Source organism: Chromobacterium sp. Rain0013 (assembly GCF_015291765.1).
Taxonomy (GTDB): domain Bacteria; phylum Pseudomonadota; class Gammaproteobacteria; order Burkholderiales; family Chromobacteriaceae; genus Chromobacterium; species Chromobacterium haemolyticum.
Genome location: NZ_CP031514.1, coordinates 2200928 through 2658140 on the forward strand (window position 1 = coordinate 2200928; position 457213 = coordinate 2658140).

The window sequence follows — 457213 nt, forward strand, 5'->3', positions numbered from 1 at the left end:
GCGACGCGCTGCCGGCGGAGAGCCAACTGGAGGAAACCTATTACCACCGGGTAAGCCCGGCGCAGGGCTTTGTGTTCCAGCGCGTCTACACGGACGAGCGGGATCTGGATCAGTCCCACGCGGTGGAGGACGGCGATGTGGTGCTGGTGCCGCGCGGCTACCACCCGGTGTGCGTGCCCCACGGCTACGAATCCTACTACCTCAACGTGATGGCCGGGCCGCGCCGCGAATGGCGCTTCCACAACGACCCGGCGCATGAGTGGATGTTGTCCACCGCCACTTGAAGCGCGGCGGCGGGGCTTGGGTTGGCGCGGGCGGCGGTGTAAACTGCCGCATTTACGACCGCGCCGGTCTCTTGCCTGGATTCCGCCATGCCCACGCCTCATGCCGCCCGCCGCGCCCGCCTGCTGTCCGCCCTGGGCGACGCCGTCGCGGTGCTGCCCACCGCGCCGGAAGCGGTGCGCAACGCCGATAATTTCTATCCCTATCGCCCAGACAGCCATTTCCTGTACCTGACCGGCTTCCCCGAACCGGAAGCGGTGCTGGTCCTGGACGGCCGCAGCGGCAAGTCCATCCTGTTCTGCCGCGACAAGAATCCGGACATGGAAATCTGGGAAGGCTTCCGCCACGGGCCGCAGGCGGCTGCCGAGGCTTTCGGCTTCGACGAGGCTTATCCCGTCGCAGAGCTGGACGCGCGGATGCTGGAGCTGCTGTCCGGCTGCGGCCGGCTGTGCTGGAGCCTGGGCCGCGACGCCAAGTTCGACACGCGTGTCAACGGCTGGCTGGACAGCCTGCGCCAGCGCGCCTACCACGGCGCGCCCGCGCCCAGCTGCTATGGCGACGTGCACGCGCTGCTGGACGAGATGCGCTTGATCAAGGACGACAGCGAGATTGCGCTGCTGCGCCGCGCCGGCGAGATTTCCGCCGCCGGTCATGTGCAGGCGATGCGCGCCACCCGGCCCGGCCTGCATGAATACCAGATCGAGGCGGAAATCCTGCACGCCTTCGTCAGCCGCGGCGCGCGCCAGCCCTCCTACGAGAGCATCGTCGCCGGCGGCGCCAATGCCTGCACTCTGCATTACTGCGCCAACAACGGCCTGCTGCGCGATGGCGAGATGCTGTTGATCGACGCCGGCTGCGAGCTGGAAGGCTACGCCGGCGACATCACCCGCAGCTTCCCGATCAACGGCCGCTTCAGCGGCCCGCAGCGCGATGTCTACGAAGTGGTGCTGGCGGCGCAGACGGCGGCCATCGCCGCGCTGGGCCCCAATGTGCCCTGGAACGCGTCCGGCGACGCCGCGCTGGCGGTGCTGGCTCAGGGCATGCTGGACCTGGGGCTGCTGCAAGGCAGCGTGGACGGGGTGATCGAATCCGGCGCTTACCGTCAGTTCTACATGCACGGCATCGGGCATTTGATCGGCCTGGACGTGCACGATGTGGGCGCGCGCAAGCGCAACGGCCTGTGGCGCGCTTACCAGCCCGGCATGTGCGTGACGGTGGAGCCGGGCTTGTACATCCGCCCGGCGGACGGCGTGCCGGCGGCCTTGCACAATATCGGCGTGCGCATAGAGGACGATGTGCTGATTACCGAGCAGGGCTGCGAGGTCTATACCGGCGGTGTGCCCAAGCAAATTGATCAGATCGAAGCGCTGATGAACGAGAATTGAGTATCCGGAGCCTGGATCCCGAGGAAACAGGAAGGAAGCAGACATGCAGCAACAGACAAATGAACATGCGGACGTGGTGATCATAGGCGGCGGTCCGGTGGGGGCGCTGGCCGCGCTGCGGCTGGCGCGCGCCGGCCGCGAGGTGACGCTGGTGGAGGCCCGAGGCCGCGACGAGGCGGTGCGCGACGCGCGCGCGCTGGCGCTGTCCTGGCACAGCCGCGAGCTGCTGCGCGAAGCCGGCGCCTGGCCGGAGGATTTGCCGGCGTCCTTGATCGACAGCGTGCACGTGTCGCAGCAAGGCGCTTGCGGCCGCACCCTGTTGCAAGGCGAGGATGTGGGCCTGCCGCACTTGGGCGCGGTGGTGGACTATCCGGCGCTGGTGGCGGCGCTGGGCGGCGCGCTGGAGCGCGCCGGCGTGCGCGTGCTGTGGCGCCACCGGGTGCGGACGGTCAAGAGCCTCAGTCATTACGCGGTGGTGACGGTGACGTCCGACGCCGGCGAGAGCGTGTTGACCTGCCGGCTGGCGGTGATGGCCGAAGGCGGCGCGCTGGCGGAAAGCCTGCCCGGCGTCAAGCGCCTGAGCCACGATTACCGCCAGTGCGCGGTGCTGGCCGAGGTGCGCACCGAATTGCCGCCCAAGGGCGTGGCTTATGAGCGCTTCGCCCATGACGGGCCGTTGGCCCTGTTGCCTCACGGCGACGCTTATATGTTGGTGTGGACCCGCAGCGCCGAGGACGCCGCCCGCTTGCAGGCGGCGGACGACGCCGAGGTAGCCGCCGCTTTGCAGCACGCCTTCGGCGAGCGCCAGGGCCGCATTCTGAGCGTGGGGCCGCGCGCGGCGTTCCCGCTGACGCTGAAGCAGCTCAACCGCGTGGTCAGCGGCCGGGTGGCGATGATAGGCAACGCCGCGCAAACCATGCACCCGGTGGCGGCGCAGGGCTTGAATCTGGGCCTGCGCGACGCCGCCGGCCTCAGCGAGGCGCTGGCGGGCGCGGCCGACCCCGGCGACGCCGCCGCGCTGGCGGCCTACGCCGCGTCGCGACGGGTGGACAGCCACGCGGTGGTGGGTTTCACCCATGGTTTGATTAAATTATTCGATGGCCATCATCCGGTGGTCAGCGCCATGCGCAGCGTCGGCCTCAGCGCGCTGGACGCGCTGCCGCCGCTGCGGCGCAAGTTCGCCAGCCATCTGGTGTTCGGCGTGTGATGGGAGAGCGAGCGTGAAAGCATGGCAGTACGATGTGATCGTCGTGGGCGGCGGCCTGGTGGGCGCCAGCCTGGCGCTGGCCTTGGACCGCGCCGGCAAGCGAGTGGCCTTGCTCGAAGGGCGGCCGCCTCGGCTCGATGGGCTGGAGCAGGGCTGGGACGCGCGCATCTACGCGGTAAGTCCGGCTAACCGCCGCTTCCTGGAGAGCCTGGACGGCTGGCCCGGCGCCGAGCGCCTGGGGGCGATTGAAGCGATGGACGTGCGGGGCGACGCCGGCGGCCGGATTCAGTTCGCCGCCAGCGACGCCGGCGAGCCGGCGCTGGCCTGGATTGCCGAAAACCGCTGGCTGCTGGCCGCGCTGTGGCGGCGTCTGGCGGCGTCCGGCGTTGATTGTCTGCCGGGGCTTAAGCCGCAGGCGCTGAGCGCCGACGCGCTCGGCGCGGCATTGACGCTGGACGACGGCCGCCGGCTGAGCGCCGCGCTGCTGGTCGGCGCCGACGGCGCCAACTCCTGGGTGCGAGAGCAGGCCGGCCTGGCCGCCAGCGTCAAGCCTTACGGCCAGAGCGGGGTGGTGGCCAATTTCGACTGCGAACGCCCGCACGGCGGCGTGGCGCGGCAGTGGTTCACCGGCGGCGACATCCTTGCCTGGCTGCCTATGGCCGGGAACCGAATTTCCATGGTGTGGTCAAGCTCTGATCCCGCGCGTTTGCTGGAGCTGCCTCCGGAGCAACTGGCGGAGACAGTGGCCGCCGCCGGAGGACGGGCGCTGGGCGAATTGGCCGTCATCACCCCCGCGGCGGCGTTCCCGTTGCGCTTGATCCAGCCGGAGCGAGTGGCGGCGGAGCGGGTGGTGCTGGTGGGCGACGCCGCCCACACGGTGCACCCCCTGGCCGGCCAGGGGGTGAATCTGGGCTTCCAGGACGCGGCGCAATTGGCCGCCTTGCTGGTCGGCGAGCGCGACGCCGGAGACTGGATGCTGCTGCGTCGTTACGAGCGCCAGCGGCGCGAAGCGGTAAAAACCATGCAGCTAGGCTGCGATGGCCTGTTTCAGCTGTTCCAGGCCAAGGCGCCCGGTTTGTCCTGGCTGCGCAATACCGGCTTGAACCTGACCAATTCCCTGAAGCCTTTGAAGCGGCAATTCGCTCGCCAGGCAATTGGCTACTGAACCTTCCCTTGAGGATAAAGATTGATGAAGAAGAACCTGAAGTCCCTGGCGCTGGGCGCCTCCCTGATGATGGCGCTGGCCGCTTGCTCGCAAGCCGCCGGCAGCGGCAATGCCGGCGATGTGAAGAAGGCGTTCGAAGGCCGCTTCCCCGGCAAACCGGTCAAGGCGGTGACCGCCACGCCGGTGAAGGGCATCTACGAGGTGGTGGTGGACAATAAGCAGGTGGTGTACACCAATGCGGACGCCAGCTATCTCTTCGTCGGCGATCTGATCGATGCGGTGAAGAAGGAAAGCCTGACCGAGAAGAAAATGGCCGAGCTGAACAAAGTGGACTTCAAGGCTCTGCCGTTCGAATACGCGTTGAAGGAAGTGCGCGGCAAGGGCGAGCGCAAGCTGGCGGTGTTCTCCGACCCGGACTGCCCGTTCTGCAAGAAGCTGGAGCGCGAAGGCCTGAAGAATCTGGACAATGTCACCATCTACACCTTCCTCTACCCCTTGACCCAACTGCACCCGGACGCGATGCGCAAGTCCAAGCAGATCTGGTGCTCGCCCGACAAAGTGGCGGCCTGGTCCGGCTTCATGCGCGATGGCAAGCCGCTGACTGGTCCGGACAATTGCGACACTCCGCTGGAAAAGATTCAGCAACTGGGCGAGAAGCTTGGCATCACCGGCACGCCGGGCCTGATCTTCGCCAACGGCCAGCTGGTGCCGGGCGCGATCGATGCCGACGATATCGAGAAGCTGCTCAACGCCAAGTGAGCGCATGAAGACATGCGCCGCTAAGCGATTTGCCACGGCCTGTTCCTGCGTCCACGCGACGCCGGCTCAGGCCGTTGCCGCGCCTGGAGCGCGGCGATGACGGCGCGGCTGGGCTGGGAGGCGCGCTGGCGCGGCCTGTCCAACGGCGACCGCGTCTTGCTGGGCCTATCGTTTTCGCTGGCCGTGCATAGCCTGGCTTTTTTCGTTCCGTGGCCGGTGGGCGGCGCGCACGGCGAACCGGCGGGACTGAGCGTGCGCCTGACGGCGGGGAAGCCGGCGGACAGGCCGCCGCCGCGGCTGGAGCCGGCCGCCGCGCCGCCGGCATGGACCGCGCCGCGGGCGGAGCAGACCTTGCCGGAGGCGGCGCTTGAGGCGGAACCAGAGCCGGCGCCTAGACCGAGTGCCTCGGCGCCCGCCGCCGAGCTTCCCGCCGCGGCGTCGGCGCCCCTTGCGGAAGCCGCGCAGCCGGGGGACGAACTGCCGCAGCGTCTGGGCTTGGATCTGTACTATCCGGCCAGCCAGCTGGAGCAACTGGCCGTGCCGCTGCAGCCGATCGAACTGCCTGAACTGGCCGATTTGACGGGGGGGGCGATCCGGATCGAATTGCGCGTCTATATCAATGAACGGGGCGAAGTGGATGCGGTGCAATGGGTCAGCGCCCAGCCGGCCGGCAGCGAACAGCCCTTGCTCAAGCATTTTAGTCAGGCGGTGTTTTCACCCGCGCGCAAGGACGGCATCGCGGTGAAGAGCTATAAACGTATTTTGATCGAGTCCGAACCTGGCGACGGAACGGCTTCGCCGCCGCAGCCTGGACAGCGCTGACGGCGTGGGCCTGCGGGCTGACCGCAGCGCGGGTTCGTGGTAAATTCCGCTCTCCGGCACTGGCTGCCGGCGGCTAACATCTCCAATCAGGGGCGCACCAACGTCCCGGTCTTCAACAAAGGAATTCCCATGTCTGATCTGCAGACTCTGTTCACCCAGGCCCAGGCCGATGTCAAGACCCTGTCCGAGCGTCCGGACAACCAGACGCTGTTGCAACTGTACGCGCTGTTCAAACAGGCGACCGAAGGCGACGCTACCGGTGAACGCCCGGGCATGATGGACTTCATCAACCGCGCCAAGTTCGACGCCTGGGAAAAGCTGAAGGGCAAGGGCAGCGACGAGGCCAAGCAGGAATACGTGGACGTGGTGAAGCGCCTGCTGGAAGAGTAAGCCGGCCGCGGCCGACCCCTGCCGCCGAAACGGAGCGCCTGCGGGCGGCGCCGTTTTCGGCGGCGAACCGGCACCAGACTAGCGTGCCGATTTTTTTAGAACCTGTTCAAAGTCTGCAGAGCGTTGCCGATACGGCGAGCGTGTTTTCGAAACGCTCATGCGCCGTCGGCGCAATCCGCTATTTCCGCCGCAGCGCCTTGTCTCGCCCTTGCCCGCGAGGCTTTGAACAGGCTCTATAGTTGTCTGACTGTTGATGAGCAGTGCGGCGGTATGGTTTTTCAATCAAGTGAAGCGTTGGCCAAGATGAAGAGAGTCTTTTGCTTGCTGGTTTTCGTCCTGCTGGCGCAAGCGTGCCGGGCGGGCGACGACCCGGTTTTGCTGGTGGTGTCGGGCAAGATCAGCCATTTCACCGATTCGGCGCGCGGCGTGTACGAATTCCGCGAAAGCGCGCTGATGGCCTTGCCGCAAACCTCGCTGGTCACCGCCACCAGCTGGACGCCCAAGGCGACTTTCAGCGGGCCGCTGGTGCGGGACATCCTCAATAAAGTGGGCGCCTACGGCCATCAGGCCCAGTTTGTGGCGCTCAACGACTATACCTATTCCATTCCTATCGGCGAGCTGGTCAAGTACCGCGCCATCCTCGCGCGCCGCTTCAACCAGCAGCCGATGAACGTGGCCCGTTACGGCCCGTTGTGGCTGATGTATCCGCTGGAGCAGATGCCGGACTCGGCCAAGGGGCCGGCCTTGGACGCCAAGCTGATCTGGCAGATAGACGGTTTGGTGGTGAACTGATGAACCAGGACAATCAAGCGTCGTCCGGCGTGGAGCCGGGCTGGGCCGGCCGCCTGCGGCGGCTCATTTCCGGATGGGGCGGCTGGCCGGAAGGCCGGCGCATGCTGTGGGTGGGCCTGCTGGTGCTGATCACCGCCGCCGGCGGCATGTATTACAGCATCAGCCAGCTGGGCAAGGTCAACTCGGTGGCCAACAGCAGCGAGGATTTGTATTGGTCGGTGGCGCAATTCCAGCTGGAAATGGAGCGCGCCAAGTCCGCGCTGGTGGGTTTCCAGGCCGGCCGCATCACGCAAGACGAGCTGTTGCGGCGCTTGGAAGTGGCCAGCAGTCGTTTCCATGTGTTTTCCGAACCGGCGCCGGTGCGGGTGCAGATGTTGCTGCGCCAGGTGAAGGGTTTCGACACCCTGGTGGCGGATTACCAGCAATTGTTCAACGATCCTGCTTTCAGCCACCCCGCGCTGGCCTCGGTGCCGGCGCTGCTGGAACGCATCGACCTGCTGCGGCCGCAACTGATGGCCTTCGCGGTGGAGGCGAGGGTGGCCGAGGTGAAAAGCCGCACCGAGCGGCTGGAGGACCTGGACCGACAGCGCAGCAATGTGCTGTATCTGCAGTCGGTGTTGTGGGGCGTGATCTGCGCGGTGATTCTGCTGCTGTCGCGCTACAGCTCGGTCAAGCGTCTGGCCAGCGCCAAGCAGGCCTTGCTGGAGAAGGAGCAGTCCGCGCACCAGGCCACTGTGGCGATGGAACTGGACCGCACCACCTTCCTGGCCACGCTGAGCCATGAGATCCGTTCCCCCTTGCAGTCGATGCAGGTATGCATCGAATTGCTGGAGCCGGTGGCGGACGGCCAGAAAACCGCGCGCACCGCCCTGCAGCGCTTGAAAACCAGCGTGTCGCATTTATCCGCCCAGGTGCACGACATCATGGATATCAGCGCCATCCGCAATATGAAGCTGCGGATGAATCCGCAGCCGATGCCGCTGGCCGAGGTGCTGCAAGCCACCATGGACGTGATGCGGCCCTTGGCCGACGCAAAGGGGCTGGCGCTGAATTACCAGGCCGGCCCGCTGCCGGCGACGGTGCTGCTGGACGAGGTGAGGCTGCGTCAGGTCGTGGGCAATCTGGTGTCCAACGCCATCCGCTACACCGATAGCGGCTCGGTCACGGTCAGCGTGTCCTGCCTGCGCGCCACCGGGCATCACGAGCTGGTGCTGCAAGTGCGCGACACCGGGGTGGGCATTCCGCCGGAGTACCAGCAGCGTATTTTTCAGCCTTTCATCCAGGGCAAGCATAGACGCGCCGGCAGCTGCGGGCTGGGCCTGTCCATCGTCAAGGAACTGGTCAATCTGTTTGGCGGCTGCATAGCGCTGGACAGCGCCGAGGGCAAGGGCGCCTGCTTCACCGTGCGCATACCGGTGCAGGCGGCGGAGACGCCGGGCTCGCAGTCGGTGCTGATCGTGGACGACGACGCCGACATTCGCGACACCCTGGCCGAGTTGCTGCAGCGCGACGGCTATCAGGTGGCCACCGCGGAGACGGCGGCCTTGGCGGAACGGGCGCTGGAGCAAGCCGATTTCGACGCCGTGCTGCTGGACATGCACCTGGGCGCGGACAGCGGCTACCAGGTGGCGGAACGGGCCTGGAACGGCCAACGCGCCGAGCATACCGCCGTTGTCGGGATGAGCGCTTATCCGGAGGCATTTGACGATCCGCGCGCGAGCCGCTTCGCCGGCATCCTGGCCAAGCCCTTCGACGCCGGTCAATTGCGGCAGATGCTGGCCGTGGTCAGCAAGCGGGGCTGACCCGCGTCGCGCAAAAAAGCCCTGGATGACCTCCAGGGCTTTTTCAATGCCGCGCCGCGGCGATAGTGAACCGCTGTCTATTCAACATCTCGCGAGCCAAGGCGAGACAAGCGAAAACCGCTGAGAAAGCGGAGTGTGCACACGGTACATGAGCATTTTGAGCTTGTACTCACCGCGCAACGCTTCACGACGCGCAGCAAACTTTAAACAGGTTCTCAGACTTCCAGGTCGTGGGCGGCGGTGACCACATTGGTGATCTGCAGCGCCAGGATGGAGCCCGGGGTCGGCTTGCCGATGTAGTAGACGCCCTGGATGCGCAAGGCCTGCTGCAGCGCGGATTCGTATTCCTCGGCGTGGCCGGTCAGCACGATGATGGGCACGGTGGACGAGCGCTGGCGTATGGTCTCGATGACCTTCATGCAGTCCTCGTCGCCCAGCACCCAGTCCAGCACGAAAGCGTCGAACTCTTCGTGCGGCAGTGCGGCCAGCAGTTCGGACGGGGATTCGTAGGGCAGGGCGAACAGGCCCTGGCGCACCAGCACCGCGGCCAGGATGTCGGCGTCCATATCGTCCAGCACTGCCACCAGCAAGCGCTTGTTGTTGGCGCGCTTGGGCGGCTGCACCGCCAGATAGGTGACTTCGTGGCCGTTGATGCAACGGTCGTGGCTGCCTGGATACACGTGCCAGCTGTCGCCCTGACGACGCGCCAGCAGCAGCGGCGAGATGGAATCGTCCTGCACCACGTCGCCCAGCTGTATCCAGCAATGAGCTTCCTCGGTGTGGTCGGTCAGGTGGAGGATGGCCGGGATCAGGTCGGCGTCCGGCACCCGTACCGGCCGGCGGTTGTCCTGAGACACCAGCAGTTCGGACGTGGGCAGGCCCAGATATTGGGCCAGCTTCTCCAATTGACCCAACTGCCACTGGCTGCTGCCGTTGAGCTTGCGGTAGGTTTGCGACGCGCTCAGGCCCAGCACTTCTTCGATCAGGCTGACCTGTTGAGACTCCGCCAGGCCGCGCTGTTCCAGGTGCGTGCGGATATTGGCGTTGATGATTTCCGTGGTTGGCTTGTTCTGTGTCATTTGCATATCTTTGGAGTAGGGCGACTATCGGGTCGTTCTGGTCCGCAGCTTGCCGTCGGCGTGGGCGGAGGGCTGCTGTCTTTGTTCATTATCGGCTGCGGCGAGCGGAAGGCGGATGGCCTTCCGGGCAGGGGTGGGCATGTCGACGCTTTGGTTTATGTTTTAGCCGATATTAGTCAGTTTTTGCAAAATTTGCGAAAAATTTCGCTAAAAGTGCAAAAAAGTTTTCATTTTAAAAGTAGTCATACAGATTGAAACCTGTTCCTTGGTACAGATTGGGGCTGGATTATGCCTTTGCGCTATCGTGTTGGGTTTGAAATTTTTTTGCTAAATAATTGATTGTTTTTGGGTATTCTGGAAATGAGGACGACGGCGGGCGCAGGGGGTGGAGTGTTGTAATTTCGCATATCATGCGAAGGGCGCGCGGGCGCGGCGACGCGCGCCCACACGCCCCACGGCCTTGGGGCGGCGGATCAGCCCAGGGTGCCGGTGAGGCTGACCTCTCGGGTTTCCGGCACTTCGTTGTAGGACAGCACGTGCAGGCCGGGCGCGAACAAGCGCGCGTAGCGCGCCAGCAGCGGGCGGATCTGCGGCATCACCAGCAGGATGGGCGCGTGGCCCAGTTGCTTCATCTGGTCGCGCACCACCGGCATATTGGCCTGCAGCTGCTGCAGCACATTGGGGTCGATGGGGAAGCTGTCCAGCTGTGGCTTGCCGGTTTGCTGCGCTTGGCTCAAGGCGCCCAGCAGCAGGTTTTCCAGATCCGCGGACAGGTTGAAGGCCTTCATCTCGCCGCGCGGACCCAGGATGGACTGCACGATCTGGCGCTTCAGCGCGCAACGCACCTCGGCCGCCAGCATGATGGGGTCCTTGCTGCTTTCGCTGGCGTCTAGCAGGGCGTTGGCGATGGGAGCGATGTCTTTCAGCGACACATTGTCGGTCAGCAGTTGGCGGTAGGCCTTGAGCTGCAAGGGCGCAGGCAACGCCTGGTTCAGCGCGGAAGCGAGCTTGGGCGCGAGCGCGGACAGCCGCTCGTTGATGGCGGCCACGTCGTCGTGGCGGAACAGCTCGGACAAGTGCTCGCGCATCACCTTGTTCAGATGGGTGGCCACCACGCTGGCGCAGTCCACGACTTGGTAGCCCAGGCCCAGCGCCTTGCTCTTGTCGTCCGGCAGGATCCAGGTCACCGGCATGGTGTAGGCCGGGTCCACGCCGGGCATGCCGTCCACTTCGCCGTACAGTTCCGGCGAGGGTATGGCCATCAGCCGGTCGGCGTAGACCTCGCCTTCGGCCACGGTGTTGCCGCTGAGCAGGATGGCGTACTGCGAGGGCTTGAGGCGCAGATCGTCGCGCAGATTCACTTGCGGCATCAGTACGCCCATGCTCTCGCTCAGGCTTTGACGCACGCCGCGCACGCGCTTGGCCAGCGGCGCGCCCTGGCTCTTGTCCAGCAGCGACACCAGTTTGTAGCCCAGGTTGACGCCCAGGGTGTCCACATAGGGCAGGGCGGCCCATTCCAGTTCGATGTCGGCGTCGCCGGCCAGCGTGCTTTTCGCCAGCGCCGGGTCCGGCAGGTTGGGCAGCACCTGCTGGCGCTGGTGCAGCCGCCAGGCGACGAAGCCCAGCAGCAGCGCGAAGCCGAGGAAGGTGGGCCAGGGCATGCCGGGGATGGCGGCCAGCACCAACATCATGCCGGCGGCGCTCATCAGCACGGTGGGGGAAGCCAGCATCTGCTTGCCCACTTGTTCCTGCATGTCGCCGTCGTCGCTGATGCGGGTGACGATGATGGCGGCGGCGGAGGACAGCAGCAGCGCCGGAATCTGCGCCACCAGGCCGTCGCCTATGGTCATCAGCGCGTACTGGCGGAAAGCGTCGCCGGCGGACAGGCCGTGCATCAGCGCGCCGATGGCCACGCCGCCGAACAGATTGATGATCAGGATCAGGATGCCGGCGATGGCGTCTCCGCGCACAAATTTGGACGCGCCGTCCATCGCGCCGTAGAAATCGGCCTCGGTGGCGATGTCGCGGCGGCGCTGCTGCGCCTGCTCCTGGTTGATCAGGCCGGCGTTGAGGTCGGCGTCGATGGCCATCTGTTTGCCGGGCAGCGCGTCCAGGGTGAAGCGGGCGGAGACTTCCGAGATCCGTTCCGCGCCCTTGGTCACCACCATGAAGTTGATGATCATCAGGATGACGAACACCACCATGCCGACAACGAAGTTGCCGCCTATCACCACCTGGCCGAAGGCCTCGATCACCCGGCCGGCGGCGTGGGTGCCTTCATGGCCGTGCAGCAGCACCACCCGGGTGGAGGCCACGTTCAGCGACAGCCTGAGCAGGGTGGTGGCCAGAATGATGGTGGGGAAGGCGGAGAAGTCCAGCGGCCGCTTGGCGGAGACGCTGACCAGGATGACGATGATGGCCAGCACGATGTTGAAGGTGAACAGCATGTCCAGCGCCATCGGCGGCAGCGGCAGCATCACCATGGCCAGTATGGCCAGCAAAAACAGCGGGGCGGCGATCTTGTGGCGGCCGATGTCGGCCAGCAGTCGGGTGAAAGCGTTCATGGTGCGGTTCTGGGATCGGCCATGTCGCGCGGGATCGGCAAATCGTCCGGCAGCCGCGGCTGGCTGCGGCGCGATCCGTTGCGGAAGGCCTTGAGTTGCATGACATAGGTCAGGACTTGCGCCACCGCTCGGTACAGGGGCGCGGGAATTTGCTGGTTGACCTGAGTGGTGTGGTAGACGGCGCGCGCCAGCGGCGGCAGCGGCACGATGTCCACTTGGTGCTCCTGAGCCACCTGACGGATGTAGAGCGCCATCTCGTCCAGGCCCTTGGCGATGATGAACGGCGCTTCGGCGCGTTCCTCATCGTATTTCAACGCCACCGCGTAGTGCTCCGGGTTGACGATGACCACGTCCGCGGTGGGCACGGCCTTGCGCACGCCGCGCTGGGCCATCTGCATCTGGATCTGCCGGATGCGCTGCTTGATCTCCGGCCGGCCCTCGGTGCTTTTGTACTCTTCCTTGATCTCCTGCTTGCTCATCTTCTGCTGCTTCATGAACAGCAGGATCTGCAGCGGCAGGTCGATCAGCGCGAACAACATGAACACCGCGGTCAGCGTCAGCAAGGCGTTGATCAGCAGCTCCGCGCTGCCGGCCAGCGCGGTGGCGAAGGGCGCGCCCTGCAGGGCGAAAAAATCCTCCAGCGCGCTCTGGCTCAGCCGGTACAGCACCCAGCCCAGCAGCAGCGCCTTGGCGATGGATTTGCCGATTTCGCTGGCGTGGCGCGCCGAGGCGATGCGGCCGAAATGGGCCAGCGGGTTGAAGCGCTCCAGCTTGGGCTGCAGATGGTTGAAGCTGAAGACCCAGCCGCCGGGGTAGAGCGAAACCACGATCATGCACAGCGGAATCACCGCCAGCGGCAGCACCATCTTGACCAGCAGCAGCAAGGTGCCGGCAAACAGCTTGGACCAGCTGTTGTCCAGCGCGCCGCTGCCAGAGAGCGGGGCGAAGGCCAGGGCGAACAGTTGCCGGAACTCGTCCAGCCACTGCGGCATCATCCAGAAAGCCAGTTTCAGCGCCAACAGCAGGCCCAGCGCGGCGGCCAGATCGCGCGAGCGCGGCACCTGGCCTTGCTTGCGCGCCTGCCGCAGCTTGTGCGGCGTGGCCTTTTCGGTTTTATCGCCGCCGCGCCCCTCAGCCATGACCGGCCCTCAGCATGCCGCCCAGCAGGCGCAGCATCTGTTCGTTCAGGTTCAGGTATTGCTGCGGGATGAAGCGCGCCACCAGGCCCAGCGTGCCCAGGCCGAACAGAGTAATCAGCGGGAAGCCCAGCGAAAACAGGTTCAGCGACGGCGCCACCCGGTTGATCATGCCGACGCCGGCCTGCACCACAAAGGTGGCGAACACCGCCGGCAGCGCCAGCAGCATGGCGGCGGACAGCACCCAGGCCACGCCGCCGGCCAGCATGGACAGCGAGGCCGCCGGCACGCCGCCGCCCACCGGCCAGGCCTGGAAGCTGGCGTAAACCACCTGGATCAGCAGCAAATGGCCGTCCAGCGAGAAGAAGATCATGGCGCCCAGCAGGTAGAGCAGGCTGGACACCACGTCGGAGGAGTTGCCGTTGCCAGGGTCGTTCATCACCGCCATGGACAGCGCCATCTGCGAGGACACCAGGAAGCCGAGCACGGCCAGCACGGCCAGCACCAGCTGAAAGGCGAGGCCGAAGACGAGGCCGATCACCGCCTGCTCGATGCTGGCGGCGACGCCGGCCAGCGAGAACAGGTCCAGCTTGGGCAGCGGCAGGGTGGCCGGCAGCGTGGCGGCGGACAGCGCCAGCGCCAGGCCGATGCGCACCCGCACCGGCACCATGCCCTCGCCGATGAAGGGCGCGACGCTGAAGGCGGCCATCAGCCGGCAAAACGGCCACCAGAAGGCCGGAATCAACTCCAGCAGTTGGGCGTAGAGGCCGGTCACGGCTATCCGACCAAACCGGCGGCGCGCTGGAACATCGCCACGCAGAAATCCATCAGAAAACCGGTGATCCAGTGGCCGGCGATGGCGATGGTCAGCAGGGTCACCAGCAGCCGCGGCAGGAAGGACAGCGTCTGCTCGTTGATCTGGGTGGCGGCCTGAATCAGGCTGACGATGACGCCGACGATCAGGCTGGGCAGGATCAGCAGCACCACCAGGGTGACGACGACGCGCAAGCTGTCGTTGACGATGTCGACGGCGATGTCGGGGGTCAGCATGGCAAGTCCATTCTCAAAAGCGCGCTCAATAAGCCTGTATCGAGGTGACCAGGGTGTTCACCGTCAGCGACCAGCCGTCCACCAGCACGAACAGCAGCAGCTTGAGCGGCAGCGAAATCACCAGCGGCGACAGCATCATCATGCCCATCGCCATCAGCACGCTGGACACCACCAGGTCTATCACCAGGAAGGGGATGAACAGCATGCAGCCGATCTGGAACGCGGTTTTCAATTCCGACAGCACGAAGGCCGCGAGCTTGACCGCGAAGGCGTGATCCTGCGGATTGCTGATCTTTTCCTCGCCGGACAGCCTGGCGATCTGCGCCAGCGCGGTTTTGCTGGTTTGCGCCAGCATGAAGCGGCTGATGGGCTTCTGCGCGATCTCCAGCGCCTGCTGCATGGTGATCTTGTCCTGATCGAAGGGCTGCAAGGCCTGGTTCCACACCTCCAGCCCCACCGGCCGCATCACCAGCAGGGTCAGGATCAAGGACACGCCGGTGACGATGCGGTTGGGCAGGCCCTGTTGCAGGCCCAGCGCCTGGCGCAGCAGCGAGAGCACGATGATGAAGCGGGTGAAGCTGGTCATCATCAGCACCAGCACGGGCAAGAGCCCGAGCAGGGTCATCAGGATCAGGATCTGGGTCTTGATGGTGAAATCCACCGGCGTGCCGCCGGCGTTGGCCGACAGCAGTTTCAGCGGTTCGGCCTGACAGGTGGTGGCCAGCGCCCAAAGCCCCGCAGCGATGAGGCTGGGTTGCAGCAGCGGGCGCAGCTTCTTCAAGGCTTCCATCAGGTCAGGCTGTCCAGTTCCAGATCGTTGAGCTCCACCACCCGCAGGCCGTAGTTCTCGCCGGCCACCACCACCTCGCCGCGGCCGATCACGGTGCCGTTGACCTTGATGTCCAGCGGTTCGCCGGCCAGCTTGTCCAGCTCCACCACCGAACCGTTCTCGATATTGACCAGATCGGCCAGCGAGATGTCGGCGCCGCCCACTTCCAGCGTCAGCCGGACCGGGATCTTGCGCAGGAACTGGGTCATGTCGCGCTGCGGCCGCCGCGCCGCGCCGTCGTCTGCCGGCTTGGCGTCCGCGTCGTTTTGGCCGTCCAGGCCGTCCAGCACGCCGCCCAGATCGAAATCGTCGTTCAAGTCCATGCTCATCCTTGCTTGTTCTGTGTTTGTAGAGTTATTCGCTGACGACAAAGCCGGTCAGGCACAGCTTGCCGTGCTGCTCGGCTACCTCGGCCTCGAACAGCCGCGAAGCGCCGACCAGCACTTCGCTTCTGGCCTGCAGCGTCACCGGCAGCACGCTGCCGGGGCGCAGGTCCATGATGTCGCCCAGCGCCATTTCGCGGTCCAGCAAGCGCGCTTGCAAGCGCACCCGTAGCCGGTCGCGGAAGGTTTCCGCCGGCGCGGCTTGGGCGTCGGCGCTGTCGCGGCGGCCGGACAGGTTTTTCAGCAGACGTTCGAAGCAGGCGGCGTCCAATTGCAGACGCAGCGCGCCGACGGCGTGTTCGCCGTCGCCGATGTCCAGGCGGATTTCCCAGACCCCGGTGCCGGGCGGCACGAAGGGCAGCAGCGCGCAGTCGGCGGGGCCGGGCGGCAGGCCGCCGGCCTGACGGTCCAGCCGCAATACGCATTGCAGCAGGCGGGGCAGCAAGCGCTCGGCCAGGCTGCGCGCCAAGCGGCGCTCGGTTTCGGTTTCCGCCGGCGCGCCGGCGTCGGCGTCCGGCTGCGTTGCCGGCGCGCCGAAGCGGTAATCCAGCAAGCGCAGCAACAGCGGCCGTTCGATATGGCTGCCCAGCTGGCAGCCGTCCAGCGCGTGCCACAGCCAGCGGCGCTCGTCGGCGGCCGGCTGCGCCTGCTCAAGCGCGCGGATATGGAAGCGCGCGTGGTAGCGGCGGTTCAGCTCTTGCTGCAGGAAATCCGCCAGCTCTTCTTGCAGCGCTTTGCCGAAGACAGGCAGCAGATGGAACGGCCGTCCCAGCGTGCGCAGGTCGAGAGCCGGCAACTGGGCGCCGTCATGCTGCGAAATGATTCTGGCTCTTGGCATCTCGATTCTCGGTGAAGGCGTGGGCGTGGCGCCGCCGGCGTCTGCGCGCCCGGCCGGCGCGCGCGAGCGACGGAAAGGGCGCGGTTCTTAAGCCGCGGCGGCCTGGTGTACATCAAGGCCGGCCTTCTGCGACGCCGGATGCGAAATGTACTAGAAGGTACTAAATTCGCGGCTCGCGGACGGAGGCAAACGGCAGGCTAAACCTTATGGAGTGTGCATCTTACTGGCTGCCGCCGCTGGGTAAAGGGGGAAAATTCACGTCACACTTTGTGAAAATTCACGGCTGTTGGTTTAAGCATAAAGTTTAAAATCGCCGCTCGTATCCTGGCGTCAGGATGATGGCATGGTTGCAAGTCCTCATCTCGGGGCTGCCGCTTCGATACGCTCGCCGCCGCAGGGCGGCGGGCCGCAGACGTGAAACCGGCCTTGATTGGCCACTCAATAATAACGGGCTCCGCCCGACAAGGATTTCCGATGGCGACCAACCTGGGTTTGATGATTCATGCCGACCGCAAGCAGATGCTCGGCGAAATGGCCGGGATGGCGCGCAGCGCGCCGATTGCGCCGCCGCAGCACAGCGAAGAACCCGCCACCACAGCCAGCTTCTCCGACGCCATGGGCGCGGCCATCCGCGACGTGGACGCGCAGAACCGCGCGGCTTCCGAAAAAATGGCCGACGTGGACAGTGGCAAAAGCGACGACCTGGTCGGCGCCATGCTGATGAGCCAGGAAGCCAGCCTGTCGTTCTCCATGCTGATGCAAGTGCGCAATAAGGTAGTGGGCGCCGTGGACGACTTGATCAAGATGCAGCTGTAAGCCGCGAGGACCATGCCCGTGTTGAATCGTTTTCGCAGCGGCGTCGCGGCCGTGCAAACCCGTCTGGGCGGCCGTTGGCCCGTTTCCGGACACTCCTTGCGCCTGGCGCTGCCCATCGTCGCGCTGGCCATAGGCGTCACCGTCATGATCAGCCTGTGGCTGTGGCGCGACGACGCCAGCTACAAGCCGGTGTTCGGCGCACAGGAAAAAGTGGTGGCCGCCGACATGATGGCGGTGCTCGACGCCGAAAAAATCCCTTATCGCATCCATCCGCAAACCGGCCAGGTGTTGGTGCCGGACAGCCAGCTGGGCCGCGTGCGCATGCAGCTGGCGGCCAAGGGCGTGGTGGCGCAGCTGCCGTCCGGCCTGGAGTTGTTGGACAAGAACGACCCGCTGGGCGTCAGCCAGTTTGTGCAGGACGTGCGTTTCCGCCGCGGACTGGAAGGCGAACTGGTGCAAAGCATTCTGGCGCTGGAGCCGGTGTCCGCGGCGCGCGTGCATCTGTCGCTGCCGCGCGCCACGTCCTTCGTCGGCGCCGCCAACGACAAGGGCTCCGCCTCGGTGGTGGTGACCCTCAAGCCCGGCCAGCAACTGAACAACGAGCAAGTGGCCGCGGTGATCAAGCTGGTGGCCGGCAGCGTGTCCACGCTGTCGCCGTCTCAGGTCACTCTGGTGGACCAGGCAGGCAATCTGCTGTCTTCCCGCGTGGACTTGAGCGACGACGGCATGCTGGGGGGCAATGAGAGCGACGCCGCGCGCCGCTTCCGCGAGGAAGCGCTGCAAAACGTTCGCGACCTGCTGACCCCGGTGTTGGGCAAGGACAATTTCAAGGTGAGCGTCACCGCCGACGTGGACAACGACCGCGTAGAGGAAACCCGCGAGAAATACGGCGAAGCGCCCAAGGTCACCAACGAGGCCTCCCGCGAGGAAACCTCCACCGAGAAAATGGCCTTGGGCGTGCCCGGCTCGCTGAGCAACCGTCCGGTCAACACCGACGCCTCCGGCTCCGCCTCGGAAAAAGCCGGCAACAGCAAGAACGCCGTCACCCGCCAATACGCTTACGACCGCAGCGTCACCCAGATCAAGAAGGCGCGCGGCACGCTGCGCCGCCTGAGCGTGGCCGTGGTGTTGAACCAGGCCGCCGCGCCGGCCAAGGGCGGCTGGAAGCCGGCCGAGCTGGCCAATGTGGACAAGGTGCTGCGCAACGGCCTGGGCATCCACGCCGAGCGCGGCGACACCCTGGCGGTGTCCACGCTCAACTTCTCCGCGCTGTCCGAGCCGGAGCCGATCTGGATGCAGCAAGACACCTGGTTCGAAGCCGCGCGCTGGGCCGTCTACGCCTTCGGTGTGCTGCTGGCCTACCTGTTGCTGGCGCGTCCGCTGCTGAAGATGCTGCGCCAGCTGACCGACCGCCAACTGCGCGAATACCAGCAGCCGGAAGCGCTGGAATTGAAATCCGATCCGTTGATGGACGGCGCCGATCTGCGCGCCGCGCGTCAGGCTCAGCTGTCCTCCGCGCCGCAACCGGCGGCCTTGGCCGCCGCGGCCGGCGCAGGCGGAAGCCCGGTGGTGCCGCTGCTGGAAAACTACGATCTGCCGCCGGCCGGCTCCAGCGTCGATGTGCTGGTGGACCATCTGAAGGGCTTGGCCGCCAAAGAGCCGGAACGCGTCGCCGAAGTCGTCAAACAATGGGTGCAGAAAAATGGACGAAACCAATAACGCCGTAGCGCCGGCCCTGCCGCCGGCCGCCGCCGCGCCCGCCGCAGATGCGATGAACACCATCGAGCAGGCCGCCGTGCTGCTGTTGTGCATGGGCGAAGAGCCCGCCGCCGCCGTGCTGCGCTGTCTGAGCCGCGAAGAACTGCTGCAAGTGACCCAGGCGATGTCCGGCATGAGCGGCATCAAGGTGGACGCGGTCAAGACCACGATTCAGAAATTCTTCGACGAATACCGCGAGCAGAGCGGGGTGCACGGCGCCAGCCGCGCCTTCCTCAAGCGCTCGCTGGACCTGGCGCTGGGCAGCGACATCGCCAACAGCGTGCTGGACACCATCTACGGCGACGCCATCCGGCCCAAGATGGCGCGGCTGCAATGGGTGTCGCCGCAATGGCTGGCGGACCGCATCGCCGGAGAACACGTGCGCATGCAGGCGGTGTTCCTCGCCTTCCTGCCGCCGGCGCTGGCCGGCCAGGTGGTGGACGCGCTGCCGGCGGACAGCCGCGACAGCGTGCTGGTCAACGTGGCCCGGCTCAAGGACGTGGACCGCGAGCTCTTGGAAGAACTGGAAGAACTGGTCAACCGCTGTCTGGAAAGCCTGCACACCCAGAGCACCGCGGTGGAAGGCATGCAGCAGACCGCCGACATCCTCAACCGCCTGCCGGGCGACCGCCAGCGCATGATGGAACTGCTGCGCGCCCACGATCCGGACATCGTCGAGGAAATCGAAACCCGCATGTACGACTTCTTCATCCTGTCGCGCCAGACCGAAGCCGTGCTGATGCGCATCAGCGAAGACATTCCGCTGGAGCAATGGGCCATCGCGCTCAAGGGCGCGGAGCCGGCGGTGCGCGAAGCCATCGTCCAGACCATGCCGCGCCGTCAGGCGCAGAACTTCGACGCCATGATGCGCCGCTCCGGCCCGGTGCCGCTCAGCCGCGTGGAAGAAGTGCGCGCGGACATCATGGCCCAGGTCAAACAGCTGGCTCAGGCCGGCGAAATCGACCTGCAGCTGTTCCCCGAGGAAGTGGTCGAGTGAAGGCCTGGCGCCCCTTCCGCTTCCCGCCGCTGATCCACAGCGCGCTGGACCTGCCGCTGGACGCGCAGGATTCCGCCCAGATCCAGGCCTCCGCCGCCGATGGTTTCCGTCAGGGCATGGACGCCGGTTACAACGAAGGCCTGGCCAGCGGCGAAGCCGCCGGCCGAGAGGCCGGCTACGCCGCGGGCCTGGAACGGGGCCGCCAGGAAGGGCTGGCGGCGGCGCGCCGCGAAGCCCGGGCGGAACTGGCCGATCTGGGCCGGCCGCTGGAAGCCGCGCTGGCCGAGCTGCGCCGCGTCAGCGAGGAGTACCAGGCGGCGATGCGCGACGAAGTGGTGGAACTGGTGGCCAAAGTGGCGCGCCAGGTCATCCGCTGCGAGTTGGCGCTCAAGCCGGTGCAGATCCTCGACCTGGTGGACGAAACCCTGGCCGCCTTGCCGCCGGGTCAATACCAGCAGGACGAGGTGGAAATCCTGCTCAACGCCGAGGAGTGCCAGCGCATCCGCGAACTGGCGCCGGAGCGGGCCGCGCGCTGGCGTTTGGTGGCCGACGCGCAACTGCCGCACGGCGAGTGCCGAATCCGCACGCCGGAATCCGAGGCCGACGCCGGCTGCCAGCAGCGGCTGGAAGCCTGCATCGCCACCGTGCGCGAACAATTGCAAAGCGACGCCGTCGAGCCGGCGGCGGAACAGGCGGAGGCTTAAGCCATGTTGCGTCAGGCGCTGGGACGACTGGAATTGCCGGAGGTGCCGGTGGCCACCGTCAGCGGCCGCCTGGTGGGCGCGTCCGGCCTGCTGCTGGAAAGCGTAGGCTGCCCGTTGGAAACCGGCCAGCGCTGCGTGATTGAAACCACCGGCGGCGGTTGGCTGCAAGCCCAGGTGGTGGGCTTCAAGCGCGAAGTCTCCTATCTGATGCCGTTCAAGAAACCGGTGGGCCTGACCACCGGCGCGCGGGTGTTGCCGGCCGCAGACGGCGGCGGCCTGATGATAGGCCCGTCCTGGCTGGGCCGCATCGTCAACGGTCTGGGCGAGCCGCTGGACGGCCTGGGCCGCCTGGGCGGCGAACAGCCGCTGGCCGCCCATCCGCCGCAGGTCAATCCTTTGAAGAAACAACCGGTGTCCGCGCCGCTGGATGTGGGCGTGCGCGCGATCAACAGCCTGCTCACCATTGGGCGCGGCCAGCGCGTCGGCCTGTTCGCCGGCTCCGGCGTCGGCAAGAGCGTCTTGCTGGGCATGATCACCCGCCATACCGAGGCCGACGTGGTGGTGGTGGGCCTGATCGGCGAGCGCGGCCGCGAAGTGCGGGAGTTCGTCGAGCACTCGCTGGGCGAAGCCGGCCTGGCCAAGGCGGTGCTGGTGGTGGCGCCGGCCGACGAATCGCCGCTGATGCGGCTCAAGGCCACCGAACTGACCCACACCATCGCCGCCCACTTTCGCGACCAGGGCCGCAATGTGCTGCTGCTGGTGGATTCGCTGACCCGCTATGCGATGGCGCAGCGCGAAGTGGCGCTGGCGCTGGGCGAGCCGCCGGCCACCCGAGGCTATCCGCCCTCGGTGTTCGGCCTCTTGCCCTCGCTGGCGGAGAGCGCCGGCAACGGCGAGGGCGGGGCAGGCAGCATGAGCGCCATCTACACCGTGCTGGCCGAGGGCGACGACCAGCAAGACCCGGTGGTGGACACCGCGCGGGCCATTCTGGACGGCCACATCGTGCTGTCGCGCGAACTGGCCGAGCGCGGCCACTATCCGGCCATCGACATCGGCCGCTCGGTCAGCCGCTGCATGAGCCAGCTCACCGAGGCGGAACACGCGGAGGCGGCGCGCGGCGCGCGCGGCGCCTGGTCCCGCTACCAGGAAGTGCGCAGCCTGATTCCCTTGGGCGGCTATGTGGCCGGCGCAGACGCCGAAACCGACCGCGCGGTGCGGCTGATGCCCCGGCTGGAGGCTTTCCTGCGCCAGGGCGCGGCCGAGGCCGCGAGCTATGAAGACAGCCGGAACGGTTTGATGGAGATGATAGCGACATGAACCAGCCCGAAGACGTGCGCCGCCTGGGCCTGATGGTCCAATTGCGGCAACAGGATGTGGACCGCCTGCAAAGCGAGGTGGAAGGCAAGCGCCAGTTGCAGGAACGCTACCGCCGCAACATTTTGCGCATGGGCGAGCTGTGCGGGCAGAGCGGCGCCAGCGCCGACGCCGGCCATCCGGCTTTGGCGCGCAATTGCGCCGACTACAAGGGCGCGCTGCTGGGGCTGATGGCCTCGCAGCAGCAGGATCTGCAACTGGCCGAGGCGGACGCCGCCGTCAGTCAGCGCGCGCTGCTGCAAGCCAGCCTGCGCCGGGAAGTGATGGTCCAGGTGCGCGATCAGGCGGCGGAAAGCCTGCTGCGTCTGCGGCTGAAGAAAGAACAGAAACAAACCGATGAACTGGCCGGGCAAGCCTGGCTGCGGGGAGCGTGATTATTCACGGCGGCTCAAGAAAAGCCGGACGGCGGTCGCACTGAACAGTCACTACCATCCATCTTCCGCCCGGACGCCGATCCGGCCCGCGCACAGCGAAAGGATTCCAAATGGCTATCGATTTCAGCAAGACTCCGCCCTCGGCGCTGGCTCAAAACGCCGCCAGCCTGTACCTGCAAGACGCCCAGAACCAGCTGGACACCCAGAACAAGGCGGCGCAGGCGCGCGGCGACGCGCTGAACAAGCTGCAAAAAGCCTTGCAGGACTATCGCAGCGCGCTGTCCGGCATCACCAGCAAGAAAAGCCTGGTTGCGATGAACGCCAGCATCAGTCAGGAAGGCTTCGGCAGCGTCAGCGCCAAGGGCAACGCCCAGCCGGGCAACTACTCGCTGTTCATCGAACAAGTGGCCACCGCCCATCAGATGTCTTTTGGCAGCCTGTCCGGCGCCAAGGCTCAAGCCGGCGACAAGATCACCATCCGCCAGGGCAGCGACAGCTTTGAAGTGGACCTCAGCAGCGCGGACCGCGACGGCGACGGCAATCTGTCCCCGTCGGAACTGGCCTTGGCCATCAACCGCGCCAGCGGCAACAGCGGCAAGGTCAACGCCATGGTGTTGAACAACGGCGGCACCAGCCAGCTGGTGATGTCCTCCGGCAAGACCGGCGAGAGCGGCGCCATCACGCTGGACCTGAGCCAGGTCAGCGACGCCGGCCTCAAGACCGGCCTGGCCAATCCCAAGGAACTGACCAAGGGTCAGGACGCCATCGTCTGGCTGGGCAATAAGGACACCGGCGTGCAAATGAAGCAGGCGTCCAACACCTTCGAAAGCATAGACGGCGTCAGCCTGACCATCAGCAAGGCGATGAAGCCGGGCGACACCCCGTTGCAGCTATCGGTATCGCGCAACGACGCCGACACCGTGAGCAATGTGCAAGGCTTTGTCGACAGCTACAACAAGCTGGCCAGCGCCATCGCCGACCTGTCCGCGCCGGGCAAGGAAGGCAAGGCCGGCGGTCCCTTCGCCAGCGACTCCGGCATCCGCAGTTTGAAAGACGGCATCAACAGCCTGCTGCGTCAGCCCTATGACGGCATCACTTTGAACCAGCTGGGCATCAAGGCCAACCGCGACGGCAGCTTGAGCCTGGACAGCAAGAAACTGAACGAAACGCTGAAGGACAAGCCGGACGCGCTGGACCGTTTCGTCAACGGCGACAACAAGAACGGCGTGGTCAAGCAAAGCAGCGACTACCTGGACAAATGGCTGAACGGCAGCAGCGGCCTGCTCAAGCTGCGCAAGGACTCCGAGGCGCGCATCCAGAAAGACCTGGACAGCCGCCAGACGCGGCTGAAAGCCCAGTACGACCAGAGCTACAAGCGATACCTGACGCAGTTCACCCAGCTGCAGAAGATGCAGGAAGACATGCAGAAGACGGTGGACATGCTGTCTTTCTAAGCATGCGCGAGATTGTGAATAGGCTCTGAATCCGTCGCCGGATTGGCTTGGCCGCATTGAATTCGGCGGGAGGGACAACCTCCCGCCTATTGATTTAGAACAGGAGCACGACAACGTGGATTACGACGCCTACCGCAGCTATCACGCGGTCAATCTGGAAGCGCAGACCCACTCCGCCTCGCCGGTGCAGTTGGTGCTGGTGCTGTTCGACGGCCTTCTGGAAGAAATGGCGCGCGCGCGCGGCCATCTGGAAAACCAGCGCTACGAGCAAAAGGGCGAGAGCATCAGCAAGTGCATCAACATCCTCAACGGCCTGTCCAGCGCGCTGGACTTCGACTCCGGCGGCGAGGTGGTCACCAATCTGGCGCGGCTTTACGACTACTGCGCCTACCGGCTCTACCACGCCAGCGTGAACTTGGACGTGGCGGCGCTGGACGAGGCCGAGCAGCTGCTGATCAAGCTCAAGGGCGGTTGGATTGGCGTGCGGGACCAGCATGAAGCCGCCTGAGCCGGCCGCGCTGGAAGCCGCCATCCGCCGCGCCTGCGCCGAGCGCGACTGGGAACGCCTGGCCGCGCTGGACCAACTATTGGCGGAACTGCTGCGCACCCAGCCTCAGGCGCTGGACGCGGCCGCGCGCGCCGTCTTGCGCGCCGCCTACCGCGACGCGCTGGAGGTCTGCCGCGCCGACTCCGCGGAACTGCAAGAAAAAATCGCCGCGCTGAGCCATCAGCGCGAAGCGCAAATCGCCTACGCCGAAGTCAGCGACTGGAATCAAGCATGAACGTATCCTTGCCCCCCAATCTTCTTGCCGGCGGCGCGTCAACGTCCGCCGACGCCGCGCCGGCCGATCCCTTGCTGGACCCGAACGCGGCGGCGCCGGATTCCGGCGGCGATTTCGCCAGCGCCTTGCTGGCCAGCCTGATGGACGGGCAAAGCGCCGCGCCGGCGGTCGACGCCGACGCCGAGGCCCCCGCGGGCGACGAAGCCAAGGCGGAGAAGCCGGCCGCGCAGCCCGGCGTCCTCGTCGCGCAGCCTCTGCCGCTGATGCCGGCAGCGTCGCAGCCGCCGGCCCTTGCGCCTCAGGCCGGAGCGCCGGCGCAAGCCGGCGTGGATGCGGCCGCGCGCGTCGCCACGGCGGCGACGTCGCGTCAAACCGCAGAGGCGGCGATGCCGTCGGACGCCTTGTCCGCCGCGATCAACACCCTGGCGCCGTTGCCGGCCAAGCCTGCCGGCGAGGCCCAGGCCGGCCGCGAACTCCCGACGCCGGCGCAACCCGCTTCGCCGCTATTGGCCGCCATTGCGCCGCAGCCGCAGGACAAGGCCGGCGCGCCGCTGCCGGAATGGGCGCCGATCAAGCTGCCGGCGGAGCAGCCGGCCAAGTGGGGCGACAAACTCAGCGCCGCGCTGGGCGAACGTCTGCAAGTGCAAAGCAGCCACGGCATGGACCGCGCCCTGATTCGCCTGGACCCGCCGTCGCTGGGCTCCCTGGAAATTTCCATCCGTCACGAAGCCGGCGCGCTGCAAGTGCAGTTGACCGCCTCGCACGGTGAAGTGGTGCGGCAGCTGCAAGCCATCGGCGACGCGCTGCGCCAGGATCTGTCCAACCGCCAATACACGCAGGTGGCGGTGGACGTGCGCGAAGGCGCGCCGGGGCAGGGCGGCCACGGCCAGCAGCGTCAGGAACGCCAGGGGCAACAGCAGCCGCAACGCGCGCCGGGCCGGGCGCTGGCGGAAGCGGGGCAGGGTGATGGACAAGGCTTCTGGCTGGGCCAGAGCTGAGCAGCGGAAGCACAAGCATGAACAGAAACATCGTAGTGATTTTGATCGTGGCCATCGCGGCGGCTTTGGCCGCCGGCGGCGGCGCTTGGTGGTGGCTGAGCGCCCGCGCGCCGCAGGCCGCGGCGGCGCCCAAGCCGGCGGCGGCGCCGGATGCGCGCTTCGTCAGCATGGACAAGGTGATCGTAATGCTGCGCGGCGGGGAATCCGCCACCCGCTTCATGGCGGTGGACCTAGTGTTCCGCAGCAATGAAAAGCAGGAGTCCGAAGTCAAGGCCCAACTGCCCTTCCTGAAAAGCATCGCGGTGCGCGCGCTCTCGGAGTTGCCTGCGGACAAGGCGCTGGCGATGAGCATAGACGACTACCAGCGCTTGCTGGCCAAGGCCTATGCCGGCGGCTTCCTGCGCGAGCGCCGCGACGCGCCGTTCAGCGAGGTGATGGTTAGCAAGTTGATCATCGAGTAAGCCCCTATGTACGCCTGTTACGACGAGGCCCCGGTCAGCGCCGGCGGCGAAGCCGAGGCGCTGCGCCAGTACGCCCACCTGGTCAAGCGGGTGGCGCGTCAGCTGTCGTCCCAGGCCGGCGGCGTGTTTGACCGCGAAGATATGGAGCAGGTGGGGCTGATGGCCTTGCTGGAGAGCCTGCGCCGCTATGGCGAGCCGGACGACAAGTTCGCCGGCTTCGCCATTTTGCGCATCCGCGGCGCCATTCTCGACGAACTGCGCCGGCTGGACTGGCGGCCGCGCTCGGTGCGGCAGGAAGCGCACCGCGTGCGCGACGGCCTGCGCCTGCTCAGCCGCAAGCTGGGGCGCGAACCCAGCGAGGCGGAGGCGATGCAGCTGTTGGGACTCAGCGCCGAGGCCTATCAGGAAGCGCTGCTGGCGGACAACGCCGAAGCGCTGTCCAGCTTCGACGAACTGATGGCCCAGGGGCTGGAGCCGGCGGCGGAAGACAATCCGGAGCGGCGGCTGGCGCTGAAAAACGCGTTGACCGTGGCCTTGCAGGCGCTGAACCCGCGCGAGCAGCAAGTGATCCAGCTGTATTACGAATTTGAACTGAGTCTCAAGGAGATCGCGGCGGTGCTGGCGCTGACCGAAGCCCGCGTCTGCCAGATCAACAAGAGCGCTCTCAAAAAAATGCAGGCTCGCCTACAAGCGGCCTGAGTCCGAGGAAAGAAAACATGCAGCAATTATTCGGCATTCTGATCGTGCTGGTTTGTGTCTTTGGCGGCTTCATGCTGCATGGCGGCATCATGTCGGTGATCTGGCAGCCGGTGGAGCTGCTGATCATTTGCGGCGCCGCCGTCGGCGCCATCGTGCTGGGCAACCCGCAGCACGTGCTCACGGAAATGGGCGGCCAGATCAAACGCGTCGGCATGCGCAAGAAATACGACGCGGAATTCCAGCGCCAGCTGCTGCTGCTGATGTACGAATTGCTGATTACCGCCAGCCAGGGCCTGAAAGCGCTGGACGAACACGTGGAGGCCCCGCGTCAAAGCCCCTTGTTCAATCGCTACCCGCTGGTGCTGGAGGAACCCAAGCTGCTGGCCTTCATCGTGGACAACTTCCGGCTGATGGCGATGGGCAAGATCAACGCCCACGAACTGGAAAGCGTGCTGGATCAGGAACTGGACGCGATTCATGAAGAACTGAACCAGCCATCCAAGTCGCTGCACAAGATCGCCGAGGCGATGCCGGGCTTCGGCATCCTGGCCGCGGTGCTGGGCATCGTGATGGCGATGAACAGCGTCAGCCAGGGCGCCACCGCGGGCGAGATCAGCGAGAAAGTGGCCGCCGCCATGGTGGGCACCTTCATCGGCATCTTCTTCTGCTACGGCGTGCTGGACCCGCTGTCCAACATGATGCACCAGCTGGTCAAACAGGAGCTGTCCAACTACGAATCGGTGAAAGTGGTGCTGACCACCCACGTATCCGGCAAGCCGCCGCTGCTGGCCATCGACGCCGGCCGCCGCCTGGTGCAACTGAACACCAAGCCCAGCTTCTCTCAGCTGGAAACCTGGATCAACGCGCTGGAAGGCGTGAACTAATCGGATGGCGGGCATGGCGAATAAACCCAATCGCGAGCATGAAGCCGCGGTGATCAAGAAGGTGTCGCGCCGCCAGGATTCCGAAGGGCACGGCGGCGCCTGGAAAGTGGCGTTCGCTGACTTCGTGCTGGCGCTGATGTGCTTGTTCCTGGTGTTGTGGGTGCTGGCCGCGCGCGATCAGGAAAACCTGCAGCAATTGCTGACCGCGGGCGGTGGCAGCCCGCTGAAGGCAGGCGGCTCGCGCAGCATCGAACACACCGGTACCCCGCCGGGCAGCCTGATCCCGCGCGATCCGATTCCGGGCCAGCCCACCACCACCACCAAGGCGGACTCCATGCTGCAGGAGAGCAACAAGGTGGCCAAAAAGACCTTCGACGGCCAAGGTCAGCGCAGCCTGGACAGCGTGGCGGACCTGGAAAAGCTGGCCGGCTTGCTGGCCAAAATGAGCCAGGACGCCGGCTTGGCAAGCAATCTGCAGACCGTGGTCACGCCTTATGGTTTACGGGTGATGCTGCACGATACCGACAATCAGGGCATGTTCGAGCGCGGCAGCGCCATCGTAGAGCCGCGCTTCAAGCGGCTGCTGCATGAAATGGGCGATATGTTCAGCCATATCGACAATCAATTGCTGATTGTCGGACATACGGACGCCGCGCAATACCGCACCGCCGGCTTCGGTTCGTTTTCGAACTGGGGCTTGTCCAGCAACCGCGCGATGGCGGCGCGGCTGCACTTGCTGGAAGGCGGCATGAACGCCGCGGGCATCCTGCAAGTGGTGGGCATGGCGGACCGGGCGCCGCTGGACGCCGCGCATCCCTTGGCCGCTTACAACCGCCGCATCGAGCTCTTGGTGATGACCAGCAAGCAAGCGCAGGCGGTGGTGGCCATGTTCGGGCCGCCGGGGCAGAGCGGCAATCGCGAGGCCAGTGTTGTAAGTTCGCCACTACAGAAATCCGATCTGGATAGCGCGCTGCAAGATAGCCTAACTACCCGATGAACTTTTATTTTTTTGGGTTCGAAACAAAAGCCTGATTCGTTTCAGGCTTTTTTTATGTGTGTTTTTTCACACTTTTGTTAACCGCTAATATTATAATCCGCACCTGATTAATAAAAATTCGAGCGAAAGACTCGGATGATGTTGACAAAAAAAGACGCCAAAAGGCGGCAAACATCTGCGGGAAAGTCGATTCAATCGCAAGACTATCGGGGACGACGTGGTCATGAATGAAAACCACAATATCAAAGCCTTGTTAAGAGGCACACATTTGTTCGGACATCTGGACAATGACAAGCTGGACAAAGCGCTGGAGCTGGCCGAAAGCCGCCGCTTGAGCAAGGGCGAGGTGCTGTACAACGAAGGCGACAGCGCCAACGAGGTCTACCTGCTGGCCAGCGGCTGCATGCAAGTCTTTGTTTCGGATGGGCTCAGCAAAAAATATATTCTGCAAATCTGCGCCTCCGGAGAGCTGATCGGCATGGTCGGCTTCATCGACAGCGGCGAGCGCAGCTCTAATTGCGCGGCGGACGAGGACAGCCACCTGCTGGTGTTCAGCCGCGAGAGCCTGATGCAGCTTTTCGACACCGAAGACGGCCTGCCGCACAGCCCGGAGGCCCGCACCCGCATCATGTGCCATCTGGTGCAAGTGGTGCGCCGCATGTCCAACAAGGCCAAGAACCTGGCGCTGATGGACGTGTACGGCCGCGTGCGCATCCTGATCAATCAAATGCTGGAAGAGCAGGACGGCGACGAGATGGTGCTGAAAAAGCAGCTGACCCAGCAGGAAATCGCCGACCAGATCGGCTCTTCCCGCGAGATGGTGGCGCGCATCCTGAAGGAACTGGTGTTTGGCCGATATATCCGTCTGGAAAACCGCCGCATTGTCGTTCTGAAAATGTTACCGGTAAATTTTTAAGTTTTTTTCCAGACTGTCGCCTTGAAGGGGTGAGGGCGGGCCGCAAAGCCCGCCCCGAGCGGCCGCGCAACGCGGCATCAAGCGCCCCAGCCGCTCGCACAGCCAACCCAGACGGATTTCAAACTATGCAAATCAACTCGACCTCGTCGCAACGCCGCGAACTGGCGGTCGGCGGCCAGAGCGCCGCCGCGGAAACGCCGGCCCGCGCGCCCGCGGCCGTCGCCACGCCCGCCGCGAGCCAGGACATGGCGCCGGCGGTGGCGGAGCTGCGCGCGCTGCCGGATATCGACATGAAACGGGTGGAAGAAGTGCGCGCCGCGCTGGCGCGCGGCGAAGTGCGCTTCGACGCCGCCCGGCTGGCCGACCTGGTGGAGCAATATCACCGGAGCCGCTGAATGAATCGCGAGCAAGCCTTCAAACAACTGCTGGCCACTGTGGGGCAGGACCTGCAAGGCTACGGCCGCTTGGAACAACTGCTGGAACAGCAGTTCGCCGCGGCGCTGGAGCACCAGGCCGAAGCGTTGCGACAACTGGGCTCGGACATCGTCGCCCAGTGCGACGCCCTGCAGGCCAGCCGCGATCAGCGGCTGCAACTGGCCGGCCAATTGCTGGGCGCGGGCCGTGCCGCCTCGATGGACGCGGTGCTCAAGCTCTTGCCCGCCGCCGCGGAGCAAGCCTGCCGTCAGCGCTGGAATGCGCTGGTGGAGCAGATTCGCCTGTGCCAGACCCTGAATCTGCGCAATGGCCAACTGCTGCAACAGCAGCAGGACCTGATGAACCGCGTGCTGAATGGAGACAGCGATGTTTACTGTGCGCAATGACATCAGCGCCGGGCCGGACTTCGGCGCCGATACCGTCGCCTTGCCGCTGATGGGCCAGGGCGGCGGGGGCGGCGAGCGTTTCGCCGACCAATGGAGCAGCCAGCTGCACGGCGAGGTGCGCGACTTCATCGAAAACGGTTCGGACAGCTGGGCCAGCCTGTCGCCGGAAGGCGCTTGGGCGCGTCAGCGCGTCCAGGACGCCACGCTGGGCGGCAGCATGCCCTACGGCGCGGATCGGCAAGCCTTTCTCGACAGCATCGCGCCTTACGCGCAGCAAGCCGCCGCCAAGCTGGGCGTGGCGCCGGAGTTGGTGTCCGCGCACGCGGCGCTGGAGTCCGGCTGGGGTCAGCATCCGCTGCTCCGCGCCGACGGCGGCAGCAATCACAATCTGTTTGGCATCAAGGCCGGCAAGGGCTGGCAGGGCGAAGTCACCCGCGCCTTGACCACCGAGCATGTGGATGGCCGTGATGTGAAGCGGACCGAAAGCTTCCGCGCGTATTCCGGCTTGCAGGACGCATTCGCCGATTACGCGCAGTTGCTGGCCGGCAACCCGCGTTACCGCGGCGCGTTGGGCGTGGGCGGCAACGCCCAGGCTTTTGCCCAGGCGCTGGCTCAAGGCGGCTACGCCACGGATCCGGGCTATGCGGACAAGCTGCGGAAAGTGGCGGCGGGCATTCAGGCGCGCAAACAGCCCTGAACGCGGACTCACGCAACAGAAACCCCTGAACGCGCAGCATGCTTCAGGGGTTTTTTATATTTGCCGCGCGCGGCCGGTTGTGCGGCGAATAAAGACCACTGACGATGTTTAATACCAATTCAATGCCAGTTTGAATTTCGGTATTTACTCCAAACGATTGTTTGAATTAAGTCGGCCAGGGTGGTGGATTAAATGCCCTATTAACAAAGCGGTCTAGACTAGAGTATTTATGTCTAAATAAAAAAATCAAAACCAGTAATATTTAAAACCGCCGCCCATGCTGGAGGAGAGACCAAGCAGAGATGGATTCCACTAGAACTATCAGCCTCCGGAGGGCAAGGAGGCGCAACGCAGGATCAGGGGTTTTGTTAGCGGGTCTAAGGGCCTGTTCAAAGTCTCGCGAGCAAGGACGAGACAAGGCGAAAACGAGCGAAAAAGCGGAATGTACAAGTGGTACATGAGCATTTTGAGCTTGTTTTTAACGCCGTATCGCTGAAGCGCAGCAGACTTTGAACAGGTTCTAAGGGCAGGACGGGCCTTTCAGCTCCACCACGTTGCCTTCCGGATCCTGCAGGTATAGCGAGGGGCCCTCGCCTTCGGCGCCGTAGCGCTGAGCGGTTTCCCCTGCGCTCAGGCCGTGCCGGGCCAAGTGGGCGCGTATCGCATCCTCATCGAAGGGGTCCACGCGGAAGCAGAAGTGATCCAGGTTACGGCCTTCCGCGGAAGGCGCGCGGCCGCCTGCCCGTCCCAGAGGCCCATCCACCGGCACCAGGTCCAGCAGCGAATGGCCGGCGCGCAGTTGCACCAGCCCCAAGTCCTCGCGCCGACGTTCCACGGTGCAGCCCAGCACCTCGCCGTAAAAGCGTTCCATCTTCGCCAAGTTGCTGACCCGCAGCACGATATGATCAATTTCCCGAATGACGATCATGACAATTCCTTAGTTAAACGGCATTTTGTTTTGTATTTGTCATTATTTGTCCGGCCGGCGAATTTGCAAGCCGATGCCGAAATTGTATTTCTCAATGCCGGCGATAGGTTTGAAACCTGTTCAAAGCCTTGAGAGTCCGGGCAGGATGGGGCGCACTTACCGTGTGAGGTTGGGTTTTGAGCCGCCTTCAGGAAGGGTTGGCGCTTGCCGGCCGCAAGCCCGGTCCGAAGGGCAGCAACAAGAGCGCGCCGGCCAGGGTCAAAAGCCCGGTGGCGGCGCAGAACCAGGCGATGGGTCTCGGCTCGCTGCTCAGGCCCAGCAGCAGGGAAGCTGAAAAAATGCCCAGGTTCAGCAAGCTGGCGTGATAAGAATTGAGGGTGCCGCGATAGCGTTCGGACAGCGTACTGAGGCGCGCGTGGTGCAAGGGCCCGGCGCAGCCGTAGCCGAAGGCCCAAAGACTGCCGGCCAGCGCCAACTGCCACAAAGCGGCGAGGGGCAGCAGGAAGGACAGGATGCCCAGCGCGGCCGCCAGCGCCGCCGCCGGCAAGGCCGCCTCGCCCAGCCGCCGTTGCAGCGGGGGGCCGCACAGATTCCCCAGCACAACCACCAGGCCGAAGCCGCCGGCGAGCAGACCGCCGCCGGTGGAGCTGAGGGTGAGTTTGCGCGCGGCCACCTCGGCCACTACGGCGCCGAAGCCGGCCACCCAGCCCAGCCACAGATAGCTGACGCACAGCCGCCGCCGCGCGCCGGGTGTGCGCCAGGCGCCGGCCAAGGTGGCCAGAAAGCCGCTGTCCGCCGTCAGGCGGCCGCCGTCGGCGCGGAACAGCCGCCGCACCGCGGCCCATGCCAGCAAACCGGCCGTGGCCAGCGCGTAATAGCTGGCCTGCCAACCCGCGGTATCCGCCAGCCTTCCGGCCAGCGCCGGGGTCAGCACGAAGGCCAGCATCAAGCCGATGAAGACTTGGCCCAGCCTTTGGCCAAGCTGGGCGCGAGGGGCCAGGTCCGCCACCAGCGCCAGCGCATTGGGCTGGATCACCGCCGCGCACAGGCCGCTCAGCGCGGACAGCGCGACGGCCGCGTTCAGGTTGGGCGCGACGGGCAGCAGCGCGCAGCACAAGGCGAAGCCGAGCAGGCCCAGTTGCAACGGGGGTTTGCGGCCGACGCGGTCGGACAGCGGGCCGGCCACCAGCGCGAACACGCCGTAGCACAGCCCGTAAGCGGCGGGCAGATAGGCTATGGCGCTGGAAGGCACGCCGAAATGGCGGCCCATCAAGGCCATCATCGGGCCGGCCGCTACTTCGGCCGAGCCGATGATGAACATGCAGCAGAACAAGGCGGCCAGTTGGGGGCGGCTTATGCTGACCATGCGCGCCCGGAAGAATCAGAAGAAATGAATCTCAAGCCGGATATCCTCGATATATTGCCAATCTATGCCGTACCGGCGGTAGGCGTCCGGATCATAGACGCCGTCATCGTAAGCGTCGTTGGGATCAATGGACAAGCCGGCGCAAATGTAGCGGCGCAGATAGTCGTGGTCGCTGGGCACGATGGCGGCCTTGCCGCCGCTCGACACGTCGAGAATATAGTTGATGTCGCCCACCTGATAACGCTGAATCAGGGCCTCCGCCTGGCTAAAGCCGATGTCGGCCAGCAGGTCGGCGGCAAAGCGGTTGGCCCCCACCTCGAATGACACCCGGTCCTTGCGTTTCTGCGCCGTCATCGGCGGCGGCTGATCCAGGCCGCTGCCCTGTCCTGCGGTTTCGTAATAGTGCAGCGCCGTCTGCACCCCGCGCAGATCGTAAATATAGTCGTAGCGCTTGATGTTCTTGCGCTTGGCCGCGCAGATGAAAATATAATGCCCCAGGCTGTGCAGGATCATGAAGGCGCGCGAGGCCGGCGACACCCCGCGCGAAAAGCGGATCTCGCGTCCCTTGATGATGGTTTTGATATTGAACGGATGAGCGTCGGTTTCGGAATACTCCAACTGATACCGCTGTTGCAACTTGGCTTGCAGCCGTTGCAACTCCTGGGTGGACATCATGGCCAGCACTTTTTCGATCTGAGCGTCGATGTCTTCGACGACAGGATCTTCCAGTACGGCTTGGTCTAGATTCATGGCGAGGCTCCTTCGCAAGTTGGGGTCGATCAAAGAGCGAGCCTGTGCCGCTCGGCGCGCAGGCGCGGCGGCTGAATATTTGTCCTGTCGCATTATGACGAAGCCTGGCTGATAAGGCGCCGGCCGAAAGGCTAGTTTCAACACCGTTTTCACTCCCTCCCGCCACCGCTCTCGGATGATGCGCGCAAGGCAATGCAGGGCTTCTTCTCCGGCGATAGCCCGCACATCCCGGCGGCTTTTAGCCTGCGTCTGCCGACATGAATATCTGGGCCCATCCCGAGGCTCCGCCCGCATATCGGCTTTCTATTGGCGAGCTATCTTCTAGAATGGAATGCGGTCTTTCGCTCTACACAATAAAGCGCGGCCCGGTCCATTTCGCTTGCAGGCGTGGGGCCGGTCCCCCTCATTTCTGGTGCTCGTGATGAATGTGATACCCCCGCCGTCTATCGATATGCAGGGCTTCAGCCTGCGTCCAATGGAAATGCTGGATATTCCTGACTGGTACGATTATCTGCGCCTGCCGGAGGTGGCGCAGCATCTGCGCTGGGTGCTGCAGTCGGCGGCGGATCTGGCGCCCTTGGTGCAGGCCTATCGTTCCGATGAACCGGGCGCGCCGTTGCGGCTGGCCATTGTGGACGATGATCTGGGATGCTTGGCCGGCTCCATTGGTTTTGACGCCGTCTGGCCGGCGGACCGCAGCGCGGAAATCGATTTCGACCTGGCGCCGGCCTATTGGGGGCGCGGGCTGGGCCTGGCGGCCTGCAAGGCGGTTACGGCTTGGGCGTTTGGCGGTTGTCGCTTGTACCGGGTGCAGGCGGTGTCGCGCGACGGCAACCGGCGCGCCGAGCAATTGCTGCGCGGCTGCGGTTTCCAGTACGAGGGGCTGCTGCGCGCATATCGTCAGGTACGAGGCGAGCCGTGCGATTTCAGGATGTTCTCGCGGCTGGCTACAGATCCGGATGCGCAGGGCTGAGCGACTAGCCTGGTTTTTCCTCCTGCCGCCGCCGAAAGGCGGCTTGTTTTTTTGTGAAGCCCCGGCATTTTGGCTACCGAGGCGTGGTAAGTGTTTTTACGGTTTGACATTGGCATGGGTGGCTTTGTAAATAAAAGTGTGGGGGACGAGCGCTGACGGCAAGAACTAAGACTCGAGCGGAAGGGTTGCTGCATGTTCAATATGGCCTTGAAACGCAAATTGCAGGACACAGTGGCGGAGCTGCATAAGCAGCAGGGCGTGTTACAGGCGATTGACCGCTCAATGGCGGTGATAGAGTTTTCTCCGGACGGCGTGGTGCGCTCCGCCAACGCCAATTTCGAAGCGGTGATGGGCTACCGCGCCAGCGAGGTGATAGGCCAGCATCACCGGCTGTTTTGTCCGGCGGAGTTTGTGAGCAGCCCTGAGTACGGCAACTTTTGGAGCCGGCTGCGGCAGGGGCATTTCGTCAGCGACCGCTTCAAGCGCGTGACCAAGAACGGGGATATCGTGTGGTTGGAGGCCAGCTACAACCCGGTTCGCGACGAAGCCGGCCAGGTGACGGCGGTGGTCAAGTTCGCGCTGGACGTGACCAAGTCGGTGCAGGCGGAACTGGAAGCGCGCAATACGATGAAGGCGGTTAGCCGTTCGATGGCGGTGATCGAGTTCTCCGTCGACGGCATTGTGCTGCGCGCCAACAGCAATTTCCTGAACACGGTGGGCTATAGCGAGCAGGAAATCATAGGTCAGCATCACCGGGCTTTCTGTCCGCCTGAATACGTGCACAGTCCTGCCTATGCCGAGTTGTGGCAGCGGCTGAACCAGGGCATCTTCATCGCTGGCAAGTTTGAACGCCGCGACAAGCAGGGCCGGCCCATCTGGCTGGAGGCCAGCTACAACCCCATCGTCAACGACGAGGGGCAAGTCTACAAAGTGATCAAGTTCGCGCTGGACATCACTGAGGAAGAAGAGGCCGCGCAGCGCGACCAGCACCTGGTGAAAGAGGCGCACCGCTTGTCCGCCGCGTCGGACGCGGCCTCGTCCGACGGCTTGGCGGTGATCAAGGACACCATAGGCGAGATGAGTCTGATCGCCAACAGCGCAGAGCGCTCGGTCAAGATCATAGAGGATCTTGACTCCAAGACTTTGCGCATTACCTCCATCGTCAACACCATTCACGAGATTGCCGACCAGACCAATCTGCTGGCCCTGAACGCGGCGATCGAGGCGGCGCGCGCCGGGGAGCAGGGCCGCGGCTTTGCGGTGGTGGCGGACGAGGTGCGCAAGCTGGCCGAGCGCACCAACGCCTCCACCAAGGAAGTGGCCGGCATGATAGACGACATCCGCAACGGCACCTCGTCCGCCAGCGAGAGCATCCATGAAATGCAGGTCAAGGCGCGGATGGGCGAGGAGCACGCCGGCGTGGCCAGTACCTCCATTGATCAGATTCGCAGCAGCACCGCCCAGCTGAGCGAGGTGGTGAGTCATTTTTCGGCGGTGCAGGGGCAGAAAACACTTTAAGAATCTGTTCAAGGGCTATCTTGCTTAGCCGTTATCAAGGTTGGTAGAGCAGGCGGGAAGCCTTGGAGCACAGGCTGCGCTCAATGCCAATGGTCTGTTTTGGAATCGTTGTGGGCCGGACTTGATCAAGGTCTATTAGCCGATGCTGTTAATCCCCTATAACAGCGGAAAACAATGGCTAATAGGGACAAGATCATGTGGGTTTTCTGGATACAATTCGCACTGCTGCTGACGGCGATACTGATGGGCATACGCCGAGGCGGCGTGGCCTTGGGCATGATAGGCGGGCTGGGCGTGGCGGTGCTGTGTTTCGTGTTCCGCGTGGCGCCGGCGGAGCCGCCCATCACCGTGATGCTGATCATTCTGGCGGTGGTCACCGCCTCGGCCACGTTGCAAGTGGCCGGCGGCCTGGATTTCCTGGTGCAGCAGGCGGAGCGGCTGATGCGCCGCCATCCGCAGCAAATCACCTTTCTGGCGCCGCTGTCCACCTTCTTGCTCACCATGTGCGTGGGCACCGGTCACGCGGTGTATTCGCTGCTGCCGGTGATCGCCGACGTTTCTCTCAAAACCCGCATCCGCCCGGAACGGCCGATGGCCATGGCCAGCGTGGCCTCGCAAATGGGCATCACCGCCAGCCCGGCGGCGGCGGCGGTGACCTCGCTGCTGGCGATGACCGCCCATAGCGGCCAGCCGCTGACCCTGTGGCAAATCCTGATGGTGACCGCGCCGGCCGGCCTGCTGGGCGTGTTGGCCGCCGCATGCTGGAGCCTGCGCCGCGGCGTGGAGCTGGACCGCGATCCGGAATTCCTGGCTCGGATGCAAGATCCGAACTTCCGCGCCTCGGTGGAACAATCCGTCACTACCCTGGACAAGACGCTGCCGGCGGCGGCGCGGCAATCGGTGGCGCTGTTCTTCGCCGGTATCTTCGTCATCGTGCTGCTGGCGTTGTTTCCGCAATGGCTGCCGGTGAGCCAGGGCAAGCCGGTGCCCATGACCACGGTGGTGCAGTTCGTGATGCTGGCCTTCGGCGCCTTCATCCTGTTCCGTTCCAACGCCAAGGCGGCGGTCATCGCCCGCTCCGAGGTCTTCACCGCCGGCATGATCGCCGTGGTGTCCATCTTCGGCATCGCCTGGATGAGCGATACCTTCGTCAAGGCCAACGAGCCGCTGTTGGTGGCCAATATCAAGGCCATGGTGGCCTACGCGCCGTGGACCTTCGCGCTGGCGATGTTCGCGGTGTCCGCCTTCGTCAAAAGCCAAGCCGCCACGCTCACCATCATGGTGCCCTTCGGTCTGGCGCTGGGCCTGAGCCCGCACCAGCTGCTGGCCATCATGCCCTCCTGCTACGCCTATTTCTTCTTCGCCTTTTATCCCAGCGACCTGGCGGCCATCAATATGGACCGCAGCGGCACCACCCGCATCGGCAAGTATCTGCTCAACCACAGCTTCATGATGCCGGGGCTGATAGGAGTGGGGGTGTCCACGCTGGCGGCGTACGGATTGACGCATTTGTACTTCTAAGTGAGGAAAGCTTGTGGAAACTTACCAAGCAGACATTGTGATCGTGGGAGCGGGAGGCGCGGGCTTGCGCGCCGCCATCGCCGCCGCCCAGGCGGACCCGGAGTTGCGCATCGCGCTGGTGTCCAAGGTCTACCCGATGCGCAGCCACACCGTGGCGGCCGAAGGAGGCTCCGCCGGGGTCAAGCAGGCGCACGACAGCTTCGATGCCCATTTCAACGACACCGTGTCCGGCGGCGACTGGCTGTGCGAGCAGGACGTGGTGGAATACTTCGTGGCTCAATGCCCTGAGGAAATGGTGCAGCTGGAACACTGGGGCTGCCCGTGGAGCCGCAAGGAGGACGGCAGCGTCAATGTGCGCGCCTTTGGCGGCATGAAGATAGAGCGCACCTGGTTCGCCGCCGACAAAACCGGCTTTCACATGCTGCACACCCTGTTCCAGACCTCCATCCGCTTCCCGTCCATCCGCCGCTTCGACGAATACTTCTGCGCGGATCTGATCGTGGAGGACGGCGAGGCGCGCGGCGTGCTGGCCATCGACATCGCCAGCGGCGACAGCCTGCTGATCGAAGCCGGCGCGGTGGTGATGGCCACCGGCGGCGCCGGCCGGGTGTTCCGCGAGAACACCAACGGCGGCATCGTCACCGGCGACGGCATGGCGCTGGCCTACCGCCACGGTGTGCCGCTGCGCGATATGGAATTCGTCCAATACCACCCCACCTGCATGCCCGGCACCGGCCTGTTGTTCACCGAGGCCTGCCGCGGCGAAGGCGGCCTGCTGGTCAACAAGGACGGCTACCGCTATCTGCAGGATTACGGCCTGGGGCCGGCGGAGGACAAGCCGCGCAACAAATTCATGGAGCTGGGCCCGCGCGACCGCCTGAGCCAGGCCTTCTGGTACGAGCAGCAACAGGGCCGTACCGTGGAAGGCCCATGGGGCTCCGCGGTGTATCTGGACCTGCGCCACCTGGGCCACGCCAAGCTGCGCGAACGGCTGCCGCAAATCTGCGAGCTGGCGGAGGAATTCCTGGGCATAGACCCGGCCAAGGCGCCGATTCCGGTGCGCCCGGCGGTGCACTACACCATGGGCGGCATCCTGGTGGACGGCCGCTGCGCCGCGCCCATGCCCGGCCTGTTCGCCGCCGGCGAATGCTCCAGCGTGGGCATCCACGGCGCCAACCGCCTGGGCTCCAACTCGCTGGCGGAGCTGTCGGTGTTCGGCAAAGTGGCCGGCGAAGAAGCCGCTCGCTGCGCGCGATCGCGCCGTCCCGCGCGGCGCGAAGCGCTGCAAAAGCAGGCCGAGGCCGCCGAGGCGCGCCTTCACGCGCTGCGCGCGCGCGAAGGGGGCGAACGCATCGCCGAACTGCGCCGCGAAATGGCGGAAACCATGGAAGCCGGCTGCGGCATCTACCGTTTGGAAGCCTCGATGCAGGCCACTTGCGACAAGCTGGCGGAACTGAAACAGCGCTTCCGCAATGTGCACGTGGAAGACAAATCCAGCGTCTGGAACAGCGACTGGCTGCTGGCCATCGAGCTGGGCTACCAACTGGACGTGGCCGAGGCGATGGCGCATTCCGCGCTGCAACGCCGCGAATCGCGCGGCGCCCATCAGCGGCTGGACGGCTGCGAACAGCGCGACGACCTCAACTTCCTCAAGCACAGCCTCGCCGTCTACCAGGGCGCGGACGCGCCGCGCATAGACTACGGCGCGGTGAAGATCACCAAATCGCAGCCGGCGGTGCGCGCCTACGGCGCAGCCGGCCTGGCGGCGGAAGCCGCGGCCAAGGAGGGCAAGGCATGAGCGAACACACCATGACCAGACACACGATGACCGCTCAGATCAAGACCATCGCGGTGATGCGCTACCGGCCGGAGCAGGACAGCGAGCCGTGGCTGCAACACTTTGAAGTGCCGTACCGCGACGACATGTCCGTGCTGCAAGCGCTGCAATACATTCGCGATTACCTGGACGGCGGCCTGGCCTTCCGCTGGTCCTGTCGCCAGGCGATTTGCGGCAGCTGCGGCATGATGGTGAACGGCGTGCCCAAGCTGGCCTGCAAGACCTTTCTGCGCGACTACCCGGGCGTGGTGCGCATTGAGGCGCTGAACCACTTCCCGATAGAGCGCGATCTGGTGGTGGTGCTGGACGACTTCATCGCCAAGCTGGAAAGCATCCAGCCCTATATCGTGCCCAAGGAAGACAAGCCGTTGTCCGACGGCGAATACCTGCAAACCCCGGCGCAGATGGATTGGTACGCTCAGTTCAGCAGCTGCATCAACTGCCTGCTGTGCTACGCCGCCTGCCCGCAATACGGCTTGGACGACAAGTTTCTGGGGCCTGGCGCCATCGCGTTGCTGCACCGCTACAACATGGACAGCCGCGACGGCGCGGCCGAAGAGCGGATGGAACTGTTGGCTGCGCAGGAGGGCGTGTTCAACTGCACCGCGGTGGGCTATTGCTCCGAGGTCTGCCCCAAGATGGTGGACCCGGCCAATGCGGTGAACCTCAACAAGACAGCGGTAGCCAGGGATTACTTCCTGCGCTTCGCCCGGCCCAAAGGAGCTTGTAAATGAACAAGCGAAAACCGTATGTCCGGCCAATGGAAGGCTGGTGGCGCAAGAACCCTTACTTCATCGAGTACATGGTGCATGAAGGCACGGCGCTCTTCGTCGCCGGCTACGCGCTGACCCTGCTGTGCGGGCTGTGGCGGCTGAGCCAGGGGGAGGCGGCCTGGAACGGCTTTGTCGCCGCGCTGCAAAGCGCGCCGGCCCTGCTGCTGCACGCGGCGGCGCTGCTGATGATCGCCTACCACAGCTACACCTGGTTCAAGATCATGCCGCGCACGCTGCCGCCGTTGATGCTGGCCGGGCGGCGGGTATCCGCGCTGGCCATCACCGCCGGCGGCCTGGCCGCCGCCGTGGTGTGCTGCGCCGCTTTGTTGATGCTGGTATGGGGGATGACGGCATGAAACCGGGACTGAAACGCTCTCACGCGCCCATCTTCTGGGGCTTGTTTGGCGCCGGCGGCATGCTGGCCGCCTTGTTCGGGCCGATGCTGGTATTCATCACCGGCATCGCCGCGCCGTTGGGCTGGCTGCCTGACGGCGCCGCTGATTACGATACCCTGCGCGCGTTGGCGCAAAGCCTGATCGGCAAGGCGGTGCTGTTCGGCCTGATCGCTCTGCTGCTGTGGCACGCGGCGCACCGCATCTACCACAGCCTGCACGATGTCGGCGTCCACGGCGGACCGTTGGCCAAGGCCTGCACCTATGGGGTGGCGGCGCTGGGCACGCTGGCGGCGGCGGGGTTGTTGTTGGTGGTGGGGTTCTGAGCTCTCATTGTTTTGAGTTGAAACCACCTTGGCAGGGAGGCGCTTGGCGGTGTCGCCCATGCCTGGGGTGGGAGTTAGCGCACCGAGATCAAGACCATCCAGAACAGGGGAAACAGCAAAAACAACAGCGTGAACCCGAACTGGGCTCCGGCCGTGCGCCGGCGCAGCAGCCAGAACACCAAGCAAGTCAGCGCCAGCCAGAATGCGATGGCGAACAGTGCCAGATTGACCATGAAGGCGCCCATGCTGCCCATATCGGCCAGACAGAATTCGGACAAGAGCAAAAGGGCGGGCAGGAGCGAGGCAGCGCGGAGGTAGGACATTCGAGTGGCTTCTTGGGTGTGACGCGGGCATTTTGCATCAAGGTCGCCATTTTGCCCACCGCTCCGCGCGTGCCGGCATGAACGCGGTGCCCAGTGCCGGAGCAATGACCGGGACGTCCGCTAGCCCGCCGCCTCGCGCTCGCGCAAAAAATCGATAAAGGCCCGTACCTTGGCCGGCAGGTGGCGGGTACGCGGGTAGAGCGCGTGAATGCCTTGCTGCGGGAATGTGTGATCGGGCAACAAGCGGCATAGCCGGCCGGCCCGCAGATCGGCGTTGACCAGCCAGTCCGGCAGCAGGGCGACGCCGAGGCCGGCCAATGCGTAGGCCCGTAGGATGGACGCGCTGTCCGAGCTCAGCCGCGCCGGGTGCGGCGGGAGCCAGGATGTCTGGCTCCCGTCCGGCGTGTCCACCAGCCAGGGCGGGGCGTGCTTGAGCCGGCTGTGTCCCAGCCAGGGCAGCCGGCCCAGCGCGGCCAGGTCGCCGGGCTGTTCTTGTGTCAGCAAGGCCGGCGCCGCCACCGGGAAAATATCGAAGCGGGCCAAGGGCACCGCGTGCAGCTCGGCCTCGGGCAAGCTGCCCAGGCGGATGGCGATGTCGAAGCGCTCGGCGATCAGATCGGCATGCAGCGAGGATGTGGACAGCTGCACCTGCAGCGCCGGGTGCAGCTGGGCGAAGGCCTGAATCGCCGGCGCGATCTTGGCCAGGCCGTATTCCAGCGTGGCGGTGACGCGCAGCGCGCCGCTGAGCTCGCCATGTTCGGCGCGGGCGTCGTCTATCGCCAGCCGCGCCTGCTCCAGCATATCGGCGCAGCGCTGGTAAAAGCGCGCGCCGGCGTCGGTCAAGGCCAGGCTGCGGGTGTTGCGGATCAATAGCGCGACGCCGACTTCCTGCTCCAGGCGCTTGATATTGAAGCTGACCACGGCGCGGCTCTGGCCCAGCGCCGCGGCGGCGGCGGTGAAGGAGCCGGCGTCCACCACGGCCTTGAAGGTTTCGAAACGGTCCAGACTGACCATGGCATTGCCTGTTATTGTCAAAAATAGTTTGACAGTTTAGGCGGGATTGGCGGGTTTTTCCATGTGCTGGCGCTGACTATACTCGGCCGCTTTACCGTGGAGGCCGCCGATGCCGCTCCGTTTGAAACTGACCCTGGTGTACCTGCTCGGCTTTGCGCTGGACCTGATCAATATGTTCATCGTCAGCGTCGCCTATCCCGACATCGGCCGCGATTTGCAGGCCTCGCTGGCGCAACTGGCCTGGGTGGGCAACGCCTATATGCTGGGCCTGACCCTGGTGATCCCGCTCAGCGTCTGGCTGGCCGGCGCGTATGGCGAACGGCGGGTGATGCTGCTGTCCCTGGCGCTGTTCATGACGGCCAGCGCGCTGGCGGGCAGCGCCGGGTCGATTGAGGCCTTGATAGGCTGGCGCGCGCTGCAGGGCCTGGGCGGCGGCCTGCTGATTCCTATCGGCCAGGCCATGGTTTACCGGCACTACCCGCCGGCGCAGCGCGCTCGGCTCACCGCCTGGATCATGAGCGTGGCGCTGATCGTGCCAGCGTTGTCGCCAGCGCTGGGCGGCCTGCTGATGGACATGCTGTCCTGGCGCTGGGCGCTGCTGGCCAGTCTGCCGCTGGCCTTGCTGACCTTGCTGTTGGCGGCCGCCTGGCTGCCGCGCGGGGACGTGGCGGCGCGGAGCGGCGCCTTGGACGGCTCCGGCCTGATGCTGGTGGCGCTTGCCATGACCGCGCTGCTGCTGGCCTTAGGCTGGTTGGGCGAAAGCGGCCATGAGCCGCGCGGCGGCGTCGCGTTGGCATTGGCGGCGCTGGCCCTGGCGGCCTATGCGCGCGGAGCCGCCGGCAAGGCCGAGCCGGTGCTGAAGCTGGCGCTGCTGCGCGGGCGTTTGCTGCGCACCGCCATGCTGGTGTACCTGTTTGTGCCCGGCGTGTTCATGGGCGTCAGCCTGGCGGCGATGTTGTATCTGCAAGAGGTGCTCAAGCTGGGCGCTGCGCGGACCGGCGCGCTGATGTTGCCCTGGGCGCTGGCCTCGGCGCTGGCCATTAGCCTGACCCGTCTCGCTTTCAACCGTCACGGCCCCAAGCCCTTGCTGCTGCTGGGCATGGCGGTGCAGAGCGCCGGCATTCTGCTGTTGGCGGTGGGCGTCAGCCGCTATGGCGGGTTGATGGCCGCTTACGGCCTGATGGGTTTCGGCGGCAGCTTGTGCAGCAGCGCCGCGCAAAGCGCCGCCTTTCTGGATGTGGCCGAGACCGAGCTGCGGCAGGCCAGCGCGCTGTGGAACATCAACCGCCAATTCAGCTTCGGCCTGGGCGTGGCCGCAATCAGCATGCTCTTGAACGCCTTGGGCGGCGGCGCCTCCGTGGCCGTCGTCCAGGCCTACCAAGCCTGTTTCTTCATTGCCGCCGGCCTGACCCTGGCGCCGGCGGTGTTCGTGCTGCGCATCCACACCCCGGCGGTGCTGGCCCTGCTGCGGCGTCCCCACTCAGAGAGAACGTCATGACCGACCAAAATCCTTATTTCGACGAAGTGATTGCCACGCATATCGCCATCCGGCAATGGTTTGCCGGCCCGGCGGACGCCGCCGCGCTGGCGGCCTTGATGGCGCGTTTCTCGCCGCGCTTCACCATGGTGGCGCCCAGCGGCGCGTTATTGGACCTGGACGCGCTGCGGCGGCTGTTCGCCGCAGCCGGCGGCGGCAAGCCCGGCCTGGAGATCGTGGTGGATCAACTGGCGCTGCTGGACTGGCACGCCGGCGGCGCGACGGTGGCTTATCGCGAAGCGCAATATCAGGGCGGCTGGTTAAGCAGCCTGCGGCTTGCCACCGCGGTGTTTGAACGCGATGAGGCCGGGGCGCCGCGCTGGCGGCATTTGCAGGAAACCCTTTGCCCCGGCTGAGCGCGGTCAATCGCGGCAGGCGCTGGCATGGCCCAGGTATTCCCAGTCCCCGTTGCTGGACTGATTGGTGGGGAAATACCAATAGCCGCCGCTCTTGCGGCTGCGGAAATAGTCCACCGTTTTGGAGTAGGGGTTGTCGTAGCGGTAGATGTCGCCCAGAGTGGCGCGATCGCCCGCGCTCCAGCGTTTGCAGGTTTTCAGATTGAGCTGGATCAGCGTGTCGATCAGCCCCGGCCCCGGAAAATCGGCCATCACCATGCCCGCGTAAGCCGGACGCTGGCGCTGGATGTATTCCTGGGTCAGCACATTGCTGCCTTCAAAGGCGATGGTGCAGATGCCGATGAAGCAATTGACGCGAGGGAAATCAGGATAGCTGTTTTTCCAGCCCGGGGTTGTCAGGCCGGTGGCCAGCCGCGGCGCGCCGGTGGCCGGGTTGGAATGGCCGCTGGCGATGAAATAGGGAAAGGAGCCGCCGGAGGCGGTCAGATAATTGATGTAGCCGTTGCCGCGCGGACCCGTATTGGCCTGGTTCAGGTGGGCCTTGATCTTCTCCCATTTGCCGTACAAGTCCCAGTTGGTGGAAACGCTGTACTGGCCCTGGATGTTGTAGGCGCCGTAGGAAATGCCGTAACGCTTGCTGCTGGAGAAGTTCTGCAAGAACACGATTTTGCCGCGCACCTCGCGCAAGCTGGGATTGTTGCTGGCGGGAATGGCGATGTAGCCGCTGTAGCGATTGTAGTAGGACTCGAAAATCTGCTGGAAGGACATTGAACTGTTTTCCGGCGTGTGTTCTTCCTTGACCCGGACGAAGAGGGTCTCGCTGGGGTTGGCGCGCAGGAAGGCGCTCATGTCGTTGAGCACATCGCCGAACATCGCCTGCTGGAATACCGGGCCGTGATGGATGGCGAAGCTGTTGGCTATGGAACGCAGGCGGATATCGAAAGCGCGCACGCCGGCGTCCAGCTGGGTGCGTAAGGGCAGGGTTTGGGTGGCGACGCTGTCGCCGCCGTAGCGGCTCATGGTGTCGTGAGTGCCGGGCAGCGACAGCTGGCTGACCGTGAGGCCATCGTCCAGCAGGCCCATCCACTTGGGATGGCGGTAGCTGAAGTTGCTGTCGTGGGAATACGCCGAATGGGCATGGGCGAGGACGGCCGGACTGCTTGCGGCCAGGCTGAGCGAAAGCGCGGCGAAAAGAGTTTTCATGATCGGGTCCCAAGTGAAAGGAAGGGCCGGCGCACGGATGCCGGCTGGCCGACCTTACGACGAGATCATGTTATGCCGATTGCGATTTTTGCTCATTGCGCCCATGCCGTTTCCCCGCTTGCCCGGCCTTGTGTGGTTTTTTTGCGCCGGTGCACAGTCTCGCGGGCAAGAACGAGACTAGGCGTATGGCGGGGAAAGCGGGCGCAGGCGCTAGCGTGGCAGGCATTGAACAGGCTTTTAATCCGTGGCGATGGACTGGATGAAACCGTCGACCAGGGCCGACTCCTGCTGCTTGCGCCAGATGAAGTGAATATCGCTGATCGCCTTTTTGCAGGACCCGGACGGTTACAAGGTGGAATTGATCCAGAAGGGCACCCAGTACGACTGAGCGTGGAGAAGGGCGGGCTCGAGCTTGCCGGGCCCGCCTCGTTTGAAACCGCTTTTTAGAGACGGAAGCGCGCGGTCACGCCCTGCAGGTTTTGCGCCAGCGCGTTGAGCTGGCTGGAGGTGGTGGCCAGTTCTTCCACCGTGGCGCTGTTTTCCTCCGCCATCTGAGATACCCGCTCCATGCTTTGCGCCAGGTTCAGGCTGGCGGTGCGCTGTTCGCTCAGCGCGCTGGTGATGTTGCCGATGGAGTGCACGATGGAGTGAGTGCTGCCTTCGATCTCCTGCATGGAGTCGGTGGCCTGACTGGCGCCGTCGGACACCGTGCCCACGCTGGACAGGCTCTGCTCCATGCTGCCCACCACCCGGTTGGCGCTGCCTTGGATGGAGCCGATCATCTGAGTGATTTCCTGGGCGGAACTGGCGGTGCGTTCCGCCAGCTTGCGCACCTCGTCCGCCACCACCGCGAAGCCGCGGCCCATCTCGCCGGCGCGCGCCGCCTCGATCGCCGCGTTCAAGGCCAGCAAGTTGGTCTGGTCCGCCACGTCGCGGATCACCGTGACGATATTGCCTATCTTCTGCACTTCCTGAGTCAGGCCCTTCATCTGGTCCGAAGTGGCCGCCACCGAGGACGACACCGATTCGATATTGCCCACCGACGCCTTCACCGCATGGCCGCCGCGACTGGCCAGATCGCCGGCCATCGCCGCCTGGCGGGAAGCTTCGTTGGAGTTGTCCGCCACATGGTTGATGCTGACCGTCAGTTCCTCGATGGTGGCGGCGGCTTCGGACGTGGCCTCGGATTGGCGCTGAGCGCCGTGGGCCACTTGCTCGGACATGCTGGCCAGTTCGTGAGCGGAGTCGGACACTTCGTTGGCGTTTTTCTGGATGCTGGCCACCACCTCGCGCAAGCCCTGGCGCATCTCCTGGATATCCTTGGCCATGGCAATGGCTTCGTCGCGCGCGTCGGGAATCCGCTCATCGTGGCCGGACAGATCGCCCTGCTTGATATTGCGCACCAACTGCGCGGATCTCTTCAGCGGCACCGTCACCAGGTTGGCAATGAACATCGCAATCGCCATCGCGGCGATCAAGGCGATCACCGCCACGGTAAGCAGCACCGTCACCGCCTCGCTTTGAGCGGTTTTGCTGGCCTCAATCGACTTTTGCATCAAGTCTTCCTGAAAGTCCGACATCTCTTTCAGCGACTTCAAAAACGCGTTGTTGGCCGGCGCAAAGGTTTTCATCAGAAAGGTTTTGGCTTCCTCATTCTTATTGGCGCGCGCCAAGGCGTACAAGGGTTCAAACTGAGCGCCCAGATGAGTGCTGGCGGCCTTGAGCTTATCAAACAGCTCCTTCCCCTTGGGCGTGGACAGCAGTTTTTCCATCTGGTCCAGATTGGATGCGTTGGCGGCGCGGAGCTCCTCCACCTTCTTGAGGTGGGTCTCTGTCTCTTCCGGCGTTTGCACGATGATGGCGTTGCGGATGGAGCGGCCCACGTCCAGCGTGGTGACGCTGATCTTGTTGGCCAGCATGATCTTGGGGTAGCGGTCCTCGGTCACATCGCGGATCTTGTCCCCGATAGTGTTGAACTTCATTATCGCCACCGCCACGATGATGGCGATCAGGACGATCAGCAGGCCGAAGCCGGCCAGTAGTTTTTGCTTGACGGTCAACTGGTGCAGCATGGAGTGCTCCCCCGGACAGATATTATGTCTAACTTGTGCGTCGGCACGCCTCCCAGCGGCGGCCTCTTGATGAAACATAGTTGCCGAAATGGGCTAGATCAAACCGTCCGCGCATCCGAGGGGGAAAAGGGGGCGCCGTATCGGGCAGCCTAGGCCACCGGTGTCTTGCGAGTGATGTTGTCCAGGCTGATTACCGTCATGGCGTTGACCGTGGTGGTGGCCAGGGTGTCTATCACTCCGGTGCGCAGCGCGCCCAGTAGAGCGGTGGCCTTGGATTGCTCGCTGGCGATGGCGATCACATTGGGGATGCGTTCCAAATCGCTTCGATTGATGCCCAGCACGCGGCCCTGCAGCGTCGTGTTGGCCGGTTGGCCGTAAATGTCGAAGAAGTCATAACCCATCACGTCGCCTATGGTGCCGCCGCGTTTGGCCGCGGCGATCTCGGTCGGGCTGAACCAGCCCATGCGCACGATGCCATGGCGGACATGCTGGATTCGCGGCCCTGGCTGGACGCCGCCGGCTTCGGCGCGGGATGCCTATCAGCAAGCGCTGGCCAGCGGGGAGGGGTGGCCGCAGTGCCTGCGGGCGATGCAAGCGGCGGCGGCGCAGGGCTTGGAGTCCACCCGGATGATGCAGGCCCGGTTGGGGCGCGCCGCCCGCCTGGGCCCGCGTTCCGTGGGGGTGCTGGACGCCGGGGCCGCGTCATGCGAATTACTGCTGCGCACCCTGGAGGAGGCTGTGCTGCGCGCCGTCAAGCCGTCTGCCGGCTGAAGGCGCGCCGCCGCGACGGATCAATCAACGGAGAGGGCTGGCGCGGGCTGCGGCTCGGCCTGAGCCAGCCGCTTGGCGATGAGTACCGCGTTTTCGGCGTTCACCCGGCCATAGCCGTAAAAACGGCTGTGGCCCTTGCCATCGTACTGGCCGCCTTCGCCATCGCCAGGGTGCGAAATCTTGTCGCAACTCTGCGCGATGATGTTGCGCACCTCCTGCCAGCCCAAGGCCGGATGTGCCGCCAGGATCAAGGCCGCTACTCCGGCCGCGCCGGGGCAAGCGCTGGAAGTGCCGCCAAAATCATCGGTGTAATTACCCCACTGGTCCCCGCTGTCGATGCTACCAGAATTGTAGCCGGCCCCGCCGCTGCGATCCGAAGTCCATATGCCGCGGCTGCGTGGCGGCCGGCCATCCGGCTCCGGCTCCGGCCGAATGCTCGGGTCCGGGTGGGTAATATCGGCGCTGGGAAAAGCGCACCAGATCGCATGGCCGTAATCGCTGTAGATGCTGCGCCGGCTGTACTCATTGCAAGCCGCCACCGCCGTCACCTTTTCGTAGCTGGCGTAACCATCGTTATCCACGCTTTCATTGCCGTTGCCGGCCGCAAAAAAGATTACGCAACCCTTGCCGCCCCGTCCTTGCTGGACGGCGTAATCCATCGCCAGCCGCGTACTTGCAGGCAAGGCCGCCACCTGGTGATGCAGCGGGTCGGCCGGGTCGAACCAAGCGCCGTCACTAGGTCCCCAACTGCAACAAATGACGTCGGCGCCTTGATTGGCCGCCCATAAGAAAGAGAAGGCCTCTGCCATCGAGCCCAAATCGCTGGCCAGGCGGATCGGCATCAGCCGCGCCTTGGGGGCCACGCCGCTGGCGCCGTAGCGGCCGCTGGCGCAAGCCACGCCCGCCACCGCCGTGCCATGGTTGTCCCCCGCTTGCTTGGGCCGGGGGTCCGTGCTGGCGGCGGGATCGCTGACATCCGCCGGCGCCACGATCTTGCCCGGCACGGCAAACTCCGGGTGCTCAATATCCACGCCGTCGTCGATCACCGCGATCACAACGCCTTCCCCCTGACTCAGGCGATGCGCCGCCTCCACATTGGCGCTGGCGTCGATTTCCGCCTGATAACTGACCGTGGTTTTCTTCAGATGCCACTGATTCGGGTGAATGGCGCGCCGCTTGCGCTGGCGCAGCAGCTCAGGGTGGCAGTACTCCACCTCCTTGCGTCGCAGCAAATCCAGCGCGGTTTGAAACACCTGCGTGCCGCTGCCCTCCTTGGCCGCGGCAAAATAAGCGTTGGCGGCGTAAGCCGGCCGCTGCTTTACCGTGAGGCCAGCGGCGTGGAGGATGGCCAGGCAGCTTTGCTCATCCAGCGAATCAATAAACTTGATGAATATGTTCTCGGTGTAAATCACCGGCTCGCCAGTGAGCCGGTCAACCAGCGCGCTGCCGGCGAAACGCACCTCAGGCAAACCGCGCAAACTGGTTTTCCGCGTATTGACGGATTGCTGGCCCTGCGGCACCCGGTACACCTCCAAACCCGCATCCGGAAACTGCAATACCAATTCGCCACTGGCGATGCCGGCTGGCATTGTAGCGCTGAGCTTGGCGGAAATCGGCTGATTGTCTCGAGTGCGCACCGCAATTAAATCCTTGCTCTTTTCCAGAAAAAACGAGGGCTCGTTCTTTTTGCCAAATTTGACTTCCATGGGGAATCCTCCATTGGTGTTCAGCGAAAAACCAGGGCAAAACCAATTGCCGTCAATCCCATGCGTTTGACGCCGCATTGCGTGTCATTGCTGCGGAGAATGCGTGGCAATCAAATGCGTAAATCATGACGGACACGGTTTGGAGTCTGGGTTTTCGATATTAATTTCCCCAATCTGCACATTAAAAACAAAGCGAGGACAAAATGCATACATAGCGATGCTATTGTGAGTGAGAAAAATCAGCAGTGAATATAGGGGGTGGGCAAATAGTGTTCGCTTTGAGATTTAATTTCACAATGACGAATCATATATTCTGTTGGGAGAATATTTCAATATGAACAATTTTGCGATGGCGTTTTTTCGCCAGCCAAACTTGGCCAACAACGGAGACGCCAAGGCTAGCCGCCACTGGAGGCGGGGCAATGAACATGGGCTGGTCGATTAGCTGAAATGCACGGCATATTGATTGTAAAAATCCATTTGACATTCATTTTGGGTGAATTATAAATAATGCTGTATGAGTAATTTGGACGCCGCCACATGTCAGCGCTGCGGTGTCAAAAGCGAGTCCACGAATGTTTGCGCGGTCTTGGCGGAAGCCTCCTTGCCGCCCTGCGGCTAGCGGCAAAGCCATCCGGCCTTCCCATTCACCACAAGGAGTTTCACCATGCGCCAAAACGCCCAGAAAACCCCCCTTAACCGCTTGTCCATGGCCATCGCGCTGCTGATTGCCGCCGGCCTGCCCAGTCTGGCCCACGCCGTAGAATGTCGGGCCATCCCCAGCGTCAAGACCAGCGGTGTGTCCGCCAACAACAACGCCGCGGGCGGCCACCTCAACCAGCACATCTACGGCGCCACCCCGCCGGCCGGCACCAGCCAGGTGGGCAAGACTCTGTTCACCAGCGTGGAGGAATACACCGGCTTCTGGAACAACTACGTGGATCCCAAGAAGTACACCGGCGCCGCGGTACAGTGTTCCGGCAACCACGCCCGCCAGAGCGTCACCGTCTACAGCGTGCTGAAGAAGGACAAGATAGGCGGCTATAGCTGCACCGCGGCGGACGCGGCGGGCAGGTGCACCGCGCAGACCCGCTCGCAGTTCTCCAGCGTACAGCTGGATTTTGAGGTGGTGAAGGGCAGCTGGGTTTTGCTGACGGCCTATCCGGTGAACTGAGCAGTCTGGCTGGGCTAGTCTGCTAAGAGTGGCTAACAAATTCCTGATGCTGCGTTGCGCCGACTTGCCATACTCAAGTACTGCCTGCGCCGGCGCGTCTTGCCTCAGCCGTAACACTGATTTTTGTTAGCCGCTCTAATCGCGCCGGCTGGCCGCCGCCAAGGCGGGGAAAGCGGCGCTTGCCGCCGCGCTCCGTCCAATCGCCCGGGCAACCAGGGCCGCGCCGGCGGCCAGCGCCAGGCCGAACAGCAGCAAGGCCATGGGCGCGCCCAGGCGGTCCACTAGCAAGCCGGTGAAGATCACCGGCAGGCTGAAGCCGATATAGGCCAACAGGAAGAAACCGGCGCTGGCGCGTGGTTTTTCCGCGCCGGCCAGCGCGTTTACCGCGGACAAGCCGCCCAGATAAGTGAAGCCGTAGCAGGAGCTGCTCGCGCCCAGCGCGCCCAAGAGCACCGCCGCCAGCGAACCCTGAGTCGCGCCCCACGCCAGCAAGGCGTAGCTGGGCGGCAGCACCAACATGCCCAGGCGGGCGGTCCGGCTGGGCGGCATCGCGCGGGCCAGCGGCTGGAACAGCAGGCCGCAGCTGATCACGGTGAAGGTGGAAAAACCGGACCAGCGCGCCAGCCCATGCGCGGCCAATACCGACGGCAATAAGGCGATCACCAGCCCCACCGCGGCCCAGGCCAACAGGATGGCGCAGCCGAAAGGCAGGCTGCCGGCCGGGAAATAGGGCGGGCGCAGCATGGGCGTATGGCGGCCGCGCGGCGCCGGGTCCGGCAGCCCGGCCACCGCCAGCAGGGCCGTTCCGGCCAACGCCAAGTGCAGCCAGAAGCTGGCCGGCGTCAGCGTGCTCTGCCACAGCAGGCACAAGCTGGTCAGCGCCGCGCCCAAGCCAAAGCCCAGCGACGTGCTGGCCGTCACCCACAGCGTGGCGCGGCGGTCGTCCGGCTCCGCCATCAATTCCCCCATATAAGCGGCGCCGGCGGCGGAAGCCAGCGCGGTGCCGCAGCCCAGCAGAAAGCGCGCCATGGCCAAGGCCTCCAGCCGCGGCCACAGCGCCATGACGGCGGTGGCCAGCATTGCCAGCGTTAGCGCCGCCAGGATCAACGGTTTGCGCCCCAGCCGGTCCGGCAGGCCGCCCAGCGCTAGCAGCACCGGCAACACTCCCAGCACGTAGGCGGAAAACGCGGTGGCGGTGGCCGCCGCGCCCTGGCCGGCCAGCTGCGCGTAAGCGGTGTACAGCGGCGCTTGCAGGTTCACCGCGCAAGTGATCAGGCACAGGCCGAAGGCCAGCCGGGCAGGGTGGCGCGTGTTCATATCGCCTCCGGGAATAAAAAAGACACGGGGGGACAATCAGTGTGGGCGAACAGTGGAACAGTCATAAGCTATGGCCTGGCGATGAAAAGGGTGCGACACGCCACTATCCGGCCGCTCCATGACGACAACAAGTGACAGCGGCGGCCATTTGCGCTTAACTGTTTGCTCATTATCAGCAAACAGTGAGCCCGCCATGCGGCTAGAACTCGACCGCGCCAGCCGGCAGCCGCTGGCGCAGCAAATCGCCGATCAACTGCGCGCCTGGATACGGCGCAGCCGCGTCCGCCCTGGCACCCGGCTGCCCTCCATCCGCCAACTGGCCAAGGAACAGCAACTCAGCCAGTCCTGCGTGATCGACGCCTACGACCGGCTGGTGGCGCTGGGCCTGCTGGAATCGCGCCACGGCGCCGGCTTCTTCGTGGCCGCGCCGCCGGGCCGCGAAGAAAGCGAATGGCGGGAAACCATGGAGCCGGCCTGGGGCCAGTTCAGCGACAGCGGCGAGCAGTTGAAGCTGGGCTGCGGCTGGGTGCCGGACAGCTGGGGCGACCAGGAAGAACTGGGCTACGCCATACGCCACATCACCCGCTGCCAGCCGGCGGACCTGTTCGACTACAGTACCCCGCTGGGCCTGCCGGCCTTGCGCCGGCAACTACAGCAGCGGCTGCGCCAGATCGACATCCATGTGGAGCAAGAGCAAATCCTCACCACCAACGGCGGCAGCCACGCGCTGGACCTGCTGGCGCGCGCGCTGCTCAAGCCCGGCGACACCGTGCTGGTGGAAAGCCCCGGCTACTACAATCTGTTCAACCTGCTGAAATTCCACGGCGTAGAAATGCTGGCGGTGCCGCGCGCCGGCAACGGGCCGGACCTGGCGGCGCTGGAAGCCATCCTGGCCCGACATCGGCCCAAATGCCTGTTCATCAACAGCCTGTTCCACAACCCCACCGGCACCTGTTTGACGCCGGCGGTGGCGCACCGCCTGCTGCAACTGGCTGAGGCCCACGATTTCCTGATTGTGGAAGACGATATCTACGCGGATTTTCAGAACCACCCCGGCGTGCGCCTGGCGGCGCTGGATTCGCTGCGGCGGGTGATCTACGTATCCAGCTTCTCCAAAACCCTCAGCTGCTCGCTGCGCGTCGGCTATGTGCTGGCCCAGCCGGAGCTGATCCGCCAGCTAGCCAATATCAAGATGTACACCGGCATCGGCACCCAGCGCTTTGCGGAATGCGTGGTGGCCCAGCTTTTGTCCAGCGGCGCTTACCGCAAGCTGACGCAAAGGCTGCGGCTGCGGCTGAACCGGCAAATGGCCGCCACGCTGCAAACGCTGGAAGCCAACGGCTGGCAAGTGTTCGCGGAGCCGCAGGGCGGCATGTTCGTCTGGGCGCGCACCGGCCGCCACAGCTTTAAGGAAATGCAGGCGGAAGCCGCCAAGCGCGGAATCCTGTTGTCGCCGGGCAGCGGCTTCATGCCCGGCGGCGAGGATAACGATTGGCTGCGGATCAATGTGGCTTATGCCGGCGATGCGCGGGCGCTTGGGTTTTTTGAGGGGCTGGAGAGCCCGCAGGCTGGATGATGATTTGGAAGGTTAGTTACGTTTCTTGGCCGGAGCAGTCACATGAAAAGTACGTTGGCATCGATGGCTGCTTGTGAATAAGCCGTCTGATCTAACTGTCCTTAGAACCTGTTTACGATCTCGCGAGCTAAGGCGAGACAAGGCGAAAACGAGCGAAAAAGCGGAATGTACAGGTGGTACATGAGCATTTTGAGTTGGTACTCACCGTGCAACGCTTCACGACGCGCAGCAGATCGTAAACAGATTCTTAGGCCAGGGGCAGCCCAGTGTCGCGCCGTCTGGCTTCACATGGTCTACTAGGTTTTGTCGCCGGTTCATATTGTCTACAGCACATGTCCTATGCTGAATTGTTGGTGCTTGGGAGCATGAGATGTCGAAGATATTGGCGATGTGGCTGTTGGTTTGCATGTCTGCCATCGCCTATGCCGAGCAGGTGAGGGTGGCCGCTGCCAGCAATACGGAACCGGCTTTGGGCGAGATCATCAGGCGCTTCTCCGCGGAAACGGGCGTCGGTGTCGATGTCACATATGGCCCGTCGGTGGCGCTGGCCTCGCAAATCGCCAACGGCGCGGAATTTGAGATTTATCTGTCGTCGAGCGAGGAATACACTCGGCGGCTGAGGGCGCTGGGCCGTTGTTTGAGCGAGCCGCGCATTTATGCTTTGGGATCGTTGGTGCTGTGGTCATTGGATGCGGATTTTCGCAGCGACCATTGGCTGGAGTGGCTGCGAGATGGTCATGGCACAATCGTGTTACCTGATCCGGAGGCTAGTATTTATGGCCAGACCGTCTTGTATAGTTTGAACCACTATCAATTGGCCGAACGGCTGCGGCCGCGCTTCGTCCGAGTGCCGGATGTGGCGCACGCAGCGGAGTGGATTGCATCCGGCAAGGCCTCGGGCGGCTTTGTCTCAAAATCCCAAGTGCTGAAGTATTCCAATCTGGGCAAGGGGCACTGGGTGGAAATCCCGGCGGAGACCTACCCACCGATCAAACAGACCGCCGCGTTGCTGACGCCTGCGGCCAACCATCCAGCGGCCAGAAAACTGTACGAGCAACTGTTCGATCCGGGGTCGCAGAAAATTTGGAGTAAGTACGGGTATGGTAAGCCATGATGCGTCGGGTGTCGCTTCGAGCGGCTAACAAAACCTGTCGATAAATCGTAGACAGATCAATGAGAAAGCCAGCTTGAGCAAGCCGTAATGCGCATCCTGAATTACTCCGGGATTTATAGTCACATCAAATGACTGCTTGGGCTGACCCGGTGCTTGTAGGCAATCCTGCCCTATGATTGGCCGGTAGTGCGCCTTCACTCGAACCCAAGATGGCCGGTATGTGCTCCTGAGCAGACGCTCACAGCAGATAGGGTGGCAGACCGCATTGGCCGAGAAGCAGCCTTCTCTATATCTGGCGCGTAGATAGCGTGGCTAAGGGAAGTAAGGCCGGCGTATGCCCACCGGCGCGGCGCAGACCTTGCTGCGGGTAGCGGTGCAGCACCCGGAAGCGCTGCGGGAACTGAAGTCCATCTAAGCTTGTGTCTGAATAGGAAACAGCCTCTCGTTTGAGAGGCTATTCTGTTTTATGGTGTTGCGGTCAAAAAGCTTACAGGGATTTAGCTCGTTTCTTAGGAGCACTTTGGCCAGGGCAGTTGCCGTCTTCGGAGGCTTCGATGATTCCATTTGCCATTGAGCAAAATTTTCCTCCCATGGACAAAATATTATTGAATTCTGTTGGGTACCAATACGTTGCTACAACTTCTAACGGAGTTGAGGCCGGTAGTGGCTTCGGAGCTTGGCTTACCGTGTATTTGCCAGCAACGACCTCTCCGTAAATCAAACATTCACCAGACTTGACTTTGTAGAGTTCTGCCTCGTTTCGGGACGCCGCGTTAATTTTCCAGATGGCTTGCGCACCGTTAGCCGTTTCCGTGTAAACCGCGATAGAAGTCAAAACCAGCCCCTTCGCAGGGATGGCAACGGACTTGTTTGCCGACCTATAGCTATCTACTGAGAAGCAGACTTTTCCTGCCCCCATATTCCTGGCAGTGATAACGCCTTGGTAAAGAGATGAAGCGCAGGCGTCGAGGGCGGCCGCACCAATAATCATGCCGCCAAGGAGTGAAAGTAGGGCGTTTGCGTACATTCTTTGACCTTTAAGGTAACGGCTGGATCCCGTACGCCTCAAACCGGTCGTCCAAAATATGTTTTCTTCAGACCAGAAAATAGAATCTAGGCTGAGATCAAATCAGCACATTCAACGGATTAATAAAATAGGATATGGCTCCCTTTTATTATGAACCAGTTACAAACTCCTGAACCTGATCTCCATCCTCTGGTTTGAACAGTCCTTCCAAGAGATGAAGTGGTAGTGGAAGGCGATAATGGCGGCAGGCAACCACGATTAGCGGCCACCAACCAAACTTCACCGCCGATAACTCTTGAAAATGTGGTGAGTGTTTACATTCGCCGAAGACCTGTGACAGAAATTCTTCTTTTGGTCGGTTGATGGCAAGGTTTGCTAGCGCAGCTCCGTGACTATTGGTATTCATATAGAAGTGTGCTTCGGAGCTGTTATCCGGATACCAGAACTGATATGTGCAGTGCTGCAATATATCCTGCTTCATCGCGGCCACTTTACTGTATGTAGTTTCGTCATCAAGAAGCGCGGCCCACAGTGCAATTGATGGGTAAAGGATGCTGGCACTTGTTGCATTTTTTCGATAATCACCGTCAGTCGATTTTGGGTGCTCAAGGAGGTCGCTGTAGGCGTGCAGCACGCAGGGGTATTTTCCGTTAGACTCGTAGGAAAATCTCGCACGTTCCAACATCTTCCCAAGCCAGTTTATGATAAAGCTACGATTATTACCGATAGTCACAAGAAGCGAAACTGCGATAAAGATGTCGATCGTTTGATCATCCTTGGCTGGCAGCAGCAACGCGGGATTGTTAGCAATCAGTTTCTTCACTGCTTCTGCATACATCTGTGCCTCGTGCAGCCTTGCTTCCTTCAGATCCTTTTCCTCGGCGGTGCAGTGCATCGCTCCCCAATAGGCCCAGATGCCATCCGTTCCAAGCCGCCCTAGGAGATCGAAGAGTTTGAGGTTGATATCAAGACTGCACGAGCCTCGTATCGCAATCGATACAGCGTGTAGCTTGTCGGCAAAGGGCAGGACATTCTTGCCAAGAAATTCGCTGCAAATATGATTGTATACTGTGAATATTGAAATGAAAGCCGTATTAAAAGCTCGTGATGTTTTATTTTTCTTGCCTGCATAGGGGCGGATGATGTTCCAAGCATGCAGCAGGGTGAATTCACTGGTCAGGTACGCCGACTCCATATTTGCTGTCTCTCGCGCCCAAGCAAACAAGATCCATAAGCAAATACTCATCTGCCGAATAGCTGTCACACGTTCTGCATCTTTTAGTGTTTCTACATTCGAGAGTGCTCGGATTAGCGCGGCAAAATGGCGGTAGGAGATTTCGGGTTCGTCGAGCATTGCGAGAGATTTGCGAAGGAGTGAACGCGCATGCTCGGGTAGCAAATCTTCGCGCAAGAAACTTGATTGAATATAAGCGGCTAACTTGTCCCCGTTCCATTCTTCAAAGCTGATGTTGACTTTCGTATTTTTCGCAATATATCCAGTGAGCAGTGGGCGCACCTGCTCTTGGACATCTCCTCCAACGGTTATGCAGATAACAACGTCTTTTTTTCGGTGTTCTGCTGGTAGTCGGTTCGGAATATAAGAGTCTAGAATCTCATTGAGAGATGGACGTAGCGACTGCTCGGAATCCCCGTCCCATCCACGTCGCGTAAGGTCTCCAGGCTTGATCGAGAACAGGTAAACCTTCTCCGCGCCTCCATCAAGTTTGCCAACTGCACCGACATCCACGCCGTCCTGGCGTGTTCCCCTTGCAGGACGTGAATAGACGTTCAGACCAAGCTGACTCAGTAAGTCAGGAAGGACTGCATCTAACTCGCCACGTTCTTTAAGGGAGGAAAGATATTCCTTGATAATGAGTTTCATGTGCGAAACCTTTCCAGACGGAAGACTCGTAACATGTAGTTAAGGCCGTAAGGGTCGATATCGTCCATGCGCGGGAGTTCCATCGAAACACCATGACTAATCAGAGGTGTTTCCATGCGGTGTGGTGGCTCGTTGACACCCGCATGGATGTAGTCGATGGACTTATTTCCATAAAGCAGTGTGCTGCGTGAAAAGAGATTGAGGAAAATAGACTTCTTCTCAGCGGCCTTCATGGATTCAGCCATCACCTCGGACATGTGGCGGCGATAGGACTCGCGCTGAGACTGGCCTGCATATAACGCAGGTAATTCGGGAACTGCACGCAGAGCTTCCTGATACTGGTCAATAGTCGCAAGGGCATCCTCAATGGTTTCCTTGACCTTGCCACACTCGTGCCCCATTTGCTTCTCGACATAGTCGCGCATGCTACCGGGGTAATTAAGAAGTAGCGGATCAAGCAACAGCTCTTTGAGCGCATCTAGGGTTTCATCATCCGGAGCGTGGCGCATGAGTGAAATAACAACGCTCGCCGCTGTTACCGGCCACATGAAGAGATAGCCTATCGCTTTGCGTGCGATGAAAAAAAAATGGATGTAGTCGTCAGGCTTAAGCTCGGCAGCATTAATCTCAATGACAAGATCATTGGTATGGGCAATGCCGACGATATCATGGACGGCTTCGCAAAGTACTCGTTCACCGCGCAGGAGCCATCGAGTCATTACTTTGCCCATAAGTGTAGTGTTTTTACGGATGGCATTTGTGACTCTATCGAGAATTTCGAGCTCGAACTCCCCGTCGTGCATTACAAGTAGTTCTTCTAGAAAGCGCAAAGCTTCTTCCGGATCGTTCTGCGTTAGCAAATAGGCGACCCCATAGTCAATATTTTTAAGTGTGCCAGTATTTCCCGGCTTGACTCTTTTCAGGTGCGTGAACAGTAACTGAAGAAATGAACCCGGAAGATCTTCCGTATTGAGCCTCAGCAACTCGGATGCTGCATGCAGGGTGTATTCATCACCTTTAGTAAGCGCTGTGTCGATCAGTGTGACACACTGCTCTTCAAGCATTTTGTCATGCTGGAAGATTGCGAAGGTAGATTTAACAGCACTTCCGAGGAGGCCGTCGTCCATCTCTGTCTCGAGCACCTGATTAAGTACCACGATCAGGCTATCTGGTACGCTTGCTCCTTTCGGCCAATGGATCCTTCCTACTGCAAATACAGCATGCCTGCGAACTTTGATGTCCAAGTGGAAAATGAAGCTCAGGAGCTGAGTGAGGTAATACGAATTATCAAGCTGTGACCCAGCGGCGATAGTCGCTGTTAGCATTTCTACCAGTGTGTCGGGATCCGCTTCGATTAGCTTGAGCGCTTCGCGTGGGCGCTCTGGATCTTTCGCACAGAACTCTATGTAGCCGCTGAAGATACTTCCTGCCGCCAAATCCTGCCCTGCCTCATGACAAAGCTGGAGGACGCAACGCATAACGGGGCCTACTGGCGCACTCAGATGTGGCAGTGCCTGTTCGAATACATGACGGGTTAGGAAGAAATCCGGACAGCTAGGGGTGTTGTTTTTTAAATCTCCAAACGTTGCCACAATGTCCACCAGCCCTTCATTATGGAGGGCTGCTAGTTCATGGGCGAGATCACTGCGGTCCTCACGCGTGGCCAATGAGCAATCGTAAACCACTTGCAGGAAATTTCCGGCCCTTGCTCCGGTCAAGAGCCGCCCCCTCAATGAACTTCCATTTCTCATCTTCACTCATCCCGGAATGACACGCTTTTGGCATATAACGATTTATCCGATGATGATAGCACTACAACCTGCCTTGCCTAGTTGCGGTGGCGCGCTAATGTCAGCTAAGGGGTGAAAGCGGCAGTAGCTACCAACCACTACGACCGTTTCTTCGGCCGAGAAGCCGCCCCTTCTCCATCTGCGCGTAGCGCGTAGATAGTTACGCAAATACACGATCCCAAAAGCGGCCTCCAAGACTTGACCCCCGTCCCCCTCTAAGCAACAATCCCTCCGTGCCGTTTCATCCCGGCACTGGGCCGTGAGAACCCATCGACTGCAGGCGAGGTGCTGTTTTCAGCACGTTTTCCAAACTTGCGTTGTGTCTGCCTGACCGGCAGCCGCTGGTTTTCACGCACTTCTAGCAAGAGGTTGCCCATGTCTGATTTCTCTAAACCCCGCCGTTCCCGCTACCGTTTCCCCTCCAGCGAAGCCAAAGACCTCCGTCTGCCCTTTGTCCGCCGCGTGCCGGGCCGCACTTATCCGCATTATTGGCAGCCGGCCGAGCCCCAGGATTATTTCGAGGCTTGCGCCATTGGCCGGCAGTACGCAGCGCATATGGCGCAGTTGTTGAAGTGCAACCGTCAGCATGCGGCGCGCGGGCTGTTGTTCCGGATTGCCAGCGATATGGATTTTGCCGACAAGAGCTACCGCATCGGTCTGTGCAAGGGCTTCTTCAATTATCTGGAGATGCTGCTGAACCTGGCGGTGGAGCGGGTGGATCTGGCCCAGCATGTGGAGGCGGTGCAGCAGCTTTATCTGTGTCTGGAGCAGTTGGCGGAGGCGCAACAGCAGCAGCGGCGCAAGAAGCGCGGACGAGGTCGCTAGCGCGGCGGAGTCGCTCATGAGAAACGGCCCCTAGGGGCCGTTTTTGTTTTCATGCCTTACTGGCAGAGAGCCTGTTTACGATCTCGCAAGCTAAAGCGAGACAAGGCGAAACCGGCGGAGAAAGCGGAATGTACTCGCGGTACATGAGCATTTCGAAGACGGTTTCAATGCCCCTTTCTATCCATCCCGCTGACGCGCGGCAGATCGTAAGCAGGTTCTTTAGAAGGCGAAGTGCTCGTCTTGCAGCTCCATCAAGGGCTTGGCGCCGGCCTTGAGCTTGGCCAGCAGGCTGTGCACTTCCGGGAACAGCTTAGCCATATAGAAGCGGCCGGTCAGGATCTTGGCCTGGTAGAAGCCGTCTTCGCCGCCGCCCAGCTTGGAATGAGCCACTTCCGCCATTTGCGCCCACAGCCAGGCGTAGCTGAGGTGGCCGATCAGGCGCAGGTAGTCGGTGGCGGCCGCGCCGGCTTCGTCGCGGTTCTGCATGCCGGCCATGCCGATGCCCATGGTCACTTCGCCCACGTCTTTCAGCAGCTTGGACAGCGGGGCCACGTAGTCGGCCAGTTTGTCGTTGCCTTCATTGGCCTGGCAGAACTTATGGATTTGCTTGGTGAACTTGCGCAGCTTCTGGCCTTGGTCCATCAGCACTTTGCGGCCCAAGAGGTCGATGGCTTGGATGCCGTTGGTGCCTTCGTAGATCTGGGAGATGCGGCAGTCGCGCACTAGTTGTTCCATGCCCCATTCGCGGATGTAGCCGTGGCCGCCGAACACTTGCATGCCCAGGTTGGCGGCTTCGTAGCCGTTGTCGGTCATGAAGGCCTTGGCCACCGGGGTGAGCAGGGCCACGAGGTCGGCGGCGTCCTGGCGGGCGTCGGCGTCCGGGTGTTTGTCTTCGATGTCCAGTTGCAACGCCAGCAGGGTGGTCAGCGCGCGGCCGGCTTCGGTGTAGGCTTTCTGGGTGAGCAGCATGCGGCGCACGTCCGGGTGGACGATGATGGGGTCCGCCGGCTTGTCCGGGCATTTGTCGCCGGTCAGCGAGCGCATTTGCAGGCGTTCGCGCGCATAGGCCAGCGCGCCCTGGAAGGAGGCTTCGCCTATGCCCAGGCCTTGCATGCCGCAGCCCAGGCGGGCGGCGTTCATCATGGTGAACATGCATGACAGGCCCTTGTTGGGTTCGCCAATCAGATAGCCCTTGGCACCGTCCAGGTTGATCACCGCGGTGGCGTTGGCCTTGATGCCCATTTTGTGTTCCAGGCTGCCGCAGGCCACGGCGTTGCGGCTGCCGTCGTCATGAAATTTGGGCACGATGAACAGGGAGATGCCCTTCACGTCCTTGGGCGAGTCCGGCAGACGGGCCAGCACCAGGTGAATGATGTTGTCGGACATATCATGTTCACCGGCGGAGATGAAAATCTTGGTGCCGGTGATGCTGTAGCTGCCGTCGCCGTTGGGTTCGGCGCGGGTTTTGAGCAGGCCCAGGTCGGTGCCGCAGTGCGGTTCGGTCAGGCACATGGTGCCGGTCCAGCTGCCGTCCACCAGTTTGGGCAGGTAGGCCGCTTTTTGCGCTTCGGTTCCGTGGGCATGAATGGCAGAATACGCGCCGTGGGACAGGCCGGGGTACATGGACCAGGCCACGTTGCTGGAGCACTGCATTTCCATGATGGGGAAGCTCAGCGCCTTGGGCATGCCCTGGCCGCCGTAGGCCGGGTCGCAGTCCAGCGTGGGGAAACCCAGTTCACAGTATTGTTGGTAGGCTTCCTTGAAGCCGGGCGGGGTGGTGACGGATTTGGTGGAGCTGTCGTAGTGACAGCCTTCTTCGTCGCCCTGGCGGTTCAGGGGCGCCAGTTCGCTTTCACAGAACTGGGCGGCGGCTTCCAGGTAGGAGCGGAAGATGTCCTGGGTGGCTTCTTCGTAGCCGGGCAGGGTGGGGATGATGTCCTGTACCTTGATCAGCTCGTGGAGCACGAAATCGAAATCCCGCAGCGGGGCTTGGTATGCAGGCATGGGTCTCTCCTGTTGGTTTTGCGCGGCCTGGTCTATCCGGCCAGGTCTGTCGTGTTTGGGTGCGCCCTGCGCTTGGGCGAACAATTCAAACGCTTGTTTAAATTATCGACGTGGCTTTGACAAGCTTTTCGCGTTTTCCCCGCCGCCGAGTGTGGTTTAACGGCAACGAGCGCGCACAAGGATCAAAAAATTCCAGATGACTTGGTTTAGACGCAAGGTACGCAAATGGGTTGCCTACCGGCACCATTGGTTTCAAAAGCCGGGCCTGCGCCGGCTGGCGCCTTACCTGGACCGGCCGGCGTATTGGTCGTTGAACCGCCGCAAGGTGGCGATGGGGGTGGGGGTGGGTTTGTTCGCCGGCCTGATGCCCGGCCCCACGCAAAAGGTGACGGCGGTGGCGTTGGCGTTGTTGATGCGGGTGAATCTGCCTGTGGCGGTGTTGTTCACGCTGTACACTAACCCTTTGACCGTATTGCCGCTGTATTTTCTGGCTTATGCTTATGGCAAGCTTTTACTGGGCAATCCGGCTGCGGGTACAATGACGCCGCCGCCCAATTGGGACCGGATGAGCTTGCCGGATTGGTGGCACGCCTGCCTGAATTGGCTGGCGGAGCTGGGCTGGCCCTTGCTGGTGGGGTTGCCGGCGCTGGGCCTGACCTTTGCCGTGATCGGCTACGCGTTGACGCGGCTGCTGTGGCGCTGGGCGGTGATCAGCGCCTGGAAAAGCAGGCATTGCAGAACACTTTAAGGGGTCATTGTGGATCTGGTTGAAAAGCAGTTGTCGACGGAGCTGGTGTATCAGGGCGGTTTTCTCAAGGTGCATAAAGACGAGGTGGCGCTGCCGGACGGCGCGGCGTCCACGCGCGAATACATTCTGCACCCCGGCGCGGTGGCGGTGCTGGCGCTGACCCCGGACGGCAAGCTGGTGCTGGAGCGCCAGTACCGTTACCCGGCCGGCCGTGAGTTCGTGGAGATTCCCGCCGGCAAGATAGACCCGGACGAAGTGCCGGCGGCCACGGCAAGGCGGGAGCTGCTGGAGGAAACCGGCTACACGGCGGAGCGCTGGACGTATCTGGGCACCGCGTATCCGTGCATTGGCTATTCCAACGAGCGCATCAGTTATTACCTGGCGGAGGGGCTGAGCCAGCAGGGCAGCCGGCTGGACGAGGGCGAATTCCTGGAGGTGCTGGCGGTGCCGGTGGCGCAGGCGATGGAGATGACGCTGAGCGGGGAGATCTGCGACAGCAAGTCCATCGTGGGGCTGCACTGGTTGGCGGCGCATCAGGCCGGGAGGATGCCGGGTGTCGCCGTTTGATCCTTACCGGGATCGACGGCGCGGGCGCCGCATCAGCATGGGCTGCAAGGCCCGCATCCGTTCTTTGATCAGCGGCGAAACCCATTACGGCGAGTGCGTGGATCTGTCGGTGGACGGCATGGCGCTGCGCTCCTCCTTTGTGCCGCAGTTTGGCGAGCGCTTGTCCGTGATTGTGCTGGCGCCGGGCGTGGGCGGTATGCCGGGCAAGCCGCTGGAGGCGGTGGTGGAGGTGAAGCGCTGCAACGAGGTGCAGCGCGGCCGCATCTATGAAATCGGCGTGCGCATCGTGCAGCGCAAAGGCTGATCGCCGCCGTCCGCGCCGGGGCTCCGGCACGTTTTATATTCCCTTCTCTTTTATTCGTCAGGCGGTTTGGTCTAAATCTTCCGATGGCCCCGCAGGAAACGATTGATTACCAAGGCCTTTTTTTGGGGCCGATTTCCGTTTACCCCCGCTTACACGCCGCTCGTCTTCCGTTACAAAAAAAAGCTGGCGGAATTCACCATCCATTTCAAATACTTGTATTGAATCTGGCTCACGATCTCATATTTTGTGTGCAGGCGCGGTTTTGCCCTGCCAAGCTGTGCGTTATGCTATACCCAGAAAAAGAAAGCCGGAAACAATGTGAATACTCTAATTCAGCAAGGGGAGCAGCGGATGCCGCGTGCATGTCGTTTGCGCCTCTGCTACCTGCCAGGAGAGAGCCATGCACCCGGATATCTTCAGTCACTACGCTGCTCGTTACGACAAGACTCGTGAGGAGGAGTACACCATCCAGGAGTACCTGGAGCTCTGCAAGAAAGACCCCGGCGCTTACGCCACCGCCGCAGAGCGCATGCTGGCCGCCATTGGCGAGCCGGAGCTGGTGGACACTCGACATGATTCGCGTCTGTCCCGCATTTTTTCCAACAAAGTCATCAAGGTCTATCCCGCGTTCCGTGATTTCTACGGCACCGAGGAGGTGATCGAACAGGTGGTGTCCTACTTCCGCCACGCCGCGCAAGGCCTGGAAGAGAAGAAGCAGATCCTCTATTTGCTGGGCCCGGTGGGCGGCGGCAAATCGTCCATTGCCGAGAAGCTGAAAGAGCTGATGGAGCTGGTGCCGTTCTATTGCCTGAAAGGCAGCCCGGTCAACGAGTCTCCGCTGGCGCTGTTCAACTACGACGAGGACGGGGCGCTGCTGGAAGAGGAATACGGCATTCCGCGCCGTTATCTGAAAAGCATCCCCAGCCCGTGGGCGGTGAAGCGGCTGCATGAGTTCAACGGCGATATCGGCCAGTTCCGCGTGGTCAAGCGCTATCCGTCCGTGCTCAAGCAGATCGCGGTGGCCAAGACCGAGCCGGGCGACGAGAACAACCAGGACATCTCGTCCCTGGTGGGCAAGGTGGATATCCGCAAGCTGGAGAAATACGCGCAGGACGACCCGGACGCTTACAGCTACTCCGGCGGCTTGTGCCTGGCCAACCAGGGCTTGCTGGAATTCGTGGAGATGTTCAAGGCACCGATCAAGGTCTTGCACCCGCTGCTGACGGCTACCCAGGAAGGCAACTTCAAGGGCACCGAGGGCTTTGGCGCGATTCCGTTTGAAGGCGTGATCCTGGCTCACTCCAACGAGTCCGAGTGGAAGCAGTTCCGCAACAACAAGAACAACGAGGCCTTCCTCGACCGGATTTACATCGTCAAGGTGCCGTATTGCCTGCGCGTGTCGGACGAGATCAAGATCTACGACAAGCTGATCCGCAACTCTTCGCTGGGCCGCGCGCCGTGCGCGCCGGGCACGCTGAAGATGATGGCGCAGTTCGCGGTGCTGTCGCGGCTGAAAGAGCCGGAAAACTCCAGCCTGTTCAGCAAGATGCAGGTGTACGACGGGGACAACCTGAAAGACACGGATCCCAAGGCCAAATCCATCCAGGAATACCGCGATTACGCGGGGGTGGACGAGGGCATGAGCGGCTTGTCCACGCGCTTTGCCTACAAGATCCTGTCCAAGGTGTTCAACTTCGATCACAGCGAAGTGGCCGCCAACCCGGTGCATCTCTTGTACGTGATCGAGCAACAGGTTGAGCGCGAGCAGTTCCCGGCGGAAACGGAGCAGAAGTATCTGACCTTCCTGAAGGAGTACCTGGCGCCCAAGTACGTGGAGTTCATTGGCAAGGAGATTCAAACCGCTTACCTCGAAAGCTACTCCGAGTACGGCCAGAACATCTTCGACCGCTACGTCAGCTTCGCGGACTTCTGGATTCAGGATCAGGAGTATCGCGATCAGGACACCGGCGAGATCTTCGACCGCACTTCCTTGAACGCGGAGCTGGAGAAAATCGAGAAGCCGGCCGGGATTTCCAACCCGAAAGACTTCCGCAACGAGATCGTCAACTTCGTGTTGCGGGCGCGGGCCAACAACGGCGGCAAGAACCCCACCTGGACCAGCTACGAGAAGCTGCGCACGGTCATCGAGAAGAAGATGTTCTCCAACACCGAGGAGCTGTTGCCGGTGATCTCCTTCAACGCCAAGGCCAGTGCCGAGGATGCGAAGAAGCACGAGGACTTCGTCAACCGCATGGTGGAAAAAGGTTACACCGCCAAGCAAGTGCGTCTGTTGTGCGAATGGTATCTGCGAGTGCGCAAGTCCTCGTAAGCCATCGCTGATCCGGCGCCGTCCAGGCGGCGCCGGCAATCGCCCAAGCGGCCGCTGTCGCCGCCGGGCGGTGAATAATATAACAACAGCAAGTCAGGCGGCGGCCGCCAGCGCGCGGCCGCCGCCGGCACAGGCAAAGCGAGGTGCTTATGTCCCACATCATCGATCGGCGCCTCAACGGCAAGAACAAGTCCGCGGTCAACCGCGAACGGTTTCTGCGCCGTTTCAAGGCCCAAATCAAGGAAGCCGTCGCCAAGGCGGTCAAGGGGCGCAGCATTACCGACATCGAGAGCGGAGAGAAGGTCTCGATTCCGGTAAAGGATATTTCCGAACCTGTTTTCCATCATGGCAAGGGCGGCATGACGGAAAACGTGCATCCCGGCAATGAGGAGTTCGTCAAAGGCGACCGCTTGCCGCGGCCGCAAGGCGGCGGGGGAGGCGGCGGCAGCAAGGCCAGCCAGGACGGCGAGGGCGAAGACGATTTTGTGTTCCAGCTGTCGCGCGAAGAGTTCATGAACGTGTTCTTCGACGACCTGGCGCTGCCCAATCTGATCAAGACCCAACTAATGGGCATTGAGGAGATGAAGACGGTGCGCGCCGGCTACACCAACGACGGCACGCCGGCCAACATCAATATCGTGCGCTCGCTGCGCGGCGCACTGGCGCGGCGAGTGGCGATGGCCGCGCCGACGATGGCCACGCTGGGCGACGCGGAGGAGGAACTCGACACCCTGATGGAGGATGACGAGGACAACACGCTGGAAATCCGCGAAAAACGGCAGAGCATCCATCGGCTGCGCGAGCGCATTGCCAGCATCCCGTGGATAGACCCATTCGACCTGCGCTACAACAACCGGGTCAAGCAGCCCAAACCCACCAGCCAGGCGGTGATGTTCTGCATCATGGACGTGTCCGGCTCCATGGACGAGCAGAAGAAGGACATGGCCAAGCGTTTCTTCATCCTGCTTTACCTGTTCCTGCAGCGCAATTACGAAAAGATAGAGGTGGTGTTCATCCGCCACCATACCAGCGCGGTGGAGGTGAGCGAGGAGGATTTCTTCCACTCGCGCGAATCCGGCGGCACCGTGGTGTCTTCGGCGCTCAACCTGATGGCGGAGATCGTCAAGAAGCGCTACGCCGGCAGCGAATGGAACATCTACGCCGCCCAGGCGTCCGACGGCGACAACTGGGACAGCGATTCCGCCAACTGCGGCCGCATCATGGAGGAGGATTTGCTGCCTTACTGCCAGTACTTCGCCTACATTGAGATCACTGAAGGGGAGCCGCAAAACCTCTGGTACGAATACCTGAAGGTACAGGAACGCAACCGCCAGTTCGCAATGCAGAAAATTCGTTCGGCTTCCGACATCTACCCGGTTTTCCGGGAACTGTTCAAGCGTCAGCCGGCCAATAGCCGTGCCGCCACCGCCTGAGAACGTGTTTATGATCTCGCAAGCTAAGGCGAGACAAGGTGGAAACGAGCGAAAAAGCGGAATGTACACATGGTACATGAGCATTTTGAGCTTGGTTTCAACGCCGTATCGCCGACGCGCAGCAGATCGTAAACAGGTTCTGAGCGGTCTTGCCAAGGGGGCAGCAACATGACACCCATTTCTACCGGGTCCGAATGGACCTTTGACCTGGTCAACGAGTATGACCGGCAGATACGCGCCATCGCGGTGGATGAATTCAAGCTGGATGTCTATCCCAATCAGCTGGAGGTCATCACCGCTGAGCAGATGATGGACGCCTACGCCTCGGTGGGCATGCCGGTCAATTATCACCACTGGAGCTACGGCAAGCATTTCGTCGCCACCGAGAAAAGCTATAAGCGTGGCCAGATGGGGCTGGCTTATGAAATCGTGATCAATTCCAACCCCTGCATCGCTTATCTGATGGAAGAAAACTCCATGACGATGCAGGCGCTGGTGATCGCCCACGCCGCCTACGGCCACAACAGCTTTTTCAAGGGCAACTATCTGTTCCGCGCCTGGACCGACGCCTCGGCCATCATCGATTACCTGGTATTCGCCAAGAGCTACATCACCAAGTGCGAGGAGCGCTACGGCATAGACGCGGTGGAAGAGTTGCTGGATAGCTGCCACGCGCTGATGAACTACGGCGTGGACCGCTACAAGCGGCCGCAGAAGCTGTCTTTGGCCAAGGAGCAGGCGCGCCAGGAAGAACGCGAGCAGTATCTGCAAATGCAGGTCAACGACCTGTGGCGCACCATTCCCAAGCGCGACAAGGACGGCAGCGACAAGGCGCCGCCGCGCTTTCCGCCGGAGCCGCAGGAAAACCTGCTCTACTTCATCGAAAAATCCGCGCCGCTGCTGGAGCCCTGGCAGCGCGAGGTGGTGCGCATCGTGCGCAAGGTGGCGCAGTATTTCTACCCGCAGCGTCAGACTCAGGTGATGAACGAGGGCTGGGCCACGTTCTGGCACTACACCATCCTCAATCGTCTGTACGACAAAGGCATGGTCACCGATGGTTTCATGATGGAGTTTTTGCAGAGCCACACCAATGTGGTGTATCAGCCGCCGGTGACGGCGCGTTGGTACAACGGCATCAACCCATATGCGCTGGGCTTTTCCATGTATCAGGACATCAAGCGCATCTGTGAAGCCCCCACCGATGAAGACCGCGCCTGGTTTCCGGACCTGGCCGGCACGCCGTGGCGCGAGTCCCTGGAGTTCGCGATGAAGAACTTCAAGGACGAGAGCTTCATTTCGCAGTATCTGTCGCCCAAGCTGATTCGCGATTTCCGCCTGTTCTCCATCCGCGACGACGACCACGACGACAAGCTGGAAGTGTCCGCCATCCACGACGATATGGGCTACCGCGACATTCGCGGCAAGCTAGCCGAGCAGTACAACCTGGGTTCGCGCGAGCCCAATATCCAGGTGTGGTCGGTCAATGTGCGCGGCGACCGCAGCCTGGTGCTGCGCCACACCATGCACAACCGGCGCCCGCTGGACGACAACAGCGCCAACGAAGTGCTCAAGCACGTGTGCCGGCTGTGGGGCTTCGATGTGAGGCTGGAGAGCGTGGACGGCAATGGCGATGTCAAGCAGAGCTATGAGATGAAATCCAATCTGGAAGGCGCGCGCGTGTAGCGGCGGCGGCCTGTGATATAGTCGCAAACCCGGGGCCGGCGTCGTCGCCCCGGGTTTTTCATGCCGCTGGCGGATGCAACTTTCCCTCCGGGCCGCTCTCGAATTCCTATTTCGATTGAAGCCGCTGCCCAAGAGCCGGCTCAAATTTGCGGGCCGGTTTTCGTTGCGCCATGCGCCGCCGGCGCGCAGCGGACGTTGAATCAGCGGTCACAAGGGAGACGATATGGACCATCAGCATTGCGATCATCCAGCGCCGGAGCGCGAACCCAAAGTGGGCGTGGAGCGGTTGCGGCCGTTCGACAAGGAGGCGTTTGAGCGCGCGGTGACCGATTTGCTGACCGCATGCGGCTTTCAGCCGCAAGGCGATCCGCATCTGGGCAGGACCGCGGAGCGGGTCAGCGCGTTCTGGCGGGACCGCTTGCTGGACGGCTACGCCGCTGATCCCAGCGAGGTGCTGGGCTGCGGCTTTGAAGACAACTCCCGCGAGATGGTCATCATCAGCAATATCTCCATCCACAGCCTGTGTCCGCATCACCTGGTGCCGTTCGAGGGCATTGCCCACGTGGCCTACATTCCCGGCGGGCGGCTGCACGGTTTCGGCCGCATCGCGCGCTTGATTGACGTGATCTCGCACCGTTTGAATTATCAGGAATGGATTTGCCAGGAGGTGGCGGACGCCTTGGTGCGGCACGGCATGGCCAAGGGCGCGGCCTGCGTGATCCAGGCCAAGCAGATGTGCTTGCAGCTGGGGGAAAACCGGCGCGGCGCGGAGGCGGTGATCACTCAGGGCTTTGCCGGAGAAGTGAGCGAGGCCGACCGCGCGCGTTTTCTCAGCGAGTGCAAGCAGGCCCCGCACCGCTGAGCGCTTAGTCTGGGTGCGGGTGGGGCAAGGGCACGAAAGCCCGCAAGGCATGCTCTTGGCTGCTCAGCTCCGCCAGCCGCACGCCGTAAACCGCTTCCAGTGTTTCCCGCCGCATGATCTGCGCCGTGGGCCCGAAGCCTGCGGCGCGTCCTTCGTTCAATAGCAGCACATTGTCGGCATGGCGCAGCGCCAGGTTCAGATCGTGCACCACCGCCAGCGCGCCGATATTCAGTTCGCGGCAGATGCGGGCCACTTGCGCCAGCAGCGCGTCCGCCATCGCGAAGTCCAGCGCGGCGGTGGGTTCGTCCAGCAGGAGATAGCGTTCCGCGTCCGCAGAAGCCAACAGCTGGCACAGCGCGCGCGCCAAGTGAGCGCGTTGCTGTTCGCCGCCGGACAGCGTGCGCGCCTGGCGTTGCGCCAGTTCCTCGGTACAGCTCAGTTCCATCGCCCGGCGGCAGGCGTCGGCGGCATCGCCTAGCAGGTAGGCGCCGGACTGAATCAGCTCCAGCGTGCTCCAGCCCGCCGGCGTCAACGGGTTTTGCTCCACCACCGCGCGTTGGCGCGCCAGTTCCGCGGCGGATTGGCCGCGCAGCGGCCGCCCGGCCATCCACACCTCGCCGGCGCTGGGAGCGTACAAGCCGGCCAGCATGCCCAGCAAGCTGCTTTTGCCGGCTCCGTTGGGGCCTAGCACTATATTGAGTTTGCCCGGCGCCACGCGCAGGGAAACCGACTCCACCAAGAGGCGGCCCTGGCGGGAGAGGCTGACGGCGCGCGCTTCAAGCATGGCTGTCCTTTTCCGCGCTTTGCCGCAGCAGCCACAGGAAGAACGGCGCGCCTATCAGGCTGGTGATCACGCCCACCGGCAGCTCGCTGGGCGCCAGCAGGCTGCGCGCCAGCCAGTCCGAGGCGATGGCCAGCAGCGCGCCCAGCATGGGCGCTATCCAGAGCAACCGGCGCGCGTTGCCGCCCACCAATTGGCGAGCCAGGTGAGGGCCCATCAGGCCGATGAAGCCTATCATGCCGCAGGCGGACACCACCAAGCCGGCGGCCAGGGCGGCGAGAACCACCACCTGCCATTCGCGGCGGCGGACTTCGAAGCCCAAGTGAAAGGCGGCGGTTTCGCCCAATTGCAGCGCGTTGAGAAAACGCCATTGCCGGTGCAGCGCCAGCCAGACCAGCGGCGCGGCTGCGGACAGCAAGAGGGTTTGCGGCCAGTCCACGCTGGCGAAGCTGCCCATCAGCCAGAAAATCACCACGCGCAAGGAGCCGTCGGGCAGAGTGGTGATCAGCAAGGTCAGCAGGCTGCCCAGCAAGGAACTGATGGCCAGGCCGCTGAGGATCAGCCGGCTGCCGCCTTGTTGAGTCTGGCCCAGCAGGCGGATCAGCAATAAGGAAGACAGGCCGCCGACAAAGGCGGACGCGGACACCGCGTAGAGGCCGGCGCCCAGGCTCAGCGCCGCGGCGGCGGCCAGCGCCGCGCCGCTGTTGATGCCGATCAGGCCGGGCTCGGCCAGCGGATTGCGGAAACGCGCTTGCACCGCCGCGCCGGCGCTGGCTAGCAAGGCGCCGGCGCTGGCGCTGGCCAGCAGACGCGGCAGGCGCAATTCCAGCAGCAGCTGCCATTCCAGTTCCGGCGGCGGATGGCCGGCCAGCAAAAGGGACGCGTCCATGCCGCTGCCGTGCAGCAGTGAAACCAAGGAGAGCAGGATCAGGCCGACGGAGAGGCCCAGGGTCAGCGGAAGGAGGCGCATGGGAAGGGGGCGGGGAGCGGGCTCCCCGCCGGCGCTCAGCGCAGGCCCAGCACGTCCTGCATATCGAACAGGCCGTGCGGTTTGTCGGCCAGCCAGCGTGCGGCGCGCACCGCGCCGTTGGCGAAGGTGGCGCGGCTGGAAGCCTTGTGGCTGATTTCGACGCGCTCGCCGATGGCGGCGAATAAGGCGGTGTGGTCGCCGACCACGTCGCCGCCGCGCACGGTGGCGAAGCCTATGGTTTGCGGGTCGCGTTCGCCGGTCACGCCTTCGCGGCCGTAGACGGCGCACTCGTTCAAATCGCGGCCCAGCGCGTCGGCGATCACCTCGCCCATGCGCAGGGCGGTGCCGGACGGCGCGTCCACTTTATGGCGGTGGTGGGCTTCGATGATTTCGATGTCGTAGCCGTCGTTCAGCACCCGCGCCGCCATGTCCAGCAGCTTGAAGGTGAGGTTGACGCCCACGCTGAAATTAGCGGCGAATACAATGCCGATCTTGTCGCCGGCGGCGCGGATAGCCGCCTTGCCGGCCTCGTCGAAGCCGGTGGTGCCGATGATCATCCGCACGCCGCGCTCGGCGCAGGCCGCCAGGTGTTCCAGCGTGCCTTCCGGTCGGGTGAAGTCGATGACGGCGTCGGCCCCTTCCAGCGCCTGGAGGAAGTCGCCGCTGATCTTGACGCCGGTGTGCCGGCCGATGAATAGGCCGGCGTCCTGGCCGATGAACTCCGAACCGGGGCGGTCCACCGCGGCGTGTAGCGCCACGCCCGGCGCGGCCAGCGTCGCTTCTATCAGGGTCTTGCCCATGCGGCCGCCGGCGCCGACGATCACCAGTTTCAGCGGGTTGGCGCTCATGGCTTGGCTTCCTGGGCGGGAGCGGAGGCGGTCAGCGGCGGGCGTTCGGCCGGCTGCGCCTGGCCTTCCACGCGCTCCAGCACGTCGCCGTTGAAGTAGACGGTCAGCAGGCGGTTGCTGCTTTTGTCCAGCTTGCCCTGCTTGATGTCGCTGTAGGTGTAGTCCCAGCGGTTGGCGTGAAACGCGTCGGCCAGTAGCGGAGAACCCAACAGGAAACGCACCTGCGAGCGGGTCATGCCCGGTTTAAGTTTGGCTACGGCATCCTCTGTGACATAATTGCCCTGCTGGATTTCCATCTTGTGCGGGCTGAGCCAGTTCAGGGGGTTCATCGAACTGCAGCCGGAGAGGGCAATGACGGCGGCAAAAATCAGGGCGCGCATGATACTCCGTGACCGAAAAGTTATGAGGCGGTAATTAGGCAAAGCCGTGAAAAGGCTTTATCATGATCTGAAATCGACCCACTTTATATCACGATGAGCAAAGCCAGTCACCTTAAAGATATCGGCCTCAAGGCCACCGGCCCGCGTTTGAAAATCCTCGATCTGTTTGAGGAAGAGCACGCTGGCCACATGTCGGCGGAAGATGTCTATCGCAAGCTGCTTGCGGAAAATATCGACATCGGCCTTGCCACCATTTACCGCGTGCTGACGCAGTTCGAGCAAGCGGGCATTTTGGTGCGCCACCATTTTGAAACCGGCAAAGCCGTGTACGAGCTGAACCAGGGCGGCCATCATGATCATATGGTGTGCGTCAGCTGCGGCAAGGTGGTCGAGTTCTTCGATCCGGAGATTGAAGCGCTGCAAGACCGCATCGCGGAGCAGCACGGTTTCCGCATCGTCGATCACGCGCTGTACATGTACGGCGAGTGCCCGGACTGCCTCAACGCCAAAAAGGCATGATTCCCTGGCTCGGTCCTGAGCCGGTTTTCCCTCCGGTGCGGCTGGCTCTGCGCGAACCCAACGGTTTGCTGGCCGCTGGAGGCGATTTATCCCCGCAGCGCATCCTGGCTGCTTACTCCCAAGGCATCTTTCCCTGGTTTTCCGAAGGCGAGCCTATCTTGTGGTGGTCTCCGGCGCCGCGCATGGTGCTGTGCCCGGACGAACTGAAAGTCAGCCGGTCCATGGATAAAGTGCTGCGCAACCAGCGCTATGAAATCCGCGTGGACACCGCGTTTCGCGAGGTGATGTCGGCCTGCGCCGAACCCAGAACCCAGCAGCAGGGCACCTGGATCGTGCCGGAGATGGTGGACGCGTATTGTCGTTTGCACCGCTTGGGCTACGCGCATTCCTTCGAGACCTGGATAGACGGCGAACTGGCCGGCGGCCTGTACGGCATTGGTCTGGGCTTGATGTTCTATGGCGAATCCATGTTTTCCCGTCGCAGCAACGCGTCCAAACTGGCCTTCATCCACATGGTGCGTCATTTGCGCGAGCAGGGGGTGACAATGATAGATTGCCAGATGCACACCCGTCATTTGCAGAGCTTGGGCGCCAAGCTGGTTTCGCGTCAGACATTTCTTGCTACTCTGAAAGAGAATGCCCGACGGGCGCAGCCCGCCGCGATGTGGAACTACCGGTATACCAATGAGCCATCGTGATCCCGGCCCGACAGTGGCCATCCATTTTTACGCCACCGCGCCCTATCCGTGCAGCTATCTGGCGGGGCGTCAGGCGCGCTCGCAAGTGGCGATCCCGGCGGAGGCGATCGATGGCGAGGTTTACAGCCAACTGGTGAAGCTGGGGTTTCGCCGCAGCGGCCTGTATACCTACCGTCCTTATTGCGACAGCTGCCAGGCGTGCGTGCCGGTGCGGATTCCGGTGGAGCGCTTCGCGCCCAGCCGTACTCAGCGCAAGGTGGCGCGCAGGCTGGAGGCGATGCAGGTGCGTTTGCTGCCGTTGGAGTTCAACGCCGAGCACTACGCCTTGTACCGCTGGTATCAGCAGTCGCGGCACGCCGGCGGCGGCATGTCGGACGACGATCCGCAACAGTACTCGGAGTTCATTCTTAAAAGCGGGGTGGACAGCATGCTGGCGGAGTTTCGCCTGGACGGGGAATTGAAGATGGTCAGCCTGATCGATCGTCTGTCCGACGGACTGTCCGCGGTGTACACCTTCTACGATCCGGACGACGCCAAGTCCAGCCTGGGCGTGTTCAACGTGCTGTGGCAGGCGGAGCTGACGCAGCGGCTGGGGCTGCCGCACTTGTATCTGGGCTATTGGATACGCGAATGCCAGAAGATGTCCTACAAGGCGATGTATCAGCCCTTGCAGGCTTTGATGGATGGGCGCTGGGTGGAGCTGCCCAGGCCGCGGGACGAGTGAGACCTGTTCAAAGTCTGCTGCGCTTCAGCGATGCGGCCTTGAAAACGAGCTCAAAATGCTCATGTACCCGTCGACCATTCCGCCTTTCGCTCGTTTTCGCCTTGTCTCGCCCTTGCTCGCGAGATCGTAAACACGTTCTGAGAGAAGCTATGTGAAAAAAGCCGGCGCGAGCGCCGGCTTTTTTATTGCGGACACCGTCCGCCTTAGAGCCCGTTTGGCGCCGTATCGCAGGCGCGCATCGGGTTCTCGTGCCGTTGCTTAGAACGGCACCACGCGGTCGTTGCCGCCGCCGGTCAGCACGCGCACGCGCTGGTTGGCGGTGAACGGAATGTCGGCTTCCTGCACGATGGAGATCATGCGACCGGAACCGTCCAGCTTGACGGTGATTTCCAGCGCGTTCTTGCTCAGGCCGCGTTGAGCGGCCTGGGCGCCGAAGCCGCCGGCCAGCGCGCCTACTATGCCGCCGGCGATCTGGCCTTTGCCGCCGCCGATATTGCTGCCGGCCAGGCCGCCCAGCGCGGCGCCGCCCAGGGTCAGCAGCTCATTGTTGCTGCCTTCCATTTTCACGTTCTGAACCGACACCACGGTGCCCAGCTGCACGGTCTGCGCCTGGCGCATCTGGCCCTTGGAATAGACGGCCGCGGAGTCGGAGGTGGCGCAGCCGGTGAGCACGCCGGCGCTCAGCAGCGCGATGGCGGAAAGACGAATCAGTTTTTTGGCGTTCATAAGAGTGAGTCCCATGTTTATATAAGCGAGCCGGTTTGCCCCGGGATTGTCGCCGCGGGCCTGTCGCCGGGTTTCCGGTGTCGGAGCGCCCGTGCGCGGCCGCGCATGCTGTTGTTTAGGGTTTGGCGCGCGCTGCGATCGCATTCGCGCATTCGGCCACCAGCGCCGGGCCTCGGTAGATCAGGCCGCTGTAGACTTGAACCAGACTGGCGCCGGCATCCAGTTTTTCCACGGCGTCCCGCCCGGACAGGATGCCGCCAACTCCTATGATAGGCAGAGCGCCGTCAAGTTCCTTGGCTAATTTGCGAATAACTGTTGTCGAACGGTCTTTGACCGGCGCGCCGGACAGGCCGCCGGCTTGATCCGCCAGCGGATGGCCGGCCACCGCCTCGCGCGACAGCGTGGTGTTGGTGGCGATGACGCCGTCGATGCGATGTTCGGTCAACAGGCGGGCGATGGCAATGACTTGATCGTCGTCCAGATCCGGGGCGATTTTCAGCGCCAGCGGCACGTGGCGGCCGTGTTTGTCGGCCAGCGCTTGCTGGCGTTGCTTCAATTGCGCCAGCAGCCGGCCCAGTTCGTCGCCCTCCTGCAATTGGCGCAGGTTCTTGGTATTGGGCGAGGAGATGTTGACGGCGACATAGCTGGCGTAAGCGTAGACTTTGTCGAGACAAGCCAGGTAGTCGTCAGCGGCGTTTTCTATCGGGGTGGCGGCGTTCTTGCCGATATTGATGCCGAGCACGCCTTGGAATTTGCAGCGGCGCACATTGTCCAGCAGGGTGTCCACGCCCAGGTTGTTGAAGCCCATGCGGTTGATGATGGCTTGGTGTTCCGGCAGACGGAACAGCCGCGGCTTGGGGTTGCCCGGCTGGGGCCTTGGGGTGACGGTGCCGATTTCGATGAAGCCGAAGCCCAGCGCGGCCAAAGCGTCGATATGCGCTCCATTCTTGTCCAGCCCGGCGGCGAGCCCCACCGCGTTGGGGAAGGTCAGGCCCATGGCTTGCACCGGTTTGCGAGCGGCGCTTTGGCAGGTCAGCGCGCTCAGGCGCAGCTTGTGCGCCTGGTCCAGCATGGCCAGCGTCTGTTCATGGGCGGTCTCTGCGTCAAAGCGGAACAGCAGCGGGCGCAGAAGCGAATAGAGCATCTTGATTCTCCAGGCAGCAAAATGCCCGGCATTATAACCGGGCATGCGTGAGGGGGGATTAAAGAATCTGGCAGGCTTCGTCGAACTCGAAGCGCGGCGAACGCGGGTAGAGCTTGTCGGCGGCGCCGTAGCCCAGGTTGACCAGGAAGTTGGACTTGAAGCGTCCGTCCGGGAAGAAGGCCTGGTCCACCGCGGCGTTGTCGAAGCCGGACATCGGGCCGCAGTCCAGCCCCAAGGAGCGAGCGGCCAGCAGCAGGTAGCCGCCTTGCAGGCTGCTGTTGCGCGCGGCGGTGGCCTGGATCGCCGCGTCGTTGCCTTCAAACCAGCTTCTGGCGTCGGCGTGCGGGTAGAGTTTGGGCAGGTGTTCGTAGAAGCGCATGTCCTGGGCCACGATCACGCATACCGGCGCGGCCATGGTTTTTTCGACGTTGCCTTCGGCCAGGCAGGGCTTGAGCTTGGCCTTGGCGGCGTCGCTTTGCACAAAGATGAAGCGAGCCGGCGAGCAGTTGGCGCTGGTGGGCGCCATTTTCAGCAGGTCGAACAGCTGGTGCAGCGTTTCGGCGCTGACCGGACGGTCTTGCCAGTGGCTGTGGGTGCGGGCGTTGAGGAACAGCTGTTCCAGCGCGGAATGATGAATCGGGGTGCTCATATCGTGCTCCTCTTGAGAAACAGGGGTGTTAGCGGCCATTGGCCATGGATGCGTCTTGCGGCGACAACACTTCGGCGTCGCTCAGCCCGCTCGCCAATACGGTGATGGCGACGCGGCGGTTGCTGGCGCGGCCGTCGGCGGTGGCGTTGTCGCCCACCGGGAGGTTGGCTCCGCGGCCCACCGCCACCAATCGCTCCGGCTTGATGCCGTTTTCCTGGAACAGGCGCACTACGCTGCCGGCTCGCGAGGCGGACAGCTCCCAGTTGGATGGGAAATAGGAGTTGCGGATGGGTACGGTGTCCGTGAAGCCTTCCACCCGGATCGGGTTGTCCACCTTGGCCAGTTGCAGCGCCATATTGGCCATCAGTTGGCGAGACTGTTCGTTGGGCTGCGCCTGTCCTGTGGGAAAGAGCGCGGTGTCGCGGATGTCGATGGTGACGCCCTTGCTGCTGTGCGTGATGGTGACCTGGCCGCTCTTCACCAGCGGGTCCATGACTTTGGCCAGATCCTGCGTCAGGTTGGCGAGCCGGGTTTTTTCATCGCCCTGGGCCGAGCCGGTATTGGCTTTTTTCTCGGCCTGATGTTCTCCCTTGACCGCCTTGGCTATTGGCTTGGTCTCGGGGATTTCTATCATGGTGTTGGCCCCGCCGCTGGGCGGGGTGGTGTTGACGCTGATGGTGGAGCCTGAGCGGAAGGCGTCCACGATGGCGGAGGAGAGCACGCGGTATTTGCCCTCGTTGACCGAGGAGATCGCGTACATCACCACGAAGAAGGCGAACAGCAGGGTGATGAAGTCGGCGTAGGAAACCAGCCAACGTTCATGGTTCTCGTGTTCTTCTTCTTGCCGTTTTCTTCTGCGCGCCATGGTGTGCCTTGCCGATTGATCAGAACAGCTTGGTGTCGAACAGACTCTTCACGCCGCCGGCGAACTCCACGCCAATCTTGCGCGCCACGCGGCTGGACAGGTCGTCTTGCTGAGTATAGTCGACGGTTTTCTCCGCCTTGATCACGTCGCGCGCCACCGAGCGCACCGTGCCCAAGCCGTCGGCCAGGCCCAGCGGAATGCTTTTCTCTCCCAGCCACACCATGCCGGAGAACAGCTGCGGATCGTTGGCCAGGCGCTGCCCGCGTCCGGTTTTGACCGCCGCGATGAATTGCTGATGGATGTCGTCCAGCAATTGTTGACGGATGGCTTCTTGCTTGGGGTTGACCGGGGAGAAGGGGTCGCCCATCGCCTTATTCTCGCCGGAGGTGCGCAGGCGGCGGTCCACGCCCAGTTTTTCCATGGCGCCGGTGAAGCCGAAACCGTCGGACAGCACGCCGATGGAGCCTACGATGCTGGCTTTGTCGACGAAGATCTTGTCGGCGGCGGAGGCGATGTAATAGCAGCCGGACGCGCAGACCTCGCTGACCACCACGTAGACCGGGACCGCCGGATGCAGCTTCTTCTGGCGGCGGATCTCGTCATAAGCCATGCCGGACAGCACCGGGCTGCCGCCCGGGCTGTTGGCGTCGATAATGATGCCCTTGGTGCTCTTGTCGCCGTAGGCGTCCGTCAGCGCCTGGCTCAGCTTGTTGGCGGTGTCGCTCTGGCTGTCGATCACGCCTTCCAGCGTGATGACGGCGGTGTGTCCGGCGCCGGAGAGGCCGGCCGCGGCCTTGTCCTCGTTGCGCATGAACAGGCTGAACAGCACGAAGCCGATGATGATCAGCCAGATCATGCGGAAGAAAATCTTCCATTGGCGGGCGCGGCGTTGTTCCACCAGCGCGGCGCTGGCCAGTTTTTCCAGCAATTGGCGTTCCCAATGGTTGGAGGTGTCGCTCATGTGTGGTGCTCCCTGAATAATTCCAGGAGTCTAGCAAAGTTCACGACGGCATGACATTGATGCAGATATTGCCGTCCTGTTCGAAGACGGGCACGGCGATCAGCCGCTGGCCGCGGCAGGGGCCGGACACGCAATAGCCGGTGTGCGCTTCGTAGCAGGCGCCGTGCATGCTGCATACCAGATAACGGCCGCTGAGGTCGAAGACTTCGCCGTCGCGCAAATCCAGCTCCACCGGGATGTGGCGGCAGGCGTTGACGTAAGCGTAGACCTTGCCGCGGTAGCGCACGGCGAAGGCGGACAGCGGGGGCGCGCCGTCCGCCTGTTCGATCTCGAAGCGCCAGGCGCGGCCGCCGTCCTGAAGCTCGGCCGCGGCGCAGATTACCCGAGTTTCGGCAGCAGCCATGTCTGCAGCTCGGGGTAGGAATGGAACAGCGCCAGCGGTCCGCAGCTTTCCAGGTGTTCGCTGTCGTGGGCGCCGAAGCTGACCCCCACGCTATGGCAGCCGGCGTTGCCGGCCATCAGCAAGTCGTGGCTGGTGTCGCCTATCATAAGCGTGCGGCGAGGGTCCGCGCCCAGCATCTCGGTCAGCGACAGCAGCATGTCCGGGTGCGGCTTGGAATGGCATTCGTCCACCGTGCGGGTGGCGTGGAACAGGGGGCCGAGTCCGGTTTGCTCCAGCAGGCGGTTGAGGCCGGCGCGGCTGTTGCCGGTGGCCACCGCCAGAAAAACGCCGCTGTCCGCGACGGCGTTCAGGCACTCCACAGCGCCGTCGAACAAGGTCACTTGATGCTGGTTGGCGTGGTAATGATGGCGGAAGGCTTCGGTCAGGCGCGGCAACTGCTCGGCGGTGGCGGCCGGGCAGGCTTGTTGCAGCGCCTCGGCCAGCCGCAGGCCGATGACATGGCTGGCCTGTTCGCGGCTGGGAACGGGCAGGGACAGGTCGGCGCAAGCCTGCTGGATGGACTGGCTGATGTGGGCGGTGGAGTCCATCAAGGTGCCGTCCCAGTCGAAGACGACCAGATCGAAGCGAGTGTTCATCTCATGACCTCAAGATTTTCAGGAAGCGCTCCAGTTCCGGCGGCAGCGGCGCTTCCAGTTTCAAGGGTTCGCCGGTCAGCGGGTGGGGCAGGGACAGGCTGCGCGCGTGCAGGAACATGCGTTTCATGCCGCGCTTGGCCAGTTCCTTGTTGAGCGCGAAGTCGCCGTATTTCTCGTCGCCGGCGATCGCGCAGCCGTTGGCCTGCATGTGCACGCGGATCTGGTGGGTGCGGCCGGTGCGCAGGTGCGCTTCCACCAGCGTGAATTCCGCAAAGCGTTCCTTGATCGCGAAATTAGTGTGCGCGTACTGGCCGTTTTCGGCGTCGCTGACCCTCACGCGGCGTTCGCCGTCCGGAGTGTGGAACTTGAACAGCGGCAGCTTGACCTGGCGGGCGTCCTCCGGCCACTGGCCTATGCCCAGCGCCAGGTAGCGTTTGTCCGGCACATTGGCGCGCATCATGTCGTGCAGCTTGGTCAGCGCGGAGCGCTTTTTGGCCAGCATCAAGAGGCCGGAAGTTTCGCGGTCCAGCCGGTGCACCAGCTCCAGGTAGCGCCAGTCCGGGTGGGCCTGGCGCAGCTGCTCGATCACGCCGAACGACACGCCGCTGCCGCCGTGCACCGCCACGCCGGCCGGTTTGTCTATCACCAGCAGCGCGTTGTCTTCGTAGACCACCGGAAAGGTGGCGGCCGGCACGTTCTTTTCCGCGCGTTCGGCCACGCGGATGGGCGGAATGCGCAACTCGTCGCCGGCCTGCACGCGGTAGGCGGCGTCGATGCGGCCCTTGTTCACCCTCACCTCGCCGGAGCGCAGGATGCGGTAGATATGGCTTTTGGGCACGCCCTTGAGCAAACGCACCAGATAGTTGTCGATGCGTTGGCCGGCGTCGCCGTCGTCCACTTGGACGAAGGAGACGGAATCTTTGCGAATGTCTGTCATATTGCTTATACTTCTGGCGCTGTCCCAAGGTGTGTTGCACCAAGATGACGGCGAAATGTCAAGCCAAGGTCACGGCATGTTGCGTGGCGCTGCTGCAAGAGGTTAGAGACGGCCGGCAGGGGTTTACAGACCCTGACCTGATGCCGCTCGCGACGTTTGCAGCCAAGGTTAACTCGCTCACCGAAAAGCAGCGATGGTAATGCATTTGTACGCATAACGCACTCACGAGTATTCCATTTCCTGATGCTAAGCCAGTCAGGAAATTTTGCAGCGAAGTTTGACCCGGCATGCTAGCCCCCCTGCACTGTATGTCCTGCCTTTTGAGGCAGGCCGGCGATCCCGGAGCGCCAATTGCGCACATGAGTCAGGTCTGCGTGTGATCGATTTTCAGGAAGTAGGCTTGTCAAAACTGTTTTTTTCGATCTTTACATCGACACTTCTTTCGGAAAGCGCCCATCAATAGTCACTGGGCCGTCAAATACTGGCTGCATCCCTTGCGTGAGTGCCGCGCAAGGAATGTAAATGAAACGCATGTTGTTCAACGCAACGCAGGCTGAAGAGCTGCGCGTTGCCATTGTCGACGGGCAGAAGCTCGTCGACCTCGATATCGAGACTGTAGGCAAAGAGCAGCGCAAGGGGAATATCTATAAGGGTGTGATTACCCGTATCGAGCCCTCCCTTGAGGCTTGTTTTGTCGATTACGGCACCGAACGCCACGGCTTCCTGCCGTTCAAAGAGGTGTCCCGTTCCTATTTCCAGGGCTATGACGGCGGCCGTCCGCGCATTCAGGACGTGCTGCGCGAAGGCATGGAAGTCATCGTGCAGGTGGAGAAGGACGAACGCGGCAACAAGGGCGCGGCGCTGACCACCTATATCAGCCTGGCTGGCCGTTACCTGGTGCTGATGCCCAACAACCCGCGCGGCGGCGGCGTATCGCGCCGCATCGAGGGCGAGGAGCGTCAGGAACTGAAGGACCTGCTGTCGCAGCTGGAAGTGCCGCACGGCATGAGCCTGATCGCCCGCACCGCCGGCATTGGCCGCAACCTGGAAGAACTGCAGTGGGACCTGGGTTACCTGATGCAGCTGTGGCGCGCGATTGAAGGCGCGGCCGGCGCTCAGAACGGGCCGTTCCTGATTCTGCAGGAAGGCAGCCTGGTGATCCGCGCGATCCGCGACTATTTCCATCCGGACATCGGCGAAGTGCTGATCGACACCGAGGAAATCTACGATCAGGCCCGTCAGTTCATGAGCCATGTGATGCCCAACATGCTGTCGCGTGTGAAGCTGTACAAGGATCATGTGCCGCTGTTCTCCCGTTTCCAGATCGAGCACCAGATCGAAACCGCCTTTTCGCGCAGCGTGCAGCTGCCGTCCGGCGGCGCCATCGTGATCGATCACACCGAAGCGCTGGTGTCCATCGACGTCAACTCCGCGCGCGCCACCAAGGGCGCCGACATCGAAGACACCGCGGTCAAGACCAACCTGGAGGCGGCCGAGGAAATCGCCCGCCAGCTGCGCTTGCGCGACCTGGGCGGCCTGGTGGTGATCGACTTCATCGATATGGAAAGCGCCAAGAACCAGCGCGACGTGGAAAACCGTTTGCGCGACGTGCTGAAGCATGACCGCGCTCGCGTCCAGATGGGCAAGCTGTCCCGCTTTGGCCTGCTGGAGCTCTCGCGTCAGCGTCTGCAGCCCAGCCTGGGCGAAACCAGCCATGAAACCTGCCCGCGCTGCCACGGCATCGGCTTCATCCGCGGCACCGAGTCCTCCGCTCTGCACATCCTGCGCATCATCCAGGAAGAGGCGATGAAGGAGAACACCGGCGCGGTTCACGCGCAGGTGCCGGTGGACGTGGCCACCTTCTTGCTCAACGAAAAGCGTTCCGAAATCCATTCGATCGAAGAGCGTCTGGACGTGGACGTGGTGCTGATCCCGAACATTCATCTGGAAACCCCGCATTACAAGATCGTGCGCGTGCGCCACGACGATGTGGCCGAAGCCGGCGAAGCGCCGAGCTACAAGCGGGTGGAGGTGCAGGAAGAAGACGTGATCACCAACTTCGGCCTTGAAAAGCCGAAGCTGGAGCGCCAGGAAGCCGCGGTCAAAGGCATTACCCCGCAACAGCCGGCGCCGTCGGTAGCGGCCAAGGTGGCTGAGCCTGAGCCTGGCCTGTTCGGCAAGTTGGGCGCTTGGGTCAAGAGCCTGTTCGCCGAGCCGGAAGCGGCCGCTCAACCGGCCGAGAAGAAAAAGCCGGTGGCGCAGCCGCAGCAGCGCGGCAACCGCCAGCGTAACGCCGAACGCCGCCCGGGTGGCCAGGCGCGTCGTGAACACGAGCAGCGCCGTCAGGGCGCCGACGAGGCCAAGCCGCGTCGTCCGGAGCGCACCGAACGCGGCGAGCGTCAGGACGGCGAGCGTCAGGAGCGTCCGGAGCGCAAGGAGCAGCCGCAACGCGAAGAGCGCCAGGAGCGCGGCGAGCAGCCGCGCAACAGTCGCCGCCGCGAGCGCGAAAACGGCCGCGAAGGTGGTCGTGAAAGCCGCGAGCCCCGCGAACTGAAGGACGCGCAGCGTCAGCAGCCGGCGCGCGAAGAAGCGCCGCAAGAGCGTCCTGAGAAGTTGGAAAAGCAGGAGCGTCCGCAGCAGGAGCCGCGCCGTCGTCAGGTGCCGCAGGCGGAAGAGCAGGCTTTGGAGCTGAACAAGCCGGCGGCCGACGAGGTTCGCGCCGAGGGCGACGCCGAGCAGCAGGAGCGCAATGAGCGTCGCCGCCGTCGCAGTCGTCGTGATCGTCGTCGCGACGATCCGTCCGCTGCGCCGCAGGAAGAGGGTGCTGCTCTGCCGGCGGCGGAAGCTGCGCCGGTTGCGGCAGTGGCCGCAGTTGTTGTCGGCGCGGTAGCGGCGGAAGTCGCCGTGGACGCGGTGGCGGAAACGGTTCCGGCCGCGGCGCCTGAAGCCCCTGTGCTTGAGCCGGTGGTTGAGCCCGTTGTTGTCGAAACGGCGCAGCCGGTGCGGGAAGCGTTCGAAGCAGTGGCTGCGGCCCCCGTGCTTGAGTCCGCTGCGGCGGCTGAACCGGAATTGCCGGTAGTTGAAGCGGCCGCGGCGGCTGAGGCTGCTCCGGTTGTTGAGACGGCTCCGGTTGAAGTGGCTGTTGTGGTGGAGGCTGTCGAAGCGTTTGCCGCGGCGGAGCCGACGCTTGCGCCGGAACCGGTTGCCCTGGCCGCGCAAAGCGAGCCGGAGCAGGCGGAGCCGGAAGTCGAGGTGCCGGTGGTGATTGAAACCCGCGCCGTGGCCGCGTCTGAACCGGTAAGCCTGGGCGGCTTGGTGATGGTGTCCACCAAGTCGGTGGTCGAGGCGCCCGCTGTGCAAGAGCCGGTGGTGCCGGCTGGGCCGCGTCGTCGCGACGTGACTCGTCAGGCTCAGCAAGAGGTTGCTCCGGCGGAGCTGGTGCAGGTGGAAACCCGCAATCCTTGAGCGCGGTTTGAGATCCGGGGCGCAGGCATTTTGCGCTCCGGGTATTGACGCTGCCTTGGTGCTTGGTTAATATACCCCTCTCTCGCAAGAGATGTTCCCTGATAGCTCAGTTGGTAGAGCGACGGACTGTTAATCCGCAGGTCGCAGGTTCGAGCCCTGCTCGGGGAGCCAAAATTCAAAGGCCACGCATTGCGTGGCCTTTTTCCATTTCCGCGCGTTCGTCGCGGCCTTTTCTCTGTTTCTCGCCGCTCCGGCGGGTTCCCCGATTGATTGCGCTAAGCAATTTTAACAGTTTGCTTCCCATTCCATACGTCATATAACACAAGCTAATGGCGGCTTGACTGTCTTGCTGGCCGCTTGAATGCGGCTATTTGGGGTTGTGCGGGGCGTTGAGCGGCGCGGCGCGAGGAGGCTGGGTGACGGAATCTTTGGTGAGTGACGACGGTGTGCTGGATGACGCGGAACGGCTATTGTCCGATGTGCTGGAGGCCGTCCCGGTGGGGCTGGCGCTGATTGACGGCCAGATGCGCTATCGGCTGCTCAACCAGCGTTTGGCGGAAGCCAATGGCTTGCCGCGTTCTGCTCATTTGGGGCGACGCGTGGCGGAAATGTTGCCGCGGATCGGCGAATATTTGGAATCGTTGCTGAGGCGGGTGATTGAGAGCGGAGAGCCGGTGCTCGATTTCTGCGTCAACTCCAAGGTGGGGCTGGACGACGGAGAGGTGCTGAGGGAGTGGCAGGTCAGCTATTTGCCGTATCGCGAATCGACGGGCGAGGTGGTGGGGGTGGTGGCCGTGGTTCGGGATGTGGCGGCGGAGCGGCGTGCCGAGCGTCTGCGCGGCGAGGGCGAGGCCCGCTTGCGCATGGTGGTGGACTCCGCCTTGGACGGGCTGGTGATGATAAATCAGAGCGGGCGCATCTTGATGGCCAATCATCGGGCGGAGGCGATGTTCGATTATCTGGGGGTCGGCATGGAGGGTCTCATGATTTCCAGTCTGGTGCCGGTGCGGTATCGCGATGGCCATGGGCGGCTGATCGAGAATTACATGAGCCGTCCGGAGGCGCGAGAGATGGCGCGCCAGCAGGAGATTTTCGGGCTGCGGCGCGATGGAGGCGAATTCCCGGCGGAAATCGGTCTGACCCCGGTGCGCGACGGCGGGGAGTTGCAGGTGTTGGCCACCATTACCGACATCAGCGCCCGCAAGGCGGCGCAGGCCAGTCTGGAGCGGGCGCTGAAGGAGAAGACCGCGCTGCTCAACGAGGTGCACCACCGGGTCAAGAACAATCTGCAAGTCATTTCCAGTCTGCTCAATCTGCAAACGCGCTCGGCGCCGCCGGAGGCGGTGGCGGTGCTGACCGAGTGTCAGAATCATGTGCGCGCAATGGCGTTGATCCATCAATTGCTGTACGAGTACGGCGATTTTTCTCGTATCCACGTGGGTGTTTATCTGGAGAGGTTGACCCAGTTGCTGGGCGGCAGCATATCGGATGCCGGGGTGCGCTTGCGATGTCGCGGCATGGACGCCGTGGTGCACCTGGGTATGCAGCGGGCGATTCCCTGTGGTCTGCTGGTGAACGAGTTGGTGACCAATGCGCTCAAGCACGCTTTTCCCGGTGGGCGCGGCACGGTGGAGGTGGCGCTGGAGCGGGAAGAAGATGGGCGTTGCCGGATTCTGGTCTCGGACGACGGGGTTGGCATTCCCGAGTCAGTGAAGCTGGGGGAGGTGAGTTCGCTGGGTTTTCGCCTGATTCCCACTTTGGTGGGGCAGTTGAAAGGCGTGGCCAGGCTATTGCGGCCCGAGGCGGGCGGTGCTTGTGTGGAAATCGTGTTCAGCGACGAGTCGGAGAACGCGGAATGAATATGGGCAACGGTTTGTTGATTGTAGAGGACGAAGGAGTGGTGGCGCTGGACTTGCAGACCAGCCTGGAGTCTTTGGGGTACCGGGTGCTGGGCGTGTGCGCCAATGCGGATGACGCGGTGCGACGGGCGGAGGCGGATCAGCCGGATCTGGTGTTGATGGATATTCACCTGGACGGCGATGTGCCGGGAACCGAGGCGGCGCGCGTGATACGCGAGCGCTTTCAGATTCCATCCATCTTTCTGACGGCTTACGCCGAGGACGATATGCTGCGCAACGCGGAAGTCAGCGCGCCGTACGGCTATTTGCTGAAGCCTTATCAGTTGCGCGAACTGAATGCCTCGGTGCGTATGGGGTTGGCGCGGCGCAGGGCGGAGGTGGAGGAGCAGCGGCAGCGTCGTCGTTTGCGCATGGCGGTGGAGGCGGCCCGTTTGGGGGTGTGGGAATGGGGTGGCCGGCGCGGCGAGATGGTGTGGGCGGAGGAGTTTCTGGACGCGTTTCCATTCTCCGTCGCGAAGAACGGACGGCCCGCTCTGTTGGGCATGGCGGAGGCCGAGGCCGCCGAACTGGCTCGGGATCTGGGGTCGGGGCGGGCCTTGCAGAAAACGGTGAAAATCAACGCGGATGGCGCGGTGAGGTGGGTTGAGTTGTGCGGGCGCAACTTTGCCGCGGAGGGAGAGTCGGCGCGTTGGGTGGGCGTGGCGCGGGACGTGACTGAGGCGTATCTGAGCGAAGTCAGGCTGAGGCAGGCCAGTGTGGTGTTCCAGGCCAGCGCGGAAGGCATTCTGGTGTTGGACCACGCGCGCCGCATTGTGTCTGCGAACGAGTCCTTTTACCGTTTGACGGATTTGAGCGCGGAGGAGGCCTTGGGGGAGGATCCGGACGTCTGCCTGCATGTGGAGCCGCACGGAGAGGCTTTTTACCGCCGTTTGGAAGGCGAGAGGTATTTTTGGCAGGGCGAGGTGATGTGCCGTCGCCGGAATGAGGTCTTTCCCTGTTGGCAGCATGCGTCGGTGGTGAGGGACGTTGAGGGAAGGGTGAGCCACTATGTGCTGGCGATCTCCGATATTTCGGCGATCCGCGCGGCGGAGGCGCATATTCACTTTCTGGCCTATCACGATCAGTTGACTGGCCTGGGCAATCGCCACTTTCTACAGGTGGAGCTGGAGAAGGAGATCATCAGAGCCAAGCGCCGTAATGAATGCATTGCGTTGCTGTTTATCGATCTGGATGGTTTCAAGGCGGTGAACGACGGCTGGGGGCACGAGGCGGGCGACGCGCTGCTGGTGGCGATGGCCGAGCGTCTGCGGCAGCATGTGCGCGGGGAGGATTTGGTGGTGAGGCTGGGTGGGGATGAGTTTCTGGTGGTGGCGCCCGGTCTGGATCGAGAGGAGGCGTGCGGCGTCATGGTGAGGCGGTTGTTGTCGGTATTGGCGCAGCCGGTGGCTCTGGATGGCGGCGAATGCTCGGTGTCGGCCAGCATTGGCGTGGCGTTTTTTCCGGAAAACGGCGGCGATCTGGGTGGTTTGCTGCATGCGGCCGACAGGGCGATGTACGAGGCCAAGCGAGCGGGGAAAAACGAGTTCAGGATGGCGGCTGAATAGTATTTTCCGCCGGAAAGAATAAAAGCCGAAATCGGTTGATTTCGGCTTTTATATTTGGTGGAGATAAGCGGGATCGAACCGCTGACCTCTTGCATGCCATGCAAGCGCTCTCCCAGCTGAGCTATACCCCCGGTATTGCTGGCGTCCCCACGGGGATTCGAACCCCGGTTACCGCCGTGAAAGGGCGATGTCCTAGGCCTCTAGACGATGGGGACTGAATTGTGGTGGAGATAAGCGGGATCGAACCGCTGACCTCTTGCATGCCATGCAAGCGCTCTCCCAGCTGAGCTATACCCCCACGTATTGCCTTGTTCCTTCCCGGCTATTCGCCCGGTCGGTCTCGACAGGAAGCGAACTATACCTAGGCTTTTCAGGCTGCGCAAGGCTTTTCTAAAAATATTTTCCCAGACGGCGGTGGGCTGTGAAAGAAGTCAAAGGAGGGAGGGGGCCGGTCTTTCGTGCCATGGGTTTGGATGGGGGCGGCGCGCGCGCTGACGATGCTATGCCCGCGAGCGGCAAAGGCGTCATTTCCTAGGAAAAATCAGTTTTTTCCTATTCCAAGCCATTGGGGTGCTGGCGATAGAATATTTAAAGAAAAACAATTTGTGTGCCGCATTAGCGTAAAGCGTTAATACCGGACGATATGAAAACCTGGGGCAAATCGACAGCTAATGATGGATGGCATAGACATGAGAATTGAGCGACAACGGTTGGCCGGCGTTTGGAACAGAAACGAAAATCCGGCAAAGCTTTAGGAGGCGTGTATGCATAAAAAAGTGTTGATCAACGAGGAGTTGCTGGATTCCTGCTCGGACCAGGCGCTGAAGGACGCGGCGGTTTTTCTGTTGAATACGCTTACCGACCGCATTCAACTGCGCCAACAAAAAGGGATAGAGGAAATTGAGCGGCTAGCGATGGCTTACGGCTTGATTCTGCCCAAGCTCTACGCCAAGAACGGCGTAACGCCAAAGTACCAGAACCCGGCGATGCCGCACCAGACATGGTCCGGACGAGGCCGGCCGCCAGTGTGGTTGGTGGAGGCTGAAGCGAGGGGGGAGAGCCGGGAGCGCTTTGTGATTAAGAGTCAGAAGAAGTTGCAGGTCTAGCAAGGCGGAGAGCCGGCCGTTGTCGCACTGAGCCTATGCCGGCGCCCGCCGGCGGGCTCATGCGCCGGTTCAGCGTTTCGCCAGCTGCGGCGAGACAAGGTGAAAACGGCTGAGAACGCGGAATGGTCAAGTGGCGCATGAGCATTTCGAAGCCGGTTTCAACCCCCTTTATCCATCCATCCCGCCGCCGCGCAGCAGACCATGAACAGGTGCTAAGAGCGGCTAACAAAAATCCGTTTTACGGCTGAGGCAAGGTGCGCCGACGCAGGCAGTACTTGAGTACGGCAAGTCGGCGCAACGCAGCATCAGGACTATTGTTAGCCGCTCTAAGCGCGGCAGATTTTGCCCTGGCGCTAAGGGTCCAGATGCTCCAAACGCATGCGCGCCCGCGCATCGCGTTCCGCTTGCCGCCGCCGGCTTTGCAGCGTGGTGGCGACAAAGTCCAGATGTTGTTCCACCGCTTGCTGCGCGGCGTCCGGCTGTTTGTCGCGGATGGCTTCCCAGATGGCCAGATGCTGCGCGCGCAAGGCGTCCGCCACCTCCCCCACGGCGAACAGATCCGCGATATTGTCCTTGACGTGCCGGTGCAGCATGGCAAGCAGGCTGCCGCTCAAATGCGCGAACAGCACATTGTGCGAGGCTTCCGCCACGGCTTGGTGAAAGCGCACGTCGGCCTGGGCCTGTTGAGTCAGGTCTCCTCCGTCGTAAGCGTCCTGCAATTGGCTCACGCAATGCTCCAGCCTCAGCAAGTCCGCCGGCGTGGCCCGGCTGGCCGCGCCGCGCGCCGCCGCGCCTTCCAGCACCCGACGGAATTCCAGCAAATCGCCGTGCAAATCCTGATGTTGGTTCAGCAGTTTTTCCCAAGGGTCTGAAAACGCGGTTTCCAACCGGTCCGTCACCCAGGTGCCGCCACCCTGGCGGCTGCTGAGCAGGCCGCGTGACGCCAGTTGCTGTATCGCTTCGCGAAGCGAGGGGCGGGACACGCCGAACTCCTCGGCCAGCTGCCGTTCCGGCGGCAGGCGGTCCCCCGGCTTGAGCACGCCGTCCAGGATGCGTTTTTCCAGTTGTTCGACGATGACGTCGGAGAGTTTGGGGATGTTCAGTTTGGGATAGGCCATGGCGCCGGGCTTGTTCGTTCAGCGAAAGTGGTCAGACCAGAGTGAGTGCAGCTTACCACAGCCGAATGGGGAATCCGCTATCGTCATATTGACGGAGTCAAGCAATCACTCTAGAGTTATTTTAATAAAAATAATTGGTATTACCAATTTACAAAGGAAATCGGATGAAGCCTGCCAACGTCTATCTGTTTGGCACCTGTCTGCTCGACCTGTTTTTGCCGCAGGCCGGCGTGGACGCCATCGCCCTGCTGGAAGGGCTGGGCTTGCGGGTGCACTTTCCTCAGCGGCAAAGCTGTTGCGGCCAGCCGGCTTATACCAGCGGCCACCCGGCGGAAGCGCTGGCGGTGGCGAGGGCGCAGCTGGATTGCTTTGCCGAGGATTGGCCCATCGTGGTGCCCTCCGGCTCCTGCGGCGGCATGATCAAGCACCATTGGCCCAAGCTGTTCGCCGGCCAGCCGGACGAGGCGCGGGCCTGCGCGGTGGCCGCGCGGGTGGTGGAGTTCAGCGACTTCCTGCTCAACCGCCTGGACTGGCGGCCTGAGGATCTGGGGCCGAAGGTGAAGGTGGCGGTGCATACTTCCTGTTCCGCCCGCCGCGAGATGAATGTGCACCTGTCCTGTTGGGCCTTGCTGGAACGTCTGGCCAATGTCGAGAGGGTGACGCACGACCATGAGTCCGAGTGCTGTGGTTTTGGCGGCACGTTTTCGATCAAGCACCCGGATATCGCCGGGGCGATGGTGGCGGACAAGGCCGCCGCCTTGCAGGACAGCGGCGCGGCGGAGTTCATCACCGCGGACGGCGGCTGCCTGCTCAATATCAACGGCAAACTGGCCAAGGAGGGCAGGGCGTTTCAAGGCCGGCACCTGGCCAGTTTTCTGCTGGAGCGCGTGGGAGGCAAGGCATGAGCGCCCGCGACGCCATCCTGGCCAAGCTGCGCGCCGCGCCGCGCCAAGAACTGCCGCGGCCGGAGCTGGACGCGCATTTCCGGCGCTTTGCGCCGCCGCAGCACAGCCTGGCCGCTTTGCGGGGCTGGGCGCAGGCGATGCGGGCGGTGAAGACCGAAGTGTTGTGGGTGCGCGCCGACGATTGGCACACCCGCTTGGCGGTATGGATCGCGCAGCGGCGTCCGGCGTCCTTGCTGCTGTCCGACACCGCGCACGGCCGCCGCGCCGAGGCGGCGCTGCAACACTTGCCGACGCCGCCGGCTTTACGTTTCTTCGACCGCGAGGTGGATGGCTGGAAGGCCGAATTATTCGAGATCGAGGCCGCGTTCACCACGGCGCGTTGCGGCATCGCCGCCACCGGCACCCTGGTGCTGTGGCCGGACGCGCAGGAGCCGCGGACGATGAGCCTGGTGCCGCCGCTGCACATTGTCTTGTTCGACACCGCCACGCTCTACCCTGACTTCTACAGCGCGATGCGCGTTGAAAACTGGCAGGACGGCATGCCCACCAACGCCTTGCTGATTTCCGGGCCGTCCAAGACCGCGGACATCCAACTGACGCTGGCCTACGGCGCGCATGGGCCGCGCGAACTGCTGGTGCTGGCGCAATTGCCCGAGCACATCGATCCGGCGCAGCTGGAGCAGGAGGAGGCCCGGCCATGAGCGAGCACAAGATCGAACTCTATCCATCGCGCCAATTCAAGCAGCAGGCGCGCGCGGCGCTGGCCGACGGCGAGCTGCGCCACAGCCTGCGCGGGGCGATGGATTTTCTGATGGCCAAGCGCTTGTCGGCCTTTGACGACCCGGCGGAGCTGGACGCCTTGCGCGCCTTGGGCGAGGCCATCCGTCAGCGCTGCCTGTCGCGCTTGCCGGACTTGCTGGAGCAACTGGAGGCGCGGCTGAGCGCCAACGGCGTGCAAGTGCACTGGGCCGAGACCGCCGACGAGGCCAACCGCATCATCCACGGCCTGGTAGAGGCGCGTTCCGGCCGCTTGATGGTCAAGGGCAAGTCCATGGTCAGCGAGGAGATTGAACTCAACCATTATCTGGAAGCGCGCGGCGTCGCCGCGGTGGAAAGCGATATGGGCGAGTACATCGTGCAGCTGGCCGGGGAAAAGCCCACCCACATCATCATGCCGGCGATACACAAGACCAAGGCCGACATCGCGCGCTTATTCCACGACAAGTTGCCGGACACGCCGTACACCGAGGACGTGGACGAGTTGATCCAGATAGGCCGCGGCGCGCTGCGCCGGCATTATCTGGACGCCGACGTGGGCCTGTCCGGCGTCAATTTCGCGGTGGCGGAAACCGGCACCTTGTGCCTGGTGGAGAACGAAGGCAACGGCCGCATGTGCACCACGGTGCCGGACTTGCACATCGCCATCACCGGCATTGAGAAAGTAGTGGAGAAGCTGGCCGACGTGCCGCCCTTGTACAGCCTGCTGACCCGTTCCGCCATCGGCCAGCCCATCACCACCTATTTCAATATGATCAGCGGGCCGCGCCGCGCCGGCGAAAAAGACGGCCCGCGCGGGGTGCATCTGGTGCTGCTGGACAACGGCCGCAGCCAGGCCTACGCCGACGCGCAGTTGCGCAAGACTCTGCAATGCATACGCTGCGGCGCTTGCATGAACCATTGCCCGGTTTACGCCCGCATCGGCGGCCACGCTTACGGCACCACTTACCCGGGGCCGATAGGCGAGATCATTTCGCCGCACCTGCTGGGCCTGGAAAACACCCGAGACCTGCCCACGGCTTCCAGCCTGTGCGGCGCTTGCGGTGAAGTCTGCCCGGTGAAGATTCCCATTCCCGAGATGCTGATGCGGCTGCGCGAAGAAAGCCAGCGTCCGGCCGACGAGGCGGTCAGCCATCCCTTGCGCGGCCAGGGCGCGGCGGCGAGCGCGGCGGAGCGGCTGGCCTGGAAGGGATGGCGGCAGGTCCATGCCTCGCCGCGGCTATACCGCTGGTTTGGCTGGGGGGCCACCCGGCTGCGCAAGCTCGCGCTTGGCGGTCAACTGGGCTGGACCCAAAACCACGCGCCGCTGACGCCGGCGCCCAAGACCCTGCACGAGCTGGTGCGCGAACGCGAAGCGCGTCGCGGCGGCGGGGAGCGGCCATGAGCATGAGTCCAGCGCATCAGGCTTTCCATCGGGATCTGCTTCAAATCATGCCGGCGGCGCGCATCCATACCGATCCGCTGTCCACGCTGGCTTACGGCACCGACGCCAGTTTCTACCGGCTGCGGCCGCAAATCGTCGCCCGCGTCGACAGCGAGTCGGAAGTGGCGGCCATCCTCGCGCTGGCGCGCCGCCACCGGGTGGCGCTGACTTTCCGCGCCGCCGGCACCAGCTTGTCCGGCCAGGCGGTCAGCGATTCGGTGCTGGTCTTGCTGGGCGACGGCTTCAACCACGGCCAGGTGCTGGACGGGGGGGCGCGCATCCGGCTGGGGCCGGCGATGATAGGCAGCCACGCCAACGCCTTGCTGGCGCCTTACGGCCGCAAGATCGGCCCGGACCCGGCGTCGATCAACAGCGCCAAGATCGGCGGCATCGCCGCCAACAACTCCAGCGGCATGTGTTGCGGCACCCGCGACAACAGTTATCACACCTTGGCGGCGATGCGTTTGTTGTTGTTGGACGGCGCCGTGCTGGACACCGGCGACGCCGCCAGCGTGGCGGCTTTTCGCCAGTCCCACGCCGCGCTGCTGGCCGGCTTGTCCGGCCTGGCCGCCGAACTGCGCGCCGACGAGGCGCTGGCCGAGCGCGTGCGCCGCAAATACCGGCTGAAGAACACCACCGGCTACGGCATCAACGCCTTGCTGGATTTCGACGATCCGGAGGACATGCTCAGCCATGTGTTGATCGGCTCCGAGGGCACGCTGGGCTTTATCAGCGAAATCACCTTCCACAGCGTGGTGGAACATCCGCACAAAGCTTCGGCTTTGCTGCTATTCGACGCGCTGGAGCCCTGTTGCCGCGCGGTGTCGGCGCTGAGCGCGGCCGCGGACGCCCACGGCGTGGCGGCGGTGGAACTGATAGACAGCCGCAGCCTGCGCGCCTTGCACAGCAAGCCGGGGCTGCCGGATTTTCTGGCGCGGCCGTTTGGCCCGGACGAGGCCTGTCTGTTGATTGAGGCGCGGGCCGGTTCCGAGGCGGAACTGGAGCGCCATTGCGCGGAGATAGAGGGTTTGCTGGCCGGTTTCGGGCCGCGCTTGTCCAGCGGCTTCAGCCGCGAGGCCGCGGTGTGCGACAGCTATTGGGCCTTGCGCAAGGGCTTGTTCCCGGCGGTGGGCGCGGTGCGGCCGCTGGGCAGCACCGTGGTGATCGAGGATGTGGCTTTTCCGATTCCGCTGCTGGCCGACGGCGTGGCCAGGCTGACCGCCTTGTTCGACCGCCACGGCTATCACGAGGCGCTGTTGTTCGGCCACGCGCTGGACGGCAATCTGCATTTCGTGTTCGCGCCCAGCTTCGACAATGAGCGCGAGGTGGCGCGCTACGACGCCTTCATGCAGGACGTGAGCGCGCTGGTGGCCGGCGAATACGACGGCTCGTTGAAAGCCGAGCACGGCACCGGCCGTAATGTCGCGCCCTTTGTGCGTCAGGAATGGGGCGACGCCGCCTGGAACATCATGCGCCGCATCAAGGCCTTGTTCGATCCGGACGGCCTGCTCAATCCCGGCGTGATCATCACCGACAACGACCGGCTGCACCTGGAAAACCTCAAACCCCTGCCGGCGGCCGATCCCATCGTCGACCGCTGCATCGAGTGCGGCTTTTGCGAGGCGGCCTGCCCGTCGCATGGGCTGACGCTGAGCCCGCGCCAGCGCATCGTCGCCTGGCGACGCATCCAGCAGTTGAACCGCGACGGCGACGCGGGGGAAGAATTGGCCGCGCTGCGCGCCGATTTCCGCTACCGCGCCATCGATACCTGCGCCGCCACCGGCATGTGCGCCACGCGCTGCCCGGTGGGCATCAATACCGGCGAACTGATGAAGCGGCTGCAAGGCCCGTCGCCGCGGCCCCGCGCCGCCCGCTTTGCAGCCCGCCACATCGGCGGCGCCGCCGCCGCCGTTCGCGCCGGCCTGAGGCTGGCGCATCTATTCGGTCCGGAGCGGCTGCATCGCATCAGCCAGCGGCTGCGCCGCCGTCATAAGGTGATTCCCCTGATTCCGGCGCACCTGCCGCGTCCGGCCGGCCGTCTGCCCGCCGCCGTTGGCGGCGACGGCGAGCCGGTGGTGCTCTTTCTCAGCTGCGTCAACCGAACGCTGGCCGTCGACGCCGCCGGCGGCAACGCGGCCGCGCCCACCTTGGCGCTGTTGCGCCGCGCCGGCTTCAACCCCCGCTATTCGCCCGGCCACGACGGCCTGTGCTGCGGCCAGCCTTTCGCCTCGTCCAATGCCGCCGAGGCGCTGGACATCAGCCAGAACGCCTTGAACCGGGCGCTGCTGACGGCCAGCGAAGACGGCCGGCATCCGGTGTATCTGGACAACGGGCCGTGCGCGGCGCGCATCCTGTCCGCCCAGCGTCAAGGCCGGCTGGACGCCAGGCTTCGGCTGTTCGACGCGGCCCGATTTCTGGAGGCTTTCGTCGCGCCGCGGTTGGCGGTGACGCGCAAGCTGGAGCAGTTGGCGCTGCACATTCCCTGCAGCGCCGCCGAGATGGGCGCGGCGGAGGCGCTCACGCGGCTGGCCGGCCTCTGCACCGAGCGGCTGACGGTGCCGGACATCGCCTGTTGCGGCTTTGCCGGAGACAAGGGCTTCACCGTGCCGGAACTAAACGCGCACAGCTTGCGGCGCTTGCCGCCGGCCTTGCCCCCCGGCTGCCGCCACGGCGTGTCGATGAGCCGCACCTGTCAGATCGGCCTGAGCGAACACGCCGGCTTCGAGTACCGCGGCATCGAGGCGCTGCTGGATTTTTGCACCACCCCAAAAAGCGGCCCGCTATGAAGGCCGCATCGTTGGCGCCGCCGTCCGGGAGGACGGCCGGCTCTGAGTTGAAACGCCCGTAAACATCCTTCCCTGAGTGCATTCCGTCCACACGGCCGCGGCTAGCCCGCCGCCGCGCGGCGTCCCGTGCGCGCAAGGAGAAGGAGAGACTACAGAGGAGACATCATGGTTTGGACCCAAAACTACTTTCCGTCCGGCGGCATGGCGCTGTCGGCGCTGATGGCGGCACTGCCGATTATTTTCTTTTTCCTGGCGCTGGCGGTGTTCCGGCTCAAGGGGCACGTCGCCGGCAGCCTGACCGTGCTGCTGGCGCTGCTGGTGGCCACGCTGTTCTACGGCATGCCGGCGGACATGGCGTTGGCGGCCGCGGGTTTCGGCTTCGCCTACGGTCTGTGGCCCATCGCCTGGATCATTATCGCCGCGGTGTTTCTGTACAAGATCACCGTCAAGACCGGGCAGTTCGACATCATCCGCGCTTCGGTGTTGTCGGTGACCGAGGATCAGCGTCTGCAGATGCTGCTGGTGGGCTTTTCCTTCGGCGCCTTTCTGGAGGGCGCCGCCGGCTTTGGCGCGCCGGTGGCCATTACCGCCGCGTTGCTGGTGGGGCTGGGCTTTAATCCCTTGTACGCGGCCGGCCTGTGTCTGATCGCCAATACCGCGCCGGTGGCTTTCGGCGCGATGGGCATTCCCATTATCGTGGCCGGCCAGGTGACCGGGCTGGACCCTTTCGCCATCGGCGCCAAGGCCGGCCATCAGTTGCCCTTCTTGTCGGTGCTGGTGCCGTTCTGGCTGGTGATGATGATGGACGGCCTCAAGGGTGTGCGCCAAACCTGGCCGGCGGTGCTGGTGGCGGGGGGCTCTTTCGCCGTCACCCAGTATTTCACCTCCAATTACATTGGGCCGGAACTGCCGGACATCACTTCGGCGCTGGTGAGCCTGGTGTGCCTGACGCTGTTCCTGAAAGTATGGCAGCCGCGCGAGATCTTCACCTTCGCCGGCCGCCGCGCGCCCAGCCCGCGCCAGGCTTCCGGCTTTAGTCTGGGACGGATCGCCCGCGCTTGGGGGCCGTTCCTGATCCTGACCGCGCTAGTGACCTTGTGGAGCCTGAAGCCGTTCAAGGCGCTGTTCGCCAAGGGGGGCGCGCTGGAGCATTGGGTGTTGAAGTTCCACGTGCCGCATCTGGACAATCTGGTGATCAAGACCGCGCCGATCGTGGCCGTGGACAAGCCTTACGAGGCGCTGTACAAGCTGGACCTGCTGTCGGCGGTGGGCACCGCTATCTTCGTCGCGGCATTGCTGTCCATTGTGCTGCTGCGTTTCCGGCCGGCGCAGGCTGTCGCCGCCTTCGGTGAAACCCTGGCCGAACTGAGGCGGCCCATCTTATCCATCGGCATGGTGCTGGCCTTCGCTTTCGTCGCCAATTATTCCGGCATGTCCAGCACGCTGGCGCTGTGCCTGGCCAATACCGGAAAGGCTTTTCCTTTCTTCTCGCCTTTCCTTGGATGGCTGGGGGTGTTCCTGACCGGCTCCGACACCTCGTCCAATGCCTTGTTCTCGGCCTTGCAGGCTTCCACCGCGCATCAATTGGGCGTGTCCGACATCCTGCTGGTGGCGGCCAACACCACTGGCGGCGTCACCGGCAAGATGATTTCGCCGCAATCCATCGCCGTGGCCTGCGCGGCGGTGGGCTTGGTGGGCAAGGAGGCGGACCTGTTCCGCTTTACCCTCAAGCACAGCCTGATCTTCTGCAGCCTGGTGGGGGCGATGACTTACGCGATGGCCTATTTCTGACAGACAGGCTCAAGACCCGGCGGGCCGGTGGTGCCGACCTGCCGGGTTGAGGCCTGGTTTGCCGTGAGAGCCTGTTTACGATCCGCTGCGCTTCGTGAGACGTGACACGGTGAGTACCGCTTCGAAATGCTCATGTACCACATGACCATTCCGCTTTCTCCGTGGTTTTCGCCTTGTCTCGCCCTCGCTCGCGAGGTCGTAAACAGGCTCTTTAGAGAATTTCCTGGTTTTCGCAGAAAAAGCTGATCGAGTCGAAATTGACTTGGGTGACATGGTTGGTGACCGGCACCATATTGATCAGGTGGCGGGTGCCGATGTCGAAAATGTGGTACTCGCTGGCTAGGCTGCCGTATTCGGACGGCGACTTGGTCTTTTTAACGATGGTGACCGCGTTGGCTTCTCCGTTCCACCCGTAGCTGGTTTTGAACTGCAGCAGGCGGTTGATGTAATCGCCGGTGGGCGAATGCAGGAAGAAGTGGATGGTCTCGTTCTTCATGTCCAGGTCGATGAAGCCGCTGGTGGTGGCGACTTCGCCGCTGTGGCGCGGGAAGCGCAGCTCGGAGATGCGAGCGGTGCAGATGGTGCGGCTGTCCATGATGTAGTTGCGGCTGGCATAGCCCAGGTAGAGCGCGACCAGAAACAATCCGAGAGCGATCAGAAAACGATTTTGTTTTTGCAATTGAGATCGCTCCCGTATTTCTTGTCGCACAGATAGCTCGCCGTGCACTTGCCGCTTTTGATGTAGAAGGCGTCGCCGCCGCTTTCCGGCAGCTTGGGCGCGTCGCGGTAGACATTGCCCACCACGAACAGGCTGCGCGCGCCGTCGCGCATTTTATGAATATTCATTTGCGGAATCCACCAAGAGGCATGCCAGCCCAGCAGCAGGCCTAGGGCGATGATGGCCAGCGCGGCCAGCGCCTGGCGGCGATCAATGCGGGCCGGCAAACGCCAGCGGGCTTTGCGTCGTTGTGGCGCGGGCGCGGGGCGGGTCTCCTGCGGGCCGGCTTCCGTCGCCGGCGATGGGCTATCGGCGTCCGCCTGCGGTTCCAGCAGGACGAAGGCGCCGACGAATTGGCAGCCGCGTCTTGGAATGGTCTTGATGATCTTGGGGTCCAGCCCGCTTTTCTCAAGCTGTGCGCGCAGATCGAACACCAGCTTGTGGTAGCTGGAGTCTGTGACGATGGTTTTCCCCCATACGTTTTCAATCAGCTCGTTTTTTTCGAACAGCCCGGAGAGCAAGAGCTTGAGCAGCAACGCTTCGTTGTACTTCAAGATGATCTTGTCTTGATCCCAGGGCAGCAGGCTGCCTTCATCAGGGTCGAAGACGACTTTGTCTTCAATATGGAATCTCATTTTTATAATCTTTCTGTCCACGCGAAGGCCTGTATTGGAAAATTTGATATTACGGCCAATGCGGGGTCGGCGATATTTTAAATTACCCCATAGGTAATTTGCTCTAAATCGATTATAGATAGCAATACCCAACTGCCAAGCTGGCCTTGCCAAGTGGTGCTGCGGGGGAGCCGAAAGGTAAGCGGAAATGACAAGAGCGCCAGGGGCGCTCTTGGTTTGACGTGAAATATTTTCCAACAAAATCCGCTTCTTTTCAAGAGGATGGCCGCCGCTGCCGCATGGGGCGCAGGCGCGGGCGCGCGGCGAAATCTGCTGGAACTCAGGCCTGTTGGGCATTGCCGCCGGGATGGCGGCGCCGGGGAGTCATGCGTATTCGACGTGGCCTGTCCGCAACGAAAACCATGAATTTGGCAAAAGGCCTGAGTAGGGGGCGATGACTACGGAATTGTAGCGTCCCGATTACAGCGCTCTGGCGCGGTAGCGGGGCGGAAAAGGTCCGTATTGGCCAATCCGGCGAGCGCAGCGCTTGAAAATCAGGGGCGGAAAACCGTCAATGAAGATAGGCGGGCGCTATCTAACTAGGATTGGATGGAATAGACGGGGCAGTGAAATGGCGGAGCCGGCTTGTTGAGCCAGCGCCGCTTTTTTTTAATGAGTGGATTTAAGCTGTTTGATTTCTTGTTGCGCCAGAAGCAGCTCTTGCTCTATCGCGTTAATTCTTTTATCTCTGCTGTTAAGTTCGTTTAACAGTTGCTCGCTCAGCAATTGGGCCTGGTCCAGGCATAGGATCAGAGCGGAGAGTTTCGCGCTGTTGGCGAGTTGCTCCATTAGCGGAGTGCCGGCGTTGTCGTGGTCTTTGTTTTTATATTGCATGCTGATTGATGTGGTGTCGTTATTCAATACATTTAGGCTGACGAAATCGGATTTCGTGCCCACGGAACAGAGTGCAGATCATAGCATGCAGTTTGGATGGGTGGGGTGCAAGGCTTGAGAATTAAGCTTTTTGCCAGGGGTGGTAAGGAATGATAATGATTGCTGAGGCTGTTCCGGCCCTCTGCTTGGGACTGTATTGGGCATTTCCGGTTCTTTCAGGGCCGCTATAACGATAATCATTTCTAATGGCTGATAATAAATTGTACTGATTAAGATAAAGACATTTAGTATCAATGGGGTTAAGCTGGCCGCTCATGTTTTTGGGAGGCAAGTAGCCATGTTAATAGCGAGAAATGAAAAGGTATTGGAGGGGTTGGCCCGAGAGCGGCAGATGATTTGGCGGCAAGATCTGGAGAGCTTGACGGTGTATATAGAAAACCTGATCAGAAAAACCAGCGCCATGGGCGCGGTGGTGCCAGGTCTATATCGCGCCTTGAGAATATGCAGCGTCGCATTAAAAGGCGGCGGTGTGGGCGGTAAAGTGTATCTGACGCGTAAAGAGCGTTTGGATATTTATTGGGCGGTAAAATCAGAATCCTTTTCAATTTGATTTTTGGTCAGTAGTGGCGTGTATTTTGGATTGGGAAATCAACAGTGTCGCTGATCGGCTTTGTATGTTATCGGGTATTTAGCATTGCTTTGTTCTGGTGCGGAATGAAAGCGCTGGGCATTGGCGTGTTGATGCTGCTCTTGCATATTGGCAAGGAGAAAGCATTGAATGCGCCGTTGCGGCGCGAGTGAGCGCCTGCGCCTGGTTTGTGGCAGCAAAGTCAGGCGCGGGTTTCTTCTCGCCTTGCCGGAGCGGGTGTAAGTAGACATTTTCGGATTGAAATGAAATAGGGCCGCGTTGTGATAACGCGGCCCTTTTGGCGTGAGGAGAATCCGGCCAGAGCAAGGCGGCGTCGCCTAGCGCAGCGGATCGTAAGCCGGTTCTCAGAGCCTGTTCAACGCCGTATCTCCGACGCACGGCAGACTTTGAAGATTCTCAGAGCCTGTTCAACGTCTCGCGAGCAAGAGCGAGACAAGGCGAAAACGGCCGAAAAAGCGGAGTGTACAGAGGGTACATGAGCATTTTGAGGGTGTTTTCAACGCCGTATCGCCGAAGCGCAGCAGACTTTGAACAGGTTCTCAGAATACGCGTTGGCCGGCGCTCCATACCTGGCGCACCAGCGGGATGCCGTCCCGTTCGCGCGCCTGAACCAGATCCGCGCGCTGGCCTACGGCGACGGCGCCGCGGTCCGCCAGGCCCACCGCTCGCGCCGGGTTGCGCGTGACGGTGGCTATTGCGCGGTGCAGATTCCAGCCCGGCTGGCGGCCCAGCAGATAGGCGGCGTGCAGCAGGCTGGCGGGCACGTAGTCGGAGGACAGGATGTCCAGCAGGCCGTGGCCCGCCAGCTCCAAGGCGGCGACGTTGCCGGAGTGGGAGCCGCCGCGGACGATGTTGGGCGCTCCCATCACCGTCATCAGTCCTTGGTCGCGCGCGGCGCGGGCGGCGGCCAAGGTGGTGGGAAATTCGGACATGGCCACGCCGTCGCGCACCGCCTCGTCGATATGACTGAGTTCGGTGTCGTCGTGGCTGGCCAGCGCGACGCCGCGGGCGCGGGCCAGCTCCACCACCGCCTGGCGGTGACGGCCGGCGTATTGCCGCTGCTTGAGTTTGCGCTGTTCCACCGCGGCGAGGAAGGTGTTGTCGTTCCAGCTGACGTTTTTCTTGGCGTAGTACTTCTTGTATTGCGCCAAGTCGCGGTATTGGCGCTGGCCGGGGGTATGGTCCATCAAGGACACCAGGCGCACCGCCGGGTGGCCGATCAAGGGCGACAGAGCGTCCAGCAATTGGGGATAGGCCAATTCGCAGCGCAAGTGGAACAGATGCTCGGCGCGGAATACGCGCTGGCGCATGCCGGCGTCTATCGCCTCGAAGGCGCTTTGCAGGGTGTCCAGCCGCACGCTGTCGCCTTCCAGATCGCCCACCGACAGGGCGTCCAGCACCGTGGTGATGCCGGCGGCCACGCATTGCGCGTCGTGGGCGACCACGGCCGGCAGGGTGGGCCACAGCACGCCGTTGCGCGGCATCAGATGTTTCTCCAGATTGTCGGTATGCACTTCCACCAAACCCGGCAACAGGTCGTCGCCGTTCAGGTCCTCGCTATGCGGCGGCGGCGCGCTCAGCGGCCGCGAGTGGATGGCGACGATGACGCCGTTGTCGATCTCCAGCGTGCCGCGCTCAAGAATGTCGTCGGCCAGGATCAGCCTGGCGTTGTTCAAGATCCGTTTCATGCTAAGGCTTCCGGTTTGTTTGCCAGCGGTACTTCAAACACGCGGTGGGCGACGGCGTCGCGGGTGGCCTCGTCGTGGAAGATGCCCACCAGCGCCGCGCCGCGCGCCAGCGCTTCGCGCATCAAGTCGACGACCACCGCGCGATTGGCCGCGTCCAGAGAGGCGGTGGGCTCGTCCAGCAGCAGAATGGGCCGCGGCGCGATCATGCCGCGCGCGATATTGACCCGCTGTTGTTCGCCGCCGGAGAAGGTGGCCGGCGGCAACCGCCACAGCCGCTCCGGGATGTTCAGCCGCGCCAGCAAAGCGCCTGCCTCGCGCCGCGCCTCGTTGGCGTCCACGCCCCATTCGCACAACGGTTCGGCGACGATGTCCAGCGCCGGCACCCGCGGAATGGCGCGCAGGAACTGGCTGACGTAGCCCAGGGTGTGGCGGCGGGCGTCGGCGATCTCGTGCGGCAACGCGGCGGCCATGTCCAGCCAGTTTCCGCGATGGCGGATGCGGATGCTGCCGCGCTCAACCAGATAATTGGCGTACAGCGCCTTGAGCAGCGTGCTCTTGCCGGCGCCGGAAGGGCCGGCCAGCGCCACGCATTCGCCGGCGGCCGCTTGCAGCGAGACTTGGTCGAGCACCGGCAGCGTCAGGCCGCCTTGCTGGTGAAGGGTGAAAGTTTTGCTGATTTGCCTTGCGTCTATCAATACGTTCATGGCTTCAGGCCTGCAGGATGGAGGATACCAGCAGCTGGGTGTACGGATGCTGCGGGTCGTCCAGAATTTGATCGGTGAGGCCGGCTTCCACTACGCGGCCGCCTTGCATCACCAGCGTGCGCTGCGCCAGCAGCCGGGCCACGGCCAGGTCGTGGGTGACCATGATGACGGCGATGCCGCTGTCGCGCACCAGTCTTCGGGTCAGGTCCAGAAAACGGGCTTGCACCGAGACGTCCAGGCCGCCGGTGGGTTCGTCCATGAACACCAGCCGCGGATGGGTGGCCAGGCTGCGGGCGATCTGCAGCCGCTGCTGCATGCCGCCGGAGAAGGCGCTGGGCGGGTCGTCCAAGCGCGCGCGGCCGATTTCCACCCGCTCCAGCCAGTCGCCAGCGGTTTGGCGCAGCTGGCCGTAGTGGCGCTGGCCCAGGGCCATTAGCCGTTCGCCGATATTGGCGCCGGCGGAGACGTTCATGCGCAGGCCGTCGCGGGCGTGTTGGGACACGAAGCCCCATTCGCTGCGTGCCAGCCGGCGGCGCTCGGATTCGGCGATGGCGGTGAGTTCGTGTTCGCGGCCGTCGCGTTCGCGAAAGCGCGCGCTGCCGGCGTCAGCGGCCAGCTTGCCGGCCAGCGCGGCCAGCAGCGTGGATTTGCCGGAGCCGGATTCGCCGACCACGCAGAGCACTTCGCCGGCGTAGAGGTCGAAGTCCACGTTGAAGCAGCCGTTGCCGTTGCCGTAGTCCTTACCGAGGCCGCGGACGCTGAGGAGGGGCGGGGTCATTGCGGATTGTCCTGTGTGTCGCGGCGTTGCCGGCAGTGATCGCTGTCGGAGCAGACGTATTGGCGCGCGCCGGCGTCGTCGGTGATGATTTCGTCCAGGTAGCTGTCGCGTGCGCCGCACAGCGCGCAGGCTTGTTCCCAGCTTTGCGTCTGGAAGGGGTGATCGTCGAAAGCCAGGCTTTCCACTTGGGTGTGAGGCGGGATCGCGTACAGCCGTTTTTCACGGCCGGCGCCAAACAGCATCAGGGCCGGGCTTTTGTCCAGCTTGGGGTTGTCGAACTTGGGGATCGGCGATGGCGAGGCCAGGTAGCGGCCGTTGACCATGACCGGGTAGTCGTAGCTGGCGGCGATGTGGCCGTAGCGGGCGATGTCCTCGTACAGCTTGACGTGCATCAGGCCGTAATCCTGATGGGCGTGCAGCTTTCGGGTTTCCTGTTCGCTGGCCTCCAGCGTGCGCAGCGGTTCCGGTTCCGGCACTTGGAACACCATGATCTGGCCGGCGCGCAGCGGGGTTTCCGGAATGCGGTGACGGGTCTGGATCAGGCTGGCCTCGGCGGTGCGGGTGGTGGTGGCCACGCCGGCGACGCGGGCGAAGAAGCGGCGGATGTTGACCGCGTTCGTGGTGTCGTCGGCGCCCTGGTCTATGACCTTGAGCACGTCGTCGCGGCCGATCACGCAGGCGGTCACTTGAATGCCGCCGGTGCCCCAGCCGTAGGGCAGCGGCATTTCGCGGCCGCCGAAGGGCACTTGGCAGCCGGGCACGGCCACGGCTTTGAGCAGGGCCCGGCGCAGCATGCGCTTGGTGTTTTCATCGAGGAAGCCGAAGTTGTACGCCGATGGCGCGGCGGTGTTCATGCTTGTTGCTCCTTGGCGGCGTGTTCGCTGCGAAGTTGGCGGATCAGCGACAGCTCGGCCTGGAAGTCGACGTAATGCGGCAGCTTGAGGTGCTGGACGAAGCCGGACGCTTCGACGTTGTCGCTGTGGCACAGCGCGAATTCCGGCTGCTGAGCCGGCGCGTGCGCGGGCTCGCCCAGCTCGGCGGCGCGCAGGCTGCGGTCCACCAGCGCCATCGCCATCGCCTTGCGCTCGGCTTCGCCGAAGCTCAGACCGTAGCCGCGGGTGAATTGCGGCGGCGCGCTGCGGCTGCCGGCGAACTGGTTGATCATCTGGCATTCGGTCAGGGTGATTTCGCCGATGTCGATGTCGAAGCCCAGTTCCTCCGGGCAGATCAAGACGCTGACTTCGCCCATGCGGATTTCGCCGGCGAAGGGATGGCTTTCGGCGTAGCCGCGCTGGGTGGAGTAAGCCAGGCCCAGCAGCCAGCCCTCGTCGCCGCGCGCCAGGTTTTGCAGCCGGGCGGCGCGGCCGGCGGGGAACAGCAAGGGCTCTCGGGTCAGGTCGACGGGCTCCGGGTCGCCCGGCGGCGGCGTTTCCGGCTCTATCAAGCCTTCTTGCGCCAGGGCGTCCAGCACGCAGGGCAGCCGTTCCGGCAGCGGCAAGTCGGACAGAGCAGGAGCGGGCGGTTCGCTGGCCTGGGCCAGATCGAAGTCCAGCAGCCGCTGAGTGTAATCGGCGGTGGGGCCCAGCACCTGGCCGCCGGGCACGTCTTTGAAGGTGCCGGACACGCGGCGGCGCACCCGCATCGCCGCGGTGTCCAGTGGACGGCTGGCGGCGAAGCGCGGCAGGGTGGTGCGGAAGGCGCGCAGCAGGAACACGGCTTCCACGCAGTCGCCGGCCGCTTGTTTCAGCGCCAGCGCCGCCAGCTCCTCGTCGTACAGCGAGCCTTCCTGCATGACTCTGGCCAGCGCCAGCCGCAATTGGCCGCGGATCTGGGCCAGGCTCAGCTCCGGCGTCGCCGCGTCGCCGCGGCGCTTGGCGGCCAGCAGGTCCCAGGAGCGGGCGATGGCGGTTTCTCCGCCTTTGACGGCTACGTACATATCAACCCTCCTTGACGCGGGTGCTGCGCGGCAGGCCGGCCACGCGCTCGCCGCTGATCAGCAAGATGTCCACGCCCAGCGGGAAGCGGGCGTGATTGTCCCGCCATTGCCGCCAGAAACCGTCCGGCGCGCCGTCTATGCCGAAACGGCGCGGCGCGGCGAAGCCCGGACCGCCGGCTTCCACTTGCTCGGCGTTGAAGCCGGCGGTTTCCAGCAGCACGGTGGCGGACCGATCCGGGTATTCGGGCTCGCCGGCCTTGAGCGCGGCCAGCGGCGGCAGCGGCGCGCCCAGCGGCAGCACCACAAAGTCGGCTTGTTCCGGCGCTGCGGCCGGGCGCAGGCCGGTATGGAAGCGCAGGCTGGCCAGGGTGTCCGCCGGCAGCGGCGGCAGCCAGACGCCGACATCCTGGTCCAGCAGGGTGTAGAGCAGGGCGGCGGTGGCCGGCATCAGGCCGGGCAGCTCCGGCGGCAAGGCCGGCAGCGTTTGCGGCAGCAAGGGTTCGGCCAACGCGGCCAGCGCGGCGCGGAAGCAGCGCTGGCTGTCGTGGACCGGATCGGCGAAGGCGGCGCGCATCTCATTCCCCCCTGACCAGGGTGAAAAACTCCACCTTGCTGGCGGCGGCTTCGCGCGCGGCGTGGTCGCGGCGCGCGGCGCGTTCGGCGCGCAAGGGCGCGATCCATAACGCCAGCAGCTGGTCTTGGCGCGCCGGATCCTGCAGCAAGGCGTCGGCCTGGGCGATCAACTCGGCGTGTTCGCCGTTGCTGCCCAGCGCCCAGCCGTGGCCCAGGCGGCCTGCTATCCGGCAACTGGCGCGGCTGACGCTGGCTTCGCCCAGATTGAAGCGGGCGCCGCCGCCGCCGGCGCGGGCCTGTAGCATGACGAGCCCGGTTTCGGCGCGGCGCAGCCATTCCACTTGCGGCGCCGGCGGCAGTTGCGGGCTTAGCAGCCGGCGCAACCGCGGCGGCGGAGTGTGGGCCAGCACGCTGAGCCAGTCTTGTCTGGTCGAGGTTTCCATATCGGGTATTCCCCTGTGCGGTTTCAATAAAAATTCATATAAACGTATAGACGTATCCATGATAATGGCCGGCGACAAAGCGCAAACAGCATGCGGCGATGAAGGTTTTGTGACGGTTTGGTGGCGGGGCTAGACCTAGGCCGTCTCGGGGGAGAAAGGATTTGAACGATGATTGAACGCGGTTCCGGCGTCGCCGTTTGGCGGCAGATAGAAAACAGCCTGGCGGAGGAGATCGCCAGCGGGGCGATCCGCGCCGGCGAGCAATTGGCCACCGAGTTGCAATTGGCTCAGCGCTTTCGCGTCAACCGCCACACCATACGGCGAGCGGTGGCCACCTTGGTGGAGCGCGGCTTGCTGCGGGTGGAGCAGGGCCGCGGCACCTTCGTTCAGGACAACGCGATTGATTACGCGATCAGCAAGCGCACCCGCTTTTCCCAAAACATGGCCAGCCAGAACCTGAGTTCGGATATCGACGTCCTGGCCAGCGACACGGTGCCGGCCAACGCGGAGCTGGCCGAGCTGCTGCAAGTGGCGGTGGGCGAGCCGCTGTTGCGCATCAAAACCCTGAGCCGGGTGGAGCTGCGGGTGGTGGATTGGGCGACGCTGTTCTTCCCGGCGGCGCGCTTCCCCGGCTTGCCGGAGATCTACCGAAGAGAGCGCTCCGTGACGCGCGCGCTGGCGCATTTCGGCGTGGACGATTACACCCGGCGCTTCACCCGCGTCAGCGCGCGGCTGCCGGACAGCGAGACGGTGGACTACCTGGGCCTGCCCAAAAACCGCCCGGTATTGCATGTGAAGTCCTTGAACGTGGACACCCAGGGGCGGCCGGTGCAGTACGGGATCACCTGTTTCAACGGTGATTTGGTGCAGTTGGTGATGGAGGATCTCTGATGCGTTACGCGCTGTATTACGCTCCGAGGCCGGACAGCGCCTTCTGGCGCGCCGGCAGCGGCTGGCTGGGACAGGATGCGCACAGCGGGTTGCAAGTGTTGCCGCCGCACGCGCCGGGTCTGGACGCCGAAGCCTGGGCGGAGCTGACCGCGGCCCCGGCCCGTTACGGCTGGCACGCCACCTTGAAAGCGCCGTTTTCCCTGCGCGCCGGGGTGGACGAAGCGGCGCTGTTGGCGCGGACGGCCGCTTTGGCGCGCCGTTTCCAGCCCTTTGAGCTGAGTTTGGAAGTGGCCTGGCTGGCGGATTTTTTGGCGCTGCGGCCGATGGCGCCGCCGCCGGATCTGGCCGAACTGGCCGCAGCTTGCGTGATTGAGCTGGAAGCGCTGGCCGATCGCGAATCGCCGTGGAAGACGCGCGGCGGCCTGGACGCGCGTCAAGAACAGCTGCAGCGGCGCTGGGGCTATCCCTACGTGTTCGAACAATACCGCTTTCACCTGACGCTGAGCGGCCGGCTGACGCCGGACAGCGCGGAGGGGCGGGCGCTGGAGCAGGCGGCGCGCCGGCACTTCGCCGCTTTCGCCCGCGCAAGGGTGGATGGCGTGGCGGTATTCGTCGAAGCGGCGGCGGGGGACCCCTTCCGCTACCTGGCGCATTGCGGCTTCGACGGCCAGGCGGTGCGTTATGAAGCCTGAACCCGGCGCGCTGTGGTATGTGATTGGCCCATCCGGCGCCGGCAAGGACAGCCTGCTGGCCTACGCCCGGGCGCGGCTGCCGCCTTCCGGCCGGCTGGTGTTCGCTCACCGCTACATCACACGGCCGGCGGACGCCGGCGGCGAGAACCACGTGGCCTTGAGCCTGGAGGAGTTCGAACAGCGCGAGCGCAGCGGCTGTTTCGCCTTGAGCTGGCGGCGGCACGGCCTGGCTTACGGCCTGGGGATGGAGGTGGCGCTGTGGCTGGATCAGGGCCTGGACGTGGTGGTTAACGGTTCGCGTTCGGCCTTGCCGCTGGCGGCGCGGCGTTTTCCCGGCCTGAGGCCGGTATGGATCGTCGCCAGTCCGGAGGCGCTGGCAGCTCGGCTGGCCGGACGCGGCCGCGAGTCCGCCGAACGCGTGGCTCAGCGGCTGGAAGAGGCCGCCGCGCTGACGCCGCCGCCGGGCGCGGCGGTGTTGCGCAACGATGGCGAACTGGCCGAGGCCGGAGAACGGCTGCTGCGTTTGCTGAGCAAGGATTTGGACCGGTACTGTCCTTAATGTCTGGAAAACCGGGCTGGCGAGGCCGCGGCCGCTTGCTATAACCGGGGCAGCTCGCCGGCAGCGTGGCGGCGAGCCGCGCGCCGCTTCCGGCTGGCGGGACGCCGGAGAACGTGTTTACGATTTCGCGAGCTAAGGCGAGACAAGGCGAAAACCGCTGAGAAAGCGGAATGTACAGGTGGTACATGAGCATTTCGAAGTGGTTTTCAACGCTGTATCGCCGACGCGCAGCAGATCGTAAACAGGTTCTGAGCGGTGCGCATGCAATGGTCGTCCCGCCATTGGCAGGAGTAATGGACATGGCTTTGCAATCGAGAAACTGGCATGCCTGGCTGAACGCGATGCCGGGCCACCCCAAGAGTTTGCATGTGGCGGGCGATGTGGTGGTGGCCAACCCCGGCGTGGAAGCGGTGCTGACCATGCGCGAGCCGCAGGGCATCAACCCGGCCATCCTGATGCTGGATTTGCACCTGGTGCAGAAGCCCGGCATGTGGCCGCAGGTGCTGGCGGTGGCGAACGCCCGCTACGACCGGGTGTTGCCGCCGGGCGCGCCCAAGTATACGGCGGTGGAAGTGCTGCACAATAACGAGCGGGTGGCTTATATCGAGCCTATTCCCGAGATAGTGTAGACAGCGGCGGCGGCCTGGCAGGGCCGCCGCATGCTTAGAGCCTGTTCAAAGTCTCGCGAGCAAGAGCGAGACAAGGCGAAAACGGCTGTGAAAGCGGAATGTGCGCGTGGTACATGAGCATTTCGACGGGGTACTCACCGTGGGGCGCATCACGAAGCGCGGCAGATCGTAAACCGGCTCTTACAGCGTGATGCTTTCGCAGCCGCTAAGGCCGGATTTCTTGGCCCGGTACATGGCTTGGTCGGCCGCCTGCAGCAGGCTGTCCGGGCTGCTCTCGTCGTTGCCCAGCGCGATGCCGACGGAAATGCCCAGCTGGCGCTGTTCGCCGCCGATGTCGAACGGCGTCTGCATCGTCTCTATGCACTTGGTCGCCACGATGCGCGCCACCTCCTCGGCGTCCTCGCCCAGATCGCCGATCAACAGCACGAACTCGTCGCCGCCGATGCGCGCCAGGGTGTCGGTCTGGCGCACGATGCCGCTCAGGCGCTGCGCCGCCTGCCACAGCACCTTGTCGCCGGCCTTGTGGCCGTAGTTGTCGTTGATCTGCTTGAAGCCGTCCAGGTCCAGAAACAGCAGGCCCAGTTTGCCTTTCTTGCGCTGGGCGCGGGCCAGCGCCATGTTCAGGCGGTCCGCCAGCAGCGCGCGATTGGGCAGGCCGGTCAGGGCGTCGTGGTGGGCCATGCGGGCCAGCTCCGCCTGGTGTTGGTTCAGTTTGCTCAAGAGCCGGTTGAAGGCGGCCAGCAAATGTCCTACTTCATCGTTGCGCTTGACCGGCAGCGGCTCCAGCGGCAACTCGCCGCGGGTCATGCGGTCCGCGTGGCTGGCGGCGCGGAACAGCGGGCGGAACAGCAGGTACAGGCCCGCGCCCGCGGCCAGGGCGAACACCAGAATGGCGAGCGCCGCGTTTTTCAGTAAAAAGGTTTGCACCCGGTCCACGGTGGCGAAGGCCTCGCTGCTGGGCAGCCGGGCCACCACGAACCAGCCGGTGCTGGGCACGGAGGCGATGGCGGACACTTCCTCGTCCCCTTGGGCGTTGACGGTGATGCCGACGCCGCGAAAGCCGGCCATCGCCCGGTCGTGCAAGGGGTTGATGCCTGTCGGTGGCGTGGGCTTGAGCACCATGTCAGGCTGGGAGGAGGCGATGAACATCTGGTCTTGCGGAGAGATCAGCAAGAAGCCGCTGTTCGGCCCGCCGATGCGTGAGGCCAGCAGCAAGTCCAGAAAGCCCGGCGCGGCCAGCGCGGTGACGCCGGCCAGCGCGCCTTGCGGCTGTCCGTGGCGCCAGGGCAGGGCCGCGGCCATCGGCAGCACCGGTTTTTTGCTGACGCGGCCGACGATGGGCCGGCCGATGGCGGTGCGGTCAAGATTGGGCGGGCTGGACAGCGCGATGCGGATGTAGTCGCGGTCGGAAAAGTTTCGGCCGGCGCGGCCCGGCATCTGCGGGTAGTCGGCAATGGCGCGGCCGTCCGGCGTCACTACGTAGAGGCCTTGCGAGAACGGACATTGGAAGTCGCAATGCAGGCGCAGCCAGGCTTGCAGTTCGGCCGGGCGTTGCAGCAGATCCAGGGGAAGTTCGGCGGCCAGCCGGCGCAGCAGCGCCTGACGCTGCTGAATCTTGAAGTCCACGTCGCGAGCGACATAGCTGGCCAGCGCCATCTGCTGGTTTTGCACCACCTTGCTCAAGTCTTCGCGCAGAAACTGGCTGACCGCGTAGTAGCGCGCCACCGTGCCGGTGACCACGATGCCCAGCGCCAGCAGCAGCAAGCGGGTAACGATGCTATCAAGGACGCGGCGCAGGCTCATGGCGGCAAACAGAGTTGTCTTCCAGATAGTTTAGTCAAGGTTTTGTGCCTTGTATGCCCAAGGCCTGGCGGGACGGCTCAGCGCGGCAGCAGCCCGGCGCAACACAGCGCCACCGCGGCGTGGATGCGTTCGCCGGGATCGTGGTCCGGCAGCGGCGGGATCAGGCCCAAGGCCATTTGGCGCAGCGGCTCGGCTATCGTCATCGCCAGCAGCAGTTCGGCGGTTTGCGCCGGTTGCGGGCAGTGGATCAGGCCCTGTTCCGCCTGGCGTTCCAACCAGCCGGCCAAGAGCGCGGCGCAGCGTTGCACGCCGTGTTCCGCGTATTGCGCCAGCGCCTGTTCGCGGCCGGGAAAGTCCCCTATCAGCAGGCGGAACAGCCCTACCGCCTCACGCGTCAGCACCTTGGCCGCCACTGTGTTCAGCAAGGCCTCCAGCGCCTGGGGCAGGTGGGCGGGGGCCGTCAGCGGCTCGCTCATCGGCGCGACGAAGGCGTCGGTCCAGCCGTGAATGACTGCGCCCAGCAATTGCTCGCTGTTGTCGGCGAAGCGGTACACCGTTTTCTTGGCCACGCCCGCCCGCTGCGCCACCGCCGCCATGGTGGCGGCCTGATAACCCTGGCTCAGCAAGAGTTCGGTGGCGGCGTCCAGCACCTGTTGACGCAACTCCCGTTCCGGCATGGCGGGGCGGCCGCGCGCGCGCGGCTCCTGATCCTGGCTTGACATCTGGATATGGCTTCCTCATTATGGAAACGTGATGCGTTTCCAAATTAATGGAAGCCGCGCATCCCGCCCTGTCATTCTTCACGCCAAGGAGTGTACTGTGAATTCTCTCTATGAAACATCTTACGACGAGCTGTTGCAGCCCGGCCCGCTCATGCTGGAAACCGGCGTGCGCCGCCTGGACGATGGCCGGCTGCTGGTGGCCGCGCGAACCGAGTTGCCCGGCTGCGCCGGCCGCATGTTCGATTGGTGGTTTACTTTCTTTGATTCCACCCAGCACATCCGCTGGTGGCATCCGCACGACCATGTGGAACTGCGGGGTTGGGACGGACGCCGCTCCACCGGCCGCGGCTATGTGGGCGCCACCGTGCGCGCGGTGGAGGCGTTGGGCGAGGTCCCGCCGGTGCCGGCGGTGTTGAAATTTCACCCGCCGGAAACCTTCTTCGGGGCCGGCCGGCTCAGCGCCGCGCTGGCGCGCGGCGACGTCTCGGCCGCGGTGTGCGCGCGCATTGCCTTTGGAGAGGAGCCTCGGCTCAGCGCCGACGGCGATCCGCTGGACGGCGAGATGGTGCACCTGACGCGGGACACCGCCCATGGCGCGGTGCTGCGCAGCCGCTTTCTGCTGGGCGCGGCCGACGGCGTCGGCGAACCGGTGCCGGAACGCCTGGGCCTGGAATTGATGCGCCACTGCTACAACGAGTTCAGCTGCCTGGCGCGGCTATTGCCCTCTCTGTATTACGGCGAGCACGCCAACGGCGAGAAAGGGCCGCTGGCCTGGTAGGCCGCGCTCCGGCGGGAAGACATCCAGCCGCGCAAGACAAGCTTCACCCGGCCGTCACCGCGCTGTCATCGGCGCGTCGTAAGGTGGCGGCTGATTGAAGGACGGCGCATGGGCCATGAGGTCTATACGTCTAAACCCATTGGAGCGATGTCGATGAAACAGCTGATTGCCTTGGCCGCCGGCCTGGCCCTGTCCGGCCTGACGGCCCCTCTGGCGCAGGCCGCCACCACCCTGACCGTGTACACCGCGCTGGAGGCGGATCAGGTCAAGGAATACAAGGAGGCTTTTGAAAAGGCCAACCCGGACATCGAAATCCGCTTCGTGCGCGAATCCACCGGCATCATCACCGCCAAACTACTGTCCGAGAAAAACAATCCCCAAGCCGACGCGGTATGGGGCCTGGCCGCCACCAGCCTGATGGTTCTGGACCAGCAGGGCATGCTGCAGCCTTACGCGCCCAAGGGCGTGGACAAGCTGAGCCCGCAATTCGTCGACAAGGCCAAGCCGCCCAAATGGACCGGCATGAATGTGTGGGCCGCCACCATCTGTTTCAACACCGTGGAAGCGGCCAAGAAAAACCTGCCCAAACCCGAGAGCTGGGCCGACCTCGCCAAGCCGGTTTACAAGGGCCAGATCGTGATGCCGCACCCGGCGTCCTCCGGCACCGGCTATCTGGACGTGTCCGCCTGGTTGCAGATGATGGGCGAAAAAAAGGGCTGGGATTATATGGACAAGCTGCACGTCAATATGGCGCAGTACGTCCACTCCGGCTCCAAACCGTGCAAGATGGCCGCCGCCGGCGAGTATCCGATAGGCATCTCCTTCGAATACCGAGGCGCCCAGCTGAAAGAGAAGGGCGCGCCCATCGACCTGATTTACCCGAAGGAAGGCCTGGGTTGGGATCTGGAGGCCACCGCCATCATCAAGGGCAGCAAGAAGCTGGCCGCCGCGCAGAAGCTGGCGGACTTCTCGGTCAGCCTGCCGGCGATGCGTTTGTATGAAAAGAACTACGCGGTGCTGGCCATGCCCGGCGTGGCCAAACCCAACCCCTTCATCCCCGCCGACTACGCCCAGCGCCTGAGCAAGAACAACTTCGCCTGGGCCGCCAAACAGCGCGAGGCCATCCTGCGCGAATGGTCGCACCGCTATGAAAGCAAGGCCGAGCCCAAGAGCTGAGCGGGTTCCCGCCATTACGCCGCCCGCCGGGCGGCGTCGTTTCATTTCAAGACACCCTGGAGTTGCGCATGAAACCGGCCGATAGTTTGGACGGCTTGTCCGAACACCTGTCCGTCCGCGGCCTCAGCCGCCGTTTTGGCGGCTTCACCGCCTTGGACGAGGTGTCCTTGTCCATCCGCAAGGGTGAATTTGTCTGCCTGCTGGGCCCGTCCGGCTGCGGCAAGACCACCTTGTTGCGCCTGATCGCCGGGCTGGACCAGCCGGACGCCGGCAGCGTCCATTTGCTGGAGCGCGACATCACTCGCGAACCGCCGGCCCGCCGCGACTACGGCATCGTGTTCCAGAGCTACGCCTTGTTCCCCAATCTCAATGTCGCGGACAACATCGCTTACGGCCTCAAGCCGCGCGGCGGCGGCGCGCGCCACGCCCGCCGCGTGCGGGAGCTGCTCGACCTGGTGGGCTTGCCCGGCGCCGAGGAAAAATACCCCGCCCAGCTGTCCGGCGGCCAGCAGCAACGCGTGGCGCTGGCGCGCGCGCTGGCCACCTCGCCCGGCCTGCTGCTGCTGGACGAGCCGCTGTCCGCGCTGGACGCGCGGGTGCGCGACAAGCTGCGCGACGAACTCAAGGGCCTGCAAAAACGCTTGGGCGTCACCACGCTGATGGTGACCCACGACCAGGCCGAGGCGCTGGCCATCGCGGACCGGGTGGTAGTGATGAACGCAGGCGGCATCGAGCAGATCGGCACGCCGGCCGAGATCTACCGCCGTCCCGCCAGCCGCTTCGTCGCGGAATTCGTCGGCGCCGCCAACTGGCTGCCGGCGCGGCGGCTGGACGGCCACGAGGCCGCCGTCGGCAACTGCCTGCTGCGCTTGGACGCGCCCTTGCCGCAGAGCGAGGCGCTGACCCTGTTCCTGCGGCCGGAAGACATCATCGTCAAGGCGCGTTGGGACGGCGCGCCCAACACCTTGCTGGCGCGGGTGGCCGACATCAGCTTCGGCGGCGCCATGACCCGGCTGCGGCTGCAGCCGGAAGCCATGCCCGGCCTGGCGTTGCACGCGGAAATCTGTCCGTCCATGCTGCAGCGCCAGCCGCTGACGCCGGGCGAGGTGGTGCCGGTGGAGTTGCCGGCCGCGCTGCTGCGCGCCTATGCCGGGGAGGGCGCATGCTGAGCCGCGCGCTGAACGGCTGGCGCGCCGCGCCGGCCTGCGGCGAGCGCCGGGCCGCCGCCGCGCTGGTGTGGACGCTGACGGCGCTGCTGGCTTTGGCGCTTGGCCTGCCGCTGCTGTTCATCTTCGGCAAATCGGTATTGGACATGGACGGCGGCTTTGTCGGCCTGGCCAATTTCGCTCAGGTATTGGACAGCCCCGGCCTGATGCGCGCCGCGCGGCACAGCCTGTGGCTGGCGCTGACCGTCACCGCGCTGGTGTTGCCGCTGGCCTTCGCCTTTGCCTGGGGGCTGAGCCGCAGCCGCGTTTGGGGCCGCGGGGTGTTCCGCCAGATCGCCTTGTCGCCGCTCTTGGCGCCGTCGCTGATGCCGGCCATCTCGCTGGTGTATTTGTTCGGCAACCAGGGCCTGCTCAAATCCTGGCTGGACGACGGCAGCGTCTACGGCTTTTGGGGCGTGGTGCTGGGCGAGGCCTTCTATACCTTTCCGCATGCGCTGCTGATCCTGCTGACCGCGTTGTCGGCGTCGGACGCGCGTTTGTACGAGGCCGGCCGCGCGCTGGGCGCGGGCGCGCTGCGTCGCTTCCTCACCATCACCCTGCCGGGCGCGCGCTATGGCCTGGCCTCGGCGGGCCTGGTGGTATTCACCCTGGTGATCACTGATTTCGGCGTACCCAAGGTGGTGGGCGGCGACTACAACGTGCTGGCGGTGGAAGCCTTCAAGCAGGTGGTGGGCCAGCAACACTTCCCGCGCGGCGCGGTGGTGGGGCTGATGCTGCTGCTGCCGGCGGTGTTTTCCTTCTTTATCGAGCGGCGCATGGCGCGCCGCCAGCAGGCGGCGCTGGGCGCGCGCGCGGTGCCGTTTTCGCCGGGGCGTGGGCCATGGCGCGACGCGGCCGCCGGGCTGTTGTTGGCGATGATCTCGGTGCCGCTGTTGGCCTTGCTGGGCGTGGGCGTCGTGGCTTCCTTCATCAAATACTGGCCTTACGACTTAAGCCTGACGCTGGCGCACTACCAGTTCGACAGTGTGGACGGCGGCGGCTGGAGCGCTTATTTCAATAGTTTGAAGCTGGCCTGCATCACCGCCGGCGCGGGCAGCCTGCTGGTGTTCGCCGGCGCTTACGCCTGCGAGAAGCTGCCGGCCGCGCCGCTGGGCCGCGTGCTGTTGCGCTTTTTCGCCATGCTGCCGATGGCGGTGCCCGGCCTGGTGCTGGGTCTGGGCTATGTGTTTTTCTTCAACCATCCGGACAATCCGCTGCATGGGCTCTACGGCGGCATGACCTTGATGGCCGCCTGCACTATCGCCCACTTCTACACCACCGGCCACCTGACCATGAGCACCGCGCTCAAGCAACTGGACGGCGAGTTCGAAGCGGTGGCCGCCTCGCTCAAAGTGCCGTTCTGGGTGACGTTGCGGCGGGTGACGCTGCCGGTGTGCCTGCCGGCGCTGCTGGACGTGATGCGCTATCTGTTCGTGTCCGCGATGACCACGTTGTCGGCGCTGATCTTCATCGCCAGCCCGGACAACAGCCTGGCCGCGGTGGCCATCGTCACGATGGACGACGCCGGCGACACCGCGGCGGCGGCGGCGATGGCCACCCTGATCGCGCTGAGCTCGGCCGGGGTGTCGTTGTTGTTGCTGGGGCTGGAGCGAGTCTTGACCCGGCGCGGCCAGGGCTGGCGCGGCCGCGCTTGACGATGGCTCGCTTTGGCGTGACGATGTCATGTCTTGGCCCGCCGGAGTGAGGAAACGCGCATGGGATGTCCGCAAGTGTGCATGGGCGCGATGCTGCAATGCAGCTTCGGCGTCGCCCCCAGCAGCCTGATGGTGTTGCCCGCCAACCGGGTGATGGCCGGCGGCGTGCCGGCCGCCAATATCATGGACCATGTGCCCATGCTCAACGTCATGCCCTTCGGCATGTGTCAAAGCCCGGCCAACCCAATGGTGGCGGCCGCCACCGCCGCCGCCATGGGCGTGCTGACGCCCATGCCCTGCATCCCGGTCACTGCCGCGCCGTGGACGCCGGGCGCGCCCACGGTGCTGATTGGCAATATGCCGGCGCTGGACAGCAACAGCATGCTGATGTGCAACTGGGGCGGGGTGATCAAGATCAACTCGCCGGGTCAGTTCACGGTGATGATTCCCTGAGAACCTGTTTACGATCTGCTACGCGTCGTGAAACGTGGCTCGGTGAGTACACCTTCAAAATGCTCATGTACCGTGTGTACACTCCGCCTTTTCAGCTGTTGTCGCCTTGTCTCGCTCTTGCTGCGAGACTTTGAACAGGTTCCGCTCTGGAAGCCTGTTTGCGTTTGAGCGACCGGGTTTTGGCGCCGACAGCTGGCGCTTGTTCATCAGCCTATAGGTCAGGCAGCCGACGGACGGCGGCTTGATGAAAATCAAACGTTTAATTTAAATGACATTTTAATTTATGGGCTTCTTGCCGATTGGCATGAATCAACCTTCTCAAGCAAGGAGCCGTCATGAGCTTTTCCCATTGTCTCGCCGCCGCTGCACTCAGCCTGGCCGTCGCTTCCGCCTTCGCCGTCACCATCACCCCGCCGGGCCCCGGCGGCGCGGCCATGCCGTTTTCCGCGGTGGGGCCGGCCAAGGTGGGCAAGCTGGGCATTGATCTGGATTGCAAGGCGGTGTTCAGCGGCACCGTGGACGGTTACGGCAATGTGGCCATCACCAGCGCCTCGTTCAGCGGCGGCGCGCTGTGCAAGCTGATCAAGCCCACCGCCTCGGTCGCCTCGCCGTGGACCGGTCACGTGGACACCGCGACTCAACTGACTTTGGATAATGTGTCGGTGAATGTGAAATCGCCGATCGCCGGCGGCCTGTGCGGTCCCACCAAGATTGTGGGCAGCGTGGCCGACAACGGCAGCGAAACCGTGATTGGCCTGTATGCGGCCCAGTTGTCCGGCGGCTGTTCCATTACCGCGACGTTGAGCACTACGCCGTATATGCGGGTTACGCCCTAGAACCTGTTTACGATCTGCTGCGCTGCGTGAGGCGTGACACGGTGAGTACCGCCTCGAAATGCTCATGTGCACTATGAACATTCCGCTTTCTCAGCCGTTTTCGCCTTGCCTCGCCCTTGCTCGCGAGACTTGAACAGGCTCTTGGCGATCGGCATTGAAAACGCCTTAATGGACCCCTGACGCGCCGCATGGCGGCTTCAGGGGTTTTGTTTATGCGGGCGGAAGCCGGCGGCCTTCTATTCAACGGGCCGGCGTCTGGAGAAAATGCTCGACGATGCGTTCGGTTTCGCCGGACTGCTTCATCGCCTGCAAGGCCGCGCTCAGCTTGCCGGCCAGAGAGGCCGGGTCCAGCCGTTGCGGGTAGTTGTCCGGGCTTAGCGGCTGGTCGGAGCGGTAATCCGGGTTGGGCAGCGCCCGGTAAAAGCGCGAATGCTTGGAAAAGCCCATATGCATTGCCTGCCAGGGCTCCAGCGACGGGTGCAGCGTCAGCCCGGCCGGCCGCAGCCGTTCCCAGTAGAAGCGCAGCGTGAGTTCGTCATAGATGTAGAAATCCGCCTTGCCGGCGCTGATCAGGCGGAAGGCGCGTTCGACATCCAGCTCCGGCACTTGCAGCAACTTGGTGCGCGCTTGCCAGGGAGGGGGAAGCAGGTCCGGGTTGCCCAGGCTGCGCAACTCAACATTATTATCCAGATCGGCGTAGCCGCGTACGGGCGCGTGTTTGGCGCGGGTAATGATGACATGGCGCTCACGCAGGCCGTTGGCCACAAACAGGACGATTGGTTCGCGCTCCGCGTTGTAGGTGTAGCCGGGGTAGAAGTCCACCTCGCCCTGCGCCAGCGCTTGCAACACCCGCTTCTTTGGCAGACGCACCACTTTCAGCGTGCAGCCGATGCGCTGGCAGGCGCGGCTGTACAGGGTTTTATAGATGCCGTCGTCGCTCTCGTCCTCGATATAGGGACGCCGCTCATTGGTGCGGTAGCCCATCACCAGCTCGGGGTCTTGCGCCCAAGCGGGGAAGGCCTGGGCCGCAATGGCGGTGATGAGAAGGCAAAGCGCGAGACGCATGGCGGTCCCTCCGGTCGTTCGTTTTCAGCTTATGTCATTCCCGTCGCCAGCGCGCGGCGGAGACAAATACATGATAGAAATAGATAGGTTTCCGCAAAATTCATCGCTTTTTCAAATGTATGTCCACTTGCACAATGCTGACCGCAGCCATGTGGCTGGAAACCGGTCTTGGAGACGCGGCGATGAGTACGAGACGACACTTTCTGGGCGCTAGCCTGTTGACGGCGGGGAGCCTGCTGGCCGCCCGCGGCTGGAGCGGCGCGCCGAGCGCGCCCGGCTACCGCATGCCGGACGAGGGCGAACGCCACGCGGCCACCTGGATGGCCTTTGGTCCCAGCCTGGCGGTGTGGGGCGATGACTTGCTGCCGGTGGTGCGGCGCGATCTGGCGCGGGTGGCTCAGGCCATCGCCGCCCACGAGCCGGTGCGCATGCTGGCGCGCGCCGAGGACATGGAACTGGCGGCCAAGCTGTGCGGCCCCAAGGTGGAGCTGCTGGAGCAACCGCTGGACGATTTGTGGATACGCGACAGCGGCCCGGTCTTCGTCAAGGGCGAAGGCGGGGCGCCGGCGGCGGTGGATTTCAACTTCAACGGCTGGGGCGGCAAGCAGGCGTATCGTCGGGACGCCAAAGTGGCCGCCGCGGTGGCGGCCAAGAGCGGGGCGCCGGCCGTGAGGACCTCGTTGGTGCTGGAGGGCGGCGGCATTGAAGTGGACGGCGAGGGAACCGCCATCATCACGGAAAGCTGCGTGCTCAACCCCAACCGCAACCCCGGCTGGAACAAGGCACGGTGCGAGCGCGAACTGCGCCGGCTGCTGGGCGTGGACAAGGTGATCTGGCTGCCCGGCATCGCCGGCCGCGACATCACCGACGGTCATACCGATTTCTACGCCCGTTTCGCCCGCCCCGGCGTGGTGGTGGCCGGCTTGGACACGGATCCGCAGTCCTACGATTACGCGGTGACCCGTCGCCACCTGGCCTTGCTGCGTCAGGCGCGGGACGCGCGCGGCCGCAAGCTGGAGGTGGTGGTCTTGCAGGGGCCCGAGCGGGTGCGGCCCGAGTACGAGGGGCATGAGATGGCGGCGGGCTACATCAATTTCTATGTCTGCAACGGCGCGGTGATTGCGCCGGAGTTCGGCGACGCCAAGGCGGACCGCAACGCGCGGGCGGCGCTGCGCGAGTTGTTTCCGCAGCGCGAAGTGGTGCAGTTGAACATCGACGGCATCGCAGCCGGCGGCGGCGGCATTCATTGCGCCACCCAGCAGCAGCCGGCCTGAGAACCCGTTTACACGCTGCCGCGCGTTGGCGATACGGCGTTGAAAACGAGCTCACAATGCTCATGCACCGCCTGTACATTCCGCTTTCTCAGCCGCTGCGCCTTCTTCTTGCTTGTGGGACGTTGAGCAGGTTCTCAGCTCGCGGGATCGTAAACATGTTCTAATCGGGCGGCGTAGAAGGCAATATCGCCGCCACGCCGGCCCAGGCCGGAAACCAAGAGGACATATCCGGATGGATAGAGGCAGTAACAGCGGCGGGCCTAAGGCGGGCGAGTGGGAAGACCAGGCAACCGGCGAGCTTGGCCGTCTGCCGTCGCTGCGGCTGCTGACCGGTTTCGAAGCCGCCGCGCGCCTGGGCAGCGTCTCCCGCGCCGCCGAGGCGCTGCACCTGTCGCAGTCCGCGGTCAGTCACCAGATTCAACAGTTGGAAGCCTTTGTCGGCCAGCCCTTGTTCCAGCGCGTGGGCCGCGGCATCGAACTCACCTTTGCCGGCGAAATGCTGCAGCAGAGCGTGCGACGCGCGCTGGACACGCTGCGGCGCGGGCTGGACCGCATCGCGGTGTACACCGATCCGGGCCTGGTGGTGCTGGTGGGGCCGGCTTTTTTGCTGCACGGCTGGCTGCAGGGGCGCTTGGACCGCCTGCGCGCAGCCCACCCCGACATCGTGCCGCTGCTGTCCACGGATGAAGAACCGGGTCAGGCCGATGAGATCGACGTCGACATCGTCATCGGCCGGCAGCCGCTGGCGATGGCCGGCTGGGAAGACGCGGCCTGGCTGCGCGAGGACTGGCGTTTTGTCGCCGCGCCGGCCTTGGCGGAACGGCTGGCGGCGCTGCCGGCCGAGCGTCATCCGCAACTGACGCGCTTGATCTGCCTGGAAAAAGCCAGCATGCCGGAGGCGGCCGCCGCCGCGATGCAGTCCATGCTGCCGCGCTTCGGCATCGCCGCCGCCTACGACGCGCCGCAGTTGGCGCTGGACGCGGCCTTGCGCGGCCACGGCATCGCCTGCCTGCCGTCTATGGCCTTGGAAGAAGCGCTGGCAGAAGGCCGGCTGCGCGAACTGGCCGGCTACCCGCGCCAGCCGGGCGCGCAATGGTGGTTGTCCCGGCCGCGGGACGCTCTGCGCAGCGAGGCGATGGCGCGTATGTTCGATTGGTTGCGGAAAGAGGGCGGCTGCGAGTAGGCGGCGCCTCAGAGCCTGCTCAAAATCTGCTGAGCGTTGGCGATACGGCGTTGAAAACGTCCTCGAAATGCTCATGCCCCGTGTGTGCACTCTGCTTTTTCAGCCGTTTTCGCCTTGTCTCGCCCTTGCTCTCGAGATCGTAAACAGGTTCTTAGCCCGTCAGTTGTTCCCGTCGCGGCAGGTCCGGCCCTCGCCGCGCGCAGGTCAGGGCTGCTGCGCGCGTTGCGAAGCGGACGAGATCCTCGGTTTCCGCCCGGCTCAGCGCCGCCAGCCCGTCCGGGCTCAGCCGGTCCAGCTCGGCCAGCCGGCACAGCAGCGCGGCCTGGAAGCTATCGCCGGCGCCCACGGTGTCCACAACCTGAACGGCGGCGGCTGGATGTTCCCATTCGCCGTGACGGCGGCTGAAGACGCGAACGCCTTGTTCGCCGCGGGTGAGCAGCAGCAACTGGCATGGCGGGGCAAGCCAGCGGCGGGCGCAGGCTTCGACCTCCTGCCCCGGATACAGCAGGGTCAGATCCTCGACGCTCACCTTGATCAGATGGGCGTGGCGGCGATGGATGTCCAGGCATTGCTGCCAGCGCGCTCGTTCCGGCTCCACGTTCAGCCGCAGATTGGGGTCCAGCGAGATCAGACGCCGGCCGCTTTCGCGTGCCGCCAGCGCTTGCAACGCCTCGCCGCCGGGGCGGCTCACCAAGGCGTAGGAGCCGAAGTGCACGGCGGCGATTTCGTCTTCCAGCGTCGGCAGTTCTTCAGGATGTAGGCTGGCCTCCGGCGCGCGCTCGCCGTAAAAGCCGTACTGCGGCTGGCCGCCTTCGTCCACGCTCACCATCGCCAGCGTGGTGGGCAGATCGCGCGGCAGCAGATAGCGGCTGTCCACTCCCTCCTGTTCCAACAGCCGCCGCAGCTGTGCACCCAGATAATCGTTTGACAAGGGCGTCAGCAAGGCCGCGCTCCGGCCCAGCCGGGCCAGGCCCCGAGCCACATTGAACGGCGAACCGCCGGGCACGGCGCGGTAGTTCAGTTGCGGCCATTCCGCCGCGCCGGGTTCCAGGAAAAAATCGTACAGGGCTTCGCCGCAGCACAGAATCATATGGGGGTCTCCGCAAGTGAGGGGGGGCGCGCCTGGTAGAGCGCGCGAAAGTGACGCAGACGAGCTTGCAAGGCCTGAAGCCGGGCGGGGTCCGGGGCGTGGAGCGCCCGCGGCGACGGTTTGACGCAGACGGCGCCGAGGTCGCCGCCGTCCGCCAGCCAGCCCAGGCGAGCCGCGCCCAGCGCAGCACAGGCTTCGCCGCCCTGATGGGTGAGAATCTCGGTGTCCAGCGCGTCGGCCAGCAATTGCGCCCAGAACGGGCTGCGCGCGCCGCCGCCCACCAGGGACAAGGCTCGCGGAGCGGCGCCGGCGGCGCGCAGCGCGTCCAGCCCGTCCGCCATGCCGAAGGCGACGCCCTCCAGCACCGCGTAGCCCAGCGCGGCGCGGCAGTGCGCCTGGCTCAGGCCCCAGAAGGCGCCGGGGGCGAAGGGGTCGTTGTGCGGTGTGCGCTCGCCGGACAAATAGGGCAGGAATACCGGCGCGGCGGCTTGCTCCGCCGGGCTCAGCCGCTCTATTTCCGTCAGCAGCGTCGCCTCGTCCACGCTGGCCAGGCGGCAGAACCAGCGCAGGCAGCTGGCGGCGGACAGCATCACGCTCATCAGGCTCCAGCGAAGGGGCAGCGCGTGGCAGAAGGCGTGCAGCGCCTGCGCCGGGTTGGGGCGGAAACGATCGTCGACGACGAAGATCACCCCAGAGGTGCCCAGAGACAGGAAGCCGTCGCCCGGGGCGATCGCGCCGATGCCGACGGCGCTGGCCGCGCCATCCCCGGCGCCGCCGGCGATCAGAGGCGGCTGAGCGATGCCCCAGGCGGCCGCGGCTGCCGGGCTCAGCCTCCCGGCCGGAGCCAGTCCTTCCACCAGCCGCGGCATCTGACGACGCGAAAGTCCGCCGGCCTCCAGCAACTCGTCGGACCAGTCGCGGCGGCCCACGTCCAGCCACAAGGTGCCGGAGGCGTCCGAGGTGTCGGTGATTTTTTCGCCGCACAGGCGCAGGCGCAGATAGTCCTTGGGCAGTAGCACGGTGGCGACGGCGCGGAAGGCGTCCGGTTCATGCCGCGCCAGCCAGCGCAACTTGGGCGCGGTGAAACCCGGCATGGCCAGGTTGCCGGCGACGGCGTGGAGCCTCGGCGCGGCGGCGGTCAGCTCGGCGCACTCGGCCACGCTGCGCAGGTCGTTCCACAAGATAGCCGGCCGCAGCACCCGGTCCCGGTTGTCTAGCAGCACCGCGCCGTGCATCTGGCCGGACAGGCCCACGGCGCGGGTGGCGGCCAGTGCGGCCGGCGCCTGTTCGCGCAGCTTGGCGACCGCCGCGCAGGCGGCGCGCCACCAATCTTCCGGGTCTTGTTCGGCCCAGCCCGGCCGCGGCCGCGAGACGTCCAGCGCCGCGCCGGCGCTGGCGAGCGGGCGGTTGTCGCCGTCCAGCAGCACGGCCTTGATTTCCGACGTGCCCAGATCAATGCCTAGATACATGGTTTTGTCCTTGGATGGAGTAGCGGACGGCCGGGTGGCGGCGCTCTCGCGCAGTCTATCCCCGTCCGCGGGTTTCCAGCCAGCTGTCCACCCGCGCCAGCGCGGCGCGCAAGGGCGCGGCCAACGCCGGGGCGCCGGCCAAGGGGCCCCATAGCCCTGGGTCTGCGCAGAAGGCGGCCACCGGGTCGGCGGCCGCCAACATGCGATGGCAGGCGGCGATGTCCATGCTGCCGTCCTGGTAGGAGTAAGCCAGCCGGCCGGCGCGCCAGCGTTGCAAAAAGCGTAGGAACAGCGCCGGCAGCATGGCGCAGGCGTCCGGCCGGCGGCCGGCGGCGATGGATTCCCGCAGCGTGGGTGCAATGAAGCCGGGCAGCTTGGCGTAGCCGTCCGCCGCCACGCGCTGATTGCTGTCGCACAGCGCCGGATTGCCGAAGCGCTCCAGCACGCTGTCGCGGTAGCCGGCCAGATCCAGCGGGCTGGGGCTAAGGCAGGGGATTACATCCTGGCTGACGTAGTCGTAAGCCAGCCGCCGGATGTCCGGGTCCGCCGCCCCCTGATGGATGAAGTCCAGGCCAAGCAGGCTGCCGGCCCAGGCGATGCCGCTGTGGCTGGCGTTGAGGATGCGAATCTTGGCTTCCTCATAGGGTTGGACGTCGGCCACCAGCTGCGCGCCGACGCGCTCGAGCGCCGGGCGGCCGGCGGCGAAGCGATCCTCTATCACCCATTGAGTGAAGGATTCCGCGGTGATCGCGCAAGGGTCGCGCCAGCCGGTGGCGACGGCCACCCGTTCCGCCAGTTCCGGCGGCGGCCGCGGGGTGATGCGGTCCACCATGGCGTTGGGGCAACTGCTGTGGCGGCGCGTCCACGCCAGCAGCTCGTGTTCCTGGCGCAGGGTCAGAAACTGTTCCAGGCCCTGGCGGAAGCGTTCGCCGTTGTGGCGCAGATTGTCGCAATTGAGCAAGGTGAGCGCGCCGCCGCCGCGCGCCGCTCGCGCGCGCAAAATCGCGGCAACCGCGCCGTACAAGGTATTGAGCCCGCCGTGCAAATCGTCCGCCAGCTCCGGATTGGCGGTGTCCAGCGCCTGCTCCTGGTTCAGGTAGTAGCCGGCTTCGGTGACGGTGAAGGAGATCACCCGGGTGGCCGGATGCGCGCCTTCGTCTATCAGCGCGCTCAGCCGGCGGTTCCAGGGCAGCACCGCGTCAATGGCGCGGATGCGCCGGTAGAGGCGCTCGCCGGCCGGACTGACCGTTTCCAGCGTGTACTGGCCTTGTTGCGCCGCCAATTGCTCCAGTAGCGGGTTCTGGTCGGCGCGGATATTGCCGACGGCCAGCCGCCAGGGCTCGGCGCCGGCGCCGGCCAGTTGGTCCAGATAGGCGGCTTGGTGGGCTCGATGGAAGGCGCCGGCGCCGATGTGCAGCCAGCGCGGCGGGGGTGAGGAGAGAGTCATCGTTTGGCTCCGTGGTGGCTTAGGGCTGCGGCGAGGCGGTTTGGCGTGGCAGGGCCTGGCCGTTTTCGCGGAACAGGTGGCAGTGCCGCGGCAGGGCGCTGAAGCCCGTTTCGTCGCCGGCGACGAAGTTCTGCGCGTCCGAGATCCTGCTGATCAGCGGCTCGTCGGAGTCCGGGGTTTCGGCGTACAGATAGGCGCAGTCGCCCAGACTTTCCACCGCGGCCACGCGTGCGCGTAGCGCCGCTGGCGCGGCGGAGGCCGGCTGCAGGTGTTCCGGGCGGATGCCGACGGTGACGACGTCGCCGGGCGTCAGGTTTTGCGCCTCCACCGCCGCCAGCAGTTCGCCGCCGCCGTCCAGGCGCACGGCCACGCCTTCCGGCAGGATGCTCAGCACGCGGGCCGGCAGAAAATTCATCCGGGGCGAGCCGATGAAGCCGGCGACGAAGCGGTTGGCCGGATGGTGGTACAGCGCGCGCGGCGCGCCCACCTGTTCTACGCGGCCGGCCGACAGCACCACGATCTTGTCCGCCAGCGTCATCGCTTCGACTTGGTCGTGGGTTACGTAGATCATGGTGGTTTTCAGCTGCTGGTGCAGGCGGGCAAACTCCAGCCGCATTTTGACCCGCAGCGCCGCGTCCAGATTGGACAGGGGCTCGTCGAACAAGAACACCTTGGGTTGGCGGGTGATGGCGCGGCCTATGGCCACCCGTTGGCGCTGTCCGCCGGACAGAGCCTTGGGCTTGCGTTCCAGCAGGTGGTCAATGTGCAGGATGGAGGCGGCGCGGCGCACCGCTGCGTCGATCTCGGCGCGGCTCTTGCCGGCCAGCTTGAGGCCGAAGGCCATATTGTCGTACAAGCTCATATGCGGGTAGAGCGCGTAGGACTGGAACACCATGGCGATGCCGCGCTTGGCCGCGGGCACCTCGTTCATGCGTTCGCCGCCTATCTCCAGCTCGCCGGCGCTGATCTCCTCCAGGCCGGCGATCATGCGCAACAGCGTGGACTTGCCGCAGCCGGACGGGCCGACGAAGACGACAAACTCGCCGTCGTCGATGTGCAGTTGAATATCGGACATCACTTCCGGACCGTCGCCGTAGCGTTTGCCCACATTGCGCAATTGGACGCTTGCCATGCGTTTTCTCCTTACTCGTATTTCAGAACGGACGGGCTTGCAGCCGGCGTACCAGCTCCGGCAGCCGCCGCATATCGTCGAACACCTGGCCGGCACCGGCTGCCAGCAGCCGCTCCGCGTGGCCGGCGGCGATGTGGCCGGCGCCCGCGAAGCCCAGCACGCGCAGGCCGGCGGCGCGGGCGGCGGTGACGCCGGTAACGCTGTCCTCCAGCGCCAGGCAGTGATCCGGCGCGGCGCGCAGCGAGCGGCAGGCCGCCAGGTAGACATCCGGCGCCGGCTTGGCTGCGCCCACCTCGTCGGCGCAATGCACGCGGCCCTGGAACAAGGGCCACAGTCCGGTGCGGCGCAGGGCCGCGCGCACCCGCGCCCCGGCGCTGTTGCTGGCCACCGCCTTGGGCAAGGGAATGGCCCGCAAGGCGGCGGCCACGCCGGGGACGGCCCGCAGCCGCGACGCCACCTCGGCGTCCACCGCGCGGCGGATGCGCGCGATCTCGTCCGGCGTCAGCGGCAAGGGGTGCTGGCCGGCGATGTCGGCCAACAGCGCCTCCAGCGTCATGCCCAGCCGCGGCTGGATCACGGCGGCCGCGTCCACCCCGGGCGGCAAGCGCGCCGCCAGTTGTATTTGCAGTGCCCGCTGGGCGGCGGCCTCGCTGTCCAGCAGCACCCCATCGCAGTCGCAGACCAGATGGGCGACGGTGCCGCTCATTTGACCGCACCGAATGTCAGGCCGCGCACCAGCTGCTTTTGCGTCAGCCAGCCCAGCGCCAGGATAGGCGCCACCGCCAGCAGGGAGGCGGCGGACAGCTTGGCCCAGAAGAGGCCCTCCGGGCTGGAGTAGGAGGCGATGAACACCGTCAGCGGCGCGGCGTGGGCGCTGGACAGATTGATGCTCCAGAAAGCCTCGTTCCAGCTCAGAATCAACAGCAGCAAGCTGGTGGAGGCCAGGCCGGGCAGCGCCATCGGCAGCAGCAGGTGGACGATCTCCTGCCACAGGCCCGCGCCGTCTATGCGCGCGGCCTCCAGTATTTCGCGCGGGACTTCGCAGAAATAGGTGTAGGCCATCCATACCGCGATCGGCAGATTGGCCAGCGCGTAGACCAGCGCCAGTCCGGTCACGGTATCCAGCAGGCCGCCCTGTTTCAGCAGCAGATAGACCGGCAGCAGCACGCCCACCGAAGGCAGCATCTTGGTGGACAGCATCCATAGCAATAGCGGCTGCGCGCGCGCGCCGGGATGGAAAGCCAGGCTGTACGCTGCCGGCACCGCCAGCACCAGGCTGAGCGCGGTGGCGCCAAAGGACACGGCGATGGAATGGCCGGCAAAGGCCAGGTAGTCGCTGCGGGCGAAGACCTCGCGAAAGCTGTCCAGCGTGGGTTGAAACCACAGGCTGAGCTGGTAGGCCTGGGCCTCGGTCTTGAAGGCGGTCAGCAGCATCCACAAGATGGGGAAGAACAGCAGCAGCGCGATCAGCCAGGCCGAGGCGGAGGTGGCGGCGTAGCGCCAGGACAGGGTTGGTTTACCATTCATGCTTGCCTCTCCTCCTTGAAGTTTTGCGCCAGCATGCGGATCAGGAACACCGCCACGATATTGGCCAGCACCACCGCCAGCACGCCGCCGGTGGAAGCCAGGCCGACATCGAACTGCTGCAGGCCCACCGCGTAGATCAAAAAGGACAGCGTGGTGGTGGCGGTGCCGGGGCCGCCGCCGGTGGTGGCGTAGATCTCCGCGAACACTGACAGCAGAAAGATGGTTTCAATCATCACCACCACGCCGATGGGCCGCCTCAGGTGAGGCAGGATGATGTGGAAGAACATGGCCAGCGGGCCGGCGCCGTCGATCTGGGCCGCCTCTTTCTGTTCTGGGTCCAGCGACTGGATGGCGGTGAGCAGGATCAAGAAGGCGAAGGGCAGCCATTGCCAGCTGACGATCAGGATGAGCGAGAACATCGGGTATTGGCCCAGCCAGTCCACCGGCGGCAGGCCCAGCGCTTGCGCGGCGGCGGCGAACAGGCCGTAGACCGGGTGCAGCAGCATATTTTTCCAGATCAGCGCGCCCACGGTGGGCATTACGAAGAAGGGCGCAATGGCCAGCAGCCGGGCCGGGCCGCGGCCGAAACAGGGCTGGTCGAACAGCACCGCCATTAGCACGCCGCCGACGACGGAGATCAGCAGCACCGCGCCGGTCAGCAGCAAGGTGTTGGCGATGGAGGGAAAAAAGGCCGGGTCGCTCCACAGAAAGCGGTAATTGTCCAAGCCGGCGAAGCCGGATTCGTCCGGGCTCAGCAGGCTGTAGCGGTTGACCGAGAAATACAGGGTCATCGCCAGCGGCACCAGCGACCACAGCAACAGGCTGAGCACCGCCGGCGCCAGCAGCCAGCGCTGCGCGCCGCCGCGGCGTGTCCTGGAAGGCGGGGCCGCGCCGGCGGCGGCGCGCAAAGTATGAGCGGGAGAGGGCATGGGGTTTCCTCCGGACCGCCGTGGCGGCGGTCGTGGGTGGATGGGGGCGGCGAAGCGCTGGGAACAGGCTCTTGGGTTCTGATGCTTACGGCTTTTGATAGCCGCCCTGCCGCACCGCCCGGTCCGCCGCCGCCTGGCCGGCTTTCAGCGCGGCGTCCACGCTGCTTTGACCGGCTAGCGCGCCGGAAACGGCCTGGCCCACCACGGTGCCGAAGGACTGGAACTCCGGGATGCCGACATATTGGATGCCGGTGTAGGGCACTTTTTTCAGCGCCGGGTCGTTGGGATTAGCCTGCTGGATCGCCGCCAGCACGAATTTGGCGAAGGGCGCGGCCTTCAGATATTCCGGCTGTTGGTAAGTGGACAGGCGGGTGCCGGGCGGCACCGAAGTCCAGCCCTGATCCTTGGCCACCAGCCGGATGTAGTCCTTGGAGGTGGCCCATTGGGCAAACTGTTTGGCCGCCGCCTGCTGACGCGAGGATTGGGGCACCGCCAGCGCCCAGGACCACAGCCAGCTGGAGCCCTTGGGCGTCACCCCCGTCGGCGCCTGGGCGAAGCCCACTTTATCCGCCACCTGAGACTCCTTGGGATTGAACAACAGCCCTGCGGCCACGGTGGCGTCTATCCAGATACCGCATTTGCCGCTGGCGAACAGGGTCAGGTTCTCGTTGAAACCGTTGGTGCTGGCGCCGGGCGGGCCGTAGCGGCGCATCAAGTCCACGTAGAAGTTCAGCGACTGCTTCCACTCCGGGCTGTCTATCGTCGGGCGCCATTGCTCGTCGAACCAACGGCCGCCGTTGGTGTGCACCAAGGTGGACAGATAGGCCATGTTCTCGCCCCAGCCGGCCTTGCCGCGCAGGCAGATGCCGTACACCCCGCCTTTTTCCTTCAGCGTTTTGGCGAAACCGGCGATCTGCTGGTAAGTGGGCCGCTCCGGCATGTTCAGCCCCAGTTTGGCGAACAAGTCCTTGCGGTAATAAGTCATCGAGCTTTCCACGTAGAAGGGCAGCGCGTATAGCTGGCCCTTGTAGGACAGCGCGTCGCGCGCGGTCTTGACCACATCGGCCAGCTCATAGCCGGGCGCCAGTTGATCCATAGGCTGCAACCAGCCTTTTTTGGCCCAGATCGGCGCTTCGTACGTGCCTATCGTCATCAGATCGAATTTGCCGCTCTTGGTGGCGATATCGGTGGTGACGCGTTGGCGCAGCATGTTTTCTTCCAGCACCACCCAGTTGAGCTTGATGCCGGGGTTTTGGGCCTCGAAAGCCGGGGACAGCTTTTTCAGCGTGATCATGTCCGGGTTGTTCAGCGTGGCGATGGTGAGGGTGGCGGCGTGGGCGGAGCCGGCCAGCAGCAGAGCGGCGGCCAGCGGGAAGCGGTAGGGTCTGGTCATGGCGTTTCTCCTTGCTTGAAGCGTTGCGGACAAAGCTTGTGCGGCCGGCTTGCCGTGTGCGATGCGGCGGCCCGGCTTGGGCTGTGTCAACGGTTTTGGATCGGGTCTTGCAGCGTGGGACAGGGTGGTTTGCTGGCGCGGGCGCGGCGGCTCAGCTCATCCAGTTGCCGCCGTCCACGTTCAGCGTCTGGGCGGTGATGTAGTCCGCGTCGGCGGAGGCGAGAAACACCGCCGCGCCGCATAAATCCTCCGGCCTGCCCATGCGGCCCAGCGGCACCGCCGCGCCCACGCGTCGTTTTTTCTCGCCGGGGGCGAGGCCCTCGTAACGGGCGAACTGCGCGTCCACCTGCTCCCACATCGGCGTGTCCACCACGCCGGGCGCGATGGCGTTGACGTTGATGCCGTGCGGAGCCAGCGCCAAGGCGGCTGACTGGGTGTAGCTGATCACAGCCGCCTTGGTGGCGCAGTAATGGGCCACTAGCGCCTCGCCGCGGCGGCCGGCCTGGGACGACAGATTGATGATCTTGCCGCCCTCGCCCTGGGCCACCATTTGCCGCGCCGCCGCCTGCATCAGAAAGAACATGCCCTGGACATTGACCGCGAACAGCCGCTGATAGCTGTCCCAACTGGCTTCCAGCAGCGGGGCCAGATCAAACAGTGCCGCGTTGTTGTAGAGGATGTCGACGCGGCCGAAGCGCTCGATCGCGGCGCGGACGATGTGTCCGATATCGTCGCGCTTGCTAATGTCGGCGGCCAGCAAGGCCGTGTTGTCCGCATCCGGCCCGCCGGCAAGGGCTTGCAGCTCAGGGCTCAGCCGCAGGTCCACCAGTAAGCAGCGAGCGCCTTCGGCCAGGTAGCGAAGCGCCACCGCCAGCCCGATGCCGCTGGCCGCGCCGGTGACGATGGCCACCTTGTGTTTCAACTTCATGATTTCTCCTCCAGATAATTTTTGAGCATTTGCTCTTGTTGTGGGCAAATATTCGATAAAATGCAGGAGGCTGTCAAGCGCGGAGAACGAAAAAGAAGTGCTGCATAGCAGCATGATTTTAAAAGGCTATTTCTTCGCTTTCGCGGCAAATGAAGCGCGATGCGCCAATCGTTTAGAATGCGTGTCTCCGCGTTGCGGACGCGGGCGGGGCCACATCGAGCGAGGAGGGTGTTTTGTCCAAACAGCAGGAAAAGCTGGACCAGGCGGCGCGGGCCGCCTGGCTGTATTACGTGGCGGGCAAGACCCAGAACGAGATCGCCGAGCAGTTGCAAGTGTCGCGTCAGGTGGCGCAGCGGCTGGTGGCGGCGGCGGTGGACCAGGGCCTGGTCAAGGTGACGGTGGCGCATCCGGTGGCGGCCTGCCTGGCATTGGCGGAAGCCTTGCGCCAGCGTTTTGGTCTGCAGCTGTGCGAGGTGGTGCCGGCCGACGGCGACGCCCCGGCCGAATTGCGCAAGAAGCTGGCGGTGGCCGGCGCGCGCGTGTTCGAGAGCTATTTGCAGCAGCCGCGCCCGCTGGTGGTGGCCCTGGGGTCCGGCCGCACGCTCAAGGCCGTGATCGACGAACTGGGCGACATTCACAGCCCGCAGCACCGGCTGGTGTCGCTGATCGGCACCATCGCCCACGACGGCTGTTCCAACCGCTACGACGTGGCCTTGCCGGCGGCGCAGAAAACCCAGAGCCGCTACTACCTGCTGCCGGCGCCTTTGTACGCCGACAGCGTCGACGACCGCGCGCAATGGTGCAACCACCGGCTGTACCGCGCGGTGGAGGCGCTGGGCGCGGAGGCCGACGTGGCCTTCATCGGCATCGGCGCCATTGCGCCGGGCTGCCCCTTGCAGGAGGACGGCTTCCTGGATCCGCAGGAGATTGCCGGGCTGATGGCGCGTGAAGCGGTGGCGGAGCTGCTGGGCCGGCCGATGGACAGCGCCGGCCGGCTGGTGGGCGAAACGGTGCAGGAGCGGGTAACCAGCCTGGCCTTGAGGCCGCGGCCGGCCAAACCGGTGATCGCCTTCGCCGGCGGCGAGGACAAGGCGGCCGCCATCCTGGCGGCGCTGCGCGGCGAATGGCTGTCCGGCCTGGTTACCGACGAGGCCTGCGCGCGGCGGATATTGGAGGGATGAGGGGCGCCCGCCGCGTGTATCTCCCATGGCGCCAGCGCAGCCCAAGCATCAGGCAATGCGGGCCGATGGGCGTTCAGGACGTTACCGCCTCCAGCTTGGCCGCTGCCAGCTGCAAACGTTGTTGCAAAGGCTCCAGCAAGGCCCACAGCGCCTTGCCGCGCAGTTGCGCGTTTTCCGTGTGGCGCAGCATCAGCAGCAGCGCGCTCAGCGCCTCGCAGCATTGGCGCAGTTCGTCGGCGATGTCGTCGTAGTGTTCGCAGCAGCGGGACAGATAGGCCAGTTCAAGGTCGATGGCGGCGAGGGCGGGGTTGTCGCTGCGCTGCGCGTGCAACTGCTGGACGGTCTTGATCAGGCGGGCGGGCGGTTTGGCCGGCGGCGGTTTGGCGAATCGGGCGAGGAGGTTGCGTATCGGCATGGAGGCTCCTAGAAGTCCGTTATGGGCTGGCGCGGGGCGTGGTCCGCTGGGCGGAAGCCGGACCGGCTGGATTCGCGATTTCGAGATGAGCGGCTTAGAATGCACGAATCGTGTCGGAACTCCGGTTCCGCCTTGACCCAAGGGCGGCCTGGCGGGTGGCCGCGGGCCTTATCCGCTGACTGGTTTGGCTGGCCTTGGCGGCGTTAGCCTGTTGAGTCATTGGCGTGACGCTATCTGACCACGATCGCGGTTAATTGCAAATGCGAGCGTGGTCCGAAATTTTAAAATATAAATATATTCAATAAAATCAACTTATTGCAGTGACCGTGAATGTGGTTTTTCCGTCTATCCGCTTCGTTCCTTGTTGAAGCTGAGAGCCTGTTCAGGGCGCTGGGGGGCTCAAGCGGGACAAGGCGTTGCGGCTGAGGCAGCGGAATGGCGGCGCGGCGCGGTACAAGGCGCCATGAAGCGCAGCAGACTTTGAACCGATTCTGAGGGGGTGGATATTGGAATCTCTTGGCAAACGATTGAGGTTTATCCGCGACACGGTGCTGAAAGAAGCGCGCGACGTCACTGCGCAGAAACTGGGCATATCGCTGGTGTCGCTGCAGAACTACGAAGGCGGCACGCGCAAACCGTCCGCCGTGCTGGTAGCCAAGTTTTCGCGGCTGACCGGCGCGCGGCTGGATTGGCTGCTGTTTGGCGAAGGGGAAGCCTTGCCGGGGGCGACGGGGCCGCGCACCGGCGAGCCCTTGGCGCCGTATGCGCCGCAAGGCGCGCATGTGGAGGTGCCGTGTTACGGCGACGGCGCGGCTCTGCCGCTGGCGCTGGGCTGGCTGGAATCCCGGCTCAAGTTGCCGGCCGGCCAGCTGGCGGCGGTGGCGGTGGCGGGCGATGCGATGGACGGTGTGTTGAACGATGGCGACCTGGCCCTGATCAACCGGGCGGAAACCCAGCCGGGCAGCGGCTTGTACGCGCTGGAGCTGGACGGTGAGGTGGTGGTGCGCCGGGCGCAGAGGCTGCCGGGCGGCAAGCTGGGTTTGTCCAGCGCCAATGAGGCTTATCCGCCGTTTGAGGTGGACCTGGCCGCGCCGCCGGCGGATTTCTCGGTGTTGGGGCGAGTGGTGTGGCTGGGGCGGCAGGTGTAGCGCTCACCCCATCATTTTTTGCCACCACCAGCGCCAGCGCGCCATCGGTTTGCCGTCCGCGTTCAGCGGCCGGCCGTCGTCGGCGAAGCGTTCCGGCGGCCCCAGCGGTTTGCCCTCGATGAAGTTCTGCCGTTCCGCCAGCGCGCCGTTGGGGTGGTAGCGCTGTTGCAGGCCGTGCTTGAGGCCGTTGCGGTACACCGCCAGCTCCGCCGCCTGGCCGTTGGGAAACAGGGTGCGGGTTTCGCCGTGCGGCAGGCCGTGGCGGTAATGAGCCTGGCGTTGCAGCGCGCCCTCCGGCGACCAATACTGCGCGGCGCCGTGCAGCTGGCCGCATTGGTAATGCAGCTGGGCCGAGGGCTGGCCGCTGGGGTGCAGCAGGGTGGCCGGGCCGTGCAGCTGGCCGTCCTGGTAGTGGAAGCGCGCCAGCGGCGCGCCGGCCTGCTCGATGCGCGCCGGGCCTTGCAGCTTGCCGTCGCCCAGCTGGCCGACGAAGCGCTGCTGGTCTTGTTGGATGTCTATTGGTTCCGCCATCGCATCAGTTCTGCTGGATCAGCCCGCCCTTGAGGGTGAGCATGCCGCCGCCGTCCACCGTCTGGCTGGCGCTGGCCTTGTTGGTTAGCGACACCCCGGCGTCGTTGGTCAGCGTGGTGCCGGCTTTATTGGTCAGCTCGGTGCCCGCCTGGTTGGTGAGCCCGGTGCCGGCCTTATTGGTCAGGCTGGTGCCGGCCTGGGCGGTGTAGGCGGCGTCGCTCTTGGCGGTGAAGGCGCCGCCGCTTTGCAGGGTGAGGGTGCCGCTGACCTTGATGGTGAGGTTGCCGTCCACGGTTAGCGTGTAGTTGCCGCTGACCTTGTGTTCGTGATTGCCGCCGGTGCTGTGACTCTGGTCGCCTTCCACCTTGACCGTGCGCTTGCCCTTGACGTTGAGGGTTTCATTGCCGGTTTTCACTTCCACCGTGCGGTTGCCCTTGTCCACGCTGAGGCTGTCGTTGCCCTCGGTGACGCTGCGCTTGCGCTCGTTCTTCACCACCAGGGTTTCGTCGTGGCCCACGTCAGCGGCCACGTCGTTGAGCACTTTCACGGTGTAGTTCTTCTGCGCCTGGAAGAACACTTCCTCCTTGTCCTTGCTGTCGTCGAAGCGCAGTTCGTTGAAGCCGCCGCCGCCTTTTGTCGAGTTGGTCTTGAGGCCGGACTGCGCCTGCTTGGCCGGCAGTTCATAGGGCAGCGCGTTGTCGCCGTTGTAGACGCAGCCGCTGACCAGCGGCTTGTCCGGGTCGCCGTCGATGAAGCTGACAATCACTTCCTGGCCGATGCGCGGGATGAACTGCATGCCAAAGCCCTTGCCGCTCCACGGCTGCATCACTCGCAGCCAGCAGGAGCTGGATTCGTTGTCCTTGCCGTCGCGGTCCCAGGGGAATTGCACTTTGACGCGGCCGTATTTATCGGTCCAGATCTCCTCGCCGGCCTTGCCCACCACCTTGGCCACCTGCGGGTGCATCACCGGCTTGGGGGTGAGCCGCGGCGGGCGATAGGGGGTGGCCTTGGGGATGGCGGCGAAGCGGTTGCGGTAATGCTGCTGGCCGGCCTCGTGGCTGACGCGGGTCACCACCCAGGCGATATTGCAGGCCGGGTCCGGGTGGCCGCTCAGGGTGAAGCAGTGGCCGGGAATCAGCCAGCGACAATCGCTGTCGCCCACCAGCTCCACTTCCTCGGCGCGCAGGCCGTCGCTGCGCTGCTTGGCCAGCGCGTCGCCATCGGCCTTCTTGGCGTAGCCGCCCGGGTATTGGTAGAGATTGGGCAGATCGGATTTGGCCAGCGCCTGCGCGTACAGCGAGGCGCTGGCGGTGGTGAATTCGTAATCGCCGGCGCGGTAGCCGCCGGCCACCGCCTGGCGGCTGATGCCGGCGCTGCGCACGCCTTCCAGCTCGCGTCCGCCCAGGTCCTGGCCCAGATAGGGAATCTTGGCGTTATTGGGGCAGTCCGGGAAATGGCTGTTGCCGTCCGCCAGCACCAGGGTGTGTTTGCCGTCGGCGTGGGTGAAGAACCAGAAGATGCCGGCGTCTTCCAGCAGCCGCATTACAAAATTGAGATCGCTCTCGCCAAACTGCACGCAGTACTCGCGCTTGGGATAGGTGGCGTCCAGCTTCAGCTGGTAGTCGCTGAAGCCGTGGCCGGCGAATACCGCTTTTACGATGTCCGGCACGCTCTGGTTCTGGAAGATGCGGTTGTTGCCGGCCAGGCTCAGCCACCACAGCCAGGGCCGCAGCGTCACGCTGTAGCGGTCCGCGGTGGCGTCGCCCGGCAGCTGGCGTATCGCCGCGCACAGGCCGTCTAGCGGCCGGGTGTTGTCGTCGCGGCGCAGGCTCAGCGTCAGGTGGGAGGCCACCGCCTTGTCCAGCGTCAGCGCGCTATCGCTGAAGCCGGCCAGGGTGAAGCTGCCCAGCGCGTTCAGCGCCTCGTCGCCGGACAGGCTGTCCGGGTACAGCTCTTTCAGCGCGGAGGCGCTGAGGGAGAGCGGGGTGGTTTTGTCGGAGGGGCGGGGCATGGTGGTTAATGGGTTACGTTCATTGTATGGGTGAAGGGGAAAGCCAACATTTTGCTGCTTGTGATTGGTGAATGGTAAACGTTGGGCTTCATTGCATTCAGCCCAACCTACGGCCCTTAGTATTTTTGTAGGTTATAAAAATAAATAAATTGAGTGGGGGCTTATTTCAGGTTCTTAGTAGTGGGCATATGTCCGCCTCTAGTACAGGTGCTTCTTTTGTGTTCTATCTTAATTTGAGTTGGCATAGTCAGTCGGTTTTATATGAAGTCATCGTCCCCTAAATTCGAGTTAAGCGGTTCTCCTGTTATTTTTTTGTAGACTTCTGCCGCAAAGGTTTGGCAATCTGCTTGGTCGTAGTATGGTCTAGCATTTTTTGCTTCTGAAAATGCAATAAAAACGGTTTTTGTGTTTATTTTTTTATCGGTTATTATCTTTTCATGTAGTACATTTTTTGCATATTTCCCTGTATCTATAGCATCTAATTGAAGGGTGTCCTCCCCATTTGTTCTTGATACCCTTATATTTATTGAGTTTTCTAGAAAAACCATTAGCTCATGATGAACGCCGGTTGTGTAGGAGTCTCCTCTTAGTTGTATTTTGTTTATGGGCACTTCTTTTATTGCATGGTAGCGTGACTGCTTAGCCTTAAGGAGTGTTGAGTTTTTTTCGCGCGTACTGCCTATGCCAGAAAAAAGGAAGTCATCATCCATGTTCTTCTTTCTAGAAAAATGTTGGTGAATTGTATTTCACTGGTCAGTGTTCGTGGGTAAATAAAAAGCCTTCATTACTCTTGCTATCTTTATCTAAATAGCCTGTTCTTGATAGTCAAAGGGGCGCGTAGGGTAGCTTTAGTGTCGATAGGGTGAGGCATTGGTTTGTCTCGTCAGGGAAAAATTTTTATCTGTGCCTTCAAGGCCAAATGCTGTAGCATCGTAAAGTAAGTTGTGTCATTTTTCGAACGACTAGCATGTATTTGGGGCTTGCTGATCTTGAGGCCGTATATTTTTATAAATGGGGCTCTTCGAAAAATCATTACTCCACTTTCCAATTGGTCGTTGTCGAATGAATAGCACCATGCATCTGCTATCTCGATGCCAATCGTAAGCGGACGACTAAACTGATCCGCTGTGTTGCCGTTCGTGGTGTATTCAACTATCGCGTTGTCTCCTGTGTGATTCTTCTGCATAAAGTAGTCCCAGGCGGAGTCTTGGGAGTAACGGGTTTCGCCATCGGTTCCTTTTTGTGCATCACAGGCGTCCTTAGGCGGCTTGGCTGGAACTTCATTGGGTATGGGGGCGAACCCGCCAGCAGTTCCGTGGGTCAGTATTGCCACAGCTTCAGCGTAACTATTCAGTCCTCTGTATAAGTCCATGTGCATATCTCCTAGGGTTCCAACACCCACTCCGCTAACTTCCCCGTCACCTGCGCCATCAACACGTTCTCGATATCCCGCGCGCCCGCTGCGCTGCACTTGGCGAGTACAGCCTTGACGATTGCCGGGTCGAAGTCGAATTGTTTCCCTGTCGCCGCCTTATAGCGGGCTTGCAGTTTTTCCAGCTTGTTGATCACGATGCTTTCTAAAGTACGCTCCGCCAGCGGCGGGTAGGGCACCACGGTCATGCGGGCGAGAAAGGCGGGGCGGAAGGTTTGTAACAGCGTTTTGCGCAGGCGTTCGTCGAACAACTGGGTGGCGAACTGCTCGCCTGGAGTGGTTTGCAATAGCTCGGCCCCCACATTGCTGGTGGCCAGGATGATGGTGTTGTTGAAGTCCACCGTCAGGCCGGTGCCGTCTTCCATGACTCCCTTGTCGAACACGTTGTAAAAGGCTTCCAGCACGTCCGGGTGGGCTTTTTCGATTTCGTCCAGCAGCACCACGCTGTAGGGCTTGCGGCGCACGGCTTCGGTGAGCACGCCGCCCTGGCCGTAGCCGACATAGCCGGGCGGCGCGCCCTTGAGCTGGCTGACGCTGTGGGCTTCCTGGTATTCCGCCAGGTTGACCACGATCAGATTGCGTTCGCCGCCGTATAGCGCGTCTGCCAGCGCGTAGGCGGTTTCGGTTTTGCCCACGCCGGTGGGGCCCAGCAGCAGGAACACGCCCACCGGTTTGCCGGGGTCGGTGAGGCCGGCGCGGTAGGCCTGGATGCGTTGGGCGATCTTGCCCAGCGCGGCCGGCTGGCCGATCACGCGCTGGCCCATGCGCTGGGCCAGGGTGCGGATGGCGTAGGCTTCGTCGGCCAGCATCTTGCCCACGGGTATGCCGGTCCAACCGGCGATGACGGCGGCCACGGCCTTGGAGTCCACATGCTCCGGCACCAGCGGGTCGTCCTGGCGCAGCGCGTCCAGGCCGGCTTCCAGCCGCGCCAGTTGTTCCGCCAGCCGCAGCGCCGGGTCCGCGGCTTCGTCCTCGTCGGCGGTCGCGGTTCCGTCTTCGGCTTCTTCCAGCAGCAGCGGCGGTTCGCCGGCGGGCAGCTCGGGCTCGCTGGCCAGGAAGTCCAGCAGTTGCTGGCGGGTGCGCAGGATTTCGCGCACCGCGCGCAATTCGTCCTGCCAGCGCACGGTCAGTTCGCGCATGGCTTGCAGCTGGCGCGCGCTGTCTTGGCGCAGCGCGGCGATGCGGGCGGCGTGGTCCAGGCCGGTGGCCTGTTCGTTCAGCAGCCGCTCCAGTTCCTCGTCCAGCATGGCCTGGCGGTGGCGCAGGTTTTCCAGCTGCGGCGGCTGGTCGTGCTGGGCCAGCGCCACGCGGGCGCAGGCGGTGTCCAGCACGCTGATGGCCTTGTCCGGCAGCTGGCGGCCGGAGATGTAGCGGTGGGACAGTTTGACCGCGTCGTGGATGGCGGCGTCCAGGATGCGCACGCCGTGGTGCTGTTCCAGCCGGGCGGCGACGCCGCGCAGCATGGCCACGGCGCTGTCTTCGTCCGGTTCTTCCACTTGCACCGGCTGGAAGCGCCGCGCCAGCGCCGGGTCGCGTTCGAAGTATTTCTTGTATTCCTGCCAGGTGGTGGCGGCCACGGTGTGCAGTTCGCCGCGCGCCAGCGCCGGTTTGAGCAGGTTGGCGGCGTCGCTGTGGCCCTCGGCCGCGCCGGCGCCCACCAGGGTGTGGGCTTCGTCGATGAACAGGATGATGGGCCGGGCGGCGGCGCGGATGTCGTCCATCACGCTTTGCAGCCTTTGTTCGAATTCGCCCTTGAGCCCGGCGCCGGCTTGCAGCAGGCCCAGGTCCAGCGCCAGCAGGCCGACGCCGGCCAGCGCCGGCGGCACTTCCTCATGGGCGATGCGCAGCGCCAGGCCTTCCGCCACCGCGGTTTTGCCCACGCCGGGCGCGCCCACCAGGATGGGGTTGTTCTGGCGGCGGCGCAGCAGGATGTCCAGGCATTGGCGGATTTCGCCGTCGCGGCCCACGATGGGGTCGATGCGGCCGGCGCGGGCGTCGGCCACCAGGTCGTGGGTGAAGCGCGCCAGCGCGCCGGCCGGTTCCGCCGCGGCGGCGGACGGGGCTTCGCGCGAGGCGGCGGCCCAGGCGTCCAGTTGTTCGCTCAGCGGCTGGCGCGGCGCGCGCAGCAGGCAGGGCGCGCCGATCAGCAGCAGATTGCGCAGTTCGTCGCGCTCCAGCAGGGTGAGCAGCAGCAGGCCGGAGCGGATGCTGGCCTGCTGGCGCAGCGTGGCCAGCAGCAGCGCTTCCTTGAGCCAGGCCACGGTGTGGCTGGAGAAGGCCGGGGCACGGGTTTCGCCGCGCTTGAACTGGTCCAGGCTGCGGCGCAGCTCCGCGCTCAGTTGGTCTGTGCTCAGGCCCAGCTTGGGCAGCAGCAGCGGCAGGTCGCCGTTGGGCAGCTCCAGCAGCTCCAGCAGCACGTGTTCGATTTCCACGTAGTAGTGGCTTTGTTGCAGGCAGCGCTGGGCCGCCAGCTCCAGCGCCTTGCGGCAGCTGGGGTTGAGGCGGGCCACCAGTTCGGACAGTTCGGCGCTCATGCCGGGTCCTCGTCGGCCGGGGGCGGCCGATGCAGCCGGGTGTCCAGCCGCCGCGCTCCGCCGGGGCCGCCCAGCCAGCTGTCCCAGCTCAGCCGCGGCGCGGCGCGGGCTTGCAGCTTGAGCGCGGCGGCCGGCGCTTGCCACAGCAGGCTGAGCTGGATGTCCAGGTCCGGGCCGAAGTAAAACTCCGCCAGCGCGGCCAGCGCGCGGTGGCGTTCGCCGCCGGGTAGGAAGGCGCGGTAGCCGGCCGGGTCCAGCGGGCCCACGGTCAGGCGGATGCCAGCGTGTTCGTCCCAGGCGCGGCGGCCGGCCAGCGCGCCCTGGCCCAGCGCGGCGTTGCGGCCGTTGCGGCCGATGCGGGTGCGGCTGGCCGGCGGGATCTCGCGCCAGCCGCCGGCGTAGGGGCTGGCCTGCACCGGCGCGGCCAGGTGGCGGCTGGCCAAGGCGGCGAAGCCGGCCAGCGAGCGGCGGCGGTCCGCCAGCAGGGCGGCGCGGGCCAGCAGCGCGGCGTCCGGCACCGCCTGGCGTTGTTGCAGGCCGGCGGGCAGCAGGCCGCACAGGCTGAGCAGCAGCGGCCTAGCCGGGCTGAGCCGCGGCGCGGCGAAGCTGGGCGCCAGCCGGTATTTGCGCTGGGCGCGGTAGAGCAGGGCCAGCAGCCGGTGCTGGAACAGTTGCAGGAATTCCGCCGGCGCGTGGTCTTTGTCCTGGCGGCGCTGTTGCAGCCATTCCTGGTAGGCGTAGGGCAGCGGGCCGTCCGGGCCGCCCAGGCCAAAGGATTCGACATCGAGCGCCGGCTGGCCGTCCCGCGCGTCGCCGCCCAGCGCGCCCGGTTCCAGCGCGCTCAGTTCGCTGGCGGCGAAGGCGGGCAGCAGCGGGCCGCGCAGCCGCAGCGCTTCGCGCGCCGGGTCCGCGCCCTGGCCCAGCGGCGCGGCCTGCGGCGTCAGCCGTTCCAGCAGCATCACCGCCTGGGCGAATTCGAAGCCCTGCGGCCGCGTCAGCAGCCGCTCGGCTACAGAACCAGGCTGGGGCCGGGCGGCGGCTGCCATGTCTGGATCTCCTGTTGCTGGTGGACGAGTCGGGTGCGCACGAAGCGGTTGGCGTGGGCGTAGAGGGCGAAGAAGTGGGCGAGCACGGCGGCGAACAGCACGCGGCTGCCGCCGGCGAAGCAGGCCGGGTCCAGCTCCAGCGTCAGCAGCAGGCCGTTGCGCCAGCCGCGCCAGGCGTCGGCGCCGACGTGGTCGACGATGCGTTCGCTGCGTAGCGCGGCGATGCCTTCGATCTGGCGGCGCGCGGCCGGCTGTTCGCCCAGATTGTGCAGCGCCAGCATTTCGCGCAGCGCGGCCAGCGCCTGCGGGCCTTCGCTCAGCGACAGGTGGTTGAGGCTGAGCTGGGACACCAGTTTCCAGCGCGAGGCGCCGTCCAGCGCGGCTTCGGTTTGCGGCCGCGGCGGGCGCAGCAGCCGCGCCTGGCCCACCGGGCCGGGCAGTTCGAACATCAGCGGCGCGCCGGCCGGCAGTTGCTCGGCCAGGTGGCGGTTGGTGCATAGCAGTTCGGCGGTGAGGCTGAGCTCGCTGGCGGCCAGCGGGTCGAAATCGGCGTCCACCAGGGTGAGCAGCATGTCGCTGCCGGGGCGCAGGCGGTTGAGGCCGCGCACGCGGCGCGCGTGCCAGTAGCGGCCGTCGCCGCCCTCGCCGTGGCTGCAGGCGAAGTAGGGGGCGATGCGGCGCGCGCCGTCCGGGCCGGCGGCGCGCAGTTGGCGGATGGAGTGGATTTCCACGCTGTGGTCGCGGTGGGCGTCGGCCACCAGCAGGTATTCGCTGCGGCTGCCGTCCGGGTGCAGCGGCTCCGAGGTGTGCGGAAACAGATTGATCACCGGCGCGCAGCCCAGCGCGATGTCGCCGTGCTGGATGCCCAGGCGGCCGGCCGGCGCGCGTTCGAAGGCGATGACGATTTCCAGCTGCCGCTCAGCCTGGCGCGGCAGGCTGAGCGGCAGGTCGAAGAAGGCGAATTTTTCCGGGCAGGCGAAGTATTCCGCCAGCAGCGCGTGCGCCGGGTGCACGCCGTCCTCGGCCGGCAGCAGCGCTTCGTCGGCGCTAAAGCCGCAGGCGCGCGGCAGCGCGCCGGGGCGGATGGAGGGCGCGAGGCCGGGCCGCTCCGGCAGCCGGCAGCTGATTTGCAGGCTGTGGGCGGACAGCAGGTCGTAGAGCGCGGCGGCGTTGAGCGGGGAGCCGGCCAGGTGGATGCGCAGGCTGTTCAGCGGCAGCGCGCCCAGCGGCTCCGGCCCCAGTTTTTCCAGCCGCAGCACCAGGGCGGCGCGGGCCTGGGCCAGGCCGCTGGCGGCCTGGGCTTCGTCCTCGGTCAGCAGGCTGGCGGCGGCGAGCCGCAGCGGCCACAGGGTGACGGCGGCGCTGGTGCGAAAGCGCAGGCTGTCGCCGGCGGTGGTGGCCACGAACAGCGGGGTGCCGCGCTCGATGCGGTAGCCGGCGTCCAGCTTGCCCTTGTCCGGGTCCGGCTCGAAGCGGGCGATGGCGCAGGAGGGCATGGGCCGCAGCGCGTGCGGGTAGAGCTGTTCCAGCAGCGCGTCGGTGAGTTCGGAGTAGTCGTCGTCCAGCCGGCGTTGCAGCCGCGCGCACAGCAGGGCGAAGCCTTCCAGCAGCCGTTCCACTTGCGGGTCCGGGCATTCGCCGTCGCTCAGTTGCAGGCGGTGGGCCACCTTGGGGTAGCGGTGGGCGAATTCGCCGCCGGCGTGGCGCAGGTAGGCGAGTTCGCGTTGGTAGTAGTCCAGCAGGCGCGGGTCCAGCGATTCCATCAGCCGGCGTCCTCGCAGGCGGTCAGCCGCGCGCCGGACGGGTCCAGTTCGGCGACGAAGGCGGCCGGCCAGCGGCTGCCCTCGGCCTGGAGTTCGCCGTCTATGCGCACGCTGAGGAGCAGGCCGCGGCCCGGCACGGTGTCCACGCTGACGCGTGGCGCGGCCAGCCGGGGTTCGAAGCTGCGTATCGCCTGGCGGATCTCGCGCGCCAGGCGCTGGCGGTCTTCGGCGCGTTCAGGGTGCAGCGCGCTCCAGTCCGCCACGCCGTAGTCGATGACGCTGAGTTCGGCCAGGTAGGGCTGTTCGGCGCGGCGGCTGGACAGCAGCCGCGCCAGTTCCGCCCGCACCGATTCCTGCAGCCGGCGGCGGTCCACCCGCAGCAGCGGCTCGGCCTCCAGCCTGTGTCGCGGTTCGGCGTCGGCCAGGAGTTCGAACAGACCCGGGCGGAACTGGGCGGGCTGGCGCATGGTTTACTTGGAGTACTTGTTGGCGGCCAGGTCCCACACCGCGGCGGCGTTGCCGTCCTTGGCGCCGGTGTCTTTCTGGGTGGTCAGCTCCCACTTGATCTTGGTGAAGTTGAGCGAGAGGTTTTCCACCGGCTTGCCGCCGGTGCCGCCGCTGACGCTGACGTTGGACAGGATGGCGTTGGTCAGGGTGTAGACGATGTAGGGCAGGATCTTGCCGCTGCTGTCGGCGGCGTTGCGGCCTATGGTGATCTTGACCTCGGGAATGTTCTTGCCCTGGCAGCAGTAGGCGTTGAGTTCCGGCGTGGATTTGTCGGTGAACTTGGTCAGGCTGAATTCGCCGATATGCGGCTTGCCGGAGGTGCGTTCGGTGTTGCTGACATCGTTGGTCACCTGCATGGCCACGTTGTGGCTGTAGGACAGCACTTCGATCTTGTCGGTGTAGCCTTCCAGCTTGCACTCGCCCTTGATGTCGCTGCCCAGGTCCAGAATGATGGCGTCCATTGCTTTGCTTGCTCCTTGGAGGGTATTGGTTCAGGCCCGCCGCGCGGCGGGCCCTTGGTGTGGCGTCAGGCGGCGGCCGGCGGCGGCAGCTCAGCCACCAGGCGGATGGACGCGGTCAGCTCTTCCAGCTGGAAGTGCGGGCGCAGGAAGACGGTGGCGCGGTAGGCGCCGGGCTTGCCCGGCACTTCGGTCACGTCCACCCGTGCTTCGCGCAGCGGGTACTGGGCCTTCACTTCCTGCGGCGCGTTGTCGTTGACCAGCACGTAGTCCGCTATCCAGTTGTTCAGATAGGTTTCCACGTTGTCGCGGGTCAGGAAGCTGCCGATCTTGTCGCGCATGATCACCTTGATGTAGTGAGCGAAGCGCGAGGCGGCCAGCACATAGGGCAGCATCGCGGAGATGCGGGCGTTGGCGTTGGCGGCGTTGGTGTTGTAGACCTTGGGCTGGTTGGCGCTCTGGCCGCCGAAGAACACCGCCAGATCGGTGTTTTTCTTGTGGCACAGCGCGATGAAGCCCAGTCCGTCCAGCTCTTTCTCGCGGCGGTCGGTGATGGCGATCTCGGTGGGGCATTTGAGCGCGATGTCGCCGGACACGGTGCCGAAGGTGTGGGCCGGCAGGCCTTCCACCGCGCCGCCGCCTTCCACGCCGCGGATGGCCGCGCACCAGCCGTATTTGGCGAAGGCGTCGGTGATGCGCTGGCCCAGCGCGTAGGCGGCGTTGCCCCACAGGTATTTGCTATGGTCGGTGCCGTTGACGTCTTCCACGTAGTTCATGCCTTCGGTGGGCTTGGTGTCCGGGCCGTAGGGCAGGCGCAGCAGGATGTGCGGCAGCACCAGGCTGACGTAGCGGGAATCCTCGCTGGCGCGGAAGGAGCGCCATTTGATCAGTTCGGCGCTTTCAAAGGCCTTGGCCAGGTCGCGCGGCACCGCCAGTTCGGTGAAGCTGCTCATATCGAACAGGCGCGGGCTGGCGGCGGAGATCAGCGGCGCGTGCGCGGCGGCGGCCACATTGGACAGCTTTTCCAGCAGCGCCACGTCTTGCGGGTGGCGGCCAAACTCGTAATCGCCGATCAGCAGGCTGATGGGGTGGCCGCCAAAGGTGCCGTATTCTTCCTCGTAAATCTTCTTGAACAGCGCGCTCTGGTCGAATTCCACCGCCTTTTCCAGGTCGTTCTGCAGTTCGTCCTTGGTGGCGTTGAGCAGGCGCAGCTTCAGGCGGGTGCTGGTTTCGGTGTTCATCACCAGGAAGTGCAGGCCGCGCCAGGAGGCTTCCATCTTCTGCACGTCCGGGTGGTGCAGGATGTTGTTGAGCTGCTTGCTCAGCAATTGGTCGATGATGGCGATGCGGTGGTTGATCATCGCCACGGTGTCTTTGTCGATGGCCATGCCTTCGTCAAGCACTTGGGTGGCGAATTCGGACAGCAGGTCCTTGGCGTATTCCTGCTGGATGTCGTCGTGGGCCATGCGGCCTTCCTGGATGATGCGGTCCAGCAGCGACAGCGAGGCGGCGTCGCCGCTGGGGGCTTCGGCTTGGGTCTTGGCCATGAGGTGTCTCCGGTATCAGGTGGTCGAGCGGGGCGTCAGGCGGCCGGCGGCGCGTCCGGCGCCGGGGCGGCTTCCGCCGCGGCCGGGGCCTCGGGGCGGGCGCTCTTGATCTTTTGCAGTTCCTCGGTGTTGGCCACCACGTCCTGCAACAGCTTGTCCAGTTCGTCGTTGCCGTCCAGCTTGGTCAGCAGGTCGCGCAGTTTCTGGCGCGCCTCGTACAGCCGGCGCAGCGGGGTGACTTGCTTGACGATGTTGACCGGGTCGAAATCGTCGAAGTGATTGAATTTTAGCTCCACGTTGAGCTTGCTGCCGTCGTCGGACAGCGCGTTGTCCACCTGGGCGGTGACGCGCGGGGCCAGCGAGGCCAGCACCGCGTTGAAGTTGTCGCGGTCTATTTCCACGAAGCGGCGTTCGCTCAGCTTGGGCAGCGGCTGCTCCTGCTTGCCCGCCAGGTCCGCCATGATGCCTACCACCAGCGGCAGCTCCCGTTTTTCCAGGGCGTTGCCGATTTCCACGTCATATGTGATTTGCACGCGCGGCGGACGAATCCGGTCCAGCTTGTGCTGTGTGCTCTCTGCCATAACAGACCTCGATCGGTTGGGAAGCTAACGACGCCGGCTGCAGGCCGCGTATCCGGTCCGCTTTGGCGTGATTGCATGATTGTCAGACCATTGTTGCCCGGCCGGGCCTGGTCGCTCTTTTCCATTGAAGCCGGCCATGGCTGCTGCATGGAAGCCTTATTTGCTGACAAATGCTTGCAATTTGCATTTTTCAATGACGATGGCTTAACAATTCCTATAGAACTATCGGCATTTTTTTGCCAATATTATTTGCAATGGATAATGGCGTTTTGGGTGATGCGGATGCGCAACGGGTATCTGGCTGGGCTGTGCTGCTGTTTGGCGCTGGGCGTGGGCGGATGCTCGTCGCTGGGCTTCGGCCCTTCGGTCAAATTGCAGGCGGCCACGCTGGACGTGGTCAGCATGGCTAATGACGACACGCCGTTGGCGGTGGATTTCGTCGCCGCCAAGGACCCGGAGCTATACAAGCTGTTGCTGGGGCTGCCGGCGGCCAAGTGGTTTGAACAGCGCGAGCAGTTGCTGCGCGATTACCCGGCGGATCTCAAGGTGTGGGAGCTGGAGCTGGTGCCGGGCCAGCACCTGGAAACCGAGGATGTGCCGATACGCGGAGAATCCGCGGCCGGCCTGCTGGTGTACGCCGGCTACGCCGGGCCGGGCATGCACCGGCTGAGCCTGGATACGCGCAAGAAGGTTTGGCTGCGTTTTGAAAGCAAGAATATGCGGCTGATGGAGCCGTAGCGGGGGGAGAGCGGTTTGAAAGCAGTGCCACAGGCAGTGTGTTGGTACGAGGGGATGCAGTTGCTGCCCCAGCATTTTCAATGGCAGGCGCTGAGGTCGGACGCGGTGTCCGCGGTGCTGGCGGCGGCGGCCCAACCGCTGTATTGGGGCGTGCTGGAGCTGGAGCTGGACGAGGCGGCGCTGGCCGGCGGCGTGGCGCGGGTGTCCGCGCTGGAGGCGGTGCTGCCGGACGGCCTGCCGCTGCGCTTTGACGCCGGCGACGGCGCGGAGCTCCGCTGCGACGTGACGGCGGCCGCGGCGGAAGCGCCGGGCCGCACGGTGACGGTCTATCTGGCGCTGCCGCCCTTGTGGCGCGCCGGCCGGCTGGATCCCGCCGCCGGGCGTTTTCGCTCGGAAAACAGCGAGGCGGTGCCGGATTTGAGCAGCGGGGAAAACCCGGCCAGCCTGACGCTGTGGCGGCCGGACATCCGCCTGGTCACCGAGGCCGAACGCGCCGACATGATCTGCTTGCCGCTGTTGCGCATCGCCCAGCAAGGCGGCGGCTTCTCCCGCCGCGCCTACGCGCCGCCGTCGCCGCGGCTGCTGCCGGACAGCCTGCTGGGGCGCAAGGTGGCGGCGCTGTGCGCCAAGGCGCGCGAGAAGTGCGTGTTCCTGAGCGGCCGTCTGCGCCAGGCCAAGGAAGCCGGCAAGGACGACGATATCGACGAAATCCGCCGCCAACTGGCGGCGCTGTGGGCGCGGCTGCCGGAAGTGGAAGCCGCGCTGGGCAGCCGCGCCGCCCATCCCGCCGCCCTGTTCGGCTTGCTGGCCGGCATGGCCGGCTCGCTGACCGCGCTGGACCCGGGCGCCGGCGCGCCGGTGTTCCCCGCCTTCAATTACCAGGAATTGCTGGCCAGCTACGAGCCGCTGCTGAACTGGTTGTCCGCCGCGCTGGACCGGGTGCGCGCCGGCTATCGCAGCCTGCCGTTCAACCGCGACGCCGAGGGCTTCTGGATTTCGCTGCCGGAGGCCGCGCGCGATAACGGGCGCTTGATCGTTGGTCTGCGCATGCCCGGCGGCGCGCCGGACTCCGCCGCCCAGCAATGGCTGGGCCAGGCCATCATCGCCTCGGAACCGCACGTGGCCACGCTGGCGCGCCAGCGCATGCGCGGCTTGTCCTTCCAGCCCTTGGACCGCGCGGAGCAAGTGGCGTACAGCGTGGGCGACGACACCCGGCTGTTCGCCTTGCTGGCCAGTGGGGACTGGCTGCAGCCGGAGCTGCTGCTGCGCATGACGCTGCCGGCCGGCGGCGCGGCGCTGGAGCCGTGGGAGGCGCTGCTTTTCGTCGCCGATCCGCGCGACGAGGCCGATGGAGAACGCCATGCTGGATAGCGCGCTGTCCCAGCCGCTGGGGGCGCTGGCGCAAGCGCCGCTGAGCGCCACTTTTGAAGACGCCTACGCCGAATGGTTGCAAGTGTTCCGGGAATTGGCCGGCGGCGGCCACAAAGCCGAAACCGCCGCCGAACTGGCGGCCGAGCAGGGCGGCTTGCTGGCGCGGCGTTTGAGCCGCGCCGCCGGCGCGCGCGTGGGCGCGGCCGGGCAAAGCCAGATCGAGGCATTGCAGTATCTGTTCGTTGCCCTGATAGACGAGCGCCTGCTGTTTGAGGACTGGCCGGGGCAGAGCCTGTGGCAGGCCACGCCGCTGGAGCAGCGGCTGTTTGGCAGCCGCGCCGCCGGCGACAAGGTGCCGGCGCTGATAGAGCGGGTGTTGCGCGAGCGCGATCCGGCCAGCCGGGACCTGGCCAACGTCTGCCTGCAAACGCTGACGCTGGGTTTCTACGGCCGGCTGCGGGGACAGGGCGGGCTGGCCCAGCACGAGGAATGGCGGCGCGAGCTGTTCGCCTTCGCTTACCAGCGCGACGCCGACATCCGCAGCCTGGCGCCGGCGCTGGAGCGCAGCAGCAATGTGCCGCCGCTGCGGCTGACGGTGCGGCGCATGCTGCCGGACGGCTTCCGGCTGGCGCTGGGCGTGGCGGCCATCCTGGTGGGTATGTCGGTGGTGGGGCACGTGTTTTGGCATGACATCGTATCGAGAGTGGAGCCCATGCTGTACCGGGGGGCGGACGGGGACGGGCAAAGCAAATGACGATACAGACCATAGTGGGCATTGTATTGCTGACCCTGTTGATCCTGCTGGCCTTGGCGGCGTTGATCTGGTGGTTGCGGCGCGAGGCCGATCCGGCGCGGCGCAGCTTCCGCGGCTCGGTGCGCCGTTTCGAGCGCGAGATCGGCGCGGAAGACCGCTACCAGACCCCCTGGGTGCTGGCGGTGGGAGACAGGGTGCGCAATGTGGAGGCGCTGTGCGCCTCGCTGCAGCTGAAGAGCGAGGGCGAGGTCAATTGGTTTGGCCGCTGGTGGTACGGCGGCGACGGCGCGGTGTTGGTGATCCCGGACGATATGTTCAGTCATCCGGAAGGCGCGTTGGCGCCGCTGTCCGCCTGGCGGCGGCTCTTGGGCGTGCTGTTGCGCAGCCGCGCCGCGCGGCCGCTGGACGCGCTGATCTGGACCGTGTCCGCCAGCCAGCTGTGGAGCGAGCACCTGGCGGTGAGCGCCGGCCTGGCCGCCGCCAAGAAGTTTGCCGATCTGCAAAGACGGCTGGGCCTGAGCCTGCCCATCTATCTGGTGGTGACCGAGACCGAACAGGCTCCGGGCTTCCTGGAGCTGGCGCAGGCGTTGCCGCGCGAAGCGCGCGACGCGATGCTTGGGTGGTCCTCGCCCTACGCCGCCAGCGCCGCCTATCAATCCGACTGGATAGAACAGGCCTTGACGCGGCTGCGGCTGACACTGAGCGAAACCATCGCCGAATTCGGCGCCCTGCAAGGCGGGATGTCCACGGATTTGTATTTGCTGCCGCGCAGCTTTGAGGCGGTGCGGGCCAATTTGCAAGCCTTGTGCGACCCGGTGTTCCGAGGCAACGCGCTGGGCGAGGCGCCGCAATTGCGCGGCATCTATTTCACCGGCGCCCAGGCCGCGCCGGAAGGCGATCTGGAAGACACCGCCGCGCTGCCGGCGCTGCCCCTGTTCGCCGGCCGGCTGCTGCGCCAGCGAGTGCTGGCGGAGCAGGGCCTGGCCCAGCCGGTGCCGCGCATCTTGCGGTTGCGCCAGCGCTGGCATCGCTGGACACTGATCGGCATGGGCCTGTTCGCCGCCTTGTGGCTGGCCGGCATCAGCTGGTATTGGCATACGGCCACCGACGACGCCGACGCGCTAGGCCGCCAACTGCGCATTCTGCAACTGGACCGGGGCGGGCCGCGGCCGGAGCTGGGCAACGACGCCGCGGCGCGCCAAAGCGTCGTCGCCTTCTGGCGCGCGCTCAAGGACGCGCCGTCGCGTCGTTTCGGCACCTTGCTGCTGCCCACCTCGCTGATGTCCCCGGTGGACGGCCGCATCGACGAAACCATCGAATACGCGTTGCGCCGCGCGGTGATGCTGCCTTTGCAACAACGGCTGCTGCGCGACGCCGAACAACTGCGGCGGCTGGGCGAAGCCGGCGCGGACAGCGTCAGCGACGACACCGCCGCGCCGGAAAAATGGCCGGCCTATCTGCTGGCACGGCAATTGACCGGCGACGCGACCAAGCTGGAACAGCGCGTCAGCCAGTTCAACCATGCGGTGCACGACGGCAACGCCACGCTTGACGAGGCGGCGGAGCTGGCCAACGGCCTGTTCGGCCTCAGCCTGCGCGCGCCGCAGAACGCCCAGCGCGACAATCTGCGCCGCATCCTGCTGTCCAGCGATCAACTGGTGGCCGCGCCCATCGACCTTGCCAAGATCCGCCCGCAAGTGGGCGATCACTTCAGCGCGCTGATGCAAGCCTGGCTTGGCCAGCTCTACACCAATCAAACCTTCGACCTTACCGCCCAGCAATTACAGAAACAGCTGTTGATGCTGGAGTCCGGCCAGGGCAACTCCTTGCCGGAACTGGACAGCGTGGCCGGTCACATCGGCCTGCTGCAAAGCCTGGTCAACGCCACCAACAGCGCCTGGAGCCGCGCCGCCGGCCAAGACCTGGTGCCAGGCTACAGCGCGATGCTGGACGGCGCGCGCCGTTCCAGCCTGATAGGCCGCGACGCGGTGGCGCGGGTAGCGGACTACTCCGCGGTGGCGCGCCAGGAATTCCGCAAGCGCTGGCTGGGCGGCGTGGGGGCGACTTCGGCGCTGCTGGCGCAAGGGCCGGCCGGCGGCCTGGAGCTGCAGGATCAGGTGCTCAAGCTGAACGTGACCCTGGCCTCGCTCTTGAAGCAGGACTTCGTCGCCAGCGCGCGGGCGCAGGGCGAGAGCGGCCCGACGGCGAGCGGGCTGGCGAATATGGACGCCGAAGCGATGGCGGCGGCGCTGCGCCATTACGACGGTTACCAGAAATACGTGGCCGGCAGCGCCGGCCTGATGCCGCCCGCCTACCGCAAGGGCCTGGAGCGCGCCTTGCAGGACAGCGCGGCGCGGGCGATGTGGAGCGCCTTGAGCGGCCGCCGCGCCGAGCCGTCGGTGGGTTTGAATGGCGGATCCATCGACGAGGGCAACGCCTTCGACGCACAGGCCAAGGCGGCCACCCCGGTATTGGCGGCGTTGGATGAACTAGCCCAACCCGCTTTCCGCGACAGCGTGCTGCGCGAGATGGACCGGCGCGCGCTGCAATCCTTGCGTCACGCGGAACGCAGCCTGCAAGGGCTGGCGGTGTACCAGCCGCTGCAAGGCAGCTTCCGCTGGTGGGACGGCTCGCGCAACGCCGGGGCCCGCGCCTTCCGCGCCGGCGGCGCGCGGGAATTGCAGCAATACCTGGGCTCTCAGCTTGAGCTGGTGGGCAATCTGGTCCAGGCTCAGGCTCCGGCGCTGAGCTGGCTGGCCTCGCACAAGTCCTCGATGTCGGTGAGCGATCAGCAACTGCAGCAACGCTGGCAAAGCGCCGCCGTCGAACTGCGCCACTACAAGGAAAAAGCCGCAAACAGCGCGCCGGCGGTGCTGGAAACCATGATCTCCAAGGATTTCAACGAGATGGACGTGGGCAATTGCCGCGCGGTGCTGGACCAGGTGGAACTGCCGGCCGCCGGCAACGTTTTCTCAGACCGCGCCCAGACCCTGGTCAGCCTGGCCAGCGACCGCTGCGGCGCTTTGCGCACCCAGGCGGGGGCCGCCGCTTACCAGAAGCTGAGCGCCTTCTTCAATCAATACCTGGCCAACCGCTTCCCCTTCGCCGCCAAGCTGAGCGCGCCGGACGCCGCGCCGGAGCGGGTGGCGGAATTCATGCGGCTGATGGACGACAGCGGCGGGCTGGCCGCCGCGGGGCTGCAGGACCTCGAGTCCGGCCAGGCCCAGGCGGCGCGGCGCTTCCTGGACGCGGCCAAGGCGGCGCGTGGCTGGCTGGGCCCGATGTTCGCCCGCGAGGGCGGCGGGCCGTGGCAGGGCGTGGACGTGGAGGTGCGCTGGCGCACCGACCGCGAGCACGAGCAGGCGGCGGACCAGGTGATCGAATGGACACTGGCCAGCGGCGGCCAGCGCTTGCGCTACCCCGGCGGCGATGGTCAGCGCCTGCACTGGAACATCGGCCAGCCGGTGACGGCGACCCTGCGCTGGGCCAAGGAGTCGCAGCAGGCGCCGGAGGAGGATTCAACGCAAAGCGGGCTGACCGTGTTCGACCGGCTGGCCAGCTGGAACTACGGCGGTCAATGGGGCTTGCTGCGCTTGCTGCGCGAGAACAACTCGCCGTTGCGGGTCAACAACGCGGAGGGCTTCAACGACGTGGGCCTGATGCTGGCTCTGCCGGTGCGCAACCCGGCGCTGCAAGGCAGCGGCAACGCGCAAATGTTCATGAGGCTGACGCTGCAAGCGCCGGGAGGCAAGAGCGGCCTGGCCGTGGCCAGCCTGCCTTACACCGCGCCGCCGTCGCCGTTCCGCACGGCAGCCAACCCGCGGCTGGCCGCGATAGAGGGCAGTTGATGCGCGCTTTGAACACCATGAGGAAACGGCCATGAGCGCCACCTTGCGTCTGGATACCCTGTTGCAACCCATCGCCGCGGACAGCCCCGGCGGCGAAGCGCTGCGCTACGCGCCGGAATACGACCAACTGCGCGAACTGCGGCGCGAGGACGACCCCAGCCTGCCCGCCGGCATCTGGGAAAGCGATTTGAAGCGGGCGGACTGGCCCGGCGTGGAACGCGTCGCCTCCGCGCTCTTGGCCGAGCGCAGCAAGGATTTGATGGTGGCGGCCTGGCTGGGCGAATCCTGGCTGCACCTGTTGGGCCTGCCCGGCCTGGAAGCGGCGTTGGCGCTGAGCGCGCAGTGTTGCGAACAGTTTTGGGACAGCCTGCATCCCTTGCCGCAGCAAGGCGATCTGAGCTTTCGCACCGGCCCGCTGGAATGGCTGGCCAAGACCTACGCCGCCACGCTGGCGGCCCAAGTGCCGCTGCTGGACGCGCCGCCGCCGCAGGAGCGGCAACCGCTGACCCTGCGGCAATGGCAGGACCTGAACCGCCGGCTGCTGGCCGGCGGCGACGAGGGCAAGCTGGAGCGCGAGCAGGCGCGCCACGAGCAGCAGAAGCTGAACGACTGGGTGCGCGCGCTGCCGCCGGCTGTGCTGGAAGATAGCCGCGGCGCGCTGGCGCGCAGCCGGCAATGGCTGGCGCGGCTGCAGGCCTGGTGCGACGAACGCATGGGCGCGGACGCGCCGTCCTACGCGCCGTTGAACCAGGCGCTGGAGCAGGCGGCGCAGGCCTTGCAGGAGCTGGCCGTGCTGCATCCCGGCCCGCCGCCGGAATTGGAGAACGCCGCCATTCACCACGCCGAAACCGCTGCGCCGCCGGCCGCCGTCGAAGCCGGCAACAGCGCGCCGCCGCCCGTTGCGGCCGCGCCGATGTTCACCCAGCGCGAGCCGCAGGGGCGGGAAGACGCTTACCGTCAGCTGCGCGGCATCGCCGACTACCTGGCGCGCACCGAACCGCACAGCCCGGTGCCCTATTTGATCTACCGAGCAGTGGAGTGGGGAGAAAAGCCGCTGCGCGAACTGCTGGCGGAACTGATAGACAGCGACGCCGAGGCGCGGCGGCTGTGGTCCTTGCTGGGGGTGTTGCCTTAGAACCTGTTTGCGATCTGCTGCGCGTCGGCGATACGGCGTTGAAAACGTCTTCGAAATGCTCATGTACCACGAGTACATTCCGCTTTTTCGCTCGTTTTCGCCTTGTCTCGCTCTAGCTCGCTAGATGGTAAACAGGCTCTTAGGCGGGCAAGCCGAGGGCCGCCCGCTTTTCCGGATGAGGCGGGCTCAGTCCAGCGTATCCATATAGTCCTTGCTGCGCAGCCGCCCGGTTTGCGCCCAGGGCAATGGCTGGCCGGCGGCCAGCGGGCGGATGTCCACGCGCATGCTTTCGCGATGGCGGCCGTCCTGCGAGCGGGACTCCACCCGCAGCGGCAGCGCCCAGCGCGTGCTCCATTGCAACTGCTTGCTATGGCCGTTGGCGGTTTTGCGATACCAGCGGCTGCCGTCCGCGCCGGGGCCGACGGTAAAGCCTTTCAGTTTTTCAATGTCCACCAGCTGGCTGGCCAGGGTCCAGGAGCCGTCGAAGCCCACGTCGCTCCATTCGCGCTGGCCCACCTGCACCAGCAGCCGCTGTTGCGGTACGGCGAATTCCAGCCGCGGCTGGCCTTTGGCGTCCAGCCACACGTGGCGGCTGGCGGCGGCGTAGTCGATATGATCGTGGCCGTCTTCCGCGCCATGATCGTGGTCATGGCCGCCGGCGCGCGCGTTCAGCCGTTCGCGCCAGACGTGTTTGCCCTGGCGGGTCAGTTTTTCCCGATAGCGTATGGTTTTTTCCACGCCGTCGTTGCCGATGGTGACGGTTTCGTAGCTGATGGTGGCCACCAGGTCCGGCACGGCGGCGCGCAGGGCCGGGGACAGGGCCAGCAAGGCTAGCGGCAGCAGGATTTTCATCGTGGTCTTTCGTCATTCGTAAAAGGAGGCTTGCCCGAGGGCAAGCCGAATGGAGTGAATCCGTGACGGCCGCGCCGGGCCTGGAACGGCGCCGGCGCGGGGGCGGGGGGTTAGAGCCTGTTTACGATTTCGCGAGCTAGAGCGAGACAAGGCGAAAACGAGTGAAAAAGCGGAATGTACTCGTGGTACATGAGCATTTTGAGCTTGTACTCACCGTGTAACGCTCCACGACGCGCAGCAGATCGTAAACAGGTTCTTACAAGCCCAGCGCGCTTTTCACCAGGCCAAACACCTTGGTGTTGTCCATCACGCCCTTGAAGCCCTTGGAGCCGGCGCCGCCGGACATCAGCATCACGTCGCCGCCGCCGTGGGTTTCGCTGGACAGGCGGATGCCGGTTTCCTGTTGGTAGTCGTCGCCCATCGCGGTGGCGGAGTCCACCGATACGCGGGTGGCCTTGCGGTTGGGGCCGTTGCCGAATACCAGCGCGGTGTAGGTGGCGCCGTCCGCGTCCTTGGATTCCTTGCCGTCGGCGTAGCCGCGCACGATGTCGTGAATGGGGTTGCCGCGCTTGGCGTAGCCGTTGATGGTCATGGTGTGGTCGTGGTCCGCGGTGACCACGATCAGGGTGTTGTTGAGGTCCACCTTGGCCAGCGCGGTCTTGATGGCGTTGTCGAAGGCGATGGTGTCTTCCAGCGCGCGCTTGGCGTTGGTGCCGTGCAGCGCGTGGTCGATGCGGCCGCCTTCCACCATCAGCACATAGCCGTTGCCGTTGCGGGACAGGGTGTCGATGGCCTTGGCGGTCATATCGGCCAGGCTGGGCTGGTTAAGATTGTTCTTCACCCGGTCCAGCTCGTAGTCCATGTGGTCTTTGTTGAAGATGCCCAGCAGTTTGCTGCCGGACTGCGGATTGAAGGCGGCCAGCTCGCTGCCGCTGCTGACCAGGGTGTAGCCCTTGGCTTGCATCTCGGTCAGCAGGTTGCGGCCGTCCGGGCGCTTGCCGCCGGAGGCGGTGGGCAGGAAGAATTTGCTGCCGCCGCCCATCAGCACGTCCAGGCCGGCGCCCAGCTTGGCGTTGTAGCCGGCGCCGCCCGGAACCGCCTGGGCGGCGATGTCGGATTCGGCGTCGCGGTGGCAGACGTGGGCGTAAGTGGCTGCCGGGGTGGCGTGGGTGACGCGGGTGGTGGTCACCGCGCCTATGGCCTTGCCCTTGGCCTTGGCCAGCTCCAGCAGGGTGGTGGCCGCTTGGCCGTTGCCGACGCCGCAATTGCCGGTGCCGTTGCTGTTGGGGTCGATGGCGCGGGTGTCGGCGGACATGGAGATGACTTCGTTGTTCATCTTCACGCCGGTCATATAGGCGGACATGGACGGCGCGCTGTCGGTGGTTTGCGCGTCGTTGGAGAAGGTTTTGACGCGGGCGGTGCGGGACAGCTGTTCCATGTTCAGCTTGCCGGCTTCGCCGTATTTGTAGATGCGGGAGGCGGTGACGGTGGTGGGGCCCATGCCGTCGCCCAGGAAGAAGATCACGTTCTTGGCTTCGCCCGCGGCCTGGGCCGGGAGCGCGTGCAGGGCGGCGGCCAGCGCGGCAACGCTCAGCAGCGGTTTCATCATCGGTTTCATTGCGGTTCTCTTGTATGGATATTTGCGTAGCGTTTGGGGGCGGCGCGGCTCAAAGCGCGGCGGCTTTCTTCACCAGGCCAAACACGTCGATGTTCTCCAGGAAGCCCTGGAAGGCGTCCGAACCCTGGCCGATGGCGCCGATGAAGACATCGGTGCCGCCGTGGGTCTCGCCGCCGGCCGGCATGCGCACCGCGGCTTCCTGGTGGTAGTCGTTGGCGGAGACCGCGGCGTCGGTCAGCGCGGTAGCGGCGTTGCGGTTGCCGTTGACGCGGTTTTCGCCGTTGCCGAAGCCGATGATGGAGTAGGGCATGCCGTCGGCGTCGGTGGCCACGCTGCCGTTGCTGTAGTTTTTCACCAGGCCCAGCACGCCGGGGTTGCTGGGGGTGGTCTTGCCGGTGCGTTGGGCGTAGCCGTTGAGCACCAGGGTGTGGTCGTGGTCCGCGGTGACCACGATCAGGGTGTTTTTCAGGTCCGGATCGCGCTGTTTCATCGCGTCGATGGCGGTCTTGATCGCCTGGTCGAAGGCCACGGTGTCCTGCAAGGCTTTCTTGGCGGTGGTTTCATGCAGGGCGTGGTCGATGCGGCCGCCTTCCACCATTAGGAAAAAGCCCTGCTTGTCCTTGCGGTCCGCCAGCATGGAGATGGCCTTGGCGGTCATCTCGGCCAGGCTGGGTTCCTTGGCGGCGTCGCGGTCCAGGTCGTAGCTCATGTGGCTGCTGGTGAACAGGCCCACTGCGCGGTTGGTCTTGGCCGGGTCCAGCGCGTTGAAGCCGGTTTTGTCCGCGGCGTAGCCGTAGCCCTTGGCTTTCAACTCCGCCACCAGGTCGCGGCCGTCGGCGCGTTTGCCGCCGGCGGCCTTGGGCAGGAAGAACTGGCGGCCGCCGCCAAACACCACGTCCACGCCGTCTTGCAGCTTGGCGTTGTATAGCGCGCCGCCCGGCACCAGTTGGGCGGCGATGTCGGATTCGGCGTCGCGGTGGCAGACGTGGGCGTAAGTGGCGGCCGGGGTGGCGTGGGTGACGCGGGTGGTGGTGACCACGCCGGTGGCCTTGCCGCCGGCCTTGGCCAGCTCCAGCAGGGTGCTGACCGGCTGGCCGTTGCCGCTGCCGCAGTTGGAGGTGAAGTCCGCGTTGGGGGATTTGGCCTGGGTGTTGGTGGACATGGAGATGACTTCGTTGTTCATCTTCACGCCGGTCATGTAGGCGGACATGGACGGCGCGCTGTCGGTGACTTGAGCGTCGTTGGAGAAGGTTTTGACGAAGCCGCTTTCCGGCAGCGTGTCCATGGTCAGCTCGCCGTCTTCGCCCACGGCATAGATGCGGGCGGCGGTGGTGGTGTTGATGCCCATGCCGTCGCCCAGGAAAAAGATTACGTTTTTGGCGACGGGGCGTAGGCCCTGGTTATTGTTGGCGGAGCCGCTGGCGGGGCCGCCGTTGCTGCCGCAGGCGGCCAGGCCGATGGCGGCCGTCACGGCCAGGGTCAGGCTAAGGATGCGCATGATGTTATGTTCCGGGCATGAAAAAAACCGGCACAGCATAGTGGGCGCATGTTTCGGACAGGAGAGGTTTTGATGAAGCTTTTGTTGCCGAGTCAACCGGGAGGGGGCTTGGGCGTTGGCGGGCTGCGCTTAGAACCTATTTATGATCTGCTGCGCGTCGGCGATACGGCGTTGAAACCGGCTTCGAAATGCTCATGTACCATTTGTACATTCCGCTTTCTCAGCCGTTTTCGCCTTGTCTCGCCTTAGCTCGCGAGATCGTAAACAGGCTCTTAGCGTTGCTTGGCGCACAGGGGCAGCAGCCGTTGATAGGCGGCGTTGATTTCCTTGCTTTTGCGTTCCGCCAGCTCGCGCAGCTCCAGGCCCAGGGCGCTGACCTTGTCCGGATGGTATTCCGCCATCCGCGCCCGGTAAGCCGCTTTGAGCTCCTCCGCGGAGCAGGGCCAGGCGATTTGCAGCACCTGGCAGGCGCGTTCGGTGTCGGAGACGGGGCGGGCCGGTGGCGTCTCCGGCCGCGAAGGACTCAGCGCCCGGCGGATCAGCCAGTAGGCCAGCAGGGCAAACAACAGCAGCGCAATCAATCGCATCGATACGGCTCCTTGGCAGAGGGCCGCCCGCGCGTGCGGACGGAATAGCAATATGGAGCGGCGGGCCGGCCGCGGGTTCCCGGCGCGGGGCCGCGGCCAGCGAAACTTTGCCGCCGGCGGGCGGTCCCATCCGACCCGGCCATGTTCTTTTAGAGTGGCTAACAACAGTCAGTGTTACGGCTGAGGCAAGGCGCGCCGACGCAGGCAGTACTTGAGTACGGCCAGTCGGCGCAACGCGGCATCAGGACTATTGTTAGCCGCTCGTAATCTAGCGCCGCCCGCCGATCCGGGGAGGAGGCGGCCCGCAAGGAAGCGTATGAGTTCCACCATCCGTCTGGCCGTCCGGGCCGACATCGCCGCGCTGTTCGATATCCGCACCAGCGTCCGGCAAAACCACCTTTCCATCGAGCAACTGGCCGGCCTTGGCATCACGCCGGAGACTATCGCCGAAACCATCGCCGCCGCGCCCTGCGCCTGGATCGCGGAGCAGGACGGCCAGCCGGCCGGCTTCTCCATGGCGGACCTGGACGCCGGCGAAGTGTTCGCCTTGTTCATCAAGCCGGAGTTTGAGGGCTTGGGCCTGGGCCGGCAACTGCTGCGCCAGGCGGAGGCCGCGCTGTTTCAGCGCCATTTGCTGATCCGGCTGACCACCGACGGCGACGAAGCCATCCGCGCCAACGGCTTTTACCAGCGCCAGGGGTGGCGGCAAGCCGGCTTGGCAGAGGGCGGAGATGTGGTGTACGAGAAGCGGCGCGGGGGCTGAACGAGGCGCGCCTCCGGCGACGAGGCTGATGAGGCGGGGGCGTGCCGGATACGCGGGCTCCCGAGCGTTTGGAGGCGCGCCGCTTGCAGGTTAAAGAGGGAGCGCTTCTTCTTTAAACGCATAAGCATAAGCCAATATGCCACTACAGCCGCGCCGGCTTTTATATTATGATGCCGGCTCTGCGTTGTTTGCCGCCCCTGTCCGCAATACCCAGTTCCCTGTTTCATGCCAAGACGCCGCGTTTCGCGCGCGCCTTCGTCGTCGACTGTTTTCGGGTGGCCGCGCCAAGTCATAGATGATAGCCGTCCTGGAGTTTTGAATGAGTTTCACCACCTTGTTGCTATATATCGTCGCCGTCAGCGCCGTGATGATCACCCCCGGTCCGTCCATGCTGCTGGCGCTCAACAACGGCGCCAGCCACGGCATGCGTATCGCCAGCTACGGCTTTGCCGGCGCGGTGTTGTCCGATCTGCTGTTGATCGCGGCCGTGGGCTGCGGCCTGGGCGCGCTGTTGCAAGCGTCGGAACAATTGTTTTCCATCGTCAAATGGGGCGGAGCCGCCTATCTGGTCTATCTGGCCTGGATGATGTGGCGCGCGCCCACTCAGGCGCTGGCGGCCAGCGCACAGAACGGCGAGGCCAGCGGGCGCGGCACGTTTTTGCGTTCGCTGGTGGTGGGCCTGTCCAATCCCAAGGGGCTGCTGTTTTTTACCGCCTTCCTGCCGCAGTTCATCCGCCAGGACCAGCCGGCGGTGCCGCAATACATGATTCTGGCCGTGGTCACCGCCAGCGTGGATTGCGTGATGATGTTCATCTACGCCTACGGCGGCCGCCATGCGATGCGCACCTTCTCCGCCCGCGTCATGGGCTGGATCAACCGCAGTTGCGCCGGCATGCTGGCGGTGTTGGCCATCGGCCTCAGCCTGTACCGCCGCAGCGATATGAGCTGAGCGCGTCGCCGCTGCGTAAGAACAAGCCCGCCGGGATCGGCGGGCTTTTTTATTTCGGTGGCGGTTTCAATAAAACCATTTCGCCAAATCAACAATTTTTGCAAGTCCGGATTACCAGAGGTTCTTTAAGCTGCGTCATAAAAGCTACGGTGCCAGACCGCGCGTCATCCGCCAAGCCCGCCTCATTTGCTCTGGAATTCGCGTAGTTGTGAATTAAGCGCCTCACAACGCATTTCACCCAGACTAGTTGAACGACGAATCTGGGCAAACGAATAGAGCGCCGCCCGTAGACCCCGCACCTTATCCGCGATCCGAAAGCCTGCAAATATGATGATTTCCTCCAAGCTGTCGCGCCTGGCCGCGTCTCAAAGTCTGGTTCATGCCCAGGGCCCGGCCGAAGCCCCGCAGGGTAAAACCACCTTGGCTTACTATCCCTCGCTGCTGCGTGAAACGGAAAAACTGCGCGATATCCGCCAATGGGACCATGACAGCGCCGCACTGCTCAAAATGGCGGCTGGAAAACTGCATTCGGAACAGCAGCCGCTGTCCCCACATTGGGATAACGACCGAATGCTGGCGGAGCTGAACACTTACGATTGGCGGAGCGGGGGACAGGGCGCGCCGGCGTATTTGCAGCAGTTCGCCCAAAAGGTGATTCAGGAAGTGGAGTTGCACCCGCAAGCCTATCTGGCGGCTTTTCCCTGTGCGGACGAGACGGCGCCGTCAGAACCCCGGCCTAGCCTGGCCGTGGCCGGCATGCTGTCGGACATGTCGAGGAATGTCATTCACAAGGTGCTTGAAAAACTCATCCTCGAGGCGATCCCGCTGCCGCAACTTCGCGCGTTCAAGGACAGCTACCAAGAGTTGCGTGAGATCTGCAAGGGCAATTACAGCCCTCAGCGCAAATTGGAAGAACTGGCTGCGGCGCTGGACCGGCTTGGCCGGCAGTTGGCCAGCGGTAAAGGCGCGGGGGCTCAGGAAGGCCGGAAATTGAAAGCCTATCTCGACGCCGTGGGGCCTTGGTTGAAAAGCGCCAGCGGGCAGTGGGCGTCATTGGAGCACAGCTTGTTGGAGTTGAAGGATCAGCCTTCCGTGCTGGGCAGGACTTTGGAACTGACGGCCGCCGCGGAGAAGCTTTTGACAGATCCGCAGTTGAAGCGAGCGCTGGATGGAGATTGGCTGGACGGCATGGCCCAGAGCCTGGGCGCGGTGAGGCAGACCCTGGGCCAGGTGCGGTTGTGGCAAGCCCTGCCCCAGGAGGCTGGTTTGGGCGATTACCTGGGGATTCTGACGGACAATCCGCTGCTGGAACAGCAGCTCGCCCCATCTTTACTGAGCTTGGGCAAGGCGCTGGCTCAGACGCAAAAGACCGTGCCTTATCCGGTCAATGGGTCGCTTGCGGAGCGATTGGGCTGGTTGGCCGAAACCCTGGCCCGACCGGAACTGCGGGAGTCGTTGCGACCGCATCTGGAAATGTTGCTGGGCGGCTCCGCTCAGGCGGAGCAATTGCTGGCGGCCTTTCAGTTTGCCGATCAACTGGGCCGCTGCCCGGCGGACAGCGGCTTGGGCGAACAGGCATTGTGGCTGTTGAGCGCTTTGGGCCAAGCCAGCTCGGAGAGTCCGGCATGGTCTTGGACCCGCCAGTTTCAGAGCGCGCTGGGTGCGGATGCGGACACGGTCGCCTTGTTGAATCGCCTGCTGACGTTGAACCAGAGTCCGGAATCCTGGGCGTTGTTGATGCGGGATCTTGGCAAGGCCGCCGCGCCCAGCCTAGGCCTTTGGGCCGGCGCTCATATCGCCGGCCGCTGGTTGCCGGCTCATGCGGCGCAGGAGCTGGAAAAGTTCTACCGCGAAAGTTCGGCTTCCGAAAGCTGGGGCGGCATGTTTCAGCGCATGGCCGGCAGCTTCGTGGCGGTGGCAAAACCTTATCTGGTGGAAAAGCTGATGGGCGATCCGTTGGCCGCGGCCACCGTGCAGTATGCGGAAGCCCTGCAAAACCACACGAGTTGGGAGCAGACGCTGCAATGGTTTGTCGCCCATGATCAAAGCCAGAACCAGACCCTGCAGTTCGCCTACAGCCAATACCTGAACGCCAGGCTGGCTTATCAGGTTTGCCTGGCCTTCAACAGCCAGGACCCGGTGGAAACCGAGGACCGCTTGCGGCTGCTGGCGCGCCAGCTCAAGGATTATCAGGTGGTGCGGCATTATCCACAGTTGGAAAAACTGGTGGATCTGATTCCCTTGCTGCCGGCGTTGAGAGAGGCCGGTCAAACCGTGGGGGCGCAGCCGGTTGCCGACTCCTGGCTGGCCTGGGGCAATCAATGGCTGGACGCGCTGGCCGACAGTAAGAGCGAGAGTGTGCGGGACTTGCGCGAACAACTATCCCGGCGCATGGAAAACTGGCTGGCGGACGCCGTCATGTCCGCTTGCGATGCGTTGGTGCAGCAGCCCTGGAGTCTGCTGCCCGGCGTCGACGCTGCCAGCGCCGCGCGGCCGGCCACCGCGCAGCCGGCCGCGCCGTCCTGGCTGGCCGCCAATTGGCAATTGGCCGGCGGCATCAGCCTGGAAGCCCTGGGCTTGGCCGCCGTGGGCTATGCCTTGTGGCGCGCGCGTCAGGACGCGCCAGCACCGTTGCCGGCGGAGATAGAGCTGAAGGAAATACTGGTGCATTCTGCCCCGGTAGCGCCTCAGGACGAAAGTAGTCCGTTCCAGCCGCCCGTGGCCGAGCAGGCGCCGGCAACCGGCGGATCCGCGTTATGGGAACAGAAAGCGCCGCTTCTGCTTGGCATTGCCGCCATGGCCGCGGGCGGGGCCTTGCTTTATGGCTGGGCGCGCCAAGACGGGGCGCGGCCAAACCCGGCCAACGACGAAGCCTTGCGGCTGGCGCATGAAATCATCACGCAGCTGGATGTGGATGATCTCCATTTTGTGTTTGATCAACCGCAGTTCGCCGTGGAGCTGGAAGGGGAAGAAGGGGGCCCTCTGCACCGGGCGGCCAGGAGTTTGCCAAGTGAAAAAGTAGACGATGAGGAGGACTTGCCGTTTCAGATTGATCAGGTGCTGCACAATCTGGACATGAGCAGGGCGATCCGCACCGAGTTCAACCGCCTTTTCGAAAAGGCGGATCAGGCCGGCGAAGTACGGGAGCTGCCTCCGGGTAAAGAGCGCGATATCCGGAGGCTGCTCAAGACCATCGAGCTGACTAGCGCTTTCATAGACGACATCAAGGACAAGCCTAGCCTCAACGAGTTTCGCGAGTTTGGCCAAGTCATCTTGAAAGACTTGTCCGCGCTTGCCGACGCTCAGACGGATGATTTGAGCAAATCCATCGTTGAGCGTTACCGACAGGGCTTCGCCGTGCAAAGCGCTCAGTTGACAGGAGCGGCCGCACCGACCGACGCGCCGCCAAGCACCGACCAAGCGCTGGCGCAAGCGTTTCAGCTTCAGGGCGAGCAAAGCCTGGAGCGGGTGGAGCGGCTGTATCAGCCGATACTGAATCCCGCCTCATATATTGACGACTATATCCGCAAGGGGATCAGCGCCTTTGAACAGCGCAAGGGAAGCAAGACGCAGTTGCGGCCGGATAGCAGGATACGGGTCGATTACTATCCCAGAGTCCATCCCAACCCTAATTTGCAAGGCCCGAAAGCGCCGCTGCCCGCCAGCCGCTACTTTACGCTAACGGAAATCGTCACCGGCCAGTACCTGTATGAAAGCAAACGCCTGAAGGACTCCTCAGGACGAGAATACCGCGTGACCGGCATGCAGCATCAGGAACTAGTGGATGCGCTGACTAAGGACAATCTGCAGTCAGCCATGGAGCGCGAGCTCAAGATCTATCGGGACCAGCCGGGCAACGCCGTCGGCATGAAATCGTTTTACCAGGACATGATCAATGTGCGCTGCCTGGAATATCTGAGCCGCGGCCACCAGGCGCCGCTGCACGCGCAGGCGGTGAAGAACTTTCTGGAGGGCAAGATTCAGGCCCAGGCGGTGTCCTTCCACGGCACGACGCTGAACGGGGTATTCATGATCCCGGCCGGCCCGGCCGGCGGTGTCATGTTCAGCGTGGATGACGACAAGTTTTTCCATATTGGCAGTAGCCGGCACAAGTATTGGGAGCGGGGCGAGAAGGTTGAATTACTGCCGGTCTTCCCGCAAACCAAGACGTTCAAAGACTGGGTGTTCAGCAAGATGCCCTCTTATGAGGTCATGAAGCAGGAAAAAGACGAAAACGCTTTCAAGTATCGGACCAGCAATTTGGTAGGCCTCGGGCCATTAGCGGGGCGGCAATTCATCAATAAAGTGGTTGAGCGGCCCTTCTCCTTCACTCCGAGCCAGGGCAGGGAGCAACTGGCCGATCAACTGTACAACGGCCTCATGGAGCGGCTGGAATCGGATATCGACACCCTGGTGTTCAGCTATCCGGAACAGATCACCGAAGCCGCGCTGGAAGTTGCCAAGAAAATCCTCACCATCGGCTCCATTGGGCTGGCGGTGGCCATCCCCGGCACCGGCTCGGTCTTGGCTCGTCTCAGCCTATTCATGGCGTCGCTGGCTTTGGACGCGGCCTATGTCGGCGCCAGCGCCGTGCAAGCCCATATGTCGGACCGGCCTGATCAGGCGGAAGCCTTCCGCACCGAAGCCATCATTGCCGGGGTACTGGGCGGCGTGGGCGCGGTGGCGGGCGGCGCGCCGCTGATTTCACAAGGCGTCAAGGCGGCGTACTCGGTAAAAAACGTGAATCAGGCCATCACGCTCTACCGCCAGGCCAAGGCCGTGTCGCGCCGGGTCATACCCTCCGTGCTCAGTGAAATGAACTGGAGCCGCTTGGCGGACCCGCGCAAGGTGGATCTACTGGTCAATACCATGCAGGAAGGCGCGCAAGCGCGCGATCTGGCGAAATTGACCAACCGCGAGACGGTACGGCAATCCATACGCAACAACTTGTTGCGAGATTTCGAAGGCCAGCAAAAAACCCGCTTCGCCTGGGGAGACTTCGCCACGGAACAGGCCAAGGTTCAGCGGAGGCTGGATTCGGACTTGGCCCGTTTGAGCGACGTCAACGGCCATATGCGCCAACTGCTGGATCACCCGCCGGCCGTGCCTCGTCAGCCGATGCCCGGTGTGCCGGAAGAAGCGGCTGCGGGCTGGATTGCCGGCAATAGCCGCTCCGCCAAGACCGCGGCGGAAGCTCAGGAACTAAAAACCAGAATTCAGAGCGCGCTGGAGGGGCACCGCGAGGCGGATTTACTGGATGTTCGCACCATGGAAAGCCTCCACAACGCCGTTTACAAGCCGGCTGCCGGGCAATTGCCACGGGCGTTTCGTTCCAGCAGCGATCCCGTCTTCATGGGCTCGGACATCGCGCGTTCCGGCTTTGAAAAAGCGTTGGCCCAGATTGAGGCCAAAAGCGTGGCGGGCCAAGTGGACCTGGCAGACGCCCTATATGCGGCCGTAGTGCGCTATCACCCGTTTGGCGACGGCAACGGGAGAACCGCGCGCGCCATTTACGCCTTGGCCAGGCTGCAAAAAGGGGAACGTCCTTTCATGGCCTTGAACAAGCAGGCCGAGGACATCCTGAATCCGCCGGGACCGCTTGGCCTTCCGCGCCCAGGGCCTTCCGGCGTTCAAGCGCCGGCCAAAGCCGGAAGCGGGGTCAAGGCGGCTGAGCGCGCCCTGTCCCCGGGGCCGGTCAAGCCCAAGCTGAAAGACTACGCGGACAAGGCTGAATTTGAGGAAGCCATGAAAAAATACCTGGCGGAAAAAGGCACGCTCCAGCGCATGGAAGCCGCCGGCTCGAGTTTCGACGACCTGGCCAGCCGGCGCCGGAAAGCCGTGGGCCAGCTGGAGCAGTTACAAAGCAGTCACCCAGCATTGTTTAAAAAACTGCGCACCGATTCCGGCGCCAATTTCACGCTGACTTCCATTGACGGAGACCCGGCCGAAACGCTGGTGCTTAGCGCTCACGGCTGGTACACGCGGGACAGCCGCAACGCTTTGCTGCCGGCAGGCAAGGATCTGGTGTTTCTGGGGCCGCACGGCCAGGTGTTGCTGGAGCCGCCTAGTTCGGCCGCTTTTCTGCCCACGCAGAAATTGCTGGACGGCGCGGAATACCCGGCCATTTACGCGCGGCTGCGAAATAAGGGAGATGTAGGGCAGGGTTACTCCGCCTTCACCGAAATGAACGCGGGGGTGGCCAAGGAAAACTGGGTCAAGAACTACCACATCAAGCACTACGAAAAGATGCCGGAGGAAGAAGCGCGGCTCGCGGTTTTGAACAACCGCGTCAGCGGCAGCGAGAGCAAGATGGACTTGCTCACCGTCAGCGATCTGGCCGGGAACAAGAAAACCCTGAAAGACCTGCTGGAGGAAATGAAGCCGGGCGGCCGCTACAGCCAGTATAAGCAGCTGGTGTTCGCCGCCTGCCGTGAGGAAAAAGCGCCCGGCACGTTGCTATCGCTTAAAACCGGATTGGGTGAGGGCTATGAAGTTAAGTTCACCAAGACGCCGCTACAGGGGCAAGACGCGCCGCGCCAGCGGCGCGACGTGGGGACGGCGCCGCAGGATGGGGATGAAACGCCTTTCGATGGTTACTGGGTCTATGAGGCGGTCACGCTGACGCCCAACGGAGACGGCGTCCGCGTCCAGCGCGAGATACGCGAGATACTACCCTATGTGCTGACGCGGCGGCCGGAGCCGTCCGCCGCCAGGTCGGCGCCGCTCAAGCGGCCGGCGTCAAAAGGGATGGCGACCATCACGCGCGATGACATCATCAAGTTCAAGGAGCGGCAGCGTCTGGCGGGCGCGGCCGGCAAGTCGTGAGCATTGGGTGGCATGCAAACAACAAGCCGCCCCTTGAGGGTGGTTGAACGCAATCGACATATCCATGGTTTTGATGGCCGAATCACGCTTCGAATTACATCGCAGCCCGCGGCGAGTTGCTGGATCAGTTGCTGCGCTAGCCGGAGTGCGCGCCGCGGGGTTGATGGTGCCGTGCTGCTTCCTGGACATCAAGGCAGCGGCGAGGCCGCCGATGCCGGCGCGCGGCGCGTTGGGCTTGTCGCCGCGTCCCGGTATACCCGCACGTAATCCACCACCATCTCTTGCGGCCAGCGCGTGGACGCGTCCGGCGCGCCGGCCCAGTCGCCGCCCACCGCCAGGTTGAGCACGATGAAGGCAGGCTCTTGCAGGGCGCTCCAGCCGTCGCCGCCGTCGGTCTTCATCGCCACCGTCTGATAGAGCCGGCCGTCGACGAAGTAGCGGATTGCCGCCGGCGACCACTCCACGGCGAAATCGTGGAAGCGGTCGTTGAACCAGCCCAGGTCCGACGTGACGTAGGAGGCCGACGCCGTTTGCACCGTTCCGGCCGGCGCGCCGGGTTTGGGCCGGTGCGCGCTGCCCCAGACGGTGGCGTTTTCCGCGCCGGCTTCGCTGCCCACCATTTCCAGGATGTCGATCTCGCCGTAATGCTCGGGTTGATCCCATTGCTGGTTCAGCATCCAGAAAGCTGGAAACATGCCCTGGCCATAGGGCAGCTTGATGCGCGCTTCTATCCGTCCGTAGCGCCAGGCGACCTGGCTGCGCATGCGCGCCGAGGTGTAGTCGCGGCCGCCGTAAGCCTGCCGCCGAGCGGCGATATGCAAGGCGCCGTCCCGTACCGTTACATTGTCCCCGGCGGTGTAATACTGCAGCTCATGCAGGCCCCAGGGGCCGGGGCCGGATTCTAGCCGCCACTTGGCGCTGTCCAGCGCCGTGCCGTTGAACTCGTCCTGCCATGCCAACTGCCAATTGGCCGCCGCGGCGCTGCCGCCCAGCAGCGCCATCCCGGCGGCGCATGTCGCCATCTTGTTTTTCATCGCTTGCCTCGAGAGAGAATGTCCGGCGCTCAGCATAGCCGGAAGCGGGAGCGGCCTGACGAGGCGGCGCTTGGCAGTTTTACCAAGCGCCGCGGAAACAGACGCGCTGTCGGAGAGTAGGGGCCTTTATCGGCCCGGCTTGAAGTTTTAAAAGCGGGCGGCTGTAAGTTATTGCGCCAACAGGGCATGGCGCGATTTATCGTTGAAGGTTAATGCATTGGTCATGGTGTGTGCCTGCGCTTTGGGACAGGCGGGCGGGTTGGCTTAGCTGCTTACGATGCGCCGCGGCCCGTCCGGGCTACCGTTCCCAGTCGCCCCCAGGCGAGGGCGGTCAGCGTCAGAATGGCGCTGGCTATCGCTTCGCGGTAGCCGTCGCTGCGCGCCTTGGCGTTGATGGAGCCGGGCAGGCCCCCGATGATGGCCACCTTGCTGCGCGGCTTCAAGGCCCGCAGCACATAGTTTCCCACCGCGCGCGCGCTGCTGAAATTGCTGGGACCGACAAAGGGAATGCCACACGCCGTGGCTGGCCAGCGCCCGGTTGTCCAGTTTGTTGTCCAGATTGATCACCAGCAGGCCGCTTCGCACCGCCTTGATCAGCGCCGGGATGATGGCGCCGGAGTCCGCCGGCGTGATCAGCAGGATCTGCGCGCACCGGTCGTCATCACGCTGAAGAAGGGGGTTTTTCAGCGATTTGAGCACCAGAGTCACCGCGGGTTTCGTCGCGGCCGCCGCCAGCCGGGGCCAGGCCAGCATGCATCAGGGATGCCAATAGAAAGTCGCGCCGCCGCATAACTCCCCCCCCCCCCGCCCGATCAAGGCCGAATGGAAACAAGGCATTCATCGTTGTGCGGTACTTGCGCTGCGCCCGGAGCCGACGCGGGGCATGGCTTCTTTTGCGCGCCGCGCAGCGGTGGGCGGTGGGCTAACCGGGCTTCAGCGCGGCGTCAATCTTGATGCCGTCGAAGAAATCGATAAACGCCTTGTGGCGGGCGGTTTCTCTTTTATTGCGCGACCAGAGTACGCTGACGGGGATGTCGCCGTTGGCGAGTTGCGGCAGGACCAGCGTCAGCTTTCCTTCGCGCAATTCCCTGGCGATGGAGATGTCGGGAAGGTAGGCGATGCCTAGGCCCTTGAGCGCGAAGTGTTTTCTGGCTTCTATGCTATTGCACACCAAGGAGGGCGGTAGCTGTATGGTGTCGTCGTGGCCAAGATGCCAGGCCTCCACCTTGCCGGTATTGGGGGAGCGGTAATGCAGGCATTTGTGCCGCAATAAGTCGCCGATATCCCGCGGAGCGCCGTGCTGGGCCAAATAGGCCTCGGAGGCCACCATCACTCTGCGGAAACTGCCCAGTCTGATCGCTTTGACCGCCTTGAGCGCGTGGTCGCCGTCCGCGCCGGTTCTCAGCGCAAAATCAAAACCGTCCTCGATGATATCGACCAGCTTGTCCGAATAATCCAGTTCCAGCTCGATGTCGGGGTAGAGCGAATTGAATTGCGCAAAGTGATCCAGGAACACATCGCTGATGGGTGGCAGGCTGATGCGGAGTTTGCCCTTGGCTTGGGTCAGGCTTGCGCCGAGTTCATGTTGGATGCTGTCCAGCTCTTGTAGCAGGCCCAAGGCCCGCTCCAGTAAGTGCCTGCCCTCGGCGGTGAGGGTGATGCTTCGGGTAGTGCGCTTGAACAGCGTCACCTGCAGCCGGGCTTCCATGCGGCTGATGCGCTTGCCGACGGCGGAGGCGGAAACCCCCATTTGTTTGCCGGCCATGACAAAGCTGCGCAGTTCCGCCACTTGAACGAACAAGGCCAGGTCCTGGATTGAACTGAGCATTTTCACGTCTTTCCGGACAAAAGTGTCCATGCAATCTGGAGCGGGGGCTCACTTTATCGGGGATGTCAAACGCATTAGAGTTTGGATTCGGACTTTAACACAGCAGGCCGCCATGCAGCGTACGGGGGCAAGCCGGCGTTTTTACTGGAACGCAGTATGGCGGCGCGGCTCCCCGGACCATGATGCCCGCTTTTTGGCTTTGCGGCGGTGCGGCCTCGCCGAATTTGATTCTGGAGAAGCGATGAATGCAGGCAGCTTGATGAACATGCCCTTGTTGGCTCTGGCGATTTCGGCTTTTGCCATTGGCACCGCCGAATTCGTGGTGATGGGCCTCTTGCCGGAAATCGCCGGCGATATGGCGATTTCAATTCCCGAAAGTGGGCACCTGGTTTCCGGCTATGCGTTGGGCGTGGTGATAGGCGGGCCCGTGGTTGGCATGGCGATCCGCTCCGCCCGCGAAAAGAGCGCGCTGATTGCGCTGATGTTGATGTTTGTCGCCGGTAATGCAGGCTGCCTGTTGGCCCCCGGTTTCGGCTGGCTGATGCTGGCTCGAGTGTTCACCGCGCTCAGCCACGCCTCCTTCATCGGCACCGCGGCGGTACTGGCCTCGCGGCTGGCCCCGCCGGGCAAGGAGGCTCAGGCAATGGTATTGATGCTGAGCGGCATGACCCTGGCTAATGTGCTGGGCGTGCCCTTGGGCTCCTTGCTGGGGCAGCTGCATGGCTGGCGCGCCACTTTCCTGGCGGTAATGCTGCTGGGCCTGCTCGCCGCGGCTTTGATCGCCGGTTTCGTGCCGGCCGGGCGCGGCAGCCCGTCAGCGGTGGCCGGTGTCGGCTCGGACATGCGCCGACCGGTGGTCTGGCTGGGCCTGGCCACCAGCGTGATGGCGTCGGCCAGCATGTTCGCCTTCTTCACCTATATCGTGCCGGTGCTGCTGCAAGTGACTCATGTGGAAGCCAAGGTGGCCACGGCGGCGCTCTTCGTATGCGGCATCGGCATCACCATTGGGGGCTTGCTGGGCGGACGCCTGGCCGACTGGAACCTGGCCAAGGCGCTGACGAGGACGCTGCCGTGCCTGATCGCGGTGTTGATCGCGTTCTATTGGGCAAGCGCCAGCCTGTATCCGGCGCTGGCGTGCATGGCGCTGTGGGGCGGACTCTCTTTTGCGGTGGGCATGATGTTGCAGGCGCTGATCATCCGGGTGGCCGGCAATGCGGCCGGCTACGCGTCCACGCTGAACATCGGCGCTTTCAATCTGGGCAACGCCATCGGCGCCTGGCTGGGGGGGCGGGTGATAGAAACTGGCTGGGCCTTCAACGCCATCACGCTGCTGGCCGCCGCCTTGGCCGCCGTCACCCTGGCCATGGTCGTGGCCGTGCTGCGGACGGCGCGTCGGGCTCCGCGGCCGTTGTTGGTTTGAGGGCGGGAAATAAATGATTTAGGGGCAGAGGAGGCGGTTGGTTTGATTTCGGCAATCCGGGTGGCCATGTTGGCCCCCGGATTGGTTTTAGTGGCTGCCGAGCTTAGCCTTTAACTTCAATGGCGGGATCCCATTTGAAGTAGCCGTAAAGCGTTTGCGGTCCATTTTTAGGGCGATTGAATACGGCGAAATGCACTGTATAGTTTTCCGTGCCTTTACCTATGATTTCCGCACTCATGAACCAATACGCTTGGTCTTTGCTTTTGGGTGGGAACGGCTCTTTATTGCTGGCTGGGACGGCTGCTTCCTTGGTGTAAACCATGAATTTTGCGTCGCTCATAACTTCTTGACCGCTTTGGTGTTGAATTTTGTACACCATCACGCTGTTTTCGAAGTTGTTCGATTCGGAAACGCCGGCCCAGCGCACTCCATCTCCTACCGTGGCGCTTATTTTCAAATTTCCAGTGCCGGAACCGGTTATGGTGTTGCCCTTGGTGGCAACAAAATAAAATAAAGAGGTGTCGTTGACCATGGTGGGGCTTTGTTCCACCGTGCTGGGATTTTTGTACCGCTCAATAATGGCTTCGGTATCAACAATCATATTGATATATATAAAGCCGGAAGAAGAAAAAAGTTGTTCCATATCGCTGCTCCTTAAAATGGCAAAACTTGCCAAAAGGAAAGTGGATGGGTTGTTGCGTAGAGGAGGACTGAACACAGCTGTTTGTTTTTAGAAGTGTAAGTTTATTTTTACAAGGGAGCTTCAAAAAAACCATCCTAAATGCCAGTTTGGCGGGCCTGGTGAAAATCTCATTGTGGAGTTGCTTCGGCTGACTTATTGCGTATCCGGAGTTGCGCGTAAGCTTGGCTTTAGTTGCCTAGAAACTTGGTTGTGACACTCAGCCTTTGCATGGTTTGCGCTGATGTGTTTTGTTTTGAATGTAAGGCTGAATGGTTAGCCGCAATTAAATGGGAGGAGTGCGTGCATTGCGATGGTTTATTTATCAATGAGTTCGACCCGGCCGACTCGCCAAGCCACAAGGAAGGGGACGAGCGTGGTTTTTCTTGAGTTTTTGTACTAATTTGTTGCAAAATCTAGCATCCACTCTCTAACAATTAATACATTCCGCCGATGAACCGTTTCCTCCCCCTCGCGCTGCGCGCCTGCGCCGCGCTGTGCTTGTCATGGCCCGCCGTCGCGCCGGCCAAGCTCCTGCCAACCGATGAGTCGCCGGTGGTTTCCCAATATCTGCAACAGGCCAAGGCCAGCCAGCAGCCGGCCGAGCTGCTCAGCTCGGTGGTGGAGGACGGGGTGGAGGTGCGGATGTACCGTATGGTGTCGCAGCAGTGGCCGGGGGCCGGCAGCGGCATGACCAGCAATGCGCCGCTGTGGGAGCAGCAGTACAAACTAGCCTTGCCCATGAACCGAAAGCCTGGCACGCCGGTGTTGCTGTACGTCAACGGCGGCAGCAATCACGCGCAGCCGCCCAAGCTGCCGGACCGTTTGCCGGCGGAGGCGCTGGCGCGTGATCTGGGCGTGCCGGTGGCCGAGCTGTATTTCGTGCCCAATCAGGAACTGCAACTGGACGAGCAGCCCACTGGCCGTGAGGACGCGCTGGTGGCCTACACCTGGCGCAAGACGGTGGATCAGCCCCAAGCGGAACGCTTCAGCTCCCTGCACCTGCCGATGACGCAGGCGGTGAGTGCGACGATGGACGCCTTGCAGCGCAGCCTGCCGGGCAGCGAGCGTTTTGTGGTGGCCGGCGCGTCCAAGCGCGGCTGGGCCACCTGGCTGGCCGGCTTGAACGATAAGCGGGTGAGCGCCATCGTGCCCGTGGTGGCGGATTTCTGGAATGTGCGCGACAACTTTACCCATGTTTACAACAGCTACGGTCAGCAGTGGCCGGTGGCGCTGCGCGATTATCAGCGCAACGGCATCACCGAGGATGTGCTACAGGGCGGCGCCGGCCTGGACGCCTTGCTGCGTTTCGAGGACGTGGTCAATTACCGCGCTAGCATGGCGCGCTTGAGCAAGTACATGATTTCCGCCTCCGGCGACGATTTCGCGGTGCCGGATTCCGCCTGGAGCTATCTGCCGGCTTTCACCGGCCCCACGCAGCTGCGCTATCTGCCCAATCAGTCGCACTATGTGAAGGGTGATCAGATCGGCAAGGCCTTGCGGCAGTTCATGCGCCGCTGGCTGGCCGGCAAGCCCATGCCGCAGGCCCAGGTGGACGCGGACCCGGTCAGCGGCCGCTTGCGCGTCAGCGTGACGGGGCGGGAAGCGGGCAAGGCCACGTTGTGGCTGGCGCATAATCCCAAGAGCCGGGATTTCCGTTTCAATTCCGGCATCCGTTATCAGCCCAAGCCGATTGAGGGCCAGTGCCGCCGCGGCAGTTGTCGCTTCGAGTTCAAGCCGGACGCTTCGCTGCCGGGCTGGCAGGCTTACTTCATTGAGTTCGAGGGGCAGGATTTCGCTTGGAGCACGCCGCCGCTGGTGTGGCCGCACGTCTATCCCAACGGCGAGCCGGTGCCGTTTGGCGCGCCGCGTTTGCAATTGGGGCGCTGAAGGCGCTTGGGCGGGCGGTTTGACCGCCTGCGCCTGATCCCTAAGCCGGCTGAGCCGGCTTTTATTTTGCTCTTGTTTTGTATTTTTTAGTCCAAATTGGACTTTTTTGTTTACATTGTGGATTGTAAAGTCTACGATGGATTCATTGATCCAATGTGAGTGCCGCCATGCTGTCCCGCTACCAGTCCATCGCCGACGCCATCGCCACCTTGTTCTATCCCTACGCCGAGGTGGTGTTGCACGACCTGGCCACCCAGTCCGTGGCCTATATCGCCAACAATTTTTCCAAGCGCGAGCTGGGCGACGATTCCGGCCTGGACGAACTGGAAAACACGCCGGACGCGACGGTGATCGGCCCTTACGAAAAACTGAACTGGGACGGCCGCAAACTGCGATCCATCAGCGTGGTGCTGCGCGACGACGCCGCGGCCGCGATTGGAATGATGTGCGTGAACCTGGATATCTCGGTGTTCGAGGGCGCGCGGGCGGCGCTGGATCTATTCCTGTCCGGCAGCAAGCTGGTGGCGCAGCCGGCGGTGTTGTTCGAGGACGACTGGCAGGAACGCATCAACCGCTTTATCCACGGCTGGCTGCAACAGCGCCAGCTCAGCCTGTCCATTCTCAACCGCGAGCACAAGCGCGAGCTGGTGGAGGCGTTGCTGCACGAGGGTGCTTTTCGCGGCAAGAACGCCGCAAACTATGTGGCCAACGTGCTGGGCATGGGCCGCGCCACGGTTTTCAAGCATTTGAAAGAGCTAAAGGAGCAAGCATGAAACTGGATTCCCTGTTTGACGACATCGCCGCCGCCCACCAGGCCATCCGCCCGCAGGCGCCGGTCACGCCGTTGGAGCACAGCCCGGCCCTGTCCGCCTTGACCGGCTGCGAGGTGTATCTGAAGTGCGAGCATCTGCAGCGCACCGGCTCGTTCAAGTTCCGTGGCGCCAGCAACAAGCTGCGGCTGTTGGACCCGGCGGCGCGGCGGGACGGGGTGCTCGCCGCGTCCACCGGCAATCACGGCCAGGCGGTGGCGCTGGCCGGCCGCTTGTTGGGTGTGCCGGTGACGGTATACGCGCCGGTGTCCGCCGCCGCGGTGAAGCTGGACGCCATCCGCGCTTTGGGCGCGGACCTGGAGCTGGTGGACGGCGACGCGCTGGCGGCGGAGCTGGCCGCCGGGGACGCGGCGCGGCGGGCGGGCCTGCCGTTTGTGTCGCCCTACAACGATCTGGAAGTGGTGGCGGGTCAGGGTACGGTGGGCATGGAGCTGGCGGAGCAATGCCCGGAGCTGGACGCGGTTTTCGTCTCCGTGGGCGGCGGCGGGTTGATTTCCGGCATCGGCGCGGCCATGCGTCGTTTGGCGCCGGATGCGGAAATGGTGGGCTGCTGGCCGGAGACGGCTGCCACCATGCACGCCAGCCTGCAAGCCGGCCGCATCGTCGAGGTGGATGAGGGCGAGACTTTGTCCGACGGCACCGCAGGCGGGGTGGAGCCGGGCGCGGTGACTTTCGAGCTGTGCCAGGCCTTGATCCGCCGCTGCGCGCTGCTTAGCGAGGCGGACATCCGCGCGGCGCTGCGGCTGCTGGCGCAAACCGAGCGCTGGATGGTGGAGGGCGCGGCCGGGGTGGCGCTGGCGGGTTTGCTGCAATTGGCGCCACGTTATCAGGGCAAGAAGGTGGCGGTGGTGCTCTGCGGCCGCAATATTGTGCTGGACAAATTCCTGAGCGCGGTGGCGGCATGAGGACGCTGGACAAGGACGAGATTCTGGCGCGGCTGGATCTGGAGCGGGCGGAGGCGCTGCTGCGCCAGGGCTTCATCGCCTATTCCGCCGGGCGCACGCAGTTGCCGCCGGTACAGCATTTCGCTTTTGCCGAGGCCAACGGCGATTGCTGCGTGAAGTCCGGCTATGTGGAGGGCGAGAGCCTGTTCGCGGTCAAGGTGTCGTCCGGCTTTTACGATAATTCCAAGCGCGGCCTGCCCAGCAATCAGGGCCTGGTGCTGTGCTTCTGCGCCCGCACCGGCGCGCCGCTGGCATTGCTGCGGGACGAGGGCTGGCTCACCGCCTGGCGCACCGCGCTGGCCGGGAGGCTGGCGGCGCGGGTGTTGGCCCCAAGCCGGGTGGAGGCGATAGGGGTTGTCGGCACCGGTTTGCAGGCGCGCTTGCAATTGCGGGCGTTGCAGGCGGTCACGCCGTGCCGCGATGTGTGGGTGTGGGGACGTTCCGAGACGGAGTTGGCGGTGTTCGTCGCCGAGTTCGAGCCGCTGGGCTACCGGCTGCGGACCACGCTGGACGCGGAGCCGCTGGCGCGCGCCTGTCAACTGATCGTCACCTGCACGCCGTCCACCCGTCCCATTCTGCAAGCCGGCTGGTTGACGCCCGGCACCCACGTCACCGCGGTGGGCGCGGACGCCGCCGGCAAGCAGGAGCTGGTGGCGGAACTGGTGGCCGGGGCGGACCGCGTGGTGGTGGACTCCATCGCACAGTGCGCGGCTTACGGCGAGGTATCGCACGCGCTGGCCGCCGGCTTGCTGGTCCGCGAAAGCCTGGCGGAGCTGGGGCAGGTGCTAGCCGGCGAGCGGCCGGGCCGGCAAAGCGAGGATGAGATTACCTTGGCGGACCTGACCGGGCTGGCGGTGCAGGACGCGCAGATCGCCAAGTGCGTGCTGGAGGCCCAGGGCTGAAAACGCTGTTGACCGCCAACGGATTCACAGAGCGAGTTTCAACGCCGTATCGCCAACGCCCAGCAGACGATGAACAGGTTCTCAGGCCGCATGCGGGAAACCGTGCACCGGCCGTAGCGGCGGCCGGGCGTGGCCCCCTTGTTTTTGCGCCGCCATCAGGAAGCGGGTGTAGTTTTCCTTGCCTATCTGGCGGAAGTTGAATTTGACGGTGTCGGCAGAGAGCGCGACGCCGTCTTTGGCTTGCAGCCGGGCGACGATGTCGGCAATCACATTGTCCGCTTGCTGGCGCAAGACCGAACCAGGTTCTTTTTTCAGCATCTCGTTCAGGGTGACGATGGCGGGCGCGTCCGCCAGCCCCATGGCGGACAGGGCGGCGGCGTGCTGGCCAAAGTGCCGCCAGACGATGGCCTGCGAGCCCAGCCTCAGCACGAATTTGAACGGAAAGCCGGTGCGGATGGAGAGCAGCACCGGGTCTATGCACACCAATTGTTCTATGGAGTTGACGCCCTCGGCCGCCAGCGTGGCGGAGATATTGGCGGTCACGCCTTCCAGCTGGATCAACTGGTCGTTTTCCTGAGCTTGTTCCTTGGCGTTCAGGTTTAGCGTCACCAGCCGGCGCAACAGCTTGAACAGGGTGTCCATCGGAAAGGCGCCGACGGCGAAGGCGGACACGGTCTGCGCGGAGGAAGCGGCTTCGGCAGACCCTGCGGCGCTGACGGCCGCGCCGATGGGAATGGCCAGCATCATGCGCAGCGCGTACCAGTACACGTCCGCCACGTTGAGGCTGCGCTTGCGCACGCTCAGCACCATATCGCTGACCACGAACAGATAGGCGCCGGCGATGGCGGCGCAGACGATCTGCGTGCTGAAGGGCGTGACCAGCTGTTCGTTGGCGGCGAGCAGGTAAAGCATGCTCATGCACAGGATGGCGATCAGCATCAGCGCCATCGGTGTGAGAAAGGCGGCGCGGCCGTAGTGCTCGCGGTAGATCTGCTCGAACAGTTGCTCGGCGGCGGTTTCCACTTCTTCGTTTTCCGGCAGCGGCCAGGTGTTCAACTGAGGGTGCTTGTCGGTGCGCGGCTGCCAGAATTGGCGCAGGTAATAGATCAGCGCGCCGTTGTTGAGGCGGTTGCGGAACTCCTCGTAGCGGGCGCCCCAGCCTATGACCAGAAAGCGTATCAAGGGCGCGGCCGCCAGAGCCGTGGTCAACAGGCCCAGCACGAAATGGCTGGCATGCTGGGAAAGGGAGAACGGTGGTTTTATCAGCCGCGGCAGCCAGTACAGCGCGGCGATGTCCAGCAATAGCAGGCCTATCCACAAGCTGTGATATTTCAGGTTTTTCATGGCGGCCTCGTTGGCTGGCGCTGTGGCTACCATGGTAGTTCCCCAGCGTAAAATCGCACTCCGTACGAATAACTAGCCGGCAGGTCGCCGCTGACCTTATCGAAAGTAGAGTTGAATCATTGCTGGACGCCCCCTAGCATCTGCCTCGCATTTCATCGGCATGCCAAGGCGCAGGCTTGCCCTCGCCGCATCCTCCAACCGACTTTCAGAAACGGGACCAGACATGCCGGACATCATCGATTTGAGAAGCGACACCTTGACGCGGATCTGCAAAAGCGATGTGGAGATGTTGGACTTCGCCAAGATCGGCGACGACTGCTACGGCGAAGACCGCTATGTGCGCGAGCTCGAGGCGTACTGCGCCGAGCTGTTCGGCAAGGAGGCGGCGCTGTTCATGCCCTCCGGCACCATGAGCAACCAGGTAGGGCTGCGCTGTCTGGCCGCGCCCGGAGACGAAGTCGTCACCGAGGTGGGCTATCACATCAACTTCTTCGAATCCTCTGCGGTCAGCGTCAACAGCGGTCTGGTGCTGAACCCCTACCATAGCGCGGACGGCATTCTCACCGCCGCCGATGCGCGCATCGCCATCCAGGCCAAGGCGCGCTGGTCCAAGCTCTATGCTGCGCCCAAGGTGGTGGCGATAGAAAGCAGCATTAACAGCTACGGCGGCATTGTTTATCCGGTGGAAGAGATGAGGCGCATGCGCGCGCTGTGCGACGAAATGGGCCTGAGCCTGTACCTGGACGGCGCGCGGGTGCTCAACGCCTGCACCCGGCTGGACATGCCGCCGGCGCGCTACGTGCAGCCGGCGGACATGCTGAACTTTTGCTTCTCCAAGGGCGTGGGCGCGCCGTTCGGCTCCATCCTGGCCGGCCCGGCGGAAAAAATAGAGGCAGCCAGGGTATTCCGAAAATGGCATGGCGGCTGTCTGCATCAGTCTGGCTTGATGGCCGGCGTGGCGCTGGACAAGATGGGGCACTGGCAGCGAGTGACGCAGCAGGACAACGACAATGCCGAATGGCTAGGGCGCAGGCTGGGCGAGGCGGCGCGGCTGAAATACCCGGTGGAGACCAATATGGTGTTCATCGAGGCGACGGACGCCAAGGGCGTTGCGGCGCGGTTGGCCGCGCGGGGCGTGCTGGCGCTGGCCTGGAAACCGGACCTGCTGCGCTTCACTTGCAGCAGCCTGGTGACGAGGTGGGAGCTGGGGCGAGCGGCTGACATCATACGCGTCAGCCTGTGAGAGCCGGTTCAACATCCGCTGCGCTTTGTGAGACGTGGCACGGTGAGTGCCGCGTTCGAAATGCTCATGTACCCCTCGCGCATTTTACTCTCTCGCTTGTTTTCGCCTTGTCTCGCTCCGGCTCGCGAGACTTTGGACAGGTGCTGACCGCCGGCTTCCCAATCCGGACAATTCGTCACGACAGAGCGGAGCGTTGTCCGCTTTTTCCCGGCGCGGCGATCGCTTATTGTTGACCGCTGTTTTGCAGCCAAAGGATGCGATATGTCGAATGTGGAATGCGGAGCGCGGCTAAGCCGCGCGGAGGCGGGCTTGGAAGCGCGGGTGGACGCGGTGCTGGAACAGGCATTGAGTGAACGGCGGCTGGTGGGGGCCGTGGTGCTGGCGGTCAAGGACGGCGCGCCAGTCTACCGCCGAGCCGCCGGCTGGGCGGACCGGGAGGCCGGCTTGCCGATGCGCGAGGATGCGCTGTTCCGGCTGGCTTCCGTCAGCAAACCCATTGTTTCCACGGCCGCGATGGTGCTGGCGGCTCGACAGCGGCTGGACCTGGACGAGGATATCGCCCGCTGGCTGCCGGCATTCCGGCCGCGGTTGGCGGACGGCTCGCCGGCGCGGATCACGCCTAGGCAATTGCTCAGCCATACCGCCGGCCTGGGCTATCGTTTTTTCGAAGCGGACGAGGATGGACCCTATGCCCGCGCCGGGGTATCCGACGGCATGGACGCCGACGGTCTTTCGCTGACGGAGAATCTGCGCCGCATCGCCAGCGTGCCGCTAATGTATCCGCCCGGCCAGTCCTGGGCGTATTCACTGGCCACCGATGTACTGGGCGCGCTGGTGGAGCGGGTGGCGGACGAGCCGCTGCCGCAGGCGGTGCGCCGCTGGGTCACCGTGCCGTTGGGCATGAACGACACCGATTTTTACGCGCTGGAGCCGCAGCGTCTGGCGGCGGTCTACGTCAACGGCGAAGCCGAGCCTTGGCGGATGGAACAACCGGCGACGGTGGCGCCGTTTGACGGCACGGTGGGCATACGCTTCGCGCCGGAACGGGCGCTGGACGCAGGCGCCTACCCGTCCGGCGGCGCCGGCATGGTGGGCAGCGCCGACGATTTCCTGCGCCTGCTGGAGGCGCTGAGCCAAGGCGGCGCGCCGCTGCTGCCGCCGAAGTGGGTGGAGGAGATGGCGCGCAATCACACCGGGTCGCTGGAGTTGCCGGAGATGTCCGGCTTTGGTTTCGGTCTTGGGTTTTCCGTGCTGAGGGATCCGGCCGCCGCCGCGTCGCCGGAATCGCCCGGCACCTGGCGCTGGGGAGGCGCTTACGGCCACTCCTGGTTTGTGGACCGCGCGCGCGGCCTAAGCGTGCTGGCCTTCACCAACACCTTGTACGAAGGCATGTCCGGGCGTTTCGTCGCCGATCTGCGCGACGCGGTGTACGGTGTGGAGCCGCTCTTGCAATAATTCAACCAAAAATGTAAATTTCAACTTAATGTTGAAATATTGCGGCCGGGCCGCGGTGTGGCAACCGTGATTCGGCCGTCGGTTTTTGGAAGGAAGCACAGATGAGCGAACAACACCTTGCCGGCGGCACCGACGCCGCCGCGCGCAAATACGTGGCGGTGATCCACAAGCGGCTGGAGCCGGGCCGGGCGATGAATGTGCTGGGCCATCTGGCGCTGGCCCTGGCCTGCCGGCTGCGGCGCGCGGACGCGGCGACAAACCACGTGGACTACGTGGACGCCGACGGTGGCGTGCACCCGGCTATTTCGGCCGATCCCTTCATTGTGCTGCGCGCCGACAACTCCTCCAAATTGGTCCAGCTGCGTCAGGCCGCGGCCGAGGCGGGCGTGGCCTGCGTGGATTTCACCGACACCATGGGAGAGGGCGGTAGCGCAGAACAGTTGCGCCGCACCGCGGCCACCCCGGCCGCCGCGCTGGAATATTGGGGTGTGGCCTTGTGCGGCTCCGAGGCTGAGCTGGGCGCGCTGACGCGCAAGTTCAGCCTTTATCGTTGATGGGAGCTTGCATGGAAGACCCGAAGCAGGCGACCGATCCGGCCCAGGCGGAAAAACAGGCGGTGTTGCGCGCGCTGAGCGCCGTGGTCAAGCTGGCGGGCGCCATGGTGGACGCGCATACCGAGGTGGTGCTGCATGATCTGAGCCGGCCGGAATGTTCCATCGTTTCCATCGAGAACGGCCATGTGTCCGGCCGCCGGCTAGGCGACGCCATTCTGGGCGGCCCGGCCGGGGACCGGGGCTTCGCCGCCATCGAGCAGGCCATGCGTCAGGGTGGGGCCGAGCCGGCGCTGGTGTCCGGCTACCACACGCTGAGCCGCGACGGCCGGCGGCTGCTGTCCGCCAGCGCCGTTTTCAAGACCGCCGCCGGCGAACCCTTCGCCGCGCTGTGCTTGAACAGCGACCGCAGCCAGCTGGAAGCGGCGCTGGCCTGCCTGCAGGCGCTGGTGGGCCGCGCGCCGCCGCCGCAACGGGCGGCGCCGGAGCCGCCGGCGATGGATGAGGCGATGCAGGACATCATTGTTCAGGCGCTGGCGCGCGGCGGCAAGCCGCTCGCGCGGATGAAGAAGGCGGACAAGAAGCAGGTGGTGGCGCAGATGCTGGAGCAGGGCCTGTTCATCGTCAAAGGCGGGGTGGAGCGCGCGGCCGAGGCCTTGGGCGTCAGCCGTTACACCATCTACAACTATCTGGACGAAATTCGCGGCGCGGCGGAGGGGGACGAGACATGAAGCTTCCAATCTATCAGGTGGACGCGTTCTGCGATGCGGTGTTTCACGGCAACCCGGCGGCGGTGTGCCCGTTGCCGGCGGGGTTGCTGGATGTCACGCTGCAAGCCATCGCCATGGAAAACAATCTTTCCGAAACCGCTTTCCTGATGGCGGACGGCGAGCGGATGTCGCTGCGCTGGTTCACGCCCACCACCGAGGTGGATCTGTGCGGCCACGCCACGCTGGCCAGCGCCTGGGTCTTGTTCCATGAACTGGGTTGGCGAGAGGAGCGCATCGTTTTCCATACCCGCAGCGGAGAACTGACGGCGCGGCGCGACGGCGATGGCATCGAACTGCGCTTCCCCGCTGTGACGCCGAGGCCCTGTGCGGAACCGCCCGGCTTGTTGGCGGCGTTGGGCCTGGACACCGGCCAGGTGCTGGCCGCCGACGACTACATCGTGGTGTTGGACGATGCGGCGAGGCTGGCGGAGCTGTGCCCGGATTTTCAGCGGCTGCGTGGTTTTCCCAAGCGCGGGGTGGCGGTGACCGCGCGCGGCGAGGACTGCGATTTTGTCAGCCGCTGGTTTGGGCCCGGCGTGGGGGTCGACGAAGATCCGGTCACCGGCTCGGCGCACTGCTGGCTAGCCCCGTATTGGGCCGGGGTACTGGGCAAGACCCGGCTGCTGGCGCGCCAGGGCGGCGCGCGCCGCGGCAGCCTGGAGTGTCGGGTGGAAGGCGAGGAAGTGGCTTTGCTGGGGCAGGCGAGGCTGTATCTGAAGGGCGAGATTTACGTTCAAAGTGATGCCCAAACGTTGGATTATTGAGGCTGGCTTCGCCTGGCTGGGAAAGAGTCGACGGCTGTGGAAGAACTGCGAGCGGAAACTGAATACTAGCTTGCAGTTCATCCACTTTGCGTGTCTGGCTCCATGGCTCAGGAGATCGTCAACAGGCTCTGAGAACCTGTTCAAAGTCTGCTGCGCTTCGGCGATACGGCGTTGAAAACATCCTCAAAATGCTCATGTACCACTTGTACATTCCGCTTTTTCGCTAGTTTTCGCCTTGTCTCGCCCTTGCTCGCGAGACTTTGAACAGGCTCTGAGGGAATGGCGCCGGGATGATCGCTCGGGGTTGTTCCGTTATTTAACAGTGACTTTTACAGTTATGACTGTTTTGGCATCCTTGCGCCACTGTTGGCCATACTCAAATTTTATTGTCCCGGTTCCTTTTTCTAATGCTTTAAATATATAGGTTGTAAACCCGCCACATCCAACTAGCGGTACTCCCTCATTGTTGGCGACGCCACATTTATCAGATGGTTTGTGACTGGAACTCAGAAACATCAATTCCGCAGGAAGTATCCTTAAGCCCCAAGAGGCTCCTGTCGAGGGGTTGTCAGGAAAAGTAATCGAAAAATTACGATCCAGGTTGACTTCGATATGACCGTTTCCTTCTTTAGGTAGGTCGTGATGTTGTTCTGGCGCTGAATAGTCGCCAATATTTAAATCATAATAACCGAATGACTCTGATTTCATTGGAGCCGCTTTCTCAGAAGAAAAGCAAGTTGCCGGAATTAAGCAAAAAGATGTGACGATCAATGTCTTATAAAAACCACGCATGCTTTACCTCACTGAATATGAGTTATCAGAAATTGATTGGCTGCCAACTAGATTAGTAAGCGAGTCAGCGTTGAAGCGAGAAATGGAGTAGCCAGCTTGCTTAATCACTTTAGACAAGCCGCGGCTTGATCAAATGAGCTGACTCCCCCGTATAGAGCGACAAAATTGGACCAATTCCTACAAAAAACCATCCTGAACAATCAAAGTGCTAGCCAACATTAGAAGCATTGTATTTGTCGAGTCACGCAATGACATCACCCGTAAAGCCTTGTCAATAATTGTGCCCTCAGAACGTGTTGACGATCTCGCGAGCTAGGGCGAGACAAGGCGGTGCGGCTGAGAAAGCAGAGTGTACACACGGTACATGAGCATTTTGAAGCCGTACTCACCGTGTAACGCTCCACGACGCGCAGCAGATCGTAAACAGGTTCTTAGAGTGGCGCGCTTCAAACGGCGGTTTCCGCCGCCAACTGCTCATCGCACACCGCCTTGACGCAGGCGCGCAGCCATTGCTGCGCAGGGTCCGCGTCCAGCCGAGGGTGCCAGATCATGGAGATGGTGATCTCCGCCACCGTCAGCGGCAACGCGAAACTGTGCAGGCCGGCGCGCAGACGGCCGGTATGACGTTCCGGCACGGTGGCGATCAGGTCGCTGGCGCTGGCCAGCGCCAGCGCGGTGGCGAAGCCGCCCACGGTAACCGCGACATCGCGGCTCAGACCTTGCGCGCTTAGCGCCTCGTCCACCGGCCCAAGCAGTCCGCCGCGGCGGGCCACCATCACATGGCGGCCGGCGGCGTAGCGGGCGGCGTCGATGGGGCCGGTCGCCAGCGGGTGGCCGGCGCGCACCGCGCCGACGAAGCGGTCGCGGAACAGCATGCGTACCCGCAACTCCGGCCCGGCTTCGTGGCCCACCACTCCAGTGTCCAGATCCACCGCGCCGTCGCGCAGCGGCGCGTTGTCCTTGTCGCGCTTGGGCAGAAAGTGCAGCCGCACGCCCGGCGCCTCGCCTTGCAGCCGCTCCAATAGCCGCGGTCCGAAGTTCTCGGCGAAACCGTCGCTGCAACGCAGCGTGAAGCTGCGTTGCAAACTGTCCAGCCGCAGCGTCCCGGTCGGACGCAGCGCGCTTTCGGCGTCCAGCACCAAGGCATGCACCCGCTCGCGCAGCTCCAGCGCGCGCGGCGTCGGCGTCAGGCCCCGCCCGGCGCGCACCAGCAGCGGGTCGCCGGTGACGTCGCGCAGCCGCGCCAGCGCCCGGCTCATCGCGGAGGGGCTGAGCCGCAGGCGTTGCGCGGCGCGGGCCACGCTGCCTTCGCTCAGCAGCGCGTCCAGGGTGATCAGCAGATTGAGGTCGGGCATGGACATGGCCTCACCTTAGCACAAGGATACATGGCGTCAAACGCAACTATTCAGTGCAAACCATGCGTCTTCCGCCCACTATGGCGGCGGCGTAGCCTGTGTCGAGTCCGTGTTGACGGCCCCGGCGTTTCGGGGCCGGACGCGGCGGGGAGTCCTCGTCATGCCTGTTTCCACATCTTCCACATCTTCCGCCGCGCTGGCCGGCCTGGCGCTGGCGATTCTGCTGGCGTCTCTGGGCGGCAGCGTCGCCAATGTCGGCCTGCCGGCGCTGGCCGCTGCTTTCCGGGTCAGTTTCCAGCAGGCGCAATGGGTGGTGCTGGCGTATCTGTTGCTGATCACGCTGGCCAGCGTCAACGCCGGCCGGCTGGGTGATCAATTCGGTCGTCGACGCGCGTTGTTGGCGGGCATCTGCCTGTTCGTCGCGGCTTCGGCCGGCTGCGGCGCGGCCACGGCGTTTTGGGCGCTGATCGCCGGGCGGGCCTTGCAGGGCGTCGGCGCGGCGTTGATGTTGGCTCTAGGCATGGCTTTTGTCGCGGACATCGCGCCTGGCGACAAAGTGGGGCGGGCGATGGGGCTATTGGGCGCCATGTCCGCCGTCGGCACCGCGCTGGGGCCGTCGCTGGGCGGCGCGCTGATCGCGGGTTTCGGCTGGCGCGCGATGTTCTGGCTCATGCTTCCGCTGGGAGCGCTGGCTTTCGCGCTGGCCTGGCGCACGCTGCCGTCGGCGCGCGGCTCCGTTGCCGAGCGCGCCGGTTTCGACATTGTCGGCAGCGGCTGGCTGGCGCTGACCCTGACCGCTTACGCGCTGGCCATGACTCTGAAGTTCGGCCAGGGGCTCGGGCATTTCGGCGCGTTCAACATCGCCTTGTTGCTGGCTGCCGCCGTCGGTTGCGGGGGCTTTGTCCGGGCCGAGTCCAAGGCCGCCGCGCCCTTGCTGAACCTGGCCCTGCTGCGCGATCCGGCGTTGGCCGCCGGCTTGTTTAGCAACGCCTTGGTGTCCACGGTGATGATGGCCACTCTGGTGGTGGGCCCCTTCTATTTGACGCGCGGTTTGGGGCTGGACACCGCCGGCGTCGGTTTGGCGATGTCGGTGGGGCCGATGGTGGCGGCCTTGAGCGGCGTGCCGGCCGGACGGATGGTGGATCGATATGGCTCGGGCACCGCGACGCGCTGCGGTTTGGCGGGCATAGGCGCCGGCGCGTTGGCGCTGGCCCTGCAACCGTCCGGCCTGGGCCTGGCCGGTTATTTATTGCCGCTGATGCTGATGACCGCGGCCTACGCCGTATTCCAGGCCGCCAACAATACCCAGGCGTTGACCGGCGCGGCGGCGCGGCAGCGCGGCCTGGTGTCCGGCTTGCTCAATCTGTCGCGCAATTTGGGTCTGATTACTGGCGCGTCCTTGATGGGGGCGGTATTTGCCGCGGCTTGCGGAGCTGCGGACATCGGCGCCGCCGCGCCGCCGCAAGTGACCGCCGGCACGCGCGCCGCCTTCGGCCTGGCGGCGGCACTGATGCTGGCCGCGTTGTTGGCGTCGGCGCGCGGGCGCGGAAAGACCGCGCCCTGCTGACGGCACGTTGTCAGCAGGGGGGTTTTAGACTGGCGTGGTCCGGCGGCGAGGACCGCGGCCGGTACCCATTTCAGGAGAAAGACATGAGCCTGGCCCCCAAGCCCAATCTGCAATTGATCTATGTTGCCGACATCCTGCGCTCCACCGCGCTGTACCGACGCCTGTTCGCTGCCGAGCCGGTGTTTGTTAGTCCGCGTTACGTCGCCTTTGATGCCGGCGGCGAGGCCTTGTTCGCGCTGTGGAGTGGCGCAGGCGAGCCGGATGCCGATGTCCCGAGATTTGTTGAAACCGGTATCATGCTGGCATCCGGCGCGGAAGTGGACCAGCTCTATCAAGCCTGGCGCGACGATCCCGATTTGCGCATCGCGCAGCCGCCGAGCACCGAAGTCTTTGGCCGCACCTTTGTGGCGCTGGACCCGGACGGGCATCAGATCCGGGTGTGCCAACGGGATTGAAGGCTGCGGGGAACGGCCCCGCTTCAGAACGTTTTTACGATCTCGCGAGCAAGAGCGAGACAAGGCGAAAACGGCTGAGAAAGCGGAATGTACGCGTGGTACATGAGCATTTCGAAGTGGTACTCACCTTGGCAAGTTTCACGAAGCGCAGCAGATCGTAAACAGGTTCTTAGCTTGAACTGGACGCCGTGGAGGAGGCCTCGGGCTGATGCAGGCCAAAGCTCAGGCCGCCCGGCGCATGGCATTGTGCGAACTTGCCGAAGCCCGGCTCTTCCGCTATGCCCCCGTCGACTTGGCCGCCCAAGGCCCGCACCCGCTCAACGGCCGCAGCCAGGTCCGGCACCTGAAAAAAGAGATCGATCCGTGGCGCGGCTTCGCCTCCGTGCAGGCCGGCTTTGATCGAGCCGGCTTGAAACCAGCCATCGCCTTCCGTGCCCATGGGGTGGAAGCTCCAGCCGAAGAGTTCGGCGAAGAAGACCCCGACAGAGCTGGCGTCTGCGGCGCCGATCTCAATGTAGGAAACAGGTGATGCCATAAGAATCTCCTTGGGAGTTAAAAAGCCTATCGGCCTATTTCAACAACCTAAATGATTATAGATCGCATCAGCTTGGGGCGATGGCTTCCAACTCCACTTGCAATAGCGCGAGCGGCCGCGCGGCGTGCAGCCGCAGCGTTTCGCCGCGGCGGGCGACGGCGGCGTCCCAGGCCGCCAGCGGCATCAGATGGCCGTTTTGCAGGATTTGCGCGCCATCCTCAAGCGCCAGCAGCAAAATCAGCTCGGCATCGGCGCGCAGCTCCAACGCGTCGTCCACTGTCAGATAGTCCAGTCGCGATTGGTAGCGGCCGCGCCGCGTCATCACGTTGAAATCAGTCAGCGGGCCGTCCAGCAGCCGGCTTTGCGCCGGAGTTTCCCCTGCGAAGGCCAGCGGCGCGTCGCCGGGCGTCAGCCGCAGGCTGTCTCGGCCGTCCAGTTTCAGTTCCAGCCCCGCGCCTTGCAGGATCAACAGCTGGCGGTCCACCCCATCGAAGCGCGAGAACGGCCCGTCGCTGGCCACGCTGGCCAGGCTGACGCGGTAGTCGAAATCGTCCAGGCCGGCCCCGGCGGGGGAGATCAATAATTGCCGAGTGCTGCCGCCGCCGTTTTTCCACGGGCTGGGCGGGCAGTCTTGCAGGCGGATGAGCGTCATGGCGGGCCTCAATGCAGGTAGTTGATGATCCAGGCGTGGAAGGGAATCGCCACCAAGTCTATCAGCACCGCGCCGCACAGCGGGATGATCAGGAAAGCCTTGTACGAGGTGGCGCCGTGCTTTTGGCACACCGCGCTCATATTGGCCACCGCGTTGGGCGTGGCGCCCAGGCCGTGCCCCATCAGGCCGGCGCACATCACCGCCGCGTCGTAGTTCTTGCCCAGCAGGCGGAAGGCGATGAAGACGCTGATCGCCGTCAGCGCGACCACCTGCAAGGACAGCACGCCCAGGAGCGGCAGGGCCAGGTCGTACAGCTCCCAGATCTTCAAACTCATCATCGCCATGGTCAGGAAGACGCCCAGAGAAATGTCCGCGATGGCGTCAATGGCGGCGGCATTGAGCCGGACCAGCCGCGCGCGGTCGTTCAGATTGCGAAACACGATGGCGGCGAACATGGCGCCTACATAGGCGGGTAGCACGAAGTCCCAGCGCTGCTGCACCTGGCTGGCGATCAGCGTGCCGGCGGTCATCAAAACCAATATCAGGCCCATGGAGGAGATCAGGGAGTCGCTGTTGACGGTAATGTTGGCTTCGTGATCGTGATAAGCCGGCGCTTGCATGGCGCTGGCCTCGGCTTGTATCGGCAATTGGTGACGGCGGATCAGCCAGCTGGCCAGCGGTCCGCCCAACACGCCGCCGGCGATCAGGCCGAAGGTGGCGGAGGCCAGCGCCACCGCGGTGGCGCCCTGGGTGCCGAGTTGTTCCGCCATCGGGCCGAAGGCCGCAGCCGCGCCGTGGCCGCCTTCCAGCGACACCCCGCCCGCCATCACGCCCAGCGTGGGATCCAGGCCGAACATGGCCGCCGCTCCGGCGCCGAACACGTTCTGAAACACCGCCAGCGCCCAACAGATGCCCAGATAGATCAGCAGGGCGCTGCCGCCGGTGCGCAGCAGCGCCAGGCTGCCGCCTATGCCCACCGTGGTGAAGAAGGCCACCATGAAGGGCGTTTGCAAGGTGGTGTCAAAGCTGACGGCGGCGATGCCGCTCTCGCGCAGCAGCAAGACGGCGATGGAGACGGCGAATCCGCCTATCACCGGAGCCGGGATGCAGAAGCGTTCGAAAAAGCGCACATGGCGCTTGAGCCAGTAGCCGGCCAGCAGGGCCGTCACCGCCAGCGCGGTGGTGGCGATCAAATCCAGTTTCCATTGCTGCATGGTTTCTCCTTTGCAAAGGTGCGGTTTGCCGCTGTGCCGCGGCTTGTTGCGCCAAGCCTTGGGCCTGGCGGATCTTTTAGAGCCTGTTCACGATCTCGCGAGCAAGAGCGAGACAAGACGAAAACGAGCGAAAAAGCGGAATGGACGAGTGGTACATGAGCAATTTGAGCTTGTACTCACCGTGCAACGCTTCACGAAGCGCAGCAGATCGTGAACAGGTTCTTAGAGGGGCCTCGTCAGCCGGTGTATAAGCCGCGCGGCGGTCCGCGCGGTCAGTTGGTCCTGGTCCAGCTCTGGGTTGAGTTCGGCGATATCGGCCAGCCGCAATTTGCCGCTGGCGCGGAGGACGTCGATCAGCGTTTCCAGCGTGGCCAAGGGCACGCCCAGCGCCGCCGGCGCGCTGACGCCGGGCGCTTGCGACGCCGGCAGCGCGTCCAGGTCTATGGTCAGGTACAGGTCGTCGCAGGGCGCGATGAAGTCCCGCAGCGTTTGCAGCGGCTGTTCCAGCCGCCACGGTTGCAGCTCTTCGTCGAACAGCAGTTGGGCGTCCAATTGTTGGGCGGTGGCGAACAGCGCGGCGGTATTGGCGGTTTCCGCCACGCCGGCGCACAAGTAATGGAAGGACCAGCCGCGTTGCTCGCAGTCGGCGGCGATCTGGGCGAAGGGGGTGCCGGAGGAGGCGCGCGGGCTTTGGCGCAGGTCCAAGTGAGCGTCGATGTTGACGATGCCAATGCGCGGCGCGCGCCCGGCGGTTTCCAGGTGACGGGCCAGCCCAAGAAAGCTGCCGTAAGCCACCTCGTGGCCGCCGCCGAGCACGATGGGGAACTGGCCGGCGTCCAAAAGGCCGGCCACCTGTCGGCCCAATTCGGCCTGAGCGGCTTCCAGTTCGTCGTCCAAGCAATGGACGTCGCCGGCGTCGTAGGCGGTTTGCTGCTGATGCCAGGCCAGGTTGGCCAGCGCCCGGCGGATGGCGCGCGGCGCGGCGGCCGCGCCCGGACGGCCCTGGTTGCGGCGCACGCCGGCATCGCAGGCAAAGCCCAGCAGGGCGAAGCCGGCGGCGGCGCCGGGCTGCCATGGGCGCACGCGTTGATGCCAGCGGCGAGCCAGTTCGCCTTCGGCGTCGATGCGGCCGCTCCAGGCCGCGGGAGGAGTGTATTGCGTCATGCTCGGTCTTTCGGTTTGGGGCCGCTCAGTCGCAGCCCAGATAAGCGCTGATGTTGCGCGCGGCCTGCCGGGTTTGCTCCACCAATTGGGCGCGGCGTTGGGCGCGTCCGGAGGGCGCCATCAGCGTCAAGGCGCCCAGCAGCTTGCGGCGGCCCTGCAGCAAGGGGGCGCTGACGCCCCAGATGCCGGGGTCGATGGCGCTGTCGCTGGTGGCGTAACCCTGGCGGCGCACCTCGGCCAGCGTCTGGCGCAAGGTTTCGTGTTCCTCCGACGGCAGCATGCTGTCCAGGGAGGCCTGGCTTTGCGCTGCCGGCATGAAGGCCAACAAGGCCAGCGCCGACGCTCCGCGCGCCAGCGGCTGCCCCTTGCCGGCGGCGAAGGCGCAGCGTAGCGTCTGCTGGCTTTCCATCATCTCGATGCAAATCACCTGCTGGCGGGTGGCCACCATCAAGGCCACTGTTTCATTGCTTAGCCGCGCCAGACGCTGCATTTCCGGACGCGCTTGCGCCGCCAGCGTGTTGTGCTGCTGAAACCCCATCGCCAACTGCAGGCCCAGCGGGCCGGCGTGGTAGGCGCCGTCCTCGCCGGGCTGCAGCAGTCCCCACTGGCTCAAATGGGTTAGCTGGCGGTATAGCGTGGACGGCGGCAAGGCCAGTCTCCGCGCCATTTCCTTGGCGCTCAGCGGCTGGGGCGAGGCCGCCACCAGTTGCAGGGTTTGCAGCAGACGATCGGAGGAAGAACTGAGGGTGGGCATGTCTGGTCCTTATTAGGATTTTCTAACCTTATCTACTGCGACTGTCCCGAAGAAGCCTGGTTTCTCATGTGGCGGTAATTACCTGGAGATTTTTGTTTTTCATTCCCGTATTGCGGGAAATATGGCTTTGGACGGAGGGCGGGGACGGCTGGCGCGGACCGGCGGCCATGGTTTACACTGCCGGCCTGTATCCGCTATGGATGAAAGAGAAGCCGTGCCCTCTAAGCGAGACGGCGACAACGCGGAACGCGCCGACTGTGGAACGGTTCCGCGCCATCATTAAAGAAAGGAGGTAAATATGGTTCAGTTTGCGCGCCCAGAAATGTTGGCTCGCTTGTATGGCACATTTGCCGGCTCTTGCCCGAGTTCCATCGCGCTGCGATAACCGGGTCGGAGCAAAGCCACTCTTCATTTCGAGTTTTACTCGCCGAGTCTTTTCCGACTCTCATGTTGTCGCCAGCGCTCCTGTTGACAGGGATTTTCACGTCCCAAAGAAACGAGAGCAAGAGCATGACAACCCTGATTTCCGCGCAATCCTTGCAACTGGACGCCGGCCACGGCCCGCTGTTCCAGGACCTTTCCTTTACCGTAAAACTGGGCGACCGCATCGGCCTGCTGGGCCATAACGGCTGCGGCAAGAGCAGCTTGCTCGGCGTGTTGGCCGGCCAGCGAGAAGCCAATGCCGGCATGGTGCAATACGCCGGCCTGTGCCGGCTGCAATATGTGGAGCAACACCTGCCGGCGCGGCTGGCGGCCTTAAGCGCGCGCGCGGCGCTGCTGGAGGCGGTGGATCGCCAGCCGGAGCAGCATTGGCGGGTGGACAGCCTGCTGGACGAGCTGGAGTTGTCGGCCGCGGCCGATACCCCGGCCGCCAGCCTCAGCGGCGGCCAGCACACCCGGCTGCTGCTGGGGCGCGCGGTGCTGCGCCAGCCCAATCTATTGCTGCTGGACGAGCCCAGCAACCACCTGGACCTGCCGTCGCTGCTGTGGCTGGAAGACTTTCTGCGCCGCTGGCAGGGCGGCTTCATCCTGGTGTCCCACGACGCGCGGCTGCTGGACGCCGTGACTTCGCACAGCTGGATTCTTCGCGACCAGCGCTTGTACCGCTTTGAACTGCCGTGTAGCCAGGCGCGGGCCGCGCTGGCGGAGGCCGACGACGCCGCTCGCGCGCGGCGCGCCGGCGAGCAAAAAGAAATCGACCGCCTGACCGTCAGCAGCAAGCGCCTGGCGGTCTGGGGCCGCGAGCACGACAATGAAAAACTGGTGCGCAAGGCCAAGTCCATGCAGAAGCGGGTGGAGAGGCTGAAGGAGGAGCAAGCCTTCGTCAGCCGCGGCAGCCCATGGCGCTTGCGGCTGCAAGGCCTGCCCTTGGCTGCGGACCGCTTGCAGGTCTTCGAAGGCCTGCGGGTGCGCGCCGCGCCGGGCCTTCCAACGCTGTTCGAGGCCGACGAGTTGAGCTTGCGCAGCGGCGACAAAGTCGCCCTGCTCGGCGCCAACGGCGCGGGCAAGTCGTCTTTGCTGCGCCAGTGTTGGCGGGACTGGCTGCAAGGCGAGGCCGGCGCTGGTTGGAGGCCGCATCCGGCGGCGCGCATCGCTTATTACGACCAGTCGCTGCGCCGGCTGGACGACGCGGCTACGCTGCCGGACGCGCTGTATCCGTTCGCGCCGCTGAGCGACGCGGAGCGGAGGCAGGCGCTGATTTCCGCCGGTTTCGCCTATGCGCGCCACGGCCAGACCGTGGCCACCCTCAGTGGCGGGGAGCGCGCGCGGCTGTTGTTCCTGGCGCTGTCGCTGGCCAGCTACCACCTGTTGTGGCTGGACGAGCCGACCAACCATCTTGATCTGGACGGCAAGCGCGAGCTGGCCGAGGAGCTGGCTGGTTTTGCCGGCGGTTTCCTCTTGGTGTCGCACGACCGCGAGCTGATCGAGCAATCGTGCAACCGCTTCTGGGTGGTCAGCGACGGCCGGCTGCGAGAGTGGCCGGACGCCGCCGGCGCCTACGCCCAGCTGTTCAGCCCGCCGGCTGTCGCGGCCGCGACCGAGCCGCCGCCGACAGCGGGAGAAGCGCCCGCCCCAAGCGGAGCGGAGCGGCAGTTGGAGCGCTTGTATCAGCTAGAGGCGCTGTTGAGCGCGGACCTTGCGCGCAAGCCCAAGCATCAGAAGCCGCAATTGCAGCAGCAATGGCGGCGGGAGATGGGCGCCTTGGAACGGGAGCTAGGCTTGTAACGTGAAGGGCGGCGTTAAAAACGCCGCCCGTTCGTCGCCCGTTCGGCCGTTTCGTCCATCGCCCCGGGCGTTTCGTCGCAAGCCGCTATCGGCCGCGTTTGGCGCTGGCTACAGTGAGCAGCGTTAACCACAACGCATCACTAGGAGCTAGACATGGACCGGGAAAAACACGCGGAAGCTTTGGATGGACTGAGCGGCGTCAAGCACAAGATCGCCATTTACTGGCGGCTTTATGTAGACTGGCTGGCCGGGCTTGGCTGGGGGCGGCTGGCGCTGATCTCCCTGCTGGCCTTGATTTTGAGCGGCGTGCTGGCGCTGAGCGGTGCCGTGGTTTTTTTGATACTGATGTCCTTCCTGGTCAAGGCCTGCGTTGCGCCGAAACCGTCGAAACCGGCGGCGCTGACGGAGAGGACCGAGGAAGAAATGAAGCAAGACCGGGGGGCGTATCATGGATAGGCAAAGACATGCGGAGGCGCTGGCGGGCATTGACCTCGTCAGCCACAAGGCCTCCATCTACTGGTGGCTGTTTTTCGATTGGCTGGCCATCGTCGGCTGGGGGCGGCTGCTGCTGATCTGCTTCCTGGGGCTGATCATGGGCGGCATCATCGGAGTGCCGGTGCTGGCCTTTTTCCTGGGCGTGGCTGTCTGCGTCGTCAAGATCGTGGCCGGTGGCAAGCGTCGGGCGGAGCTGCGCGCGGACGAGGCGGTGGTTCGCAGCCAGCAGGCGGAGGAACTGGCCGAGGTGGAGGCGCTGCAACGCCAGTTGGCGGAAGCGCGAATGGGGGCGCTGCAGGCGCAGATCGAGCCGCACTTCCTGTTCAATACTTTGTCCTCGGTGTGCCAATTGATGGAAACCGCGCCGGAGCGCGCCTTGCTGATGCAGAAGGCGCTGATCCGCTACCTGCGCTCCTCGCTGCCGGAATGGCGGGATTCTCCAGCGGAAACCAGTCTTGGCCAGCAACTGGAGCTTTCGCGCGCTTACCTGGACATCATGCAGTTGCGCATGGAGGACCGGCTGCGGGTGAGGCTGGAGGTGCCGGAGTCGCTGCTGGATGCGCGCTTTCCGGTGATGATGCTGCAAACTTTGGTGGAAAACGCCATCAAGCACGGCCTGGAGCCCAAGGCCGAGGGCGGCGACATCGTCATCGGGGCCAAGGTGCTGACCGGCGAATTATTAGTGACGGTGAGCGACAGCGGCGTCGGTTTTCCGGAGCAGCCTGGGCAGGGCATGGGTTTGAGCAATATCCGTGAACGGCTGGCCATGCTGCACGGCGAGCGTGCGCAATTGCAGCTGGAAGTGTTGCCGGAGGGCGGCACCCGCGCCACCATAGCCCTGCCGTTCGCGCTGGTGTGAGCGGCTAGCCTGGCGGAGGACAGCGATTGATGACGAAACTAAGCGCGGTGATCGCCGACGACGAGCGCCTGATGCGAGAGCAACTGCGCATGGCCTTGCAGAGAGTGTGGCCGGAGTTGAGGATAGTGGCGGAGGCCCATGACGGCGCCGAGGCGGTGGAACGGGTGCGCGAGCACCGGCCCGACCTCGCCTTCCTGGATATCACCATGCCGGTGCAGAACGGCATCGCCGCCGCGATGGAGATCGACGGACTGTGTCCGGTGGTGTTTGTCACCGCCTACGATCAGTACGCGATCAAGGCCTTCGAGGAAGGCGCGGTGGACTATCTGCTCAAGCCGGTGGAGGACGAGCGGCTGCTGCGCACGCGTCAGCGCTGGGAGCAGCGGCAATTGGCGCTGCCGTCGCACTGGCAGGCCTCCTTGCAGCAACTGAGCCGCCAGTTGGCGCGGCCGGACTACCTCCGCTGGATCAAAGCCTCGGTGGGCAACAGCCTGCGCATGATCAGCACCAGCGAGGTCTTGTTCTTTCAGTCCGACGAAAAATATACCCGGGTGCAGACCGCCGGTTGCGAGGCCTTGATCCGCATGCCGATCAAGGAGCTGTTGCAGGCGCTGGACCCGGACGAATTCTGGCAGATTCACCGTTCCACCCTGGTGCGGGTGGACGCCATCGAACAGATCAAGCGCGACGACGGCCAGCGCGGCCTGTTGCTGCAATTGCGCGGCCATGCGGAGCCGCTGGAAGTCAGCCGCAGCTACGCCCATCTATTCCAGCGTATGTGAACGGTCCGCCGCAGCCGGCATGAAAGCTGCTTGTCCATGCCCATGATCCAATGGGAGACAGAAATGATGCGTATCAGACTCGCACCGGCGCTGGCGGCCGGCGATTACTCGCGCTTAAGCGCTTTGTTGGCGGACAGCGTGGCCGGCGGCGCTTCAGTGGGTTTTCTCGCGCCCTTGCGGGTATCGGAGGCCGCCGCCTATTGGGCGCAGGTGGACGCGCTGCTGGGCGCGGGCTTGCAATTATGGCTGGCGGAGGAGGACGAGGCGTTGTTGGGCTGTGTGCAGCTGGCGCCTTGTCAGCGCGGCAACGGCCGTCACCGCGCCGAGGTGCAGAAACTGCTGGTGCATTCCGCTTGCCGCGGCCGCGGCGTGGCGCGCCAATTGATGGCGACGCTGGAAGATCATGCACACAAACAGGGCATCCGCCTGTTGGTATTGGATACCGAGGCCGGCTCCGGCGCGGAAGAGGTCTACCGCAAACTGGGCTGGAGCAAGAGCGGGGAGATCCCGGATTACGCCGCCAGCCCGGACGGGCGTCTGCATCCCACCGCTTATTACTTCAAGTGCTTGTGACGCGTTGACGAACCGCTCGCAGAGGCGGCCACGGTGCGGTTTTTCAGCTTGCGGCGATGGCGGCCAGCGCGTCGCGCACCGCGGAGACAACCCGCTCTGGCTCGGAGAGCTGTGGAAAATGGCTGCTGCGGGCGGCGATGACGTGGCGGCCGCGCGGCGACAATGCCGCCAGCCGGCGCTGGCCTTCGGCGCGCGCGTCCAGCACCGCTCTGGGGGTTAGCCAGGACAAGCTTGGCGCGCCGCCGCTGATCACGCACAGGGGGATGTCGGGGAAGGGCGGCGCTTCGGCGATCTGCTCCGCGCTGCGTCTGAGGTGCCCGGTTTCGTTCAGGGTATCGCGGTCCTGAGCCAAGTCCAAGGCCCGGCGCATCAACTGGCCCAGCCGCCCCCGGCGCGCGTCCAGCGCGCTGATGTCTTCCGGCGTCGCGGCGTCCAGCAATACGGCGGCGGCCACTTCGCCGGCGTAGCTGCGGGCGAACAGATTGGCGATCAGGCTGCCCAGCGCATGGGCCACCAGCACATAGGGTGGGGTCAGGCCGGCCTTGAACAGCAGCGCGCGCAAGGTTTCCATCATCGCGGCGCTGGTCTGAGCTTCGCGAGTGTTGCCGCTGTTGCCGATGCCGCAGCGGTTGTAGGCGAACACGCCGCTGAGCGCTTCCAGCCCCGGCAGCACTTTGTACCAGCTTTCCATCGGCGCGCCGGCATCGTTGATCAACACGATGGGCGGCGTCGAGTCGCCGACGGCGATGTACTCCATGGCGACGCCGTCGATGGCGGCGATGAGCTTTGGGGGCAGGGTGGTCATGGCGCAAGCCGGCGGCGGTCGCCGAAAAATAGTCTATCCAATTGTTTTTGTAAGTGAAAAATTAATTCAGTTCCTGAAAGTCATTGTGGAATCGAATTTTCCGGCGCCAAAGGAAGCGGGGCCTGCCCGCCGTCTGTAGCGCGGCGGCAACTTGCGCGCGGATTTGCCGTTGGTCAAGGAAATGGAGAATGGCGGCACCGTCCCGCTTGAGGCGGCTTTCCGGCCAGTGGTATGTTTGTGGTATTCCCGGCCCGGCCGCGCGCCGCGCCGTTTGATTCTCCATTTCTCCAGGTGGCGATGATGTCCAAACCCCGTGCCGTATATTTGCAGTCGGGCGGTCCGACTGCGGTGTTGAACGCTTCCGCGCAGGGCGCGATAGAAACCGCGCGCAAGCGCGGCCTGTCGATGTACGGCGCTTTCGACGGTCTGGCCGGCTTGCTGGAGGACCGTTTGTGCGATACCGACGCGGTATCGGACGAGGCCATCGCCCAACTGGCCTTCATGCCTGGCGGCAGCTTCGGCGTCAGCCGGCGGATGATAGGGAGCTTCGCCGAGGCCGGCGACGACTGGAGACGGCTGCGCGAGGTTCTGGCCCGGCATGACATCCATTATCTGCTGGTCAACGGCGGCAACGGCTCGTTGGGCTGCGCCGAACGGCTGGCGGAATTTGAACGCCACATGGGCTACCCGCTCAAGGTGGTGGGCATTCCCAAAACCATAGACAACGACCTGGTGGGCACAGACAACAGTCCCGGCTACGGCTCCTCCGCCAAATTCCTGGCCAGCGCGATGCGTGAGGTGGGCCTGGATATGACCAGCATGGGCTGGGGCCGGGTGTTCATCATGGAAACCATGGGCCGTCACACCGGCTGGCTGGCGGCGGCCTGCGCGGCGGCGGCGCGCAACGAACGCGAAGCGCCGCATTTGCTGCTGCTGCCGGAAGTGGCTTTCGACGCCGAGCGTTTCCTCGCTGCGGTGGACGACAGGTTGGCGCGCTTCGGTCAATGCGCGATCGCTGTGGCGGAGGGCATCACCGACGCCGACGGCCGCTTTGTCGCCGAAGCCAAGAAATCAGAGGTCTACGGCCATGAGCAATTAGGTGGCGCCGGTCACTGGATTGCCCAGCTGCTGTTGCGCGAACGCGGCATTTCCGCGCATGTGGCGCAGGTGGATTATCTGCAGCGAGCCGGCGGCCACTTGGGGTCCAGCATGGATGTGCGCCAGGCCTATATCATGGGCGAGCGGGCGGTGGAGTGGCTGTTGGCCGGCAAAAGCGGGGTGATGGCCGGCATCAAGCGCATCCAGAACCATCCCTATTGCTGGGATGTGGAGGAGGTGCCGCTGGCGGTGGTGGGGGATCAGGAGAAGCGGCTGCCGCCGGAGTTCATCGGCGCCGACGGTTTCAGCGTGACGCCCGCCTTTCTCGATTATGTGCGCCCCTTGATGGAGGGAGAGCGGATTCCGCCGTTCAAGGACGGATTGCCGGACTACCGGCCCATTGCCTGGCCCAAGGTGTGAGTGCGATAGATACGCGATGGAAAAACCCGGTGCAAGCCGGGTTTTTTATCGCCTGAGCGGGCGGGTTCATGCCTCAGCGCAAACACGGCGGAGGGGAAGGAAAACAGGCCCGGCATTGGCCGGGCCTGCTGGCGGAGTACGGTTGGGCTTACAGTACCAGGCCGCCGATCAGCGCGGACAGAATGCTGACCAGGGTGGAGCCGTACACCAGTTTCAGGCCAAAGCGGGACACCATATTGCCGCGCTCCTCGTCCAGGCCCTTGACCGCGCCGGCGATGATGCCGATGGAGCTGAAGTTGGCGAAGGACACCAGGAAGATGGAAATCACGCCGATGGTGTATTCCGACAGCTGGGCGGTGAGCTTTTTCAATTCCATCATCGCCACGAATTCATTGGTCACCAATTTGGTGGCCATGATGCTGCTGGCCGGCATGATGTCGGCGGCCGGGATGCCCATCAGCCAGGCGAAGGGGTAGAACACATAGCCCAGCACGTATTGGAAGTTCACGCCGAACACAGCGTCGAAGATGTGGTTGACGGTGGTGATCAGCGCGATGAAGCCGATCAGCATCGCGCCGACGATCACGGCGATCTTGAAGCCGGCCATGATGTAGTCGCCCAGCATTTCGAAGAAGGACATGCGGTGGGCGGCTTCCGCGCTGATCAGCTCGTCGTCGTCGCGGCTGGCGTCGTAGGGGTTGATCAGCGACAGGATGACGAAGGTGCTGAACAGGTTGAGGATCAGCGCGGTAACCACGAAGCGCGGTTGGATGATCTGCATATAGGAGCCGACGATGGACATCGACACCGTGGACATCGCGGTGGCGGCCAGCGTGTACATGCGCTTTTCCGAGAAGCTGCCGATGATGTTCTTGTAGGCGATGAAGTTCTCGGATTGACCCACGATCATGGAACCCACGGCGTTGAAGGATTCGATCTTGCCCATGCCGCTGATCTTGGCCAGCACCCAGCCGATGCCGCGTATCACCCAGGGCAGCACGCGGATGTGCTGCAGGATGCCGATCAGCACCGAGATGTAGACGATGGGCATCAGCACCTTGAGGAAGAAGCTGAATTCGCCCTGATTGAGCAGGCCGCCAAACACGAAGTTGGTGCCTTCGCCTGCGTAGCTCATCAATTTGTCGAACACGCCGGCCACGCCGCCCACCAGGCTCAGGCCATAGCTGGAGTGCAACAGGAAGTAGGCCAGCGCCAGCTCCACCACGATCAGTTGCAGCACGTAGCGGATCTTGATGTTTTTGCGATCGCGCGCCACCACTTGGGTCAGCAGGAAGACAACCAGCAGTCCGAAGACGAATTGAAGTATGTGCATATTTATTGCCTTGATGGGCCGTCCTTCAGGCAGGAACGGCGACGTTTGGCGGGCGCGCCCGCTGTGTGTGCTTGGTGTTAACGACTAGGCGAACGATGAATTTTGACATGAAGCCATTTTCGCTTCCATGTAAAAAGCATTCGTCCGTCACTGTGCGCTTATCCGTCGTCGCAAACCAGCCGGTTTGATCAAACAAGCTGCGCGGCGACGGCAAAAATAAAGCCCCCGGCCAAGGCCGGAGGCTTGTTTCATGCCACGCTACTGCGCTTGCTGTTCCGCTTCGCGACGAGCTTGCTCGGCAAAATAATAATCGCGGCGAGCTTGCTTGGCCGCCGCCTTTTCCGCCAGTTCGCGCTCTTTCTTGGCGGCTTCCGCCGCCGCCTCCGCGCGCTGGGCGGCCTTCACCGCTTCGCGCTCGGCTTCTTCGGCGGCCTCGATCGCGGCGATTTCGCTGCGGCTCTTGCACGGGCCGGTTTTTTCGAACCAGGCCACGGATTCCACATGGGCGGTGTGCGGGAACATATTGATGATGCCGGCGGCTTTCAGCGTGTAGCCCTTGGTGTGCACCAGCACATTGGCGTCGCGCGCCAGCGTGGCCGGGTTACAGGACACGTAGACGATGCGCTTGGGCGCGGTGTCCTCTGTGATGGCTTTCAGCAACTGCACCGCGCCGTCGCGCGGCGGGTCCACCAGCATCTTGTCGAACTTGCCGAGCGCGGCGAAGGATTCCTCGGTGACTTCGAACAAATTGGCCATTTCATAGCTGACCTTGTCCTGCAGGCCGTTGTGGGTGGCGTTTTCCACCGCGCGCTTGACCAGGGCCTGGCTGCCTTCCATGCCGTGCACCTGGGCGCCGGAGCGGGCGATGGGCAGGGTGAAGTTGCCGATGCCGCAGAACATGTCGGCGATGCGTTCGTCCGGCTGCGGGTCCAGGAATTTCAGCGCGCGCGCCACCATCACCGCGTTGATATCCGGGTTCACCTGGGTGAACTCGGTGGGATAGTAGGGCATCTCCACGCGGTATTCCGGCAGGCTGTAAGTCAGCTTGGGCGCGTCCAGCGGGTAGACCGGGTAGCAGGTATCCGGGCCCTTGGGTTGCAGCCACATCTGCAGCGGACGCTCCTTGCTGCCGTGGGTGTCGGAGAAGGCGCGCAGCAGGGCGTGATCGGCGTCGTTGATGGCTTCCATATTGCGGAACACCAGGATATCCACCCTGTCGCCCACCGCCAGCTCCACCTGAGGCATGCGGTTGTTGATCGACAGCTTGTAGATCATCTCGCGCAGCGGCACGATCAGGTCCGAGATATGACGCGGCAGAATGTGGCATTCGCTCATGTCGGTGATGTAGGTGGAGCGCTTCTCGTGGAAGCCCACCAGCACGCCGCCCTTTTTCTCCACCAGCCGCGCCGACATCCGCGCGCGGTGGCGGTAATGCCAGGCGGGGCCGGCGATGGGCGTCAGCACCTGTTGCGGCTTGACCCGGCCGATGCGGGCCAGATTGTCTTCCAGCACCCTCTGCTTGACCGCCACTTGGGCGGAGAACTCCACATGTTGCATCGAACAGCCGCCGCAGGTGCCGTAATGCGGACAGCGCGGCTGCGTGCGCAGGAAGCTTTCCTTCAGCACTTGGCTGGTGTTGGCGTTTTCGTAGGACGACTTCTTGCGATAGGCGCTGTAGACCACGGTTTCATACGGCAGCGCGCCATCGATGAAGATGGTCTTGCCATCGACGTGGGCGACTCCCCGGCCTTCGTGGTCCAGCGATTCGACCTGAGCGATAGTCTGTTTGTGCGTCATGGTGTTGCTTGGAAAATCAAACGGAAAGCGGCGATTTTCTCAAATTATCCGGCGGCGCGCAGGGGTTTTTTGTCGGCGCCGGCCGTCGCGCCGGTTTCCACCTCCAGCCCAGCGGCCTTCCATTGCGGAAAGCGGCTGGGAAAGCGGAATGTCGATGTGGCATGAGCATTTCGAAGACGGCACCACCACACAATGCCTCAACCGGCGCGCAGCAGATCGTAAGCAGCAGATCGTAAACAGGCTCCCAGGCCGCGAACTCGCAAGGCGGCCATCGCCTAGGGCGGGGGACGTCGCAGTCTTGTGGCGCATGCGAGTTTTGGTTTTGGTCTGTACGCGGCGGCCTGGACCTTGGCGTATTGGCCGGAACTTTGAGCCAAAGCCGACTATGCTGGCGTAACACCGGCAATATCAGCGACGGCCCGGGTGGCGCCAGGCGCTTGGTAATAGTCAGAATCTTGCTTTTCCCCGCTTTCTGTTAGAATCGAACAATAGTGATATCAAATATGGTGCGGTATGTTGAAGCGATGTTTTGGGCTGTTGGGTGTGTTGGGATTGAGCGCGGCGACGGGTGTCGGCGCGGCGGTGATTCCCGAACCTGATGTGCAAGTCAGCCCCACCGGTCTGCATTTGGTGCTCAATTTGCCGCAAGCCAGGTTGTTCCAGTATCAGGACGGCAGGCTGTCCAAAATCTATCCGGTGGCGGTGGGCAAGATGTTGACCCAGACCCCCACCGGCAGCTTCGACATTACCGGCATTTACAAGGCGCCGGCCTGGCATGTGCCGCGTTCCATTCAGGAAGAAATGCGCCGCAACGGCAAGGAAGTGCAGACCGTGGTGCCGCCGGGGCCCAATAACCCGCTGGGGCCGGTTTTCATCCGTTTTGGCGAGGCCAAGCTGGGGCTGGGATTTCACGGCACCAACGCGCCCGGTTCGGTGCCGGGTTTTCGCAGCCATGGCTGCGTGCGCATGAAAAACGACGACGCCTTGTCCTTGTCCAAAACCGTTACCCGAGGCGACGCGGTCACGGTGGCTTATCAAACCGTATTGCTGAATCAGGACGCCGCCGGCGAACTGTGGCTGACCGCTTACCGCAACCACTACAAGCAGGACGATCCTTCTTTCCCGATGCTGGCCGAAACGCTGCTGGCCTGGCAGAAGCAGAAATCCTCGGTGGTGTACGGCGCGCGGGTGGATCAAGCCTTGAAGGCGCGCAAGGGCGTGCCGGTGTGCCTGACTTGCAAGGATCAGGCCAAGGCCAAGGTGGACGGAGACTTGACCGCGGTGCGCTGGTTATCGCCGGGCAAGACCGACGACACCCAGTTTGCGCGTGAACCGGCCGGCCGCGAGCCGGGCGGCCCGCTGCCGACGCAGGCCGCGCCGCCGGCGTCCGCGCCGCTGCATGCGCCGGCGGTCGCTCCGTCCTCGGCGCCGTCCTCCTCGCGCGCCGCCGTGCGGGGCCAGCCGCCGCGGAGCGGCCGTCCAGCTTGATTAATCGGCCATCTCTCCCGCCAATTCCCCCACGCGCCGCAAGGCGCGTTCGTATGCCGGGTTCCACGGATAGCAGCAGGACAGGCGCACGCAGTTGCGGTAACGGCCCTTGGCCGAGTACAGCGTGCCGGGCGCGACGGTGATGCGTTCGGCCAGCGCCGTCTGGAACAGCTCCATGGTGTCCACCCCGCTGGGCAACTCCACCCACAGCAGGCAGCCGCCGGACGGTGAGGTGGCTCTTGTCTGGGCAGGAAAACAGCTGGCGACGGTGCCGCGCAGCCGCTCCATCTGGCTCATGAAATGGCGACGGATCAGCCGCAGGTGGTGGTCGTAGCCGCCGGTTTCCAGGTATTCCGCCAGCGTTTCCTCCAATAGCCGCGGCTGGGCCAGCGAACTGGCGAACTTCAGCCGCGTCACTTCGCGCAAAAAGCGCCCGGGGGCGATCCAGCCGATGCGAAAGCCCGGCGCCAGAGTCTTGCTGTAGCTGGAGCACAGCAACACCCAGCCGTCGCGGTCGTAGGCCTTGACCGCGTCCGGGGTGGCGCCGTCGTAGTGCAGGTCGGCGTGCGGCACGTCCTCGATCAAGGGCACCTGATGTTCGTTGACCAGCGCCGCCAGCCTTTGTTTGGCCTCGGCCGGCATGGTGCAGCCCAGCGGGTTGTGCACGGTGGGCATGGCCACGACGGCGTTCAGCCGTTTCTCCGATAACAGCAATTCCAGCGCGTCCAGCGACAGGCCGGTGGCCGGATGGGTGGGAATCTCGATCACGCTCAAGCCCAGGTTTTTCAGCGTGGGAAGCAGCGCGAAATAGGTGGGCGATTCCAGCCCCACGGTATCGCCCGACTTGCAGCAGGCGCGTAGCGCCAGTTGCAGCGCCTCGGTGCAGCCATTGGTGATCACCAGGTCCTCGGCCGCCAGCACGCAGCCCCAACTGACCGCGCGCTGGGCGATCTGGCGGCGCAAGCGTTCCGAGCCGGGCGGGAAGGGGTAATCGGTGGTCAGTTCCGGATGCTGGCGCAGCAGCCGTCCCATGATGTGCTTGAAGCGGGTGGTGGGGTAGAAATCGCTGCCGCGCGGGCTGGCCAGCGACAGGTCGATGAAGTCTTCCCGGGTTTGCGCCGTCATCACCGCTTCGATTTGATCCACCACTTCGCCTGCGTGATGGGCGGCGCTTTGCCGGCGCATGCGCGGCAAGGGCAGGGTGGCGGCGGATTTGACGTAGAAGCCGGATTGCGGCCGCGCCTCAATCAGACCGCGGTCCTCCAGGGTGCGGTAAGTCAGCAGGATGGTGGACGGGCTGACCTTGTGCATTTCGCAGGCCTTGCGTACCGAGGGCAGCCGTTCGCCGGGCTGCACCACGCCGGTCTGGATCAGGGTGATCCACTCGTTGACTAGCTGCTGATATAGGGGTTCGTCGCTCATGCAGAGGCCTCGCTGACAGATGTGAAGATCGCCATCGGTACAATTTTCCGTAAAAACGACCATAACAGTTTTGAAATTGTAAAACTGTTATGGTTTCAATTCAATTTTTCTGAATCTGTATTCAGCGCCGGCCCGGCGTTATCATGGCCACCATTGAAAACAAACCGCGTCCGGATTGTCCGGCTGCTGGTTATGGCTTGGAGCCGTAATGAACTTTGTTGCGTTGGTGACTTATCTGTTGGTGATGTCGATCACGCCGGGGCCAAACAATCTGGTGTTGGCCTCGTCCGGGGTCAATCATGGCTTTTCCCGCACGGTGCCGGCATTGCTGGGCATGTCGTTGGGCTTGTCGGTGCAGGTGGGCTTGTTGACGGTGTTCCTGGGCAGCTTGATCTCCGTCATCGCCTCGGTGCAGCTTTACCTGGCGATGGCCGGTTGTCTCTACCTGTTGTGGCTGTCTTGGGGCATGGCGCGCTCGGCGCCAGCCAGCGGGGAGGCTGGCGGCGCGCCGATGGGCTTTTGGGGCGGGGTGCTGTTCAACTGGTTGAATCCCAAGGTGTGGCTGATGGGCTTCAATATCGCGATGGTGTTTTTGCCGGCCAAGATGAACGCCTGGCATGCCGGCCTGCTGTTTGCGGCTCTGACTTTCATCATCGGCCTGCCGTGCATTGCCTTGTGGGCGGGCTCCGGCGTGGCTGCCCGCCGCTTCCTGGCTTCGCCCCGTCGCTTGCGGGCTTTCAATTGCAGCATGGCGGCGATGCTGGCGGTGACGGCGATCTGGCTGCTGCTGGAAATGCTGCCGGCGCAATCGTTGCATGCGCTGCCGCAAATGATTTGATGAATAGCTAAATCGATAGTGATGTTCTTGCTGCAGACATTGTCTATGCTGTCCAAAAGGATAGGTGGCCTATCGTACAGGCAGTCCGAACGACAGATTCGGCCGCGATGGGCTGATCAGGCGGGCAGCCGAGAGCGGGGGCAGCATCATGACAGCAGCGGGATTCGACGGCGTGTATCGTTCGAGCACGTCTTTTTACGGGGACAAGCCGTCTCCGTCCTTGGTCCAGTATCTGGAAAAATATCATGTGACGGGCGGCGGCGAGGGCTTGGACCTAGGCTGCGGTCAGGGCCGCAACGCCTTGTATCTGGCCCAGCGAGGCTTCGCGATGACGGGGGTGGATGGTTCCGCGGAAGCGATAGCGAGCCTGGGCGAGGCGGCGGACGGGCGCAGGTTGAACGTGGGGGGGCGAGTGGCGGATCTGGCCGGGCTGGAATTGGAGCCGGGGCGTTACCGGCTGATCGTGGCCAATACCTCGCTGGATCACCTGAGCGCGGACGAGGGCGAGGCGTTGGCGCGCCAGATGACCGCCGCGTTGGAGCCGGGCGGCTATCTGTTCGTGTCGGTGTTCATGGTGGACGATCCGGGCTGTGACGCCCAAGGCCGGGTGGCCAGCGAGACGGCTTCCTACGTCAAGCATTACTACCAATCGGGAGAACTGCGCCGTCAGTTTTCCGCGCTGAGCCTGTTGGCTTATCAGGAGGAGTATGCGCTGGACGTCGGTCATGGCCAGCCGCATTATCACGGCATCGCCAGGCTGTTCGCGCGCCGCGATTGCTGAACGTGGTAGCGCTGAGGCGCAGCGGATCGTAAGCAGGTTCTCAGAACCTGTTCATTGTCTGCTGCGCGTCGGCGATACCACGTTGAAAACCCCTTCGAAATACTGATGTACCACTCGACCATTCCGTTTTCTCAGCCGGTTTCGCCTGGTCTCGCTCTTGCTCGCGTGACTTTGAGCCAGTTCTCAGGATTCCAGCGCCCGGCGTATCACCCCCTCCTTGTCGGCCGGCCGCCAGCCGTCCGGCTTCAGCACCTTGCCGTCCTCGCGGCGCACAATCTTGCCGTCCACGCATTTGCGCATATTGGCGGCGTGGATTTCCCGTGCCATGTCCTCCAGCGGCAGGCCTTGCGACATCAATAGGCCGCTGAGCACATTGAGCACGTCCACGCCTTCGGCCAGCAACTCCGCCATTCGCCGAGCGCGCTCCGCTTCGTCGCCGTCCTGGCGTTTGTAATCGGCCAGCGCCTGTTGGAACTCCGCCAGTTCTTCGTCCAGCATGGTTTCCCACATTGCCAATTGTTGCGGCTGCCATTGCGGTCGCTGCGGGCTGGGAATGTCGAACTGGCTCATGAAGTGGCGGCGAAGAGCGAAGAAGTTTTCCATTATGTAGATGCTATGTTTGTTTTTGATCTATATATTGTGTTTTATCGGTGGGCAAGACGCAAGCGACGAACAAAACAAAGCCCCGCTGGGGCGGGGCTGGGTCAGGGCGCTGCGGCGTTTATTCCTGGCCGCGCAGCGCGGCCAGCGCGTCAAAATAATCAGGGAAGGTCTTGGCCACGCACTTGGGGTCGTTGATGGTTACGGGGGCGCCCAACAGCGAAATCAGCGAGAAGCACATCGCCATCCGGTGATCGTCGTAAGTGTCGATTTCGGCGTTCGGCGTCAAGGAAGCAGGCGGGGTGATGCGGATGTAGTCCTGGCCTTCCTCCACCACGGCGCCCACTTTGCGCAGCTCGGCGGCCATCGCGCTCAGACGGTCGGTTTCCTTGACGCGCCAGCTCTCGATATTGCGCAGCGTGCTGGTGCCGTCGGCGGCCAGAGCGGCCACCGCCAAGGTCATCGCCGCGTCCGGAATGTGGTTGAAGTCGGCGTCTATCGCCTTGAGCGGGAGACTGGCGCTGGCCTCTATCCAGTTGGGCCCCATGTTGACTTCTGCGCCCATCAGACGCAGCGCGTCGGCGAACTTGACGTCGCCCTGAATGCTGTCCGCGCCCACGCCCTCCACTCGTACCGGGCCGCCCGCCAGCGCGCCAGCGGCGAGGAAGTAGGACGCGCTGGAAGCGTCGCCTTCCACGTGAACTTCGCCCGGGGAGATGTAAGTCTGTCCGCCGGGGATGGTGAAGCGCCGCCAGCCGTCGCGCTCAACCCGCACGCCGAAGCGCGCCATCAGGTTGAGGGTGATTTCGATATAAGGCTTGGAGATCAGCTCGCCGCTGACTTCGATGACCGCGGTTTCCCCGGTCAGCGGCAGCGCCATCAACAGGGCGGTGAGGAACTGGCTGGACACATTGCCCTTGACCGGAATCGGGCGGCCGGCTTCCAGCCGCGCCGGAGCGATGGCCAGCGGCGGATAGCCGGGCTGGCCCTGATATTGGATCTGGGCGCCGGCCACGCGCAGCGCGTCCACCAAGTCGCCGATCGGCCGCTCATGCATGCGCGGCACGCCGCTGAGTTGATAATTCCCCTGCATCAGCGCCAGCGCGGCGGTCAGGGGGCGGAAAGCGGTGCCGGCGTTGCCGAGGAACAGGTCCGCGCTTTTGACCGGAAATTCGCCGCCCACGCCCTGCACGCGGAAATCGCGGCTGTCGCCTATTTGCTCGATCTCCACCCCCAGCAGTTTCAGCGCCGCCAGCATGTGACGGATATCGTCCGAATCCAGCAGGTCGCGCACCAAGGTGCTCCCGCTGCCCAGCGCGGTCAGCAGTAGGGTGCGGTTGGAGATGCTTTTGGAGCCGGGCAGCTTGATGGCGCCGGACAGGCGTCGGACGGGGGCGAGGTGCAGTTGTTCCATGGCGGTTCGGGATCTTGTGTTCTTTGGGATTGGCGGAGGGCGCCGCGGCGCCCGTCGGACAATGTAACCGCCAGCAAGGCCTTTGCGCAAACCCCGCGTTGCCGCGCGGCTACGGCGCGCAAGCCGTAGAATCTTGCTGTGCCGGCCCGCGGCTTGAGATAAAATCGCCAGTTTGGCTGGTTGCCCGTCGCGGCGGCCTGCGAGAATTTCTGCAAGGACATTGTCTGTACATGACCGCACCTGTCATCGCCATCGACGGCCCGTCCGCCTCGGGCAAGGGCACCGTCGCCGCCCTGGTCGCCGCGCGGCTGGGTTTTCATTATCTGGATTCGGGCTCGCTCTACCGCCTGCTGGCCTTGTTCGCGCAGCGCCACAACATAGCCTGGGACGACGAGCCTGGCCTGGCCGCCGCCGCCGCGGGGCTGCCGGTGGAGTTCGCAGACGGGGCGGTGTGGCTGGAGAGCAACGACGCCAGCGCGGCGATCCGCAGCGAGGAAATTGGCATCGGCGCGTCCAAGGTGGGCGCGCTGCCGGCGGTGCGCGCCGCACTGTTGCAGCGCCAGCGCGATTTCTGCCAATTGCCCGGCCTGGTGACGGACGGCCGCGACATGGGTTCGGTGGTGTTTCCCGCCGCCACCTTGAAGGTGTTTTTGACGGCCAGCGCCGAGGAACGGGCTGATCGCCGCTATAAGCAGTTGATCGGCAAGGGAGATTCTGCTAATCTCCCACGGATTCTGCAGGACATTATCGATCGGGACGCGCGCGATGCCGCCCGGCCGGTAGCGCCGCTGCGCCAGGAGCCGGACGCCTTTTTGCTCGACACCACGGAGCTGACCATCGACCAGGCGGTCGCACAGGTTCTGCGCTGGTTCGAGGAAAGACAGGTCTCCGGCCTATGATTTTTTTGTCGGGTGAAAATGCTGCAAGGCAATAAACCCGGTTGTGCAACCCTAACCCGCACGCCGCAAGGCGCGCACCGAGAGTACGCTTGATGACTACCCTCTCCATGGAAAACTTCGCTCAGCTGTTTGAGGAAAGCCTGACCCTTCACGACATGCGCGTGGGCGAGGTGATCACTGCCGAAGTGGTGGCAGTTGATTCCAACTTTGTAACCGTGAACGCAGGCCTCAAGTCCGAGTCCCTGATCCCGGCTGAAGAATTCAAGAACGACCAAGGCGTGGTCGAAGTAGCCATCGGCGACTTCGTTACCGTTGCCATTGATGCGCTGGAAAACGGCTTTGGCGAAACCAAGCTGTCCCGCGAAAAAGCCAAGCGCCTGGCCGCTTGGGTGGAGCTGGAAGAGGCTCTGGAAACCGGCAAGATCCTGTCCGGTCTGATCAGCGGCAAGGTCAAAGGCGGCCTGACCGTTATGGTCAACGGCATCCGCGCCTTCCTGCCGGGTTCCCTGGTTGACGTGCGTCCGGTGAAAGACACCACCCCGTACGAAAACAAACAGATCGAATTCAAGGTCATCAAGCTGGATCGCAAGCGCAACAACGTGGTTGTGTCCCGTCGCTCCGTGCTGGAAGAAACCCTGGGCGAAGAGCGCAAAGCTCTGCTGGAAACCCTGAAAGAGGGCGCCATCATCAAGGGTATCGTCAAGAACATCACCGACTACGGTGCGTTCGTTGACCTGGGCGGCATCGATGGCCTGCTGCACATCACCGACCTGGCATGGCGCCGCGTGAAGCACCCGTCCGAAGTTCTGGCCGTGGGCGACGAAGTGGAAGCCAAGGTACTGAAGTTCGACCAAGAGAAGAACCGCGTATCCCTGGGTCTGAAGCAACTGGGCGAAGATCCGTGGGTGGGCCTGTCCCGCCGCTACCCGTCCGGCACCCGTCTGTTCGGCAAGGTGACCAACCTGACCGACTACGGCGCGTTCGTGGAAATCGAACAAGGCATCGAAGGCCTGGTGCACGTGTCCGAAATGGACTGGACCAACAAGAACGTACACCCGTCCAAGGTTGTTCAGGTTGGCGACGAAGTGGAAGTCATGATCCTGGAAATCGACGAAGACCGTCGTCGTATCTCCTTGGGCATGAAGCAGTGCCTGGCCAACCCGTGGAACGAGTTTGCCGACAACTTCCACAAAGGCGACAAGCTGAAGGGCGCGATCAAGTCCATCACCGACTTCGGCGTGTTCGTTGGCCTGCCGGGCGGCATCGACGGCCTGGTTCACCTGTCCGACCTGTCTTGGAACGAAGCCGGCGAAGAAGCCGTGCGCAAGTTCAAGAAGGGCGACGAGGTTGAAGCCGTTGTTCTGTCCATCGACGTTGAAAAAGAACGCATCTCCCTGGGCATCAAGCAGATGGAAGGTGATCCGTTCAACAACTTCGTTGCGATGAACGACAAGGGCGCTCTGGTTAAGGGCACCGTGAAGTCCGTTGACGCCAAAGGCGCCGTCGTGACTCTGGACACCGATGTTGAAGGCTACCTGCGCGCTTCCGAACTGTCCCGCGACCGCGTGGAAGACGCTCGCTCCGTTCTGAAGGACGGCGAGGAAGTGGAAGCCGTGATCATTGCCGTGGACCGCAAGTCCCGCAATATCAGCCTGTCCATCAAGGCTAAAGACGCTCAGGAAGACAACGTTGCTCTGAAGAGCCTGTCCGTTGACAGCGCTTCCGCTGGCACCACCAATCTGGGTGCCCTGCTGAAGGCAAAACTGTCCGGCTCCAACGAGTAATTGAGACATGACCAAATCTGAGCTGATCGCTAGGCTGTCGGAACGACTCGCCGAGCGCAATTCTCAGTTGGTCTACAAAGACGCTGAGTTGGCCGTCAAAACCATTTTGGATGCGATGGCCAATAACCTGGCGCAGGGAAACCGGATTGAAATCCGCGGTTTCGGCAGTTTCGATTTGAACTACCGTCCGCCGCGGATTGGCCGCAACCCCAAGTCGGGCACCAGCGTCTCGGTTCCTGAGAAATATGTGCCGCATTTCAAGGCGGGCAAAGAATTGCGCGAACGCGTCGACCTGTCCCTGTTGGAGCAGAGCGAAGCCTAGGCGCATGAGCCCTGTCTAGCGAATCCAAAGCGCTGCTTTTTGCGGCGCTTTTTCTTTGCGCGGCTGAAATTCCAGCTTGGGTTGCGCCGGGCTATCGTTTAAACTTGCACTCCGGCAAACAAATCGAGCGAGATCATGCGTTACCTGCTTCGTATCGTTGAATTGGCCCTGTTGGTATTCCTGATCGCGGTCACCGTGCAAAACAGCCATGCGGTTGAATTCAAATTGTTCTTCGGCCAGTCCTGGTCCGCGCCGCTGATTGTGTTTCTGCTGTTGTTTTTCGTGGTTGGCGCCCTGGTGGGTCTGCTCGCCACGCTCGGCTATTATCTGCGTAGCCGAAAAGAGCTGTCTCAATTGAAAAAAGAATTACGCAACCGTCCCCCCGCCAGCAAGGTGATCAGCGACCCCAGCGACGCGATCGCCGATTAAGCCTGGCGCGAGCGGCGGAGCGAGCCGGCGCCGCGTTTAGGCGCCGCTGTGATTCCATTCGCCGTTCTTGATGATGCCGCCCGGGAGCGGCTGTTGTTGTTTGTCCGGAAAGGATTGCTGTTGGAACTGGATTTGTGGTGGTTGCTATTGTTTCCGGCCTTTTTCGGCCTGGGTTGGTTTGCCGCGCGCGTGGACATGCGCACGGTGCTGAAACAGGCGAAAGCGGTGCCGACCGGCTTTTTCCGCGGCCTGGACGCGCTGGTGGAGGACAAGACCGATATCGCGGCCTCGGCCTTGGCCGAAGTGGCCCGCCAGCAAGGGTCGGCGCTGGAGTTGCAGCATACCTTGGGCAAACTGTACCGCAAGCGCGGCGAGAACGACCGCGCCATCCGCCTGCATCAGCGCATGCTGGACGCGCCGGATCTGCCGGCCGAACACCGCGACGCGGTGCGTTTCGAGCTGGCCCAGGATTTTCGCAAGGCCGGCCTGGTGGACCGGGCGGAAGAAATATTGATCAAGCTGCAGGACGGCAATATGGGCCTGGCGGCGCGCCGCCAGCTGCTGGACATCTACCAGCAGGACCGCGATTGGCACAAGGCCATCGCCACCGCCAAGGAGTTGCGCAGCGACGCGCACTCCTTCCAGCATGAAGTGGCGCAGTTCTACTGCGAGCTGGCTCAGGGCGAGCTGTATAAATCCAATAGCGAGCAGGCCCGCCGCTACGTGGAGGAGGCGTTCGCCGCCAACCGCAAATGCGTGCGCGCCAGCCTGATCCTGGGCGACATCGAGTTTGCCGGAGGCCATGTGGAAGCGGCGATCGCGGCTTGGCAGAACATCGAGAAACAGAACTACGAATACCTGTCGATGGCTGCCGAGCGCTTGTTCGACGCTTACGAACGGATGGACAAGCCGCTGGAAGGCATCGCCTTGCTGCGCGGCTATCAGAAGACCTTCCCGCAATTGGAGCTGACCGATCTGCTGTACCAGAAGATCGCCACCTACGAGGGTGAGGAGAAGGCGCTGGAAGTGGCGCGAGAGGGCGTGCACGCTCGTCCCAGCCTCTCCGGCGTGTACCGGCTGATCGAGGCGCAGATGGACGAGTTGAGCCCGGAAGGGCGGATGGACGCGGAAGTGGCGCGCGCGCTGGTGCTCAAGCACGCGCAGCGCCTGAGCGTGCATCGCTGCAAATGCTGCAATTTCCGCTCGCGCGCCTTCTTCTGGCATTGTCCGGCTTGCGGCGAGTGGGAGGGGTTCACCGCCAACCGCACGGAATCGCAGTAACTTCTGTTTTAGTTAGAACTGATGACCTGTTCACGATCTCGTGAGTTAAGGCGAGACAAGGCGAAATCGAGCGAAAAGCGGAATGGTCAAGTGGTGCATGAGCATTTTGACGGTGTTTTCAGCGCCGTATCGCCGACGCGCAACAGATCGTCAACGGGTTCTTAAGGTTCGCCGCGCCGTTGTGTCGCCGGCTTGGACATCGAGATAGTTGTGCAGCCGCCCTGAGCGGCTGCGCTGATTTGAATACAGGCCGCCGGCAGTTTCCGGCGGCAAGAATGGAGCAAGCATGAACCCTTTGATCGCAGCCGACGCGGCTCGGCCGACTTCGCCTGTTGTCGTGGCCTTGGACTTCGCCGACGCGGATAGCGCCTTGCGCTTCGCCAGCCGTCTGGACCCAAGCGAGTGCCGGCTCAAGGTGGGCAAGGAGTTGTTCACGTCCTCCGGCCGCAGCTTGGTGGAAAGCCTGGTGGCCAGGGGATTTCAGGTGTTCCTGGACTTGAAGTTCCATGATATTCCCAACACCGTGGCCCATGCGTGCAAGGCGGCGGCGGAAGCCGGCGTCTGGATGGTCAATGTGCACGCCTCCGGCGGCCGCCGGATGATGGAAGCGGCGCGCGAGGCGCTGGCGCCGTACAGCCAACGGCCGCTGCTGATCGCGGTGACGGTGCTGACCAGCATGGAAGCCGTCGATCTGGCCGAAATCGGCATCGCCGTCTCGCCGCAAGAGCATGTGCTGCGGTTGGCGACGCTGACCCGCGATTGCGGCCTGGACGGCGTGGTGTGCTCGGCTCAGGAGGCCGGCGAACTGAAAGCCGCGCTGGGCCGCGACTTCAAATTGGTGACGCCGGGCATTCGCCTGGCGGATAGCGAAGCCGACGATCAGCGCCGGGTGATGACCCCGACGACCGCGTTGGCGGCGGGCTCCGACTATCTTGTGATCGGCCGGCCCATCACCCGCGCCGCCGACCCGCTGGCCGTGTTGCGCGCCATCAACCAAGACATTCAGCACTATCAGGCTCAATAAAATATGAAAATCACAGTTATCGGTACGGGGTATGTCGGTTTGGTGACCGGCACTTGTCTGGCGGAAACCGGCTATCACGTGTGCTGCCTGGATGTGGATCCCAATAAGATCGCCATCCTGAAGCAGGGCGGCATTCCGATTTTCGAGCCCGGCCTTGAGGACATGGTGCGGCGCAATGTGGCCGCCGGCCGGCTCAGTTTCACCACCGACATCGCCGAGTCTGTGGCCTTTGGCGATGTGCAGTTCATCGCCGTCGGCACCCCGCCGGACGAGGACGGCTCAGCCGATCTGCAATACGTGCTGGCCGCCGCGCGCAATATCGGCCGTCACATGACGGACTACAAAGTCATCGTCGACAAGTCCACCGTGCCGGTGGGCACCGCGGACCTGGTCAAGGCCGCGGTAGCGGACACCCTGGCCGAGCGCGGCGAAGCCCTGGAATTCAGCGTGGTGTCCAATCCGGAGTTCCTGAAGGAAGGCGCGGCCATAGACGACTTCATGCGTCCGGACCGCGTGGTGATCGGCGTGGACGACGAACGCGCGGCTGCGATGATGCGCCGGCTATACGCGCCGTTTCAGCGCAATCACGAACGCGTGTTGCTGATGGACGTGCGCTCCGCGGAGCTGACCAAGTACGCGGCCAACGCCATGCTGGCGACGCGCATCTCCTTTATGAACGAGCTGGCCAATCTGGCCGAGAGCCTGGGCGCGGACATCGAGCAGGTGCGGCTGGGCATGGGCTCCGATCCGCGCATCGGCTACCACTTCCTGTATCCGGGCGTGGGCTACGGCGGCTCCTGCTTCCCCAAGGACGTCAAGGCTTTGGTGCAGACCGCCAAGGAAAACGGCCATGAACTGCGGGTGCTGACGGCGGTGGAGGAGGCCAACGATCTGCAGAAGCTGCGTTTGGTGGACAAGGTGCTGGCGCGTTTCGGCCAGGATCTGAGCGGCCGCCGTTTCGCGATGTGGGGCCTGGCCTTCAAGCCCAATACCGACGATATGCGCGAAGCGCCCAGCCGCGTGATCGCGGCGGAACTGAGCCGCCGCGGCGCGGAAGTGGTGGCTTTCGATCCGGTGGCGACCCATGAAGCGCAGCGGGTGATGGGCGACATTGCCGGCCTGAGTTTCGCCGACGACATGATGGCGGCGCTGCAGCAGGCGGACGCCTTGTTGATTGTCACCGAATGGAAAATGTTCCGCGCGCCGGACCTGGGCGCGGTCAAGCGGGCGCTGAAGCTGCCGCTGGTGTTTGATGGCCGCAATATGTACGACCCGGCCTGGATGCGCGAGCAGGGTTTCGACTACTTCGCGATCGGCCGCTGAGGATTGCCATGGGCCTGATGCAAGACCTGGGGCTGGATAGCTCCAAACTGGCCGCCGAACTGGCGAAAGCGAAAGTTCTGGTGGTGGGCGATGTGATGCTGGACCGTTACTGGTTTGGCGACGCCACCCGTATTTCGCCGGAAGCGCCGGTGCCGGTGGCTAAGATCGAGCGCATTGAAGAACGCGCCGGCGGCGCCGCCAACGTGGCGCGCAATATCGCCGGCTTGGGAGGCCAGGCCACCCTGTTGTCGGTGGTGGGTGACGATGAAGCCGCCTCGGCGCTGGAGCGCCTGCTGGCGGCGGACGGCATCGCCACCTCGCTGAAACGCGATCCCGGCATCGCCACCACCATCAAGTTGCGTGTGGTGGCAAGGCAGCAGCAGCTGATCCGCCTTGATTTCGAGGACTCGCCCAGCCATGAGATTCTGGCGGGCAAGCTGGAAGAGTATCAGCAGATCCTGGCCAGTCATGATGTGGTGATTCTGTCCGACTATGGCAAGGGCGGCCTGACTCACGTCAGCAAGATGATCGAGCTGGCGCGCCAGGCCGGCAAGCCGGTGTTGATCGACCCCAAGGGCGACGACTACAGCAAATACGCCGGCGCCACGCTGCTGACGCCGAACCGCAGCGAATTCCGCCAAGTGGCCGGCCGCTGGGCTTCCGAGAGCGAGTTGACCGCCAAGGCGCAGGCCTTGCGCGCGACTTTGTCGCTGGACGCCTTGCTGGTGACGCGCAGCGAGGAGGGCATGACCTTGTTCCGCGACGAGGGCGTGGTGCATCAGCCCACCTTCGCGCGCGAGGTGTACGATGTGTCCGGCGCAGGCGACACCGTGATCGGCACGCTGGGGCTGGGGTTGGCCGCCGGCCAGCCGCTGCCGGTGGCGATGAGCCTGGCCAATGCCGCCGCCGGCGTGGTGGTGGGCAAGCTGGGCACCGCGGTGTGCAGCCAGCGCGAACTTTTCGCCGTGTGAACTGAATCCTGAGGAGACCGCATGCAGCATTACACCGACGCGATTCTGGAGTTTTGGTTCGGCGGCGCCGACGACAGCTTCCTGTCGGTGCCGCGCAGCGCCTGGTTCAAGAAGGACGACGTGTTCGACGGCGTCATCCGCGAACGCTTTCTGGAGACATGGCGGCAGGCGCGCGCAGGCGAACTGCCGCCTGACACCGATGACGCCCGGCGCGGCCTGGCCTGGCTGATTCTGACCGATCAATTCCCGCGCAACCTGTTCCGCGGCTCCGCCGAGGCCTTCGCCACCGATGGCTTGGCGTTGGCTTGGGCCCGCCGCATGGTGGAGCTGGGTCTGGACCGGCAACTGCCCCATATCGCCCGCACCTTTGTTTATCTGCCGTTTGAGCACAGCGAGTCGCTGGCGGATCAGGACGAAGCCGTGCGTTTGTTTGAAACCATGGCGGAGGATGCCGCCATGGCCCGTTTCATTGATTACGCGCATCGTCACCGGGACGTGATCGTCCGCTTCGGGCGCTTCCCGCATCGCAACGCCGCGCTGGGTCGGGTGGATACGCCGGACGAGCGGACCTATCTGGCAGAGCCCGGCGCCGGTTTTTAAACGCGCACCCCTATTCTCGCGCCGTGGGCGATGGCCGGCGGCGGAAAGGAAAACATGACTATCGTCGTTACCGGCGCCGCCGGTTTTATCGGTTCCAACCTGGTCAAAGCGCTTAACGAGCGCGGCGTCACCGACATCATTGCCGTGGATAATCTGTCCAGCGGCGACAAATTCCGCAATCTGGTGGATTGCGAAATCGCCCATTACATGGACAAGCACGACTTCCTAGCCCTGTTGCTGGAGGGCGAGTTCGAGGGCGAGCTGTCCGCCATCCTGCACCAGGGCGCGTGTTCCGACACCATGAATCACGACGGCAAGTACATGATGGACAACAACTATCAGTACACGCTGGCCCTGTTCGACTACTGTCAGCACGAGGAAATCCAGTTCCTCTACGCCTCCAGCGCGGCCACCTACGGCAAGGGCACCGTGTTCAAGGAAGAGCGCAAGTACGAAGGCCCGCTCAATGTCTACGGCTACTCCAAATTCCTGTTCGACCAAGTGCTGCGCCAACGTATGAAGGAAGGACTGAGCGCACAGGCGGTGGGTTTCCGTTATTTCAACGTCTACGGCCCGCGCGAACAACACAAGGGCCGCATGGCCTCGGTGGCCTTCCACCATTTCAATCAGTACCGCGAGCATGGCAAGGTCAAGTTGTTCGGCGGCTGGGACGGTTGGGGCAACGGCATGCAAAGCCGCGATTTCGTGTCGGTGGAGGACGTGGCCAAGATCAATCTTTATTTCCTGGATCACCCGGAAAAGAGCGGCATCTTCAACCTGGGTTCCGGCCGTTCGCAGCCGTTCAACGACGTGGCCGTGGCCACCGTCAACGCCTGCCGCCGCCATGAGGGCCAGCCGGGGCTGAGCCTGGACGAGATGGTGGCTCAGGGCATTGTCGAATACGTGGACTTCCCGGACGCGCTCAAGGGCAAGTACCAGAGCTTCACCCAGGCCGATATCGCCAAGCTGCGCAGCGCCGGCTACGACGCCGAACTGTTCAGCGTCGAACAGGGTGTGGACCGTTATGTGGATTGGCTGACCCAGCAATGACGCTGCGGGTCCGCCGTGGAGCGGCCGGATTTCTTGATGCGGTTTGATACTTAAACAGCCTCCTGTCATTTTTGACGGGAGGCTGTTTTGTTTTGGGCGGCCGATGTTGCGAAGGTGCCTGCTTATTGTTTTTTAAGGCAATGATTTTTATGCGTTTTTAGATTTAATGTCATCAGCGGATAAGGCAAGAACAGCTTAGTTCTAGATCAAAAACACCAAGAATGACAAATAATTTATTTTTTGAGTCGGATTGAGTCGGATGCTATCAAAAGAAGCAGGCCGGACCGCCCGCGATCCAATCGCGCGGCGGTCCGGTCGCGAGCTAAGGTTCCGATCAATCGCAAGCGCCGCATTGGCTGCCTTGCACCATAGAGAGTTGAAAAACATGGGCGATCTCAAGGATCTCAAGGACGCTGAAACCAAACTGCTGCTGACCGCAAACGATGGCTCCACCGTGACCATCCATTTCGTAGGCGAGCCGTCGGCCATCGGTGCGATTGTCAATTACGTGACCAATACCGCCAATCAGCCGAAGAAATATGGCAACCACATCTATGTTTGGCAGACCACCAGCAATATCGTGCCTTGGGCCAAGTCTCCGGACGGCTACACCGCCATTGACACCGACAGCTCCACCAGCACCCAACCCGTCGATTTTCCCTTCGAGGACAAAGGCTACATCCTGGGATATGCCGTGGCCGCCACGCCCAATGCGGTGTGCTCCACCATCTATGTGCCGCAAGGTTCGCTGGATAACCCGCAGGCCTGGCAGTACGCCAACAACTCGGTGAAAACGCTGTATGTCGGCACCAACCTGGTGCAGGCGCGCTACCAGGTGCTGCAGTCCTATGACGCGGTGGCCAATAAAAACTGGCTGGGCTTGTGGCAGGGCTCCACCGTGCCTTATAGCGGCGATCCGCTGAAAAAAGTCAGCGTCACCCAGGGCGGTGACAGCGGCACAGTGAACTTCACCGGCGTCAAGCTGACCATCAACACCACCTATTCGATCGGCTACTTCATGGTGGACCAGATATCCGGCCGCACCTCGTTGGCTGCCACCTCCACTTTCACCGTCGGCAAGGCCTGATCCGCCCGCGCTTGAAGCGGCCGGCGCGCCTGTCGAGTAGAGGGCGCGCCGGCCGATGAAGGCTTTTCCGGTCAACCACCATCCAGGGCCTCATGTCGAATTTGCTGCTGCTGAGCAACGATGCCGGTCGCCAGGTCTTCATCACTGTGGTGGGCGTGCCGATGCCGGATGGCGTGCTGGCCAACTACATCACCAATACCGCCAATCAGCCGCAAACATTCGACAACCGCTTGTACGCCTGGGAGAGCAGCGCCAATCAGGTGCCATGGGACAAGGCGCCGGTCGGGCAGGCCGCTTTGCTGAGCGATAGTTCCACGTCCACTCGGGTGCTGAATTTCGATTACGAGCCCAAGGGCTATGTCATCGCCTACGCGGTGGCGGGCGCGGCGCAGGCGGTGTGTTCCAGCGTCTACCTGCCCGCCGGCGAGCAGGACAATCCGCAAGCCTGGGCCTATGACAGCGTGTCGCTGCAGACGGTCTACGTGGACAGCAATGTATTGCAGCTCAAGTACAAGGTGCTGACGGCGTATCAGCCGAAAGCCGCCGGCAACTGGGTGGGCATCTGGCAGGGCTCCACCGTGCCTTACAGCGGCGATCCTATCCGCAGCCTGCCCGTGCCGCGCGACGACGACTCAGGCTACCTGGCGATCGACGGTCTGAAACTGACCATCAACACCAGCTACGCGGTCGGCTATTTCATGCAGGCGCTGCCGCAGGGGCGTACCTCGCTGGCCGCGACGACGACGTTCACGATAGGCGCTTATCAAGGAGAAAAAACATGATCGCATTCGAGCGCCTGGCGGGTAGCCGGCTGTATATCGATCAGGCAAACCAGGAGGGCGCCGGCTGGTGGGGCTGGCTGCTGGCCGCCGGCGCTCAAGCGCCGGCCGGCCCGGTGCCCTTGACGGAAGCGCTGGAGAATGCGGATTGGGCCGGCAGCTTTGTCTACTGCGCCGTCGCGCCGGATCTGAGCGGCGACAAGGCCGCCGTCTTCATCGCGGCGCTGGATGCGATTCTGGCCACGGTCATCGGCGGGCGCGCGCTGCTGTGGCTGCGGCAGGCGGAGCGGCCGCAGCAAGCGCTGGAACAGGGCTGGGTCTTGTCCTTCGCCTCTGTTGCCGGCGTTTTGCGCACCAGCAATGGGCTGGATCTGAGCCTGACCGGCGACGGCAGCATCGGCGTCGCCATCGCCTCCGGCGCGGTACTGAGCGTCGCGGAATCCGGCGACGCGCTGACGCTGACCGGTCGCAATGCGCCGGCGGCCACCTTGAGCGGCGGCATGGCGCCCATTTTGTATCAGGATGATTACAGCGCCAGCTTGGCTTTTGCAGGCACGGCGCTGGGCAGCTGGCGCTTTGGCTTCAAGACCGCGCGCCAGGCCTTGGCGCGCAACTTCGCCTGCGGCTTCCAATTGCTGGTGCCCAATACGGCGGCGGACAGCGCCGGCTCGGACCAGCCGGTGAAGAACTTGAGCGCTTATCTGCCGCTGGTGAACGGCGGCGAGCCTAACCCCACCGACCTGTTCGCTTTCACCGCCCAGTTCAACCCTGTCAATCCCAACAATGTCTTGCCGGCGACGCCCACCGTGTTTTGGTTTGCCGCCGGCGCCAGTCTGGATCTGGTGTCTTACTACCGCACCGTCTACGGCATGACAGTGACTCTGCGGCCGGTGCTGGACGCGGCGGCGGGACGGCCGGCGGGCCTGGTGGTTAATCCCGGCTCCGGCAGGACGCCGCTGTATCTGGGTTACAGCTTTGCGCCGGTAGGGGACTTCGAACTACGGGTGGTGGGAGCGGAGGACGGTCAGCCGCAGCAATTGCTGGCCGGTTTGTCCGGTTCGGAAAACATCGGCTTCGTCAGCGGCGCTGCGTACTTGCGCGCTAGCGGCGGGCAGCCGGCCTATGCGCCGGTTTTTCCCCTGGAGCCCAGCTCGCCGGTGGGGCCGCCCTTGGACCCGCTGGCCTTGTTGCTGAATCGGGATTTCCGCACCTCTTGGTGCACGGTGACGGCCAAGGGCGAAGGCGCCAGCGCGCACTACGCGGCCGCGCCCAAGGGCGCTGATCTGTTTGGCCTGCCGGACGCCGCCAAAGCGAACGGCGGCGATCTGCTGGAACCCAAAGACCCCGGCTTGGCCTTGCCCAACAGCGGCGAACTGAGCTTCCCCCTGTTGCCGTTCGCGGCGTTTCGCTCCGGCGCCGGGGACCAAGATTTGCAGGCCGGCCAGATGGAGTTGCTGGAGAGCCAGATCGTCAGCCCCACTCGACGCAATCGCATCAACGCCGCTTCCGCCCAGGCGTCGCGCTCGGCGCGCGCCAGCCTGGGCCTGGACTTGGCGCGCAACGTCGCCGGCTACAACGCGGCCACGCCGGCAGGCTTCATCGCCCGCGTCGCGGAGCGGGGCTGGAGCCGTCTGCTGCTGGCGCAGATCATGGCGGGCGGGCAGCCGCAATGGCAGCTGGGCTTTACCGCGCCGTCCAGCGCCTTGCAGGCGGCGTTCCAGACCGACAACCTGTTTCTGCCGGTGGCCAATCCCCTCCAGTTGGGCGTTGAGGCCAGCGGCGTGATGCCTGAGGATCCGCCGGCCAGCCCGTCCCGCTTCTACAACCAGTTGGAGATCGATCGCTGGCGCTTCAAGGCGGCGGTGGGCAAGGGCAACCGCTACGGCGACTATCGCAATGTAATGGTGGTCAAGGGCGTGCCCGGCAGCCTGCTTGAATTGGTGACCCGGCCGACGCAATGGACGCAGAAGAATCTGTTCGCCGCGCCGCTGGGGCCGGATGGACTGCCGGACGCGTCGCAGTTGACCCCGCTGGCCGATTGGCTGAGCGCATACTTCGCCAGCGCGCTGAAGCAGCAGGACAATCCCTATTTCCAGAACTTCTGCCGCATCATCCGGGATCCTAACTGGCAGGGGGTTTTGCTGCTGCGGGTGGATATTGAGAAAGTGCCGGCGGAGTTGCTGGGTTTGTTGGCGGGGGTGACTCAGCCGGAGGCCTTCGCCGCACATCATATCGGCGTCGAACTGAGCCAGATCGACGGCAAGACCGTGACCCAGAGCGACTCCAGCTCCTTGTTCGGGTTGATCTACTACCTGGATCCGGACTACGAAGACGAGCCGCAGGCGCATGCGATTCCGCCGCAGGACGCCGACGCCACCTATGAATTCCGCCTGCTGACCTTGAAGGCCTTGTTCCAGAACACCGCGGTGCAGCGTTTTGAAAGCGTGGCCCAGGTGGTGCTGAATCAATTGTTCGGCAGCCGGGTGGATAGCATGGTCGAGGATCAGGGGCAGGCCAATATCTACAACGCCGTGTTGCTGCAAGGCGGTTTCCAGACCAACGGCGGTGCGCCGGTGTACTCCTTGTCGTCCGCCCAGCCGGCCTTGTTCAAGCTGCGCAACAATGTGCTCACCAGCGTGGAGATCGCCACGGCGGCCTTGTCCACGCGCGATGAGGGCGCGGGCGGCAGCGCGGTGTCCTGGCTGGACATGTCCGGTTTCATGCAGTTCGCCGTGCTCAAGGACGAGGCGGGGGAACTGCCGCCTTTCGATCTGTTTTCCTTCGGCGCCGACGGTGATGAGCCCGTGGCCGGCCAAGGCTTGCGTTTCAGCGGCCTGGGCCTGCGCATCGCCTTCCCGCTGAGCGGCCCGGACAGCGGGCCCACGGTGATCTCCATGCTGGAAAACGAGCTGTCCTTCAATCCGGCGGCTAGCCGCTCGCGAGCGCAGGGTCTGTATCGCGATTTCCAGCTGGAATTAAATGGCCTCTTGTCCGGCGCCGCAAACAGCACGCCGGCGGCCAAGGGGTTTTTGGCGGTGGCGACCAGCTATGGCCTGCAAGGCGTGGCCGACCGCGCCTGGCACGGCCTGTCGCTGCGCGTCAATCTGGGCACCTTGGGCGCGCTGGCGTCCAAGGTCAATCTCAACACCACCTTGTTGCTGGCCTGGGCCGACGACAGCGGCGCAGCGGACGACGGCTCCGGCTATCAGGCTCATGTCGGGATGGCCTTGCCGGGCGCGGGGCCCGGCGGCGAGCTGTTCAGCCTGCAAACCGTGATCAAGCTGTCCATCGGCGCGATCCGTCTATTGTACAACGCCGAGCAGAAAGGCTATTTGTTGCTGCTCAACGAGATCGCGCTCAAGTTCCTCGGTTTGCTGCGCATTCCGCCCAACGGCGCCACCTCGTTCTTTCTCTTCGGCAACCCCGGTGCGGAGACGCCCACCGGCCTGGGATGGTACGCGATTTACAACCAGGACCAGCCGCCTCCGGCCGCCGCCCCCGATGCCGACCCGACGGCGCTTACCCACCAGTCTCAATCTTGAAGGACGGCGCGATCATGACGTGGCCTTTCTCCCTGTTCGACAACGCCAACTCGGCCAGCCGCAATACTTCCGCTCGGATCAACAAGGAACAGATCGACGCGTTCCGGAGCCTGCTGGAACAGCAGGCCGCGATCCGTCTATTGGTGGGCACCGGGGGCAGCTTCGGCAACCAGTCCGCCACGGTCAATCTGTTGCGACGCTTGACCGATCCCTTGACCGCGGCGGGGCTGACTTACGCCTACGCCGGCAAGGCCGAAGTCTATTACCAGGGCGGCGAGGACACGCTGGCCAAGCTGTACGAGTTGTTGCCGGAACTGGAGCATCAGCCCAGCGGCAAGCTGAACCAGGCCACGGTGGAGCTGAAGGCTTATCCGCAAGCGCCGCCGGCGGACAAGGCGCTGTTCGGCTTCACCGGAGCGGTGGACGACAGCGCAGGCAACTACGCCACCGGGCTGAACGTCGAGTATTTTCTGCAGTTGCAGCCCTATAACTACAATTACGCGGAAAAAATAGATTTCGTCGGCGCCAGGCGGCCGGCCATTGATTTGCTGCAAGTGCCGGAGCTGAACAATCCCAGTTTCCGACGCCGGGTGTCCTATGTGCCGGAATCCAGCTATGCGGCGCCGGACTGGGCGGATTACGCGGATAATCCGCGCGCGGCGATCCTGCGTTATCTGACCGGCGACGCCTTGCTCAAGCAAGTGCGGCTGGTGGTGTCCTACGCCATCATGCCCAGCGCTCAAAACGTGGTGAACAGCAGCCCGGAAGCCGCTGCGGCGGTTCTGTGCGGGGGCCTGCTTGATTACCAGGACAACGGCGACCACAGGCTGGCCGCGCCGGTGGTGGTGTTGAACCTCAATCGCTTCGGCAGTATGGAGAGCGAGGCGCCGTTGCAGGCGGTGGCGGGCTTGCTGCGCGGGGACATGACCCGCGACGAGGTGGTGGTGCTGACCGGCACGGACCCGAAAAACGCCAGCCGGCGGCAGGCTGCGCGGCAGGTGCATGAGGCGCGCCGCCGCTATATGGCTTCGCTGAACGCGGTGCAACGTTTCAGCTGGCTCAACTATCCCACTTCGACGGCGGCGGTGGAGGCCGCGGTCAACGCGATTGTCGGCAAACCCAACCAGGTTCTGTTCATCCAGTTGGGGCCGGTGCCGCAGCCCTTGTTCTACTACGCCCTGTTCAAGACCAATACCCTGTCCTTGTTCGAGGGCGCCAACAGCATGATGGCGGCGATCAATATGGGGTGTCCGTTCCTGGCCTTGCCGCGCAAGGGCCTGGGCGTGCAGCCGGCCTTGTACCCCAGCGTCAACCGAGGCCTGTTCAGCGCCTCGCCGCCGATCAACGAGCTGGCGGCCGCCGCCAACCAGCTCAATTTCTCGCTGGACAGCTGGCCCACCGGCAACCAGAGCGGCAACCCCTGCCGGCAACTCGGCGCCTTCATCCAAAGCCTGTGCGCCCAGACCGCGACGGACGATCCGATTCCGCGTTATTTCCGCGAGCTGAAGGCGTTCTACGCCACGTCCAGCGCAGACAAGCTCAATGTCGCCGTCGCCTATCTGATGAACGTTTTCCAGGCCGAGCACGCCTTGCAAGCCGCGGCCGCGCGGCGGGCGCGTCGCGCCGATGGCGAGGAGGGCGGCGACGAACCGGCCGAGAATCCGCTGAACGCGCTTTATCTGGAGCTTAAGGAAAAGCTGGGCGAGGACGGCGAGATCCAGCCGCCCAAGCGGCTGGACTTGGTGCCGGGCATCCTGGCTGGCGGCAATATCAACGAGGCGGTGCTGGCCCTGTTGCAGGGCTTCAGCGCCAGCCTGTGGCTGGAGGTGTCCCAGTTCAAGCACGAGGGCGAGGAAGACGACATCGCCTCCATCCGCTTGGAGGGCATGACCGGCATCTTCGCCAGTCTGCAAATCAGCAACCGCATTGCGGTGATCTTCGATGCGCCGGAACAGCAGTTGCGGATGAACCTGGAGCTATCCGCCGAGGGCACTTGGTCGCTGCCCGGCGTGCCCTGGATACAGATGAGCGGCCCCTTCCTGCGCCTGTCCAGCTCTGATGGCCAAATACCCGTCACCGCCGCGTTGGGCGGCCGCTATCAGCCGCTGGGCGCGGAGCTGCAATTGCTGGCGCCGTCGGCCGGCGAGCAGGCCTTGCTCACCGTCAAGTTCGACGCGCCCTATCCCGGCATAGACCGCGCCTTCCAGATGGCGGCGGCGGTCAACCTGGTGGCGGTGCTGCCGCCGCCGCTGAACGTGCTGGCGGACCTCGGCCTCAGCCAGCTGGACCTGTACTACCTCAGCAAAGAAGAGGACGCCTCCGCGCTCGGCTTCATCATCCGCTCCAACAGCGCCAAGCCGGTGCCGCTGGTCGGCAAAGTGGCCTTGAGCAACGTGGAGGCCCAAGTGGCGCTGATCGACCCGGTCAAAACGCGCCAGGTACGGGCCAGCGCCAACGGCAATTTCATCATTGGCAGCGGCGAGCAGGCCGGCGTGGTGGCGGTGGGCGTGCAATATCCGGATTGGCAGTTCCGCGGCACGCTGGAGTCCGGCGTGATCCGCATGGAGGACCTGCTGTCGCTGTTCCTGCCCGGCGTTGATCTGACCTTGCCGTCGTTGCCGGTGATAGACAGCTTCGTGTTCAACTACGCCCAGGCCGCCGACAATCTGCAAGTGTCGCTGAACCTTGTGTTCCAGCCGGCCTGGACTTTCGAGTTTTTCGGCAAGCCGCTGTTCAAGCTGGACAACGTCGGCTTCTCGGTCAGCCGCGCCAAGCTGGAAAACCAGGGCAATATCACCGCCAACACCACCTTGCTGCCGGACATGGCCCATCCCTTGGTGGTGGGCATAGGCGCGAGCTACGCCGGCGGCGGAGATTGGGCATTTTCCATCCAGCAGCAGGACGACACCGTTTTCAGCATTAATGAATTGCTGGAACAGTATCTGGGCCGGGATTGGCGCACCGTTTTGTCGTTCCCGGACGTGAGCAAGCTGACGCTGCAACTGGACTGGGGCAAGCAGAAAGCCACTTCCTTTGAATTCAGCGCCGCCACCGCAAGCGCCTGGGTGCCGATTTCCGCCTTGCCCGACGTCAGCGTCACCGGCCGGCTGAAACTGGGCTATCTGGGCAAGAAGGCCGCCGAGCGGCTGGGGCTGGCTCCGCTGAACACCGAGGGCGACGATCCGCCGCAGGTGCCGGGCACCTATGGCGAGATCGGCGCCGACCTGACCCTGTGGAACATCAAGCTGGGGGTCAGTTATAACTTCGCTCCCGGCAAACAGGAATTGAGCTTGCGCTGGCTGACCCTGCTCGCCACCGTGACGACCGACAAACAGGGCGATACCGTCGCCACCTTCAAACTGGACAACAAGTCCATCGGCGAAATGGTGGAGACCTTCGTGTCTTGGGCCACCGGCGCCGAGTTCGGCCTGGCCGCGCCCTGGAACGTGCTCAACTCCTTCAGCCTGAGCGGTCTTGAGCTGGTGTACAACTTCAGCAAGAAACAGGTGGGCTTCAATATCGGCATCGGTCCGGTGGATTTCGGCTTCTTCACGCTCAAGGGCGTGGCGCTGAAATACGATCCGCAGGTCAAGGACGCCAAGGTGGAAATCACCGTGCAGGGCAGTTTCGTCTGGCAATCCGGCGACGCCCTCAGCTGGGACCCCTCCAAGCCGGAAACCACGCCGGCGCCTCCGGGCGGCGGCAACAAATATCTGGACCTGCGCCTGCTGGCGCTGGGGCAGCACGTCACCGTGCCGGGCCTGGTGGAGGAGACCTCGGTGCAGGGCGTGATCGCCAAGCTGCGCAGCCTGGAAGTGCCGAACCCTCCGGAGGTGCCGGTGGGCGGCAAAGGGCAGCCGGTGTTCGCTCCCGACAACTCCTGGTTCATCGCCTTCGACTTCGGCGTGTTGAAAACCCAGAAAGACAAGGAAGCGCCGGCGGCCAAGGGCAGCCAGCAGTTGATCACCGCCGGCGAGGCGGCCGCGGCCGACGAGGAGGCCGACGAATACCTGCTGCAGCTGTCCATGGTGTTCAACGACCCCACGCTGTACGCGCTGCGCGTGGCGCTGGCCGGGCCGATGGCCAAGATTTTCGCCGGCCTGGATTTCCAGATACTTTATCGCCAGGTATCGGAAACCGTGGGTTGCTATTCCGCCAATATCGCCTTGCCCAATCTGATGCGCAAATTCCAGATCGGGGTGGCCACGATCACCCTGCCGGAGTTTGGCATCAATCTGTACACCAACGGCGATTTCCAGGTGGACATCGGTTTCCCGTGGCGGCAGGACTTCGCCCGTTCCTTCACCATAGAGCTGATCGTGGCGCCGGGCATCCCGGTGCTGGGTTCGGCCGGTTTTTATTTCGGCAAGCTCAGCAGCGCCACCACCAATCTGGTGCCGGTGTCGGAACGGGGGTGGTTCAATCCGGTGCTGGTGTTCGGCTTCGGCGCTCAGCTTGGTCTGGGCAAATCCATAGAGCTGGGGATTTTGCGCGCCGGGTTCAGCCTGACGGTGTTCGGCGTGATCGAAGGCGTGCTGGCGCGCTGGCTGCCTTACCGCGAGGCCACGCCCAGCCAGGGCCGCGACCAATTGCAGGACGGCTATTATTTCTCGCTGATCGGCACCGCCGGGGTGCAGGGCCGCCTGTACGGCAGCATAGACTTCGCCATCATCCGCGCCGACGTCAATATCGCCATCAAGATCTACGTGCGGCTCAGCTACATCGCCTATCAGGACATCCCCATCAGCGCCAATGCCTCGGTGGAGGTCAGCGTAGACGTCAAAATCAATCTGGGTCTGTTCACCATCACCATAGGCCTGTCGTTCTCGGCCTCGGTGCAAGCCACTTTTGTGCTGAAAAACCCGGCCGGCAACAACCCGCCCTGGGGCCGCACCTTGTCTGGCAACGGCATGCGGACGCTGGCCTTGGCCGGCGGCTTGCCCGCGCGTCATGCGGCGGCTGAACTGGAAGCGCGCCGGCTGCGCCGCGCGCTGGGGCAGAGCGGCGGAGCCGTCCCGCGGCTGGCCGCCAACGCCGCCGGCTATCAGCCGGCCTGGGGCAATCTGCAAGCGGGGCAGCTCTTGCAACTGACGGGTTGGACCGTGCCGGTGCTGACCGTGGCAGGCGATCAGGCCAAGACCGCGGCCGAGCAATTGCCATGCTATGTGGCGGCTTTCTTCCTCGCCACGCCGGAGCCGGTCAAGGCCGGCGGCGCCTTGGCGGCGGCCCGCAACGGCGGCTCCGAGCAGGGCCGGCTGGCGCATGCCGCGCTGGCGCGCGCGCGCCGGCGCCCGGCGCTGAACGCCCGGTTGGCCGCCAATGGCGGCGAGGACGGTTTTGAAGACCTGGCCGTGCGGGTGCTGCAATGGGTATTGGCCGCCGGCATGAGCGGCGCGATGAGCCCGGACCAGCTCAACCAGCAAGTGGTCAGCGCCGATTTCCTGAACCAGGCGCTGCAGTACTTTTCCAATCCGGATCAACCGCTGCCGATTCCGGCCGATCAGGTGGAGGCCTTCCTGGCGCGGCAGGCGACGATCTGCTTCGCTGCCACGGCGGCGGCCAACGCTCACGGCGTGTTCTTCCCGGCGCCTCCCGGCGTGCGCCTGAACGTGCCGAGTTATGCCGGCGCGCCCGGCTACGATTATGTGTTCGGCCAATACAACAGCAGCCAGACCGACTATCTGCTGTTGCTGCGCCAGTATTTCCAGCAACTGCAGGTACAAGTGGAAGGCGGCGGCGCGCCGACGGCCGGTGCCGTCCGGATGCAGTCCGGCACCGGCGCCTCCATCGCCAGCTACATCTTTGGCGACTACTTCTGCCTGCTGGCGCGCCAGGCCTTGCAGGCGCTGCGCGATGGCCTGGGCAACTTCAAGCTGGTGATTCAGCCGGCGCAGACGGTGGCCGAGATCGTCGACTGGGTCAACGCCACCGGCCAACTGTCCGGCGACGACGCTTTCAGCGCCGGACAACTGTTCGTCGCCAACCAGGAGCATCCGCTGGCGGCGGGAGCCCGGCCGTTGACGGTGGAGGGCATGCGCTGGCAAACCCCGGGAGGCCTCAGTTTCGAACAAGTAGCCGCGCAGTCCTTGTTTGGCGGCGGCTTCAACGGCGAGCAACTGGCGCGGGCCAACGCCGACGAGGCGCGCATCCTGGCCGCCAATCAACGCATCGTGTTGGGCGACAAGGTCTACCTGACCCAGGACGGCGATTCGCTGACCGGCATTGCCGCCGGGCTGGGCGTATCGCTGGACGCGCTATTGCAAGGCAGCGACGTGCTGCGGCGCGCGGACCTGTTGTCGTCGCTGGCGATACTGGCGTTGCCGGCCTTCTCGCAGCCGGTGGCCGCTGGAGACACTCTGGCCGGCATTTCCGCGCGCTTGGGCGTGAGCCTTGATCTGCTGGCCGGCGCCAACGGCGCGGCCGCCGGTTTGTTCGATCATGACAGCGATCCCAATCTGAACATCCCGGAACTGGCGCAGTTCCAGGTGGGCGAGTTGATCGACGAAGCGCTGCGCACGCTGGCGTTCCAGAACCTGGGCGCGATGGCTTCGCGTTACTACCTCAACGGTTTGCGGCTGCCCACCGCCGGCCTGACGGCGAAATCGCCCGGCTTGTTCGTCAAGCCCAACGGCCAGGGCGGCTACGACTACCCGGCGCAGCTGGGTCTGTTCGCGTTGACTGGGCAGGCCTTCCCGCTGCCTGCGCTGCAAGACCCGGCGCAGGGGGCGAAGTTCAGCTTCACGCTGAGCCGCGGCGCTGCCGAAACCTGGCTCAGCCTGGGCGCGCCGGGCAGCGCCAGCGCCAGTTTCGAAGTGAGCCAGGACGATTACCTGCGCTATGTGAAAGTGCGCGCCACAGCCACCGGGCAGCCTTTGCGCACGGATACGCGGGCGATCCGGCCCTTGCTGGACGCCGAGGCCCAGGCCTCGCGCTTCCCGCTGTCCAGCTCCCAGCCCTGGCAGTGCGCGGCGCCGGTGGCGCTGCCGCGCCAGGCCCGCGCGCCGGAGGTGGCCGAACCGCGTTTGTGGAGCCTGCCGGACTCGCTGATCAACACCCCGCTGGAGCAAGGCGTGTTGCCGCGTTTCGCGCCGCAGCTGGCTCGTACCGACGCCGCCACCGGCAGCGTCAGCGAGCAGCCCTTGCTCAATTACGGCTTTGGCATGCTGATCCCCTTCGGCGTGCGTCGCACTCAGCCGCTGGCGAACAATCCCAGCAGCCATCGGCTGTATGAAATCATCGGCGCGCCGGACAAGGAAATCGTGTTGCTGGAGCGCGTGCTCAGCCAATTGCAGGGGCCGGGCGCGGGCTTGAGCCAACTGCTGGTGCTGTACCGGCCGGCTGCCACCGGCAGCGAGGTGGCCGGTTGGCAGATGGAAAACCCGGCCGCCAGCCTGGCCGGCATCGCCAAGGTCAATCTGTCCACCGAGACCCGTCCTCCGGCGCAGAACGGCTTGCGCGCGCTGGCGCTCACCGAGAACGCCTTTCCCAATCTGATCGGCGCGCCGGACGATTTTCTGCGGCTGTTGTGGGAAGCCAGCATCACCCGCCAGGGGGGCTTTTTCCTCAGCTACAGCCAGGGCTTGCAAGCCGGCGGCACGCTGTCCGGTTTGCCGGACCATGTGTTCAACGACAGCGGCGAAGCCGAACTGGCGGTGCTGGCGCTGTTCGCCGCGGACGAGGGCGAAGGGCAGGCGGTGGGCAACTGGATGAACGTGCTGGCCACCAATGAGTCCTTCGACGCCAGCGCCGCGGCGCTGGTGGCGACCGCGGTGCTGCGGCGGGATCAGACCGCGCCGTTGGCTGACGCGGCCACGCTGGACGGCGTCGCCGCCGGCTATTACAGCCGGGTCGATAGTCTGGCCCGGCTTAACGCCGGGCGGCCGTTGCGCGACGGCGCCGTGTTGCGAGTGCATGGCGGCGTTTATCAAGTCGCGCCGACTGGCGCGGCCCCTGGCGGGGACCTGGCGCGCATCGCCGAGCATTTCTTCACCACCGAAGACGCGATCAAGCAGGCCAACCCGTATCGCGCCAGCTGGAGCGGCCCGTTGGTCAGCTATACCGCTTTGCGTCTGCCCGAGGTCGATGTGGCCGTGGGCCGGCGCTACGCCAACGGCGCTGTGTTCTCCACGCTGGACGATGTCTCGGCCTATTTCCAGGCGCCCTTGGCCGGCCTGGCCGCAGCCAATGCGCGCACGCCCGGCCTGTTCCCGGCCCAAACCGCGCTGGAGGTCGAGTTGGGGCCGTTCGATGTGTCGGCCACGACTCAGGCCGGCGTGGCCGGCATCGAACTGGAGCGCAAGGCCGCCCCGCCCGTGCCGGACAGGGCCGACGGCGCCGATTGGGGCTGGATCTATCTGGCCAATCTGTTCAATTTGCTCGGCTACCGCAACAGCCTGACCGACGATTTCAAAGAGAGCAATTTCGGCGTGGCCACCGGTCCGGGCAATATCGACGGCAACGGCCCTGCCGACAAAGTGCGCGCGCCGCGCGCCGCGAACGAGGACGAGCCGTGGCGTTATGTCCGCACCGTGCCGTATCCCGGTTTGTACCGGCATCCGCCGGTGCAGCGCCAGGCCTCGCCTGCGGTGAGCGGCAGCCCATACCTGGGCGTGGGCGGTTTGTTGCAAATTGAACTGGCCTGGCTGGATTTGTTCGGCAACCGCATCCTCAGCGACCTGGACGCGCCGCCGGCCGAGGCGCGCGTATACAACTTCCCGCCGCAGCTGACCGGCTATACCGACAGCGTGTTGGGCATCGGTCAATGGCCGTCTGTGGCCAACGACTACCTGTTCGCCACCTTGCAAGACGGCAAGGCGGGGCTCAAGGTGTCGCTGGCCTTTGACCAGCAGCCTTATTTGGACGCGGCCAAGGCGCTGGACGCCGGCGGTCGGCAGCGCATCGAACAGGCCATCGCCATCTACGCCAAGGTCTTGTATCAGTTGCAAGACCCCAACGGCCTCGGCATCGAGCTGAGCAGCAGCGTCTGCCCGGAGGCCGCGCTGTTGGAGCCCTCGCAGCAGGCTGCGCTGGTCAATTGGGCGGTGGACATCTACGCCTGGCTCAACAGCTTGCTGCCCAACAGCAGCGGCAGCCATCAAGAGCGAGCCGCCGGCTTCCAGCCGCTGTTGGAGTTGAGCGCGCCGTTGCAGTCCGGGCAGATCAACGACGACCAGATCTTCCGCTTGGACGCCAGCCTGACCTTGAGCCGCAAACCGCAGTTGGTGAGCGGCGCGCTGGCGGCGGTGTCCGGCGTGGTCGAAGCGGGCACGCTGTTGTCGCCGTCCACCGGCCCGCTGCAAGGCGACCAGGTCGCGGCGAGCGCCCAGCGCGATCTCAAGCAGTTTGCGGCCCGCTTCGAGCAAGCGCTGTCCACTCCGCAGGGGCCGCGTTACCAAGTGGCCACCGGCAGCGATCGCAACGCCTTCACCGGCGGCTCCGGCATGACCTTGTGGGCGGTGCAGTTGGGACGAGACGCCGCGCAGGGCATCTCCTACCGTCTGCTCAATCCGGGCCAACCCAAGCAGTTCGCGCCCAGGCCGGTATCCAATCAATTGGCGTCCAAGCTGGACGCGGCGATCATTCCCTACCGCACGGGCAAGGTGATCAGCCTGCAGGACCCGGCCGAGCCGCGCGCTTTCACCGACGTGGATCTGGATCAATGGCTGCAATCCTCGTTGGCTCGCATTGACCAATTGCTGTCGCCGGCCTATGTCGCGCCGGCGCAGATCTTGCGCAGCCTGACCGGCAACAACGCGATGCAGGGACTGCTGGACGCGAAAGAAGCGCTGGCCCAAGCCTTGAAGAGCGCGATGATTCTGGTGTTCCGCGACGAGAGCGCGGACCAGAGGGAACTGGACGCGATCCGCGAAGCCTTCTTCCAGAGGATGCTGGGCACGCTGAGCGAGTTCTACGCGGTGCGCGCCGGTCTGCAGTTCCAGGCCGAGGTCAATGCCGCGATCCAACCCTCGGGCGCGGAACTGACGCCGCGGCTATACGGCAATATTGTGAGCCAGCCGGGCGGCAGCGGCATCATGGGCCGCGGCAACCTGTCTCTGACCGCGCCCAAGCTGGGATTGAAGCTGGCCGGCGACGGCGGCGGCAATACTCGCCTGCTGAGCTTCCTGCTCTCCAGCGCGGGCCTGGAGGCCAAGAAAGTGGACCTGGACCTGGTGTTCGAAGGACAGAACATTGAACACCAGATCGGCGCGCTGGCCGGCATCCGCGGCTACCAGCCGTCGTCCTGGCTCAGTTTCGTGGCGGACACCGCCGGCGAGAGTTGGCCGCTGCGCCAGGCGTTGGGCGCTTTCAGCACGCCTATCGTGCTGCGCGCCTTCCCGGAAACGCCGACCCTGACCCTGCAGGAGGCGGCGGCCAACGCCGACATCGCTTGCCCGTGCCGCCTGCCTGCGGATGAAGTCATGGCGGCGCGGCTTACGGCCGCCGGGGACCCGGCTTGCAGCCGGCCCGGCGACTACAATCCGCTGGCCGCGCTGAGTCGTTGGAATTATCGGCTGCGCTATGCGCTGCAACGCCATTTCGAGCAAGACGCGATCAACGGCCAGATTGATTTCAATCTGGGCGGACAATCCGGTTTGAGGGCGATGGCGCTCAGCCGGGATCTGTTCGACAACCTGGCGGAAATGACCCAGGTCTTTCCCAAGGTGGTGGAGGATCTGAACCGCTTCTTGCTGCCGCTGGACATCAACAGCAAGGACCCGGCTCAGATCCAGAACGCCGAGGCGGCGCTGCTCTCCGCCGGCGAGATGGTGCAGTGGCTGGCGGACAGTGCCGGCGGCGGGGGCTTGTTGCAAGCGAACAGCCGGCTGCTGGCGCAGGCGGAACCGATACGCTTCGTCATTGAGGAGGACGCGGTGGAGCGCGTCAACCCGGATGGAGGCAAGGTGAGCGCGCTGCGAGTGACGCTGACGTTGGCGCAGGCGCTGCCCGAGCGCGCCGGCCAACCTTTCGTGCAGGTGGAGCCGGAGCGATACGAGTGCGAGCCGGAGGAGGGAGAAGGCCTGAGCCGTTCCTTCACTTATCTTGATCGGAGCACCGGCGCCTATCTGGCCGCGTCCGAAGGCAAGGGCATCGCCGCGCGCATGGTGGTATTGCCGGACCTGGATATTCTGGAGCGGCAGGACGCCAACGCTCAGGTCTTCCTGCGGCGCAACAAGGAGTTGGTGCCGGGCAAGCCGACGGCGGAGCCGTTCGTCTATCAGACGCCGACGGTGTCCCTGTCCGCGCCGCTGCGTCCCACCGTGGATTCGGATCAGCCGGTGAACATGGCTGTCATCTACGCCCAGGGCGCGGACCAGCCGGTGAGCCGGTCGCTGGAGTGCCAGCTTGGCTTGTTCTATCAGGCTTTGTTCGGCCATGCAGGCAGCGACAGCGCCATCCTCAGCCTGACGGTGTATTACGAGTACCGGCTGAACGATGCGTTGAGCAAGGTGCGCTTGCCGGTCTACCTGATGCCGCCTACCGAGGTGGCCTTGCAAGAGGGCGGCGGCGGTCTGCCGCTGGCAGACGTCGTCATCCAGCAAGCGCGGGGTTGCGTGGACTGGTTCGCCGCGCACGAACCGGAGCAAAAAGGCGGCAGCTTGTGGTTCGACCTGACCGTCAGCTCCAATTTGACTGAACAAGCCCAGCCCTTGTTGCGCTTGCGCAATGTGTTCCTGGAGCTCACCAGAATCGAGCCGCCCATGGTTTGATCAACCGCCCAGGCTCCGTCGCGCGCCGGAGGGCGGCCTCCCTCTGGCGCAAGACCCGCTCCCTCGCCGTCGCGAGGGAGCGTAACGGTTATTTGCTTAGACATAAGGATTCCGTCTTTGCTGATAGCCAATCGGTATAATGACCGTTCCCCGTTGGAGAACGCGTCGTGTACAAGCATCTGGAAGATTTCGTCGGCCACACCCCGCTGGTCAGACTCAAGCGCCTGCCCGGCGTCACCAGCAACACCGTGCTGGTCAAGCTGGAAGGCAACAACCCGGCGGGCTCGGTCAAGGACCGGCCGGCACTGTCCATGATCCGTCGCGCCGAAGAACGCGGCGAGATCAAGCCGGGCGACACCCTGATCGAACCCACCAGCGGCAATACCGGCATTGCGCTGGCGATGGCGGCGGCGATGATGGGGTACAAGATGATCCTCATCATGCCGGAGAACTCCAGCGCCGAGCGGGTGCAGGCGATGCGCGCCTACGGCGCGGAAGTGGTCCTGACGCCCAAGGAGGCCTCGATGCCGGGTTCCATCGACCTGGCGCGCAAGATGGAAGCCGCCGGCCAGGGACGCATCCTGGACCAGTTCTCCAACCCGGACAATCCGCTGGCCCATTATGAAAGCACCGGGCCGGAAATCTGGCAGGACACCCGGGGCGGCATCACTCACTTCGTGTCCAGCATGGGCACCACCGGCACCATCATGGGCACCGGCCGCTATCTGAAGCGGCAAAACCCGGCCATCCAGATTGTGGGCGTGCATCCGGAGCCAGGCAGTCAGATTGCCGGCATCCGTAAATGGGAAGACCCCTACGTGCCCAAGATCTGCGATTTCTCGCAGCTGGACGATTTGCAGCATGTCAGCCAGCAGGAGGCGGAGGATATGGCGCGGCTGTTGGCGCGCGAGGAGGGCATTCTGGCCGGGCCTTCGTCCGGCGGCGCGCTGGCGGTGGCCTTGCGCCTGTCGAGCCAGCTGGAAAACGCGGTCATTGTCTCCATCATCTGCGACCGCGGCGATCGCTACCTGTCCACCGGCCTGTTCGGCTGAGAGTCCGTTCAAAGTCCGCCGGGCGTCGGTAGGCGGCCAGGACGGACGGCGCGCCGGAAAACGCAGTGTTCGCGTTTTGGCGCTGGCGCCGGGCGCCGCATGTCTTTAGCATCTGAGATCCTATGTTCCCGTCCCGGAGGCCCTTATGCTGCTGCATGTCGATTCCCGTTTCCTCAGCCCCTACGCCTTGTCCGCCTTCGTCGCCTTGAAAGAAAAAAGGCTGACCTTCGAACTAGCGACCTTGAGCCTTGCCGCGCAAGCCAATCTGGCCCCGGCCTATCAACGTCAATCGCTGACCGCCCGCGTGCCCATGCTGGAGGACGGCGAGTTTCAACTCAGCGAATCCTCTGCCATCGCGGAGTATCTTGAAGACGCTTACCCCGAGCGTCCCCGGCTTTATCCGCGGGACCTGCGTCAACGCGCCCGCGCGCGCCAATTGCAAGCCTGGCTGCGCAGCGACCTGATGGCCTTGCGGGAGGACCGCAACACCGAGGTCGTGTTTCTGCGGCCGGCGGCCGGCACCCTGGCGCCGGAAGCGCGCCAGGCGGCCAACAAGCTGATCGCGGCGGCGGAGCAATTGCTGCCGGCCGGCGACGGCGATTTGTTCGGCGCCTGGTGTCTGGCCGACACCGATCTGGCGTTGATGTTGAAGCGGCTGCAATACGACGACATCTTGCCGCCGCGCTTGGCCGCCTATGTCGAACGTCAGTGGCAACGGCCTGCGGTGCTGGACTGGCTGGAGTTGGGACGGCGGGCGGCATTGGTTTGAAAGGCCGGGCGCGCGCCGGCTCCCGCCGTCTCAGCACCTGTTGACGATCTGCTGCGCGTCGGCGGTAAGGCGTTGAAACCCGCTTCGAAATGCTCATGTACCACGCGTACATTCCGCTTTCTCAGCCGCTTTCGCCTTGCCTCGCCCTTGTTCGCGAGATCGTAAACACGTTCTCAGCGATGCACGTCGTGGGTGACGAAGGGCCGGTCCGGCGCCGGCATCTCCAGCCAATCCGGGTGGCCCAGCGTGCGGCAGATGTCCTGGTAGCCGCTGGCCCAGTGCGCGCGCATGGTCTGGGCGCCGAACTGATAATCCTTGTGGTGGTCCTCGTACTCCTTGTCCTGGTAGATCAGGTGGATCACCTTCAGCAGCCGGCCGCAGGCCAGCTCATGGGCGCGACGGTAAGCCGGGTGCTCGCGCTGCGCTTCCGGCACCAGCTCCATCAACTGCCGCAGCAAGCCGCGGTAGTTCTGCTCCCGCTTCATCGTATCGGTGATTTGGCGGGTGCGGCTGGAGTACTGGATGTCCTTCTGCCGCATGGCGATCGCCTTCATGTCCGTGGGCGGCTTTCCCTTGGCGCTCCACAGGTCCACCTGGAACACCAAGGAGTTCTTGCGGGGTTCGGTGCTCAGTATCTGCTTCAGCGGCGTATTGGACACCAGGCCGCCGTCCCAGTAGTACTCGCCGTCTATCTCCACCGCCGGGAAACCGGGGGGCAGCGCGCCGGAGGCCATGAAATGCTCGGGGCGCAGACGTTGACGGGTGTTGTCGAAATAGACGAAGTTGCCGCTGCGTAGATTGACCGCGCCCACCGATACCCGCATCTGATCGCTGTCGTTGATGCGGTCGAAATCAGCGAAGCGCTCCAGCGTGCTTTTCAGCGGCGCGGTGTCGTAGAAACTGCAGTTGGCGGGAGAGGGCGCGCCGGCTGGCCAGGGAGAGCGCGGCAGGAAGAAACCGTTCTGGCCCTCGGTCAGCGCGCGCCAGGCTTCCCAGCTTGCCATCAGCCCGTTGAGGCTCGCGGGCCAGTGGTGGGTGTCCAGTTGGCTGAACGGGCTGGGTGGCAGAAACGGCGGCCGGCAGATGGTGTCCCAGAAGGCGCGCAGTTGCTCCACCCGCCGTTCCGGCGGATTGCCGGCGATGATGGCGGCGTTGAGCGCGCCTATGGAAATGCCGGCCACCCAGTTAGGGTGCAGGTCGGCTTCGGCCAGGCCTTGATAGACGCCGGGCTGGTAGGAGCCCAGCGCGCCGCCGCCCTGAAGCACCAGCGCCAGCACCTGGTAGCGATGGCCGGGCGGCAGGCTGCGGCTTTGGTACAGGCCGCCGGCCTGAGGGCAGGCCGGATTGTGCGGCGGCGTCATTGCATATACCAGCCGTGGCTGACGATGACGGATTGACCGGTCAGCGCCGCGCTGGGGAAGGCGGCCAGAAACAGCGCGGTTTGGGCCACGTCGTCCACCGTGGTGAATACGCCGTCCACGGTATTGCCCAGCATTACGCGCTTGACCACTTCCTCCTCGCTGATGCCCAGTTCTTTGGCCTGCTCCGGAATCTGTTTCTCCACCAACGGCGTGCGCACGAAGCCGGGGCAGATCACGTGGGCGCGCACATTGTATTCCGCGCCTTCCTTGGCCAGCACCCGGCACAAGCCCAGCAAGGCATGCTTGGCGGTGACGTAGGCGGATTTGAGCTTGGACGCCTCGTGAGAGTGGACCGACCCCATATAGATCACCGTGCCGCCGCGTTTGTCTTTGTACATATGCGGCAGCGCGGCCTTGGTGGTGAGAAAAGCGCCGTCCACGTGGATGGCCTGCATTTTCTTCCAGTCGGAAAACTTGTAGTCCACCAGCGGGTTGACGATCTGGATGCCGGCGTTGGAAATCAGGATGTCCAGCCCGCCCAGCGCGTCCACCGCCGCTTGGGTGCCGGCGTTGACGGATTCCTCGTTGGTCACATCCATCGCCACGCCCACCGCCTTACCGCCGGCGGCTTTGATCTCCTCCGCCGTTGCCTGCGCGGCGGCCAGATTGATGTCGGCGATAGCCACCGCCGCGCCGGCCCGGGCGTAGGTTTCCGCAATGGCTTTGCCTATGCCGCTGGCCGCGCCGGTGATCAAGGCCACTTTGCCGTTCAATTGCATGCTGCTCTCCTTGTTGTGGTGAGTTGTCGCGTGGGGACGGGCCGCAAAGCGGCTCTTAAACGTGTTTACGATCTCGCGAGTCAAGGCGAGAACGGCTGAAAAAGCGAAATGGTCAGCGGTACATGACTCTTTCTAAGGGGTTTTCAACGCCGTATCGCCGCCGCGCAGCAGATCGTAAATAGGTTCTTAGAGCCTGTTCAAAGTCTCGCGAGCAAGGGCGAGACAAGGCGAAAACGAGCGAAAAAGCGGAATGGTCGAGTGGTACATGAGCATTTTGAGCTTGTTTTTAACGCCGTATCGCCGATGCGTAGCAGACATTGGACAGGTTCTTAGTTGAGGTAATCGAATTCCACTTCACCTAGGCCCAGGGTCAGGTCGGCGATGATATGGCGCGCTTCCACGATCTCCAGCACCGGCAGTTCCGCCACCGGCGCCAGCGCGTGCGGGAACAGCGCAAGCGCCGCAGGCCCGCTCCAGGCGCCGTGAACGGTCACGTCCTTCAGGTAGAAGCGCACCAGTTCGCAAATGCGGGCGCTGCCGTCCACGTGCGGAATGATCTTCAGCAGGAAGTTGGGGGTGTTGACCATGGAGCGCTGCAGCGCGCTGGCGTCCAGCGTCTGGTGCTTATAGCCCATGGTGGCGGTGGCCACCCGAACCGGGCCGTAGTCCAGTTCGCCCACCAAGGTGTCGGTGCGCACTTGCAGCCGAGGGCAGGCCAGCTTCTTGGGAAAGCCCCACAGCTCGCGGCCGCCGGCGATGGGCGGGTGGTCGTTCAGATACATCGCATGGGTGTAGTTGCCGGCCACGCCGCCCAGTAGCACGGGGATCACCTGGCCGCTTTCGGTGTAGTCGCCGAAGCCGGTGGAGTCCGGCATGCGGATGAATTCGAAATTCACCAGGTCCGAGGCCGGCTGCAGCGGCTCCGGCACCACCTCGCGCAGTTTGGCCGGATCGGTGCGGTAGGTGATGATGAAGAATTCGCGGTTGGTGAAGCGGTAGGGGCCGCGGGGGAAGGCGGGGTTGGTTAGCGGCATGGCGAAGGCCTGCTCGCGGATGGCGTCGATGTTCATACGTGCTGCGCTCCCTGGATGGCAAAAGGTCGCACCCGTGGGGAGCGGCCGCTGCTGCGATAGGAGCCCGCCGGGAAAAATAGGCGCGGCGGGCAGGCGTGCATCTGGCGTCGATGGTACAGCTAAAGAGCCCGCTAGCGGTAGCTTGGTTCCATGTCACCTGTCCGTTGGGATGGATTGGCGCGGGAGGTCGACCTAAGAACCTGTTCATGATCTGCTGCGCTGTGGCGATACGGCGTTAAAAACAAGCTCAAAATGCTCATGTACCACGTGTACATTCCGCTTTTTCGCTCGTTTTCGCCTTGTCTCGCTCTTGCTCGCGAGATCGTGAACAGGCTCTAGGAACCTGTTCAAAGCCCGCCGCGCGCCGCGAGGTTGTGACTTCGCAGGCGAGGCCTTTTCTGCCGCAACGTCCGACCTTGCTCGCTAGACTTTCAACAAGCTCGATAGAGCCGCCGTGCTATGCTGTCGCGGTTGCGGCGAATGAAGCCGCGGCCCGCCTCCGTGCCGGCGGAATCGGCACCTGTGTTTTGGATATACCGTATGAGCAAAAGCATCATTTCCGACATGGATGGAGTGATCTATCGGGGCAAGCAACTGATTCCGGGCGCGCGCGATTTCGTCAACCGCCTGACGCAGGCCGGCACGCCTTTTCTGTTCCTGACCAATAACGCGGAACAGACACCGCTGGACCTGAGGCTGAAGCTGGAGAGCCTGGGCATCAACGGGGTGACGGAGGACAACTTCATCACCAGCGCGATGGCCACGGCGATGTTCCTGCGCAGCCAGACGCGCAAAGCGATGCCCACTGCCTACGTGGTGGGAGGCGCGGGTCTGATCAACGAGTTGTACAACGTTGGTTTTTCCATTTCCGAATCCCGCCCGGATTACGTGGTGGTGGCGAAGTCCCAGACTTTCAGCTTCGAGCAGATCAAGAAGGCGGTGCGCTTCATCGACCAGGGCGCCAAATTCATCGGCACCAACCCGGACATGATCGACCCGATAGAGGGCGGCGGCTACGAGCCGGCCGCCGGCACGCTGCTGGCCGCCATCGAGGCCGCCACCGGCAAGAAGCCTTACATCGTGGGCAAGCCCAATTCGCTGATGATGATGCTGGCCACCCGCAAGCTGGGCGTGCATCCCGAAGAGGCGGTGATGATAGGCGACCGCATGGACACCGACATCGTCGGCGGCATTGAAGCCGGCATGGGCACCGCGCTGGTGTTGTCCGGGGTGTCGTCTCGTGAGTCCATGGAGCAGTTCCCTTATCAGCCGGACTATGTGTTCGAGAGCGTGGCGGAGATTGATCCGCAAGCTTTGTAAAGTTAGGCCGCAGGCGAAAACAGGGCCGTTCCAGCTGGAACGGCCCTGTTGTTTGAGTTCTCCGTTGGGCTCGGCGCCTTAGCGTGGTTCGGCCTGCGCTTGGGCGGCGGCTTCCCGCAGCTTGTCTTTCTTGCTCTTGCGTTTGCCCTTGACGCCGCCGTTGTCGATTGCCGCGTTTGGGCTGGCGGTCGGGTTGACGGCAACGGGCTCGAAGCCGGCGATCCGCTCGCGCGGCAGCCGCAAGCGCTGGCGTTTTTCTATCAATTGGAAATGCGCGGCGCAGTCGGCGCTGATGAAGCTGACGGCTTCGCCGCTGGCGCCGGCGCGGCCGGTGCGGCCGATGCGGTGGGTGTAGTCCACCGGCGAGCGCGGCAGGTCGTAGTTGATCACCACCGGCAGGCGGGCGATGTCGATGCCGCGCGCGGCCACGTCGGTGGCCACCAGCACTTGCAGGCGGCCGGACTTGAGATCGGCCAGCACTTGGCCGCGTTGTCCCTGGCTGCAGTCCCCATGCAGCGCGGCGGCGCGGATGCCGGCGGCCTGCAGTTTGCCGGCCACCCGGTCGGCGCTGTGCCGGCTGGCCACGAAGACCAGCGCCCGTTCCCAGCCATGGGTTTGCAGCAGATGGCGCAGCAGCATGGTGCGCCGGCCGGCGTCCACTTCGATGGCGCGCTGGCGGATGTCCGGCGCGGCGGTGTCGTCGGGCGCGATGTCGATGCGCTGCGGCTGGTTTAGCAGTTGTTCCGCCAGCGCGCGCACGGCGGGCGGGAAGGTGGCGGAAAACAGCAGGTTCTGCCGGTAGGGCGGCAGTTGCTCCAGCACGCCGGCCAGCTCGTCGGCAAAGCCGAGATCGAGCAGGCGATCGGCCTCGTCCAGCACCAGGGTGTCGACGGAGGAAAGCCGCAGCGCCTTATGCGCCAGCAAGTCCAGCAGCCGGCCGGGCGTGGCCGCCACGATGTCGGCGCCGCCGCGCAGGGCCATCATTTGCGGGTTGATGGAAACGCCGCCGAAGACCACGGCGATCTTGGGCCGGCGCGGCAGGCCCTGCGACAGTTGGCGCAGGACGTCGCCCACTTGCGCCGCCAGCTCTCGCGTGGGGAGCAGGATCAGCGTTTGCGCCTGGCGCGGCGAGGCCTGGCGGCCCGCCAGCCATTGCTGCAACAGCGGCAGGCAGTAAGCCGCGGTTTTGCCGGAGCCGGTTTGCGCGGTGGCCAGCACGTCGTGGCCTTGCAGAATGGCGGGGACGGCGGCGAGCTGAACGGCGGTGGGGGCCGGGTAGTCTTGATCGCTTGCGGCCTGGGCCAGGGCGGGCGACAGGCCCAGTGAGGTGAATGGCATGGGTGGCGTTGACGGCGATGGTGCTTGAAGCGGCAGGAGTATCGGCGCTGACCGCGGCCGGGTCAAGCGGGGCGTGGCGTTGCCGCAACGCGCGTGGCGCAGCGGGAAGTTCCGTTTGCGAGTACTATCTGGGCTCGCTATCAAGTTAAAGTCATACGCACATGCAAACAGAAGTCAAAGAGAAACCCCGCTACGCCCTAGTGGCCTCGGTCCAGTTGCCCGATGTCAGCGATGTCGAGTTCGAGGCCTCGCTCACCGAACTGAGCGAACTGGCCAAGACCCTGGGCTTCCAAGTGGTGCGGACCTTTGTGCAAAAGCGTAACAGCTTCGACCGCACCGCCTATATGGGGGTGGGCAAGCTGGAGGAAATCAGCCAGTTCGTCAACCGCGGCCTTCGCAACGACGAGCTGGAAGACGCGCCGCCGGTGCTGGATGCTAGCACGGTGGAGATCGACGCCTTGCTGGTGGACCACGAGATATCGCCGTCGCAGGCGCGCAATCTGGAGTTGGCGGTCGGTTGCGAAGTGATGGACCGCACCATGGTCATCTTGGAGATATTCCACCGCAACGCCCGCTCGCGCGCGGCGCGCGCCCAAGTGGAAATCGCCCGTCTTGGCTATATGGCGCCGCGCTTACGCGAGGCGGCCAAGCTGGCCGGTCCGCAAGGCCGGCAGCGCAGCGGCATGGGCGGGCGCGGTGCCGGCGAATCGCATACCGAGCTGGACCGGCGCAAGGTGCGCGACCGCATCGCCGAACTGCAACGCGAAATCGTCGCGATGGAACTGGAACGCAAGACCCAGCGCGCGCGCCGGCTGGAGCGTCAGGGCCAGGGCCTGGGCGGGGTATCCTTGGTGGGTTATACCAACGCCGGCAAGTCCACGCTGATGCGCGCCTTGACCGGCAGCGAAGTGCTGGTGGCCAATAAATTGTTCGCCACCCTCGACACCACGGTGCGCGCCATCTACCCGGAAAGCGTGCCGCGGGTGCTGGTCAGCGATACCGTGGGTTTCATCAAGAACCTGCCTCACGGATTGGTGGCTTCGTTCAAATCCACCTTGGAAGAGGCGCTGGACGCCGCTTTGCTGTTGCATGTGATCGACGCCAGCGATCCAGGTTTCCAGCGTCAGCTGGAGGTCACCGACGAGGTGTTGGGAGAAATCGGCGCCGACGAGGTGCCGCGCATCCGGGTGTTCAACAAGATCGACCATGTCGGCGACGAGGCGGCGCAGGTCGCCTGGACGGCCGAGCTGCGGCAGCGCTACCCGGACTGCGTGGTGATGAGCGCGCGCCGGCCCGAGGAAGTGGCCCAATTGCGCGGCCTCATCGTCGCCTTCTTCCAGCGCGACCTGGAGGAGGGCGAGCTGCTGTTGCCGTGGTCGGCGCAGCAGTTGCGCGGCGACATCTACAGCCACTGCCAAGTGCTGGAAGAGCGCGCGGACGAAGAGGGCAGCTGGTTCCGCGTGCGCGGCGAGCCGGAAAAGCTGCGCAGCCTGCGCGAGCAGTTGAACCCAGGCTCGCAGGGGCGGGAAAAGGAATACTGGGAAGTCTGAACCTGCTCAAAGTCTGTTGTGTTTCGTGCGAAGCGGCGTATTGAGCAACGCTTTGAAACACTCATGCTTCAGGCCCGCGCTCCGCTTTCTCAGTGATTTTCGCCTTGTTTTGCTTTAGTTCGCGGCACTTTGAGCAGGCTTTGAGAGCCGATGACTCTGTTGAGGCGGCGCTAGGCCGTTCGGCTGTTTTCGGAGAGCGCGTCCGTCGCCAGGCGTTTCGCTGACAGAGCGCATCTGTATAATCCCCCTCGTGCCGGCGGGCTTTGTCCGCCGGCATGGTTAATTCATGGCATTCCGCCGGGACGCAAGTGGTCGCCGGGCTGCTGTTTTCTTGCTTCCTAAAAATTCTGCAACACTGCTATTCCCAATGATCATTCTGAAAAACGTGGCTTTGCGTCGCGGCACTAAAGTTTTGCTGGACGGCGCGACAGTCAATATCAATCCCGGTGAAAAGGTGGGCCTGGTAGGGCGCAACGGCGCGGGCAAGTCTTCTCTGTTTGCGGTATTGAACGGCAGCCTGCACGAAGACAGCGGCGATTTCTCCATCCCCAGCCAGTGGCGGATGGCGCAGGTGGCGCAGGACATGCCGGAAACCTCGCAGACCGCCACCGAGTTCGTGGTGGAGGGCGATACCGCGCTGCTGGCGGCCCGGCGCGAAGTGGCCGAAGCCGAGGCGGGCGAAGACTACATGCGCATGGCGCATGCCTACACCGCGCTGAACGACGCCGGCGAGCACGATGCTCCCGCGCGGGCGCAGGCGCTGATTCTGGGCCTGGGCTTTAGCGTGGCCGAGCTGCAGCGGCCTGTGAACAGTTTTTCCGGCGGCTGGCGCATGCGCTTGCAACTGGCGCGCGCGCTGATGTGCCCGTCCGACCTGTTGCTGTTGGACGAACCCACCAACCACCTGGATTTGGACGCGCTGGTCTGGCTGGAGGCCTGGCTCAAGCAATACGCCGGCACCATGGTGGTGATCAGCCATGACCGTGAATTTCTGGACGCGGTGACCAATGTCACCCTGCACATCGATCACGGCAAGCTGGTGCGTTACGGCGGCAATTACAGCAAGTTCGAGGATATGCGCGCCGAGCAGCTGATTCTGCAACAGGCCGTGCTGGCCAAGCAGCAGGAGAAGATGGCGCATCTGCAGAAATTCATCGACCGCTTCAAGGCCAAGGCCAGCAAGGCCAAGCAGGCGCAAAGCCGCGTCAAGGCGTTGGAGCGGATGGAGAAGATCGCGCCGGTGCTGACCGAAGCCGACTTCCAGTTCGAGTTCAAAGAACCCAGCAGCCTGCCCAACCCGATGCTGACCATGTCGCAGGCTTCGTTCGGCTATCCGGCGGCTGAGGGCGCGGGGGACGGCGCGTCGCCCATCGTGATCGTCAAGGGCGTCAACCGCTCTGTGCTGGCCGGCCAGCGCATCGGCATCCTGGGCGCCAACGGCCAGGGCAAGTCCACGCTGGTGAAAACAGTGGCCGAGGCGCTGGCGGCCACCGGCGGCGAGATCATCCGCGGCAAGGGTTTGAACATCGGCTATTTCTCGCAGCAGGAGTTGGACGTGCTGCGGCCGGAAGACGACCCGCTGCAGCACATGCTGCGATTGGCGCGCGAAACGCCGGCGCAGCTGCGTCCGCCGGCCAATGATTGCCGAGAACAGGGCCTGCGCAACTTCCTGGGCACCTTCAATTTCAGCGGCGACATGGTCAAGCAGGCGGTGGGCAGCATGAGCGGCGGAGAGAAGGCGCGGCTGGTGTTGTGCATGATTGTTTGGCTGCGTCCCAATCTATTGCTGCTGGACGAGCCGACCAACCATCTGGACCTGGCCACGCGCGAGGCCTTGAGCGTGGCGTTGAACGAGTTCGAGGGTTCGGTGATGCTGGTCAGCCATGACCGAGCCCTGCTGCGCGCGGTCTGCGACGAGTTCTGGATGGTGTCGCGCGGCGGCGTCAGCGATTTTGACGGCGATCTGGACGACTACCAAGTGTATTTGCTGGAAGAGGCCAAGCGCCGGCGCGAAGAAGCGGCGGGCAAGCGTTAAGCTGAAAGGGGCCTTGGAGCCTGTTCAAAGTCTGCTGGGCTTCGTGAGGCGTTGCACGGTGAGTACAGGCTCAAAATGCTCATGTACCCCTCGACCATTCCGCTTCTTCGCTAGTTTTAGCCTTGTCTCGCCCATGCTCGCGAGACTTTGGACAGGCTGTTAGCGGCAATCAACAAAGGCAGTGTCGCCGGAACGGCGGCGCTGCCTTTTTGTTTGGCTGCCGCGCCGGCGTTGCGGCCGGAAAACCCGTGGTTGACATTAAAGCGAACTTCAAGCTTAGCATGGTCCTTGCCATCACCAGCCGAAGCGGAAGGCGTGGCGGAATGTTCTATTCTTCACAGGGTGTCCCCATGCTGACTTTCAAGAGGCTTGTCTTATTCGCCATGTCGCTATTGATGATGAAAACCGCTGCGACCGAATCGGCGCCGGCGTCAGCCGCCCGCCTCGGCAGGGTGCTGCTGGTCATGACCAGCCACGACCGTTATCCGGGCAGAAACGATGGCACCGGGTTGTGGCTCGCCGAGTTGACCCATGTCTACGATGTGTTGACGGCCGCCGGCTACGCGGTGGATTTTGTCAGCCCCAAGGGCGGCGCCGTGCCGCTGGACCCTCGCAGCCTGGGGTGGCCCCATGCCGACGCCGCGGCGAAAGCCCGTCTGCGCGATCCGGCCTTCATGGCGCGGCTGCAATCGACAAGGGCGGCGGCGGACATTGATCCGGATGCCTATCTGGCCATCTTCTACACCGGAGGCCACGGCACGATGTGGGACTTCCGCGACAATCCGGCTCTCAAGCGAGCGGCGGAAAGCATCTACCGTCATGGCGGCATTGTGGCCTCGGTCTGCCATGGCGCTGCCGGGCTGCTGGAGCTTGAGGCGGACGACGGCCGGCCATTGATTGAAGGCCGCCGCGTGACCGGGTTTTCCAATCTCGAAGAAACGCTGTCCGGGGTCAAGGACCAAGTGCCGTATTGGCTGCAGAGCGAGCTGGAGGCCCGAGGCGCGCGCTACGAAAAGTCATGGGTGCCCTTCGGCAGCTTTGTGTTGATCGATGGCCGCATTGTCACCGGCCAGAACCCCGGCTCCAGCAAGGAAGTGGCGCGGGCCTTGCTGGCCGCCTTGCCGGCCGCTCACCCGCGGCAAGCTGAGGGCCTGCCAAGCCTGGGTCAGGACGCGCATGAAAATCGGTGAGTTGGCCAAGCGCGCCGGTATGGCGGCGTCGGCGATCCGCTTCTACGAAGCCAAGGGCTTGCTGAAGATCGCCAGCCGGCAGGCAAACGGCTACCGGGATTACCCGCCGGAAGCGCTGACGCTGCTGACCATCATCAATGATGCCCAGCAGGCCGGTTTCTCGCTGGAGGAAATCAAGCGTCTGCTGCCGGCGGATGTTTCGTCCTGGCGGCATGATGAGCTGATCGGCACGCTCAAGCGCAAGGTGGCGGATATTGAAGCGATGGAGGCGCGCCTGGCGCAAAGCAAGGCGCAGATCCAATCCCTGGTTCAGCTGATCGAATCCAAGCCGGAAGGCATGGACTGCAAGGTCAATGCCGCCCGGGTGATGGCCGGCCTGGGCTTTGCCGTCGACAAATAGCGCACGGCCTGGCCGCTGAATCCACGCATCTCATTTCCCACTCAAGATTCCACGAAGCACTATGCAAACCATACTTGGAGCCAATGGCCAGATCGCGGTGGAACTTGCCCGCGAGCTTCACGATAACTATCACAGCGATTTGCGGCTGGTCAGCCGCAAGCCGCGTAAAGTCAACGCCAGCGATGCGCTGCTGCCCGCAAACTTGCTGGATGCCGGGCAGACGCGCGAGGCGGTCAGGGGCAGCGAACTGGTCTACTTCACCGCTGGGCTGCCGCCGGACAGTACGCTGTGGGAGACGCAGTTCCCATTGATGTTGAAAAACGCGCTGGACGCGTGTCGGGCGGAGGGCGCCAAGTTCGCCTATTTCGACAACACTTATATGTATCCGCAGGATGACAGGATATTGACGGAGGAGACGCCTTTCGCGCCGGTGGGCCGCAAAGGCCGGGTCAGGGCGGCAATGGCCGCCATGGTCTTGCAGGAAATGGCCCGCGGCGAGATACCCGTGCTGATCGGACGGGCCCCCGAGTTCTACGGGCCGGCTAATACGCAAAGCATCACCAATGAGCTGGTCTTCGACCCGCTCAAACAGGGCCGCAAGCCGCGCGTGCCGGTGCGCGATGACACAAGAAGAACCCTGATCTGGACGCCGGACGCGAGCCGGGCGCTGGCGGCGCTGGGCAACACGCCGGACGCGTTTGGCCAGACTTGGCACTTGCCCTGCTGCGAAGACCGGCCGACCTACAAGCAATTCGCCGCCATGGCGTGCGAGGCGTTCGGCAGAGAGGCCTCGTACGCCCTGGTCGGCAAATGGATGTTGACCGCCTTGGGTCTGTTTTCCAAGCCGGCGCGGGAAATCCGGGAACTGCTGCCCCGCTATGAAAGCGACAATCTGTTCGATTCCAGCAAATTCAAACGCCGCTTCCCCGATTTCGCGGTGACCCGCTACCAAGACGGCGTCCGTTTGATTCGAGCCGAGTTGGCTTGATGGGTCACGAGGCGGGTTTGGAGGTAGACTAGCCGGCCCAGCAAAATACCAATAGGACATTTCATGAGCTCCCTGGGCTTTAAGCAGGTCGATGTCTTCAGTTCCACGCCCCTCAAGGGCAACCCAGTGGCCGTGGTGTTCGACGCCGACGGGCTCGATGACCGGCAGATGGCGACCTTCGCCAACTGGACCAACCTCAGTGAGACCACTTTCATCCTCCAGCCCCGCGACCCGCGGGCGGACTATCGTCTGCGGATCTTCACCACCCTGAACGAACTGCCGTTTGCCGGTCATCCTACCCTGGGCAGCTGCCACGCCTGGCTGGAGTCCGGAGGTGCGCCCCAGGGGGAGGAGATCATTCAGGAATGCGCGGTGGGGCTGGTGCGGATCCGCCGCCAGGGGCGGCAGTTGGCGTTTCTGGCGCCGCCCTTGCTGCGTTCCGGGCCGGTGGAAGACGAACTGCTGGAGCGGGTGCGCCTGGGCTTGCGCCTGGCGCCCAGGGAAATCGTCGCTGCCCAGTGGGTGGACAACGGCGCGGGCTGGCTGGCGGTGATGCTGGCCAAGCGCCAGCGGGTGCTGGACCTGCAACCGGACTATCCGGCGCTGAGCGGGCTGGCGGTGGGAGTGATCGCACCCTGCGACCCGCGGCACGACGATACCGACGCGCAGTTCGAAGTGAGAGCTTTCATCTCCGGCGACGGCATGCCCGAAGACCCGGCCACTGGCAGCCTGAACGCTGGTATTGCCCAGTGGTTGCTGGGGGCTGGACTGGCTCCGGCGCGCTACCGCGTCAGCCAGGGTCTGAGCATGGGGCGCGCCGGGTGCATTGAAGTGGAGCAGGTGGGCGATGAGGTGTGGATAGGGGGGCATGCCGTGACCTGCATTGAAGGCCGGCTGGCGCTGTAGTTCAAGCCTGCCGGCATTTGTTGCGTTCAACTAAGAACCTGTTCACGATCTGCTACGCGTCGGCGATACGGCGCTGAAAGCGGCATTCAAAATGCTCATGTACCGTGTGCACACTCCGCTTTTTCAGCCGTTTTCGCCTCGTCTCGCTCTAGCTCGCGAGATCGTGATCAGGTTCTAAGTGATGCAAAGCCTACGGCGCTTCAGCAACGCGGCGTGGAAAACAGCTTTGAAATGCACGTGCCATGTCCTTGTATTCTGCATGCCGATGGATGCGGAAGACATCAAAGAAACCGATGCCTGGCAACCCGGTTGCGAGATGGCATCCTCACTGCACACTAGTTGCGTGTTGCTTGCGCATCGGCCTTCCGCACGGGGCCGGATAGACTTGGGTTGGGTCAGTCCGATGGCGGCAGTCGGCCAGTTTGAGACAGTCGCTGTTACCTGCCAGATCGTTGGTCATCACTTGATGGACGGCCTTGTGCCGGCATGGGGCTCAATCGGCATTTGGGCGTTTGGGAGCAGGGATGTGCCGACGCACAGATGCCGTCCGGGGTGCCGCAATCTTGGCCGCACGCTTTGATTGGCAACACTACGCACGCACAACCGACACTCCCGCTGCTTCGATCTGTTTCATCAATTCCCGGTCGGCGGCCTTCTCGACGACGATGGTTTGTGCGAGCGTGATCTCACCGATGATGAACGGCGACGCCGCATTGAGTTTCGACGACGACGCCAGAACAACCGTCTCCGCCGCGCGCGCAGCGAGCGCGCGCTTGATAGCGGCCTCCTCAAAATCTCCGGTACTCAGGCCCGCCGTTGGGTGAACACCGGTCACGCCCATGAAGTACCAATCCGCATGGATGCGCGAGATGCCCTCTATCGCAGCGGCGCCGACGGCGACGATCGAATGCTTGTACAGCCGTCCTCCTATCAGAATGACTTCGACCGAAGGGTGCTCGGCGAGCGCCGTGGCGACGCTTGGGCTATGCGTGACGATCGTCGCCCGCAGATCAGCGGGCAGTGCCTTGACCAACAATGCCGACGTGGTGCCGCCATCAATGATTGCTGTCTGCCCGGGGGCGATCATCGTGGCCGCTTGCCGTGCAATCCTCTGCTTGGCGGCCGATTCAATGTCCCGGCGCAGCTCGAACGGCGCGAGCGCAGGAGAAACGGGCAACGCGCCGCCGTGAACGCGTTGCAATAACCCCTCCGAAGCGAGTTCACGCAAGTCCCGGCGAATCGTGTCTTCCGATACGCCGAACTCCACGCTCAACTCGCCGGCGAGCACTTGGCCATCGCGAGCGAGCGCGTCCAGGATGGCTTTCTTGCGTTGTGACGTTAGCATATATTTGCACGAAATATCTTGAAATTGCACGAATGTACACGATACCATTATCTATATTTAGCTGTCGACTGGAGGCGCCATGGCTGCAACGAAAGACCGGGTTCGCATCGTCGAGTCCACCGTACTCTCCGACAATTGGTACACGCTGAAGAAGGTGACGTTCGATTTTCTGCGCCGAGACGGCAGGTGGCAGCGTCAAAGCAGGGAAACATACGATCGCGGCAACGGCGCAACCATCCTGTTGCATTGCCGGCACACGGGAAATGTCGTGCTCACGCGCCAGTTTCGGATGCCCGTGTTCGTCAATGGACACGACGGCATGTTGATCGAGGCGGCCGCGGGCTTGCTCGACAACGCCACACCGGAAGAGCGCATACGCCTAGAGGCGGAAGAGGAGACTGGGTACCGCGTAAGCAATATCCGCAAGGTATTTGAGGCTTACATGAGTCCGGGGTCAGTGACCGAGAAGCTCTATTTCTATCTGGGGGACTACGACGCGTCCATGCGCGTAAATGATGGCGGTGGCCTCGAAGACGAGGGCGAGGATCTTGAGGTGCTCGAAATGCCGCTGCGGACCGCTTTACAGTTGGTCAAAAGCGGCGAAATCGTCGACGGCAAGACAATCATGCTCTTGCAGCACCTAGCATTAAGCGAAATCACGGAAGGACGCCAAGCATGAACCCGCAACGGATTTTGATTGCGGGTCCATATCGCAGTGGAACCGACGGCGATCCGGCTCGCTAGCCAGCCTCTCTTGATACGCCCCTCCCTGCAGGGCTCACGCCTTGGGCGTGAACGCCAGCGCCACCGAGTTGATGCAGTAGCGCTCGCCGCTGGGTTCGGGGCCGTCCGGGAAGACGTGGCCCAGGTGAGCGTCGCATTCCGAGCAGCGCACTTCGATGCGGGTCATGCCGTGGGAGTGGTCGACGATGCGGGCGATGCGCGCGCCGGCGGCTTCGGCCCAAAAACTGGGCCAGCCGCAGCCGGGGTCGTACTTGGCGTCGCTATGGAATAGCAAGGTGCCGCAGCAGACGCAGTGGTAGTCGCCGTTCTCTGTGCGGGTATAGTGTTCGCCGCTGAACGGACGCTCGGTGCCGGCCTGACGGGTGACGCGGTATTGTTCCGGCGTCAGCTGCTGTTGCCATTCTTGATCGGTTTTTTGCATGGTCATGGTGCGCTCCTGTGCAGTGGGTTAGCCCTATTTTAGGGCGAGTCCTGGTTGCCGGTATATCTGGCGTTAAGGTTTTACCGGGGACAGGGTTGACGGGGGAAGGGTGCGGGCTCTTATCTCAATATTTGACCTGCTAACAAAACCCCTGATGCTGTGTTGGCCTTCTTGTCACCCAACCTGGCCTCAGATTCATTAGTCGTGCCGGCCGCCCGTGGATGACGGATTCGGAGCGGGAGTTTGTAACGATGTGGAGTACGTTACCTGTATTAATTAATATATTTATTAAAAACAAATAAATACTTCCAAATAACCTTTCTATTTTCAACATCATGTCGACCCCAGGGTTTTCCCACAGCACTGTGTGCTGCATTTGATACAAAATAAATCATCAGTTGTAAATTTTTGTTGTGTTTGTTCGAAGCGGGCATCAGAGTGGCGGCAGTGCCTGTTGCTGCCGTTCATGCCGAGGGAAAGGCGGGAGGGCCGTCGGGTGAATCGGGAGAGTTTTGATTGCGTGACTGACTCCAAAGGGGACATATGTTGAGGCTTCGAATCAATTTGCTGACGTTGGCGAGCGGCGTGCTCGGGCTGCTAGGGCTGGTTTGCTCTGAGGCGGGCGCTGCCGCCACCACCGGCATCGTGGCGGTCAATAGCGGCCAGTGCTTGAATGTCGGGGGCGGTTCGACCCAGTCCGGGGCCGGCATCATTCAGTGGCCCTGCTCTGCGGGGAGCAATGAGCAATGGACGTTCGTGCCCTTGGCCAACGGTTTCTATCACATCGTCTCGCAGAAATCGCAGATGTGCCTGAATGTGCCGGCTTCCAGTCGCAATCAGGGTGTCCAGCTGATTCAGTGGCCATGCCAAGGCGCTGCGGCGACCAATGACCAGTGGAAAATCCAGCCGGTGGATGTCGGCGCTTACCATATCGTGTCCGCATCCAGCGGCCAGTGCGTGAACATCTTTTCCGGCGTCGCGACTCAGGGAACCAAAGTGGTGCAATGGCCCTGCCAGGGCAAGGCGCAGGTGAACGACCAGTTCATGTTCGATTACCCTGGTTCCAAAAGTACGGCTCTTCCCTCCGCCTGGAGCGGAGTGATTCCCTTGCCGGTAACTCCCGTGGGCGTCGCCAATCTGCCGGACAACAAGCTGATGATGTGGTCCGCGGATTTCCCCGACGCTTTCAGCGGAGACAGCGGCAATGGCAACAGCAAGACCTATACCGCGCTGTTCGACGCGGCGAAAAACGCGCCGCTCCCGCTGACGGTGGTCACCACCGGCTCGAATTTGTTCTGCCCGGGCACGTCGATGCTGTCCAACGGCAATCTGTTGATCAACGGCGGCTCCAGCAGCCCTAAAACACAGATATACGATTGGGCTGCCAAGCGTTGGAGCGCCAGCGGCAATATGAATATCCCGCGGGGCTATGAGGCCAATACCGTGCTGTCGGATGGACGGGTACTGACTTTGGGCGGTTCCTGGAGCGGCGGCTACAACAGCAAGAGCCGGCCCAATCGCACCGGAGAGGTTTGGGAAGGCGGCCATTGGAAAGTTCTTGCCGGCGTGCCTGAAAATAATGTGATCGGCCCCGATCCGCAGGACACCAATGGCAGCGTGTACCGCGGCGATAATCATTTATGGCTGTTCGCCAGCAGCGGCGGGATGGTATTTCATGCCGGACCCAGCGCGCAGATGAACTGGATTGGCACCAGCGGTTCCGGGAGCATCGTCTCGGCGGGAACGCGTGGCAACGACCCCTACAGCATCAACGGCAATGCGGTGATGGTGGACGCCGGCCAGATCCTGAAGCTGGGCGGCGCGCCGGCTTATCAGCAGAACACAGGCACGACTTACGCGAGCAACTCGGCTTATCTGATCGATATCCGCGGCGGCCCCAAGGCTCCAGTGAAGGTCAAGCCGCTGCCGGGGATGAGCTATCGCCGCGCATTCGCCAATTCAGTGGTTTTGCCGGACGGCGATGTCGTGGTGGTGGGCGGGCAGACGATACCGCAGCCGTTCACGGATTCCTACGCGGTGTTGACGCCTGAGTTATGGAGCGCGGCGAAGCAGACATTTTCGCCCTTGAAACCGATGCAGGTGCCGCGCACCTACCATAGCACGGCAATCTTGCTGCAGGATGGGCGCGTGTTTGTCGGAGGCGGCGGCTTGTGCGGTGCGAATTGCCCGCAAAACCACTTGAACGCGGAAATATTGACGCCTCCGTATCTGCTGAACGCAGACGGCAGCCTGGCTGCCCGGCCGGTGATCAGCGCCGCGCCAGCGCAGGCGAGGCCGGGGAGCGTGATCGAAGTCAAAACGCAGCAAGCGGCGAGCCATTTTTCCTTGGTGCGCTTGTCCGCGGTAACTCACTCTGTCAACAATGATCAGCGCCGCATTGCGCTGTCGGTGTCGAAGCTTGCGCCGACTGGGGGGGAAACTAGTTATTCCCTGCAGATTCCGGCGGATAGCGGCGTGGTTTTGCCCGGTAACTACATGTTGTTTGCCATGAGCCCGCAGGGGGTGCCCAGTGTGGCCCGGATCATCACCATCAATTAAACAGCGCTTGGGAGGGCTCGCCTGCGCGCTTGCCCTGTTGGGGATCCCGTGCGCGGCCGGCGGCGAGGAGGCGCCGGCCGGCGGCCGGCTGTTCTACGGTCAGGTCGCTTTGATCGGCCAGCTCTATGTCCATAACCGTCCCTTGGGCGCCGAGTACGTGCGTTGCGCCAACTGCCACCGCCTACAGGATCAGGCGCGGGCGGAAGGCCGCTTCGGTCCTGATTTGGGCGCGAAATTTTTGACGGAGCCCAGCGCCAGGCGCGGAGGACCGGAGCGGGCTTATACCGAGCAGAGTTTTTGCGAGATGCTGCGAACCGGAAAAGACCCGACCGCGATCTTGATCAGCACGGATATGCCGCGCTACCGCTTGAGCGCGGCGGAGTGCCGGGCTTTATGGCTTTTTTTGCAGGAGCATTAGCATGCAGCGGAAAGATGTCGAGCCGTTGGATCAAGGGCGGAGGCGGTTTGCGATGGGTTTGGCGGGGCTGGCGCCCTTATGGCTGGCGGGGCCGGCCGCGTTTGCCGACGCCGTGTCGCCGAGGGACCTGGCCTTGGCGCATGGGGAGATTTCCCCGCCGTTGCCGCTGCCGGATTTCCTGCTGAGGGACAGCGATGGTCAGCGACGTTCGTTTTACGCTTTATTGCAGCGTCGCTTGACGGCTATTCAGCTGATTTTTACCCGCTGTTCCAATGTTTGCCCGATTCAGGGCGCGACATTCAGGCAGGTGCAGGATTTGATCCCGGAGTCGAAGCGCGCGAGGACGCAGCTATTGTCGCTAAGTCTTGACCCATTGAACGATACGCCCGAGCAGCTGCGGCGATGGCTGGCGCCGTTTCGTCCCAAGCCAGGCTGGCGGGCTGCCAGCCCCGAGCTGGCCTCCCTGGACTTGGTGCTGGCAACGTTCAATCAGCGCCGGACGGATTTGGGCGCGCACCATACGGAAGTTTTGCTGGTGGATGCCAAGCACCGGCTGGCGTGGCGATCGACGGAGCTGCCGTCTGCGGAAACCATCGCGCGCACCCTGTCGGCCTTGGCTTAGCTTGTCGCTGGCCGCGGCGGATTGTGCCGGCCGCGGCCGGTTTTGCTATTGGATTTCGTCCAGCGCGGCGGGCAAGTGGGATTCGTCGGCCCATTGTTCGACCTGCCAGCGGCCGTCGCAATAGCTCAGCCAGTTCAGCGCCGCGTTGGGGATGGGGAAATCGCGGGCTTCGGACATCGGTTTGCCGGTGGCCAGTCGGTACATCATTTCCAGCACGCCGCCATGAGTGACCACCAGCAGGGTTTGGCCCAGATGGCTGCGGGCGATGCTGGTGAAGCCATCGCGGATGCGTCGCATGAAGACATTGAGGCTTTCCCCGCCCTTGAGGTCGTAGTCCGGATCGCGGGATTTCAGCTGCAGATAGTCGTCGCGAATGGTTTGCTCCGCCTCGGCGTAGGTCAGGCCTTGGAACACGCCCATGTGGCGCTCGCGCAATTCGGCGCTGTAGGTGGGGGTCAGGCTTAGCCGCGCTTGCAATGGCGCGGCGGTTTGGCGGGTGCGGGTCAGGTCGCTGACGTAGAGCGCGTCAAAGGCGTAGCGCCCCGGCCATAGCGCGCGGCTGAGGCTTGCCGCCTGCTCCTGGCCGGTGGGGTTGAGGGGGATGTCGGTATGGCCTTGCAATCGATATTCGCGGTTCCAGTCGGTTTCGCCATGGCGGACGACGCAAAAACGGGTGGTGTGCTGCATTCCTGTCTTTCTGATTTTTAACTGCCGAAAATGCGGCGGGGCGGCCTTACAAAATGCCCACGCCGGAGATGTCGCGCGCCAGGTTGGCGGCGTAGTTGTCGGTCATGCCGCCGACGAAATCCAATACTTTCATATAGGCCTGATACAGGCTGTCGTCACTGCGGATATGCTGTTCCAGCAGGCCCATGGCCAGGTGTTCTCGCGGGCTCAGGCACTCGGCGCCCTTGTTGACGTAGGCGTGAGCGGCGGGGATCAGCGCGTCCAGAATGCCCGCCATGCACGGGTAGGAGGCCAGTTCGGTCACCAGCTTGGTTCGGTGGCGGTAGACGCGGGTGCTGGCCAGTTCCTTGGCGTGGATCAAAGCGTCCTGTACCTGGGCGCCGCACAGATTGATCAGGTCCTTGGCCGGGAATTCGCCGCGTAGCAGGCCGTCGTGGTGCAGCATGAATTTCTCCGCCACTTCGCTGACGCAGCGGCCGATGGCGATGCCGCGCAAGGTGCCGCATTTCTGCCGCACGTCTTGCATGTCCCAGATGCGTTCGTATTCGGTAAAGCCGGAGAACAGGGTTTCGAACTCCTTGAAGTCAAGGATGCCGATCTCCACCGCGTCTTCCAGGTCCAGAATCGCGTAGCAGATGTCGTCGGCGGCCTCCATCAGGTAGGACAGCGGGTGGCGGCTCCATTGCTGGATGCCCTTGGGCAGCAGGCCCAGCTCCGCGGCCACGCGCTGGAAATAGGGCAGCTCGGTGCGGTAGATGTTGAATTTGTCGCGGGCCTGGGCGGCTTCGGCGTCCGAGGTCCACGGGTATTTGATCAAGGCGCCCAAGGCGGCGGCGGTGAGGCGCATGCCGCCTTCGCCGGTGTACATTTCCAGCGTGGCCAGCATACGCAGGCCATGGGCGTTGCCTTCGTAGGTCTGCACATCGCGGATTTCCTCGGGCGCCAGGCCGTGCAGCCAGTGCGCGTTGCGTTCGGCGCGAAACCAGTCGCGCAGCGCGTATTCACCGGTGTGGCCGAAGGGCGGGTTGCCGATGTCGTGGGCCAAGCAGGCCACTTGCACCACGGCGCCGATGTCGTGTGGAGTGTAGTTGTCCGGCAGCAGATGAGCGTGCTGCATCATCATGCCGACGCGGTTGCCCAGGCTGCGGCCGACGCTGGCCACCTCCACGCTGTGGGTGAGCCGGTTGTGAGTGTGGTCGTGGCGCGCTAGCGGGTGCACTTGGGTCTTGCGTCCCAGCCGGCGGAAGGCGCTGGAAAACACCACGCGGTCGTGGTCGATGTGGAAGTCCGTGCGCAAGCCCGGGCTGCCTTCTTCGGTGGCCGGGGTGCGGGTTTCCTTGACGTGGCCCTGAATGACCTTGAAGCGTTTGGTGGAGAGGAGTCGTTCCCAATTCATGCGTGCGGTGGAGGTCATGGCATAGCCCGTGGTGCTGTTGTCTTGATGATATGGGCGCGGCGGGCAAAACAAAAGAGCCAGCGCGGGGCTGGCTCTTGGAATGGGGTCGCGGGTTTAGCGTTTGCCGGTCTGATTGCCGACCACGCCGCCCACCGCCGCGCCGCCGACGGTGCCGATGGCGTCGCCGCCGGTGAGCACGGAACCGAGCACGGCGCCGGCGGCCGCGCCGATGGCGGTGTTTTGCTGGCGCTTGGACATGTTGGCGCAACCGGACAGCAGGCTCACGGCGAGCAGGCTGGCGGCAATGACTTTAACGGCGGGTTTGCTGGTAATCGAGGTCATCGAAGTCTCCAAAAACATGAAGTAGGTCTTGTGTAGTCTGAGACGCTTTGAATGCTGTCTGGTTCCTATTTTTACACGCCTTTTCGTAACCATACGTACAGCATTCTATATGCTGAATTGATGATTTCCAGTACGCGGAGCGCCATTAAGTAAACTAATTTGTTTACTTATTATGGGGGCAAGATTAGTATGGGCCATCGTTCCGTTGGTATGCGTCATGAATGTTTCCCATCCAAAATTAATTCTGCTAACTGTCTGTCTGGTGGCGCTGATGAGCACGGCCGGCGTAGCCATGCCTTATCCCATCCTGGCGCCCATCTTCGTGAACTCAGCGCCGGATGCGTTCAACCACTTCCTGGGGTTGCCGCCCAAGCTGCTGCTGGGCCTGGCCTTGGCCGCCAACCCGCTGGGTATTTTGTTGGGCAGCACCTTGATTGGAGCGTTGTCGGACCGGCTGGGGCGGCGGCGGGTGTTGACAGGCACCTTGTTGCTCACCTTCGCCGGCTATCTGTTGACGGCGTACGCTTTATGGAGCCGCTGGTATCTGCTGTTCGTGCTGGCGCGTTTTGTCACCGGCCTGACCGAGGGCAATGTGGCGGTGGCGCGCGCCATCGTCGCGGATCTGCATCCGCAGCTGGATCGCACGCGCTCCTTCGCCATTCTCAATGCGGTGCTGTATACCGGCTGGCTGGTGGGGCCGCTGATCGGCGGGTTGACCTTGCCATTGGGAGAGGCAGTGCCTTTCCTGCTGGCCGCCAGCGCCATCTTGCTGTGCTTGGCGGTGCTGCTGGTCTTCCTGCCGGAAACCGGCGAGCGCATGCATCAGGATCAGACCTTGCTGCAGGTGATGCGCGGCCAGCACTCCTTCCGGCTGTTGTCGGCGGACCCCTTGTTGGCCCGGTTGTTCTGGATGCAACTGGCGTTCGCTATCGGGGTCAACGCTTTTTACGAGTTCTACCCTTTGTGGCTGGTGGAGTACGCGCGGCTGGACAGCCGCGGCATCGCGGTAGTGACGGCGTTGATGTGCGTGTTGATGACATCGGCCAGCGTTTTGCTGGGCAAGCTTGGGCATAAGCGGGCGCCGCTGGAACTGGCGCGCATCAATGCGGCCTGGGTGGCTCTGGGCCTGCTGGGGCTGAGCCTGCTGGCGGATCTACCCTGGCCGGGCATAGGCTTGATCGTGTTGTTGGGCGTGCCGCTGGCGATTTACAACGCCATTCTGCCCAGTTGGTGTTCGGAGCGTTTCGCCAGCCTGGGGCAGGGCAGCGTGATGGGTTTGTTGACCACGATCTTCTGCGTGGCCAATGTGTTGGTGGCTTTGCTGGGCAGCGTGTTGACCATTCTGGACACCCGGCTGGTGCTGGTCCTGGGCGCTTTGACGTGCGGCCTGGCCGCCGTCTGGCTGCAAGGGGTGATCCGCGAAGCGGAGGACGTCTGATGGCGGCGGCGATGAATAGCGCGGATCGGTTGCTGTATCTGCTGAAAACGCGGGGGCCCTTGACGGCGCAGGCGCTGGCGGCGGAGTTGGGCCTGACCAGCATGGGCGCGCGCAAGCATTTGCTGGTTCTGGAGGAAAAAGGGCTGGCAAGGATGGAAACCTTGGCCCAGGGCGTTGGCCGGCCGGCTCAGCTCTGGAGTTTGACCGAACGCGGCCATGGCCGTTTTCCGGATCGGCACGCGGATTTGACGCTGCAGTTGTTGGCGCAAGTGCGTGAGCTGTTTGGCGAGGCTGGCCTGGAGAGTTTGATTCAACGGCGAGAAGCGCAGTCGGAGGAGGAGTACCGGCAGGCTATGTCCGGCACCGGCGCGCTGGCGGACCGGGTGGCCGCGCTGGCGCGAATACGTAGCCAGGAAGGTTATATGGCGGAGGCGCGTCAAGACGGGGACGGTTGGCTGTTGCTGGAAAATCATTGCCCGATCTGCGCGGCGGCGCGTCAATGCCAGGGCTTGTGCCGATCCGAGCTGGCGTTGTTTGCGCGGGTGTTGGGGCCGAGGGCGGAGGTGCGGCGGCTGGAGCACGCGCTGGCCGAGGGCGGGCGGCGCTGCGTATATCGCATCGTGCCCTTGATGGAGTGAGACGACGCGGCGCTTGCTTTTTGAATTCATGGACTTGCGTGAGCTGATTGTATTTCGCAATCCGGATTTACCGGGATGGTTTTATCAGGTACATTCCGGCGTTTTTCCACGTGGTTGGCGCTTGCCCCGACGCTGGGCAGCGCCTCCTTGGTTGTTGTTCTCCGTTCTGCGGCAAGGCCCTTGCTCAGGACCGTCATGCATTTCACCATTTTCGACACGCCCGTGATCCGACCTTTGTTCCGCTGCTTGTCCATCGTCATGCTCAAACTGAGCGGCTGGAAGCTGCGAGGGGAGTTTCCCAAGTTGGATAAATACGTGCTGATCGGCGCGCCGCATACCAGCAACTGGGATTTTCCGTTGACGCTGGCGGTGTGTTTCGCCGCGCGGGCCAAGATTTACTGGATGGGCAAGCACACACTGTTCGCCGGGCCGATCGGACCGGTGATGCGCTGGTTGGGCGGTATTCCGGTCAAACGGCATCAGAATAATTCGCTGGTGCAACAAATGGTGGAGGTGTACCGGCGTTCGGACCGGCTAGTGGTGGCGATTCCGCCGGAGGGCACGCGCAAGGCGGTGTCCGAATGGAAGACGGGCTTTTATCACATTGCCTGCGGCGCGGAGGTGCCGGTGGCTTTGGCGTATCTGGACTACAGTCGCAAGGAGGCCGGTTTCGGTCCCATCTTCACGCCCAGCGGCGATATCGACGCCGATATGCCTCGCATTCGCGCCTTTTACCGCGACAAGGTGGGCAAGCGCCCGAATCAAGGCTAAGTCAGCCCTCTCCACGCCTCTCGCTGACGCGCTGCAGACATTTAACAGGTTTTCAGGGGGCCGCAGCGTGGGCGGCGGCACTCACCGGCAGGAACTGCAGGAAAGGGCCGGCGATCAGGGATTGGCCGAAGTCGATGGCGCTGCGGCGCAGTTTCTCGTCCGACAATTCCGCCAACAGGTCCAGCCTGGCCATCATCTTGCCGAATTCCCGCTCGAAGGACAGATTGCGCACGTTGCCGATCTCGTTGGACAGCAAGGCCGGCGCGCCGCTGATCTGGCGGTTGTTCAGCATCCAGGCCGCCACTTCCAGGTTGTGCGAGGCGTTGGCCAGTTGCTGCGCGTCCAGTCCGTGCACCAGAAACAGCTCGGTGCGACCGCCGTAGGCGTCCACCAGCATCGAGCCCATGCCGTAGATCAGCGCGCCTGCGCGGTCGCCGCCAAAACCCGGGTCGAAAGCCGCGCTCATCGCCGCGATGGAGCGCTGCCCGGCCAAGGCCGGCAGCGGGGCGTTATTGCGGATTGCGCCCATGACTTGTCGCATTGCGGCCGGGTAGTCCGCCGCGCCGGTCTTTCGCCATTCCTTGGGATTGCGTTTGTACAGTTTTTCCAGCAGGGTTTGCAAGCTGGCCAGATTGTCGCGCATGGCCAGATTGGCCGTGCGGTTGGCGCTGCTCTGTCCCAGCTCGTTGCCGCGGAAGTCGTCGCCGGCGACGGGTTTTTGCACTGGAGTGTAAGCGCAGGCGCTCAGAAGTAAAGCGGCGAGCGGCAGCAAGGGCCTGAGCGACATGGAAATGGAGCTCCAGAAGTGGAATGCCCGTTGGTGTACCATGCCCGCGCCGTGCTTGGCAATGCGCGGCGCGTATCCGCTTACGGTGTTTTGCCGGCGAACAGCGCCTTCCAGCCGTCCAGCCCCAGCTGTTTCAGCGTTTCGATATTTTTCTCATAGATGGCCTCCGCTTGCGGGAAGGCTTCCACCGCCCGGCCGATGCTGGCTTCACGCAGCAGGTGCAAGGTCGGATAGGGCGCGCGGTTGGTGAAATTCTCTATATCGTTGACGCCGGTGCCTTCAAACTGGAACTTGGGGTGGAAACTGGCCACTTGCAGTTCGCCGTCCAGCCCCATGTCTTCCACGATGGCGTCGGCGATGTCGAGAAAGTCGTTGAAATCCAGGAAGCGCTGCAGCGCGCGCGGGTGGATCAGCAAGGTGGTGTCGATCTCGTCCGGGCTGCTGTCGGCCAGCAGACGCAGTTCGGAGGCGAGCTCTTGCGCCAACTGATCCGGCTGGGCGGCGTCGCTGACCACGTAGCGCACCTGGTTTTTCACGTAGACGCTCTTGGCGAACGGGCACAGATTGAGCCCGATCACCGCTTTTTCCAGCCAGTCGCGGGTGGCGGCGATGATGTGTTCGTGATCGTCGGAGGCGGGCATGGGATTCCTTGCGTTGAAGCGTGAATGCAAAAAACCCGGCACGAGGCCGGGTTTTCATCAAGCTGACTAATCGCGTGGATTAGATGGGCTGGATGTTGGAGGCTTGTTTGCCTTTCGGGCCGTCTACGACGTCAAAGCTAACGCGCTGGTTTTCAGCCAGGGTGCGGAAGCCTTTGGCATTGATCTGGGAGAAGTGAGCGAACACGTCGTCGCCGCCTTCATCCGGGGTGATAAAGCCAAAACCTTTGGAGTCGTTGAACCACTTAACGGTACCGGTTGCCATTTTGTTAATTCCTCAAAACGAGCAGTTGAAATAAAAGGCACGAAGTTCAAGGGAAATGGCGACTGAGGTACGGACTTAATGCCACTACGACAACAACACATCCACAACTTGAGCATCCTGCGGCAGGAATAGTGCCTATAGTTCCGGGACATGGCAAGCGTTTTCTGCATGGCCGAAAGGGTTTTTATCCTGTTTTTTCAGGATACCCTGGCATTTCTGCCGGTTTTTAATGGTTTGGAGTCAGGCTCCGAAGCAACCGGCTTGCTCCGCGCGGTCCAATTCCGCGCGCAACCAGTCCGCCGCCAGCGGACAGCCGTCCTCCACTTTGCCCACCGCCATGCTTAGCACTTGTTGCTTGCTGACCCCGTTTTCACGCCAACTCTGGCCACCGGATTGCAGATTGAGCAAGATGGGCATCAAACGGTCTATCGCGCGGGCGAAGCGCGCTTCAGGGGTTTTGCGAGCCTCGAACTCTTGCCACAAGGCCAGCAAGTCCGTTGCGATGGGCTGGGGCAATAGGCCCAGGATGCGGCGCATCGCGGCCAGTTCTTCCGCTTCGCGTTCCGCGGCGCCGTCCGCGGCGTAGACGAGGGTGTCTCCGGTGTCGATCTCGCCCAAGTCGTGAATCAACAACATGCGCACGACTTTGTCGATGTCCACCGGCTCTGCGGCGAAGTCGCGCAGATTGAGAGCGAAGAGGGCGATCTGCCAGCTGTGTTCCGCCGAATTCTCGTAGCGGTCCACATATGCGGCCTTGGTTTTGCGCAGCACCGTTTTGAGTTTGTCCACTTCAATAATGAAAGCGATGTGCTGTTGCAGCGTTTGCAGTTGGTTTTGCATGGGAATATTAAGGCGGATAGGCGGGCGATGCGCCGAGGGCGCAAATTATGCGCGGCGCGTGATGGTTTGGAAAGGGCGCTGTCGCACGCTTTGCCACATGCTGCATATACTGGAATGAAGGGTCATTGAAAATGGGAGAGGGCATGGGCAAGCAGGAGCTGAAGCTGGAGATTGTGGAGCCGGAGGCGTTCCACGATTTCATGGAGGTGATGAGCGATTACGCGCCGCAGGTTGAGCATCTGGTTTGCCAACTGGGTTTTGGCGATACCGACGCCGCGCAGATCGATCAGCTGTTTCGCTTGCTGCATAGCATCAAGGGCGACGCCAGCATGTGCCAGGTGCGCTTTGTGGTGCCTTTCGTCCATTCGCTGGAAAGCCTGCTGGAGAGGCTGCGCAGCGGCGAGGTGAACTATGAGGATTCGATCGGCGATGTGATGCTGTTGGTGATGGACCGTTTGGGCCTGGCGCTTGAGGCCCTGGAAAACCACGAATTGCTGGATGATTTGCAGTTGCCCCTGCTGATGCGGGCGCTGAATCAGGTGGCGGAATGCCCCGTTGGCGAGCTGTTGCAGCGTTGTCAGCAACTGGTGGAGCAGATCACCGGGATTCCCTTGCATGTGATTGAATCGGATGCGCCGACGGATGCCGCCGCGCAGCTCAGCCAGGGCGATTTGGCGTTTTTCCGGATATTGGCCCTGCAGTTTGAACATCGCTTGCCGCAGTTCCAAGGCCGTACCGAGCGCAATCTGGAACTGGCACTGGAGACTAGTCGCCAAGCGCCGGGGCTGGTGGACGACAGGCAGCTGGAGGCGGCGGTGTATATGCACGATATCGGCATGATGCTGCTGCCGGAGTCGTTCTGGTTGAAAGTGGGGCGGATGAGCGAGTCCGAGCGCCATCAGATGGCGGAACACCCGGGCTGGGCGGCGGGCCTGTTGGAACGGATGCCGGCCTGGGCCGACGCGGCGCGCATGGTGGCCCAGCATCACGAGATGCCGGACGGCAGGGGCTATCCGCATGGCCTGCACGGTGATGAGATTTGCAGCGGCGCGCTTATTCTGGCTCTGGTTGATGCCTTCGAGGCGGTGACTTTGAAGCACTCGCATCGCGGTTTGCGGCATTCGATGATGCGCGCCATCGCGGAGATCAACGCCTCGGAGCGTCAGTTCGATCCCTTTTGGCTGGCGCGTTTCAATCAGGTGATCCGCGTGCGGCTGGCGGCTTGCGCCAGACGGCCGCCGGGAGATTAGCCGGTGTCAGACGCCGTGTTGTTTGAACCATTGCAGCATGCGGCGCCAGCCGTCGTTGGCGGCGGCCGCGTTGTAAGTTGGACGGTAGTCGGCGTTGAAACCGTGGTCGGCGTCAGGGTAAACCACGATTTCAGAGGGTTTGCCGGCGGCGCGCAGCGCGGCCTTCATCTTGTCCACCGACTCCAGAGGAATACCCTTGTCCAGCCCGCCGTAAAGCCCGAGCACCGGCGCATGCAACTGCGCGACGATGTCCAGCGGCTGGCGCGGTGTATTCGTTCCGGCCTCTCCTTGCAGCCGTCCGTACCAGGCGGCGCCGGCTTTGAGCGCGGGATTATGCGCAGCGTACAGCCATACCTGGCGTCCGCCCCAGCAAAAGCCGGTGATGGCCGCGCGTTTGACGTCGCCGCCGTGGCCGCTTGCCCAGGTCAGGGTGGCGTCCAGGTCCGCCATTACCTGGTTGTCCGGCACCTTGCTGACCAGGCCGCTGACCAACTCGCTGATGCTGGCCACCTTGCTGGGGTCGCCCTGTCGGAAATAGAGCTCGGGGGCCACGGCCAGGTAGCCGGATTTTGCCAGTCGTCGGCACAAGTCGCGGATGTGTTCGTGCACGCCGAAGATTTCCTGCACCACCAGCACCACCGGCAGAGGGCCGCCGGCCGTGGAGGGCTTTGCCATGTAGCCTGGCATGATGGCCGGCCCCGTCGGGATTTCCACCGCCCCGGCGTTGAGGCCGTCGCCATCGGTGAGAATGGCGCTGGCGGCTATGGGCTGCACTGCCAGAGCGAAGCCCACGCCCACCGCGCTGTTCAGAAAGTCCCGGCGCGAGGCGTCGATATATCGATTGCTTGTCATAAGGGCATTCTCCAACGAGGTGATTGGATTGGGTTAATCAGATTAATGCCGCTGACATCGTCTGGCAAGCCGGTGCGCGCGCCGGTTTGCGGGGGCTTCCTTAGGACGAGGGAATGCGGCATTATTCACAGCCATTGAAGCATGACTTAACGAAACGTATATAGATTATGTCGGACTCCTCCAAAGTGAAGCTGCCCACCAGCTTCTTGCGCATCGGCCAGCAACTGCCGGTTGACGTGTATGCCAAGAACGGCTTGCTGCTGCTGAAAAAAGGCCATTACGTGCTGACGCCTGAGCAGCGCGAGCGGCTGGTGACGCTGGCGCACGGCGACAGCGAGGAGGTGGCGGCGCGCTTGGAGCGCGAGCAGCTGGAGCGCGCGGCGCAGCGCGAGAAGGAAGCCGCGGCGCAAGTGCAGCCCAATCCCATCATGGAGCTGGGTTTCCTGACTCGTCGCGCCGAGGGCCTGCTTTTGCATGGCCTGGCGGTGCCGGGCCTGGCCGGTAGGCTGGCGGACATGGCGGACGCGTTGATCCGGTTGGCTTGCAAACAGCCGGACGGGGTGCTGGCCAGCGTGCTGCTGACGCCCTACCGCGACATCGGCAGCGCCCATAGCGTGCACGTAGCAGCGATCATGGCGGTGCTGGGACGGCGCCTGGGCATGGAGGAGGCGCGTTTGCGCGCGGTGGTGGGCGCGGCTTTGAGCATGAATTTGGCGATTACCGGCTTGTTGAATCAACTATCGCGGCAGCAAACGCCCCCGGATGCCGCCCAGCGCGACGAACTCTATGCTCATCCCATTGTTGGTTCCGCCATTTTGCGCGAAGCCGGCGTGGTGGACGAACATTGGCATCTACTGGTGCAGACCCATCAGGAACAGCGCGGCGGCGACGGCTACCCGCAGGGGCTGCGCGGCGAGGACATCCATCCGGATGCGGCCTTGCTGCACATGGTGGACGTGTTGTGTTCCTGTATACATCAGCCGCAGCCGGCTCTGCCGGCTTTGGTGATCGGCAGCTTGTATCGCGGCGAGCTGGGCGATTTCGATCCGCAGCACGCCGCCTTGTTGGTCAAGGAGCTGGGCGTGTACCCGCCCGGCAGTTTCGTCAAGCTGGCCAGCAACGAGATCGGCGTGGTGACCCACCGCAGCGACAAGGCCAACGCGCCGCGAGTGGCGGCCTTGCGCAAGCTGGACGGCGCGCCCTACGCCGACGCGTTGCTCCGCGACACCCGGCAGAACGCTTACCGGGTGCTGGAGGCGGCGCCGTTGTCGGCGGCTGTGGTGAAACCGGCTTATCTGTCCAAGCTGTGGCAGAAGTGAGCGGGTTCAGGGTCGAGCCTCGCCCAGCGGTCGCAGTTGAATGCCGGATATATCCTTGATTTTCCAGATGCGACGGATGTGCGCAAGATCGCGTTCGGACTCGTCGCGCAGCCGCGCTTCCGGCAAAAAACTCAATTCCACGTCCACATTGCCCAAATAGACCGCCTCGCCGCGCTTCACTTCAAACGGAGCGGCCAGGCGGAAGCTGCGCATTTTGCGGCTCACGCCCCAAGCGCCGTCCTCCAGCCAGTTGGCCCAGACCTGTTCCACCCTGTACTGGCCCGGCTCCAGCGTGAACAGCATCAATTTGCCCTCCGCCATGGAGTTGCCCGGCTCGCCGAATACGGTGTCGGTCAGCAGGCTGGCGCGGTCGACGGCCACGACGCGACCAGCGGCGTTGGCGACATCCAGGCCCAGCGTCGCGCTGTCCGGGTTGGAGGATTTGCCGGTCAGCGACAGAATGGCGTAGCCGCGTTCGGCCGGCGGCTCCAGCGAGCCGTTCAGACGCTCGGCCATGCCGGCGCAGCCGGTGAGCAGCAGAGAGCAGAAGGCGAGAGTGAAGAGTCGTGTCAGCATGGTGCGTCCTATCGTCCGCCGGAAGCGGCGGCTTGGCTTGCATTGTCCGCTGTTTGCGCTTGCGGCTTCAAGCCCAGCACCAGCAGGGCGCTGAGCAGCAATGAAGCGCTGAGCCAGAGGTAAGCCAGGGTGTGGCTGCCGGTGGCGGCCTCAATCAAACCCAGCGCATAGGGGCCGATGAAGCCGCCGATATTGCCCACCGAATTGATCAGGCCGATGGCGCCCGCGGCCAGCGTGCCGGTGAGAAAAGTAGTGGGAATGGACCACCACACGCCCATCGGACTGTAGACGCCGATGGCGACGACGGTGACGGAGAGCAGCGCCACGGCGAGATGGTCGCTGAGCGCGCCAATCAGGAAACCGGCTGCGGCGAGCAAGAGCGGCAGCGCCACGTGCCAGCGTTTCTCCGCCCGGCGCGACGAGGAATGACCCAGCCACAGCATGGCGGCCAGCGCCGCCAGCATGGGCACGGCGGAGGCCAGGCCGATGGCCAGTGGCGACCAGCCGGAGGCGTTCTTGATCACCGTGGGCATCCAGAAGCTGAAGCCCCAGAAACCGGTGATCCATAGAAAGTAGATCAGACATAGCCGCAGCACCGCCGGCTGCGCCAGGGCCTGACGCAGCGTGGCCGGCTGTTGTTGACGGGTGGCGGCTTTTTCCGCTTGCAGCGTGTCGATCAAATAGCGCTTTTCCTCCACATTCAGCCAGGCGGCCTTGGCTGGATCGTCCTGCAGCCACATCAAGACAGCGCCGCCGTAGAGCATGGTGACGCCGCCCTCCAGCAGGAACAGGCTTTGCCAACCTTTCAGGCCGAAGGGCTGAAGGCCCACCAACCAGCCGGCAAGCGGCGCGCCGACGATGGCGGATACCAGCAGGGAGCTCAAGGTGACGGAAATGGCGCGGGCGCGGGTTTCCGCGACGAACCAGCGCGGGATCACCGAGGCGTAGATCACCGGGTAGAAGCTGGCTTCGCACACGCCCAGCATAAAGCGCAGCAGGTAGAACTGCCATTCGTTCTGCACCAGGCTCAGCAATATGCTGACCGCTCCCCAGGAGAACAGGATGCGCGCGATCCAGCGGCTAGGGCTCCAGCGCTCAGCCAGAATCGCTCCGGGCACTTCGAACAGCACGTAGCCGGCGAAGAAAATGCCGGCGGCCAGGCCGTATACCTTGGCGTCGAAGCCGAGGTCGGCGTTCATGGTCAGGGCCGCGTAGCTGACGTTGACCCGATCCAGAAAGGCCAGCACGGAGGCGATGAACAGCGGAGCGAGAATGCGCAAATAGGTTTTGCGCAGAACGGAAGTTTTGACGGAATCTGGGCTCATGCGGCGCCCTCGCTTAAGGGGTGGATGCCGTCAAGATGCGCAGAAAGCGCCGCGCAGTCAATCCAGATGCGGCTCGAAGAATTCCAGCAAGCGGGACGGCAGCCAATCCAGCGTGCCAGGGAAAGCGCCGGAGGCGAAGCCCACGTGGCCGCCGTGGAGAGGGAATTCCAGCGTGACGCTGTCGGCCACGTCGGCCTGACGCGGCAGCGCCTGTTCCGGCAGGAAGGGATCGTTGCGCGCGTTCAACACCAGAGTGGGGCGGGCGATCTGACCCAGCCGAGGCTTGGCGCTGGCGCTGCGCCAGTAGTTGAGGGCGGTGCCGAAGCCGTGAATCGGCGCGGTGACCAGGTCGTCGAATTCAATGAAGGTGCGTGCGCGGCGGAGTTTGCCCCCGTCGAACAGGCCGGGGTGGCGCTGTAGCGATTCCAGCGCTTTGGGCTTGAGCGTGCCCATGAACATGCGGGTGTACAGCAGTTTGCCCAAGCCCCTGTCCAGCTGGGTGCTGGCCGCCACCAGATCCAGCGGCGCGGACACCGCCGCCGCCGCGCGCGGCAGCGCCAGCGCGCCTTCGTCCGCCAGGTAGTTGAGCAGCATGCTGCCGCCAAGCGATACCGCGGCGGCGGCCAAGATCGGGAAGCGTTGAGCCAGCCGGCTCAGAATCCAGCGCACTTCGGCACTGTCGCCGGCGTGATAGGCGCGCGGCAGAGGATTGTCCACGCCGCCGCAGCCGCGAAAGTGCGGCACCACGCCATGCCAGCCGCGCCGCTGAACCGCCAGCATGAGCGCGCGCGCGTAGTGGCTGTCGCTGCTGCCTTCCAGTCCGTGAAACAACACGACCAGCGGCGCGCCGGGCCGCCCGGCGACAAAGTCCAGCGCGATACGGGCGCCATCCGGCGTGTCCCACAGCTCGCGGCGGTAGTCGGGGCGCGGGGTCTTGATAGCCAGCGCCGGCCAGATGGTTTGGGCATGGCCGCCGCGCAGCCAGGCGGGAGACTGGTAAGCCATGGCTCAGGCCAGCTTTTTCTGAGCCGATTTGGGGCGGAAGGCTTTGACCACCGCCTCATGGGTTTCGATATAGGGACCGTCCAGCAGGTCGATGCAGTAGGGGACGGCGGCGAAGATGCCGGGAGTGTCCACTTGGCCGTCGGCGCCGCGCAGGCCTTCCAGCGTTTCCTGGATCGCCTTGGGCTGGCCGGGCAGGTTGAGAATCAGCGCTTGCTTGCGGATCACGCCCACCTGGCGGGACAGGATGGCGGTGGGCACGAAGCGCAGGCTGATCTGACGCATCTGCTCGCCGAAGCCGGGCATCTCGCGGTCCGCCACCGCCAGCGTGGCCTCGGGGGTGACGTCGCGGGCGGCCGGGCCGGTGCCGCCGGTGGTCAGCACCAGTTGGCAGCCTTCCTCGTCCACCAGCGTCTTGAGCGCGGCTTCGATTTGCGGCTGCTCGTCCGGGATCAGGCGGGCGACGACGACGAAGGGGCTGGCCAGCGCGGCGGTCAGCCAGTCCTGCAGCGCCGGAATGCCCTTGTCTTCGTACACGCCGCTGCTGGCGCGGTCGGAGATCGAGACCAGGCCTACTTTCAGCATCACTCGTCGTCCTCTTGGTCCTGCTGATGCAGGCGCGGCTTGCCCGGTTCCGGAATCACGTCCTTGACGGCCTGATAGAGCAGGCGGAAGGACTTGGGCGGTTTGTTGTCCTGCTTTTCCTTGCGTGCGTTGCGGATCAGCGTGCGCAGCTGCTGCGGATCCGCGGCGGGGAAGTCGGTGACAAAGCTGGCCAGCATCTTGTCGTCTTCCATCAAGCGCTCGCGCCAGCGTTCCAGCAGGTGCTGCCAGGCGATGTGCTCGGACGATTCGCCTTTGAGAATTTGCAGGTATTGCTGGATCGGCTCCGGGTCCACGTCGCGCATCAGCTTGCCGATGTATTGCAGTTGGCGGCGCAGCGCGCCGTGCGCGGTAAAGCGTTTATAGTCCAGAATAGCGGTGAGGAGGTCTTCCGGCAGCTGCATTTTCTTCAGCGTGTCCTTGGACAGCTCCACCAGTTCGCGGCCCAGGTCTTGCAGCGCATCCATGTCGCGCTTGCGCTGGGATTTGCTGACGTAGCCGTCGTCCGGGCTGTCGTTCTGGTAATGGGTCATCGTTGGCAATTCTCAATCGGTTTTCTCAAGGCTGGTATGATACCGGAAAAGGCCTCCGGCCGTTTCGACCATTGCGAAAGACACTAGATGGAAGACAAGACATTCAGTTTCAGCCAGGCCGCGCTGGAGGACATCGCCTCCCGCGTCATCGAACTGGCAAAGGCCGAAGGCGCCAGCGCCGCCGAAGCCGATGTTTCCGAAGGACTGGGCCAGACCGTGAGCGTGCGCCTGTCCGAGGTGGAAACCATCGAATACAACCAGGACAAGGGCGTGGGCGTAACCGTCTACCTGGGCCAGAAGAAAGGCCACGCCAGCACTTCCGATTTTTCCGAAGAGGCCTTGGCCGACACCGTGCGCGCCGCGTTGGACATCGCGCGCTACACCGCCGAGGATCCGTGCGCCGGCTTGGCGGATTCCCAGTTGATGGCCACCGAGTTTCCGGACCTCAGCCTGTACCATCCGTGGTCGCTGCCGGTGGAGGAGGCCATCGAACTGGCCAAGTCCTGCGAGGCCGCGGCGCTGGCCGCCGATCCGCGCATCCGCAACTCCGAGGGCGGCACCGTCTCGTCGCAGTCCAGCCACTTCGCTTACGCCAACAGCCACGGATTCATCGCCGGCTACGCCAGCAGCCGCCACAGCATTTCCGCTGCGGTGGTGGCCGAGGACGGCGGGGCGATGCAGCGCGATTACTGGTATTCGTCGGCGCGTCGGCGTGAGGATCTGGACGCGCCGGAAGTCATCGGCGCCAAGGCCGGTCAGCGAGCGGCGCGGCGACTGGGCGCGCGCAAGGTGAAGACCGGGCAGTATCCGGTGGTATTCGAGGCGCCGATAGCCGCCTCGTTGCTCAGTCATCTGGTGGCCGCCATCAGCGGCGGCAGTCTGTACCGCAAATCGTCCTTCCTGCTGGACTCGCTGGGCAAGCCGGTGATGTCGGCCAATGTCACCATAGACGAAGACCCCTTCTTGCTGCGCGGCATGGCCAGCGGCGCCTTCGACAACGAGGGCGTGGCCACGGTGGCGCGCCGGCTGGTGGACAAGGGCGTGCTGCAGGGTTATATGCTGGGGAGCTATTCGGCGCGCAAGCTGGGCATGCAGACCACCGGCAACGCCGGCGGCGCGCATAATCTGGTTGTGCATTCCACCGGCGAAAGCCTGGAGGAGTTGCTGCGGACTATGGGCACCGGCCTGTTGGTGACCGAACTGCTGGGCCAAGGCGTCAACACGGTAACCGGCGATTACTCGCGCGGCGCGGCCGGCTTCTGGGTGGAGCGCGGCGTGATCATGCACCCGGTGGAGGAAATCACCATTGCGGGCAATCTGCGCGAGATGTTCATGCAGATAGACGCGGTGGGCAACGACGTGCTGGAGCGCGGCGGCCGGCAGATGGGCTCGGTGCTGTTGCGCAGCATGATGGTGGCCGGCGAGGCCTGAGAGCCTGCTCAATGTCTGCTGCGCATCGGCGATACTGCGTTAATAACCGCTTCGAAACGCTCATGTCTCCCTTGACCATTCCGCTTTCTCAGCGGTTTTCGCCTTGTCTCGCTCTTGCTCGCGAGACTTTGGACAGGCTCTAAGGCAGGCGATGGCGGATTTGTTCGCGCCCGAAGAGGGCGGCTGGCTGGAGCGCCTATCGCCTGGTGCCGCCTTATTGCATCGCCGCGTCTGCGAGATCGACGTGGCCTTGCTGGCGGAAGTGGAGGCGGTGCTGCGGCAAGCGCCTCCGCGCGGCATGCAGACGCCGGGCGGACGAGCGATGTCGGTCGCCACAACCAGCTGCGGCGCTTACGGCTGGGTGTCCGATGCGCGCGGCTACCGCTATGCCGAGCGCGACCCCGGCAGCGGGCAGCCTTGGCCGGCGATGCCGGCCTTGTTGCGCGTTCTGGCCGAGGAGGCCGCGGCCGAGGCCGGCTTCCCCGGCTTCGCGCCGGATGCTTGTTTGATCAATTGCTATGCGCCGGGCGCCAAGATGTCCTTGCATCAGGACAAGGACGAGCGCGATTTTGGCGCGCCCATCGTGTCCGTGTCGCTGGGCTTGCCGGCTACCTTCCTGTTCGGCGGCCTTAGCCGCGACGAGCGTCCCGGCCGCGTCGAGCTGCGCCACGGCGACGTGCTGGTGTGGGGCGGGCCGGACCGCATGCGTTTCCACGGGGTGTTGCCGGTGGCGGAGGGCGAGCACCCTTTGCTGGGGCGCCGCCGCATCAATCTGACTTTTCGCAAGGCGCGCTGATCCATGGCTGAACCGGCCGATTCCACTTCGCTGTCTTTATCCCTATCCTTGCCCGCGGATTTCCGCCGTGAGGACTTCATGGCTTTCCACCGTCGCGACGCGCAGGAGCTTTCCGAGCGGGTGACGGCCCAGAGCTTGCGCAAGGGTTTGCTGTGGCGGGGCGCGCCGGCCTGCCTCAGCATGGATTTCGATGCGGATGCGGTGCGGGTGGGCCTGGATGCGGATGCGCCGCCGCGGGATGGCGACGAGACCGTGTTGATAGGCATGGCGCGCCGCATGTTGGGACTGGAGCAGCCGGTGGCGGATTTCGAACGCGCGCATCGCGGCCATCCCCAACTGGCGGCGCTGCTCGCCGCTCGCCCCGGTTTGCGCGTGCCGCAGACGGCCACCCCGTTTGAGGCGCTGGTCTGGGCGGTCACGGGCCAGCAGATTAGCGTGCATGCCGCGATCTCGCTGCGGCGCCGGCTGATGCAGTTGGTCGGCAACCGCCACAGCGGCGGTCTGCTATGTCATCCGTCGCCGTATCAGGTGGCGGCGCTGGAGCCGGATCAACTGGGCCTGGCCGGCTTCTCGCGCGCCAAAACCCGGACCTTGCTGGAGCTGAGCCGGCAGACGGCCGATGGGAGCTTGCCGTTGCAGGGTTGGCTGGACGGCGGCGCGCCAGAGGAGATCGCCGCGCGGCTGCTGGCCATGCCCGGCATCGGTCCGTGGACGGTCAGCTATGCGCTGCTACGCGGCTATGGCTGGCTGGACGGCTCTCTGCACGGGGACGTGGCGGTGCGGCGAGGCCTGCAGCGTCTGCTGGGGAAGGCCGAGGCGGTGTCGCCGCGCGAAACCGAGCAGTGGCTGCAAGGCTTCGCGCCGTGGCGCGCGCTGGTGGGGGCGCATCTGTGGGCGATGCAGACGGCGGCCGGCTATTAATGGCTTGTAAAAGTCCGCTGCGCTTCGTGGGACGTGGCGCGGCGGGTGCCCCTTCGAAACGCCCATGAGCCTCTAGTTCATGCCGCTTTCTCGGCGATTTGCGTCTGGCCTCGCTCTGGCTCGTTAGGCTTTGAGCCGCTTCTGGGTGCGTCCAAGGGATTTCCTCCGTGCGAAGTTGGCGCTGGCCGCGGCGTTTGACTATGCCTAAATAGAACAAGAAGCCGTGCGGCGTCCGGCGACCGGTCCGCCGCCAACATAGCCACGCGAGGTGCGGGATGGGGAGGCAATCCGATATCGGACTGGTGTTGTCGGGGGGCGGCGCGCGCGCGGCTTACCAAGTGGGAGTGTTGCTGGGGATCTCCCGGCTGCTGCCGGATGCGCGCGTCAATCCCTTTCCCATCATCTGCGGCACGTCGGCCGGGGCAATCAACGCGGTGGCGCTGGCCTCCGGCGCCGGCAACTTCCACCTGGCGGTATCCACGCTGGCGCAGATGTGGAAGCAACTGCACATTCAGGATGTCTACGACGCCAGTTCCGGCTATTTCCTGAAGACCTTTTTGCACTTTGGCCTGTCCGTGATGTCCGGCGGCCGGCTGTGGCGCAACCCCAAAAGCTTTCTAGACAATGCCCCGCTGCGCGAGCTGCTGACCAAGGTCATGGTGTTCGAGGGCATAGACCATTCCGTTCGCCACGGCGCGCTCAAGGCGCTGGCGCTGACGGCCTCGTGTTACACCACGGGGATGTCGGTCACCTTTTTCCAGGGCGCGGACAGCCTGGAGGAGTGGGAGCGCTATCAGCGACTGGGCATGCGTGAGCGTATCGGTATCGAGCACATGATGGCCACCTCAGCCATCCCCTTGATTTTTCCCTCGGTGTGCATAGGGGAGAAGTTTTACTGCGACGGCGCGGTGCGTCAGTTGTCGCCCCTGTCGCCGGCATTGCACCTGGGGGCGGAAAAGCTGTTTGTGGTTGGTCTGGCCAGTAAGCGGCCGGACACCATAGAACGCCGCCATAGCGGTTTTTATCCGTCGCCGGCGCAGATATTCGGGCATCTGCTCAACAGCGTGTTCATCGACAGCATGTCGGTGGACATGGAGCGGCTGACCCGGGTCAACCATACCGTGTCGCTATTGCAAAGCCACGAGGAACTGGCGCGCCAGACTCTGTTGCGCAAGGTGGACATCTTCATGCTCAACCCCAGCAAATCGCTGGAGGGCATCGCCTACAAGCACACTCGCCTGTTTCCGCCCTTGCTGCGCTTCCTGATGAAGGGCACCGGCGCCACCCGCCACCGGGGCACGGCCTTGGCCACGTATCTACTGTTTGAGCCAGGCTATACCCGCGAGTTGATCGCCTTGGGCTATAAGGACGCCTTGCACCAGAAAGAGGCTATCCGCCGCTTCCTGGAACTTTAAGGCGCGGCGCGGTTCTGAATCCTCCATGTTGTATGGCACAATCATGCGCCATGACGTTTTACCGCCAAACATTGAGGAAGATATGGGCTTGAGCAACCGACAAGGTTTTCTGCTGATCGCCGCCGCCTGCGCCGGCGCGATGGGCTTTGCACTATTCGCGCAGTACCAACTGGGTCTGGAGCCTTGCCCGCTGTGCATTTTCCAGCGCATCGGCGTGATCGCCACCGGCGTGGTCGCCTTGTTGGCGGCCATGGTCAACCCCGGTCGTTGCGGCGTCAGAGCCTGGGGCGGTTTGACGATTCTGGCGGCTTTGGGCGGCCTGTCGGTGTCGCTGCGACAACTGTGGCTGCAACACCTGCCGGCGGATCAGGTGCCGGCCTGCGGTCCGGGCCTGGAGTTTCTGATGGAATCCTCTCCGTTGATGGAGGTGATCTCCAAGGTGCTGAAGGGCAGCGGCGAGTGCGCCGCCGTGGACTGGACCTTCCTGGGGATGGCAATGCCGTTCTGGGTGGCCGTGTTCTTTGTCGGCGTGATCGGCTTTGCCGGCTGGCTGCTGGCGCGCAAATCGGCGTGATGTCTAGACCCGAGCATTGACAAGGCCGCCTTGAGCGGCCTTTTTCATTGGGCGATGCGGTTGGGGCGGGTGACCGGCCGTGCAGCCTTCCCCTTTGTGGTAGATAAGCTTGTTGTGCGAGCGCCGCTTGAAACCTGTTCAAAGCCGGTTGCGGCGGCTGCTCGTTGCCGTGCCCGTGCTCGTTAAGCTCTGAACGGCTTCTTGGGGGTGCCGGACGAGCGGCCTGCTTTTCGCGGCATTGTGTTTGGCGAGGGGCCGCGCCGTCCGGAGCAAGGTCCGCGCTAGTGCTGCGGCGTCAAGGTGTCGGGAGCGGGGCTGACCGCGTTGCGGCCGGAGCGCTTGGCGATGTAGAGCGCGCTGTCGGCGTCTTCATAGAAAGTGCGGCCATTGTCGTCCGTTTCCGGCACCCGTGCGGCGACGCCAATGCTGCAGGTGACTTTGCGTAGAGGGCTTTTCAAATGAGGTAGCTCCAGCTCTTCCAGTCGTGCGCGAAAGCCTTCCGCGGCAGCCACAGCCTGGTCCTGGCCGCATTCTTCCAGTAGCACGCCGAACTCTTCCCCGCCCAAGCGCGCCACGATGTGGCGACGGGGGCTGAAGTAAGCGTTCAGCTCCTGCGCCAGCCGTTGCAGGATCAGATCGCCGGCGTAATGCCCGTAGTGGTCGTTGTAACCTTTGAAGTTGTCCACGTCCAGGATCAAAAGCGCCAGGGTTTTCCCGGCTGCGCGGTGCTTGTCCAGCGTCGGCGCCAAGATCTCGTCGAAGTGCCGGCGGTTGTAAAGTCCGGTGAGGCCGTCGGTGTTGGCCTGCAACAAAAGCTTGGATTGCCGCGATACGAAGCGGACGCTGCCGGCCAGAAACAGCAGGATGGCGGTGGTGACGCCGCTCCAGAACACGGAGGCCAGCGTCAGCAGCAAGACGCTGAGCACCAGCACGCCACAGGAGGCCAGCAGATAAGCCGGCAAAATGCCTTGGCGGTGCTTGTAGCGGCAGAGCAGCAGGTCCAGCAGCAGGATGGCCAGCGCGTTGATAAGGGCCTTCCATCCCAGAGGCAGCGGCACAGGAGTGTTGTCTTGTTGTAAACCGTAGAGCAGGAAGGCGTTGATCTCCACGCCGGGCATGCCGCGGTTGTTGGCCGACAGCGGCGTGGCGTGGATGTCGCCCAGGCCGGTGGCGGTGGCGCCCACCAAGACGATTTTGCCGGCAAAGAAGGACGGAGGCAGTTGATTGAGCGCGTCGATATACGATACCTGCTGGAATGGCGGGGAGCCTGTCAGATAGGGCACCATTACCGGGTCTTCGCGCAGCCAGCTGTCAGGATTGCCGTGAGGCATCCCCAGCTTTTGCTGGTCGGATTGGCGCCGGCCATTAGCCAGGTCCAGTACGGCCTGCGCGAAATTGGGGTGATGGGGCGAGCCCAGCCCCGCTTTCAGGTAGACGCGGCGTATCACGCCATCGCTGTCCAGCTCGTAGTCTGTATGACCCAGGCCGGCGCTTGCGGCGGCGATGCCGGGCAAGGGACGGGTTTCGGTCAGACGGTTGCCCTGCATTTCGGGGAACACCGGACTGATGACTTTCCCGTTGCGGCGAATGGCGTCGGCCAGCGCTTGGTCCGACTCCGGCATATTGTGCGAGGGCTCGGCCAAGACGATGTCCAGGCCCACGGCTTTAGCCTGCGCCAGCTTGTCCACTAGCTGGGCGTGATACTCGCGCGGCCAAGGCCAGCGCCCCAGTTCAGACAGGCTGCGCTCGTCCACCGCGACGACAACGATGTCGCTGGTCTGGTTATGGTTGGACTTGAGCCGGATCAGCCCGTCGTACAGCCAGAAGTCCAGCCGAAGCAAAAGGCCGGAGAGAGTCAGCAGGGCCGCCAGCAGGGCCAGCAAAAACGGCAACAAGGGCAAAATCTTGTCGCGATAGTGAGTTAGCATTTTGTCATTCTAGGGAAGTTTTCCGGGGAGAGTGAGCATTTCTTGCTCCTCAGTCGCCAAGTAGCCGTGTTCTCCTTCTACCTTGACTGTCGCTTTGTATTGCCCGGCAGGCAAGGCTTCCAGCGCTTTCAGCTCCCATTGCGGGTGATCGCTGCTCAGCGAGAACGGGGACGTGTTTGCGTTGGCGGCCTGAGCCGCGGTCAGCGTTAGCGTGTAGCGCGCGCGCGCGATGGGATAGGGGCGGGCCGCCAGCACCGGCGTGGTGTTGTCCAGGCGGCTAAGCCACCCTTTGGATTCCACTTTTTGCGCGGCGGAGAAAGGTCCCGGCTGGCCTTGCGCGTCCAGCCGCGCCAGCCTCCAGTACCAGATGCCGGATTCAGGCAACTCGGCTTTAAACTCGGCCTCGGTCAAGGTCTGTTCCAGCAGCGGCTGGGCGAAATCCGGTTGACGCGAAATTTGCAGCCGCAGCGGCCGTTCCGGGCTGGCGTCCACCCGCAGGGGCAGGGATTTGCCCCGCAGTTGGGTGCCGTCCGCGCGCGTGAACAGCAGCGGCGGCAGCGGGTAGGCTTGCAGCTTGAAGCTGCGCGTGCTGTCGTAGCCTTCCAGTCCAGAGCGGTTCTTGGCGCGGACTTTCAGCACGTAATCGCCGTTGCCCGGCAGGCGCGGATAGTAGCGCGGGGTTTGCAACTGGCGCTCAGCCAAGCGTTTCTTGCCGCTCAGCGTGACGCGATAGGATGCTGCGTGTTCGTCGCGCTGCCACTCCAAAGGCGGAGGGTTGAATTGGCTGTTGTCCGCCACGGTGGAGAGGTCGGGCGGCGAAGGCAGCTCCTCGGGTTTGCTGGGGCCGCTTTTGCGGTTGGACAGGGTGCCGAAACCGGCGGGCACGTCCACCTTGCTGCGGCGGCCTTTGACTTCCACGCTGCCTTTGAGCACTTCCGCCAAGGTCTCTTCTCCGCCGGCGGCGTTGACGCGGAATTCGGTGCCGCGCACGGTGGTCACCGCCGACGGGGTGCGGATCTCGTAGCGGCTGGGCATCAGGATGTTGGGAATCACAGAATTGCCGGTGCTGCCGTTGTTCAGCTTGATCTGAGACTGGATTGCCCCGGTGCTGGGATAGTAGACCTGGGTTTGCAGGCTTAGGTCCGTGTTGGCGTTGACGATCAGGGAAGAGCCGTCGACGAAGCGCAGTTTGATCATGGCGTCGTTTCCGGTCGTGAAACGGGTGCCTTTGGGATATTTTTTGCCCACCGCCAGTTCCAACGGCTTGCCCTTGGCGTCGGCCGCAGTCGATTCCCCGGACATTTCTTCCAGTGTGGCGTCGGATTGGGTTTGCTTGATCCAGGGGTAGGGGACCCGCAAGATGCTGCCGGGAATCAGCCGATAAGGGTTGGCGATGCGATTTCTGGTTTGCAGCTTCGGCACATAAGCAGGAGACGACAAATGCTCGGCCGCCAGCGACCACAGGTTGTCGCCGTTTTTGACCGTATATTCCCAGATGGCTTTGTCGGCGGGGTCGCCTGCCAAGGCCAGCGTGCTAGCAAAGCAGCCAGTCGCCAGGATTAAATTGCGCATAGTTGAATCTCTTTATATGGAATACCGAAAGTCAACCAAAAGTATCACCGTAGCCTAGACGCATTGCAAGCTGATAAGCAATAGAATGGTAGCTGTTTGTCTTAAATTGGGAGATAAGCGAATGATTGCTTGAAATCTGCGACGCAAAATGCAAAAAAGCAGCCTAAAGGCTGCTTCTTCGCAATGCTTGGCGGAGTGGACGGGACTCGAACCCGCGACCCCCGGCGTGACAGGCCGGTATTCTAACCAACTGAACTACCACTCCAGCAATTGGTGGGCGGTACTGGACTCGAACCAGCGACCCCTGCCGTGTGAAGGCAGTGCTCTACCAACTGAGACTAACCGCCCAAAACTGTTTTCCGTTTCCGGGTACTGCTATGCAATGCTTGTTGGCGGAGTGGACGGGACTCGAACCCGCGACCCCCGGCGTGACAGGCCGGTATTCTAACCAACTGAACTACCACTCCAACCGAAACTTGGTGGGCGTTGACGGAGTCGAACCGCCGACATTCTGCTTGTAAGGCAGACGCTCTACCAACTGAGCTAAACGCCCGAATCCGGGTACTGCTTCAATGCTGTTGGCGGAGTGGACGGGACTCGAACCCGCGACCCCCGGCGTGACAGGCCGGTATTCTAACCAACTGAACTACCACTCCAACCGTAAAACTTTGGTGGGCGTTGACGGAGTCGAACCGCCGACATTCTGCTTGTAAGGCAGACGCTCTACCAACTGAGCTAAACGCCCGAATCCGGGTACTGCTTCAATGCTGTTGGCGGAGTGGACGGGACTCGAACCCGCGACCCCCGGCGTGACAGGCCGGTATTCTAACCAACTGAACTACCACTCCAACCGTAAAACTTTGGTGGGCGTTGACGGAGTCGAACCGCCGACATTCTGCTTGTAAGGCAGACGCTCTACCAACTGAGCTAAACGCCCGAATCCGAGTACTGCTTCAATGCTGTTGGCGGAGTGGACGGGACTCGAACCCGCGACCCCCGGCGTGACAGGCCGGTATTCTAACCAACTGAACTACCACTCCAACCGAAACTTGGTGGGCGTTGACGGAGTCGAACCGCCGACATTCTGCTTGTAAGGCAGACGCTCTACCAACTGAGCTAAACGCCCTGAATCCTTTTCGCTGCTGCGTTTGCGTTTCAGCGAGGAGGCGAATTAAAACACAGGGTTTAAGCTTGCGCAAGTGGTCTGTCAGCAAATTTTTGCAAGTCACGGCAATTTCGAATAAAAGCTCCAAAATTTAATGTTTTTGTCAGACAGAAAGGTGACGCCGACTTTGCCGCTAAGGTATCATGCCGCCATTAGCTATTTATCGGATGATGTTAAGAATGAAGCCGACCTTTCTCGATTTTGAGCAGCCTATTGCCGAGCTCGAGAACAAAATAGAAGAACTTCGCTATGTCCAGGACGATTCGGTGCTGGATATCTCCGAGGAGATCGCGCGCTTGCAGAAGAAGAGCCAGGACTTGACCAAGACGCTCTACGCCAAGCTGACGCCGTCTCAAATCGCCATGGTGGCGCGCCATCCGCAGCGCCCTTACGCGCTCGACTATATAGAAAGTATTTTCACCGACTTCGAAGAGCTGCACGGCGACCGCGCGTTTGCCGATGATGCCGCCATCGTGGGCGGTCTGGCGCGTTTCAACGGCCAGTCGGTGATGGTGATCGGCCAGCAGAAGGGCCGGGACACCAAGGAAAAGATCCGCCGCAATTTCGGCATGCCTCACCCGGAGGGCTATCGAAAGGCCCTGCGTCTGATGAAGCTGGCCGAGAAGTTCGGCATCCCGGTAATCACCTTGGTGGACACTACCGGCGCGTGGCCCGGCATTGGCGCGGAAGAGCGCGGCCAATCCGAAGCCATTGGCCGCAACCTCTATGAAATGACCCGCTTGCGCGTGCCCGTCATCGTCACGGTGATAGGCGAGGGCGGTTCGGGCGGCGCTTTGGCCATCGCGGTGGGCGATTGCGTCAACATGCTGCAATACGCTACTTATTCGGTGATTTCGCCTGAAGGCTGCGCTTCCATCTTGTGGAAGACCGCCGAACGCGCGTCCGACGCCGCGGAGGCTCTGGGCATTACCGCGCCGCGCTTGAAGACCTTGGGTCTGATCGACCGCGTGGTCAACGAGCCCGTGGGCGGCGCGCATCGCGATCACGCTCAAATGATGGCGACGCTGAAGCGAGTGCTGCAGGAAGAGTTGAAAGACTTGACCAGCAAGCCGATCGACGAGTTGCTGAAAACCCGTTTCGACAGATTGATGAGTTATGGCCGCTTCAAGGAAGCCGCAGCCTGACCTGCTCGAATCACTGTTAAGCCATTGGCCGGACGAATTGTCCGGCCAATGTGCTTTTGAGGTGGGTTTGAGCGGAGGCCTGGATTCGGTGGCGCTGCTGGCCTTGCTCTGCCGCGCGCGCGCGCGCCGTCCCGAGTTGGAGATCCGCGCGGTGCACGTGCACCATGGTTTGAGTCCAAACGCCGACGCCTGGGCCGAACATTGCCGCGTCTTGTGCGCGACATTGGACGCGTCTTTGCGGGTGGAGCGGGTGAGCGTGGTCTTGAGCGGCGGCGATAGCCTGGAGGCGGTGGCCCGCGAGGCGCGCTATCAAGCGTACCGGCGCTCCGCCGCCGGCGTGGTGGTCTTGGCGCATCATCTGGACGACCAGGCGGAAACCGTGCTGCTGCAATTGCTGCGCGGCGGCGGCGCGCGCGCCTTGGCGGCGATGCCGGCCTTGCGCAAGCTGGAGGCGGAGGGCCCCTGGTTGTGGCGGCCCTTGCTGGGCTTGCGCAGGCGGCAGCTGGAGGACTTTGTCCGGGCTCAGGGCTTGAGCTGGGTTGAGGACGAAAGCAATCTGGACGAGCGCTGGCGGCGTAATTTTCTACGCCAGCGTTTGCTGCCGCAACTGGAGGCGGCGGTTCCGGATTATCGTCGTCATCTGACGCGCTCGGCCGGCTTGCTGTCGGACGCCGCCGCGGTGTTGGACGAGGTGGCGGCGCAGGATCTGGCCGTTTGTCGCAATGACGGTGGTCTGGATTTGATCCGCTGGCGCGCTTTGTCCGCGGCCAGGCAGCGCCAGACGCTGCTGGCCTGGTTGCGCGATTTGGGTTGGCCGGCCCCGGAGCCGGATGCGCTGGCGGAGTTTCAGCGCCAGGCGCTGGAGGCCGGCGCCGGCAGTTGTCCGCGGCTGAGTCTGGCGCGGGGCTTGCTGTACCGTTACCGCGATGGACTGTTCGCCTTGTCGGCGCTGCCGGCTCCGGGAGCCGTGGCGCTTGGACCGGTGGACCCGACGACGGAGCGGGTGTCGGCGGAGTGGGGCGGGGCGCTGAGTTGGGATTGGCGGCCGCGCGGCCTGTCGGCGGACACGCTGGCGCGAGGCTTGATTCTGCGGCCGCGCGAGGGCGGAGAGCGCTTGATGTCGGGGGTTGGGCGCAAGCCTGTGAAGAGCTTTCTGCAGGAGGCCGGCATTGCGCCGCCCTTGCGCGAGCGCTGGCCGCTGCTGTGCGACGCCGACGGGCATCTGCTGGCGCTGTCCGGCGTGGCGGTGGATTCTGACTTGGCCACCGAACCGGGCTGGTGGCCGCAGTGGCGGCCGCTGCCCACGGCGCCGCGCTGATGCGAAAAACGCCCGCCGATTCGGCGGGCGTTTTGCATTTGCAATGTCATGTCCCGCGACGCGGGCCAGACTTTGAACAGGTTTTTAGGCGGCGCTCAGCGGCAGGCTGACGATGCCCTCATCGTCCAGCCGCAGATAGCCGCCCTGATCGCCATGCCAATCCTGGATCACCCAGCGCTCGGACTCTCCATGCCGGTGGGTTGCCGGGCGGTGGGTGTGGCCGTGGATCAGCGTTGGCCAGTCGTGCTCGGCCAGCAGCGCTTCGACGGCGTCGGCGGCGACGTCCGAAATCTCAGTCAGCCCGTTTTGCCGTTTGGCCATTTCGCTTTGCTGACGCGCTTGGCGAGCGATCGCGTGGCGCTCGGCCAGCGGCCGAGCCAGCATCGCCTGCTGCCACTGAGGGTTGCGGCTGACGGCCCGAAATTGCTGGTAGGCGGTGTCGCCGGTGCACAGCGCGTCGCCGTGGCTGAGCAGGCAGCGACGGCCATGGGCTTCAATCAAGGTGGGATCGTTCAGCAGCCGCGCGCCGCTGCGTTGACAGAAGCCCTCGCCCAGCAGGAAATCGCGGTTGCCATGCATCACATACAGCGGCGTGATGGCGGCGAAGGCGCGCATCGCGGCCAGCGGCGTTTCCAGAAACGGCGAATCGTCGTCGTCGCCCACCCAGTATTCGAACAGATCGCCCAGGATGTAGAGCGCGTCGATCCGGCCTTGCCAGGCTTGCAGTGTGTCCAGAAACAAGCGGTTCAGCGCCGGAGTGTCGTCCGCCAGGTGCAGGTCGGAAATGAAGTGAATGGCCATGTCGCGTGCGGATGAGTTGAAGCCCGGCCGGGCGGCCGGGCTGGGAGCGCCGCGCGTTGCGCGGCGTCTGCGAATCAAATGATTTCGGCTTTCTCGATCACCACGGCTTCGGCCGGCACGTCCTGATGCGGGCCGCTGCGACCGGTGCGCACAGCCTTGATGCTGTCCACCACGTCCTGGCCTTCCACAACCTGGCCAAACACGGCGTAGCCCCAGCCTTGGGCGCTTTCCGATTTGAAATCCAGGAAGTCGTTGTCGGACACGTTAATGAAGAACTGGGCGGATGCCGAGTGCGGGTCCATGGTGCGGGCCATGGCCACGGTGTAGGTCTTGTTGGACAGGCCGTTGTTGGCCTCGTTCTCGATTGGCGCGTTGGTCGGTTTTTGCGACATGTCGGCGGTGAAGCCGCCGCCCTGGATCATGAAGCCGTTGATCACGCGGTGGAAGATGGTGCCGTCGTAATGGCCGCTCTTTACGTACTCTTCAAAGTTGGCGGCGGTTTTCGGGGCTTTGTCGGCGAACAGTTCCAGTACGATGGCGCCGAAGTTGGTGGTCAGTTTGATCATGGTGTTTCCTTGATGACGGGCAGGCCGGTTAGCGGCCTGCCGGTATGAAAGAGGTTGCGGAAAAGCTTAAGGCTTGATGGTGACTTTCTGAATCACAATAGGCTCGAACGGCACGTCGCTCATGCCGTTCATGCTGCCGGTGCGGGTCTTGGCGATGCGGTTGACCACGTCCATGCCGCGGGTCACCTTGCCGAACACGGCATAGCCGGCGCCTTGGGGCGTCGGGGATTTGTAGTCGAGAAAGTCGTTGTTGGCCACGTTGATGAAGAACTGGGCGGTGGCGGAATTCGGGTCCGCGGTGCGGGCCATGGCGATGGTGCCAATGCCGTTCTTCAGGCCGTTGTTGGCCTCGTTGGCGATGGCGGCGCGGGTGGGTTTTTGATTCAGCTTGGTGTCGAAGCCGCCGCCCTGGATCATGAAGCCGTCAATCACGCGGTGGAACACGGTGCCGTTGTAGTGGCCGGCCTTGGTGTAGGCGACGAAGTTTTCCACGGTCTTGGGCGCTTTGGCCGAGTCCAGCGCAATCTCGATATTGCCCTTGTTTGTGATCATTTCCACTGTCGGCGAGGCCAGGGCCACGGCGGGCAGCGCGCTCAACGCCAGCATGCTCAGCATTCGTTTCATGGTTGCTTTATTCAACAGGGTTATGAGGAGCCGCCAATATTAGCACAGCCTTTTGATTCAGCGCATGGCGTGGTCTGCTTATGCTTTTTGCGTGTTGTGGTCTTCTTGTTTTTTTAAAAAATAGTATTTAGACTCCACTCCCTAAAAATTGTGTGATCGCTATCTATTTAAATAGCATAACTTCCGCGCGCAAGCGCGGTTTCCATAACAAAGGCGGCAGCCGCCGCCGGGGTAGATATAAAAAAATGAAAGCATTCGCACCTTCCTCCGTTCGCATCATTCCCGCGCTGGTGGCCGGCCTTCTGGCGGCCGCGCCGCTGGCTCATGCAGCCGGCTTCCAATTGTCCGAGCAGAGCGTGACAGGCTTGGGCCGCGCCCACGCCGGCGCCGGCATGGTGGGCGACGACTTGTCCGCCGTATTCTACAACCCGGCCGGCATGACCCTGCTTGAAGGCACACAGGTGCAAGGCGGTTTCACTTACGCCGAAATCGACGCGCCGTTTGAAGGCAAGGGCGGCTTCCCGGCCGCGCGCCCAGGCAGCGACAACGGCCGCGCCAAGGCCGAGGTAATCCCCAACGCCTATCTGGTGCATCAGTTGAACGACCGCGCCCGTCTGGGCCTGGGCATCACCGTGCCCTTCGGTCTTGGCGCCAGCTATGGCGATAACTGGGTGGGCCGCAACCACGGTATTTCCAGTTCCATCATGACCGTGGATTTCAACCCGTCCTTTGCTTACAAACTGGACGACAAGTGGAGCTTCGGCGCCGGCGTGTCGGCTCAATACGCCAAGGCTGATCTGAAGCAGGGCGCGTTCTTCCCGGGCGCCACCGGCGAGATCGACGCCGACAGCTGGGCCTACGGTTACAACCTGGGCTTGATGTATGCGTTCAATCAGGACAACCGCGTCGGCCTGTCCTATCGCTCCAAGTTGAACCACAAGGCGCGCGGCGACTACACCGCGAGCGGTTTCAACCGTCTCGGCCTTCCGGTGGATGGCGTGCATGCCGGTGGCGCCGACGTCACCACGCCGGAATCGCTGCTGTTGTCCGGCTTCAGCCGTCTGAACAGCAAATGGGCCTTGAGCGCCACCGCGCGCTGGACCAACTGGAGCCGCTTCGACCAACTGGTTATCAAGGGCAACCCGATGGCCGATACCGTTATCGACAATCACTGGAAAGCCAGCTGGCTGTTCTCGGTGGGCGCCGACTACAACTTCAACGAGCAACTGACGCTGCGCAGCGGCGTGGGTTATGAAACCAGCCCGGTGCGCGACGCCAGCTACCGCAACCCGCTGATTCCGGACACCGACCGCGTCTGGCTGAGCCTGGGTGCCAGCTATAAGGCCAGCAAGCAACTGACCGTGGACGCCGGCTACACCTATCTGATGGGCGTGGGCGATCGTGACGTCAACCATGCCGCTCAGAGTCCTCGGAACAATATCGACACGCTGCAAGGCTCTTACAGCTCCATCCGCGGCCACCTGCTGGGCGTGCAGATGCAGTACAAGTTCTAATCCAAGAAAGCATGGCTTTCCCGCCGCCGCCGGCTTCGCCCGCGGCGGTTTTTTCATGCACGGGGGTGCGGTTTGCCCAACGGCAGGCTAGAGTAGGGCGCTGTGCTTCATGGAGTGTCTTTCCTCATGTCCGTTGCATCTTCCCCATGGCTGCGGCTGAGCCCGCTGGCTGGCTTGCTGCCCTATCTGCGTCCGTACCGGCTGCGCGCCTTGCTGGCCTTGCTGGCCCTGATCGTGGCCGCCGCCGCCACCTTGCTGCTGCCGGTGGCTTTTCGCTTCCTGATCGACCACGGCTTCAGCCAGCGCGCGGCGGCGGATATCAACCGCTATTTCCTCGGCCTGTTTGGCGTGGCGACGGTGTTGGCGCTGGCCACCGCGCTGCGCTTTTATTGCGTGTCCTGGCTGGGCGAGCGCGTCACCGCCGACATCCGTCGAGCGGTGTACCAACATGTGATCCGGGTTAGCCCGGAATACTTTGAAGTCACCCAGACCGGCGAAGTGCTGTCCCGGCTGACCACCGACACCACTCTGGTGCAGACGGTGATCGGCACCAGCCTGTCCATGGGCCTGCGCAACGCCTTGCTGATGTTGGGCGGCCTGGCCATGTTGATGGCCACCAGCCCCAGCCTGACCGCTTACATCCTGGTGACGCTCTTGCTGGTGGTCTTGCCCATCGTGGTCTTCGGGCGCAGGGTGCGGACCTTGTCCCGCTCTAGTCAGGACCGCATCGCGGATTCCAGCGCCATCGCCGGCGAAACCCTGAATGCGATTCCGACGGTGCAGGCTTTCAATCAGCAGGCGCGGGAAAGCCGGCGCTTCGGGGAATCGGTGGAAACTAGCTTCGACGCCGCGCTGGCGCGGATCCGCGCCCGCTCCTGGCTGACCGTGGCGGTGATTCTCCTGATCTTCGGCGCCATTGTTTTCGTTCTATGGCTGGGCGCGCACGCGGTGCTTGAGGGCACGATGAGCGCCGGCCAGCTGGGGCAATTCATCTTGTACGCGGTGGTCACCGCCGGCGCCATCGGCGCGCTGGCGGAAGTGTGGGGGGATGTGCAGCGGGCGGCCGGCGCCACCGAGCGGCTGATGGAACTGTTGTCCCTGCGTTCGCCGGTGACGGAGCCGGCCGCGCCGCGGGCTCTGCCGCCCGGGCCCGCCGGCCTGGAGCTGCGCGATGTCGATTTCGCCTACCCGTCCCGCCCTGGTCAGCCTTCGCTCAGCGGCGTCCGGCTTAGCGTGCGCCCCGGCGAGCATGTGGCGCTGGTGGGCCCGTCCGGCGCGGGCAAGTCCACCTTGTTTCAGCTCTTGCTGCGGTTTTACGATCCTCAGCAGGGACAGGTATTGCTGGGAGGCGTGGATGTGCGCGAACTGTCGTTTGCCGATTTGCGCGGTCATGTGGGCGTGGTGTTGCAGGATTCGGTGATTTTCGGCGCCAGCGCCTTGGAGAACATCCGCTACGGCAAACCGGAGGCCAGCGATGAGGAAGTGCGGGCCGCGGCCCGCGCCGCCGCCGCGGACGGCTTCATCGAAAAGCTGCCGCAGGGCTACGATACCTATCTGGGCGAACGCGGCGTGCGTTTGTCCGGCGGCCAGCGCCAGCGCATCGCCATCGCCCGCGCCATTCTGAAGAATCCGCCTTTGTTGCTGCTGGACGAAGCCACCAGCGCCTTGGACGCTGAATCGGAACAATTGGTGCAACAGGCGCTGGAACGGGCCGCGCAAAATCGCACCACCCTGGTGATCGCTCACCGGCTGGCTACGGTCAAGCAGGCGGACCGCATCGTGGTGCTGGACCAGGGCCGCATCGTGGCGGAGGGCAACCATCAGAGCCTGTTGGCCGGCTCGCCCTTGTACGCGCGGCTGGCGGCTTTGCAGTTCGCCGACGGCGACGCTTGAGAGTCTGTTTGATGCCTGCCGCGCTTGATGGAAGGCCGTACCGCGAGTACGGAGAACCTATTCAAAGCCTGCTGCGTTTCGTGGAGCGTTGCACGGTGAGTACAAGCTCAAAATGCTCATGCACCCCTCGACCATTCCGCTTTCTCAACGGTTTTCGCCTTGTCTCGCTCTTGCTCGCAGGAGCGTAAACACGTTCTAAAACCGCTGATGCGCCCAGATGGCGGAAGGTGGCCGAGTTTGCGCTAGCGGGCATCGAGGCGGGCGGTGGTACACTGCCGGCCTCGCAACTGAATCAAAAGGATGGCTATTGTGTCTGCCCACACTCCGGAAGCCCAAACCGCCCTGAACCCTACGCCGCTGCTGGCGCAAATATTGGCTGCTCACGGCTTGCCTTGCCAGGAAGCTAAGGGCTGGTTGCTGCCGCACGGCCAGTTGCCGGCTATCGGCGCTCATTGGACGCCGGGGGAGAACAATGGCCGGCTGGATGTCCATGTGCTGTTGGACAACGATATCCGCATGATGGAAAGCTTCGCGGGTCTGGGCGCTGGACAGGAAGGGCTGAACGACGCTCTGGAAAACTTCAGCGCCAACGTGCTGCATGTGCTGTTGGCCGGCCTATGGGGCATCGCCGACGAGGCCCAGGTCACCGAACGACGCTGGGAAATCGCCGGCCGAGAATATATGGCCTACATTGGCAACTTCGGTCTGCGCGGCGGCGCCGAGCGGCTGGAGCAGTCTTTGTTCGAGGCGCTGTTCCGCCAGGCAACCACCGCGCTGCGAGCGGAAACGCTGGGGGGCGACGCGCATTGGTCCCGGCTGTTCTTCTGCAATCTGAACGGCGAGTTCGTCTCCGAGGCGCTGTTGGACAATCAGCGCTGGGAAGCGGGCCAGAGTCTATTGGACGCGCTGCCGTGGCCGGCGGCCCAGGGCTATTACAGTTTGCGCCACTTTATGCTGCTGCGCGCGGTGTGAGGCGGTTGCGGAGTGTAGATCTTGACCACGTTCTCAGGCGCGGTAGCCATCCGGGTCTAGGCCGTGCTTGGCGAACTTGTTGTACAGCGTCTTGCGCGGAATGCCCAGCAGTTCGGCCGCCTGCATCACTTGGCCCTGGGTGCGCAGCAGCGCCTGTTCGATCAATTGTTTCTCGTAGGCGTCCACCCTCGCGTCCAGCGCGCTGGGCGCGTAGGCCGCCGGTTCGCCGCCGTCCGGCGCCACGCCCAGCACATAGCGTTCCGCCGCGTTGCGCAGCTCGCGCACATTGCCCGGCCACGTCTGCGCCTGCAGGCGTCCCAATAAGGCTGGCGGCGTGTCCGGCGCCGGCCGGTTGAAGCGCGCCGCCGCTTGTTCCACAAACCACTGGAACAGGTCCGGAATGTCCTCGCGCCGCTCACGCAGCGGCGGCAGCCGTAGCGACACCACGTTGAGCCGGTAGTAAAGGTCTTCGCGGAAGCGCCGTTCCCGGCTGGCCAGGGCCAGATCGTCCTTGGTGGCGGCCACCACCCGGCAGTCCACCGGGATCAGGCTGTTGGAGCCCAGCCTTTCCACTACACGCTGTTGCAGCACCCGCAAGAGTTTCGCTTGCAGGGCCAGCGGCATGCCTTCGATTTCGTCGAGGAAGAGGGTGCCGCCGCTGGCGTACTCTATCTTGCCGATGCGGCGCTTGAGCGCGCCGGTGAAGGCTCCGGCCTCGTGGCCGAAAATCTCGCTCTCGAAAATGGATTCCGGCAGGCCGGCGCAGTTCAGCGGCACGAAATGACGCTCGCGGCGACGGCTCCAGGCGTGCAGCGCCTGCGCCACCATTTCTTTGCCGGTGCCGGTTTCGCCGTGAATCAGCACATCGGCGTCGGTGTCGGCGATATTGGCCAGCGTTTCGCGCAGCGCCTGCATTGCCGGGCTGCGGCCTATCAACACCGGGCCGTTGCTGCGCGCCAGGCTGGCGCGCAGTTCTCGGTTTTCCAGCGTTAGCCGGCGTTTGTCCAGCGCGCGCTGCACTGTTTCGGTCAAGCGGCCCGGCGCATAGGGCTTCTCGATGAAGTCGTAGGCGCCGGCGCGGGTGGCCGACACCGCCATTGCGATGTCGCCGTGGCCGGTGACCAGGATGACCGGCAGTTCCCGGTCCAGGCTCAGCGCCTGCTCCATCAGTTCCAGGCCGCTGAGTCCCGGCAGGCGGACATCGCTGAGCAGCACCGCGCGCTCGTCCCGCCTTAGCGCGGCCAGCGCGCTTTCGGCATCGGTGAAGGATTGCACCGGCAGGCCGGCCAGCTCCAGCGATTGCAGCGTGGCCATGCGCACGGCCGGGTCGTCTTCAACATAAATTACGCCCACGGGGGCGCTGAGGGTGGGCGTCATGGCGTGGACTCGCAAGGCCAGTTGATGATGAAGCAGGCGCCGCCTTCCGGATGGTTGCCGGCTTCGATGCGTCCGCCGGACTGCTCGACGATCTCCTGCACGATGGCCAGCCCCAGTCCCAGGCCCTGGCCGCGCGGCTTGGTGCTGTAGAAAGGCTCGAACAGGTGAGGCAAATCGGCGTCGGCGATGCCGGGGCCGTGGTCGCGCAGACGGAATTCCAGCATGCCCGCTTTATGCAGCAGGCTGATCTCCAGCCGGCCTTGCGGTTGCGGCCGCATCGCGTCTATGGCGTTGCCCAGCAGATTGGTGAACACCTGTTCCAGGCCGATGGCGTCGCAGGCGATGTCCGGGCAGCGTGGAGGCAGGTCCAGCTCCAGCGCGACCCGAGCTTCGCGCAGCGCCGGCTGCAGCAGCGTCAGCGTGTCTTGCAGCGCGGAGAGCGGATTGGTCTGGCCCAGCGGGCCGCGGTGGCGGCGGGCAAAGGTTTTCAGATCCCGGGTGATGTGGGCGATGCGCTCCACGAGTTGGGAAATCTGACCCAGATTGTCGCTGGCGGCGTCAGGGCGGCCGCGTTGCAGCAGGGTCACCGCGTTGTCGGCGAAGGCGCGCAGCGCCGCCAGAGGCTGGTTGATCTCATGCGCCACCCCTGCCGCCATCTGGCCCAGCGCGGCCAGCTTGCTGGCTTCGGCCAGCTGGCCGCGGGTAATGCGCAGGCTGTTTTCGGTCTGGATGCGCTCGCGGATCTCCGCCGACAACTGAGTGTTGCTCAGCGCCAGGTCGCGGGTTCGCTCCGCCACCTTGCGCTCCAACTGGTCGTGCGCTTGTTGCAGGGCCTGTTGCGCCGCCAGTTGCTCGCGCAGCCGGCGCAGCCTCAGCCGCCAGTAGTGCCATAGCGTCAGCAGGCCCAGTCCGCTGGCCAGCAGCGTGCTCATGATGGCCAGCAGGGTGAGGTTGCGGCCGTGCATGTCCACCAGCAGGGTCAGTGTCCAGCCGGTTTGCGGCAAGGTCTGGCGGATTTGAAGGTAGCGGCCCGCCAGCAGTTTGCGTTCGCTGTCCGGCGCCAGCCAGGCCTGCTGACGCCAGCCTGTGTGGGGCTGCAGCAGCGCGAAGGGGTGCAGTTTGGCGCCCAGGTATTGGCGGGTGGCGTCAATCTGGCGACGGACTGTCGGCGGCAGCGGTTGCAAGGTGGCGAATTTCCAGTCCGGATTGGCGCTGAGAAAGGCCACGCCGTGCCGGTCGCTGACCAGCACCGGCTCGGCGCCCTTGCGCCAGGCTTCTTCCAGCGGCGCCAAGCTGACTTTGACCACCGCCACGCCCACGACGCGGCGGCCGGACAACACCGGCCAGGACAGGAAATAACCTGGCTCGCGGCTGGTGCTGCCTATGCCGTAAAAGCTGCCGGACTGGCCGGCCAGCGCTTGTTGGAAATAGGGGCGGAAGGCGTAGCTGTTGCCGACGAAGCTGTACGGCGACATCCAGTTGCTGGACGCCAGCGCGATGCCGTCCACGTTGACGATGAACAGCGCCGAGGTGCGCGACTGCCGGTTCACTTGCTCCAGATAGCGGTTCAGCGCCTCCACCCGCCGCGGGTTGCGCGGGTCCGCCAGCAGGTTGAGGATGTCCTGGTTCAGCGCCAGCACATAGGGCAGGTAGCGGTACTGCTCCAGCGTGGCGCCTAGATTGGCGGCGTGCATCTCCGCCCGATGCCGGCCCTCGCGCTCCGCTTCGGTCAACAGCATGCGGCTGGCCAAGACCCAGCCGCCGCCCAGCGCCAAGGCCAGCAAGACGAGGGAAGGCAGGCTTTTCAGCAGGAAACGCAACGCGCGTGCGAGCATGGCGGCGGATCGGGAATCGGCGATGCCTCAGTCTACCGCAGCTTGCAGTTCCGCGGCTTCATGGCGTGAATGTTCCTCCATCACCAGCCGGGTCAGCTCCCGCTTCAGGTCGTTGAAACCCGGCGCGCTGGGGTCGCGCGGGCGCGGCAGCTCCACCCGCACGTCGCGCTTGATGGTGCCGGGGCGGTAGGTCATCACCACCACCCGGTCCGCCAGATAGATGGATTCCTCGATGCTGTGGGTGACGAAGATGATGGTCTTGCCGCTCTCCTGCCAGATGCGCAGCAACTCGTCCTGCAAGGAACGCCGCGTCAGCGCGTCCAGCGCGCCGAAGGGTTCGTCCATCAGCATCACCGGAGAATCCAGCGCCAACACCCGCGCGATGGCCACCCGCTGGCGCATGCCGCCGGACAGGTCCTTGGGGAAGCGGTGACGGAAATCGCGCAGGTGCAGCTTGTCCAGCAGCGGCTCCACGGCGGCGCGAATCTCGGCCGGACCGCGCTTCTGGATTTCCAGGCCAAAGCCGATGTTCTGTTCCACCGTCATCCACGGGAACAGCGCGTATTCCTGGAATACCATGCCGCGGTCCGGTCCCGGCGCGGCGACGCGTTGGCCGGTCACCAGGATCTCGCCGCCGCTGGGCGGCGCGAAGCCGGCGATGGCATTGAGCAAGGTGGATTTGCCGCAGCCGGAGGGGCCCAGCAGGCAGACGAACTCGCCGGGCTGGATGTCCAGCTGGATGTCCCGCAAGGCGATCACGTCGCCGCCCGGCGTCTTGAATACTTTTTGCACCTGTTGCACTTCGATCTGGGCGCTCATGCCTTCATCCTTCCATGCCGCGCAGCGCGGCGGTGTGTTTGGCGCCGCTAACAAAACCGAGCAGCGTACCTGGGCCAAGGCGCGCCGACGCAGGTCGTACCGGTGGTACGACAAGGAGGCGCAACGCAGGATCAGGGGTGTTGTTAGCGGTTCTTATTGGTCTATGCCGCGATGCCACTTCAGCAAGCGGTTGTTCAAGCCCTGCATCAGCATGTCGATCAACAGCCCGAGAATGCCAATCGTGACCATGCCGGCGATGACCTTGTCGGTCCAGAAATACTCGCGCGCTTCCATGATGCGGTAGCCGACGCCGCTGTTCACGGCGATCATCTCCGCCACGATCACCACGATGAAGGCGGTGCCCATGCCCACGCGCGCGCCGGTGAAAATGAAGGGCGTGGCCGCAGGCAGGATCACCCGGCGGAACAGGGTTGCGCGGCTGGCGCCCAGGTTGCGCGCGGCGCGGATATAGATGCCGTCCACATTGCGCACGCCGGAGATGGTGTTCATCAGGATGGGGAAGAAAGCCCCGATAGTGATGAGGAACACCGCCGGCGGGTTGCCCAGGCCAAACCACAGGATGGAGAGCGGGGTCCAGGCGATGGGCGGAATTGGCCGCAGGAACTGGATCAAGGGATTGAACGCCCGGTACACCGGGTCGCTGACGCCCATGAACAGCCCCAGCAACAAGCCCAGGCCGCCGCCCAGCGCGAAGCCCAGCACCACACGCCACAGGCTGGCCGCCACGTCGTGGATCAGTTCGCCGGATAGCAGCCAGGACAAGTAGGCGCCGGACGAGGGGTCGTAGGCTTCCAGCGGCTGCCAGTAAGCCAGCCACTTCTGCAACACCGCCAGCGGCGAGGGCAGGATTTGCGGGTTGATCCAACCCAGGCTGGAACTGGCCTGCCAGATCAATACGATGGCGATGGGCACCGCCAGGCTGGACCAGGCTTGGCCCAGCCGGGAAAACACAGTCTGCTGCATGATTGCTCCCGCCGCCGTCAATTAACCTTGAGGTCCTGCTTGGCCTTGCTCAGCAAGTCCAGCTTCACCCAGTCCGCCGCTTTGGGCGGCTTGACCATCTTGCCGATGCCGTACTGCTGCATCATGTCGGTGGTGGTCTGGATGTGGGCCACGCTCAGATCGTAGCTGTACGGGGAGTTGGAAATGGCGTCCTGGAAGTCGTCGGCGCTGATCTGGTTCTTGAACATGTTCTCACGCACGTATTTTTCCGCCAACTTGGGATTTTTGATGAAGGTGTTGGTGGCCTCCACGAAACATTTGATCAGGCGCTCCGCCACGCCGCGGCGTTCCTTGTACATCTTCTCCGTCATCACCAGGGTGCGAATGGGTTCGCCCAGCGGGGTGTCATAGGGCTTCAGCACTTCCACGCCGAAGCCCTTGTTGATGGCTTGGGACGATTGCGGTTCGGATTGACTCATCGCGTCGATCTGCTTGCCCATCAAAGCCTGGTTCAGGTCGGCGAAAGGCATGTAAATCACCTGCACATCCTTGCCCGGCTTGTCGGACCAGCTGAGCTTGTACTTGGCCAGCTCCGCCGCCAGCAGCAACTCCTGCGCGCCGCCGCGCGCCACGCCCACCTTCTTGCCCTTCAGGTCCTTGACGCTCTTGATGCCGCTGTCTTTGGCCGCCACGATGCGCGCGCCGCCCTTGGCGAAGCCGGCCACCGCGAAGATAGGCGCGCCGCCGGCGCGCCCGGCCACTGCCGCGTCCGCCGCGCTGGCGGCGACGTCCACCTCGCCGGCCACGATGGCGGGCATGATGTCGATGCCTTTGGCGAACATGCGTTCTTCAATCTTCAGGTCGTATTTGGGCGCGATTTCCTTCATGTAGCTGATGGCGCCGTAATGGGCGAACTTGAGGTTGCCCAACCTCACCACGTCGGCGGCGAGGGCGGGCAGCGAGAGGCCGCCGCCCAGAGCGGCGAGACAGAGCCAGGTTCGGATGCGTTGCATGGTGTTTCTCCTTTGTGGATAGGGGCCGGGCGGAGCGCGGCGACCTTTTATTTATACGACGTTTGCATTTTTTGGCGCGGCGATGCGGTTCGCTGCTTTGTAGTGGTTCTTATTAGGCAAAGCGCGTGCCAGGATGTTTTTTGCTCAAGTTGTTGATTTTTATGGAGTGGGTTGGCGGGGCGTGGCCGGATTCGGCCTGTGCCGGCCTTGCTTGTGCCAAAACCGGCTCAGGGCTTGTCGGAGAAAACAATGCAGTTATTCAATATCTGTCGGCTGTTTTCTCATCGGCCGGCGCAATGTTTCCTCCCTAAGCTGGATGCGGTCGATGTAGCCGAAGATATCGATAGGGAAGATCAGCACCTGTTCGATCAGGGCGAAGAAACCGGCCCAGTAGCCCTGCTCAGGGCCTTCCGCGGAGAAGTCGACATCGCCGGCGATGCGCGCCAGCAGCGTGTGTTTCGGGACATCGGGATTGTCCTGCACGTATTGGATGAAGTGGCCGGCGTATTCGCGCCCCAGCAGATAGGCCTGGCGATAGTCGTCGGCTGGCGGCACTTGCCAGCAATGCACGCGCGGACTGCCTGGCATGCGCGCGGCGAACGGCAGCTCCTGATAGGGAACCGGCTGGAGGTTGGGACGGTAATGGCGACGGCTTGGGTATTTGACGGACATGCGTGCGCTCCTGTTGATTCGAGGCTGCCGGCGAGGCGGCAGGCTTATGGCAGGCGCATGGCAGGATTGGAGTTCCGGCGCCACGGACCGGCGGGTGCGAACACCCTCCCACCATGGCCTGCCCGTAGTTGGCATGACGGATGGTGCAAGGGCACGGACCGGGCGTTTGCGGCGCGGGGTCCGAGGCGGCGGGGCCAGACTCCAATCTGGGCGCAGCCGGTTGGGGCTGCGCGTTTGCGATTGTGCCTAGCGGGGATGAGGGGGTCAAGGCGACATCGGCCGCCAACGGCGCAAGGTCGCATCTCCCGGTCAGGCCCGGGCGGTGATTCGGCGCTCTAGGCGTAAAACCTCGATTGTCCTTGCCAGGCGCTGGCGACGAAGTCTTGCACATGGTCCAGGAACTTGTCGTGGCGGCCCAGGCGGCTGTCGTCGGCCTGGCGGTTTGCCGGCAGCAGGTAAAGCTGGCCGACGTGACGCACGGGCAGCAGGCCGTCCAACGCCGGCACTGGATCGCCCTGAACGCAGTAATGACGGATATGGGCAGAGGCCGCGCGCGCTTGCTCCAGATCGTTGCCGTGGCGCGTCAGCAGTTCGTTTTGCAGGCCGCGGCCGAACTGGGCGCTGCTGAAGCATTCCGCGTGGACCGGGCGCTGCGGAGTGGACAATTTCATCGCCGCATAGGCGGCCATGCCGCCGCCCAGCGAATGACCGCCGGTGCTGACGATATAGCCGGGTTCGCCGCTGCGCATCAGCGGCAGGCCGGCGGCCAGCGTTTGCAACTTGGCGGTGAGTTGGGCGGCTTGGGCGTAGCAAGCGGGGCGGCCGCCGAAAGCGGCGTTGTCGATATTGGCGCGCCATTGCCGCGCTACGCTGGCCAGGTTTTTCAGGTTGCGTTGAGCCAAGCCGCCCACATCGCGGCCGCTGGTGGTGCCGCCGAACACCAGGCGAATTTCCCCCGCCGCCTTGTTGCGGAACACATAGGCCACCAAGCCGCTTTCCGGGTCCATCAAGCGCGCCTGCTGCGGTTGAAACTCCAGCTTGCCGCCCTTGGCCAGCAGGCGCGCCAGTTCTGCGTCCGGGCTCCACTGGGTGGCGCGCAGGCTGTCCAGGTCCCGGCTGTAGGGGAAGTTGGCGAGCAGCGCGCTGTCCTTGAGCCTTTGACGGGCCGCTTCGGGGTTGAGGTTTTCCAGCGGCTGCTGCACGCAGAGGCCGTCCAGAGGATTGGCGCGCGGCGCGGCGCGCGAGGAGGCCGGGGCGTCCGCGCGGTTTTCTGTTTGTTTGAGCCGTGTCGACATCGCGTTTGGCGCGACACTGGAGCGGACGGGCTCGTCTATCGCCATCGCTTGAGGCGCGGCGGCGCGGGAAGCTTGAATGAGCATGGTGGGCGGACGCGGGTGAAGGTTGATCGCCGGATGCTAATGGGAGGCGGACGGCTTGCCTTGCAGATTTTACTCAGCCGGCGGTTACGATTCCGTGATAATGGCGGGTTCGGGACGAGTCCGCGGTGAGTGGGAAGGGGAAACGATGGATATGGAGACGGAGCGTTTATTGCTGCGCCAATGGAGGGACGAGGATCTGGCGCCCTTCGCCGCCATGGGGAGGGATCCGGAAGTGATGCGTTATTTCCCGGCGTTGTTGAGCGAGGAAGAGAGCGCGGACAGCATGGAGCGCCAACGCGGGTTGATAGCGGAGCGGGGCTGGGGGCTATGGGCGCTGGAGGAGAAAGCGTCCGGCGACTTCGTCGGTTTCGTAGGGTTGGCGGTACCGCGAGCGGAGTTGCCGTGCATGCCCTGCGTGGAGACGGGCTGGCGCCTGCGGCGAGCATCCTGGGGCCGGGGCTACGCCACCGAGGCGGCGCGCCGGGCGCTGGCTTTTGGTTTCGAGATCTTGGGGCTGGACGAAATCGTGTCCTTCACCGCCTTGCCCAATCTGCCGTCGCAAGGCGTGATGCGGAGGCTGGGCATGCGCGATAGCGGCCGGGACTTCGATCATCCCGCCTTGGAGGCCGGGCATCCGCTGCGGCGACACTGTCTGTATCTGTTGTCGGAAGCGGAGTGGCGCGCCGCGGCGCCCGAGGTTTGAGGTTGAGGGAGAAGCGATAGCCGCCGCGAGGCGGCTTTTTTATTGCCTTCGGCATGAGGTGAGGGCTGGCTTTATGCTTGATGAGCGATTTTTGCAATTCACTGGGGAGCCTTGAGCTTAGGCTCTAATCTATTAGAATTTCATTGTTCTCTTATTTTTTGCGGACGGGTGGCAGCCCGGCTCGCGCCTGATGTTTCCGCCCCTGCAACAGCGTGGCTCGGATACGCGGCACGCGTATTTTCGATACGGTTTTCACGGCTGTATCGTCGAGGCGCGGCAGCGCGTAAACCGGCTCTGAAAGAACGACATGTATCCCTCCTGTTTCTAACCCTCATTGGAGTCCGTGATGACCCAAACCTCAGTTCGGCGTTCGCGCTGGCTATGCGGCCTGGCAGCCGCCGGCTTGCTGCTGACGCCGCCGGCGATGGCCGAAACCTTCGTGCCCGACACCCTGTTGAAGTCGGTGCTGTACCACAAGACCAAGAACCATGGCCAAGCCGATCTCAGCGGCGACAAGATTGCCGGGGCGTTTCTGAAAACGCCGGGCTCGGTTTATTCCGAACTCAACCCCCAGCCGCCCATCATCAATTCCATAGAGTGGAATAACGCGCTCAGCGATTTCAATCGCTACCACCGCGTCAATCTGACGCTGGACGATTCGGTGAAACTGTTCGCCAGCGAGATGGGCCTGAACAAAGCCTTGCCGGGCACGGACGTGGACCTCAATCGTCGTCGCGCCGGCTACCGCCAGGACGAGGACAGGCTGGTGCTGGCCAATGCCTTCAAGGCCGGGGTGGACGGAGACATCTTCTACAAGAGCCTGGATGTGTTCGGCTACGCTTACAGCACCATCGCCGCCAAGTTCGCGGTGGCGGCGCAGTTGCTGCGCGACGCGACGCAGAAAGTGCCGGCTGCCAAACAATTGCAGAACGGCATTCGCAAGGAGGTGCTGGACCGCTACCTGAGCAGCGCCACCACTGGCGTGAACAGCCTGTCCGAATACGACAAGCATTACTTGATGAACTTGCTTCACAACGAGGTGCGGCGCACCCGCTTCAACTCGGCCGGTTTCAAAAGCGGTCAGTTTCAGCCCGCCGCCCAGTTCCGCGTGGCGCGGCTGGCGGCGGCCTACCAGGACCGCAAGGGCTATCTGTTCGACTTCCCCTGCGCCAAGGATGGCAAGAATCTCTACCCGGAGAGCAGCGGCAAGCTGTGCTACGCCAATATGACCGACCAGAAGCTGAGCGGCTGGTATCGCCAGCTTTATCAGCAGCAAATGAAGCCGCATCCGCCGTCCGAGCAGGAGAGCAGCGGCTTCCAACGCCTGGCCAAACTGCTGTTGCCGATTGCCCTGCTGATGGAGGGTATGGCGGCGGCGGAGTTTTTCTCCACCTTGGAAGCGTCCGAGTTGGGGGCCGAGGCCGCCTTGACCGAAGAAGAAGTGGCGGCGACCGAGTCCGGTTACCTCAGCCGCTTCTGCCGGATTTGAGCATGATGTTCGAACAATGCGAACAGGAATGAAGACATGACTATGCGTATATTCAAGCAAGCGCGCGCGGCGGCCTGGACGGTTCTGGCGTTGGCGCTGTCCCAGGCGGCGCTGGCCGGCGCGACGGTGGACATCAGCAAGGTGACTGACAAGAACAGCCTGGTGCCGGGCGAACTGGTCAACGCGATGGAGTACCACGTCAACGGCGTCAGCGGCGCGGCCAAGGCCAACCCGCCGTCCTCCTCCAAGTTGAAGAACCTGGCGGCCAAATGGCGTGGGGCCACGGTAGCCCGTTTCGAGTACAGCTACAACGGCGGCACTCGCGTCTATAACGCGATGTCCGGCCAGGACACGGCGGATTTGCTGTACGAGGCCAATTCTGCCGGCCATCGGGCCTATCCCGGCTTCCTGCGGCAGAGCAGCGTGGAGAAAGCGGCCACCAATGTGAACGTGCCCAATGGCAAGCTGTCCGCCACCATAGGCCAGCAGGCCACGGATGCGGAGCTCAAGGCGCTGAAAACCTTTGAGAAGGACATTCTGGATGGCGCGGTGCCGCGTGGCGGGCGCATGGTGGGTTATATCTCGCAGGCGCCGTGCGCGTCTTGCGACAATGTGATCCGCCAGCAGCTGGCCAATCAGACCGATTACGTGTCCGACATCAAGATATCCTATTTGCCCAAGGCGGCGGAGGAGGCGGAGGGCAGCGCGGCGCGCGAGCTGGCGCACGAGTTCAACGGCCGCCGCTTGCAGTCCTTGAAGGACAATGTGATGTCCTTGCGCGGCAATGTGGCGGCCAGGCTGAACGTGGGCGGCGGCACCGCCGGCTGCTTGTAGACAAGATCAGGGCCCAGGCCCGGCTCGTTTCCCGCGGGAGACGGCCGGGCTTTTTCGCGTCCGCCGCCGCTCATTGCGGCCAGTGGTTGTAAATCGTTTGCAGTTTTCCGTTTTGCTGCAGCCGGGCCAGCGCGGCGTTGAATTGAGCGGCGCGGCTGTCGCCCTTGGCGAAGGCGACGAAGCGCGGCATTTCCACCAGCGGTTTGGGCAGGACGCGCACATGCGGCAGCGCGCGCAGCTGGCGGGCGTAGTAGAGCAGTTGACCGCGATCGCCGACGATCAGGTCGATGCGGCCGGCCAGCAGCATCAGCAGCAGTTGTTCGGGGTTGCTGGCGCTGGTGTCGCGCTTGAGCGGCGCTTTATCAAAGGTGGATTCGTAGGCATAGCCGTGAACCTGTCCTATGGTCAGCGGGGCCAGGTCTGCCAGGGTGCTCCAGCTTTGCAGGCTGTTTTGTTTCAATACCATGAAGATGGTGCGGCCAGTGCGTATCGGACCGGCAAGTTCGTACTGGGCGCGCCGCTCGGCGGTGCCTGCGAACTGGAAAGCCATGTCCACATCCCCGTTGCCCAGCATTTGCTTGACGCGCTCCCAGGGGTAGAGGTGCAGTTGGTAGGGAATTCTGGCCTCGGCCATGACCGCCTGGACAATCTCCACGTCCAGCCCCTGAGGTTTGGCGCTGGCTTCGTTCTGGTAGCTGTAGGGCGCGAATTGAATGTCGCCGACAATGCGCCAAGCCTCTGGCTGGGCCGCCCAGGCCGTCCCGCAAAACAGCAGCATGCTCAACACACGCCTCATGGTTTCCCCCGCGTAGCGCCTTTCGTCGGTATAGCCAGCGCGGGGCGGGGCGGCAAGCCGGGCGGTTTTGGCAAGCGTCCCGTGGCGGCCATGCCGATGGCGGAGCCGGGGGACGAACTGCGCATTGATCAGGCGTTCGAGCGCGCATCGGCCTTGGTGTAGAGGGCTTTGGCCGGGTTGGCGCGTCCGTAGTCGGGGGCGTTTCTGTGCTGGTTCGTGATTCGCCTTGCATTGGCGCAACGCCATTGAAACCCGAATTGCAAAGCCCCTCCCGGCGATGACCGGGAGGGGCTCTTGTTTGCTAGATAGCGGGAGAGGCTCAGGCCGCGGCGGCCTGGGCGGGTTTCTTCAAGGCGCGCAGCGCAACCGCGGTGACGGCGGTGCCGGCCAACAGCGCCAGCAGGTAGAGGCCCAGATGGCTGACGGCGTTGGGAATGGGCAGCACGAAGACGCCGCCGTGCGGCACTTTCAGCTCAACTCCGGCTAGCATGGAGATGGCGCCGGCCACGGCGGAGCCCAGCATCAGCGCCGGGATGACTCGCAGCGGATCGCGCGCGGCGAAGGGAATGGCGCCTTCGCTGATGAAGGCCAGGCCCAGCACGCCGGCGGCCTTGCCGGCCTCGCGTTCGTCTGCGCTGAAGCGATCGGCGAACAGCTTGGTGGCCAGCGCGATGCCCAGCGGCGGCGTCATGCCGGCGGCCATGGCCGCGGCCATCGGCGTATACACCTGGCTGGCGATCAAGCCGGTGGAAAAGGCGTAGGCGGCTTTGTTGACAGGGCCGCCCATGTCGAAGGCCATCATCGAACCGATGATGGCGCCCAGCAGCAGCGCGCTGCTGCCTTGCAGGCTTTTCAGCGCCTCGGTCAGCATGCCCAGCAAGGCGGCCACCGGGCCGCCGATCACGTAGATCATCAGCAGGCCCACCAGCAGCGAACCCAATACCGGCAGGATCAGCACTGGCTTTAGACCGTCCAGATTGCGGCCCAGCCGGATTTTTCGGTTCAGCCAGTCTGTGGCGTAGCCGGCGATGAAGCCGGCGATGATGCCGCCGAGGAAGCCCGAGCCCAGGCTGGCGGCCAGCATGCCGCCCACCATGCCGGGCGCGATGCCGGGACGGTTGGCGATGGAGTAAGCGATGTAGCCGGCGAGGATGGGCACCATCAGCGCGAAGGCGGATTTGGCGCCGATCTGGAACAGGGCCCAGGCCAGCGTGCCCTTGTGGGCGTCGTCGAAGGCGTAGATGCCGCCCAGAGCGAAGGCCAGCGCGATCATGATGCCGCCGGCGGTGACGAAGGGCAGCATGAAGGAGACGCCGGTCATCAGGTGCTTGTACGGACCGTTGCGCTCGCTGGCCGGTTTTTCCGGCGCGGCGTCGGCGGTGTCCGGCTGGTGGGGGGCGGCTTCGGCGATGGCGCGGCGCAGCAGCGCCTGGCCGTCGTTGATGGCGGCCTTGGTTCCGCTTTGGAACAGGCGCTTGCCCTTGAAGCGGCTGAGCTCCACCTGGGTGTCGGCGGCGATCAGCACCAGGTCGGCCTCGGCGATCTCGCCGGCGCTGAGCGCGCTTTGCGCGCCCACCGAGCCCTGGGTTTCCACGCGGATGGCGTGGCCCAGCGCCTGAGCCGCCTGGCTCAGGCCTTCCGCCGCCATGAAGGTGTGGGCGATGCCGGTGGGGCAGGAGGTGACGGCGACGATGCGCAAGGCGTCGGTTTGGGGCGAGTTCAGCGCCGCGGCCCGGCGGACGGCCTCGGCCGGATCGGCCAAGGCCTGGTCCAGGCTCAGGCGGAGCGCGGGCAGGCTGTCCAGGCGCGGATCGGCGGCGGCGCCGATCAAGAGCGCGGCCTGGGCCGCGGCGAGTTCGATTGAGGTCAGCGGCGGCGCGCCGTCCAGTTCCAGCTTAAGGGCATGTCCGTGCCGCTGGGCGGCCTGGCGCAGCGCTTCCGCGGCCAGCCGGCCCTGGGTGCTGCGCTCGCCGGCGTCGATGATGGCAATTAGGTTCATGGCGTTGTTTCCCTTGTGTTATTGGTTTGGAGCCGCGAGCAAGCCTGTGATGCCGCGTCGCCTCGGCTCATCCGCCTACGCGAGGCGGATCGTAAGCGGCCTCTTAATCCAGGCTTTGCAGCCGGACTTGAGCCGCCAATGCGCGCACCTGTTCCGGCGGCGGCAGGTGGGGGCCGACGCGCGCCAGTTTGGCGGCGGCGAAGGCAACCGCCAGCCGGGCTTCCGCCTCAAGCTCCAGCCCATCCAGCCGCGCCGCGGCCAGGCCGGCCACCAAGGCGTCGCCGGCTCCCACGGTGCTCAGCGGCTGTTGCGCCGGCAAGGAGGCCAGCAGCGAGCGGTCGCGGCTGGCGAACAGCGCGCCGTCCGCGCCCAGCGATACCACCACTTGTTCCACGCCGCGTTGCAGCAGCCCGCGCGCGCAGGCCAGCACCGCGGCGGTGTCGGGCAGGGCGCGGCCGGCCCAGAGCTCCAGTTCGTGACGATTGGGTTTGACGCAGTGAGGCGGAGCGTCCCCATCCAGAGCCTGGCTCAGCGCTTCTCCGCTGCTGTCCAGCAGCAGCCGCGCGCCCAGAGGCCGCAGCAACCGGCACAGCCGCAGATAGCTGTTGGCGGGCAGGCCGGGCGGCAAGCTGCCGCACAGCGCCACGATGTCGCCGGGGTTCAGCCGGGCGGCCAGCTCGGCGCCCACTTGCTCCAGCTGCGCTTCGCCGGCGGCGATGCCGGGCAGGTTGATGTCGGTGGTGTCGCCGCTGGAGAGGTCGGCCAGCTTGATGTTGACCCGGGTGTCGCCGGGCAGGCGCAGCATGTGGTCGGCGATGCGCTTGTCCAGGAACAATTGTTCGAAGGCTTCGCTGTTGTTGCGGCCCAGCAGGCCGAAAACGCTTACCGGCGCGCCCCAGTCAGCCAGGCAGCTGGCCACGTTGACGCCCTTGCCGCCGGCGTTGCCGCTGGCGCTTTGCGCCAGGTTGACCGCGCCGGGGGTCAGCCGGGCTAGGGCGATGGTTTGGTCCAGCGCCGGATTGAGGGTGACGGTGTGGACGCGGGCGCTCATGTCAGCTCCCGCGCCAGCATGCGCACTTCATCGGCGCTGTCGCAGGCCAGCGCCTGCTGCGCTAGGTCGCGCAGCCGATCGTGGCCGTTGGCGCACAGCTTGGCTTTGACCGCGGCCACGTCGCGGGGGCTCATCGACAGCTCGGCCACGCCCAGGCCGGTCAGCAGCGCGGCGCCGAAGGGATCTCCGGCGATGCCGCCGCACACGCCCACCCAGCGTTGATGGCGGCCGGCGCCGGCCACGGTGTGCTGGATCAGGCGCAGCACGGCGGGATGCAGGCTGTCGGCCTCGGCGGCCAGTTCCGGGTGCTGGCGGTCCATCGCCAGCGTGTACTGGGTGAGGTCGTTGGTGCCGATGGAGAAGAAATCCACGTATTCGGCCAGTTGATCGGCCAGCAGGGCCGCGGCGGGCACTTCCACCATGATGCCGAGAGGCACCGCCGGGGCGTCCAGCTCGCGGCGTATGCCTTCGCACCAGCCCTTGAGCCGGGTGATTTCCTTCAGCGAGGTGATCATCGGGAACATGATGGACAACGGCTGGCCTCCGCGGGCGGCGCGATAGAGCGCGCGCAGCTGAGGTTCCAGCAGATCGCGGCGGCGCAGCAGCAGGCGTGAGCCGCGCATGCCGAGGAAGGGGTTTTCTTCGGCTGGCAGTTTCAGGTAATCCACCTGTTTGTCGCCGCCGATGTCCAGTGCGCGCACGATCAGCGGCCGTCCGTCCAGCGCGTCCAGCATGGCGCTGTAGGTGTGAAACTGCTCGTCTTCGCTTGGAGACTGTTCGCGTTCCAGAAAAAGGAATTCGGTGCGCATCAGGCCCACGCCCTCGGCGCCGGCGTCCAGCGCGGCGGCCACCTGGTCAGGGCGGTTGATGTTGGCGGCGATTTCCACGCGGTGGCCGTCCGGGGTGATGGCCGGGCGCTGCCGTTGTTCCGCCTGCTGCTGCTGGGTGCGCTGCTGGGCCTGCAGCCAATCGCGGGCCGAGGCCAGGTCCTGCTCGCCGGGGTTCAGGTAGAGCCGGCCGCCTACGCCGTCCAGGATGGCCGGCGTGCCGTCGGCGATGTCCAGCAAGGCCGGGCCGCCGGCCACCAGCGCCGGCAACCCCAGGGTGCGGGCCAGGATGGCGGTGTGCGAAGTGGGGCCGCCTTGGGCGGTGGCCAGCGCGCGGATGCGGCCGGTGTCCAGGGTGGCGGTGTCGGAGGGGGTGAGATCGGCGGCCAGCAGAATGCAGTCGTCGCCGTCGATGTCGGCCAGGGTGGCGCTGTTTAGCGCCGGGTCCAGCTGGCGCAGCACGCGGCGGCCCACGTCGCGGAGGTCGGCTGCGCGCGCCGCCAGCAGCGGGTTGCCCAGCGCGGCCAGCCGTTCCGCCATGCGTTCCACCGCTTGGTGCCAGGCCCATTCCACGCCATGGCCGCCCACCATCAGCTGGCAGGTCAGGGTGATCAGATCGGTGTCGGACAACAGTTCGGCCTGGGCGTGGAAAATGCCGGCTTCGGCCTTGCCCAGCCTGCTGGCGGTAGCCGCGGCCAGCTCGGATAGTTCGGCGCGGGTGGCGCTTAGCGCCTCGTGCAGGCGGTCACCGCCTTCTCCCAGCGCCACTGGGCGGTCCGGCACTTTGAGCTGGCCGGCGTGCAGCACGCGCACCACGCCGATGGCGAGGCCGGGGCTGGCGGCGACGCCGGCGATGGACAAGGGATGGCCGGGCGGGATCCAGCCCTGTTGCGCCGCCAGCAGTTGCGCTTTTTGCGCGGCGAGCGCAGCGTCGGTCTGTTCCTGGGCCGAGGCGTCGCGCATCGCGGACAACAGGGCGGCCAGGGCGGCGGCGGCGTCGGGGCCTTGGGCGGATACGGTGACGGTGTCGCCGTGGCGCAGGCCCAGTTGCAACAGGCTGATCAGGTTCTTGGCGTCGGCGGCGTCCTGGCCGTGGCGCACTTGCAGCTGGGCGGCGTGGCGGCGCGCGGCCTCCACCCATTGCGCGGCAGGGCGCGCGTGCAGGCCGTTGGGGTAGTCGACTATCCATTGCGCGCGCTCGGCCAGATCAGCCGCGGCCGCTTCGCCGGCAGCGGCCGGCGGCGTCTCTTCCAGCAAGGCCTGCACCTGGGCGGCGTCCCTTGCGTTGAATAGTTGTTCGAGCCGGACTTCGTCTTGCAGCAGCCGGGTCAAACGGCGCAGCAGGGTGATGTGTTCGTCGGATTGGGCGGCGATGGCGAACAGCAGCCGGGTGCGCTGGCCGGGGTTCCATTCCAGACCGTCCGGAATCTGCACGATGGCGATGCCGGTGCGGCGGATCAACTGGCGGTCTTCCACCATGCCGTGAGGGATGGCCAGGCCGTTGCCCAGAAAGGTGTTGGCCACCGCTTCGCGTCGCAGCAGGCTGTCGATGTAGGCAGGGTCTATGCAGCCGGCGTCGGCCAGCAACTGCCCGGCCAGGCGGATGGCCGCCTCTTTGTCGGCGGGCTGACAGCCCAGCCGGATCAGTTCTGGCTGGATCAGGGAGGAGGGCGATCCGGTATCGTGCATGTCGGTCTCTTCTGTCGGTTCAGGTAGCTGCGGGGTGTTTGTAACCTCTTCGAGTTCCGCCGCGCGGCCGGGGGCCGGCGCGGAGTCGAACAGGCTCTGTATAGCGGATCGGCTCGCGCCCGCCAGCTGTCTTTGCGGAGGGGGGCCGTTCGTGTGTTGAGTGAATTGAAAACGATTACATTTTTACTGTCAACATGCTCGTAGCACTGGCGCTACATCTTTGTGCTGTCTCAAGCGACAGTGTTGTAAAATTACGCTTTGGGGGTATGCTTGCGTAAACGTAATTCCGATTATGGCGAGAGAAAACGATTTCATATGACGGTCAGCATCAAAGATGTGGCGCAGGCGGCCGGCGTGTCGGTGGCCACCGTGTCGCGGGCTCTGGCCAAGGGCCCGGTCAGCGCGGCGTTGAAGGCCAAGGTGGAGGCGGCTATAGCCGCCACCGGTTATCGCCCCAATCTGTCGGCGCGGCGCCTGCGCTCGCGGCACAGCGACACCATCGGCCTGATCGTGTCCGATATCCGCAACCCCTTCTTCACCGCGGTCAGCCGCGCGGTGGAGGATGTGGCCTACCAGGCCGGCATGCGGGTGATTCTGTGCAACACCGACGAGAACCCGGACAAGGAGGCGATGTACCTCAGGTTGATGCAGGAGGAGCGCGTCACCGGGGTGATCTTCGCGGCCACCCGCGCCACGGCTGAGACGCTGGACGCCGAGGCGCTGGGTTTTCCCGTGGTGTTGATCGACCGGGCCGCGCCCGGCGGCGCGGCCGACGCGGTGGTGCTGGACAACGCCGCCGCCGCCGGCCTGTTGGTCAGCCATTTGCGCGAGCAGGGCCATAGCCGCATCGGCGGGTTGTTCGGCAATACCAGCAGCACCGGAGCGGAACGGCACGCGGGCTTCGCCGCCGCGTTGGCGGAGGCCGGGCTGGCCGCGCCGGCGCGTTTCGTCGCGCCCACGGCCGAGGCGGCGCAGCAGGCGGTGTCCGCCTGGCTGGCCGAGGCCGAGGCGCCACGGGCGCTGGTGATCAGCAACGGCCTGCTGCTGCTGGGCGCGATGCGCGCGGTGCGCGCGCTGGGCCTGGAACTGCCGCGGCAGCTGGCGCTGGCCGGTTTCGACAACGACAGTTGGACGGAGCTGGCCGGACCGGGGCTGACGGTGATAGAGCAGCCGGTGGACGAGATCGGCCGCGCGGCGATGGCGATGTTGCTGGAGCGCCTGGAGCAGCCGCAGCGCTCAACGCGCAAAGTGGTGCTGACCGGCCGGCTAGTGGTCCGGGGCTCCAGCTTGGCCTAGCGCTGGCTTCAGCCGCTGTGGCGGAGGCGAGACAGGGGCGCGCCCGGCCCGGCCGGGGGCCGCGGGTTTGATTTTTAATGTATTAAATGTTGTGCCATGATTTGCCGATGCCGTTTCAGCCATCGCCGCCCAGTCGGGCGGCCGCTAGGAGGAGGCCTGTCATGGATACGCGTTTCACCGGCGACATTCACCTTTCCACCCGCCAGGCGGCGGACGGCGACAAGCTGGATTTTTGGCTGAGCGAGGTGGACCGCTTACTGGTCCGGGTGGAGTGCGACCGCCGCCCGGAAGAGCGGCTGGAGGCTTCGCTGGACTGGCAGGACTTCGGCTTGCTGCGCATGGCCACGATACGCGCCAACCAGCACGCGGTGACGCGCAGCGGGCATAGCCTGAGCCGGGACGGCCGGGACTCCATCTTTGCCTGCCTGATGCTGCAGGGCGAGGGCTTCAGCCATCAGGGCGTGGAGTGCGCCCGCCACGGCCCGGGCGACGTGGTGTTGTACGATACCGCGCGCCCTTACGGCCACGGCTTTCCGGCCGATATGGCGATGGCGGTGCTGGATATTCCGCGGCCCTTGTTCCAGGAGCAGGTGGGCGTGTGGAACGAGCGCGGTCTGGTGCGCATTGAACGCGCCGCAGGCATGGACGCCTTGGCGGCCCACCGCTTGCTGAGCGGCGGCGCGGCCGCGCGGCGGCATTTGGCCAGCCAGTTGCTGGAGTGGCTGCACTCCTTGTGGAGCGCGCGTCAGGGTTTGCCTGCTTCCCGATCCACTTTGTGCAGTCTGTGGCGGGCAAAGGCCTATATCGAACGGCATCTGGCCGAGGACGATCTGGACTGCGAACGCATCAGCCGCGCGGTGGGGGTGTCCGCGCGCCAATTGGCCCGCATCTTCGAACAGGAAGGCGAATCGGTGACGCGCCATCTGTGGGGCCGTCGGCTGGAACGTTGCCGGGTCGACCTGGCCGATCCGGCCTTGCGCCACCTATCGGTCAGCGAACTGGCTTTCCGTTGGGGCTTCAACCACATTGCCCATTTCTGTCGAAGCTATAAACGCCGCTACGGTGAAACACCGAGCCAGACCCGGGCCGAAGCCTTGGCCGCGCGCGTCCTTTCCAGACAACAAGACTGTCCTCATTAGGCAAATTTCACGCTCTCCCCATCGTTAGAGTGGACGGGTCCGCCGCGCTTCCGGGCATGGCTGACGCCCACCTAATAAAGAGGAGACATCATCATGCACACACAAATGGGCGGTTCGCCGCCGGGCGGCCGCGCGCGCGCCGCTGGCGAAAGAGAGGCCCGCCATGCGCCTCTCCTATGAAAACAAATTGCTGGCCATCCTGGCGCTAAGCTTCGGTTTCGTGTTTTTCGATCGGCTGGCGCTGTCCTTTCTCTTTCCCTTCATGGCGGCCGAACTGCGCTTGACTCCCGCGCATCTGGGCATGCTGGCGTCGGCCTTGGCGCTGACTTGGTCCTTGTCCGGCCTAGGTCTGGGGGCCTGGTCGGACCGGCGCGGCGTGAAAAAGCCGATGCTGGTGGCCGCGGTGCTGGCGTTCTCGTTGTTTTCCGCCGCTTCCGGCCTGGTGGCCGGTTTCCTGTCCTTGCTGCTGTTCCGCGCGCTGATGGGGGTGGCGGAAGGGCCGGTGCTGCCCATTTCCCAATCGCTGCTGGCGGCGGCGTCCACGCCGGCGAGGCGCGGTTTCAATATGGGCATCGTCAACGGCTCGGCGCCGGGCCTGCTGGGCGCTGTGCTGGGCCCGCCGCTGCTGGTGGCGCTGGCCGAGACCCACGGCTGGCGCGCCGCCTTCTACCTGTCCTGTCTGCCCGGGCTGCTGATCGCCTGGCTGGTTTGGCGGCATGTGCGCGAGCCGGCGCCCGCGCCGATGCCGGCAGGCCGGGGCGGCGGCTTCGTCTCGTTGCTGGGCGAGCGCAACATTCTGCTGTGCGTGCTGATCGCCTGCAGCTACATCACCTGGTTCATCATCCTGATCTCCTTCACGCCCACCTTTCTGATTCAGGTCAAGGGCATGAGCCCGCAGGCGATGGGAGCGGTGATGAGCAGCCTGGGCTTCGCCTGGGTGGCGTGGGGCGCGCTGGTGCCGGCGATTTCCGACCGCATCGGCCGCAAGCCGGCGATGGTGGGGTTTTCCTTGATCGCCGCCTGCTGCCCCTTGGTGTTGCTCAACGTGGACCGCATGGCCTGGCTGCTGCCGCTGGTGTTTCTCAGCTACACCGGCTTGGGCTGCTTCACCCTGTTCATGGCCACGATTCCGGCGGAAACGGTGTCGCCGCGGCGCATCGCCACCGCGCTGGGCATGATCATGGGAGTGGGCGAACTGGCCGGAGGCTTTGTCGCGCCCACGGTGGCCGGCTTCGCCGCGGACCGCTACGGCCTGTCCATTGTGATGTGGATCGCCATGGCGGGCGCCCTGTTGCCGGCGCTGCTGTCCTTGGGCCTGCGCGAAACCGCGCCGTTGCGGCTGAAGCCGAGCGGGGCCGTGCCGGAAGCCGACCGGGCGCCGACCTGAGCGCCATTCTCATTGCGCGTCCCGCTGCGCCGGGACGCCGCACTCCCTGACGGAGAACATCATGCACAAGACTTTGATCAATACGCTGGCCGGGCTGTCGGCGGCGTTGGCCTGTGTAACGGCTCAGGCCACTCAGTCCGGCGCGGACACCATCGGCGCCGGCGCCGAGGGTTTTCTTGCCGGCGCGCTGCCGCCGGCCGGTTGGTACGGCGTGTTCTATTACACCCATTATCAGGCTAAGCGTTTCAACGACGATGCCGGCAACGCTTCCGTGCCGGGCTTCAAACTGCAGGCCGACGTGTTGGTGCCGCGGCTGCTGTATATGTCCGACCGGACCTTGTGGGGCGGGCGCTTGGGCGGTTTCGCGCTGGCGCCGCTGCCCAGCTTGAGCCTGGACGCGGGCGGTGAGCATGAGCGCCGCAGCGGTCTGGGCGACGCGGTGCTGGGGCCGGTGCTGGCCTGGGGCGACGCCGGGCCGCTGCATACGGTCTTGGCGGCCGACATCGTGCTGCCCACCGGCAGTTATGATCGCGATCGGATGTTGAACCTGGGGGCCAATCATTACTCGCTGCGGCCGGTGTTCGCCTTTTCCTATCTGCCGGCGTCCGGCTGGGAGCTCTCGTCCAAGATCAGCTACACCTTCAACGGCAAGAACCGGGACATCGATTACCAGTCCGGCCAGCAGTTCCATTTCGACTACTCGCTGAGCTACGCGGCCGGCCCGGCCTGGCGGCTGGGGCTGAACGGCTATTTCATCAAGCAGACCACGGATGATACCCAGCATGGTCAGGCGGTGGCGGGCAACGGCTTTCGCGGCCAGGCTTTCGCCATCGGCCCGGCGCTGCGCTATCAGTTCGACAAGGCCGGCTTGGAGCTGAGGTGGCTGAAGGAGTTCGAAGTGCGAAACCGGCCGGAGGGCGATGCCTTGTGGCTCAAGCTGGTGTTGCCTTTGTAGCGGAAGGGATTGATGCGGGAGGAAGTGCCGGGCGCGCGCGCCCGGCACTTTTTATTTGGAGACGCGCAGTGGCCCGATTAGCCGGGTCAGAGTGTTGTCCTTGACGATGAAGTGGTGCCATAACGCCGCGGCCGCATGCAGGATGGCCAGCCACATGAGAGCGTTGCCCAGCCATTCGTGAGCTTCCTTGAGATCGTGCGAGATATCCGGCATGGGGGGGAGCAGCAAGGGCAGGGGAAAACCAAAGAAGTCTATATTCTTGCCGGCGGCTTGGATAAAGGCGATGCCCAGCAGCGGCAATGCCAGCATCAGCGCGTAGAGCGACCAGTGGCCTGCCTTGGCGGCCAAAGCCGCCAGCCGGCCCGGCTGGGGGGTGATGGCGGGCGACGGATTGCCCGCACGCCAGATCAGGCGAGGAAACAGCAATAACAAGACGAGTAGTCCGGCCTGAACATGGGCGTATTTGACGCTGTCGCGCAGCGGCGTGCCCTTGGGGAAAATCCCTTTGGCTTCAATGAAAATCAGCGCGGCAATGACGCCTAAAGCGCCTAGCCAGTGCAGCGCGCGGGAAACCGCGCCATAGCGTTGAGAAGTATTGCGCAGCATGAGGAATGTCCTTGCATGGGGTAATGCGTGCAGCATGGAATGCAAAGCTTATGCGAAGCTTAAGAACCTGTTTACGCTCTCTCGAGCCAAGGCGAAAACAGGTTCTGAGAAATCAGAATAGATCATGAACAAGTTCTAATGATTTTTTGGCAAGGTCTGGGAGGCGAAGCCACGGCTCAATCTAGCCGGCGCAGCACGGTTTGTGTCGGAGGCGGCTTCGCTGCCGGTCGCCCCTGTCGGAGCAGGGGCTTACGGTGGCGGTTTACTGGCCGGAGAGCATGAATTCCGCGCAGCGCTCGGCGATCATCACCACCGGCGCATTGGTGTTGCCGGAGACGATGGAGGGCATCACCGAGGCGTCGCAAACCCGCAGACCGGTCACGCCCTTGACGCGCAGCCGCGGGTCCACCACCGCGTCGTCGTCGCCGCCCATGCGGCAGGTGCCGACCGGGTGATAGACGGTTTTGGCGAATTGGCGGATGTGCTGCTCCAGCCTCGCGTCGTCGGCGTGCTCCGCCGGCGAGGGCAGCAGTTCTTCGGAGATCAGCCGGCGCATCGACGGCGCCCGCAGAATGCGACGCGCCAGTTTGACGCCGCGAAGCAGGCCGGCGATATCCTCCGCCTCGCGCAGCGCGCCGCTGTCGAAGCGCAGCGGCGCGGCCGGGTCGGCGCCGGCCAGCGCGACGCTGCCGCGCGACTTGGGGCGCAGCAGGCAGGGATTGATGGAAATGCCGTGGCCGGGCAGCGGCTCGCGATCCACGTCGCCCACCAGGGTGGGCAGCACATGAAACTGAATGTCCGGCCTGCCGCCGCCGCCGGTGTCGACGAAACCGCCGGATTCCACCACGTTGGAGCTCAGCAAACCGGTGCGGAACAACTGCCATTGCAGGCCGTGGCGCAGCGCGGCCAGGCCGCGGTCCTGGCCCAACAGGCTGATGGGCGCTCGGGCGCGGCCGTAGACCGACACTTCCAGATGGTCCTGGTAGTTGGCGCCCACTTCCGGCGCGTCGCGCAGCACGGCGACGCCGTGTTCGCGCAGCTGCGCGGCGGGGCCGATGCCGGACAGCATCAGCAGTTTGGGGCTGGACAGCGCGCCGGCGCACAGCACGATCTCCGCCGTGGCGCGCGCGCGCTGGAGGCCGCCGGCGTCGCGCCATTCCACCTGACAGGCTCGGCGGCCGTCGAACCCGATTTTTTGCACATAGCAACCGGTGCGCAGGTCCAGTTCGGACCGTTGCCGGACCGCTGCCAGATAGGTGGCGGCGGTGCTGCCGCGCTGTCCGTCGAAAGTGGTGGTGTGGTAGAAGCCGACGCCGGCCTGTTCGCGGCCGTTGAAGTCGTCGTTGTAGGCCAGGCCGATTTCCTGAGCGCCCTGGACGAAGGCCAGGCTCAGCGGATGACGGTAGCGGGTGTCGCTGACTTTCAGCGGCCCGTCCACGCCGTGGTAGGGCTCGGACAAGCGCATATGGCTTTCCGCCTTCTTGAAGGCGGGCAGCACCCGCGCCCAGTCCCAACCCTCGCAGCCCTGAGCGGCCCAGTCGTCGTAGTCGGCGGCCTGGCCGCGGATGTAGACCATGGCGTTGACCGAACTGCCGCCGCCCAGAGTGCGTCCCTGAGGCACGAAGATGCGCCTGCCGGCGGCTTCCGGCTGTGGCTCGCTGCGGTAGGTGACGGTGCGTTCGCTGCCCAGCACCTTGATGAAGGCCGCCGGCATGTGGATGTAGGGACTGTTGTCCGGCGGGCCGTCTTCCAGCAGCAGCACGCGTTTGCCGGCTTCGATCAGCCTATGGGTCAGCACGCAGCCGGCGGAGCCGGCTCCGATGAGGATGTAGTCGTAGTCGCGCATGAAGTCTCCCTTGTTGTGGCGCCGGCCTTCTTCTGTTTGAGGATGGGCGGCTGCTCCAGCATAGGGCGGCCGCGCGCGGCGGCCTTGACCGGGCGCGCCCGCGGTCTTGACCGCCGCGGACGCGCCGGCCGGGAGATTCAGCCTTGGCGGATCAGCGCGCGCAGCACGCGCTTGCAGGCGGCCAGATCCTGTTCGCCCAGCCCAGCCAGGATCTCCCGCTGTTGCTGCCCGGCGATGCGCCACAGCGTGGCGGCTTGTTCGCGGCCGGCCTCGCTGAGGCGATAGCCGGCGGCGTCGCGGGTCAGCAATCCCTTGCGGCGCAACTCGGCCTCGGCCAGTTCTATCGCCTCCGGCGGCATTGCCGCCTCGCGCTGCAGCGCGCAGCCATCCAGCCCCGCTTGCTGTTCCAGCACCAGCAGCAGCCGCGCTTCGCCGCCGCTCAGGCCGGTGGCGAGTTGGCGCGGCCGGTAACTGGCCTGGTAGGCTTGCAGCGCCTGGGTCAGCAGATAGAGCAGGTTGTCGCCCAGCCAGCCGGGTTGGGGTTCCGCGGCCGCGGCCGGCCGAGCGCGCGGGAGCGCGGCGGCGTACATGCCCTGGTGGTAGAGCAGCGGCGCGGCGCCGCAGTCGTCGAAGGCCTCGACCAAACCCAGCAGAATCCAGTGGTCGCCGCCGTCCAGCCGCTGATGCAGCCGGCAATGGAAGCGGGCGGCGCAGCCGTCCAGCAGCGGTGCGCCGCCTAGGCCGGTTTCCGGTTCCAGGCCGGCGAATTTGTCCGAGGCGGCGCGGGCGAAGCGGTTGGACAGCTCAATCTGGTCGGCGGCCAGCACGTGAACGGCGAAGTGGCCTGCCTGGTTGAACACCGCGTTGCTGGCGGAGCGCTTGTCCAGGCTCCACAGCACCAGCGGCGGGTCCAGCGAGACGGAGTTGAAGCTGTTGGCGGTGACGCCGGCGCGTTCGCCGTCCGGCGTGGAGGCGGTGACGACGGTGACGCCGGTGGCGAAGTTGCCGAGCGCGCGGCGCAGCGCGCGCGCGTCGTGGGCAGGGGCAGGTGCGTTCATGGCGTATCCTCAAGGCCGCCCGGTGCGGGGCCGGAACGGCGCGGGTGGGAGAGGCTAGAGGGACGGTAGAACCTGTTCAAGGTCTTGCGAGCTAGAGCGAGACAAGACGAAAGCGGTTGAGAAAGCGGAATGCACAAGTGGTACATGAGCCTTTCGAAGCCGTTTTTAACGCCGTATCGCGCGAAGCGCAGCAGACTTTAAACAAGCTCTTAGACCATGGAGGGGTCCGGCTCCAGCCCCAGCAGCGAACGTCCCAGGATCTGGGCGCAGACGTCGTAGTCGGTATAGGCGTGGGCGCCAGTCATATGGGCGTCGCGGAACAGCCGCTGCGCTTCGTTTTCCAGCCGCCAACAGTTGCCGCCCATGGATTCGAACAAACGGTCCACCGCCTGGATGCACATCTTCACCGCATAGGCTTGGTTGGTGCGCCAGAAGGCCAGCGTTTCCGCCGTGGGGTAGCGCTGGGCCGCGCCGTGCTCGGCGTGATCGCGCCAGCTGGCTTCCAGCAAGGCGCGCGCGGCCAGCACTTGGTGAGTGGATTCGGCCAGCCTCATATAGGCTGGCAGCGCGGCGCCCACTTGGGCGCCGGTGTAGGCGCGGATGCGGTTGCGGCTGCGTTCCTTGAAGACTTGCAGCATGCGCTCGGCCACGCCCAGGCTGATGGCGGCGAAGCCGCTGGCGAAGTAGGGCCGGTAGGGCGCGTAGAAAATCTTGCTGTCCGGGTACAGGCCGAAGCCGGCGGAGCGGCCTTCCATCATGTCCTTGGCGGCTTCTATCCGGTGTTCCGGCACGAAGACCTTGTCCACCAGCAGCGTCTTGGTGCCGCTGCCTTGCATGCCGGCGGCGTGCCAGTCGTCGCGTATCTGGTAATCGGCGCGCGGCACCACGCCAAAGCAGTATTGCGGTTCGCCGTCCGGGCCGGGGCGGCGAAAGCCCAGTATCGCCCACTCAGCGTGGTCGCAGCCGCTGCTCCAGCCCATTTCACCGCTGAGCAGCACGCCGCCGTCCACGGCTTCGGCCCGGCCCAGCGGCGCGATGCTGCTACTGGCGGTGGCGTCGCGGTCCTTGCCCCAGACCTCCTCTTGCAGCCGGGCGGAGAACAGCGCGATCTGGTGACTGTGGGTGGCCAGCAGGCTGGCCGCCCAAGCGGTACTGGCGCAGGCGCCGGCCAGCGCCGCCACGCAGTCCGCGAATTCCGGCAGGCTGATTTCCTTGCCGCCGTAAGGCTTGGGCTGGAAGGCGCGGTGAAAGCCTATGCTTTTCAACAGCGCGATGTTTTCCGCCGGCACGGTGCGTTCGTGTTCCGCCTGCTCCGCATTGGCGGCGATGGCGGGCAGAATGGGGAGCAGGGTTTCCAGCAAGGGATTGGGGTGGCGCATGGCGGTCTCCTGGGTGCGTGGTGGCGCTGGACAATAATGAATACCTTCATCGAATTTGCATTATGGATAGCGATACCACGCACTGGAATGCACCTTCCAAGCTGTCTTAGGTACTTTTCATAGAATTTGCGCGCATGGCTGAGGGGGCGGATCCACGCCAGCATATCGGGGAGGCGGCCTGTTCGGCTTCGTGCTCCGGTCCCAGCGGGATGTCGCGACGGTCGCGCAGCAGCAGCGTGGCGGCGAGGCCGATCAGCGTCATGCCGCTCAGATAGGCGGTCACCGCGGCGGTGGAGCCGGTCTGGGCTATCAGAGCCTTGGCTATCATCGGCGCGAAGGCGCCGCCGAGAATGGCGCCCAGCGCGTAGGAGATGGATACGCCGGAAAAGCGCACCGAGGCGGGGAACAGCTCCGCGTAGAAGGCCGATTGCGCGCCGTAGGTCAGGCCGGTGCCCACGGACAACAGGCACAGCGCCAGCAGCACCGCCGGCAAGCCGGCGCTGTTGACCAGCGGGAACAGCATCAGCACGCCGGCCAGCTGCACGCCGAAGCCTATGATGTAGATGCGGCGGCGGCCGATGCGGTCCGACCAGACGCCGGCCAGCCAGGTGAAGGCCATCCAGCAGGCGGAAGCGAAGGCGACGGCCAGCAGCACCGGGGTGCGCTCCATGCGCAGCGCGCCGGCGGGGTCAGTGGTGTAGTTTTGGATGAAGCCGCCTGTGGTCATGTAACCGACGGCGCTGTTGCCGGCGAACACCAGCGCGGCCAGCAGCACCAGCGACGCGTGGCGGCGGAACAGGTCCAGCACCGGAGTGCGCGAACCGGCTTTGCGCGCCTTGATCTCTTCGAAGACAGGGCTTTCCTCCACCGAGCGGCGCACCCATTGGCCGATGAACAGCAACACGACGCTGAACAGGAAGGGCATGCGCCAGCCCCATTCCAGGAAGGCGTCGCCGGGGGAGATCACCCCGCTCATCAGGGCGAACACGCCGGAAGCCAGCAGCAAGCCCAGCGGCACGCCAATCTGCGGGAAGGCGCCGTAGCGACCGCGCTGACCGCGCGGCGCGTGTTCCACCGCCATCAGCACCGCGCCGCCCCATTCGCCGCCGGCGGAGATGCCTTGCAGGATGCGCAGCAGGATCAGCGCGAGCGGCGCCAGCAGGCCGGCGGATTCATAGGTGGGCAGCAGGCCGATCAGCGCGGTGGAGGCGCCCATCAGCACCAGAGTCAGCACCAGCATCGCGCGCCGGCCAAGCCGGTCGCCGTAGTGACCGGCGAGAAAGGCGCCAAGCGGCCGGAACAGGAAGCTGACGCCGACCGAGGCGAAGGCGATCAGCGTGGCGGAGCGTTCGCCGGCCGGAGCGAAGAACAGCTTATTGAACACCAGGCCGGCGGCGCTGGCGTAGATGAAGAAGTCGTACCATTCGATGGCGGTGCCGATCACGGTGGCGTAGGCGACTTTGCGCGCGTTCGCGCTTGAGCGAGCGGGGGTGTGACTCATCTTTGTTCTCCTCGGGGGCGGAGCCGGAGCCGGAGCCGGCTCCGGGCGGCGCCTTGTTCTTGTGTGGTCGCCGCTTTGGGTGTGGCGGGCCGTGCGGCCCGCCGTGGGTCAGTAGGCGGATGGGGATGCCGGCCGGCCGGGCGTTTGGCTGCGGAAGGCCGCGGCCAGCGCTTCGGCGCGGCGCGCCAGCAAGGTGGTGTCGACGCCGACGGCGACGAAACGGGCTCCCAGTTCCAGCAGACGGCGCGCTTCGGCTTCGTCGGCCATCAGGATGCCGGCGGCCTTGCCTTGGGCGCGGATGCGGCGGATGGCGTCGTCCATCGCCGCGCGCACGTCCGGGTGGTCCGGCCGGCCCGGATGCCCCATGTCGGCGGCCAGGTCGGCAGGGCCGATGAAGACACCGTCCACGCCGTCGGTGGCGGCGATGCCTTCCAGCGCGGCCAGAGCCTGCCGGGTTTCCACCTGAACCAGCACGCAGATTTCGCTGTCGGCCCGCGTCAGGTAATCCGGCACGCGGTTCCAGCGGGAGGCGCGCGCCAGCGCGCTGCCCACGCCGCGAATGCCGCGCGGCGGGTAGCGGGTGGCCGCCACCGCCCGCGCCGCTTCGTCGGCGTTTTGCACCATGGGCAGCATCAGCGTTTGCGCGCCGATGTCCAGCAAGCGCTTGATGCGCACCGGGTCGTTGCTGGCGGCGCGCACAATGGGGTGGCAGGGGTAGGGGGCGATGGCCTGCAGTTGCAGCAGCACGTCGTTCAGTTCATTGGGCGCGTGTTCGCCGTCTATCAACAACCAGTCGAAACCGGCGCCGGCCAGCAGTTCGGCGCTATAGGGGCTGGCCAGGCCCAGCCACAGGCCGATCTGGCTGCGGCCGTCCCGCAGCGCGGCTTTGAATGGGTTGGCGGGGAGTTGCATGGCGGTTCCTCTTGAGGGGGTCAGACGAAGCGGCAGCTGATCGCGCCCAGCGGGCCGTAGTCGACATGGAAGGTGTCGCCGGCGCGCGCCGGCACAGGCCGGGTGAAGGAGCCTGCCAGAATCACCTGGCCGGCCTTGAGCTCGACGTCGAACGGCGCCAGTTTGTTGGCCAGCCAGGCCACGCCGTTGGCCGGGTGATTGAGCACCGCGGCGGCGACGCCGGATTCCTCGATCACGCCGTTGCGGTACATCAGCGCCGCCACCCAGCGCAGGTCCAGCTCGCGCGGGCGGATAGGCCGGCCGCCCAGCACCACGCCGGCGTTGGCGGCGTTGTCGGCGATGGTGTCGAACACCTTGCGCGGGCGCTGGCTGTCCGGGTCTATGGACTGGCTGCGCGCGTCGATGATTTCCAGCGCCGGAATCACGTACTCGGCCGCGTCGTAGACGTCGAACAGCGTGGCGCCGGGGCCGGACAGCGGCCGGCCCAGGATGAAGGCCAGCTCCACTTCCACCCGCGGCACGATGAAGCGGGACACCGGAATATCGGCGCCGTCGTTGAAGAACATATCGTCCAGCAGCGCGCCGTAGTCGGGCTCGTCTATCTGAGAGGACATCTGCATGGCGCGGGAAGTCAGGCCTATCTTGTGGCCCTTGAGCTTGCGGCCTTCCGCCAGCTTCATTTCCACCCAGCAGCGTTGTATGGCGTAGGCGTCCTCTATGGTGATCTCGGGGTGTTCCAGCGAGAGCTGGCGGATCTGCCTGCGTTCGCGCTCGGCGTCGTGCAAGCGGCGCGCGGCGGCGCGGATCTGGTCTTGGCTCAGCATGCGGGCTCCTCAGGAGGGCTGACGGAAACGTTGGTGCACATTGTTGTGCTTGAAGTTGAGCGTGGCGGACAGTTCGGTCAGCTCGAAGCTGAGCGCCAGGTAGCGCTGGTCGAACAGCGGTTCGAAGTGGCGTTGGATCAGCGCGAACACCTGCTCGGCGGTGGCGCTGCGCTGCGCCTCGGTGCGCCCGCTGCCTATCTGCAAGGTGCAGTGGACGAAGGCGTAGTCGGCTTCCCCGTCGGCCATGCGCCAGGTGTCCAGCCAATGGGCGCGGCTGCGGATGCCGGCGAGGGGAAACAGGCCGCTGGCGGCCAGGCAGTCGTGCACCTGGCGAAAGAGTTCCGGCAGGTTGGCCTGCTCGCGAATATTGTCGGTGCATTCAGCGATGAAGTGCGGCATGGCGCTCTCCCTGAGGTTCCACCGGCAGCACCGCGTTGATCTGGCCAGTGCCGGAGCTGCCGAAGTAGGGGGTGATGATTTCCGCGCGGCCTCGGTAGTTGTCCCAGCCCAGCGCGCCCAGCAGCATGGCGGTGTCGTGCATGAAGCCCTCGCCGTGGCACTTTTCGGCGTACTCCGGCAGCATGTCGCAGAAGGTTTTCCAATCGCCGTCCAGCCACATGGAAATGACTTCCTGGTCCATGCTTTCCAGGAAGGGGCTCCAGGCTTTGTGCAGGTATTGCTCCGCGGTGCCGTTCTGGGCGAAGCGGTGCGACAGCGAGCCGCTGGCGAAGAAGGCTACGCGGCCGTCGTAATCGCGCTCCACCGCCTCGCGCATCGCCGCGCCCAGCCGTGCGCTGTCGGCCAGATCGTGCACCGTACACAGCGCGGCCACCGATACCACCTTGAAGTGCTGGTCGGCGTTCATATAGCGCATCGGCACCAGGGTGCCGTACTCCAGCGGCAGCGTGGTGGCGTCGTGGGCGCGGGTATGTACCCCGGCGGCGGTGGCGGCTTCCGCCAGTAGCTTGCCCAGAACGGGATTGCCCGGGTAGGCGTAGGGCATGTTCTTGATGAAGTGCGGCAGCTCATTGCTGGTGTACACGCCTTCGAAGGCCGGCGCGCAGTTGACGTGGTAGCCGGAGTTGACCAGCCAGTGGGTGTCGAACACCACGATGGTGTCCACGCCCAGTTCGCGGCAGCGGCGGCTGATCTCCTTGTGGCCGTCTATGGCCGCCTGGCGGCAGCCTTGATGCGGGCCGGGCAGTTCCGACAGATACATGGACGGCACGTGCGTGATCTTGGCCGCCAGGGCTAGGGTTCCCATTGCGTTCTCCTTTGTGCTGCGCGGGCGCTGCGCCCGCGCGTCGTTCCGTTTGTGGAAGCGGCCGTCTGGGCGGCCTTGGCTTGCGTGTCAGCGGGTTTCCACGCCCCAGCGCGGGATGAAGTGGCTACCCATGGAGACGCAGACGTTTTTCACCTCGGCGAAGGCTTCGAAGCTGTATTCGCCGCCCTCGCGCCCAACGCCGGACGCCTTGACGCCGCCGAAGGGCTGGCGCAGGTCTCGCACGTTCTGGCTATTGACGAAGACCATGCCGGCCTCGATGCCGCGCGCCAGACGGTGAGCCTTGCCGATGTCCTGCGTCCAGATGTAGGAAGCCAGGCCGTAGTCGACGTCGTTGGCCAGCCGCAGCGCCTCGGCTTCGTCGCTAAAGCGCAGCAGGCAAGCCACCGGGCCGAAGATTTCCTCCTGGGCGATGCGCATGCGGTTATCGACATCGGCGAATACGGTGGGGCGGATGAAGTGACCGGCGGCCAGCGCTTCGGGCAAGCCGGCCGGACGCTCCAGGCCGCCGGCCGTCAGCCGAGCGCCTTCCTCCAGGCCGATGCGGATATAGCCGGTGACTTTGTCGTAATGCTGGCGGGTGATCATCGAACCCACCTGGGTGTTGGGGTCCTGCGGGTCGCCGACGATCAAGCGTTGAGCGCGGGCGGAGAATTCCGCGACGAAGCGATCGTAGATGCCGTTCTGGACGAAGATGCGGCTGCCGGCGGTGCAGCGTTCGCCGTTGAGGGAGAAGATGGTGAACAGCGCGGCGTCCAGCGCGCGATCAAAGTCGGCGTCGTCGAAGACCAGCACCGGCGATTTGCCGCCCAGCTCCATCGAGTACTTCTTCAGCCCGGCGTTTTGCATGATGCGGCGTCCGGTGGCGGTGCCGCCGGTGAAGGACACCGCGCGCACGTCCGGATGGCTGACCAGGGCTTCGCCGGCGCTGGCGCCGTAGCCCTGCACCACATTGAACACGCCGGGCGGGATGCCGGCCTCCAGCGCCAGCCGGCCCAGCTCGTTGGCGGTCAGCGGCGACAGTTCGGACATCTTCAGCACCGCGGTGTTGCCCAGCGCCAGGCAGGGCGCGGTCTTCCAGGTGGCGGTCATGAAGGGCACGTTCCACGGCGATACCAGCGCGCACACGCCCACCGGCTGGTACAGCGTGTAGTTGAGCATCTGCTCGTCCACGGGATAGCTGTGGCCGTTCATGCGGGTGCAGACTTCAGCGAAAAAGTCGAAGTTGTGCGAGGCGCGGGGGATCAGCACATTGCGGGTCTGGTGGATGGGCAGGCCGGTGTCCAGGGTTTCCAATTCCGCCAGCCGCGGGACTTCGCGCTGAATCAGCTCGCCCAGCTTGCGCATCAGCCGCGCGCGCTCCTTGGCCGGCGTGGCCGCCCACTTGGGAAAGGCCGCCTTGGCGGCGGCCACCGCCAGGTTGATTTCCTCGGCGCCGCCCGCGGCCACTTCGCCCAGCGCTTCGCCGGTGGCCGGGTTGTAGTTGACGAAGCTGTCTTGGCTGGCCACTTCGCGGCCGTTTATCCAGTGTTTGATCATGGGGTTTCCTTTTTCGCGTTCCGGCGCGCAAGCCAGTCCGTTTCGCTGATGATGTGATTGAGCAGCCGGCCGACGCCCGCGACTTCCACGACGACTTCGTCGCCGGGGCGCACGTCGGACAGGCCTTGAGGCGTGCCGGTGGCGATCATGTCGCCCGGCTGCAGCGTCATGAAGGCGGACAGGTATTCGATCAGGAAGGGGATGTCGAACACCATGTCGCGGGTATTGCCGCTTTGGACGCGGAGGCCGTTGACATAGGTGGCCAGCTCCAGGCAATGCGGGTCGGGCACGTCGTCGCGGTCCGCCATCCATGGGCCGATGGGGGTGAGGCCGTCGCGGTTTTTCACCCGCAGATTGGGCCGGTAGTAGTTTTCCAGATAGTCGCGCACCGCGTAGTCGTTGCATACGGTGTAGCCGGCGACATAGTCCATCGCCCGCGCGCGCTTCACCTTGCGCGCGGTCTTGCCTATCACCGCCACCAGTTCGCACTCGTAGTGCATATATTCAACATTGTCCGGCCGCATTGATTGTTGGCGGTGGCCGGTCAGAGTGGCGGGCGTCTTGAGGAACACCAGCGGTTCGCTGGGCGGTTTGAAGTCCAGTTCGGCGGCGTGGTCGGCGTAGTTGAGGCCCAGCGCGAACAGCGTGCCTTGGCACGGCGGCAGCCATTCCACCTCGGTTTCGCCCAGGCGGCGGCCGTCCGGCAGCACGATGGCGCCGTCGGCGTCGGCCTGCGCGCGCCAGGTTTGGCCCTGGTAACGGATGCGGGCGTGTCTCATTGGATATCCTCCTCGGCCGCGACGATGTTTTCCAGGCGGCCGATGCCGTCGATCTCCACCGCCACGGTGTCGCCCGGACGCAGCCGGGCGCTGCGCGGCGGGGTGGCCACGATCAGCAGGTCGCCGGCGTACAAGGTGAGGAATTGGCTGACGTCGGCGATCAACTGGGCGACGCCGCGCAGCCAGTCGGCGCTGTCGTTGGTTTCGGCCAGCGCGCCGTTGACGTAGGTGCGCACCTGCACCCGTTGCGGATTGATGGCGTCAGGGCCGGCCTCGGGGCCGATGGGGCAGAATCCGTCGCGGCATTTGGCCTGGATCGCCGGCCGGTAGAAACTGGTTTCGGCCAGGCTGACCTCGTTGACCACCGCGTAACCGCCGACGTGGGACAGGGCGTCGGCCGCGCTCACGCGGCAGGCGTCGCGGGCGATGCGCACGCCCAGCGCGCCGCCGGCGTAGACGGCGTCGGCATCGGCGGGAAAGGGAATGGGCGCGCCGGAGGCGCTGACGGTGTTGCGCGGCTTGACGAACAGCACCGGCGCTTGCGGCGGACGCTGGTAGGGGGCCTGTTCGAACTCCGCCGCCAGCGCCGCCTGCAGACGGCGGTGGTTGAGCGCCGCGCCGTAGATGGCCGCCGGCCGCTCTGTTGCGGCGTCTAGGACAAGGCTCATGCTTAACTCCTTGTTATTGAATGGGTGCCGTTGTTCAAATATTCATTAACATGTTAAAGTTTATAACGATAACGGCGGGCTGCTGTCAATGTTTATCCATGTTGCATTGCGGGGAGAGCCGCGGAAAACCGCGCTTGGGCGGCGGGGGCCTTGTTTGTCGATTTGGCGCTGAGGCCAGAGCGGCGGTCTTTTGCACAGAACATGCGGCAAGTGCGGCCGACTATGGCGAAAATGTCACAAGAGAGGGATGGCGATGAGCAGAAACCCGCGCGGCCTGGGCGCGCGCATACCGAATATCGACATCGGCAAGGCTTACGACAGCCCTTACGAGTCCGTCGACATCCATTGCGAATCCTTCGGACGGCTGGCGGCCTTTTTCGGCCGCAATATGCCGGTGCACAGGCACGACCGTTTTTTGCAATTGCACTACCTTGCCAGCGGCGATATCCGGCTGCAGTTGGAGGAGGATCACTACCAGGCGCGCGCGCCGCTTTTGTTTCTGACCCCGCCCACGGTGCCGCACGCCTTCATCACCGGGCCGGAGGCCGATGGCCATGTGCTGACCTTGCGTCAGGAGCTGGCGCGCGGCTGGCTGGAGGAAGCGGGGCCGGATGCCTTGAGCGCGCCGTTCTGCGTGGAGCTGGGCGAGGTGCCGGCGGAATGGGCCGATATGGCGCGGCGGCTGCCCGAGAGGCTGGCGCAGTTGCAGCGGGAGAGCGAGGCCCCGGAGCCGGGCGCGGATCTGGCGCGGCAAGCCTTGGCCCAACTGGTATTGGTGGACGTGTTGCGGCTATCCGGCCTGCCGGGGCCGCGGCGGGGGCCGCGTCGCGACGAGTGGCGGCTCTACCATCGCTTCAACGGCTTGATCGAGGCGCATTACCGTGAACACTGGAGCCTGGACCGCTACGCGGCCGAACTGGGCGTCAGCGAGGCGCGGCTCAACGACGTGTGCCGCCGGTTGGCGGACTTGCCGTCCAAGCGGCTGGCGCACGACAGGCTGTTGCAGGAGGCGAAGCGTCTGTTGATCTATTCCCCCGCCTCGGTGCATGCCATCGCCTATGAATTGGGCTTCAAGGACCCCGCTTACTTTTCCCGCTTCTTTCAGCGCCTGGCGGGCTGCCCGCCCAGCGACTACCGCGCGCGCCGCCAGGCCTGAATCCGCGCGGTCTAGTGCGTCGCGTCGTGGGCCGATTCCAGACCGCGCGCGCCGGGAGGCGCGCCCAGGTGGGCCAGGGCGCGGGCGCGGGTGTGGGACGGGGCTTCGCCGAACAGCTTGCGGTAATCGCCGGCGAAATGCCCCAAGTGGTAAAAGCCCCAGGCCCCGGCGGCGTCTCGCACGCCGTGGCCGGCTTGCGTGGGGTTCAGCAGCATGCGGCGCACCGCGTTCAGGCGGATGGAGCGCAGATAATCGACCGGGGTGGTGTCCGCCACCAGCTGAAAGCTGTTTTGCAGCGTGCGGCGGCTGACGCGCAGACGGCTGCACAGCTCCAGCACGGTCACCGGCTCGTCTGGCTTGGCCAGCGCCAGCGCCTGGCTGCGCCTGACGATGTCGCAATGAGTGGCGAAGGTCAGGTTGCCGAGGCGCTCGCCCAGCGCGACGTCCGCCAGCGCGTCTTGCAGCAGGTCCAGCAACTGGTGCTGAATCACTTTCTGGTTGCCGGCGTAGGACAGCAGGGCCGGGTCCAGCAAGGCCTGTTCGAACACGCCGTTCAGCAGCGCGCGCAGCGCCGCCAGCGCGGCCGGGCGGGCGGGGAACACCGGGGTCTTGCCTCGCGCCTCGCGCAGCGGGCGGCACAGCGCCGGCGTCAATTCGGCCAAATCCTCGTAGGGCACCGACACCTGAACCGAATCCGCGCCCGGCGGCAAGTGAAACACGAAGTCCTCGCCGCCGCGCAGCGCCATCAGGGCGTTGTCGGGTACGGCGACGCCTTGCAGGCTCAGCGGCGACGGCGCGCGGATGGGCAGCGCGAAATGGATCATGCCGCCGGGCGCGCGCCCTTGTTGCACCACGCGCTGGTTGAAGCTCTCGCGGAAGATGTCCAGGCGCGAGGTGCGCACTCGGCTCAGGGTGCTGCGGAAACGCCCGCCGCTGATCTGGCTGTATAGCTGCTCCCAGCCGGGCAAGGCCTCGGCGTGCAGGTGGGCGTCGTCAAAACAACGGGCTGCGGCAATCATCTGCTTTCTCCGGTGGGTGGGGGTGGAGTCCGCCTGTTTTCGGTCCCATGTTCTGGGCCGCAAAATGATTAATATGTTATTCAAATCGAAATGTCCAGCCTTCCGTGGGATGGTTAGCCGTTGTTTTTACTGAATGTTTCCATCTGGCGACATGCTGCGCCGCAACGCGAAGGGCCGGTCCGCGCTTTGCCGATTTGGGATAAGCCGCGGCGGCGACGCTGGGTATATTGAGCCATCGCCGGCCGCGCTCACGCGGCGGCAAGCTTGATTGAAAAGGAGACGCGGATGGATCAAAACCTGGTGCCGGAGCTGGAGTCGGTACGGGCATTTCTAGAGCGGGAACATGGGCTGTGGATAGACGGCAAGCCGCGGACGGCGCTGTCCGGGCGGCGCAACGAGGTGCGCAATCCGGCCAGCGGCGGGGTGATCGCCAGCGTGGCGGACGGCGAGGCCGCCGATGTGGACGCGGCGGTGGCCAGCGCGCGGCGCGCCTTTGAGTCGGGCGTCTGGTCCGGCTTGCGGCCGGCCGAGCGCGAGCGCGTGTTGCTGAGGCTGGCGGATTTGTTGGAGGCGCATGCCGAGGAGCTAGCGCAGCTGGAAACGCTGAACCAAGGCAAATCCATCCACCTGGCCCGAGCCATCGAGGTGGGCGGCTCCATCGAATACGTGCGCTATATGGCGGGCTGGGCCACCAAGATCACCGGCGAAACCCTGGACGTGTCGATTCCGGCGCCGCCGGGCGCGCGCTTCACCGCCTTCACCCGGCGCGAGCCGGTGGGCGTGGCCGCCGGCATCGCGCCGTGGAATTTCCCATTGATGATTGCCTTGTGGAAAACGGTGCCGGCCTTGGCGGCCGGTTGCACCGCGGTGTTGAAACCGGCCAGCGAGACGCCGCTGAGCGCGCTGCGTCTGGCGGAGCTGGCGCTGGAGGCCGGCGTGCCGCCGGGCGTGTTCAACGTGGTGACCGGGCGCGGCGAAGTGGCGGGCCGCGCGCTGGCCGGGCACCCGTTGATCGGCAAGGTCAGCTTTACCGGCTCCACCGAGGTGGGCAAGGCCGTCGGCCACGCCGCGCTGGACAATATGACCCGGTTGGCTTTGGAGCTGGGCGGCAAGAATCCGATGCTGGTGCTGGGCGACGCCGACATCGACCAGGCGGTGAAGGGCGCTTTGCTGGGCGGTTTTCTCAATCAGGGCCAGGTCTGCGCCGCCGCCTCGCGGCTGTACGTGCATCGCAGCAAATTCAATATGTTCGCGGAGGCGCTGTCCGCCGCCGTGGCCGGCATGCGCTTGGGGCCAGGCATGGATCTGGATGCTCAGGTCAACCCGCTGGTGTCGCATCGGCGACAGCAGGCGGTGTGCCGGCTGATAGAGCGCGGCCGCGCCGCCGGCGCCCGAGTGTTGACGGGCGGCGCCGCCGCCGATCTGCCAGGCTATTTTGTGCAGCCGACGGTGATGACGGACCTGGCGCCGGACAACCCGGTGGCGCGGGAGGAGGTTTTCGGTCCGGTGCTGGCGCTGATCCCTTTCGACGAGGTGGACGAAGCGGTGACGCTGGCCAACGACACGCGCTACGGTTTGGCCGCCAGCGTGTGGACCAATGATTTGTCGGCGGCGCTGGACATTGTGCCGCGGCTGCAGGCCGGCACGGTCTGGGTCAATAGCCATATTCCGCTGGACCCGGGTATGCCCTTCGGCGGTTACAAGGAATCCGGCCTTGGCCGCGAATTCGGCAAAGGCGCGGTGGAGAGTTTCACCGAGATCAAATCGGTCTGCATCGCCCATTGAGCGCGGACGCGTTTCCACTTTAGAGATTCAGGAGAAAAACATGTCTTACGACACTGCCCGTTTCTGGCACCCGATGCTGCATCCCAACGCAATGAAAGAGCGGACGCCCATCCGCATCGTACGCGGCGACGGCTGCCACGTGTTCGACGACCAAGGCCGCAAGCTGGTGGACGGCGTAGCCGGCTTGTGGAACGTCAACGTCGGCCACAACCGCGCCGAGATCAAGCAGGCGATCGCCCGGCAATTGGACGAACTGGAGTATTTCCAACTGTTCGACGGCATCTCCCATCCGCGGGCGGAGGAACTGTCCGCGTTGCTGATCGACATGTTGCGGCAGGAGGACATGGCGCGGGTGGTGTTCAGCTCCGGCGGTTCGGACGCGGTGGAAACCGCGCTCAAGCTGGCGCGCCAGTATTGGCGGCTCAAGGGCCAGCCGGACCGCGTCAAGTTCATTTCGTTGAAGCAGGGTTACCACGGTACTCACTTCGGCGGCGGTTCGGTCAACGGCAACACGGTGTTCCGCCGCAATTACGAGCCGCTGCTGCCCGGCTGCTTCCATGTGGAGACCCCGTGGCCTTACCGCAACCCGTTCACCGAGGACCCGGAGGAACTGGCCGAGATTTGCGCGCGGATGCTGGAGCGCGAAATCCTGTTCCAGAGCCCGGACACGGTGGCGGCCTTTATCGCCGAGCCCATCCAGGGCGCCGGCGGCGTCATCGTGCCGCCGGCCAGCTATTGGCCAAGGGTACGCGAGGTGTGCGACCGCCACGGCGTGTTGTTGATCGCCGACGAGGTGGTCACCGGCTTCGGCCGCTCCGGCTCCATGTTCGGCAGCCGGCTGTGGGGAGTGAAGCCGGACATGATGTGCCTGGCCAAGGGCATCTCCTCCGGTTATCTGCCGCTGGGGGCTACCGTGGTCAATCAGCGCGTGGCGGACGCCTTCGCCGCCAACGGCGATTTCGGCGGCGTCATCATGCACGGCTACACCTACGCCGGCCACCCGGTGGCCTGCGCCGCCGCTCTTGCCAATCTGCGCATCGTGCAAGAGGAAGACCTCCCGGCCAAGGCGGCGGAAACCGGCGCCTACCTGCTGGAGCGGCTGCGGCCGCTGGCCGAGCGTTATCCGGCGGTGGGCGAGGTGCGCGGCAAGGGACTGATGCTGGCTCTGGACCTGGTCAAGGACAAGTCCAGCCGGGAACCCATCGATCCGCAAAGCGGTTACGCCGACAAGGTGGCGGAAATCGCCCGCCGGGCCGGCGCGCTGGTGCGGCCGGTGGGCAGCAAGATCATTCTGTCGCCGCCGCTGGTGTTGCAGCGCGAGCACGCCGATGTGATTGCGACGGCCTTGGAGGCCGGACTGGCCGAGGCCTGAAGAACGTGTTCATGATCTCGTTGAAGACGCTTGCAAGGCTGTATCGCAGCCGCATAGCAGATCGTGAACAGGTTCTGAGGTGTTTCATTGGCTGCCTATATGCGTCGGCCTGCCTGCGGCTGGGCTGACGCCAAATTCATAAGGAGGCGCTATGTCATCCTGTTTTTCATCACGCCCCGCGAGTGTGAGCGGGCGCTTGCTCCAACTGATGGCCTGCATGGCATTCGTCGGCGCGTCTGGTTTAGCCGGCGCGGAGGCCGCTCCGTATCTGGCCGCGGGCGAATTGCGGCTCACCGACTATCTGGCATCGCCGCCGTCCGACGCCGCGACGCAAGCCGAGGATAGACGCGCGGTTCTGGACGCCCAGCGCCGGCGCACACCGGAACAGGAGGCCAGCGCGCGTCGCGACGATGTCTGGCGGGATGCGGTGTTTTCATTCGGCCAAGGCATCTTGCCCGATGGTTTCGAGGCCGGGCGGCTGCCGCTGACACAGCGCTTTTTCAGCCGGGCGCAGGATGATCTGGTCCAAACGCTGTTGCCGGCCAAGAAGCAATACGGCCGCCCCAGACCTTACGAGCAGGACACCTCGCTCCGGCCGCTGCTGCCGCCGCCGGTAGGGGATGCTTATCCCAGCGGCCATGCGATGTTCGGCTATCTGGCCGCCACCTTGCTGGGCATGGCCGTGCCGGAGAGACGCGACGCGCTGTTTGCCCGAGCGCGGGAACATGCGGCCAGCCGGGTGATTGCCGGCGTGCATTACCCCAGCGACTTGGCCGCCGGACAAGTGGCCGCGGCCGCGCTGGCGGCCCGGTTGATGGCGACTCCCGCCGCCGTGGCCGGATTCGCCGCGATGAAGGCCGAACTGCGCGTCAACGGTTTGGCCGGCGCAAATAACGAAGAGGAGCAGCCATGACGCTAAACGAACGGCTGGCCCGCAGCCTGAACCGCGGCGTGGTGGGCTTTCCGGTGGCGTTGGCCAGTTCGGTGGGCGTAGTGATGGCCAGCCCGGTGATACTGACCGCCACCAGCGGCTTTGGCATGGCCGGCGGCACTTTCGCCTTGGCGATGCTGATCGCCTATCTGATGATGCAGGCGCAGGCCACCACTTTCGCCGAAGCGGCGGCGATGCTGCCGACCTCCGGCGCGGTTTACGATTACATCAGCGCCGGCCTGGGCCGGGGGCTGGCCATCGCCGGCACCCTGTCGGCCTATCTCTTGGTACACGTGTTCGCCGGCACCGCCGAGACCATTCTGTCCGGCATCATGGCGCTGGTGAATTTCGATCATCTCAACACCATGCTGGAGAAAAGCGGCAGCGCCTGGATGGTGGGCGTGGGCCTGGTCATTGTTTTCGGCGCGCTCAACGCGCTGGGAGTGACGCTGTTCGGCAAGGCCGAGGTGGCGCTGACCTTCGGCATGTGGGCGACGCTGACGGTGTTTGGCGTGGCCGGCCTGCTGCGCGCGCCGGCGGTGGATTTGGGCGGTTGGTTCGGCGCGCCGCTGCGCTTGGACGATCCAGGCTTGCTGCTTAGCCTGGTGGGCATGGCGATGTTCATGTTCGTCGGCGCGGAGCTGGTGACGCCGCTGGCGCCGGAGCTGCGCGACTCCGGGCGCGCCATTCCGCGGGCCTTGAAGATAGGGCTTAGCGGCGTGGCCGTCACCATGCTGTTGTACGGCGCTGCCATGGTGCGGCAGGTGGCCAATACGCCGCTGGATCCGGCCCATCCGGACGGACCGAGGCTGCTGGACACGCCGATGGCGCTGCCGGCCTTCGCCGAGCGGGTGATGGGGCCGTTCGGCAAAATCTGGTTGGGCGTCGGCCTGCTGCTGGCCGGCGCGGCGACGATCAACACCCTGATGGCGGCGTTGCCGCGCATTCTGTACGGCATGGCTCAGGACGGCGCTTTGCCGCGCTGTTTCGCCTATCTGCATCCGCGTTTCAATACCCCGTGGTGCGGCATCGCGGCCGCGGTGCTGATTCCTTGTATCCATGCCTGGCTGATTCAGGGCGATCTGGACCGCATCATGCCCTTGGTGCTGGCCGCGGTCTGTTCCTGGGGCGTGGCCTATCTGCTGGTGACGCTGTCCGTGGTGCGGCTGAGACTGACGCGGCCGGATTTCCCGCGCGCTTACCGCTCGCCGTGGTTTCCGCTGCCGCAGATCGGTTCCGCGCTGGGCATCGTGCTGGCGATCTGTTTCATCACCCCGCCGGGCATGCTGGCCCGCGACATCTACGTGCCCTTTGGCTGGATGCTGGGGTTGACCCTGGTGTACGCGCTGCTGTGGACCTTGCTGGTGCAGAAGGTCAACCCTTTCCGGCCGGTGCCGCTGGAGCAGATTTTGAACGCGCAGCCTTTGGACGAGGACGACGCTTTGCGGCGGGAGCTGGAACGTGTGGCCGCGGCTGGCTGAGGCTTGGCGCAGGCCTGGCGGCTATTGTCCGGGCGCGATGCTGACGCGGCTTAGCCTGGACTGGCCGGAGCTGGACAGTCAGGCCGCGGAGGAGGAAGGGGAGCGGTGTTTTCGATTTCCGCATGGAGACTGGAGTTTTTCCGCGCGTGAGCGGGTGGAGGCGGGCTGGCTGGCGCATTTGGTGGCCTGCGAGTTCCGGCTGACGGTGCCCGGCGCGCCGGGCCGCGCGCGCATTCGCTTGCGCCACGGCGGCTTCTGGCGCCGCAGCGGCATCGTCGTTGATTTGCTGGACGGCGACGCCGCGGCGCTGGCGCCCCTGCTGGAGCGCTTGCGCGCGGACGCGGATTTGCGCGTTGCCCTGTCGCCGCTGGACTTCAAGCGTTGCGAGCTGCATGGCGGTCAGGACGGCTGGCAGGTCCGTCTGGAGCCTTATGGCGCCAGCGAGGTGGCCTGCCGCCTGCCGCCGTTGCGGCGTTACATCGGCCTGCGCGGGGTGCAGGGCCTGGCATTGTTGGCCAGCCTGGCCGCTTGCCGCCGCGCCCTGATGGCCGAGGAGGCGGGGCGGAGCTAGGCATGAGCGGGCGTGGCTGCGTTTCATCCTCTCTATCCATGGTGACTCGCGGAGGGCGGACCCTCGTCCGTCGCGGAAACAGGATCGTGAACAGCTTCTCATTACGGCGCGGGCAGGTTTTCCAACTCGTCCAGCAATGCCAGCAAGGTCTGCAGCTTGGCAGGGGAGAAATGAGTCTCGATCCGCCGGTAGCAGTCATTGGAGAGCGGGATGACGCGTTGGGTCAGCGTCTTGGCGTGCGGTGTGGGCGTGACGATCAAGCGGCGGTTGTCGCTTCGGGCGCGGTGGCGGTACACCAGATCATCCCGTTCCATGCGCGTCAGGATGCCGCTGAGGCTGGGCGGGTGGATGCCGGCGCGCTGGGCGATCTCACCGGCTTCCATTTCACCGCGCTCCGCCAGCAGGCGCAATACGCGCCATTGTTGTTCTGACAGCCCGTGCCGGCTCAACACCGGTCGAAAGTAGGACATCACCGCTTCGCGGGCGCGCAGCAAGCGTTGCGGCAGTTGATATTGATAGGGACGTTGCGTGGGATCCATGGCGGCTCCTTCGATTCAAGTCGCGTGAAAAGGGCGGGGATGGCCGGATAATTAAATGAATATATTAACATAATGCCGGCGAGCCCCTCCGACGAGCTTGACGGCAAACTAGGCCAAAGGAGGCTGCGATGTCCTTGCGAGATAAAACCATTGTGATCACCGGCGCGGGTTCCGGCATCGGCGCGGCCTGCGCGCGGCGTTTCGCCGCCGAAGGCGCGCGCGTGGCCCTGGTGGGGCGGCGGGCGGGGCCTCTGTTGGCGCTGGCGGAGGAAACCGGGGGCCTGGCCTTGGCGGGCGACGCCGCCGACTCCGCGCTTTGGGAGGATTTTCTCGCGCGCATCCACGCGCGGTGGGGGCGGGTGGACGGTCTGGCGGCTTGCGCCGGCGGTCTGGGCATGGGCGCGGCGCTGGAGACCGACGACGAGGCCTGGCGCGCCTCCATGCGCGCTAATCTGGACACCGCCTTCGTCAGCGCTCGTGCCTGCCTGCCGGACCTGATGCGACAGGGCGGCGGCATGGTGCTGATGTCCTCCATCGCCGGCCTGGCGGCCGGACCGCAAGCATGCGGCTATGTCGTGGCCAAGCACGCCTTGCTGGGGCTGGCCCGGTCGCTGGCGCGCGACTACGGACCGGCGGTGCGGGTGAACGCGCTGTGTCCGGGTTGGGTGCGCACGCCGATGGCGGACGAGGAAATGCGGCCGCTGATGGCGGCCCATGGCGAAGATCTGGAGGCCGCCTACCGGCGGGTGACCGCCGACGTGCCTTTGCGGCGGCCGGCTACGCCGGAGGAGATCGCCGCGATCTGCCGCTTTCTATTGTCCGACGAGGCCGCGATGGTCAGCGGCGCTTGCCTGACGGCCGACGGGGGCGCGACGGCGGTGGATGTGCCGACGCTGGCGTATGCGCGGCTAGAAAGGGAATGAAGACCGGCGCGGGCCTTTAACCGCGAGTGTGGTTGACGACGCTGGCCCGCGCGCCCACCCGGAAGTTGCGGGTGGCGCCGAAATCCCCGTCCTGATAGCCGAAGATCTTGCCGTCGGTGCGCATTTGCTCCAGGTCGATCAAGATCACGCCCAGAGTGGGAATGATTTTTTCGCGCCAGACGAATAAATACAGCCGCTCCGCCACCTGATAGTAGTGGCAGCGGTCGACGTCGGCCAGGCCGCGCTCCACGCCCTCCAGGCAGTGCCAGGCGTAGAGGCCGTCATTCAGGTAAATGTGCTCGTAGCACTCGGTGGGGCTGTAGCGGTAGCGGTTGCGCATGCCGATCAGTTCGCGGCTGAGCGCGTGCGGCGGGACCGCGGCGGCGGGCTGGTTGACGGCGCCGTGGAGGAATTCGACGTCCACCCCGGTCAGTTCCAGCTGGCGCTCCACTCGGTCGAAGGCGCAAATCCGCGTCGCGGCGGCGTCGGGCAGCCGGCCCCGGACCAAGGTGAAGCGGCCGCGCGCCAAGTCCAGGATCAGGCTGAGGGACTGCGCGGCCGGGCCTTGGTGGAGGAAGTCGACGAAATAGACGCCTGGCCGCAAGGAACTGGCGTGGAAGCCGTTCATGTCCGTCAGCGACGAGGCCAGCCCCGTCTGGACAATGGAGACGCTAGCGTCTCCGTCGGACTCAAGCCGACAATCCGCTACGCTGTCGTCGTCGAAGCACAGCCGCAGGCTTTGGCCGTCGAGTTCGGCGCAGCGGGGCAGGGCCAGGCTGTCGGGCGCGAAGCCGTCGGCCAATGCGCCGACCTGGATGAATTCGGGGGTGACGTTGGACATATCGCTTCTCCTTGATGATTGAGCGCGTTCAAAACCCGCGTTGCTCGGCTTGCGCCTCCAGCAGGCGAGCCTGCAGCTCGCGCATCGGCGCGCCCGGCTGTTGAGCGACGATCAGTTCCAGCAGCGGATCCTCCACCTCGGTGCGGACGCCGGACAGCGCTTCCAGCGCGGCCAGGCCGCAAAAGGGCACATAGGCTTCGGAATAACCGCCTTCGTGCAGCAGGACCAACCGTCCGTTCGTCTCGGCGTCGGCGTAGTCGGCCAGCTGCCGCGTCATGGAGCGGAAGGTATCGCTGTGCGCTTGCATCCTGGCCAGCGGGTCGACGGCGTTGGCGTCGTAGCCGCAGGCCACGATGATCAGCTCGGGCCGGAAACGCCGCAGCGCCGGCAGGACCAGCAAGCGCATCGCGTCCAGATAGGCCTGGTGGCCGCCGCCGGGCAGCAGCGGAATATTCAGATTGGCGTCCTGGCCGTCACCCTCGCCGCGATCCTCGGCTCCGCCGGAACCGGGCGGGTAGCAGCCATCCTGATGCAGGGAGAGGGTCAACACGTCGCCGCGTTGGTAAAAAATCGACTGAGTGCCGTTGCCGTGGTGCACGTCCCAGTCGACGATGGCGACGCGGCTCAGGCCGTGGCGGGCGATGGCCAGTTCCGCGGCTAGAGCGGCGTTGGCCAGAAAGCAGAAGCCCATCGCGCCGTCAGCCGAACAATGGTGGCCGGGCGGACGCGACAAGGCATAGGCCTTGTCCGCCTCTCCGGCAAGCACGGCGTTCACAGCGGCCCAGGCCAGGCCGGCGGACAACTTGGCGATTTCATAGCTGCCGGGGCCGATTGGCGCTTGCGGCCCCAACTCGCCGCCGCCGGCGTCGCTGAGCGCCTTGAAGCGTTGCAGATAGGCGGCCGAGTGCACGCGCAGCAGGTCGTCTTCGCCCAGCGGCGGCGCGCTGCGCACTTGCAGCCGGGCGCTGAGGCCGGACACGTCCATCAGGTTTTTCAGGCGGCGTTTGCTGTCCGGGGATTCCGCGTGGCCGCTGCCGGATGGCGGTTGCACCCAGCCGCCCACCGGCAGAATCTGCGCGTGAGGGCCGACGCTGTGCCACAGACAGAGCTCGTCGAAGAAAAACGCGGTGCGGGAGGTCATTGCGGGCTCCTTGCCGTTGCGGGCCGCAGCGTCAGCAACAGGGCCAGCGACAAGGCGGCGAGCCCAATGGAGACGAGCAGCAGGGTTTGCGGGTTTTGGCCGTGGGCGGCCATTAATTCGCCGGCCAGCGACGGCCCCAGCGCCAGGCCGCCGCCGATGGCCAGGTTGACCGTGTTCATCAGCCGGCCGCTGTGATCCAGTGCGGCCAGCGTGGCCAGAATAAAGGGCAGGATGAAGGTCCACGCGTATTTGAAGACGAGCGCCGCCGCCGCGAAGCGCCCGACGCGAGGCGCGCCCAGTAGCAGCGCCAGCGCCAGCAGCATCAGCCCGTAACCGGCGATCAGCAGACGGCGGCGTTGACCGCGCCCGCCAATCGCCGCGGCGCAGACGGAACCGGCGATGCCCATCAAGGTGGCGAGGGCCAGCCAGTCGCCGCTTTGTTCGGGCGTCAGCCCCGCTTGGCCGGCGATGCTGCCGATGAAGGTCCAGGTACCGCTCAGGCTGATGTAAAAGCATAAGGTGGCGGCCGCGCCGATCACCACCGGGCGCCAGGGCGGCGCTTTCGCGCCGGCTGGCCCGCCTGGCTTGGCCGCAGAGGGCGGAAACCAGCGGGCCAGGGGCAGGCACAAAGCCATCAGCGCCGCCAGGCTCAGATAACAGGCGGCGATGCCGTAGCGGGCGAACCAAGCCGGAAACAGAACCAGCCCCAAAGCGCCCAGTGCCAACTGGCCGGAGACCCACAGGCCGTAGGCGCGGTCCGGATTGGGGCTGGCCGCGGCGGTGGACAGGCATAGAATCATCAAGGAGCCGCCGGCCAGCGCGCTGAGCAGCCGCAACGGCAAAAGCTCGGCGTAAGTGGAGGCGAAACAGGAGGCGAGATTGGCGGCGATGAACAGCCCGCCGGCGCAGGCGGCGGCGCGGCGCCAGTCCACGCGCGGCAGCCATAGATAAGCCGGCAGCGTCGCCAGGCTCATCGCGCCCAGCTCCACGGAGAAAAGGCGGCCGATTCGTTCGGGCCCCAGGCCAAACTGGGTGGCCAATTGGCTGGCCAGCGCCGGGGCGGTCATTAGCACTAGCGGCGCGACGGCGGCGAAGGCGATCAGGGCGATCAGGCCGCCGCGGACGGGCTCGGCGGTATGGACGGGCAGGCGAGCGGTCATGTTTCCCCCGGCGGCGTAAGTCGTAAACCAGGCTTACGCTCGCAAGATTCGCGCGGAGGGGCAAGCGGGCGGGCGGCGCTTTGCCGATTTGGGATAGCGGAGACGCAACACGGCGGCGTCAGCGGTTGAGTTGGCGCAGCGCGTCTTGCAGGGCTTTGTGGTATTCGGGGGATTCCCGCGTTTGGGCGATGGCTTCCCAGAATTGGCGGGTCAGCTTGGGGTGGCTGTCCGCGAAGTTGTGGGAAAAAATCAGGTAGTAAGGCTTGGCGACCAGATCCGGCCCCACTTTTTCTACTCTGTCCCTATAGACAGGGTTGCTCGCCAACAGGTTGTCGCCGGTCAAGGTGGGCAGGGCCAGGGCGCCGATGCGGTGCGCCAGCAGCTTGTTCAGATTCTGCTCCGGGTTGCGCGAGCTGTCGTCAACCGACGCGCCCAGCGCCTGAAGCTGGGCGATTACCGAGAAGCCGGTCTGCGCGCCGACGGCGCCGTCGAGATGACTGAGGCTCTGGCCGTCCCATTCCAGTTTAGAGCCTTTCAGCCGGTACAGGCTGTAACCGTCCAGATGCATGCGCAAGCTTGGGTCTGGCGCGTCGCCCTTCATCGGATAGACGCCGATGCGCAGCCGCTCCGGCTTGAAGCTGATCTCGAACACGCCGTCGATCTGATTGTTCTGCACCTCGTTCAGGCAGCGTACCCAGGCCATTTCCCGGATTTCCAGCTTGATATTGGTTTTTTGGGCGGAAGTCTTCAGCATTTGCAGGCTCAGGCTGGGGCCGTTCTGGCTGCGCCATGGCGGGGAATCCATGTCTTCGGTGCACAGCCGCAGGCTGGCGGGGCGCTGTTCGGCCGCGGCGCTGAGCGCGAATAAGGACAGCAACAGGAAGATCAGGCGGGCACGAGGCATGCGGGGCTCCGCGACGGGAGGCGGGGTGAACGTGCTTTAGTTATTTGCGCCGCAACAAAAAAAGGCAAGCGGGAAAATAGCGGGAGAGAAATGCAAAAAGCCGATTCATCAGAATCGGCTTTCGCTATGCGTGTCGCTGTGTATGCGAGACGTCTTGCTGTGAGGCAGTTTTGGTGGAGGTAAGCGGGATCGAACCGCTGACCTCTTGCATGCCATGCAAGCGCTCTCCCAACTGAGCTATACCCCCGCACCGGCTGCGTTTCACAGTGCTGCGCAGTATATGGCAGGGTCCCGTGCTTGTAAATAGCTATCCCCATTTTTTTTGGATATTTTTACGAGGGGCGCGCGACCGGCGGCATAGGAGGGGCCGGGGCGCTCGGTTATAATCCCGGATTCGCCAGCCATACAACAGGAAGCAAGCCAATGTCGGTGGGGCATTACGAGAATTTCCCGGTGGGCTCCATTCTGCTGCCGCGCAGGATGCGCCGCGCCGTGCATGCGATCTACCATTTCGCGCGCTACGCCGACGATGTGGCGGACGAGGGCGATGACGCACCCGAACTGAGGCTGGCCGAACTGGACCGCTTGGGCGCGGAGCTGGAGCGCATTGGCGCCGGGCACACGCCGGACACCGCCATGATGCGCAATCTGGCGGCGGCCATCGCCGAGCACGGCCTGGACTTGCAGCCGTTTCACGACCTGTTGGCGGCTTTCCGTCAGGATGTGGAAAAAACCCGCTATCGCGATTACGCGGAACTGGCGGATTACTGCCGCCGTTCCGCCAATCCGGTGGGAAGGCTGATGCTGGCCCTCTACGGCGAGAACGACAGGCGCTCGCTGGCGATGTCGGACGGCATCTGCACCGCGCTGCAGCTGATCAATTTTCTACAGGATGTGGAGCTGGACTGGCGCAAGGGCCGGGTTTATCTGCCGCAGGAGGATTTGCAGCGCTTCCGGGTGACAGAGGAGCAGATCGCCGAGCGCGACGCCGGCGGCCTGTGGCAGCCGATGATGCGCGCCCAGATCGAACGCGCGCGCAAGATGTTGCAGGCCGGCGCGCCGCTGGGCAAAGTGCTGAAGGGCAGGATGGGGCTGGAACTGAGGCTGATCATTCTGGGCGGCGAGCGCATCCTGAAAAAACTGCACGACTCCGGCGGCGACGTATTCCGCAGCCGCCCGGTGCTGAACTGGCGCGACTGGCTCTATATGTTGTGGCGCGCGGCGCGCGCCAAATAAGAACCTGTTTACGATCTACTACGCGTCGTGGAGCGTTACACGGTGAGTACGGCTTCAAAATGCTCATGTACCGTGTGTACACTCGGTTTTTTCAGCCGTTTTCGCCTTGTCTCGCCCTAGCTCGCGAGATCGTAAACACATTCGTAAGAACCGCGGCGCGATGACGATGAATATTATGAGAACGGCGGCCCTCCGCGGCCGCCGCTTGAACAGGAGTGGCGCGTGACGCCTGATCAGTATTGCGAAGACAAGGCTGCCGCCAGCGGCTCCAGCTTCTATTACAGCTTCCGTTTCTTGCCGGAGCCGCGCCGCCGCGCGATTACCGCGCTGTACGCTTTCTGCCGAGAGGTGGACGACGTGGTGGACGAATGCCACGACCCCAACGTGGCCAGCGCCAAGCTGGCCTGGTGGCGCGGCGAGGTCGCCAAGCTCTATCAGGGCACGCCGGAACATCCTGTGATGCAGGCGCTGCAGCCGCACGCTCGGGCCTTCGGCCTGCCGCAGAGCGAGCTGGAGGAAATCATAGACGGCATGGCGATGGACCTGAGCATGGTGCGCTATCAACGCTTCCAGGACCTGTTGCTGTACTGCCATCGCGTGGCCGGCGTGGTGGGGCAACTGGCGGCGCGCATCTTCGGCTACAGCGACGAGAAGACGCTGGAGTACGCGCACGAGCTGGGCATCGCTTTCCAACTGACCAACATCATCCGCGACGTGGGCGAGGATGCGCGCCGAGACCGCATCTATCTGCCGATGGAGGAGCTGCAGCGCTTCAACTGCCCGGCGATGGACATCCTGCACTATGAGGAAAGCGCGGCTTTCAAGGCCTTGATGGAATTCCAGATAGAGCGCGCGCAGCAGTACTACCGGCAGGCCTGGGACATGCTGCCCGCCGCGGACCGCAAGGCGCAGCGCCCCGGCTTGCTGATGGCGGCGATTTATCGCGCCACATTGGAGGAAATCAAGCTGGACGGTCCGGCCAAGGTGCTCAATCAGCGGCTGTCGCTGACGCCCATCCGCAAACTGTGGCTGGCATGGAAAACCTGGACTTTCGGCTACCGGGCGTGAGCCGACGATGAGCAAGCCGCGCGTTGCCGTGATCGGCGCCGGTTGGGCCGGGCTTGCCGCCGCGGTGGAGCTGGCGGGCCGGGCGGAGCTGACCGTGTTCGAAGCCGGGCGCGAGCCGGGAGGCCGCGCGCGCCGCATCGGCGTGCGCGGCAGCCGGCTGGACAATGGTCAGCACATTCTGATTGGCGCGTACCGGGAATGCCTGCGGCTGATGGCCGCGGTGGGCGTGGACGAGAGCCGGGCCTTGCTGCGCCTGCCGATGAACTGGCGACGCCAGGGCGGCATCAGCCTGAGCTGCCCGCGTCTGCCGGCGCCCTTGCACCTGGCGGCGGGCCTGCTGACGGCGCGCGGCATAAGCTGGCGCGACAAGGCGAGGCTGGCGCTGGCCTTGCAGCGTTTGAAAGGACAGGGCTGGCGGGTGGCGCCGGATTGCGCGGTGGCGCAATGGCTGACGCAGCAAGGGCAGTCCGAAACGCTGATCCGAGAATTCTGGCGGCCGCTGGTGCTGTCCGGCCTCAACACGCCGCCGGAACAGGCGTCGATGCGGGTGCTGGCCGCGGTGCTGCGCGACAGCCTGGGCGCGGACCGCGCCGCCAGCGATCTTTTGCTGCCCAGAGTGGATTTGTCCGCCTTGTTCCCTGAGCCCGCCTGGCGGTGGCTGGCCGAGCGCGGCGCGGATCTGCGCGCCGGCCGGCGCGTGCGAGGCGTGGCGGCGGATTCAACGGGGGTGAGCGTGGACGGCGAGCGTTTCGACGCCGCCGTGCTGGCGGTGGCGCCGTATCACGCGGCGGAGCTGACGGCGGATCCAACGCTGCGCCAGTTGACCAATGCTTATCGTTATTGGCCCATCTACACCGTCTATCTGCAGTTTGAGGGCGCGGTCCGCTTGCCGGCGCCGATGTGCGCCTGCAGCGGCGGCGTCGGCGACTGGCTGTTCGACCGCGGCGCGCTGATGGGCGAAACCGGCTGGGTGGCCGCGGTGATGAGCGCGCCGGAGCATCTGGACGCGCTTTCGCAAGAGGAACTGGCTGCTCTGGTGGAGGCCGACGTGCGCCGGCTTGATCCGCGCGCCGGCCGGCGGCTTGATTTCCGGGTGCTGGCGGAGCGGCGGGCCACTTTTGCCAGTTTGGTCGATATGAGGCGACCGGCGCAGCCAAGCCCGGTACAATCGCTTTATTTGGCGGGAGATTGGACGCATGCTGATTATCCTGCCACTTTGGAGGGAGCCGTCCGAAGCGGCGTCGCAGCCGCCCGCGCGGTGATTGGAAGACTGTGAGCCATCCGGCGGCCGCAGAGGCGCGCCGCCGATGGCCCTGATTACAAGATAGCGAAAAAAATGACGACAGATATCGCCTCTAACGCATTCAAGGACCGCGTGGTGCTGGTCACCGGCGCCACCCAGGGCATAGGCCGCGAGGCCGCGCTCACTTTGGCGCGGCACGGCGCCACCGTGGTGTTGCTGGCTCGCAGCGTCAAAGGCCTGGAGAAGGTCTACGATGAAATAGCGGCCGCGGGAGGGCCGGACCCGGCGGCGGTGCCGCTGGACCTGCTGAAAGCGGCGGAGGGCGATTTCAACAATCTGGCGATGATGATCAAGCGCGAGTTGGGCCGCCTGGACGGCATCTTGCATTGCGCTTCCCATTTTTACGCGCTGTCGCCGCTGTCCAATCAGACCGTGGAAGAGTGGATGGACCAGTACCGGATCAATACCGTGGCGCCGTTCGCGCTGACCCGCGCTTGTCTGCCGTTGTTGAAGGATTCTCCGGACGCGGCGGTGCTGTTCGTGGGCGAAACCCACGCGCTGCACCCTGCGCCGTACTGGGGCGGTTTCGGCGCGTCCAAGGCCGGCCTCAACTATCTCACCCAGGTGGCGGCCAATGAATGGGACGTTTACCCGCAGTTGCGCGTCAACCAGCTGATTCCGGGGCCGGTGAATTCGCCGCAGCGCAACCGCACCCACCCGGGCGAGGACAAGTCCGAACGCGGCAATCTGTCCGAACTGATGCCGCATTTGCTGTACTGGCTGGGGCCCGCCAGCCAGGGCCGAAGCGGAGAGATCGTGGAACTGGATTTGCGCGCCCGGCGCGCTTGAGGGGAAGGGGCGAGGCATGAGCATAGGGCGATGGCTATGGTTGCCGCTGCTGCTGGCGTTGACCGGCTGCAACTGGGTGGGCAACGTCACCGGCTTGACCAAGGACGCCAATAAGGCGATAGGCGCTGCCTGCCGTCAGACCGGCCGTTCGCTGGAAGAGTGCTATTTGCGCAATCCCGAAGCCGACAAGGCGGCGATCTACGCCGGCTGGCGCGAGATGAACGAGTACATGGCCAAAAACAAGCTGGACACCATGGAACCGCCCAAGGAAGCCTCCACCCCCGCCGGCATGCCGGCGCCCACCGCCAGCAGCCACGGCGCCGCGTCCGCGCCGGTGGAGAAATCCAGCGCCAATATCTCGCCCCCCGGCCCCAGGCCGCTGAGCAACGAAGAGGCCGAACGCGCCGCGCGCACCGATCCGCAAGTGGAAGCGGTGCTGGCGGCCATTCGCAACAAGCCCGCCGGCGAAGGCGGGGAAAAATCCAAGGCGGCCTCCGGCGGGGAGCCGGAGCAGAAACGCCTGCTCAACATCATCAATGAACTCAATAAGAACAGCCCTGCGCCTGGTTCGCACGGCTGAGCCCGTCCACTTCTTTCCGTTGTCCTGATGGCAAAAATCAAAACCGTTTTCAGTTGCGCCGAGTGCGGCGGTCAAACGCCCAAATGGCAGGGCCAGTGCCCGCATTGCAACGCCTGGAACACCTTGACCGAGGCGGTGCAGGCCGCGCCGGCGGCCAACGCCCGTTTCCAGTCCTGGAGCGACAGCGCCACCCAAGTGCAGAAGCTGTCCGATGTGCAAACCGAGGAAGTGCCGCGGGACCCGTCCGGCATCGACGAGCTGGACCGGGTGCTGGGCGGCGGCGTGGTGCGCGGCGCGGTGATTCTGATTGGCGGCGATCCCGGCATCGGCAAATCCACGCTGTTGTTGCAGGCGCTGTCCGAGATTGGCGCGCGCCGCAAGGTGCTCTACGTGTCCGGCGAGGAATCGCCGCAGCAGATCGCGCTGCGCGCGACCCGGCTGGCGGTAGCCACCGAGCGCGTTAACCTGCTGGCGGAAATCCGGCTGGAAGCCATCCTGGAAACGTTGAAGCGCGAGCGGCCGGAAGTGGCGGTGATCGACTCCATCCAGACCCTGTACACCGACCAAGTGACGTCGGCGCCGGGCTCGGTGTCCCAGGTGCGCGAATGCGCGGCGCAACTGACGCGGATGGCCAAGCAGACCGGCATCACCATATTGCTGGTGGGACACGTCACCAAGGAAGGTTCGCTGGCCGGCCCGCGCGTGCTGGAGCATATGGTGGACACCGTGCTGTATTTCGAGGGCGATTCCCACTCCAATTACCGGATGATACGCGCGATCAAAAACCGTTTCGGCGCGGTCAACGAGTTGGGCGTGTTCGTGATGACGGACCGCGGCCTCAAGGGCGTGTCCAACCCCTCCGCCATCTTTCTGTCTTCCTACCGGGACGACGTGGCCGGCTCCTGCGTGCTGGTCACCCAGGAGGGCAGCCGCCCGCTGCTGGTGGAGATCCAGGCGCTGGTGGACGATTGTCACGGCTTCCAGCCCAAGCGCCTGACCGTGGGTCTGGAGCAGAACCGCCTGGCCATGCTGCTGGCGGTGTTGCACCGCCATGGCGGCGTCGCCTGCTTCGACCAGGACGTGTTCCTCAACGCGGTGGGCGGGGTCAAGATCAACGAGCCGGCGGCCGACTTGGCCATCATCCTGGCCATGGTGTCCTCCCTGCGCAATCGGGCGTTGCCGGAAAAACTGGTGGTGTTCGGCGAAGTGGGCCTGGCGGGCGAGGTGCGCCCGGTGGCGCGCGGCCAGGAGCGCTTGAAGGAAGCGGCCAAGCTCGGATTTACCCGCGCCATCGTGCCGCAGGCCAACCGCCCGCGCCAGCCGATTGAGGGGTTGCAGGTGATTGCGGTGGAGCGGCTGGATCAGGCGGTGGAGTTCTGCCGCGAGTGAGCTGCAAGAAAGCGAATGGCGAATGATAGAAGACCGAGACATAGAAGCGGAGCGGCCCTACCTGTTCCGCTACGCGCTGGCGCAATTGCGCGAAAAAGACGCCGCGGACGAGGTGGTGCAGGAAACGCTGCTGGCGGCGCTGGAATCCAGGGCCTCCTTCAGCGGCAAATCCACGCTGCGCACCTGGTTGACCTCCATCCTGCGTTTCAAACTGATTGACGCCTTGCGCCGCAAGGGCAAGGAAAAACTGTTCGAATCGCTGGAGGACGAGGCTGACGATAGCGATTTTGACGGTCTGTTCAGCCGCGATGGCCACTGGCGCGAGCCGGTCAAGGCCTGGAGCGGGCCGGAGCAATCCCTGGTCTCGCGCCAGTTCTGGGAGGTGTTCGAGCAGTGCTCGGAAGTCATGCCGCGCCGCACCGCGATGGTGTTCGTGATGCGGGAGGTGATGGGCATGGAGATTGCGGAGATTTGTAAGAATCTGGAGATCACCGCGACCAACTGTTCTGTATTGCTGTATCGCGCCCGCATGAGCTTGCGGGAGTGTTTTTCGATCCGCTGGAGCCGGGAGGCTAGCGTATGAAGTTGAGTTGTCGTCAGGCCAGCCGTTTGATCTCGGCCTCGCAGGACCGTTCCTTGAGTCAGTGGGAATACGTGCGTCTGCGCGTGCACCTGTTCATGTGCGGCAATTGCCGCAATTTCTCGCAGCAGCTCAAGCAGTTGAGCGAGGCCGCGCGCAGGGCGGGGCGCGGCGAGTAATCGTTTATTTGAAGCAAAGCGACCAACCGGCCTTCTGGCCGGTTTTTTCTTGCCCGTGGCGCGGGATAAAAAGAAGCCGGCGAAAGCCGGCTTTTAATTTCAAGGGTGGTAAGAAAAAACTCAGCGCTTGCGCTTGCCGCCGCTGCTCTTGGCCGCCGCGCATTGATGCGGGCAGGCGGCGCATTGGCTGTCGTTGAGGCCGGCTCCAGTGAGCGATTGCTTGAGCGCACAGACCGATCGGCGGCAGGCGATGAAGCGAATCTGGTTTTCCGAGGCCAGTTCGCGGAAATGGCGCATCACGTTGTGGCCGAGAAAATCGGTGAACAGGATCAAGAGGTCGGTGCCGGCCGGCAGGCGGTCCACCTTGCGTTGGTGCGAGCTGTTGCGGCCGCTGACGTGACGATGAATGTTGATGCCGAAATCGCGCAGCACATCCGGAATATTGCCGAGGGTATCGGCTCCCACAAGCATGGCATTCATTGGACATCCCTCCTGGGTGAATTTTTAGAAATGATAATCGTTATCATTTAGCTGGTCAATCACAAACTTTAAAAATGGCAATCAGGACAGGGGTGGACTGTGGCGGATCGGCTGCTGCGTTTAGAGCGGCCAACAAACTCCTGATGCTGCCTTACGCCGACTTGCCGTACTCAAGTACTGCCTGCGTCGGCGCGCCTTGTCTCAGAACCTGTTCACGATCTGCTGCGCTGCGGCGATGCGGCGTTAAAAACAAGCTCAAAATGCTCATGTACCCCTCGTACATTCGGCTTTTTCGCTCGTTTTCGCCTTGTCTCGCTCTAGCTCGCGAGATCGTGAACAGGCTCTCGGCCGTGAAACTGATTTTTGTTAGCCGCTCTTAAGTCGCGCCGCCTGCTCTGGCTGGGCGGCGGAAGGGTTTGCATGAGCCCGGCTCATGCGGGGACCGGGGCGCGGTAGCTAGTCGAACTCGGCATTTTTGCGCTCAACCCGACGGGCGTGGCGGGTTTAGATAGCGACATCCAAATAACTCATGGCTGGTGCAAGGTTTTTACATGTAACAAGTATTAAAAACAAAGAATAAGAAGTATTTACACTGCGCAGGTTTTAACGCAATTGCAAAAAAGCAACATGCCTATGGGATTTGAACATGCCCATTTTTTGTAGTTTCTGCTCTAGATATGCATTTGGTTTTGCGGGGTGATGGATTTCGTTTTTCGGTTAGACGCTTGTTTAATAAAGATTTTGAGTCGTTAAGAAGTATTGCTTCAAACATAGTGCCTACTCGCTCTGAAGATGGAGGGGGGCGGCCGCGGAAAAGTTTATTGACGCTGGTCATGATTAATTCGCACACTCGGATCGCCTTCGGTTCAGATCAAAAAATGAGCACGACGATGCTCTCAATAGAGCCATAAACCCGACGAGGTCAGTGGCCAAATGAACTTACAAGGGATTGGAGAATCATGAATTGTCGCAAGAAGAAAATCGTGCTGGCGCTCGCCATGCTCGGTGTTGGCGCCGCGTCTTTGGCTCACGCGGACGAAAACAACGGAACCCTGGACCGTGTGGAAGTCACCGGCTCCAATATCAAGCGCTCCATCAAGCAGGAGCAGGCCGCCCCGGTTACCATCATCCGAACCGAAGATCTGAGTAAGCAAGGGCTCAATACGGTCGAGCAGGTGGTCAACAGCTTGGCGGCAAACCAGTCGACCCAGGGGGCTAGCGCCTCGGTGGGCGCCAGCGATGGCGGCGCGTCTTACGCCAATTTACGCGGGTTGGGCAGCCAGTACACGCTGGTGCTGTTGGATGGCCGTCGCATGGCCAATCAACCGATGGACGGCTATGCCGTCGACCTCAATGCCATTCCGCTGAGCGCGGTGGAAAGGGTGGAGGTGCTGCGCGACGGCGCCTCGGCGATCTACGGTACCGACGCCATTGGCGGCGTGATCAACTTCATCACCAAGAAAAGCATTACCGGCTTCAGCATCGGTGGCGACTTGCTGGACCCGCAGCATGGTGGAGGCCATGAGAAGTCGGTCAATGGTTCCTTCGGCATCGGCGATTTGAATAAAGACGGTTACAACGTCTACGTGGCGGCTAACTATCACAAGGCCAATCCCGTTTTTGCGGTGGACCGTCCATTCGCTATTCCCAAGAAACCTCGTCTTAGCACGTATGCCTATCCGGTGAACATCCAGAAACCGGATGGGACCATGGTGAATATCGGTTATCCGGCGTGCAGCCCGCCGTATTCCGTGGCCTCCGGCGGCATGTGCAAGGAAAACTATGCGCTGTTTGCCGGCATTCAGCCGGAAATCGAGCAAGCCTCGGGCATTGCCAAGGGCACGATGCGCATTGGCGACAACCATGAACTCTCGTTGCAATACCTGATTTCCCGCAATAAGAACACCTCGTCGATCCAGCCTGGCCCCACCCAGTTGACATTGGGCGATGTGACCTATCCCAACGGTGATGTGCTGTACGGGCGCTCCATTCCCTTGGGCAACCGTGTCAACGAAGGCGACGGCACTGCTCAGCGCCTGATGTTGAACATGGAGGGCCTGGTAGCCGGTTGGGATTACAAAGCAGGCTTGGGCTGGTCCGAGGACTACGCCAAGAATATCGTGGTGGGCGGCTATCTGAGCAATAGCAAGTTGCAGTCCGGCATTACCAGCGGCAGTTTCGATCCAACCGATACATCGGCCGCAGGCCGGGCCGCCTGGAAGAATGTTTCGGTCACAGGTACCGCCGACACCGCCAAGTCCACGGTGTATTCCGCCGACTTCAAGGTCAGCAAGGAAGTGCTGCAGTTGCCGGCGGGGATGATGGCGGTCGCCTTGGGCGTTGAGGCGCGTAAGGAAAAGCTGAGCCATGATTACAACTACGATGTGTCCAAGGACGCGGTGGGGCTGGGCATGGATGCGGCTAAGTCCGCGGCTGGGCAGCGCAATATCAATGCGCTGTTCGCCGAAGCGGATATCCCGGTCGTAAAAAATCTGGATGCGCAGCTGGCGTTGCGCTATGACCGCTACAGCGATTTCGGCAGCTCGGTGAACCCCAAGGTGGCGCTGCGTTATCAGCCTTTGCCGCAGTTGATGTTCCGTAGCTCGGCCAGTACCGGTTTCCGCGCGCCGTCGTTGTATGACGTGAACCAGCCCAACCAGGTGGTCAACACCGCTCAGGGCTTTTACGACCCAACCTATTGCCCTAACGGCGTGGCCCAGCCCGGCGCGGGTCCCAAGGCCTGCGATGGCACTTTGCAGCGGAATCTGATGACCGGCGGCAACAAGAGCCTGAGTCCGGAAAAGTCGTCGTCGCTGTCCTTCGGCATTGTGATCGAACCGGTGAAGAACTTGACCGCCAGCGCTGATTTCTGGTGGACCATGATTCACGACACCATCGGAACGGTGGACGAGGCGGTGTTGCTGGATCCGGCCAATGCCGCCAAATACGCCAGCCTGATGAATCGCGACGCCAAGAATGACCTGAACTATATCTCGTCGCAAACGATGAACTTAGGCACCACCAGTGCCTCCGGCATTGATCTCAAAGTATCTTGGACCTCGCCGCGCACCAGCCTTGGCACCTTCAATATCGGTCTGGACGGTACTTATATGACTAAGTACCAATATCAGGTTGAGAAGGGTGGGGCTTACCACAACAGCCTGGGCGTCTTCATCGACACCGCGCCCACTTTCCGCTGGCAGCACAATCTGAGTCTGGGCTGGGCGCAAGGGGTTTGGAGCGCTCTGCTGGCACAGGATTACAAGTCTGGCTACACCGATCAGGATCCGTCACACAATGTGCGGCCGTACTCCACCTGGAACTTGTCCGGCAGTTACGTCTGGGACAAGAAACTCACGTTCACCGTGGGCGCGCGAAATCTGTTCGACCAAGAGCCGCCGGTCAGCAATCAGCAGAAGACTTTCCAGCAAGGATACGATCCGCGCTTTACCGATCCGGTTGGCCGCGCCTACTTTGCCAAGTTCAACTACAAAATGTGATTTCCCGGTGTTGTAAGAACCTGTTTACGTTCTCGCGAGCAAGAGCGAGACGAGGCGAAAACGGCTGAAAAAGCACAATGTACCCACGGTACACGAGCCTTTTGAAGGTGCCGCTCACCGAGCCACGTATCACGATGCGTAGCAGATCGTAAACCGGTTCTAAGGCGACTTCCGGCGGGTGAAAGCCCGCGGGAAGTCGCCGTAGTGAGCGCTTGTTCAAGGTTTTGCTCCGCGGAGCTGGCTAGAGTGTTTCGGCTAAGGCGACGTTGGGCTGGCTTGAGGCAGCGAAGAGCAGCGGCACGCAGTGGGTGCCATGTGGCAACAGTAGCAACCAGTCCGTCGTCCCGCTAAAACCGTTCACAAGGCGGCATAGGCCAAAGAAGGCGGATGTTGTTGAATAACGGGTATCAAACATGACGAGCATCACAGCCAGAGGAATCGGCGGTCCCCCGCCCAAGCGCCGCATCGCGGGCTTGGTCGGCGTGGTCGTCTTCCATGCACTGTTGATCTACGCGCTGGTCTCGGGCCTGGCCCAGGGCGTGGTCAAAGTGATCCAGCAAAAAGTGGAAGTGGCGGTCATCAGCGAACCGCCGCCCCCTCCACCGCCCCCTCCGCCCAAGATCGAGAAAGTGGTGCAGCCCACCGCCGCGCCCAAGCCGCAGGCCTACGTGCCGCCGGTGGTCAATCCACCGCCGGTCACCTCCACGGCCAACGCCATCCAGTCCACCACCTCGGACCCAGCGCCGCAGCCCGCGCCCACCCCCGCCCCGGCGGTGGAAGCGCCCAAGGGACCGGTGTCGGCCAAGGCCAACTGCAGCCAGCTGCAAGCGCCGGAGTATCCGAGCAAGGCGCAACAGGACGAAATCCAGGGCGTGGTGCGCGTGGCCTTCCAGGTGGGCGACAACGGCCGCTTCAGTCACATCGCCAATATTTCGTTCGACGGCGGCATCCCGCCGCGCTACCGCAGCGGCTTCCAGTCGGCGATCAGCGCCGCGCTGCAAGGCTACAGCTGCAAACCCAACAGCCTGTTGAGCCAGGAATTCGGCTTCAAACTCGATTCCGGCGAATGAGCGCGAGCGCGCCTCGACCGGAACAAGCAATCTCTAGGAGAACCAGAACATGAGCAAAATCACCCGCACCGCCTTCGCCGCCGTGGCCCTGTTGAGCAGCCTGAGCGCGCTGGCCGCCGAAACCGCGCACGTGACCAGCAACCCGTACGGCATCGACGCCCTGTGGGCGCAAGGCGATATCGTGGCGCGCGGCACCCTGATCATCCTGCTGATCATGTCCGCGGCCACCTGGTACGTCGGCATCGTCAAACTGCTGGAACAGCGCCGCCTGCTCAAGCAAGGCCGCGAACTGCTGGAATCGCACGGCGCGGAGCTGCAAAAGCGCGCCAGCGAACTGGCCGACGAAGGCATGTTCAGCGCGGTGGCGGTGGCCGGCATTGAAGCGGCGGCCGAGCACAAGGGCGAGCTGGCCGGGCGCGTGGACCTCAACACCTGGGTGTCGATGGCCATCTCCGACGCGGTGGACTCCGCCAGCCACCACATGCAAAACGGCCTGTCGGTGGTGGCCACCGTCGGCTCGACCGCGCCGTTTGTCGGCCTGTTCGGCACGGTGTGGGGCATCTACCACGCGCTGACGGCGATCGGCATGTCGGGTCAGGCGTCGATCGACAAAGTGGCGGGCCCGGTGGGCGAAGCGCTGATCATGACGGCGATCGGCCTGGGCGTGGCGGTGCCGGCGGTGCTGGGTTACAACTGGCTGGTGCGTCGCAACAAGCTGGTGCTGGACATGGTGCGAGTGGTGGCGGGCCGCCTGCACGCCAGCCTGCTGAACGCGCGCTGAGGCGTCGACGATGAAAGGGCGCAACGCAAGATTCGGCCAAGGCCACGGCAAGGGCGACGAAGACGCGGTGATGTCCGCGATCAACACCACGCCGCTGGTGGACGTGATGCTGGTGCTGCTGATCATCTTCCTGATCACGGTGCCGGTGGTGACGCAGACGGTGAAGATGGCGCTGCCGAAGGAAAGCAACATTCCGACGCAGACCAAGCCGGAGAACATCGTGCTGGGGGTGGACACCGGGAACACTATTTACTGGAACACCACGCCGGTGAAGACGCAGGAAGAGCTGCTGGCGCGGCTGGTGAAGGAGGCGAAGAAGGACCCGCAGCCGGAAGTGCACATTCGGGGCGACCTGGGGGCGAAGTACAGCCCGATAGGCCGCATCGTGCTGGCGGTGCAGCAGGCGGGTATCGTGAAGATCGCTTTTATTACCGAACCGCCGCCGCGGAACTAGGAGGGGCAGGAAGATGGGAATGAACGTAGGCTCGTCCGACGACGACCTGATGGTGGAGATGAACACCACGCCGCTGATCGACGTGATGCTGGTGCTGCTGATCATGTTGATCATCACGATTCCGATCCAGACGCACGCGGTGAAGCTGGACATGCCGGTGAGCAGTCCGGCGAAGCCGATGGAGAAGCCGGTGGTGGTGCAGATAGACATTGGGCCGGACAACGGTATCTTGTGGAACGGGGAGCGTTTGGCGAACCGGGAGGCTTTGGAGAAGAAGCTGACGGAAGCGGCGGCGCGGGTGCCGCAGCCGGAGTTTCACATCAAGCCGAACAAGGATGCGGGTTACGAGCCGGTGGCGATGGTGCTGGCGGAGTCGCAGCGTTTGGGGGTGACCAAGCTGGGCATCGTGGGGTCCGAGCAGTTTGTGCAATGACATATGTTTAATGGATAGTGTTGTGGCATGATAACGGGCGGCCGCAGTCAGGCCGCCCAAATGCTTGACTGCGGCTGGTCCGACCACGCTTCACAACAACAAGACAATACAACCACACAATGGCATATCCCGCGGTGACGCCTGTGGGATGATGCCAAGCGGCCCTGGTCCGGCCGCGCCGGCGCAAGGGGGAGTCTTGCGTCGTTTCATCGTCCGGGATGCGCGGCCGCCGAGCCTGACGCGGCGGCCGGTCACGCGTGTCCGAGCTCCGCGTCGCGGGCGGCTCAACCATAGAAAAGAACAACACAGATGAACACACGATTTGTCATAGTCCCGCTCTTATCGTTGGCGCTGACGGCTTGCGGCGCCAAACCGGCGGACCCGCCCAAGGACGGCGCAGCCGGCAAAACCGCGGCTTCCGCGCCGGTGGCGCGGACCTTGTCCCCTGCCGATGTGATAGCGGCCAAGCCGCGCGTGCTGGCGGCGACGATCGCCTTCACCGGATCGCTCAACGCCTTGACCAGCGGCACCGTGGCCGCGGAGGTGGAGGCCCGGGTCAAGGAAGTGCGCGTGCGCGAGGGCGAGGCGGTCAAGCGCGGCCAAGTGCTGGCGGTGCTGGACGCCGAAGTCCTGTCGCAATCGGTGGCGGAGCAGAACGCCCAAGTGGCCAATACCGAGGCGCGGCTGCGCCTGGCCAAGGTCAAATTGGAAAAACAGCGCGAACTGTTGCATAAGGGGTTTATCTCGCAGATCGCCTATGACGAATTCGATAGCGACTACCGGGTGAAGGAGGGCGAAGCCAAGGCCCAGGCCACTCAGCTGGCGCGGGCGCGCCGCCTGCTGGCGGACACCCAGATCCGCGCGCCGATAGACGGCGTGGTGTACGAGCGCAAAATCAATCCGGGCGAAGTGGCCGGCAAGAACGCGGTGCTGTTCGCCATCGCCGATCTGTCGGTGCTGGAAATCGCCGCCACCGTGCCGGCGAGGCTGATCTCGCAGATCCAGCCCGGCATGCAAGCCGGTTTCACCGTGGACGGCCTGGCCGAACCTCAACGCGGCGAAGTGGTGCGCATCAACCCGGTGGCGGTGGCGGGCACCCGCAGCTTCACCCTGTACATCCGCGTGAAAAACCCGGAACACAAGCTGAAGGCCGGACAGTTCGCCAAGGGCGGCATTGTGTTGCGCCAGCTTAGCGACCAGATCGTGCTGCCGCTGCCGGCCATCCACGATCCGGACGGCCAGCCCTGGGTGCTGGTGGCGCGCCAGGGCCGGCTGGAACGGCGGCCGGTGGAATTGTTGCTGCGCTCAGAGGCGGACCGGCTGGCCGCGGTGTCCGGCGTCAAGCCGGGCGAGCACGTGATCGCCGTGGACCTGGTGGGGGTGAAAGCCGGCGATCCGGTTTCCCTGCCCGGCGGCAAACTCTAAGCGGAGGGGCGCAGCATGTGGCTGACCCGAGTAAGCGTCCGCAATCCCTATTTCGCCGCCGTGTTGATGATGACGCTGGTGGTGCTGGGCTTGTTTTCCTGGCAGCGCCTGGCGGTGGAGGAAATGCCGGACATCCGCTTCCCCATCGCCCTGGTGTCCACCGACTATCCCGGCGCTTCCCCGGAAGTGGTGGAAAGCGAAATCTCCAAACCGGTGGAAGAAGCGGTCAACACCATCAACGGCATCAAGGAAATCCGTTCGTATTCCATGGAAGGCAATTCCACCGTGGTGGTGGAGTTTGAGCTGTCGGTGGACCCGGTGGCGGCGGTGCAGAACGTGCGGGATAAGATAGGCGCCATCCAGGGCCAGTTCCGCCGCGAGATCTCCGCGCCCACCGTGTCTCAGGTGGACCCCAACGACAACCCTATGCTGACCCTGGTGCTGACTTCGGATCAGACCCGCCCGCGAGAGCTGACCACCTGGGTGGACAAGGTGCTGAAAAAGCGGCTGCAGATGGTGGCCGGCGTTGGCGACGTCAAGCTGATTGGCGGGGTGCGCCGCGAGATTCGCGTGGATGTGGACCCGGTGCGTCTGGAAGCCTCCGGCCTGTCCTTGCAGGACGTGGCCGACGCGCTGCGCGCCGCCAACCAGGACTTCCCCGCCGGCTCGGTGTCGGCAGTCAGTAAGGAGTGGGCGATCCGCGTTGCCGGCAAGTTGAAATCGGCCGAGGACTTCTCGCAATTGGCGGTGGGCTACCGCAACGGCGCGCCCATCCGGCTTGAGGACATCGCCACCGTGGCCGACACCGAGGCCGAGCAGTCCAGCGTCTCGCTGATAGACGGCCGGCCCGGCGTGTCGCTGGACCTGCGCGCCGCGCGCGGCGCCAACGTAGTGGAAGTGGCCGAAGGCGTCAAGGCCAGGGTGGCCGAGCTGAAAAGCCAGATGCCGGCCGGGGTCAAGGTGCGCTACACCTACGATACCGCCGAGGACGTGAAAAAATCGCTGCATAACGTGGAGTCCACGCTGCTGGAAGGCGCGGGCCTGACCGTGCTGATCGTCTTCCTGTTCCTGGGCAGCTGGCGCAGCACCGTGATCACCGGCCTGACCCTGCCGGTATCGCTGATAGGCACCTTGTTCGCCATTCAGATGTTCGGCTTTACCTTGAACATGTTGACCCTGCTGGCCTTGTCGCTGTCCATCGGCCTCTTGATCGATGACGCCATCGTGGTGCGGGAAAACATCGTGCGTCACGCCGGCCTGGGCAAGAGCCACTACCAGGCGGCGTTGGACGGGACCAATGAAATCGGTCTGGCGGTGCTGGCCACCACGTTGACCGTGGTGGCGGTGTTCCTGCCGGTGGGGTTCATGGGCGGCATCATCGGCAAGTTTTTCCACCAGTTCGGCCTGACCGTGGCGGTGGCGGTGCTGATCTCCATGTTGGTCAGTTTCACGCTGGACCCGATGCTGTCGTCCATCTGGCACGATCCGCATCGCCACGGAGACAAGCACCGCGGCCCGCTGGGACGGATGCTGGACGCCTTCGAAAGCTCGCTGGACCGGCTGGCCGAGCGCTACGTCGGCGTGATCCGCTGGGCGCTGGGCCATCGTAAAACCGTGCTGGGCACCGCCCTGCTGCTCACCGTGGCCAGCTTTGCGCTGGTGCCCGGCATCGGCGGCGAGTTCATCCCGGAGCGAGACAGCGGCAAGTTCACCATCAGCTACCAGACCGCGCCCGGCTCGGCCTTGGAGTACACCGCCACCAAGGGCCATGAACTGGCTGCTGCGGTGAAGGGCATTCCCGAAATCAAGTCGATCTCGATGAATGTGGGAGAAGGCAACTTCGGCGCCGGCAAGAACGACGGTTCGGTGACGGTCGACATCGGCGACAAGAACAGCCGTCAGCGCACGCTGGGCCAGGTGATCGCCGACGCTCGCGCGCGGGTGCTGCCCGTGGCCGGCGTCACCATTAAATCGGTGGCCAACGAGCAGCAGCAGGGCAAGCCGGTCAAAGTGGGCTTGCGCGGCAGCGACCTGCGCGAACTGACGGCGGTGTCCGAAGACCTGATGCGCCGGCTGGGCAAGATCAAAGGCGTGCGCGACATCGAATCCAACCTCAGCGAAGGCGATCCGGCCTTGAACCTGGTGCTCAAGCGCGACGCCGCCACCAGCTTGGGCGTGGACCTGGCCCGAGTGGGCAAGACGCTGTCCATCCTGCTGGCCGGCAACGCGGTCACCACTTGGGAAGCGCCGGACGGGGAAAACTACGACGTCAAGCTGAGGGTGCCCAAGTCGGAACGCCGCCAGGAGCTCTTGGACGCGCTGACGGTGGCCGGGCGGCCGGACGCCAACGGCGCGGCCAATATGATTCCGATGTCTTCCTTGATAGAAACCCGGCAGGGCATCAGCCCGCGCCAGATCAAGCGCGTCAACATGATGCGCGAGATCACCATCCTGGCCAATATCGAAGGCCGCGACGCCGGCACCGTTTCCGCCGAGGTGCATCAGCTGGTGGAAGGCCTGAAGCTGCCGCCGGGCGTGATGCTGGTGCAGGGCGGCCAGCAAAAGGATATGCAGGAATCGCTGGGCTATGCGGTGCAGGCCTTGGCGTTGGGGGTGATTTTCATCTATCTGATCCTGGCCGCGCAGTTCCGCAGCTTCACGCTGCCGGTCACCATCATGATGGCTTTGCCGCTGGCTTTCGTCGGGGTGTTCTGTTCGCTTTATGTGTTTGGCTCCACGCTGAACATGTTCTCGGTGATCGGCATCATCATGTTGATGGGTCTGGCGGCGAAGAACGGCATTCTGCTGGTGGACTTCATCAACCAGGCGCGGCGCGAAGGAATGGAGCGCAACCAGGCCATCGTGGAGGCCGGCCGCGTGCGTTTGCGGCCCATCATGATGACCAGCTTGGCGATGATCTTCGGCATGCTGCCCTTGGCCCTGGGCACCGGCGACGGTTCGGAAAGCAACCGGCCGATGGCGCACGCCATCATCGGCGGCTTGCTGACCTCCACGGTGCTGACCCTGATCGTGGTGCCGGTGGTTTACACCTATCTGGACGGCTTGCGCAGCCGGGTGCGCCGCCTATTGGGCGGCAAGCCGGCGCACCAGCCGGCGGCCGAGCATTGAAACGAAGAGAGCCTGCGCATGCGCAGGCTCTTTTTTGGGCGGAAGAGAGGGTTTGGAGCCTGTTTACGATCTCGCGAGCTAGGGCGAGACAAGGCGAAAACGGTTGAGAAAGCGGAATGTACATAGGGTACATGAGCATTTCGAAGCTGTACTTACCGTGCCACGCTCCACGACGCGCAGCAGATCGTAAACCGGCTCTTAATTCTTAGGCGGCGCCACGCAGTCATTACCCTCAAAGCTCACCGTCAGGATGGTGTGGGTTTTGGGGTCGGCGACGAAGTTGGTGGTGCAGCGGTAATACACCGAACCGCCGCCGCTGAAGCCCCACGGGTAGTTGTAGAAGCCGCCCTGATAGGGCATTTCCTGGCTGTAGGCGCTGCGGTAGGTGTAGAGCTGATTGCCGTTGGGCATGGTCAGCTGGCTGGTGGGCGCGCCCCATTGCGCCAGCATCTCGTTGACGTCGCGGCCTTGCCAGCCGTAGACCTTTTGCGCATAGCCCGCCTGGGTGGCGCAGCCGGTCAGCAGGCTGGCGGCCAGCAGGGACAGCGCTAGCGTTGTTTTCATGATGCGCTCCTGAGCGAAGTGAAAGGCGGGCGGACAATGCGGCCGCCTGGGGTGGTTCGAAGGGATACTTTTACGATGGCGTCGCCGCCGCCGCTTGTCAACAAGCAGAGCCGGCGCACGTTGTTCATGAGTGTTAAGAACTTGTTTACGATCTTGCGAGCAAGGGCGAGACGGGGTGAAAACGGCTGAAAAAGCGGAGTGTTCACACGGTAGAGCCTTTTGAAGGCGCGCTCACCGAGCCACGTTTCACGACGCGCAGCAGATCGTAAACCGGTTCTAAGCCGTGGCTAGAACGGCAACATAATAATCGGCCGGCGCAAGACGCCAGGCCGGAGAGACAACAAAGGAGAAAATCATGAGCCTGAAGCGATGCGCGCTGCTGGCGCTGATGGCGTGGGGGGGCGCGGCGGCATCGGCGGCCGGCGCGGAAAAGGTGCTGCACGCCTCGTTCAACGCGCAGGAAACCGGTTTCGATCCGGCCAAAATCTCGGATGTTTATTCCGCGGCGGTGAACGAGCATATTTACGACTCGCTGCTGACCTTCGACTACCTGGCGCGGCCGGTCAAGGTGGTGCCCGGCGTGGCCACGGCCATGCCCACTGTCAGCGACGGCGGCAAGACCTATACCTTCCACCTGAAGCAGGGCATTTATTTTGCCCCGGACCCGGCGTTCAAGGGCAAACGGCGCGAGCTGACGGCGGAGGATTTTGTGTTCTCGATCAAGCGCCTGTCGGACCCCACCGTAGCCTCACCGCTCAGCGACGCCTTCACCGACAAGCTGATTGGCCTGCAGGCGCTGGTCAAGAAAGCCGGCAAGGGGCGCTTGAACTATGACGAGCCAGTGGAAGGCGTGCGCGCGCTGGACCGCTACACCTTGCAACTCAAATTCCTGCAACCCTTTCCTCCCTTGCCCTTCATGCTGGCCGGCAGCTGGGTGCAGGCCCAGGCGCGGGAAGTGATCGAGGCTTACGGAGATAATTCCAATGCCCACCCGGTGGGCACCGGCCCCTATATGCTGAAGGCGTGGAAGCCGGGCACCAGCATCAGCCTGGTGCGCAATCCCAATTTCCGTCAGGAGGTGTTCCATTACGAGCCGGGGCCGGATCCGCGCGATCAGGCCATCGCGCGGCAGATGAACGGCAAGCGCTATCCGCAGATCGACCGTATCGAAATCGCGGTGATTCCGGAAGAACAGCCCACCTGGTTGGCGTTCAAAAGCGGGGAAGTCGACCTATTCAGCGGCAATCCCAGCATTCCGCAGCCGCTGATACGCCAAGTGCTGCGCTTGGACCCCAAGGACGCCAGCCGCGCCGAACTGAAAGCGGAATACCGCGAGCGCGGCATCCAGCTCAGCCGCTCGCTGGAAGAGGGCGTCACCTTCTACGCCTTCAATATGCAAGACCCCACGGTAGGGGGCTACGGCAAGGCGCGCATCGCGCTGCGCCGCGCCATCGCCATGGCTTTCGACCAGCGCGAAACCATACGCGACATCCGCCGCAACCAAGCGGTGCAAATGCAGTACATCGTTCCGCCGAATGTCGCCGGCCACAATCCCAACTTCCGTGCCGCCTACCCGTTCAACCCGCCGCTGGCCAACGCCTTGCTGGACCAGTTCGGCTACAAGATCGCCGCGGACGGCTACCGTCGCCAGCCCGACGGCCAGCCGCTGGCCATCGATTTCGTCACCGGCCCTTCCGCCATCGACAAGCAATGGAACGAGTACTGGCAAAAGGCCTTCGACCGCATCAAGATTCGCGTCAACTTCCGGGTGATGCAATGGAATGAACAGGTGAAGGCGCTACAGGGTTGCAAATACGGTCTGGTAGGCGCGGGTTGGAACGCCGATTATCCCGACGGGGACAACTTCGTGCAGCTGCTGTACGGCCCCAATACCGGCGGCTCCAACTACGCCTGCTATCAGTCGCCGCGCTACGACGCGCTATACCGGCAATCGCGGTTGCTGGCGGACGGTGCGGAGCGCAATGCGCTGTACGATCGGATGAACAAGATCGTCGCCGGCGACACGCCGTGGATCTTCAGTGACATCCGTTTCGTCAACGGCGTGGCCCAGCCCTGGGTGCGTGGTTTCAAGGTGCATCCCAATTTCAACGCCATCTGGCGTTTCCTGGATGTGCAGAAGTAAAGGAGAGCGCCATGTCCGCATTCATCATCCGTCGCATTCTGCAGATGATCCCGACCCTGCTCGGCGTCATGCTGCTGGTTTTCACTCTGTTCACCCTGGTGGGCGGCGACCCGTCGCTGGTGCTGGCCGGCAAGCACCTGACGCCGGACGTGCTGGCCAATATCCGCGCCCAGCTGGGCCTGGATAAAAGCTTGCCGGAGCAGTTCTGGCTCTTCGTCAAACAGGTGCTGACGCTGGACTTCGGCACCTCCTGGTCCACTCAACAACCGGTATCCGACATCATCGGCAGCCGCGTCGGCCCCTCGCTGACGCTGACCGGCGCCATGCTGGTGGTGGATCTGTTGATCGCCATCCCGCTGGCGGCGCTGGTCGCCTATTTTCGCGGCGGCCTCACCGATCACATCGTCACCATCGCCTGCACCGTGGCCATGTCGGTCAGCGCGCTGGTCTACATCATCGCCGGCCAGTATTTCCTGGCTTTCAAAATGGGCTGGTTCCCGGTGCGCGGCTGGGGGGACTCCTTCTGGATCAACCTCTTCGTCTATGTGCCGCTGCCGCTGCTGATGGGCCTGATGGTGTCCCTGGGGCCGGATATCCGTTTCTACCGCAGCTTCTTCGTCGAGGAAATCGGCCAGGACTATGTGCGCACCGCGCGCGCCAAGGGCCTGTCCGAGCGCACGGTGATGCTCAAGCACGTGTTGCGCAACGCGCTGATCCCGGTGGTGACCAGCGTGATGATGTCGCTGCCTTATATGTTGATCGGCGCGCTGGTGCTGGAAAGTTTCTTCGGCATTCCCGGCATGGGCAATGAAGTGGTGATGGCGGTGAACAAGAGCGATTTCCCGGTGATCAAGGCCATCACCATCTATATCGCCATCGCCACCATGGTGTTCAATTTGCTGGGCGATCTGGTCTACAAGCTGATCGACCCGCGCGTGCAGCTCAAGTGAGAGAGGGCTGGAGATGACGACATTGCACAATACCGCCGGCGCCGCGCCGGCCGCCCCCTCGCGCGGCTTGTGGGCGCTGGGCTGGCAAAGGCTGAAACGCAAGAAAGTGGGCTTTGTTTCGCTGTGGATCGTGGCGGTCTACCTGCTGCTGGCCGTGGGCGGCTGGTTCAATCTGGTGGGCGGCAGCTGGACCGACGAAATCGCCGTGCCCTACGCGCCGCCTAGCTGGGTGCGGGCCTCCGCCGACGATGTACTGCCGCCGGAACCGGCCAAGCTCGCCCAGGCGTCCGCCCCCATCGTCGCCATGACGCTGGAGGAGGACCCGATAGGCAAGGAGCTGCAACAGGCGCGGCAACATGTGGGCGAATACGCGCAGGCGGACGCGCCCAAGCGCGCCACCTTGCCCTTTGGCGCGGACCTGCGCGGCCGCGATGTGATAGAGAAAACCCTGAAAGGCACCTCCACCTCCATCTTCGTCGGCGTGTTCGGCGCGGTGTCGGCCTTGCTGGTGGGCTGCGCGCTGGGCGCGGCGGCCGGCTATTTCGGCGGCAAGGTGGACGACGCGCTGGGCTGGTTCTACAGCGTGTTCACCTCGGTGCCGGACATGCTGCTGCTGCTGTCCTTCGCCGCCGTCTCCGGCCGCGGCATCACCACCATCGTCGCGGTGATGGCGCTGACCAGCTGGACCGGCACCTTCCGTCTGGTGCGCGCGGAATACCTGAAGCTCAAGGGCCGCGAATACGTTCAGGCGGCGGACGCCATCGGCGCCGGCAATGCCCGCAAAATGTTCGTCCACATCCTGCCCAATATCTCCCACCTGTTGTTGGTGCAGTTTTCCCTGCTCACCGTGGCGCTGATCAAGTACGAAGCCATCCTGTCCTTCCTTGGCTTCGGCGTGGGCGTGCGCCAGGTCAGCCTGGGCTCGATGCTGGCGGAAGCACCCACCGAGCTGATCCAGGGCTATTGGTGGCAAATGCTGGCGGTTACCTTGTCCATGTCGCTGCTGGTCACCGCCTTCAGCCTGTTGGTGGATGCGCTGCGCGACGCGCTGGACCCGCGCGCGGCGGCGAAGTGAGCGGGGGAGAACAGACTATGACCCAAAACCAGACCCTGCTGTCGGTGCGCAACCTCAAAGTGGCGTTCCGCCAGGAGAACGGCGGCGAATTCCAGGCGCTCAAGGGCGTCAGCTTCGACATCCCGGCCAAGCGCACCGTGGCGCTGGTGGGCGAATCCGGCTCCGGCAAATCGGTGACCTCGATGGCCATCATGCGGCTGCTGTCGCCACAGCACGCGCACATCGCCCCGGACAGCCAGATCCTGCTGCAAGGGCGGGATCTGCTCAAGGCCAGCGGCGCCGAGATGCGCGCGCTGCGCGGCAAAGACATCGCGATGATCTTCCAGGAACCGATGAGCTCGCTGAACCCGGTGTTCAGCGTGGGCGAGCAGATCATGGAAGCCCTGATGCTGCACGCCAAGCTGGGCCGCCGCGCCGCGCGCCGGCGCGCGATCGAACTCTTGCGCGAAGTGGGCCTGCCGGAACCGGAAAGCAAGGTGGACAGCTACCCGCACCAGCTATCCGGCGGCCAGCAGCAGCGGGTGATGATCGCGATGGCCATCGCCTGCGAACCCAAGCTGCTGATTGCCGACGAACCCACCACCGCGCTGGACGTGACCATCCAGAAGCAGATCCTGCAACTGATCGCGGACCTGCAGAAGAAGCACGGCATGGCGGTGCTGTTCATCACCCACGACCTGGGCGTGGTGGGCGAGTTCGCCGACGAAGTCATCGTCATGCGTCATGGCGAAATCCGCGAGCAGGGCAATGTGCAGCAAATCTTCGACGCGCCGCAGGACGCCTACACGAAGGCGCTGCTGGCCTGCCGGCCGCACCTGGACCGGCGGCCGCAGCGGCTGGCGGTGATCGACGACTTCCTGCAGCCGGGTGGCTACGTGGAACCGCCGCAGCGCGAGCGCGGCTACCGGGCGGACGACGACATCATCCTGGACGTGCGGGGCCTCAGCAAATCCTTCGACGTGCGCGAAGGCTTGTTCGGCAAACGCCAGTTCCACGCGGTCAAGGACGTGTCCTTCAAACTGGCCAAGGGCAAAACCCTGGGCATCGTCGGCGAATCCGGCTCCGGCAAGACCACCGTCGGCCTGACCCTGGTGCGGCTGCACCAGGCCAGCGGCGGCCAGGCGTTCTTCCACGGTCAGGACCTGCTGGGCATGGACGCCAAGGCCTTCCACGCCTACAAACGCCGCATCCAGATCATCTTCCAGAACCCCTACGCCTCGCTGAACCCGCGCTTCACGGTGGAGCAGATCCTGAGCGAACCGATGCAGCTGCACGGCATCGGCCGCGACGGCGGCGAACGGCGCCAGCTGGCGCAAACCCTGCTGGACAAGGTGGGGATGCCGGCGGGGGCGCTGCAGAAATACCCGCATGAATTCTCGGGTGGCCAGCGCCAGCGCATCGCCATCGCGCGCTGCCTGACCTTGAAACCGGAAGTGCTGATCTGCGACGAATCGGTGTCGGCGCTGGACGTGTCGGTGCAGGCGCAAGTGCTGAACCTGCTGCAAGACCTGCAGGACGAATACGGTCTGTCCTATCTGTTCATCTCGCACGACCTGGCGGTGGTGAAACACATCTCGGACCAAGTGATGGTGATGAACAAGGGGGAAGTGGTGGAGCAGGCGGACGCGGACCAGATCTACCGCGAGCCGCGGGAGAGCTATACCCGCAAGCTGTTGGAGTCGATTCCGCAGGGTTGGGTGGGAATGGCGCCGGCTTGAGACCCTGTTGACGATCTGCTGCGCGTCGGTAGAGACATTGTGCGATGAGTGCCGGCTTCAGAATGCTCATGTACTCTATGTACACTCCGCTTCTTCAGCCGTTTTCGCCTTGTCTCGCCTTAGCTCGCGAGATCGTAAACACGTTCTAAGCGCTGACGGCCATTCGCACAAAACCGCCGGGAAACCGGCGGTTTTTTCATGGTTTGGCGGCAGGAACTGAAAAAAAAAACGCTGCGCGGCGGGAATAAACCGCGCACGCCATCCGTATACCCCGTACTGGACGCCGAATGGTCGGCGGTTTCGCCAAGATGGAACGCCGCGGCGCGGGGCCTTGAGATTTGGGCCGGCAGCCGCCGTGTGTTCTACAACGGGAGGGATTTGCGATGAAAACATGGATGGCGGTGGCGTTGATGGCGCTGAGCGCGGGCGTGTTGGCCGGAGAGGCGGCGTCGATGCGCGACGGCGCGCTGGTGGACGCGCAGGGCATGACGCTGTATGTCTTCGACAAGGACGCGGCCGGCAGCGGCCGCAGCGTGTGCAATCAGGCGTGCGCGGCGCTGTGGCCGCCTTTGCTGGCGGCAGCCGACGACAGCGCGCCGGCGGACTTCAGCCGGATACGCCGCGACGACGGTCAGGCGCAGTGGGCGTATCAGGGCAAACCCTTGTACCGCTTCGCCAAGGACAGTAAGCCGGGCGAGCGCGCGGGCGATGGTTTCAAGGAGATGTGGCATGTGGCGCGTTAACATGCGGGCCGCGCTGCTGTTGGCGGCGCTGTCGGCGCCCTTGGCCTGGGCGCAGGACCCGGCGGCTTTCGATCCGCAAATCCGCAACAACACCCTGGCGGTCAACCCGGCGGAAACCCTGGCGCTGGCCGGCAACAGCTCCCGCGGCACGCTGCTGGCCTATGACTTGCGCGCCGGCAAGCTGCTGCGCGAGCTGCCGGGCTTCGTTACGCCGCGCAATATCGTGTTTTCCCCGGACGGGGAGCGCTTCTACGTCTCGGACAGCAGCAAGGGCGTGGTGGAGCGCTGGCACGCGGGTAGTTGGACGCGGGAAGCCAGCCTGGCGATCGGGCCGGGGGCCTTCGGCACCGCGCTGAATCGCGACGGCAGCCGGCTGTATGTCAATAATCAGGCCGCCGGCAGCCTGACCGTGGTGAACTTGCCGCAATGGAGGGTGGAAAAAGTGCTGACGGGCTTCGCCCAGCCGCGCCAGGGCATCAAGGTGTCGCCGGACGACGGCACCGTGTTCGTCACCAACTTCCTGGGCGACAAAATCACCCTGGTGGACGCGGCCAAGCTGGAGGCTCGCGCCGAGGTGGGCGGCTTCGACAAGCTGCGCGCCATCTCCGTCAGCGGCGACGGCCGCAGCCTGTTCGCCGCCAATAGCGGCGCGGACACGCTGTCCTGGGTGGATGTGGCCAGCCGGGCCGTGATCAAGACGGTGAAAGTGGGGCAGGAGCCTTACGGCGCCGCCTTGCGGCCGGACGGGCGCTTCTTGTATTCCGGCAATCTCAAGAGCAACTCGCTCACCGTGGTGGCCTTGCCTGCGTTCAAGGCGGTGGGGGAAATCACGGGCTTCAGCGGGCCGCGCCAGGCCATCAGCTTCAGCCGCGACAGCGGCAAGGCTTGGGTGTTGAACGAAGACCTGGGTATCGCGGAGGTGGATTTGACGCGCAAGGCCATTGTCCGGGTGCTGGCCCCCGCCGCTGGATGAGCGAGGCCGCCCAGCAGCGCTTCCACCATTTATTGGTGGACTGCATTCCGCGTTTGCGGCGTTATGCCCGCGCCCTGGTGTTTGATCACGGCTCGGCGGACGATCTGGTGCAGGACACGCTGGAGCAAGCCTGGCGCAAATGGCGGCAATGGCGGGATGACCGCGATTTGCGCCCCTGGCTGTTCGGCATCATGCACCGGCTGCACATCGACGATTTTCGCCGTTACGGCGCCAGGCGGCAGCCGCTGGCGGAGGATATGGCCGAGCTGACTGTGGACGCGCCGCAGGAGCGCGGCCTGGCGCTGCGAGAGCTGGCGGCCAATTTGGCTCGGCTGCCCGAGGAGCAACGCGCCGTTCTGCTGTTGTTGGCGCTGGAGGACATGAGCTACCAGCAAATCGCCACGGCGCTGGATATTCCGCTGGGCACGGTGATGTCGCGGCTGAGCCGCGGGCGCGAACGCTTGCGCGGTTTGATGGAGACGGGCGCCGCGCCGGCCGCAGGAGGAGGGGCATGATGAAAACGGTCACGGAACAGGAATTGCAGGCTTATCTGGACGACGCCTTGCCGCTTGAGCGGCGCGCGGCGGTGGAGGCCTATTTGGAACACAATCCGGAGGCGCGGGAGCGGCTGCGGGCTTACCGTCGCTTGCAAGACGACATCGGCGCCTTGTTCGAACCGGCCTTGCGAGAGCCCGTCCCGCCGCGCCTGCTGTCCGCCGCGCTGCCGCCGCCGGCCCCGCCGCGGCTAGGGTGGAGCATGCCATGGTGGCAGGGCGCGGCCGCGTCCCTATTGATGTTGGCGCTGGGCGGCGGCGGCGGCTGGCTGCTGCGTGGTCAGCAGCAAGCGCCGGCTGCGCAGTTGGTCGCGGCGGCGGACAGCCAGGAGCGCCTGCCCAGCTTGGCGGCGATGGCGCATGTGGTGTACAGCCCGGATGTGAAACGTCCGGTGGAAATCGATGCCGAGCATCAGGACCAGTTAGTGGCCTGGCTGTCCAAGCGTCTGCAAAGCCGGGTGAAGCCGCCGCTGTTGAGCGCGCAAGGGTATGAGTTGATCGGCGGCCGGCTATTGCCGGGAGAGCAGGGGCCGGTGGCCCAGTTCATGTACCACAACGCCGCGGGGCAGCGCATGACCTTATACGTAGCCACCACCGCCGAGCCGCGCCGCGACGTCGGCTTCCGCTTCGCCAGCCAGGGGCCGGTGAATGTGTTTTATTGGTGGGACGGCCGCTTCGCCTATGCCTTGTCGGCCGGCTTGGCGCGGGATGAACTGGGGCGGTTGGCGGAGGCGGCTCATCGTCAGTTGCGGCCCACCTAAGGAGCTGAGCGCAAAAAAACGCCGCCGGCTAGCCCCGGCGGCGTTGTCGTTTGACGTCAGGCCTAAGCTCAGGCCGCGTCGTCCACCCAGCGGATGGCCTGGGTTGGCACAACCTTGTTTTCGGTCACGATCTGCAGGGCCAGGCCGCCGCAGGAGGTTTCACGGTACTTGGCGTCCATGTCCTTGCCGGTTTCGTACATGGCGGCAATTACCTTGTCCAGCGACACCTTGGGGCTGCTGACGCGGTGCATGGCCATGCGCGCGGCGTTGATGGCCTTGACCGCGGCGATGGCGTTGCGCTCGATGCAGGGAATCTGCACCTGGCCGCCCACTGGGTCGCAAGTCAGGCCCAGGTTGTGCTCCATGGCGATTTCCGCCGCCATGCACACCTGAGACGGGCTGCCGCCCATCAGCTCGGTCAGGCCGGCCGCGGCCATGGAACAAGCCACGCCCACCTCGCCCTGACAGCCCACCTCGGCGCCGGAGATCGATGCGTTGAGCTTGAACAGGCAGCCAATGGCGCCGGAAGACAGGAAGAAGCGCAGGCAGCTGTCTTCGTCCAGCGGTTGGATGAAGTGGTTGTAGTAGGCCAGCACCGCCGGCACGATGCCGCAGGCGCCGTTGGTGGGCGCGGTGACCACGCGGCCGCCGGCCGCGTTTTCTTCCGACATCGCCATCGCGTACATATTGACCCAGTCCATGACGCTCATCGGGTCATTGGCCACTTGCAAGGAGCTGGTCAGCATGCGGTGCAGCGCCGGCGCGCGGCGCGGAATCCGCATCGGGCCGGGCAGATTGCCCTCGGTGCGCATGCCGCGGTCTATGCTGGTCTTCATCACATCCCACACCTTGGCGAAATGCTGTTCGACATCCTTGGCTTCGTGGAAGGCTTTTTCGTTCTCCATCACCAGCGCGGAAATGGACAAGCCGGTTTCCTCGCACATATCCATCATCTGCTGCGCGCTGAGGAAGTGATACGGCACCGGAGTGTCGCTGCAGGAGCTTTGGTTGAAATGCTCCTCGTCCACGATGAAGCCGCCGCCGATCGAATAATACGTCTTGGTCAGCACGCATTCGTCGCCAACAAAGGCGTGGATCTGCATGCCGTTTTCGTGCATCGGCAGGTTGGCGGTGTGGAAGTCCATATCAAAGCCCACGCGCTGATGGGTGCGGCCCAGCGTCAGTTGGTGGGTTTTTTCCACATCGGCTATCAAGGCCGGGGTTTGTTCCGGGTCCACGGTGTCCGGCAGGTTGCCGGCCAGGCCCAGGATGATGGCGTGGTCGGTGCAGTGGCCCTTGCCGGTCAGGGCCAGCGAGCCGTAGCAATCAACGTGGACATGGGTGACTTGGTTGAAGCGGCCGGTTTCCTTGAGCGAGCCCAGGAACTGGTGGCCGGCCTTCATCGGGCCGACGGTGTGGGAACTGGAGGGGCCGACGCCGATTTTGTAGATATCAGTCATGCTGAACATGATTGGTTACCTCTTGGCTTGATGCTGAGGAACCCGGCCGGCCGTGACCGGCCGGGCTGTCAGAGGAGTGCGATCAGGCGAACAGATCGTAGAAGATGGCGGAGATGGCGATCAGGCCGATCAGAACCACGAAGATGTTGCTGGCAGCGCCGGAGTATTTCTTCATGGACGGCACTTTGGCGATGGCGTACATCGGCATCAGGAACAGCAGCATCGCGATGACCGGGCCGCCCAGGGTTTCGATCATGCCCAGGATGCTGGGGTTGAACGTGGCCACGGCCCAGGTGGTGATGATCATGAACACGGCGGTGAAGCGGTCCAGCTTGGCGGTCTCGATGGACTTGCCGCTCTGGCGCAGTTGCTTGATCACCAGGCCGTTGAAGCCTTCTTTGGCGCCCAGGTAGTGACCCAGGAAGGACTTGCTGATAGCGACGATGGCGATCAGCGGAGCCACCCATTCAATCACCGGGTTGCGGAAGTGGTTGGCCAGGTAGGACAGGATGGAAATGTTCTGCGCTTTGGCGGCGGCCAGGTCGGCCGGGGACAGACTGAATACACAGCTGAACACGAAGAACATCACGGACAGCACCATCATGACGTGAGCGCGGATCAGCACGCGGCCGGCGGCCGGTTCTGCGGCGTCGCCATGCAGCTTCTGCTGGTCAACGGAGAAGGAAGAAATGATGGGCGAGTGGTTGAAGGAGAACACCATTACCGGGATGGCCAGCCACAGCGTTTTGTAGAAGGCGCCTTGGGACAGGGCGTCGCCCAGGCTGCCGGCTTGCTGGATGGCCGCGCCGTTCCATTCCGGAATCAGGTACAGGGCCAGCAGCATCAGGCAGGCGACAAACGGGTAAACCAGCACGCTCATGGCCTTGACGATCATCTTCTCGCCCAGGCGCACGATGGCCATCAGACCCAGAATCAGGATCAGCGACAGAATGGCGCGCGGCGGAGCGGATACGCCCAACTGGTTGACCATGAAGGACTGCACGGTGTTGGTGATGGCCACGCTGTACACCAACAAGATGGGGTAGATGGCGAAGAAGTACAGCAGGGTAATCAGCTTGCCGGCGCCCACGCCGAAGTGCTCTTCCACTACTTCAGTGATGTCCGCGCCCGGCTTGGAGCTGGACAGCACGAAACGGGTGAGGCCGCGGTGAGCGAAAAAGGTCAGCGGCAGGGCCAGCAATGCCATAACAATCAACGGCCACAGGCCGCCGATGCCGGCGTTGATGGGCAGGAACAGGGTGCCGGCGCCAATGGCGGTGCCGTACAGGCCCAACATCCAGACGGTATCTTGCTTGGTCCAGGAAGACGAAGCGCCTGATTTGGGCAGGGGGGTGGAAACGGCTTGAGACATGATATTGGCCTTCATAAAAGACAAATGGGGTAATCGTTTTGGCGCGTCGCTCGGCGGCGCGTCGTTTTCATCTCTTGCTAGACTTTTGGTCAGTAGCTGGAACCGCTGATTAGTGATTGCCGGCTTTCATTGATGTGCATGGTATAGGCAGTTGTACTGCGGTGGTTACACATTTCAGAACATCAGTTGATTCTAATCAACTTTATTTTGAAGCAAAACGAACATCCGAACAAATACTATTTAGAACCCATGACTTACAAATAACATGATGATTTCGTTTTATTGGCATTAAATTGCGCAAAATTGTGTTTTATGAATGATTGTTTCATGAAAGATGGCTCAATTCAAAAGTATGCCAATTTTCGATTTGTCTTGCTTTCGTGTTGCTTTGCTTTTCATGTCTGAATGGATTCGAGCGTAGAGGTGTCGAAAAATCGATGCCATAACGGGTTGTTCGGGCTAGTTTCATCATTTTCGAACACTCCAATGGCATGTTCGCTCTTGTGTGCAGGTGGCCTTGTTGTTGTCTGTTTAGGCGGGTTTTTTGCTTGTGAGTTTGTATTTAAGCTGTTGACTATTAATGAATATTTTGTGATTTTTCTTGGGGAGGGAAGCTTGGGGAAGGGGGCTTGCAAGCAGCGGAACGGCCTGCGCTTCGTTAGGGAAACCACTATATCAGCATAGCGGGCGACGCTCCGGGAAGTATGAAAATATGAAATTTAAGGCATAAAATATGTTCGAAAACGAACAAAAATATTTCAAAACGAACAATATTTGGTTGTTTTCTAACATGTCCATGGATTTCAAACGTTTGTTTTTGGTGCAAAATTATGATTTTTAAGGGTTTTGTCTGTGTTGCTTATCGCGCAAACTTGGCGGGTGATGGCGTCTTACTGGAAACAAAGGCGGCGCAGCTGGATCTTGAGTAGTCAAAAAGCATGTAGTGGATGAGCAGTGAGAAAGTTGTGAATCCGAGCGCGCGACGGAAAGACCTAGGTTTGATGGTTATCAAACAAGAATGAAGCATTCCGAACATAAAATTTTCGTGAACCAACAATCCGTGCACCCGTTCGCGTGGGAACCAACCACCCAGGCAGCCAACAAACGCATTGCAGCAACTGGGCTTGAGCCGGCCTCTCCGCCGGGCAGCCTTAGAGACGGCATAGTCAGTTGATAGGCTTCCTAATAAGGTTGACCCGCACGCAGGCGGCTCTGCCCAAGCTCGCGAAATGAAAAATATGAACCACGCCTCCACACTCGCCTATGTCGCGGCCGAAGCCGCCTCCAAACAGACCGTGCTGCGACAGCACCCTGGGCGCTACCTGTTAAGCGCCGGCATGGCCGGCGCGCTGATCGCCGTAGTGCTCAGCGTCAGCCTCAAGCTGGGCCAGGTCTTCTTCGCCGTCGGCTCCCCCGGCTACTACATCGCCGTGGCCGGCTTCTTTGGCGTGGCTCTGGTTAGCATCATCGTTTGCAAACTGGAGCTGTTCACCAGCAACGTCATGTACTTCAGCGTGGGCGTGCTCAGCGGCGATTGCCGCGTGTGCAACCTGCTGCGCAGCTGGGCCATGGTCTACCTGGGCAATCTGCTGGGCGTGCTGTTGTTCACCGCGGTGTTCGCCGGAGCGGGCGGCATGGGCAACCTGCCGGCCGACCACCTGCTGTTCAACGTGGCCGCGCACAAAGTGCACGCCGGCGGTTGGGAAATTTTCTGGAAGGGCGCGCTGTGCAACTGGGTGATCTGTCTGGCGGTGTGGGTGCCGCTGCGCATGGCCGGGGACGCCGCCAAGATGCTGATGATCCTGCTGCTGGTCTTCGTGTTCTTCTTCTCCGGCTTTGAGCACAGCATCGCCAATATGGCCTTCTTCTCGCTGGCTCTGCTGCACGGCATGCAAGGCCTGGACGCCGCCGCCATCCTGCACAATATGATTCCGGCCACCTTGGGCAATATCGCCGGCGGCGCGCTGGGCGTGGGCCTGGTGGTTTACCTGTTGGAGCGCCACACCCTGCCGGCGCGGCGTGAAGCCGCAAAACCGGCCGCGACGGTGCTCGGAAGTCGTGTTTGATGTTCGTTTTCGAATGTAATGCGCCGATTACAATGACGACGTGTTTGCTATGGTTTTCATGGTATTGAAAATAAAGCGTTTTTTCTGGTTTTTTACGGGCGCTGCGTTTGTGGGGCCGGCTGCGTTTTAGTCTGCGGCAGTTGATCTTTATCAAACGATTTTTTTCGAAACCGAATGTACAATATGTTCAGTACTCAACATTTACTGATAGTTACTAGGAGGCACACATGGATGCTCTGAATCGTGACGCGACTCAAGCCAACCCCTGGCGCGATTTCACCGGTGGTGAATGGCAAAGCAAGGTGGATGTCCGCAACTTCATCCAGCTGAACTACAAGCCGTATGAAGGCGACGCCAGCTTCCTGGCGCCCGCTACCGCGCGTACCCAAAAGCTGTGGGACACCCTGAGCGAGTTGCTGAAAGAAGAACGCGCCCGTGGCGTGCTGGATGTATCCGCGGATCGCGGCAGCTCCATCACCGCGCATGACGCCGGCTACATCGACCAAGCCAGCGAAGTCATCGTCGGCCTGCAAACCGATGCTCCGCTCAAGCGCGCCATCATGCCCAACGGCGGCCTGCGCATGGTTGAGAACGGCCTGGAAGCCTTCGGCTTCAAGCTGGACCCGGTCATCAAGGATGTGTGGACCCACTATCGCAAGAGCCACAACCAGGGCGTGTTCGACACCTACACCCCGGACATCATGGCCGCGCGTAAATCCGGCGTGATCACCGGCCTGCCCGACGCCTACGGCCGCGGCCGCATCATTGGCGACTACCGCCGCGTGGCCCTGTACGGCACCGACTTCCTGCGCGCCGAACGCCAAAAAGTATTCCATGATCTGGACGACGCCGTTTTCAACGAAGACGTGCTGCGCCTGCGCGAAGAACTGTCCGAACAATTCCGCGCGCTGGACGAACTGAAGCAGATGGCCGCCAAGTACGGCTTCGACATCAGCCGCCCGGCCGTCAACGCCCGCGAAGCGGTGCAGTGGACTTACTTCGCTTACCTGGCCGCCGTGAAAGAACAAAACGGCGCCGCCATGTCCTTCGGCCGCGTCGCCACTTTCCTGGACGTCTACATCGAGCGCGATCTGGCCTCCGGCGCGCTGACTGAAGAACAAGCCCAGGAAATGATCGACGACCTGGTGATCAAGCTGCGTATCGTGCGCTTCCTGCGCACCCCGGAATACGATCAACTGTTCTCCGGCGACCCGACCTGGGTAACCGAATCCATCGGCGGCATGGGCGAAGACGGCCGCACCCTGGTGAGCAAGAACAGCTTCCGCTTCCTCAACACCCTGTACAACCTGGGCCCGGCGCCGGAACCCAACCTGACCGTGTTGTGGTCCACCCAGCTGCCGCGCGGCTTCAAGGACTTCTGCGCCAAAGTGTCCATCGACACCAGCTCCATCCAGTACGAAAACGACGACCTGATGCGTCCGCACTGGGGCGACGACTACGGCATCGCCTGCTGCGTGTCCGCGATGCGCATCGGTAAGCAAATGCAATTCTTCGGCGCCCGCGCCAACCTGGCCAAAGCCATGCTCTACGCCATCAACGGCGGCGTGGATGAAAAATCCGGCGTGCAAGTGGCCAAGGGCTTCGAGCCGATCAAGAGCGACGTGCTGACCTACGAAGAACTGATGCCCAAGTTCGACCTGCTGATGGACTGGCTGGCCGCCACTTACGTCAAGGCGCTGAACTGCATCCACTACATGCACGACAAATACGCCTACGAACGCATCGAAATGGCGCTGCACGACCGCGACATCCTGCGCACCATGGCTTGCGGCATCGCCGGCCTGTCCGTGGCCGCCGACTCCCTGTCCGCCATCAAGTACGCCAAAGTGCACATCATCCGCAACGAAGCGGGCCTGGCGGTGGACTACAAGATTGAAGGCGACTACCCGGCTTACGGCAACAACGACGACCGCGCCGACAGCATCGCGGTATGGCTGACCGAAACCTTCATGGAGAAGATCAAGGCCCAGCCGCACTTCTACCGCAACGCCATGCCGACTCAATCCGTGCTCACCATCACCTCCAACGTGGTGTACGGCAAGAAAACCGGCAACACCCCGTGCGGCCGCCGCGCCGGCGAACCGTTCGCCCCGGGCGCCAACCCGATGAACGGCCGCGACGTGAAAGGCTTTGTCGCCGCGGGCGCATCGGTAGCCAAGCTGCCGTATGAAGCCGCGCTGGACGGCATCAGCTGGACCGCCTCCGCCACCCCGGACGCGCTGGGCCATAGCGAAGAAGAACGCGTAGCCAACCTGGCCAACTGCCTGGACGGCTTCTCCGACGCCGGCGGTTTCCACGTCAACGTCAACGTGTTCAAGCGCGAAACCCTGATGGACGCGATGGAGCACCCGGAGCTGTACCCGCAACTGACCATCCGCGTGTCCGGCTATGCGGTGAACTTCGTCAAGCTGACGCGCGAGCAACAGCTGGACGTGATCAACCGCACCTTCCACGGCAGCATGTAAGCGCAACGCCGCTGGCCACCGCGACGGCCAGCCGGCACAACGCCAAGCCTCCCTTTGGGGAGGCTTTTTTTATGCGCTGTTGTTTGGGATCAATGCCGCAAAAAATGCCTATGTGCTATAAAATGGTTTCATTTATACGTCATGTTTTCTGGTCGCCAGCGAAACCCCAGCGCGCCGGAGGAGAGTTATGAACAAAAACACCATCTGCCTGTGGTACGACGGCGACGCCGAAGACGCTGCGCGCTTCTACGCCGCCACCTTCCCGGACAGCCGCGTCGGCGCGGTGCTGTGCGCGCCCGGCGATTACCCGGCCGGCAAGGAAGGCGACGTGCTTACCGTGGAGTTCACCGTGCTGGGTATCCCGTGTCTGGGTATCAATGGCGGTTCGGCCTTCAAACATAGCGAAGCCTTTTCCTTTCAAGTGGCCACCGAAGACCAGGCCGAAACCGACCGCCTGTGGCAAGCCATCGTCGGCAACGGCGGCCAAGCCAGCGCTTGTGGCTGGTGCAAGGATAGATGGGGCCTAAGCTGGCAAATCACGCCGCGCGTGCTGACCGAAGCGCTGGCCGATCCGGACCGCGCTGCCGCCAAGCGGGTGTTCGACGCGATGATGGGGATGGTGAAGATTGATATTGCGGGGATTGAGGCGGCGAGGAGGGGATGGTTATGAGTGGGAAAGTTTTATCTTTGCTGGGGGCGGCTGACTGCCGGTAACGGATATCAAGGAAATTGCTCCAAAGCAGCCGTAAGCGAGAGGAGTTCACAGGATGACAGCCTGCACCGCGGATGGCGCAATCCCTATGTCATTGTCTGAGCCGCGTATTGCTGCAAATATCCTCGTAGATATTTCCTGGAATCTCAAAATAGCCTGGAGCGCGGGCTTCCCGGCTGTTGTGCTATTCAGGGGATACAGCACTCTACCAGCATTATTTATTTGTAATGCTATATGTTTTCGCAATGCTTTTTGAATAAAAATACATATGGAAAAAGTAAAAATAAAGCTCGTCACAATCGGCCACCTCCCGTTACATCTAAACCTCCGGCGGGTCTCCGCGTGGAGCTCAGAAGCATTTGAGCTTGTCGGGGGTATTGATAATTTCGATTTGCGCTGTGATTCAGATGGCCCTGACTGGGAGTTTTCCGACAACCTCTTGAGAAGGCAGCTTCCTGCCCTCTCCGGTGCAGATTTTCTCTTGACAATTGTCAACGTTCCGATTGAAGACAACTGGTACTGCAGGCGGCTCGGAAACAATCAGGTCGTCTTTACGTTCAGCCAAATTAGGGAGTTTCTTGCTTGGGAAAACATCCCGCTTGAAAATGCAATCCTTCGGGTTCTCTATGCCAATACACTTCTCTATCTCCGTTCAGGGAACAAGATACCGGGGCTTAGCGAAGCCCAAAGTTTCACTCATGATGAAACGCGCGGATGCCTTTTCGACATGAATGGCATTAAGTCTGATCTGGTTGAGTCTTGCAATAAACCTGTTGTGTGTGGTGAGTGCGAAGAACGGCTAAGAAACGAGCGCGTGTCTAATCAAACAATTAATACAGTGCAAAAAGAGATAAAACAAATTCGAAAGCAACTGTACTACAGAGTATTCGACTTTGTTAAGGCAAAGCCTGTAATTGCCTTGGCTATTTCAAGTGTGTTTGCAATTTTTCTCGGTGTTACTGGATCGTTAATAGCTTCGTTCATATACGACGGCATTAAGTCTTCACCGCCACCAGGCATAGCAAGTCAATCCAGCGGACCCGCTAAAGCAGGTCGTTGACTACTAACGTTAGAAGATCAAGCGGATACCCCATTCAGTCGCCCCTAAGCTAGCACCTTAATCATCCGCTTTCCAAAGCGCCGACTGTCGCCTTTGGATCGTAAGTTGCTAGCAGCTAACCACTGATTATTCCAAGAAGCCCCACCCCCAAACCAAACCCCGGCCTAAGCCGGGGTTCGTTCTTCCTTACTTCTTCTCTATCTTCCGCACCGAGCGGTTTTCCATATTCTTGCGTTTGACCTGCGCCTGCTGTTGGCGGTGCAGTTCGTCAACATGCTCGAACACGTCCACCTTGCGCGCGGCCAGCGTCAGCATGGCTTCCAGATAGTTGAAGAAGCCCACCCGGAAGCCGCGTTGTTCCGGTTTGCGGAAGTCGATGTCGCGGGTGATGCGCGCCAGCAGGCTTTGGCCGCGGTAGCCGGGGTTGTCTTTTCGCCATTGGACGAAGTGCGCGCCGCATTCGCGGCCATAGGCGCAGTCGGCGGCGTCGTTCGGGTTTGTAGTGGCGGGCGGGCTGATTAGGTTTGTGATTTGAATGTCATTATTTGGCCGCGCTGCGGTATAATCCTTTGCCCATTCGTCTCTTGGTCTTTACCTCAAGATAGGGCACTCCTCATGACCTCAGTTTCTCTCCCTCCGGAAGTGGTGGGCAGCGCTTTCTCTCTGGACAAAATGATCGCCGCTCGCGACAAAACCATGGCGGCGGTGCGGCGCATCGCCGCGCAGATCCGCCCCGGCATGACCGAGCAGCAGGCCAAGGATTTGGCCAAGGCGGAACTGGAAAGCATGGGCATGGACCGCATCTGGCACGGCATCATCGTCCGCTTTGGCCGCAGCACGCTGAAAATCTTCAAGCAGCAGATCGATCCAGACAATGTGCTGCTGGACGACGATATCTTCTTCATCGACTTGGGCATCGTTTGGGACGGCCACGAGGGCGATGCCGGCGATACCTTCGTTATTGGCGATAATGCGCGCAAGCAGGCCTGTGCCGAGGCGGCGCGCCAGCTGTGGCAGGAAGTGGCGGAGAAATGGCGGCGCGAACGGCTGGCCGGCCCGGCCTTGTACCAGTACGCGGCGGAACGTGCGGAGCAGATGGGCTGGCGGCTGAATCTGGACATCAAGGGCCACCGGGTGTCGGACTTTCCGCACTCCATTTATAAGGCTGGCAGCTTGGGCGATTTCGCCCAATGCCCGGACACGGGTTTGTGGATTCTGGAAATCCAGATTGCCGATCCGTCCGGCGAGTTTGGCGCGTTCTATGAAGACTTGTTGGTGATCGAGTCCTGATCCACGACGGGGGGCGGCGAGCCGACCACCCTGGCTTCCGCGCAGCGGATTCAACACCCAAACGCCCCCGCCAATCGTTATTCCTCCCGCCGCGCTCCCGGATAACGCATTTCTTCCTCCGCTATGCCGCCGCCCCACACCGAATTGGGGGCGGCCATTTCATTGGCGCCTCTCCATGGCGGTTGTCCGGCGGGCATGGCATGGCTTTGGTATGACGGCTGCCGATAATGATATTTGCAAAAACGGGCCGTGGTTTGATCCAGCTCAGTTGCGGTCCGGTGCTTGCTGGGCCGGGTTTATGCTGACGGGGTGTTATGACGATGTTCGCGAACGAGCGGAAATATTGCAGTGCAAGGTAAAACTAACGACTGTTTTAACTGGAACTCCACGTAAATCAAGGGTTTGCCGGGGAGGGTGAGCGGGGCGATGTGGCGTGCGCACATCACAATGTACGCTTTTGACCTGTATCAAACACATATTTTCGTTTTAGAATATAAAATGTGTTCGTAAAATAACATTTGTGTTCGGCTCTGGCGTTTGGGGATAGCCCCCGTTCGGAACCGCGCACTATGCTTTAAAAGGCGGCCTGTTAAGGGCCGGCCTCTGTCGGCCATAGGAGCACAAACGCATGCCAGATACCCAAACCGCCGTGGACACGGTCCCGCAAGAACACGCCATGTCTCCCGAATCCGTGGTGGGTTACCTGCATTCCACGGAGAGCGGGGCCGGGGTGGACGGGCCTGGCATGCGCTTTGTCTTCTTCACCTCGGGCTGCCAGTTCCGCTGCCTATACTGCCATAACCCGGATACCTGGAAGCTGCACAACGGCCGCCAGGTCACGGTGGAGCAGGCGATGGCGGAGCTGGAACCGTATGCGCGCTTTTTGAAGTTCGCCGGCGGCGTGACGGTGTCCGGCGGCGAGCCGCTGATGCAAGACGGTTTCGTGGGCGAGCTGTTCCGCGAGGCCAAGCGCCGCTTCGGCCTGCACACGGCCTTGGACACTCAGGGCTTTTTGCACGAGCGGGTGAGCGACGAGTGGTTCGACGCGGTGGATCTGGTGATGCTGGACATCAAGCATTCGGACCCGGAGCGCTATCACGCGCTGACAGGCCAGCCCTTGCAGCCGACGCTGGACTTTGCCCGCCGCCTGCAACGGCTGGGCAAGAAAATGTGGGTGCGTTACGTGCTGGTGCCGGGTTTGACCGACGGCGACGAGGACATCAGCAGGCTGGCGGATTTCGTTGCCGGCCTGGGCAGTGTGGTGGAGCGGGTTGAGGTGTTGCCCTTCCATCAGTTGGGCATGGACAAATGGCAGAAGCTGGGCATGGAATACCAGTTGGCGGATACGCCGATTCCCACGCCGGAGCAGGTCAAACGTGCCCGCGAGTTGTTTTCCTGTAAAGGTTTGAAGGTGACTTGAGCGCCTTCCGGCCTGTGGTTTTTGGCTGGCAGCGTCGCCCGGAGCGGCGCTGCTTGTTTATCGAATTATTTATCATGAATCGCTGATATATTATGACGACATCTTCTGAAATTCTGGTGATCAACTGTGGCAGTTCCTCGCTGAAGTTCGCGCTGCTGCCCAAGGGCTCCAGCGAGCCGCTGTTGTCCGGCCTGGCCGAGTGCCTGGGTCTGGCGGATTCGCGCATCATTTTCAAAACCGCGGAAGGCAAGAAGACGGAGTCGCTGAACGGCGGCAGCCACGCCGAGGCGATGGAAGCGCTGACCCGTTTCATGGGCGAGCATGAGTGGCTGGACAGCGTGGTTGCCATTGGCCACCGCATCGTTCACGGCGGCGAGCGCTTCCAGGCGTCCGCGCTGATCACCGACGAAGTGCTGGCCGGCATCGAAGAATGCTGCGCGCTGGCGCCGCTGCACAATCCGGGCCACCTGGTGGGCATCCGCGCCGCGCAGAAAGCCTTCCCCAAGCTGCCGCAGGTTGTGGTGTTCGACACCGCCTTCCATCAGACCATGCCCAAGCCGGCCTATATGTACGCCGTGCCGCAGCGTTTCTACAAAGAATACGGCGTGCGCCGCTACGGCATGCACGGCACCAGCCACCGCTTCATCGCCGGCGAAACCGTGGCCGAGCTGAAGCTGGATCCGGCTAATCACGGCATCCTGATCGCCCACCTGGGCAACGGCGCTTCCGCTTCCGCGGTGAAGAACGGCAAGTGCATGGACACCACCATGGGCATGACCCCGCTGGAAGGCCTGATCATGGGCACCCGTTCCGGCGATATCGATCCGGCCGCGGTGACGTTCATCGCCCGCAAGGAAGGCCTGGATCTGGACGGCATCGACAATCTGCTGAACAAGCAGAGCGGCCTGCTGGGCATTTCCGGCGTGTCCAGCGACTGCCGCGCTCTGGAAGAAGCGGCGGCGGAAGGCAATGTGGACGCGCAACTGGCGCTGGACATGTTCGCCCACCGTCTGGCTCGCCTGCTGGGCGGCCTGGCCACCTCGCTGGACCGCATCGACGCCCTGGTGTTCACCGGCGGCATCGGCGAAAACTCCAGCCTGCTGCGCGAAAAAACCCTGAACCACATGAAGGTGCTGGGCTTCGCCGTGGATGCGGCCGCCAACGAACGCGCCGTGCGCGGCAACACCGGCGTGATCAGCCAGCCGGGCACTACCACCGCGCTGGTGATGGCCACCAACGAAGAGTGGATGATCGCCAAGGATACCGCCGACCTGGCCGGTATCTGATAGGGTCTCGCGGCGCAAGCCGCGTCTGTATCGCGCGGCCGGCGCTCCGTCGGCCGCCGCCTGATTCTGAACGCCGGGCCGCCTTGCGGCGGAGCGCGCGTCGAAAGTAAAACTCATGACATCGCAACAACCGAAACGAGTGTTTTTCCTGGCTTCCTATGGTTCGGACGCCGGGCTGACCTCCATGACCCTGGGCCTGGTGCACGCGCTGGAGCGCGACGGCATCAAGGTGGGCTTCGTCAAGCCCATCGCGCAGCCCGCCAGCGTGGGCGCCGAGCTGTCCAGCCACTTTGCCCGCCAGCTGTGCAATATCGACGCGCCGGCGTCCATCCCCTTCGCCCGCGCTCAAGCCATGCTGCGCGAAGGCGAGCTGGCCACCTTGATGGAGGACGTGGTGCGCCTGGCGGAACAGGCGCGCGACAATCACGACGTGCTGATCGTTGAAGGCCTGGTGCCGGACAGCGACGCGCAAACCGCCATTCGCCTGAACGCGGAAATGGCCGGCAGCCTGTCCGCCGAACTGCTGCTGGTGCTGTCCGGCGCCGGCCGCGGCGCGCGCGACATCGCCGAATGTGTGCAACTGGTGCAGCGTCAGTTTGGCGCAGACGGCAACGGCAAACTGGCCGGCCTGCTGCTGAACCGCGGCGCGGAGTGCGGCAATCTGGCCGGCCTGCGCGCCGAGCTGGCGGAGCTGGGCTGCGCCACGCCGCTGCTGGGTTGCGTGCCGTACGACGCCAAACTGGACGCGCCGCGCGTGCTGGACGTGGTCAGCGCGCTGGGCTTGAAGATTGAACACGCCGGCCAGATCGAGCAAGCGCGCATGCGCGAAACCGTGGTGGCGGCCCGCACCGTGGAGAAAATGGCCGAACGCCTGCTGCCGGGCACCCTGGTGGTGACGCCGGGCGACCGCAGCGACGTGGTGTTGGCCACCTCGCTGGCCATGCTGCGCGGCGTGCCGCTGGCCGGCCTGCTGCTGACCTGCGGCGAACCGGTTTCCGGCAGCATCCTGCCGCTGATCCAGTCCGCGCGCCAAGCCGGCCTGACCATTCTGTCCACCGAGCGCGACACCTATGAGACCAGCACCATGCTGGCCAATCTGGACCGCCACGTGGCGATGGAAGACGCCGAGCGCATGCAGGCGATGATCGACTTCGTGGCCGAGCGCATCGACACCGCGGTGCTGGTGCAGAAGATCGGCGAGCCGCGCGAAGTGCGCCTGCCGCCGCCGGCCTTCCGTCATCGTCTGATCGAGAGCGCGCGCCGCTCGCAAAAGCGCATCGTGCTGCCGGAAGGCGACGAGCCGCGCACCATCCAGGCCGCCGCCATCTGCCACGAGAAGGGCATCGCCCGCTGCGTGCTGATTGGCGAACCGGAGCGCATCCGCCAGGTGGCGGAAGCCCAGGGCGTGACGCTGCCGGCCGACATTGAAATCCTGGCCCCGAAAGAGGCCGCCGGCCGCTACGTGGCGCCGATGATGGAAATGCGCAAGAGCAAGGGTCTGACCGCGCAGCAGGCGGAGGAGCAACTGGAAGACAGCGTGGTGATCGGCACCATGATGCTGGCCCTGAACGAGGTGGACGGCCTGGTATCCGGCGCGGTGCACACCACCGCCAACACCATCCGTCCGGCGTTGCAACTGATCAAGACCGCGCCGGGCGCCAGCATCGTGTCCAGCATCTTCTTCATGTTGATGCCGGATCAGGTGCTGGTTTACGGCGATTGCGCGGTGAACCCGGACCCGAACGCGGAACAGCTGGCGGACATCGCCATCCAGTCTGCCGATTCCGCTCGCGCCTTCGGCCTGAGCCCGCGCGTGGCGATGATCTCTTACTCCACCGGCACTTCCGGCAGCGGTTCGGACGTGGAGAAAGTGCGCGAAGCCACCCGCATCGCCAAGGAAAAGCGCCCGGATCTGATGATTGACGGCCCGATGCAGTACGACGCCGCCAGCGTGGAGTCCGTAGGCCGCCAAAAGGCGCCGGACAGCGAAGTGGCCGGCCGCGCTAACGTCTTCGTGTTCCCGGACCTGAACACCGGCAACACCACTTACAAGGCGGTGCAGCGCTCCGCCGGCGTGGTGTCGGTGGGCCCGATGCTGCAAGGCCTGCGCAAGCCGGTCAACGATCTGTCGCGCGGCGCGCTCGTGGACGACATCGTCTACACCATCGCCCTGACGGCGATCCAGGCGGACGCGCAGTAAGAGCCTGTTTACGCGCTAAGTCAACACGCGCTAAGCGGCTCCAGCCCCGCGTGATCCGAGCGTAATCCAAAAACAGCCCCCGGCGTTTTGCGTCGGGGGCTGTTTTGTTTAAAGCTTATCGAGCGCGCGCGGGCTTTGTCCGGCGTTGCCGTTTTTTGGCGGTAGATCAATGCAGATGGGATTGTGTTATAATCAAAGGGAGGTTGAACTTCCGATAAACATTTAATTAGAAAGGGAACCTGCTTATGCTGAGCCTGTTTTTGATTACTGTTTTTCTGATTATCAGTCTGATCCATTGCTACTGGGCCCTGGGGGGCACTGTAGGAATGGGCGCGGCCGTGCCCGAGGTGGACGGCAAGCCCTTGTTCCAGCCTTCCCGCGGCGGCACTTTCGCGGTGGCCGGCGTACTGGCCTTGTCGGCGCTGGCGGTTGCGCTGCATGGTCATCTGACCCGCTTCTGGCAAATGGAGACCGTGCGTTGGGGTTTGCTGGCGCTGGCGGCCGCATTGCTGTTGCGCGGCATCGGCGAATTCCGCTATGTCGGTTTGTTCAAGAGCGTTCGCGATAGCCGCTTCGCCCGCAACGACACTCGTTTCTATTCCCCCTTGTGCCTGCTGCTGGGCGCGTCCTTGCTGTTCCTGGCCTGGTAAGCAGTGAAAAGCGGGCGGCGCGAGCCGCCCGCTATCCGTGGTTCTCATCAGCGCTTGCTGTTTTTATAAAGCAGCTGCGCCTTCCAATCCTGCCGCTGCGGCTGGCGCGTGATGCTGACGCGGAAGCGTTCGCGCGGGCCGATATTGGGCTGCCATAAATACAGTTGTCCATCGTGGGCGCCGCCGTTCCAGGCGGTCAGATAGTAGTCGTTCTGCCTTGCCCAGTCCTTGAAGCTGACAATATCGCCGTCCCGCAGGCAGCCGTCCGGCCGATCCTGGATCTGCAAGCGCAGCTCCGAGGAGGCGTTGAGCGGGCCTTGCTTGGTGTAATAGGCGTATTGATTGGCGTCCAGGCCGCCCCACCAGGTCCAGAACCAGCCGGGGCGGTCCGCCCGTTCCACCCGCAGGTAGTCGCCGGAGCGCAGGCAGCCGTTGTCGCGCATGGCGAAGTTGTTGGACAGGTTGAAGCGCGCTGCGGGGCCATTGCCGGGGCTGGTCTTCAGCCAGCCGTCGTTGGCGGCGGCGCTTTGCAGCCATTGGCCGTTGCCCAGATTTTGCAAGCTCACTTGGCGGTAGCTGCCGGCCTGGTCGGTATAGGATTGCGTGGGGGTGGCGGCGTCCGCCCAGGCAAAGGCTTGCACCGGGTAGTGGTCGCTGTAGTCGGTATAGGCATAGGTGTGCTTGCCGACGGATTGCACCGTCCACTGCGGCGACGGCGCGTCCAGCGCCAGATTGTGCCAGGCCGCCGGCTGGCGGTGGGCTTTCAGCGTCAGGATGTAGTCCAGGTATTCCGGTGCGTCGCCGCCGCGCGCGCCATAGCGTTCCAGCGCCAAGCCGTTGCGGGCAGTGTCGAAGCTGTCTGCGACGCCGGCGTAGCGGGGTTCATTGGCCTGCAGGATGTCCAGCATCGCGCGGTATTCCGCCGGCTTGCGGCGGTCCACGTTCATGTCGCCGGCTATCAACACCATTTCGTCCTTGGGCAGCCGCCGCGCGCGTAGCCAATCGGCGATTTCGCGTAGCTGGGCCTGGCGCACGGCGGCGTGGTCTTTGCAGCCGCTGTCCTCCGATTGAAGATGAGTGCCCAGTACGTGATAGTACTGGCCGCCCACTTGCAGCTTGGCGTAGGCGAAGCCCTTGAGCGCGTATTGATCCCAGCTGCAGCCGGCGTTGCGGAACAAATACTGCCGCTTTTCCACGATGGGCCAGCGGCTGACGATGGCGACGCCGCCGTCTTCCGGCCTGGCTCCGTCCCAGCCCTCGGTGCCGTCCCAGCCGTTTTGGCTGCGGCCTATCACCGGGGTTTGGTGCGGGAATCGCGCTTTCAGGCCTTGCAGTAGCGCCTCGGAACTGCTGTTGTCCTGAAGCTCCTGAAACACCGCCACGTCCTGCTGCCGCAGGATGGGCGCGGCGGCGATCAGGCGTGCGCGTTGTTCCTGGCCGTAGTTGGGATAGAGCGACTGTGGCAGCAACATGGCGTTCCAGGTGGTCAGCCTGAGGTCGTCGGGATAGGCGGCGAGGGCGGGGGTGGCCAGCAGCGCGGCGCACAGTGCCAGGCAAGCTTTCATCATGTCTCCGAGGAGTGGGGGAGCGCAAAGCTTGAATGGCCTTGTTTGCAGAATTGCTATGTCATTTAAATTTGATCTGGCGTAAAATGGCGACCGCGCCGGCCATGTCGGCGCCCGTCCGTTTGCGCGGACGCGAGTCTTGCCCTTTCCCGATAGGAGCGCGCCGAAATGAAACTGTAATGCCCGTCACTCGTTTGCCCAGCCTGGGCCGTTTGCCGCATTGCCGTTTCTTTCGTTGTCATGCTTCGTCTTCGCTCCCTGATGGGAGCCGTCCATGTCTCTATGGACGCGGCCTTGGCTGGGTGTTTCCCATTCTCTGAACAGAACAGGACTCCCCATGTCGGTACACGCTTCCCTTGATATCTTTTCGCATAACCAGGCCGCCTGGGACCGCCAGGCCGAGCAGGCCGGCCCGTGGTCGCAACCAGTGGACGCCGCCGCCATCGCCACCGCGCGCGCCGGCGATCATCAGGCGCGGCTGACGCCGGGACCGCTGCCAGCCGGCTGGCTGGATCAGGTGGCCGGCTGGCGTATTCTGTGCCTGGCCAGCGGCGGCGGTCAGCAGGGTCCGCTATTGGCGGCGGCAGGGGCGGTGGTCACAGTGTTCGACGCCTCCGAGCAGCAACTGGAGCGCGATCGGTTGGTGGCGCGGCGCGAAGGGCTGACGCTGACGACGGAGCAGGGCGATATGCGCGATTTGTCGCGCTTCGCCGACGCCGGCTTCGACTGCGTGTTCCACCCGATTTCCAATCTCTACGTGCCGGACGTGCGTCCGGTGTGGCGCGAGTGCTTCAGGGTGTTGCGCCCGGGCGGGCGCTTGCTCAGTAGTTTTTTCAATCCGGCGGCCTTTATCGGCGACCGCGACCCGGCGTATGCGCGTCAGGGCCTGATTCGGCCGCGCTACCCAGCGCCGTATTCCGATCTGCGCGATCTGGAGCCGGCGGCGTTGGCCGCCAAACGGGCCGGCGGCGAGGCGCTGGTGTTCGGCCATAGTCTGGCCGAGCAGATAGGCGGCCAGTTGGAGTCCGGCTTTTTGTTGGCGGGTTTCCACGAGGAGATGCAGCCGACGCCGCGCTTCGTCATCGATGGCTATCTGCCGGCCTTCATCGCCACTTGGGCTAGCAAGCCGGAGGCCGCGGGCGGCGTGTCGTCATAGCGGCCGCGCCGGCCGGCTTACCCGGCGGGGTACAGCCGGCTGTTCAGATAGCGTTCGCCGCGGCGGCGCAGTGGCGGGGGCGCCAGTTTCAGCCATTGGTTGAAATGCAGGCCCAGCAAGGTGTTGTTGCCGGCTTCTTCCTGTAGCGCGATGGCCAGGCTGTCGTAGACCGGGTCGTCGTCGTGGAGGTCGTCGGCGCTGGCTTGGGAGAAGCTGTCGGCGTTCGCGTTCCAGCGGCAGTCCGCGCCCAGGCGCAGTCCATAGCCGCGCGGCAGGCCGGAGGCGAGCAGGCGCGCGTATTGACGCTCGAAGCCATCGGGATCGAACAGATAGCTGTCGCTGTGCAGCCAGCGGCCGTCCAGCCGCGCTTGCATCAGGCCGTGGAACAGGTGTTCCGGCAGGCACAGGTAGACCGGGGCGGGCACGGCGTGGCGGAGGATGCGTTTGTCCAGCCGCACGAAGCGCAGCCGCGCCGGGATGCCGGCAGTGGTCAGCAGCGCGCGCAGCAGGTCGCCCTGGGCGTTGCAATGGCCGCGTCCCAAGGCCAGCGTGCGCTCCGGCGTGACGGTTTCAAACTGGCTGGTGAAGCCGAAGCGCACATGGCCGCGCACGAAGTCGTGCAAGGCGCGGCAGTAGTCGTGGTCGTTGTCTGGGGAGGTGTCGCGTTGCACCTGGCGCAGGGTTTCGCTCAGGCTCAGCCCGGCGCGAGGCGCTGGGCGGACGGGGTCTGGCTGGTGGCTTGGGTGCATGGAATGCTCTATCGGCCTAGGTTAGCCATATTGAATATTCTGGGGCGGGGATTGTCAATGCACAGTTTGATGACGCCGGGGCGGAAAAGCCGCCAGCCTGGAAGAGAGGCCGGCGGCGAGCGTTCTGCGCCTAAGAGTCTGTTCATCATCTGCTGCGCTTTGTGAGGCGTGACACGGTGAGTGCCGCTTCGAAATGCTCATGTACCACTTGACCATTCCGCTTTCTCAGCGGTTTTCGCCTTGTCTCGCTCTTGCTCGCGAGACTTTAGAACGGGCTCTAAGAAACGCGCTAAGCGCCGATCAAACGTGCAGCAGCAGGAAGCGACGCTCCCACGGGCTGATCACGTCAAAGTACTCCCGGTACTCGGCTTCCTTGATGGCGCTGTAAGTGCGGATGAAGTGTTCGCCGAACAGGTTGGTTAGCGGTTCGCACTTGAGCAGCATGTCGATGGCGTCGTCCAGGTGGCGCGGAAGTTGGTGAGGCTGCTCGTAGGCGCTGCCGGTCAGCGGTTCGGACGGCATCAAGCCCTGTTTCATGCCCAGGTAACCGCAAGCCAGGCTGGCGGCGATGGCCAGATAGGGGTTGACGTCGACGCCGGCCAGGCGGTTTTCCACCCGCCGCGCCTGAGGGTCCGAGTGCGGCACGCGCAGACCGCAGGTGCGGTTGTCGTAGCCCCAGGACAGGTTGATCGGCGCCGAGGTGTAGCGGCTCAGCCGGCGGTAGGAGTTCACATAGGGCGCGAAGAAGGGCATGGCCGGCGGCAGATAGTTTTGCAGACCGCCGATGAAATGGAAGAATTTCTGCGAGGGCTGGCCGTCCTTCAGGCTGAAGATGTTTTTGCCGCTGTCCTTGTCCACCACGCTCTGGTGCAGGTGCATGGCGCTGCCGGGCTGGCCCTGCATCGGCTTGGCCATGAAGGTGGCGTACATATTGTTGCGGATCGCCACTTCGCGCACGGTGCGTTTGAACAGGAAGACCTGGTCCGCCAGCGCCAGCGGGTCGCCGTGGTCCAGATTGATTTCCATCTGGGCGGTGCCCATTTCGTGGATCAGGGTGTCTAGTGCCAGCCCCTGAGCCTCGCACCAGTCGTACATCACGTCGAAGATGCCGTCGTATTCGTTGACGGCGTCGATGGAGAAGCTCTGCATGCCCGCTTCGGTGCGTTTGGTGCGGCCTACCGGCGGGCGCAGCGGGATGTCTTCGTCCGGCTGGATTTCCACTAGGTAGAACTCCATTTCCGGCGCCACCACGGCTTTGAGGCCTTCGTCTTCGTACAGTTTGAGGATGCGCTTGAGCACGTTGCGCGGCGCCAGGTCCACCGGGCGGCCGTCGAAAAAGGCACAATCGTGGATGATCTGAGCGGTGGGCTCCAGGTTCCACGGCACTGGGCGCAGGGTGCTGGCGTCCGGGATCAGCCGCATGTCGGGATCGGCGATGGAGGTGAAGTCCTGGTCCGGGTAATCCCCGGTCACGGTCATGGAGAGCACGGCTTCCGGCAGGCGCAGGCCTTCGGCCGGATTGTATTTATGGCGCGGCACGATTTTGCCGCGGGCGAGCCCGGTCATGTCCGGGATCAGGCATTCCACTTCGGTGATGCGATTGTCGTCCAACCATTTGTTGATTTGTTCTGCGTTATTCATAAACCCTCTGTTGTCATGTGTGCGCGCCCGAGCTGCTGTCGCGCTGGGCGTTGTGCCGCAAGGTATGCGGCCGCTGCGCTTGTACTAAAAATAATCTACGGTCCAGTGTGCGGCAGCCGGGGCTGCGCGGGCAGGCGGGACGGGGCTGGAATCGGGCCCATTGATGGATCGGCAATCCGGGTGCTCCTCTCTGATTTGATAAAACGGCCAATGCCGTTTTGAATGGGATTGATCGTTCTTGGTTCGAAATGTTCAATATTTTGAACGAATGCATGCTAGTACCGGCGTGTGGACATTCGCAATGATTATTGACTGAATGTTGGCCAGCTGTTGGTTTGCGGCAACAGGGAAATCTGCCACGGGGACTGTTAAGACCTCTTTATGAGTATTAGAATTAGACGATATGGAAAACGATACCGAACAGATAAGACCCGCTTCAGATTCCAACTCGCCATCGCCGAAACCGCGCCGCCGCTGGCTGCGCTGGGCGGCGGTCCCCATTGTGTTGTTGGCCTTGTTCTGGGGGTTCCTGGGCTGGCTGGCGCCGGGCATGATCAGCGACGCGGCCTCCAAATGGGCGCAGGGCATAGGCCGCACGCTGAGCATGGGCGAGGTGAAGATCACGCCTTGGGAGATGTCGCTGGAGATAAGGGATCTCAAACTGAGCGAGGGCGACGGCCGGCCGCTGTTCGCGGTGAAGCGGGCGTATCTGAACCTGGACCCGTCCATGCTACTGATCGGCCGCTGGCAGGCTCAGGAGTTTTCCTTGGACGAACCGAGGCTGGCCTTGGCGCGCAACCGTGCCGGTCAGTGGAACTGGGCCCATTTCGTCGCCGACGCCGCCGGGCCGGCCAAGCCCGAAGGCGGATCGGACAAGCTGCCGCGGCTGTTGATCAAGGCCTTGAACATCCGCAACGGCCAGGCGCAGTTGTCGGACCGGCTGGGCGGCGACGAGCGCTTCACCATGGTGCCGCTCAATCTGTCGCTGGTGGACCTATCCACGCTGCCGGAAAACGGCAGCTACACGATGCAGGCGGCCTTGACCGACGGCACCCGTTTCAACTGGAAGGGCAGCATCAATCTGCAACCGCTGAAGTCCGACGGCGAGGCGCAGATGGCGGAGCTGCCGCTGGCCTCGATCTGGCCTTATGTGCAGCCACATTTCAACACCGCCGCGCCGGAAGGCCGTTTGTCCGTGTCGGCGCGCTACCATTTTGAAATGTCCGGCAAAACGCCGGAGTTGACGGTGTCGCCGTTCCGCGCCAGCCTGCTGCGCTTCGCGTTGAAAGCGCCGGGCGGCCGCAGCGAACTGACGATCCCGGAAGTCCGCGTCGAAGGCGGCGCGCTGGACTTGGCGCGTTCAATGTTGAAAGTGCAGTCCATCGAGCTGGACCAGGGCCTGGCGATGGCCGGGCGCGACCGCGACGGAACGGTGGATTGGCAAAAGGCGATTCCGGCCGCGCCGGCCGTCGCCAAGCCTCAGCCGGCGGAAGCGCCGCTGCCGTGGTTGGTGAACATCGAGGCGATCAAGCTGCGCAACTGGCGCGTGAGTTACGCCGATCAGGGTTTCCGCCAGCCGCTGGCGCTGGAGGCCAAGCTGCCGCTGTTGTCCGGCCGCTTCGCCTTGTCGCCGGACCATGGCTTCGCGCTGACGGGCATGCTGGCGCGGCTGGACGAGCTTAAGCTGGGCGCGCAAGGCGCGGAACCGGTTTTGAGCATGGCCAGCGCGGAACTGGCGTCCAGCCAGTTATTGCAACAAGGCCGCCGCATCGAGCCGGGCAAGCTGACGCTGAGCGGCCTTGAGGCCAAGGTGGAGCGCGACCGCGCCGGCCAGATCAATCTGGCCCGCTTGTTCGAGTCCGCTGGCCGTGCCAAACCGGTCCCCGCGCCGACGCGCGCTCAGAGCGAGGCGGCGCCGGCCTGGAAATTCTCTTATCCGGAAATGGAGTTGCGCGACAGCCAGTTGAGCTGGACCGACCGCGGCCTGCCCAAGCCGGTGAGCGTGGCCTTGTCCGGCCTGGGCGGCATGGTGGAAGTGGACGACGGCCAGCGGCTGGCGGTGGACTTGGCCGGCAAGCTCAACGGCGGCAAGCTGGCGGCCAAGGCCGATATCGACGCCTCCGCCGGGGCGCTCAAGGGCAAGTTGCGCGCTGACGGGGTGCAGCTGGCGCCGTTGGCGCCCTACGCCTTGAGCGGCACGCCGCTGCGCTTTGGCGGCGGCGCGCTGTCGGCGGATTTGAACCTGGATGTTGGCGCGCGCGGCTGGCGTGTGGGCGGCTCAGCCGGCGTGACGCGGCTGGCGGTATACGAGCCGGGCGAGAAATTGCCCTTGCTGGGCTGGCGCGATCTGCAAGTACGCGGCCTCAGCGCCCAAGGCATGCCGCTGAAAGTGGCGATTAACGATGTGCGGCTGCAAGCGCCGGCGGGGCGACTAGTGCTGGACGAGAAACGCGAGCTCAACGTGGCCCGGCTGTTTGCCGGCCAAGGGGGCGCCAAGCCGGCCGCGCCCAAGGCTAAGCCGGGGCCGCTGCCGTTGGTGGAGGTGAGGTCCATTCACGTGCAGGGAGGCCGGGTGCAGTTCGCCGACCACGGCATGAAACCGGACTTCGCCACCGATATGCACAATCTGCGAGGCTCCATCCAGAACCTGTCCACCCGCGCCAATCGGCGCGGCAACATCACGCTGGACGGCGACGTGGACCAGTTTGGCGACGTCAAGGTGCGCGGCGCGCTGTCGCCGCTGGCGCCCACCGACAACACCGACATCACGCTGGCCTTCCGCAATATCTCCATGGGCACGCTGAACCCGTATTCGATGAACTTCGCCGGCTGGCAGGTCAAGGACGGCCGCTTGTCGGTGGATCTGCGCTACCTGCTGGAGCAACGCCAGCTCAAGGGCGAGAACCGGGTGGTGATTGATTCCCTGCAACTGGGCGACGAGCTGTCGGACAGCGAGTACAAGGGCCCGCGGCTGCCGTTGCGGCTGGCGGTGGCTATTTTGGAGGACAGCGATAAACGCATCGATCTGGACTTGCCGGTGGCCGGCAGCCTGGACGATCCGCAGTTCAGCTACGGCAAGATCATCTGGAAAGCCATCGTCAACGTGGTGACCAAGGTGGTGACCGCGCCGTTCCGCGCATTGGGCGCCTTGCTGGGCGGCGAGGGCTTCGACGATATCCGCTTCGTGGCCGGCGAGGCCAATGTGACGCCGCCGGAGCGCGAGAAGCTGGTCAAGGTGGCCGGGCTGATGGTGAAGCGGCCCAAGCTGATGCTGTCGATCAGCGGCGGCTACAACGCCAACGCGGACCGCAAGGAGATGGCGCGCGCGCAAACCGATCTGGCGATCTTCGCCGCCGCCGGTCATCAGCTGGGCGCCGGCGAGCCGCTGCCGCAGCCGGACATGCAGGACGGCGAAATCCTGTCCGCGGTGAAATCGGTGTACGGCAAGCAGATCGGCCGTTTCAAGCTGCTGGGCCACACGCTGAAGCCGGGCGGACCGTCCGGAGCGGCCTTGGGCAAGCTGCTGCGGGACGAGTTGATCGCCGCGCAGAACATCACCGACGCCAGCCTGCAGCAATTGGCCAAGCAACGCGCCGCCAATGCGCGCGCGGCCATGATCAAGACCGACCCGGCCCTGCAGGAACGCATCCAGTTGGGCGAGCCGGTCAAGGTCTCCGCCGGCCGCGACGGCGTGCCGCTGGAGGTGAAACTGAAGACGCCGTGAGGCGACGGCCGCGCGTCGTGTTTTTGCCCATGACAATAGGGAAAAACGGCGGCGGGGTGGAATAGCGCTTGATATGTGTCAACGAACGGCGTAACTACATATAGTGTAATACGCCGTTTTTCTTTTCCAGATGTTGCGTATTGGACGTGTCGAAACCTTTTGCGGCTCACACGGTCCATTGCATGCTGGAAGGGGGCCGCCCTGGCCGCCGCAAGCCGCAATTCAAGAGGAACCGGGAACCATGAAGCAGGAAAACATCGCCGCCATGACCGAGCAGGATATCTCCCGCGAGGTATTGCTGGAAAAATACGCCAAGAACGGCGAACACAGCGTGAGCGAAGTGCGCCTGCGCGTGGCCAAGGCGCTGGCGGCGCTGGAAAGCGACCCGGCGCGTTTCGAGCCGCTGTTCTATCAAGCGCTGGAAAACGGCTTTATTCCCGGCGGCCGCATCAATTCCGCCGCCGGCACCGATTTGCGCGCCACCTTGATCAATTGCTTTGTGCAGCCGGTGGGGGATTCGGTGTCCGAAACCGAAAACGGCAAGGTGGGCATTTACGAGGCACTGCTGCAGGCCGCGGAAACCATGCGCCGCGGCGGCGGCGTCGGCTACAACTTCTCGCGCATCCGCCCCAAGGGCGCGCGGGTCAAGGGCACCAACAGCCGCGCGTCCGGCCCGGTGTCCTATATGCGGGTGTTCGACCGCAGCTGCGAGACGGTGGAGTCCGCCGGCGCGCGTCGCGGCGCGCAGATGGGGGTGCTGGATATTTCTCACCCGGACGTGGAGGAATTCATCCACGCCAAGGACCAGGGCGATTTACGCAATTTCAACATCTCGGTGGGCGTGTCCGACGACTTCATGCGCGCCGTGGAAGCGGACGCAGCCTGGGAACTGACCCACGCGGTGGAGCCCTCGTCCGACGCCTTCCCCGGCAGCTACCAGCGCGAGGACGGCCTGTGGGTCTACCGCGCCGTGCCGGCGCGTGAACTGTGGCGGCAGATCATGGCTTCCACCTATGACCACGCCGAGCCGGGCGTGCTGTTCATGACCCGCATCAACCAGGACAACAATCTGTCCTATTGCGAGGTGATTGAGTCCACCAACCCCTGCGGCGAGCAGCCGCTGCCGGATTACGGCTGCTGCGACCTGGGCTCCATCAATTTGTGCCGCCATGTGCGCCAGCCGTTTGGCGATAAGCCCAGCTTTGATTTCAAGAGCTTCGAGAAAGTGGTGCGCATGTCGGTGCGCATGCTGGACAATGTGCTGGACCTGACCGTGTGGCCGCTGGAGGAGCAGCAGCGCGAGGCCCAGGCCAAGCGCCGCGTCGGCCTGGGCTTCACCGGCCTGGGCGACGCGCTGATCATGCTGAAGATACGCTATGACAGCGAGGAGGGCCGCCGTTTCGCCAGCCGCATTTCCGAGGCGATGCGCGACGCCGCCTACGACGCCTCCGTGGATCTCGCCATCGAGAAAGGCGGTTTTCCGCTGTTCGACGCCGACGCCTACCTGGCCGCTCCGCATTGCGCCAGCCGTTTGCCGGAGGCGATCAAGGCGCGCATCCGCAAGCATGGCATTCGCAACTCGCACCTCTTGTCCATCGCGCCCACCGGCACCATTTCGCTGGCCTTCGCCGACAATGCCTCGAACGGCATCGAGCCGCCGTTCTCCTGGTTCTATACCCGCAAGAAGCGCATGGCCGACGGCAGCCAGCAGGAATATCTGGTGGAAGACCACGCCTACCGCGTCTACCGGATGCAGGGCGGGGACACCAACGCCCTGCCGGACTACTTCGTCTCCGCGCTGGAAATGAGCGCGCTGGACCATATGCGCATGGTGGCGGCGGTGGCGCCCTATATCGACACCGCCATCTCCAAGACGGTGAACGTGCCGGGCGATTATCCGTTCGACGATTTCGAAAGCCTGTATCTGGAAGCTTGGCGCGCCGGACTGAAAGGGATTACCACCTACCGGCCCAACAGCGTGCTGGGTTCGGTGTTGTCGGTGGAGCCGGCCAAGCCCAGCGCCGCCACGCCGCAGGACTTGTCCGGAAGCGGCGACGGCGATCCGGACCGCCGCGTGGTGCTCAACACCGCGCCGACGCCGGCCTTGTCCAGCTTGAAGTGGCCTAACCGGCCCAAGCTGAAGGAAGGCAACCCGTCGTGGACGTTCATGGTGGAAGGGGACGCCGGCGACTTCGCCGTGGTGGTGGGCCATGTGGAGAACGGCCGAGTGTCGCCGTTTGAATGCTGGGTCAACGCCACCGAGGAACAACGCGGGCTGGGCGCGGTGGCCAAAACCCTGTCCATGGACATGCGTTGCCGCGATCACGGCTGGCTGGCCGCCAAGCTGGATGCGTTGTCGCACACCAACGGCGACAAACGCTATGTGTTCGACCTGGGCGAGCGCACCGTCTACGCCACCTCGGCCTCGGCGGCCCTGGGCCAGGTGGTGCGCCACCGCGTCGAGCAACTAGGGGCATTGCCGGCGGATCAAAACGAGCCGACGCCGGTGATGGACGCGCTGTTCGCGCGCAAGGAGCCTAAATCCGGAACCGACGGCACCATGAGTTGGTCGGTGGACGTCAGCAACCCGCAAACCGGCGACGACTTTGTGCTCTTCATCAAGGAACTGGTGCTGCCCAACGGCCAGCGCCGACCGTATTCGATGTGGCTGGCCGGCGCTTACCCGCGAGAGCTGGACGGCCTGTGCAAGATGCTGAGCCTGGACATGCGGGTGATAGACCCGGCCTGGATCGGCCTCAAGCTGCGGAAGCTGCTGAGCTACGCCGAGCCGCAGGGCGATTTCTTCGCCCGCATCCCCGGCGTGGAGAAGTCGCAGAGCTGGCCGTCCACCGTCGCCTATCTGGCGCAACTGATCATCCATCGCTACGCGATGCTGGGAGTGTTGACCGAGGAGGGCGTGCCGCTGGAAGAGATGGGAGTGATGGTGCCTGAGCAAAGCGACCTGTTCAGCCCGGAAGCCAGCGCCGCCTTGAAACAGGTGCCGGGCAAGCCCTGCCCGGAGTGCGGCAACCACGCCTTGATCAAGAAGGATGGCTGCGAGTTTTGCACCGCCTGCGGTCACGTAGGCGCTTGCGGTTGAGCTTTAGACGGGTTGATTGACGACAATGGCCCTGTGAGTGACAGCATAAGCTGCGACTTTGCCACCATAAGCTGCGACTTTTGCCGCCATAAGCTGCGACTAAACATATTTTCGCTTTCGCTGTAGTTTTATGACAATGACCTAATATCTTTTGGTCGTGGGGCATTTTCTTGTTGGCGATGGATTTCCCCGCGAGAAAAAGCTCGGCAACCCAAAGGATGCGCCGAGCTGATTGAAAGTTCACCTGCTGGCACTGGATAGGGGCCAGAGGCCAAGGTTCTAAGTATTGACGGCGACAAGTATCAGGCTTAGCACCTCAGCGTGCGGGTCTTGCATTGATCCCGGGATTGGCTTCGAAGGCCAGAACCGACAGCAGGTGACCGGCCTGTTGCGGACATACGGAGTCGCTAAATCTTCTGCTCAAAGTGCGGCTGGTGTGAATTGAAATGCTGCCCTCAACATTTAGTTCAACGGCGGCCGAACGATGCGCTCAATTCAGAGCGTCGAGCGATTTTAGGCATCCGCTGTAACGTACTGTTAGGCGAAGTCAGAACGGTAACCGGAACTATATATCAGTAAATTGTTCATCATGCTGATGATTTATCTGGGGAAAATCGTCATGAGAAGACGGCGTAGTAAAGATCGCTTGTGTAAAGTACTTAGTCTTTCGACTAGTAGTGGCCATCTAGTTGAGAGGTTCACTGCTGACGCTCGACGTAGCCTAGAGTCTGTTCATCGGCCTTTTCGGCCATTCGGTCTCGCTGAGGTGAACGACAGGTTTGAGAGGTTGAGTTGACTTTTCCGTGACTACGAAAAATGTGGCGATTTGGTCTAGGCTACCCAAATCGACAATGGGCCGAAGATGGCGCGCTCATGCTCTCGAAACCTATGGCAACCGCGCGGTTCCCTACCATTGCGACCGGTGAGGATCCTGGCATTTGTGCCCGGCTAATAGGTACACACCCGGACATTACTGCCACGACTGCTCGAAGCAGGCCTACGCCTCAGAAGATGCTGTCGAGTTACGTGCTCTCATTCTGGAACGAAAGCAAGGAACCTTGCTTAGTGTGTATGAGTGCCCCTACGGTGAAGGGTGGCACCTGATGAGCAAGGTTTGAATAGTGTGTAACGGGGTGGGGCGTACTTGACTCGCTCCACTTCGATGCCGCGGCAGTGAAGTCGGAGGAGGAGCGTGTACTGAATTTTGTGTAAATTAACATTTGTAGAGCACTATGTGGCCGGGCGGCGTTGTAATCGAGACGTCAAGCCTCAATTTTCAGCCGGACTTCAAGCAGATTAGGGAATGATCCACATCAATCCAGACGGCTTCCCAGTCCCAGGTATCGATCACTGTCAGGGTCCGAATCCGCCTGCCATTCCATAGGATATCGACGGCGAAGTCCATCGACTCGCTCGGAGATCCGGTGGCGAGCCATCAACTGCTTGGCCGCTGCACACCGAGCAGCAGGCCTACTTAGTTTTTTCAAGCACTTCTTTCAGCATCTCGATTTCGAGCGCCTGGTTGGCTACCAAGCGCTTCAGCTGGGCGTTTTCTTCCTCTAGGGAAGGGCTGAACAAGCGGCCGCGCGAACAGAAATGCAATTTCTCGCAGGTACTTCAACTGCTATAAATCCGCTGATTTCAGACCGCCCGACATGAGGATGACCGGACGTCTCTGGTCATCTCCCTTTCAGCCACCCGCCAGTAAGCCCTTTCGCGCCAACCAGATGTTCGCCAGCCCGAACAGCGTCATCAGTTGTGCGGTGTTCTTCTTCAAACCGAGGTAGCGTGTTTTCAGGTAGTCAAACTGCTGCTTGATGACCCGAAACGGATGCTCCACTTTGGCCCAAATCTTGGCTATGACCGTTTCTCCCAGCTGGATCTGCCGGTCATCGGCAGAATCGGTCAGCACTTTGCGCTGGCCGGGCCTCATTGCGATCCACCAGCGCAATGCTCACAATTGGTGTTCGGCTCGCTTGTGCACGCCAGTAAAGCCGGCGTCGCCAAACACATCGACCTCCTCGTCGTGCAGCAACAGATGGACCACCGTGACATCCGCCACATGGGGGGCGGTGCCGGCCACGTGATGCACCAGGCCGGACTGGGCATCGACGCCGATATGGGTCTTCATGCCAAAGTATCACTGATTGCCCTTCCTGGTTTGATGCATGTCCGGATCGCGCTTGCCATGGGCATTCTTGGTCCAGCTGGGCACGTGGATCAGAGTGGCATCGACGATGGTACCTTGCTTCAACATCAGCCCTTTGTCGCAGAGATGCTGATGGATGGCAGCAAACAGGGCGTGGGTCAGCTGGTGCTTCTCCGTAAGATGGCGGAAGTTCAGCAGGGTAGTTTCGTTTGGGATGGCATCCAGGGAGAGGCTGGCGAACTGGCGTATGGAGGCGATCTCGTACAAGCTTTCCTCCATGGCGGGATCGGACAGGCTGTACCACTGCTGTAGGCAGTAGACGCGCAGCATGGCGGACAACGGGTAGGGTCGGTGACCGTTGCCGGGCTTGGGGTAAACCGGAGCGATGACCGCTTCGAGCTGAGCCCAAGGCATGACCTGATCCATCTTGGCCAGGAGGATTTCGCGGTGGATGCGTTTTTTCTTGGTGGCGAATTCGAGATCGGTGAAGGTCAGTTACTGTCGCATGGCGGCGTCCTGAGTCAGGTTGGGGTTGAATGTGATTTATGGGAAGGCTGAGGACTTGTTCAGTCCCTCCCTCGCTGCTTCAGCGCTTGGCCTCCGACACTTCCATGCCGTCAAACTTACTGCGCTAGTTGTAGAACGTCGCATCGGAGATACCGTGCTTACGCTACAGCTAAGCTACTGGGAAGCCGGCCTCGGCTTCCTTAAGGATGGCAATGATCTGTGCTCTGGTATATCGAGCCTTCCGCACGAGAGGCTCCTTTAGCTTTCTTATGTTTGGTATACCTGCCGGGGGGAAGGTCAGGGCGATTCACTGAACAGTCCAGGAAAATTTAAGTGTTCACCGATTTTTTTTTGCGAGAAAAAGACAATAATTATTGTAATGCTTGCGAACATGCTAAGCAGACTAAATCTTGGATCATCTCCCTTGTAGTAGTTAGTCCCCACTTTAAGGGAGGCGTTGCCTCCCTTTTTTTTATTTTTTATTAAGTAATAAAATGCATAAAAAATCAAATGATTTAATCTTAATGGTTTTAAAAAAACAACTAGAAGTTATTGCCGATGAAGGGGGGTATATATCTGCAAAGCTTTTATACCTATCTGATGCGATATTAAGATCGGGCCATCAAAAATTCAAACCAGTTGCGCTCACCTCTGAAGGAACTAAAGTAATTTATAAAGTTGCGACAGGTACAACATTTCAAAATGATAGTGTTGTTTTCTTGACTAAACAAGAGATTTCATTGTTACTAACACATTTGACAAGCCTAAACTCTTAGGATCGCAAAACCCAAATAAGGGCAAGCTATAAGGAGCAAGTTAGCCGAGTAATTTACGAATGGCTGTCATTATCACATTTTTTTCAGATTGCGTTAAGTATATATATTTATTTCCAGCTGAATGATCAACGCATTTTTTTAAGGCTTGAATTGCCTTTAAACCGGATTTTGTTTCGAAGAGCTCTGACTGTTTTAATAGCTTATCAAGCTCTTCTAGCTCTTGTACTTTAAAAATAGATTTTTGATGACAGCTCTTAACAAAGTAATTGTTCACAGCATGGCCCATATGATCAACCAAAATTCCTAAATAAAATTTAATTATAAAGAAAATCTCAAGCTTGTCGTTCAGGGAATACTTAAAAAGCGGTTTGTGTAGTCGTTTTTGTAGTTGTAAAAAATTTTATTGCCGGCAAAAAAATTTTTGCTAATATTAATATATCTAGGTCAAAATTTAGCTGACGCAGCCATGATAAATAAAATTTATGAAAATATAAATATAATGCGCACATCTGCGTACTGGATATGTGCAGTATTTTCATTGTTGCTTTTTTTGTCCTTGATTTATATTTTGAAGCAAGAAAATAATCAACAAAAGCATTCTTTAGAAAAGCAATTTATTTCATATGAAGAAAAAATCAAATCTAACCTAGAGCAGAGAGAAAACGCTATACTTAGCTTTAAATACACTTTGGAAGAACTTAATGCAAGTAAATTTGCACCTGTTCATCTAATTAAAAAAAATATAACGATTGAAAAAGCAGAAAAATCTGGGTACGCATTTTTTCCTTTAATACTCAAAGAAAAAAGTATAAAAAACCAAAGCAATGATTTAGATGCTTTTGCTGCCATGGTATTTTTTATCTATGGAGTAGAAGAACATAGGTTTAAGTATATTCAAAATATGTATTTATTGGATATTAATAGTGGCGACGTTGTTTTTTTCCCTTTCTATATAAAGCAAGGTAAAAAAATAGCAAAAAACGACAGCGAAAAAAAAATACTTTTAAAGAAGTTAAGTGACACTTATAAATCAAATGAAAATATTTCATATTTTATTGATCATCCTAATAGTGTAGTAAGCTTTCCTCCAGATATAGGAATGACTGGGTTATCAAAAATCACTATGATGACAGCAATCCATTCAAAAAGTGGAGTAGATGCTTATTTAGTGATAGATTTTTCTGCGGATTCCATCTGGCGTGGAGTAGATTTACATCATGGTCTTTTGTCCTTAGTTTCACCTAACTCAGGATATACCCTTTCTAAAAAAGTAACGTTTCACCAGAAAGTAATTCGCAAAATAATTTTTACTTGTTTTTTGATTTCGTAGAAAAAATAGATGCATACTTAAATAAAAAACTAAAGAATTATAGTATAGAAACAACCCTCCAGCCATACGGCTGGAGGTTGAGTTATACTCAAAATCTTGATTTGATTAAGCACGGAGCAGAAGCCGGAATACATTGGTTGTTTTTGATATTTCTGCTAATTTCTCTAATTTTGTTAGTCTTTGCTATATTAATAGAAAAAAAAATACTAAAGCCAAGTTTAATTAGTACTAAGCTTTTGGAAGATACCTTAATTTTAAATGATAAGCTGTTCCAGCTTGCACCAGTTGGGTTATATGTTTTTGAAAAAAATAGTAATAAAGAGCTCAAGTCAAATGCTTCTGCTAAAGAGTTTTTAAAAAATATAACAGAGACAGAAAAAAACTATTTTTTTATTAAAATAGCTGACGAACTTAATAAAATATCCAACCAAACTTATACTGGTCAAATTACTTTTCAAACATTGCTTAATGAAGAAGTGGTTTGGGAAGTTAAGGCTGTCGAAATTAAACAAGACAACTTTCCTGCTATTTTTTGTGTTTTACGCGACATTAGCGAAATTATAAAAAAACAAAAAGCGTTAAATACATTGGCGCTAAAAGCAGATGCTTCAAATAAAGCGAAATCATTATTTTTGGCGACAATAAGCCACGAGATTAGAACCCCGCTAGGAAGTGTAATAAATGGCTTGGAGTTGTTGAGCTATTCCACATTAACAAAAGCACAAAAAAATCAATTAGATCTAGTTGCTCAATCATCTTTAATGTTATATGCCCTTATTAACGATATTTTAGATTTTAGTAAACTAGAAGCTGGTTCTATTTCGATTAAGAAAGAACTGTGTGATGCTAGGACTGTAGTTGAGATGTGCGTGCAACGGCTACTACATATGGCAAAAAATAAAGCGTTGGATATATTTTGTTTTATAGATCCAAAATTTCCTGCAGAAGTTTCTATAGATCAAATGCGCTTTGAGCAAATAATAAATAATCTACTTAGTAATGCTATTAAATTCACTGAAAAAGGGCGCGTTGCAGTTTTTTTAAACTTTCATAAAGAGTCAGATGGTGATGGTATTATTTATTTAAAAGTTGCAGATACTGGAATAGGGATTTCACCTCAAGAAAAAGAAAAGCTATTTCAGCCATTTGTGCAAATAGAAAACGAGCTTCAAAATTACCACCCTGGAACTGGGCTTGGGCTGTCGATTTGCTCGAAATTAACAGAGTTGCTTCATGGCAAATTAAAAATACTTAGTGAAGTTGGGCTTGGTACATCAGTAACTGTATCTATTCCTGCGGAAATGCAAACAGGGCAAGTTGAAAAAAAATTACAGGGTATATCTGTCGGGTTACTGTTATCTAATGATTTTGAGTTTCAATATTATGTAAAGGAATTACTGGAGTCTTTTGGTGCTTTTGCTGTATTAATCAATTCTAACGATATACCAAATGATTTAGACGTGCTTCTTTGTGATGAAAAAAAAGAATACAGGGAGAAAGAAGTTGATATCGTATTATCTCAAAATGCGCCCTTGCAACCTGACTGGAATGAAAATCCAATTTATGTTTCTTTTTTCTCTCGAGAAGCCATTGTACAAAGCATCCGAGTTGCAGCTGGATTAGATTTACTAGAATCAAGTAGTGAAGTGAAAAAAGATTTTTCTAAAGTTAACCAATCTTTAAAAGTGTTAGTCGCAGAGGATCATGTAATTAGCCAGCAAATAATTAAACAGCAGTTGGAACTGCTAAATCAAACAGTTTTTATTGTTGGTAATGGCAAAGAAGCTTTGTCAGTTTTGAGCAAGAAAAAAATTGATCTAATCCTAACAGATATTCATATGCCTGTCATGAATGGCTTTGAGTTATCTGCGCTAGTTCAAAGCCTTGATCCAGCCCCGCCTGTTTATGGGATGACTGCCGATTTAAATGAAGAGGTTCAATTTGAGGCAGAAAAAGCTGGTATGTCATCGTGCTTTTCTAAGCCATTAAATCTAGATCAATTGGCAGGGATATTAAAAACCATCTCTGAAAACATGTTTGTGCCAACGCAAATTATAAATCAAGGTTTTAATTTCGACGAAAAAACATCTGCTGCGCTTAAAGAAGATATATTGTTTTTAGATGCAGCATTATCGGCAAATGATCAAAGCTGTTTTATTTCGAGATTGCATTCACTGGTAGGGGCTTTGTCTGTGATGGGAGCGTCTACCACCGCAATCCAAGCTGAAAAATTATTGAAAAAGTCGCAGATATCTAATAGCTTTGTTAAAAGGGCAGATTGGGAAAGTCTTAAAGAAAACATAATTGCATTGCTAGTGGAGAAGTAAATGTCGGCTGATTTTTTAATTGTGTTTTTTAAAGGTAAAACATATGATCAAAATAATAGTCGCAGATGATCACCCTATCGTGTCTAATGGTTTGCAAAGCATGATAGAGCGAGATATTCAAATGAAAGTTGTTGGATTGGCTGAAAATTCGACTATCTTATTTGGGTTGCTAAAAGAAAAAGAATGTCATGTAATAGTTGTTGATTACTCTATGCCAGGAGATCAAAAACAGACGGATGGAATGGAGATGCTTAAGCAGTTGCGTATGAAACATGCGGACAAAGCACTAGTACTTTTTACTACAATGGACAACCCTGGCATTATCGCTAGTTTAATAAAATTTGGAATATCAACAATTGTTAGTAAAAAAGATCCCTTGGATTATTTACATGCAGCGATTATCAGTGCTGTTAATGGGCGATCCTTTATTTCCCCTAGTATTAGTCAGCTTTTTAGTGTCGGCTCAACAGGCGAAGATAGTGGAGGAATAAAACTATCCAAAAGAGAACTAGAGGTTTTAAGGCTTTGTGCTCAAGGATTAACACTTGTAAGCATAGCGCGCCGTTTAAATAGAAGTGATAGGACTATCAGCTCTCAAAAAAGTATAGCAATGAGAAAGCTGGGATTAAGAAATGATTACGAATTATATCAATATGCAATTTCTACAGGGTTAATAGAGAAGAAATAATTGATCTCTATGCTAAATAGAGTTTTTGAGTGGTGTAAAAATGATTTTATTTGAGGTTTGTATGGAAGCAAAAAAAATTTTATCTTCTATGACTTTGACAGAGTTAAGATTGTTGTATGTTGAAGTGGAGGCTGAAATAATTTCTAAGGCAAAAAAAGATAAATGCATTGCCGGGAATTTAAATTTAAGTGAACAAAATAACTATGCAGAGCATAGTGAGAGATTTAAACCCAAAAAAAGCTATATTTGAAAAATAAATATCAAAATATATGTAAACCAAAACAAACTTGGGGGGCGGCGGGCCAGACGCTAAAGCCACTAAAAAAAACGACAGGACAAGTTGGTGCCAAAGCTTGTCAGACGGGTATGACACCTACTTGTTTCACAGAAGCTATGGAAATTGTAATAACTGCTGCTTACCATGATAGCTCACTGTCGTGGTAAAGGCCCATGCTCGTTTGGATGATTGATTCGCTCTATACAGCATCCTAAATTGCCCTCACCGCGGGTGTTCCATGGGAGGAGCTACGTCAGGAATTGGGCTTCGGCACGGAAATGACTTACTGGCAACTTTCAATGACCTTGTGAACCCGTACCCGTTTGGATGATCGGTCCGCTCTGAACGGCATCCTATTTGTCCTCACCACGGGTATCCCATGGGAGGACCTGTCACAGGAGCTGGGCTTCGGCAACGGCATGACCTGCTGGCGACGACTACGGGATTAGCAGCTCCAAGATATCTGGGAGCAGCTTCATCTGGTACGTAGCTTCGACAATGCGTCCAAATTGATTAGAGTCGTGCCAGCATCGACGGGGCGAGTGTCGCCAGCCCCCTCCGAGGAGCCTGCAAGCTGGGCCTAACCCCACCGACTGGGGCAAGCGCGGTAGCAAACGGCACATCGTCGTAGATCGCCGTGGCCTGCCATTGGCGCTGTGTATTACTGGTGCCAACCAGCATGACTCAATAGTGTTTGAGTCATTGATCGATGCCAGCCCGGCCATCCCCGGTTTACCGGGCCAGCTACAGAAACAGCATGACCGGCTACACCCCGACAAGGCTACGACTACCTTCGACGACGAGGCATCCAGGCCCGAATTGCTCGTCGAAGCGTTGAAAATAGCGAGAAGCTTGGGTGGTATCGCTGGGTGGTTAAGTGAAGGCACGCGTGGCTGGCGGGTTTTGGCAAGTTGCGTATTCGTTTTGAACGTCGGCTCGATACGCATTATGTTGAAGCTGGCTTGTTGCCTGATTTACTTACGCTTTATCGAGAAATTTTGTTAGTGGCTCTTTGAGTCTGTTCACGATCTTTTTGTCCTGAGATAATTGCTGGATGCGAAAAAGCCATTATCCAAGACGCGAATGGTGCATGCCTACTTGACCGTTGGAGTCAGCCTAACCGTTGTCCGTGCTTGATAGACATGGACACTGCGTGACAACCCCACCAGCCGACAGGCCCGTTGCTCCGAGATAGGGGTCATCTTCCGCATCCGCTGCACCGCCTCACACTTCTGCTGCAGGGTTAATGCTTTATCCCAAGTGTGACTTTGGGTGCCTCGGCGTCCAAGATAGCCTCGGCCAGCAAGCACTTCAACCGAGCATTCTCGGTTTCGAGCTCCTTCAGCCCCGTGGCATCTGAAACCTCCATGTCGCCGAACTTAGCCCGCCAATTGTAGAACGAGGCATCGCTAAAGCCATGCTGCCGGCACAATTCCGTCACCGTCACGCCGGCTTCGGCCTGGTTGAGAAACCTGATAATTTGTTCTTCCGTGAACCGTTTCTTCAAGTCCGTTCTCCTCGTACAAGACGAAATTTACTAAGTTTCGGATGGCTCTGTTTCGGGGAAGCAAGTCACCTAGCTAAGTGAATTTCGCCGCCATGCCAACGGCGTTTATTTTTGTATTTATACGAATATGGTTTAAATATTTATTTAAGTGATCCATTATTGCTAGAACGGAGGTTTTTGATATTATGAAGTTGCGTTCTAGTTAAAATTAACTCTTAGATATCATAAAAAATATTTAGCTGCATTCTACATTTCTACGTGTGCCATTTGCGCACAAGCTTCTGATAATGGTATTTATGTTTTTAGTAATACAGGGCTCAATGTCTCAAAACTTGAGAATGAACAGATTTCGCATAAAAATCTAATCGTTAATGATGAATACATACCGGAAATTCGTGCATTAACCTTTGACAATAAGTCTGCTGGTTCTATTGCCGAGCTAGGCGCAGGTTATGGCTTTAATAAAAACTTTGCGATAGAGCTATCTTATGCTTATTTAGGTGAGTATAAAAATAAAAACAAACAAGAAATTAGGGATGAAAATGGAGAGTTGGTAAAAAGTTCTAAAGAAACAAATCGGAGCATAAAGCTAGATGCATGGCGTTTTGCTTTCCTCGGTGCGATCCCAGTCTCCGATACTATTAACCTTTATGGCAAACTAAGTCTTAACCAGTTGAAGCAACGTATTAGGGTTGAAAATAACTCTGAAACATCGACTCTAGTAAAACCTGGAATCGGTTTGGGTGTTTACTATAAGCTGACAAAAAACTTTAACGTGCGTGCTGAGTATGAGTATACCCCAGTGGGTGACGTTAAAATTGATTTATTTAAAATCGGTGTTGCTTATAAGTTTTAAAAACCTGATGCGCGATGTTTACATTGCGCATTTTTAATTTAATTGTAAAATCTTTGGTCAGTTATTTAAAATAATTGAATCGATGTTTAATTTGCTGAATCGTACCTACTTTCCTAAATATTTCTAAACCTCCCTCTAGTCTCTGACACAGAAAAGCTATAAGAAGGTGGTATTTTTCCAAGAAATGGTAGCATGCAAATGCTACACTTCGCGAAAACTAATTTGTTCATGTAACATTGCTTGCCATTCTTTAGTTTTTGCGCAAAAATTACTATTTGCCACGGTATCAGCTAATGAAAAAATATTGTTTTGTATCAAAAAACACAACAACATATATTAACAAATTAGTTTTTATTGCGATGGAAATAACTTGCGGCGCGTTGATGCTTCCTGTCGAAGCTAGCGATTTGAAACATATTGATTGGGCGGGGAAGTGGCTAGGAGTGGAAGGCATGTATTTGAATATCACCCCGAGCAATGATCACTATCAACTTGAAATGCAATTTGATCTCGACAGTATGGTTTACCGTGGGGCTGGCCTCGATGATCAAAAAGGCATTGTTTTTATCCGGGATAATAACAAATATATATTACGTGCTGGCCCTGGAAATCAATCGGGCTTGAAGGGGTTGAATAGCTTGCGCGATTGCTTAATCGTGGTTTCAGGAGAGGCTTATTGCCGTGATAAGTAGACTGTCCCGTACCTTAGCCAAATTTCTGCCTCATGCCGAAGCCCGCCAAAAGGCCTCGCGACTAATGCACCCAAGTAACTATAGCGGCTAGTTCGATTGTAAAAAGCTTTGATGTAATCGAATACATCTGATTTGGCCAATTCGCGGGTTTTGCTTATCTAGGCTCAGGTCCGCTGATCTGCACCCCTTAGGCCTTACCAATCAAAAGTAGAGAGAAGTCCGTCACTGAAGGAGAATGACGGACATGAAGAAGAGCAGATTCACCGAAGAACAGATCATTGGCTTTCTCAAGCAGGCCGAACTGGGCATGGCCATCAAAGAGGTCTGCCGGCAGGGCGGTTTCTCCGAGGCCACCTTCTATAAGTGGCGCAGTAAATACGGCGGCATGAATGTCGCCGAGCTTCAGCGCGCCCGAGATCTGGAGGCCGAGAACGCCCGTCTCAAGAAGTTGCTGGCCGAGGCCCATCTCGACATCGAAGCCCTCAAGGTCGCCTTCGGGGTAAAGCGTTAGCCCCGCAGGCTAAGCGGCAGGCCATTAGCGTGATGTTGAGCAGTGGATTAGCGCTCTCAGAGCGCCGCGCCTGCCGGCTTGTGGGGCTCTCCCGAGATGCCTGGCGACATCCGCCACAGGCGGATGCGCTGACGTGTCAGCTGACGGCTCGCATCGTCGAGATCGCGCAGACACGCCGCCGTTTTGGCTACCGGCGGGTACATGATCTGCTGCGTCACGAATTCCCTGGCATCAATCACAAACGGGTTTACCGCTTGTACCGCGAGCAAGGCCTGGCCGTCAGGCGACGCAACCGCCGGCGCAAGCTCACTGGCGTGCGTACGCCACTGCAGGCGGCCACGCAGTTGAACGAGGTGTGGAGCATGGATTTTGTCAGCGACCAGTTAGCCTGTGGCCGACGCTTGAAATGCCTGACGGTAGCCGATGACTTCAGCCACGAGGCGGTGCAGGTTGCGGTAGATTTCTCGATGTCTGGCCAATACGTCACGCGCATGCTGGATCAGGTGGCGCAATTTCGCGGCTATCCGTTGGCAGTCAGGACGGATAATGGGCCAGGGTTCACCAGTCGTGTGTTTATGGGGTGGGCGCGAACGCATGGTATCCGGCACATTCTGATTCAGCCGGGTCGACCGATGCAGAATGGTTACGTTGAAAGTTTCAACGCCAGATTCCGCGATGAGTGCCTGAATGAACATGTCTTCGATTCGTTGGCAGAAGCGCGGCAGATCATTGCGGCTTGGCAGGACGACTACAACCAGGTGCGCCCCCACGGTTCGATTGGCCGCATATCACCAGCAGTGTTTGCGGCATGCTATCGCCAGCAGCGGACCACCGAACTATCAAGCAGTACCACTACCATGCAAACCTAGGACTTCTCTCCTTATCGCTGGTATGGCTGGAGGGGGCAGATCAGGATTACAACGGCGATGTTCATCATCACAAGAGTGGAACTTGTTAAGTTTATTTGTATAAGTAGTCATTGATATTTACTTCATCAATTTGCGAGGGATCCATATAACTGTGAGCGTATTCGCTATAGATGCCGGTGCGTAGGAACAAGTCAAAGAGATCCGGATCAATGTGTTGATTTTTTTTCATTAAAGACATAATGTGAATGGCTTCTGACAAAGTCTTACCTTGTTTGTAAGGGCGATCTCCCGCGGTGAGAGCCTCAAAAATATCAGCGATAGCCATCATTCTTGCCGTCCAGCTCATTTCCTCTCTTTTTAGGCGACGAGGATAGCCGCTCCCATCCATTTTTTCATGATGACCACCGGCAATCTCAACAATATTGCGTAAATGCCGAGGTAAGGGTAGACCGCTTAGCATGATGATAGTCTGCATGATGTGTTCATTGATTTTGTATCGTTCTTCCTCCGAAAGAGTTCCGCTCTTTATTGATAAATTATAAATCTCGCCTCTGTTGTATAGATTTTCAGGAACCTCAATACGGAATTGCCAACGACAGTCACTTGGCAATCTGTCATGCGTTCCTCTTGTTATGATATGATCAGCCTTATCTGCCAAAACATTTTCCAAGATCGGCAAGACTTCAAGCCCTTCCATATCCTTACGCTTCCGCTCCGCTTGACTGACTCCTAAGCGGTCACTCAGCGTCCTGACCCAAGTTCTTTCCGCAATTTTCTTTAGCCTAGAGACCCGATCCAGGTCCATGAACTCGCTGCCTTCATTACAGCTGGCCACAAAAAAATAATCGTCATCCAGCCGAGCCAACTCCTCAAGAAGCTGCGCCGATAATTGTTCTTGATTTGCGCCTTGTACAATTGCTTTCCAGTAGCTAATTTCTGCGTCTCGTTTCATCACTTCGAAACGCATGCGTACTTCATGTATACGGTCGTAAATAGTTTCTAATTTAGTTGCTTTATCCACTACGTACTCTGGCGTGGTCACTTTGCCACAATCATGTAGCCAAGCTGCTATATGCAGCTCTTCCCATTCTTCCGCGCTAAGATGAAAAGAAGCGAATACCCCCTGACTTTCTTTGCAGGCCGCCTCTGCCAGCTTCTTGGTTAAGTCGGGAACCCGCTGGCAATGCCCTCCTGTGTAAGGGCTTTTAGCATCAATCGCGCCCGCGATCAGTTTAATAAAAGACTCAAGAAGATTTTTTTGCTCACGAAGAAATTGCTGCGTTTGCAGAGCGATTGCGGCCGTTCCAGACAAGGCTTGGACAAAGGAAAGCCTGTCATCGTCCAAGCGAGTCTCGTTTTCATTAACAAGCAAAGAAACAACGCCTAATAATTCATTGTTACGATCTCGCAGTGGAATGACCAGCAATGTCAGCGGCTGATCAATGACTCCTAACATCCCGAAGTGAGTTTGAGCCGTTTCTCTATCGAGAGCCAATAAGTGATTAGGGCTTTTTAATGCGTTAAAAAGCGGGTGATCGGGCTGGCTATCGGGGCTGATGACTAATAAAAGCTCTTCTTGCAAAGAAGTGCCATGCCATAAGTGTTTCACGTTCACAAAACTGCCGTTAGAGTTATCCATGAGTAGGAGTATACCGCCTTCGGCGTTAGACGCTTGCTGCAACTCCGTCAGCACGCGTTTTAGTAGTGTGGGGAAATGGGTTTCTGAAGCAAGTGCTGTGGAGAGCTCGAGAAACTGTCTAATAGTTGATTTCATACTATCAAAAGACTGCGAAAGTTCTACAACTTCCTTAATGGTCGAATTCACTTCGACTCTATTTGAAAAATCAAATCGACGTATTTTTTCCGCCTCTTCAGTGAGTTTTTTCAGCGGTCGTGACGCCAGTTTGGCAAGCCAAAAAGCGATTGCCACTCCAAAAAAAATGAGAATTGCCGTGACCAACAAAATGTGGTTACGTATCGCTAATGCATCTGCAAGCAACTCACGATGTGGTGCTGCAATGAGTAACTTCAAAAACTTTCCCCCGGGAACGGGTACTGATAAAACAGTGCCTTGCCAGTTCTCATTGTTTACACTGAACATTAAGCTTTTATTTTCTTGCTTAAGTTGTAGCAGTTGATTCAAAACGAGGTTGTTGATTTCACTGAGTTTTGGCAGGCTTAATTTGCCATTTTTTTCAACCTTAGCCTCTCCGCCGCCTAAGTCCGAGCTAATCACCGTCCCTTGATCACTCGTCAATGCCAGCGTACTGTGTGGTGTCATGCGCAGCTTTTGCAGAATGCGCCCAATATCATCTAATTGAATATCCGCCCCCGCTACCGCTCGATTATTAACGCCACGCAGTGATAAGGTCACTCCGCTTTTTTTGGTTGTGTAAAAAAGATAAGGCTCAGATGTCACCAATACCGGAAAATCTACAGCCGTCTTGTACCAATTGCGAGAGCGAGGATCAAACCGATAATCGTCTCTCGCTTCTCGCGCTAGGATTTTTCCATCATCATTTAAATAAACAAACTCACCTAGAATGTCTGTGCTGGTATGTGTAATGCTTTGCACTATCCAGCCCGTACTGGCTGGCGCATGAAAAAGCTTGTTCGAAGAAAAATCAGAACGCCAGCGGCGCAACATGAAAAAATCTCCATTTTCATAGCCAATATAGCTTGACGTAAGCCACGGCAAGCGCTTCATTCCTATCATTAAGAATGAAAGGCTGTCTAGCCGTTTATTTAGCGTATTTGCCTGCATCAGATGCTGATAAGAAAGCAGCTCCACAAAAGCTGCGGTGGGTTGGTATATTTGATCAATTTGCTGGCTTGTCTGATTGCCTGCTTGCTCCATGGCATTGCCGGCGGCATCTAAAAGTAATCGGGTTTCTTGCCGATAGTGATAGATGGAACTGATAAAGGCAAAGCTGAGCAGTAATCCAATAAACAAATAAGCAATATGGAGCTGCAAAGAAATCGTGCGTTTTATGGCATGCATGACCGTATGCTTTCACTAAAGTACTTTTTAGTAAAAATAATTGAATTTGTTTTTCATGGCTTTAAATTTAGAATATCCGTGTTTTTGTGTCAAGAAAGCTATTAATAGAGGCTAAACTTGTTGGTTTCGCGGCTGAGGCAAGGGGAGCCGGCGCAGGCAGTACTTGAGCACGGCAAGTGGGCGCAAGGTAATATCAGGGATTTTGTTAGCTGCTCTTGGCGGATATTAAGTCAACAGTCAAAAATAATGCTGATATATTTTAAGGGTAGCCTGATTCGCATTTGAGGAATAATGCACTATTTTTGCGATAAAAACCGCCTTGCGAGCTAGGGGCTGGACAAGGCGAAAACATCTGAATAAGAGCGGATAACAAAAGACCTGATATTACCTTGCGCCCACTTGCCGTGCTCAGGTGCTGCCTACCCGCGTTTCGCGACGCGTAGCAGATCGTAAACAGGTTCTAAGAAACTGTTCGCGTTGTGGGGCCTGGCACGGTGAGGGCCGCTTCGAAAGGCTCGTGTTGCGCGTGAGTATTCTGCTTTCTCAGCCGTTTTCGCTTGGCCTCGTCTTGGTTGGCGTGATCCTGAACAGGTGCTTAAATCTCAAGCGAATGCTATTTTTAAGTGTTCTCTGATTTATTGTGACGCCTCATTTTTATATTATTTATCTGCTTTACCTTTCGTTTTTCATTTTCTTGGGATTAAAGAGATGCTTAAAAAATTAGTTTTCCCGGCTCTTGCCACTACCTTGATGACCTTCGGCGTTGCGGCGTCGGCCGCTACGCCAGCAAGTCCAGTGTCGCATAACGGGTCAGCGCAAATCAGTTTGCTTATTGAAAAAACCAATGTTACTTCGGTGCCTGGCTTAAATTTTAGTTTGAAAACTGGGGACAATTTATCCCATTATCAAGCTAGCATTAATGGTGTGATTGGCAATACTCACAGTTTGCCGGATTTTTCTTTTGTAGCAACTCCAAATACTGGAGTTGATCACCCAGCTTATAAAACACTTAATATAACCGCAAAACTTGACACTAATTCCGATAAATTGAACCTGTCTGGTGGTGACGAATCTGAGTATCTACAGATGACTCATAAAATCCAAAAGACGGATAATCCAGATGACTTTGCTGATCTTACTTCTGGTTCAGAAACGAATATTTTATCCATAACGGGATCAACTGCTCTGGCTATAAAAGGTCAAAATTTTACCAGAGTCATTAAAACTACTCTTAAACCGGCTCCTGGGAAAGCAAACTTCAGCGAGATGGCTTTTGGTCGATACAATGGGGTTGTAAAGCTTATCCTTTCCGCGAATTGGTCAGATGGAGTATAACATCCCCATAATTTTATCAGCAAAACTCCGCACTAACTCAGCTAAGTTCTTTAAGCTACAAAGAGTGTTGCTGTTCGGTAAATTGCTGTAATTTTAATGGCGCCCACTTTGATAGAAGTGGGCTTTTTAAATGAAGGAGTTTGAATGACTAGGTTGGTGATGATTAAGGCTTTCGGCTTTTCCTTGGCTTGCGGCATGGTGTCAAGCACGGTTTGGGCGCTTGGGTTTGATGAGCTGGCTATTTTCTTGGCTTCGGATCAGCAGCAAGTTAGCCAACGCATTAGAAACCCCGCGGCTTCTGCTAAACTGGTGACAGTTAAGGTGGAGCCTATGGATAGCCCAGAAACCATGAATGTGATAGCTATCACGTCACAGCAGCGTGATGAATTATTATTTACCCCTTCTCGCCTTATATTGCCCGCGGGGGGGGATTTTCATGTACGGTTTATCTATCAAGGGCCCAAGGATGATAAGGAGCGCTATTATAAAATTACCTGGGATGGCGTGGATGTGAAGAAAAAAAATGAGGACAGCTCATCTCCGCAGGTGCAAAGCATGATAGAGACCAGAATATCAATCTCTACCACCCTGGTGGTGCTGCCTCGGCATGCCCGATATGATTATCATTTTGACAATCAAAAGATAAGTAATTCAGGCAATGCCACCCTGGAGCTTTCCGCATCCGGTCCCTGTCTGGATAAGGCCAAAAAACATTGCAATGAAGTTTTCCCGCTATTGCCTGGAAAGACTAAAGCATTTAAAGAGGTTGATTTGGCCAGCAAGGAGGCAGTGGTGATGATGTGGAAAAATAAAAAAGGAGAGCTGTTAAAGCATCAATAAAAACGGCTTTGCTTACTGACTAACACTTTTTTTCATTATAACACCTGGCGTGGTGTTGAATTCTTTGTCGCGACTGTATTGATATTTTCTGATTGTTGATGTTATTGCGACTGTGTTCGCTAAATGTGCATTATCAAATCTTGGTTAAATGATGCTGAGACAGATTCGTGGTGCCCGCATTGTGTTAATCCTTTAAATTATGTAGATATTGTTGCTTGCTTATGATCCGCTACTTTCCAATCGTTCATTTGTCTTTCGTACTGATGATTATCTGTTATGTTCCGCATAGTAAAGCACAAGTGTCGGCCGTGGAGAGTTCTGCTAGTGAGCAAGACGGCCGCTCCAGCGGCTGCCTTGCGCCCGGCTCCAACCGGTCAGCCGAGGCTACCGGCGGTGTATCTCATGGGTCGCCAACGGGTGCGGGTGTTCAACAATATGATGGGCAACCGGATGTATCTGCCATCCGCGCTAATGTATGCGAACGGGTAGATAAGTCCGCAGCGGAAGAGCCTGGCTTGGATAAAGGCATGGGGGCGGAAACGGCTACTGATTCTGCCCTGTCCGAGGGCGCCCCTGTTGACGCTCCGGCGGCTAAACAACGGCTATCGGCGGAGCCCGGCTCGCCGCGCAGGGTTTCGCCTTGGGGGGAAGAGCCTCCGGAATTGAAAAGTCTTGGGCTGTCTGACGATATTGTACAGCTATTAAAGTCCGGCATGGAATTGCCCTTGCTATTGCGCAATGTCGATGCTGAGGCTCATGATAAAGACTTGGTCATTGCGGATATCAAGCTGCTATTACTGGATGATGCATTGTATCTACAGCAGCTGATATGGCGTGAAAGACCCGATGGCCCCCAATTAAGCTCGGAGTTTAAAGAACAGATTCTTGCTGGAGTTGGTAAAGAGTTAGATGAAAGAGGGCGCTTAGTTCTTTCGGATTATGAGCAATTGCATTTCAATATGTTGACTTTCAAGGCTGAGTTGTGGGCTGCGCCTGGCAGCTTCAGTGCTCGGCCTATCAGTCATCGGTATTTTTTAGCGGCGCCTAAGTCTCGGCAATTAGGCAATATCTTTCAATACAGCGCAAACGGGTATTTTTCCCAAAATCAAGGAAAAAGCACTTCTTCTCATTTTTTGCAATTCAATAACTTAACCGGCTGGGGTGTGAATAGCATCAATTTGTCCGGGTCGCTTAATCAGGCATCCGGCGATAACCGTAAAAGTCTTAATATTGATCGCGCGCTTTATAGCCGCGACTTTGGCGGCCGCAGCCTTTCGCTTGGCATGCTGGAAAGCTGGTCGATGCAAAGCTTGGGCAATGTTTCGACATTGGATAGCAATAGTTTGTATGGTTTTTCCTATGGCAATGTGAGCCGATCGGTGATGCTTGATCGTTCGCAATCATTGATTCCCGTGACTGTGTATCTTGCCAGCGCCGGCGATGTGCGCATTCTTCGCGATGGCCGTTTGTTGAATGTGCAACGAATGGAAATGGGCAACCACAATTTAGATACTTCGATGTTGCCTAATGGCCTATATGATGTAGAGCTGGAAGTGGTGCAGGGGGGGAAAGTCGTAGCGCGTAAAATGGCGAGAATCAATAAACCTAGCGATGAAAGAAGCTTTAGGCAAGATTTGAGCTGGCAGTTTTGGGGCGGGCATAGCCGTCAACGCGAGCATGATAAGGAGACGGCTAAGTTGTTGCTAGGGCTGTCGCTATCCGGCGCTTGGCAAAACTTGGATTGGGATAATTCTTTGTATCGCAACGGTCATCTTTGGACACAAGAGGGGCGAGTCAAGTGGCCTCTCTGGAATAACGCGCGCATTGAGTTACAGAATTTGTTTGGCAGCAATGGCAATCGCCGCTGGATGGGGATGCTGGATATCAGTTTGCCCGACGGCATGGGGTCGCTTTGGTATACGCGCGAGCGCAGCGAGCCGGGCCGTGATGTTCGTCAATTGAGCGCGCGTGATAGCGATAGCGCTCACTTGTCCCTCGCATTGTCTAAATGGTGGAAAGCGGCCGGCACGGTTGGACTCAGTTATGAACGAGAGCGGAATACCCAGCAGCGCACCACGCGTTTAGATTATCGACAGACGGTTTACCAAGGCAGTCTGGGTTCCATGGATTTGCAGATGGGCTCGAATTGGAGCCGCGGCGGTAATGTCAATCAAGGCAATCGCCAACTGTATGCCACGTTGTCAATGACTTTGGCTTTGGGCAGCGATTTTAGCCTGGGCGTGTCTCGTCAGGGCGATCAGAGTTCGCTGGATTTAAGCGCGAGTCATCGGTTTAGCGACGGTTTGCTTAAGCAGGTTGGCCTCAGCGCGAGCAAGGATTTTGGCGAAAACGCTCGCGACGATGTGCGTGCGCGGGTGTATGCCGACTATGCCGGACGGTATGGCTCCGGTTCCGGCTCTTGGAGCGGGGCTGGGACGAGCCAAAGCCTCAACCTGTCGCACCGCGGCAGCCTAGCGTGGTCTCCTGATGGGCTGGCGGCGGGCGGGAGCGATCGGGAGGATGTCGCCGCCGTCGTGATCCAGTTGCCTGAAGTGAGCCGAGGCGAGCTGGAGGCGGAGATTGACGGCCGTAGCCATCCCTTGGAGAGCGGCGCTAATGTCCTGAGCTTGCCGGCTTTCAAGGAGTATCGTGTCGCGGTGCGAAACACCAAGTCCGCGGCCAGTTCTTACCAGGTGTCCGGCGGCGAGCACACTTTCATGCTCTATCCGGGCAACGTGGTCAACCTCAAGCCGGCGATTAAAACAATGGTAACGGTATTTGGCCGGCTGGCCATGGCGGACGGCTCGCCCTTACGCCATGCGCGCGTGCAAAACCATATTGGCATGGCGCAGAGCGATGACAATGGTTATTTTTCCATTGACGTGGATCGGGCTTTCCCTGAGTTACGCGTAGAGACCGCCCAAGCGGGCGAGGTTTTTGATGTGAGGATGGAGCTTAAAACAGCGGGTACCGCTGTTTGGCTGGGGGACGTTGTTTGGCGTGGCGGAGACACCAAGCCCTTGCTCGTGAAGCCCTTGGAGGCGGGATGAGGGCGGCGGCGGGCCTGGGGCCTGCCTCATTGATCCGCAAGGACATTGTTGTACGGCGCTTGGATACGCTGATAACCCTTGATGCGGCGCAACGCGGCATTAGGGGTTTGTTAGCCACTCTTAGCCGCCCTCAGCGGCGCTTAGCCTTTTCTTGACGAGTATGAGTTTTTATTTCCTGTTTAGGTGTCTATATGTTTTCTCGGTCTATTGTCTTTGGCGCGTTGATGGCGGGCTTATTGCTGTCCATGAGCGGACATGCCCAGCCTTCCGCGCCGTCGGAAACCCTCACCGGCCGTTATGAGTTGTTGCTTATCGAGGACCGCGCCGCGGATGTCCAATATGTCAGCACGCTCGGGGTCAGCGATGCTCGCATGGGCGCTATTTACGGCGCCGCCAGGGTGGGCGCGGGGGCGAAGACACTCTTGGGCTGGCGCCCGCCGGTGGATTTCAAGGCGGATGAGGTGCAAAGCCGTTTGGGGGTGATGCCTGGGGTGTTTGCGTCACGCGGGGGCAAGAATTTTTTCCCTTTCACCGAGCAGGCTTTTAATCGGTTTCGTCAATTGGATCTGGGCGCCAGCCTAGCGCTGGACGTGCAAGACAAACAACAAGCTAAACAAGCCATTTACCGAGGCAAGGCGGTGCGCGCGGCGGTGCTAAAGAGCGCGGTGTTGCGCCTGGACCCGCCGGCGGGCGGAGGATCGGCCTGTCGCGACGAGCGCGTCAATCATATCGATGGCAAGGTCTGCGAGCTGCGCCGCTATGTCGGGCGCGGCGCAGACGGCATGGCTTTCAATGCGGCTGGAAAGCTGAAGTTCACGGTGCGTTCTACGCTGGGTGAGCACGCCCGAAATGCCTATTATCGGGTGGGGAGCGGCGCTTGGCTGAGCTTGGGTCAGTCAACGGGGCTGAATGCCTTTAACGGCCAGGGCGGCATCGAGGTTTTTTTGCCGCTGCCCAAAAAGTTTCCGTCGGCGGAGCAGCGGGAGCGCATGGTAGAGCGCCTGCCCAAGACGCCAGAGCGCTTGTCGCAGTTATTGGAAGCGGTGTTTGATTCGTCGGCGCGCGGCGATGACGGTTTTAACCTGTCCTTGCGCGACAATGTCATGCGCGAGCTGCAGGGTAGCCCGGGCTTGCGCCAACACAGTCCATTGCGTTTATCGCGTTTGGGCGTGGTGCTGATTGAGGACGCGCAAAGCGGCAGTTACGTGGCCACCGCGCATGGTCATGACGGCCAAGCCCTTTTTGGCGAGCCGCGCGCCTTGCGCTGGCGGCTGGGGGAACATGGCGCGCATGGCTTCAAGCTCCAGTCTCTCAAGCTGCCTCAGGGGATGGAGGGCGAGGCTGATCCAGAGGGCGGCGGGGTGATTTTGAAGGCCTCGTCCTTGGATGGCATGCGCGCGCGCGGGCTAGGGGCGCAAGTTCTCTTGGGGCTGGAAGGGGCGGTGGACGGCCAGCGCCAGATATGGCGCAGCAATATTGTCAAAAGCGGGCAGTTGAAGCTGAGCTCGCCAGCAGGCGAGGCTTGCCGTCAAGAGAGCGTAGGGGGCCAGGCCGGCCTGGTTTGCGTGTTGCGCCAAATCGACAGCGCCGAGGGCGGCACGGATGTGGATGGGGATACGCGTTTCATGGTAGGCGGCCGGCTGGGTTCATTGAAGGCGTTGAATGCGCGTTATCGAGTGGGCGGAGACTGGCTGCCGCTGGGAGATAGCGTGGCGCTTTCTCGGCTTAAGAGCGGCGGTAAAATCGAACTGTTCATTGCTAAGCCAGAGCAAGCGCAAATTGAGCATTGGAAGAGTTTGGCAAAAGGCCGGCTCAAGGAAAAAAACCTGTCGGAGGCTTTGCAGCAGCTGCGGGACCGCTATATAAGCCAGGCGCTGGAGATGAGCTTCTTTGCGGCGAAGCGGCCTGCGGATAGATTCAAGTTAGACTTGTTGTGGACGCTGCCAGAAAAGTTTCTGAGCGTGGATCTGCCGCAGGCGAAGATTATTACAGGCCCTCTTCATGTTTCGCATATTGATGTTAATAAGTTGAATGGTGAGAGTGGTAGCTCTATACGTAATCACTCTCAAGCTAAGATTACAGTGGTTTTTAATCGGCCATATCTACTTTCAGATTTTGTGGAAGGAAATGAATTGATTTTAACTTTAAATTATTCGGCTAGGGATCCGAAAGTGAAGCCCGTTAACAACAATACTTGGATAGTGCAGCAGCTGTCCGAATCGGATGAGCTTTTAAAGGTTGAGGTTCAGACTGCCACGGGAGGCAAAGAGTCAAAGTTAATATTGAGTCCTTTGACTAATGCTAAGAAGTTTGTCATATTACATGATGTTGGCTTCTATCCTGGGGAAAAAACTTTCGCTGCTACGTTCAAGAACAGTAATGTAAAAGCAGAGGCAAAGTTTAATGTTGTAGATAGTGCTATTAATGGAATCGCTCGTATTAGTGGTGGGGATTTGTCTAAGGGGGATGACTACCCTAAGTTTTTTTACGACAAAGATATAGACAAAGGTAAATTGGCTTTTCACGTTGTCGTTCGCATGTCGGATCACTCTGCTCATGCATCGCTTCAGCTTAGAGTTAATGTGGTAAAAATGAGAGATATTACTGCTGTTGTTGAATTTAGTTGTGAGTCTGATAATGATTTAACAGCCAATAAGCATGAGAGCGGGATTATAGTAAATTTCAAACGTCATCGTGATAGTTACGTTTTAAAATGCAAGTCAAATGAAGAAATAAAAGATATTGTAACTATAAAAGCAGCATTAGAGGTGAAGGCTAGCTCTGTGGCACCGATTTACGATGCTCAAGAAATCAAGTTAGTTGTATCTCCGAGCAAGCCAGATGGTTTAACTTTACATAAAGAAAATAAGATGAGATCGAGTGGTTTGTCAGATATATATTTTGACTTTACTGTTAGCGGGAATGACCGGCGCAATCGTGTCCTTGTATCATTGGAGAGTTTGGCAGTCAACATTATCTCCCACGATAAGCAGGTTGATATTCAAGATTTGGGTAATGGCATTTACCAATTGACTTTGCCACAACATTCAGATCCTTCTAAAAAAGTTAAATATTCATTCACTATCAAAGATGTGCCATTTTTAGAGCTGGGTATAGGCGGAGGCATAAGTACAACCGGCATAGGTCTTTCGGTGTCGGTAGGCGCATATAATCAACCCTATAGAGATTCGATCACTCTTTCAGCTCCTGGCCGTGAAGTTAAAATACAGCCTATTAAAAGAACCCCTTCTGAGTTGCTGCTGGACGTTTTTTGGGAGAGGCCAAACGATCGATTTATTCCAGGAGGTAAGTTTAAGTTTAGAGTGGAGAGCGGCTCTGAACTATTGGATTTAAGCGAGGCACAATGGTCTTGTGGTGGTGTTAACCGGGGGATTGAAGTGATTGACGGTGCTAGTATTTATGTCAGTGCTGATTGTTCAAGGAATTTAGGAAGGTTGACTGTCCCTTTTAAAAAATCCAAAAAAGGAGAGACTGTTCCGGTGACTGCTTTTCTTCAGGTTGGGAAGAAAGAAATGGTAATAAATTTTGATTCAGTATCTTGGCATGACGCTCGCGTTTCGGTTGGAGGCTTTGATTTTATTTTACCTGAAAAACAGTGGAATATTGTGCTTGACTCGGCGAGCGCTTGGGGTCAAGAGCCTCCTTATCATCTCCTGGTCAAGCCTACAGGCAGTGCGCCAGACAGTGGCAATGTCACGCTTAATGTATCCGTTCAGGGTGATACGCGTTTGCAAGGGCGGTTTCATAGATCGTGCTTTTTGAAGCCTGTATTTGAGTTCGAACAGGACGGTCGTGTGCGTAACTCGGTTTTCAGATATGCAGGTATCTTGCCGTATCGCCCAGATGCCAAGCTGACTAGTCAATTTGGCATTCCTATTTATTTAAAGGAATTGGAGGGCGAGTGCAGGGGGCGAGTGACGGACTTGCGCTCGATACCTATTGATGTCTATCAGGGCAGGGTATCTCTTAAAGTGGAGACCGTTTGGGGCCCATAAAACAGAGCGGGAGGGTATTGCGGCTATGGTTAAGAGCCGTTAACCCTGATGCCGCGTTGCGCCGGCTTGCCGTGCTCAGCCTGCGTCGGCGCGCCTTGGCTCAGGCGTGAAACTGAGTTTTGTCAGCCATGTTTAGCGGGTCTTAATCATTGAATATTTCTTTGTTTTGCCCTGTTGCGTGGGATATTGAAACTGAAATGGAGTTTAGCAATATGAAGCAGATTAGCGACATCATTGTATTCCAGCGTCACGAGGCGGCGGAGCAATCCTTTGCCGCGCCGGAGGCGGTCCGCATCGTTGGCGAATGCAGGCAAAGTGTGGTCAATCATTATTCTGACCCCAGCGGCAGGTTTCACTGCGGTATGTGGAGCGGCGGTCTGGGGCACTGGAAAGTGAGCTACAAGGAAGATGAATTCTGTTCCCTGCTGAAAGGCCGGGTGAGGATTTACGATGAGGCTGGACAGAGTGTGGAGTTGATGCCAGGCGAGCATTTTGTGATTCCCGCCGGCTTTGTTGGCACGTGGCAGGTGTTGGAGCCCGCTTGCAAAACTTATGCGGTGTTTGAGCCGCCGCAGTGGCGGGAATGAAGCTGCCCAGCGCGCGTCGGACCGGATAGCTGGTTTCTAGGTTTTAAATTATTAAGAACCTGTTTGCGATCTCGCGAGCAAGGGCGAGATCAGGTGAAAGCGGTTGAAAAAGCGCAGTGTACACACGGTATATGAGCATTTTGAAGTTGCACTCACCAGCCAGGTTTCACGACGCGCAGCAGATCGTAAACAGGTTCTAGGCGCATCGCTTTGGCAGGTGTTTGGGGTGTCGCGCATGCCGGATGGCAGCGCGCCGCTTGCAGCGTGTCCGACTTGATCCTCGAGCCATAGCGCCTACCGGCGGCCCTGGCATGGCCATCTTGTCGGCCGCGCCCGATATCATCGTTCTTAGGAGGTGGTCATGACAGGCTGGTTTAATAAATCCGCGCAATCGGAAGATTTGGAACAAACCATCCATCAATTTCAGTGCGTGCTGGATAATAGCGACAATCTAATCATGTTGTGCGACTCCGGTCCGGACAATGTGATTTTCTATATGAACAAGACGGCGCGCGATGTGCTCAAGAAGCACCAAGTTTCGCTGAACCAGCGCTTTGACGCTGGCGTGGACGTGAATCAGGCGATGAATCACAGCATCCACCAGTTCCATCGAGACCCCTCGCACAATAGAAGAATTCTGGCGGACTTGGCCGCCCGCAAGATGCCGTTTCACAGCGCGCAGATTCCAGTGGGCGATGTGATTTTTGAAACCAAGGTTTTCCCGATCTGGAGTCGGCAAGATAGCAGCAAGCTGCTTTGTTTCATGGCCAGCTTTAAAGATGTGTCGGCTGAGGAAAGAGCGCGTCAATTGCAGGAAGAAAACGACAAGCGCCGGCAATTCCTGGAGGCGCGCATCAATGAGCTTTCCGAAAATATGCAGGCGATGAGCGCCAGCATCCAGAATGTGGCGGTGCAAACTTCTTCCGCTTCCGAATCCGCAGAGCTGATGTTGGAGGAGAGCCGCAAGGGCTCCACCATTGTTGGCAAAACCAGCTATGGCATGAAGAGCGTTGGCGCCATGGTGCGCCACACCGCGGACAGCCTGGTTTCGCTGGGCGCGCGCTCGGACACCATCGGCCAGATCATCAGCGTGATCAAGGATATTGCCGATCAGACCAATTTGTTGGCCTTGAACGCCGCCATCGAGGCGGCGCGCGCCGGCGAAATGGGCCGCGGCTTCGCCGTGGTGGCGGATGAAGTGCGCAAGCTGGCGGAGCGCACCGCCACGGCGACGCAGGAGATTGGCGAAATGATACGCATGATCCAGACCGAAGTGCTTCAAAACGTGAAAGCTATCGAAGAAGGCCGCAACACGGTGACCGCCACGGAGAGCGATTTCCTGTGCGCGGAACAGGCTTTGGAAGCCATTGTCCGTGAAATCAACCATATGCGTGATTTCGTGGTGCAAATCGCCAATGCGGCGGAGGAGCAGGCGGCCACGTCGCAAGACATCGCCGAAAAGCTGCTAGAAATCTCTCAGAAAAGCTGACGATATCGGAGCCGGGACTCTGTATCCGAACTGCATGGATGATTTGCTGGGAGGTGGTTCAAGGCCCGCCGCGCTTTAGATGTCGTCGATGGCTAGTCTCAATCAGAACATCATCAAGCACAAGATCGGCTTATTAAACTTGGCCAGCCGAGCTGGGTAATGTGTCCAATGCCTGCAAAATGATGGGCATGTCCCGCGACACTTTTTATTGTTACCAGAATGCGGTCGCAGAAGGTGGCGTCGAGAAGTTATTCAATGCTAGCCAGCGCAAGCGCAACTACAAGAACCGCATAGACGAGATCATAGAAGCCGCCGTCGTCGCCTATGCGGCGCATGGACAGGTTCGCGTCAGCAACGAACTGCGCTAGCGCGGCGTGTTTGTCCCCCCTTCTGGTGTCCGTTCTATTTGGCTGCGGCACGATCTAGCGTCGTTCAAGCAACGGCTGCAGGCCTTGGAGCGGGTGATCGCCTAGCTGAGCATGAGATGGGCGTACTGCGTATCCTTACCGATCGCGGCACGGAGTATTGCGGCAAGCCAGGAGGCCATAATTATCAGCTGTACTTGGCGGTGAACGACATTGAACACACCAAGACCAAGGCACGGCATTCATAGACGAATGGTATCTGCGAGCACTTCCACAAAACGATTCTGTAGGCGTTTTACCAGGTGGCGTTCCGCAAGAAGCTTTACCTGACGCTCGACGAGTTACAGGGCGATCTGGATTCCTGGCTGATTCACTACACTCAATAGCGAACCCACCAGGGAAAATTGCGCTGCGGCCGTACGCCGTTGCAGACCTTTATCGAAGGCCAATCGGAATGGAGGGAAAAGGTCGACAAGCTTCGTTGATCTGACAATCGGGCACCGTTAAAACGGGTGACAGTCAGATCAAGTCTGAACTTCTACAGATAATGGTTTTTTCTTATGCAACAATTATTTTAGGATAAAAAGACCCTGAACAGGCTTATCGGTGTTATGATTATGGCATAATGTCCTTATGGGATAAGAATTGCCGCCTCCTTCCCCCTGGTCAGCCTAGCTGGCCAGGGGGAAGGTACTACTTCGGCTGTTCCGTATCGCTTGCCAGTTCTAGCTGCACTTGTTTTACACGCTTATCGGCTTGTAGACGTTGTTGCAGCGACAATAGTTCTACCTGTGGCGGCGTATCAAATATCACCACGTTCTGTGTACGAACTTTAGGTCTCAGGTCATAGGCGAGCGCGACGGCAGCTTCGTCGGCCGGAGTGATTAGCCGAACGAAAATCATGCCGCTGACCGTTGCCAGCTCGCGTTGGCTAGCTGGTTGCAATAATTCGCCGCGGTGCAGGGTAACAGGGGCTGAACTGCGGGGCATGATGCCGCCCGACTTTGCAACAGTCGGAGCAGGCTTGTAGTAGAGTTTGCCGTTAATCGTAATAGCCTGCCCGCTTGGCTTAGGTAGCAAAGCCAGCCCGTCAGTTGCCAGCGCCACGGAGGACAGGATGAGCAGACTACTGAATATCATGTGGGTTTTGTTCATGCATCACTCCCGTTGTGGCCGATGAAACGAATGGACCAAGATTGCAGCAGACCAGATTCTTGGGGCTTAGGTAAAGATCTGACGGTTGTGCTCCGGGTGGAGCCATCGTGATAAACATACTTGTATTCCCCACTATTTGTATCAACCACGCGGAGGGTCCACCGCCCCTTGGCCCGCTCCCCATAGAACTGATTGGACAGCAAGCGTTGCTGATTGAGCCCGTAGGTTTCATTTACCAATGCGGTTCGCGGGGTGAGCAGGACGGAGCGGGTGCCGGACGGAGAGATCAATTCTACCGCCAGGTCGTTGGCACGGCCATGCTTGGCATCTACCAATACCTGTACGGCTTCCACCGTCAAGTCGTTCTGGTTTACATAGTGGCTTTCTACTCCGTTTTGCTCAGCATCCGGAATAGGTTTCGCCACTGGAACTGTTTGCCACTGGGTCTTTTGCAGAGATGGCAGCGGCTTGTCGTAGATCCGCGCCATTGCTACGGCGCGGTCTACGTCGACCAGGCCAAAACCGTAGAACGGATGGAAGGACAATCCCGCAGCGTTTTTCTGCCAGCCTGGGATGGCCCTGAAAGATTGCATCGCCCCGCTCTTACCTGCAAAGCTAAGCGTAACGCCTTTATTGTCGGCGTCCACTTGACGTGCGGTTTTGATCAGGATATTGCGGATATCCCGCGCACTCAGCTCTGGCTTGGCTGACATCACCAACGCAATTGCTCCAGATACGGCCGGGGCGGCGGCAGAGGTGCCATTCATGATGCCGCTGTAATTGCAGTTGGGGTCTATGGCGCTTCCGCCATGCAGTTTGTTTTCCACCGCGAGCTTACTGGTGTTGTTTCCACGGGCACAACCCATCAAGTCGGTAGTCACCATGGCTGGTGAGTCCAAGCCATATTCCCCTCCCGGCGCGGTCAATAGAACGTTGGCGCCAACACTGGAATAAGACGAGCGCACCCCGTCAGCATTCAGGGCCGACACCACGATGTTCCAGTAATTGCTGTTATCGAATGTCAGGTTTGCATCCTGCATCGGCAAGCCGCTGTTGCCCTCATGGCCGACGATGTAACTACCTTTATTGTCAATCGTGATATCCTCGAATTCATTACCCGCCGATTTCACAAACACCACGCCTTTGCCATTATGGCTACTGGTGCTCATTTCTTCGTAGGTATCCTCACGGATGAAGCTATTGGTATCCGAGATTGGATTACCTGGCTGGCTTTTGAGCGGAGAAGATCCATAGCTCTGGTTAAACACCCGGGCGGCTGAGGGTTGGTTATTGAGTAGTTTGCCGTGGGCGTGCAACCAGTTGACGGTGTTCTGAACTCCCGGTTGCAAGAAGTTGAAGCCTTGCAGCCGGGCTGCGGGCGCCACGCCGCGTACGCTGATGGGACCGGCCTCGGCCGCCGCGGCGATGCCGGCGACAGCAGTGCCATGAGCGTACCTTCCGGACTTAGGGGTGGGATCGTCGGATGAATCCAGGAAATTCCTTGAGCCAGCAGCGATGTTGGGCGATAGGTCCGGGTGGCGGATTTCCAGCCCATCGTCGATGATGGCTATGGTCACGCCCTCCCCACGTATCCCTGCGGTGTGGGTCGCCGCTAGGTTGAGATCAATCCCCGGTAGGCCTCCACGCTTGGAAAAGGCGTTCTGGCCGGTATTTTGTAAATACCACTGTTGTGACACCAGTGGGTTGCTTGCTTGTAAAGGCGTTGCGGCCTGACTGGCAAGCGCGGTCAACGCGAGCGCTGTTGCCTGGATAGTGGCCTTGATCTGCATGCTTTCTCCTAATGTATCGCTTGTCGAACAACGGCTTACTCGTTACTGGCCAAGGCTGAATCCGCCTGATCACCCTACCTATTCATCTGGCAGCGATTTCCATGCAACAACGGCTTGTAGATCAATAGACTAGGCAAAGTATCGGTACGAAATTGGAGGGCGCGCGGCCAGAGCCCCAGTTTTCGTGCGATTTCAGCGGACTTTTCGTCTTCTGCCTGGCTTTTTTCGATGTAAAAAGGTTTTTTGACGGTCAAGCACCCCCTTCTTTCTTCCTTGAAACAGCGTTTCCAATAATGCGGGCCAGAGAACTCACCTTGGCTCGGCAGGGATCATGTATTGCGTTTACATTGAGACGCTCCTGGCGGAGCCGTACAAGGTCAGCGCAGTTGCTGCCACAAAAAGGCGTATTCCATCGCGGCGATGGCGGCCTCCTCTTCGTGGTTGGCGGCGGAGCCGTGGCCGCCTTCGGTACGTTCGTAGTAGCGCACATTGGCGCCCAGCTGCTTCATGGCCGCGTACATCTTGCGGGCGTGTCCAGGATGGACGCGATCGTCCAGGGTGGAGGTGATGAACAGCGTGGCCGGATACGCGGTGCCAGCTCGGATATTCTGGTATGGCGAATAGCGTTTGATAAACGCCCAGTCTGCTGGCTGGTCTGGATTGCCGTACTCATCCACCCAGCTGGCGCCGGCCAAGAGTGTGTGGAAGCGCCGCATGTCCAGCAACGGCACCTGGCAGACGACGGCCTGGAACAGCTGCGGATATTTGGTCAGCATCACCCCCATCAGCAGGCCGCCATTGCTGCCGCCCATGATGCCCAAGTGGCGCGCGTTGGCGATGCCGCGTTGCGCCAGGTCCTTGGCGATGGACGAGAAATCGTCGTAGGCCTTCTGGCGGTTTTGCTTCAATGCCGCCTCGTGCCAAGCCGGTCCGTATTCGCCGCCGCCGCGGATATTGCCTAGCACGTAGACGCCGCCTCGTTCCAGCCAGGCCCTACCCAGGGCGCCGTTGTAATAGGGCCTCAGCGACACTTCAAAACCGCCGTAACCGTATAACAGCGTCGGGTTCTTGCCATTCAGCTTCAAATCCTTGCGCGCCACCACGAAGTAGGGCACCCGGGTGCCGTCGTTCGACCTGGCGAAGAACTGTTGGATGCGGTAGGGGCTGGCGTCGAAGAAGGCCGGTTGTTGCTTGAGCGGCTCGCGCGCGTCAATGCCGGCATGGGCCAGCGATAGCGAGGTCGGAGTCAGGAAGTCGGTGAAAATAAAGAAATAAGCGTCGGAATCGTTGCTGTCTACCGCGCTGATGCTGATGCTGCCGTGGGCGGGTGCCGCCACCGGGCGCGACTCCCATTTGCCGTCCACTACCTGCCATTCCACCAGCCGGCTTTTGACATCGTCCAGCACTGTCAGAATAAGGGCGTTGCGAATGTCGGTGATTTCGGCCAGCGAGGTGGAGGCGCTGGGTTGGAACAAAGGGCTGAAGTCGCGCTTGCCTTGCAGGTAACGGTCCAGTTTGATGGCTAGCAAGCTGCCGGCTTTCCAGTCATGCCCGCCCACGTTCCAGCCCTGGCGGGGCTTCAACAGCAGCCACGGCCCATGGAAACTGGCGTCGACATGGCCGGGCTTGTCCAGTTTTTGCCACATGCCGTCGCGCTGCAAGTAAAGGATATTGTTAAAGTAGCTGCTGTCTTGACGGATCAGGTGATACTGGTAACCCGCGCTGTCGACGCGGTTGGGGCTGACCATGATGTCGCTGGTCTTGCCTTCGAACAGTATGGCGGCCTGCTCCAGGCGCTGGCCACGCTTCCATTGCTTGACAATGCGCGGATAGCCGGAGGTGGTCAGCGCGCCATTGCCGAAATCGGTGGCGACATACAGCGCGTCGCGGTCTTTCCAGCTCACCGCGCTTTTGGCTTCCGGCAAGACAAAACCATCTGCGACGAAGCGCTTGCCCGGCAGGTCGAATTCGCGCACTACGGCGGCGTCGCCGCCGCCGCGGCTCAGATGGATCAGGCAGCGGTCTTGTTGTGGCTTAACGCAGTCCGCGCCCTGCCACACCCAGTTTTCCTTTTCCTCGCGCGCCAGCTGGTCCAAATCCAACACGGTTTCCCAGGAGGGATCTGCCTTACGGTACTCGTCTAGGGAGACGCTGCGCCACAGGCCGCGCGGATGCGCAGCATCGCGCCAGAAGTTGTAGTAACGCTCGCCTATTTTTTCGATGACCGGCAGGCGGGCGTCAGAATCCAATACGGACAGAATATCGCGCTTCAGCGCTGGGAATATTTCGTGGCTCTCCAGAGCCTTCCTGGTCTGCTGGTTCTGTTGTTTTACCCATTGCAGCGCATCCTGGCCCTGTATGGCCTCCAACCATAGATAAGCATCATCCACCGCATGACTCTGTGCGGTGAGTAGCAAGGTGGCGAAAATGAACAGTCTGGCTTTCATAAGGTGTATATGAACGTTTCCCGTTTTAGGCAGGAATACCATGCCTTGACAATCAGCTTTGCTTCCAGCTTGCTATTCAGGCTTGTCGGTACGCGCACCGGTGAAGCCCGCTGGCTTATCTCCAAAAGCGTGTTTACGATTTCGCGAGCTAAGGCGAGACAAGGCGAAAACGGCTGAGAAAGCGGAATGTACAAATGGTACATGAGCATTTCGAAGCGGTACTCACCGTGTCGCGTCTCACAGCGCGCAGCAGATCGTATACAGGTTCTTGGCCAGCCACGGCTCTATCTGTTTTGTCATTACACGAAATTCCCTACATAAACTTTCAACGTCATTCCTATTGGTTAATTAATTTTTTTACCCGTCAATCATGTCGGCTTGGCATGAACACTTGCGGCTTTATCAGCCTGTTCCCAGAGCCAAAAATTCTTTTTTTATGCTGGTCAACAAAACTCAGTTTTAAAGCGCGGTGATACAAACTACGATGTTGCAGTTCAGCAAAAAGGGAGCTTACTCTTCATTGAGGACAACTAGTCGATGCAAAACAATATTAGCGATTTGTCAGTTGTTTTTAATAATACAAAGGATTTATCAATTTAAGTATCATTAAACTACAGCAATGTCATGCAAAAAATCAGTTAACACTTAAAAATGGGGTGCTGATCTCGCCCTACCCAAGGGTATCAACGATTCAATGTGCTATGATGAAGATCTAAAAAGCAGTCTATGATCTTTTCGTTCAGAGATAATTGCCGCTATTGGAAAACCTATGCTAGAAAACCAAGCCAAGAATAAAGAACTTGTTCAAGTGAGTGTGTGCGGTGACTTGCTTTCCCCACGTCCCCCCCCCAGTATTGAGTAGCACGTGACTTTAGAGTCCAATCAACCTCACACGGAGATTGGACATGAAAAACGATTCACGGAAGAACAAATTATCGGGTTTATGAAGCCGGCTTAGCAGTGAAGGAGCTGTGTCGGCAGCATGGCTTTAGCGACGCCTCGTTCTACAACTGGTGAGCTCAGCTCGGCGGCATGGAGGTTTCAGATGCCAAAAGGCTGAAGGAGCATGAAACCGAGAATGCCCGGTTGAAGTGCTTGCTGGCCGAGGCTATCCTGGACGCCGAGGCACTTAAAGTTGCACTCGGGGTAAAGCATTGACCCCGCAGTAGAAGCGTGAGGTGGTGAATCGCGAAGGTGTGCGGGCGAACCACAAGCGGGTCTACCGGCTGTATCGTGAAGCGGGCTTGATGGTTAGGCGACGGAAGCAGCGTCATGGCGTGGCCGTGGAACGAGAGCCCTTGGAAAGACCAGATCGGTCCAATGCGGTGTGGTCGATGGACTTTGTATCGGAAGCGCTGGCCAATTGTCGACGCATCAAGGTGATCAATATCGTGGATGATTTCAGCAAGGAGTGCGTTGCCGTGGTCGTCGATTACGGGATCTCGGGGCACTACGTGGTCCGGACTGAAGCAGGAAGCCCGATTCCGGGGATGCCCGGTCACGATCAGAACGGATCAGGGCCCCAAATTTACCGGCAATGGGCTGGACTAGTGGGACAGCAGCAAGGGCATTCAGCTGAAACTGACGCAGCCAGGCAAGCCCACACAAAATGCCTACATCGAGAGCGTCAACGGGCGCTTACGAGATGAATTGCCTGAACGAGCACTGGTTCATGAGTCTCTCGCATGTTCGGGCCGAGCTTGCGGTGTGGCGCAAGGATTACAAGGAAACAAGACCACACTGCTCGCTGCACTATCAAACACCTGCAGCATTTGCAGCGGGCTTCGGCATGGGGGAACCAGCGGAGGAGGAGCAGGAGTTTTTAACCGACTTTACTAAGAGCGGCTAACAAAAATCAGTGTTACGGCTGAGGCAAGGCGCGCCGACGCAGGCAGTACTTGAGTACGGCAAGTCTGCGCAACGCAGCATCAGGAATTTTGTTAGCCGCACTAAGTAGGCCTTAGTCCTAGTCCTGACGGAAGGTCAGGAGTCCTTAGATACTTACAGTAAAGTTGGTATTTAAGATAGCGGATTTTTGGATTTTACTAAATTTAAGTGCCCACTGATTTTTTTGTTCGCGGTTTTGTTTAATTATAAAGATAATGCTTTTGAAATTTAAAAGCAGATTATCCGTTTTAGGGCGTCAGATGGCGTGACAGTAGAAGTACTTCAAGGAGAGTCTATAACTCTCCTTTTTTTTATTTAAAAGCTTGGTGCGTGTTTTTTTACAATAAAAATAATATTAAATTTTCAAATATATGCACAGTTAAATGGCACCAAAGTAGCGGTCTTAAGCGATATTATCTGCACGTAAAATTCTCTCAGCTTGCAGTTGACTAGTTGTCCTAATGATTAGTCAGCTGCTGCAAAGTAGTTGAATTCTTTAACCTGGAGATCTAGGCGTTACAAAACCTAATGCTCGGTTTGTTTCTAAGCCGGTATTATCTCTAGGTATAGTGTGTGAATTATTTGGGGGCTCATTTTAAAGTTGACCTGCTTGAAGTTAGGTGATGTTTTCAGTATTGTAAGATTGATGAAATGAGACTTGTTGCAGGTCAAGAAAAATTTATTGGAATTTAACAGTTACAACTACAGTCTGGTTGCCCCCCAAAGACTTAACTGTGGTCATCGTTAAATTAGATCTAATGTCTATGTGGGCAAGAGGTGCTCTTAGAACGTGTTTACGATCTTGCGAGGTAAGGGTGAAAAATGGCCAAAACCGTTGAGAAAGCTGAATGTACAAGCGGTATATGACCATTTCGAAGCGGTTGTCAATGTCGTCTCGCCGCAGTGCAGCAGGTCATAAACAGGTTCTTAGATGCACCTCTGGGAATCACGCCGGTACGATAACAGTGTTACCGAGGTGAGTTGAACATCAGCTGGTATTCAGATGATTTTGAAGTAATTTGCGATAATGACGATAAGCTTTGTATAACGTTTATCTCAGGCTGCTATGAACATGAGACTCCCTATGATGGTCGGCTCTGCAGGTAATCGGAGCGATAATATATAGAATTTCATGTTCGAATCTGAAAAAAGACGCTATCTGGGTAATCAATTATCACCAGTGGCACAGCAAAAACAACGCTTCAGCCGATACAGCAGAGACTGCCCAATAATATAAACCGATGCTTGGCCTTGAGTCGTTGAGAACACCTGTAGTGCAGCTGAAAAAATATAAAATATTCTAGGTATGCAGAATGCCATGATCTAGGTTATGAAGTTTTTTCAGAATAAATGGTAGTAAATTATGTAAAAAAAGTTAATTATATGGAAAATGTTATGCTAAATGTCCGTAAGATAGTTATGGTATGGTCGGTGTGCGCAACAGTTGGCTTTCCTCTAATTTCTTCAGCCAGTGATGCTACTCGGTTGTTGGATTTGGATGTTTCTTGCCGGCAAAAAAATTGTATGCTGCCAGAGAACGGGAAGGACTACAAGATAAGAGTGAAAGAGGTCGTGCAGTATGTGGAAGTAAGGGGAAAAGATACTCTGTCCCAGAGGCAATATCTTAACGTTTTATCGACTGAGGGTCACTGGTATGCTTTAAGTTTTTGGGCGCTGCCGATAGTCTTGAGTTCAATGGATAGTTCCGAGGAGATATCGTTTCAATGTGTAGAGACTTCACCCCAGTACTGGGATATATTAGCGAGACGGTTTTGCATGGTGTCAAAACGGGCAGTGGGAGTTAAGCGAGTTGGTGGGGCTATGTGACCTTCCCCTCGGCAGGTATCCCAAGAATTCGTTAGTATGAAAGCTCAAAGAAGCCAGCATGCGTAAGTCCAGTTTCACCGAAGAACAAATCATCTCCATCCTGAAAGAAACCGAAGCTGGCTTATCTATGGCCGACTTGTGCCGCAAGCATGGCATCGCAGATACCACGTTTTGTAAGGCCCGCTAACAAAACCTGTCGATAAATCACACACAGATCAATGAGAAAGCCAGCTTGAGAAAAGCGTAATGCGTATCCAGCCGCCGCTCGAAGCGGATGCGCAATTTCCCGAAGCCTGCTAGCCATGAATGGGTAGTCTATGACCCAAGGGCAGCGACCCAGTCTTTCGCTGCTTTCCACTTCGCGATGGGCAATTCGCACCAAGATTCTGCGCCAGCTCAGGAGTTCACGGCAACGGCGGTAGTCGTAGCCTTTGTCGGCATGCAGCGTGTATGGCTTTTGCCTGGGCCGCCCTGGCAAACCAGGAACGGCAGGAATCGCATCGACCAAAGTTTCGAAGACTATGGAATCGTGCCGATTGGCGCCGGTAATACACAGCGCCAGTGGTAAACCTCGGCGATCTACGATGATGTGCCGCTTGCTGCCGCATTTACCTCGATCGGTGGGGTTGGGACCGGTCTCTTGGCTCCCCGGGGGCTGGCAACGCTAGCCCCGTCAATGCTTGCCCGGCTCCAATCAATTTGATCGTGTTGGCGCAGGTGTATCAGCAGGACTAGGTGTAGGCGATCCCAAATGCCTAGCGCTTGCCAATCCCGCTGTCTTCGCCAGCAGGTCATCCCGTTGCCAAAACCGAGCTCCTGTGGGAGGTCCTCCCAAGGAATGCCGGTAGTGAGAACAAACAAGATGCCGTTGAGGGCGGCAAAATCATCCAACCGCGGCCGCCCACCCCGGCGGGAGCGCGGCGGTGGGGAGAGTAGCGGCTGCAATGACTTCCAAAGCTTCTGGCTGACGACTTTTCGTTTCATCTTCGCCAAATGCGGGTATACGTATCCGGCATCAAGAGGTTTTGTTAGCCGCTCTAAGTAGGTCTTGGCCCTAGTCCTGAGGGCAGATCAGATTAAAAAATTAATTACCGTGTTTGCTCCGTTTTTTAGCTTGGCATTTACCAAATGCTAAGCTAAATTTTGGGAAGATAAGGCCTAAGCAAGCCCCCAAACCTTCTCGTAAAGTAGCAGTTTTGCTACCTGAAAGTGTGCAACCGAGGACTCTAATTATGCTGTAAGGTAGGACTCAGAAAGGAGATGCGGGAAACCGGCTACGTGATGCGTAGCACCCTACCCATCCACCCCTTGAAGGGTGATCCCGCGCAAACTGATGAAGTTGCAATTTTTTTACATGCTGCCATTTACAATCATGCTGTTCACAAAGGCACATGCAGCAGAGGTGAGTATCGGCATGGTTGATTTTTGTCCATATATGTGCGTTGGCACAGCTAATAAAGGTTTCATTGTGGAAATCGTGGAGCAAGCGTTCAAAAAAAACGGTATTGCGGCAAAATTTACTGTTAAGCCCTGGGCGCGCGCTGTCGCAGATACACGAGTTGGCAAACTTGATGGACTTTTAGCACCAGGAAAAAATGAGGCACCAGGCCTGATGTTCCCCGAAACGCCGGTTGCAGTCCAGCAAAATTGCTTTTATGCCAAGTCCACAAGTCAATGGAATTATCGTAGCTTTAATGATGTAAAAAACGGTACATTTATCAGTTATATCGGATTTGGAAACCGGTTGGACTTGGAGAAATCAATTGGAGTTGGGGTGTATAAAAAAAATTTCTTGGAATTTAATTACGACAACAATTATATGTCTCGCGCAGCTAGCATGGTTAACGCCAACCGTGCTATTGCTATGTGGGCAGACCCTATCAGTTTTGAAAAAACTAAGCAGGATGGCAACAAACTACTAAATGGCCTGAAAAACAAAGGTTGCATATCATCATATTACCTATATCTAGCCTTTCCACCCACATCTGTGCGACGCATTCCAGAATTGGTGAATTTATTTGAAGATGGCATAAGTAAATTGAAAAGATCTGGTGAACTTAAGGCTATCTACGAAAAATACCATGTTTCTAATTTAGCATATCAAAAAGAGCAAGTCTTTCACTGAGGGACTGGGCCTTTTCGCTTGACTTCCTCCAGGACTAGGTGTCCAGTCCCGGACGATTGCTGACCCGCTTCCTGAAACCGTTCACTGTCGGATAGGCAAGCAGACCGCTCGGTTGGTTGGAAGGAAGTCAAATTAACTCCGGACTCTAAAAGTCTTGTTACTCATATACTGGGGTGTCGGTGTTGCCTTGCCCTCTAGAAGAGAGGGCGTCAAACGCTCACGCTGAGTCCTGCTGTATTGCCAATAGCGGCACCTGACATTGACGACACTTGAGTGTAGGCCATGGCTGCTTTATCCGATAATCCTTGACTATATTGCATGGAAGGGAGTTGTTTTTGCAGCAAACTCACGGTGTTCGTACTGGGAAAGCTAAAAGCATGAAAATTAGCACTGCTTGCCTCTGCGGCCGAGGTAATGGCATTTGTTAACAAGGAGTTTAGTTGCTGATTAAAATTCAATCCATATCCTTTGTTTAGTGCGTTTAGGATGAGGAGGACCGTTAATGGATCTAGCTGCTTCTTCTCAGTTTTTTTGGGGAGAGTAATGAGAGGGGCTGCTTGTGGGCATTCCCATGTGTTATTTTTGGTAAAATTAAAGTTGGAAGAGGTTGATATGTTATTAACAATCATAAATTGAGTTCAATGTAAACTAGAGCTGCTTGGTCTTCGCATGCTGGGTCATGCTCGTTTAGTTAAATGTTCGTGCAAACTGCTGTTTGCGGCCTATTTTTAAGTATTTAATTAAAGTGGAGTGATATAAATTATAATGGCATATTTCTTGTCTTTTTAGAGTGTGCTTAAATGAATTTTTCGATGTCAACATCTAGGTTAATATAATATGCTAACTACTCTGTGATAATCAGGTTTCCCCTAAAGTTGAAGGGGCGCACTGGCAGCAGCGGCCGCTTGAGGCGATATGCGCCATCGTCTACTTCGATGCGCTACGCCCGCTTTCGCGCTGTTTTGATGAAGATTCACGCCTCTATAAAAACGGACAGCTCCACCTCCCGGCAAGGTCTGACTGTCAAATCGGAACTTCCACAAATAAAAAAAAGGAGAGCGAAGCTCTCCTTAAAAACGCTGCTACCAATGCAAAAATTGACACTTTGGATTACATAGCCTACTTATTAAAACTCAACAAGCTTTTTTATTTAATTATCTAAATAGCAATGCGACAATAAAATCAGAGAACACTTAATTCTTACGGCGCCACCCAAGACCATGCCATGAAAATATTTGACAGGGCGGGCAACTCCAACACTTCCACTCAACTTAACCTCCTGGCCTTTCCCTGCTTGCAGCCCCTATCGTAATTCAGCGATCTGGACCGATTGAAATGGTATTTCCCGGAACTCGACAAGTAAGGCGCGCTCATGGGGACGCCCAAAGCCTTGGCCTCGGCCGAGCGCGACACGATGCTGCCGTCGCTGTTGAACAACACGACAATGGGCAAGCCGGCCAGACCAGGGTTGAACACCCGCTCGCAGGAAGCGTAAAAGGAATTGTTCAGGGGCTTGCGAAAGATTACCAATCTAGTATTTTAAAAACAATAAGTTACGCAGCATACTTGTCGGTCGACGAGTAGGTTCTAGCTTCGTAGTTTTAACCTCCACGAAAACCTATGGGGAGCAAGGGTATCTGCATCGTCAAGACCCGGGTGCCAGGCTAATGGAGCTAGTGTGGGCAACCAAAGATTTAGTCATTGCTGGCCGTCCATATCCAGGCTTTCCCGTTTTGCTTTGGGACTCGATGGAAAGCTGTGTCCCTGCCAATGAGTTCTTTCGTCACTACCTGTTACGCGGTGCTATTGGGTCACGGAAGTCTTGGCCAAGCACGGGGCGAGCGTTGTACGACTTTTTCAGCTTTCTTCAAGCCCATGACCTCGACTGGCACGACGTGGACCGTGGCGAGGCTAAGAGCATCGTCGCGGCTTACCGAGACTATTGCTTGGATGAATTCAACCTGGCCCCCTCAACTACCCGACAAAGGTTGCACTATGTATGCAAATTCTACGAGTTTGCACAGCAGCAAGGATGGGTTGGCAGATTGCCGTTTAGTTATGAAGAAAAGGTGGTCAAACGTACGCTAGGCTTCCTTGCCCACGTCCATGCTAGCGGTGGCAAAGCCATGGTGAATAACATCATGCCGCGTAAGCATCGCGAACTTCCGAAGTTTCTGAGCATGCATGAGATCAAGGCGTTATTGGCCACGGCAGAAAACCCTCATCACCGCATGATGATTCGGCTCGGGCTTCAGACTGGCCTGCGCCGGGAGGAAATCGCCACCTTCCCGCTTGCGTACGTCTTCGATCCTGACGCGGCAGGCAGGAAAGAGCGCAATATCCAAATTCACCTCAATCCTTATGATGGGCACGGTATGCGTACGAAGGGTAGCAAGCCCCGCGACATCTATGTCAGTCGCCGTTTCCTCTCGGATCTGCACCGTTACGTAGTGCAGGTGCGCGGTGAGCGAGCCACCCTAAGCCAGACGAGGCACAAGCCACTATTCCTAAACCAGCTCGGGGAGCCTTACGCAGATGGAGGCAAACGAATCGAACGCATCGTCCGGGAAATCGGCAAGCGAGCCGGCGTCCGCGTCCATCCGCACATGTTGCGACACACCTACGCGACGCATACCCTGCTTGCGCTTCAGCGAAACCGCAGCAGCGTGGAACCACTGGTGTTCGTACAGCGGCAACTTGGCCATAGCTCGATTCAGACGACGATGGTGTACCTGCACCTGATCAACGAAATCGCCGACGAGGCTGTCTTGGCCTACGACGATGAATTGCACGGCGAGTTGGATACGGTCTGATGGGCAAGCGCAAGGTATTTAGCAAGACCGATCTTAGTGTCCCTCAGGTCGAACACTCTCGTGAAGGAGCAGGTCGTATCGTCGTGCTCTCTGGAGAGATTCCGCCAGCCAAAACCACAGTTTCGTTCGGGCGAAATGTCACACGGATGCAAAAATTCGATTTCGCACGCTGGTACGCCAGAGGGATCGATCCGATCACCTATGCGTGCCAGCGGCAGATCGAGCGTTTCTTGGTACGACAGGACGACGTGATTGAGGCAACTACCGTAGCAAGTCACTGCAAAGGCGGTTTACGCCACTTCCTCGACTATCTGGTGTTGCGAGCTACCTCGCTGAACCGTGGGCTGACCCTGGCTGATATCGACCGAGCTTTAATTGATGACTTTCTTGGCTACCTCTCGGACCTTGGTATCTCTCCGCATAGCCAGAGGGGCCATTACTCTAATGCGAAGTCCATCCTGAATGCGTTAGGCCGGCGCGGGCTGTTCCCACTCGTTACAGCTGGTGACGATGCAACTTTCCCACGAAATCCCTTTCCGAACATCGGCCCCCATCAGGGCGAGACACCTCTGCCTAAACGCCAACGGCAGGCGCTCGCCATGGCACTTAGGCAAGCAGTCATGCCGATCTTCCATGACGACGTACAGGTCACGGGCGAATTACTGGCTTACGCGCTGCTGACCGTTGCGCTACATACTGGACGCAACGCTACGCCGCTCCTAGAGATGGGGGCTGATTGTTTGCACCCTCACCCCAAGGATGGCAGTGTCTTCATGGTCCTAAGAAAACGCCGCGGATACACCTCCTCCAAGATTGCGCTGCGTGGAGAGAGTGGCGCTGAGCGCTGGCAGGAGTCCACTCCCACAGTTAAAACCAATGTCGAGCGCTTGGTCCGGCGTGTACTTACGCTCGGCGAATCGCTGCGCGCGGAGGCCCCAGGCGATTTCAAGGAACGTGTATGGCTGTATCGTGTGCATCGAGGTTCTGGTCTTGGCAGGGTTATTGCACTGAATGGCGGGACGGTAGCACAGGCAATCAAGAAACTCGTGGCTGAGCACGGCCTGACCGATACCGATGGCCAGCCGCTACGTATCAACATTTCACGGCTGCGCAAGACCTTCGCCAACCGCATTTTTGAGTTGCTGGAAGGCGACATAGCAACCACGGCCATCGCGCTTGGCAATACGCCTCAGGTTACTGGAAAAAATTATTTGGCCCCTAGTAACGATGCAAAGCGTAACTGGCAGTTCATGGGTAAGCTCCTAGTCGAAGAGCTGATGACCGGCCGCATCGGCGCAACCTACCACACTACCGCCATGGGGCGCTGTAGCGATCCAGTCTATGGACAACACGCCCCGAAACAAGAGGGGGCAACGTGCTTCTCGTTCCTCAACTGTCTGCGCTGCAAGCATTACGCAGTGACAGGAGATGATCTGCACCGCCTGTTCAGTTTCTACTTCCGCGTACTTGCGGAGCGAGCGCGAATGAACAAACGTCGTTGGGAGAGGGAGTACGCGCATATCCCTCGATTGATTGACAACTACATTGTGGCCGAGGGGCTTCGACGTGGGGTCTTCAAGCCGGCGACTGTCGAAACCGAACGCGAGCGAGCGCGTCGCGAAGCGCATCCGTTCTGGTCGTGTGATGCGGTGGACAATCTAGGAGTCTTTGCATGAGCGGCAGCACCGCGGCCTTACGTTCCCCAGCGATCACCGAACTACAGCAGGTCGACGTACGCGGGCTGGCTGATCGCGACCGAGATGCACTCATTGTGACGGCTCTTCAAGTCGATGAACATTGGGTCACCCTCAATCAATATGGTGACGACATCTGGCGGCTCGACGGCTTTTCTAACAATGTATCGGACAACTTACGCCGGATCGACTTTAGTCGGGTGCCTGATCCATTTCGAGCATTGATGAAGGCGGTTCTGTATCGCTACCTACGACGTGGCCTTGAGGGGCAGAAGCGGCCCAAGTCAGGTACTGTGCGCAATTTCTTTGAAAATACGCTGCCCTTTCTACGGTATCTGTATGCGCTCAAACTGAGCCATTTCGGCGCGGTAACGCCCTTGGTCTGTACAAACTATGCTGCCGAGTGCAGGTCCCAACTACAGACTCGTCGCAGCCGAGGCCAACCGTTGTCAAGAGAGGCCCTTAGTCGTCGTTTCGGAACGATCGAGGCACTCTATGAACTGAGCCAATACACCCATGACCCAATCCCTCTGCACCCCTGGCCCGACACCTCCGCGAGTGCCATGGCAAGCTACTGGAGCACCCGCAAGCAGGGCGGCAAAACACCCCTGATGCCGGATGAGGTGTTCTGCACCTTGTTCAAGAGCGCCGAAGAGCAGATTCAGTGCGGTAAGGCCCTGCTTGATCTCCGTGATGCACTCGCGGCCGTCGCCATTGCGCGCAGAATGCAGGATCGTAGAACCGTCATCGAGGCTAAAAACCACTGCCTCTCAACTTTGGGCTGGGAGGGCGGTTTAGGCGCTTTCAATCAGGCAATCCTTGATCTACGAGCCGCCTGTTACATCGTGCTGGCCAGCACATCCGGGTGCCGCAACCACGAACTGGCCAACTTACAATCGGGCGCCCACCACCGTACCGAGGACGACGAGGGTACGATTTATCACTGGATGCGCTCCAAGTCGGATAAGACCGACACGGGTATCCACGACTGGATGATTCCAGAGGCTGCAGTGCGTGCATTGCGGCTAATTGAGCGCTGGGCCGAGCCTTACCAAGCCTTGATAGCTACCGAGATCGTCGAGCGGCGAAGGATTGACCCACGTGATCCAGAAATTGCGAAAGCGCAGAAACATCAGCATGCACTTTTTATTGGGATGACTGCTACGAAGGGCAACCAAGTTCGCACCCTGTCAGGTGGCACATGGAACAGAGTGCTCAAGGCGTTCGCCCATAGCAATGGCGTGAACTGGAACTTAGCCAGTCACCAATTCCGCCGCAAATTCGCCAACTATGCTGCGCACAGCCAATTCGGTGACCTCCGCTACCTGCGCGAGCACTACGCGCACTGGTCTATGGACATGACTCTGGACTATGCCATGGACAAAGGTTGGGGGCTGCACCTCGATCTCGAACTGTTCAGTGACATCCGGGCAGAACACGAGGATATCAAGCTTGGTGTCGTAGAAACCTGGCTGGGTGACGAACTACTTGCGGGTGGCTACGGCCGCTCGATTAAACGCTGGCAGCGTGATCCGGCGAATCTCGCCATCTTCAAGAGCCATGCTGTGATGTTAACCTCAATTGCGGAGAGCACCGCGATCCGCAGTAATGGCCACTCATGGTGTACCGCAAGTGACGACCGTTGCATCGGCAACACCCTAGAACGAACCCGCTGTGCAGACTGCAACAACGCGGTGATCGGGCGCCCCCACGTTGGCATTTACCAGCGTCTCTATGACAACTTAAAGGGGCTGCAGTATAGCCGCGACATTGGTGATGGTGGCCGCCAGCGCGTTTTGCGCGATTTGGAGCGCTGCCGTGACGTATTGGTGCAGCTTGGATACAACCCGGAGGCAAACGTAGTATGACAACTAACCGCAAGCCCTCGGATGTGCGTGAGCGGGATTTGCAACTTGCGCTCACCCGCATCCAGCACGGACGGGCACATGAAACGAAAGTCAGCATCGCCGCTGTTGCACGGGAGGCGGGCGTTTCAACGGCACTGATCCACAACCACTACCCCAGCATCGCCGAAAAAATTCGCGAAGCTCAGGGGCGCTCCAGCCGTATTCAGCGCGATGTAAAACACCAGGAACTCCGCGCCAAGGTCGCTAGCCTCGCGTCCATCAACGAGGTTTTGATATCCGAGAATCAGGTTCTAAAGGCAAAGCAGAGTGATCCCAAGGTAGTCGATCTGAGCTCGTGATTATTCTTGCACACCTCCCCAAATGGCACATAGAACCCCAAGTTACAGTCATGAACAAGGTGATGAGCGAAGACAAACGGCTGGACAGACAACTAGTCGTATTCTGGGGTCAGCGAAGGGCATGCTCCCCTCGCGACGTAATGACCTTATCTAACGCACAGGTACTGTAGATCAAAACCGATGACCGTGAATCGGCACAATGCATGGAGCACAGTTCGAGAACCTGACGGCGGAACACCTGGATGCACACAACATTGTTAGCCGAGGGTCAAAGCGATGCCGATTTTCAGCCGTAGTCAATTTTCTTGATCTTCAGGATACGCCGCCTGGGAAATCGATACCCAACCCTCGCGGGTGATACCTGCGCCGATGCGGATGCTCTTGCTTTCGGTGGCCGCCCAATGCCCACCCCGATGCAATACAGCGCGAATCACCGACTTCCGAGGATGGTCCTCATCCGCCTTGGCAGAGCTGCATATGGCATTCCACGTATGCTTGTCCGGCATGCTATCCAAACGTGACCCAACCAGTTGATCCAGGATTTCAGTCGAAACATTGTGTCGCCCACCATGGTGAGGCACCTGGAAATACCGAATGCCTGGCAACGCGAGCCCCACAAAAGGCGCGTAGTTGATCACCTCTTGTAGCGCTTCGCGTCCAGCATCGCCAGTAAGCATGACGCGATGGCCGTTCAAGACGGCAGACTGCACCACACTCATCTCATTCTCGCGGCTGGTCGGTTCGGAGGGGAAATGCTCCTCGCCCCACAGAGACTTGATGTAGGCGGTCGCGGCCTTCACAGCCAGGAATATGCTGCTCAGCGCACTATCTAGAGCACTTTCCTCGACGGCTTCCGGTATCTTCGCGGAGTCCACAATCAGATCAAGGTAGCGCCCCAAGGTCGGCGCCATGACCGTGAACGGACCAATACTCTGCTCCTGAAGAGGGGCATGGATTGGAATTCCCTTCTCCACCGCAAGATCCTCAAGAATTGCCGTGGCATCGTAGATGGAGCGCAACTTCCGTCGTAGTGCTTCAGCCGATTCATAGGTCTCAAAGCGATCGATCAACTGGCTCGCGTATATCCACGGTCGGTTGATCCAAAGATTTCTGACCGTGCATTGCTCCAGCACTTTTCGTAGCCCATTGGCGTGGTCGCGGTCAGGGTGCGTGAGGATCACATGGTCAATGACAGTTGTTCCGTAGTAGGTCTTCAGATGCTCGACAATCTGATCTCCAGTATCCAGATATCCGCCATCCACGACGTGTACGCCCGCAGTGCCATTCACTGAGTAGCGTAGCGTGATCGCATCCCCGCTTTTCGCTGTTTCGACGCCAAGAAAGTTGATCTCAAAGTAGTCAGCCATACATCCCTCTTGTTTTATGCCCACAAAGAGCCGGTGCCTCTGCGCCTACCAGCGATCCACTGCACATGTGAGTCCTGTCGGAGTCCATACCAACGACACGGCTGGAAGACCGCCAGCATCCTCGGCTATGCCGCGCAATGTATCTCGGTCGATACCCGAATGTGCTCCGCCTTTCGGGTGGCTGTGCCACGTTCCGATAAAAGCGAGATACCCCAAAGAGGCCGCGTTTGCGGCCCGCAAATTTTGAACAAGCCCATTGGTTCCGAGGACGAAGCGGGCGGCCTCTCGAACGCTGTCAGGCGGTGCCTCAACAAGGCCCGCAATGGTGATGGTTCGATTTTCAAACGAGATGCGGCCAACCAAGGCACCACCTGTTTCCAGAGCCCCCCAGCTCAGCGCATCAGCATGGATTGCTTGCGCAACCGGGGATAGGACCCGAATGTTCCAGCCACCATCGTCTGCGACTTCAAGCGCAGTGGTCGGGCCAAGGCTGGCGCGGGTCCACCCTGAGCCTGCATGTCGTCATGCACCTTGCGATAGCCATAGACACCGCCACTTTCGAGCCAGGCCTGCTTGATATGCCCCAGCAAGCGCTGGTCTTCGCGAGCTCGCGGTGAGTACGGTGACGCTTTCCAGGCGTAGTAGCCACTGGGGTGCACCGACATAACACGACACAGACGTCGAATAGGGAACTGCTGCTCATGGGCCCGGATGAAGGCATACCTTACCCGGACTCCTTGGCAAAGTATGCGGCGGCCTTTTTTAGGATGTCGCGTTCCTCGGTGACCCGTTTCAGCTCTGCCTTGAGATGGCGGATTTCGGCTTGCTGGTCTACTGATTCGGCCGGTTTGGCACGCGTGGGGTCGTAGCGTTTCAGCCATTGATACAGGCTGTGGGCAGAGACGCCGAGACGGCTGGCGACTTCGGCCACTGGGTAGCCACGCTCGGTTACCTGTTTGACCGCTTCAATCTTGAACTCTTCGGGGAAACGCTGCCTGCTCATGACACCTCCTTGTGGGGCCTAGTGTGAGGCTCTTGAAGTGTCTAGGAAAGGAGGGGCGATTCATAATGCGGCATTGCGGGTAAGGTTGCGTGAACTGGCTGATCGACGCCGGCGCTTTGGCTCACCACGGCTGCATTCCTTGTTGCGCCGCGAGGGCTGGCCAAACCACAAGCGAGTCGTGCGGATCTACAAGGAAGAGGGCTTGTTACTGCGGTTGCGGCGACGCAAGAAGCGACCAAGCCATCTCTGGGTGGTACAGCCAATGCCGGAAGGACAAGACCGCAGCCCTCGGCGATCGATTTCGTTTCGGATACCCTGTGGAATGGTCGTCGCATCAGGGCCCTGATAGTGGTGGATACCTGGAAGCGTGAATCGGTGTGGATCGAGGTGACTACTCGTTACCTGGGCGGCGTGTCGCGCGGGTTTTAGACCAGTTACGTCGCACTGTGTGGTATTCGAATCTGATCTAGGTTAACAATAGCCCAAAGTTTACCTGTTGGGCATTGGATGAATAGGGGTATCGTCACGGTGTAACGCGGCAATTCACTATAGTGATCACTTTCACCCATTTGAGGCTGTGACTGGAAACCCCAAATCGGGGGAAGATTCGGCAACAGAGTAACCGCAATTAGTTACTTGTTTGACGGCTTCTTCTTTGATTTCAGGGGTGAAACGCTGTGTGCTCGTGGACATCCCCATGCTCAAATTATTAATATGGGAACGCTTTCAGCGGCTAACTCAGTCCACTATTGTGTTGAAAAAACCAGGTGTCTTCTTAAAATTTAAGTGATTACCGATGGTCTCGGTGGTGGCTTTGGGTTAAATTTTTAAATGTTTTTCGATGCCGTAATTAATAATAAAATCATCTTACCTAAGGGTCGTTAGCCTATTTTAAATCGAAACCTGTGGAAAATTTTTCCCCATTGTTAGATTTTATCGTAAATACGTTTTGTATGTCTATCTGTCACAAGTAAAATTTACCCATACAAATTGGTTAACTACGTTGAAAAACTATCTAAAAAGAATTGATTTACTGTAAAAATGAGCTTTCTTTTGATTTTTATTCTTAATAGCAAGGGGTTCTTAGTAAAAAATTCGGGTAATTTTTAATTATAAAAACACTAGTCTACTCATTTTATATCAAATACCATAATGAAAATATTTGGCAAAAGTGGCTGTTGATTCATGATTGAAATTGACTTAATCATGTATTTTTTATGTAAAATAAATCTGTGTTGATAGTTTATACAAGGATGTAGTCTGTAACTCATATGATATTACTAGAGGCGTCATAGGATAGATTGGTATCGATATCCATATAATCCAACATACACTAAAGGTTTTAATAAATTTTGGCTAAGCCATCCAAAGGCAAGTCAAATTAATTTATAAATCCTCTTTCTGTATATAAAAATTTACATTTCTTAGGCTAAAAATAAATGATATTTAAGTCTCAATAATTTTCTTGCATTTGATTGGAATCTAAAAAATTTTGGAGTTAGCATAAAATGAAAAATATAGAAACTTTATATATTCCCCAGAAATTACAAATAACACGGGGAGCTTACGTATCATATTGTCGCCAGCTTTTAGGTAAGCTTGGCTTAACCGAACAGCAATGGAGAGTGCTGGAAACTTTGGGGGTGCATGGGACAGTTGATACCGGAGTTATCGCAAAGCATTGTAATTTTTTTTCACCAAGCCTCACCGGGATTATAAAGCGCATGGAAAGCTCGGGGTTAGTTTACCGTCATAGGGACGATTTTGACCAACGACGAGTTAAAGTTTCTATAACAGAAAGTGGCCGAGAAATATTAGCTAAAGTCTCTCCTGCATTAGATGCTTACCATGAAAAAATTGAATTTTTTTTTACAAAACATAAAGCTCAGCAGCTAATCACTTTACTAGATCAGTTAGAAAAATTGACCGAACAAATTAGTCGAGATATTAGCTGTTAAATTTTATAGTAAATTTTAAGTAAAAACTAAAATGCAAATATTTTGCATCAATGAAACGTCATGGCTGTAGTTTGAGATGTCTCTTAGTTATAGGTGGGGTATCTTTCAAAGACATATTTCTTGAGTAAATACTGATGAGTAAAAAAAATCCCCAGCACATATGCCTTGATAAAATTCAAAACCCCTCGATTAGAGAAATGGCATTAGAAGGTGAGGTTAATTTTTTAAGGTTAGAAATAAACTTATTAAAAATTGAGTTATATTACTTGGTTTTAAGTAAACAGGCTGGCCAAAAAAATAAGTCTCTTCTTGGTTAAATTTTTTGCCAAATTTTATGTTTTTTTAAAGACCATTCCGGATGGTTAGGGGTGGCTTTAAATAAATCAGCTTCACGGTTAAGGCAAGGTGTCCCTGCGCAGACGGTACTTGATCACGGCAAGTTGGCGCAGCACTGCATCAATAATTTTGTTAATTACTCTAATTGATGTCCTGATTAAGTGTGACTATAAGTAAATGCTTCTTTGAACACAAGTCTAAAAAATATCGATTCACATTAAACTTTGTAAGCAAGAGAATTTGCAAAAATCGCATCTTGGCTAATCTCAACTTGTTAAATTATATCGACAATTATTACAATTGAGATCACCACTATAGCTATCTGGGAGAAGCTGTCAGTCACGAGGTCTTTAGACGCGTTTCGGTGTGAGATAGAGCGACGTCCCCCCATTCTCAGTAGCAGGGGGCTTTAGAGTCCAAGCTTAATTTACCTGATTTCTCTGCTAATGATTCGGCATAGGCCGCCGGTGTCAAACCACCCAGTGCTTTCTTCGGCCTTTCATTGTTGTATTCCTTTCGCCAGGCTTCGATGACGACCTGGGCATGGCGCAGGCTGGTGAACCAGTGTTCGTTCAGGCATTCATCCCGGAAGCGCCCGTTGAACGCTTCGATGTAGGCGTTCTGATTGGGCTTGCCGGGCTCGATGAGGAAGAGCTGAACGCCACGAGCATGCGCCCAGGTGAGCATGGCGCGGCTGCAGAATTCCTTGCCATTATCGGTCCGGATCGCTTTGGGCAAGCCACGTGTCTTCGCCAACTGCTCGAGGACGCGGGTCAGATGCAGGCCTCCCATCGCCCGTTCCGGAATAATGGCGACTGCCTCATGCGTGGCATCATCGACCACCGTCAGATTCTTGATGACACGCCCCTCTGCCGTTCGGTCGAACACAAAGTCCATCGACCAGACCTGATTGGCCGCCAAAGGACGAGCCAGTGGGTGACGGTCTGCCACGGGGATTTTCTTGCGCTTGAGCCGGCGGATTTGCAGACCCGCCTCGGCATAAAGCCGGTCCACCCGCTTGTGATTGACCTGTATGCCCTCCTGCCGCAGCTTCAGGTAGATCATGCCGGCGCCGTAACGTCGGTGACGTTGTGCAAGCGCGATGATTTTTGCTCTCAAGGCGACATTGCGGTCGGTGGCTGGCTGGTAACGGAATGCACTGGGGCTCATGCCAGCCAAACGCAGCGATCGACGCTCGCTGAGCCCTTTGCCCATCAGATGGCGCACCAGCTCCCGCCGTGACGGTGTGCTCACCACTTTTTTCGCAGGGCCTCTTTGGCAATCTCGTTCTCGAGCATGGTCTCGACCAGGAGTTTCTTCAGCCGTGCGTTCTCAGTTTCCAGCTCCTTGAGACGCTTGGCCTCGGAGACATTCATCCCACCGAATTTGTTGCGCCAGAGGTAATAGCTGGCTTCCGAGAAGGCGTATTTGCGGCACAACTGAGCAACGGGCATGCCGGCTTCCGCCTCGCGCAGGAAGCCAATGATCTGTTCTTCGGTGAATCGTTTCTTCATGTCCAATCTCCTTGTGGGGTTGATTGGACTCTAAAGTGATGTGCTACTCAATACTGGGAGGACGTCGCGCTGCTTTCCACCCCGCGACGCGCGATTCGCACCAAGATTCCGCGTCGGTTCAGGTGTTCACGGCAACGGCGGTAGTCATAGCCTTTGTCTGCATGCAGCTTGTAAGGCTTTTGCCTGGGCCGCCCTGGCAAACCAGGAACGGCAGGAATCGCATCGACCAAAGTTTCGAAGACTATGGAATCGTGCCGATTGGCGCCGGTAATACACAGCGCCAGTGGTAAACCTCGGCGATCTACGATGATGTGCCGCTTGCTGCCGCATTTACCTCGATCGGTGGGGTTGGGACCGGTCTCTTGGCCCCCGGGGGGCTGGCAACGCGAGCCCCGTCAATGCTTGCCCGGCTCCAATCAATTTGATCGTGTTGGCGCAGTTGTATCAGCAGGACTAGGTGTAGGCGGTCCCAAATGCCTAGCGCTTGCCAATCGCGCAGTCTTCGCCAGCAGGTCATACCGCTGCCAAAACCGAGTTCCTGTGGGAGGTCCTCCCAAGGAATGCCGGTAGTGAGAACAAACAAGATGCCGTTGAGGGCGGCAAAATCATCCAACCGCGGCCGCCCACCCCGGCGGGAACGCGGTGGTGGAGGAAGTAGTGGTTGCAATGACTTCCAGAGCTTCTGACTGACAACTTTCCGTTTCATCTTCGCCAAATGCGGGCATACGCATCTGACATCAAGAGGTTTTGTTAGCGCGTCTTAGGATGGCTTGGGTCGCTTTCGCGGCTATCCGGATTTAGCTCCGTTCTTGTAAGGCAAGAGCAGTATCCTGAAAGAGGATGCCATGCGAACCAACTGAAAACCGGCCGGTTCGCCATGCCTTCAACATTGCAGCCACCCCTGCCGAACAAAGCCCGCCAATACCGGGAATGGGCCGCATCACGGCGGGGTTTAGCCGCCAGACGGACTCAGCACTTCAGACCAGGCCTTGATGCTGCTAGCGTATTTGCACAATGCGGCGAAGGCGGAGGTGTTGCCGGCGTTGCCGTTGTATACCCCCACCTGCACGCCGTTGGGAGACAGCAGCGGGCTGCCGGAGTCCCCGCCGCGGCCCACCATGCCGTTGGCAAGCAAGGAGACGCCGTTGGCCAAGGGCGACGGCCCCAGCCGCTGGATATTGGCGACGCGGACATCCATCAGACTGGCCGCCAGTTGGCCGCCGGTCTCCGCCATGCGTAGATTGGCCTGCATTGCGCCTATCCCGCTGTCGCAGTCCTCCTGCGCCACTACTGGCACTGTCCTAGCTCCGTCCAAGCCGGCGATGGGACGCGGCAGTTTAACTAAGGCCAGGTCCACCGCCACGCCGTTATAGTCGAACTTGATCCAGTTGGGCTTGGCGTTGTTACGTATCGTCTTCACGCTCTGGGCGAAGTCGTGACCGTAATGAGCGGTAACGCTGCTCCAGTTGTCCAGGATGCAATGCGAGGCGGTCAGTACCAGATCAGACCCCACCAGCGAGCCGCCGCAGATATTATTGCGGCCAGGCGAGCTGCTAAATTTGAGCTTGACGTAGTGGGTTTAAGCCGGCGAGAACGGCGCGGCCGAGACCAGTGGCGCGCTGGCCAGCAAGGCTGCGGCAATGATGATTTTTTCCACAGTAAAATACCCGTTTGCTAAGTGTTAAAGGAAAACTTACTAACTCAGCTAATCCCGAAAAATAATGCGTCAAATAGAACCAACAACCGGATGCACGCTACGCGGAAAAACACATACGGCAATAAGGGGTGACTTAAATTGCATGCCAAGTTTTGCAAAAGTATTGTCACAGACAAGCTTATTGGCACTCAGGCTGCCAGAAGAAAGATTTCACCGGCCGGTTTTGTTCGGCAGGGCAGGTATCGCATCCCGGATAATCATTTGAGCAAGCGCATCTGGAAACTTGCCCTTGCCCGTGAAAGTATGGACATGCTTTTGCAAACCCTAAAACAGCAAAAATAATATTAGTCAACACACATAAAAAGCCCGCGCCACGCGGGCTATCCGCAAGGAAACCCGCTTCGTACTTGTCGCGAAACGAATTCTCGGCCATGCGCATCGCCACTAAAGCCGCCATCCAGAAAGCGTAACGCAGGCGCGCATTGCCCCGCTTGGAAAGCCGTTCCTTTCTTTTCGACCGCTCCGACTGGGACTGCGCTAAGAGTGGCTAACAAACCCCTGATGCCGCGTTGCGCCCCCCTTGTCGTACTCAACTGCCTGCGCCGGCACGCCTTGGCTCAGGTTTTCTGCGAGGTTTTGTTAGCGGCTCTTAGCTAAGAAGTGTATATCTTGGCATGGAGTGCTTATTATGGCTACGTCATTGAAGTTTTCCATGCCATTTGCAGCAACTATCCACGCGAGGTAGTTGGATGACAGCTATGTGGCCCACAGCGAGAGTTCGGTGTCAGGTTGTGATCGACCACACTTCAAAGCAGACGGTTAGACCGATCGGCGAGCGACCGCTCAGCGGCGATAGTTCACATTCGCAGGATAGAAAAGCTGCCGTTCGTTGTTGCCTCTGACTGAACGAAAACTAATCGATCCAATGCCGACCAAATCGGGGTAAGAGCTCAACGTCTGCTTTGGCCGAAAACCGGTAACGCAATAGCGCCCAAAAGTTACCGTAGCAAGCTACCAGCAGACTGAGGAAGTCGGAGGCCTTTCTCACCACCACCTAAAGTGGCGCATGAACTCCTCGCGCTCGACCTTGAGCGCCTTTAGCCAGTCGGCCAACTCGACGATGTCCAACCGTCGCTCCAGATTCTCGACCTTTGCGACATAAGACTGTGGGCGTACGAGCGTACTTGCCAACACGGTTTGCGTGATGCTCCGTTGCTCCCGTTCTGCAACAAGTCGCCTGATCAAAGCCTGGTAGCGATCATCATGGATGGTTTTCATCCAGCCATGGCAGCACTTGCCTTGAATTATCCCAAAATGGGATAATTGATTGACATGCTATTGCTTGGTCCTCGTGCTTATGACGCCGACAACTCAAATTACCCTGGCGGTAGTAGACCTCGCTGTCCTAGTGCTCGCTCTTCTGCATGGCCGGCTGGCTTAAGTACCTGGTGAGCCGGTGCTATCACAGTAAGCGCAGTCGGGAATCAGTATGCAGGCTCTCCGGTAGCTGAGGAGGGGAAAGTCTGCAAAGGCCTGCACGGTTACTCTATGACCAGAAACGAAATTGGTTGGATATGTACCGATGACAAAGACGACTGGCAGTAAACGATTTTGAGATCAAGAAAGGAATGGGATGAAGAAGATCACAGACCAAAAGCTGCAGAGAAACGACTCAGCCGATCAATGGAAACGGTACATCTTCTTGGCAGGCTGCGCCGGGGCTTTATGGCCGCTAACGGCCATTTCCGCAACGGCAACGCTAGTCAGCTCACCGTTTAAGAGTCTGGAGACTGCTACATACGTTCAGCCTGCCATCGAAAGAGCCATCTTTGTGAGGGGAGCAAAAGTCGGTGACAGCCGAACGGCTGCGGCTGGGGACAGCTTGCTGGTCATGGATTATGGACCCAAGACCGTAATACCGAGCATCGAAGTAGTTAGCGATCTTTCCCTGACTACCGGCGATGCCGCGCTGAATCTGAAATCTGGCGACAAGGTCATGCCAGAGGCTCGCCTGCGTGATGCTTCCGGCCGAACTTTTTATCTCGTACTGACAGACCCGAAAACCAGTAGTTTCCTCAGGAAGGATCGCTATTTTGCTCTGACAGAGACCGGAGAGGTGCTTGATCGGACATTCAGCACCCGGTCGGACGGCTACCTCACACGGGAAGAGGTCAAGGTTGCTAGTGGTCGCTTTTCCTTAAATCTCGAGGAGAAATCGGGCCAGTCGCGATGCAGCCTGTCGACCGTTTTCCTGGGGCAGTCTGAAGGGACACTCAAGCTGAAGCTGGTTCGCTCCGATGCGAACGGTGCGGTGAACGCCGAGCAGGTTCGTTCGTTTGCGTTGGGGGTAAGGTCGGTGTCGCTGCCAGGGGCCAAGTTGACCGTTACGAGGGCAGATGCCAAGTCCATTAAGGTTCATATCGATAGTTTGACCCCGGTCGACTGTCTGGCGGGCCTGTAAGGTCAGTACTCAGGGGGCAATGCGATGGGCGCGGTCATACGGCTACTGGCAATTACCGGAATCGGCCTGGCCGCGGCCTTCTCTCAGGCTGGGGAGTTGAGCGAAGCAGTTTCCATAGTGGCACGTACTCATCAAACCACCCAGGCCACTACCCAGGGCCATGCGGCCTACGTGATTTATGTTGGGCAATTTAACGATTGCGAAGCCGTATCAGCACGTTCCAATGGCCACGACCAACACTTCCGTATCTGCGGCAACAACGTCATAGATCGCCACTCCGTGGCGCCGACGTGGCCAGAAGGGCCGGGTAACAAACGGGTGCTGGCGGCCGTCGTCCAGAATGCAATCCTCTACGGACAGAACAGCCAGAGCGACAACGATGGTTATCTGATCCAGGCTCGAGCGTTGGGGGCGGTCGGGTCGTCATGCAAGAACCTCGAAGTGCTTATCAGCTTTGATGGCGACCTCGTCGATCACGCCCTGAAGAATGTATGCGAGTAGCAGGACAAACCTGAGGAGTGGGCGCGGTGATCAAGAAAGCCCTATTTTGGGGATTGGCATGTCTGGTAAGTTCCGGCAGCTTTGCTGCTGACACATTTCAAGTGGATCTCGGCAAGATTCAAGTATTTTCATCGGAGATCGGTAGCCATCCAACATTCCTGACGAAGGTGTTCAACAGCAAGATCAGTGCTGTCGATGAGCAGCATCCTGAACTGGCCAAAGCACTGCTGGAAGAAGTAGCTGCAGCAGGCTACCAAGTTGCGACGCCACCGGAGAAGTCTCAGCTATACACGATCGAAGAGGTCTATGCCGGCAAGCCGGATAGCTATACCTTCCCCAAGGAAAGCGAAAACACGGGACTACGGTTCCCTCTTTTTCACCTGTTGAGTAATGGGCTGCTGTGCGCCACCCTGCATGTCTGTAACGACCCAGGCATTGCTGCCAATATGGTGTTCGACAGTCTCGACAGTGCCCAGGTCGAGGCGATACACCATACAGTCCCCAAACTGTCTAAAGGGCAGAACCAAGCCACGTCCATGGTGATCAGCAAGCTCTGTACCGTGCTCGGTAGGTCCTGCTCGTTGTCCGTGGCGTTGGCATACGATCCGGTGGTTAGTCTGGACCAGCTTCGCCTGGCCAATGCTCAGGAGGGTTTTCCACGAAGCATGCTGTTGAAGAAGTAAACTTCATCAGAAGGCTTGGCTAGGTTGTTGCGTGTTTTCCCAGATAAATTTCAAATAAACTATGGAGCAATTACGAATAACCTACGCCTCTGGGGTCGTCCATGATCAGCCATACAGTACAACGCTTGATGCGAGATGCTCCCAAGGGGCAACCTCTGGACGCAAAGCTGCTGGCTGGGCTTGGTGTCAGCATGGCAATGGCGTCCTATCTTGTGAAGCAAGGATGGATGTACCGCTTGTCACAAGGTGCGTACCTATTGACCGGAGACAAACCCACCAGGGACGGGACGATCGTCTATCTCAGCCGCAAGATCGATGGTTTGCATGTGGCAGGCAAGACCGCTCTGGCATGGCGGGGGGTGAGGCACAACATCGCATTCAAGGAACGGGTAGTTATGTGGGGGCGTACACCGTACAAATTTCCGTCTTGGATCAGCGAGGTGATGTTCTACTCCTACCAAACAACACGACTTTTTGATGACAACCTGCCGTATGACTCTTGGCTGACACCTATCCCAGCTGGGCACCCTGGTGTGCTCGTATCTTGCATGGAGCGGGCCCTACTCGAGCTGGCCTCTGACATTGGGAAGGGGCAATCTATAGAAGAGGCGTGCAATCTGATGGTGACTCTACGAAGCCTGCGCACTGGCGTACTGGATGAACTGCTCTTGCATTGCACCCGCGTGAAAGTTGTGAGGCTGGCACGTGACTTGGGGCTAGCATCTGGTTACGAGTGGGGGCATGACTTGCAGAAGCACGTTGACCGCATCAGCAAAGGCAAGCGTTGGTCGGTTTTGGCGAGAGATGGTGAGAGACTGACGCTGAAGCCATGATAGAAGGAGCAAGAATATTGGGAGGTTTCTACGTGTTGGCTTGCAGCGAAGGAAGGCCCACGACTGTATTTCGCCCCGCTGATCGGTGTAGTTAGAGGAGTCAAGGAAGAGTGGCTTCGCAGTACTGGGCCGCCTCGGTAGTGTCTTCCGCGCACGCATTCATTATTCTTTTAGAAGCTATGGCCATGCCGAGGTCCAGCAACCCTGTGGCTAATGGGCGTTGCAATCTACAGAACATCCCAAGAACGACAATCTGATTGAGGTCGAGGACCATGCTCGTATTTGTCGACACCGAATTCACCGATTTCATCCAAATTGATTTAATTGCTATCGGTCTAGTGGCCGAGGATGGCCGTGAGTTCTATGCCGAGCGAAATGATTATCGTCGGGAGGACTGTAGCGATTTTGTGCGAGCCTACGTGCTTCCGTTGTTAGGCCGGGTGATGGGGGCGAGTTGCACTGCCCAAGAGCTGACGCTCCGCCTAAATGACTGGCTTGCGTCATTCGGCCAGCCGGTTACCTTGGTGTTTGATTATGCTTCTGACTGGGATCTCCTCGCGGATGCTCTGCAGGGGGAGGATGGCCGACCATTACCGAGCAACCTGGGGGAGAAGTGGCTTCTAACGACTGAAATCCTCGGTGATCCGGCTTTCCAGAAAGCCATGAATGCAATATATAGTGCAAACTGGCCTCCACATCATGCATTGGCTGATGCTCATGCATTGCGGTCTGGTTTCCTGTCGTGGAAGTCGGCTGTTCCAGCGCAGGCAGCTCCCCGTGCTTCTTAATAGCATCGGTTGATCCGCTGAATCTGCTCCAAGTCGTTCGGATTGAGGTCGTGCATAGAGGCTTCCCTTTATGGATGTCCATATTGCGAGTAGTAGAAGCTTCCACAGCTGCGGCTAATCGATAGGTAATCACCTCCGGAGTGCGACCAGCCAAAAGCAATGGGATTGGACCCGGATAGCGGCTTTATTTCTCAGGCATCTATTCGAAATACTTATTTTGACCAAGCCTCCGTCAGCTGCTCGCGATTACGATAGAAGAACTCCTCGAGCATGACCATAAATGGGGCTTGAACATAGCGGAACACGGGTTCAAGCGCTGCAGCTTGTGGTGCAAGACACTCCACCAATCGGAAGCCAGTAGAAGCATAACCAGCCATACAGGCCAGCCTGAAGTACGCACAGACGTATAGGAAATCATCAAAAATCTGCAGTTCAGGCCCTTGCGCTGATCCTCCTGTCGTAGCTGCTGGGGGAACGATCCTGTCATTCCAGAAATATTTTGCCAACTGAGGAGGAGTCACCTCTTCCTCCAGGTAGGGCTCTAACTGGTCACCAGACGTGTCTGGCTGAAAAATCATCCATAAAGGATGGTCCAGCCATCGGGTTGCATGTTTCCCGCGTGGGTCACGATCTACTTCCGTGACTAAATCAAAGCCATATTTCCCACGTTCCCCCCTGGTTGGTGCACGTCTCCCTTGAAGGTACTGGTACATGATTTTTGAGTTGGTCGGCTCCTTCTCTTCGGGACCGGGGGGCGAGAATTTCTTTGATGCACCTGAGGCGGTGTACCCCGTGTAATGCAACACCGCGTATGCCCAGGCCATACCTCGCAGCCCTTCAATCCTTCCCTTCAAATCCTTCTGCTTTAGTTGGTCGGCAGACGCCACAGTCAAGGCTGACTGGACCCCACTTGCTTTCTCGGCATTGCTCACCTGTCAATCCCTAGTGGTGTAATCAGCTGCATTCTGAATTACACAGCACTAAAGTGCAACCAAGCGTGACTACCCGTAATCTGGCGTCACTTCTTCAACGGAAGCAAACGTTCCTAGTGCGAATTATTCCGTTGATTCCCTGCTTGTTGAAAGGAGATAACAACACGTGAGCAGCAGAAACCTCTCCAAGAGTCAGACATACAACGACCTCTATGCACGGCATGGTCCACTTATTGGTGGTGCCGATCTAGCAAAAGTCTTGGGGTTTAATTCGACGGCAGCATTCCGACAGGCCCTTCACAAAGGAAACCTGCCGATCGAAGTTTTTGAAGTACAAAACAGAAAAGGGAAATATGCCCTGACCAAGGATGTCAGCGATTGGCTTGAAAGCTTAAAGCCTGGCAAGGATCCAAAATAGTAGTTCCTGATCTTTAACAATTTGAATGCAAGGCACTAACAACCGAGAGCGTTACCCATATGCTTTATGGTTGCCGCAAGGAAGGATAAAAAACGTGAGGCGGTAAGCCCTCATTTTTTAATTAGGCAGATTAAAGAAAGGAGAATACACATAATTGCCATGGTCATATTGAAAACGGCCTGAGTATTGGCGTACTCAGGCCCGTTTTCACAGTGTAGATGCTCTCTACTTCCCTGTCAATTCAACATTCCCTACATGGCAGAGGAGTAGCTGACCTCTCTGCGATCTACGTTACTTCGGTCGCACGGCAGCATTTGTGTACGCATTATGAAAATTATTCACAACAGCATTTTGCTTGCAAAACAGTGTCAGCTCACTATCACTTTTCCTGAAAATGGGAAAATCCGTTCCAGAAAGGTAGTTACTCGATCGCGAGCGAGGGCAACCGGTAAGTTTCCGAGCATGAAAATGATGCGAGCGATGCAGTGGGAATCGCCACATGAATTGAATGCATTCAGGCTTCTTGAGGCTAACCCGGCGGTTACGCACTTTCAGGAGCAGCCATGTGTGTTGCAGTTTATCTTGAATGGTGAAATCCGTAGGCATTATCCGGATATTTTGGTGGTGACACGAGAGACCAAAGAGTTCTGGGAGGTTAAGCCTGAGGAAGAAGCTAGCCGACCGGAGGTTGTAGAAAGGACTGCACTCCTTACGAAGGTGCTTCCCGCTCTTGGATATCAGTATCGCGTTGTTCTTGGTGAGGATCTAGCAAAACATCCACGAATAGAAAACGTTAACTATTTGTTGGATTATGGGCGAAAGGAAATTACTCCCATCATCAGGGAGCAAGTTCGCTTACTCTTTAACTTCTCAAAGCATCAACGATGGCGGGATGTCATCAAAGCAGAAAATGGCAAAATTAACCGCGATCATCTCTGTCGTCTAATTTTGGATGGTGATCTTCACATCGATATTGATCAAAAAATATCGGATGCGACAGTTCTTTCATGGAGAGAGGTTCCTCTTTCCGAAACAGGCTGGAGGAGCGGGAAATGACAACCTTCTCCATTCAGAGCAATGTTGATGTTTCTATCAAAGGAAAGCCGCTCACCATTATTCGCGAAGTTGGCAATAGCATCTGGCAGCTAGAAGAACAATCAACAAGGCGTATCTATGAGTATTCTCACAGAGAATTACTGGATCTATATACCCAGCGACAATTGAAGTTCAAAAGTGGTCGCCAGCTTGAGCGTGCGCGAAGAGATGTTGGCGAAGTTGATTTTGTTGTTCAGGCTGATTCGCAGCTGATGGATGATGCCAAGCTTCGACGTTTATACGCAAAGGCCGTACTAGGGATTCCTGCCTCAAAGGCAGTGATGGTGCCGATCATTCACCAGACATGGGAAAAATTAGGGATGCCAAATGAGCCCCCTCACTTTTCTACAGTCTGCCGTTGGCGAAGGCGTTTTCTTGAGAGAGACCAATCAATAGTAGGGATTATTGCCCAAGATCTGAAA

General features: G+C 62.1%; 389 protein-coding genes, 15 tRNA genes and 14 pseudogenes (2 of these 418 cut by a window edge). 231 read left to right on the forward strand and 187 right to left on the reverse strand.

Features of this window, described 5'->3' with window-relative positions; translation table 11 throughout:
- From iolB to DXT74_RS10355, 9 genes are all read left to right on the forward strand, one after another.
- On the forward strand, positions 1-284 hold the end of the coding sequence (gene iolB / locus DXT74_RS10315; protein WP_194427883.1) for a 5-deoxy-glucuronate isomerase. 526 nt of this gene lie to the left of the window's left edge; only the last 284 of its 810 coding nucleotides appear in the window; its start codon lies beyond the left edge, outside the window; its stop codon occupies positions 282-284.
- Positions 285-371: 87 nt separating this feature from the next.
- On the forward strand, positions 372-1667 hold the full coding sequence (locus DXT74_RS10320; protein WP_194427884.1) for an aminopeptidase P N-terminal domain-containing protein: 1296 nt from the start codon (positions 372-374) through the stop codon (positions 1665-1667).
- 43 nt (positions 1668-1710) lie between these two features.
- Positions 1711-2874 (forward strand): FAD-dependent oxidoreductase, encoded by a 1164-nt coding sequence (locus DXT74_RS10325; protein ID WP_194427885.1) that lies wholly within the window; start codon positions 1711-1713, stop codon positions 2872-2874.
- A gap of 13 nt (positions 2875-2887) precedes the next feature.
- Positions 2888-4039, forward strand: a complete 1152-nt coding sequence (locus tag DXT74_RS10330) for a UbiH/UbiF family hydroxylase (protein ID WP_231138312.1) — start codon at positions 2888-2890, stop codon at positions 4037-4039.
- Positions 4040-4063: 24 nt separating this feature from the next.
- Entirely contained in the window at positions 4064-4798 is a 735-nt protein-coding gene (locus DXT74_RS10335) for a DsbC family protein (protein WP_043633224.1), read from the forward strand.
- 96 nt (positions 4799-4894) lie between these two features.
- Positions 4895-5620: a hypothetical protein gene (locus tag DXT74_RS10340; protein ID WP_194427887.1), complete on the forward strand. Its 726-nt coding sequence runs from the start codon at positions 4895-4897 to the stop codon at positions 5618-5620.
- Positions 5621-5749: 129 nt separating this feature from the next.
- On the forward strand, positions 5750-6010 hold the full coding sequence (locus DXT74_RS10345; RefSeq protein ID WP_043633234.1) for an acyl-CoA-binding protein: 261 nt from the start codon (positions 5750-5752) through the stop codon (positions 6008-6010).
- Positions 6011-6331: 321 nt separating this feature from the next.
- Positions 6332-6802 (forward strand): molybdopterin-dependent oxidoreductase, encoded by a 471-nt coding sequence (locus DXT74_RS10350; RefSeq protein WP_052051949.1) that lies wholly within the window; start codon positions 6332-6334, stop codon positions 6800-6802.
- Positions 6802-8604, forward strand: a complete 1803-nt coding sequence (locus DXT74_RS10355) for a hybrid sensor histidine kinase/response regulator (RefSeq protein ID WP_194427888.1) — start codon at positions 6802-6804, stop codon at positions 8602-8604. Before DXT74_RS10350 ends, DXT74_RS10355 begins: the two co-directional genes overlap by 1 nt.
- A 215-nt stretch (positions 8605-8819) precedes the next feature.
- On the opposite strand, the gene DXT74_RS10360 is transcribed toward DXT74_RS10355, so the two are convergent.
- The 8 genes from DXT74_RS10360 to DXT74_RS10395 all read right to left on the reverse strand — a co-directional run bounded on the left by DXT74_RS10360 (position 8820) and on the right by DXT74_RS10395 (position 16483).
- On the reverse strand, positions 8820-9683 hold the full coding sequence (locus DXT74_RS10360) for a helix-turn-helix domain-containing protein (protein WP_019101843.1): 864 nt from the start codon (positions 9681-9683) through the stop codon (positions 8820-8822).
- A gap of 473 nt (positions 9684-10156) precedes the next feature.
- Positions 10157-12247, reverse strand: a complete 2091-nt coding sequence (locus DXT74_RS10365) for a flagellar biosynthesis protein FlhA (RefSeq protein ID WP_194427889.1) — start codon at positions 12245-12247, stop codon at positions 10157-10159.
- Positions 12244-13386 (reverse strand): flagellar type III secretion system protein FlhB, encoded by a 1143-nt coding sequence (flhB, locus tag DXT74_RS10370; RefSeq protein ID WP_043633245.1) that lies wholly within the window; start codon positions 13384-13386, stop codon positions 12244-12246. Before flhB ends, DXT74_RS10365 begins: the two co-directional genes overlap by 4 nt.
- Positions 13379-14158 carry a flagellar biosynthetic protein FliR gene (gene fliR, locus DXT74_RS10375; RefSeq protein ID WP_043633249.1) on the reverse strand — a complete coding sequence of 260 codons (780 nt, stop codon included), beginning with the start codon at positions 14156-14158 and terminating at the stop codon, positions 13379-13381. Before fliR ends, flhB begins: the two co-directional genes overlap by 8 nt.
- A 2-nt stretch (positions 14159-14160) precedes the next feature.
- A complete protein-coding gene (gene fliQ / locus DXT74_RS10380; RefSeq protein ID WP_043590304.1) occupies positions 14161-14433 on the reverse strand; it encodes a flagellar biosynthesis protein FliQ in 273 nt (90 codons plus the stop codon).
- A 25-nt stretch (positions 14434-14458) separates the two neighbouring features.
- Positions 14459-15223 (reverse strand): flagellar type III secretion system pore protein FliP, encoded by a 765-nt coding sequence (gene fliP, locus DXT74_RS10385; RefSeq protein ID WP_194427890.1) that lies wholly within the window; start codon positions 15221-15223, stop codon positions 14459-14461.
- Entirely contained in the window at positions 15223-15585 is a 363-nt protein-coding gene (gene fliN / locus DXT74_RS10390; RefSeq protein ID WP_043633256.1) for a flagellar motor switch protein FliN, read from the reverse strand. The genes fliP and fliN overlap by 1 nt, the downstream gene beginning before the upstream one ends.
- Positions 15586-15616: 31 nt before the next feature.
- A complete protein-coding gene (locus DXT74_RS10395) occupies positions 15617-16483 on the reverse strand; it encodes a FliM/FliN family flagellar motor switch protein (RefSeq protein ID WP_043590303.1) in 867 nt (288 codons plus the stop codon).
- A 474-nt stretch (positions 16484-16957) separates the two neighbouring features.
- Between DXT74_RS10395 and DXT74_RS10400 the strand changes: the two genes are divergently transcribed.
- The 18 genes from DXT74_RS10400 to DXT74_RS10485 all read left to right on the forward strand — a co-directional run bounded on the left by DXT74_RS10400 (position 16958) and on the right by DXT74_RS10485 (position 31215).
- On the forward strand, positions 16958-17299 hold the full coding sequence (locus tag DXT74_RS10400) for a flagellar hook-basal body complex protein FliE (RefSeq protein ID WP_043590300.1): 342 nt from the start codon (positions 16958-16960) through the stop codon (positions 17297-17299).
- A gap of 18 nt (positions 17300-17317) precedes the next feature.
- On the forward strand, positions 17318-19018 hold the full coding sequence (fliF, locus tag DXT74_RS10405; RefSeq protein ID WP_231138313.1) for a flagellar basal-body MS-ring/collar protein FliF: 1701 nt from the start codon (positions 17318-17320) through the stop codon (positions 19016-19018).
- On the forward strand, positions 19002-20054 hold the full coding sequence (locus DXT74_RS10410) for a flagellar motor switch protein FliG (RefSeq protein WP_019103733.1): 1053 nt from the start codon (positions 19002-19004) through the stop codon (positions 20052-20054). Before fliF ends, DXT74_RS10410 begins: the two co-directional genes overlap by 17 nt.
- Positions 20051-20758, forward strand: coding sequence for a flagellar assembly protein FliH (fliH, locus tag DXT74_RS10415; protein WP_194427891.1), 708 nt, complete (start codon positions 20051-20053; stop codon positions 20756-20758). The genes DXT74_RS10410 and fliH overlap by 4 nt, the downstream gene beginning before the upstream one ends.
- Positions 20759-20761: 3 nt before the next feature.
- Positions 20762-22075, forward strand: a complete 1314-nt coding sequence (gene fliI, locus DXT74_RS10420) for a flagellar protein export ATPase FliI (protein WP_043633264.1) — start codon at positions 20762-20764, stop codon at positions 22073-22075.
- Positions 22072-22506 carry a flagellar export protein FliJ gene (gene fliJ / locus DXT74_RS10425; protein ID WP_043590291.1) on the forward strand — a complete coding sequence of 145 codons (435 nt, stop codon included), beginning with the start codon at positions 22072-22074 and terminating at the stop codon, positions 22504-22506. Before fliI ends, fliJ begins: the two co-directional genes overlap by 4 nt.
- A gap of 110 nt (positions 22507-22616) precedes the next feature.
- Positions 22617-23960 carry a flagellar filament capping protein FliD gene (gene fliD / locus DXT74_RS10430; protein ID WP_043633265.1) on the forward strand — a complete coding sequence of 448 codons (1344 nt, stop codon included), beginning with the start codon at positions 22617-22619 and terminating at the stop codon, positions 23958-23960.
- 115 nt (positions 23961-24075) lie between these two features.
- A complete protein-coding gene (gene fliS, locus DXT74_RS10435; protein ID WP_019103737.1) occupies positions 24076-24468 on the forward strand; it encodes a flagellar export chaperone FliS in 393 nt (130 codons plus the stop codon).
- On the forward strand, positions 24455-24742 hold the full coding sequence (locus DXT74_RS10440) for an ABC transporter substrate-binding protein (RefSeq protein WP_194427892.1): 288 nt from the start codon (positions 24455-24457) through the stop codon (positions 24740-24742). Before fliS ends, DXT74_RS10440 begins: the two co-directional genes overlap by 14 nt.
- A complete protein-coding gene (locus DXT74_RS10445; RefSeq protein WP_081555332.1) occupies positions 24739-25740 on the forward strand; it encodes a flagellar hook-length control protein FliK in 1002 nt (333 codons plus the stop codon). Before DXT74_RS10440 ends, DXT74_RS10445 begins: the two co-directional genes overlap by 4 nt.
- 17 nt (positions 25741-25757) lie before the next feature.
- Positions 25758-26201 (forward strand): hypothetical protein, encoded by a 444-nt coding sequence (locus DXT74_RS10450; RefSeq protein ID WP_043633268.1) that lies wholly within the window; start codon positions 25758-25760, stop codon positions 26199-26201.
- Between the two features lie 6 nt (positions 26202-26207).
- On the forward strand, positions 26208-26900 hold the full coding sequence (locus DXT74_RS10455; protein WP_081555331.1) for an RNA polymerase sigma factor FliA: 693 nt from the start codon (positions 26208-26210) through the stop codon (positions 26898-26900).
- 17 nt (positions 26901-26917) lie between these two features.
- Positions 26918-27784 (forward strand): flagellar motor stator protein MotA, encoded by an 867-nt coding sequence (motA, locus tag DXT74_RS10460; protein ID WP_043633272.1) that lies wholly within the window; start codon positions 26918-26920, stop codon positions 27782-27784.
- Positions 27785-27797: 13 nt separating this feature from the next.
- Positions 27798-28781: a flagellar motor protein MotB gene (locus tag DXT74_RS10465; protein ID WP_081555356.1), complete on the forward strand. Its 984-nt coding sequence runs from the start codon at positions 27798-27800 to the stop codon at positions 28779-28781.
- A gap of 223 nt (positions 28782-29004) precedes the next feature.
- Positions 29005-29697 carry a Crp/Fnr family transcriptional regulator gene (locus DXT74_RS10470; protein WP_043633274.1) on the forward strand — a complete coding sequence of 231 codons (693 nt, stop codon included), beginning with the start codon at positions 29005-29007 and terminating at the stop codon, positions 29695-29697.
- A gap of 125 nt (positions 29698-29822) precedes the next feature.
- Positions 29823-30092 carry a flagellar biosynthesis anti-sigma factor FlgM gene (gene flgM / locus DXT74_RS10475; RefSeq protein WP_081555330.1) on the forward strand — a complete coding sequence of 90 codons (270 nt, stop codon included), beginning with the start codon at positions 29823-29825 and terminating at the stop codon, positions 30090-30092.
- A complete protein-coding gene (gene flgN / locus DXT74_RS10480; protein ID WP_043633278.1) occupies positions 30093-30518 on the forward strand; it encodes a flagellar export chaperone FlgN in 426 nt (141 codons plus the stop codon).
- Complete coding sequence (locus DXT74_RS10485; RefSeq protein WP_081555329.1) at positions 30499-31215, forward strand: glucosaminidase domain-containing protein; 717 nt, start codon at positions 30499-30501, stop codon at positions 31213-31215. The genes flgN and DXT74_RS10485 overlap by 20 nt, the downstream gene beginning before the upstream one ends.
- A 520-nt stretch (positions 31216-31735) precedes the next feature.
- On the opposite strand, the gene DXT74_RS10490 is transcribed toward DXT74_RS10485, so the two are convergent.
- The 3 genes from DXT74_RS10490 to DXT74_RS10500 all read right to left on the reverse strand — a co-directional run bounded on the left by DXT74_RS10490 (position 31736) and on the right by DXT74_RS10500 (position 34259).
- Entirely contained in the window at positions 31736-32143 is a 408-nt protein-coding gene (locus DXT74_RS10490; RefSeq protein WP_081555328.1) for a VOC family protein, read from the reverse strand.
- Positions 32144-32330: 187 nt separating this feature from the next.
- Positions 32331-33509: an MFS transporter gene (locus DXT74_RS10495; protein WP_196783856.1), complete on the reverse strand. Its 1179-nt coding sequence runs from the start codon at positions 33507-33509 to the stop codon at positions 32331-32333.
- A 15-nt stretch (positions 33510-33524) separates the two neighbouring features.
- Complete coding sequence (locus tag DXT74_RS10500) at positions 33525-34259, reverse strand: hypothetical protein (protein ID WP_194427893.1); 735 nt, start codon at positions 34257-34259, stop codon at positions 33525-33527.
- Positions 34260-34680: 421 nt separating this feature from the next.
- Here DXT74_RS10500 and DXT74_RS10505 point away from each other — a divergent pair, with 421 nt between their 5' ends.
- The 7 genes from DXT74_RS10505 to frdD all read left to right on the forward strand — a co-directional run bounded on the left by DXT74_RS10505 (position 34681) and on the right by frdD (position 41599).
- Positions 34681-35232, forward strand: a complete 552-nt coding sequence (locus DXT74_RS10505; RefSeq protein WP_043633286.1) for a GNAT family N-acetyltransferase — start codon at positions 34681-34683, stop codon at positions 35230-35232.
- Positions 35233-35424: 192 nt separating this feature from the next.
- Positions 35425-36750: a PAS domain-containing methyl-accepting chemotaxis protein gene (locus tag DXT74_RS10510; RefSeq protein ID WP_043633289.1), complete on the forward strand. Its 1326-nt coding sequence runs from the start codon at positions 35425-35427 to the stop codon at positions 36748-36750.
- Between the two features lie 195 nt (positions 36751-36945).
- Positions 36946-38271, forward strand: a complete 1326-nt coding sequence (locus DXT74_RS10515; protein WP_043633291.1) for an anaerobic C4-dicarboxylate transporter — start codon at positions 36946-36948, stop codon at positions 38269-38271.
- Between the two features lie 13 nt (positions 38272-38284).
- The gene (frdA, locus tag DXT74_RS10520) at positions 38285-40069 is read left to right on the forward strand and encodes a fumarate reductase (quinol) flavoprotein subunit (RefSeq protein ID WP_043633292.1); all 1785 of its coding nucleotides are present in this window, start codon (positions 38285-38287) and stop codon (positions 40067-40069) included.
- Entirely contained in the window at positions 40066-40842 is a 777-nt protein-coding gene (locus DXT74_RS10525) for a succinate dehydrogenase/fumarate reductase iron-sulfur subunit (protein WP_370551749.1), read from the forward strand. Before frdA ends, DXT74_RS10525 begins: the two co-directional genes overlap by 4 nt.
- Positions 40839-41237, forward strand: a complete 399-nt coding sequence (locus DXT74_RS10530) for a fumarate reductase (protein WP_043633295.1) — start codon at positions 40839-40841, stop codon at positions 41235-41237. The genes DXT74_RS10525 and DXT74_RS10530 overlap by 4 nt, the downstream gene beginning before the upstream one ends.
- Positions 41234-41599 carry a fumarate reductase subunit FrdD gene (gene frdD / locus DXT74_RS10535; RefSeq protein ID WP_194427894.1) on the forward strand — a complete coding sequence of 122 codons (366 nt, stop codon included), beginning with the start codon at positions 41234-41236 and terminating at the stop codon, positions 41597-41599. Before DXT74_RS10530 ends, frdD begins: the two co-directional genes overlap by 4 nt.
- A 74-nt stretch (positions 41600-41673) precedes the next feature.
- Here frdD and DXT74_RS10540 read toward each other — a convergent pair whose 3' ends face one another.
- Both DXT74_RS10540 and DXT74_RS10545 read right to left on the reverse strand, forming a co-directional pair.
- Positions 41674-41922: a hypothetical protein gene (locus tag DXT74_RS10540; RefSeq protein WP_194427895.1), complete on the reverse strand. Its 249-nt coding sequence runs from the start codon at positions 41920-41922 to the stop codon at positions 41674-41676.
- A 120-nt stretch (positions 41923-42042) separates the two neighbouring features.
- Positions 42043-42936 (reverse strand): LysR family transcriptional regulator, encoded by an 894-nt coding sequence (locus DXT74_RS10545; RefSeq protein ID WP_194427896.1) that lies wholly within the window; start codon positions 42934-42936, stop codon positions 42043-42045.
- Between the two features lie 109 nt (positions 42937-43045).
- Between DXT74_RS10545 and DXT74_RS10550 the strand changes: the two genes are divergently transcribed.
- Together DXT74_RS10550 and DXT74_RS10555 are read left to right on the forward strand one after the other, a co-directional pair.
- A complete protein-coding gene (locus DXT74_RS10550; protein WP_194427897.1) occupies positions 43046-44434 on the forward strand; it encodes an MFS transporter in 1389 nt (462 codons plus the stop codon).
- On the forward strand, positions 44431-44829 hold the full coding sequence (locus DXT74_RS10555; protein ID WP_194427898.1) for a DUF4440 domain-containing protein: 399 nt from the start codon (positions 44431-44433) through the stop codon (positions 44827-44829). The genes DXT74_RS10550 and DXT74_RS10555 overlap by 4 nt, the downstream gene beginning before the upstream one ends.
- 6 nt (positions 44830-44835) lie before the next feature.
- Here the strand turns inward: DXT74_RS10555 and DXT74_RS10560 are convergent, their stop codons facing one another.
- From DXT74_RS10560 to DXT74_RS10575, 3 genes are all read right to left on the reverse strand, one after another.
- Positions 44836-46032 carry a phosphatidylinositol-specific phospholipase C gene (locus DXT74_RS10560; RefSeq protein WP_194427899.1) on the reverse strand — a complete coding sequence of 399 codons (1197 nt, stop codon included), beginning with the start codon at positions 46030-46032 and terminating at the stop codon, positions 44836-44838.
- Positions 46033-46475: 443 nt separating this feature from the next.
- A complete protein-coding gene (locus DXT74_RS10570; protein ID WP_194427900.1) occupies positions 46476-48104 on the reverse strand; it encodes a methyl-accepting chemotaxis protein in 1629 nt (542 codons plus the stop codon).
- Between the two features lie 149 nt (positions 48105-48253).
- Positions 48254-48568, reverse strand: coding sequence for a sugar-binding domain-containing protein (locus DXT74_RS10575; RefSeq protein WP_194427901.1), 315 nt, complete (start codon positions 48566-48568; stop codon positions 48254-48256).
- Between DXT74_RS10575 and DXT74_RS10580 the strand changes: the two genes are divergently transcribed.
- Entirely contained in the window at positions 48567-48875 is a 309-nt protein-coding gene (locus DXT74_RS10580) for a DAK2 domain-containing protein (protein WP_194427902.1), read from the forward strand. The genes DXT74_RS10575 and DXT74_RS10580 overlap by 2 nt on opposite strands.
- A 20-nt stretch (positions 48876-48895) precedes the next feature.
- On the opposite strand, the gene DXT74_RS10585 is transcribed toward DXT74_RS10580, so the two are convergent.
- A complete protein-coding gene (locus tag DXT74_RS10585; RefSeq protein ID WP_194427903.1) occupies positions 48896-50581 on the reverse strand; it encodes a S8 family serine peptidase in 1686 nt (561 codons plus the stop codon).
- A 667-nt stretch (positions 50582-51248) separates the two neighbouring features.
- Between DXT74_RS10585 and DXT74_RS10590 the strand changes: the two genes are divergently transcribed.
- On the forward strand, positions 51249-51755 hold the full coding sequence (locus DXT74_RS10590; protein WP_196783858.1) for a hypothetical protein: 507 nt from the start codon (positions 51249-51251) through the stop codon (positions 51753-51755).
- Positions 51756-51890: 135 nt separating this feature from the next.
- On the opposite strand, the gene DXT74_RS10595 is transcribed toward DXT74_RS10590, so the two are convergent.
- Positions 51891-53072 (reverse strand): MFS transporter, encoded by a 1182-nt coding sequence (locus DXT74_RS10595; RefSeq protein WP_194427904.1) that lies wholly within the window; start codon positions 53070-53072, stop codon positions 51891-51893.
- A 193-nt stretch (positions 53073-53265) separates the two neighbouring features.
- On the opposite strand from DXT74_RS10595, the gene DXT74_RS10600 reads away from it, so the two are divergent.
- Positions 53266-54648 carry a PLP-dependent aminotransferase family protein gene (locus DXT74_RS10600; RefSeq protein WP_194427905.1) on the forward strand — a complete coding sequence of 461 codons (1383 nt, stop codon included), beginning with the start codon at positions 53266-53268 and terminating at the stop codon, positions 54646-54648.
- A gap of 370 nt (positions 54649-55018) precedes the next feature.
- Positions 55019-55762, forward strand: a complete 744-nt coding sequence (modA, locus tag DXT74_RS10605) for a molybdate ABC transporter substrate-binding protein (RefSeq protein WP_194427906.1) — start codon at positions 55019-55021, stop codon at positions 55760-55762.
- Between the two features lie 487 nt (positions 55763-56249).
- Here the strand turns inward: modA and DXT74_RS10610 are convergent, their stop codons facing one another.
- From DXT74_RS10610 to DXT74_RS10620, 3 genes are all read right to left on the reverse strand, one after another.
- A complete protein-coding gene (locus DXT74_RS10610) occupies positions 56250-56789 on the reverse strand; it encodes a hypothetical protein (RefSeq protein WP_194427907.1) in 540 nt (179 codons plus the stop codon).
- A 148-nt stretch (positions 56790-56937) separates the two neighbouring features.
- On the reverse strand, positions 56938-58671 hold the full coding sequence (locus DXT74_RS10615) for a hypothetical protein (RefSeq protein ID WP_194427908.1): 1734 nt from the start codon (positions 58669-58671) through the stop codon (positions 56938-56940).
- The gene (locus DXT74_RS10620; protein WP_194427909.1) at positions 58668-60422 is read right to left on the reverse strand and encodes a hypothetical protein; all 1755 of its coding nucleotides are present in this window, start codon (positions 60420-60422) and stop codon (positions 58668-58670) included. The genes DXT74_RS10615 and DXT74_RS10620 overlap by 4 nt, the downstream gene beginning before the upstream one ends.
- A gap of 414 nt (positions 60423-60836) precedes the next feature.
- Here DXT74_RS10620 and DXT74_RS10625 point away from each other — a divergent pair, with 414 nt between their 5' ends.
- Positions 60837-61286, forward strand: coding sequence for a hypothetical protein (locus DXT74_RS10625; protein WP_194427910.1), 450 nt, complete (start codon positions 60837-60839; stop codon positions 61284-61286).
- A gap of 219 nt (positions 61287-61505) precedes the next feature.
- Here the strand turns inward: DXT74_RS10625 and DXT74_RS10630 are convergent, their stop codons facing one another.
- Positions 61506-63290 (reverse strand): acyl-CoA dehydrogenase C-terminal domain-containing protein, encoded by a 1785-nt coding sequence (locus DXT74_RS10630; RefSeq protein ID WP_043633338.1) that lies wholly within the window; start codon positions 63288-63290, stop codon positions 61506-61508.
- A gap of 196 nt (positions 63291-63486) precedes the next feature.
- Between DXT74_RS10630 and DXT74_RS10635 the strand changes: the two genes are divergently transcribed.
- The 7 genes from DXT74_RS10635 (at position 63487) to folE (ending at position 71216) form a co-directional block, all read left to right on the forward strand.
- On the forward strand, positions 63487-64038 hold the full coding sequence (locus tag DXT74_RS10635; protein ID WP_019100393.1) for a DUF2062 domain-containing protein: 552 nt from the start codon (positions 63487-63489) through the stop codon (positions 64036-64038).
- A gap of 9 nt (positions 64039-64047) precedes the next feature.
- The gene (locus DXT74_RS10640; RefSeq protein WP_043633343.1) at positions 64048-64605 is read left to right on the forward strand and encodes an NUDIX domain-containing protein; all 558 of its coding nucleotides are present in this window, start codon (positions 64048-64050) and stop codon (positions 64603-64605) included.
- Complete coding sequence (locus DXT74_RS10645; RefSeq protein ID WP_081545720.1) at positions 64592-64909, forward strand: PilZ domain-containing protein; 318 nt, start codon at positions 64592-64594, stop codon at positions 64907-64909. The genes DXT74_RS10640 and DXT74_RS10645 overlap by 14 nt, the downstream gene beginning before the upstream one ends.
- 400 nt (positions 64910-65309) lie before the next feature.
- Positions 65310-67238, forward strand: coding sequence for a PrkA family serine protein kinase (locus DXT74_RS10650; protein ID WP_043633347.1), 1929 nt, complete (start codon positions 65310-65312; stop codon positions 67236-67238).
- Between the two features lie 149 nt (positions 67239-67387).
- A complete protein-coding gene (locus tag DXT74_RS10655; protein ID WP_043633352.1) occupies positions 67388-68671 on the forward strand; it encodes a YeaH/YhbH family protein in 1284 nt (427 codons plus the stop codon).
- A gap of 168 nt (positions 68672-68839) precedes the next feature.
- Complete coding sequence (locus DXT74_RS10660; RefSeq protein WP_043633356.1) at positions 68840-70354, forward strand: SpoVR family protein; 1515 nt, start codon at positions 68840-68842, stop codon at positions 70352-70354.
- Between the two features lie 223 nt (positions 70355-70577).
- Positions 70578-71216, forward strand: coding sequence for a GTP cyclohydrolase I FolE (folE, locus tag DXT74_RS10665; protein WP_043633360.1), 639 nt, complete (start codon positions 70578-70580; stop codon positions 71214-71216).
- 4 nt (positions 71217-71220) lie between these two features.
- Here the strand turns inward: folE and DXT74_RS10670 are convergent, their stop codons facing one another.
- The 4 genes from DXT74_RS10670 to DXT74_RS10685 are packed head-to-tail and all read right to left on the reverse strand — an operon-like array spanning position 71221 to position 74195.
- Positions 71221-72000 (reverse strand): ABC transporter ATP-binding protein, encoded by a 780-nt coding sequence (locus DXT74_RS10670; protein ID WP_194427911.1) that lies wholly within the window; start codon positions 71998-72000, stop codon positions 71221-71223.
- Positions 71993-72967 carry an iron ABC transporter permease gene (locus DXT74_RS10675; protein ID WP_114153900.1) on the reverse strand — a complete coding sequence of 325 codons (975 nt, stop codon included), beginning with the start codon at positions 72965-72967 and terminating at the stop codon, positions 71993-71995. Before DXT74_RS10675 ends, DXT74_RS10670 begins: the two co-directional genes overlap by 8 nt.
- Positions 72968-73002: 35 nt before the next feature.
- Entirely contained in the window at positions 73003-73815 is an 813-nt protein-coding gene (dapB, locus tag DXT74_RS10680) for a 4-hydroxy-tetrahydrodipicolinate reductase (RefSeq protein ID WP_043590230.1), read from the reverse strand.
- Positions 73812-74195, reverse strand: a complete 384-nt coding sequence (locus tag DXT74_RS10685) for an outer membrane protein assembly factor BamE (protein WP_019101531.1) — start codon at positions 74193-74195, stop codon at positions 73812-73814. The genes dapB and DXT74_RS10685 overlap by 4 nt, the downstream gene beginning before the upstream one ends.
- Positions 74196-74288: 93 nt before the next feature.
- Here DXT74_RS10685 and fur point away from each other — a divergent pair, with 93 nt between their 5' ends.
- Genes fur through DXT74_RS10700 form a run of 3 tightly spaced genes read left to right on the forward strand, consistent with a single transcriptional unit; the run spans position 74289 to position 76136 of the window.
- Entirely contained in the window at positions 74289-74714 is a 426-nt protein-coding gene (gene fur / locus DXT74_RS10690; protein WP_019101530.1) for a ferric iron uptake transcriptional regulator, read from the forward strand.
- Positions 74711-75412, forward strand: a complete 702-nt coding sequence (aat, locus tag DXT74_RS10695) for a leucyl/phenylalanyl-tRNA--protein transferase (RefSeq protein WP_019101529.1) — start codon at positions 74711-74713, stop codon at positions 75410-75412. Before fur ends, aat begins: the two co-directional genes overlap by 4 nt.
- The gene (locus DXT74_RS10700; RefSeq protein WP_039754930.1) at positions 75399-76136 is read left to right on the forward strand and encodes an arginyltransferase; all 738 of its coding nucleotides are present in this window, start codon (positions 75399-75401) and stop codon (positions 76134-76136) included. Before aat ends, DXT74_RS10700 begins: the two co-directional genes overlap by 14 nt.
- A 258-nt stretch (positions 76137-76394) precedes the next feature.
- On the opposite strand, the gene DXT74_RS10705 is transcribed toward DXT74_RS10700, so the two are convergent.
- The 8 genes from DXT74_RS10705 to DXT74_RS10740 all read right to left on the reverse strand — a co-directional run bounded on the left by DXT74_RS10705 (position 76395) and on the right by DXT74_RS10740 (position 82456).
- The gene (locus DXT74_RS10705; protein WP_043633371.1) at positions 76395-76862 is read right to left on the reverse strand and encodes a glycine zipper 2TM domain-containing protein; all 468 of its coding nucleotides are present in this window, start codon (positions 76860-76862) and stop codon (positions 76395-76397) included.
- Positions 76863-76977: 115 nt separating this feature from the next.
- Complete coding sequence (locus DXT74_RS10710) at positions 76978-78006, reverse strand: quinone-dependent dihydroorotate dehydrogenase (RefSeq protein ID WP_019101526.1); 1029 nt, start codon at positions 78004-78006, stop codon at positions 76978-76980.
- Positions 78007-78064: 58 nt separating this feature from the next.
- Complete coding sequence (locus DXT74_RS10715) at positions 78065-78655, reverse strand: malonic semialdehyde reductase (protein ID WP_019101525.1); 591 nt, start codon at positions 78653-78655, stop codon at positions 78065-78067.
- Positions 78656-78683: 28 nt separating this feature from the next.
- A complete protein-coding gene (gene motD, locus DXT74_RS10720) occupies positions 78684-79520 on the reverse strand; it encodes a flagellar motor protein MotD (RefSeq protein ID WP_019101524.1) in 837 nt (278 codons plus the stop codon).
- 19 nt (positions 79521-79539) lie between these two features.
- Positions 79540-80481 (reverse strand): S49 family peptidase, encoded by a 942-nt coding sequence (locus DXT74_RS10725; protein ID WP_194427912.1) that lies wholly within the window; start codon positions 80479-80481, stop codon positions 79540-79542.
- A gap of 40 nt (positions 80482-80521) precedes the next feature.
- Complete coding sequence (locus tag DXT74_RS10730; protein ID WP_043633381.1) at positions 80522-80884, reverse strand: Rieske 2Fe-2S domain-containing protein; 363 nt, start codon at positions 80882-80884, stop codon at positions 80522-80524.
- The gene (locus DXT74_RS10735) at positions 80860-81519 is read right to left on the reverse strand and encodes an HAD-IA family hydrolase (RefSeq protein WP_043633384.1); all 660 of its coding nucleotides are present in this window, start codon (positions 81517-81519) and stop codon (positions 80860-80862) included. Before DXT74_RS10735 ends, DXT74_RS10730 begins: the two co-directional genes overlap by 25 nt.
- Position 81520: 1 nt before the next feature.
- Positions 81521-82456: an RluA family pseudouridine synthase gene (locus tag DXT74_RS10740; RefSeq protein WP_194427913.1), complete on the reverse strand. Its 936-nt coding sequence runs from the start codon at positions 82454-82456 to the stop codon at positions 81521-81523.
- A 522-nt stretch (positions 82457-82978) separates the two neighbouring features.
- Here DXT74_RS10740 and DXT74_RS10745 point away from each other — a divergent pair.
- The 4 genes from DXT74_RS10745 to DXT74_RS10760 all read left to right on the forward strand — a co-directional run bounded on the left by DXT74_RS10745 (position 82979) and on the right by DXT74_RS10760 (position 89384).
- Positions 82979-85921 carry an Rne/Rng family ribonuclease gene (locus DXT74_RS10745; protein WP_194427914.1) on the forward strand — a complete coding sequence of 981 codons (2943 nt, stop codon included), beginning with the start codon at positions 82979-82981 and terminating at the stop codon, positions 85919-85921.
- Positions 85922-86016: 95 nt separating this feature from the next.
- Positions 86017-86092: transfer RNA gene (locus DXT74_RS10750), tRNA-Asn, on the forward strand.
- Between the two features lie 260 nt (positions 86093-86352).
- Complete coding sequence (locus DXT74_RS10755) at positions 86353-87780, forward strand: sensor histidine kinase (protein WP_194427915.1); 1428 nt, start codon at positions 86353-86355, stop codon at positions 87778-87780.
- A complete protein-coding gene (locus DXT74_RS10760; protein WP_194427916.1) occupies positions 87777-89384 on the forward strand; it encodes a diguanylate cyclase domain-containing protein in 1608 nt (535 codons plus the stop codon). The genes DXT74_RS10755 and DXT74_RS10760 overlap by 4 nt, the downstream gene beginning before the upstream one ends.
- Positions 89385-89439: 55 nt before the next feature.
- Here the strand turns inward: DXT74_RS10760 and DXT74_RS10765 are convergent.
- The 3 genes from DXT74_RS10765 to DXT74_RS10775 form a co-directional block, all read right to left on the reverse strand.
- Positions 89440-89515: transfer RNA gene (locus DXT74_RS10765), tRNA-Ala, on the reverse strand.
- Between the two features lie 8 nt (positions 89516-89523).
- Positions 89524-89599, reverse strand: a tRNA-Glu gene (locus DXT74_RS10770).
- Between the two features lie 7 nt (positions 89600-89606).
- A tRNA-Ala gene (locus DXT74_RS10775) sits at positions 89607-89682 on the reverse strand.
- A 466-nt stretch (positions 89683-90148) separates the two neighbouring features.
- Between DXT74_RS10775 and DXT74_RS10780 the strand changes: the two genes are divergently transcribed.
- Positions 90149-90490 (forward strand): H-NS family nucleoid-associated regulatory protein, encoded by a 342-nt coding sequence (locus DXT74_RS10780; RefSeq protein ID WP_081555299.1) that lies wholly within the window; start codon positions 90149-90151, stop codon positions 90488-90490.
- A 353-nt stretch (positions 90491-90843) separates the two neighbouring features.
- Here the strand turns inward: DXT74_RS10780 and DXT74_RS10785 are convergent, their stop codons facing one another.
- Entirely contained in the window at positions 90844-91608 is a 765-nt protein-coding gene (locus tag DXT74_RS10785) for an FCD domain-containing protein (protein ID WP_194427917.1), read from the reverse strand.
- Positions 91609-91772: 164 nt separating this feature from the next.
- Here DXT74_RS10785 and DXT74_RS10790 point away from each other — a divergent pair, with 164 nt between their 5' ends.
- From DXT74_RS10790 to DXT74_RS10810, 5 genes are all read left to right on the forward strand, one after another.
- Positions 91773-92513, forward strand: a complete 741-nt coding sequence (locus DXT74_RS10790) for a (Fe-S)-binding protein (protein ID WP_194427918.1) — start codon at positions 91773-91775, stop codon at positions 92511-92513.
- Positions 92510-93214 carry a lactate utilization protein gene (locus DXT74_RS10795; protein WP_019101513.1) on the forward strand — a complete coding sequence of 235 codons (705 nt, stop codon included), beginning with the start codon at positions 92510-92512 and terminating at the stop codon, positions 93212-93214. The genes DXT74_RS10790 and DXT74_RS10795 overlap by 4 nt, the downstream gene beginning before the upstream one ends.
- The gene (locus DXT74_RS10800) at positions 93211-94674 is read left to right on the forward strand and encodes a LutB/LldF family L-lactate oxidation iron-sulfur protein (RefSeq protein WP_194427919.1); all 1464 of its coding nucleotides are present in this window, start codon (positions 93211-93213) and stop codon (positions 94672-94674) included. Before DXT74_RS10795 ends, DXT74_RS10800 begins: the two co-directional genes overlap by 4 nt.
- The gene (locus DXT74_RS10805; RefSeq protein WP_194427920.1) at positions 94671-97499 is read left to right on the forward strand and encodes an FAD-binding and (Fe-S)-binding domain-containing protein; all 2829 of its coding nucleotides are present in this window, start codon (positions 94671-94673) and stop codon (positions 97497-97499) included. Before DXT74_RS10800 ends, DXT74_RS10805 begins: the two co-directional genes overlap by 4 nt.
- A 162-nt stretch (positions 97500-97661) precedes the next feature.
- Positions 97662-99290, forward strand: a complete 1629-nt coding sequence (locus tag DXT74_RS10810) for a lactate permease LctP family transporter (RefSeq protein ID WP_107733068.1) — start codon at positions 97662-97664, stop codon at positions 99288-99290.
- Between the two features lie 211 nt (positions 99291-99501).
- On the opposite strand, the gene DXT74_RS10815 is transcribed toward DXT74_RS10810, so the two are convergent.
- The 3 genes from DXT74_RS10815 to DXT74_RS10825 form a co-directional block, all read right to left on the reverse strand.
- Complete coding sequence (locus DXT74_RS10815; RefSeq protein ID WP_019103496.1) at positions 99502-99969, reverse strand: hypothetical protein; 468 nt, start codon at positions 99967-99969, stop codon at positions 99502-99504.
- Positions 99945-100979, reverse strand: a complete 1035-nt coding sequence (locus DXT74_RS10820) for a winged helix-turn-helix domain-containing protein (protein ID WP_081555278.1) — start codon at positions 100977-100979, stop codon at positions 99945-99947. The genes DXT74_RS10815 and DXT74_RS10820 overlap by 25 nt, the downstream gene beginning before the upstream one ends.
- Before the next feature lie 312 nt (positions 100980-101291).
- Positions 101292-101579 (reverse strand): hypothetical protein, encoded by a 288-nt coding sequence (locus tag DXT74_RS10825; protein WP_143330219.1) that lies wholly within the window; start codon positions 101577-101579, stop codon positions 101292-101294.
- Between the two features lie 274 nt (positions 101580-101853).
- Between DXT74_RS10825 and DXT74_RS10830 the strand changes: the two genes are divergently transcribed.
- Complete coding sequence (locus tag DXT74_RS10830; RefSeq protein ID WP_081555276.1) at positions 101854-102126, forward strand: hypothetical protein; 273 nt, start codon at positions 101854-101856, stop codon at positions 102124-102126.
- 44 nt (positions 102127-102170) lie between these two features.
- Positions 102171-102317 carry a hypothetical protein gene (locus tag DXT74_RS10835; RefSeq protein WP_156038819.1) on the forward strand — a complete coding sequence of 49 codons (147 nt, stop codon included), beginning with the start codon at positions 102171-102173 and terminating at the stop codon, positions 102315-102317.
- A gap of 387 nt (positions 102318-102704) precedes the next feature.
- Here DXT74_RS10835 and DXT74_RS10840 read toward each other — a convergent pair whose 3' ends face one another.
- Genes DXT74_RS10840 through phnG form a run of 7 tightly spaced genes read right to left on the reverse strand, consistent with a single transcriptional unit; the run spans position 102705 to position 108287 of the window.
- Positions 102705-103853: an alpha-D-ribose 1-methylphosphonate 5-triphosphate diphosphatase gene (locus DXT74_RS10840; RefSeq protein ID WP_194427921.1), complete on the reverse strand. Its 1149-nt coding sequence runs from the start codon at positions 103851-103853 to the stop codon at positions 102705-102707.
- A complete protein-coding gene (phnL, locus tag DXT74_RS10845) occupies positions 103850-104557 on the reverse strand; it encodes a phosphonate C-P lyase system protein PhnL (protein WP_043633422.1) in 708 nt (235 codons plus the stop codon). Before phnL ends, DXT74_RS10840 begins: the two co-directional genes overlap by 4 nt.
- 4 nt (positions 104558-104561) lie before the next feature.
- Complete coding sequence (gene phnK / locus DXT74_RS10850; protein ID WP_019103501.1) at positions 104562-105335, reverse strand: phosphonate C-P lyase system protein PhnK; 774 nt, start codon at positions 105333-105335, stop codon at positions 104562-104564.
- Complete coding sequence (locus DXT74_RS10855; protein WP_194427922.1) at positions 105332-106189, reverse strand: alpha-D-ribose 1-methylphosphonate 5-phosphate C-P-lyase PhnJ; 858 nt, start codon at positions 106187-106189, stop codon at positions 105332-105334. Before DXT74_RS10855 ends, phnK begins: the two co-directional genes overlap by 4 nt.
- Positions 106186-107271, reverse strand: coding sequence for a carbon-phosphorus lyase complex subunit PhnI (locus DXT74_RS10860; RefSeq protein WP_194427923.1), 1086 nt, complete (start codon positions 107269-107271; stop codon positions 106186-106188). The genes DXT74_RS10855 and DXT74_RS10860 overlap by 4 nt, the downstream gene beginning before the upstream one ends.
- Before the next feature lies 1 nt (position 107272).
- Positions 107273-107845: a phosphonate C-P lyase system protein PhnH gene (phnH, locus tag DXT74_RS10865; protein WP_194427924.1), complete on the reverse strand. Its 573-nt coding sequence runs from the start codon at positions 107843-107845 to the stop codon at positions 107273-107275.
- A 1-nt stretch (position 107846) separates the two neighbouring features.
- A complete protein-coding gene (gene phnG / locus DXT74_RS10870) occupies positions 107847-108287 on the reverse strand; it encodes a phosphonate C-P lyase system protein PhnG (protein ID WP_019103505.1) in 441 nt (146 codons plus the stop codon).
- A gap of 168 nt (positions 108288-108455) precedes the next feature.
- Between phnG and phnF the strand changes: the two genes are divergently transcribed.
- The 4 genes from phnF (at position 108456) to DXT74_RS10890 (ending at position 111058) form a co-directional block, all read left to right on the forward strand.
- Positions 108456-109178 carry a phosphonate metabolism transcriptional regulator PhnF gene (gene phnF, locus DXT74_RS10875; protein ID WP_019103506.1) on the forward strand — a complete coding sequence of 241 codons (723 nt, stop codon included), beginning with the start codon at positions 108456-108458 and terminating at the stop codon, positions 109176-109178.
- Positions 109178-109870 (forward strand): DUF1045 domain-containing protein, encoded by a 693-nt coding sequence (locus DXT74_RS10880; RefSeq protein WP_194427925.1) that lies wholly within the window; start codon positions 109178-109180, stop codon positions 109868-109870. Before phnF ends, DXT74_RS10880 begins: the two co-directional genes overlap by 1 nt.
- Complete coding sequence (gene phnN / locus DXT74_RS10885; protein ID WP_194427926.1) at positions 109860-110429, forward strand: phosphonate metabolism protein/1,5-bisphosphokinase (PRPP-forming) PhnN; 570 nt, start codon at positions 109860-109862, stop codon at positions 110427-110429. The genes DXT74_RS10880 and phnN overlap by 11 nt, the downstream gene beginning before the upstream one ends.
- A 299-nt stretch (positions 110430-110728) precedes the next feature.
- On the forward strand, positions 110729-111058 hold the full coding sequence (locus DXT74_RS10890; RefSeq protein WP_043633645.1) for a hypothetical protein: 330 nt from the start codon (positions 110729-110731) through the stop codon (positions 111056-111058).
- Positions 111059-111238: 180 nt separating this feature from the next.
- Here DXT74_RS10890 and DXT74_RS10895 read toward each other — a convergent pair whose 3' ends face one another.
- Positions 111239-112861 (reverse strand): diguanylate cyclase domain-containing protein, encoded by a 1623-nt coding sequence (locus DXT74_RS10895; protein ID WP_194427927.1) that lies wholly within the window; start codon positions 112859-112861, stop codon positions 111239-111241.
- A 77-nt stretch (positions 112862-112938) separates the two neighbouring features.
- Positions 112939-113583 (reverse strand): TetR/AcrR family transcriptional regulator, encoded by a 645-nt coding sequence (locus tag DXT74_RS10900; protein WP_194427928.1) that lies wholly within the window; start codon positions 113581-113583, stop codon positions 112939-112941.
- 97 nt (positions 113584-113680) lie between these two features.
- On the opposite strand from DXT74_RS10900, the gene DXT74_RS10905 reads away from it, so the two are divergent.
- The 6 genes from DXT74_RS10905 to DXT74_RS10930 all read left to right on the forward strand — a co-directional run bounded on the left by DXT74_RS10905 (position 113681) and on the right by DXT74_RS10930 (position 119686).
- A complete protein-coding gene (locus DXT74_RS10905) occupies positions 113681-114361 on the forward strand; it encodes a DAPG hydrolase family protein (protein ID WP_114152847.1) in 681 nt (226 codons plus the stop codon).
- Between the two features lie 153 nt (positions 114362-114514).
- A complete protein-coding gene (locus DXT74_RS10910) occupies positions 114515-115537 on the forward strand; it encodes a putative 2-aminoethylphosphonate ABC transporter substrate-binding protein (protein ID WP_194427929.1) in 1023 nt (340 codons plus the stop codon).
- A 68-nt stretch (positions 115538-115605) separates the two neighbouring features.
- Positions 115606-116706 (forward strand): putative 2-aminoethylphosphonate ABC transporter ATP-binding protein, encoded by a 1101-nt coding sequence (locus tag DXT74_RS10915; protein WP_052051936.1) that lies wholly within the window; start codon positions 115606-115608, stop codon positions 116704-116706.
- On the forward strand, positions 116700-118397 hold the full coding sequence (locus tag DXT74_RS10920; protein WP_019103131.1) for a putative 2-aminoethylphosphonate ABC transporter permease subunit: 1698 nt from the start codon (positions 116700-116702) through the stop codon (positions 118395-118397). Before DXT74_RS10915 ends, DXT74_RS10920 begins: the two co-directional genes overlap by 7 nt.
- A 60-nt stretch (positions 118398-118457) precedes the next feature.
- Positions 118458-118850 carry a DUF4280 domain-containing protein gene (locus DXT74_RS10925; RefSeq protein ID WP_081555265.1) on the forward strand — a complete coding sequence of 131 codons (393 nt, stop codon included), beginning with the start codon at positions 118458-118460 and terminating at the stop codon, positions 118848-118850.
- Between the two features lie 335 nt (positions 118851-119185).
- Positions 119186-119686, forward strand: a complete 501-nt coding sequence (locus DXT74_RS10930; RefSeq protein WP_194427930.1) for an activator protein — start codon at positions 119186-119188, stop codon at positions 119684-119686.
- A gap of 240 nt (positions 119687-119926) precedes the next feature.
- Here the strand turns inward: DXT74_RS10930 and DXT74_RS10935 are convergent, their stop codons facing one another.
- Complete coding sequence (locus DXT74_RS10935) at positions 119927-120751, reverse strand: ABC transporter substrate-binding protein (protein WP_194427931.1); 825 nt, start codon at positions 120749-120751, stop codon at positions 119927-119929.
- Positions 120752-120933: 182 nt separating this feature from the next.
- Between DXT74_RS10935 and DXT74_RS10940 the strand changes: the two genes are divergently transcribed.
- Both DXT74_RS10940 and DXT74_RS10945 read left to right on the forward strand, forming a co-directional pair.
- Entirely contained in the window at positions 120934-122025 is a 1092-nt protein-coding gene (locus DXT74_RS10940; protein ID WP_194427932.1) for an agmatine/peptidylarginine deiminase, read from the forward strand.
- A gap of 232 nt (positions 122026-122257) precedes the next feature.
- Positions 122258-123208 carry a LysR family transcriptional regulator gene (locus tag DXT74_RS10945; protein ID WP_081555262.1) on the forward strand — a complete coding sequence of 317 codons (951 nt, stop codon included), beginning with the start codon at positions 122258-122260 and terminating at the stop codon, positions 123206-123208.
- Positions 123209-123359: 151 nt separating this feature from the next.
- Here DXT74_RS10945 and DXT74_RS10950 read toward each other — a convergent pair whose 3' ends face one another.
- From DXT74_RS10950 to DXT74_RS10990, 9 genes are all read right to left on the reverse strand, one after another.
- A complete protein-coding gene (locus DXT74_RS10950) occupies positions 123360-124298 on the reverse strand; it encodes a carbohydrate kinase (RefSeq protein ID WP_194427933.1) in 939 nt (312 codons plus the stop codon).
- Positions 124295-125767 (reverse strand): xylulokinase, encoded by a 1473-nt coding sequence (xylB, locus tag DXT74_RS10955; RefSeq protein ID WP_194427934.1) that lies wholly within the window; start codon positions 125765-125767, stop codon positions 124295-124297. The genes DXT74_RS10950 and xylB overlap by 4 nt, the downstream gene beginning before the upstream one ends.
- Positions 125768-125822: 55 nt before the next feature.
- Entirely contained in the window at positions 125823-127214 is a 1392-nt protein-coding gene (dalD, locus tag DXT74_RS10960; RefSeq protein ID WP_194427935.1) for a D-arabinitol 4-dehydrogenase, read from the reverse strand.
- Between the two features lie 19 nt (positions 127215-127233).
- Entirely contained in the window at positions 127234-128346 is a 1113-nt protein-coding gene (locus DXT74_RS10965; RefSeq protein WP_194427936.1) for an ABC transporter ATP-binding protein, read from the reverse strand.
- Positions 128347-128368: 22 nt separating this feature from the next.
- Complete coding sequence (locus tag DXT74_RS10970; protein WP_194427937.1) at positions 128369-129052, reverse strand: HAD family phosphatase; 684 nt, start codon at positions 129050-129052, stop codon at positions 128369-128371.
- A complete protein-coding gene (locus DXT74_RS10975) occupies positions 129049-129873 on the reverse strand; it encodes a carbohydrate ABC transporter permease (RefSeq protein WP_194427938.1) in 825 nt (274 codons plus the stop codon). The genes DXT74_RS10970 and DXT74_RS10975 overlap by 4 nt, the downstream gene beginning before the upstream one ends.
- Entirely contained in the window at positions 129870-130802 is a 933-nt protein-coding gene (locus DXT74_RS10980) for a carbohydrate ABC transporter permease (protein ID WP_194427939.1), read from the reverse strand. Before DXT74_RS10980 ends, DXT74_RS10975 begins: the two co-directional genes overlap by 4 nt.
- A gap of 85 nt (positions 130803-130887) precedes the next feature.
- The gene (locus DXT74_RS10985; RefSeq protein WP_043590143.1) at positions 130888-132195 is read right to left on the reverse strand and encodes a sugar ABC transporter substrate-binding protein; all 1308 of its coding nucleotides are present in this window, start codon (positions 132193-132195) and stop codon (positions 130888-130890) included.
- A 151-nt stretch (positions 132196-132346) separates the two neighbouring features.
- Entirely contained in the window at positions 132347-133123 is a 777-nt protein-coding gene (locus tag DXT74_RS10990; RefSeq protein ID WP_194427940.1) for an L-iditol 2-dehydrogenase, read from the reverse strand.
- A gap of 233 nt (positions 133124-133356) precedes the next feature.
- Here DXT74_RS10990 and DXT74_RS10995 point away from each other — a divergent pair, with 233 nt between their 5' ends.
- Complete coding sequence (locus DXT74_RS10995) at positions 133357-134304, forward strand: sugar-binding transcriptional regulator (RefSeq protein WP_194427941.1); 948 nt, start codon at positions 133357-133359, stop codon at positions 134302-134304.
- Between the two features lie 73 nt (positions 134305-134377).
- On the opposite strand, the gene DXT74_RS11000 is transcribed toward DXT74_RS10995, so the two are convergent.
- Entirely contained in the window at positions 134378-134719 is a 342-nt protein-coding gene (locus DXT74_RS11000; RefSeq protein ID WP_043590140.1) for a hypothetical protein, read from the reverse strand.
- A gap of 527 nt (positions 134720-135246) precedes the next feature.
- On the opposite strand from DXT74_RS11000, the gene DXT74_RS11005 reads away from it, so the two are divergent.
- Positions 135247-135867, forward strand: coding sequence for a S24 family peptidase (locus DXT74_RS11005; protein ID WP_043633480.1), 621 nt, complete (start codon positions 135247-135249; stop codon positions 135865-135867).
- Between the two features lie 3 nt (positions 135868-135870).
- On the opposite strand, the gene DXT74_RS11010 is transcribed toward DXT74_RS11005, so the two are convergent.
- The 11 genes from DXT74_RS11010 to tssB all read right to left on the reverse strand — a co-directional run bounded on the left by DXT74_RS11010 (position 135871) and on the right by tssB (position 148277).
- Complete coding sequence (locus tag DXT74_RS11010) at positions 135871-136398, reverse strand: toxin-antitoxin system YwqK family antitoxin (protein WP_043633482.1); 528 nt, start codon at positions 136396-136398, stop codon at positions 135871-135873.
- Between the two features lie 4 nt (positions 136399-136402).
- Positions 136403-138409 (reverse strand): type VI secretion system Vgr family protein, encoded by a 2007-nt coding sequence (locus tag DXT74_RS11015; protein WP_194427942.1) that lies wholly within the window; start codon positions 138407-138409, stop codon positions 136403-136405.
- 257 nt (positions 138410-138666) lie between these two features.
- Positions 138667-139119, reverse strand: coding sequence for a hypothetical protein (locus tag DXT74_RS11020; protein ID WP_194427943.1), 453 nt, complete (start codon positions 139117-139119; stop codon positions 138667-138669).
- A gap of 173 nt (positions 139120-139292) precedes the next feature.
- The gene (locus DXT74_RS11025; RefSeq protein ID WP_194427944.1) at positions 139293-139781 is read right to left on the reverse strand and encodes a hypothetical protein; all 489 of its coding nucleotides are present in this window, start codon (positions 139779-139781) and stop codon (positions 139293-139295) included.
- An 11-nt stretch (positions 139782-139792) separates the two neighbouring features.
- The gene (gene tssH, locus DXT74_RS11030) at positions 139793-142375 is read right to left on the reverse strand and encodes a type VI secretion system ATPase TssH (protein WP_194427945.1); all 2583 of its coding nucleotides are present in this window, start codon (positions 142373-142375) and stop codon (positions 139793-139795) included.
- Positions 142372-143421, reverse strand: a complete 1050-nt coding sequence (gene tssG / locus DXT74_RS11035; RefSeq protein ID WP_194427946.1) for a type VI secretion system baseplate subunit TssG — start codon at positions 143419-143421, stop codon at positions 142372-142374. Before tssG ends, tssH begins: the two co-directional genes overlap by 4 nt.
- Complete coding sequence (gene tssF / locus DXT74_RS11040; RefSeq protein ID WP_196783859.1) at positions 143385-145184, reverse strand: type VI secretion system baseplate subunit TssF; 1800 nt, start codon at positions 145182-145184, stop codon at positions 143385-143387. The genes tssG and tssF overlap by 37 nt, the downstream gene beginning before the upstream one ends.
- Positions 145184-145651 carry a type VI secretion system baseplate subunit TssE gene (tssE, locus tag DXT74_RS11045; protein ID WP_194427947.1) on the reverse strand — a complete coding sequence of 156 codons (468 nt, stop codon included), beginning with the start codon at positions 145649-145651 and terminating at the stop codon, positions 145184-145186. Before tssE ends, tssF begins: the two co-directional genes overlap by 1 nt.
- Positions 145652-145654: 3 nt before the next feature.
- Positions 145655-146152: an Hcp family type VI secretion system effector gene (locus DXT74_RS11050; protein ID WP_019103270.1), complete on the reverse strand. Its 498-nt coding sequence runs from the start codon at positions 146150-146152 to the stop codon at positions 145655-145657.
- 65 nt (positions 146153-146217) lie between these two features.
- A complete protein-coding gene (gene tssC, locus DXT74_RS11055) occupies positions 146218-147696 on the reverse strand; it encodes a type VI secretion system contractile sheath large subunit (protein ID WP_019103271.1) in 1479 nt (492 codons plus the stop codon).
- 35 nt (positions 147697-147731) lie between these two features.
- A complete protein-coding gene (tssB, locus tag DXT74_RS11060) occupies positions 147732-148277 on the reverse strand; it encodes a type VI secretion system contractile sheath small subunit (protein ID WP_019103272.1) in 546 nt (181 codons plus the stop codon).
- Between the two features lie 276 nt (positions 148278-148553).
- Here tssB and DXT74_RS11065 point away from each other — a divergent pair, with 276 nt between their 5' ends.
- The 5 genes from DXT74_RS11065 to tssA are packed head-to-tail and all read left to right on the forward strand — an operon-like array spanning position 148554 to position 156123.
- Complete coding sequence (locus tag DXT74_RS11065) at positions 148554-149015, forward strand: type VI secretion protein (RefSeq protein WP_114152206.1); 462 nt, start codon at positions 148554-148556, stop codon at positions 149013-149015.
- Between the two features lie 24 nt (positions 149016-149039).
- The gene (tssK, locus tag DXT74_RS11070; RefSeq protein WP_231138337.1) at positions 149040-150386 is read left to right on the forward strand and encodes a type VI secretion system baseplate subunit TssK; all 1347 of its coding nucleotides are present in this window, start codon (positions 149040-149042) and stop codon (positions 150384-150386) included.
- Positions 150376-151140 carry a DotU family type IV/VI secretion system protein gene (locus DXT74_RS11075; RefSeq protein WP_081557113.1) on the forward strand — a complete coding sequence of 255 codons (765 nt, stop codon included), beginning with the start codon at positions 150376-150378 and terminating at the stop codon, positions 151138-151140. Before tssK ends, DXT74_RS11075 begins: the two co-directional genes overlap by 11 nt.
- Positions 151137-154988, forward strand: a complete 3852-nt coding sequence (locus DXT74_RS11080) for a type VI secretion protein IcmF/TssM N-terminal domain-containing protein (protein WP_194427949.1) — start codon at positions 151137-151139, stop codon at positions 154986-154988. The genes DXT74_RS11075 and DXT74_RS11080 overlap by 4 nt, the downstream gene beginning before the upstream one ends.
- A gap of 31 nt (positions 154989-155019) precedes the next feature.
- Entirely contained in the window at positions 155020-156123 is a 1104-nt protein-coding gene (gene tssA / locus DXT74_RS11085; RefSeq protein ID WP_194427950.1) for a type VI secretion system protein TssA, read from the forward strand.
- A 186-nt stretch (positions 156124-156309) separates the two neighbouring features.
- Here tssA and DXT74_RS11090 read toward each other — a convergent pair whose 3' ends face one another.
- The 4 genes from DXT74_RS11090 to DXT74_RS11105 all read right to left on the reverse strand — a co-directional run bounded on the left by DXT74_RS11090 (position 156310) and on the right by DXT74_RS11105 (position 160678).
- Positions 156310-156975 carry a hypothetical protein gene (locus tag DXT74_RS11090; RefSeq protein ID WP_194427951.1) on the reverse strand — a complete coding sequence of 222 codons (666 nt, stop codon included), beginning with the start codon at positions 156973-156975 and terminating at the stop codon, positions 156310-156312.
- A gap of 256 nt (positions 156976-157231) precedes the next feature.
- Positions 157232-158593, reverse strand: coding sequence for an alkaline phosphatase (locus tag DXT74_RS11095; protein ID WP_231138314.1), 1362 nt, complete (start codon positions 158591-158593; stop codon positions 157232-157234).
- Positions 158594-158642: 49 nt separating this feature from the next.
- The gene (locus DXT74_RS11100) at positions 158643-160091 is read right to left on the reverse strand and encodes an alkaline phosphatase (RefSeq protein WP_194427952.1); all 1449 of its coding nucleotides are present in this window, start codon (positions 160089-160091) and stop codon (positions 158643-158645) included.
- Positions 160092-160363: 272 nt separating this feature from the next.
- Entirely contained in the window at positions 160364-160678 is a 315-nt protein-coding gene (locus DXT74_RS11105) for a DnaJ domain-containing protein (protein WP_043633513.1), read from the reverse strand.
- Positions 160679-160994: 316 nt separating this feature from the next.
- Between DXT74_RS11105 and DXT74_RS11110 the strand changes: the two genes are divergently transcribed.
- From DXT74_RS11110 to DXT74_RS11120, 3 genes are all read left to right on the forward strand, one after another.
- A complete protein-coding gene (locus DXT74_RS11110; RefSeq protein ID WP_114151961.1) occupies positions 160995-161441 on the forward strand; it encodes a GNAT family N-acetyltransferase in 447 nt (148 codons plus the stop codon).
- Between the two features lie 319 nt (positions 161442-161760).
- Positions 161761-162390 (forward strand): LysE family translocator, encoded by a 630-nt coding sequence (locus DXT74_RS11115; protein WP_043633520.1) that lies wholly within the window; start codon positions 161761-161763, stop codon positions 162388-162390.
- Between the two features lie 327 nt (positions 162391-162717).
- The gene (locus DXT74_RS11120) at positions 162718-169215 is read left to right on the forward strand and encodes a putative adhesin (RefSeq protein ID WP_194427953.1); all 6498 of its coding nucleotides are present in this window, start codon (positions 162718-162720) and stop codon (positions 169213-169215) included.
- A 188-nt stretch (positions 169216-169403) separates the two neighbouring features.
- Here the strand turns inward: DXT74_RS11120 and DXT74_RS11125 are convergent, their stop codons facing one another.
- The 3 genes from DXT74_RS11125 to DXT74_RS11135 form a co-directional block, all read right to left on the reverse strand.
- The gene (locus tag DXT74_RS11125) at positions 169404-170249 is read right to left on the reverse strand and encodes a family 16 glycosylhydrolase (protein ID WP_194427954.1); all 846 of its coding nucleotides are present in this window, start codon (positions 170247-170249) and stop codon (positions 169404-169406) included.
- A gap of 264 nt (positions 170250-170513) precedes the next feature.
- Positions 170514-171002, reverse strand: a complete 489-nt coding sequence (locus tag DXT74_RS11130; protein WP_194427955.1) for a hypothetical protein — start codon at positions 171000-171002, stop codon at positions 170514-170516.
- A 169-nt stretch (positions 171003-171171) separates the two neighbouring features.
- Complete coding sequence (locus DXT74_RS11135) at positions 171172-172077, reverse strand: LysR family transcriptional regulator (RefSeq protein ID WP_194427956.1); 906 nt, start codon at positions 172075-172077, stop codon at positions 171172-171174.
- A gap of 241 nt (positions 172078-172318) precedes the next feature.
- Here DXT74_RS11135 and DXT74_RS11140 point away from each other — a divergent pair, with 241 nt between their 5' ends.
- Positions 172319-173497 (forward strand): MFS transporter, encoded by a 1179-nt coding sequence (locus tag DXT74_RS11140; RefSeq protein WP_196783860.1) that lies wholly within the window; start codon positions 172319-172321, stop codon positions 173495-173497.
- A gap of 103 nt (positions 173498-173600) precedes the next feature.
- Here DXT74_RS11140 and DXT74_RS11145 read toward each other — a convergent pair whose 3' ends face one another.
- The gene (locus DXT74_RS11145) at positions 173601-174140 is read right to left on the reverse strand and encodes an inclusion body family protein (protein ID WP_194427957.1); all 540 of its coding nucleotides are present in this window, start codon (positions 174138-174140) and stop codon (positions 173601-173603) included.
- A gap of 489 nt (positions 174141-174629) precedes the next feature.
- On the opposite strand from DXT74_RS11145, the gene DXT74_RS11150 reads away from it, so the two are divergent.
- From DXT74_RS11150 to DXT74_RS11165, 4 genes are all read left to right on the forward strand, one after another.
- Entirely contained in the window at positions 174630-176066 is a 1437-nt protein-coding gene (locus DXT74_RS11150; protein WP_194427958.1) for a PhoPQ-activated protein PqaA family protein, read from the forward strand.
- A gap of 155 nt (positions 176067-176221) precedes the next feature.
- Complete coding sequence (locus DXT74_RS11155) at positions 176222-176839, forward strand: transcriptional regulator (RefSeq protein ID WP_304489259.1); 618 nt, start codon at positions 176222-176224, stop codon at positions 176837-176839.
- Entirely contained in the window at positions 176836-177801 is a 966-nt protein-coding gene (locus tag DXT74_RS11160) for a threonine/serine dehydratase (RefSeq protein WP_231138315.1), read from the forward strand. Before DXT74_RS11155 ends, DXT74_RS11160 begins: the two co-directional genes overlap by 4 nt.
- Positions 177798-178742 carry an ornithine cyclodeaminase family protein gene (locus tag DXT74_RS11165; RefSeq protein WP_194427959.1) on the forward strand — a complete coding sequence of 315 codons (945 nt, stop codon included), beginning with the start codon at positions 177798-177800 and terminating at the stop codon, positions 178740-178742. Before DXT74_RS11160 ends, DXT74_RS11165 begins: the two co-directional genes overlap by 4 nt.
- An 81-nt stretch (positions 178743-178823) precedes the next feature.
- On the opposite strand, the gene DXT74_RS11170 is transcribed toward DXT74_RS11165, so the two are convergent.
- Positions 178824-180086: a hypothetical protein gene (locus DXT74_RS11170; RefSeq protein WP_194427960.1), complete on the reverse strand. Its 1263-nt coding sequence runs from the start codon at positions 180084-180086 to the stop codon at positions 178824-178826.
- 223 nt (positions 180087-180309) lie between these two features.
- Here DXT74_RS11170 and DXT74_RS11175 point away from each other — a divergent pair, with 223 nt between their 5' ends.
- The 6 genes and pseudogenes from DXT74_RS11175 to DXT74_RS11200 form a co-directional block, all read left to right on the forward strand.
- Positions 180310-181329, forward strand: coding sequence for a low specificity L-threonine aldolase (locus DXT74_RS11175; protein WP_194427961.1), 1020 nt, complete (start codon positions 180310-180312; stop codon positions 181327-181329).
- A 261-nt stretch (positions 181330-181590) separates the two neighbouring features.
- Entirely contained in the window at positions 181591-182784 is a 1194-nt protein-coding gene (locus tag DXT74_RS11180) for a serine hydrolase (protein ID WP_194427962.1), read from the forward strand.
- Positions 182785-182885: 101 nt separating this feature from the next.
- Positions 182886-183338 carry a DUF2000 domain-containing protein gene (locus DXT74_RS11185; protein ID WP_043641341.1) on the forward strand — a complete coding sequence of 151 codons (453 nt, stop codon included), beginning with the start codon at positions 182886-182888 and terminating at the stop codon, positions 183336-183338.
- A gap of 11 nt (positions 183339-183349) precedes the next feature.
- A complete protein-coding gene (locus tag DXT74_RS11190) occupies positions 183350-184066 on the forward strand; it encodes a transcriptional regulator (protein WP_194427963.1) in 717 nt (238 codons plus the stop codon).
- Complete coding sequence (locus DXT74_RS11195; RefSeq protein WP_194427964.1) at positions 184063-184869, forward strand: PhzF family phenazine biosynthesis protein; 807 nt, start codon at positions 184063-184065, stop codon at positions 184867-184869. Before DXT74_RS11190 ends, DXT74_RS11195 begins: the two co-directional genes overlap by 4 nt.
- Positions 184835-185044, forward strand: a pseudogene (locus DXT74_RS11200) (hypothetical protein); the annotation flags it as partial. The gene DXT74_RS11195 and the pseudogene DXT74_RS11200, both read left to right, overlap by 35 nt.
- Before the next feature lie 137 nt (positions 185045-185181).
- On the opposite strand, the gene DXT74_RS11205 reads toward DXT74_RS11200, so the two are convergent.
- Both DXT74_RS11205 and DXT74_RS11210 read right to left on the reverse strand, forming a co-directional pair.
- A complete protein-coding gene (locus DXT74_RS11205; RefSeq protein WP_194427965.1) occupies positions 185182-185661 on the reverse strand; it encodes a protease inhibitor I42 family protein in 480 nt (159 codons plus the stop codon).
- Positions 185662-186107: 446 nt separating this feature from the next.
- Positions 186108-187022, reverse strand: a complete 915-nt coding sequence (locus tag DXT74_RS11210; RefSeq protein WP_194427966.1) for a LysR family transcriptional regulator — start codon at positions 187020-187022, stop codon at positions 186108-186110.
- A gap of 154 nt (positions 187023-187176) precedes the next feature.
- Here DXT74_RS11210 and DXT74_RS11215 point away from each other — a divergent pair, with 154 nt between their 5' ends.
- The gene (locus tag DXT74_RS11215) at positions 187177-188583 is read left to right on the forward strand and encodes an MFS transporter (protein WP_194427967.1); all 1407 of its coding nucleotides are present in this window, start codon (positions 187177-187179) and stop codon (positions 188581-188583) included.
- 83 nt (positions 188584-188666) lie between these two features.
- Positions 188667-189038 (forward strand): VOC family protein, encoded by a 372-nt coding sequence (locus DXT74_RS11220; RefSeq protein ID WP_043637437.1) that lies wholly within the window; start codon positions 188667-188669, stop codon positions 189036-189038.
- Positions 189039-189207: 169 nt separating this feature from the next.
- On the opposite strand, the gene DXT74_RS11225 is transcribed toward DXT74_RS11220, so the two are convergent.
- From DXT74_RS11225 to DXT74_RS11245, 5 genes are all read right to left on the reverse strand, one after another.
- Complete coding sequence (locus tag DXT74_RS11225) at positions 189208-189573, reverse strand: VOC family protein (RefSeq protein WP_043637422.1); 366 nt, start codon at positions 189571-189573, stop codon at positions 189208-189210.
- A 67-nt stretch (positions 189574-189640) separates the two neighbouring features.
- The gene (locus DXT74_RS11230; protein WP_043637421.1) at positions 189641-190225 is read right to left on the reverse strand and encodes a HutD family protein; all 585 of its coding nucleotides are present in this window, start codon (positions 190223-190225) and stop codon (positions 189641-189643) included.
- An 8-nt stretch (positions 190226-190233) separates the two neighbouring features.
- Positions 190234-191439, reverse strand: coding sequence for a sodium/glutamate symporter (gltS, locus tag DXT74_RS11235; protein ID WP_194427968.1), 1206 nt, complete (start codon positions 191437-191439; stop codon positions 190234-190236).
- A 222-nt stretch (positions 191440-191661) separates the two neighbouring features.
- The gene (gene hutG / locus DXT74_RS11240; RefSeq protein WP_194427969.1) at positions 191662-192603 is read right to left on the reverse strand and encodes a formimidoylglutamase; all 942 of its coding nucleotides are present in this window, start codon (positions 192601-192603) and stop codon (positions 191662-191664) included.
- A gap of 25 nt (positions 192604-192628) precedes the next feature.
- Positions 192629-193357 (reverse strand): IclR family transcriptional regulator, encoded by a 729-nt coding sequence (locus tag DXT74_RS11245; RefSeq protein ID WP_194427970.1) that lies wholly within the window; start codon positions 193355-193357, stop codon positions 192629-192631.
- Positions 193358-193867: 510 nt separating this feature from the next.
- On the opposite strand from DXT74_RS11245, the gene DXT74_RS11250 reads away from it, so the two are divergent.
- The 5 genes from DXT74_RS11250 to DXT74_RS11270 all read left to right on the forward strand — a co-directional run bounded on the left by DXT74_RS11250 (position 193868) and on the right by DXT74_RS11270 (position 198292).
- A complete protein-coding gene (locus DXT74_RS11250; RefSeq protein WP_194427971.1) occupies positions 193868-195583 on the forward strand; it encodes an ABC-F family ATP-binding cassette domain-containing protein in 1716 nt (571 codons plus the stop codon).
- Positions 195584-195736: 153 nt separating this feature from the next.
- Entirely contained in the window at positions 195737-196039 is a 303-nt protein-coding gene (locus DXT74_RS11255; RefSeq protein ID WP_019103694.1) for a hypothetical protein, read from the forward strand.
- On the forward strand, positions 196032-196937 hold the full coding sequence (locus tag DXT74_RS11260; RefSeq protein WP_019103695.1) for a sensor histidine kinase: 906 nt from the start codon (positions 196032-196034) through the stop codon (positions 196935-196937). Before DXT74_RS11255 ends, DXT74_RS11260 begins: the two co-directional genes overlap by 8 nt.
- A 29-nt stretch (positions 196938-196966) precedes the next feature.
- Positions 196967-197719 (forward strand): LytTR family DNA-binding domain-containing protein, encoded by a 753-nt coding sequence (locus tag DXT74_RS11265; protein WP_114152180.1) that lies wholly within the window; start codon positions 196967-196969, stop codon positions 197717-197719.
- Between the two features lie 63 nt (positions 197720-197782).
- Entirely contained in the window at positions 197783-198292 is a 510-nt protein-coding gene (locus DXT74_RS11270; RefSeq protein ID WP_194427972.1) for a GNAT family N-acetyltransferase, read from the forward strand.
- Positions 198293-198335: 43 nt separating this feature from the next.
- Here the strand turns inward: DXT74_RS11270 and DXT74_RS11275 are convergent, their stop codons facing one another.
- Positions 198336-199097 (reverse strand): alpha/beta fold hydrolase, encoded by a 762-nt coding sequence (locus tag DXT74_RS11275; protein ID WP_194427973.1) that lies wholly within the window; start codon positions 199095-199097, stop codon positions 198336-198338.
- 300 nt (positions 199098-199397) lie between these two features.
- Between DXT74_RS11275 and DXT74_RS11280 the strand changes: the two genes are divergently transcribed.
- Positions 199398-200615 (forward strand): 6-phosphofructokinase, encoded by a 1218-nt coding sequence (locus DXT74_RS11280; RefSeq protein ID WP_081555686.1) that lies wholly within the window; start codon positions 199398-199400, stop codon positions 200613-200615.
- Between the two features lie 148 nt (positions 200616-200763).
- Here the strand turns inward: DXT74_RS11280 and DXT74_RS11285 are convergent, their stop codons facing one another.
- Together DXT74_RS11285 and rlmD are read right to left on the reverse strand one after the other, a co-directional pair.
- Positions 200764-201948 (reverse strand): NupC/NupG family nucleoside CNT transporter, encoded by a 1185-nt coding sequence (locus DXT74_RS11285; protein WP_043637385.1) that lies wholly within the window; start codon positions 201946-201948, stop codon positions 200764-200766.
- Between the two features lie 258 nt (positions 201949-202206).
- A complete protein-coding gene (gene rlmD / locus DXT74_RS11290) occupies positions 202207-203745 on the reverse strand; it encodes a 23S rRNA (uracil(1939)-C(5))-methyltransferase RlmD (protein ID WP_043637381.1) in 1539 nt (512 codons plus the stop codon).
- A 513-nt stretch (positions 203746-204258) separates the two neighbouring features.
- Between rlmD and DXT74_RS11295 the strand changes: the two genes are divergently transcribed.
- Positions 204259-205233 carry a L,D-transpeptidase gene (locus tag DXT74_RS11295; RefSeq protein ID WP_194427974.1) on the forward strand — a complete coding sequence of 325 codons (975 nt, stop codon included), beginning with the start codon at positions 204259-204261 and terminating at the stop codon, positions 205231-205233.
- Here the strand turns inward: DXT74_RS11295 and DXT74_RS11300 are convergent, their stop codons facing one another.
- Positions 205234-206655 carry a PLP-dependent aminotransferase family protein gene (locus DXT74_RS11300; RefSeq protein WP_043637378.1) on the reverse strand — a complete coding sequence of 474 codons (1422 nt, stop codon included), beginning with the start codon at positions 206653-206655 and terminating at the stop codon, positions 205234-205236.
- A gap of 208 nt (positions 206656-206863) precedes the next feature.
- Between DXT74_RS11300 and DXT74_RS11305 the strand changes: the two genes are divergently transcribed.
- Positions 206864-207493, forward strand: coding sequence for a LysE family translocator (locus tag DXT74_RS11305; RefSeq protein WP_043637376.1), 630 nt, complete (start codon positions 206864-206866; stop codon positions 207491-207493).
- A 148-nt stretch (positions 207494-207641) separates the two neighbouring features.
- Positions 207642-208274: a bifunctional 2-polyprenyl-6-hydroxyphenol methylase/3-demethylubiquinol 3-O-methyltransferase UbiG gene (locus DXT74_RS11310; protein WP_194427975.1), complete on the forward strand. Its 633-nt coding sequence runs from the start codon at positions 207642-207644 to the stop codon at positions 208272-208274.
- Positions 208275-208457: 183 nt separating this feature from the next.
- Here the strand turns inward: DXT74_RS11310 and DXT74_RS11315 are convergent, their stop codons facing one another.
- Positions 208458-208877, reverse strand: coding sequence for a nucleoside triphosphate pyrophosphohydrolase family protein (locus tag DXT74_RS11315; protein WP_039756701.1), 420 nt, complete (start codon positions 208875-208877; stop codon positions 208458-208460).
- A 118-nt stretch (positions 208878-208995) separates the two neighbouring features.
- Positions 208996-210288 carry a 3-phosphoshikimate 1-carboxyvinyltransferase gene (aroA, locus tag DXT74_RS11320; RefSeq protein ID WP_194427976.1) on the reverse strand — a complete coding sequence of 431 codons (1293 nt, stop codon included), beginning with the start codon at positions 210286-210288 and terminating at the stop codon, positions 208996-208998.
- A 230-nt stretch (positions 210289-210518) separates the two neighbouring features.
- On the opposite strand from aroA, the gene cmk reads away from it, so the two are divergent.
- The 16 genes from cmk to yfcF all read left to right on the forward strand — a co-directional run bounded on the left by cmk (position 210519) and on the right by yfcF (position 238908).
- On the forward strand, positions 210519-211187 hold the full coding sequence (gene cmk / locus DXT74_RS11325; RefSeq protein WP_081555687.1) for a (d)CMP kinase: 669 nt from the start codon (positions 210519-210521) through the stop codon (positions 211185-211187).
- Positions 211188-211279: 92 nt separating this feature from the next.
- Positions 211280-212971: a 30S ribosomal protein S1 gene (gene rpsA / locus DXT74_RS11330; RefSeq protein WP_085951937.1), complete on the forward strand. Its 1692-nt coding sequence runs from the start codon at positions 211280-211282 to the stop codon at positions 212969-212971.
- A 7-nt stretch (positions 212972-212978) separates the two neighbouring features.
- Positions 212979-213293 carry an integration host factor subunit beta gene (locus DXT74_RS11335; protein ID WP_019104286.1) on the forward strand — a complete coding sequence of 105 codons (315 nt, stop codon included), beginning with the start codon at positions 212979-212981 and terminating at the stop codon, positions 213291-213293.
- Positions 213294-213428: 135 nt separating this feature from the next.
- The gene (locus tag DXT74_RS11340) at positions 213429-213722 is read left to right on the forward strand and encodes a lipopolysaccharide assembly LapA domain-containing protein (RefSeq protein WP_019104285.1); all 294 of its coding nucleotides are present in this window, start codon (positions 213429-213431) and stop codon (positions 213720-213722) included.
- Between the two features lie 120 nt (positions 213723-213842).
- The gene (gene lapB / locus DXT74_RS11345) at positions 213843-215003 is read left to right on the forward strand and encodes a lipopolysaccharide assembly protein LapB (RefSeq protein WP_179140755.1); all 1161 of its coding nucleotides are present in this window, start codon (positions 213843-213845) and stop codon (positions 215001-215003) included.
- Positions 215004-215289: 286 nt separating this feature from the next.
- On the forward strand, positions 215290-216027 hold the full coding sequence (gene pyrF / locus DXT74_RS11350; RefSeq protein WP_194427977.1) for an orotidine-5'-phosphate decarboxylase: 738 nt from the start codon (positions 215290-215292) through the stop codon (positions 216025-216027).
- Between the two features lie 3 nt (positions 216028-216030).
- Positions 216031-217350, forward strand: coding sequence for a UDP-glucose/GDP-mannose dehydrogenase family protein (locus DXT74_RS11355; RefSeq protein WP_043637364.1), 1320 nt, complete (start codon positions 216031-216033; stop codon positions 217348-217350).
- A gap of 8 nt (positions 217351-217358) precedes the next feature.
- Positions 217359-218321: a D-glycero-beta-D-manno-heptose-7-phosphate kinase gene (gene rfaE1 / locus DXT74_RS11360; RefSeq protein ID WP_052370521.1), complete on the forward strand. Its 963-nt coding sequence runs from the start codon at positions 217359-217361 to the stop codon at positions 218319-218321.
- Positions 218322-218342: 21 nt separating this feature from the next.
- The gene (locus tag DXT74_RS11365; protein ID WP_194427978.1) at positions 218343-218921 is read left to right on the forward strand and encodes a DUF924 family protein; all 579 of its coding nucleotides are present in this window, start codon (positions 218343-218345) and stop codon (positions 218919-218921) included.
- A gap of 54 nt (positions 218922-218975) precedes the next feature.
- On the forward strand, positions 218976-219971 hold the full coding sequence (gene rfaD / locus DXT74_RS11370; RefSeq protein ID WP_194427979.1) for an ADP-glyceromanno-heptose 6-epimerase: 996 nt from the start codon (positions 218976-218978) through the stop codon (positions 219969-219971).
- A 385-nt stretch (positions 219972-220356) separates the two neighbouring features.
- Entirely contained in the window at positions 220357-221058 is a 702-nt protein-coding gene (locus DXT74_RS11375; RefSeq protein ID WP_043637358.1) for a hypothetical protein, read from the forward strand.
- A gap of 92 nt (positions 221059-221150) precedes the next feature.
- Positions 221151-221840: a hypothetical protein gene (locus DXT74_RS11380; RefSeq protein WP_043637355.1), complete on the forward strand. Its 690-nt coding sequence runs from the start codon at positions 221151-221153 to the stop codon at positions 221838-221840.
- Entirely contained in the window at positions 221837-225379 is a 3543-nt protein-coding gene (locus DXT74_RS11385; RefSeq protein ID WP_194427980.1) for a hypothetical protein, read from the forward strand. Before DXT74_RS11380 ends, DXT74_RS11385 begins: the two co-directional genes overlap by 4 nt.
- Positions 225380-225393: 14 nt before the next feature.
- Positions 225394-237087 carry a LysM peptidoglycan-binding domain-containing protein gene (locus DXT74_RS11390; protein ID WP_194427981.1) on the forward strand — a complete coding sequence of 3898 codons (11694 nt, stop codon included), beginning with the start codon at positions 225394-225396 and terminating at the stop codon, positions 237085-237087.
- A gap of 167 nt (positions 237088-237254) precedes the next feature.
- The gene (cysM, locus tag DXT74_RS11395; protein ID WP_114152197.1) at positions 237255-238139 is read left to right on the forward strand and encodes a cysteine synthase CysM; all 885 of its coding nucleotides are present in this window, start codon (positions 237255-237257) and stop codon (positions 238137-238139) included.
- A gap of 145 nt (positions 238140-238284) precedes the next feature.
- A complete protein-coding gene (gene yfcF, locus DXT74_RS11400) occupies positions 238285-238908 on the forward strand; it encodes a glutathione transferase (protein ID WP_194427982.1) in 624 nt (207 codons plus the stop codon).
- Between the two features lie 173 nt (positions 238909-239081).
- On the opposite strand, the gene DXT74_RS11405 is transcribed toward yfcF, so the two are convergent.
- The 3 genes from DXT74_RS11405 to DXT74_RS11415 all read right to left on the reverse strand — a co-directional run bounded on the left by DXT74_RS11405 (position 239082) and on the right by DXT74_RS11415 (position 242118).
- Positions 239082-240269, reverse strand: a complete 1188-nt coding sequence (locus DXT74_RS11405; RefSeq protein ID WP_194427983.1) for a patatin-like phospholipase family protein — start codon at positions 240267-240269, stop codon at positions 239082-239084.
- Positions 240266-241048, reverse strand: coding sequence for a 3-hydroxybutyrate dehydrogenase (locus DXT74_RS11410; protein WP_043590077.1), 783 nt, complete (start codon positions 241046-241048; stop codon positions 240266-240268). Before DXT74_RS11410 ends, DXT74_RS11405 begins: the two co-directional genes overlap by 4 nt.
- A 329-nt stretch (positions 241049-241377) precedes the next feature.
- Positions 241378-242118 carry an acetoacetate decarboxylase gene (locus DXT74_RS11415; protein WP_081555660.1) on the reverse strand — a complete coding sequence of 247 codons (741 nt, stop codon included), beginning with the start codon at positions 242116-242118 and terminating at the stop codon, positions 241378-241380.
- A gap of 543 nt (positions 242119-242661) precedes the next feature.
- Here DXT74_RS11415 and DXT74_RS11420 point away from each other — a divergent pair.
- Positions 242662-243441, forward strand: a complete 780-nt coding sequence (locus DXT74_RS11420; protein WP_019101698.1) for an HAD-IIA family hydrolase — start codon at positions 242662-242664, stop codon at positions 243439-243441.
- Between the two features lie 78 nt (positions 243442-243519).
- Here the strand turns inward: DXT74_RS11420 and DXT74_RS11425 are convergent, their stop codons facing one another.
- On the reverse strand, positions 243520-244779 hold the full coding sequence (locus DXT74_RS11425; RefSeq protein WP_194427984.1) for a DEAD/DEAH box helicase: 1260 nt from the start codon (positions 244777-244779) through the stop codon (positions 243520-243522).
- A gap of 161 nt (positions 244780-244940) precedes the next feature.
- Between DXT74_RS11425 and hflX the strand changes: the two genes are divergently transcribed.
- The 6 genes from hflX (at position 244941) to DXT74_RS11455 (ending at position 251848) form a co-directional block, all read left to right on the forward strand.
- A complete protein-coding gene (gene hflX / locus DXT74_RS11430) occupies positions 244941-246329 on the forward strand; it encodes a GTPase HflX (protein ID WP_194427985.1) in 1389 nt (462 codons plus the stop codon).
- A gap of 367 nt (positions 246330-246696) precedes the next feature.
- A complete protein-coding gene (locus tag DXT74_RS11435) occupies positions 246697-248364 on the forward strand; it encodes an ABC-F family ATP-binding cassette domain-containing protein (protein ID WP_194427986.1) in 1668 nt (555 codons plus the stop codon).
- A gap of 395 nt (positions 248365-248759) precedes the next feature.
- Positions 248760-249554: a type 1 glutamine amidotransferase domain-containing protein gene (locus tag DXT74_RS11440; protein ID WP_196783861.1), complete on the forward strand. Its 795-nt coding sequence runs from the start codon at positions 248760-248762 to the stop codon at positions 249552-249554.
- Positions 249541-249954 carry a MerR family transcriptional regulator gene (locus DXT74_RS11445; protein WP_194427988.1) on the forward strand — a complete coding sequence of 138 codons (414 nt, stop codon included), beginning with the start codon at positions 249541-249543 and terminating at the stop codon, positions 249952-249954. The genes DXT74_RS11440 and DXT74_RS11445 overlap by 14 nt, the downstream gene beginning before the upstream one ends.
- 61 nt (positions 249955-250015) lie before the next feature.
- Complete coding sequence (locus tag DXT74_RS11450; RefSeq protein WP_194427989.1) at positions 250016-250942, forward strand: NAD-dependent epimerase/dehydratase family protein; 927 nt, start codon at positions 250016-250018, stop codon at positions 250940-250942.
- A 63-nt stretch (positions 250943-251005) separates the two neighbouring features.
- A complete protein-coding gene (locus tag DXT74_RS11455; protein ID WP_194427990.1) occupies positions 251006-251848 on the forward strand; it encodes a PhzF family phenazine biosynthesis protein in 843 nt (280 codons plus the stop codon).
- Between the two features lie 589 nt (positions 251849-252437).
- Here the strand turns inward: DXT74_RS11455 and DXT74_RS11460 are convergent.
- Positions 252438-253223: a DeoR/GlpR family DNA-binding transcription regulator gene (locus DXT74_RS11460; RefSeq protein ID WP_196783862.1), complete on the reverse strand. Its 786-nt coding sequence runs from the start codon at positions 253221-253223 to the stop codon at positions 252438-252440.
- A gap of 49 nt (positions 253224-253272) precedes the next feature.
- Here DXT74_RS11460 and DXT74_RS11465 point away from each other — a divergent pair, with 49 nt between their 5' ends.
- A complete protein-coding gene (locus DXT74_RS11465; protein WP_043637292.1) occupies positions 253273-253872 on the forward strand; it encodes an NUDIX domain-containing protein in 600 nt (199 codons plus the stop codon).
- Positions 253873-253971: 99 nt separating this feature from the next.
- On the opposite strand, the gene msrB is transcribed toward DXT74_RS11465, so the two are convergent.
- Positions 253972-254364, reverse strand: coding sequence for a peptide-methionine (R)-S-oxide reductase MsrB (msrB, locus tag DXT74_RS11470; RefSeq protein ID WP_194427992.1), 393 nt, complete (start codon positions 254362-254364; stop codon positions 253972-253974).
- A 537-nt stretch (positions 254365-254901) separates the two neighbouring features.
- Here msrB and DXT74_RS11475 point away from each other — a divergent pair.
- From DXT74_RS11475 to DXT74_RS11485, 3 genes are read left to right on the forward strand one after another with little or no spacing between them, the layout of a single operon-like run.
- Positions 254902-256917, forward strand: a complete 2016-nt coding sequence (locus DXT74_RS11475) for an RICIN domain-containing protein (protein WP_194427993.1) — start codon at positions 254902-254904, stop codon at positions 256915-256917.
- A gap of 7 nt (positions 256918-256924) precedes the next feature.
- Positions 256925-257335, forward strand: a complete 411-nt coding sequence (locus DXT74_RS11480; protein ID WP_194427994.1) for a c-type cytochrome — start codon at positions 256925-256927, stop codon at positions 257333-257335.
- Position 257336: 1 nt separating this feature from the next.
- Positions 257337-257957: an SCO family protein gene (locus DXT74_RS11485; protein WP_052370516.1), complete on the forward strand. Its 621-nt coding sequence runs from the start codon at positions 257337-257339 to the stop codon at positions 257955-257957.
- Positions 257958-258002: 45 nt separating this feature from the next.
- Here the strand turns inward: DXT74_RS11485 and DXT74_RS11490 are convergent, their stop codons facing one another.
- The 3 genes from DXT74_RS11490 to DXT74_RS11500 all read right to left on the reverse strand — a co-directional run bounded on the left by DXT74_RS11490 (position 258003) and on the right by DXT74_RS11500 (position 260382).
- Positions 258003-258644: a histidine phosphatase family protein gene (locus tag DXT74_RS11490; protein ID WP_043637277.1), complete on the reverse strand. Its 642-nt coding sequence runs from the start codon at positions 258642-258644 to the stop codon at positions 258003-258005.
- A gap of 46 nt (positions 258645-258690) precedes the next feature.
- Complete coding sequence (locus DXT74_RS11495; RefSeq protein WP_231138316.1) at positions 258691-260058, reverse strand: deoxyguanosinetriphosphate triphosphohydrolase; 1368 nt, start codon at positions 260056-260058, stop codon at positions 258691-258693.
- A 96-nt stretch (positions 260059-260154) separates the two neighbouring features.
- Positions 260155-260382 carry a glycine zipper 2TM domain-containing protein gene (locus DXT74_RS11500; RefSeq protein WP_019101688.1) on the reverse strand — a complete coding sequence of 76 codons (228 nt, stop codon included), beginning with the start codon at positions 260380-260382 and terminating at the stop codon, positions 260155-260157.
- A 217-nt stretch (positions 260383-260599) separates the two neighbouring features.
- On the opposite strand from DXT74_RS11500, the gene DXT74_RS11505 reads away from it, so the two are divergent.
- From DXT74_RS11505 to DXT74_RS11515, 3 genes are all read left to right on the forward strand, one after another.
- The gene (locus DXT74_RS11505; RefSeq protein WP_317646929.1) at positions 260600-261820 is read left to right on the forward strand and encodes an MFS transporter; all 1221 of its coding nucleotides are present in this window, start codon (positions 260600-260602) and stop codon (positions 261818-261820) included.
- Between the two features lie 11 nt (positions 261821-261831).
- Positions 261832-262458, forward strand: coding sequence for a metalloregulator ArsR/SmtB family transcription factor (locus tag DXT74_RS11510; protein ID WP_194427996.1), 627 nt, complete (start codon positions 261832-261834; stop codon positions 262456-262458).
- Positions 262459-262653: 195 nt separating this feature from the next.
- A complete protein-coding gene (locus DXT74_RS11515) occupies positions 262654-263229 on the forward strand; it encodes a lysophospholipid acyltransferase family protein (protein ID WP_019101685.1) in 576 nt (191 codons plus the stop codon).
- A 52-nt stretch (positions 263230-263281) separates the two neighbouring features.
- Here DXT74_RS11515 and DXT74_RS11520 read toward each other — a convergent pair whose 3' ends face one another.
- The 4 genes from DXT74_RS11520 to DXT74_RS11535 form a co-directional block, all read right to left on the reverse strand.
- A complete protein-coding gene (locus DXT74_RS11520; protein WP_194427997.1) occupies positions 263282-264016 on the reverse strand; it encodes a hypothetical protein in 735 nt (244 codons plus the stop codon).
- An 80-nt stretch (positions 264017-264096) separates the two neighbouring features.
- A complete protein-coding gene (locus DXT74_RS11525; RefSeq protein ID WP_019101683.1) occupies positions 264097-264657 on the reverse strand; it encodes a DUF1415 domain-containing protein in 561 nt (186 codons plus the stop codon).
- Between the two features lie 79 nt (positions 264658-264736).
- Positions 264737-264940, reverse strand: a complete 204-nt coding sequence (locus DXT74_RS11530) for a cold-shock protein (RefSeq protein WP_019101682.1) — start codon at positions 264938-264940, stop codon at positions 264737-264739.
- Positions 264941-265180: 240 nt separating this feature from the next.
- Positions 265181-265780, reverse strand: coding sequence for an HD family hydrolase (locus DXT74_RS11535; RefSeq protein ID WP_043637262.1), 600 nt, complete (start codon positions 265778-265780; stop codon positions 265181-265183).
- Between the two features lie 143 nt (positions 265781-265923).
- Between DXT74_RS11535 and DXT74_RS11540 the strand changes: the two genes are divergently transcribed.
- Positions 265924-267030, forward strand: coding sequence for an HD-GYP domain-containing protein (locus tag DXT74_RS11540; protein WP_043637259.1), 1107 nt, complete (start codon positions 265924-265926; stop codon positions 267028-267030).
- Positions 267031-267036: 6 nt separating this feature from the next.
- Here the strand turns inward: DXT74_RS11540 and DXT74_RS11545 are convergent, their stop codons facing one another.
- Complete coding sequence (locus tag DXT74_RS11545) at positions 267037-267882, reverse strand: dienelactone hydrolase family protein (protein WP_043637257.1); 846 nt, start codon at positions 267880-267882, stop codon at positions 267037-267039.
- Between the two features lie 167 nt (positions 267883-268049).
- On the opposite strand from DXT74_RS11545, the gene DXT74_RS11550 reads away from it, so the two are divergent.
- The gene (locus tag DXT74_RS11550; RefSeq protein ID WP_081555674.1) at positions 268050-269201 is read left to right on the forward strand and encodes an HD-GYP domain-containing protein; all 1152 of its coding nucleotides are present in this window, start codon (positions 268050-268052) and stop codon (positions 269199-269201) included.
- A gap of 6 nt (positions 269202-269207) precedes the next feature.
- Here DXT74_RS11550 and DXT74_RS11555 read toward each other — a convergent pair whose 3' ends face one another.
- The 5 genes from DXT74_RS11555 to yjgA are packed head-to-tail and all read right to left on the reverse strand — an operon-like array spanning position 269208 to position 273240.
- Positions 269208-269777 (reverse strand): hypothetical protein, encoded by a 570-nt coding sequence (locus DXT74_RS11555; RefSeq protein WP_194427998.1) that lies wholly within the window; start codon positions 269775-269777, stop codon positions 269208-269210.
- 8 nt (positions 269778-269785) lie between these two features.
- A complete protein-coding gene (locus DXT74_RS11560) occupies positions 269786-271102 on the reverse strand; it encodes an MFS transporter (RefSeq protein ID WP_194427999.1) in 1317 nt (438 codons plus the stop codon).
- Between the two features lie 57 nt (positions 271103-271159).
- On the reverse strand, positions 271160-272107 hold the full coding sequence (locus DXT74_RS11565) for a YheT family hydrolase (RefSeq protein WP_081555677.1): 948 nt from the start codon (positions 272105-272107) through the stop codon (positions 271160-271162).
- A 3-nt stretch (positions 272108-272110) separates the two neighbouring features.
- Positions 272111-272689 (reverse strand): molybdopterin adenylyltransferase, encoded by a 579-nt coding sequence (mog, locus tag DXT74_RS11570; protein ID WP_194428000.1) that lies wholly within the window; start codon positions 272687-272689, stop codon positions 272111-272113.
- Complete coding sequence (yjgA, locus tag DXT74_RS11575) at positions 272689-273240, reverse strand: ribosome biogenesis factor YjgA (RefSeq protein ID WP_019101673.1); 552 nt, start codon at positions 273238-273240, stop codon at positions 272689-272691. The genes mog and yjgA overlap by 1 nt, the downstream gene beginning before the upstream one ends.
- Before the next feature lie 87 nt (positions 273241-273327).
- Here yjgA and pmbA point away from each other — a divergent pair, with 87 nt between their 5' ends.
- From pmbA to DXT74_RS11600, 5 genes are all read left to right on the forward strand, one after another.
- The gene (gene pmbA, locus DXT74_RS11580; protein WP_194428001.1) at positions 273328-274671 is read left to right on the forward strand and encodes a metalloprotease PmbA; all 1344 of its coding nucleotides are present in this window, start codon (positions 273328-273330) and stop codon (positions 274669-274671) included.
- Between the two features lie 151 nt (positions 274672-274822).
- Positions 274823-275467: a DNA oxidative demethylase AlkB gene (alkB, locus tag DXT74_RS11585; protein WP_194428002.1), complete on the forward strand. Its 645-nt coding sequence runs from the start codon at positions 274823-274825 to the stop codon at positions 275465-275467.
- Positions 275468-275470: 3 nt separating this feature from the next.
- Positions 275471-276388: a DNA-3-methyladenine glycosylase gene (locus tag DXT74_RS11590; protein ID WP_194428003.1), complete on the forward strand. Its 918-nt coding sequence runs from the start codon at positions 275471-275473 to the stop codon at positions 276386-276388.
- A 275-nt stretch (positions 276389-276663) separates the two neighbouring features.
- Positions 276664-277803 carry a patatin-like phospholipase family protein gene (locus DXT74_RS11595; protein ID WP_194428004.1) on the forward strand — a complete coding sequence of 380 codons (1140 nt, stop codon included), beginning with the start codon at positions 276664-276666 and terminating at the stop codon, positions 277801-277803.
- 82 nt (positions 277804-277885) lie between these two features.
- Positions 277886-278377 (forward strand): disulfide bond formation protein B, encoded by a 492-nt coding sequence (locus DXT74_RS11600; RefSeq protein WP_043637222.1) that lies wholly within the window; start codon positions 277886-277888, stop codon positions 278375-278377.
- Positions 278378-278658: 281 nt separating this feature from the next.
- Here the strand turns inward: DXT74_RS11600 and DXT74_RS11605 are convergent, their stop codons facing one another.
- From DXT74_RS11605 to DXT74_RS11660, 12 genes are all read right to left on the reverse strand, one after another.
- Positions 278659-280305 (reverse strand): CHASE2 domain-containing protein, encoded by a 1647-nt coding sequence (locus DXT74_RS11605; RefSeq protein ID WP_194428005.1) that lies wholly within the window; start codon positions 280303-280305, stop codon positions 278659-278661.
- Between the two features lie 9 nt (positions 280306-280314).
- Entirely contained in the window at positions 280315-281877 is a 1563-nt protein-coding gene (locus DXT74_RS11610; protein ID WP_194428006.1) for a FecR domain-containing protein, read from the reverse strand.
- Positions 281878-282065: 188 nt separating this feature from the next.
- Positions 282066-282142 (reverse strand) — tRNA-Asp (locus DXT74_RS11615).
- A 6-nt stretch (positions 282143-282148) separates the two neighbouring features.
- Positions 282149-282225 (reverse strand) — tRNA-Val (locus tag DXT74_RS11620).
- Between the two features lie 42 nt (positions 282226-282267).
- Positions 282268-282344, reverse strand: a tRNA-Asp gene (locus tag DXT74_RS11625).
- Between the two features lie 10 nt (positions 282345-282354).
- Positions 282355-282430 (reverse strand) — tRNA-Val (locus tag DXT74_RS11630).
- 26 nt (positions 282431-282456) lie between these two features.
- Positions 282457-282533, reverse strand: a tRNA-Asp gene (locus DXT74_RS11635).
- A gap of 13 nt (positions 282534-282546) precedes the next feature.
- A tRNA-Val gene (locus DXT74_RS11640) sits at positions 282547-282622 on the reverse strand.
- Between the two features lie 26 nt (positions 282623-282648).
- Positions 282649-282725: transfer RNA gene (locus DXT74_RS11645), tRNA-Asp, on the reverse strand.
- Positions 282726-282738: 13 nt separating this feature from the next.
- A tRNA-Val gene (locus DXT74_RS11650) sits at positions 282739-282814 on the reverse strand.
- Between the two features lie 26 nt (positions 282815-282840).
- A tRNA-Asp gene (locus DXT74_RS11655) sits at positions 282841-282917 on the reverse strand.
- A gap of 10 nt (positions 282918-282927) precedes the next feature.
- Positions 282928-283003: transfer RNA gene (locus DXT74_RS11660), tRNA-Val, on the reverse strand.
- 218 nt (positions 283004-283221) lie between these two features.
- Here DXT74_RS11660 and DXT74_RS11665 point away from each other — a divergent pair.
- Positions 283222-284187, forward strand: coding sequence for an acetyl-CoA carboxylase carboxyltransferase subunit alpha (locus DXT74_RS11665; RefSeq protein WP_019101652.1), 966 nt, complete (start codon positions 283222-283224; stop codon positions 284185-284187).
- A gap of 61 nt (positions 284188-284248) precedes the next feature.
- Complete coding sequence (gene tilS, locus DXT74_RS11670) at positions 284249-285505, forward strand: tRNA lysidine(34) synthetase TilS (protein WP_231138317.1); 1257 nt, start codon at positions 284249-284251, stop codon at positions 285503-285505.
- An 84-nt stretch (positions 285506-285589) separates the two neighbouring features.
- On the opposite strand, the gene DXT74_RS11675 is transcribed toward tilS, so the two are convergent.
- The 3 genes from DXT74_RS11675 to DXT74_RS11685 all read right to left on the reverse strand — a co-directional run bounded on the left by DXT74_RS11675 (position 285590) and on the right by DXT74_RS11685 (position 287496).
- Positions 285590-286306, reverse strand: coding sequence for a UDP-2,3-diacylglucosamine diphosphatase (locus DXT74_RS11675; RefSeq protein ID WP_081545115.1), 717 nt, complete (start codon positions 286304-286306; stop codon positions 285590-285592).
- 74 nt (positions 286307-286380) lie between these two features.
- Positions 286381-286872, reverse strand: a complete 492-nt coding sequence (locus DXT74_RS11680) for a peptidylprolyl isomerase (RefSeq protein WP_019101655.1) — start codon at positions 286870-286872, stop codon at positions 286381-286383.
- 66 nt (positions 286873-286938) lie between these two features.
- Positions 286939-287496, reverse strand: a complete 558-nt coding sequence (locus DXT74_RS11685; RefSeq protein ID WP_194428008.1) for a peptidylprolyl isomerase — start codon at positions 287494-287496, stop codon at positions 286939-286941.
- Between the two features lie 245 nt (positions 287497-287741).
- Between DXT74_RS11685 and DXT74_RS11690 the strand changes: the two genes are divergently transcribed.
- The 3 genes from DXT74_RS11690 to DXT74_RS11700 all read left to right on the forward strand — a co-directional run bounded on the left by DXT74_RS11690 (position 287742) and on the right by DXT74_RS11700 (position 291875).
- Positions 287742-289010, forward strand: coding sequence for an OmpP1/FadL family transporter (locus DXT74_RS11690; protein WP_194428009.1), 1269 nt, complete (start codon positions 287742-287744; stop codon positions 289008-289010).
- Positions 289011-289136: 126 nt separating this feature from the next.
- Complete coding sequence (locus tag DXT74_RS11695; RefSeq protein ID WP_194428010.1) at positions 289137-290903, forward strand: ABC transporter transmembrane domain-containing protein; 1767 nt, start codon at positions 289137-289139, stop codon at positions 290901-290903.
- 309 nt (positions 290904-291212) lie between these two features.
- Entirely contained in the window at positions 291213-291875 is a 663-nt protein-coding gene (locus DXT74_RS11700) for a DUF6348 family protein (RefSeq protein WP_194428011.1), read from the forward strand.
- 33 nt (positions 291876-291908) lie between these two features.
- Here the strand turns inward: DXT74_RS11700 and DXT74_RS11705 are convergent, their stop codons facing one another.
- The 7 genes from DXT74_RS11705 to DXT74_RS11735 form a co-directional block, all read right to left on the reverse strand.
- A complete protein-coding gene (locus tag DXT74_RS11705; protein ID WP_194428012.1) occupies positions 291909-293252 on the reverse strand; it encodes a sigma-54 dependent transcriptional regulator in 1344 nt (447 codons plus the stop codon).
- Positions 293249-295087, reverse strand: coding sequence for an ATP-binding protein (locus DXT74_RS11710; protein ID WP_052370676.1), 1839 nt, complete (start codon positions 295085-295087; stop codon positions 293249-293251). The genes DXT74_RS11705 and DXT74_RS11710 overlap by 4 nt, the downstream gene beginning before the upstream one ends.
- A gap of 27 nt (positions 295088-295114) precedes the next feature.
- Positions 295115-295906, reverse strand: coding sequence for an ABC transporter ATP-binding protein (locus DXT74_RS11715; RefSeq protein ID WP_194428013.1), 792 nt, complete (start codon positions 295904-295906; stop codon positions 295115-295117).
- 153 nt (positions 295907-296059) lie between these two features.
- Positions 296060-296890, reverse strand: coding sequence for an ABC transporter permease (locus tag DXT74_RS11720; protein WP_019101663.1), 831 nt, complete (start codon positions 296888-296890; stop codon positions 296060-296062).
- 17 nt (positions 296891-296907) lie between these two features.
- Positions 296908-297882 carry an ABC transporter substrate-binding protein gene (locus DXT74_RS11725; RefSeq protein ID WP_081576264.1) on the reverse strand — a complete coding sequence of 325 codons (975 nt, stop codon included), beginning with the start codon at positions 297880-297882 and terminating at the stop codon, positions 296908-296910.
- A gap of 255 nt (positions 297883-298137) precedes the next feature.
- The gene (locus DXT74_RS11730) at positions 298138-298554 is read right to left on the reverse strand and encodes a hypothetical protein (RefSeq protein WP_043639550.1); all 417 of its coding nucleotides are present in this window, start codon (positions 298552-298554) and stop codon (positions 298138-298140) included.
- A gap of 335 nt (positions 298555-298889) precedes the next feature.
- Complete coding sequence (locus tag DXT74_RS11735) at positions 298890-299933, reverse strand: hypothetical protein (RefSeq protein WP_194426028.1); 1044 nt, start codon at positions 299931-299933, stop codon at positions 298890-298892.
- Positions 299934-300078: 145 nt separating this feature from the next.
- Here DXT74_RS11735 and DXT74_RS11740 point away from each other — a divergent pair, with 145 nt between their 5' ends.
- The 3 genes from DXT74_RS11740 to DXT74_RS11750 all read left to right on the forward strand — a co-directional run bounded on the left by DXT74_RS11740 (position 300079) and on the right by DXT74_RS11750 (position 302959).
- Positions 300079-300636 carry a GNAT family N-acetyltransferase gene (locus tag DXT74_RS11740; RefSeq protein WP_231138168.1) on the forward strand — a complete coding sequence of 186 codons (558 nt, stop codon included), beginning with the start codon at positions 300079-300081 and terminating at the stop codon, positions 300634-300636.
- A 346-nt stretch (positions 300637-300982) separates the two neighbouring features.
- Complete coding sequence (locus DXT74_RS11745; RefSeq protein WP_043639562.1) at positions 300983-302125, forward strand: hypothetical protein; 1143 nt, start codon at positions 300983-300985, stop codon at positions 302123-302125.
- A gap of 36 nt (positions 302126-302161) precedes the next feature.
- Positions 302162-302959 carry a hypothetical protein gene (locus tag DXT74_RS11750; protein WP_052370678.1) on the forward strand — a complete coding sequence of 266 codons (798 nt, stop codon included), beginning with the start codon at positions 302162-302164 and terminating at the stop codon, positions 302957-302959.
- Between the two features lie 70 nt (positions 302960-303029).
- Here DXT74_RS11750 and DXT74_RS11755 read toward each other — a convergent pair whose 3' ends face one another.
- The 4 genes from DXT74_RS11755 to ptsP all read right to left on the reverse strand — a co-directional run bounded on the left by DXT74_RS11755 (position 303030) and on the right by ptsP (position 309321).
- Positions 303030-303755, reverse strand: a complete 726-nt coding sequence (locus DXT74_RS11755; RefSeq protein WP_194426029.1) for an ABC transporter substrate-binding protein — start codon at positions 303753-303755, stop codon at positions 303030-303032.
- Between the two features lie 319 nt (positions 303756-304074).
- Positions 304075-305754: a PTS fructose transporter subunit IIC gene (locus DXT74_RS11760; protein ID WP_194426030.1), complete on the reverse strand. Its 1680-nt coding sequence runs from the start codon at positions 305752-305754 to the stop codon at positions 304075-304077.
- Between the two features lie 103 nt (positions 305755-305857).
- The gene (pfkB, locus tag DXT74_RS11765; RefSeq protein ID WP_043639576.1) at positions 305858-306805 is read right to left on the reverse strand and encodes a 1-phosphofructokinase; all 948 of its coding nucleotides are present in this window, start codon (positions 306803-306805) and stop codon (positions 305858-305860) included.
- Positions 306802-309321 carry a phosphoenolpyruvate--protein phosphotransferase gene (ptsP, locus tag DXT74_RS11770; protein WP_194426031.1) on the reverse strand — a complete coding sequence of 840 codons (2520 nt, stop codon included), beginning with the start codon at positions 309319-309321 and terminating at the stop codon, positions 306802-306804. The genes pfkB and ptsP overlap by 4 nt, the downstream gene beginning before the upstream one ends.
- 315 nt (positions 309322-309636) lie before the next feature.
- Between ptsP and DXT74_RS11775 the strand changes: the two genes are divergently transcribed.
- The 4 genes from DXT74_RS11775 to DXT74_RS11790 all read left to right on the forward strand — a co-directional run bounded on the left by DXT74_RS11775 (position 309637) and on the right by DXT74_RS11790 (position 314098).
- The gene (locus DXT74_RS11775) at positions 309637-310617 is read left to right on the forward strand and encodes a LacI family DNA-binding transcriptional regulator (protein WP_043590036.1); all 981 of its coding nucleotides are present in this window, start codon (positions 309637-309639) and stop codon (positions 310615-310617) included.
- Positions 310618-310778: 161 nt separating this feature from the next.
- Positions 310779-311756 carry a helix-turn-helix domain-containing protein gene (locus DXT74_RS11780; RefSeq protein WP_043639582.1) on the forward strand — a complete coding sequence of 326 codons (978 nt, stop codon included), beginning with the start codon at positions 310779-310781 and terminating at the stop codon, positions 311754-311756.
- 163 nt (positions 311757-311919) lie between these two features.
- Complete coding sequence (locus DXT74_RS11785; RefSeq protein ID WP_043639585.1) at positions 311920-313143, forward strand: MFS transporter; 1224 nt, start codon at positions 311920-311922, stop codon at positions 313141-313143.
- Positions 313144-313204: 61 nt separating this feature from the next.
- On the forward strand, positions 313205-314098 hold the full coding sequence (locus DXT74_RS11790) for a transporter (protein ID WP_194426032.1): 894 nt from the start codon (positions 313205-313207) through the stop codon (positions 314096-314098).
- 51 nt (positions 314099-314149) lie between these two features.
- On the opposite strand, the gene DXT74_RS11795 is transcribed toward DXT74_RS11790, so the two are convergent.
- From DXT74_RS11795 to DXT74_RS11850, 12 genes are all read right to left on the reverse strand, one after another.
- Positions 314150-314704 carry a cytochrome b gene (locus DXT74_RS11795; protein ID WP_043639592.1) on the reverse strand — a complete coding sequence of 185 codons (555 nt, stop codon included), beginning with the start codon at positions 314702-314704 and terminating at the stop codon, positions 314150-314152.
- Between the two features lie 262 nt (positions 314705-314966).
- Positions 314967-316550 carry a GMC family oxidoreductase gene (locus DXT74_RS11800; protein ID WP_194426033.1) on the reverse strand — a complete coding sequence of 528 codons (1584 nt, stop codon included), beginning with the start codon at positions 316548-316550 and terminating at the stop codon, positions 314967-314969.
- Between the two features lie 137 nt (positions 316551-316687).
- Positions 316688-317608 (reverse strand): p-hydroxyphenylacetate 3-hydroxylase reductase component, encoded by a 921-nt coding sequence (locus tag DXT74_RS11805; protein WP_043639597.1) that lies wholly within the window; start codon positions 317606-317608, stop codon positions 316688-316690.
- Between the two features lie 209 nt (positions 317609-317817).
- The gene (locus DXT74_RS11810; protein ID WP_194426034.1) at positions 317818-318987 is read right to left on the reverse strand and encodes a p-hydroxyphenylacetate 3-hydroxylase oxygenase component; all 1170 of its coding nucleotides are present in this window, start codon (positions 318985-318987) and stop codon (positions 317818-317820) included.
- 106 nt (positions 318988-319093) lie between these two features.
- Complete coding sequence (locus tag DXT74_RS11815; protein WP_194426035.1) at positions 319094-320488, reverse strand: MFS transporter; 1395 nt, start codon at positions 320486-320488, stop codon at positions 319094-319096.
- Positions 320489-320596: 108 nt separating this feature from the next.
- A complete protein-coding gene (hpaI, locus tag DXT74_RS11820) occupies positions 320597-321400 on the reverse strand; it encodes a 4-hydroxy-2-oxoheptanedioate aldolase (protein ID WP_114154305.1) in 804 nt (267 codons plus the stop codon).
- A 20-nt stretch (positions 321401-321420) separates the two neighbouring features.
- Positions 321421-322224, reverse strand: coding sequence for a 2-oxo-hept-4-ene-1,7-dioate hydratase (hpaH, locus tag DXT74_RS11825; protein ID WP_114154307.1), 804 nt, complete (start codon positions 322222-322224; stop codon positions 321421-321423).
- Between the two features lie 9 nt (positions 322225-322233).
- Positions 322234-322623, reverse strand: a complete 390-nt coding sequence (locus DXT74_RS11830; protein ID WP_043639611.1) for a 5-carboxymethyl-2-hydroxymuconate Delta-isomerase — start codon at positions 322621-322623, stop codon at positions 322234-322236.
- Entirely contained in the window at positions 322604-323488 is an 885-nt protein-coding gene (gene hpaD, locus DXT74_RS11835) for a 3,4-dihydroxyphenylacetate 2,3-dioxygenase (RefSeq protein WP_043590029.1), read from the reverse strand. The genes DXT74_RS11830 and hpaD overlap by 20 nt, the downstream gene beginning before the upstream one ends.
- Positions 323489-323575: 87 nt before the next feature.
- A complete protein-coding gene (gene hpaE, locus DXT74_RS11840; RefSeq protein ID WP_019101019.1) occupies positions 323576-325045 on the reverse strand; it encodes a 5-carboxymethyl-2-hydroxymuconate semialdehyde dehydrogenase in 1470 nt (489 codons plus the stop codon).
- Positions 325042-325824: a fumarylacetoacetate hydrolase family protein gene (locus DXT74_RS11845; protein ID WP_194426036.1), complete on the reverse strand. Its 783-nt coding sequence runs from the start codon at positions 325822-325824 to the stop codon at positions 325042-325044. Before DXT74_RS11845 ends, hpaE begins: the two co-directional genes overlap by 4 nt.
- The gene (locus tag DXT74_RS11850; RefSeq protein ID WP_043639618.1) at positions 325821-326492 is read right to left on the reverse strand and encodes a fumarylacetoacetate hydrolase family protein; all 672 of its coding nucleotides are present in this window, start codon (positions 326490-326492) and stop codon (positions 325821-325823) included. Before DXT74_RS11850 ends, DXT74_RS11845 begins: the two co-directional genes overlap by 4 nt.
- Before the next feature lie 253 nt (positions 326493-326745).
- Here DXT74_RS11850 and hpaA point away from each other — a divergent pair, with 253 nt between their 5' ends.
- Positions 326746-327648 carry a 4-hydroxyphenylacetate catabolism regulatory protein HpaA gene (gene hpaA, locus DXT74_RS11855; RefSeq protein ID WP_114154311.1) on the forward strand — a complete coding sequence of 301 codons (903 nt, stop codon included), beginning with the start codon at positions 326746-326748 and terminating at the stop codon, positions 327646-327648.
- 11 nt (positions 327649-327659) lie between these two features.
- On the opposite strand, the gene DXT74_RS11860 is transcribed toward hpaA, so the two are convergent.
- Positions 327660-328667, reverse strand: coding sequence for a helix-turn-helix domain-containing protein (locus DXT74_RS11860; protein WP_194426037.1), 1008 nt, complete (start codon positions 328665-328667; stop codon positions 327660-327662).
- A 285-nt stretch (positions 328668-328952) separates the two neighbouring features.
- Here DXT74_RS11860 and DXT74_RS11865 point away from each other — a divergent pair, with 285 nt between their 5' ends.
- From DXT74_RS11865 to DXT74_RS11885, 5 genes are all read left to right on the forward strand, one after another.
- Complete coding sequence (locus tag DXT74_RS11865; RefSeq protein WP_194426038.1) at positions 328953-330452, forward strand: aldehyde dehydrogenase family protein; 1500 nt, start codon at positions 328953-328955, stop codon at positions 330450-330452.
- A gap of 40 nt (positions 330453-330492) precedes the next feature.
- Positions 330493-331824, forward strand: a complete 1332-nt coding sequence (locus DXT74_RS11870) for an aspartate aminotransferase family protein (protein ID WP_043639625.1) — start codon at positions 330493-330495, stop codon at positions 331822-331824.
- 196 nt (positions 331825-332020) lie between these two features.
- Positions 332021-332737, forward strand: coding sequence for a phosphatase PAP2 family protein (locus tag DXT74_RS11875; protein ID WP_194426039.1), 717 nt, complete (start codon positions 332021-332023; stop codon positions 332735-332737).
- Entirely contained in the window at positions 332734-334236 is a 1503-nt protein-coding gene (locus DXT74_RS11880) for an APC family permease (protein WP_114154315.1), read from the forward strand. Before DXT74_RS11875 ends, DXT74_RS11880 begins: the two co-directional genes overlap by 4 nt.
- Positions 334217-334807 (forward strand): DUF3156 family protein, encoded by a 591-nt coding sequence (locus tag DXT74_RS11885; RefSeq protein ID WP_196783755.1) that lies wholly within the window; start codon positions 334217-334219, stop codon positions 334805-334807. Before DXT74_RS11880 ends, DXT74_RS11885 begins: the two co-directional genes overlap by 20 nt.
- A gap of 101 nt (positions 334808-334908) precedes the next feature.
- Here the strand turns inward: DXT74_RS11885 and hpaR are convergent, their stop codons facing one another.
- Positions 334909-335346, reverse strand: a complete 438-nt coding sequence (hpaR, locus tag DXT74_RS11890) for a homoprotocatechuate degradation operon regulator HpaR (RefSeq protein ID WP_081556527.1) — start codon at positions 335344-335346, stop codon at positions 334909-334911.
- Positions 335347-335474: 128 nt separating this feature from the next.
- Here hpaR and DXT74_RS11895 point away from each other — a divergent pair, with 128 nt between their 5' ends.
- Positions 335475-336269: an SDR family NAD(P)-dependent oxidoreductase gene (locus DXT74_RS11895; RefSeq protein WP_194426040.1), complete on the forward strand. Its 795-nt coding sequence runs from the start codon at positions 335475-335477 to the stop codon at positions 336267-336269.
- Positions 336270-336285: 16 nt separating this feature from the next.
- On the opposite strand, the gene DXT74_RS11900 is transcribed toward DXT74_RS11895, so the two are convergent.
- From DXT74_RS11900 to DXT74_RS11920, 5 genes are all read right to left on the reverse strand, one after another.
- Positions 336286-337110, reverse strand: coding sequence for a MoaF C-terminal domain-containing protein (locus tag DXT74_RS11900; RefSeq protein WP_194426041.1), 825 nt, complete (start codon positions 337108-337110; stop codon positions 336286-336288).
- Between the two features lie 28 nt (positions 337111-337138).
- Positions 337139-338251 (reverse strand): class II histone deacetylase, encoded by a 1113-nt coding sequence (locus tag DXT74_RS11905; RefSeq protein ID WP_194426042.1) that lies wholly within the window; start codon positions 338249-338251, stop codon positions 337139-337141.
- Positions 338248-339411, reverse strand: coding sequence for an MFS transporter (locus DXT74_RS11910; protein WP_043639642.1), 1164 nt, complete (start codon positions 339409-339411; stop codon positions 338248-338250). Before DXT74_RS11910 ends, DXT74_RS11905 begins: the two co-directional genes overlap by 4 nt.
- A gap of 118 nt (positions 339412-339529) precedes the next feature.
- Complete coding sequence (locus tag DXT74_RS11915; RefSeq protein WP_194426043.1) at positions 339530-340315, reverse strand: ABC transporter substrate-binding protein; 786 nt, start codon at positions 340313-340315, stop codon at positions 339530-339532.
- A gap of 171 nt (positions 340316-340486) precedes the next feature.
- Positions 340487-340562, reverse strand: a tRNA-Ala gene (locus DXT74_RS11920).
- Positions 340563-340738: 176 nt separating this feature from the next.
- Here DXT74_RS11920 and hpnC point away from each other — a divergent pair.
- From hpnC to DXT74_RS11960, 8 genes are all read left to right on the forward strand, one after another.
- The gene (hpnC, locus tag DXT74_RS11925) at positions 340739-341551 is read left to right on the forward strand and encodes a squalene synthase HpnC (protein WP_194426044.1); all 813 of its coding nucleotides are present in this window, start codon (positions 340739-340741) and stop codon (positions 341549-341551) included.
- A 222-nt stretch (positions 341552-341773) separates the two neighbouring features.
- Complete coding sequence (gene hpnD / locus DXT74_RS11930; protein WP_043639649.1) at positions 341774-342619, forward strand: presqualene diphosphate synthase HpnD; 846 nt, start codon at positions 341774-341776, stop codon at positions 342617-342619.
- Positions 342620-342626: 7 nt separating this feature from the next.
- Entirely contained in the window at positions 342627-343895 is a 1269-nt protein-coding gene (gene hpnE / locus DXT74_RS11935) for a hydroxysqualene dehydroxylase HpnE (protein WP_194426045.1), read from the forward strand.
- Positions 343896-343955: 60 nt separating this feature from the next.
- A complete protein-coding gene (locus DXT74_RS11940; RefSeq protein WP_043639657.1) occupies positions 343956-344711 on the forward strand; it encodes an SDR family oxidoreductase in 756 nt (251 codons plus the stop codon).
- 16 nt (positions 344712-344727) lie between these two features.
- Positions 344728-345291, forward strand: coding sequence for a hypothetical protein (locus DXT74_RS11945; protein WP_194426046.1), 564 nt, complete (start codon positions 344728-344730; stop codon positions 345289-345291).
- Between the two features lie 27 nt (positions 345292-345318).
- The gene (gene radA, locus DXT74_RS11950) at positions 345319-346680 is read left to right on the forward strand and encodes a DNA repair protein RadA (RefSeq protein ID WP_081556537.1); all 1362 of its coding nucleotides are present in this window, start codon (positions 345319-345321) and stop codon (positions 346678-346680) included.
- Between the two features lie 22 nt (positions 346681-346702).
- Entirely contained in the window at positions 346703-347263 is a 561-nt protein-coding gene (locus DXT74_RS11955; RefSeq protein WP_194426047.1) for a sigma-70 family RNA polymerase sigma factor, read from the forward strand.
- Positions 347260-347439 (forward strand): zf-HC2 domain-containing protein, encoded by a 180-nt coding sequence (locus DXT74_RS11960; RefSeq protein WP_043639667.1) that lies wholly within the window; start codon positions 347260-347262, stop codon positions 347437-347439. Before DXT74_RS11955 ends, DXT74_RS11960 begins: the two co-directional genes overlap by 4 nt.
- Positions 347440-347559: 120 nt before the next feature.
- Here DXT74_RS11960 and DXT74_RS11965 read toward each other — a convergent pair whose 3' ends face one another.
- Entirely contained in the window at positions 347560-347919 is a 360-nt protein-coding gene (locus DXT74_RS11965; RefSeq protein ID WP_081557136.1) for a DUF2325 domain-containing protein, read from the reverse strand.
- Between the two features lie 959 nt (positions 347920-348878).
- Between DXT74_RS11965 and DXT74_RS11970 the strand changes: the two genes are divergently transcribed.
- The 7 genes from DXT74_RS11970 to DXT74_RS12000 all read left to right on the forward strand — a co-directional run bounded on the left by DXT74_RS11970 (position 348879) and on the right by DXT74_RS12000 (position 358711).
- Positions 348879-351419 (forward strand): TonB-dependent siderophore receptor, encoded by a 2541-nt coding sequence (locus DXT74_RS11970; RefSeq protein ID WP_194426048.1) that lies wholly within the window; start codon positions 348879-348881, stop codon positions 351417-351419.
- A 413-nt stretch (positions 351420-351832) separates the two neighbouring features.
- Positions 351833-352489: a hypothetical protein gene (locus tag DXT74_RS11975; protein ID WP_043631835.1), complete on the forward strand. Its 657-nt coding sequence runs from the start codon at positions 351833-351835 to the stop codon at positions 352487-352489.
- Between the two features lie 49 nt (positions 352490-352538).
- The gene (locus tag DXT74_RS11980) at positions 352539-353270 is read left to right on the forward strand and encodes a MotA/TolQ/ExbB proton channel family protein (RefSeq protein ID WP_043631004.1); all 732 of its coding nucleotides are present in this window, start codon (positions 352539-352541) and stop codon (positions 353268-353270) included.
- 10 nt (positions 353271-353280) lie between these two features.
- Positions 353281-353724 carry a biopolymer transporter ExbD gene (locus tag DXT74_RS11985; protein ID WP_043631007.1) on the forward strand — a complete coding sequence of 148 codons (444 nt, stop codon included), beginning with the start codon at positions 353281-353283 and terminating at the stop codon, positions 353722-353724.
- A 19-nt stretch (positions 353725-353743) separates the two neighbouring features.
- Positions 353744-354157 carry a biopolymer transporter ExbD gene (locus DXT74_RS11990; protein WP_231138169.1) on the forward strand — a complete coding sequence of 138 codons (414 nt, stop codon included), beginning with the start codon at positions 353744-353746 and terminating at the stop codon, positions 354155-354157.
- A gap of 309 nt (positions 354158-354466) precedes the next feature.
- Positions 354467-355582, forward strand: coding sequence for an efflux RND transporter periplasmic adaptor subunit (locus DXT74_RS11995; protein ID WP_194426049.1), 1116 nt, complete (start codon positions 354467-354469; stop codon positions 355580-355582).
- A 15-nt stretch (positions 355583-355597) separates the two neighbouring features.
- Positions 355598-358711, forward strand: coding sequence for an efflux RND transporter permease subunit (locus tag DXT74_RS12000; protein WP_194426050.1), 3114 nt, complete (start codon positions 355598-355600; stop codon positions 358709-358711).
- Positions 358712-358909: 198 nt separating this feature from the next.
- Here DXT74_RS12000 and DXT74_RS12005 read toward each other — a convergent pair whose 3' ends face one another.
- A complete protein-coding gene (locus tag DXT74_RS12005) occupies positions 358910-359275 on the reverse strand; it encodes a hypothetical protein (protein ID WP_043641409.1) in 366 nt (121 codons plus the stop codon).
- Positions 359276-359630: 355 nt separating this feature from the next.
- On the opposite strand from DXT74_RS12005, the gene DXT74_RS12010 reads away from it, so the two are divergent.
- The 8 genes from DXT74_RS12010 to DXT74_RS12045 all read left to right on the forward strand — a co-directional run bounded on the left by DXT74_RS12010 (position 359631) and on the right by DXT74_RS12045 (position 368192).
- Positions 359631-361418, forward strand: coding sequence for an ABC transporter substrate-binding protein (locus DXT74_RS12010; protein WP_194426051.1), 1788 nt, complete (start codon positions 359631-359633; stop codon positions 361416-361418).
- Between the two features lie 11 nt (positions 361419-361429).
- A complete protein-coding gene (locus DXT74_RS12015; protein ID WP_043641406.1) occupies positions 361430-362368 on the forward strand; it encodes an ABC transporter permease in 939 nt (312 codons plus the stop codon).
- A gap of 13 nt (positions 362369-362381) precedes the next feature.
- Positions 362382-363443 carry an ABC transporter permease gene (locus DXT74_RS12020; protein ID WP_043641404.1) on the forward strand — a complete coding sequence of 354 codons (1062 nt, stop codon included), beginning with the start codon at positions 362382-362384 and terminating at the stop codon, positions 363441-363443.
- 17 nt (positions 363444-363460) lie between these two features.
- On the forward strand, positions 363461-365161 hold the full coding sequence (locus DXT74_RS12025) for an ABC transporter ATP-binding protein (protein WP_194426052.1): 1701 nt from the start codon (positions 363461-363463) through the stop codon (positions 365159-365161).
- A gap of 383 nt (positions 365162-365544) precedes the next feature.
- A complete protein-coding gene (locus tag DXT74_RS12030) occupies positions 365545-365904 on the forward strand; it encodes a hypothetical protein (protein ID WP_194426053.1) in 360 nt (119 codons plus the stop codon).
- Entirely contained in the window at positions 365891-366877 is a 987-nt protein-coding gene (locus DXT74_RS12035) for a YncE family protein (protein ID WP_043638999.1), read from the forward strand. The genes DXT74_RS12030 and DXT74_RS12035 overlap by 14 nt, the downstream gene beginning before the upstream one ends.
- Positions 366874-367392, forward strand: a complete 519-nt coding sequence (locus tag DXT74_RS12040) for an RNA polymerase sigma factor (protein ID WP_194426054.1) — start codon at positions 366874-366876, stop codon at positions 367390-367392. Before DXT74_RS12035 ends, DXT74_RS12040 begins: the two co-directional genes overlap by 4 nt.
- Positions 367389-368192: an anti-sigma factor gene (locus DXT74_RS12045; protein ID WP_194426055.1), complete on the forward strand. Its 804-nt coding sequence runs from the start codon at positions 367389-367391 to the stop codon at positions 368190-368192. Before DXT74_RS12040 ends, DXT74_RS12045 begins: the two co-directional genes overlap by 4 nt.
- A gap of 68 nt (positions 368193-368260) precedes the next feature.
- On the opposite strand, the gene DXT74_RS12050 is transcribed toward DXT74_RS12045, so the two are convergent.
- Complete coding sequence (locus DXT74_RS12050) at positions 368261-369661, reverse strand: L-serine ammonia-lyase (protein WP_019102854.1); 1401 nt, start codon at positions 369659-369661, stop codon at positions 368261-368263.
- Positions 369662-369734: 73 nt separating this feature from the next.
- Entirely contained in the window at positions 369735-371024 is a 1290-nt protein-coding gene (locus tag DXT74_RS12055; protein WP_107733099.1) for an HAAAP family serine/threonine permease, read from the reverse strand.
- A 1238-nt stretch (positions 371025-372262) separates the two neighbouring features.
- Between DXT74_RS12055 and DXT74_RS12060 the strand changes: the two genes are divergently transcribed.
- The 4 genes from DXT74_RS12060 to DXT74_RS12075 all read left to right on the forward strand — a co-directional run bounded on the left by DXT74_RS12060 (position 372263) and on the right by DXT74_RS12075 (position 377348).
- Positions 372263-373090, forward strand: coding sequence for a formate/nitrite transporter family protein (locus tag DXT74_RS12060; protein WP_194426056.1), 828 nt, complete (start codon positions 372263-372265; stop codon positions 373088-373090).
- A 227-nt stretch (positions 373091-373317) separates the two neighbouring features.
- Entirely contained in the window at positions 373318-375576 is a 2259-nt protein-coding gene (pflB, locus tag DXT74_RS12065) for a formate C-acetyltransferase (protein WP_194426057.1), read from the forward strand.
- Positions 375577-375763: 187 nt separating this feature from the next.
- Positions 375764-376246, forward strand: a complete 483-nt coding sequence (locus DXT74_RS12070; RefSeq protein ID WP_194426058.1) for a VOC family protein — start codon at positions 375764-375766, stop codon at positions 376244-376246.
- Positions 376247-376556: 310 nt separating this feature from the next.
- A complete protein-coding gene (locus tag DXT74_RS12075) occupies positions 376557-377348 on the forward strand; it encodes a hypothetical protein (RefSeq protein WP_194426059.1) in 792 nt (263 codons plus the stop codon).
- A gap of 186 nt (positions 377349-377534) precedes the next feature.
- Here the strand turns inward: DXT74_RS12075 and DXT74_RS12080 are convergent, their stop codons facing one another.
- A complete protein-coding gene (locus DXT74_RS12080) occupies positions 377535-377690 on the reverse strand; it encodes a hypothetical protein (RefSeq protein WP_194426060.1) in 156 nt (51 codons plus the stop codon).
- A gap of 273 nt (positions 377691-377963) precedes the next feature.
- Between DXT74_RS12080 and DXT74_RS12085 the strand changes: the two genes are divergently transcribed.
- The 5 genes from DXT74_RS12085 (at position 377964) to DXT74_RS12105 (ending at position 384194) form a co-directional block, all read left to right on the forward strand.
- Entirely contained in the window at positions 377964-378638 is a 675-nt protein-coding gene (locus DXT74_RS12085; RefSeq protein WP_194426061.1) for a M24 family metallopeptidase, read from the forward strand.
- Positions 378639-379266: 628 nt separating this feature from the next.
- Positions 379267-380058: a pyruvate formate-lyase-activating protein gene (pflA, locus tag DXT74_RS12090; RefSeq protein WP_019100689.1), complete on the forward strand. Its 792-nt coding sequence runs from the start codon at positions 379267-379269 to the stop codon at positions 380056-380058.
- A gap of 92 nt (positions 380059-380150) precedes the next feature.
- Complete coding sequence (locus DXT74_RS12095) at positions 380151-381344, forward strand: acetate/propionate family kinase (protein ID WP_043638994.1); 1194 nt, start codon at positions 380151-380153, stop codon at positions 381342-381344.
- Positions 381345-381459: 115 nt separating this feature from the next.
- Entirely contained in the window at positions 381460-383544 is a 2085-nt protein-coding gene (gene pta / locus DXT74_RS12100; protein WP_114154353.1) for a phosphate acetyltransferase, read from the forward strand.
- 245 nt (positions 383545-383789) lie between these two features.
- Positions 383790-384194 carry a DUF3995 domain-containing protein gene (locus DXT74_RS12105; protein ID WP_043638989.1) on the forward strand — a complete coding sequence of 135 codons (405 nt, stop codon included), beginning with the start codon at positions 383790-383792 and terminating at the stop codon, positions 384192-384194.
- Between the two features lie 47 nt (positions 384195-384241).
- Here the strand turns inward: DXT74_RS12105 and sph are convergent, their stop codons facing one another.
- On the reverse strand, positions 384242-385762 hold the full coding sequence (gene sph / locus DXT74_RS12110) for a sphingomyelin phosphodiesterase (protein WP_194426062.1): 1521 nt from the start codon (positions 385760-385762) through the stop codon (positions 384242-384244).
- Between the two features lie 334 nt (positions 385763-386096).
- Here sph and DXT74_RS12115 point away from each other — a divergent pair, with 334 nt between their 5' ends.
- Positions 386097-386915 (forward strand): class I SAM-dependent methyltransferase, encoded by an 819-nt coding sequence (locus DXT74_RS12115; RefSeq protein ID WP_194426063.1) that lies wholly within the window; start codon positions 386097-386099, stop codon positions 386913-386915.
- A 17-nt stretch (positions 386916-386932) separates the two neighbouring features.
- On the opposite strand, the gene DXT74_RS12120 is transcribed toward DXT74_RS12115, so the two are convergent.
- Together DXT74_RS12120 and DXT74_RS12125 are read right to left on the reverse strand one after the other, a co-directional pair.
- Positions 386933-387664 (reverse strand): transglutaminase-like domain-containing protein, encoded by a 732-nt coding sequence (locus DXT74_RS12120; RefSeq protein ID WP_194426064.1) that lies wholly within the window; start codon positions 387662-387664, stop codon positions 386933-386935.
- A 300-nt stretch (positions 387665-387964) separates the two neighbouring features.
- The gene (locus tag DXT74_RS12125; protein ID WP_019103796.1) at positions 387965-389305 is read right to left on the reverse strand and encodes a glutamine synthetase family protein; all 1341 of its coding nucleotides are present in this window, start codon (positions 389303-389305) and stop codon (positions 387965-387967) included.
- A 403-nt stretch (positions 389306-389708) separates the two neighbouring features.
- Between DXT74_RS12125 and DXT74_RS12130 the strand changes: the two genes are divergently transcribed.
- Both DXT74_RS12130 and DXT74_RS12135 read left to right on the forward strand, forming a co-directional pair.
- Positions 389709-393029, forward strand: coding sequence for a DUF748 domain-containing protein (locus DXT74_RS12130; protein ID WP_194426065.1), 3321 nt, complete (start codon positions 389709-389711; stop codon positions 393027-393029).
- A gap of 241 nt (positions 393030-393270) precedes the next feature.
- On the forward strand, positions 393271-396129 hold the full coding sequence (locus DXT74_RS12135) for an adenosylcobalamin-dependent ribonucleoside-diphosphate reductase (protein WP_043638973.1): 2859 nt from the start codon (positions 393271-393273) through the stop codon (positions 396127-396129).
- A gap of 1690 nt (positions 396130-397819) precedes the next feature.
- On the opposite strand, the pseudogene DXT74_RS12140 reads toward DXT74_RS12135, so the two are convergent.
- Positions 397820-398773 (reverse strand): annotated as a pseudogene (locus DXT74_RS12140) (IS5 family transposase).
- A gap of 506 nt (positions 398774-399279) precedes the next feature.
- On the opposite strand from DXT74_RS12140, the gene DXT74_RS12145 reads away from it, so the two are divergent.
- Entirely contained in the window at positions 399280-399561 is a 282-nt protein-coding gene (locus tag DXT74_RS12145; RefSeq protein WP_194426066.1) for a hypothetical protein, read from the forward strand.
- Between the two features lie 40 nt (positions 399562-399601).
- Here the strand turns inward: DXT74_RS12145 and DXT74_RS12150 are convergent, their stop codons facing one another.
- Entirely contained in the window at positions 399602-399847 is a 246-nt protein-coding gene (locus DXT74_RS12150; protein ID WP_194426067.1) for a hypothetical protein, read from the reverse strand.
- A gap of 117 nt (positions 399848-399964) precedes the next feature.
- Between DXT74_RS12150 and DXT74_RS12155 the strand changes: the two genes are divergently transcribed.
- From DXT74_RS12155 to DXT74_RS22850, 5 genes and pseudogenes are all read left to right on the forward strand, one after another.
- Positions 399965-400891 carry a hypothetical protein gene (locus DXT74_RS12155; protein WP_194426068.1) on the forward strand — a complete coding sequence of 309 codons (927 nt, stop codon included), beginning with the start codon at positions 399965-399967 and terminating at the stop codon, positions 400889-400891.
- Positions 400873-403218 (forward strand): ATP-binding protein, encoded by a 2346-nt coding sequence (locus DXT74_RS12160; RefSeq protein ID WP_194426069.1) that lies wholly within the window; start codon positions 400873-400875, stop codon positions 403216-403218. The genes DXT74_RS12155 and DXT74_RS12160 overlap by 19 nt, the downstream gene beginning before the upstream one ends.
- 43 nt (positions 403219-403261) lie before the next feature.
- Positions 403262-403906: a response regulator transcription factor gene (locus tag DXT74_RS12165; RefSeq protein WP_194426070.1), complete on the forward strand. Its 645-nt coding sequence runs from the start codon at positions 403262-403264 to the stop codon at positions 403904-403906.
- Between the two features lie 61 nt (positions 403907-403967).
- Positions 403968-404156: a hypothetical protein gene (locus DXT74_RS12170; RefSeq protein WP_194426071.1), complete on the forward strand. Its 189-nt coding sequence runs from the start codon at positions 403968-403970 to the stop codon at positions 404154-404156.
- Between the two features lie 341 nt (positions 404157-404497).
- Positions 404498-405188, forward strand: a pseudogene (locus DXT74_RS22850) (IS5 family transposase); the annotation flags it as partial.
- Between the two features lie 122 nt (positions 405189-405310).
- Here the strand turns inward: DXT74_RS22850 and DXT74_RS12180 are convergent.
- Positions 405311-405690, reverse strand: a pseudogene (locus tag DXT74_RS12180) (transposase); the annotation flags it as partial.
- A 265-nt stretch (positions 405691-405955) separates the two neighbouring features.
- Here DXT74_RS12180 and DXT74_RS12185 point away from each other — a divergent pair.
- Both DXT74_RS12185 and DXT74_RS12190 read left to right on the forward strand, forming a co-directional pair.
- Positions 405956-406546, forward strand: coding sequence for a porin family protein (locus DXT74_RS12185; RefSeq protein ID WP_370551761.1), 591 nt, complete (start codon positions 405956-405958; stop codon positions 406544-406546).
- Between the two features lie 293 nt (positions 406547-406839).
- On the forward strand, positions 406840-407238 hold the full coding sequence (locus DXT74_RS12190; RefSeq protein WP_194426073.1) for a hypothetical protein: 399 nt from the start codon (positions 406840-406842) through the stop codon (positions 407236-407238).
- A 30-nt stretch (positions 407239-407268) separates the two neighbouring features.
- Here DXT74_RS12190 and DXT74_RS23205 read toward each other — a convergent pair.
- A pseudogene (locus DXT74_RS23205) lies at positions 407269-407396 on the reverse strand (IS3 family transposase); the annotation flags it as partial.
- A gap of 86 nt (positions 407397-407482) precedes the next feature.
- On the opposite strand from DXT74_RS23205, the gene DXT74_RS12195 reads away from it, so the two are divergent.
- Positions 407483-408618 (forward strand): IS3 family transposase gene (locus DXT74_RS12195; RefSeq protein ID WP_370551721.1). Its coding sequence is split into 2 segments (ribosomal slippage): positions 407483-407738 and positions 407738-408618, totalling 1137 coding nucleotides; the frame shifts between segments, so codons are not numbered across the junction.
- A gap of 91 nt (positions 408619-408709) precedes the next feature.
- On the opposite strand, the gene DXT74_RS12200 is transcribed toward DXT74_RS12195, so the two are convergent.
- On the reverse strand, positions 408710-411619 hold the full coding sequence (locus tag DXT74_RS12200) for an HD domain-containing phosphohydrolase (RefSeq protein ID WP_194426075.1): 2910 nt from the start codon (positions 411617-411619) through the stop codon (positions 408710-408712).
- A 708-nt stretch (positions 411620-412327) separates the two neighbouring features.
- Here DXT74_RS12200 and DXT74_RS12205 point away from each other — a divergent pair.
- The 7 genes and pseudogenes from DXT74_RS12205 to DXT74_RS12235 all read left to right on the forward strand — a co-directional run bounded on the left by DXT74_RS12205 (position 412328) and on the right by DXT74_RS12235 (position 423786).
- Positions 412328-412954, forward strand: a complete 627-nt coding sequence (locus tag DXT74_RS12205) for a hypothetical protein (protein ID WP_194426076.1) — start codon at positions 412328-412330, stop codon at positions 412952-412954.
- A 144-nt stretch (positions 412955-413098) separates the two neighbouring features.
- Positions 413099-413794 carry a fimbria/pilus periplasmic chaperone gene (locus DXT74_RS12210; RefSeq protein ID WP_194426077.1) on the forward strand — a complete coding sequence of 232 codons (696 nt, stop codon included), beginning with the start codon at positions 413099-413101 and terminating at the stop codon, positions 413792-413794.
- Between the two features lie 221 nt (positions 413795-414015).
- The gene (locus DXT74_RS12215) at positions 414016-416844 is read left to right on the forward strand and encodes a TcfC E-set like domain-containing protein (RefSeq protein ID WP_194426078.1); all 2829 of its coding nucleotides are present in this window, start codon (positions 414016-414018) and stop codon (positions 416842-416844) included.
- 191 nt (positions 416845-417035) lie between these two features.
- The gene (locus DXT74_RS12220; protein WP_194426079.1) at positions 417036-420860 is read left to right on the forward strand and encodes a hypothetical protein; all 3825 of its coding nucleotides are present in this window, start codon (positions 417036-417038) and stop codon (positions 420858-420860) included.
- A 212-nt stretch (positions 420861-421072) separates the two neighbouring features.
- Positions 421073-421447: a cupin domain-containing protein gene (locus tag DXT74_RS12225; RefSeq protein WP_194426080.1), complete on the forward strand. Its 375-nt coding sequence runs from the start codon at positions 421073-421075 to the stop codon at positions 421445-421447.
- 361 nt (positions 421448-421808) lie between these two features.
- Positions 421809-422936, forward strand: a complete 1128-nt coding sequence (locus DXT74_RS23135; RefSeq protein WP_194426081.1) for a methyl-accepting chemotaxis protein — start codon at positions 421809-421811, stop codon at positions 422934-422936.
- A gap of 88 nt (positions 422937-423024) precedes the next feature.
- Positions 423025-423786 (forward strand): annotated as a pseudogene (locus tag DXT74_RS12235) (helix-turn-helix domain-containing protein).
- 208 nt (positions 423787-423994) lie between these two features.
- Here DXT74_RS12235 and DXT74_RS12240 read toward each other — a convergent pair.
- The 3 genes from DXT74_RS12240 to DXT74_RS12250 all read right to left on the reverse strand — a co-directional run bounded on the left by DXT74_RS12240 (position 423995) and on the right by DXT74_RS12250 (position 428693).
- Positions 423995-424456: a hypothetical protein gene (locus DXT74_RS12240; protein ID WP_194426082.1), complete on the reverse strand. Its 462-nt coding sequence runs from the start codon at positions 424454-424456 to the stop codon at positions 423995-423997.
- Complete coding sequence (locus tag DXT74_RS12245; protein ID WP_194426083.1) at positions 424453-426246, reverse strand: S8 family serine peptidase; 1794 nt, start codon at positions 426244-426246, stop codon at positions 424453-424455. The genes DXT74_RS12240 and DXT74_RS12245 overlap by 4 nt, the downstream gene beginning before the upstream one ends.
- A gap of 377 nt (positions 426247-426623) precedes the next feature.
- Positions 426624-428693, reverse strand: coding sequence for a prolyl oligopeptidase family protein (locus DXT74_RS12250; RefSeq protein ID WP_194426084.1), 2070 nt, complete (start codon positions 428691-428693; stop codon positions 426624-426626).
- A gap of 898 nt (positions 428694-429591) precedes the next feature.
- Between DXT74_RS12250 and DXT74_RS23030 the strand changes: the two are divergent.
- A pseudogene (locus DXT74_RS23030) lies at positions 429592-430542 on the forward strand (IS3 family transposase).
- Between the two features lie 1923 nt (positions 430543-432465).
- Positions 432466-432579: pseudogene (locus DXT74_RS12260) on the forward strand (transposase); the annotation flags it as partial.
- 32 nt (positions 432580-432611) lie between these two features.
- Here the strand turns inward: DXT74_RS12260 and DXT74_RS12265 are convergent.
- Positions 432612-433391: pseudogene (locus tag DXT74_RS12265) on the reverse strand (IS5 family transposase).
- A gap of 349 nt (positions 433392-433740) precedes the next feature.
- Here DXT74_RS12265 and DXT74_RS12270 point away from each other — a divergent pair.
- On the forward strand, positions 433741-434532 hold the full coding sequence (locus DXT74_RS12270; protein WP_194426085.1) for an ABC transporter substrate-binding protein: 792 nt from the start codon (positions 433741-433743) through the stop codon (positions 434530-434532).
- A 209-nt stretch (positions 434533-434741) separates the two neighbouring features.
- On the opposite strand, the gene DXT74_RS12275 is transcribed toward DXT74_RS12270, so the two are convergent.
- Together DXT74_RS12275 and DXT74_RS23210 are read right to left on the reverse strand one after the other, a co-directional pair.
- Positions 434742-435161, reverse strand: a complete 420-nt coding sequence (locus tag DXT74_RS12275) for a hypothetical protein (protein ID WP_194426086.1) — start codon at positions 435159-435161, stop codon at positions 434742-434744.
- 637 nt (positions 435162-435798) lie between these two features.
- Positions 435799-436008 carry a hypothetical protein gene (locus tag DXT74_RS23210; RefSeq protein WP_317647351.1) on the reverse strand — a complete coding sequence of 70 codons (210 nt, stop codon included), beginning with the start codon at positions 436006-436008 and terminating at the stop codon, positions 435799-435801.
- A gap of 368 nt (positions 436009-436376) precedes the next feature.
- Between DXT74_RS23210 and DXT74_RS12285 the strand changes: the two genes are divergently transcribed.
- Genes DXT74_RS12285 through DXT74_RS12300 form a run of 4 tightly spaced genes read left to right on the forward strand, consistent with a single transcriptional unit; the run spans position 436377 to position 441245 of the window.
- Complete coding sequence (locus DXT74_RS12285; protein WP_196783756.1) at positions 436377-437345, forward strand: site-specific integrase; 969 nt, start codon at positions 436377-436379, stop codon at positions 437343-437345.
- The gene (locus tag DXT74_RS12290; RefSeq protein ID WP_194426088.1) at positions 437345-439021 is read left to right on the forward strand and encodes a hypothetical protein; all 1677 of its coding nucleotides are present in this window, start codon (positions 437345-437347) and stop codon (positions 439019-439021) included. The genes DXT74_RS12285 and DXT74_RS12290 overlap by 1 nt, the downstream gene beginning before the upstream one ends.
- On the forward strand, positions 439018-440907 hold the full coding sequence (locus DXT74_RS12295; protein WP_194426089.1) for an integrase: 1890 nt from the start codon (positions 439018-439020) through the stop codon (positions 440905-440907). Before DXT74_RS12290 ends, DXT74_RS12295 begins: the two co-directional genes overlap by 4 nt.
- Entirely contained in the window at positions 440904-441245 is a 342-nt protein-coding gene (locus DXT74_RS12300; protein WP_194426090.1) for a TetR/AcrR family transcriptional regulator, read from the forward strand. The genes DXT74_RS12295 and DXT74_RS12300 overlap by 4 nt, the downstream gene beginning before the upstream one ends.
- Positions 441246-441541: 296 nt before the next feature.
- Here the strand turns inward: DXT74_RS12300 and DXT74_RS12305 are convergent, their stop codons facing one another.
- The 3 genes and pseudogenes from DXT74_RS12305 to DXT74_RS12315 all read right to left on the reverse strand — a co-directional run.
- On the reverse strand, positions 441542-442612 hold the full coding sequence (locus tag DXT74_RS12305; RefSeq protein WP_194426091.1) for a competence protein ComEC: 1071 nt from the start codon (positions 442610-442612) through the stop codon (positions 441542-441544).
- Positions 442613-442657: 45 nt separating this feature from the next.
- Positions 442658-443053, reverse strand: coding sequence for a Mov34/MPN/PAD-1 family protein (locus DXT74_RS12310; RefSeq protein WP_317647352.1), 396 nt, complete (start codon positions 443051-443053; stop codon positions 442658-442660).
- 62 nt (positions 443054-443115) lie between these two features.
- Positions 443116-443615: pseudogene (locus tag DXT74_RS12315) on the reverse strand (transposase); the annotation flags it as partial.
- A gap of 37 nt (positions 443616-443652) precedes the next feature.
- On the opposite strand from DXT74_RS12315, the gene DXT74_RS23215 reads away from it, so the two are divergent.
- Positions 443653-443961: an IS3 family transposase gene (locus tag DXT74_RS23215; RefSeq protein ID WP_370551722.1), complete on the forward strand. Its 309-nt coding sequence runs from the start codon at positions 443653-443655 to the stop codon at positions 443959-443961.
- Positions 443962-444168: 207 nt separating this feature from the next.
- Here DXT74_RS23215 and DXT74_RS23220 read toward each other — a convergent pair.
- A pseudogene (locus DXT74_RS23220) lies at positions 444169-444308 on the reverse strand (transposase); the annotation flags it as partial.
- A gap of 815 nt (positions 444309-445123) precedes the next feature.
- Here DXT74_RS23220 and DXT74_RS12325 point away from each other — a divergent pair.
- Positions 445124-445573 carry a MarR family transcriptional regulator gene (locus DXT74_RS12325; RefSeq protein ID WP_194426093.1) on the forward strand — a complete coding sequence of 150 codons (450 nt, stop codon included), beginning with the start codon at positions 445124-445126 and terminating at the stop codon, positions 445571-445573.
- A 729-nt stretch (positions 445574-446302) separates the two neighbouring features.
- Here DXT74_RS12325 and DXT74_RS12330 read toward each other — a convergent pair.
- The 5 genes and pseudogenes from DXT74_RS12330 to DXT74_RS12350 form a co-directional block, all read right to left on the reverse strand.
- Positions 446303-447423 (reverse strand): IS3 family transposase gene (locus tag DXT74_RS12330; protein WP_194426094.1). Its coding sequence is split into 2 segments (ribosomal slippage): positions 446303-447165 and positions 447165-447423, totalling 1122 coding nucleotides; the frame shifts between segments, so codons are not numbered across the junction.
- A 68-nt stretch (positions 447424-447491) separates the two neighbouring features.
- Positions 447492-448129, reverse strand: a pseudogene (locus DXT74_RS12335) (IS5 family transposase); the annotation flags it as partial.
- A 246-nt stretch (positions 448130-448375) separates the two neighbouring features.
- Positions 448376-448981, reverse strand: a pseudogene (locus DXT74_RS12340) (trypsin-like serine protease); the annotation flags it as partial.
- 499 nt (positions 448982-449480) lie between these two features.
- Positions 449481-449621: pseudogene (locus tag DXT74_RS12345) on the reverse strand (transposase); the annotation flags it as partial.
- Positions 449622-450124: 503 nt separating this feature from the next.
- Positions 450125-450358, reverse strand: a complete 234-nt coding sequence (locus DXT74_RS12350) for a helix-turn-helix transcriptional regulator (protein WP_194426095.1) — start codon at positions 450356-450358, stop codon at positions 450125-450127.
- Between the two features lie 355 nt (positions 450359-450713).
- On the opposite strand from DXT74_RS12350, the gene DXT74_RS12355 reads away from it, so the two are divergent.
- The 5 genes from DXT74_RS12355 (at position 450714) to DXT74_RS12375 (ending at position 454346) form a co-directional block, all read left to right on the forward strand.
- A complete protein-coding gene (locus DXT74_RS12355; RefSeq protein ID WP_194426096.1) occupies positions 450714-451541 on the forward strand; it encodes a hypothetical protein in 828 nt (275 codons plus the stop codon).
- Positions 451542-451565: 24 nt separating this feature from the next.
- Positions 451566-452042 carry a hypothetical protein gene (locus tag DXT74_RS12360; RefSeq protein WP_194426097.1) on the forward strand — a complete coding sequence of 159 codons (477 nt, stop codon included), beginning with the start codon at positions 451566-451568 and terminating at the stop codon, positions 452040-452042.
- Between the two features lie 26 nt (positions 452043-452068).
- Positions 452069-452725: a hypothetical protein gene (locus DXT74_RS12365; RefSeq protein WP_194426098.1), complete on the forward strand. Its 657-nt coding sequence runs from the start codon at positions 452069-452071 to the stop codon at positions 452723-452725.
- Positions 452726-452826: 101 nt separating this feature from the next.
- The gene (locus DXT74_RS12370; protein ID WP_194426099.1) at positions 452827-453558 is read left to right on the forward strand and encodes a type IV toxin-antitoxin system AbiEi family antitoxin domain-containing protein; all 732 of its coding nucleotides are present in this window, start codon (positions 452827-452829) and stop codon (positions 453556-453558) included.
- 272 nt (positions 453559-453830) lie between these two features.
- Positions 453831-454346, forward strand: coding sequence for a 3'-5' exoribonuclease (locus DXT74_RS12375; RefSeq protein WP_194426100.1), 516 nt, complete (start codon positions 453831-453833; stop codon positions 454344-454346).
- A 212-nt stretch (positions 454347-454558) separates the two neighbouring features.
- On the opposite strand, the gene DXT74_RS12380 is transcribed toward DXT74_RS12375, so the two are convergent.
- The gene (locus tag DXT74_RS12380; RefSeq protein ID WP_194426101.1) at positions 454559-455278 is read right to left on the reverse strand and encodes a hypothetical protein; all 720 of its coding nucleotides are present in this window, start codon (positions 455276-455278) and stop codon (positions 454559-454561) included.
- Between the two features lie 166 nt (positions 455279-455444).
- Between DXT74_RS12380 and DXT74_RS12385 the strand changes: the two genes are divergently transcribed.
- From DXT74_RS12385 to DXT74_RS12395, 3 genes are all read left to right on the forward strand, one after another.
- Positions 455445-455696: a hypothetical protein gene (locus tag DXT74_RS12385; RefSeq protein ID WP_194426102.1), complete on the forward strand. Its 252-nt coding sequence runs from the start codon at positions 455445-455447 to the stop codon at positions 455694-455696.
- A gap of 327 nt (positions 455697-456023) precedes the next feature.
- Positions 456024-456752: a TnsA endonuclease N-terminal domain-containing protein gene (locus DXT74_RS12390; RefSeq protein ID WP_194426103.1), complete on the forward strand. Its 729-nt coding sequence runs from the start codon at positions 456024-456026 to the stop codon at positions 456750-456752.
- Positions 456749-457213, forward strand: partial view of a Mu transposase C-terminal domain-containing protein gene (locus tag DXT74_RS12395; protein WP_194426104.1) — the start only. Its footprint extends 1566 nt past the window's final position; only the first 465 of its 2031 coding nucleotides appear in the window; its start codon is at positions 456749-456751; its stop codon lies beyond the right edge, outside the window. The genes DXT74_RS12390 and DXT74_RS12395 overlap by 4 nt, the downstream gene beginning before the upstream one ends.

Excerpts from the sequence above, each read along its gene's own strand:
- DXT74_RS12125 (WP_019103796.1), bottom strand. The coding sequence starts at position 389,305 with ATGAATAACGCAGAACAAATCAACAAATGGTTGGACGACAATCGCATC.
- DXT74_RS11150 (WP_194427958.1), top strand. The coding sequence starts at position 174,630 with ATGAACCGTTTCCTCCCCCTCGCGCTGCGCGCCTGCGCCGCGCTGTGC.
- DXT74_RS11110 (WP_114151961.1), top strand. The coding sequence starts at position 160,995 with ATGAGTTCCACCATCCGTCTGGCCGTCCGGGCCGACATCGCCGCGCTG.
- DXT74_RS10500 (WP_194427893.1), bottom strand. The coding sequence starts at position 34,259 with ATGAATCTAGACCAAGCCGTACTGGAAGATCCTGTCGTCGAAGACATC.
- DXT74_RS10515 (WP_043633291.1), top strand. The coding sequence starts at position 36,946 with ATGTGGGTTTTCTGGATACAATTCGCACTGCTGCTGACGGCGATACTG.
- DXT74_RS10930 (WP_194427930.1), top strand. The coding sequence starts at position 119,186 with ATGAGCTTTTCCCATTGTCTCGCCGCCGCTGCACTCAGCCTGGCCGTC.
- DXT74_RS11845 (WP_194426036.1), bottom strand. The coding sequence starts at position 325,824 with ATGAGACACGCCCGCATCCGTTACCAGGGCCAAACCTGGCGCGCGCAG.
- fliN (WP_043633256.1), bottom strand. The coding sequence starts at position 15,585 with ATGGACTTGAACGACGATTTCGATCTGGGCGGCGTGCTGGACGGCCTG.
- DXT74_RS11965 (WP_081557136.1), bottom strand. The coding sequence starts at position 347,919 with ATGAATGCCATGCTTGTGGGAGCCGATACCCTCGGCAATATTCCGGAT.
- fur (WP_019101530.1), top strand. The coding sequence starts at position 74,289 with ATGAGCAAAGCCAGTCACCTTAAAGATATCGGCCTCAAGGCCACCGGC.
- DXT74_RS10760 (WP_194427916.1), top strand. The coding sequence starts at position 87,777 with ATGAATATGGGCAACGGTTTGTTGATTGTAGAGGACGAAGGAGTGGTG.
- DXT74_RS12000 (WP_194426050.1), top strand. The coding sequence starts at position 355,598 with ATGTGGCTGACCCGAGTAAGCGTCCGCAATCCCTATTTCGCCGCCGTG.
- DXT74_RS12375 (WP_194426100.1), top strand. The coding sequence starts at position 453,831 with ATGCTCGTATTTGTCGACACCGAATTCACCGATTTCATCCAAATTGAT.
- DXT74_RS11245 (WP_194427970.1), bottom strand. The coding sequence starts at position 193,357 with ATGCCCACCCTCAGTTCTTCCTCCGATCGTCTGCTGCAAACCCTGCAA.
- DXT74_RS11140 (WP_196783860.1), top strand. The coding sequence starts at position 172,319 with ATGAATGCAGGCAGCTTGATGAACATGCCCTTGTTGGCTCTGGCGATT.
- hpaE (WP_019101019.1), bottom strand. The coding sequence starts at position 325,045 with ATGATCAAACACTGGATAAACGGCCGCGAAGTGGCCAGCCAAGACAGC.
- DXT74_RS10650 (WP_043633347.1), top strand. The coding sequence starts at position 65,310 with ATGCACCCGGATATCTTCAGTCACTACGCTGCTCGTTACGACAAGACT.
- DXT74_RS12030 (WP_194426053.1), top strand. The coding sequence starts at position 365,545 with ATGAAAACATGGATGGCGGTGGCGTTGATGGCGCTGAGCGCGGGCGTG.
- DXT74_RS11210 (WP_194427966.1), bottom strand. The coding sequence starts at position 187,022 with ATGTCCATGCCCGACCTCAATCTGCTGATCACCCTGGACGCGCTGCTG.
- DXT74_RS11440 (WP_196783861.1), top strand. The coding sequence starts at position 248,760 with ATGATGAAAACCGCTGCGACCGAATCGGCGCCGGCGTCAGCCGCCCGC.
- cmk (WP_081555687.1), top strand. The coding sequence starts at position 210,519 with ATGACCGCACCTGTCATCGCCATCGACGGCCCGTCCGCCTCGGGCAAG.
- DXT74_RS10355 (WP_194427888.1), top strand. The coding sequence starts at position 6,802 with ATGAACCAGGACAATCAAGCGTCGTCCGGCGTGGAGCCGGGCTGGGCC.
- DXT74_RS10510 (WP_043633289.1), top strand. The coding sequence starts at position 35,425 with ATGTTCAATATGGCCTTGAAACGCAAATTGCAGGACACAGTGGCGGAG.
- motA (WP_043633272.1), top strand. The coding sequence starts at position 26,918 with ATGCAGCAATTATTCGGCATTCTGATCGTGCTGGTTTGTGTCTTTGGC.
- DXT74_RS11130 (WP_194427955.1), bottom strand. The coding sequence starts at position 171,002 with ATGCTGGCCTGGCCCCGGCTGGCGGCGGCCGCGACGAAACCCGCGGTG.
- pfkB (WP_043639576.1), bottom strand. The coding sequence starts at position 306,805 with ATGAGCGCCCGCGTCCACACCGTCACCCTCAATCCGGCGCTGGACCAA.
- DXT74_RS11760 (WP_194426030.1), bottom strand. The coding sequence starts at position 305,754 with ATGAACCTAATTGCCATCATCGACGCCGGCGAGCGCAGCACCCAGGGC.
- DXT74_RS11545 (WP_043637257.1), bottom strand. The coding sequence starts at position 267,882 with ATGACAAGCAATCGATATATCGACGCCTCGCGCCGGGACTTTCTGAAC.
- DXT74_RS11525 (WP_019101683.1), bottom strand. The coding sequence starts at position 264,657 with ATGCCCGCCTCCGACGATCACGAACACATCATCGCCGCCACCCGCGAC.
- DXT74_RS10620 (WP_194427909.1), bottom strand. The coding sequence starts at position 60,422 with ATGAGAAATGGAAGTTCATTGAGGGGGCGGCTCTTGACCGGAGCAAGG.
- DXT74_RS10365 (WP_194427889.1), bottom strand. The coding sequence starts at position 12,247 with ATGAACGCTTTCACCCGACTGCTGGCCGACATCGGCCGCCACAAGATC.
- DXT74_RS10395 (WP_043590303.1), bottom strand. The coding sequence starts at position 16,483 with ATGCCAAGAGCCAGAATCATTTCGCAGCATGACGGCGCCCAGTTGCCG.
- DXT74_RS11800 (WP_194426033.1), bottom strand. The coding sequence starts at position 316,550 with ATGCGCGACTACGACTACATCCTCATCGGAGCCGGCTCCGCCGGCTGC.
- DXT74_RS10675 (WP_114153900.1), bottom strand. The coding sequence starts at position 72,967 with ATGCGCCTCCTTCCGCTGACCCTGGGCCTCTCCGTCGGCCTGATCCTG.
- DXT74_RS10910 (WP_194427929.1), top strand. The coding sequence starts at position 114,515 with ATGAAACAGCTGATTGCCTTGGCCGCCGGCCTGGCCCTGTCCGGCCTG.
- DXT74_RS11015 (WP_194427942.1), bottom strand. The coding sequence starts at position 138,409 with ATGCCCCGCCCCTCCGACAAAACCACCCCGCTCTCCCTCAGCGCCTCC.
- DXT74_RS10660 (WP_043633356.1), top strand. The coding sequence starts at position 68,840 with ATGACACCCATTTCTACCGGGTCCGAATGGACCTTTGACCTGGTCAAC.
- DXT74_RS10560 (WP_194427899.1), bottom strand. The coding sequence starts at position 46,032 with ATGAAAACTCTTTTCGCCGCGCTTTCGCTCAGCCTGGCCGCAAGCAGT.
- DXT74_RS11750 (WP_052370678.1), top strand. The coding sequence starts at position 302,162 with ATGACTATGCGTATATTCAAGCAAGCGCGCGCGGCGGCCTGGACGGTT.
- DXT74_RS12325 (WP_194426093.1), top strand. The coding sequence starts at position 445,124 with ATGAAAAATATAGAAACTTTATATATTCCCCAGAAATTACAAATAACA.
- phnL (WP_043633422.1), bottom strand. The coding sequence starts at position 104,557 with ATGAACGTATTGATAGACGCAAGGCAAATCAGCAAAACTTTCACCCTT.
- DXT74_RS11500 (WP_019101688.1), bottom strand. The coding sequence starts at position 260,382 with ATGACCTCGATTACCAGCAAACCCGCCGTTAAAGTCATTGCCGCCAGC.
- DXT74_RS11985 (WP_043631007.1), top strand. The coding sequence starts at position 353,281 with ATGAAAGGGCGCAACGCAAGATTCGGCCAAGGCCACGGCAAGGGCGAC.
- DXT74_RS11335 (WP_019104286.1), top strand. The coding sequence starts at position 212,979 with ATGACCAAATCTGAGCTGATCGCTAGGCTGTCGGAACGACTCGCCGAG.
- DXT74_RS11180 (WP_194427962.1), top strand. The coding sequence starts at position 181,591 with ATGTCGAATGTGGAATGCGGAGCGCGGCTAAGCCGCGCGGAGGCGGGC.
- DXT74_RS11385 (WP_194427980.1), top strand. The coding sequence starts at position 221,837 with ATGATCGCATTCGAGCGCCTGGCGGGTAGCCGGCTGTATATCGATCAG.
- DXT74_RS12300 (WP_194426090.1), top strand. The coding sequence starts at position 440,904 with ATGACAACTAACCGCAAGCCCTCGGATGTGCGTGAGCGGGATTTGCAA.
- DXT74_RS11310 (WP_194427975.1), top strand. The coding sequence starts at position 207,642 with ATGACAGCAGCGGGATTCGACGGCGTGTATCGTTCGAGCACGTCTTTT.
- DXT74_RS11600 (WP_043637222.1), top strand. The coding sequence starts at position 277,886 with ATGGGCTTGAGCAACCGACAAGGTTTTCTGCTGATCGCCGCCGCCTGC.
- DXT74_RS10715 (WP_019101525.1), bottom strand. The coding sequence starts at position 78,655 with ATGAGCACCCCGATTCATCATTCCGCGCTGGAACAGCTGTTCCTCAAC.
- hpnE (WP_194426045.1), top strand. The coding sequence starts at position 342,627 with ATGAGCAAGCCGCGCGTTGCCGTGATCGGCGCCGGTTGGGCCGGGCTT.
- DXT74_RS11960 (WP_043639667.1), top strand. The coding sequence starts at position 347,260 with ATGAAGTTGAGTTGTCGTCAGGCCAGCCGTTTGATCTCGGCCTCGCAG.
- DXT74_RS10335 (WP_043633224.1), top strand. The coding sequence starts at position 4,064 with ATGAAGAAGAACCTGAAGTCCCTGGCGCTGGGCGCCTCCCTGATGATG.
- DXT74_RS11025 (WP_194427944.1), bottom strand. The coding sequence starts at position 139,781 with ATGGACTTATACAGAGGACTGAATAGTTACGCTGAAGCTGTGGCAATA.
- DXT74_RS11675 (WP_081545115.1), bottom strand. The coding sequence starts at position 286,306 with ATGGCCATTCACTTCATTTCCGACCTGCACCTGGCGGACGACACTCCG.
- DXT74_RS10805 (WP_194427920.1), top strand. The coding sequence starts at position 94,671 with ATGAGCATGAGTCCAGCGCATCAGGCTTTCCATCGGGATCTGCTTCAA.
- DXT74_RS10800 (WP_194427919.1), top strand. The coding sequence starts at position 93,211 with ATGAGCGAGCACAAGATCGAACTCTATCCATCGCGCCAATTCAAGCAG.
- DXT74_RS10345 (WP_043633234.1), top strand. The coding sequence starts at position 5,750 with ATGTCTGATCTGCAGACTCTGTTCACCCAGGCCCAGGCCGATGTCAAG.
- rpsA (WP_085951937.1), top strand. The coding sequence starts at position 211,280 with ATGACTACCCTCTCCATGGAAAACTTCGCTCAGCTGTTTGAGGAAAGC.
- DXT74_RS12225 (WP_194426080.1), top strand. The coding sequence starts at position 421,073 with ATGAAGCAGATTAGCGACATCATTGTATTCCAGCGTCACGAGGCGGCG.
- tssC (WP_019103271.1), bottom strand. The coding sequence starts at position 147,696 with ATGGCCAAGACCCAAGCCGAAGCCCCCAGCGGCGACGCCGCCTCGCTG.
- DXT74_RS11080 (WP_194427949.1), top strand. The coding sequence starts at position 151,137 with ATGACGATACAGACCATAGTGGGCATTGTATTGCTGACCCTGTTGATC.
- DXT74_RS10975 (WP_194427938.1), bottom strand. The coding sequence starts at position 129,873 with ATGAATGGTAAACCAACCCTGTCCTGGCGCTACGCCGCCACCTCCGCC.
- DXT74_RS10530 (WP_043633295.1), top strand. The coding sequence starts at position 40,839 with ATGAACAAGCGAAAACCGTATGTCCGGCCAATGGAAGGCTGGTGGCGC.
- DXT74_RS11160 (WP_231138315.1), top strand. The coding sequence starts at position 176,836 with ATGAAACTGGATTCCCTGTTTGACGACATCGCCGCCGCCCACCAGGCC.
- phnK (WP_019103501.1), bottom strand. The coding sequence starts at position 105,335 with ATGACCCCGCCCCTCCTCAGCGTCCGCGGCCTCGGTAAGGACTACGGC.
- DXT74_RS10360 (WP_019101843.1), bottom strand. The coding sequence starts at position 9,683 with ATGACACAGAACAAGCCAACCACGGAAATCATCAACGCCAATATCCGC.
- DXT74_RS11270 (WP_194427972.1), top strand. The coding sequence starts at position 197,783 with ATGATGCGTATCAGACTCGCACCGGCGCTGGCGGCCGGCGATTACTCG.
- DXT74_RS12270 (WP_194426085.1), top strand. The coding sequence starts at position 433,741 with ATGAAGTTGCAATTTTTTTACATGCTGCCATTTACAATCATGCTGTTC.
- DXT74_RS12165 (WP_194426070.1), top strand. The coding sequence starts at position 403,262 with ATGATCAAAATAATAGTCGCAGATGATCACCCTATCGTGTCTAATGGT.
- DXT74_RS11905 (WP_194426042.1), bottom strand. The coding sequence starts at position 338,251 with ATGACCTCCCGCACCGCGTTTTTCTTCGACGAGCTCTGTCTGTGGCAC.
- DXT74_RS11125 (WP_194427954.1), bottom strand. The coding sequence starts at position 170,249 with ATGAAAAACAAGATGGCGACATGCGCCGCCGGGATGGCGCTGCTGGGC.
- DXT74_RS10485 (WP_081555329.1), top strand. The coding sequence starts at position 30,499 with ATGTTTACTGTGCGCAATGACATCAGCGCCGGGCCGGACTTCGGCGCC.
- DXT74_RS11490 (WP_043637277.1), bottom strand. The coding sequence starts at position 258,644 with ATGCAGCACACCACCCGTTTTTGCGTCGTCCGCCATGGCGAAACCGAC.
- DXT74_RS11435 (WP_194427986.1), top strand. The coding sequence starts at position 246,697 with ATGATCATTCTGAAAAACGTGGCTTTGCGTCGCGGCACTAAAGTTTTG.
- DXT74_RS10585 (WP_194427903.1), bottom strand. The coding sequence starts at position 50,581 with ATGGAAGTCAAATTTGGCAAAAAGAACGAGCCCTCGTTTTTTCTGGAA.
- DXT74_RS12020 (WP_043641404.1), top strand. The coding sequence starts at position 362,382 with ATGACGACATTGCACAATACCGCCGGCGCCGCGCCGGCCGCCCCCTCG.
- tssG (WP_194427946.1), bottom strand. The coding sequence starts at position 143,421 with ATGGCAGCCGCCGCCCGGCCCCAGCCTGGTTCTGTAGCCGAGCGGCTG.
- DXT74_RS11980 (WP_043631004.1), top strand. The coding sequence starts at position 352,539 with ATGAGCAAAATCACCCGCACCGCCTTCGCCGCCGTGGCCCTGTTGAGC.
- DXT74_RS11895 (WP_194426040.1), top strand. The coding sequence starts at position 335,475 with ATGTCCTTGCGAGATAAAACCATTGTGATCACCGGCGCGGGTTCCGGC.
- DXT74_RS12135 (WP_043638973.1), top strand. The coding sequence starts at position 393,271 with ATGAAGCAGGAAAACATCGCCGCCATGACCGAGCAGGATATCTCCCGC.
- DXT74_RS11880 (WP_114154315.1), top strand. The coding sequence starts at position 332,734 with ATGACGCTAAACGAACGGCTGGCCCGCAGCCTGAACCGCGGCGTGGTG.
- pflB (WP_194426057.1), top strand. The coding sequence starts at position 373,318 with ATGGATGCTCTGAATCGTGACGCGACTCAAGCCAACCCCTGGCGCGAT.
- DXT74_RS11300 (WP_043637378.1), bottom strand. The coding sequence starts at position 206,655 with ATGAGCGACGAACCCCTATATCAGCAGCTAGTCAACGAGTGGATCACC.
- DXT74_RS12015 (WP_043641406.1), top strand. The coding sequence starts at position 361,430 with ATGTCCGCATTCATCATCCGTCGCATTCTGCAGATGATCCCGACCCTG.
- DXT74_RS11735 (WP_194426028.1), bottom strand. The coding sequence starts at position 299,933 with ATGCTCATTCAAGCTTCCCGCGCCGCCGCGCCTCAAGCGATGGCGATA.
- DXT74_RS11100 (WP_194427952.1), bottom strand. The coding sequence starts at position 160,091 with ATGCGCATCCTTAGCCTGACCCTGGCCGTGACGGCCGCCATCGGCCTG.
- DXT74_RS11995 (WP_194426049.1), top strand. The coding sequence starts at position 354,467 with ATGAACACACGATTTGTCATAGTCCCGCTCTTATCGTTGGCGCTGACG.
- gltS (WP_194427968.1), bottom strand. The coding sequence starts at position 191,439 with ATGCAGCAATGGAAACTGGATTTGATCGCCACCACCGCGCTGGCGGTG.
- ptsP (WP_194426031.1), bottom strand. The coding sequence starts at position 309,321 with ATGCACGATACCGGATCGCCCTCCTCCCTGATCCAGCCAGAACTGATC.
- DXT74_RS10595 (WP_194427904.1), bottom strand. The coding sequence starts at position 53,072 with ATGAACACGCGCCACCCTGCCCGGCTGGCCTTCGGCCTGTGCCTGATC.
- DXT74_RS12205 (WP_194426076.1), top strand. The coding sequence starts at position 412,328 with ATGCTTAAAAAATTAGTTTTCCCGGCTCTTGCCACTACCTTGATGACC.
- DXT74_RS11730 (WP_043639550.1), bottom strand. The coding sequence starts at position 298,554 with ATGTCCGTCAAATACCCAAGCCGTCGCCATTACCGTCCCAACCTCCAG.
- DXT74_RS11075 (WP_081557113.1), top strand. The coding sequence starts at position 150,376 with ATGCTGGATAGCGCGCTGTCCCAGCCGCTGGGGGCGCTGGCGCAAGCG.
- alkB (WP_194428002.1), top strand. The coding sequence starts at position 274,823 with ATGGCGGATTTGTTCGCGCCCGAAGAGGGCGGCTGGCTGGAGCGCCTA.
- modA (WP_194427906.1), top strand. The coding sequence starts at position 55,019 with ATGTCGAAGATATTGGCGATGTGGCTGTTGGTTTGCATGTCTGCCATC.
- DXT74_RS12150 (WP_194426067.1), bottom strand. The coding sequence starts at position 399,847 with ATGGGCCATGCTGTGAACAATTACTTTGTTAAGAGCTGTCATCAAAAA.
- DXT74_RS10630 (WP_043633338.1), bottom strand. The coding sequence starts at position 63,290 with ATGCCTGCATACCAAGCCCCGCTGCGGGATTTCGATTTCGTGCTCCAC.
- DXT74_RS11780 (WP_043639582.1), top strand. The coding sequence starts at position 310,779 with ATGGATACGCGTTTCACCGGCGACATTCACCTTTCCACCCGCCAGGCG.
- DXT74_RS12190 (WP_194426073.1), top strand. The coding sequence starts at position 406,840 with ATGAAAAAATATTGTTTTGTATCAAAAAACACAACAACATATATTAAC.
- DXT74_RS12245 (WP_194426083.1), bottom strand. The coding sequence starts at position 426,246 with ATGCAGATCAAGGCCACTATCCAGGCAACAGCGCTCGCGTTGACCGCG.
- DXT74_RS10450 (WP_043633268.1), top strand. The coding sequence starts at position 25,758 with ATGAACAGAAACATCGTAGTGATTTTGATCGTGGCCATCGCGGCGGCT.
- DXT74_RS10785 (WP_194427917.1), bottom strand. The coding sequence starts at position 91,608 with ATGGCCTATCCCAAACTGAACATCCCCAAACTCTCCGACGTCATCGTC.
- DXT74_RS11305 (WP_043637376.1), top strand. The coding sequence starts at position 206,864 with ATGAACTTTGTTGCGTTGGTGACTTATCTGTTGGTGATGTCGATCACG.
- DXT74_RS10790 (WP_194427918.1), top strand. The coding sequence starts at position 91,773 with ATGAAGCCTGCCAACGTCTATCTGTTTGGCACCTGTCTGCTCGACCTG.
- DXT74_RS11785 (WP_043639585.1), top strand. The coding sequence starts at position 311,920 with ATGCGCCTCTCCTATGAAAACAAATTGCTGGCCATCCTGGCGCTAAGC.
- DXT74_RS11680 (WP_019101655.1), bottom strand. The coding sequence starts at position 286,872 with ATGATCAAACTGACCACCAACTTCGGCGCCATCGTACTGGAACTGTTC.
- DXT74_RS11390 (WP_194427981.1), top strand. The coding sequence starts at position 225,394 with ATGACGTGGCCTTTCTCCCTGTTCGACAACGCCAACTCGGCCAGCCGC.
- DXT74_RS11900 (WP_194426041.1), bottom strand. The coding sequence starts at position 337,110 with ATGTCCAACGTCACCCCCGAATTCATCCAGGTCGGCGCATTGGCCGAC.
- DXT74_RS23135 (WP_194426081.1), top strand. The coding sequence starts at position 421,809 with ATGACAGGCTGGTTTAATAAATCCGCGCAATCGGAAGATTTGGAACAA.
- DXT74_RS12025 (WP_194426052.1), top strand. The coding sequence starts at position 363,461 with ATGACCCAAAACCAGACCCTGCTGTCGGTGCGCAACCTCAAAGTGGCG.
- DXT74_RS12290 (WP_194426088.1), top strand. The coding sequence starts at position 437,345 with ATGGGCAAGCGCAAGGTATTTAGCAAGACCGATCTTAGTGTCCCTCAG.
- DXT74_RS10705 (WP_043633371.1), bottom strand. The coding sequence starts at position 76,862 with ATGAACGCCAAAAAACTGATTCGTCTTTCCGCCATCGCGCTGCTGAGC.
- DXT74_RS11315 (WP_039756701.1), bottom strand. The coding sequence starts at position 208,877 with ATGGAAAACTTCTTCGCTCTTCGCCGCCACTTCATGAGCCAGTTCGAC.
- DXT74_RS11450 (WP_194427989.1), top strand. The coding sequence starts at position 250,016 with ATGCAAACCATACTTGGAGCCAATGGCCAGATCGCGGTGGAACTTGCC.
- DXT74_RS12130 (WP_194426065.1), top strand. The coding sequence starts at position 389,709 with ATGGAAAACGATACCGAACAGATAAGACCCGCTTCAGATTCCAACTCG.
- fliJ (WP_043590291.1), top strand. The coding sequence starts at position 22,072 with ATGAACCAGCCCGAAGACGTGCGCCGCCTGGGCCTGATGGTCCAATTG.
- DXT74_RS11190 (WP_194427963.1), top strand. The coding sequence starts at position 183,350 with ATGGAAGACCCGAAGCAGGCGACCGATCCGGCCCAGGCGGAAAAACAG.
- DXT74_RS11275 (WP_194427973.1), bottom strand. The coding sequence starts at position 199,097 with ATGACCACCCTGCCCCCAAAGCTCATCGCCGCCATCGACGGCGTCGCC.
- folE (WP_043633360.1), top strand. The coding sequence starts at position 70,578 with ATGGACCATCAGCATTGCGATCATCCAGCGCCGGAGCGCGAACCCAAA.
- DXT74_RS11415 (WP_081555660.1), bottom strand. The coding sequence starts at position 242,118 with ATGAACATCGACGCCATCCGCGAGCAGGCCTTCGCCATGCCGCTAACC.
- DXT74_RS11215 (WP_194427967.1), top strand. The coding sequence starts at position 187,177 with ATGCCTGTTTCCACATCTTCCACATCTTCCGCCGCGCTGGCCGGCCTG.
- DXT74_RS10575 (WP_194427901.1), bottom strand. The coding sequence starts at position 48,568 with ATGGGCTGGTTCAGCCCGACCGAGATCGCCGCGGCCAAACGCGGCGGC.
- DXT74_RS11465 (WP_043637292.1), top strand. The coding sequence starts at position 253,273 with ATGGCTGCAACGAAAGACCGGGTTCGCATCGTCGAGTCCACCGTACTC.
- DXT74_RS10465 (WP_081555356.1), top strand. The coding sequence starts at position 27,798 with ATGGCGAATAAACCCAATCGCGAGCATGAAGCCGCGGTGATCAAGAAG.
- sph (WP_194426062.1), bottom strand. The coding sequence starts at position 385,762 with ATGATGAAAGCTTGCCTGGCACTGTGCGCCGCGCTGCTGGCCACCCCC.
- DXT74_RS10980 (WP_194427939.1), bottom strand. The coding sequence starts at position 130,802 with ATGCCCTCTCCCGCTCATACTTTGCGCGCCGCCGCCGGCGCGGCCCCG.
- DXT74_RS12220 (WP_194426079.1), top strand. The coding sequence starts at position 417,036 with ATGTTTTCTCGGTCTATTGTCTTTGGCGCGTTGATGGCGGGCTTATTG.
- DXT74_RS11010 (WP_043633482.1), bottom strand. The coding sequence starts at position 136,398 with ATGGCGGAACCAATAGACATCCAACAAGACCAGCAGCGCTTCGTCGGC.
- DXT74_RS11115 (WP_043633520.1), top strand. The coding sequence starts at position 161,761 with ATGAGTTTCACCACCTTGTTGCTATATATCGTCGCCGTCAGCGCCGTG.
- DXT74_RS11610 (WP_194428006.1), bottom strand. The coding sequence starts at position 281,877 with ATGCGCAATTTAATCCTGGCGACTGGCTGCTTTGCTAGCACGCTGGCC.
- DXT74_RS11910 (WP_043639642.1), bottom strand. The coding sequence starts at position 339,411 with ATGACCGCTCGCCTGCCCGTCCATACCGCCGAGCCCGTCCGCGGCGGC.
- DXT74_RS10740 (WP_194427913.1), bottom strand. The coding sequence starts at position 82,456 with ATGACAGACATTCGCAAAGATTCCGTCTCCTTCGTCCAAGTGGACGAC.
- DXT74_RS11195 (WP_194427964.1), top strand. The coding sequence starts at position 184,063 with ATGAAGCTTCCAATCTATCAGGTGGACGCGTTCTGCGATGCGGTGTTT.
- yjgA (WP_019101673.1), bottom strand. The coding sequence starts at position 273,240 with ATGACCCATTACCAGAACGACAGCCCGGACGACGGCTACGTCAGCAAA.
- DXT74_RS11745 (WP_043639562.1), top strand. The coding sequence starts at position 300,983 with ATGACCCAAACCTCAGTTCGGCGTTCGCGCTGGCTATGCGGCCTGGCA.
- DXT74_RS10440 (WP_194427892.1), top strand. The coding sequence starts at position 24,455 with ATGAAGCCGCCTGAGCCGGCCGCGCTGGAAGCCGCCATCCGCCGCGCC.
- DXT74_RS12005 (WP_043641409.1), bottom strand. The coding sequence starts at position 359,275 with ATGAAAACAACGCTAGCGCTGTCCCTGCTGGCCGCCAGCCTGCTGACC.
- rfaD (WP_194427979.1), top strand. The coding sequence starts at position 218,976 with ATGACTATCGTCGTTACCGGCGCCGCCGGTTTTATCGGTTCCAACCTG.
- DXT74_RS12250 (WP_194426084.1), bottom strand. The coding sequence starts at position 428,693 with ATGAAAGCCAGACTGTTCATTTTCGCCACCTTGCTACTCACCGCACAG.
- DXT74_RS10600 (WP_194427905.1), top strand. The coding sequence starts at position 53,266 with ATGCGGCTAGAACTCGACCGCGCCAGCCGGCAGCCGCTGGCGCAGCAA.
- pta (WP_114154353.1), top strand. The coding sequence starts at position 381,460 with ATGACATCGCAACAACCGAAACGAGTGTTTTTCCTGGCTTCCTATGGT.
- DXT74_RS12075 (WP_194426059.1), top strand. The coding sequence starts at position 376,557 with ATGGAAAAAGTAAAAATAAAGCTCGTCACAATCGGCCACCTCCCGTTA.
- DXT74_RS10725 (WP_194427912.1), bottom strand. The coding sequence starts at position 80,481 with ATGAGCGACACCTCCAACCATTGGGAACGCCAATTGCTGGAAAAACTG.
- DXT74_RS10990 (WP_194427940.1), bottom strand. The coding sequence starts at position 133,123 with ATGAAGTTGAAACACAAGGTGGCCATCGTCACCGGCGCGGCCAGCGGC.
- aroA (WP_194427976.1), bottom strand. The coding sequence starts at position 210,288 with ATGGAACAACTGCACCTCGCCCCCGTCCGACGCCTGTCCGGCGCCATC.
- DXT74_RS10525 (WP_370551749.1), top strand. The coding sequence starts at position 40,066 with ATGAGCGAACACACCATGACCAGACACACGATGACCGCTCAGATCAAG.
- DXT74_RS11555 (WP_194427998.1), bottom strand. The coding sequence starts at position 269,777 with ATGCTGACACGACTCTTCACTCTCGCCTTCTGCTCTCTGCTGCTCACC.
- dalD (WP_194427935.1), bottom strand. The coding sequence starts at position 127,214 with ATGACTCTCTCCTCACCCCCGCCGCGCTGGCTGCACATCGGCGCCGGC.
- DXT74_RS11145 (WP_194427957.1), bottom strand. The coding sequence starts at position 174,140 with ATGGAACAACTTTTTTCTTCTTCCGGCTTTATATATATCAATATGATT.
- hpaR (WP_081556527.1), bottom strand. The coding sequence starts at position 335,346 with ATGGATCCCACGCAACGTCCCTATCAATATCAACTGCCGCAACGCTTG.
- DXT74_RS11515 (WP_019101685.1), top strand. The coding sequence starts at position 262,654 with ATGCATTTCACCATTTTCGACACGCCCGTGATCCGACCTTTGTTCCGC.
- DXT74_RS11205 (WP_194427965.1), bottom strand. The coding sequence starts at position 185,661 with ATGCGTGGTTTTTATAAGACATTGATCGTCACATCTTTTTGCTTAATT.
- DXT74_RS10655 (WP_043633352.1), top strand. The coding sequence starts at position 67,388 with ATGTCCCACATCATCGATCGGCGCCTCAACGGCAAGAACAAGTCCGCG.
- tssA (WP_194427950.1), top strand. The coding sequence starts at position 155,020 with ATGAGCGCCACCTTGCGTCTGGATACCCTGTTGCAACCCATCGCCGCG.
- pyrF (WP_194427977.1), top strand. The coding sequence starts at position 215,290 with ATGAACCCTTTGATCGCAGCCGACGCGGCTCGGCCGACTTCGCCTGTT.
- DXT74_RS11380 (WP_043637355.1), top strand. The coding sequence starts at position 221,151 with ATGTCGAATTTGCTGCTGCTGAGCAACGATGCCGGTCGCCAGGTCTTC.
- DXT74_RS12085 (WP_194426061.1), top strand. The coding sequence starts at position 377,964 with ATGACCTCAGTTTCTCTCCCTCCGGAAGTGGTGGGCAGCGCTTTCTCT.
- DXT74_RS11710 (WP_052370676.1), bottom strand. The coding sequence starts at position 295,087 with ATGCTCGCACGCGCGTTGCGTTTCCTGCTGAAAAGCCTGCCTTCCCTC.
- DXT74_RS10445 (WP_081555332.1), top strand. The coding sequence starts at position 24,739 with ATGAACGTATCCTTGCCCCCCAATCTTCTTGCCGGCGGCGCGTCAACG.
- DXT74_RS11520 (WP_194427997.1), bottom strand. The coding sequence starts at position 264,016 with ATGTCGCTCAGGCCCTTGCTGCCGCTCGCCGCTTTACTTCTGAGCGCC.
- flhB (WP_043633245.1), bottom strand. The coding sequence starts at position 13,386 with ATGGCTGAGGGGCGCGGCGGCGATAAAACCGAAAAGGCCACGCCGCAC.
- DXT74_RS10540 (WP_194427895.1), bottom strand. The coding sequence starts at position 41,922 with ATGTCCTACCTCCGCGCTGCCTCGCTCCTGCCCGCCCTTTTGCTCTTG.
- DXT74_RS11340 (WP_019104285.1), top strand. The coding sequence starts at position 213,429 with ATGCGTTACCTGCTTCGTATCGTTGAATTGGCCCTGTTGGTATTCCTG.
- fliD (WP_043633265.1), top strand. The coding sequence starts at position 22,617 with ATGGCTATCGATTTCAGCAAGACTCCGCCCTCGGCGCTGGCTCAAAAC.
- DXT74_RS11590 (WP_194428003.1), top strand. The coding sequence starts at position 275,471 with ATGGCTGAACCGGCCGATTCCACTTCGCTGTCTTTATCCCTATCCTTG.
- DXT74_RS11565 (WP_081555677.1), bottom strand. The coding sequence starts at position 272,107 with ATGGCTTACCAGTCTCCCGCCTGGCTGCGCGGCGGCCATGCCCAAACC.
- DXT74_RS10915 (WP_052051936.1), top strand. The coding sequence starts at position 115,606 with ATGAAACCGGCCGATAGTTTGGACGGCTTGTCCGAACACCTGTCCGTC.
- DXT74_RS10400 (WP_043590300.1), top strand. The coding sequence starts at position 16,958 with ATGGCGACCAACCTGGGTTTGATGATTCATGCCGACCGCAAGCAGATG.
- DXT74_RS10625 (WP_194427910.1), top strand. The coding sequence starts at position 60,837 with ATGTCTGATTTCTCTAAACCCCGCCGTTCCCGCTACCGTTTCCCCTCC.
- DXT74_RS11665 (WP_019101652.1), top strand. The coding sequence starts at position 283,222 with ATGAAGCCGACCTTTCTCGATTTTGAGCAGCCTATTGCCGAGCTCGAG.
- DXT74_RS11260 (WP_019103695.1), top strand. The coding sequence starts at position 196,032 with ATGGATAGGCAAAGACATGCGGAGGCGCTGGCGGGCATTGACCTCGTC.
- DXT74_RS11355 (WP_043637364.1), top strand. The coding sequence starts at position 216,031 with ATGAAAATCACAGTTATCGGTACGGGGTATGTCGGTTTGGTGACCGGC.
- DXT74_RS11535 (WP_043637262.1), bottom strand. The coding sequence starts at position 265,780 with ATGCAAAACCAACTGCAAACGCTGCAACAGCACATCGCTTTCATTATT.
- DXT74_RS11940 (WP_043639657.1), top strand. The coding sequence starts at position 343,956 with ATGACGACAGATATCGCCTCTAACGCATTCAAGGACCGCGTGGTGCTG.
- DXT74_RS11090 (WP_194427951.1), bottom strand. The coding sequence starts at position 156,975 with ATGAAAATCCTGCTGCCGCTAGCCTTGCTGGCCCTGTCCCCGGCCCTG.
- DXT74_RS12060 (WP_194426056.1), top strand. The coding sequence starts at position 372,263 with ATGAACCACGCCTCCACACTCGCCTATGTCGCGGCCGAAGCCGCCTCC.
- DXT74_RS10580 (WP_194427902.1), top strand. The coding sequence starts at position 48,567 with ATGCGCACGATGCCATGGCGGACATGCTGGATTCGCGGCCCTGGCTGG.
- DXT74_RS10610 (WP_194427907.1), bottom strand. The coding sequence starts at position 56,789 with ATGTACGCAAACGCCCTACTTTCACTCCTTGGCGGCATGATTATTGGT.
- DXT74_RS12040 (WP_194426054.1), top strand. The coding sequence starts at position 366,874 with ATGAGCGAGGCCGCCCAGCAGCGCTTCCACCATTTATTGGTGGACTGC.
- DXT74_RS10555 (WP_194427898.1), top strand. The coding sequence starts at position 44,431 with ATGACCGACCAAAATCCTTATTTCGACGAAGTGATTGCCACGCATATC.
- DXT74_RS10830 (WP_081555276.1), top strand. The coding sequence starts at position 101,854 with ATGTTAATAGCGAGAAATGAAAAGGTATTGGAGGGGTTGGCCCGAGAG.
- hpnC (WP_194426044.1), top strand. The coding sequence starts at position 340,739 with ATGTCGGTGGGGCATTACGAGAATTTCCCGGTGGGCTCCATTCTGCTG.
- DXT74_RS10325 (WP_194427885.1), top strand. The coding sequence starts at position 1,711 with ATGCAGCAACAGACAAATGAACATGCGGACGTGGTGATCATAGGCGGC.
- DXT74_RS11000 (WP_043590140.1), bottom strand. The coding sequence starts at position 134,719 with ATGCCGATACGCAACCTCCTCGCCCGATTCGCCAAACCGCCGCCGGCC.
- DXT74_RS11740 (WP_231138168.1), top strand. The coding sequence starts at position 300,079 with ATGGATATGGAGACGGAGCGTTTATTGCTGCGCCAATGGAGGGACGAG.
- DXT74_RS10855 (WP_194427922.1), bottom strand. The coding sequence starts at position 106,189 with ATGAACACCGCCGCGCCATCGGCGTACAACTTCGGCTTCCTCGATGAA.
- motD (WP_019101524.1), bottom strand. The coding sequence starts at position 79,520 with ATGGCGCGCAGAAGAAAACGGCAAGAAGAAGAACACGAGAACCATGAA.
- DXT74_RS11595 (WP_194428004.1), top strand. The coding sequence starts at position 276,664 with ATGGGGAGGCAATCCGATATCGGACTGGTGTTGTCGGGGGGCGGCGCG.
- phnF (WP_019103506.1), top strand. The coding sequence starts at position 108,456 with ATGATTGAACGCGGTTCCGGCGTCGCCGTTTGGCGGCAGATAGAAAAC.
- DXT74_RS11485 (WP_052370516.1), top strand. The coding sequence starts at position 257,337 with ATGCAGCGGAAAGATGTCGAGCCGTTGGATCAAGGGCGGAGGCGGTTT.
- DXT74_RS11550 (WP_081555674.1), top strand. The coding sequence starts at position 268,050 with ATGTCGGACTCCTCCAAAGTGAAGCTGCCCACCAGCTTCTTGCGCATC.
- DXT74_RS11605 (WP_194428005.1), bottom strand. The coding sequence starts at position 280,305 with ATGCTAACTCACTATCGCGACAAGATTTTGCCCTTGTTGCCGTTTTTG.
- DXT74_RS10950 (WP_194427933.1), bottom strand. The coding sequence starts at position 124,298 with ATGATTCTGTGCTGCGGCGAAGCCCTGTACGATTTTTTCCTGGAACCC.
- DXT74_RS12275 (WP_194426086.1), bottom strand. The coding sequence starts at position 435,161 with ATGATTGTTAATAACATATCAACCTCTTCCAACTTTAATTTTACCAAA.
- DXT74_RS10495 (WP_196783856.1), bottom strand. The coding sequence starts at position 33,509 with ATGGTCAGCATAAGCCGCCCCCAACTGGCCGCCTTGTTCTGCTGCATG.
- DXT74_RS11170 (WP_194427960.1), bottom strand. The coding sequence starts at position 180,086 with ATGAAAAACCTGAAATATCACAGCTTGTGGATAGGCCTGCTATTGCTG.
- DXT74_RS10550 (WP_194427897.1), top strand. The coding sequence starts at position 43,046 with ATGCCGCTCCGTTTGAAACTGACCCTGGTGTACCTGCTCGGCTTTGCG.
- DXT74_RS11690 (WP_194428009.1), top strand. The coding sequence starts at position 287,742 with ATGAAAGCATTCGCACCTTCCTCCGTTCGCATCATTCCCGCGCTGGTG.
- DXT74_RS12035 (WP_043638999.1), top strand. The coding sequence starts at position 365,891 with ATGTGGCGCGTTAACATGCGGGCCGCGCTGCTGTTGGCGGCGCTGTCG.
- DXT74_RS11810 (WP_194426034.1), bottom strand. The coding sequence starts at position 318,987 with ATGCGCCACCCCAATCCCTTGCTGGAAACCCTGCTCCCCATTCTGCCC.
- DXT74_RS12215 (WP_194426078.1), top strand. The coding sequence starts at position 414,016 with ATGATCCGCTACTTTCCAATCGTTCATTTGTCTTTCGTACTGATGATT.
- DXT74_RS12120 (WP_194426064.1), bottom strand. The coding sequence starts at position 387,664 with ATGCACCCAAGCCACCAGCCAGACCCCGTCCGCCCAGCGCCTCGCGCC.
- DXT74_RS11955 (WP_194426047.1), top strand. The coding sequence starts at position 346,703 with ATGATAGAAGACCGAGACATAGAAGCGGAGCGGCCCTACCTGTTCCGC.
- DXT74_RS11455 (WP_194427990.1), top strand. The coding sequence starts at position 251,006 with ATGAGCTCCCTGGGCTTTAAGCAGGTCGATGTCTTCAGTTCCACGCCC.
- DXT74_RS12095 (WP_043638994.1), top strand. The coding sequence starts at position 380,151 with ATGACGACATCTTCTGAAATTCTGGTGATCAACTGTGGCAGTTCCTCG.
- rlmD (WP_043637381.1), bottom strand. The coding sequence starts at position 203,745 with ATGACGCACAAACAGACTATCGCTCAGGTCGAATCGCTGGACCACGAA.
- frdD (WP_194427894.1), top strand. The coding sequence starts at position 41,234 with ATGAAACCGGGACTGAAACGCTCTCACGCGCCCATCTTCTGGGGCTTG.
- hutG (WP_194427969.1), bottom strand. The coding sequence starts at position 192,603 with ATGACGCAATACACTCCTCCCGCGGCCTGGAGCGGCCGCATCGACGCC.
- DXT74_RS11975 (WP_043631835.1), top strand. The coding sequence starts at position 351,833 with ATGACGAGCATCACAGCCAGAGGAATCGGCGGTCCCCCGCCCAAGCGC.
- DXT74_RS10935 (WP_194427931.1), bottom strand. The coding sequence starts at position 120,751 with ATGCGTCTCGCGCTTTGCCTTCTCATCACCGCCATTGCGGCCCAGGCC.
- DXT74_RS10470 (WP_043633274.1), top strand. The coding sequence starts at position 29,005 with ATGAATGAAAACCACAATATCAAAGCCTTGTTAAGAGGCACACATTTG.
- DXT74_RS12170 (WP_194426071.1), top strand. The coding sequence starts at position 403,968 with ATGGAAGCAAAAAAAATTTTATCTTCTATGACTTTGACAGAGTTAAGA.
- DXT74_RS11445 (WP_194427988.1), top strand. The coding sequence starts at position 249,541 with ATGAAAATCGGTGAGTTGGCCAAGCGCGCCGGTATGGCGGCGTCGGCG.
- DXT74_RS10970 (WP_194427937.1), bottom strand. The coding sequence starts at position 129,052 with ATGAGCGGCACCGTCGCCCATCTGGTCTGCGACTGCGATGGGGTGCTG.
- DXT74_RS10895 (WP_194427927.1), bottom strand. The coding sequence starts at position 112,861 with ATGAGCCTGCGCCGCGTCCTTGATAGCATCGTTACCCGCTTGCTGCTG.
- DXT74_RS11870 (WP_043639625.1), top strand. The coding sequence starts at position 330,493 with ATGTCTTACGACACTGCCCGTTTCTGGCACCCGATGCTGCATCCCAAC.
- DXT74_RS11720 (WP_019101663.1), bottom strand. The coding sequence starts at position 296,890 with ATGCAGCAGACTGTGTTTTCCCGGCTGGGCCAAGCCTGGTCCAGCCTG.
- DXT74_RS11945 (WP_194426046.1), top strand. The coding sequence starts at position 344,728 with ATGAGCATAGGGCGATGGCTATGGTTGCCGCTGCTGCTGGCGTTGACC.
- DXT74_RS10455 (WP_081555331.1), top strand. The coding sequence starts at position 26,208 with ATGTACGCCTGTTACGACGAGGCCCCGGTCAGCGCCGGCGGCGAAGCC.
- phnG (WP_019103505.1), bottom strand. The coding sequence starts at position 108,287 with ATGGAAACCTCGACCAGACAAGACTGGCTCAGCGTGCTGGCCCACACT.
- DXT74_RS11280 (WP_081555686.1), top strand. The coding sequence starts at position 199,398 with ATGTCCAAACCCCGTGCCGTATATTTGCAGTCGGGCGGTCCGACTGCG.
- DXT74_RS11990 (WP_231138169.1), top strand. The coding sequence starts at position 353,744 with ATGAACGTAGGCTCGTCCGACGACGACCTGATGGTGGAGATGAACACC.
- DXT74_RS10410 (WP_019103733.1), top strand. The coding sequence starts at position 19,002 with ATGGACGAAACCAATAACGCCGTAGCGCCGGCCCTGCCGCCGGCCGCC.
- DXT74_RS11755 (WP_194426029.1), bottom strand. The coding sequence starts at position 303,755 with ATGAGGCGTGTGTTGAGCATGCTGCTGTTTTGCGGGACGGCCTGGGCG.
- DXT74_RS11020 (WP_194427943.1), bottom strand. The coding sequence starts at position 139,119 with ATGGATGATGACTTCCTTTTTTCTGGCATAGGCAGTACGCGCGAAAAA.
- DXT74_RS10840 (WP_194427921.1), bottom strand. The coding sequence starts at position 103,853 with ATGAAACGGATCTTGAACAACGCCAGGCTGATCCTGGCCGACGACATT.
- phnN (WP_194427926.1), top strand. The coding sequence starts at position 109,860 with ATGAAGCCTGAACCCGGCGCGCTGTGGTATGTGATTGGCCCATCCGGC.
- aat (WP_019101529.1), top strand. The coding sequence starts at position 74,711 with ATGATTCCCTGGCTCGGTCCTGAGCCGGTTTTCCCTCCGGTGCGGCTG.
- DXT74_RS10860 (WP_194427923.1), bottom strand. The coding sequence starts at position 107,271 with ATGTACGTAGCCGTCAAAGGCGGAGAAACCGCCATCGCCCGCTCCTGG.
- DXT74_RS10340 (WP_194427887.1), top strand. The coding sequence starts at position 4,895 with ATGACGGCGCGGCTGGGCTGGGAGGCGCGCTGGCGCGGCCTGTCCAAC.
- DXT74_RS11230 (WP_043637421.1), bottom strand. The coding sequence starts at position 190,225 with ATGACGCTCATCCGCCTGCAAGACTGCCCGCCCAGCCCGTGGAAAAAC.
- tssB (WP_019103272.1), bottom strand. The coding sequence starts at position 148,277 with ATGGCAGAGAGCACACAGCACAAGCTGGACCGGATTCGTCCGCCGCGC.
- DXT74_RS10685 (WP_019101531.1), bottom strand. The coding sequence starts at position 74,195 with ATGCGCGCCCTGATTTTTGCCGCCGTCATTGCCCTCTCCGGCTGCAGT.
- DXT74_RS12295 (WP_194426089.1), top strand. The coding sequence starts at position 439,018 with ATGAGCGGCAGCACCGCGGCCTTACGTTCCCCAGCGATCACCGAACTA.
- flgN (WP_043633278.1), top strand. The coding sequence starts at position 30,093 with ATGAATCGCGAGCAAGCCTTCAAACAACTGCTGGCCACTGTGGGGCAG.
- DXT74_RS11065 (WP_114152206.1), top strand. The coding sequence starts at position 148,554 with ATGCGGATGCGCAACGGGTATCTGGCTGGGCTGTGCTGCTGTTTGGCG.
- yfcF (WP_194427982.1), top strand. The coding sequence starts at position 238,285 with ATGCTGCTGCATGTCGATTCCCGTTTCCTCAGCCCCTACGCCTTGTCC.
- DXT74_RS11865 (WP_194426038.1), top strand. The coding sequence starts at position 328,953 with ATGGATCAAAACCTGGTGCCGGAGCTGGAGTCGGTACGGGCATTTCTA.
- DXT74_RS11860 (WP_194426037.1), bottom strand. The coding sequence starts at position 328,667 with ATGATTGCCGCAGCCCGTTGTTTTGACGACGCCCACCTGCACGCCGAG.
- DXT74_RS10945 (WP_081555262.1), top strand. The coding sequence starts at position 122,258 with ATGGATAGAGGCAGTAACAGCGGCGGGCCTAAGGCGGGCGAGTGGGAA.
- DXT74_RS10985 (WP_043590143.1), bottom strand. The coding sequence starts at position 132,195 with ATGACCAGACCCTACCGCTTCCCGCTGGCCGCCGCTCTGCTGCTGGCC.
- DXT74_RS11915 (WP_194426043.1), bottom strand. The coding sequence starts at position 340,315 with ATGCCTCGTGCCCGCCTGATCTTCCTGTTGCTGTCCTTATTCGCGCTC.
- DXT74_RS10320 (WP_194427884.1), top strand. The coding sequence starts at position 372 with ATGCCCACGCCTCATGCCGCCCGCCGCGCCCGCCTGCTGTCCGCCCTG.
- DXT74_RS10820 (WP_081555278.1), bottom strand. The coding sequence starts at position 100,979 with ATGCCCAACAGGCCTGAGTTCCAGCAGATTTCGCCGCGCGCCCGCGCC.
- DXT74_RS12055 (WP_107733099.1), bottom strand. The coding sequence starts at position 371,024 with ATGTCTCAAGCCGTTTCCACCCCCCTGCCCAAATCAGGCGCTTCGTCT.
- fliQ (WP_043590304.1), bottom strand. The coding sequence starts at position 14,433 with ATGCTGACCCCCGACATCGCCGTCGACATCGTCAACGACAGCTTGCGC.
- DXT74_RS11405 (WP_194427983.1), bottom strand. The coding sequence starts at position 240,269 with ATGACGCCGCCGCACAATCCGGCCTGCCCTCAGGCCGGCGGCCTGTAC.
- tssF (WP_196783859.1), bottom strand. The coding sequence starts at position 145,184 with ATGGAATCGCTGGACCCGCGCCTGCTGGACTACTACCAACGCGAACTC.
- DXT74_RS10590 (WP_196783858.1), top strand. The coding sequence starts at position 51,249 with ATGCGCCAAAACGCCCAGAAAACCCCCCTTAACCGCTTGTCCATGGCC.
- hpaA (WP_114154311.1), top strand. The coding sequence starts at position 326,746 with ATGAGCAGAAACCCGCGCGGCCTGGGCGCGCGCATACCGAATATCGAC.
- hpaH (WP_114154307.1), bottom strand. The coding sequence starts at position 322,224 with ATGCTGAGCCAAGACCAGATCCGCGCCGCCGCGCGCCGCTTGCACGAC.
- DXT74_RS11475 (WP_194427993.1), top strand. The coding sequence starts at position 254,902 with ATGTTGAGGCTTCGAATCAATTTGCTGACGTTGGCGAGCGGCGTGCTC.
- DXT74_RS10925 (WP_081555265.1), top strand. The coding sequence starts at position 118,458 with ATGGGATGTCCGCAAGTGTGCATGGGCGCGATGCTGCAATGCAGCTTC.
- pmbA (WP_194428001.1), top strand. The coding sequence starts at position 273,328 with ATGGAAGACAAGACATTCAGTTTCAGCCAGGCCGCGCTGGAGGACATC.
- DXT74_RS11095 (WP_231138314.1), bottom strand. The coding sequence starts at position 158,593 with ATGAAACCGATGATGAAACCGCTGCTGAGCGTTGCCGCGCTGGCCGCC.
- DXT74_RS11715 (WP_194428013.1), bottom strand. The coding sequence starts at position 295,906 with ATGAGCGCCCAGATCGAAGTGCAACAGGTGCAAAAAGTATTCAAGACG.
- rfaE1 (WP_052370521.1), top strand. The coding sequence starts at position 217,359 with ATGGGCCTGATGCAAGACCTGGGGCTGGATAGCTCCAAACTGGCCGCC.
- DXT74_RS12210 (WP_194426077.1), top strand. The coding sequence starts at position 413,099 with ATGACTAGGTTGGTGATGATTAAGGCTTTCGGCTTTTCCTTGGCTTGC.
- tssH (WP_194427945.1), bottom strand. The coding sequence starts at position 142,375 with ATGAGCGCCGAACTGTCCGAACTGGTGGCCCGCCTCAACCCCAGCTGC.
- DXT74_RS11560 (WP_194427999.1), bottom strand. The coding sequence starts at position 271,102 with ATGAGCCCAGATTCCGTCAAAACTTCCGTTCTGCGCAAAACCTATTTG.
- DXT74_RS11970 (WP_194426048.1), top strand. The coding sequence starts at position 348,879 with ATGAATTGTCGCAAGAAGAAAATCGTGCTGGCGCTCGCCATGCTCGGT.
- DXT74_RS11830 (WP_043639611.1), bottom strand. The coding sequence starts at position 322,623 with ATGCCGCACTTCATCGCTGAATGCACCGACAATATTCGCGAGCAGGCC.
- DXT74_RS11135 (WP_194427956.1), bottom strand. The coding sequence starts at position 172,077 with ATGCTCAGTTCAATCCAGGACCTGGCCTTGTTCGTTCAAGTGGCGGAA.
- DXT74_RS12045 (WP_194426055.1), top strand. The coding sequence starts at position 367,389 with ATGATGAAAACGGTCACGGAACAGGAATTGCAGGCTTATCTGGACGAC.
- DXT74_RS11850 (WP_043639618.1), bottom strand. The coding sequence starts at position 326,492 with ATGAGCCTTGTCCTAGACGCCGCAACAGAGCGGCCGGCGGCCATCTAC.
- DXT74_RS12105 (WP_043638989.1), top strand. The coding sequence starts at position 383,790 with ATGCTGAGCCTGTTTTTGATTACTGTTTTTCTGATTATCAGTCTGATC.
- fliI (WP_043633264.1), top strand. The coding sequence starts at position 20,762 with ATGTTGCGTCAGGCGCTGGGACGACTGGAATTGCCGGAGGTGCCGGTG.
- msrB (WP_194427992.1), bottom strand. The coding sequence starts at position 254,364 with ATGACCATGCAAAAAACCGATCAAGAATGGCAACAGCAGCTGACGCCG.
- DXT74_RS11725 (WP_081576264.1), bottom strand. The coding sequence starts at position 297,882 with ATGCAACGCATCCGAACCTGGCTCTGTCTCGCCGCTCTGGGCGGCGGC.
- DXT74_RS11175 (WP_194427961.1), top strand. The coding sequence starts at position 180,310 with ATGCCGGACATCATCGATTTGAGAAGCGACACCTTGACGCGGATCTGC.
- DXT74_RS10890 (WP_043633645.1), top strand. The coding sequence starts at position 110,729 with ATGGCTTTGCAATCGAGAAACTGGCATGCCTGGCTGAACGCGATGCCG.
- mog (WP_194428000.1), bottom strand. The coding sequence starts at position 272,689 with ATGCTGAAAGTAGGCCTGGTCTCGATCTCCGACCGCGCCAGCAGCGGC.
- DXT74_RS11685 (WP_194428008.1), bottom strand. The coding sequence starts at position 287,496 with ATGAAACGAATGCTGAGCATGCTGGCGTTGAGCGCGCTGCCCGCCGTG.
- DXT74_RS11805 (WP_043639597.1), bottom strand. The coding sequence starts at position 317,608 with ATGAACGCACCTGCCCCTGCCCACGACGCGCGCGCGCTGCGCCGCGCG.
- DXT74_RS10615 (WP_194427908.1), bottom strand. The coding sequence starts at position 58,671 with ATGAAACTCATTATCAAGGAATATCTTTCCTCCCTTAAAGAACGTGGC.
- DXT74_RS12370 (WP_194426099.1), top strand. The coding sequence starts at position 452,827 with ATGATCAGCCATACAGTACAACGCTTGATGCGAGATGCTCCCAAGGGG.
- DXT74_RS11420 (WP_019101698.1), top strand. The coding sequence starts at position 242,662 with ATGAGCAAAAGCATCATTTCCGACATGGATGGAGTGATCTATCGGGGC.
- DXT74_RS12115 (WP_194426063.1), top strand. The coding sequence starts at position 386,097 with ATGTCGGTACACGCTTCCCTTGATATCTTTTCGCATAACCAGGCCGCC.
- radA (WP_081556537.1), top strand. The coding sequence starts at position 345,319 with ATGGCAAAAATCAAAACCGTTTTCAGTTGCGCCGAGTGCGGCGGTCAA.
- hpaD (WP_043590029.1), bottom strand. The coding sequence starts at position 323,488 with ATGGGAACCCTAGCCCTGGCGGCCAAGATCACGCACGTGCCGTCCATG.
- DXT74_RS11265 (WP_114152180.1), top strand. The coding sequence starts at position 196,967 with ATGACGAAACTAAGCGCGGTGATCGCCGACGACGAGCGCCTGATGCGA.
- DXT74_RS11050 (WP_019103270.1), bottom strand. The coding sequence starts at position 146,152 with ATGGACGCCATCATTCTGGACCTGGGCAGCGACATCAAGGGCGAGTGC.
- DXT74_RS11530 (WP_019101682.1), bottom strand. The coding sequence starts at position 264,940 with ATGGCAACCGGTACCGTTAAGTGGTTCAACGACTCCAAAGGTTTTGGC.
- DXT74_RS11220 (WP_043637437.1), top strand. The coding sequence starts at position 188,667 with ATGAGCCTGGCCCCCAAGCCCAATCTGCAATTGATCTATGTTGCCGAC.
- fliP (WP_194427890.1), bottom strand. The coding sequence starts at position 15,223 with ATGGAAGCCTTGAAGAAGCTGCGCCCGCTGCTGCAACCCAGCCTCATC.
- DXT74_RS10570 (WP_194427900.1), bottom strand. The coding sequence starts at position 48,104 with ATGCTGCACCAGTTGACCGTCAAGCAAAAACTACTGGCCGGCTTCGGC.
- DXT74_RS11505 (WP_317646929.1), top strand. The coding sequence starts at position 260,600 with ATGAATGTTTCCCATCCAAAATTAATTCTGCTAACTGTCTGTCTGGTG.
- DXT74_RS11510 (WP_194427996.1), top strand. The coding sequence starts at position 261,832 with ATGAATAGCGCGGATCGGTTGCTGTATCTGCTGAAAACGCGGGGGCCC.
- DXT74_RS11540 (WP_043637259.1), top strand. The coding sequence starts at position 265,924 with ATGGGCAAGCAGGAGCTGAAGCTGGAGATTGTGGAGCCGGAGGCGTTC.
- DXT74_RS11495 (WP_231138316.1), bottom strand. The coding sequence starts at position 260,058 with ATGACCTCCACCGCACGCATGAATTGGGAACGACTCCTCTCCACCAAA.
- DXT74_RS10795 (WP_019101513.1), top strand. The coding sequence starts at position 92,510 with ATGAGCGCCCGCGACGCCATCCTGGCCAAGCTGCGCGCCGCGCCGCGC.
- DXT74_RS11120 (WP_194427953.1), top strand. The coding sequence starts at position 162,718 with ATGATGATTTCCTCCAAGCTGTCGCGCCTGGCCGCGTCTCAAAGTCTG.
- DXT74_RS12350 (WP_194426095.1), bottom strand. The coding sequence starts at position 450,358 with ATGAAAACCATCCATGATGATCGCTACCAGGCTTTGATCAGGCGACTT.
- DXT74_RS10635 (WP_019100393.1), top strand. The coding sequence starts at position 63,487 with ATGACTTGGTTTAGACGCAAGGTACGCAAATGGGTTGCCTACCGGCAC.
- DXT74_RS10545 (WP_194427896.1), bottom strand. The coding sequence starts at position 42,936 with ATGGTCAGTCTGGACCGTTTCGAAACCTTCAAGGCCGTGGTGGACGCC.
- phnH (WP_194427924.1), bottom strand. The coding sequence starts at position 107,845 with ATGCGCGCCGCCTTCGCCGATCCGGTCCACGACAGCCAGCGCTGCTTC.
- DXT74_RS11105 (WP_043633513.1), bottom strand. The coding sequence starts at position 160,678 with ATGCGATTGATTGCGCTGCTGTTGTTTGCCCTGCTGGCCTACTGGCTG.
- DXT74_RS10920 (WP_019103131.1), top strand. The coding sequence starts at position 116,700 with ATGCTGAGCCGCGCGCTGAACGGCTGGCGCGCCGCGCCGGCCTGCGGC.
- pflA (WP_019100689.1), top strand. The coding sequence starts at position 379,267 with ATGCCAGATACCCAAACCGCCGTGGACACGGTCCCGCAAGAACACGCC.
- tssE (WP_194427947.1), bottom strand. The coding sequence starts at position 145,651 with ATGCGCCAGCCCGCCCAGTTCCGCCCGGGTCTGTTCGAACTCCTGGCC.
- DXT74_RS10700 (WP_039754930.1), top strand. The coding sequence starts at position 75,399 with ATGAGCCATCGTGATCCCGGCCCGACAGTGGCCATCCATTTTTACGCC.
- DXT74_RS11185 (WP_043641341.1), top strand. The coding sequence starts at position 182,886 with ATGAGCGAACAACACCTTGCCGGCGGCACCGACGCCGCCGCGCGCAAA.
- DXT74_RS12390 (WP_194426103.1), top strand. The coding sequence starts at position 456,024 with ATGAAAATTATTCACAACAGCATTTTGCTTGCAAAACAGTGTCAGCTC.
- DXT74_RS10490 (WP_081555328.1), bottom strand. The coding sequence starts at position 32,143 with ATGATCGTCATTCGGGAAATTGATCATATCGTGCTGCGGGTCAGCAAC.
- xylB (WP_194427934.1), bottom strand. The coding sequence starts at position 125,767 with ATGTATCTAGGCATTGATCTGGGCACGTCGGAAATCAAGGCCGTGCTG.
- DXT74_RS11165 (WP_194427959.1), top strand. The coding sequence starts at position 177,798 with ATGAGGACGCTGGACAAGGACGAGATTCTGGCGCGGCTGGATCTGGAG.
- DXT74_RS10940 (WP_194427932.1), top strand. The coding sequence starts at position 120,934 with ATGAGTACGAGACGACACTTTCTGGGCGCTAGCCTGTTGACGGCGGGG.
- DXT74_RS10780 (WP_081555299.1), top strand. The coding sequence starts at position 90,149 with ATGCATAAAAAAGTGTTGATCAACGAGGAGTTGCTGGATTCCTGCTCG.
- DXT74_RS11705 (WP_194428012.1), bottom strand. The coding sequence starts at position 293,252 with ATGACGCCCACCCTCAGCGCCCCCGTGGGCGTAATTTATGTTGAAGAC.
- hpaI (WP_114154305.1), bottom strand. The coding sequence starts at position 321,400 with ATGCAACTCCCCGCCAACCCATTCAAAGCCGCGCTGCGGGACGGCCGC.
- DXT74_RS12200 (WP_194426075.1), bottom strand. The coding sequence starts at position 411,619 with ATGCATGCCATAAAACGCACGATTTCTTTGCAGCTCCATATTGCTTAT.
- DXT74_RS11695 (WP_194428010.1), top strand. The coding sequence starts at position 289,137 with ATGTCCGTTGCATCTTCCCCATGGCTGCGGCTGAGCCCGCTGGCTGGC.
- DXT74_RS10880 (WP_194427925.1), top strand. The coding sequence starts at position 109,178 with ATGCGTTACGCGCTGTATTACGCTCCGAGGCCGGACAGCGCCTTCTGG.
- DXT74_RS11365 (WP_194427978.1), top strand. The coding sequence starts at position 218,343 with ATGCAGCATTACACCGACGCGATTCTGGAGTTTTGGTTCGGCGGCGCC.
- flgM (WP_081555330.1), top strand. The coding sequence starts at position 29,823 with ATGCAAATCAACTCGACCTCGTCGCAACGCCGCGAACTGGCGGTCGGC.
- dapB (WP_043590230.1), bottom strand. The coding sequence starts at position 73,815 with ATGAGCGCCAACCCGCTGAAACTGGTGATCGTCGGCGCCGGCGGCCGC.
- DXT74_RS10735 (WP_043633384.1), bottom strand. The coding sequence starts at position 81,519 with ATGAACACTCGCTTCGATCTGGTCGTCTTCGACTGGGACGGCACCTTG.
- DXT74_RS11815 (WP_194426035.1), bottom strand. The coding sequence starts at position 320,488 with ATGAGTCACACCCCCGCTCGCTCAAGCGCGAACGCGCGCAAAGTCGCC.
- DXT74_RS11250 (WP_194427971.1), top strand. The coding sequence starts at position 193,868 with ATGACAACCCTGATTTCCGCGCAATCCTTGCAACTGGACGCCGGCCAC.
- DXT74_RS10670 (WP_194427911.1), bottom strand. The coding sequence starts at position 72,000 with ATGCTTGAAGCGCGCGCCGTCAGCCTCTCCCGCCAGGGCCGCCTCTTG.
- DXT74_RS11295 (WP_194427974.1), top strand. The coding sequence starts at position 204,259 with ATGTTGAAGCGATGTTTTGGGCTGTTGGGTGTGTTGGGATTGAGCGCG.
- DXT74_RS12145 (WP_194426066.1), top strand. The coding sequence starts at position 399,280 with ATGCATAAAAAATCAAATGATTTAATCTTAATGGTTTTAAAAAAACAA.
- DXT74_RS12305 (WP_194426091.1), bottom strand. The coding sequence starts at position 442,612 with ATGGCTGACTACTTTGAGATCAACTTTCTTGGCGTCGAAACAGCGAAA.
- DXT74_RS11375 (WP_043637358.1), top strand. The coding sequence starts at position 220,357 with ATGGGCGATCTCAAGGATCTCAAGGACGCTGAAACCAAACTGCTGCTG.
- DXT74_RS11285 (WP_043637385.1), bottom strand. The coding sequence starts at position 201,948 with ATGCACATACTTCAATTCGTCTTCGGACTGCTGGTTGTCTTCCTGCTG.
- hflX (WP_194427985.1), top strand. The coding sequence starts at position 244,941 with ATGCAAACAGAAGTCAAAGAGAAACCCCGCTACGCCCTAGTGGCCTCG.
- DXT74_RS11790 (WP_194426032.1), top strand. The coding sequence starts at position 313,205 with ATGCACAAGACTTTGATCAATACGCTGGCCGGGCTGTCGGCGGCGTTG.
- DXT74_RS10710 (WP_019101526.1), bottom strand. The coding sequence starts at position 78,006 with ATGCTCTATTCGCTTCTGCGCCCGCTGCTGTTCCGCTTTGACGCAGAG.
- DXT74_RS11225 (WP_043637422.1), bottom strand. The coding sequence starts at position 189,573 with ATGGCATCACCTGTTTCCTACATTGAGATCGGCGCCGCAGACGCCAGC.
- DXT74_RS12070 (WP_194426058.1), top strand. The coding sequence starts at position 375,764 with ATGAACAAAAACACCATCTGCCTGTGGTACGACGGCGACGCCGAAGAC.
- DXT74_RS11775 (WP_043590036.1), top strand. The coding sequence starts at position 309,637 with ATGACGGTCAGCATCAAAGATGTGGCGCAGGCGGCCGGCGTGTCGGTG.
- DXT74_RS12050 (WP_019102854.1), bottom strand. The coding sequence starts at position 369,661 with ATGTTCAGCATGACTGATATCTACAAAATCGGCGTCGGCCCCTCCAGT.
- DXT74_RS12355 (WP_194426096.1), top strand. The coding sequence starts at position 450,714 with ATGAAGAAGATCACAGACCAAAAGCTGCAGAGAAACGACTCAGCCGAT.
- DXT74_RS10900 (WP_194427928.1), bottom strand. The coding sequence starts at position 113,583 with ATGTCAAGCCAGGATCAGGAGCCGCGCGCGCGCGGCCGCCCCGCCATG.
- DXT74_RS12240 (WP_194426082.1), bottom strand. The coding sequence starts at position 424,456 with ATGAACAAAACCCACATGATATTCAGTAGTCTGCTCATCCTGTCCTCC.
- DXT74_RS11255 (WP_019103694.1), top strand. The coding sequence starts at position 195,737 with ATGGACCGGGAAAAACACGCGGAAGCTTTGGATGGACTGAGCGGCGTC.
- DXT74_RS11410 (WP_043590077.1), bottom strand. The coding sequence starts at position 241,048 with ATGCAATTGAACGGCAAAGTGGCCTTGATCACCGGCGCGGCCAGCGGC.
- DXT74_RS10730 (WP_043633381.1), bottom strand. The coding sequence starts at position 80,884 with ATGGCTGCTGCCGAAACTCGGGTAATCTGCGCCGCGGCCGAGCTTCAG.
- DXT74_RS11425 (WP_194427984.1), bottom strand. The coding sequence starts at position 244,779 with ATGCCATTCACCTCACTGGGCCTGTCGCCCGCCCTGGCCCAGGCCGCA.
- DXT74_RS11795 (WP_043639592.1), bottom strand. The coding sequence starts at position 314,704 with ATGCTGCGCAATACTTCTCAACGCTATGGCGCGGTTTCCCGCGCGCTG.
- DXT74_RS12360 (WP_194426097.1), top strand. The coding sequence starts at position 451,566 with ATGGGCGCGGTCATACGGCTACTGGCAATTACCGGAATCGGCCTGGCC.
- DXT74_RS10965 (WP_194427936.1), bottom strand. The coding sequence starts at position 128,346 with ATGGCAAGCGTCCAATTGCGCAATGTGGGCAAACGCTACGGCGACGGT.
- DXT74_RS12010 (WP_194426051.1), top strand. The coding sequence starts at position 359,631 with ATGAGCCTGAAGCGATGCGCGCTGCTGGCGCTGATGGCGTGGGGGGGC.
- DXT74_RS10505 (WP_043633286.1), top strand. The coding sequence starts at position 34,681 with ATGAATGTGATACCCCCGCCGTCTATCGATATGCAGGGCTTCAGCCTG.
- DXT74_RS10745 (WP_194427914.1), top strand. The coding sequence starts at position 82,979 with ATGAAACGCATGTTGTTCAACGCAACGCAGGCTGAAGAGCTGCGCGTT.